410 protein-coding genes, 5 pseudogenes and 2 riboswitches (2 of these 417 running past the window's edge) are annotated in these 456171 nt (G+C 72.6%); of the genes and pseudogenes, 240 read left to right on the top strand and 175 right to left on the bottom strand.

From position 1 onward, the window contains the following. From Cs7R123_RS09445 to Cs7R123_RS09425, 5 genes are all read right to left on the bottom strand, one after another. Nucleotides 1-1360: the 5' portion of an ABC transporter permease gene (locus Cs7R123_RS09445; RefSeq protein ID WP_212825215.1), read on the bottom strand. Its footprint begins 1184 nt before the window's first position; the window shows 1360 of its 2544 coding nt (coding positions 1-1360); the start codon lies at nt 1358-1360; the stop codon falls past the left edge of the window. After that, nucleotides 1357-2136, bottom strand: coding sequence for an ABC transporter ATP-binding protein (locus tag Cs7R123_RS09440; RefSeq protein WP_212825214.1), 780 nt, complete (start codon nt 2134-2136; stop codon nt 1357-1359). Before Cs7R123_RS09440 ends, Cs7R123_RS09445 begins: the two co-directional genes overlap by 4 nt. A 99-nt stretch (nt 2137-2235) precedes the next feature. Then, complete coding sequence (locus Cs7R123_RS09435; RefSeq protein WP_280517285.1) at nt 2236-2910, bottom strand: response regulator transcription factor; 675 nt, start codon at nt 2908-2910, stop codon at nt 2236-2238. Beyond that, nucleotides 2907-4214, bottom strand: a complete 1308-nt coding sequence (locus tag Cs7R123_RS09430) for a sensor histidine kinase (RefSeq protein WP_244871724.1) — start codon at nt 4212-4214, stop codon at nt 2907-2909. The genes Cs7R123_RS09435 and Cs7R123_RS09430 overlap by 4 nt, the downstream gene beginning before the upstream one ends. A 9-nt stretch (nt 4215-4223) precedes the next feature. Beyond that, nucleotides 4224-5114 (bottom strand): PD-(D/E)XK nuclease family protein, encoded by an 891-nt coding sequence (locus tag Cs7R123_RS09425; RefSeq protein ID WP_212825212.1) that lies wholly within the window; start codon nt 5112-5114, stop codon nt 4224-4226. A gap of 98 nt (nt 5115-5212) precedes the next feature. Here Cs7R123_RS09425 and Cs7R123_RS09420 point away from each other — a divergent pair, with 98 nt between their 5' ends. The 3 genes from Cs7R123_RS09420 to Cs7R123_RS09410 are packed head-to-tail and all read left to right on the top strand — an operon-like array spanning nt 5213 to nt 7918. Next, nucleotides 5213-6391, top strand: coding sequence for a M50 family metallopeptidase (locus tag Cs7R123_RS09420; protein ID WP_244871723.1), 1179 nt, complete (start codon nt 5213-5215; stop codon nt 6389-6391). A 4-nt stretch (nt 6392-6395) separates the two neighbouring features. Beyond that, the gene (locus Cs7R123_RS09415; protein ID WP_280517284.1) at nt 6396-7361 is read left to right on the top strand and encodes a tRNA (adenine-N1)-methyltransferase; all 966 of its coding nucleotides are present in this window, start codon (nt 6396-6398) and stop codon (nt 7359-7361) included. Between the two features lie 2 nt (nt 7362-7363). Next, nucleotides 7364-7918, top strand: a complete 555-nt coding sequence (locus tag Cs7R123_RS09410) for a hypothetical protein (protein WP_212825210.1) — start codon at nt 7364-7366, stop codon at nt 7916-7918. 90 nt (nt 7919-8008) lie between these two features. Here Cs7R123_RS09410 and Cs7R123_RS09405 read toward each other — a convergent pair whose 3' ends face one another. Next, nucleotides 8009-8293: a ferredoxin gene (locus Cs7R123_RS09405; RefSeq protein WP_212825208.1), complete on the bottom strand. Its 285-nt coding sequence runs from the start codon at nt 8291-8293 to the stop codon at nt 8009-8011. A 195-nt stretch (nt 8294-8488) separates the two neighbouring features. On the opposite strand from Cs7R123_RS09405, the gene arc reads away from it, so the two are divergent. Further along, nucleotides 8489-10255, top strand: a complete 1767-nt coding sequence (gene arc, locus Cs7R123_RS09400) for a proteasome ATPase (protein ID WP_212825206.1) — start codon at nt 8489-8491, stop codon at nt 10253-10255. Between the two features lie 63 nt (nt 10256-10318). On the opposite strand, the gene Cs7R123_RS09395 is transcribed toward arc, so the two are convergent. Beyond that, nucleotides 10319-11317 carry a glycosyltransferase family 2 protein gene (locus Cs7R123_RS09395; protein ID WP_212825204.1) on the bottom strand — a complete coding sequence of 333 codons (999 nt, stop codon included), beginning with the start codon at nt 11315-11317 and terminating at the stop codon, nt 10319-10321. A 155-nt stretch (nt 11318-11472) separates the two neighbouring features. On the opposite strand from Cs7R123_RS09395, the gene Cs7R123_RS09390 reads away from it, so the two are divergent. The 6 genes and pseudogenes from Cs7R123_RS09390 to prcA form a co-directional block, all read left to right on the top strand. Further along, the gene (locus Cs7R123_RS09390; protein WP_212825202.1) at nt 11473-13767 is read left to right on the top strand and encodes a hypothetical protein; all 2295 of its coding nucleotides are present in this window, start codon (nt 11473-11475) and stop codon (nt 13765-13767) included. 94 nt (nt 13768-13861) lie between these two features. Next, a complete protein-coding gene (gene dop, locus Cs7R123_RS09385) occupies nt 13862-15379 on the top strand; it encodes a depupylase/deamidase Dop (protein ID WP_374706927.1) in 1518 nt (505 codons plus the stop codon). 62 nt (nt 15380-15441) lie between these two features. Then, entirely contained in the window at nt 15442-15654 is a 213-nt protein-coding gene (locus Cs7R123_RS09380) for a ubiquitin-like protein Pup (RefSeq protein ID WP_212825201.1), read from the top strand. Nucleotides 15655-15884: 230 nt separating this feature from the next. Continuing rightward, nucleotides 15885-16364, top strand: coding sequence for an endonuclease VII domain-containing protein (locus tag Cs7R123_RS09375; protein ID WP_244871722.1), 480 nt, complete (start codon nt 15885-15887; stop codon nt 16362-16364). Continuing rightward, entirely contained in the window at nt 16283-17125 is an 843-nt protein-coding gene (gene prcB / locus Cs7R123_RS09370) for a proteasome subunit beta (protein ID WP_212825197.1), read from the top strand. The genes Cs7R123_RS09375 and prcB overlap by 82 nt, the downstream gene beginning before the upstream one ends. Nucleotides 17126-17181: 56 nt before the next feature. After that, nucleotides 17182-17871, top strand: a pseudogene (prcA, locus tag Cs7R123_RS09365) (proteasome subunit alpha); the annotation flags it as partial. 77 nt (nt 17872-17948) lie between these two features. Here the strand turns inward: prcA and rfbB are convergent. After that, nucleotides 17949-18941 carry a dTDP-glucose 4,6-dehydratase gene (gene rfbB / locus Cs7R123_RS09360; RefSeq protein WP_212825193.1) on the bottom strand — a complete coding sequence of 331 codons (993 nt, stop codon included), beginning with the start codon at nt 18939-18941 and terminating at the stop codon, nt 17949-17951. A gap of 214 nt (nt 18942-19155) precedes the next feature. Here rfbB and pafA point away from each other — a divergent pair, with 214 nt between their 5' ends. Continuing rightward, nucleotides 19156-20514 (top strand): Pup--protein ligase, encoded by a 1359-nt coding sequence (pafA, locus tag Cs7R123_RS09355; protein ID WP_212825192.1) that lies wholly within the window; start codon nt 19156-19158, stop codon nt 20512-20514. A gap of 118 nt (nt 20515-20632) precedes the next feature. Next, the gene (locus tag Cs7R123_RS09350) at nt 20633-20845 is read left to right on the top strand and encodes a hypothetical protein (RefSeq protein WP_212829309.1); all 213 of its coding nucleotides are present in this window, start codon (nt 20633-20635) and stop codon (nt 20843-20845) included. 131 nt (nt 20846-20976) lie between these two features. Here the strand turns inward: Cs7R123_RS09350 and Cs7R123_RS09345 are convergent, their stop codons facing one another. Then, nucleotides 20977-22056, bottom strand: a complete 1080-nt coding sequence (locus Cs7R123_RS09345; protein WP_212825190.1) for a DUF3866 family protein — start codon at nt 22054-22056, stop codon at nt 20977-20979. Between the two features lie 254 nt (nt 22057-22310). On the opposite strand from Cs7R123_RS09345, the gene Cs7R123_RS09340 reads away from it, so the two are divergent. The 6 genes from Cs7R123_RS09340 (at nt 22311) to Cs7R123_RS09315 (ending at nt 26859) form a co-directional block, all read left to right on the top strand. Beyond that, complete coding sequence (locus tag Cs7R123_RS09340; RefSeq protein WP_212825188.1) at nt 22311-23309, top strand: YafY family protein; 999 nt, start codon at nt 22311-22313, stop codon at nt 23307-23309. Continuing rightward, complete coding sequence (locus tag Cs7R123_RS09335; RefSeq protein WP_212825186.1) at nt 23306-24253, top strand: YafY family protein; 948 nt, start codon at nt 23306-23308, stop codon at nt 24251-24253. The genes Cs7R123_RS09340 and Cs7R123_RS09335 overlap by 4 nt, the downstream gene beginning before the upstream one ends. Before the next feature lie 23 nt (nt 24254-24276). After that, nucleotides 24277-24534 carry a hypothetical protein gene (locus Cs7R123_RS09330; protein ID WP_212825184.1) on the top strand — a complete coding sequence of 86 codons (258 nt, stop codon included), beginning with the start codon at nt 24277-24279 and terminating at the stop codon, nt 24532-24534. Between the two features lie 153 nt (nt 24535-24687). Beyond that, nucleotides 24688-24963 (top strand): Sec-independent protein translocase subunit TatA, encoded by a 276-nt coding sequence (tatA, locus tag Cs7R123_RS09325; protein ID WP_212825182.1) that lies wholly within the window; start codon nt 24688-24690, stop codon nt 24961-24963. Nucleotides 24964-25046: 83 nt separating this feature from the next. Next, a complete protein-coding gene (gene tatC, locus Cs7R123_RS09320; RefSeq protein WP_244871721.1) occupies nt 25047-25922 on the top strand; it encodes a twin-arginine translocase subunit TatC in 876 nt (291 codons plus the stop codon). A gap of 40 nt (nt 25923-25962) precedes the next feature. Continuing rightward, nucleotides 25963-26859, top strand: coding sequence for a diacylglycerol kinase (locus tag Cs7R123_RS09315; protein ID WP_212825178.1), 897 nt, complete (start codon nt 25963-25965; stop codon nt 26857-26859). On the opposite strand, the gene Cs7R123_RS09310 is transcribed toward Cs7R123_RS09315, so the two are convergent. After that, nucleotides 26843-28072, bottom strand: a complete 1230-nt coding sequence (locus tag Cs7R123_RS09310; RefSeq protein ID WP_212825176.1) for a cytochrome P450 — start codon at nt 28070-28072, stop codon at nt 26843-26845. The genes Cs7R123_RS09315 and Cs7R123_RS09310 overlap by 17 nt on opposite strands. A gap of 392 nt (nt 28073-28464) precedes the next feature. Beyond that, nucleotides 28465-29223, bottom strand: a complete 759-nt coding sequence (locus tag Cs7R123_RS09305) for an HAD family hydrolase (protein ID WP_244871720.1) — start codon at nt 29221-29223, stop codon at nt 28465-28467. 111 nt (nt 29224-29334) lie between these two features. On the opposite strand from Cs7R123_RS09305, the gene Cs7R123_RS09300 reads away from it, so the two are divergent. The 4 genes from Cs7R123_RS09300 (at nt 29335) to Cs7R123_RS09285 (ending at nt 34522) form a co-directional block, all read left to right on the top strand. After that, nucleotides 29335-32118 (top strand): RNA helicase, encoded by a 2784-nt coding sequence (locus tag Cs7R123_RS09300; RefSeq protein WP_212825174.1) that lies wholly within the window; start codon nt 29335-29337, stop codon nt 32116-32118. A gap of 146 nt (nt 32119-32264) precedes the next feature. Beyond that, nucleotides 32265-33065, top strand: coding sequence for an MHYT domain-containing protein (locus tag Cs7R123_RS09295; protein ID WP_244871719.1), 801 nt, complete (start codon nt 32265-32267; stop codon nt 33063-33065). 26 nt (nt 33066-33091) lie between these two features. Continuing rightward, a complete protein-coding gene (locus tag Cs7R123_RS09290) occupies nt 33092-34006 on the top strand; it encodes a 5'-3' exonuclease (RefSeq protein WP_212825170.1) in 915 nt (304 codons plus the stop codon). A gap of 36 nt (nt 34007-34042) precedes the next feature. Further along, on the top strand, nt 34043-34522 hold the full coding sequence (locus Cs7R123_RS09285; RefSeq protein ID WP_212825168.1) for a DUF6328 family protein: 480 nt from the start codon (nt 34043-34045) through the stop codon (nt 34520-34522). A gap of 142 nt (nt 34523-34664) precedes the next feature. On the opposite strand, the gene Cs7R123_RS09280 is transcribed toward Cs7R123_RS09285, so the two are convergent. After that, nucleotides 34665-35558 (bottom strand): universal stress protein, encoded by an 894-nt coding sequence (locus Cs7R123_RS09280; protein ID WP_212825167.1) that lies wholly within the window; start codon nt 35556-35558, stop codon nt 34665-34667. Nucleotides 35559-35755: 197 nt separating this feature from the next. Here Cs7R123_RS09280 and Cs7R123_RS09275 point away from each other — a divergent pair, with 197 nt between their 5' ends. The 4 genes from Cs7R123_RS09275 to Cs7R123_RS09260 all read left to right on the top strand — a co-directional run bounded on the left by Cs7R123_RS09275 (nt 35756) and on the right by Cs7R123_RS09260 (nt 38765). Next, nucleotides 35756-36895, top strand: a complete 1140-nt coding sequence (locus Cs7R123_RS09275; protein WP_212825165.1) for an acyl-CoA dehydrogenase family protein — start codon at nt 35756-35758, stop codon at nt 36893-36895. A gap of 160 nt (nt 36896-37055) precedes the next feature. Continuing rightward, nucleotides 37056-37508, top strand: coding sequence for a cysteine dioxygenase family protein (locus Cs7R123_RS09270; RefSeq protein ID WP_244871718.1), 453 nt, complete (start codon nt 37056-37058; stop codon nt 37506-37508). Nucleotides 37509-37510: 2 nt separating this feature from the next. Continuing rightward, entirely contained in the window at nt 37511-37927 is a 417-nt protein-coding gene (locus tag Cs7R123_RS09265; protein WP_244871717.1) for a rhodanese-like domain-containing protein, read from the top strand. Nucleotides 37928-37973: 46 nt separating this feature from the next. Beyond that, entirely contained in the window at nt 37974-38765 is a 792-nt protein-coding gene (locus Cs7R123_RS09260) for a DUF1684 domain-containing protein (protein ID WP_212825161.1), read from the top strand. A gap of 45 nt (nt 38766-38810) precedes the next feature. Here Cs7R123_RS09260 and Cs7R123_RS09255 read toward each other — a convergent pair whose 3' ends face one another. Beyond that, nucleotides 38811-39056, bottom strand: coding sequence for a hypothetical protein (locus Cs7R123_RS09255; RefSeq protein WP_212825159.1), 246 nt, complete (start codon nt 39054-39056; stop codon nt 38811-38813). A 155-nt stretch (nt 39057-39211) separates the two neighbouring features. On the opposite strand from Cs7R123_RS09255, the gene Cs7R123_RS09250 reads away from it, so the two are divergent. Further along, a complete protein-coding gene (locus Cs7R123_RS09250) occupies nt 39212-40132 on the top strand; it encodes an ornithine cyclodeaminase family protein (protein ID WP_212825157.1) in 921 nt (306 codons plus the stop codon). Here the strand turns inward: Cs7R123_RS09250 and Cs7R123_RS09245 are convergent. The 4 genes from Cs7R123_RS09245 to Cs7R123_RS09230 all read right to left on the bottom strand — a co-directional run bounded on the left by Cs7R123_RS09245 (nt 40119) and on the right by Cs7R123_RS09230 (nt 44303). Further along, nucleotides 40119-40781 carry an FKBP-type peptidyl-prolyl cis-trans isomerase gene (locus tag Cs7R123_RS09245; protein WP_212825155.1) on the bottom strand — a complete coding sequence of 221 codons (663 nt, stop codon included), beginning with the start codon at nt 40779-40781 and terminating at the stop codon, nt 40119-40121. The genes Cs7R123_RS09250 and Cs7R123_RS09245 overlap by 14 nt on opposite strands. 120 nt (nt 40782-40901) lie before the next feature. After that, a complete protein-coding gene (gene aroA, locus Cs7R123_RS09240) occupies nt 40902-42197 on the bottom strand; it encodes a 3-phosphoshikimate 1-carboxyvinyltransferase (RefSeq protein ID WP_244871716.1) in 1296 nt (431 codons plus the stop codon). Between the two features lie 91 nt (nt 42198-42288). After that, entirely contained in the window at nt 42289-43566 is a 1278-nt protein-coding gene (locus tag Cs7R123_RS09235) for a serine hydrolase (RefSeq protein WP_212825153.1), read from the bottom strand. Between the two features lie 152 nt (nt 43567-43718). After that, on the bottom strand, nt 43719-44303 hold the full coding sequence (locus Cs7R123_RS09230) for a TetR/AcrR family transcriptional regulator (protein WP_212825151.1): 585 nt from the start codon (nt 44301-44303) through the stop codon (nt 43719-43721). Between the two features lie 87 nt (nt 44304-44390). On the opposite strand from Cs7R123_RS09230, the gene Cs7R123_RS09225 reads away from it, so the two are divergent. Beyond that, nucleotides 44391-45551, top strand: coding sequence for an alkane 1-monooxygenase (locus tag Cs7R123_RS09225; protein WP_212825149.1), 1161 nt, complete (start codon nt 44391-44393; stop codon nt 45549-45551). A gap of 83 nt (nt 45552-45634) precedes the next feature. On the opposite strand, the gene Cs7R123_RS09220 is transcribed toward Cs7R123_RS09225, so the two are convergent. The 3 genes from Cs7R123_RS09220 to Cs7R123_RS09210 are packed head-to-tail and all read right to left on the bottom strand — an operon-like array spanning nt 45635 to nt 48902. Beyond that, on the bottom strand, nt 45635-46630 hold the full coding sequence (locus Cs7R123_RS09220) for a TIGR03842 family LLM class F420-dependent oxidoreductase (RefSeq protein WP_212825147.1): 996 nt from the start codon (nt 46628-46630) through the stop codon (nt 45635-45637). Between the two features lie 20 nt (nt 46631-46650). Further along, on the bottom strand, nt 46651-48057 hold the full coding sequence (gene hydA / locus Cs7R123_RS09215; RefSeq protein ID WP_212825145.1) for a dihydropyrimidinase: 1407 nt from the start codon (nt 48055-48057) through the stop codon (nt 46651-46653). An 8-nt stretch (nt 48058-48065) separates the two neighbouring features. Beyond that, complete coding sequence (locus Cs7R123_RS09210; RefSeq protein ID WP_212825143.1) at nt 48066-48902, bottom strand: nitrilase-related carbon-nitrogen hydrolase; 837 nt, start codon at nt 48900-48902, stop codon at nt 48066-48068. 192 nt (nt 48903-49094) lie between these two features. Here Cs7R123_RS09210 and Cs7R123_RS09205 point away from each other — a divergent pair, with 192 nt between their 5' ends. Both Cs7R123_RS09205 and Cs7R123_RS09200 read left to right on the top strand, forming a co-directional pair. Continuing rightward, nucleotides 49095-49412 carry a hypothetical protein gene (locus Cs7R123_RS09205; protein WP_212825141.1) on the top strand — a complete coding sequence of 106 codons (318 nt, stop codon included), beginning with the start codon at nt 49095-49097 and terminating at the stop codon, nt 49410-49412. A 120-nt stretch (nt 49413-49532) separates the two neighbouring features. Continuing rightward, complete coding sequence (locus tag Cs7R123_RS09200) at nt 49533-51095, top strand: amino acid permease (RefSeq protein ID WP_212825139.1); 1563 nt, start codon at nt 49533-49535, stop codon at nt 51093-51095. Nucleotides 51096-51152: 57 nt separating this feature from the next. Here the strand turns inward: Cs7R123_RS09200 and Cs7R123_RS09195 are convergent, their stop codons facing one another. Next, complete coding sequence (locus tag Cs7R123_RS09195) at nt 51153-51359, bottom strand: hypothetical protein (protein WP_212825137.1); 207 nt, start codon at nt 51357-51359, stop codon at nt 51153-51155. A 318-nt stretch (nt 51360-51677) separates the two neighbouring features. Here Cs7R123_RS09195 and Cs7R123_RS09190 point away from each other — a divergent pair, with 318 nt between their 5' ends. After that, on the top strand, nt 51678-51881 hold the full coding sequence (locus Cs7R123_RS09190) for a cold-shock protein (protein WP_212825135.1): 204 nt from the start codon (nt 51678-51680) through the stop codon (nt 51879-51881). Between the two features lie 61 nt (nt 51882-51942). Here the strand turns inward: Cs7R123_RS09190 and Cs7R123_RS09185 are convergent, their stop codons facing one another. After that, the gene (locus tag Cs7R123_RS09185; protein WP_212825133.1) at nt 51943-52314 is read right to left on the bottom strand and encodes an Mth938-like domain-containing protein; all 372 of its coding nucleotides are present in this window, start codon (nt 52312-52314) and stop codon (nt 51943-51945) included. Nucleotides 52315-52401: 87 nt separating this feature from the next. Between Cs7R123_RS09185 and Cs7R123_RS09180 the strand changes: the two genes are divergently transcribed. After that, nucleotides 52402-54177, top strand: a complete 1776-nt coding sequence (locus Cs7R123_RS09180; RefSeq protein ID WP_212825131.1) for a cellulose binding domain-containing protein — start codon at nt 52402-52404, stop codon at nt 54175-54177. On the opposite strand, the gene Cs7R123_RS40105 is transcribed toward Cs7R123_RS09180, so the two are convergent. After that, nucleotides 54152-54841, bottom strand: a complete 690-nt coding sequence (locus Cs7R123_RS40105; protein ID WP_244871715.1) for a response regulator transcription factor — start codon at nt 54839-54841, stop codon at nt 54152-54154. The genes Cs7R123_RS09180 and Cs7R123_RS40105 overlap by 26 nt on opposite strands. Before the next feature lie 313 nt (nt 54842-55154). Then, nucleotides 55155-55799, bottom strand: coding sequence for a response regulator transcription factor (locus tag Cs7R123_RS09170; RefSeq protein WP_212825130.1), 645 nt, complete (start codon nt 55797-55799; stop codon nt 55155-55157). A 262-nt stretch (nt 55800-56061) separates the two neighbouring features. Between Cs7R123_RS09170 and Cs7R123_RS09165 the strand changes: the two are divergent. From Cs7R123_RS09165 to Cs7R123_RS09150, 4 genes and pseudogenes are all read left to right on the top strand, one after another. Further along, nucleotides 56062-57852 (top strand): annotated as a pseudogene (locus Cs7R123_RS09165) (glycoside hydrolase family 6 protein); the annotation flags it as partial. Between the two features lie 6 nt (nt 57853-57858). After that, nucleotides 57859-59988 (top strand): annotated as a pseudogene (locus Cs7R123_RS09155) (cellulase family glycosylhydrolase); the annotation flags it as partial. A 9-nt stretch (nt 59989-59997) separates the two neighbouring features. Next, a complete protein-coding gene (locus Cs7R123_RS40100; RefSeq protein ID WP_374706982.1) occupies nt 59998-60435 on the top strand; it encodes a cellulose binding domain-containing protein in 438 nt (145 codons plus the stop codon). Nucleotides 60436-60518: 83 nt separating this feature from the next. Next, nucleotides 60519-61283: an enoyl-CoA hydratase/isomerase family protein gene (locus Cs7R123_RS09150; RefSeq protein WP_244871714.1), complete on the top strand. Its 765-nt coding sequence runs from the start codon at nt 60519-60521 to the stop codon at nt 61281-61283. Nucleotides 61284-61405: 122 nt separating this feature from the next. Here Cs7R123_RS09150 and Cs7R123_RS09145 read toward each other — a convergent pair whose 3' ends face one another. The 4 genes from Cs7R123_RS09145 to Cs7R123_RS09130 all read right to left on the bottom strand — a co-directional run bounded on the left by Cs7R123_RS09145 (nt 61406) and on the right by Cs7R123_RS09130 (nt 66574). Beyond that, a complete protein-coding gene (locus Cs7R123_RS09145; protein ID WP_244871713.1) occupies nt 61406-62557 on the bottom strand; it encodes a low temperature requirement protein A in 1152 nt (383 codons plus the stop codon). A gap of 249 nt (nt 62558-62806) precedes the next feature. Then, nucleotides 62807-64036 (bottom strand): MFS transporter, encoded by a 1230-nt coding sequence (locus tag Cs7R123_RS09140; protein ID WP_244871976.1) that lies wholly within the window; start codon nt 64034-64036, stop codon nt 62807-62809. 61 nt (nt 64037-64097) lie between these two features. Further along, entirely contained in the window at nt 64098-65306 is a 1209-nt protein-coding gene (locus tag Cs7R123_RS09135; RefSeq protein ID WP_244871712.1) for a Bcr/CflA family multidrug efflux MFS transporter, read from the bottom strand. Then, nucleotides 65303-66574 carry a CynX/NimT family MFS transporter gene (locus Cs7R123_RS09130; RefSeq protein ID WP_374706981.1) on the bottom strand — a complete coding sequence of 424 codons (1272 nt, stop codon included), beginning with the start codon at nt 66572-66574 and terminating at the stop codon, nt 65303-65305. Before Cs7R123_RS09130 ends, Cs7R123_RS09135 begins: the two co-directional genes overlap by 4 nt. A 95-nt stretch (nt 66575-66669) precedes the next feature. Here Cs7R123_RS09130 and Cs7R123_RS09125 point away from each other — a divergent pair, with 95 nt between their 5' ends. From Cs7R123_RS09125 to Cs7R123_RS09105, 5 genes are read left to right on the top strand one after another with little or no spacing between them, the layout of a single operon-like run. Then, the gene (locus tag Cs7R123_RS09125) at nt 66670-67329 is read left to right on the top strand and encodes a FadR/GntR family transcriptional regulator (protein WP_212825123.1); all 660 of its coding nucleotides are present in this window, start codon (nt 66670-66672) and stop codon (nt 67327-67329) included. A 60-nt stretch (nt 67330-67389) separates the two neighbouring features. After that, nucleotides 67390-67602 carry a type II toxin-antitoxin system VapB family antitoxin gene (locus Cs7R123_RS09120; RefSeq protein WP_212825121.1) on the top strand — a complete coding sequence of 71 codons (213 nt, stop codon included), beginning with the start codon at nt 67390-67392 and terminating at the stop codon, nt 67600-67602. Then, nucleotides 67599-67997, top strand: a complete 399-nt coding sequence (locus Cs7R123_RS09115; RefSeq protein ID WP_212825119.1) for a PIN domain-containing protein — start codon at nt 67599-67601, stop codon at nt 67995-67997. The genes Cs7R123_RS09120 and Cs7R123_RS09115 overlap by 4 nt, the downstream gene beginning before the upstream one ends. Beyond that, nucleotides 67990-68511: a nucleotidyltransferase domain-containing protein gene (locus tag Cs7R123_RS09110; protein ID WP_244871711.1), complete on the top strand. Its 522-nt coding sequence runs from the start codon at nt 67990-67992 to the stop codon at nt 68509-68511. The genes Cs7R123_RS09115 and Cs7R123_RS09110 overlap by 8 nt, the downstream gene beginning before the upstream one ends. A gap of 42 nt (nt 68512-68553) precedes the next feature. Continuing rightward, nucleotides 68554-69348 carry a bifunctional 2-polyprenyl-6-hydroxyphenol methylase/3-demethylubiquinol 3-O-methyltransferase UbiG gene (locus Cs7R123_RS09105; RefSeq protein WP_212825117.1) on the top strand — a complete coding sequence of 265 codons (795 nt, stop codon included), beginning with the start codon at nt 68554-68556 and terminating at the stop codon, nt 69346-69348. Between the two features lie 57 nt (nt 69349-69405). Here the strand turns inward: Cs7R123_RS09105 and Cs7R123_RS09100 are convergent, their stop codons facing one another. After that, nucleotides 69406-69834, bottom strand: a complete 429-nt coding sequence (locus tag Cs7R123_RS09100; RefSeq protein WP_212825115.1) for an OsmC family protein — start codon at nt 69832-69834, stop codon at nt 69406-69408. Between the two features lie 266 nt (nt 69835-70100). Here Cs7R123_RS09100 and Cs7R123_RS09095 point away from each other — a divergent pair, with 266 nt between their 5' ends. Continuing rightward, nucleotides 70101-70631 carry a DUF3558 family protein gene (locus Cs7R123_RS09095; protein WP_212825113.1) on the top strand — a complete coding sequence of 177 codons (531 nt, stop codon included), beginning with the start codon at nt 70101-70103 and terminating at the stop codon, nt 70629-70631. A gap of 53 nt (nt 70632-70684) precedes the next feature. Here the strand turns inward: Cs7R123_RS09095 and Cs7R123_RS09090 are convergent. Continuing rightward, nucleotides 70685-70867: pseudogene (locus Cs7R123_RS09090) on the bottom strand (helix-turn-helix transcriptional regulator); the annotation flags it as partial. Further along, entirely contained in the window at nt 70864-71433 is a 570-nt protein-coding gene (locus Cs7R123_RS09085) for an alpha/beta hydrolase (RefSeq protein ID WP_212825109.1), read from the bottom strand. The gene Cs7R123_RS09085 and the pseudogene Cs7R123_RS09090, both read right to left, overlap by 4 nt. 158 nt (nt 71434-71591) lie before the next feature. Here Cs7R123_RS09085 and Cs7R123_RS09080 point away from each other — a divergent pair, with 158 nt between their 5' ends. The 12 genes from Cs7R123_RS09080 to Cs7R123_RS09025 all read left to right on the top strand — a co-directional run bounded on the left by Cs7R123_RS09080 (nt 71592) and on the right by Cs7R123_RS09025 (nt 81159). Next, nucleotides 71592-72779, top strand: coding sequence for a tetratricopeptide repeat protein (locus Cs7R123_RS09080; RefSeq protein ID WP_212825107.1), 1188 nt, complete (start codon nt 71592-71594; stop codon nt 72777-72779). A gap of 207 nt (nt 72780-72986) precedes the next feature. Then, entirely contained in the window at nt 72987-74111 is a 1125-nt protein-coding gene (locus tag Cs7R123_RS09075) for a cellulose binding domain-containing protein (RefSeq protein ID WP_212825105.1), read from the top strand. A gap of 123 nt (nt 74112-74234) precedes the next feature. Further along, nucleotides 74235-74933, top strand: a complete 699-nt coding sequence (locus tag Cs7R123_RS09070) for a CDP-alcohol phosphatidyltransferase family protein (protein ID WP_212825103.1) — start codon at nt 74235-74237, stop codon at nt 74931-74933. A gap of 10 nt (nt 74934-74943) precedes the next feature. After that, nucleotides 74944-75840: a DUF881 domain-containing protein gene (locus Cs7R123_RS09065; protein WP_212825101.1), complete on the top strand. Its 897-nt coding sequence runs from the start codon at nt 74944-74946 to the stop codon at nt 75838-75840. Continuing rightward, on the top strand, nt 75837-76169 hold the full coding sequence (locus Cs7R123_RS09060; protein ID WP_212825099.1) for a small basic family protein: 333 nt from the start codon (nt 75837-75839) through the stop codon (nt 76167-76169). Before Cs7R123_RS09065 ends, Cs7R123_RS09060 begins: the two co-directional genes overlap by 4 nt. An 8-nt stretch (nt 76170-76177) precedes the next feature. Beyond that, the gene (locus Cs7R123_RS09055; protein WP_212825097.1) at nt 76178-77062 is read left to right on the top strand and encodes a DUF881 domain-containing protein; all 885 of its coding nucleotides are present in this window, start codon (nt 76178-76180) and stop codon (nt 77060-77062) included. Between the two features lie 43 nt (nt 77063-77105). Further along, nucleotides 77106-77483 (top strand): glycine cleavage system protein GcvH, encoded by a 378-nt coding sequence (gene gcvH / locus Cs7R123_RS09050; RefSeq protein ID WP_212825095.1) that lies wholly within the window; start codon nt 77106-77108, stop codon nt 77481-77483. A 165-nt stretch (nt 77484-77648) separates the two neighbouring features. Next, the gene (locus tag Cs7R123_RS09045) at nt 77649-78092 is read left to right on the top strand and encodes an FHA domain-containing protein (protein WP_212825093.1); all 444 of its coding nucleotides are present in this window, start codon (nt 77649-77651) and stop codon (nt 78090-78092) included. 59 nt (nt 78093-78151) lie between these two features. Beyond that, nucleotides 78152-78835, top strand: a complete 684-nt coding sequence (locus Cs7R123_RS09040) for a MerR family transcriptional regulator (protein WP_212825091.1) — start codon at nt 78152-78154, stop codon at nt 78833-78835. Nucleotides 78836-78968: 133 nt separating this feature from the next. Next, nucleotides 78969-79433, top strand: a complete 465-nt coding sequence (locus Cs7R123_RS09035; RefSeq protein WP_144127411.1) for a bifunctional nuclease family protein — start codon at nt 78969-78971, stop codon at nt 79431-79433. A gap of 147 nt (nt 79434-79580) precedes the next feature. Continuing rightward, nucleotides 79581-80177: a MerR family transcriptional regulator gene (locus Cs7R123_RS09030; protein WP_212825089.1), complete on the top strand. Its 597-nt coding sequence runs from the start codon at nt 79581-79583 to the stop codon at nt 80175-80177. 142 nt (nt 80178-80319) lie between these two features. Beyond that, on the top strand, nt 80320-81159 hold the full coding sequence (locus tag Cs7R123_RS09025; RefSeq protein ID WP_212825087.1) for an SDR family oxidoreductase: 840 nt from the start codon (nt 80320-80322) through the stop codon (nt 81157-81159). Nucleotides 81160-81379: 220 nt separating this feature from the next. Here the strand turns inward: Cs7R123_RS09025 and Cs7R123_RS09020 are convergent, their stop codons facing one another. Both Cs7R123_RS09020 and Cs7R123_RS09015 read right to left on the bottom strand, forming a co-directional pair. Next, nucleotides 81380-81583 (bottom strand): hypothetical protein, encoded by a 204-nt coding sequence (locus tag Cs7R123_RS09020; RefSeq protein WP_212825085.1) that lies wholly within the window; start codon nt 81581-81583, stop codon nt 81380-81382. Further along, nucleotides 81580-82212: a carboxymuconolactone decarboxylase family protein gene (locus Cs7R123_RS09015; RefSeq protein ID WP_212825083.1), complete on the bottom strand. Its 633-nt coding sequence runs from the start codon at nt 82210-82212 to the stop codon at nt 81580-81582. Before Cs7R123_RS09015 ends, Cs7R123_RS09020 begins: the two co-directional genes overlap by 4 nt. A gap of 88 nt (nt 82213-82300) precedes the next feature. Between Cs7R123_RS09015 and Cs7R123_RS09010 the strand changes: the two genes are divergently transcribed. After that, on the top strand, nt 82301-82843 hold the full coding sequence (locus Cs7R123_RS09010) for a TetR/AcrR family transcriptional regulator (protein WP_212825081.1): 543 nt from the start codon (nt 82301-82303) through the stop codon (nt 82841-82843). 1 nt (nt 82844) lies between these two features. On the opposite strand, the gene Cs7R123_RS09005 is transcribed toward Cs7R123_RS09010, so the two are convergent. Next, nucleotides 82845-83591, bottom strand: coding sequence for a vancomycin high temperature exclusion protein (locus Cs7R123_RS09005; RefSeq protein ID WP_308442877.1), 747 nt, complete (start codon nt 83589-83591; stop codon nt 82845-82847). Between the two features lie 151 nt (nt 83592-83742). Between Cs7R123_RS09005 and Cs7R123_RS09000 the strand changes: the two genes are divergently transcribed. The 15 genes from Cs7R123_RS09000 to hypE are packed head-to-tail and all read left to right on the top strand — an operon-like array spanning nt 83743 to nt 94813. Then, a complete protein-coding gene (locus Cs7R123_RS09000; RefSeq protein ID WP_212825077.1) occupies nt 83743-84285 on the top strand; it encodes a hypothetical protein in 543 nt (180 codons plus the stop codon). Beyond that, complete coding sequence (locus tag Cs7R123_RS08995) at nt 84282-84530, top strand: HypC/HybG/HupF family hydrogenase formation chaperone (RefSeq protein WP_212825075.1); 249 nt, start codon at nt 84282-84284, stop codon at nt 84528-84530. Before Cs7R123_RS09000 ends, Cs7R123_RS08995 begins: the two co-directional genes overlap by 4 nt. Next, nucleotides 84527-85210 carry an SIS domain-containing protein gene (locus Cs7R123_RS08990; protein ID WP_212825073.1) on the top strand — a complete coding sequence of 228 codons (684 nt, stop codon included), beginning with the start codon at nt 84527-84529 and terminating at the stop codon, nt 85208-85210. The genes Cs7R123_RS08995 and Cs7R123_RS08990 overlap by 4 nt, the downstream gene beginning before the upstream one ends. Nucleotides 85211-85224: 14 nt before the next feature. Next, nucleotides 85225-86277, top strand: coding sequence for a hydrogenase expression protein HypE (locus Cs7R123_RS08985; RefSeq protein WP_244871709.1), 1053 nt, complete (start codon nt 85225-85227; stop codon nt 86275-86277). Nucleotides 86278-86320: 43 nt separating this feature from the next. Continuing rightward, nucleotides 86321-88087 carry a nickel-dependent hydrogenase large subunit gene (locus Cs7R123_RS08980; protein WP_212825071.1) on the top strand — a complete coding sequence of 589 codons (1767 nt, stop codon included), beginning with the start codon at nt 86321-86323 and terminating at the stop codon, nt 88085-88087. Further along, on the top strand, nt 88084-88635 hold the full coding sequence (locus Cs7R123_RS08975) for a hypothetical protein (RefSeq protein ID WP_212825069.1): 552 nt from the start codon (nt 88084-88086) through the stop codon (nt 88633-88635). The genes Cs7R123_RS08980 and Cs7R123_RS08975 overlap by 4 nt, the downstream gene beginning before the upstream one ends. Continuing rightward, entirely contained in the window at nt 88632-89273 is a 642-nt protein-coding gene (locus tag Cs7R123_RS08970; RefSeq protein WP_212825067.1) for a DUF5947 family protein, read from the top strand. Before Cs7R123_RS08975 ends, Cs7R123_RS08970 begins: the two co-directional genes overlap by 4 nt. Next, nucleotides 89266-89922, top strand: coding sequence for a DUF6084 family protein (locus Cs7R123_RS08965; RefSeq protein ID WP_212825065.1), 657 nt, complete (start codon nt 89266-89268; stop codon nt 89920-89922). The genes Cs7R123_RS08970 and Cs7R123_RS08965 overlap by 8 nt, the downstream gene beginning before the upstream one ends. Then, nucleotides 89904-91304, top strand: coding sequence for a hypothetical protein (locus Cs7R123_RS08960; protein WP_212825063.1), 1401 nt, complete (start codon nt 89904-89906; stop codon nt 91302-91304). The genes Cs7R123_RS08965 and Cs7R123_RS08960 overlap by 19 nt, the downstream gene beginning before the upstream one ends. Further along, nucleotides 91301-91855 carry a hydrogenase maturation protease gene (locus Cs7R123_RS08955; RefSeq protein WP_212825062.1) on the top strand — a complete coding sequence of 185 codons (555 nt, stop codon included), beginning with the start codon at nt 91301-91303 and terminating at the stop codon, nt 91853-91855. The genes Cs7R123_RS08960 and Cs7R123_RS08955 overlap by 4 nt, the downstream gene beginning before the upstream one ends. Next, nucleotides 91855-91962, top strand: a complete 108-nt coding sequence (locus Cs7R123_RS41080; RefSeq protein WP_374706980.1) for a hypothetical protein — start codon at nt 91855-91857, stop codon at nt 91960-91962. The genes Cs7R123_RS08955 and Cs7R123_RS41080 overlap by 1 nt, the downstream gene beginning before the upstream one ends. Continuing rightward, nucleotides 91959-92321: a hydrogenase maturation nickel metallochaperone HypA gene (locus Cs7R123_RS08950; RefSeq protein ID WP_212825060.1), complete on the top strand. Its 363-nt coding sequence runs from the start codon at nt 91959-91961 to the stop codon at nt 92319-92321. The genes Cs7R123_RS41080 and Cs7R123_RS08950 overlap by 4 nt, the downstream gene beginning before the upstream one ends. 1 nt (nt 92322) lies before the next feature. Further along, entirely contained in the window at nt 92323-92595 is a 273-nt protein-coding gene (locus tag Cs7R123_RS08945) for a HypC/HybG/HupF family hydrogenase formation chaperone (RefSeq protein ID WP_212825058.1), read from the top strand. A gap of 11 nt (nt 92596-92606) precedes the next feature. After that, entirely contained in the window at nt 92607-93734 is a 1128-nt protein-coding gene (gene hypD / locus Cs7R123_RS08940) for a hydrogenase formation protein HypD (RefSeq protein WP_212825056.1), read from the top strand. Further along, nucleotides 93731-94813 carry a hydrogenase expression/formation protein HypE gene (hypE, locus tag Cs7R123_RS08935; protein WP_212825054.1) on the top strand — a complete coding sequence of 361 codons (1083 nt, stop codon included), beginning with the start codon at nt 93731-93733 and terminating at the stop codon, nt 94811-94813. The genes hypD and hypE overlap by 4 nt, the downstream gene beginning before the upstream one ends. A 153-nt stretch (nt 94814-94966) precedes the next feature. Here hypE and Cs7R123_RS08930 read toward each other — a convergent pair whose 3' ends face one another. After that, on the bottom strand, nt 94967-95695 hold the full coding sequence (locus Cs7R123_RS08930; RefSeq protein ID WP_212825052.1) for a bifunctional 2-polyprenyl-6-hydroxyphenol methylase/3-demethylubiquinol 3-O-methyltransferase UbiG: 729 nt from the start codon (nt 95693-95695) through the stop codon (nt 94967-94969). Nucleotides 95696-95871: 176 nt separating this feature from the next. Here Cs7R123_RS08930 and Cs7R123_RS08925 point away from each other — a divergent pair, with 176 nt between their 5' ends. The 3 genes from Cs7R123_RS08925 (at nt 95872) to Cs7R123_RS08915 (ending at nt 100292) form a co-directional block, all read left to right on the top strand. Then, nucleotides 95872-97698, top strand: a complete 1827-nt coding sequence (locus tag Cs7R123_RS08925; RefSeq protein WP_212825050.1) for a glycoside hydrolase family 76 protein — start codon at nt 95872-95874, stop codon at nt 97696-97698. Nucleotides 97699-97759: 61 nt separating this feature from the next. Further along, nucleotides 97760-98905 carry a cytochrome P450 gene (locus Cs7R123_RS08920; RefSeq protein ID WP_212825048.1) on the top strand — a complete coding sequence of 382 codons (1146 nt, stop codon included), beginning with the start codon at nt 97760-97762 and terminating at the stop codon, nt 98903-98905. Nucleotides 98906-99086: 181 nt separating this feature from the next. Then, on the top strand, nt 99087-100292 hold the full coding sequence (locus Cs7R123_RS08915; protein ID WP_212825046.1) for a cytochrome P450: 1206 nt from the start codon (nt 99087-99089) through the stop codon (nt 100290-100292). Between the two features lie 444 nt (nt 100293-100736). On the opposite strand, the gene hypF is transcribed toward Cs7R123_RS08915, so the two are convergent. The 5 genes from hypF to Cs7R123_RS08890 form a co-directional block, all read right to left on the bottom strand. Continuing rightward, nucleotides 100737-103028, bottom strand: coding sequence for a carbamoyltransferase HypF (gene hypF, locus Cs7R123_RS08910; RefSeq protein WP_212825044.1), 2292 nt, complete (start codon nt 103026-103028; stop codon nt 100737-100739). Between the two features lie 126 nt (nt 103029-103154). Next, complete coding sequence (locus tag Cs7R123_RS08905; protein ID WP_244871708.1) at nt 103155-103919, bottom strand: VOC family protein; 765 nt, start codon at nt 103917-103919, stop codon at nt 103155-103157. A gap of 232 nt (nt 103920-104151) precedes the next feature. Continuing rightward, nucleotides 104152-104787: an alpha/beta hydrolase gene (locus Cs7R123_RS08900; protein WP_212825043.1), complete on the bottom strand. Its 636-nt coding sequence runs from the start codon at nt 104785-104787 to the stop codon at nt 104152-104154. A gap of 21 nt (nt 104788-104808) precedes the next feature. Further along, complete coding sequence (locus tag Cs7R123_RS08895; RefSeq protein WP_212825041.1) at nt 104809-105210, bottom strand: hypothetical protein; 402 nt, start codon at nt 105208-105210, stop codon at nt 104809-104811. A 66-nt stretch (nt 105211-105276) separates the two neighbouring features. Continuing rightward, entirely contained in the window at nt 105277-106488 is a 1212-nt protein-coding gene (locus Cs7R123_RS08890; protein WP_244871707.1) for a deoxyribodipyrimidine photo-lyase, read from the bottom strand. A gap of 186 nt (nt 106489-106674) precedes the next feature. On the opposite strand from Cs7R123_RS08890, the gene Cs7R123_RS08885 reads away from it, so the two are divergent. Genes Cs7R123_RS08885 through menC form a run of 3 tightly spaced genes read left to right on the top strand, consistent with a single transcriptional unit; the run spans nt 106675 to nt 109593 of the window. Further along, entirely contained in the window at nt 106675-107571 is an 897-nt protein-coding gene (locus Cs7R123_RS08885) for a MerR family transcriptional regulator (protein ID WP_212829023.1), read from the top strand. A 31-nt stretch (nt 107572-107602) separates the two neighbouring features. Further along, nucleotides 107603-108493 (top strand): GNAT family N-acetyltransferase, encoded by an 891-nt coding sequence (locus tag Cs7R123_RS08880; RefSeq protein ID WP_212825039.1) that lies wholly within the window; start codon nt 107603-107605, stop codon nt 108491-108493. Continuing rightward, nucleotides 108490-109593, top strand: a complete 1104-nt coding sequence (gene menC, locus Cs7R123_RS08875; RefSeq protein WP_212825037.1) for an o-succinylbenzoate synthase — start codon at nt 108490-108492, stop codon at nt 109591-109593. Before Cs7R123_RS08880 ends, menC begins: the two co-directional genes overlap by 4 nt. Before the next feature lie 72 nt (nt 109594-109665). Here the strand turns inward: menC and Cs7R123_RS08870 are convergent, their stop codons facing one another. The 4 genes from Cs7R123_RS08870 to Cs7R123_RS08855 all read right to left on the bottom strand — a co-directional run bounded on the left by Cs7R123_RS08870 (nt 109666) and on the right by Cs7R123_RS08855 (nt 114353). Next, the gene (locus Cs7R123_RS08870) at nt 109666-110163 is read right to left on the bottom strand and encodes a hypothetical protein (RefSeq protein ID WP_212825035.1); all 498 of its coding nucleotides are present in this window, start codon (nt 110161-110163) and stop codon (nt 109666-109668) included. Nucleotides 110164-110267: 104 nt separating this feature from the next. Beyond that, the gene (locus Cs7R123_RS08865; RefSeq protein WP_212825033.1) at nt 110268-110918 is read right to left on the bottom strand and encodes a hypothetical protein; all 651 of its coding nucleotides are present in this window, start codon (nt 110916-110918) and stop codon (nt 110268-110270) included. After that, nucleotides 110915-111424, bottom strand: coding sequence for a SigE family RNA polymerase sigma factor (locus Cs7R123_RS08860; RefSeq protein ID WP_212825031.1), 510 nt, complete (start codon nt 111422-111424; stop codon nt 110915-110917). Before Cs7R123_RS08860 ends, Cs7R123_RS08865 begins: the two co-directional genes overlap by 4 nt. A 124-nt stretch (nt 111425-111548) precedes the next feature. Continuing rightward, nucleotides 111549-114353 (bottom strand): LuxR C-terminal-related transcriptional regulator, encoded by a 2805-nt coding sequence (locus tag Cs7R123_RS08855; protein ID WP_212825029.1) that lies wholly within the window; start codon nt 114351-114353, stop codon nt 111549-111551. A 123-nt stretch (nt 114354-114476) separates the two neighbouring features. On the opposite strand from Cs7R123_RS08855, the gene Cs7R123_RS08850 reads away from it, so the two are divergent. Further along, nucleotides 114477-116033: an amidohydrolase family protein gene (locus Cs7R123_RS08850; RefSeq protein ID WP_212825027.1), complete on the top strand. Its 1557-nt coding sequence runs from the start codon at nt 114477-114479 to the stop codon at nt 116031-116033. Between the two features lie 278 nt (nt 116034-116311). Next, a complete protein-coding gene (locus tag Cs7R123_RS08845) occupies nt 116312-119629 on the top strand; it encodes a glycoside hydrolase family 48 protein (protein WP_212825025.1) in 3318 nt (1105 codons plus the stop codon). Between the two features lie 108 nt (nt 119630-119737). Here Cs7R123_RS08845 and Cs7R123_RS08840 read toward each other — a convergent pair whose 3' ends face one another. Then, nucleotides 119738-120688, bottom strand: coding sequence for a serine hydrolase (locus Cs7R123_RS08840; protein ID WP_212825023.1), 951 nt, complete (start codon nt 120686-120688; stop codon nt 119738-119740). 257 nt (nt 120689-120945) lie between these two features. Between Cs7R123_RS08840 and Cs7R123_RS40700 the strand changes: the two genes are divergently transcribed. Next, nucleotides 120946-121647, top strand: a complete 702-nt coding sequence (locus tag Cs7R123_RS40700) for an Hsp20/alpha crystallin family protein (protein ID WP_280517283.1) — start codon at nt 120946-120948, stop codon at nt 121645-121647. 313 nt (nt 121648-121960) lie between these two features. Here Cs7R123_RS40700 and Cs7R123_RS08830 read toward each other — a convergent pair whose 3' ends face one another. The 3 genes from Cs7R123_RS08830 to Cs7R123_RS08820 all read right to left on the bottom strand — a co-directional run bounded on the left by Cs7R123_RS08830 (nt 121961) and on the right by Cs7R123_RS08820 (nt 125387). Continuing rightward, the gene (locus Cs7R123_RS08830) at nt 121961-122311 is read right to left on the bottom strand and encodes a VOC family protein (protein WP_212825021.1); all 351 of its coding nucleotides are present in this window, start codon (nt 122309-122311) and stop codon (nt 121961-121963) included. A 124-nt stretch (nt 122312-122435) separates the two neighbouring features. Beyond that, complete coding sequence (locus tag Cs7R123_RS08825) at nt 122436-124547, bottom strand: alpha-galactosidase (protein ID WP_244871706.1); 2112 nt, start codon at nt 124545-124547, stop codon at nt 122436-122438. 72 nt (nt 124548-124619) lie between these two features. Then, nucleotides 124620-125387, bottom strand: a complete 768-nt coding sequence (locus Cs7R123_RS08820) for a GNAT family N-acetyltransferase (RefSeq protein WP_212825020.1) — start codon at nt 125385-125387, stop codon at nt 124620-124622. A gap of 94 nt (nt 125388-125481) precedes the next feature. On the opposite strand from Cs7R123_RS08820, the gene Cs7R123_RS08815 reads away from it, so the two are divergent. After that, entirely contained in the window at nt 125482-125661 is a 180-nt protein-coding gene (locus Cs7R123_RS08815) for a hypothetical protein (protein WP_212825018.1), read from the top strand. Nucleotides 125662-125737: 76 nt separating this feature from the next. Here Cs7R123_RS08815 and Cs7R123_RS08810 read toward each other — a convergent pair whose 3' ends face one another. The 5 genes from Cs7R123_RS08810 to Cs7R123_RS08790 all read right to left on the bottom strand — a co-directional run bounded on the left by Cs7R123_RS08810 (nt 125738) and on the right by Cs7R123_RS08790 (nt 129229). Next, nucleotides 125738-126496: a DNA polymerase beta superfamily protein gene (locus tag Cs7R123_RS08810; RefSeq protein WP_212825016.1), complete on the bottom strand. Its 759-nt coding sequence runs from the start codon at nt 126494-126496 to the stop codon at nt 125738-125740. Nucleotides 126497-126541: 45 nt separating this feature from the next. Next, nucleotides 126542-127252 carry a DNA polymerase beta superfamily protein gene (locus Cs7R123_RS08805; protein ID WP_212825014.1) on the bottom strand — a complete coding sequence of 237 codons (711 nt, stop codon included), beginning with the start codon at nt 127250-127252 and terminating at the stop codon, nt 126542-126544. A gap of 115 nt (nt 127253-127367) precedes the next feature. Further along, the gene (gene mgrA / locus Cs7R123_RS08800; RefSeq protein WP_212825012.1) at nt 127368-128372 is read right to left on the bottom strand and encodes an L-glyceraldehyde 3-phosphate reductase; all 1005 of its coding nucleotides are present in this window, start codon (nt 128370-128372) and stop codon (nt 127368-127370) included. Between the two features lie 10 nt (nt 128373-128382). After that, complete coding sequence (locus Cs7R123_RS08795; RefSeq protein ID WP_212825010.1) at nt 128383-128925, bottom strand: GNAT family N-acetyltransferase; 543 nt, start codon at nt 128923-128925, stop codon at nt 128383-128385. 43 nt (nt 128926-128968) lie between these two features. After that, entirely contained in the window at nt 128969-129229 is a 261-nt protein-coding gene (locus Cs7R123_RS08790; RefSeq protein ID WP_212825007.1) for a DUF6289 family protein, read from the bottom strand. A 216-nt stretch (nt 129230-129445) separates the two neighbouring features. Here Cs7R123_RS08790 and Cs7R123_RS08785 point away from each other — a divergent pair, with 216 nt between their 5' ends. From Cs7R123_RS08785 to gcvP, 3 genes are all read left to right on the top strand, one after another. Continuing rightward, nucleotides 129446-129913 carry an NUDIX domain-containing protein gene (locus Cs7R123_RS08785; protein WP_212825005.1) on the top strand — a complete coding sequence of 156 codons (468 nt, stop codon included), beginning with the start codon at nt 129446-129448 and terminating at the stop codon, nt 129911-129913. 108 nt (nt 129914-130021) lie between these two features. Further along, the gene (locus tag Cs7R123_RS08780) at nt 130022-130990 is read left to right on the top strand and encodes a zinc-binding dehydrogenase (RefSeq protein ID WP_212825003.1); all 969 of its coding nucleotides are present in this window, start codon (nt 130022-130024) and stop codon (nt 130988-130990) included. A gap of 105 nt (nt 130991-131095) precedes the next feature. Next, nucleotides 131096-131187: riboswitch (glycine riboswitch) on the top strand. A gap of 60 nt (nt 131188-131247) precedes the next feature. Continuing rightward, on the top strand, nt 131248-134052 hold the full coding sequence (gene gcvP, locus Cs7R123_RS08775; protein ID WP_212825001.1) for an aminomethyl-transferring glycine dehydrogenase: 2805 nt from the start codon (nt 131248-131250) through the stop codon (nt 134050-134052). A 117-nt stretch (nt 134053-134169) separates the two neighbouring features. Here the strand turns inward: gcvP and Cs7R123_RS08770 are convergent, their stop codons facing one another. Continuing rightward, complete coding sequence (locus tag Cs7R123_RS08770) at nt 134170-134367, bottom strand: DUF5999 family protein (protein WP_212829021.1); 198 nt, start codon at nt 134365-134367, stop codon at nt 134170-134172. Nucleotides 134368-134546: 179 nt separating this feature from the next. On the opposite strand from Cs7R123_RS08770, the gene Cs7R123_RS08765 reads away from it, so the two are divergent. Further along, nucleotides 134547-135761, top strand: coding sequence for a chorismate-binding protein (locus tag Cs7R123_RS08765; RefSeq protein ID WP_212824999.1), 1215 nt, complete (start codon nt 134547-134549; stop codon nt 135759-135761). Nucleotides 135762-136479: 718 nt separating this feature from the next. On the opposite strand, the gene Cs7R123_RS08760 is transcribed toward Cs7R123_RS08765, so the two are convergent. The 9 genes from Cs7R123_RS08760 to Cs7R123_RS08720 form a co-directional block, all read right to left on the bottom strand. Next, nucleotides 136480-138228 (bottom strand): substrate-binding and VWA domain-containing protein, encoded by a 1749-nt coding sequence (locus Cs7R123_RS08760; RefSeq protein WP_212824997.1) that lies wholly within the window; start codon nt 138226-138228, stop codon nt 136480-136482. 182 nt (nt 138229-138410) lie between these two features. Then, the gene (locus tag Cs7R123_RS08755; RefSeq protein ID WP_212824995.1) at nt 138411-139562 is read right to left on the bottom strand and encodes an alanine racemase; all 1152 of its coding nucleotides are present in this window, start codon (nt 139560-139562) and stop codon (nt 138411-138413) included. After that, entirely contained in the window at nt 139552-141174 is a 1623-nt protein-coding gene (locus Cs7R123_RS08750; RefSeq protein WP_212824993.1) for an IucA/IucC family siderophore biosynthesis protein, read from the bottom strand. Before Cs7R123_RS08750 ends, Cs7R123_RS08755 begins: the two co-directional genes overlap by 11 nt. Then, the gene (locus Cs7R123_RS08745) at nt 141174-142733 is read right to left on the bottom strand and encodes an IucA/IucC family siderophore biosynthesis protein (protein ID WP_212824991.1); all 1560 of its coding nucleotides are present in this window, start codon (nt 142731-142733) and stop codon (nt 141174-141176) included. The genes Cs7R123_RS08750 and Cs7R123_RS08745 overlap by 1 nt, the downstream gene beginning before the upstream one ends. A 142-nt stretch (nt 142734-142875) precedes the next feature. Next, entirely contained in the window at nt 142876-143739 is an 864-nt protein-coding gene (locus Cs7R123_RS08740) for a DMT family transporter (RefSeq protein WP_212824989.1), read from the bottom strand. A 224-nt stretch (nt 143740-143963) separates the two neighbouring features. Continuing rightward, the gene (locus tag Cs7R123_RS08735) at nt 143964-144734 is read right to left on the bottom strand and encodes a TSUP family transporter (RefSeq protein WP_212824987.1); all 771 of its coding nucleotides are present in this window, start codon (nt 144732-144734) and stop codon (nt 143964-143966) included. Between the two features lie 164 nt (nt 144735-144898). Continuing rightward, on the bottom strand, nt 144899-145888 hold the full coding sequence (locus Cs7R123_RS08730; protein WP_212824984.1) for a sporulation protein: 990 nt from the start codon (nt 145886-145888) through the stop codon (nt 144899-144901). Nucleotides 145889-146012: 124 nt separating this feature from the next. Continuing rightward, on the bottom strand, nt 146013-146300 hold the full coding sequence (locus tag Cs7R123_RS08725) for a GNAT family N-acetyltransferase (protein ID WP_212824982.1): 288 nt from the start codon (nt 146298-146300) through the stop codon (nt 146013-146015). Between the two features lie 28 nt (nt 146301-146328). After that, nucleotides 146329-147291 carry an aldo/keto reductase gene (locus Cs7R123_RS08720; protein WP_212824980.1) on the bottom strand — a complete coding sequence of 321 codons (963 nt, stop codon included), beginning with the start codon at nt 147289-147291 and terminating at the stop codon, nt 146329-146331. Nucleotides 147292-147540: 249 nt separating this feature from the next. On the opposite strand from Cs7R123_RS08720, the gene Cs7R123_RS08715 reads away from it, so the two are divergent. Further along, nucleotides 147541-148734 (top strand): glutamate-cysteine ligase family protein, encoded by a 1194-nt coding sequence (locus tag Cs7R123_RS08715; RefSeq protein ID WP_212824978.1) that lies wholly within the window; start codon nt 147541-147543, stop codon nt 148732-148734. Between the two features lie 10 nt (nt 148735-148744). Here Cs7R123_RS08715 and Cs7R123_RS08710 read toward each other — a convergent pair whose 3' ends face one another. Then, nucleotides 148745-149245 carry a hypothetical protein gene (locus Cs7R123_RS08710; RefSeq protein WP_212824976.1) on the bottom strand — a complete coding sequence of 167 codons (501 nt, stop codon included), beginning with the start codon at nt 149243-149245 and terminating at the stop codon, nt 148745-148747. Between the two features lie 37 nt (nt 149246-149282). Further along, a complete protein-coding gene (locus tag Cs7R123_RS08705; protein WP_212824974.1) occupies nt 149283-149756 on the bottom strand; it encodes a GNAT family N-acetyltransferase in 474 nt (157 codons plus the stop codon). Between the two features lie 58 nt (nt 149757-149814). Between Cs7R123_RS08705 and Cs7R123_RS08700 the strand changes: the two genes are divergently transcribed. Continuing rightward, nucleotides 149815-150462 (top strand): MOSC domain-containing protein, encoded by a 648-nt coding sequence (locus Cs7R123_RS08700; RefSeq protein WP_212824972.1) that lies wholly within the window; start codon nt 149815-149817, stop codon nt 150460-150462. Between the two features lies 1 nt (nt 150463). On the opposite strand, the gene Cs7R123_RS08695 is transcribed toward Cs7R123_RS08700, so the two are convergent. The 9 genes from Cs7R123_RS08695 to alr all read right to left on the bottom strand — a co-directional run bounded on the left by Cs7R123_RS08695 (nt 150464) and on the right by alr (nt 162270). Beyond that, nucleotides 150464-151279: a PhzF family phenazine biosynthesis protein gene (locus tag Cs7R123_RS08695; protein WP_212824970.1), complete on the bottom strand. Its 816-nt coding sequence runs from the start codon at nt 151277-151279 to the stop codon at nt 150464-150466. Between the two features lie 180 nt (nt 151280-151459). Next, nucleotides 151460-154837: a family 16 glycoside hydrolase gene (locus Cs7R123_RS08690; protein WP_212824968.1), complete on the bottom strand. Its 3378-nt coding sequence runs from the start codon at nt 154835-154837 to the stop codon at nt 151460-151462. A 249-nt stretch (nt 154838-155086) separates the two neighbouring features. Beyond that, nucleotides 155087-156214, bottom strand: coding sequence for a methyltransferase domain-containing protein (locus tag Cs7R123_RS08685; RefSeq protein WP_212824966.1), 1128 nt, complete (start codon nt 156212-156214; stop codon nt 155087-155089). A gap of 251 nt (nt 156215-156465) precedes the next feature. After that, nucleotides 156466-157299 (bottom strand): protein kinase, encoded by an 834-nt coding sequence (locus tag Cs7R123_RS08680; RefSeq protein ID WP_212824964.1) that lies wholly within the window; start codon nt 157297-157299, stop codon nt 156466-156468. Nucleotides 157300-157620: 321 nt separating this feature from the next. Further along, complete coding sequence (locus Cs7R123_RS08675; RefSeq protein ID WP_212824962.1) at nt 157621-158931, bottom strand: hemolysin family protein; 1311 nt, start codon at nt 158929-158931, stop codon at nt 157621-157623. Nucleotides 158932-159069: 138 nt separating this feature from the next. Continuing rightward, on the bottom strand, nt 159070-159345 hold the full coding sequence (locus Cs7R123_RS08670; RefSeq protein ID WP_212824960.1) for a hypothetical protein: 276 nt from the start codon (nt 159343-159345) through the stop codon (nt 159070-159072). Nucleotides 159346-159428: 83 nt separating this feature from the next. Further along, nucleotides 159429-160082: an HAD family hydrolase gene (locus Cs7R123_RS08665; RefSeq protein ID WP_212824958.1), complete on the bottom strand. Its 654-nt coding sequence runs from the start codon at nt 160080-160082 to the stop codon at nt 159429-159431. Beyond that, on the bottom strand, nt 160079-161101 hold the full coding sequence (locus Cs7R123_RS08660; protein ID WP_212824956.1) for a D-alanine--D-alanine ligase family protein: 1023 nt from the start codon (nt 161099-161101) through the stop codon (nt 160079-160081). The genes Cs7R123_RS08665 and Cs7R123_RS08660 overlap by 4 nt, the downstream gene beginning before the upstream one ends. A gap of 2 nt (nt 161102-161103) precedes the next feature. Further along, complete coding sequence (gene alr / locus Cs7R123_RS08655) at nt 161104-162270, bottom strand: alanine racemase (RefSeq protein WP_244871705.1); 1167 nt, start codon at nt 162268-162270, stop codon at nt 161104-161106. Nucleotides 162271-162357: 87 nt separating this feature from the next. Between alr and Cs7R123_RS08650 the strand changes: the two genes are divergently transcribed. Next, nucleotides 162358-163014, top strand: coding sequence for a response regulator transcription factor (locus Cs7R123_RS08650; protein WP_212824954.1), 657 nt, complete (start codon nt 162358-162360; stop codon nt 163012-163014). Continuing rightward, nucleotides 163011-164126, top strand: coding sequence for a HAMP domain-containing sensor histidine kinase (locus Cs7R123_RS08645; RefSeq protein ID WP_244871704.1), 1116 nt, complete (start codon nt 163011-163013; stop codon nt 164124-164126). The genes Cs7R123_RS08650 and Cs7R123_RS08645 overlap by 4 nt, the downstream gene beginning before the upstream one ends. A 24-nt stretch (nt 164127-164150) precedes the next feature. Here Cs7R123_RS08645 and Cs7R123_RS08640 read toward each other — a convergent pair whose 3' ends face one another. Then, nucleotides 164151-164879: an SDR family oxidoreductase gene (locus Cs7R123_RS08640; protein WP_212824952.1), complete on the bottom strand. Its 729-nt coding sequence runs from the start codon at nt 164877-164879 to the stop codon at nt 164151-164153. Between the two features lie 129 nt (nt 164880-165008). On the opposite strand from Cs7R123_RS08640, the gene Cs7R123_RS08635 reads away from it, so the two are divergent. Further along, complete coding sequence (locus Cs7R123_RS08635; RefSeq protein ID WP_212824950.1) at nt 165009-165695, top strand: hypothetical protein; 687 nt, start codon at nt 165009-165011, stop codon at nt 165693-165695. Between the two features lie 61 nt (nt 165696-165756). Here Cs7R123_RS08635 and Cs7R123_RS08630 read toward each other — a convergent pair whose 3' ends face one another. The 3 genes from Cs7R123_RS08630 to Cs7R123_RS08620 all read right to left on the bottom strand — a co-directional run bounded on the left by Cs7R123_RS08630 (nt 165757) and on the right by Cs7R123_RS08620 (nt 170578). Beyond that, the gene (locus Cs7R123_RS08630) at nt 165757-167070 is read right to left on the bottom strand and encodes a PHB depolymerase family esterase (RefSeq protein WP_212824948.1); all 1314 of its coding nucleotides are present in this window, start codon (nt 167068-167070) and stop codon (nt 165757-165759) included. A gap of 1030 nt (nt 167071-168100) precedes the next feature. Beyond that, nucleotides 168101-169147 carry a cytochrome d ubiquinol oxidase subunit II gene (cydB, locus tag Cs7R123_RS08625; protein ID WP_212824946.1) on the bottom strand — a complete coding sequence of 349 codons (1047 nt, stop codon included), beginning with the start codon at nt 169145-169147 and terminating at the stop codon, nt 168101-168103. A gap of 12 nt (nt 169148-169159) precedes the next feature. After that, nucleotides 169160-170578, bottom strand: coding sequence for a cytochrome ubiquinol oxidase subunit I (locus Cs7R123_RS08620; RefSeq protein WP_212824944.1), 1419 nt, complete (start codon nt 170576-170578; stop codon nt 169160-169162). A 106-nt stretch (nt 170579-170684) separates the two neighbouring features. Here Cs7R123_RS08620 and Cs7R123_RS08615 point away from each other — a divergent pair, with 106 nt between their 5' ends. Beyond that, entirely contained in the window at nt 170685-171446 is a 762-nt protein-coding gene (locus Cs7R123_RS08615) for a 1-acyl-sn-glycerol-3-phosphate acyltransferase (protein ID WP_244871703.1), read from the top strand. 1 nt (nt 171447) lies between these two features. Here the strand turns inward: Cs7R123_RS08615 and Cs7R123_RS08610 are convergent, their stop codons facing one another. Next, a complete protein-coding gene (locus Cs7R123_RS08610; protein WP_244871702.1) occupies nt 171448-171669 on the bottom strand; it encodes a hypothetical protein in 222 nt (73 codons plus the stop codon). Nucleotides 171670-171816: 147 nt separating this feature from the next. On the opposite strand from Cs7R123_RS08610, the gene Cs7R123_RS08605 reads away from it, so the two are divergent. From Cs7R123_RS08605 to Cs7R123_RS08580, 6 genes are all read left to right on the top strand, one after another. After that, the gene (locus Cs7R123_RS08605) at nt 171817-172596 is read left to right on the top strand and encodes a glycerophosphodiester phosphodiesterase (protein ID WP_244871701.1); all 780 of its coding nucleotides are present in this window, start codon (nt 171817-171819) and stop codon (nt 172594-172596) included. After that, on the top strand, nt 172593-173972 hold the full coding sequence (locus Cs7R123_RS08600) for an MFS transporter (RefSeq protein ID WP_212824938.1): 1380 nt from the start codon (nt 172593-172595) through the stop codon (nt 173970-173972). The genes Cs7R123_RS08605 and Cs7R123_RS08600 overlap by 4 nt, the downstream gene beginning before the upstream one ends. A 60-nt stretch (nt 173973-174032) precedes the next feature. Further along, the gene (locus tag Cs7R123_RS08595; RefSeq protein ID WP_244871700.1) at nt 174033-174704 is read left to right on the top strand and encodes a thymidine kinase; all 672 of its coding nucleotides are present in this window, start codon (nt 174033-174035) and stop codon (nt 174702-174704) included. Between the two features lie 104 nt (nt 174705-174808). Continuing rightward, nucleotides 174809-175036: a hypothetical protein gene (locus Cs7R123_RS08590; protein ID WP_212824936.1), complete on the top strand. Its 228-nt coding sequence runs from the start codon at nt 174809-174811 to the stop codon at nt 175034-175036. Beyond that, a complete protein-coding gene (locus Cs7R123_RS08585) occupies nt 175033-175860 on the top strand; it encodes a universal stress protein (RefSeq protein WP_212824934.1) in 828 nt (275 codons plus the stop codon). Before Cs7R123_RS08590 ends, Cs7R123_RS08585 begins: the two co-directional genes overlap by 4 nt. Nucleotides 175861-176159: 299 nt before the next feature. Further along, nucleotides 176160-177557, top strand: a complete 1398-nt coding sequence (locus tag Cs7R123_RS08580) for a trehalose-6-phosphate synthase (protein ID WP_212824932.1) — start codon at nt 176160-176162, stop codon at nt 177555-177557. A 42-nt stretch (nt 177558-177599) separates the two neighbouring features. On the opposite strand, the gene Cs7R123_RS08575 is transcribed toward Cs7R123_RS08580, so the two are convergent. Both Cs7R123_RS08575 and ribB read right to left on the bottom strand, forming a co-directional pair. Continuing rightward, entirely contained in the window at nt 177600-178454 is an 855-nt protein-coding gene (locus tag Cs7R123_RS08575; protein WP_212824930.1) for a maleylpyruvate isomerase N-terminal domain-containing protein, read from the bottom strand. Between the two features lie 73 nt (nt 178455-178527). Continuing rightward, nucleotides 178528-179166: a 3,4-dihydroxy-2-butanone-4-phosphate synthase gene (gene ribB, locus Cs7R123_RS08570; protein ID WP_212824928.1), complete on the bottom strand. Its 639-nt coding sequence runs from the start codon at nt 179164-179166 to the stop codon at nt 178528-178530. Between the two features lie 219 nt (nt 179167-179385). Beyond that, nucleotides 179386-179519, bottom strand: a riboswitch (FMN riboswitch). A 657-nt stretch (nt 179520-180176) separates the two neighbouring features. On the opposite strand from ribB, the gene Cs7R123_RS08565 reads away from it, so the two are divergent. The 7 genes and pseudogenes from Cs7R123_RS08565 (at nt 180177) to Cs7R123_RS08540 (ending at nt 189557) form a co-directional block, all read left to right on the top strand. Further along, nucleotides 180177-182234: a M4 family metallopeptidase gene (locus Cs7R123_RS08565; RefSeq protein WP_212824926.1), complete on the top strand. Its 2058-nt coding sequence runs from the start codon at nt 180177-180179 to the stop codon at nt 182232-182234. Between the two features lie 362 nt (nt 182235-182596). Beyond that, nucleotides 182597-182998: pseudogene (locus Cs7R123_RS41075) on the top strand (cellulose binding domain-containing protein); the annotation flags it as partial. A 51-nt stretch (nt 182999-183049) separates the two neighbouring features. After that, entirely contained in the window at nt 183050-184939 is a 1890-nt protein-coding gene (locus Cs7R123_RS08560; protein ID WP_374706979.1) for a glycoside hydrolase family 6 protein, read from the top strand. Nucleotides 184940-185198: 259 nt separating this feature from the next. Continuing rightward, nucleotides 185199-186044, top strand: a complete 846-nt coding sequence (locus Cs7R123_RS08555; RefSeq protein WP_212824924.1) for a hypothetical protein — start codon at nt 185199-185201, stop codon at nt 186042-186044. Between the two features lie 228 nt (nt 186045-186272). Continuing rightward, nucleotides 186273-187946, top strand: coding sequence for a fibronectin type III domain-containing protein (locus tag Cs7R123_RS41070; RefSeq protein ID WP_212824923.1), 1674 nt, complete (start codon nt 186273-186275; stop codon nt 187944-187946). 91 nt (nt 187947-188037) lie between these two features. Continuing rightward, a complete protein-coding gene (locus Cs7R123_RS08545; protein ID WP_212824921.1) occupies nt 188038-188619 on the top strand; it encodes a bifunctional 4-hydroxy-2-oxoglutarate aldolase/2-dehydro-3-deoxy-phosphogluconate aldolase in 582 nt (193 codons plus the stop codon). Then, complete coding sequence (locus tag Cs7R123_RS08540; RefSeq protein WP_212824920.1) at nt 188616-189557, top strand: sugar kinase; 942 nt, start codon at nt 188616-188618, stop codon at nt 189555-189557. Before Cs7R123_RS08545 ends, Cs7R123_RS08540 begins: the two co-directional genes overlap by 4 nt. A gap of 341 nt (nt 189558-189898) precedes the next feature. On the opposite strand, the gene Cs7R123_RS08535 is transcribed toward Cs7R123_RS08540, so the two are convergent. From Cs7R123_RS08535 to Cs7R123_RS08525, 3 genes are all read right to left on the bottom strand, one after another. Beyond that, nucleotides 189899-190657, bottom strand: a complete 759-nt coding sequence (locus tag Cs7R123_RS08535) for an IclR family transcriptional regulator (RefSeq protein ID WP_212824919.1) — start codon at nt 190655-190657, stop codon at nt 189899-189901. Between the two features lie 307 nt (nt 190658-190964). Then, a complete protein-coding gene (gene hypB / locus Cs7R123_RS08530; RefSeq protein ID WP_212824917.1) occupies nt 190965-191783 on the bottom strand; it encodes a hydrogenase nickel incorporation protein HypB in 819 nt (272 codons plus the stop codon). Nucleotides 191784-191785: 2 nt separating this feature from the next. Next, nucleotides 191786-192130, bottom strand: a complete 345-nt coding sequence (locus Cs7R123_RS08525) for a hydrogenase maturation nickel metallochaperone HypA (protein ID WP_212824915.1) — start codon at nt 192128-192130, stop codon at nt 191786-191788. A 547-nt stretch (nt 192131-192677) separates the two neighbouring features. Between Cs7R123_RS08525 and Cs7R123_RS08520 the strand changes: the two genes are divergently transcribed. Next, on the top strand, nt 192678-195158 hold the full coding sequence (locus Cs7R123_RS08520) for a malectin domain-containing carbohydrate-binding protein (protein WP_244871698.1): 2481 nt from the start codon (nt 192678-192680) through the stop codon (nt 195156-195158). 162 nt (nt 195159-195320) lie between these two features. On the opposite strand, the gene Cs7R123_RS08515 is transcribed toward Cs7R123_RS08520, so the two are convergent. Continuing rightward, nucleotides 195321-197225: a multicopper oxidase family protein gene (locus tag Cs7R123_RS08515; protein ID WP_212824911.1), complete on the bottom strand. Its 1905-nt coding sequence runs from the start codon at nt 197223-197225 to the stop codon at nt 195321-195323. Nucleotides 197226-197499: 274 nt separating this feature from the next. Here Cs7R123_RS08515 and Cs7R123_RS08510 point away from each other — a divergent pair, with 274 nt between their 5' ends. Further along, on the top strand, nt 197500-198483 hold the full coding sequence (locus Cs7R123_RS08510) for a pentapeptide repeat-containing protein (protein WP_212824909.1): 984 nt from the start codon (nt 197500-197502) through the stop codon (nt 198481-198483). Between the two features lie 162 nt (nt 198484-198645). Continuing rightward, nucleotides 198646-199167 (top strand): hypothetical protein, encoded by a 522-nt coding sequence (locus tag Cs7R123_RS08505; protein WP_244871972.1) that lies wholly within the window; start codon nt 198646-198648, stop codon nt 199165-199167. Nucleotides 199168-199224: 57 nt separating this feature from the next. On the opposite strand, the gene Cs7R123_RS08500 is transcribed toward Cs7R123_RS08505, so the two are convergent. Further along, entirely contained in the window at nt 199225-199731 is a 507-nt protein-coding gene (locus tag Cs7R123_RS08500) for a DinB family protein (protein ID WP_244871697.1), read from the bottom strand. 139 nt (nt 199732-199870) lie between these two features. Between Cs7R123_RS08500 and Cs7R123_RS08495 the strand changes: the two genes are divergently transcribed. The 8 genes from Cs7R123_RS08495 to Cs7R123_RS08460 all read left to right on the top strand — a co-directional run bounded on the left by Cs7R123_RS08495 (nt 199871) and on the right by Cs7R123_RS08460 (nt 207910). After that, nucleotides 199871-200113: a hypothetical protein gene (locus Cs7R123_RS08495; protein WP_212824905.1), complete on the top strand. Its 243-nt coding sequence runs from the start codon at nt 199871-199873 to the stop codon at nt 200111-200113. A gap of 186 nt (nt 200114-200299) precedes the next feature. Continuing rightward, nucleotides 200300-201082 (top strand): 3-hydroxybutyrate dehydrogenase, encoded by a 783-nt coding sequence (locus Cs7R123_RS08490; RefSeq protein ID WP_212824903.1) that lies wholly within the window; start codon nt 200300-200302, stop codon nt 201080-201082. A gap of 23 nt (nt 201083-201105) precedes the next feature. Continuing rightward, complete coding sequence (locus Cs7R123_RS08485) at nt 201106-203001, top strand: helix-turn-helix domain-containing protein (protein WP_244871696.1); 1896 nt, start codon at nt 201106-201108, stop codon at nt 202999-203001. Between the two features lie 112 nt (nt 203002-203113). Next, on the top strand, nt 203114-203734 hold the full coding sequence (locus Cs7R123_RS08480) for a hypothetical protein (protein ID WP_212824899.1): 621 nt from the start codon (nt 203114-203116) through the stop codon (nt 203732-203734). A 143-nt stretch (nt 203735-203877) separates the two neighbouring features. Beyond that, nucleotides 203878-205734, top strand: a complete 1857-nt coding sequence (locus tag Cs7R123_RS08475) for an MFS transporter (protein ID WP_308442876.1) — start codon at nt 203878-203880, stop codon at nt 205732-205734. Between the two features lie 98 nt (nt 205735-205832). Continuing rightward, a complete protein-coding gene (locus Cs7R123_RS08470; protein ID WP_212824897.1) occupies nt 205833-207026 on the top strand; it encodes a cytochrome P450 in 1194 nt (397 codons plus the stop codon). Next, nucleotides 207023-207232 carry a ferredoxin gene (locus tag Cs7R123_RS08465; protein WP_244871695.1) on the top strand — a complete coding sequence of 70 codons (210 nt, stop codon included), beginning with the start codon at nt 207023-207025 and terminating at the stop codon, nt 207230-207232. Before Cs7R123_RS08470 ends, Cs7R123_RS08465 begins: the two co-directional genes overlap by 4 nt. Nucleotides 207233-207385: 153 nt before the next feature. Continuing rightward, complete coding sequence (locus Cs7R123_RS08460) at nt 207386-207910, top strand: hypothetical protein (protein ID WP_212824895.1); 525 nt, start codon at nt 207386-207388, stop codon at nt 207908-207910. A gap of 3 nt (nt 207911-207913) precedes the next feature. Here the strand turns inward: Cs7R123_RS08460 and Cs7R123_RS08455 are convergent, their stop codons facing one another. From Cs7R123_RS08455 to Cs7R123_RS08430, 6 genes are all read right to left on the bottom strand, one after another. Further along, nucleotides 207914-210319 carry a hypothetical protein gene (locus Cs7R123_RS08455; RefSeq protein WP_212824893.1) on the bottom strand — a complete coding sequence of 802 codons (2406 nt, stop codon included), beginning with the start codon at nt 210317-210319 and terminating at the stop codon, nt 207914-207916. 103 nt (nt 210320-210422) lie between these two features. Next, nucleotides 210423-211358, bottom strand: coding sequence for a branched-chain amino acid ABC transporter permease (locus Cs7R123_RS08450; protein WP_212824891.1), 936 nt, complete (start codon nt 211356-211358; stop codon nt 210423-210425). Next, nucleotides 211355-212236 carry a branched-chain amino acid ABC transporter permease gene (locus Cs7R123_RS08445; protein WP_212824889.1) on the bottom strand — a complete coding sequence of 294 codons (882 nt, stop codon included), beginning with the start codon at nt 212234-212236 and terminating at the stop codon, nt 211355-211357. The genes Cs7R123_RS08450 and Cs7R123_RS08445 overlap by 4 nt, the downstream gene beginning before the upstream one ends. Then, nucleotides 212233-213489 carry an ABC transporter substrate-binding protein gene (locus Cs7R123_RS08440; RefSeq protein WP_212824887.1) on the bottom strand — a complete coding sequence of 419 codons (1257 nt, stop codon included), beginning with the start codon at nt 213487-213489 and terminating at the stop codon, nt 212233-212235. The genes Cs7R123_RS08445 and Cs7R123_RS08440 overlap by 4 nt, the downstream gene beginning before the upstream one ends. Nucleotides 213490-213513: 24 nt before the next feature. Further along, nucleotides 213514-214206 carry an ABC transporter ATP-binding protein gene (locus Cs7R123_RS08435; RefSeq protein WP_212824886.1) on the bottom strand — a complete coding sequence of 231 codons (693 nt, stop codon included), beginning with the start codon at nt 214204-214206 and terminating at the stop codon, nt 213514-213516. After that, nucleotides 214193-214939 (bottom strand): ABC transporter ATP-binding protein, encoded by a 747-nt coding sequence (locus tag Cs7R123_RS08430; RefSeq protein WP_212824883.1) that lies wholly within the window; start codon nt 214937-214939, stop codon nt 214193-214195. Before Cs7R123_RS08430 ends, Cs7R123_RS08435 begins: the two co-directional genes overlap by 14 nt. A gap of 117 nt (nt 214940-215056) precedes the next feature. Between Cs7R123_RS08430 and Cs7R123_RS08425 the strand changes: the two genes are divergently transcribed. Next, the gene (locus Cs7R123_RS08425) at nt 215057-215482 is read left to right on the top strand and encodes a DUF1304 domain-containing protein (protein ID WP_244871694.1); all 426 of its coding nucleotides are present in this window, start codon (nt 215057-215059) and stop codon (nt 215480-215482) included. A 145-nt stretch (nt 215483-215627) separates the two neighbouring features. Here Cs7R123_RS08425 and Cs7R123_RS08420 read toward each other — a convergent pair whose 3' ends face one another. From Cs7R123_RS08420 to Cs7R123_RS08400, 5 genes are read right to left on the bottom strand one after another with little or no spacing between them, the layout of a single operon-like run. Then, nucleotides 215628-216602, bottom strand: coding sequence for a branched-chain amino acid ABC transporter permease (locus tag Cs7R123_RS08420; protein ID WP_212824881.1), 975 nt, complete (start codon nt 216600-216602; stop codon nt 215628-215630). After that, nucleotides 216599-217453, bottom strand: a complete 855-nt coding sequence (locus Cs7R123_RS08415; RefSeq protein ID WP_212824879.1) for a branched-chain amino acid ABC transporter permease — start codon at nt 217451-217453, stop codon at nt 216599-216601. The genes Cs7R123_RS08420 and Cs7R123_RS08415 overlap by 4 nt, the downstream gene beginning before the upstream one ends. Beyond that, nucleotides 217453-218139, bottom strand: a complete 687-nt coding sequence (locus Cs7R123_RS08410; protein WP_212824877.1) for an ABC transporter ATP-binding protein — start codon at nt 218137-218139, stop codon at nt 217453-217455. Before Cs7R123_RS08410 ends, Cs7R123_RS08415 begins: the two co-directional genes overlap by 1 nt. Continuing rightward, a complete protein-coding gene (locus Cs7R123_RS08405) occupies nt 218136-218882 on the bottom strand; it encodes an ABC transporter ATP-binding protein (RefSeq protein WP_212824875.1) in 747 nt (248 codons plus the stop codon). The genes Cs7R123_RS08410 and Cs7R123_RS08405 overlap by 4 nt, the downstream gene beginning before the upstream one ends. Nucleotides 218883-218885: 3 nt before the next feature. Beyond that, nucleotides 218886-220043 carry a substrate-binding domain-containing protein gene (locus Cs7R123_RS08400; RefSeq protein WP_212824873.1) on the bottom strand — a complete coding sequence of 386 codons (1158 nt, stop codon included), beginning with the start codon at nt 220041-220043 and terminating at the stop codon, nt 218886-218888. Nucleotides 220044-220194: 151 nt separating this feature from the next. Between Cs7R123_RS08400 and Cs7R123_RS08395 the strand changes: the two genes are divergently transcribed. The 3 genes from Cs7R123_RS08395 (at nt 220195) to Cs7R123_RS08385 (ending at nt 224512) form a co-directional block, all read left to right on the top strand. Continuing rightward, nucleotides 220195-221046, top strand: coding sequence for an alpha/beta hydrolase (locus tag Cs7R123_RS08395; protein ID WP_280517282.1), 852 nt, complete (start codon nt 220195-220197; stop codon nt 221044-221046). Nucleotides 221047-221136: 90 nt separating this feature from the next. Beyond that, a complete protein-coding gene (locus Cs7R123_RS08390) occupies nt 221137-222399 on the top strand; it encodes a PHB depolymerase family esterase (protein ID WP_212824869.1) in 1263 nt (420 codons plus the stop codon). Between the two features lie 232 nt (nt 222400-222631). Continuing rightward, nucleotides 222632-224512 (top strand): ABC transporter ATP-binding protein, encoded by a 1881-nt coding sequence (locus Cs7R123_RS08385; protein WP_244871693.1) that lies wholly within the window; start codon nt 222632-222634, stop codon nt 224510-224512. Here the strand turns inward: Cs7R123_RS08385 and Cs7R123_RS08380 are convergent. Both Cs7R123_RS08380 and Cs7R123_RS08375 read right to left on the bottom strand, forming a co-directional pair. Then, nucleotides 224509-225105: a hypothetical protein gene (locus Cs7R123_RS08380; protein WP_212824867.1), complete on the bottom strand. Its 597-nt coding sequence runs from the start codon at nt 225103-225105 to the stop codon at nt 224509-224511. The two genes, Cs7R123_RS08385 and Cs7R123_RS08380, sit on opposite strands and share 4 nt — an antisense overlap. A gap of 73 nt (nt 225106-225178) precedes the next feature. Continuing rightward, a complete protein-coding gene (locus Cs7R123_RS08375; RefSeq protein WP_244871692.1) occupies nt 225179-225643 on the bottom strand; it encodes a hypothetical protein in 465 nt (154 codons plus the stop codon). A 238-nt stretch (nt 225644-225881) separates the two neighbouring features. On the opposite strand from Cs7R123_RS08375, the gene Cs7R123_RS08370 reads away from it, so the two are divergent. The 3 genes from Cs7R123_RS08370 (at nt 225882) to Cs7R123_RS08360 (ending at nt 228270) form a co-directional block, all read left to right on the top strand. Then, complete coding sequence (locus tag Cs7R123_RS08370) at nt 225882-226538, top strand: DUF998 domain-containing protein (RefSeq protein ID WP_212824864.1); 657 nt, start codon at nt 225882-225884, stop codon at nt 226536-226538. A 109-nt stretch (nt 226539-226647) separates the two neighbouring features. Beyond that, on the top strand, nt 226648-227019 hold the full coding sequence (locus Cs7R123_RS08365; RefSeq protein WP_212824862.1) for a YciI family protein: 372 nt from the start codon (nt 226648-226650) through the stop codon (nt 227017-227019). A 24-nt stretch (nt 227020-227043) separates the two neighbouring features. Beyond that, nucleotides 227044-228270 carry an RNA polymerase sigma factor gene (locus tag Cs7R123_RS08360; RefSeq protein ID WP_244871691.1) on the top strand — a complete coding sequence of 409 codons (1227 nt, stop codon included), beginning with the start codon at nt 227044-227046 and terminating at the stop codon, nt 228268-228270. 12 nt (nt 228271-228282) lie between these two features. On the opposite strand, the gene Cs7R123_RS08355 is transcribed toward Cs7R123_RS08360, so the two are convergent. Further along, a complete protein-coding gene (locus Cs7R123_RS08355; protein WP_212824854.1) occupies nt 228283-228684 on the bottom strand; it encodes a hypothetical protein in 402 nt (133 codons plus the stop codon). 111 nt (nt 228685-228795) lie between these two features. Between Cs7R123_RS08355 and Cs7R123_RS08350 the strand changes: the two genes are divergently transcribed. Further along, nucleotides 228796-229527 carry a neutral zinc metallopeptidase gene (locus Cs7R123_RS08350; protein WP_212824853.1) on the top strand — a complete coding sequence of 244 codons (732 nt, stop codon included), beginning with the start codon at nt 228796-228798 and terminating at the stop codon, nt 229525-229527. A 4-nt stretch (nt 229528-229531) separates the two neighbouring features. On the opposite strand, the gene Cs7R123_RS08345 is transcribed toward Cs7R123_RS08350, so the two are convergent. Continuing rightward, nucleotides 229532-230482, bottom strand: coding sequence for a sulfite exporter TauE/SafE family protein (locus Cs7R123_RS08345; protein ID WP_212824851.1), 951 nt, complete (start codon nt 230480-230482; stop codon nt 229532-229534). Between the two features lie 110 nt (nt 230483-230592). Next, a complete protein-coding gene (locus Cs7R123_RS08340; RefSeq protein WP_212824849.1) occupies nt 230593-231183 on the bottom strand; it encodes a PadR family transcriptional regulator in 591 nt (196 codons plus the stop codon). A 61-nt stretch (nt 231184-231244) separates the two neighbouring features. On the opposite strand from Cs7R123_RS08340, the gene Cs7R123_RS08335 reads away from it, so the two are divergent. The 3 genes from Cs7R123_RS08335 to gndA all read left to right on the top strand — a co-directional run bounded on the left by Cs7R123_RS08335 (nt 231245) and on the right by gndA (nt 236430). After that, a complete protein-coding gene (locus tag Cs7R123_RS08335) occupies nt 231245-234031 on the top strand; it encodes an ABC transporter permease (protein WP_308442892.1) in 2787 nt (928 codons plus the stop codon). A gap of 5 nt (nt 234032-234036) precedes the next feature. Further along, nucleotides 234037-234789, top strand: coding sequence for an ABC transporter ATP-binding protein (locus Cs7R123_RS08330; protein WP_212824845.1), 753 nt, complete (start codon nt 234037-234039; stop codon nt 234787-234789). Between the two features lie 204 nt (nt 234790-234993). Continuing rightward, nucleotides 234994-236430 (top strand): NADP-dependent phosphogluconate dehydrogenase, encoded by a 1437-nt coding sequence (gene gndA / locus Cs7R123_RS08325; protein ID WP_212824843.1) that lies wholly within the window; start codon nt 234994-234996, stop codon nt 236428-236430. Nucleotides 236431-236482: 52 nt separating this feature from the next. On the opposite strand, the gene Cs7R123_RS08320 is transcribed toward gndA, so the two are convergent. Together Cs7R123_RS08320 and Cs7R123_RS08315 are read right to left on the bottom strand one after the other, a co-directional pair. Continuing rightward, entirely contained in the window at nt 236483-236995 is a 513-nt protein-coding gene (locus Cs7R123_RS08320; RefSeq protein WP_212824841.1) for a DUF4142 domain-containing protein, read from the bottom strand. Between the two features lie 195 nt (nt 236996-237190). Then, nucleotides 237191-238120: a hemerythrin domain-containing protein gene (locus tag Cs7R123_RS08315; RefSeq protein WP_212824839.1), complete on the bottom strand. Its 930-nt coding sequence runs from the start codon at nt 238118-238120 to the stop codon at nt 237191-237193. 355 nt (nt 238121-238475) lie between these two features. Between Cs7R123_RS08315 and Cs7R123_RS08310 the strand changes: the two genes are divergently transcribed. From Cs7R123_RS08310 to Cs7R123_RS08275, 8 genes are all read left to right on the top strand, one after another. Next, nucleotides 238476-238904, top strand: coding sequence for a CBS domain-containing protein (locus tag Cs7R123_RS08310; protein WP_244871690.1), 429 nt, complete (start codon nt 238476-238478; stop codon nt 238902-238904). Between the two features lie 59 nt (nt 238905-238963). Beyond that, the gene (locus Cs7R123_RS08305; RefSeq protein WP_212824837.1) at nt 238964-240601 is read left to right on the top strand and encodes an ABC-F family ATP-binding cassette domain-containing protein; all 1638 of its coding nucleotides are present in this window, start codon (nt 238964-238966) and stop codon (nt 240599-240601) included. 217 nt (nt 240602-240818) lie between these two features. Next, nucleotides 240819-241265, top strand: coding sequence for a DoxX family protein (locus Cs7R123_RS08300; RefSeq protein WP_212824835.1), 447 nt, complete (start codon nt 240819-240821; stop codon nt 241263-241265). Between the two features lie 466 nt (nt 241266-241731). After that, a complete protein-coding gene (locus Cs7R123_RS08295; RefSeq protein WP_212824833.1) occupies nt 241732-242304 on the top strand; it encodes a TetR/AcrR family transcriptional regulator in 573 nt (190 codons plus the stop codon). After that, complete coding sequence (locus Cs7R123_RS08290; RefSeq protein ID WP_212824831.1) at nt 242298-244034, top strand: ABC transporter ATP-binding protein; 1737 nt, start codon at nt 242298-242300, stop codon at nt 244032-244034. Before Cs7R123_RS08295 ends, Cs7R123_RS08290 begins: the two co-directional genes overlap by 7 nt. After that, nucleotides 244031-245980 carry an ABC transporter ATP-binding protein gene (locus Cs7R123_RS08285; protein WP_212824829.1) on the top strand — a complete coding sequence of 650 codons (1950 nt, stop codon included), beginning with the start codon at nt 244031-244033 and terminating at the stop codon, nt 245978-245980. The genes Cs7R123_RS08290 and Cs7R123_RS08285 overlap by 4 nt, the downstream gene beginning before the upstream one ends. A 152-nt stretch (nt 245981-246132) precedes the next feature. Beyond that, complete coding sequence (locus Cs7R123_RS08280) at nt 246133-246519, top strand: CBS domain-containing protein (RefSeq protein ID WP_212824827.1); 387 nt, start codon at nt 246133-246135, stop codon at nt 246517-246519. Between the two features lie 96 nt (nt 246520-246615). Continuing rightward, the gene (locus Cs7R123_RS08275; RefSeq protein ID WP_212824825.1) at nt 246616-247317 is read left to right on the top strand and encodes an ATP-binding protein; all 702 of its coding nucleotides are present in this window, start codon (nt 246616-246618) and stop codon (nt 247315-247317) included. A 170-nt stretch (nt 247318-247487) separates the two neighbouring features. On the opposite strand, the gene Cs7R123_RS08270 is transcribed toward Cs7R123_RS08275, so the two are convergent. From Cs7R123_RS08270 to Cs7R123_RS08260, 3 genes are all read right to left on the bottom strand, one after another. Further along, the gene (locus Cs7R123_RS08270) at nt 247488-248846 is read right to left on the bottom strand and encodes a cytochrome P450 (RefSeq protein WP_212824823.1); all 1359 of its coding nucleotides are present in this window, start codon (nt 248844-248846) and stop codon (nt 247488-247490) included. 132 nt (nt 248847-248978) lie between these two features. Then, nucleotides 248979-250058 (bottom strand): Gfo/Idh/MocA family protein, encoded by a 1080-nt coding sequence (locus tag Cs7R123_RS08265; RefSeq protein ID WP_244871689.1) that lies wholly within the window; start codon nt 250056-250058, stop codon nt 248979-248981. An 18-nt stretch (nt 250059-250076) separates the two neighbouring features. Then, entirely contained in the window at nt 250077-250802 is a 726-nt protein-coding gene (locus Cs7R123_RS08260; RefSeq protein WP_212824821.1) for a hypothetical protein, read from the bottom strand. Nucleotides 250803-250920: 118 nt separating this feature from the next. Here Cs7R123_RS08260 and Cs7R123_RS08255 point away from each other — a divergent pair, with 118 nt between their 5' ends. Continuing rightward, nucleotides 250921-251694, top strand: coding sequence for an SDR family NAD(P)-dependent oxidoreductase (locus Cs7R123_RS08255; RefSeq protein WP_212824819.1), 774 nt, complete (start codon nt 250921-250923; stop codon nt 251692-251694). A gap of 52 nt (nt 251695-251746) precedes the next feature. Here the strand turns inward: Cs7R123_RS08255 and Cs7R123_RS08250 are convergent, their stop codons facing one another. The 3 genes from Cs7R123_RS08250 to Cs7R123_RS08240 form a co-directional block, all read right to left on the bottom strand. Beyond that, the gene (locus tag Cs7R123_RS08250) at nt 251747-252931 is read right to left on the bottom strand and encodes a pectate lyase (protein ID WP_212824817.1); all 1185 of its coding nucleotides are present in this window, start codon (nt 252929-252931) and stop codon (nt 251747-251749) included. A gap of 690 nt (nt 252932-253621) precedes the next feature. Beyond that, a complete protein-coding gene (locus Cs7R123_RS08245) occupies nt 253622-254581 on the bottom strand; it encodes a hypothetical protein (protein ID WP_212824815.1) in 960 nt (319 codons plus the stop codon). After that, nucleotides 254574-255068: an RNA polymerase sigma factor gene (locus Cs7R123_RS08240; RefSeq protein WP_212824813.1), complete on the bottom strand. Its 495-nt coding sequence runs from the start codon at nt 255066-255068 to the stop codon at nt 254574-254576. The genes Cs7R123_RS08245 and Cs7R123_RS08240 overlap by 8 nt, the downstream gene beginning before the upstream one ends. A 315-nt stretch (nt 255069-255383) precedes the next feature. Here Cs7R123_RS08240 and Cs7R123_RS08235 point away from each other — a divergent pair, with 315 nt between their 5' ends. Together Cs7R123_RS08235 and Cs7R123_RS08230 are read left to right on the top strand one after the other, a co-directional pair. Beyond that, on the top strand, nt 255384-255698 hold the full coding sequence (locus Cs7R123_RS08235; protein WP_212824811.1) for a hypothetical protein: 315 nt from the start codon (nt 255384-255386) through the stop codon (nt 255696-255698). A gap of 10 nt (nt 255699-255708) precedes the next feature. Next, nucleotides 255709-256020, top strand: a complete 312-nt coding sequence (locus tag Cs7R123_RS08230; RefSeq protein ID WP_212824805.1) for a hypothetical protein — start codon at nt 255709-255711, stop codon at nt 256018-256020. Between the two features lies 1 nt (nt 256021). Here the strand turns inward: Cs7R123_RS08230 and Cs7R123_RS08225 are convergent, their stop codons facing one another. Beyond that, nucleotides 256022-256903: a LysR family transcriptional regulator ArgP gene (locus Cs7R123_RS08225; RefSeq protein WP_212829008.1), complete on the bottom strand. Its 882-nt coding sequence runs from the start codon at nt 256901-256903 to the stop codon at nt 256022-256024. A 77-nt stretch (nt 256904-256980) separates the two neighbouring features. Here Cs7R123_RS08225 and Cs7R123_RS08220 point away from each other — a divergent pair, with 77 nt between their 5' ends. The 3 genes from Cs7R123_RS08220 (at nt 256981) to Cs7R123_RS08210 (ending at nt 259649) form a co-directional block, all read left to right on the top strand. Further along, complete coding sequence (locus tag Cs7R123_RS08220; protein WP_212824803.1) at nt 256981-257577, top strand: LysE/ArgO family amino acid transporter; 597 nt, start codon at nt 256981-256983, stop codon at nt 257575-257577. Between the two features lie 225 nt (nt 257578-257802). Continuing rightward, nucleotides 257803-258504, top strand: a complete 702-nt coding sequence (locus Cs7R123_RS08215; protein WP_212824801.1) for a TetR/AcrR family transcriptional regulator — start codon at nt 257803-257805, stop codon at nt 258502-258504. A 17-nt stretch (nt 258505-258521) separates the two neighbouring features. Beyond that, nucleotides 258522-259649, top strand: a complete 1128-nt coding sequence (locus Cs7R123_RS08210; protein WP_212824799.1) for an NAD(P)/FAD-dependent oxidoreductase — start codon at nt 258522-258524, stop codon at nt 259647-259649. A gap of 45 nt (nt 259650-259694) precedes the next feature. Here the strand turns inward: Cs7R123_RS08210 and Cs7R123_RS08205 are convergent, their stop codons facing one another. The 7 genes from Cs7R123_RS08205 to Cs7R123_RS08175 all read right to left on the bottom strand — a co-directional run bounded on the left by Cs7R123_RS08205 (nt 259695) and on the right by Cs7R123_RS08175 (nt 269279). Further along, complete coding sequence (locus tag Cs7R123_RS08205; RefSeq protein WP_244871688.1) at nt 259695-261113, bottom strand: pectate lyase; 1419 nt, start codon at nt 261111-261113, stop codon at nt 259695-259697. Nucleotides 261114-261202: 89 nt separating this feature from the next. Beyond that, the gene (locus Cs7R123_RS08200; protein WP_212824797.1) at nt 261203-262522 is read right to left on the bottom strand and encodes a polysaccharide lyase family 1 protein; all 1320 of its coding nucleotides are present in this window, start codon (nt 262520-262522) and stop codon (nt 261203-261205) included. A gap of 180 nt (nt 262523-262702) precedes the next feature. Then, on the bottom strand, nt 262703-263815 hold the full coding sequence (locus tag Cs7R123_RS08195; protein WP_212824795.1) for a Gfo/Idh/MocA family protein: 1113 nt from the start codon (nt 263813-263815) through the stop codon (nt 262703-262705). Next, nucleotides 263815-265224, bottom strand: coding sequence for a mannitol dehydrogenase family protein (locus Cs7R123_RS08190; protein ID WP_244871687.1), 1410 nt, complete (start codon nt 265222-265224; stop codon nt 263815-263817). The genes Cs7R123_RS08195 and Cs7R123_RS08190 overlap by 1 nt, the downstream gene beginning before the upstream one ends. Beyond that, nucleotides 265221-266501, bottom strand: coding sequence for an enolase C-terminal domain-like protein (locus Cs7R123_RS08185; RefSeq protein WP_212824791.1), 1281 nt, complete (start codon nt 266499-266501; stop codon nt 265221-265223). Before Cs7R123_RS08185 ends, Cs7R123_RS08190 begins: the two co-directional genes overlap by 4 nt. After that, nucleotides 266498-267961 (bottom strand): glucuronate isomerase, encoded by a 1464-nt coding sequence (gene uxaC, locus Cs7R123_RS08180; RefSeq protein ID WP_212824789.1) that lies wholly within the window; start codon nt 267959-267961, stop codon nt 266498-266500. The genes Cs7R123_RS08185 and uxaC overlap by 4 nt, the downstream gene beginning before the upstream one ends. Next, nucleotides 267954-269279: a Gfo/Idh/MocA family protein gene (locus Cs7R123_RS08175; RefSeq protein ID WP_212824787.1), complete on the bottom strand. Its 1326-nt coding sequence runs from the start codon at nt 269277-269279 to the stop codon at nt 267954-267956. The genes uxaC and Cs7R123_RS08175 overlap by 8 nt, the downstream gene beginning before the upstream one ends. A gap of 224 nt (nt 269280-269503) precedes the next feature. Here Cs7R123_RS08175 and Cs7R123_RS08170 point away from each other — a divergent pair, with 224 nt between their 5' ends. From Cs7R123_RS08170 to Cs7R123_RS08120, 11 genes are all read left to right on the top strand, one after another. After that, complete coding sequence (locus Cs7R123_RS08170) at nt 269504-270550, top strand: LacI family DNA-binding transcriptional regulator (RefSeq protein WP_212824785.1); 1047 nt, start codon at nt 269504-269506, stop codon at nt 270548-270550. Nucleotides 270551-270556: 6 nt separating this feature from the next. Further along, a complete protein-coding gene (locus Cs7R123_RS08165; protein ID WP_212824783.1) occupies nt 270557-271915 on the top strand; it encodes an ABC transporter substrate-binding protein in 1359 nt (452 codons plus the stop codon). Nucleotides 271916-272007: 92 nt separating this feature from the next. Continuing rightward, nucleotides 272008-272988 carry a carbohydrate ABC transporter permease gene (locus tag Cs7R123_RS08160; protein WP_374706926.1) on the top strand — a complete coding sequence of 327 codons (981 nt, stop codon included), beginning with the start codon at nt 272008-272010 and terminating at the stop codon, nt 272986-272988. After that, a complete protein-coding gene (locus Cs7R123_RS08155) occupies nt 272985-273818 on the top strand; it encodes a carbohydrate ABC transporter permease (RefSeq protein ID WP_212824780.1) in 834 nt (277 codons plus the stop codon). Before Cs7R123_RS08160 ends, Cs7R123_RS08155 begins: the two co-directional genes overlap by 4 nt. A gap of 2 nt (nt 273819-273820) precedes the next feature. Then, nucleotides 273821-274384, top strand: a complete 564-nt coding sequence (locus Cs7R123_RS08150) for a hypothetical protein (protein WP_212824778.1) — start codon at nt 273821-273823, stop codon at nt 274382-274384. A 281-nt stretch (nt 274385-274665) separates the two neighbouring features. Next, entirely contained in the window at nt 274666-275361 is a 696-nt protein-coding gene (locus Cs7R123_RS08145) for a DUF429 domain-containing protein (RefSeq protein ID WP_212824776.1), read from the top strand. Between the two features lie 104 nt (nt 275362-275465). After that, complete coding sequence (locus Cs7R123_RS08140) at nt 275466-276398, top strand: hypothetical protein (RefSeq protein WP_212824774.1); 933 nt, start codon at nt 275466-275468, stop codon at nt 276396-276398. Between the two features lie 127 nt (nt 276399-276525). Next, nucleotides 276526-277035 (top strand): hypothetical protein, encoded by a 510-nt coding sequence (locus Cs7R123_RS08135; protein ID WP_212824773.1) that lies wholly within the window; start codon nt 276526-276528, stop codon nt 277033-277035. A 58-nt stretch (nt 277036-277093) separates the two neighbouring features. After that, nucleotides 277094-277648 (top strand): hypothetical protein, encoded by a 555-nt coding sequence (locus tag Cs7R123_RS08130; RefSeq protein ID WP_212824771.1) that lies wholly within the window; start codon nt 277094-277096, stop codon nt 277646-277648. A gap of 51 nt (nt 277649-277699) precedes the next feature. Then, nucleotides 277700-277993, top strand: coding sequence for a hypothetical protein (locus Cs7R123_RS08125; protein WP_212824769.1), 294 nt, complete (start codon nt 277700-277702; stop codon nt 277991-277993). A 5-nt stretch (nt 277994-277998) separates the two neighbouring features. Continuing rightward, the gene (locus Cs7R123_RS08120; protein WP_244871686.1) at nt 277999-278484 is read left to right on the top strand and encodes a DUF1772 domain-containing protein; all 486 of its coding nucleotides are present in this window, start codon (nt 277999-278001) and stop codon (nt 278482-278484) included. Between the two features lie 73 nt (nt 278485-278557). Here the strand turns inward: Cs7R123_RS08120 and Cs7R123_RS08115 are convergent, their stop codons facing one another. Continuing rightward, on the bottom strand, nt 278558-279679 hold the full coding sequence (locus tag Cs7R123_RS08115; RefSeq protein WP_212824767.1) for an FAD-dependent monooxygenase: 1122 nt from the start codon (nt 279677-279679) through the stop codon (nt 278558-278560). Between the two features lie 74 nt (nt 279680-279753). On the opposite strand from Cs7R123_RS08115, the gene Cs7R123_RS08110 reads away from it, so the two are divergent. Further along, nucleotides 279754-280365, top strand: a complete 612-nt coding sequence (locus Cs7R123_RS08110) for a TetR/AcrR family transcriptional regulator (protein ID WP_244871685.1) — start codon at nt 279754-279756, stop codon at nt 280363-280365. A gap of 89 nt (nt 280366-280454) precedes the next feature. Here the strand turns inward: Cs7R123_RS08110 and Cs7R123_RS08105 are convergent, their stop codons facing one another. After that, a complete protein-coding gene (locus tag Cs7R123_RS08105) occupies nt 280455-280712 on the bottom strand; it encodes a helix-turn-helix domain-containing protein (protein ID WP_212824765.1) in 258 nt (85 codons plus the stop codon). A 54-nt stretch (nt 280713-280766) separates the two neighbouring features. Here Cs7R123_RS08105 and map point away from each other — a divergent pair, with 54 nt between their 5' ends. Beyond that, a complete protein-coding gene (gene map / locus Cs7R123_RS08100) occupies nt 280767-281534 on the top strand; it encodes a type I methionyl aminopeptidase (RefSeq protein ID WP_212824763.1) in 768 nt (255 codons plus the stop codon). 4 nt (nt 281535-281538) lie between these two features. On the opposite strand, the gene Cs7R123_RS08095 is transcribed toward map, so the two are convergent. Next, nucleotides 281539-282294, bottom strand: a complete 756-nt coding sequence (locus tag Cs7R123_RS08095) for a DUF6807 family protein (RefSeq protein ID WP_212824761.1) — start codon at nt 282292-282294, stop codon at nt 281539-281541. 212 nt (nt 282295-282506) lie between these two features. Between Cs7R123_RS08095 and Cs7R123_RS08090 the strand changes: the two genes are divergently transcribed. Further along, the gene (locus Cs7R123_RS08090) at nt 282507-283121 is read left to right on the top strand and encodes a cysteine hydrolase (protein ID WP_212824759.1); all 615 of its coding nucleotides are present in this window, start codon (nt 282507-282509) and stop codon (nt 283119-283121) included. A gap of 45 nt (nt 283122-283166) precedes the next feature. Beyond that, nucleotides 283167-283736, top strand: a complete 570-nt coding sequence (locus Cs7R123_RS08085) for a hypothetical protein (RefSeq protein WP_212824758.1) — start codon at nt 283167-283169, stop codon at nt 283734-283736. 62 nt (nt 283737-283798) lie between these two features. Here the strand turns inward: Cs7R123_RS08085 and Cs7R123_RS08080 are convergent, their stop codons facing one another. Both Cs7R123_RS08080 and Cs7R123_RS08075 read right to left on the bottom strand, forming a co-directional pair. Next, nucleotides 283799-284590 carry a proprotein convertase P-domain-containing protein gene (locus Cs7R123_RS08080; RefSeq protein WP_308442875.1) on the bottom strand — a complete coding sequence of 264 codons (792 nt, stop codon included), beginning with the start codon at nt 284588-284590 and terminating at the stop codon, nt 283799-283801. A gap of 190 nt (nt 284591-284780) precedes the next feature. Then, the gene (locus Cs7R123_RS08075; RefSeq protein WP_212824754.1) at nt 284781-285806 is read right to left on the bottom strand and encodes a LacI family DNA-binding transcriptional regulator; all 1026 of its coding nucleotides are present in this window, start codon (nt 285804-285806) and stop codon (nt 284781-284783) included. Nucleotides 285807-285990: 184 nt separating this feature from the next. Here Cs7R123_RS08075 and Cs7R123_RS08070 point away from each other — a divergent pair, with 184 nt between their 5' ends. The 5 genes from Cs7R123_RS08070 (at nt 285991) to Cs7R123_RS08050 (ending at nt 294478) form a co-directional block, all read left to right on the top strand. Then, complete coding sequence (locus Cs7R123_RS08070) at nt 285991-287892, top strand: glycoside hydrolase family 127 protein (RefSeq protein ID WP_212824752.1); 1902 nt, start codon at nt 285991-285993, stop codon at nt 287890-287892. Between the two features lie 78 nt (nt 287893-287970). After that, nucleotides 287971-289260 carry a sugar ABC transporter substrate-binding protein gene (locus tag Cs7R123_RS08065; RefSeq protein WP_212824750.1) on the top strand — a complete coding sequence of 430 codons (1290 nt, stop codon included), beginning with the start codon at nt 287971-287973 and terminating at the stop codon, nt 289258-289260. 74 nt (nt 289261-289334) lie between these two features. After that, on the top strand, nt 289335-290222 hold the full coding sequence (locus Cs7R123_RS08060) for a carbohydrate ABC transporter permease (protein WP_212824748.1): 888 nt from the start codon (nt 289335-289337) through the stop codon (nt 290220-290222). 12 nt (nt 290223-290234) lie between these two features. Further along, nucleotides 290235-291044, top strand: coding sequence for a carbohydrate ABC transporter permease (locus Cs7R123_RS08055; RefSeq protein ID WP_212824746.1), 810 nt, complete (start codon nt 290235-290237; stop codon nt 291042-291044). A gap of 131 nt (nt 291045-291175) precedes the next feature. Continuing rightward, entirely contained in the window at nt 291176-294478 is a 3303-nt protein-coding gene (locus Cs7R123_RS08050) for a discoidin domain-containing protein (RefSeq protein WP_212824744.1), read from the top strand. A 76-nt stretch (nt 294479-294554) separates the two neighbouring features. On the opposite strand, the gene Cs7R123_RS08045 is transcribed toward Cs7R123_RS08050, so the two are convergent. Continuing rightward, nucleotides 294555-295763, bottom strand: a complete 1209-nt coding sequence (locus Cs7R123_RS08045; RefSeq protein ID WP_212824742.1) for a hypothetical protein — start codon at nt 295761-295763, stop codon at nt 294555-294557. Nucleotides 295764-295909: 146 nt separating this feature from the next. Here Cs7R123_RS08045 and Cs7R123_RS08040 point away from each other — a divergent pair, with 146 nt between their 5' ends. Both Cs7R123_RS08040 and Cs7R123_RS08035 read left to right on the top strand, forming a co-directional pair. Then, the gene (locus Cs7R123_RS08040; RefSeq protein ID WP_212824740.1) at nt 295910-296938 is read left to right on the top strand and encodes a LacI family DNA-binding transcriptional regulator; all 1029 of its coding nucleotides are present in this window, start codon (nt 295910-295912) and stop codon (nt 296936-296938) included. Between the two features lie 21 nt (nt 296939-296959). Continuing rightward, nucleotides 296960-297892, top strand: coding sequence for a S41 family peptidase (locus Cs7R123_RS08035; protein ID WP_212824738.1), 933 nt, complete (start codon nt 296960-296962; stop codon nt 297890-297892). 13 nt (nt 297893-297905) lie between these two features. Here the strand turns inward: Cs7R123_RS08035 and Cs7R123_RS08030 are convergent, their stop codons facing one another. Next, nucleotides 297906-298406 (bottom strand): hypothetical protein, encoded by a 501-nt coding sequence (locus Cs7R123_RS08030; protein WP_212824736.1) that lies wholly within the window; start codon nt 298404-298406, stop codon nt 297906-297908. Nucleotides 298407-298595: 189 nt separating this feature from the next. Beyond that, nucleotides 298596-299234 carry a hypothetical protein gene (locus Cs7R123_RS08025; protein ID WP_212824734.1) on the bottom strand — a complete coding sequence of 213 codons (639 nt, stop codon included), beginning with the start codon at nt 299232-299234 and terminating at the stop codon, nt 298596-298598. Between the two features lie 206 nt (nt 299235-299440). On the opposite strand from Cs7R123_RS08025, the gene Cs7R123_RS08020 reads away from it, so the two are divergent. The 3 genes from Cs7R123_RS08020 to Cs7R123_RS08010 all read left to right on the top strand — a co-directional run bounded on the left by Cs7R123_RS08020 (nt 299441) and on the right by Cs7R123_RS08010 (nt 303496). Beyond that, the gene (locus Cs7R123_RS08020; RefSeq protein WP_212824732.1) at nt 299441-301918 is read left to right on the top strand and encodes a beta-L-arabinofuranosidase domain-containing protein; all 2478 of its coding nucleotides are present in this window, start codon (nt 299441-299443) and stop codon (nt 301916-301918) included. Nucleotides 301919-302384: 466 nt separating this feature from the next. Further along, on the top strand, nt 302385-302957 hold the full coding sequence (locus tag Cs7R123_RS08015; RefSeq protein WP_244871969.1) for a helix-turn-helix domain-containing protein: 573 nt from the start codon (nt 302385-302387) through the stop codon (nt 302955-302957). Then, nucleotides 302954-303496 carry a GNAT family N-acetyltransferase gene (locus tag Cs7R123_RS08010; protein ID WP_212824728.1) on the top strand — a complete coding sequence of 181 codons (543 nt, stop codon included), beginning with the start codon at nt 302954-302956 and terminating at the stop codon, nt 303494-303496. The genes Cs7R123_RS08015 and Cs7R123_RS08010 overlap by 4 nt, the downstream gene beginning before the upstream one ends. Nucleotides 303497-303499: 3 nt before the next feature. Here the strand turns inward: Cs7R123_RS08010 and Cs7R123_RS08005 are convergent, their stop codons facing one another. Both Cs7R123_RS08005 and Cs7R123_RS08000 read right to left on the bottom strand, forming a co-directional pair. Then, on the bottom strand, nt 303500-304246 hold the full coding sequence (locus Cs7R123_RS08005; RefSeq protein WP_212824727.1) for an arginase family protein: 747 nt from the start codon (nt 304244-304246) through the stop codon (nt 303500-303502). Nucleotides 304247-304271: 25 nt separating this feature from the next. Continuing rightward, complete coding sequence (locus tag Cs7R123_RS08000; protein WP_212824725.1) at nt 304272-304865, bottom strand: hypothetical protein; 594 nt, start codon at nt 304863-304865, stop codon at nt 304272-304274. Between the two features lie 153 nt (nt 304866-305018). Here Cs7R123_RS08000 and Cs7R123_RS07995 point away from each other — a divergent pair, with 153 nt between their 5' ends. Next, the gene (locus tag Cs7R123_RS07995) at nt 305019-305360 is read left to right on the top strand and encodes a hypothetical protein (protein ID WP_212824723.1); all 342 of its coding nucleotides are present in this window, start codon (nt 305019-305021) and stop codon (nt 305358-305360) included. Nucleotides 305361-305404: 44 nt separating this feature from the next. On the opposite strand, the gene Cs7R123_RS07990 is transcribed toward Cs7R123_RS07995, so the two are convergent. Together Cs7R123_RS07990 and Cs7R123_RS07985 are read right to left on the bottom strand one after the other, a co-directional pair. Then, nucleotides 305405-306010, bottom strand: a complete 606-nt coding sequence (locus Cs7R123_RS07990; protein ID WP_212824721.1) for a hypothetical protein — start codon at nt 306008-306010, stop codon at nt 305405-305407. Nucleotides 306011-306123: 113 nt separating this feature from the next. Then, nucleotides 306124-308028: a Xaa-Pro dipeptidyl-peptidase gene (locus Cs7R123_RS07985; RefSeq protein ID WP_212824719.1), complete on the bottom strand. Its 1905-nt coding sequence runs from the start codon at nt 308026-308028 to the stop codon at nt 306124-306126. 47 nt (nt 308029-308075) lie between these two features. On the opposite strand from Cs7R123_RS07985, the gene Cs7R123_RS07980 reads away from it, so the two are divergent. From Cs7R123_RS07980 to Cs7R123_RS07965, 4 genes are all read left to right on the top strand, one after another. Continuing rightward, a complete protein-coding gene (locus tag Cs7R123_RS07980) occupies nt 308076-308909 on the top strand; it encodes a PHP domain-containing protein (RefSeq protein WP_212824717.1) in 834 nt (277 codons plus the stop codon). A 254-nt stretch (nt 308910-309163) separates the two neighbouring features. Continuing rightward, on the top strand, nt 309164-310363 hold the full coding sequence (locus Cs7R123_RS07975; RefSeq protein WP_212824716.1) for a PP2C family protein-serine/threonine phosphatase: 1200 nt from the start codon (nt 309164-309166) through the stop codon (nt 310361-310363). Then, nucleotides 310360-311979, top strand: coding sequence for a CHASE3 domain-containing protein (locus Cs7R123_RS07970; RefSeq protein WP_244871684.1), 1620 nt, complete (start codon nt 310360-310362; stop codon nt 311977-311979). The genes Cs7R123_RS07975 and Cs7R123_RS07970 overlap by 4 nt, the downstream gene beginning before the upstream one ends. After that, the gene (locus Cs7R123_RS07965) at nt 311976-312428 is read left to right on the top strand and encodes a response regulator (RefSeq protein ID WP_212824714.1); all 453 of its coding nucleotides are present in this window, start codon (nt 311976-311978) and stop codon (nt 312426-312428) included. Before Cs7R123_RS07970 ends, Cs7R123_RS07965 begins: the two co-directional genes overlap by 4 nt. Nucleotides 312429-312567: 139 nt before the next feature. Here Cs7R123_RS07965 and Cs7R123_RS07960 read toward each other — a convergent pair whose 3' ends face one another. The 6 genes from Cs7R123_RS07960 to Cs7R123_RS07935 are packed head-to-tail and all read right to left on the bottom strand — an operon-like array spanning nt 312568 to nt 319273. Then, complete coding sequence (locus Cs7R123_RS07960; RefSeq protein ID WP_212824712.1) at nt 312568-313938, bottom strand: FAD-binding oxidoreductase; 1371 nt, start codon at nt 313936-313938, stop codon at nt 312568-312570. A 16-nt stretch (nt 313939-313954) separates the two neighbouring features. Next, nucleotides 313955-315130, bottom strand: a complete 1176-nt coding sequence (locus Cs7R123_RS07955) for a hypothetical protein (RefSeq protein WP_244871683.1) — start codon at nt 315128-315130, stop codon at nt 313955-313957. A 57-nt stretch (nt 315131-315187) separates the two neighbouring features. Beyond that, nucleotides 315188-316006, bottom strand: coding sequence for an ABC transporter permease (locus Cs7R123_RS07950; protein WP_244871682.1), 819 nt, complete (start codon nt 316004-316006; stop codon nt 315188-315190). After that, entirely contained in the window at nt 316003-316764 is a 762-nt protein-coding gene (locus Cs7R123_RS07945; protein WP_244871681.1) for an ABC transporter ATP-binding protein, read from the bottom strand. Before Cs7R123_RS07945 ends, Cs7R123_RS07950 begins: the two co-directional genes overlap by 4 nt. Then, complete coding sequence (locus Cs7R123_RS07940) at nt 316761-318020, bottom strand: amidohydrolase family protein (RefSeq protein ID WP_212824710.1); 1260 nt, start codon at nt 318018-318020, stop codon at nt 316761-316763. Before Cs7R123_RS07940 ends, Cs7R123_RS07945 begins: the two co-directional genes overlap by 4 nt. Then, the gene (locus Cs7R123_RS07935) at nt 318017-319273 is read right to left on the bottom strand and encodes an ABC transporter substrate-binding protein (RefSeq protein WP_212824708.1); all 1257 of its coding nucleotides are present in this window, start codon (nt 319271-319273) and stop codon (nt 318017-318019) included. Before Cs7R123_RS07935 ends, Cs7R123_RS07940 begins: the two co-directional genes overlap by 4 nt. Before the next feature lie 230 nt (nt 319274-319503). Between Cs7R123_RS07935 and Cs7R123_RS07930 the strand changes: the two genes are divergently transcribed. Both Cs7R123_RS07930 and Cs7R123_RS07925 read left to right on the top strand, forming a co-directional pair. Beyond that, entirely contained in the window at nt 319504-321966 is a 2463-nt protein-coding gene (locus Cs7R123_RS07930; RefSeq protein ID WP_212824706.1) for a nitrate- and nitrite sensing domain-containing protein, read from the top strand. 38 nt (nt 321967-322004) lie between these two features. Further along, nucleotides 322005-322424: a roadblock/LC7 domain-containing protein gene (locus Cs7R123_RS07925; RefSeq protein ID WP_212828994.1), complete on the top strand. Its 420-nt coding sequence runs from the start codon at nt 322005-322007 to the stop codon at nt 322422-322424. Between the two features lie 73 nt (nt 322425-322497). Here Cs7R123_RS07925 and xylA read toward each other — a convergent pair whose 3' ends face one another. Beyond that, the gene (xylA, locus tag Cs7R123_RS07920; protein WP_212824704.1) at nt 322498-323643 is read right to left on the bottom strand and encodes a xylose isomerase; all 1146 of its coding nucleotides are present in this window, start codon (nt 323641-323643) and stop codon (nt 322498-322500) included. Nucleotides 323644-323772: 129 nt separating this feature from the next. Here xylA and Cs7R123_RS07915 point away from each other — a divergent pair, with 129 nt between their 5' ends. The 4 genes from Cs7R123_RS07915 to Cs7R123_RS07900 all read left to right on the top strand — a co-directional run bounded on the left by Cs7R123_RS07915 (nt 323773) and on the right by Cs7R123_RS07900 (nt 327575). After that, the gene (locus Cs7R123_RS07915; RefSeq protein WP_212824703.1) at nt 323773-324984 is read left to right on the top strand and encodes an ROK family transcriptional regulator; all 1212 of its coding nucleotides are present in this window, start codon (nt 323773-323775) and stop codon (nt 324982-324984) included. 105 nt (nt 324985-325089) lie between these two features. Continuing rightward, nucleotides 325090-325623, top strand: coding sequence for a hypothetical protein (locus Cs7R123_RS07910; protein ID WP_212824701.1), 534 nt, complete (start codon nt 325090-325092; stop codon nt 325621-325623). Between the two features lie 14 nt (nt 325624-325637). Further along, nucleotides 325638-326654: a hypothetical protein gene (locus tag Cs7R123_RS07905; RefSeq protein WP_212824699.1), complete on the top strand. Its 1017-nt coding sequence runs from the start codon at nt 325638-325640 to the stop codon at nt 326652-326654. Nucleotides 326655-326681: 27 nt separating this feature from the next. Beyond that, complete coding sequence (locus tag Cs7R123_RS07900) at nt 326682-327575, top strand: hypothetical protein (RefSeq protein WP_212824697.1); 894 nt, start codon at nt 326682-326684, stop codon at nt 327573-327575. Between the two features lie 160 nt (nt 327576-327735). Here Cs7R123_RS07900 and Cs7R123_RS07895 read toward each other — a convergent pair whose 3' ends face one another. Continuing rightward, entirely contained in the window at nt 327736-328254 is a 519-nt protein-coding gene (locus Cs7R123_RS07895; protein WP_212828992.1) for a pyridoxamine 5'-phosphate oxidase family protein, read from the bottom strand. A gap of 187 nt (nt 328255-328441) precedes the next feature. On the opposite strand from Cs7R123_RS07895, the gene Cs7R123_RS07890 reads away from it, so the two are divergent. From Cs7R123_RS07890 to Cs7R123_RS07865, 6 genes are all read left to right on the top strand, one after another. Further along, nucleotides 328442-329767 carry a ThuA domain-containing protein gene (locus tag Cs7R123_RS07890; RefSeq protein ID WP_212824695.1) on the top strand — a complete coding sequence of 442 codons (1326 nt, stop codon included), beginning with the start codon at nt 328442-328444 and terminating at the stop codon, nt 329765-329767. A gap of 29 nt (nt 329768-329796) precedes the next feature. Further along, nucleotides 329797-330009 (top strand): hypothetical protein, encoded by a 213-nt coding sequence (locus Cs7R123_RS07885; RefSeq protein ID WP_212824693.1) that lies wholly within the window; start codon nt 329797-329799, stop codon nt 330007-330009. 15 nt (nt 330010-330024) lie between these two features. Further along, entirely contained in the window at nt 330025-330573 is a 549-nt protein-coding gene (locus Cs7R123_RS07880; protein ID WP_212824691.1) for a MauE/DoxX family redox-associated membrane protein, read from the top strand. Between the two features lie 49 nt (nt 330574-330622). Continuing rightward, nucleotides 330623-332203: a dolichyl-phosphate-mannose--protein mannosyltransferase gene (locus Cs7R123_RS07875; RefSeq protein WP_212824689.1), complete on the top strand. Its 1581-nt coding sequence runs from the start codon at nt 330623-330625 to the stop codon at nt 332201-332203. Nucleotides 332204-332251: 48 nt separating this feature from the next. Next, nucleotides 332252-332794, top strand: a complete 543-nt coding sequence (locus Cs7R123_RS07870; protein WP_212824687.1) for a hypothetical protein — start codon at nt 332252-332254, stop codon at nt 332792-332794. Nucleotides 332795-333005: 211 nt separating this feature from the next. Next, the gene (locus Cs7R123_RS07865; protein ID WP_212824685.1) at nt 333006-334919 is read left to right on the top strand and encodes a sialidase family protein; all 1914 of its coding nucleotides are present in this window, start codon (nt 333006-333008) and stop codon (nt 334917-334919) included. Nucleotides 334920-335051: 132 nt separating this feature from the next. Here Cs7R123_RS07865 and Cs7R123_RS07860 read toward each other — a convergent pair whose 3' ends face one another. Next, nucleotides 335052-335609 (bottom strand): TetR/AcrR family transcriptional regulator, encoded by a 558-nt coding sequence (locus tag Cs7R123_RS07860; RefSeq protein ID WP_212824683.1) that lies wholly within the window; start codon nt 335607-335609, stop codon nt 335052-335054. A gap of 164 nt (nt 335610-335773) precedes the next feature. On the opposite strand from Cs7R123_RS07860, the gene Cs7R123_RS07855 reads away from it, so the two are divergent. Then, the gene (locus Cs7R123_RS07855) at nt 335774-336805 is read left to right on the top strand and encodes an MBL fold metallo-hydrolase (protein ID WP_212824681.1); all 1032 of its coding nucleotides are present in this window, start codon (nt 335774-335776) and stop codon (nt 336803-336805) included. A gap of 58 nt (nt 336806-336863) precedes the next feature. Next, nucleotides 336864-337580: a GNAT family N-acetyltransferase gene (locus Cs7R123_RS07850; protein ID WP_212824679.1), complete on the top strand. Its 717-nt coding sequence runs from the start codon at nt 336864-336866 to the stop codon at nt 337578-337580. Nucleotides 337581-337592: 12 nt separating this feature from the next. Here Cs7R123_RS07850 and Cs7R123_RS07845 read toward each other — a convergent pair whose 3' ends face one another. Next, nucleotides 337593-339467, bottom strand: a complete 1875-nt coding sequence (locus Cs7R123_RS07845; protein ID WP_212824677.1) for a HEAT repeat domain-containing protein — start codon at nt 339465-339467, stop codon at nt 337593-337595. A gap of 167 nt (nt 339468-339634) precedes the next feature. Here Cs7R123_RS07845 and Cs7R123_RS07840 point away from each other — a divergent pair, with 167 nt between their 5' ends. Continuing rightward, on the top strand, nt 339635-339934 hold the full coding sequence (locus Cs7R123_RS07840; protein ID WP_212824675.1) for a DUF2795 domain-containing protein: 300 nt from the start codon (nt 339635-339637) through the stop codon (nt 339932-339934). Between the two features lie 83 nt (nt 339935-340017). On the opposite strand, the gene Cs7R123_RS07835 is transcribed toward Cs7R123_RS07840, so the two are convergent. From Cs7R123_RS07835 to Cs7R123_RS07825, 3 genes are all read right to left on the bottom strand, one after another. Continuing rightward, on the bottom strand, nt 340018-341124 hold the full coding sequence (locus Cs7R123_RS07835; RefSeq protein WP_212824673.1) for a carboxymuconolactone decarboxylase family protein: 1107 nt from the start codon (nt 341122-341124) through the stop codon (nt 340018-340020). An 83-nt stretch (nt 341125-341207) separates the two neighbouring features. Further along, nucleotides 341208-342866, bottom strand: a complete 1659-nt coding sequence (locus tag Cs7R123_RS07830; RefSeq protein ID WP_212824671.1) for an FAD-dependent oxidoreductase — start codon at nt 342864-342866, stop codon at nt 341208-341210. Further along, a complete protein-coding gene (locus tag Cs7R123_RS07825; protein ID WP_374706925.1) occupies nt 342863-343432 on the bottom strand; it encodes a DUF5987 family protein in 570 nt (189 codons plus the stop codon). The genes Cs7R123_RS07830 and Cs7R123_RS07825 overlap by 4 nt, the downstream gene beginning before the upstream one ends. Nucleotides 343433-343903: 471 nt before the next feature. Here Cs7R123_RS07825 and Cs7R123_RS07820 point away from each other — a divergent pair, with 471 nt between their 5' ends. The 9 genes from Cs7R123_RS07820 to Cs7R123_RS07780 all read left to right on the top strand — a co-directional run bounded on the left by Cs7R123_RS07820 (nt 343904) and on the right by Cs7R123_RS07780 (nt 356824). Further along, nucleotides 343904-345013, top strand: coding sequence for a carboxymuconolactone decarboxylase family protein (locus Cs7R123_RS07820; protein ID WP_212824669.1), 1110 nt, complete (start codon nt 343904-343906; stop codon nt 345011-345013). Between the two features lie 135 nt (nt 345014-345148). After that, nucleotides 345149-345712: a hypothetical protein gene (locus Cs7R123_RS07815; protein ID WP_212824667.1), complete on the top strand. Its 564-nt coding sequence runs from the start codon at nt 345149-345151 to the stop codon at nt 345710-345712. A 13-nt stretch (nt 345713-345725) separates the two neighbouring features. Then, a complete protein-coding gene (locus Cs7R123_RS07810) occupies nt 345726-346304 on the top strand; it encodes a copper resistance CopC family protein (protein ID WP_212824665.1) in 579 nt (192 codons plus the stop codon). 129 nt (nt 346305-346433) lie between these two features. Next, entirely contained in the window at nt 346434-347435 is a 1002-nt protein-coding gene (locus tag Cs7R123_RS07805; protein WP_212824663.1) for a DUF1702 family protein, read from the top strand. A gap of 208 nt (nt 347436-347643) precedes the next feature. Then, entirely contained in the window at nt 347644-348615 is a 972-nt protein-coding gene (locus Cs7R123_RS07800; RefSeq protein ID WP_212824661.1) for a DUF1702 family protein, read from the top strand. Between the two features lie 72 nt (nt 348616-348687). Next, nucleotides 348688-354462: a type I polyketide synthase gene (locus Cs7R123_RS07795; RefSeq protein ID WP_212824659.1), complete on the top strand. Its 5775-nt coding sequence runs from the start codon at nt 348688-348690 to the stop codon at nt 354460-354462. A 1-nt stretch (nt 354463) separates the two neighbouring features. After that, complete coding sequence (locus Cs7R123_RS07790; protein ID WP_212824657.1) at nt 354464-354910, top strand: thioesterase family protein; 447 nt, start codon at nt 354464-354466, stop codon at nt 354908-354910. A gap of 25 nt (nt 354911-354935) precedes the next feature. Next, entirely contained in the window at nt 354936-355472 is a 537-nt protein-coding gene (locus Cs7R123_RS07785) for a flavin reductase family protein (protein ID WP_244871679.1), read from the top strand. Continuing rightward, nucleotides 355469-356824, top strand: a complete 1356-nt coding sequence (locus Cs7R123_RS07780; protein WP_212824655.1) for a cytochrome P450 — start codon at nt 355469-355471, stop codon at nt 356822-356824. The genes Cs7R123_RS07785 and Cs7R123_RS07780 overlap by 4 nt, the downstream gene beginning before the upstream one ends. A gap of 1398 nt (nt 356825-358222) precedes the next feature. Here Cs7R123_RS07780 and Cs7R123_RS07775 read toward each other — a convergent pair. Beyond that, complete coding sequence (locus Cs7R123_RS07775) at nt 358223-359023, bottom strand: helix-turn-helix domain-containing protein (RefSeq protein ID WP_212824653.1); 801 nt, start codon at nt 359021-359023, stop codon at nt 358223-358225. A 716-nt stretch (nt 359024-359739) separates the two neighbouring features. Here Cs7R123_RS07775 and Cs7R123_RS07770 point away from each other — a divergent pair. The 4 genes from Cs7R123_RS07770 to Cs7R123_RS07755 all read left to right on the top strand — a co-directional run bounded on the left by Cs7R123_RS07770 (nt 359740) and on the right by Cs7R123_RS07755 (nt 365251). Continuing rightward, the gene (locus Cs7R123_RS07770; RefSeq protein ID WP_212824651.1) at nt 359740-360372 is read left to right on the top strand and encodes a MerR family transcriptional regulator; all 633 of its coding nucleotides are present in this window, start codon (nt 359740-359742) and stop codon (nt 360370-360372) included. A 520-nt stretch (nt 360373-360892) separates the two neighbouring features. After that, nucleotides 360893-362851 carry a CRTAC1 family protein gene (locus tag Cs7R123_RS07765; protein WP_308442874.1) on the top strand — a complete coding sequence of 653 codons (1959 nt, stop codon included), beginning with the start codon at nt 360893-360895 and terminating at the stop codon, nt 362849-362851. Then, a complete protein-coding gene (locus Cs7R123_RS07760; protein WP_374706924.1) occupies nt 362848-363879 on the top strand; it encodes an enediyne biosynthesis protein in 1032 nt (343 codons plus the stop codon). The genes Cs7R123_RS07765 and Cs7R123_RS07760 overlap by 4 nt, the downstream gene beginning before the upstream one ends. Nucleotides 363880-364027: 148 nt before the next feature. Beyond that, nucleotides 364028-365251, top strand: a complete 1224-nt coding sequence (locus Cs7R123_RS07755; protein ID WP_212824647.1) for a sugar MFS transporter — start codon at nt 364028-364030, stop codon at nt 365249-365251. Nucleotides 365252-365264: 13 nt separating this feature from the next. Here the strand turns inward: Cs7R123_RS07755 and Cs7R123_RS07750 are convergent, their stop codons facing one another. Then, on the bottom strand, nt 365265-365942 hold the full coding sequence (locus tag Cs7R123_RS07750; protein WP_212828986.1) for a M23 family metallopeptidase: 678 nt from the start codon (nt 365940-365942) through the stop codon (nt 365265-365267). Between the two features lie 207 nt (nt 365943-366149). Next, nucleotides 366150-367460 (bottom strand): sulfatase-like hydrolase/transferase, encoded by a 1311-nt coding sequence (locus tag Cs7R123_RS07745; protein WP_212824645.1) that lies wholly within the window; start codon nt 367458-367460, stop codon nt 366150-366152. A 251-nt stretch (nt 367461-367711) separates the two neighbouring features. Here Cs7R123_RS07745 and Cs7R123_RS07740 point away from each other — a divergent pair, with 251 nt between their 5' ends. Both Cs7R123_RS07740 and Cs7R123_RS07735 read left to right on the top strand, forming a co-directional pair. Next, complete coding sequence (locus Cs7R123_RS07740) at nt 367712-369505, top strand: ABC transporter ATP-binding protein (RefSeq protein ID WP_212824643.1); 1794 nt, start codon at nt 367712-367714, stop codon at nt 369503-369505. 2 nt (nt 369506-369507) lie between these two features. Further along, the gene (locus Cs7R123_RS07735; RefSeq protein ID WP_244871964.1) at nt 369508-371436 is read left to right on the top strand and encodes an ABC transporter ATP-binding protein; all 1929 of its coding nucleotides are present in this window, start codon (nt 369508-369510) and stop codon (nt 371434-371436) included. Nucleotides 371437-371463: 27 nt separating this feature from the next. Here Cs7R123_RS07735 and Cs7R123_RS07730 read toward each other — a convergent pair whose 3' ends face one another. Further along, entirely contained in the window at nt 371464-372516 is a 1053-nt protein-coding gene (locus Cs7R123_RS07730) for an SDR family NAD(P)-dependent oxidoreductase (protein ID WP_212824639.1), read from the bottom strand. A 183-nt stretch (nt 372517-372699) separates the two neighbouring features. Here Cs7R123_RS07730 and Cs7R123_RS07725 point away from each other — a divergent pair, with 183 nt between their 5' ends. Both Cs7R123_RS07725 and Cs7R123_RS07720 read left to right on the top strand, forming a co-directional pair. Then, on the top strand, nt 372700-373734 hold the full coding sequence (locus Cs7R123_RS07725; RefSeq protein ID WP_212824637.1) for a PD40 domain-containing protein: 1035 nt from the start codon (nt 372700-372702) through the stop codon (nt 373732-373734). Nucleotides 373735-373883: 149 nt separating this feature from the next. Beyond that, a complete protein-coding gene (locus Cs7R123_RS07720; protein WP_212824635.1) occupies nt 373884-374729 on the top strand; it encodes a hypothetical protein in 846 nt (281 codons plus the stop codon). Between the two features lie 40 nt (nt 374730-374769). Here the strand turns inward: Cs7R123_RS07720 and Cs7R123_RS07715 are convergent, their stop codons facing one another. Further along, nucleotides 374770-375735 carry a CapA family protein gene (locus tag Cs7R123_RS07715; protein ID WP_212824633.1) on the bottom strand — a complete coding sequence of 322 codons (966 nt, stop codon included), beginning with the start codon at nt 375733-375735 and terminating at the stop codon, nt 374770-374772. A 105-nt stretch (nt 375736-375840) separates the two neighbouring features. On the opposite strand from Cs7R123_RS07715, the gene Cs7R123_RS07710 reads away from it, so the two are divergent. Continuing rightward, on the top strand, nt 375841-376317 hold the full coding sequence (locus tag Cs7R123_RS07710) for a GNAT family N-acetyltransferase (RefSeq protein WP_212824631.1): 477 nt from the start codon (nt 375841-375843) through the stop codon (nt 376315-376317). Here the strand turns inward: Cs7R123_RS07710 and Cs7R123_RS07705 are convergent. Beyond that, nucleotides 376307-377314, bottom strand: a complete 1008-nt coding sequence (locus Cs7R123_RS07705; RefSeq protein WP_212824629.1) for a lysylphosphatidylglycerol synthase transmembrane domain-containing protein — start codon at nt 377312-377314, stop codon at nt 376307-376309. The two genes, Cs7R123_RS07710 and Cs7R123_RS07705, sit on opposite strands and share 11 nt — an antisense overlap. Nucleotides 377315-377444: 130 nt before the next feature. After that, entirely contained in the window at nt 377445-378038 is a 594-nt protein-coding gene (locus Cs7R123_RS07700) for a TetR/AcrR family transcriptional regulator (protein WP_212824627.1), read from the bottom strand. Nucleotides 378039-378151: 113 nt separating this feature from the next. Between Cs7R123_RS07700 and Cs7R123_RS07695 the strand changes: the two genes are divergently transcribed. Then, on the top strand, nt 378152-378646 hold the full coding sequence (locus tag Cs7R123_RS07695; RefSeq protein ID WP_212824625.1) for a universal stress protein: 495 nt from the start codon (nt 378152-378154) through the stop codon (nt 378644-378646). A 24-nt stretch (nt 378647-378670) separates the two neighbouring features. Here the strand turns inward: Cs7R123_RS07695 and Cs7R123_RS07690 are convergent, their stop codons facing one another. Then, on the bottom strand, nt 378671-378967 hold the full coding sequence (locus Cs7R123_RS07690; protein WP_212824623.1) for a YciI family protein: 297 nt from the start codon (nt 378965-378967) through the stop codon (nt 378671-378673). Nucleotides 378968-379053: 86 nt separating this feature from the next. Between Cs7R123_RS07690 and Cs7R123_RS07685 the strand changes: the two genes are divergently transcribed. After that, a complete protein-coding gene (locus Cs7R123_RS07685; RefSeq protein WP_212824621.1) occupies nt 379054-379980 on the top strand; it encodes a neutral zinc metallopeptidase in 927 nt (308 codons plus the stop codon). A gap of 9 nt (nt 379981-379989) precedes the next feature. Here Cs7R123_RS07685 and Cs7R123_RS07680 read toward each other — a convergent pair whose 3' ends face one another. Then, entirely contained in the window at nt 379990-380586 is a 597-nt protein-coding gene (locus Cs7R123_RS07680) for a TetR/AcrR family transcriptional regulator (protein ID WP_212824619.1), read from the bottom strand. Nucleotides 380587-380702: 116 nt separating this feature from the next. Between Cs7R123_RS07680 and Cs7R123_RS07675 the strand changes: the two genes are divergently transcribed. Continuing rightward, on the top strand, nt 380703-381446 hold the full coding sequence (locus Cs7R123_RS07675) for a 3-oxoacyl-ACP reductase family protein (protein ID WP_212824617.1): 744 nt from the start codon (nt 380703-380705) through the stop codon (nt 381444-381446). A 105-nt stretch (nt 381447-381551) separates the two neighbouring features. Continuing rightward, a complete protein-coding gene (locus Cs7R123_RS07670; RefSeq protein ID WP_244871677.1) occupies nt 381552-382349 on the top strand; it encodes an SDR family NAD(P)-dependent oxidoreductase in 798 nt (265 codons plus the stop codon). A gap of 47 nt (nt 382350-382396) precedes the next feature. Here the strand turns inward: Cs7R123_RS07670 and Cs7R123_RS07665 are convergent, their stop codons facing one another. The 3 genes from Cs7R123_RS07665 to Cs7R123_RS07655 all read right to left on the bottom strand — a co-directional run bounded on the left by Cs7R123_RS07665 (nt 382397) and on the right by Cs7R123_RS07655 (nt 386359). Further along, nucleotides 382397-383566 carry an epoxide hydrolase family protein gene (locus tag Cs7R123_RS07665; RefSeq protein WP_212828982.1) on the bottom strand — a complete coding sequence of 390 codons (1170 nt, stop codon included), beginning with the start codon at nt 383564-383566 and terminating at the stop codon, nt 382397-382399. A 15-nt stretch (nt 383567-383581) separates the two neighbouring features. Further along, nucleotides 383582-384784: an acyl-CoA dehydrogenase family protein gene (locus Cs7R123_RS07660; protein WP_212824616.1), complete on the bottom strand. Its 1203-nt coding sequence runs from the start codon at nt 384782-384784 to the stop codon at nt 383582-383584. Nucleotides 384785-384904: 120 nt separating this feature from the next. Next, entirely contained in the window at nt 384905-386359 is a 1455-nt protein-coding gene (locus Cs7R123_RS07655; RefSeq protein ID WP_244871676.1) for an MFS transporter, read from the bottom strand. Nucleotides 386360-386513: 154 nt separating this feature from the next. On the opposite strand from Cs7R123_RS07655, the gene Cs7R123_RS07650 reads away from it, so the two are divergent. After that, entirely contained in the window at nt 386514-387188 is a 675-nt protein-coding gene (locus tag Cs7R123_RS07650) for a helix-turn-helix domain-containing protein (protein ID WP_212824614.1), read from the top strand. Here Cs7R123_RS07650 and Cs7R123_RS07645 read toward each other — a convergent pair. Then, nucleotides 387176-388420: a cytochrome P450 gene (locus Cs7R123_RS07645; RefSeq protein WP_212824612.1), complete on the bottom strand. Its 1245-nt coding sequence runs from the start codon at nt 388418-388420 to the stop codon at nt 387176-387178. The two genes, Cs7R123_RS07650 and Cs7R123_RS07645, sit on opposite strands and share 13 nt — an antisense overlap. A 17-nt stretch (nt 388421-388437) precedes the next feature. Next, nucleotides 388438-389622: an acyl-CoA dehydrogenase family protein gene (locus tag Cs7R123_RS07640; protein WP_212824610.1), complete on the bottom strand. Its 1185-nt coding sequence runs from the start codon at nt 389620-389622 to the stop codon at nt 388438-388440. A 328-nt stretch (nt 389623-389950) separates the two neighbouring features. Here Cs7R123_RS07640 and Cs7R123_RS07635 point away from each other — a divergent pair, with 328 nt between their 5' ends. Further along, on the top strand, nt 389951-390562 hold the full coding sequence (locus Cs7R123_RS07635; protein WP_212824608.1) for a hypothetical protein: 612 nt from the start codon (nt 389951-389953) through the stop codon (nt 390560-390562). A gap of 139 nt (nt 390563-390701) precedes the next feature. Here Cs7R123_RS07635 and Cs7R123_RS07630 read toward each other — a convergent pair whose 3' ends face one another. Continuing rightward, complete coding sequence (locus tag Cs7R123_RS07630) at nt 390702-392006, bottom strand: MFS transporter (protein WP_212824606.1); 1305 nt, start codon at nt 392004-392006, stop codon at nt 390702-390704. Nucleotides 392007-392139: 133 nt separating this feature from the next. On the opposite strand from Cs7R123_RS07630, the gene Cs7R123_RS07625 reads away from it, so the two are divergent. Next, nucleotides 392140-394425, top strand: a complete 2286-nt coding sequence (locus Cs7R123_RS07625; protein WP_244871675.1) for a GNAT family N-acetyltransferase — start codon at nt 392140-392142, stop codon at nt 394423-394425. Between the two features lie 77 nt (nt 394426-394502). On the opposite strand, the gene Cs7R123_RS07620 is transcribed toward Cs7R123_RS07625, so the two are convergent. The 4 genes from Cs7R123_RS07620 to Cs7R123_RS07605 form a co-directional block, all read right to left on the bottom strand. After that, the gene (locus tag Cs7R123_RS07620; RefSeq protein ID WP_212824602.1) at nt 394503-395519 is read right to left on the bottom strand and encodes an alcohol dehydrogenase catalytic domain-containing protein; all 1017 of its coding nucleotides are present in this window, start codon (nt 395517-395519) and stop codon (nt 394503-394505) included. A gap of 32 nt (nt 395520-395551) precedes the next feature. Next, entirely contained in the window at nt 395552-396793 is a 1242-nt protein-coding gene (locus Cs7R123_RS07615; RefSeq protein WP_212824600.1) for a cytochrome P450, read from the bottom strand. A 165-nt stretch (nt 396794-396958) separates the two neighbouring features. After that, entirely contained in the window at nt 396959-398071 is a 1113-nt protein-coding gene (locus Cs7R123_RS07610) for an acyltransferase (protein WP_212824598.1), read from the bottom strand. A gap of 190 nt (nt 398072-398261) precedes the next feature. Further along, nucleotides 398262-398897 (bottom strand): TetR/AcrR family transcriptional regulator, encoded by a 636-nt coding sequence (locus Cs7R123_RS07605; RefSeq protein ID WP_212824596.1) that lies wholly within the window; start codon nt 398895-398897, stop codon nt 398262-398264. Between the two features lie 116 nt (nt 398898-399013). On the opposite strand from Cs7R123_RS07605, the gene Cs7R123_RS07600 reads away from it, so the two are divergent. The 3 genes from Cs7R123_RS07600 to Cs7R123_RS07590 all read left to right on the top strand — a co-directional run bounded on the left by Cs7R123_RS07600 (nt 399014) and on the right by Cs7R123_RS07590 (nt 402973). Further along, nucleotides 399014-399778: an SDR family NAD(P)-dependent oxidoreductase gene (locus Cs7R123_RS07600; protein WP_212824594.1), complete on the top strand. Its 765-nt coding sequence runs from the start codon at nt 399014-399016 to the stop codon at nt 399776-399778. A gap of 35 nt (nt 399779-399813) precedes the next feature. Further along, a complete protein-coding gene (locus Cs7R123_RS07595) occupies nt 399814-401190 on the top strand; it encodes an NAD(P)/FAD-dependent oxidoreductase (RefSeq protein ID WP_212824592.1) in 1377 nt (458 codons plus the stop codon). 190 nt (nt 401191-401380) lie between these two features. Then, nucleotides 401381-402973 carry an MFS transporter gene (locus Cs7R123_RS07590; RefSeq protein ID WP_212824590.1) on the top strand — a complete coding sequence of 531 codons (1593 nt, stop codon included), beginning with the start codon at nt 401381-401383 and terminating at the stop codon, nt 402971-402973. A gap of 72 nt (nt 402974-403045) precedes the next feature. On the opposite strand, the gene Cs7R123_RS07585 is transcribed toward Cs7R123_RS07590, so the two are convergent. Genes Cs7R123_RS07585 through Cs7R123_RS07575 form a run of 3 tightly spaced genes read right to left on the bottom strand, consistent with a single transcriptional unit; the run spans nt 403046 to nt 406451 of the window. Further along, entirely contained in the window at nt 403046-404302 is a 1257-nt protein-coding gene (locus Cs7R123_RS07585) for an acyl-CoA dehydrogenase family protein (RefSeq protein WP_212824588.1), read from the bottom strand. A 42-nt stretch (nt 404303-404344) separates the two neighbouring features. Then, nucleotides 404345-405115, bottom strand: a complete 771-nt coding sequence (locus Cs7R123_RS07580; protein WP_212824586.1) for an FkbM family methyltransferase — start codon at nt 405113-405115, stop codon at nt 404345-404347. A gap of 16 nt (nt 405116-405131) precedes the next feature. Then, on the bottom strand, nt 405132-406451 hold the full coding sequence (locus tag Cs7R123_RS07575) for a GNAT family N-acetyltransferase (RefSeq protein ID WP_212824584.1): 1320 nt from the start codon (nt 406449-406451) through the stop codon (nt 405132-405134). A 183-nt stretch (nt 406452-406634) separates the two neighbouring features. Here Cs7R123_RS07575 and Cs7R123_RS07570 point away from each other — a divergent pair, with 183 nt between their 5' ends. Beyond that, nucleotides 406635-408119: a multicopper oxidase family protein gene (locus tag Cs7R123_RS07570; protein ID WP_212824582.1), complete on the top strand. Its 1485-nt coding sequence runs from the start codon at nt 406635-406637 to the stop codon at nt 408117-408119. A gap of 49 nt (nt 408120-408168) precedes the next feature. Here Cs7R123_RS07570 and Cs7R123_RS07565 read toward each other — a convergent pair whose 3' ends face one another. After that, entirely contained in the window at nt 408169-408708 is a 540-nt protein-coding gene (locus tag Cs7R123_RS07565) for a dihydrofolate reductase family protein (protein WP_212824580.1), read from the bottom strand. A gap of 243 nt (nt 408709-408951) precedes the next feature. Between Cs7R123_RS07565 and Cs7R123_RS07560 the strand changes: the two genes are divergently transcribed. The 12 genes from Cs7R123_RS07560 to Cs7R123_RS07505 all read left to right on the top strand — a co-directional run bounded on the left by Cs7R123_RS07560 (nt 408952) and on the right by Cs7R123_RS07505 (nt 424141). Next, nucleotides 408952-410520, top strand: a complete 1569-nt coding sequence (locus Cs7R123_RS07560; protein ID WP_212824578.1) for a 4-hydroxyphenylacetate 3-hydroxylase N-terminal domain-containing protein — start codon at nt 408952-408954, stop codon at nt 410518-410520. Nucleotides 410521-410695: 175 nt separating this feature from the next. After that, nucleotides 410696-411112, top strand: coding sequence for an aspartate 1-decarboxylase (gene panD, locus Cs7R123_RS07555; RefSeq protein WP_212824576.1), 417 nt, complete (start codon nt 410696-410698; stop codon nt 411110-411112). Nucleotides 411113-411122: 10 nt separating this feature from the next. Next, entirely contained in the window at nt 411123-412484 is a 1362-nt protein-coding gene (locus Cs7R123_RS07550; protein WP_212824574.1) for a DUF6002 family protein, read from the top strand. After that, on the top strand, nt 412472-413632 hold the full coding sequence (locus tag Cs7R123_RS07545; RefSeq protein ID WP_212824572.1) for a GNAT family N-acetyltransferase: 1161 nt from the start codon (nt 412472-412474) through the stop codon (nt 413630-413632). Before Cs7R123_RS07550 ends, Cs7R123_RS07545 begins: the two co-directional genes overlap by 13 nt. Nucleotides 413633-413638: 6 nt before the next feature. Next, nucleotides 413639-414703: a potassium transporter TrkA gene (locus Cs7R123_RS07540; RefSeq protein ID WP_212824570.1), complete on the top strand. Its 1065-nt coding sequence runs from the start codon at nt 413639-413641 to the stop codon at nt 414701-414703. A 255-nt stretch (nt 414704-414958) separates the two neighbouring features. Then, entirely contained in the window at nt 414959-418132 is a 3174-nt protein-coding gene (locus Cs7R123_RS07535; RefSeq protein WP_212824568.1) for an AMP-binding protein, read from the top strand. Nucleotides 418133-418136: 4 nt separating this feature from the next. Next, nucleotides 418137-419744 carry a tyrosine 2,3-aminomutase gene (gene cmdF, locus Cs7R123_RS07530; protein ID WP_212824566.1) on the top strand — a complete coding sequence of 536 codons (1608 nt, stop codon included), beginning with the start codon at nt 418137-418139 and terminating at the stop codon, nt 419742-419744. Further along, nucleotides 419741-421114, top strand: coding sequence for a condensation domain-containing protein (locus tag Cs7R123_RS07525; protein ID WP_212824564.1), 1374 nt, complete (start codon nt 419741-419743; stop codon nt 421112-421114). Before cmdF ends, Cs7R123_RS07525 begins: the two co-directional genes overlap by 4 nt. A 100-nt stretch (nt 421115-421214) precedes the next feature. Beyond that, a complete protein-coding gene (locus tag Cs7R123_RS07520; protein ID WP_212824562.1) occupies nt 421215-421484 on the top strand; it encodes a phosphopantetheine-binding protein in 270 nt (89 codons plus the stop codon). 29 nt (nt 421485-421513) lie between these two features. Next, nucleotides 421514-422401, top strand: coding sequence for a phytanoyl-CoA dioxygenase family protein (locus tag Cs7R123_RS07515; protein WP_212824560.1), 888 nt, complete (start codon nt 421514-421516; stop codon nt 422399-422401). Between the two features lie 49 nt (nt 422402-422450). Then, nucleotides 422451-422870 (top strand): SgcJ/EcaC family oxidoreductase, encoded by a 420-nt coding sequence (locus Cs7R123_RS07510; RefSeq protein WP_212824558.1) that lies wholly within the window; start codon nt 422451-422453, stop codon nt 422868-422870. 89 nt (nt 422871-422959) lie between these two features. Beyond that, a complete protein-coding gene (locus Cs7R123_RS07505) occupies nt 422960-424141 on the top strand; it encodes an acyl-CoA dehydrogenase family protein (protein ID WP_212824556.1) in 1182 nt (393 codons plus the stop codon). A gap of 177 nt (nt 424142-424318) precedes the next feature. Here Cs7R123_RS07505 and Cs7R123_RS07500 read toward each other — a convergent pair whose 3' ends face one another. Next, nucleotides 424319-425107, bottom strand: a complete 789-nt coding sequence (locus Cs7R123_RS07500; RefSeq protein ID WP_212824554.1) for a TIGR03084 family metal-binding protein — start codon at nt 425105-425107, stop codon at nt 424319-424321. A gap of 83 nt (nt 425108-425190) precedes the next feature. After that, nucleotides 425191-426846 carry an MFS transporter gene (locus Cs7R123_RS07495; protein WP_212824552.1) on the bottom strand — a complete coding sequence of 552 codons (1656 nt, stop codon included), beginning with the start codon at nt 426844-426846 and terminating at the stop codon, nt 425191-425193. Nucleotides 426847-427094: 248 nt separating this feature from the next. Here Cs7R123_RS07495 and Cs7R123_RS07490 point away from each other — a divergent pair, with 248 nt between their 5' ends. The 3 genes from Cs7R123_RS07490 to Cs7R123_RS07480 are packed head-to-tail and all read left to right on the top strand — an operon-like array spanning nt 427095 to nt 428851. After that, nucleotides 427095-427397 (top strand): putative quinol monooxygenase, encoded by a 303-nt coding sequence (locus tag Cs7R123_RS07490; protein WP_212824550.1) that lies wholly within the window; start codon nt 427095-427097, stop codon nt 427395-427397. A gap of 37 nt (nt 427398-427434) precedes the next feature. Beyond that, entirely contained in the window at nt 427435-428187 is a 753-nt protein-coding gene (locus tag Cs7R123_RS07485) for an AraC family transcriptional regulator (RefSeq protein ID WP_212824548.1), read from the top strand. Nucleotides 428188-428245: 58 nt separating this feature from the next. Next, nucleotides 428246-428851 (top strand): DUF1349 domain-containing protein, encoded by a 606-nt coding sequence (locus Cs7R123_RS07480; protein WP_212824546.1) that lies wholly within the window; start codon nt 428246-428248, stop codon nt 428849-428851. 51 nt (nt 428852-428902) lie between these two features. On the opposite strand, the gene Cs7R123_RS07475 is transcribed toward Cs7R123_RS07480, so the two are convergent. Then, nucleotides 428903-430756: an APC family permease gene (locus Cs7R123_RS07475; protein ID WP_212824544.1), complete on the bottom strand. Its 1854-nt coding sequence runs from the start codon at nt 430754-430756 to the stop codon at nt 428903-428905. 312 nt (nt 430757-431068) lie between these two features. On the opposite strand from Cs7R123_RS07475, the gene kdpF reads away from it, so the two are divergent. The 6 genes from kdpF (at nt 431069) to Cs7R123_RS07445 (ending at nt 439284) form a co-directional block, all read left to right on the top strand. After that, nucleotides 431069-431155, top strand: coding sequence for a K(+)-transporting ATPase subunit F (gene kdpF / locus Cs7R123_RS41065; protein WP_212828979.1), 87 nt, complete (start codon nt 431069-431071; stop codon nt 431153-431155). Nucleotides 431156-431174: 19 nt separating this feature from the next. After that, nucleotides 431175-432851: a potassium-transporting ATPase subunit KdpA gene (kdpA, locus tag Cs7R123_RS07465; RefSeq protein ID WP_212824542.1), complete on the top strand. Its 1677-nt coding sequence runs from the start codon at nt 431175-431177 to the stop codon at nt 432849-432851. Between the two features lie 32 nt (nt 432852-432883). Further along, nucleotides 432884-435043: a potassium-transporting ATPase subunit KdpB gene (gene kdpB / locus Cs7R123_RS07460; RefSeq protein ID WP_212824541.1), complete on the top strand. Its 2160-nt coding sequence runs from the start codon at nt 432884-432886 to the stop codon at nt 435041-435043. Beyond that, on the top strand, nt 435043-435921 hold the full coding sequence (locus Cs7R123_RS07455) for a potassium-transporting ATPase subunit C (RefSeq protein WP_212824539.1): 879 nt from the start codon (nt 435043-435045) through the stop codon (nt 435919-435921). Before kdpB ends, Cs7R123_RS07455 begins: the two co-directional genes overlap by 1 nt. A 91-nt stretch (nt 435922-436012) precedes the next feature. Then, entirely contained in the window at nt 436013-438574 is a 2562-nt protein-coding gene (locus Cs7R123_RS07450) for a DUF4118 domain-containing protein (protein ID WP_212824537.1), read from the top strand. Beyond that, entirely contained in the window at nt 438571-439284 is a 714-nt protein-coding gene (locus Cs7R123_RS07445; protein ID WP_212824535.1) for a response regulator, read from the top strand. Before Cs7R123_RS07450 ends, Cs7R123_RS07445 begins: the two co-directional genes overlap by 4 nt. On the opposite strand, the gene Cs7R123_RS07440 is transcribed toward Cs7R123_RS07445, so the two are convergent. Beyond that, a complete protein-coding gene (locus Cs7R123_RS07440) occupies nt 439239-441287 on the bottom strand; it encodes an APC family permease (protein ID WP_212824533.1) in 2049 nt (682 codons plus the stop codon). The genes Cs7R123_RS07445 and Cs7R123_RS07440 overlap by 46 nt on opposite strands. 198 nt (nt 441288-441485) lie before the next feature. Here Cs7R123_RS07440 and Cs7R123_RS07435 point away from each other — a divergent pair, with 198 nt between their 5' ends. Next, nucleotides 441486-444113 (top strand): sensor histidine kinase KdpD, encoded by a 2628-nt coding sequence (locus Cs7R123_RS07435; protein ID WP_212824531.1) that lies wholly within the window; start codon nt 441486-441488, stop codon nt 444111-444113. An 11-nt stretch (nt 444114-444124) separates the two neighbouring features. On the opposite strand, the gene Cs7R123_RS07430 is transcribed toward Cs7R123_RS07435, so the two are convergent. After that, nucleotides 444125-446059: a potassium transporter Kup gene (locus Cs7R123_RS07430; protein ID WP_244871673.1), complete on the bottom strand. Its 1935-nt coding sequence runs from the start codon at nt 446057-446059 to the stop codon at nt 444125-444127. Between the two features lie 276 nt (nt 446060-446335). Between Cs7R123_RS07430 and Cs7R123_RS07425 the strand changes: the two genes are divergently transcribed. Continuing rightward, nucleotides 446336-446893, top strand: a complete 558-nt coding sequence (locus Cs7R123_RS07425) for a hypothetical protein (protein WP_212824529.1) — start codon at nt 446336-446338, stop codon at nt 446891-446893. Between the two features lie 152 nt (nt 446894-447045). Then, nucleotides 447046-447645: a pyridoxamine 5'-phosphate oxidase family protein gene (locus Cs7R123_RS07420; protein WP_212824527.1), complete on the top strand. Its 600-nt coding sequence runs from the start codon at nt 447046-447048 to the stop codon at nt 447643-447645. Between the two features lie 45 nt (nt 447646-447690). Here Cs7R123_RS07420 and Cs7R123_RS07415 read toward each other — a convergent pair whose 3' ends face one another. Next, nucleotides 447691-448920 carry an RICIN domain-containing protein gene (locus tag Cs7R123_RS07415; protein WP_212824525.1) on the bottom strand — a complete coding sequence of 410 codons (1230 nt, stop codon included), beginning with the start codon at nt 448918-448920 and terminating at the stop codon, nt 447691-447693. Between the two features lie 516 nt (nt 448921-449436). On the opposite strand from Cs7R123_RS07415, the gene Cs7R123_RS07410 reads away from it, so the two are divergent. The 3 genes from Cs7R123_RS07410 (at nt 449437) to Cs7R123_RS07400 (ending at nt 453829) form a co-directional block, all read left to right on the top strand. Next, nucleotides 449437-450720: an MFS transporter gene (locus Cs7R123_RS07410; RefSeq protein WP_212824523.1), complete on the top strand. Its 1284-nt coding sequence runs from the start codon at nt 449437-449439 to the stop codon at nt 450718-450720. Nucleotides 450721-450858: 138 nt separating this feature from the next. Then, complete coding sequence (ggt, locus tag Cs7R123_RS07405) at nt 450859-452661, top strand: gamma-glutamyltransferase (protein ID WP_212824521.1); 1803 nt, start codon at nt 450859-450861, stop codon at nt 452659-452661. A gap of 187 nt (nt 452662-452848) precedes the next feature. Then, nucleotides 452849-453829 (top strand): hypothetical protein, encoded by a 981-nt coding sequence (locus tag Cs7R123_RS07400; RefSeq protein WP_212824519.1) that lies wholly within the window; start codon nt 452849-452851, stop codon nt 453827-453829. Nucleotides 453830-453939: 110 nt separating this feature from the next. On the opposite strand, the gene Cs7R123_RS07395 is transcribed toward Cs7R123_RS07400, so the two are convergent. The 3 genes in view from Cs7R123_RS07395 to Cs7R123_RS07385 are tightly spaced (each overlapping or abutting the next) and all read right to left on the bottom strand, a layout consistent with a single transcriptional unit that may run on beyond the window. Further along, entirely contained in the window at nt 453940-455076 is a 1137-nt protein-coding gene (locus tag Cs7R123_RS07395; RefSeq protein ID WP_212824517.1) for a sugar ABC transporter permease, read from the bottom strand. Beyond that, nucleotides 455073-455795, bottom strand: coding sequence for an ATP-binding cassette domain-containing protein (locus Cs7R123_RS07390; RefSeq protein ID WP_212824515.1), 723 nt, complete (start codon nt 455793-455795; stop codon nt 455073-455075). The genes Cs7R123_RS07395 and Cs7R123_RS07390 overlap by 4 nt, the downstream gene beginning before the upstream one ends. Further along, nucleotides 455795-456171, bottom strand: partial view of a sugar ABC transporter substrate-binding protein gene (locus Cs7R123_RS07385; protein ID WP_244871671.1) — the end only. Its footprint extends 691 nt past the window's final position; only the last 377 of its 1068 coding nucleotides appear in the window; the start codon falls outside the window, past its right edge — the gene reads right to left on this strand; it ends in the stop codon at nt 455795-455797. Before Cs7R123_RS07385 ends, Cs7R123_RS07390 begins: the two co-directional genes overlap by 1 nt.

The raw sequence follows: 456171 nt of genomic DNA, 5'->3' as shown, positions 1-456171 counted from the left end.
GCGGGGCCAGCAGCAGCGCGCCGAGCAGGAGCAGCACCGCCCCGCCCAGCAGCACCAGGAACCCGGCGCCGCCCAGGTCGGCGAGTGCGCCCAGCAGCACCAGCGCCGCCCCGGGCAGCGCGAACGCCGCACCGGTGAGCGACAGCGCCAGCAGCGACCGGTCGGGCCGGACCACGTCGCGCATCGCGGCCACCGGCGGCACCGACGACGCCCTGATCGCGGGGATGAACGCGGCCACCATCGTCACGACGATGCCCAGCGCGTACGCCAGCAGCACCGTCAGCGGCGAGATGACCACCGGCACCGGGTCCATCTCGATCTGCGCGGCCAGCGCGGCCTCACCCCAGTAGCCCAGCCCGATGCCCGCGGCCAGGCCCAGCGTGGCCCCGACCGCGCTGACCACCAGCGCCTCCAGCAGCACCGACGCGGCGACCTGGCCCCAGCCGGCGCCCATCGCGCGCAGCAGCGCCAGCTCGCGGGTGCGCTGCGCCACGATGATGTTGAAGGTGTTGTAGATCAGGAAGACCCCGACCAGCCCCGCGAGCACCGCGAAGCCGATCAGGATGTACGTGAAGAAGTCGAACTGGGTGCTGACCGCCTTAGCCTGCTCGTCGTTGGCCTCGTCGGCGGTCTTGGCGGTGAACCCGGCCGGCAGTTTCGCCCTGATCCGGTCGCGCAGCTGCGTCTGGCTGACCCCGTCGGCGGCCGCGAACGAGACGCCCGCGTACACCCCGGTCTGCCCGTAGAACGTCTGCTGCGCGAACGCCTCCTGGAACAGCACCATCGTCTCGCCCGCCAGCGAGTCGCGGCCCCCGGCGAACCCGACGACGCCGACCACGCGGAAGGTGCGCGGCTCGTTGAGCACCGGCAGGTACACCTTGAGCCGGTCACCGAGCTTCACCTTCGCCTGCTCGGCGGTGCGGGCGCTCACGGCGACCTCGTCGGCGCCGGTCGGCCAGGCGCCCTCGCGCAGCGCCACCAGCCCGAGCGGGTCGTCCCGGCCGTCGACGCCGAAGCCCAGCGCCACGTCGGTGCTGACCGGGACGTCGTCGGTGGCCCGGTACGGCACCACGCCCTCGGCGCTGACCTCGGGCGAGGACGCGCTGACACCCTCGGTGGCGGCCAGGTCCCGTACCTGTTCCGCGGTCAGCCGGGGTGCTCTCGCGCCGGGCTCCTCGGCCTGCACCTGCACCGCGACGTTCTGGTTGATCGTGCTGAACAGGGTCGTGAACTGCGCGTTCAGGGTGCCCGACAGCACCAGGATCGCCGACAGGAAGCCGACCGACAGCACGATCGCGAAGACGGCGAGCGACAGGCGCAGCTTGCGCTGTAGCAGCCCGCGCAGGCTTGCCTTGATCATTCGGTGGCTCCGGCGGTCGCGGCGGCGGTGTCCAGCCGCTTGATCCGGTCCAGCACCGCGTCGGCGGTGGGCGAGACGAGCTCGTCGACGATCTGCCCGTCGGCCAGGAAGACCACGCGGTCGGCGTACGAGGCGGCGTTGGCGTCGTGGGTGACCATCACGATGGTCTGGCCGTATTCGGTGACGCTGCGGCGCAGGAAGGCGAGCACCTCGGCACCGGAGCGGCTGTCCAGGTTGCCCGTCGGCTCGTCGGCGAAGACGACCTCGGGGCGGCCGACCAGGGCGCGGGCGCAGGCGACGCGCTGCTGCTGGCCGCCGGAGAGCTGGCTGGGCCGGTGCTTGAGGCGGTCGCGCAGGCCGACGGTGTCGATGACGGTGTCGTACCAGGCCGGGTCGGGTTTGCGGCCCGCGATGGCCAGCGGCAGCAGGATGTTCTCCTCCGCCGTCAGCGTCGGCAGCAGGTTGAACTGCTGGAAGATGAAGCCGACCTTGTCACGGCGCAGCTTCGTCAGGCCCTTGTCGGACAGGCCGGTCACCACGGTCTCGCCGATCGACACCTGCCCGCGGGTGACGCTGTCGAGCCCGGCCAGGCAGTGCATCAGGGTGGACTTGCCGGAGCCGGACGGGCCCATGATCGCGGTGAAGCGGCCGCGCTCCAGCGCGCAGCTCACGCCGCGCAGGGCGAGCACCTGCGCCTCGCCGGAGCCGTACACCTTCCACAGGTCGACCGCGGCGGCGGCGGCGCCCGCGGTCCGGTCGGTCAGGGGTGAAGTCATGCCCCACAGGCTGTCAGCGCCGCCCCGGTCCGCCCTCCGACTCCAGCACGGTCTTGCCCGGGGCCGTCTCCTCCTGAAGGACGAGCCGGCCTCCTCCCGCTACGGCCGGCCCGACCCGGGGCGCACCAGTCCCGTCTCGTACGCCAGCACCACCGCCTGCACCCGGTCGCGCAGCCCCAGCTTGGTCAGCAGGTGCCCGACGTGCGTCTTCACCGTGGTCTCGCTGACCGTCAGCACCTTGGCGATCTCGGCGTTGGACAGTCCCCGGGCCACCTGCACCAGCACCTCGCGCTCGCGCTCGGTCAGCGGCGCCAGCGCGTCCGGCACGGTCACGTCCGGGTCGGGCAGCAGGTCGGCGAACCGGTCCAGCAGCCGCCGCAGGATGCGCGGCGCGACCACCGCCTCGCCCGCCGCCACCGTCCGGATCGCCGCGACCAGCTCCTCGGCGGGCACGTCCTTGGCCAGGAACCCGCTGGCCCCGGCCCGCAGCGCGCCCACCACGTAGTCGTCGAGGTCGAACGTGGTCAGGATCAGCACCCGGACCGGCAGCTTGGCCGCCACGATGTCGCGGGTGGCGGCCACCCCGTCGCGGCGCGGCATCCGCACGTCCATCAGCACCACGTCCGGCAGCAGCCGCCGGGCCAGCTCGACGGCCTCGGCGCCGTCGGCGGCCTCGCCGACGATGTCGAGGTCGCTCTCGGCGCCCAGCACCATCCGGAACCCGCTGCGCAGCAGCGGCTGGTCGTCGGCGAGCAGCACCCGGATGGGCTTCACCGCGGCACCTCCACGCCCGTGTCGAGGGCCGCCGCCAGGGCGGGGCCGGTCTGCTCCAGCGGGATCACCGCGTACACCCGGAACCCGCCGCCGGGGCGGGGGCCGGTGCGCAGGGTGCCGCCGTACACGGCGACCCGCTCGCGCATGCCGAGCAGGCCGTGCCCCGGCGCCGCGATCCCGTCTGCGGTGAGGGTACGCGTACGCGGCCCCCGGCCCGTGTCGAACACCTCGATCGTGAGACGGCAGCCGTCCACGGCCACCCTGGCCTCGGCCCGGCACGGCCCGGCGTGCTTGAGCGCGTTGGTCAGCGCCTCCTGCACGATCCGGTAGGCCGTCAGCCCCACGCCCGGGTCCAGGTCCGTGGGCAGCCCGTCGGCGCGCAGCGCGGTCGGCAGCCCCGCCTCGCACACCTGCTCCACCAGCAGGGGCAGCCCGGCCAGCCCCGGCTGCGGGGTAAGGCCCGCCTCGTCCGGCTCGGCGGCGCCCTCGGCCCGCAGCACGAACAGCAGCCGCCGCAGCTCCCGCAGCGTGGTGCGGGAGGTCTGCTCGATCGTGGTCAGCGCCTCGTCGGCGGCGGCCGGGTCGCGGTGCAGCATCCGGCGCGCGGCTGTCGACATCACCCCGATCACGCTGACGTGGTGCGCCACCACGTCATGCAGCTCGCGGGCGATGCGGCGGCGCTCCTCGGCGACGGCCTGCTCGGCGTGGGCCTGCCGTCCCGCCTCGGCGACCGCGGCCCGCTCGGCCAGTGCCGCCGACGCCTCGCGCCGGGCCCGCACGGTGCGCCCGATCAGGAACGTGATCACCATGGCGACCGCGTTCACGACCAGCCCGGCCGACAGCGAGATCAGCTCGCCGCCGGCCTTGTCCTCGAGGTAGCCCGCGCCGTGGGCGTAGACGAAGACGAGGTCGTTGGCGGTCCACAGCAGCAGGCTGCCCGCGACCGCGCGCCACCAGCGCTCGTACGCCGCCAGCGTGTACGCCAGCACCCACAGGGTGACGCCCTGCCCGGTCCACACCAGCGGGTTGAACCAGCCCGCCACCTGCGTCAGCAGCAGGAACCCGACCGCACCCCACAGCCACCGGCGCCGCAGCACCACCGGCAGCAGCGTCACCGCGGTCCACACCGTCAGCCAGCCGCCGGTGTGCCCGCTCCAGGACGGCTCGGCCCGCATGAGCAGCACCTGGCCGACGAACAGCCCCGCCGCCAGCGCCGTGTCGGCGCGCAGCGGCGTCCACCAGTCGGACCTGAGCCAGCGCCGGACGCTGTCGAGGGAAATCAGCAGGTGGGAGGGGAGGGGCACCCGGCGAGGCTACCTGGTCCCCTCAAGGCGGCGCTGGCGTGCGTCGATGGTGGCCGCAGTGACCTGCTGCGGGAACGGCGGCAGCGTGCCCCCGAACTCCGGGCACCGGGACTGGTGCGCGCACCAGTTGCACAGCTTGCTCGGCTTGGGCCGGAAGTCCTGCGCCACCGTCGCGGTCTCGATCGCCCGGTACAGCGCGAACAGGGTGCGCTCGAAGCGGGTCAGCTCCTCGGCGTCGGGGGTGTAGTCGCAGATCTCGGCGTCCTTGAGGTACATCAGGCGCAGCACCTTCGGCACCGTGCCGCGCGTGCGCCACAGCACCAGCGCGTAGAACTTGAGCTGGAACAGCGCCCGCGACTCGAACGCCTCCCGGGGCGAGCCGCCGGTCTTGTAGTCGACCACCCGCAGCTGCCCGCCCGGCGCCACGTCCAGCCGGTCGATGTAGCCGCGGATCAGCAGCTGCTCCTCGCCCGCCTCGCCCAGGACCGCCTCGATCAGCGTCTCCCGCTCGGCGGGCTCCAGCCGGCGCGGGTCCTCCACCGCGAAATAGCCGCCGAGCAGCTCCTGCGCCGAGGCCAGGAACTCCTCGCGGGTCCGCTCGGTGCCGTCGAACAGGGCGCCCAGCTCCGGCTGCTCGCCGACCAGCCGCTCCCACTGCGGGGTGACCAGCTCGTCGGCGATCTCCCGCGTCCGGTCGGCGGCGGGGGAGTCGAACAGTTTCTCCAGCACCGCGTGCACCAGCGTGCCGCGCGCCTGCTCGGCGGTGGGCTGCTCGGGGATGCGGTCGATGCTGCGGAACCGGTACAGCAGGGGGCAGGTCTTGAAGTCGGCGGCTCGGGAGGGGGACAGCGACGGAAGGGGGCGGGGCGAGGTCGTCTCCGACACCGGCTGCTCGGTCATAGCCCACAGGTTAGGACAGTGGTACGACCACCTCCGCACGGCACAACCGGCGCGTAGGTGACGGCGGGGCATAGCATGGTCACGATGGAGACGACGCCGTGACCGAGCCGACACCCCAGCCCGAACCGCCCGAGCAGCGGCGATCCGGCTTCCAGATCGGGCGCGTGTTCGGGTTCCCGCTCCGGTTGAGCGGATCGTGGCTGCTCATGGCGGTCGTGATCACCTTCTGGTACGGCGAGGTGCTCGGCGCCCGCCTGGACCTGCACGGTCCCGCGCGCTGGCTCGCCGGGCTGGGCTTCGTGGCCTGCCTGCTGCTGTCGGTGCTGCTGCACGAGCTGGGCCACGCGCTGACCGCCCGCCGCCACGGCATCGGGGTCAAGGGCATCACGCTGGACCTGCTCGGCGGGTACACCGAGTTCGAGCACGATTCGCCCCGCCCCGGCGTCGAGTTCACGACAGCGATCGCCGGGCCGGTGGTCTCCGGGCTGCTGGGCGTCGGTGCTTTCGTCGCCGCTGTCCTGCTGCCCGAGGGCACGGTCGCCGGCCAGATCGCGTTCCAGCTCGCGGTGTGCAACGTGATCGTGGCGGTGTACAACGCGCTGCCCGGGTGGCCGCTGGACGGCGGCCGGGCGCTGCGGGCGCTGGTGTGGGCGGCGCGCGGCAACCGCGACGCCGGACTGCTCGTGGCGGGCTGGTCGGGCCGGGTCGTCGCGCTGCTCACCGCGGCGGTGTCCGCGCTGCTGTTCCTGACGGGCCGGTATGACGGGTGGGGCCTGGCGTTCGGCCTGTTCGTGGCGTACAGCATCTGGCAGGGCGCGGCCGGGGCCGTGCTCACCGCCCGGGTGCGCCGCCGCTACCCGCTGGTCGACCCGACCGCCCTGGCCAAACCCGTCTACGCGGTCCCGGCGGGCACCTCGCTGGCCGAGGCCGACCGCCGCGCGGACGCCGACGGCCGGTCCGCCGCGCTGCTCGGCGTCACCGGGCCGGACGGGCAGCTGGTCGCCCTGGTGGTGCCGGACGCGGCCGCGGCGGTGCCGCCCGCGCGCCGTCCCTGGGTGAGCGTGGAGACCGTCGCCCGCAGCATCGACGCCGTCGCCCGCATCCCCGCCTCCGCCCGCGGCGCCGACGTGATCAAGCTCCTGCGCGGGGACCCGGCTGCGCCCTACCTCGTGGTCAACGGGGAAGATGTGGTGGGCGTGCTCACCGCCATGGACGTCGTGCAGGTCCTCGATCCGGCCGCGCTGAAGTCCGCGCCCGCGAAGCAGACAGGGATATGAGGCGATGACCGATCCGATGCCGGCCGTACGGCGCGGCAACTTCACCGCGGGCGACCGCGTGCAGCTCACCGACCCGAAGAACCGGATGCACACCATCGTGCTGGAGCCCGGGAAGGCGTTCCACACCCACCGCGGCATCCTGGCCCACGACGACCTGATCGGCCGCCCCGACGGCAGCGTCGTGCACTCCACCGGCAACACCGCCTACCTGGCGCTGCGGCCGCTGCTGGCCGACTACGTGCTGTCGATGCCGCGCGGCGCCCAGGTCATCTACCCCAAGGACGCGGCGCAGATCGTGGCCATGGGCGACGTCTTCCCCGGCGCGAAGGTGCTGGAGGCGGGCGTCGGCTCGGGCGCGCTGTCCTGCTCGCTGCTGCGGGCGGTCGGGCCCGAGGGCGAGCTGTGGTCGTACGAGCTGCGCGACGACTTCGCCGCGGTGGCCCGCAAGAACGTGCAGTCCTGGTTCGGCACCACCTGGGCGGCCGACGGCAAGCCCGCGAGCCCGTCGATGCCGTCGTGGCACCTGCACGTCGGCGACGTCGCCGACAACGCCGAGACCGGCTTCGACCGGATCATCCTGGACATGCTCACCCCGTGGGAGGCCCTCGACATGGTCGAGCGCGCCCTGCTGCCCGGCGGGGTGTTCATCGGCTACGTCGCCACCACGCCGCAGCTGTCGGAGCTGGTCGAGGCGCTGCGCGAGCGGGGCTTCACCGAGCCGCTGGCCTGGGAGTCGCTGGTGCGCGACTGGCACGCCGACGGCCTGGCCGTGCGCCCCGACCACCGCATGATCGCGCACACCGCGTTCCTGGTGCGCGCGCGCAAGCTCGCGCCCGGCGTGACCGCGCCGCCGCGCCGCCGCAAGCCCAGCAAGGGCCGCGAGGCGTACGAGCTGCGCAAGCAGGGTTCTGCCGCCGAGGCTGCCGCCAGCACCGTGCAGGACGCGCCGGTGCGCGACGACGAGGAGTGATCGTGCCCGGGTCGGTCTTCCCCGACTGGTCGCCCTACCCCGACCTGGACTCGGCGGCGCGGGCCTACCTGCGCGACCCCGAGGTGGCGCTGGAGGCCCTGGAGGGTGTCCTGCGCGGCACCCAGGTGCTGGGGTTCACCCTGGAGCGCTTCGTCAACGAGTTCAACGGGGTGTGGCAGGAGGTGGTGGTCTGCGACGGGTCGCGGCTGCTGCTGTGGCACGGCGAGGACACGGCCCCCGGTGACGGCCCGCCCGGCTCGATGATCTCCTCGCTGCGGGTGGTGCCCCTGTCGGTGATCACCGAGGTGGGCTGCCGCCGCCGGCTGACCCGGACCACGGCGGGGCACCTGCGCGTCGACAGCGTCGACGTGTACCTGCTGCTCAGCTCGCTGGACGAGTCGTCCAACGGGCATCCGCTGGACGACCCGCAGCACGTGGTGCGCCAGGACGCGCTGCGCTTCGGCAAGACCATGGAGGACGGCGGCTCGGGCCAGATCTCCCGCCTGGAGGAGTTCGCCCAGCTCATCGCCTCACTGGCCGGGCGCCCGATGCTCTGACCGGCAGATACGACGATAAAGGCCCCGTTACCCGGTATTCACCGGAACGGGGCCTTTGCCGTTTTAAGCTGTAAGCGGACAGCGACCGGGTCAGCGCAGTGCGTTGCGCTCGTCCTCGGTCAGCGGCTCGGAGTCGGCGTCGCGCTGGATGTGGATGCACTCACCAGGGCACTCGTTGGCCGCGTCGATGACCTCCAGCCGCAGGTGGGCCGGGATGCCGACGGTCGCGCCGGCCGCCATCAGCAGCTCACCGTCCTCGCCCTTCACGTAGGCCAGGCCGTCGACGTCGAACTCGAACACCTCGGGTGCGTACTGCACGCACAGGCCGTCGCCCGTGCACAGATCCTGATCCACCCGCACCCGCAGCTCTGTCACGTGCTGACCCTAGCGCGCCGCCGCCCCGCCCCGCCCGGCAGGGCCGCGCCGGGGGCGATTTCTCGATCACCTTCTTCGGTACGCGGGTGTCGGGAGGGTTCAACTGGGGCGATCAGCCGCTAGTGTTAGGAGCACCCTTGATGTCGGCCCGATCGAGGTGGGACCGACAGGAGGACACCCCCGGGGAGGTGGGACGTGGCAAAAAGCGACGACGCGGATGCGCGCGCCGCGCGGTGGGAGAAGGAAGCCAACGATCTCTCCACTCAGGTCGCGTTCCTGCAAGAGGAGCTCGCCCTGTTGCGGCGGAAGTTGAGCGAGAGTCCACGGCACGTACGGCAGCTGGAGGAGCGGCTCGCCGCGACCCAGGCACAGCTGGCGCGCCTGACCGAGAACAACGAACGACTGGTGGCCACGCTGAAGGAAGCGCGCGCCCAGATCGTCACGCTCAAGGAGGAGATCGACCGCCTGGCGCAGCCGCCGAGCGGTTACGGTGTCTTCCTGTCCCGGCATGAAGACGGCACGGTGGACGTCTTCACCGGCGGGCGCAAGCTGCGAGTGGCCGTGTCGCCGTCGCTGGACGTCGACGCGCTGCAGCGCGGGCAGGAAGTCCTGCTCAACGACGCCCTGAACATCGTCGACGCGCTCGGCTTCGAGCGGGTCGGCGAGGTCGTCATGCTCAAGGAGATCCTCGACGGGGGTGACCGCGCACTGGTCATCTCGCACGCCGACGAGGAGCGGATCGTGTTCCTGGCCGAAGGTCTGATCGAGAGCACGCTGCGGTCCGGCGACTCCCTCATGATCGAGCCCCGGTCGGCGTACGCGTACGAGCGCATCCCCAAGAGCGAGGTCGAGGACCTCGTGCTGGAGGAGGTGCCCGACGTCGACTACACCGACATCGGCGGCCTGGTGCACCAGATCGAGCAGATCCGCGACGCCGTGGAGCTGCCCTTCCTGCACGCGGACCTGTTCCGCGAGCACCACCTCCGTCCCCCGAAGGGTGTGCTGCTCTACGGCCCGCCCGGCTGCGGCAAGACCCTCATCGCCAAGGCGGTGGCCAACTCGCTGGCCAAGAAGATCGCCGAGCGCCGCGGTGAGGAGAAGAAGACCAGCTACTTCCTCAACATCAAGGGCCCGGAGCTGCTCAACAAGTACGTCGGCGAGACCGAGCGGCACATCCGGCTGATCTTCCAGCGAGCTCGGGAGAAGGCCTCCGAGGGTACGCCGGTGATCGTGTTCTTCGACGAGATGGACTCGATCTTCCGTACCCGCGGCTCCGGCGTCTCCTCGGACGTGGAGAACACCATCGTCCCGCAGCTGCTGAGCGAGATCGACGGCGTGGAGGGCCTGGAGAACGTCATCATCATCGGCGCCTCCAACCGCGAGGACATGATCGACCCGGCCATCCTGCGCCCGGGCCGGCTCGACGTGAAGATCAAGATCGAGCGGCCCGACGCCGAGGCGGCCAAGGACATCTTCAGCAAGTACATCCTGACCGGCCTGCCGCTGTCCCCGGACGACCTGGCAGAGCACGGCGGTTCCGCCGAGGCGTGCGTGCACGCGATGATCAACTCGGTGGTGCTGCGGATGTACTCCGAGACCGAGGAGAACCGCTTCCTGGAGGTCACCTACGCCAACGGTGACAAGGAGGTCCTGTACTTCAAGGACTTCAACTCCGGCGCGATGATCCAGAACATCGTCGACCGCGGCAAGAAGATGGCGATCAAGGAGTTCCTGTCCTCGGGCAAGAAGGGGCTGCGCCTGCAGCACCTGCTCGACGCCTGCCTGGACGAGTTCCGCGAGAACGAGGACCTCCCCAACACCACCAACCCCGACGACTGGGCCCGCATCTCCGGCAAGAAGGGCGAGCGGATCGTGTACATCCGCACGCTGGTCTCCGGCGGCAAGGGCACCGAGTCCGGGCGCTCGATCGACACGGTCAGCAACACCGGCCAGTACCTGTAACCGGCACAGGACACAGACGGCGGGTGCACCCATCGGGTGCACCCGCCGCCGTACGTTCGGGGGTCAGCGCGCCGCGAGCCCGCTCAGCCGGTCGCCGTCGGCCTCGTCGACGGGCTCCTGCGCGGGCACGTGCATGGCCGAGTCGTACCCGACGATGTACGTCGGCCGGCCCTTGACCTCGGCATACAGCCGCCCGAGGTACTCACCGAGCAGGCCCAGGCACAGCAGTTGCAGGCCGCCGACGAACAGGATCGCGGTGAACAGCGACGTCCAGCCGCTGACCGTGTCGCCCCGGGAGTGCTGCACGATGCTGTAGACGCCCAGCACCAGGCAGGCCAGGAAGGTCAGCAGGCCGGACCAGGTCGCCAGGCGCAGCGGCGCGGCCGAGAAGTTCGTGACGCTGTCGACCGCCAGCTTGATCATCTTGCTCAGCGGGTACTTCGTGCTGCCCGCCGCACGCGCGTCGCGCCGGTAGGTCACCTCGCCGCTGGGGAAGCCCAGCCACGGCACCAGCAGCCGGTACACCGGCTGGTGCTCCGGCATCGCCTTCAGCGCGTCCACCGCGATCCGGCTCAGCAGCCGGAAGTCCCCGGCGTTGTGCGGGATCTTCTTGCCGACCAGGCGCCGCATCATCCGGTAGTACAGCTGCGCGGTGTGCCGCTTGAAGAAGGAGTCCGTGGTGCGGTCGTCGCGCACGCCGTACACGATGTCGAGGTCCTCGGCGCGGGCCAGGTCGAGCATCTCCAGGATCTTCTCCGGCGGATCCTGCAGGTCGGCGTCGATGCTGGCCACGTAGTGCCCGCGCGAGCGGTGCAGGCCCGCGGTCAGCGCGGCCTGGTGGCCGCTGTTGCGCCGCAGCCGCACCACGCGCAGGCCCGGCCACTGCCGGGCCGCCTGGATCAGCGCGGCCCCGGTCGCGTCGGTGCTGCCGTCGTCGACCGCGACGACCTCATAGGCGATCCCGGCACCGTCCAGCAGCGGCCGCAGGCGGGCGATGAGCAGAGGCAGGACCTCCTGCTCGTTGTACATCGGAATCACGACCGACAGCAGCGGCACGTTCATCGCGGGGGTCCCTCCACAGGCACGGACGCGCGGATATTACCCGCCGGAGGGCATTTTCGCCGATCAGGCGGATCGATGTGGTCGGCGCCCGGAGGCTGCCCGCTGGCTATCATCTACCGGCCGGGATGCCGGTCCGAGCCTAGGAGACAGAGGTAATGGTGTCACCAGAGCTGCTCGACCGGAGCGCCCCCGACGCCGTGGCGCCCGCCGGGCCCCGCCGCGCCGCCCCCGGCGACGGCCTCCTGCGCTGGGTCCCGGCGGCGAGCGCGCTGGCCGTGCTGGCCGCCCTGCTCCTGCGCAGCGGCACCGCCCCGCTCGACATCCTCCGCTTCGCCGCGTACGCGCTGCTGGCGGTCACCCTGCCGGGCACCCTGGTCTACCGCGCGCTGCGCCGCCACCCGCACACCTTCGTCGAGGACGTGGCGCTGGGCGCCGCCGTCGGGCTCACCCTCGAACTGGCCGCCTGGGCGGCCCTCTCGGCGCTGGACCTGCGCCCGTACAGCTGGCTGTGGCCCGCCGCCGTGTACCTGCCGTTCCTGGCCGTGCCCCGGCTGCGCCGCCACTGGCGGCCCCGGGCCTACCCCGAGCAGACCGGCTGGGGCTGGGCCTGGTCCGTCGCGGCCGTGGTCATCTTCTTCTCGTCCTACCTGTTCGTGGTCTTCCTCGACCGCAACCCGATCCTGCCCACCGGCGAGGACACCCGGCAGTACCTCGACCTCGCCTACCAGCTCTCGCTGGCGGGCGAGGCGAGCAACCACTTCCCGCTGCACCTGCCGCAGGCCGCCGCGGAACCGCTGAACTACCACTGGTTCGGCTACGCGCACATGGCCATGGCCGGCCGCGTCGCCGGGGTGGACCTGACCGTGGTGTCGCTGCGGCTGGCCGTGCCCGCCCTGTGCGCCGCCGCGATCGTGCTCACCGCCGTGGTCGCCCGGCGCGTCAGCGGCCGCCCCTACGCCGGGGTCGCGGCCGCCGTGCTGATGTGGGTCGTCGGCGAGATCAACTTCACCGACCCGGTCACCCAGCCGTTCGGCACGTTCACCATGTTCGTGGTCTGGCACGGCATGTCGATCACGTACAGCTGGGTGCTCCTGATCGCGCTGATCGCCGTGCTCGCCGACGGGCTCACCGCACCGGCGCAGGCAGGGGCACCGCGCATCGGCCTGCCCGGCGCATACGTGCTGACCGGGCTGCTCGCCCTGGCCGCCTCCGGCGCCAAAGCCAGCGTGCTGCCGGTTACCCTCGGCGCCATGGCCCTCACCGGCCTGGTGCTGCTGATCACCCGGCGGCGCGTCCCCTGGCACGTGGTCGGCCTGGGCGCCGTGCTCGGCGCGGCCCAGCTGTTCGCCACGGCGGTGCTGTTCCGCTTCCAGACCTACGGCCTGGAGTTCGACCCGTTCGACAACGTCATGCGGTTCTGGCGGGCGCCGAACGACCGCGGGCTGCCCGAGGCCGTCGCCGCGGTGCTGGTCTTCCTCGCCTTCGGGCTCAACATCCTGGTCAAGTACCTCGGCGCCCTGCCGCTGCTGCGGCGGCAGCGCTGGCGGCTGGAACCCGCGCAGCTGCTGCTCGTCGGCGGCGCCCTGGCCGGCCCCGCCCTCTACCTGAGCTTCGCCAGCGACAACGCGCAGTACTTCACCCGCGCCGGGGTCACCTTCGGCGTGCTGCTGGCCGGCTGGGGCTGGGCCGACCTGGCCGCCCGAACCCCGCTGAGCGGCCGCGCCAAGGCCGCCCTCACCGCCGCCGCCGTCTCGTACGCCGCCGTGCTCACCGCCGTCCAGCTTGACTGGGCCGAAGGGGAGCACGGCGGCGGCCTCGACCGGCTGATGCCCATCCTCACCTGGTCCGCGGTGCTCGCCGCCGCCGGTGCGGTCGCCGCCTGCCTCTGGCCGCTCGTACGCCGCGCCCACCCCGGACTGCGCGGCACGGGCGCCCTGGTCGCCCTCTCGGCGGTGCTGCTGGCCGGAGCCCCCGGCTACGCCATGGACGTGGCGAAGTCCCTGCGCACGCCCAACGGCGGCGCCTACTTCACCGTCGAGCTGCCGCGCTCGCGCGTCGACGCGGCCCGGTGGATCCGCGAACACAGCAATCCCGAAGACGTTCTTGCCACCAACGACCACTGCCTGAACCGTCCCAAGCCCGGGACCGGCTGCGATGCCCGCTCGTTCTGGCTCAGCGCCTACGCCGAGCGCGAAGTCCTCGTCGAGTCGTGGGGCTTCGCCCCGCGCCGCTTCACCGTCCCCAACGAGGGCTTCTGGGACCTTGACCTGCTGAAACGCAACGACGCGGCGTTCGCCGACCCGACCCCGGCCGGGCTGGCCCAGCTCAAGGCCCTCGGCGTGCGCTGGCTCGTGGTCGATCGAGACGTGTCAGCCGAATCGCCGACCCTAGCCACCCTCGCCGACCTGCGCTTCGACAACGGCCGCCTCGCCGTCTACCGCCTGCGCTGACCCGCTCCGGGCCACCCGTCCGGCCGGGTCCGACCCGGCCGTGAGGATGGCGCTCTCCTCGTCTCACCGGCCGGGGTGTGAGAGGCTTCGTTGCATGAGTGTTCGCCGGATCATGGGCACCGAGGTCGAATACGGCATCTCGGTGCCAGGTCAGCCCGGGGCCAACCCGATGGTGACCTCCTCCCAGGTCGTCAACGCCTACGGCGCCCGCCCCGAGCTCGCCCGCGGCGGCCGCGCCCGGTGGGACTACGAGGAGGAGTCGCCGCTGCGCGACGCCCGCGGCTTCAGCTACACCGGCGCCGCCTACGACCCCGCGGAGGCCCTGGCCGACGAGGACCTGGGGCTGGCCAACGTCATCCTCACCAACGGCGCCCGGCTGTACGTCGACCACGCGCACCCGGAATACTCCACCCCCGAGGTGACCAACCCGCTCGACATCGTCCGCTGGGACAAGGCCGGCGAGCAGGTCATGGCCGAGGGCGCGCGCCGCGCCGCGACCATCCCGGGCAGCCACCAGATCCACCTGTACAAGAACAACACCGACAACAAGGGCGCCTCCTACGGCGCCCACGAGAACTACCTGATGAAGCGGCAGACCGCGTTCGCCGACATCGTCACGTACCTCACCCCGTTCTTCGTGACCCGGCAGATCTTCTGCGGCGCGGGCCGCGTCGGCATGGGCCAGGACGGCAGCCAGGCCGGGTTCCAGATCAGCCAGCGCGCCGACTTCTTCGAGGTCGAGGTCGGGCTGGAGACCACGCTCAAGCGGCCCATCATCAACACCCGCGACGAGCCGCACGCCGACGCCGACAAGTACCGCCGCCTGCACGTGATCATCGGCGACGCGAACCTGTCCGAGATCTCCACGTACCTCAAGGTCGGCACCACCGCGCTCATCCTGTCGATGATCGAGGACAAGGCGCTCACCACCGACCTGGGCATCGCCGACCCCGTCGCCGAGCTGCGGGCCGTCAGCCACGACCCGAGCCTGCGCCACACCATGCGCCTGCGCGACGGCCGCCGCCTGACCGCGCTGGAGATGCAGTGGGCGTTCCTGGAGCGCGCCCGCGCCTACACGCAGGCCCGTACCGGCGCCGACACCGACGCGATGACCAACGACGTGCTCGACCGCTGGGAGAGCGTGCTGGAGCGGCTGGAGCGCGACCCGATGCTGCTCGCCGACGAGCTGGACTGGGTGGCCAAGCTGCGGCTGCTGGAGGGCTACCGCGAGCGGGAGAACCTCGGCTGGGCGTCGTCCAAGCTCCAGCTGGTGGATCTGCAGTACTCCGACGTGCGCCCCGAGAAGGGCCTCTACCACCGCCTGGTCGCCCGGGGCGCGATGAAGACGCTGCTGGACCCGGAGGCGACCCGGACGGCGATGACCGAGCCGCCGGAGGACACCCGCGCCTACTTCCGCGGCCGGTGCCTGGGCAAGTACGCGTCCGAAGTGGTCGCGGCGAGCTGGGACTCGGTCATCTTCGACGTGGGCCGCGAGGCCCTGGTGCGGGTGCCGATGATGGAGCCCGAACGGGGCACCAAGAAGCACGTCGGCGCACTGTTCGACCGTTGTCCCAGCGCCAAGGACCTGCTGGAATTGATCACCGCGGGGTGATCGCTTTCGTCACCGGTGCGCGCTAGGTTTAAACCCCACGACAGGCTTCAGGGAGGGCGAAGATGGCCACGCAGGACGGTGGACAGTCACAGTCGGGTCGCTCGCGCGGCGAGCAGGAGGCCGAGTCGGTAGCGCCCGAGGTCAATCCCGAGGTGGCCGAGCGCGTCGAGAAGATCAGCGAGGACGTCGACGACATCCTCGACGAGATCGACGCCGTCCTCGAGGAGAACGCCGAGGAGTTTATCCGTGGTTACGTACAAAAAGGCGGACAATAGACTCAGATCGGGGCAAAACGGACATGCCGCTGGCGAACAACGATCGCGATGGCTTACGACGCTGTCGCGATTGTGATCAATGGAAGCCGCTAGTCGAGTTTCACGCCAGCCCCCGTCGCCCCGATGGCCGCGGGAGCTACTGCAAGCCGTGCTTCAACGAACGGTCCAAAGCAAGCTATGCCCGTCGTGTTCAAGTGCGAGAAGGCCGCGGCGTCCAGGTTCGGCGGGTCGTGACGGACGGTCGGAAACACTGTCCTCAGTGCGGTGAGGACAAGCCGCTTGAGGATTTCCCCCGGAACAAGGCCGAGGAATCGGGCTACGCCACTCACTGCAAGCCGTGTCATAACGCGCGCGGGCGTGAGTCGAAGCAGCGCCTATACGGCGGCACGCGCGAATACCACTTGCGGCGTCGCTACAAGATGGGGCAGGCGGAGTTCGACGCGATGTTGGCGGGGCAGGGCGGGGTGTGTGCGATCTGCGGCGCACCGGGACCCGAGCACGTCGACCACGACCACCCGTTCGGTAACGTACGTGGCATCCTTTGCTTCAACTGCAACGGCGGCCTTGGACAGTTCAAGGACGACCGGGCAAACCTTCGCAAGGCGATCGACTACCTGGAGGAGACCTCGTGGCAGCGGGTATTGGTTCACCCGGGCGTCTACCGGCTAGTTTCACCACGCCGGGAACGTCGTCGTTCACCGAGTTCCTGACGCAGGTGGCGCCGGAGCTGCTGCCCGGCCGCCGTCCGCTGCCCGCCGGGATCAGCGCGGACGTGGCGCCCCACGCCACCACCATCGTCGCGATCGCCGGCACCGACGGTGTGGTGATGGCCGGCGACCGCCGCGCGACCATGGGCAACCTCATCGCGAGCCGCGACATCGAGAAGGTGCACCCCGCCGACGTGTACTCGCTGATCGGCATCGCCGGCACCGCGGGTGTCGGCATCGAGCTGATGCGCCTGTTCCAGGTGGAGCTCCAGCACTACGAGAAGATCGAGGGCGCGATGCTCTCGCTCGACGGCAAGGCCAACCGCCTGGCCACGATGATCCGCCAGAACCTGGGCGCGGCCATGCAGGGCCTGGCCGTGATCCCGCTGTTCGCCGGGTTCGACCTGGACGCCAAGGTGCCGGGCAAGGCCGGCCGGATCTTCAGCTTCGACATCGCGGGCGGGCTGTACGAGGAGCACTCGGGCTACGACGCGATCGGCTCGGGTTCGCTGTTCGCGAAGTCGTCGCTGAAGAAGCGGTTCAAGCCGGGCCTGACCGTGGCGCAGGCTGCGCCGCTGGCGATCGAGGCGCTGTTCGACGCCGCCGACGACGACACGGCGACCGGCGGCCCCGACGTCATCCGCAAGATCTTCCCCGTGGTGATGACCGCGACGGCCGAGGGCACGGCACGGTTCACCGACGAGGAGACCGAGGCGATGGCCCAGGCCGTCATCGCGGCGCGCACCGAGCACCCGGTCGGCTGACCGTCCCGAGTAGTCCCGAGTAGTCCATCGGCCGTTCGCAGAAGGAGACAACCGCTGTGGCCATGCAGTTCTACGCCTCGCCTGAGCAGATCATGCGGGACCGCTCGGAGTACGCCCGCAAGGGCATCGCGCGCGGTCGCAGCGTGGTGGTGCTGACGTACGCGGGTGGCGTGCTGTTCGTGGCGGAGAACCTCTCCACCACGCTGCACAAGGTGAGCGAGATTTACGACCGGATCGGCTTCGCGGCCGTGGGCAAGTACAACGAGTTCGAGAACCTGCGGGCGGCCGGGGTGCGGATGGCCGACCTGCGCGGCTACTCCTACGACCGCCGCGACGTCACCGGCCGCGCCCTGGCCAGCGCGTACGCGCAGACCCTCGGCTCGATCTTCTCCGAGCAGGGCAAGCCGTACGAGGTGGAGATCTGCGTCGCCGAGGTCGGCTCCTCGCCCGAGCACGACGAGCTGTACCGGCTGACCTACGACGGGTCGGTCGCGGACGAGCCCGGGTTCATGGCGATGGGCGGCCAGGCCGAGGCGATCGCGGGGGTGCTGCGCGCCGAGCACAGCGCCGAGCACACTCTCGGCGACGCGCTGAAGCTGGCCGTCAAGGCCCTGGCCAGCGTCGGCGGCGACGGCGGCGCGGCCCGTACGCTCGCGGCCGAGCAGCTTGAGGTGGCGGTGCTGGAGCGGGCCCGGCCGGGCCGCAAGTTCCGGCGCGTGACCGGGGCGGCGCTGACCCCGCTGCTGACTCCGCCGACGGCCTGACCGACCTCGCCCGAGACGATGCGGCGCCACCCTTCCCGGGGCGGCGCCGCTGCCGTCTCTCAGGCGGGCTCGGGCAGGGCGGCGGCGCCCTTCAGCGGCTGCCACCAGGCCCGGTTGTCGCGGTACCAGGCGACGGTGGCGGCCAGCCCGGTGGCGAAGCCGACGCGCGGGGCGTACCCGAGCTCCTCGCGGATCCTGGTGTCGTCCAGCGCGTACCGCCGGTCGTGGCCCTTGCGGTCGGCGACGGTGCGGACCAGGTCCGCGTCGCGGCCGGTGGCGGCCAGCAGCAGCCCGGCCAGCTCGCGGTTGGTGAGTTCGGCGGTGCCGCCGACGTGGTAGACGGCGCCGGGCCGCCCGCGCCGCAGCACGAGGTCGATGGCTGCGCAGTGGTCGGCCACGTGCAGCCACTCACGGACCTGGGTGCCGTCTCCGTACAGCGGGACGGGCAGGCCGTCGAGCAGGTTCGTCGTGAACAGCGGGATGATCTTCTCGGGGAACTGGTACGGCCCGTAGTTGTTGGCGCAGCGGGTCACCACGACGTCGAGCCCGTGGGTGGCGTGGTAGGCCAGGGCGAGCAGGTCGCTGCCGGCCTTGGCCGCCGAGTACGGCGAGCGCGGTGCCAGCGGCTGGTCCTCGCGCCAGCGGCCGTGCTCGATGCTGCCGTAGACCTCGTCGGTGGAGACGTGCACGAACCGGCCGACGCCGTGGCGCAGGGCGGCGTCGAGCAGCACCTGGGTGCCGAGCACGTTGGTGCGCACGAACCCGGCGGCGGTGCGCACCGAGCGGTCCACGTGCGTCTCGGCGGCCAGGTGCACGACGGCGTCGTGGCCGGGGACGAGCTGGTCGACGAGGTCGGCGTCGCAGATGTCGCCGGTCACGAAGGTCAGGTGCGGGCTGTCGGCGACGGGGGCGAGGTTGGCGGGGTTGCCGCAGTAGGTGAGCTTGTCGAGCACGGTCACGCTGTCGCCGTGACCGCTGTGCTCGCCGCCGAGCAGGCTGCGGACGTACTGCGAGCCGATGAACCCGGCGCCGCCGGTGACCAGAATTTTCATGACAACGGAAGTTTATGTCACGTTCTGTGTTGTGGGACGTTCGCGGCATGCCGCCTGCGGACATCGACGCTGGCAGGTAGCGTGGAACCGGTCACCCAAGGTGACTGAGTGGTGCCTTACCGACACCTCGGGACGGTGTGTGTCGGGATTACACGCAAGACCTCGCCGCGCGCACAACAGTGACCTTGGGCGTTCGGGCGGCTAGTGTCTTTGTATGGACCGACGAATCTTCGGGCTAGAGACCGAGTACGGTGTCACCTGCACCTACCGGGGCCAGCGACGGCTGTCCCCGGACGAGGTGGCGCGCTACCTGTTCCGTCGGGTCGTCTCATGGGGACGGTCGAGCAACGTCTTCCTCCGCAACGGCGCCCGCCTCTACCTCGACGTCGGTTCCCATCCCGAATACGCCACGCCCGAGTGCGACTCGGTGGTGGACCTGGTCGCCCACGACCGGGCGGGGGAGCGGATTCTCGAGGGCCTGCTCGTCGACGCCGAGAAGCGGCTGCACGACGAGGGCATTGCGGGCGAGATCTACCTGTTCAAGAACAACACCGACTCGGCCGGCAACTCGTACGGCTGCCACGAGAACTACCTGGTCTCGCGGCACGGCGAGTTCGGCCGCCTGGCCGACGTGCTGATCCCGTTCCTGGTCACCCGGCAGCTGATCTGCGGGGCGGGCAAGGTGCTGCAGACCCCGCGCGGGGCCGTGTACTGCCTGTCGCAGCGCGCCGAGCACATCTGGGAGGGCGTCTCCTCGGCGACGACCCGGTCCCGGCCGATCATCAACACCCGCGACGAGCCGCACGCCGACGCCGAGCGCTACCGGCGCCTGCACGTGATCGTCGGCGACTCCAACATGAACGAGGTGACGACGCTGCTCAAGGTGGGCAGCGCCGACCTGGTGCTGCGCATGATCGAGACCGGTGTGGCCATGCCCGACCTGGCGCTGGAGAACCCGATCCGGGCGATCCGCGAGGTCTCGCACGACATCACCGGCCGCCGCAAGGTGCGCCTGGCCAGCGGCAAGGAGGCCAGCGCGCTGGAGATCCAGCGGATCTACCACGAGAAGGCGGTCGAGTTCGTGGCCCGCCGGGCGCCCGACCCCGCCGCGCAGCGCGTGGTGGACCTGTGGGGGCGGGTGCTGACCGCGGTGGAGACCGGCGATCTGGCCTCGGTGGGCCGGGAGATCGACTGGGTGACGAAGCTGCGGCTGATCGAGGCGTACCAGCGCAAGCACGACCTGCCGCTGTCCAGCCCCCGCATCGCCCAGATGGACCTGGCCTACCACGACCTGCGCCGCGGGCGCGGGCTCTACCCGCTGCTGGAGAAGCGCGGCAAGGTCGACCGGGTGGTGACCGACCTGCGCACGTTCGAGGCGAAGGAGACGCCGCCGCAGACGACCCGGGCCCGGCTGCGCGGGGAGTTCATCAAGCACGCGCAGGAGAAGCGGCGCGACTTCACCGTCGACTGGGTGCACCTGAAGCTGAACGACCAGGCCCAGCGCACCGTCCTGTGCAAGGACCCGTTCCGGGCCCACGACGAGCGCGTCGAGCGCCTCATCGCCAGCATGTGACGACCGGCCCACCCAAGATCAACTGAATTGCCGGGCAGCCGGGGGTATGGCGGACCGCATACCCCCGGCTGCCCGGCAATATGAGTGATCTTGGGGGGTGGGCTACGCTCGGAGCATCATGAGCGACCCGAACGACCGCGTGCCCGGCGCCGAGATGCCCGAACGCAACGCCGACGACGTCAAGCTGAGCCGGGGCGAGCGCCGCCGCGAGCGCATCTACCAGGAGATCCAGCGCAACCGGCGGGGCGAGTACACGGTCCCCACCTGGGTCCTGGCCCTGCTCCTGGTCCTGTCGATCGCCGCCATCGCCGCCATCATCATCTTCACCTGACCCGCCCGCCTGCGCGCCCCGCTCGCCCGTGTCGGGCGTTCGTGCAGTTTCGGGGAAAGTGCTGGATCGCGGCCCATTATTCGTGCACTTTCCCCGAAACTGCACGAACCAAAGAGCGCGAGCTGGTGGCGTCAGAGCAGGGTGGCGGCGTGGCGGCCCGCGGCGGCGCAGGTGAGGAAGTACGCGTAGTCCGCGTCCAGGCCCCGGCCCATCGTCGACAGCTTCACCGGCACCGCGCGCAGCGCCTCGTCGAGCCCGCCGCTGTCGACCGTGACGACGCGGTGCCGCCCCGCCAGCGGGGCCAGGTCGGCGTCGATCCGCTCGCGCAGCGCGGCAGGCAGCCCCGAGGGCAGCACCAGGTCGGCCGGGGCGAGCGCGACGCGGCCGTACGCGGTGATGCTGTGGTGCGAGACCCCCCAGTGCCGCTCGCGCGCGTCGGCGTCGGAGACGCGCAGCGCGCCGACGGGCCGCCCGCCCAGCACCGCGGCGGCGTTGACGGCCTCGCCGACGGCGGTGCCGGAGAAGCCCCAGACGGTGCCGGTGCCGAGGTTGCCCGGCCCCTGGCTGACCACGGCGAGGTCGGCGCCCAGGGCGTGGCGGGCGGCGAGCAGTCCGCTGTGGATGTTGACCGCCTCCAGGTCGCCGCCCCAGGCCTGCCCGGCGGTGACGGTCCCGGCGAGGCTGCCCTGCAGGGCGTCGAGGGTGCGGGAGAACCCGGCGGCCAGCGCGCCGCCGTCGGTGAGCACGTACGCGACGCGGGCGTCGGGCGCGTCGGCGCGGATGCCGGCGAGGATCGCGGGCAGCGCCGAGTGCAGGTCAGCGGTGATCACGGGCATCCCGCCGACGTCGGTGGCGTCGACCAGCGCCGCGCGGTGCGGGGAGCCCTCCTCGTCGGCGGCCAGCCGGATGGTCTGCAGCGGGCTGTAACGGGCCTTGACGATGTGCCCGCGCGGCGGCGTGTCCTCGGGCAGCCGGTCGGGGACGGCGACGACCAGGGCGTACCCCCCGGTGCCCAGGCCAAGCGCGAGCGCGTTGGTGTTGAGCAGGACCTCGTCGCCGGGCTGCGGGGTGCCGACGAGGTCGGGGTAGGCCAGGGCCCGTACCGTGGCGGGGTCGTCGGGGGTGCGGGCCGCCAGCACGACGGTGAGCTCCACCGCCCCGCGCCAGCCGCGTACGACCTGCTGCACCGTGCCCCTGCGCCACCGAATCACACGGCGACCCTATCGGCCCCGGCCGCCGGCCCCCGACCGCGCCACCGCACCGGCGGCCCTCCGGCGCGCCGTCACCCGCCCGAGCTACCAACGATCATCCGATTTGCCTGGCAATCGGGGGTTTCGGTGCGGCGTATACCCCCGATTGCCAGGCAAATCGGCGAAGGGGTGGGCGGGGTTCGGGGGTGGGGCCGGATGAGAAGGGACTGTTGCCGGTTAACGCTTGGAGCCTTGGCGCTGCTAGCGTGGCGGTCGTGTCGCGCAGTCGAACTGAACGCCTGGTCAACCTCGTGATCTGTCTGCTGTCCACGCGCCGCTTCCTGACCGCGGCGCAGATCGCCGCGACCGTGCCCGGATACGAGCACGACGCCGACGACGCCCGTGAGCACGAGGCGTTCCAGCGGAAGTTCGAGCGGGACAAAGCGGAACTGCGCGCCCTGGGCGTGCCGCTGGAGACCGGCACCGCCAGTGTCTTCGACACCGAGCCCGGCTACCGCATCGCCCACCGCGACTACGCGCTGCCGGCGATCCCGCTCACCCCCGACGAGGCCGCCGCCGTGGGCGTGGCCGCGCGGCTGTGGCGGCACGCGGGCCTGGCCGCCGCGGCCACCTCGGGCCTGGCCAAGCTGCGCGCGGGCGGCGTCGACGTCGACCCGCACGCGACCCTGGGCGTGGAGCCGGTGGTGGCCGTCGACGCGGCGTTCGAGCCGCTGACCGCCGCCGCGCGGGCCCGCCGCGAGGTGAGCTTCCCCTACCGGGTGCCCGAGGACGACGCGTCGACGGCGCGGCGCCTCCAGCCCTGGGGCGTGGTGTGCTGGCGCGGCCGGTGGTATGTGGTGGGCCACGACATCGACCGCGCCGCGCCGCGCTGCTTCCGGCTGTCGCGCATCGTCGGGCCGGTGCGGGCGGTCGGCGACGAGCAGGCGTTCACGCCGCCCGCCGACCTCGACCTGATCAGCTACGTGGCCCGCTGGTCCGGGCCGGTGGAGCGCAACCGCACCACCAGGGTGCTGGTCGCGCCCGGCCGGGCCGCCGGGGTGCGCCGCTGGGCGGCCAACTGCACCCCGACGCCCGAGGGCGACGTGCTGGAGCTGCGCTACGCCGACCCCGACAGCTTCGCCGCCTGGCTGGTCGGCTACGGGGCCGACGTGAAGGTGCTGGAGCCCGCCGAGGTTCGCGAGGCGACCATCGCCCGGCTGCGCGAGATCGCGGGCGTGGCCGCACCGCAGGAGCTGGTGGAGGCGGTGCGATGACCAGTCCTAAGACCTCGGCCGACCGGCTGGCGCGGCTGCTGAACCTGGTGCCGTACCTGCTGGCGCGGCCGGGGATCGAGCTGACCGAGGCCGCCGCCGACCTGGGTGTGAGCGAGAAGCAGCTGCGGGAGGACCTGGAGCTGCTGTGGGTCTGCGGGCTGCCCGGCTACGGGCCCGGCGACCTGATCGACATGTCGTTCGACGGCGACCGGGTGACCATCACGTACGACGCGGGCATCGACCGGCCGCTGCGGCTCACCCCCGACGAGGCGACCGCGCTGGTCGTGGCGCTGCGGATGCTGGCCGAGACGCCGGGCGTGGCCGACCGCGACGCGATCAACCGGGCGCTGGCCAAGATCGAGCAGGCGGCGGGCGAGCACGACGCCCCGGTGGCGGTGCGCCTGCCCGGCAACGAGGACCGGCTCGCCGAACTGCGTGCCGCCGTCGAGCGGGGCCGCGCGCTGCGGCTGAGCTACTACTCGGCGGCGCGGGACGTCTCCAGCGAGCGCGTGGTCGACCCGATGCGGCTGCTGTCGGTGTCGGGGCGCACGTACCTGGAGGCGTGGTGCCGGGTGGCCGAGGGCGTGCGCCTGTTCCGGGCCGACCGCATCGACGTGCTGACCGAGCTGGACGAGCTGGCCGCGCCGCCGCCGCAGGCGCAGGCCAACGACATCGCCGAGGGCGTGTTCCAGCCGGACCCGCAGGCGCCCACGATGACGCTGCGCGTCGGCCGGGGCGGCCGCTGGATCACCGAGTACTACCCGTGCGAGTCCGTGGTCGAGGTGTCGCCGCAGGAGTGGCTGGTGTCACTGCGGGTCAACGACCTGGACTGGGCTCGCCGCCTGGTGCTCGGGCTCGGCCCGCAGGTCGAGGTCGTCGCCCCGGAGAGCGTGGCCCAGGCGGTCCGCGACAGCGCCGCGCAGGCGCTCGCGGCGTACGCGTAGGCGTTTGGCGATAGGCTGCTGCCGTGGTGGCGTGGATCGTGGTGGCTGTGGTGCTGCTGAGCCTGCTGGGGCTGGCCCTGGTGGTGCGGGTGCTGCTGTGGCGGCTGGCCGGGCTCAAGGAGGCCCAGGCCGAGGTGCAGGCGGTCGCCCTGCGTGCCCAGCAGCTGGGCGAGGTCGCCCAGGGACTGGCCGCGCACGCCGACTCGCTGCGCATCCGCGCCGAGCTGGCGCAGGAGCGGCTGACCCTGATCAAGGCGAGGAAGGGCGAATTCGGCCGCTGAGCCGGGCGCCCGGGTGTCACTGCAGAAACATGCAGCACCAGCCGTCCCGCGTTGACGCTGGTGAGAGTGGTGCTCGACACTTCATGGGCAGGCTGGTCGCTCCGGCCCGAGTACCATTGGTCCGGATCACCCCGACTTACTTTTGGAGTACCCATGTTCAGCGGCGCGCTCAAGGGTTGGCACATCCTCCTCGTGGTGGCAGTCCTGGTCCTTCTGTTCGGTTCCAAGAAGCTGCCCGACGCGGCCCGTTCGCTCGGCCGCTCGATGCGCATCCTCAAGGCCGAGACCAAGGCGCTGACCGAGGAAGGCAAGGAAGGCCAGGCCGCGACAGCTGACAAGGCCGACGCCCAGGTCACCTCGCAGCAGCCGATCGCGGACGGCAAGCCCTCCGCGGCGCCGATCGTGGATCCGGTCCAGCGGCAGAGCTGAAACCCCACCCCCGGGCGGAAGACGTGAAGAACCCCCTGGCACGTCGCGGGCCGTCCCAGCGCGAACGCGCTGCGGACGGCTCGATGACTCTCATCGAGCACATCCGCGAGCTGCGCAACCGGCTGTTCAAAGCCTGTCTGGGCATCGTCGTGGGTCTGGCGGTCGGCATCTACTTCGCCGAGCCGATCCAGAATTTCATCAACTCGCCCTACTGCGACTTCAAGCTGCACCAGCTCGGTCCGGGGCAGCTGTGCCAGTTCAACTCGACGTCGCCCGTGGATCCGTTCCTGCTCCAGCTCAAGATCGGGCTGTACGCGGGCCTGATCATCGCGGCGCCGATCTGGCTGTACCAGCTGTGGGCCTTCGTGGCCCCGGGCCTGCACCGGCACGAGCGCAAGTACACCTACATGTTCACGGCGATCGCCGTGCCGCTGTTCGCCGCGGGCGCCTTCCTGGCGTTCTTCGTCGTCAGCAAGACGCTGGTGTTCTTCCTCGGCATGTCCCCGGAATACCAGATCAACGTCGACCTGACGGGCTACTTCGAGTTCGTCACCGGCGTCATGATGCTGTTCGGGTTCGGGTTCGAGTTCCCGCTCGTGCTGCTGATGCTCAACGTCGCGGGCGTGCTCACCGGCAAGCGGATGCTCGGCTGGTGGCGCGTGGCGATCTTCCTGATGTTCCTGTTCGCCGCGGTCGTCACCCCGACGCCCGACCCGTTCGGCATGACCGCGCTGGCCGGCGCCATGGCGATCCTGTACTTCATCGTCGTGGGCATCTCGATGCTCAACGACAAGCGGCGTCAGCGCGGCCGGGCCAAGTACCTGGACGTCGACGACGACGAGACGTCTTCACTGGACGACTACGACACCGATAGCATCACCCCCGGCGAGCGGGTCGAGGCCGTCGCGCCGGTGACCTCTGCGGAGTCGCTGGAGCGTCGCTACGACGACATGACCTGACCGGTCCACCCCCCGCCGCGACCGTGAGGAGCTGGTGGGGATGGCCGACGAGGTAGTGGTACTGCGCAACCCCGGTGCCGGCAAAGGCCGGCACCGGGGTTCGCTGCCTTCGGTGCTGGAGCGCCTGGCCGCGGCCGGGCGCCCGGTGCGGGTGCTGGAGGCGGGCAGCGCCGCCGAGGCCGAGGCGGCATGCCGCCAGGCGGTGGCCGAAGGGGCCGGCGCGCTGGTCGCGATCGGCGGCGACGGCACCGTGCACCTGGCCCAGCAGGCGGTGGCCGGCACCGGGGTGCCGCTGGGCGTGATCCCGGCCGGGACCGGCAACGACTTCGCCACCAGCGCGGGCCTGCCCGTCGACCTGTTCGCCGCCGCCGACGCGGTCGCCGCGGCGCTGCGCGACGGCCGCACCCGGTCCCTGGACCTGGCCCGGCTCACCACCCCGGACGGGCAGACCCGCTGGTTCGGCGCGGTGCTCGCGGCCGGGTTCGACGCGATCGTCAACGAGCGCGGCAACCGGATGCGCTGGCCGCGCGGCCCCATCCGGTACGACATCGCCGTGCTGCTGGAGCTGGCCCGCCTGCGCGCCCGCCGCTACACCGTCACGGTGGACGGCGAGTCCCGCGAGCTCGACGCGGTGCTGCTCGCGGTCGGCAACACCTCGCGCTACGGCGGCGGCATGCGCATCTGCCCCGACGCCGACCCCACCGACGGGCTGCTGGACATGGTCTGGGCCGAGCCGGTGTCGCGGGCCACGCTGGTGCGGATCAAGCCGCGGGTCTACTCCGGCACCCACATCACCCACCCGAAGGTGCGCTCGCTGCGGGCCCGGAGCATCACCCTGGCCACCGACGACATCGTCTGCTACGCCGACGGGGAGCGGATCTGCCCGCTGCCGGTCACCATCGAGGCGGTGCCCGGCGCGGTCACCCTGCTGGCTTGACCTCGTCGTAGCTCACCGGCAGGTGGATCGGGCCGCGCAGCACCGGGCTCGGCCGATACGGCGGCGGGTCCTCCACCAGCCGCAGGTTGGCCAGCCGCTGCGCGATCTGGGTCAGCGCGAGCTGCGCCTCCAGCCGCGCCAGCGGGGCGCCGAAGCAGTAGTGGACGCCGCTGCCGAAGGCCAGGTGCCGGTTGTCGCGCCGGTCGGGGTCGAAGGTGTCGGGGTCGCGGACGTACTCGGGGTCGCGGTTGCCCGCGGCCAGCACCAGCGTGATCGGCGCGCCGCGGGTGACGGTCACCCCGGCCAGCTCGATGTCGGCCACGCTGGTGCGGCTCGGTACGAAGTGCACCGACGGCTCGTAGCGCAGCACCTCCTCGACCAGGCGGATGCTCAGCTCGGGCTCGTGCCGCAGCCGCTCCAGCCACTGCGGGTGCCGCAGCAGGGTCAGCGTGCCGTTGGCGATCAGGTTGACGGTGGTCTCGTGCCCGGCGATGAGCAGCAGCACCAGCGTCGCCATCAGCTCCGGGCCGTCGAGGCGGCCGTCGGGGCCGTCGTCGGTGACGAGGCCCGACAGCATGTCCGGGCCGGGGTTCTGCCGCCGCTGCTGGGCCAGGCCGAACAGGTACATGCCGAGCTCGCGCATGGCCTCGTTGCGCTTCTCCACCCGGTCCGGGGTGAGCTGGGCGATCGAGTCGACGATCGGCTCCACCCAGGCGCTGAAGCGCGGCTCGTCCTCGGCGGGCACGCCGAGCAGGTCGCAGATGACCGCGACCGGGAACGGGTAGGCCAGGTCGTCGACGATGTCGGCCTGGTGCCGCCCGGCGAAGCCGTCGACCAGGCGGGTGACGATCGAGTCCAGGTGCGGTTCCATGTCGGCGACGCGGGTCGGGCGGTGCGGCGGCCCGAACTGGCGGTTGACGACACGCCGGATCCGGTCGTGCGCCGGGGGGTCCATCCGGATGAAGCTGGCGCCGATGCTGCCGGGGGCCCCGGTCGGCGGGGCCTGGTCGGCGTACTCGGGCAGCAGGTTCGCCGGGTCGGAGCTGATCCGCGGATCGTGCAGCAGCGCCTCGATCTCGCGGTAGGTGCTGACCACGAACCTGCCGTCGGCCTCCCGGCGCACGGGCTGCTCGCGCAGCTGCCGGTACAGCGGGTACGGGTCGGCCCGGTGGGCGAAGTCGATGATGCTGTCGTAGATGCTGGGCTCGGTCATCGAGGCCTCCTGGCCCGGCGGTCGCGGACCGGGTGGCGCGCCGCTCGCTGGGATCGTGGCCGGTCGCGAGCACGGCGGCGTCGCGGGCCGGGAAGTTGACCTAGTTGATCCCGAGCGTAACGGGCGGGGGTGCTGGTTCGCTGCTGTTTGTCCGGTGTTCTGGGGATTGCGGCTGTGCATGTGGGGCAAGGAGTGCGTCGTCCCGGAGCGCCTAGCATCGACGCTGGCCTATCTAGAAGACGGTTTTCGCCGATTCGTCCTCTAGATAGGCCAGCGTCGATTAAAACGGGCCAGCGGGGTCGGCGGGGTCGGCGGGGTCGGCGTGGGCCGGTGAGCGCCGGTGGGGCCGGGGCGTGGGCGGGGTTCTGCGGCGTCGGCGGGTGGGGGCAGGGTCAGCCGGGCAGGGGCGCGACGGCCAGGGAGAGGGCGCGGTGCAGGCCGTTGGGGCGGCCGGGGGAGGCGGCGGGCACGATCAGGGCCGAGCAGCCGATCGCCACCGCGCCCGCGTCGGCGGGAGTGTCGCCGATCATGAGGGTGCGTTCCGGGTCGACCGCGAGCATCCCGCAGGCGCGCAGGAAGATCTTCTGATCCGGTTTGATACACCCCACCTCGTACGACAGCACGATCGCGTCACACAGTCCGGTCAGCTCCCAGGCGTCCAGCAGCGGCCGGATGTCGAAGCCGATGTTGCTGACCACGCCCACCTTCACCCCGGCCGCGCGCAGCGCCGCCATGGTGGGCCGCGCGTCGGGGTAGGGCTGCCAGCCCTCGGGCCCCAGGATCCGCTCGTAGACCGCCTCGGCCAGCCCCGGGATGTCCGTGACTACGGTGGCGGCCAGGCCGGTGAACGCCTCGCGGTGGGCGTGCTCGTACAGGTCGCGGTCGGCCCAGGCCTCGGCCAGCTGCGGGGGCACCCGCCCCGGCTTGGCCACGCCGGGCAGCCCGCCCGCGGTGGCGATCCGGTCGGCGAGCACGGTGGCGCGGCCCCGGTCCAGGGCGGTCCCGCAGGCGGCCGCGGCGGCGGTCACCCAGGCGACGGGATCGACGGTCATCGCGAGGGTCCCGTGGAAGTCGAACAGCACCGCGTCGAGGCGACGCTGGCCGTCGATCCGGTCCTCGCGGGCGGCGGGCGGCGGTGCGGTGTCGGACACCCCCGCAGGATACCGACCAGGTGCGACCGGGCCGCCCCGCCGGGTGCGTGTCCGGCCCGCCGGGGAAGTCGAGCGAACAACTCTCTTGAACAAGTCGGTAGCCTTTGCGGTATGACGCACCGCGCCGAGCGGCGGCCCGGGTCCGGGTCCCCCGCCCGACCTGCCCGACCCGCGAGTCCGCCCCCCGCCCGTACGCCGGTCGTCGAACCGACGCCGCTGGTCGCCGAGTTCGCCACGGGGCTCAGCTTCGCCCTCGACCCGTTCCAGGTGACCGCCTGCGCGGCGCTGGAGCGCGGCAGCGGCGTGCTGGTCTGCGCGCCCACCGGCGCCGGCAAGACCGTCGTCGGCGAGTTCGCGGTGCACCTGGCGTTGCAGCAGGGGCGCAAGTGCTTCTACACGACGCCGATCAAGGCGCTGTCGAACCAGAAGTTCCACGACCTGGTGCAGCGCTACGGCGCGGAGAAGGTCGGCCTGCTGACCGGCGACAACTCCATCAACGGCGACGCGCCGGTGGTCGTGATGACCACCGAGGTGCTGCGCAACATGCTCTACGTCGGCTCGGGGGCGCTGGCGGGGCTGTCGTACGTGGTCATGGACGAGGTGCACTACCTCGCCGACCGGTTCCGGGGCGCGGTGTGGGAGGAGGTCATCATCCACCTGCCCGCCTCGGTGACGCTGGTGTCGCTGTCGGCGACCGTGTCCAACGCCGAGGAGTTCGCCGACTGGCTGGTGACCGTACGCGGGCGGACCGAGGTCGTGGTGAGCGAGCACCGGCCGGTGCCGCTGTGGCAGCACATGCTGGTCGGCAAGCGCATGTTCGACCTGTTCCACGACGCCGACGCGGCCAAGGCGCACGAGGTGCACCCGGAGCTGCTGCGCCACACCCGCGAGGTGCTGCGGCGGCTGGAGATGACCGACGCGCACCGCGGCCGGGGCCAGCGCCGGGGCCGTACGCCCGGCCCGCCGCGCCCCGACATCGTGGACCGGCTCGACAACGAGGGGCTGCTGCCCGCGATCATGTTCGTGTTCAGCCGGGCGGGCTGCGACGCCGCCGTGCAGCAGTGCCTGCAGGCCGGGTTGCGGCTGACCTCGCCGGAGGAGCGCACGGAGATCCACGAGCTGGTCGAACGGCGCATCCACAACATCCCGACCGAGGACCTGGGCGCGCTGGGCTACTGGAGCTGGCTGGACGGGCTGGAGCGGGGCCTGGCCGCCCACCACGCGGGCATGCTGCCGGTGTTCAAGGAGATCGTCGAGGAGCTGTTCGTCCGCGGCCTGGTCAAGGCGGTGTTCGCCACCGAGACCCTGGCGCTGGGCATCAACATGCCCGCCCGCTGCGTGGTGCTGGAGCGGCTGGTCAAGTACAACGGCGAGGCCCACGTGGACCTGACGCCGGGGGAGTACACCCAGCTCACCGGCCGGGCCGGGCGGCGCGGCATCGACGTCGAGGGCCACGCCGTGGTGGTGTGGTCGCCGGACGTGGACCCGCGGCACGTGGCGGGCCTGGCCAGCACCCGGACGTATCCGCTGCGGTCGAGCTTCCGGCCGTCGTACAACATGGCGGTGAACCTGGTGGGGTCGGTGGGCGCGGCGCGCGCCCGCGACCTGCTGGAGTCGTCGTTCGCGCAGTTCCAGGCCGACCATTCGGTGGTGGGCCTGGCCCGGCAGGTGCAGCGCAACAACGAGGTGCTGTCGGTGTACGACACCGAGCTGGCCTGCGAGCACGGCGACTTCGCCGAGTACTTCGCCCTGCGCGTCAAGATCGGTGAGCGGGAGAAGCAGCTGACCCGCAACAGCCAGCAGGAGCGCCGCGCGGCCGCGGTCTCCTCGCTGGAGCAGCTCAAGGTCGGCGACGTGATCCGCATCCCGAGCGGCCGCCGCGCCGGTCTGGCCATCGTGCTGGACCCGGGCATGGGCGGCTTCGGCGAGCCGCGCCCGGTGGTGCTGACGGAGGACCGCTGGGCCGGGCGCATCTCGGCGGGCGAGTTCTCCGGCGAGGTGGACGTGCTGGGCAAGGTGCGGGTGCCGCGCCACTTCAACCACCGCGCCCCGGCCGAGCGCCGGGACCTGGCCGCCACGCTGCGCAATCTGGAGCTGACCAAGGGCGTCGCGGTGCGCCGCCGGGGCAGCGGCAGCGGCGCCAACGAGGACCGTGAGCTGGCCGCGCTGCGCAAGGCGATGCGGGCGCACCCGTGCCACGCCTGCCCGGAGCGCGAGGACCACGCCCGCTGGGCCGAGCGCCGGCAGCGCCTGTTCAAGGACACCGAGAGCCTGCGCGACAAGGTGGCCAACCGCACCGGCTCGCTGGCGCGCACGTTCGACCGCATCTGCGAGCTGCTGGCCGAGCGCGGCTACCTGGGCGCCGACGGCGAGGTCACGGAGCCGGGCCGGATGCTGGCGCGGATCTGGACCGAGGCCGACCTGCTGGTCGCCGAGTGCCTGCGCACCGAGGTGTGGGAGGGCCTGGAGCCGCACGAGCTGGCCGCGGCCGTCTCGGTGATGCTGTACGAGGCCCGCCGCGACTCCGACGAGCAGGCCTCCGTGCCGCGCGGCGTGGTCGCCGAGGCGGTGGACGCGAGCCTGCGGACGTACTACCAGCTCGCCGCCGACGAGCGGCGCCTGGGCCTGGCCCAGACGAAGGAGCCGGACCTGGGGTTCGTGTGGCCGATGTACCGCTGGGCCAAGGGCGAGCCGCTGGCCAAGGTGCTCGCCAGCGGCCACAGCCTCGACGGGGACATGCCCGCGGGCGACTTTGTCCGATGGGCGAGACAGGTCATCGATCTTCTCGGTCAGATTGCTGACGCACGCGGAGCGTCATCTTCCCTGCGTGAGACCGCGCGCACAGCGATGGACGCGGTCAATAGGGGGGTACTTGCCTATAACGCGGTCGTCTGACCGAGTTGCCAAGGAAGAACGTGAACCTTCATCATCTTGATGATCGGTACTCTGCGTGACTTCTTGAAGGGCCAGGACCCATGGGCGACGTACACCATTTCACCTACGGCCTGGTCACACCGGGTGTCGCGTATGCACTCTCCGTAATGGGCTCCGTACTCGGGCTCATCTGCACCGCGCGGCTGCGCACCGCCACCACCAACGGCCAGCGCTGGTGGTGGCTGTCGCTGGCCGCGTTCGCGCTGGGCGGCACCGGCATCTGGGCCATGCACTTCATGGCCATGCTCGGCTTCACCGTCAGCGGCACCCTGATCCGGTACGACATGCTGCGCACCCTGATCAGCGCGCTGACCGCGGTCGTGGTCGTCGGCCTGGGCATCTACATCGCCGGGTTCGGCCGCACCAGCGCCCCGCGCATCCTGATCGGCGGCCTGCTCACCGGCGTCGGCGTGGCCGGGATGCACTACACCGGCATGTTCGCGATGAACATGGACGGCGTCGTGCACTACGACCAGGGCCTGGTCGTCGCGTCGGTGGTCATCGCGGTGGTCGCCGCGACCGTGGCGCTCTACTTCACCGTGAAGCTGTCGCGCCCGCTGGCCATCGCCGGGGCGGCCGTGCTCATGGGCGTGGCCGTCTGCGGCATGCACTACACCGGCATGGCCGCGATGTCGGTCGAGCTGACCCACCCCACCCTGACCGTGCCCGGCGCCACCGCCAGCACCCTGCTGGTGCCGATCGGCATCCTGGTGCTGCTGGTCATCGGCGGTCTGATCTACGCCATCGGCGCCGCCCCGTCGCAGGAGGACCTGGCCGCCCGCGCGTACCTGGACAAGATCCAGGCCGCGCGCGAGGAGGCCGCCGCCGCGACGGCCGCCGCCGAGGCCGGTGCCCAGCAGCGGGGCACCCTGCGCCGCCCGACGGCCGTGCCGCCGCGCAACCGCTGACAGACGTCTGTGGCAGGCTGTGCGGTATGACACCGCTGCTCGCTGTCGACGCGCCCAGCCTGTACTTCCGCGCCTTCCACGGGGTGCCCGCCGCCTCGGCGCTGGCCCCGGACGGCAGCCCCGTCAACGCGGTGCGCGGGTTCCTCGACATGATCAGCACGCTGGTGAAGACGCGCAGGCCGGGGCGGCTGGTCTGCGCCCTGGACAACGACTGGCGGCCGCAGTGGCGGGTCGACCTGATCGCGTCGTACAAGACGCACCGGCTCGCCCCCGCCGGGGGCGAGGAGGTGCCCGACGCGCTGGTGCCCCAGGTCGAGCTGCTGCTCCAGGTGCTCGAAGCGGTCGGCATCGCGGCATACGGGGTGGACGGCAACGAGGCTGACGACGTGCTCGGCACCCTGGCGGCCAGGAGCCCCGGGCCGGTCGAGGTGGTCAGCGGCGACCGGGACCTGTTCCAGCTCGTCGACGACGCGCGCGGCGTGCGGCTGCTCTACGTCGGCCGGGGCGTGGCCAAGCTGGAGGACTGCGACGAGGCGGCGGTGCTGGCCAAGTACGGCGTGCCCGCCTCGGGCTACGCCGACTTCGCGGCGCTGCGCGGCGACCCGTCCGACGGCCTGCCGGGCGTGGCGGGCGTGGGGGAGAAGACCGCCGCGCGCCTGATCGAGCGGTACGGCAGCATCGACGCGATCGTGGCGGCCGCCGCCGATCCGGCAAGCGACTTCGCGCCGGGCGTGCGCACCAAGCTCGCCGCCGCCGCCGATTACCTGGCCGTGGCGCCCAAGGTCGTCCGGGTCGCCACCGACGTGAAGCTGCCCGACGTCGACCCGACGCTGCCCGCCGTGCCCCGTGACGCCGACCGGATGCTGGAGCTCGCCGAGCGCTGGAACCTGGCCAGCCCGTGCCGCCGCCTGGTCGACGCGCTGGCCGCTGCGGCGAACTGACGGTTTGCCGGGCCGCCGCCCGGTTACATGTGAGGTATGGCCGACGACGACCAGCACCGCGACCAGCACCCCGATCCGACCGACCCGTGGCACCGGCGCTACGGCGAGCAGCTCCAGGAGCTTCGGGTCACCCAGACCGGGGTGCAGATCCTGTTCGCGTTCCTGCTGACGCTGCCGTTCCAGGCCGGCTTCGGCAAGATCACCGGTGCGGAGCGGCACCTGTACGTGTTCAGCTTCGTCGCCGCCGCGCTGGCGGCCGCGCTGCTGATCGCGCCGGTGAGCTACCACCGGCTGCACTTCCGGCACGGGGAGAAGCCGGAGATCGTGCGGGCCACCCACGTGCTGGCCCTGGTCGGCCTGGTGTTCGAGCTGCTGGCGATCGTGGGGGCGGTCTACCTGGTGCTCGACGTGGTGACCGGCTCCCGCTGGGCCGGGATCGGCGGCAGCCTGATCGCGGCGGTCTACGTGTTCCTCTGGTACATCCTGCCGATGATCTACAAGCCCAAGGCGCGGTGACGCGGCAACCGGACCTGGACCTGCGACCGGACCGGGACATACGGGAAGCCCGGCTTATCTCTAAGACGAGATCTGTCGGGCTTCACTTATTAGATTAAGTCCGGCATATCCGGGCGTCAAGGGGGTTCCTCGAAACTTTTCCCTAGTGCCGGCCCCGCTCGTGGGCGACCACCACCGGGCACCCGGCGTGGTGGATCAGCGCCTGGCTGACCGACCCGAGCAGCAGGCCGCTGAACCCGCCCAGCCCCCGGCAGCCGACCACCACCAGCGCGGCGCCCATCGAGTGCTCGGTCAGCGCGGCCGCCGCCGACGACTCCACGGTCATCCGATGCGTCTCCACGTGCGGATACTGCTCGCGGTACGGCGCCAGCGCGGTCTCGACCACGCTCTCCTCCTGGGCCCGCAGCGTGTCCATGTCGTAGACGAACGGCATCCCGGCCGCCCCGGTCGTGATCGGTCCCAGCCAGGCGTGCACCGCGGTCACCCCGCAGCCGCGCCGCTGCGCCTCGTCGAAGGCGAACCGCAGCGCGACGTCGGACTCGGCCGAGCCGTCGACGCCGACGACGATCCGGCCCGGCGCCTCGCCCACCGGCTGGCGGGACGCCCGCGCCGCCGGGCGCACCACCGCCACGCAGGAATTGGCGTGCATGGCCGTCTGGAGGCTGGTCGACCCGAGCATCAGGTCGTGGAAGCCGCCGTGGCCGCGGCTGCCGACCACCACCATCCAGGCCGTGTCGGACTCGCGGATCAGGGCGTGGGCCGGGTCGTCGCGCACCACGACCGCCTCGACGGCCAGGTCGGGGTGCTGGGTCCGCACCCGCTGGGCGGCGTGCTCGGCCACGTCCTGCGCGGCGCTGCCGACAGCCTCGCGGTCGGCGTCGTCGCCCAGGCGCGGGCCGGGGTCGTCGCCGGCGTACACCAGGCGCAGGGGCAGGCCGCGCAGCTGTGCCTCGGCGGCCGCCCAGTCCAGTGCCTCGGTGGCGGCGGGGGAGCCGTCGACGCCCACCACGATCGGTCCGGCCGGCTCCGCGCCCATCGCCGCCTCCTCCGTGTGTCCGCTTGCCTCCACTATGTCCCCTGCCCACGCCCCCCGATGTCGGACCGTGCACTTTCGGGGAAAGTGCAGGAGTCCACGGCCCGGTTCCCGCACTTTCCCCGAAAGTGCACGCAAGAAGTTGCCGAAGGCGGCGGGCGGCCGCAGCAGGATTACCTAACGACCGTTAAGCTGACGGCATGTCCAGCGTTGCCCGGCTGCTTCCCACCCCTGAAGCACACGACCTGCTCGAACTCGCCCGCGACCTCGCCGACAAGGAGCTCGCGCCCCACGTCGACGACTTCGAGGCGCGCGGGGACTTCCCCCGCGAGCTGATCCGCACCCTCGGCCGCTCCGGCCTGCTCGGCCTGCCCTACTCCGCCGAGTACGGCGGCGCGGAGCAGCCGTACGAGGTCTACCTACAGGTGCTGGAGATCCTGGCCAGCAGGTGGGTCGGCATCGCCGAGGCCGTCAGCGTGCACACGCTGGCCTGCTACCCGCTGGCCCACCACGGCAGCGACGAGCAGCGCGAGCGGTGGCTGCCCGACATGATCGGCGGCGAGCTGCTCGGCGCGTACTGCCTGTCCGAGCCGGCGGGCGGCTCCGACGCGGCCAACCTCACCACCAGGGCGGTCCGCGAGGGCGACCACTACACGGTGACGGGCACCAAGGCGTGGATCACGCACGCGGGCGCGGCCGACTTCTACAACGTCTTCTGCCGTACGGGCGGGCCCGGCCCCAAGGGGATCTCCTGCCTGCTGGCCCCGGCAGACACGCCCGGACTGCACCCGCAGGCCCGCGAGAAGACGATGGGACTGCGCTCCTCGCCGGTGGCGCAGGTCGCGCTGGACGGCGCGCGGGTCCCGGCCGAGCGCCTGATCGGCGGCGAGGGCGACGGGTTCCGGATCGCCATGGGCGCGCTGGACTCGGGCCGCCTGGGCATCGCGGCGTGCGCGGTGGGCCTGGCGCAGGGCGCGCTCGACTACGCCACCGGGTACGCCAAGGGGCGGGTGCAGTTCGGGCAGCCGATCTTCGAGATGCAGGGGCTGGGCTTCATGCTGGCCGACGCCGCCACCGAGATCGCCGCGGCGCGGGCGCTGATGCTGCACGCGGCCCGGCTGCGCAACGCGGGGGTGCCGTACTCGCCCGAGGCCGCCAAGGCGAAGCTGTTCGCCACCGACATGGCGATGCGGGTGTGCACGGACATGGTGCAGGTGCTCGGCGGGGCGGGCTACGTGTCCGACCACCCGGTCGAGCGCTACTTCCGCGAGGCCAAGGTCCTCCAGATCGTCGAGGGCACCAACCAGATCCAGCGCATGGTGATCGCCCGCTCGCTGTGACCGCTGGTCGGCGGATCGTTGATCGGCGTTTTCGGTCCGAAGCCGCGACCTGAGCCCAGGTCTGGACCGGAAACGCCGATCACTACGGCACCACGGAGCGGTGGGCGTGTTAGGGTGACTGCAACTCCTATAAGACCGATAGGAAATGCAGAGATTCCGCATGAGCGACTTTCTCCAGATCGCGCGCGACCTCGCGGCCCGGCCGGGGCAGTGGCCGGTCGCGGTCCGGTTCGACCCGGTCCAGCGCTGGTACCACCGGCTTGCCCTGCACGACGACTACGAGGCGTGGCTGCTGTCCTGGCTGCCGGGGCAGGAGACCGACCTGCACGACCACGGCGGCAGTGCGGGCGCGTTCACGGTCGTCTCCGGTGAGCTCACCGAGCACACGGTGACCGGCGGCGACGGCGCCGCGCGGCTGGCCGGGACGGCGCTGACCGCGGGGGACGGACGGCGGTTCGGCGCGCACCACCTGCACCAGATCGCCAACAACGGGACCGTGCCCGCCGTCAGCGTCCACGTCTACGGCCCGGCGCTGCGCACGATGACGCGCTACCGGCTCCACGATGGACGGCTGCGGGTGGCGGCGGTGGACCGGGCGGGTGCACAGTGGTGAGCGTGGAAGACGCGGTGGGGCAGGCGCCGCCGGGATCGCGGGGGATCGACGAGATCCTCGCCGCGGCCCGGGCCGGGCTGGTGCGCCTCGACCCCGCCCAGGCGTACGCGGCCCAGGCCGGTGGGGCCGTCCTGGTCGACATCAGGCCCGCGGCGCAGCGGGCGGCGCACGGGGAGATCCCCGGCGCGCTCATCGTCGAGCGCAACGTGCTCGAGTGGCGGTTCGACCCGCGCAGCGACGCCCGGCTGGGCGTGGCCGACCGCTACGACCTGCCCGTGGTGGTGCTGTGCCAGGAGGGCTACACGTCCTCGCTGGCCGCCGCGTCACTGCGGGAGCTGGGCCTGCACCGGGCCACGGATCTTGCCGGGGGCTTCGCCGCGTGGCAAGCTGCGGGACTGCCGGTCAGCCCGCCCGGCTGACGGACGGAAAGACTCCACTCCTTACCCCCCGAGGAGCAGTATCGCCATGGTCGTCGATCAGGAGCAGTTGGTCCGGGACTGGACCGACTGGCATGCCCGCCGCGAGGAGAACCTGCGCCGCCCGTACGGCTGGCTCAGCCTCACCGCCCTGCACTGGCTCGGCTCCGAGCCGCTGACCTATCCCCACCTGCCCGGCCGCTGGAGCGCCGACGCCGACGGCGTGCACCTGTACGCCGCCGCCGCGGACGGCCTGACCCACGGCGGGGAGCCGATCGACGGCGAGGTCGTGATGACCCCGCAGGAGGGCGCCGCCGGGATCACCCTGGTGGCGGGCGCGCGGCAGCTGGAGGTGATCCGGCGCGGCGGTTCGTACGCGCTGCGCGTGCGCGACCCGCAGGCCCCGACCCGGACCGCCTTCACCGGCGTGCCCGCGTACGCGCCGAGCAGCCGCTGGGTCGTCCCGGCCAGTTTCCAGGCGTACGACCGGCCGCAGACGGTCGCCGTGGGCGCGGTGGTGCCGGGGCTGACGCACGAGCAGACCGCGACCGGGGTGCTGCGCTTCGCCGTCGACGGCGTGGACTACGCCCTGACCGCGTTCGACGGCGGCGAGGGCGAGCTGTCGGTGCTGTTCCGCGACGCGACCAGCGGCGTCACCACGCACGCCGGGGCGCGCTCGCTGAGCGTCGGCGGGCCGGACGCCGACGGCGAGGTGCTGCTGGACTTCAACCGGGCGGTCAACCTGCCGTGCGCGTTCACCGAGTACGGCACGTGCCCGCTGCCGCCGCCGGAGAACGTGCTGGGCCTGGCGGTGGAAGCGGGCGAGCAGCGGATGCGCTGAGCCGTGCGCGGTGCGCCGTCCGGACGGGCGGCGCACCGCCGCGGGTCACCAGTGCGCGCCCGCGTGGCTGTCCACCGGCACGCCGTGGCTGCGCGCCTGCTTCTTGAGCTTGCGCGGCGTCCGCTCCTTCTTGTGCCGGGGCGAGTCGCGGTGGCCGGTGTCGAGCGCGGCGAGCTGGTCAAGGTGCTGCTCGTACCCGGCGGCGCGGCGCTTGCGGTAGGCCAGCAGGCCCGCTCCGGCAGCGGCGGCCGACAGCAGGCCAGCGGCGAGCAGCGTGGATTTGCGGGGCATCGCGAACACTCCTTCGGCGGAAAGCGGGCGGCGACCCGCTTGCGCTCGACCCTAGTCCGGCTTGCTCGCTGATGAGGGATTTTCCCGGTTTAGCGCGATAGCGGCGGGCGCTCGCCGGGCGTGACGGGATCGACCGATGGCAGTATGTTGCGGTCATGGCGATCGAGGTGATCCGGGACGGCGCCGACCTGCCGCCCGCGCAGGTGCTCGCGGCGGTGCGCGCGGCGTTCGCGGCGCTGGCGCGCGGCGAGGCGGCACAGCCCGCCCAGCTGCTGGTGCCGCTGGCCGGCGGCGGCGACGTGATCACCTATCCCGGGCTGGTCGAACCCGCCGGGGTGTACGGCGTCAAGGTCTCGCCGTACCTGCCGCAGCCCGGCGGCCCGGCCCTGGTCACGGCGTGGACGCTGCTGATCAGCCTGACCACCGGCGAGCCGGTGCTGCTGTGCGACGCCAAGGCCCTGACCGCGCAGCGTACGGCGGCGACGAGCGCGCTGGCCGTGGACCTGCTGGCCCGCCCCGGCGCGGCCACGCTCGCGGTGATCGGCGGGGGTCCGCTGGCCCGCGCGCACGTGCGCTACGCCCGGCAGGTGCGCCCGTTCACCGACATCCGGGTGGCCACCCGCAGCGGACGGGTCGACCTGGCCGCGTTCACGGCCGAGGCGGGGGACGTGCCGGTGCGTGCCGTCGCGTCGGCGGCCGAGGCGGCAGACGGCGCCGATGTGGTGCTGGCCTGCACCTCGGCGGCGCAGCCGGTGCTCGACGTCGCGGCGCTGCCCGCGGGGACAGTGGTCACCTCGATCAGCACCAACGCGCCGGACGCGCACGAGGTCGACCCGGCGGCGCTGGCCGGGCTGGAGGTGTACTGCGATCACCGGCCGTCGGCGACGGCCGCGGCGGGGGAGATGCGCCTGGCGGTGCGGCGCGGGCTGTGGTCGGCCGACGCGGTGCGGGGCGACCTGGCCGGGCTGGTCGGCGGGTCCGACCCCGGCCCGACCGGATCGCGGGTGGTGTTCTTCCGCTCGGTCGGGCTCGGGATCGAGGACATCGCGATCGCGGGGCTGCTCAGCCGATCTTGAGGATGTCGACGACGAACCGCAGCGGGCCGGGGACCTGGCCGCTGTCGCCGTACGCCATGTTGGAGGGGATGTCGAGCTGGACCCGGCTGCCGACCTTGGCGCCGATCAGGCCCTGGTCCCAGCCCTGGATGACCGCGCCCTGGCCGATGGTGAAGTCGAACGGCTGCTGGCGCTTCCAGGACGTGTCGAACTCCTCGCCGGTGGTGTACGACACGCCGACGTAGTTCACCGTGATGTGGTCGCCGACCTTGATCGCCGGGCCCTTGCCGTCGATGAGGACGGTCGGGGTCAGCGCGGTCAGCGTGCCGGAGCCCTTGGTCGCGACGGGCTTGGTCTTCAGCGCCGGGTCCGCGCCCTCCGGCAGCTGCGGGAAGTCCCCGGCCGGCTGCTGGGCGTTCGGGTCGGTCTGCGAGGCCGTGTCCTGGCTGCCGTCGGCCGCGGCGCCGCCGTCGGGCTTCGCGGCCTGGATCATGAGGACGGCGACGCCGATCAGCACCACCACGCCGAGGAACGACCCGATGACGGTGAAGATGCTCCTGCGCCGCCTCGCCACCTTGGCCGCCGCCACCCGGTCCTCCCGGCGCTGCGCCTTGCCGGCGCGCCGCGCGGCCGACGGGCCGACGTGCTTCTCCTTGACCTGCTCGCTCATCGCGCTGACATCTCCCAGACGGCATCCGACACCGCGCGGGCACGCGGCAACTGCACACGGTACCCGGGTGAACCCGCTCCGGTCATCCCTTGCGCGCGTTCTGTCCCACCGTGCCCAGAGTCAGCCGCGCACCGCCGCCAGATCGGTGAAGTAGCCCGGGTAGGTCTTGCTCACGCAGCGCGGCCCCGCGATCTCGATCCCCGGCGTACGCAGCCCCAGCAGCGCCAGGCTCATCGCCATCCGGTGGTCGTCGTAGGTGGCGAACCGGGTCGGCGCCGGGGTGCCCGGGTAGATGGTGAACCCGTCCTCGTGCTCGACGGCGTCGATGCCGGCCCGGCGCAGTTCGGCGACGACCGCGCCGACCCGGTCGGTCTCCTTGCCCCGGATGAAGCCGATGCCGCGCACCCGGGTCGGGCCTTCGGCGTAGACGGCGACGGCGGCCAGGGTCTGTGCGGTGTCGGAGATGTCGGCCATGTCGACGTCGACGCCGCGCAGGGTGCCGGTGCCGGTCACCGTGATCTGGCTCTCGGCCCGCTCGACCCGGGCGCCCATCCGCTCCAGCACGTCGGCGAAGCGCACGTCGCCCTGCAGGCTCGCGGTGCCCAGCCCCGCGACGGTGATCCGCCCGCCGGTGACCGCGGCCGCGGCCAGGAAGTACGACGCGGCGCTGGCGTCGGGCTCGACGGCGAAGTCGGCGGGCCGGTAGGCGCCCGGCGCCACCCGCAGCCCGTCCACGGACCCGTTCCCGACCCCGTCGACGTCCACCCCGAACGCGGCCATCACCGCGGCGGTCATGGTCACGTACGGCACCGAGACCAGCGTCGAGGTCAGCTCGACCGACAGCCCGTCGCGCATCAGCGGTGCCGCCAGCAGCAGCCCGGACAGGAACTGGCTGGACAGGTGGCCGGGCAGCCGGACCCGGCCGCCGAGCACCGGGCCGGTCACCGCCAGCGGCAGGTGGTCGGCGCGCAGCGGCTCGTCGACCACCGCGCCCAGCTCGCGCAGCGCGGCGACCAGCGGTCCGAACGGGCGGTCGCGCAGCTGCGGGTCGCCGTCGAGCACCCGGCGGGAGCTGCCCAGCGCCAGCACCGGCAGCACGAACCGGGAGGTGGTGCCGGACTGGCGCGCGTGGACCATCGCCGGGTCGGCCGAGCGCGGGTCGATCCCGGTGACGGCGACGGTGCACGTCCGCTCGTCGGCCTCGACCCGGGCGCCCAGCGCCTCGACGCAGCTCAGCATGGCCCGGGTGTCGTCGGCGAACAGCACGCCGGTCAGCGTGCTGCGGCCGGGGGCCAGGGCGGCGCACAGCAGCGCCCGGTTGGTGATGCTCTTGGAACCGGGCGGGCGCACCGTCGCGTCCGGACGGTGGACGACCGGGGTCACGGCCAGGACATCGGGCAGCGCGGAGGACGGCACCGGGCGATTATCGGCCGCCGCCGACCACGACCGGGGGCACCGACCAGCTACTGGGACGGTGTCGTCCGGCGTGGCCCGCCGGACCGCGGCGTCAGCGGCCCGAGGAGACGATCCCGGCCAGTTCGGTGAAGAGCGGGGTGGCGTGGTCGGAGTCCAGCGACGACCGGTTGGTCTCCACCACGATGACCGCGCCGGTCCTCGGCTCGTAGAACATCGCGGTGTTGTAGCCGAGGATGGCGCCGTTGTGGCCCAGCCAGCCGTTCCAGTCCGCGATGCCCAGGCCGTAGGAGACCGTGGAGTTCGGGGCCACGGGCACCGTCCGCAGCCGCTCGCGCTGCATGCGGTCGGACAGCAGCGCGCCGGTGCCGACCGCCTTTGCCCAGGTGCGCAGGTCGGCCAGGTTGGACACCATCGCCCCGGCGGCTCCGGCGTAGTCCGGGTTGCTGTAGGTGACGTCGCGCAGTTCGGCCAGGCTCGGCCCGGCCGGGCGCGGCGTCGGGGTGGGGCTGGCGTACAGGGCGCCGGGTGCGGCCTGCGGACTCGGTGCCGGGCCGGGCGTGCCGGGCTGCGGTGCGGGGCTCGCCTCGCCGGGGACCGGCTGCTGCGGCGCGGGCGGGGCGTCGTACCCGCGGGAGAACGGCGCGGGCAGCGCCGACGTGCTCGGGTACGACGTGCCGGCCAGGTGCAGCCGGTCGACGATCTCGCGGTCGATCCAGTCGCCGACCGAGCGCCCGGTGAGCTTCTCGACCACCTGTTCCAGCAGGATGTAGTTGGTGTCGGAGTAGTGGAACCCGGCCCCGGGCGCGAAGTAGGGCTCGTGCGCGCGGGCGATGTCCAGCGCGTCGCGGGAGCTGAACGCCCCCTCGGGGTCCTCGGTGTAGCGCCGTACGAACGCCGGGTCCTCGGTGTAGTTGAACACCCCGGCCGTCATGTTCAGCAGCTGCCGGATCGTGATGGCGTTGCCGTCGGGCCAGTCCACCCAGCGGCTGAGCGGGTCGTCCAGGCTCAGCCTGCCCCGGTCGGCCAGCTGGAGCACCGCGGTGCCGGTGAACGTCTTGGTGATGCTGGCGACGCGGAACCGGTCGGCGGCGTTGAGGGCGCGTCCGGTCTCCAGGTCGGACACCCCGAGCACGCACAGCCAGGCGCCGCGGTCGGGCACGAACACCGCCGCGATCACGCCCGGTAGCTGCGCCTCGGCTCGGGTGCGCGCGGTCGCGTCCCGGAAGGCGTCCCGCTGCCGCGCGGTGAAACCGAGGTCCAGCTGCGGACACTGGTCGACCACCGGGGCGCCGCGTGCGGGGGCCAGCCCGACGGTCAGCGTGAGCACCAGCGCTGCCGCGAGCGAGGCCACGATGTGCCAGGTCTTCACCACCCGGTCCCGTCCTGTGAGGCCGCCGCTGTCATAGCTCCGGGCCGTCCGGCGGACGGCCGGTGCTTGTCGTCGTCAGTTTACCGGCGCGATCCGGCGAACACGGACAAAACGCGAGCGCTGGCGTGGCCCGCCCGCCGACGTGGCGGGGCTCAGGCGTGCAGCAGCAGCATGACCAGGTCGGCGATGCCGTCGGCGGTCTGCTCGACCGGGGACAGCGGCAGCACCACGTGGCTGACCACGAGCCGGATCACGGTGTCGACGGCGAAGGCGACGCGGTCGGGTGGCAGGCGGGCGTCGTACGCCGAGACCCACTCCAGCAGCGGCACCGCCGCGGTGGCCAGCACCACCTCGGCCCGGGTGGTCAGGTAGGCCAGCAGCGGATCGGTCCCGCCGGGCGACCGGATCGCCGCGACCAGCGCGTTGCGCCGCGCCTCGGTCAGCGCGAACCGGACGGTCGCGGCGATCGCGGCCCGCACCTGCCCGCCGTGGCCGAACAGCACCTCGCGCAGCCCCGCCGTGAACGCGTCCACCTCGGCCTGGGCCAGCGCGTCGGCGAGCCCCGACCGCCCGCCGAACTCGTTGTAGACGGTCTGCCGGCTGACCCCGGCCAGCGCGGCGACCTGCGCCATGCGCACCGTGCTCCAGCCCTGGGTGACGGCGAGTTCCCGGGCGGCGGCCACGATCGCGGCGCGGGTGGTGTCGCGTTCGGCCGGTCGCAGCCGGGACAGGTTCATCCCATGAGTTTACAGAAAACTCGTGATTGTCAAGAGTCGATGATCATGTGACAGTCGAGGGCACGAGACACTCCCTCGGAGGCGGACATGAGCGACGCGGCTGCATGGCGCGACCCCCGCAAGTACCTCTGGCCGTTGGCGCTGGTCGTGCCGACGCTGCCGCTGCACGGCTGGCTGCTGTGGCGCGCCGGCCACGACTGGGGCTGGTGGCTGGCCCCCGCCGCGGTCTTCGTCTTCATCCCCACCGTCGACCTGCTCTTCGGCGACACGACGGAGAACCCGCCCGAGCAGGACGTGCCCAGGCTCCAGCGGGCGCGCTACTACCGCGCGCTGACCTATCTGTACCTGCCGCTGCAGTACGTCTCGCTGGTCGTCTGCTGCCACGTCTGGACCCATGCCGACCTCGGGCCGGTGACCGCGCTGGGGCTGGTGCTCAGCATCGGCATCGTCTCCGGCATCGCCATCAACACCGCCCACGAACTGGGCCACAAGCGCGAGCGCCTGGAGCGCCGCCTGTCGAAGATCGCCCTGGCCCCCAGCGGGTACGGCCACTTCTACGTCGAGCACAACCGGGGCCACCACGTCCGCGTGGCCACGCCGCAGGACCCGGCCAGCGCCCGGCTGGGGGAGAGCCTCTGGGCGTTCCTGCCGCGTACGGTGCTGGGCAGCCTGCGCTCGGCCTGGCATCTGGAGGCCGAGCGGCACCGGCTGCGCGGCCGCTCGCCGTGGACGGTGCGCAACGACGTGCTCAACGCCTGGGCGCTGACCGTCCTGCTGTACGCCGCCCTGGTCGCGGTCTTCGGCCCGCGCGTGCTGGTGCTGCTGGCCGCGCAGGCGGTGGTCGGGTTCGGGCTGCTGGAGGTGGTCAACTACCTGGAGCACTACGGGCTGGCCCGGCCGCTCAACCAGGCCGGCCGCCACGACAAGGTCGATCCGCGGCACAGCTGGAACAGCGACCGGATCGTCACCAACATCTTCCTGTTCCAGCTCCAGCGGCACAGCGACCACCACGCCAACCCGCTGCGGCGATACCAGGTGCTGCGCAGCTTCGACAGCTCACCGCAGCTGCCCGCGGGCTACGCCACGATGGTCCTGGCCGCGCTGGTGCCCCCGCTGTGGCGCCACCTCATGGACCGCCGCGTCCTGGCCCACTACGCCGGCGACCTGTCCCTGGCCAACGTCCACCCACCCGCCCTGCCCCGCCTGCGCGCCCGCCTGACCGGGGCGCCGCGCGCGGCCGCACGGTAGGTGCAGTTTCGGGGAAAGTGCTGGAATCTTGGACGAGATTCGTGCACTTTCCCCGAAACTGCACGCACGCCGCGGCCAGGCGGTCAGCGCAGGGCGGGGATGATGTCGCGCGCGTACGCGTCGAGGGTGTGGTCCATGTCGTCGTGCTGGAGGTACAGCGCGAACTGGTCGACGCCCAGGTCGCGTAGCGCGGTGAGCTTGGCGATGTGGGCGCTGGCCGGGCCGAGCACGCAGAAGCGGTCCACGATGGCGTCGGAGACGTAGTCGACGCCGAGGTGGCCGGCCCGGCCGTGCTCGGCGTAGTCGTAGCCCTTGCGCCCGGCGATGTATTCGACCAGGTCGTGCGGCACCGCGCCGGTGTCGCCGTAGCGGCGCACGATGTCGGCGATGTGGTTGCCGACCATGCCGCCGAACCAGCGGGTCTGCTCGCGCTGGTGGGCCAGGTCGTCGCCGACGTACGCGGGGGCGGCCACGCAGATCTTGATCGACAGCGGGTCGCGCCCGGCCCGCTCGGCGGCCTGGCGGACGGCGGCGATCATCCAGGCGGCGATGTCCAGGTCGGCCAGTTGCAGGATGTAGCCGTCGGCGACCTCGCCGGTCAGCGCGAGCGCCTTCGGGCCGTACGCGGCGACCCAGACCTCCAGCGACGACTCCTCGATCCACGGCAGGCGCAGGTCGGCACCCCGGAAGCGGACGGACCGGCCGTTGGCCAGCTCGCGGATCACCTCGACCGATTCGCGCAGGTGGGACAGGTCGATCGGGGGCAGGCCGAGGGTGCGCACCGCCGAGTCGCCCCGGCCGATGCCGCACACGGTGCGGTTGCCGTACAGCTCGTTGAGCGTGGCGAAGGTGCTGGCGGTGACGGTGGCGTCGCGGGTGCCGGGGTTGGTCACCATCGGGCCGACGACCACCCGCTCGGTCGCGGCCAGGATCGCGCTGTAGATCACGTACGGCTCCTGCCACAGCACGTGCGAGTCGAACGACCAGACGTGGCTGAACCCGCCCGCCTCGGCCCGCCGCGCCAGCTCCACGACCCGCCGTGCGGGCGGGTCGAGCTGGAACACCACCCCGATGTCCACCGTGTCCCCCGATCGAAATGTCAGCGCAGGTAGGTCGACAGCCCGCGCGGCTGGTAGCGGCCGTGCCCGGCGCGCCCGTGGTACTGCCCGTGCTCCAGCAGCACCCGGCCCCGGGAGATGACGGTCTCGACCCGCCCGGCGACCTCGAACCCCTCGTACGCGGAGTGGTCCATGTTCATGTGGTGGGTGGCGGCGCCGATGCGGGTGCGGCCGTGGGGGTCGTACACGACGATGTCGGCGTCGGAGCCGGGCGCCAGCACGCCCTTGCGCGGGTAGAGCCCGAACATGCGCGCGGGCGTGGTGGCCAGGGTCTCCACCCAGCGGGCCAGGGACAGCTTGCCGTCGACGACGCCCTGGTAGAGCAGGTCGACGCGGTGCTCGACCCCGCCGATGCCGTTGGGGATCTTCGAGAAGTCGCCCAGCCCGAGCTCCTTCTGCTCCTTGAAGCAGAACGGGCAGTGGTCGGTCGACACCACGGCCAGGTCGTTGGTGCGCAGGCCGCGCCACAAGTCGCGGTGGTGCGGCTCGTGCCTGGAGCGCAGCGGCGTGGAGCAGACCCACTTGGCGCCCTCGAAACCGGGCGCGCCGAGCTGGTCCTCCAGGGTCAGGTAGAGGTACTGCGGGCAGGTCTCGGCGAAGACGTTGCGGCCGGACTCGCGGGCCTGCGAGACGGCCGCCAGGGCCTGGGACGCGGACAGGTGCACGATGTACAGCGGGGTGTCGCCCGCGACGTCGGCCAGCGAGATCGCCCGCCGGGTCGCCTCGGCCTCCAGCTCGGTGGGCCGGGTCAGGCCGTGGTAGATCGGCTCGGTCTCGCCCCGGTCCAGGGCCTGGCGCACCAGCACGTCGATGGCCAGGCCGTTCTCGGCGTGCATCATGATCATGGTGCCGTCGCGGCGGGCCTGCTGCATGGCGCGCAGGATCTGGCCGTCGTCGCTGAAGAACACGCCCGGGTACGCCATGAACAGCTTGAAGCTGGTCACGCCCTCGCGGGCGGCCAGGTGGTCCATCGCCTTCAGGGCCTCGTCGTCGACCCCGCCGACGATCATGTGGAAGCCGTAGTCGACGTGGCAGTTGCCGTCGGCCTTGGCGTGCCAGGCGGCCAGCCCGTCGCGCACGTCCTCGCCGGTGCGCTGCACCGCGAAGTCGATGATCGTGGTGGTGCCGCCGTACGCGGCCGCGCGGGTGCCGGTCTCGAACGTGTCCGAGGCCGCTGTGCCGCCGAACGGCAGCTGCATGTGGGTGTGCACGTCGACCCCGCCCGGGATGACGTACCGGTCGGTCGCGTCGACCACGCGGGCGTCCGGCAGCGCCGGGGTGTGGTCGGGCTCGAACAGGGCGACGATGAGCTCGCCCTCGACCAGCACGTCCGCCTTGTACACGCCGGTGGCCGTGACCACCGTGCCGCCCTTGACCAGCAGGGACATCGCGCCTCCTATGCCTGGGTGAGCGGGCCGTACGCGTCGGGGCGCCGGTCGCGGTAGAACTGCCACCGGTCGCGCACCTGCGCCAGCAGGTCGAGGTCGAGGTCGCGCACGACCAGCTCGGGCGCGTGCCCGTCGGCGGCCCCGCCGACGAGCTGCCCCTGCGGGTCGACGAAGTACGAGGTGCCGTAGAAGTCGTTGTCGCCGTACTCCTCGACGCCGACGCGGTTGATCGCGCCGATGAAGTACTCGTTGGCCACCGCCGCGGCCGGCTGCTCCAGCTGCCACAGGTACGACGACAGCCCCCGGCTGGTCGCCGACGGGTTGAACACGACCTGGGCCCCGGCCAGCCCCAGCGCCCGCCAGCCCTCGGGGAAGTGCCGGTCGTAGCAGATGTAGACGCCGATCCGGCCCACGGCGGTGTCGAACACCGGGTAGCCGAGGTTGCCGGGGCGGAAGTAGAACTTCTCCCAGAAGCCCTTGAGCTGCGGGATGTGCGTCTTGCGGTACTTGCCGAGGTAGCGGCCGTCGGCGTCGATGACGGCGGCGGTGTTGTAGAGGACGCCGGGCTGCTCCTGCTCGTACACGGGCAGGATCACGACCAGCCGCAGCTGCCGGGCCAGCTCCTGGAACCGCTCGACCGTCGGGCCGGGCACCGCCTCGGCGTAGGCGTAGAACTGCGGGTCCTGCACCTGGCAGAAGTAGGGGCCGTAGAAGAGCTCCTGGAAGCAGATCACCTGGGCGCCCTGGGCCGCGGCCTGGCGCGCGTACTCCTCGTGCGCCTTGATCATGGACTCCTTGTCGCCGGTCCAGCTGGCCTGGACCAGCGCGGCTCGGATCAGCGGCATGGGTGCCTCCTGCTCGGCGACTCGGGCGGCTCGGGATGAGTCGGTAATCCAGGTAAGCAGAACCAGGCGCCGGGTCTGCGATGACAGGCCGGACATATACCCATAATCTGCCGGTACGGCCGCGGCCGTGGCCGCCGGACCGCCCGTAAACGGGGAAGCGGGCCGGGGCCGTCATGCCGCACAATGCGCGGTATGACGGGGCAACAGACCGAACTTCCGGAGTGGATGCGCAATCCGGGTGCGCAGGCGCGCATCACCCTGCGCTGGCGGTTCTCGCGCTGGATGCAGCGCCGGCGCTGGTGGCGGGCCGTGGCCGGGGTCTACTGGCGCTGGGCCGACCGCACCCGGTTCAGCGAGCGCTTCCCCAAGACCGCGGGCGTGCTCGGCTGGATCCTCGCCTTCGCCATCACGATGGCCCTGGTGACGGTCGTGTACTACCTGTACTCCAAGCTCCTGTCGCACCCTGACATCCCGGGCACCGGGCCCAGCCCGGCCCCCGGCGGCGAGTAGGCGTAGCACCGGGCGGGGGAACGCGAAAGCGTCTCAACGGAGTATTGCCATGTATCACTGCTAGGCGAAGACTCTGCGCATTCACGCTCGCCCGCCGCGCTGACCAGCCAGGGAGCCGCCATGACCGAGCCCGCGCAGTCCACCGTCGACGCCGATTCCGCCCGGTTGGCGGAGCTCGGCTACAAGCAGGAGTTGCACCGGGGTTGGAGCGGGTTCTCCAACTTCGCCATCTCGTTCTCGATCATCTCCATCCTGGCCGGGTGCTTCACCACGTTCGGCCAGGCGTGGATGAACGGCGGCCCCATCGCCATCTCCTGGGGCTGGCCGATCATCTCGGCGTTCATCCTGATCATCGGGCTGTGCCTGTCCGAGCTGGTCTCGGCGTACCCGACCGCGGGCGGCATCTACTGGTGGGCCGCCACCCTGGGCAAGCCGGTGCACGGCTGGTTCACCGGCTGGTTCAACCTGATCGGCCTGGTCGCGGTCACCGCGTCGGTCGACTACGGCTGCGCCACCTTCCTCAACCTGGTGCTGGCCAACACCGTCGACGGCTGGGCGGGCACCTTCCACCAGGCATTCCTGCTGTTCGTGGGCATCATGGTGCTGCACGCGCTGATCAACATCTTCGGTGCCCGGATCATCAACCGCCTCCAGGACGTCTCGGTCTGGTGGCACGTGTTCGGCGCGGTGGTGATCGTCGCCATCCTGGTCGCGGTGCCGAGCAAGCACCAGAGCGCCTCGTTCGTCTTCACCGAGACGGTCAACGCCAACGGCTTCTTCGGCAACAACGCCTCCGGCCTGGGCTTCTGGCTGTACGTGCTGCCCCTGGGCGGCCTGCTCACGCAGTACACCATCACCGGGTTCGACGCCTGCGCGCACGTGGCCGAGGAGACCAAGGGCGCTGCGGTCACCGCGGCCAAGGCGCTGTGGCGGTCCATCTTCTACTCGGCCGTGGGCGGCTGGATCCTGCTGCTGGCCTTCCTGTTCGCGGTGCAGGACCCGGACAAGCTGACCGCGAACTACGGCTTCGTCGGGACGCTGCTACAGGGGGCGCTGTCGGCCGGGTACTTCAAGATCGTGATCATCATCTCCACGGTCGGGCAGTTCTTCTGCGGTATGAGCTGCGTGACCTCGATGAGCCGGATGACGTACGCGTTCAGCCGCGACGGCGCGGTGCCCGGGTGGCGGCTGTGGACCCGGCTGGACCGCAACGGCACCCCGGTCTGGGCCGTGCTCGCCGGCTGCGTGGCGGGCATGCTGCTCACCCTGCCCGCGCTGTACCAGAAGAACGGCGCCCCGATCGCCTTCTACGCCGTCGTCTCGGTCGCCGTGATCGGGCTCTACCTGGCCTTCCTCATCCCGATCGTGCTGCGCCTGCGCGCGGGCGACCGCTTCGTCCCCGGCCCGTGGAGCCTGGGCCGCCGGTACAAGGTGCTCGGCTGGATCGCCGCGATCGAGATCATCGTGATCTCGATCTACTTCGTCCTGCCGACCGTGCCCGCGGGCGTGCCGTTCAGCGACGGGTTCGACTGGGCCGCGGTCAACTACGCCCCGATCGCGGTCGGCAGCGTGATCGTGCTGATCGGCCTGTGGTGGGTGCTGTCGGCCCGCAAGTGGTTCACCGGCCCCCGCCGTACCGTCGAGGAGGCCGCGGCGGCCGTGCCCGCCGACACCGCCGCCTGACCTGTACGAGGACGGCCCGTCGGCATACCGGCGGGCCGTCCTCGTCCGGCGCCGGGTTCAGTCGGCCAGCGTGGCGATCGACTGCGCCCAGCGGAAGAACTTGTTGGTGCCCAGGTCGCGCACGGTCTTGATGCCGAAAGCCTGGAACAGCTTCTCGGCGTCGCCCTCGGAGATGCCCTGGATGGCGGTCACCGGCGCGTCGGCGATGTCCCGGGCGCTCTTGCCCTCCCACGCCTTCATCAGCTTCGTCTCAAGTCCCAGCATGATCACTCCATTCGCCATGCCCGGCCGGACGGTACGCACCGGGCCAGCGAAAACGCTACGTCCGCAGTGGATGATGCGTCCAGTTGGTGACCGAGAGCGGGCTTCGTGTCGCGGTGCGTTGTGTCACTCGGTGGTGCCAGGATCACCGACACGTGGCACTCTTGCCCCACGGGGTTGGCGATCCGTGTTACATTCGCCCCGTTATAGCCATCACCTCCCGTATACCCGACCGAGCGCCCGCGGGAAACCGACCGGGCGCCGTCTGTGCTGCGGGCAGGGCGATGGCGAAACAAGCAGCCTCAACAAGGAGTATCAGACATGGCTGTCGGCACCGTGAAATGGTTCAACGCGGAAAAGGGCTTCGGGTTCATCACCCCTGACGGTGGTGGCGCGGACGTGTTCGCCCACTTCTCGGCCATCCAGGCCACCGGCTACCGCGCCCTCGAGGAGAACCAGCGGGTCGAGTTCGAGATCACCCAGGGTCAGAAGGGCCCGCAGGCCGCGAACATCCGCGCGGTCTGACCCTTTCCGGCATCAGGCCCGGCAGCCGCCCTCGGCCGCCGGGCCTGCGCCGTTCTTCCGGTCAGCAGGTGGAGTGGATGAGGGCGCCGACCGCGGTGCCCTCGGCGGCGAGGTCGTTGTAGAGGCGCACGGCCTCCTCGGTCTGCACGATGTGGACCGTCACACCCTGCTCGCGCAGCGCCTGCCCGGTCTCGGACATCACGTGCAGGCGCAGGTCCATGCCCCGGGACAGCACGATCACGGTGGCCCCGGCGGCGACGAGGTCCGCCACGTCGGCGGGCTGCACCCCCGGGAAGTGGTGGGTGCCGGTGGCGCCCCAGTCCCACTCCTTCGCGCCGCCCGGATACAGCATCACGTCGCGGAAACGTCCCGCGCCCTCGACTTCGACGATGCCCCAGGCGATCGAGACGACCTTCGGTGACTCCGTTGTCATGGCGGGCATTCTGGCACGCTCGGGCACCGTCCGCCCGCCGCGTCCGTCTACACTCCACGAGCCGACAGGACGGCTGGGGGAGGGGTCATGGCACGCCGCTGGACGGGTCGCGGCGAGCCCGCGTCCTGGCTGGCCGTCACCGTGGTCGCGGCGCGCGCGGCCGCGCTGACCACGGGCCACCTGCTGGTATGGCCCGCCGACCGCCTCGCCTGGTCCACCGGCGGCACCCTGCTCGCCCTCGCCGCCGTCCTCTGCCTGCGCGGCACCGCGAACTCCGCGCCCCGCCGCGACCGGTCCACCCGCGAGCGGTCCGATGTCACCCGCTCGGGGCGCCCGCCGTACGCCGTGCCGGCCCTGGTGCTGATCGTCGCCGACCTGGCCGTGGCGGTGACGGGGGTCGTGTCGGGCGGCGGCACGGCCGCGGCAGCCGCGGCGGTGGGCACGGCGGCGCTGTGCGGTGCCGCGTACGCCCTGCGCGGCCTCGCCCTGGCCCTGGCCGGCACCGCCGTCACCCTGCTCGCCGGCCCCGACCCGGTCGTGCTGGTCGGGATGCCCGTCGCGGCGGCCGCGACCGCCGCAGCGGTGCTGCTGTGGCGCGGCACCCTGGCCCGGGTCGCCCGCGACCGGCTCGCCGCGCGGGCCGAGGCGGTCGCCGCCGAGCGGGCCCGGGTCGCCCGCGAGATGCACGACTCGCTCAGCAAGACCCTCGACGCGATCGCGCTGGGCGCGGCCGCCCTGCCGCAGACCCTGGCCGAACCCGACCGGGCCACCCGGCTGGCCCAGGTGCTGCGCGACGGCACCCTGGACGCCGCCCGCGACGCCCGCGCCATCATCGAGGGCCTGCGCGCCCACCCCGCCGACGCGCCGCTGCCCGAAGTGGTGCGGGCCATCGCCGGGCAGTGGTCGCAGGAGACCGGCCTCGCGCTCACCCTGGACCTGGCGCCGGTCGACGCCGACCCGCAGACCGGCGTCGACCTGTGCTGGATCCTGCGCGAGGCGCTGCGCAACGTCGCCCAGCACGCGGCCGCGACCCGGGCGACGGTGCGGCTGCGCCGCGACGGCACCGACGTGCTGCTGGCGGTGGCCGACGACGGCACCGGGTTCACCGACCCGGCGGCCGGCCGGTACGGCCTGGTCGGCATGGCCGAGCGCGCCGAGGGCGGCGGCGGGCGCCTCGACGTGACGGCGGCCCCGGGCGAGGGCACCCTGGTCACCGCCCGGATGCCCGCCCAGCCGCCGCAGCTGCCGCCGGTCGTGCCCGCCGTCTCCCGCCCGGTACGCGTCGCCGCGCTCGCCGCGGGCGCCCTGCTCGCGGCCGCCCTCACCGCGGCCCTGGCCGAGCGCGAGGCGCCCGCCCCGCCCGGCGCCCTGCCGAGCCCGTCGCCGAGCGCCGCGCCCAGCTCGTCCCCGCCGCCGCCGTCCGCGTCGCCCACCGCGGCGACCCCGGTGAGCAGCGCGTCGACCCGGCCGGGCGGCGGCCCGGTGCCACGGCCCAGCGCCAGCGCGGGAACCGGCCCGACCGCCACCGGCAAGCCGCCCGCCACCGCCGCGTGCCGGGTGCGCTACAGCAAGCGCAACGAGTGGAACCCCGGGTTCATCGCCGACGTCACCGTCACCAACACCGGCACCACCACCTTCGACGGCTGGACCGTCGCGTTCGAGTTCACCGCGGGGCAGCAGCTCACCAGCGGCTGGTCGGCGACGGTGAGCCAGAGCGGGCAGCGGGTCACCGCCAACGACGGCGGCAACCACCCGGTGCTGGCCCCGGGGGAGGCGGTCGTGTTCGGCGTCCAGGGCACCTGGTCGACGTCCAACCCGGTGCCGCCCGCGTTCACCCTCAACGGGACGCGGTGCGCGGCCTGACCTGCCGTCCCTCCAGCCAGGACACCGTGGCCTGGGCCCGGTTGCGTACGCCGAGCTTGTGGTAGACCCGGCTGACCTGGTTGCGGACCGTCTTCTCGGCCAGCCCCAGCCGGGCGGCGATCTGGGTGTTGGACTCCCCGGCCGCCAGCAGCTGCATGATCTCGCGCTCGCGCCGGGTCAGGTCCGGCCGCCCCGGATCGAGTGCCGGACCGGAGCGCTGCCGCAGGTGGGCCACCACCACCGCCACCGCACCCGGGGACAGGCGGCTCTGCCCGTGCGCGCTGGCATGCACCGCGTCGAGCAGCTCCCAGCGCGTGAACTGGCCCTCGATCAGCACGCTGCACGCCCCGGCGCGCAGGCAGGCGACCGCGTCGACGTCGGGCGTACGGGAGATGAGCAGGCAGGGCACCCGGCCCACCAGCCCGGCCAGCGCGGCCAGGTCCCGCAGCGGCTCGTCGCTGTCCAGCAGCACGAGGTCGGCGTCCGGCGGCTGCGGGGCGTCCGGGTCGGGGCGGTCGTGGCAGCCGACGACGGTCGCGGCGGGCGCGGCCAGGGCGGCGTACTCCTGCGACCGGACCCCGATCACCAGCATGCGCGGCGTCGTGGGCGCGCCCGGCTGCGCGAGGACAGCCGGGCGCGGCGCGCGCCCCTCCCACCCGGACACCCCATCACCTCATCGTGTCGGTACGGCCGCGCCGGCCCAGTTCGGTCACGGATACCCACGAACGGGGCGGCCGGGTGCGGCGCGCTGGCGGAACCGGCGGGTCGGTGCCGTGCTGCCCCAGTGGGGCCCGGCTCGCCGTGTTTCGACGCCCGGAGCAGACCACGCCCCACCCCGCCCCCGCGACGGTGCCGCCCGCCCCGGCCTGGGTGCCCGCCACCTCCCGCCCTCCCAGCACCGCAGCTCACCCCCACCCGGCACACCCAACGCCACTGGGTGCGCCCGCCCGAAACTCAGGTGCGGGGTGGATGGGGCGTCAGCGGGGGCGGTTGGGGGTGCGCCAGGTGGTGACGGCCTCGTCGCGGGTGTGCGCGCCCAGCTTGGCGAAGATCCGGTTGACGTGGTTCTCCACGGTCTTGGTGGTCAGGACCAGGCGGGCCGCGATGGCGGTGTTGGACAGTCCGCCCGCGATCAGGTCCATGACCTCGCGCTCGCGGCGTGACAGCCCGTGCCGGTCGGTGCGCGGCTGCTCGTGCGCGGCCCGGCGGACGCTGGCGATCAGCACCCGGGCGGCGGTGGGGGACAGGTGCGACTCGCCCCCGGCCACCGCGTGGATGGCCTGGCGCAGCTCGGCCGGGGAGAACTGACCGTGCACCAGGTATCCCGCCGCGCCGGCCCGCACCGCGGCGAGCACGACGTCCTCGTCGACGGTGCGGGTGAGCATCAGCACCCGGCTGTGCACGCTGATCGAGGCGACCACGGACAGCCCGTCGCGCTGCGGCATCCGGTGGTCGAGCAGGGTCACCGTGGGCCGCAGCGTGGTGGCGAGCTCCAGGGCACGCAGCCCGTCCCCGGCCTCGCCGACGACGCCGATCTGGCCGTGCTCGTGCAGCATCTCCCGCAGCACGGCCCGCACGACGCTGTTGTCGTCGGCGACCAGCACGGTGATGCCATCGTCCATGCGCACACGGTAGCGGCGGGACGCCCGGCGGTGCCAGCCGTTGCGTGACGGGACGGGCACCGGACCGTCACACGGCCGACCACAATCCCGGTGCCGCCGGGACATCCGGATGCGATTGTCCCGGGTATGCGGGGACATTCGTGCCAACGATTCCCGCTTCGTTGCCAGCGGGTGAAATCCGCTTCTAGGGTCAACGCCACGGGAGCGCTCCCGAGGAGTATGGCCTGCTGGCCATGCCGCTCGGGTCAGTCCGGATCGCCCGATGTGGACTGTGCCCGCAGTGTTGTCCGCACCTTATCCGGTGCACGAGGAGGGCAGACTCGTGGGCAAATTGGGAGCGCTCCCAGAATGTCATTCCCGCTCCTTCGGAAGGCCGACGATGCAACGCAAACCAAGACGGGCCGGGTGGCGCCTGGGCGCCGCCGCGCTCGCGCTGACGACCGCGGCGGCGCTGGTCACGGTGGCCGCCTCGGCGGCCGGCGCGGCCGAGCCGCACGCGGACAACCCCTTCGCGGGGGCCACCAGCTACGTCAACCCCGACTACGCGACCCTGATCGACGGGTCCATCGCGCAGACCGCCGACGCCACGCTCAAGGCGAAGATGCAGACGGTGAAGTCGTACCCGACCGCGGTATGGCTGGACCGGATCGCCGCGATCGGCGGCGGCACCGCCAACGCCGGGCGCAAGAGCCTGGCCGACCACCTGAACCTCGCGGTGGCGCAGAAGGGCAGCGGGCCGATCACGGCCACCTTCGTCGTCTACGACCTTCCCGGCCGCGACTGTGCCGCGCTGGCGTCCAACGGGGAGCTGCCGCTGACCGCGGCGGGTCTGGCCCGGTACAAGACCGAGTACATCGACGCGATCGCGGCGGAGTTCGCCAAGCCGGCGTACGCCGGTGTGCGGATCATCGCGGTGATCGAGCCGGACGGCCTGCCCAACCTGGTCACCAACGTGGCCAGCGACCCCGAGTGCCAGCAGGCCAAGAGCAGCGGCCTCCAGGTCCAGGGGGTGCAGTACGCCCTCAACAAGCTGCATGCCGTCTCCAACGTGTACACGTACCTGGACATCGCCCACTCGGGCTGGCTGGGCTGGGACAACAACCTGTCCGGCACCGTGCAGCTGTTCACGCAGGTGGCGCAGGGCACGACCGCGGGCTTCGCCAGCGTGGACGGCTTCATCACCAACGTGTCCAACTACACGCCGACGGCCGAGCCGTTCCTGCCCGACCCGGCGCTCAGCGTCGGCGGCCAGCCGATCAAGAGCGGCACCTACTACGAGTGGAATCCGCAGTTCGACGAGTCGGACTTCACCGCGGCGCTGTACACGGCGTTCACCGGGGCGGGCTGGCCGACGGGCATCGGCATGCTCGTCGACACCTCGCGCAACGGCTGGGGCGGCGCCGGCCGGCCCACCGCGGCCAGCACCAGCACCTCGCTGAACACGTACGTCAGCGAGTCGAAGGTGGACCGGCGCACCCACCGCGGCCTGTGGTGCAACACCGCGGGCGCGGGCCTGGGCGCCCCGCCGCAGGCGGCCCCGTCCGGGTACGCCGCCTCGCACCTGGACGCCTACGTGTGGGTCAAGCCGCCGGGCGAGTCGGACGGGTCGAGCTCGACCATCCCGAACGACGAGGGCAAGCTCGCCGACCCGATGTGCAACCCGGACTACACCGCGCCCAACGCGGGCGGCAACAAGACCAACGCGCTGCCCAACGCGCCGCTGGCCGGGCACTGGTTCCACGACCAGTTCGCGATGCTGGTCGCCAACGCCAACCCCGCGGTGCCGACCGCTCCGGTCACCGACACCCAGGCCCCGTCGGTCCCGGCCGGTCTGACCGTCACCGGCACCACCGCGAGCAGCGTCGCGCTGTCGTGGACCGCGTCCACCGACAACGTGGGCGTGGCCGGGTACGACGTGTTCCGGGGCACCACCAAGGTCAACAGCTCGCCGGTGACCGGCACCAGCTTCACCGACACCGGGCTGACCGCCTCGACGGCGTACTCGTACACGGTCAGAGCTTTCGACGCGGCAGGCAACACCTCGGCCGCGTCGAGCAGCGTGACCGGCACGACCACCGCCGGCGGCGGTGACACCCAGGCGCCGAGCGCCCCGGCCAACCTGCGCACCGGCGCGGTCTCCGCGACCAGCGTGGCGCTGGCCTGGGACGCCGCCACCGACAACGTCGCCGTCACCGGGTACGACGTCTACCGCGGCGGCACCAAGGTCAACGCGAGCCCGGTGGCCGGGACGACGTACACCGACACGGGGCTGACGGCCTCGACGGCGTACTCGTACACGGTCAAGGCCCGCGACGCGGTCGGCAACGTCTCGGCGGCCTCGACGGCGCTGAGCGTGACCACCACCGGCACCACCACCGGTACGGGCAAGGACTGGCTGCACGCCGTCGGCAACAAGATCGTCGACGAGAACGGCAACGAGGTCTGGCTGACCGGCACCAACTGGTTCGGCTTCAACGCCACCGAGAAGGTGTTCCACGGCCTGTGGTCGGGCAACATCACCCAGATCACCCGGGCGATGTCCCAGCGCGGCATCAACATCGTGCGCGTGCCGATCTCCACCCAGCTGCTGCTGGAGTGGAAGAACGGGCAGGCGGCGGTGCCCAGCGGCGTCAACGCCTTCGCCAACCCGGAGCTGAACGGCAAGACCACGCTCCAGGTGTTCGACTACTGGCTGGGCCTGTGCGAGCAGTACGGCATCAAGGTCATGCTCGACGTGCACAGCGCCGAGGCCGACAACTCCGGCCACATCTACCCGGTGTGGTGGAAGGGCTCGATCACCTCCGAGCAGTTCTACCAGGCCTGGGAGTGGGTCACCGACCGGTACAGGAACAACGACACCGTCGTGGCGATGGACATCAAGAACGAGCCGCACGGCAAGATGTCCGAGAGCCCCCGCGCCAAGTGGGACAACTCGACCGACCAGGACAACTTCAAGAACGCCTGCCAGACCGCGGGCAACCGCATCCTGGCGATCAACCCGAACGTCCTCATCCTCTGCGAGGGCATCGAGATCTTCCCGAAGAACGGCACCAACTGGTCGTCGACCGCCGAGGCCGACTACTACTTCAACTGGTGGGGCGGCAACCTGCGCGGCGTCGCGGACTTCCCGGTGAACCTGGGCGCCAACCAGGACCAGCTGGTGTACTCGCCGCACGACTACGGCCCGCTGGTGTTCAACCAGCCGTGGTTCCAGAAGCCGTTCGACAAGGCGTCGCTGACCGCCGACGTGTGGGGCCCGAACTGGCTCTACATCTCCACTCAGAACAAGGCTCCGCTGCTGGTCGGCGAGTGGGGCGGCCGCCTGGGCATGGACGCGGGCCAGGACAAGTGGATGCTCGCGCTGCGCGACCTGATCGTCGAGCACAAGATCTCGCAGACGTTCTGGTGCCTCAACCCCAACTCCGGTGACACGGGCGGCCTGCTGCTCGACGACTGGGTGACCTGGGACGAGGCGAAGTACGCCATGCTCAAGCCCGCACTGTGGCAGTCGGGCGGCAAGTTCGTCGGCCTCGACCACCAGGTCAAGCTGGGCGGCACGGGCAGCACCACCGGCATCAACCTGACCGACCTGTACGGCGGCACCACCGACACCCAGGCCCCGTCCACCCCGACGGGCCTGACCGTCACCGGCACCACCAGCAGCACCGTCTCGCTGTCGTGGACCGCCTCGACCGACAACGTCGCCGTCACCGGCTACGACGTCTTCCGGGCCGGTGTGCGCGTCAACGCCAACCCGGTGCTGGGCACCACGTACACCGACTCGGGCCTGACCGCCTCCACCGCCTACAGCTACACCGTCAAGGCGCGGGACGCGGCCGGGAACGTGTCGGCGGCCTCGGCCGCGGTCACCGGCACCACGACCGCGGGCGGCGGCGACACCCAGGCGCCGAGCGTGCCGACCGGGCTGACCGTCATCGGCACCACGCAGACCAGCGTGTCGCTGTCGTGGTCCGCCTCGACCGACAACGTGGCCGTGACCGGCTACGACGTCTACCGGGGCGCCACGAAGGTCAACGCCAACCCGGTGACCGGGACGACGTACACCGACTCGGGGCTGACCGCCGCGACGACGTACTCGTACTCGGTGCGGGCCCGTGACGCGGCCGGCAACGTCTCCAGCGCCTCGGCGTCGGTGACGGCGACGACCCAGTCGACCACCCCGCCGGGCAGCCTGAAGGTGCAGTACAAGAACAACGGCGGCTCGGCCACCGACGGCGAGATCCGCCCCGGCCTCCAGGTGGTCAACACCGGCACCGGGACGCTGAACCTGAGCACGGTGAAGGTGCGCTACTACTTCACCCGCGACGGCTCGGCCACGGTCAACGTGTTCTGCGACTACGCCCAGCTCGGGTGCGGCAACCTCACCACCGCGGTGGTGAGCCTGCCGACGCCCGTCAACGGCGCCGACGCGTACCTGGAGATCGGGTTCACCGGCGGCACGCTGGCGGCCGGGGCGAACACCGGGGAGATGCAGCTGCGGATGAACAAGTCCGACTGGTCGTCGTTCAACGAGAACAACGACTACAGCTACGGCACCGCCACCGCGTTCGCCGACGCCACCAAGGTCACGGCGTACGTCAGCGGCACGCTGTCGTGGGGTGTGATCCCTTCCTGATCCGCTCCCGGACGGCCCCGCCGTTCTGAAAGACTCGCGCCCACCGGCCCGCCGCCGGTGGGCGCGACATTTCGGAGGGCAGCGTGCCACGGCTAGACCTCGACGTCACCGGTCCGGTGGCCACCGTCCGCATCGACAACCAGGCCCGGCGCAACGCCATGACCAACGACATGTGGCGGTCGCTGCCGCCGCTGCTGGCGCGGCTGGGCACCGATCCGGGGGTACGGGTGCTGGTGCTGACCGGCGCGGGCGGCACCTTCTGCGCCGGGGCCGACATCACCGAGGTGGACGAGCTGATCGCCGAGGGCGAGGACAATCTCGCCGTACGTGCCGAGCAGGCCCTGGCGGCGTTCCCGAAGCCGGCCCTGGCCGCGATCGAGGGCGACTGCGTCGGCGGCGGCTGCCAGCTCGCGGCAGCCTGCGACCTGCGCTTCGCCGCCGAGGGCGCCCGGTTCGGGATCACCCCGGCCCGGCTGGGCATCGTCTACCCCGCCTCGACCACGGCCCGGCTGGTCGCGCTGATCGGCCCGTCGGCCGCCAAGCACCTGCTCTTCTCCGCCGACCTGATCGACGCCGGCCGCGCCCTGCGCATCGGCCTGATCGACGAACTGCACCCCGCGGCCGACCTCGCCGCCCGAGTCGCCGCGTTCGCCGCCCGCCTCGCCGAGCGCTCCTTACTCACCCAGGTCGCCGCGAAGGAGTTCGTGGCCGCGTCGCTGCACGCCACAGCCGCCCCCGACCGAGTCACCCACTGGCACGACGCGATGCGCACCAGCGGCGAAGCCGCCGAGGGCATCGCCGCCTTCAACACCCGCCGCACCCCCGCCTTCCCCTGGTCCCCCGACTGACCCGCCCCGAGGCGTCCAAGATCAGCCAAGTTGCCGGGCAATCGGGCGTATTTTGGCCGTTCATGCGCCCGATTGCCCGGCAAGTTGGCTGACCTTGAGCGCGGCGCGACGTGGCGCGGTGGTTATTCGGTGCGGGGGCCTGTCGCCACGACCACGGCCACCAGCACCGCCAGGATCGCGGCGATGACGTGGACCGGCGCACCGGTCAGCGGGGCCAGCAGCACCAGCACCGCCGCGACCGGGGTGGCCGCCACGACCGGGCCGCGCTGGCGCGGGCGCAGGTGCAGCATCCAGACGCTGAGCAGGTACACCGCGACCGGGACGGCGGTGGCGTAGCCCGCGGCCGGGCCGGACAGGTGGCTGGCGTGCGTGTCGTAGTCGACCGACACGGCCAGCCCGGCGCCGACGGCGGCGGCCGCGGCCAGGATCAGGTAGTGGCCGTACCCCCAGCGGAAGCCCGCGCGGGTGGACGTGATCAGGTCGTGCGCGGGCCGGTCGAAGTAGAGCCACCACATCGCGAACACGATCACCAGCCCGGCCAGCGCGAGCCCGACCAGGCGCGGATCGTGGCCGGTGCCCAGCCCGGACTCGATCGCCAGCGTCGCGGCCAGCACCGACTCGCCCAGCACGATGAGCGTGAACAGGCCGAACCGCTCGGCGATGTGGTGCGGGTGCCACTGGGTCGGCGCGGCCCGCTCGGCCCAGAGCGGCACCAGCAGCTCGCACAGCACCAGCACGAAGAACGACGGCAGCAGCAGGTCGTCGGGCAGGGCCAGCCGGGCCACCCAGCCGACCTGCACCAGGGTGATGCCGACGGCGAAGCGCAGCGCGGTCGTCCGGCGCGGCGGGTCCTGCCGGGCCGCGCGCAGCCACTGGCCGACCATGGCCATCCGCATGACGACGTAGCCGATGGTGATGAGCAGGAAGTCCCCCGTGTCGAAGGCGCTGGGCACGCCTGCGGCCAGGGTGAGCGCGCCCGCGATCTGGATCAGCGTGGTCAACCGGTACGGCACGTCGTCGGTGTCGTAGGCCGAGGCGAACCAGGTGAAGTTCATCCACGCCCACCAGATGGCGAAGAAGACCGTCAGGTAGCTCAGCAGACCGTGCCCGACGTGGCCCTCGGTCACGTCGTGGTGCAGGTGTGCGGCGGCCTGCGCCACGGCGACCACGAAGCACAGGTCGAAGAAGAGCTCCAGGGGCGTGGCGACGCGGTGCGGCTCGTGCGGGTGGCGCGAGGTCATCGGCCGGTACAGGCGGCTGTTCGGGCTGGGCACCACCGCAGGCTACGGCAGCCGGGGTGCGTTTTCGGCCGTCCGGTGCCCGGCAGGCCGGTGCGCGGCCGGACCTGTCGCGGGTCGGGGCGCGCACCGGCCTGCCGTCCGAGGTCCGGCGTGCGTGCCGCGCCGGATCCCGGTCCACACCGGAGGGCAGATCTATCGATGGCTTGTTATGGAAGCGCTCCCATTCTCGCGCGTGTCACGAGAATGTCAAGTCACCGCAGCACGATGTGGACCCGGGCGTGCTCAGCCCGCCGGGGCCAGGTCCGCCCGCTCGTCCTCCGGCGAGCGCAGCGCCGCCACCCCGCGCACCGCGAACACGCCGTACGTCGTGGCGAGCAGGACCACCGCGGCCACCACCGCGAACACCGGCAGCCCGATGGTCAGCGCCAGCAGCGGCGCCACCGCGATCGCGATCGGCTGGAGCGCGAAGTTGCCGATCGACTCCAGCGCGAACACCCGCCCCTGCACCTCGGCCGGGAACTCGGTCTGCAACGCGGTGAACCACAGCACCACGAACACGCCGATGCCGCCCCAGGCGACCACCTCGACCACGCCCCACAGCCACAGCGGCACCGGCACGGCCAGGCACACCGGCAGCAGCGCGCAGGGGACCAGGGCGTTCATCGCCCACAGCCCGGCCCGGCGGGTGCGGATGCGCCCGGCCAGCGCCGAGCCCAGCACCATGCCGACCGACGCGGCCGCCGACAGCCAGCCGTACGCGGCCGGGCCGAACCGCTGCTGGCTGACGATCGGCACCAGGGTGTAGTTCGGGGCGAACAGGAAGAACACCTGCACCGTGCCCTGCAACATGATCACCAGCGCCCACGGGCGGCGGCGCACCTCGCGGACGCCGTCGCGCGCCTCGGCGAGCATCGCGCCCATGCCCCGGCCCGCCTCGGCCTGCGCCACCTTCGGCAGCTTCAGCCACAGCAGCGTGACCAGGCTGACCCCGAACGTGGCCACGTCGACGACCAGCGCGCCCCGCGCGCTCAGCAGGGCGACCAGTCCCGCGCCGATGAGGGCGCCCACCGCCGCGCCGACGCGCTTGGTCGACGAGTCCAGCGCGTTGGCCTGCTGGCGAAGTTCGGGGCCGACCAGTTGCGGCAGGGCGGCGCGGTGCGCGGGCTCGTACAGGGCGCCGCCGATGCCGAGCAGGCAGGCCGCGATCAGCGGCAGCCACAGCGGGCCGCGCGCGCCGAACGCGATCAGCCCGAGCACGCCGATCACCCGGATCACGTCGGACACGGCCATCACCGCGCTGCGGGAGTACCGGTCGGCGATCACACCCCCGGCGAGCAGCAGCAGCACGCTCGCGGCGGCCTCGGCCGCCAGCACCAGCCCGAACTGCTGCGGGCCGCGGGTGGGCAGGATCAGCGCGGGCAGCGCGACCAGGCCGATGGCGTTGCCGACGACGCTGGTCACCTGCCCGGCCCAGAATGCCAGGTAGCGGCGGTCGCGCAGCAGGGTCGCCATGGTGCTCACGGGTGCATGCTGCCTTCCCGGTACCTGGTGATCAAGCGGTTTCCGTACTTGATCAGGCGGGTTCGGCCAGGCCGGGGCGGGTGAGGGTCAGCGCGCACGCCGACAGGCAGGCGAAGCCGAGCATGGTGACCGCCATCGGCACCCCGCCCGCCGCGCCCAGCGCCGCCATGATCGGCCCGGCCAGCGCGCCGGTGCCCGACTGCATCGCGCCCATCACCGCCGAGGCGGTCCCGGCCATGTGCCGGTAGTCCTCCAGCGCCAGCGCGACCGCGTTCGGGGTGAGCATGCCCAGGCTGGCGACGTAGAAGAACAGGCAGGCCACGACCCCGGCCGCGCTGCCCAGCTCGGCGGCGCCCAGCATGGCCGCGCCCGCCGCCAGGATCACGGCCAGCGCGGCGAACAGCAGCGTGCGCGGGGCGTGCCGGCCGACCAGGCGGGCGTTGAGCTGCCCGGCCAGCACCAGGCCGAGCGAGTTCACCCCGAAGATCAGCCCGTAGCCCTGCGCGGAGATGCCGAAGCCCTCCTGGAGCACGAACGAGCCGCTGGACAGGTACGCGAACAGCCCCGCGAAGGCGAGCCCCTGCCCGAAGACATACCCGAGGAAGCGGCGGTCGCCGGTGAGCACCCGCACGCCCCGGCCGATCTCGGCCAGCCCGCCGGTGCGGCGCCGTTCGGTCGGCAGCGTCTCCGGCAGCCAGCGCCCCACGACCACGACCATGGCCAGGCCGTACACCGCCAGCAGCCAGAACACGCCGCGCCAGCTGGTGAACCGCAGCGCCGCGGCGCCGATGGTCGGCGCGATCACGGGCGCCACCCCGAAGACCAGGGTGAGCCGGGAGAAGAAGCGTGACGCCTCGGCGCCGTGGAACAGGTCGCGCACCACGGCCCGCGCGACGGTGATGCCCATGCCGCCCGCGATGCCCTGGACCAGGCGCAGCCCGGTGAGCATGCCGATGCCGGGGCTGACCGCGATCAGCGCGGAGGCGGCGGTGAAGGCGGCCGCGCCGATCAGCGCCGGGCGCCGGCGGCCGTAGCGGTCGGCCAGCGGGCCGCTGACGAGCTGCCCCAGCGCCAGGCCGATCAGGGCCACGGTCAGCGTCAGCTGCACCGCGGCGGCCGAGACGTGCAGGTCGGCCGCGATGCGCGGGAAGGCGGGCAGGTACATGTCGAACGACAGGGCGCCGAAGGCGGACATGCTGCCGAGTACGAAGATCAGGGTGATGCGGCTCGGAGCGGGTGGTGCGGGTGTCGCGGCGGTCACGCAGTGACCGAACCATGCCGCGCCGGCAGTTCGTGCCAGATGTGAGCGCGGTTACACGGCTCGTCTTCCAGGTGGCGGGGCCGCGCGGCGGCGACCCCGGCGGCCGCCTGCACCACGGCGGCGGCGATCAGGAAGCCCAGCGGCAGGGTCCAGCCGCCGGTGGCCTCGTACAGGATGCCGACGACCAGCGGGCCCAGCGCCGCGATCAGGTAGCCGGTGCTCTGCGCGAACGCCGACAGCGCGACCACGCCCTGCGCGGTGCGCGCCCGCATCCCGATCATCGCCAGGGCCAGCGGGAACGCGCTCTGCCCGAACGCCAGCAGGGACACCCAGGCCAGCGCGCCGGAGTGCGGCGCCAGGGCGAGGCCGACGTACGAGGCGATCATCGCGGTGGACATCAGCAGCACCAGGCCGCGCAGGTCGCGCAGGCGGCCCGCGATGGCGGGCATGAGCAGCGCCAGCGGCACCCCGAACGCGGGCACCGCCGCCAGCAGCAGCCCCGCCGTGGCCGGGCTGAACTGCGCGTCGCGGAACATCTGGGCCAGCCAGCCCATCGTGGCGTACCCGCTGAGCGACTGGGCGCCGAAGTAGAGCGCCAGCGCCCAGCCCAGCCGGGTGCGCCCCGGCCGCAGCGGCTCGGCTTCGGCTCCGCGCGCGGCGCGGGCCCGTCCCGCCGCCCGGCGGGTGGCCAGCCAGGGCAGGGCCGCGACCACGGCGAGCAGGGCCCAGACGCCCATGCCGGCACGCCAGCCGCCCAGCGTGTGCGCGATCGGCACCGACGCCGCGGCGCCCAGCGTGCTGCCCAGGATCAGGGTCATCGTGTACACGCCGGTGACCAGCCCCGTGCGGTGCGGGAAGTGCTCCTTGACCAGCGCGGGCAGCAGGATGTTGGCCACCGCGATGCCCGCCAGCGCCAGCGCGCTGCTGGCCAGGAAGACCGCCGCGGAACCGGTGAGCACCCGGACCAGCTGGCCCGCGGCCAGCAGCAGCATCGAACCGACCAGCAGCTGGGCCGACGACAGGCGGCGGGCCAGGCGCGGGGTGAGCGCCCCGAACGCGGCGAAGCTCAGCGCGGGCAGGGTGGTGATGGCGCCCGCGGCGGTGGCCGACAGGTGCAGCCCGGCGCTGACTTCTTCGAGAAGGGCGCCCAGGCTGGTGATGGCGGCTCGCAGGTTCAGCGCTACCAGCACGATCCCCGCACCCGCGAGCAGGGCCGCCCGCCCCCGGGCAGGCAGGGAGGTGACCCGCGCGGCGTTAGGTGCGATCATCTGCGGCACGGTGGAAGCTACGGCCTCGACGGCGGTCGGCGGCATACCTCCGATCGTAGAATCATGGGATGAATTCTGAGCTGGAGATGTAAGCAATGACACTGCGCTCCCCGACGCGCCAGACCCTGGTGCCACAGGTGATCGAGCAGCTGCGCACACAGATCAGCTCGAGTGAATGGCCTGTGGGCAGCCGGATCCCCACCGAACCCGACCTGGCGGCCGCCCTCGGCGTGGGCCGCAACACCGTCCGCGAGGCCGTCCGGGCCCTCGTACACGCCGGAGTGCTCGAATGCCGCCAGGGCTCCGGAACGTACGTCACCGCCACCCACGAGCTCACCGGCGTCGTCGCCCGGCGGCTGGCCGACGCCGAGATGGCGGAGGCGGTCGAGGTGCGGCGCGCGTTCGAGGTCGAGGCGGCGCGGCTGGCGGCGCAGCGGCGTACCCCCGCTGATCTTGACCTGCTCGACGAGCTGCTGGCCCGGCGCGAGCAGACCTGGGCCGGCGGCGACGCGGCCGCGTTCGTGGCCGCCGACGCCGACCTGCACATGGCGATCGTCGCGGCCGCGCACAACGCGATGCTCGCCGAGCTGTACGCCTCCTTCGGCACCGCCATGCGGGCCAGCCTCAGCCAGCACATCGGCGACCAGCTCACCCCCGACCGGTACGCCGACCACAGCGAGCTCGTCGACGCCATCCGCGCGGGCGAGCCGTCCCGCGCCGCCCGCGCCGCCGCCGCCTACCTCGACCCCGCATAGCTTGTGACCACTCGGATATCCGCCATAGGATCGGATATCCGAGTGGAAACGGGGTGGCGTATGGCGAAGACGCTCGTAGACGTCGATGAGGACCTGCTCGCCGAGGCGACTGCGGCGCTGGGCACCAGCACCAAGAAGGACACGGTGAACAGTGCCCTGCGGCTGGCGGTGGAGGCGAGCCGGGAGCGGCGCGAGCAGGCGCTCGCCGAACTGCAGGCGATCGCCGACGAAGGCGGGTTCGACTTCGACCGGCTCGCGAATCTCGACCGGTGAAGTACCTGATCGACACCAGTGCGCTGGTCCGGGTGCTGCGCCGCCAGGTCGATCAGCGGTGGCATGAACTCATCAACCGCGGCCTGGTCGCGGTGTGCGACCCAGTCCTGGCCGAGACGCTGACCATCGCCGACGCCAAGGCCTACCAGCGGATTGAGGAGAACCTGCTGGCAGCCCATCCGTGGGTGCCGGTCCCGGATGACGCGTGGGCGCTGATCGCCGCGGTCCGGCGGGAACTGGCAGGCCACAGCGCCCATCAGGGGCTTTCGGTGGCCGACTATCTCATCGTCGCCACGGCGATCCGGCTCAAGCTGACGGTGCTGCACGAGGACGCCGACTTCGAGACGGCTGCCCGCTACCTTCCCCAACTGCGGCAGGAACGGATCAGTGCCTGAAGTGCCGTCGGCCGCCGATCAGCTGGCGGTCATCGGGGACGTCGTCGCGGCGGCGGGGCGGGCCGGGGCGGCGGTGTGGCTGCGCGGCGGCTGGGCGCTGGACTTCTACCTGGGCCGGGTGACCCGGCCGCACCTCGACGTCGACTGGTTCTGCTGGGCCGACGACGTCGAGGCGGTGTCCGCGCTCGCCACCGGCCTGGGCTTCACCGCGTACGGCGACAGCCCCGCGCAGCGGGACTTCCGGCGCGGGGACCTCGACCTCGGGTTCGCGCTGCTCGGCCGCGACGGGGCCGGGCGGCCGACGGTGCCGTCCGGGCCGTACGCCGGGCAGCCCTGGCCTGACGGCATGCTCGACGGGCCGCTCGGCCGCATCGGCGGCCTGGCCTGCCCGGTCATCAGCCCGCAGGCGCAGATCGAGCTGAAGCTGCGCTACCCCGAGTGGAACCCGGCGCTGGCCCGCCGGGACAAGGACCTGGCCGACATCGAGCTGCTCCGGGCCCGCCTGGCCGCCTGAAACCCGGTTGCCCGGCGGCCCGGCGGCGCCGAGCATCGGCCCATGCAGACCGAGATCGAGGACTACTACCGCCAGGGCGGCGAGACGCGCCGCCTCGACGCGGGCGCGGGGCGCTGGGAGTTCCTGCGCACCTGGGACCTGCTCCAGCGCGTCCTGCCCGCCGGGCCGCTGTCGATCCTGGACGTCGGCGGCGCCACCGGCGGGTACGCCGGACCGCTGGCGCGCCACGGCCACCGCGTGCACGTCGTCGACCCGATGCCGGAGCACGCGGCCGCGGCCGCCGCGCTGCCCGGGGTGACCGCCGCCGTAGGCGACGCCCGCGCCCTGGCCGAGCCGGATGCCGCGTACGACGCGGTGCTGCTGTTCGGTCCGCTCTACCACCTGGTGGAGCGCGGGGACCGGCTCGCGGCCTGGCGCGAGGCCGCCCGCGCGGTGCGCCCCGGCGGGCTCGTCGTCGCGGCCACTGTCAGCCGGTTCGCCTCGCTGCTCGACGGCTACGTGAGCGGCCACCTCGCCCACGAGGCGTTCGCCCGGATGCTGGACCACACCCTGGCCACCGGCGAGCACCGCAACCTCGGCACCGACCGGCGCTGGTTCACCACCGCCTACTTCCACCGCCCCGACGAGCCGCAGGCCGAGGCGGCCGACGCGGGGCTCGACTTCGTGCGGACCGCTGCGGTGGAGGGTCCGCTGTGGATGCTGCCGGTGCTCGACGAGGTGCTGGCCGATCCGGCTCGCACGGCGCAGGCGCTGGACCTCGTCCGGCGGGTCGAGGGCGAGCCGCACCTGTGGGGCGCCAGCTCCCACCTGCTCACCGTGGCGCGGCGCCCGGCCTAGGACGCGAACCGGCCCGGACGCGGCTCCCGCAGAGCCTCGTCCGGGCCGGTCGGCGGATCAGACGAGGGTCGTCTTGAGGGTGATCTCGGCGCCCGGCGACAGCAGGCGCGAGATCGGGCAGCCCGCCTTGGCCGCCTCGGCCAGCTTCACGAACTCGGCCTCGTCGATGCCGGGGACGTCGCCGGTGGTCTCCAGGTCGATGCGGGTGACCGTCATGCCGGCGTCGGTCTTGTCCAGGTGGACGTTGGCGTTGGTGACCACGGACGTCGGCACGTGGCCGGCGTCGGAGAGCTGCTTGGAGAAGGCCATCGAGAAGCAGCCGGCGTGGGCCGCGGCGATGAGCTCCTCCGGGTTGGTCCCCTCGCCCTCCTCGAAGCGCGACTTGAACGAGTAGTTGGCCTGCAGGCCACCCTTGCCGGTCGCGATCGAGCCGGCCCCTTCGGTGAGGTTGCCCTGCCAACGAGCTGATGCGGTGCGAATAGGCATGAGCCTGACGCTAGCCCACTGCCGCGGCCCCCGCCCCGGCAACACCCTCGTCCCCGGCCGCGTGTCGGCGTCGCGCGGGAGATTCGGCTGTTTCGAAGAACTCGGCAGCTCGGTCGCTTCGCCGGGTCTGCCGGATTCCCGTACGCGGGTCCGCCGGTTGGGATAGAAGGAAAGCTGTGCGGCCGTCCTTTCGCGCCGTGCCGGGTCCTGGGGACGCCAGGACGCGATCGTCGCATCACCACTTCATGGCAAGGGGTTCGATCTCCGTGACGCAGCGCCGACCGCTCATCGTGCTCTCCGCCCTGCCGCTCCTGCTGGCCGGTTGTTCCGCCCTGCCGGGCGCGGCGAACACCGCGCCCACCGGGCCGCCGGGCGGGGACACGGCCGCGCCGACCGCGACGGCCGCCGCGAGCACCGCGCCGAAGACCGTGGCCGTCTGCGATCTGCTGACGAAAGCCGAAGCCGAGAAGCTGGCGGACGCCCCGGTCAATCCCGGTCAGGAGGGCCCCGCGACCGTCCCTTCCTGCGTCTACACCCCGACGGCGACCGGCCCCACCGCGCAGGTCGAGCTGTACCTGGCCGAGAGCGCCAAGAACTATCTCGACGCCGAGCGGCAGCTCGGGCACGAACTGACTCCCGTCGCCGGACTCGGTGACGAGGCATACCTGGAGGACGGCTCGATCATCTTCCGCAAGGGGGACGAATGGGCGTTCATCCACCTCGTCCGCTCGACGGATCCGGCGATCAACCGGCAGCGGCTGCAGGACGCGGCCCAGACGGTGGCCGGCCGCCTGTGAGCGCCGCCCGATTCAGCGATGCCCTGAACAGGTCCACCAAACCTGACCGGTCACAGCCGGATGCCGCCGCCGCGGCCCGGCTCGGTCCACAGCGGAACCCCGGCCGCCTGGAGCGCGGCGACGTCGCGGTACACCGTGCGCTCGGACACCTCGAACAGCGCGGCCAGCTCGGCGGCGGTCGCCGAGCGGCGCTGCTGGAGTGTGAGCAGCAGCGACACCAGCCGCGACGCTTTCACAGCGTCCTCAGGAACTCGTCCATCCGCGCGGTGACGCGCACGAGGTCGCGGGCTGAGGCGATCGGGTCGTCCGGCTGCTCCAGCGCGTGGTCCGCGCCGGGCAGGACCAGCTGCGGCACGTCGAGCCCGGCGGCGACGGACGGCTTCCAGTACGGGTCGGCGTCGCCGCCCACCACCAGGCACGGCGCGGTGGCGGCGGCCAGCGCCGAGGCCACGTCGGGATCGCCGAGGATCGGGGTCAGCCAGATGGCGGGCAGCCGCCGGGCGGCGGCCAAGGGGGCGGCGAAGGTGCCCAGCGACTTGCCGACGATCAGTGGCCGTGGGGCTGTCTCCGCGGCCAGCGCGGCCTCGGCCTGCCCGGTGACCCAGTCGAGCCACTGCTCCGGTGGCAACCGGGCGGGTCGCGACCACCAGACCTCCTGGACGGTCCAGCCAAGAGCGACCAGGACCGCCCGGGCGTAGTACAGCAGCGGCCGGTCCGGGCTGTAGCCGCCACCGCCGGGCAGGATCACGGCGACGCGGTCGGGGTCGCCGGACCAGCGGCGGGTCGCGGGGTCGTACGCCATGGCGGTGATCATAGACGTCTGTCAGGCTGTCGGAGGCTCTGATCGCGGGCGGTGCACCCGGTCCGGTTAGGCCGTTGTTCGGGTTGCGGTCGGCTGTACGACCCTGTCGGGCGGCTGGGCGAGCGCGTACCGTGGCCGTAGCTGGAGGGGGTGTGGGGATGCCGGTGGGGGAGTCGGTGCTGGCGCGGGCCCGTGAGCGGATCGCGGCCGGTTCGCTGTCGGCCGCGCATGAGCTGCTGACCGAGGCGCTGACCACCATGCCGCCCGACCCGATGGCAGCCGGGCCGTACGTGGCGGAGGCGGTGGTGTTGCAGACCGGGGTGCTGCTCGGCCTGAACGAGCCGCACGCGGCGCGCGGCTGGGCGGCGTACGGCTTCACCGCCCACCGCGGCCTCTACGGCGACCGCGACCGGCGCACCCTGCACGCGCTGGGCCTGCTCGCGGCGGTGCTGACCCGCGTCGGCCGGCACACCCGGGCCGCCCAGCGCTACCGCGAGCTGATCACGGCGTACGCCGAACTGGAGGGTCCGGACTCCGACCGGGTGCTGGCCGCCAAGGCGGACCTGGCCACGGTCGAGCACGCCGTCGGCGACTGCCTGTCGGCGCGGCTGCGGCTGGCCAACGTCATCGCCGAATACCAGCAGCGCCACGGCAAGGTGCACCCGGTGGCGATCCGGATGCAGGCGCGGCTGGCCGCGATGTGGCGCGACTGCGGGCGCTTCGACGACGCCCACGAGCTGCTGTCGGAGGCCCGCCGGTACGCCGCGCTGCTCGGCGCCGACGATCCGGTGCACGCGCTGCTGGCCACGGCCGCCTCCGCCGAGGCCGACCTCAAGCACGCCTGCGGCGGCGAGATGGTGCCGCCGCCGGTGCCGCGCCCCGGCGACGGCCTGTGGCAGCCCGAGGACGACCCGCTGCCGGACGCGCCGCTGGTCGAGGCGCATCCGGAGGCCCACCCGGCCCACGCCTGGATGCCCCGCCAGCCGGAGTACGCCACCACCGCCCCGGCCCGCGAGCCGCTGCCGCAGGACCGCGCCTGGGCCGCCGAGATGGCCCGGTCGGCATCGGACGCCGGTGCGGCCCGCTGGGACCCCCTGACGCCCGCCTACGACGGCCCGGAGGAGTCGGCGCCCGGCTTCACCACCGCGCACCTCCCGCCGTACCTGGCCACGCCGGACTTCGCCACGCCCCACTTCTTCGCCCCGGAGCAGGAGGCGCCGCGCTGGGCCCGCCCGGACGCCGCGCCGTCGCCGCGGCAGAACCTGGTGCTGATCGCGGCGTGCGTGGGGATCGTGGCGGTGACGCTGCTGTTCGTGCTGCTGGTGAGCTCCGTCTCGCCCCAGTGAGCCTGACTGTCGCGTGTGGGCGCGCGAGCCGATAGCATCGATCCCGGCCGCTGTCGCCGACCCTGGGAGCCGGGTCCGCCGCGGCCCGGGGCCCTCATGCGACCGCCGTGTCCGGCGTGCCGTCGCGGGTGACCGTGCTACCCGTATCTCCGGCGAGGCCGGATCCGCGTGGGCGGCGGGCGGCTCGCCTGTCCTGGAAGGACGTCCATGTCCTGGCCCAAACTCAGGGCGGCGCTGATCGCGCTGCTCACCACGGTCGCCTCGGCGACCGCGCTGCTGGTCCTGTCGCCCTCCGCCCCGGCCGCCGCGGCCGCGGTGCGGATCATGCCGCTGGGCGACTCCATCACCGGCTCGCCCGGCTGCTGGCGGGCCCTGCTCTGGAACCGGCTCCAGTCGGCCGGCTACACCAACATCGACTTCGTCGGCACGCTGGGCCCGCAGGGCTGCGGGGTGGCCTACGACGGCGACAACGAGGGGCACGGCGGCTACCTCGTCACCAACGTCGCCGACCAGAACCAGCTGGTGCCGTGGCTGGCGGCGACCCTGCCCGACATCGTGATCATGCACTTCGCCACCAACGACGTGTGGAGCAACCGCGCCCCGTCGGTGATCCTGGCGGCTTACAGCAAGCTCGTGGACCAGATGCGGGCGAGCAACCCGAACATGAAGATCCTGGTCGCCAAGATCATCCCGGTGAACCCGCCGAGCTGCCCCGAGTGCGCCCAGCGCACGATCGACCTCAACAACGCCGTCCCGGCCTGGGCGGCGGGCAAGACCACCGCCCAGTCGCCGATCACCGTGGTCGACCAGTGGACCGGCTTCAACACCGCCACCGACACCGGTGACGGCGTACACCCCAACGCCGCCGGCGACCAGAAGATGTCCGACAAGTGGTTCCCGGCGCTGGTCTCGGCGCTCGGCGGCACCACGCCGTCGCCGAGCCCGTCCCGGTCGGCCAGTCCCTCACCCTCTGCCAGCCCGTCCCGGTCGGCCTCCCCGTCGCCGTCGAGCTCGCCGCCGCCGGCCGGCAAGAGCTGCGCGGCGACGTTCACGGTGACCAACCAGTGGAACAACGGGTTCCAGGGCGACATCACGGTCAAGAACACGGGCTCGGTGGCGCTGACCGGCTGGATCGTGAAGCTGGTCTTCCCGAACGGGCAGGTGGTCACCCAGGGCTGGAACGGGACGTTCAGCCAGTCCGGAGCGACGGTGACGGTCACCAACCTCAGCTGGAACGGCGCGCTGGCGCCGGGCGCGACCGCCTCGGCCGGGTTCCTGGCCTCGTGGAGCGGCGTCAACGGTCCGCCGACGGTGACCTGCACCCCGCTGTGAGATAGGAAGTGAGGTAGGGCACCTTCGCGCCGACCGCGAGCGCGCGGGTGCCCTACCGCGCCCGGCCGGGGCGTAGGCGAATACCGTTCCCGTGGTAGAACTGGGGGTCGTGATTCGCCGATCATGTCCGGCGATTCGAGTGAATACAGCCGGCCCGCGCCGGCTGTCCCTTTTGTGGCTGGCCGGAGGGGGGCGTGCGCTGTGACGCAGCCGCTGGAGACGAGCCGGCCTGACGGCCCGGTGGCACGCGACCGCGTCCTCACCGTCCCCAACCTGATCAGCTTCGCCCGCCTGCTGGGCGTGCCGCTGTTCCTGTACCTGTTCCTGGTCGCCGACCGGATCGGCTGGGCCGTGGTCGTGCTGGCCCTGGGCGGCACCACCGACTGGATCGACGGCTACCTCGCCCGGCGCCTCGGCCAGGTCAGCCGCCTCGGCGAGCTGCTGGACCCGTTCGCCGACCGGCTCTACATCCTGGCGACCCTGTTCGCGTTCACCGTCCGCGACATCGTGCCGTGGCAGTTCACCGCGGCGCTGCTCGCCCGGGACGTGCTGCTGATGCTGACCTTCCCGGTGCTGCGGCGCCTGGGCTACGGGCCGCTGCCGGTGCACTACCTGGGCAAGACCGCCACGTTCATCCTGCTGATGGGCTTCCCGATCCTGCTGCTGGCCTGGGCGGTGCCGACCGGCCCGGTGCACGCGATCGCGTACGCCAGCGGCTGGGCCCTGGCCTGGTGGGGCATCGTCCTGTACTGGATCGCCGGGATCTTCTACCTCGCCCAGTTCGCGGCCGTGCTGCGCCGGTCGCGGCAGGCGGCGGTCTGACGGGGCGGCCATGACCGAGCCGCGCGAGCAGGGGCAGCGGCCCCAGCAGCCGCAACAGGGCAGGTTCTCCGCGGACATGCTCACCGAGCTGTTCCAGGACCCCCTCGATCCCGCGTACGCCGACGCCGCCCGCGCCCGCCGCGAGCGGCGCACGCCGCTGCCCGGCTGGAACCGGGGCAGCCGCAAGGGCGCCAAGTTGGTCGCGCTGCTGATCATCGGCGTGCTGCTGGCGGTGGCGTACCAGCAGGTCATCGCGCGCGCCCCGGACCGCGCCACCGCCCGCGCCGGTCTGATCAAGGAGATGAACCAGCGCCAGGCCAAGACCGACGAGCTGGCCCAGGAGGCCGAGCGGCTGCAGAACGAGGTGTCCAAGCTGCGCGAGTCGGCGCTGTCGGACACCACCGTGGCCCAGCTGCGCCAGCTGGAGGCGGCCACCGGCATGCGCAAGGTCACCGGCGACGGCGTCATCGTCACCATGCAGGACGGCCCGAACGCCGCCTCGGTGCCGGAGGCGGGCGTGCTCGACGTGGATCTACAGGTCGTGGCCAACGCGCTGTGGGCCTCCGGGGCCGAGGCGATCGCCATCAACGGCCGCCGCCTGAGCTCGGTCACGCCGATCCGCACGGCGGGTTCGGCCATCCTGGTCGGCAACGCGCATATCCTCGGTCCGTACGAGGTGGTCGCCATCGGTCCCCCCGATCTGGCCGACCGGTTCAACGACACCGCCGCGGCGGCCTACTACCGGGCGCTGCGCGACGACAAGGCATACGCCGTGGGCTTCGACGTGAAGGAGCGCAACGACCTGGAGCTGCCCGCGGCCGTGCTGCCGCAGCTGCTGCTCGCGACGGTGCCGAAGCCCTCGGCCACCCCGACGCCCTCGACCTCGCCCTCGGGAGGACGCAAATGATCGCTGTGCTGGCGCTGATCGTCGGGGTGGTGCTGGGCGTCGTGCTCAACCCCACCGTCCCGGACGCGCTTCAGCCGTACCTGCCGATCGCGGTGGTGGCGGCGCTGGACGCCGTCTTCGGCGGCGTGCGGGCCAAGCTCGACGGCATCTTCGACGACAAGCAGTTCGTGATCTCGTTCATCTCGAACGTCCTGGTCGCGGCGTTCATCGTGTACCTCGGTGACAAGCTCGGCGTGGGTGCGCAGCTGTCCACGGGCGTCGTCGTCGTGCTCGGCGTCCGGATCTTCGGCAACGTCGCGGCGATCCGCCGGCGGCTGTTCAAGGCGTAGGTGCGGCGATGAGTGACGAGACGACCAAGCCGGACGGCCCGGACGAGCCGACGCTCGCCCACACCCCGGCGCAGCCGGACGTGCCGGAGCCCGCGGAGTCTGAGCCCGCGGTGTCCGAGCCCGCGGTGTTCGAGCCGGCCCGGACCGCGCAGGCCCCGGCAGCCGGGACCGCCGGGAAGGGCGCCCCCGCGGCGGCGCAGGCGCGGCGGCTGACCGGCGCGGGCGCGCTGATCGGACTGCTGCTGGTGCTGCTCGGGTTCACCCTGGTGGTGCAGCTCAAGAGCAACTCCGCGGACAAGGCGTACGCCTCGCTGCGGCAGGAGGACCTGGTCACCATCCTGGCCGACCTCGACGCCCGCGAGGACCGGCTCCAGCAGGACATCGCCGTGCTGGAGGCCAGCCGCCGCGAGCTGGTCTCGGGTGCGGCCAGCCGCGACGAGATCATCAAGAAGGCCCAGGAGCGCGCCGACGACCTGGGCATCCTGGCCGGGACGCTGCCCGCGCAGGGCCCGGGGGTGCTCGTCCGGCTGGAGGACGGCTCCAAGAAGATCACCGCGAACCACCTGCTCAACGCGGTGCAGGAGCTGCGCGGGGCGGGGGCCGAGGCGATGCAGATCGATTCGCCGAGCGGCTCGGTACGGGTCATCGCATCGACGTCCTTCGTCGACGTCGACGGCGGGATCGTGGTCGACGGAGTGCGCCTGACCGGCCCGTACACGATCAAAGCCATCGGCGAGCCGCGTGACGTCGCCATCGCGATGCGGTTTCCCGGTGGGGTGGTTGACGATGTGACTCGCGACGGCGGTAACGTGATCGTCAACGAACCCGGCACGGTCGACATCACGACCGTCCGGTCGGCTCCGACTTTGGAGTACGCCAAGCCCGTCTCCTGACGGGCCGGTGCCGCACAACGGCCGATGCACGAGGGGGACCACCGTGATTCCTGAGGACCTGAAATACACCGCCGAGCACGAGTGGGTCTCCACTGGCGGCGGTACGGTCCGGGTCGGTATCACCCACTTCGCGCAGGACGCCCTCGGCGACATCGTCTACGTCCAGCTGCCCGAGACCGGTGCCAAGGTCGACGCGGGCGACTCCTTCGGCGAGGTCGAGTCGACCAAGAGCGTGTCGGAGATCTACGCCCCGATCAGCGGCACCGTCACCGCCCGCAACGAGGCGCTCGGCGACTCGCCCGACCTGATCAACACCGACCCGTACGGTGAGGGCTGGCTCGTCGAGATCGAGCCGGCCGATCCCGCCGCGGTGGATGCGCTTCTGGACGCGGACGCGTACCGTGAACTGACCCAGAGCTGAACCATCATTCAGTGCCCCCAGCCGCAGCCAGCGAGTCCGGTTGACCCGTCATTTCCGGGGTCGCTAGGCTCGCGGGCTAAGCTCGCCGCTGTAGTCGAGTAACGCCGTGCCGGTATCCATAGCTGCACCACGCATGCGTGGCCTATATGACCGTGAGGTGGTCCGATGACGCGACCAGACGACGAGTTCCCCCAGCTCGACGTCACGTCGACCCTGCACCTCGGCAACCTGGAGGAGGCCCTGGAGGGCCCCGAATCCTCCGACGTGGTGCCGGGGCGGGTAGCCGGGCAGCTGCCGCCGGGCATGGCCCTGCTGGTGGTGCGCCGCGGCCCGAACGCGGGCGCGCGGTTCCTGCTGGACCACGACGTGACGACCAGCGGCCGCCACCCTGACAGCGACATCTTCCTCGACGACGTGACCGTGTCGCGGCGGCACGCGGAGTTCCACCGCGACGGCAACACCTTCACCGTGCGCGACGTGGGCAGCCTCAACGGCACCTACGTGAACCGGGAGCGGGTCGAGTCGGCCACGCTCAACAACGGCGACGAGGTCCAGGTCGGCAAGTTCCGCCTGCTGTACGTCGCCGGCCCGCGCGCCGAGGAGGCATGACAGCTGCGGTGCCGGCGTCGGCCGGCGGTGCGGGTGGGCCGGCGCGGGCACAGGCGTTGATGAGCATCGGTGAGGTGCTCTCTCAGCTGCGCTCGGACTTCCCTGACATCACCATCTCGAAGCTGCGCTTCCTGGAGACGGAAGGGCTGGTCGAGCCGCAGCGCACCGCGTCGGGCTACCGCAAGTACAGCCGGGACGACGTGGCGCGGCTGCGGTTCATCCTGTCCGCGCAGCGTGACCAGTACCTGCCCCTTCGCGTCATCCGGGAGCAGTTGTCCGAAGGCGCCCACCTGGTGCAGGCGCGCCCCACGCTGGTCGCGGTCGGTGACGACCACCGTCCCGAGCAGCGTGCGGCGGCCGAGGAGCCGGCGCACCTGCGCCTGCGGGCCCAGGAGCTGTGCACCCGCGCCGGGATCAGCGAGCAGCTGCTCGCCGACCTGGAGCAGCACGGCCTGGTCACGGTGCGCGCCGGGCAGTGGTACGACGGCGACGCGTTCGCCGTCGCCGAGGTCGCCGGCCAGCTCGCCGAGTACGGTGTGCAGCCGCGCCACCTGCGGGCGTACCGGGTCGCGGCCGACCGGGAGGCCGGCCTGTACGCGCAGCTGGTGGCTCCGCTGATGCGCCAGCACGACCCGACGGCGCGGGCGCGGGCCGCCGAGACGGTGCGGGAGTTGACCATGCTGTCGCAGCGCCTGCACGCGGCCCTGCTACGGTCCGGTCTCAACGACGCGCTCGGCGGCTGACGCACCCTCGAACGAGCCGAGCGTGTACGCAGGCGTGTAGCGTGCAGTAGGAGAGGCGAAAGGCGCGGTGCCGCACGGGACTCCGTACGGCGGCCCGGCCCGAGCCAGGGGCAGACGCGACGGAGGCGAAACGGTGCGCGAGCTGAGCGTGATCGGGGTTAGGGTCGAGCTGCCTACCAACCAGCCGATCGTGCTGCTGCGTGAGGTGGAGGGCGACCGGTACCTGCCGATCTGGATCGGCGCGGTCGAGGCGACGGCGATCGCCTATGAGCAGCAGGGGGTCAAACCCGCCCGCCCACTCACCCACGACCTGCTGCGCGATCTGCTGCAGGCGCTGTCGGCGCCGCTGAAGGCGGTCGAGATCGTCGAGCTCAAGGACAGCATCTTCTACGCCGACCTGCTGATCGGCGACTCGGTGCGGGTGTCGGCCCGGCCCAGCGACGCGATCGCGCTGGCACTGCGCGTGGGCGCGCCGGTGCGCTGCGCCGAGCGGGTGCTCGACGAGGCCGGCATCATCATCCCGGACGAGCAGGAGGACGAGGTGGAGAAGTTCCGCGAGTTCCTCGAGCAGGTCCGTCCCGAGGACTTCGCGAGCTGACCGGCGTCCGGGCGTGCCGCTAACGATCGGTGCGCGAAAAGGTGACGCGTTGGAGCCTGATTGTGGCGTGTCGCGACGTTACCTCCCCGCCTGCGGCGACCGTGCGCTATAGGCTGACCACGTCGACACTCGGCGGGAGGTAGTCGCATGCACCAGCTCCATGGCTTCGGCGTGCCCGAGGGCGGGGATCATGAGCCCGACCCAGGCGGTTCGCTGGGTTACCGTGGCGTGACCGCGTGCCACGCGGTCGGGATCAGTTACCGGCAACTCGACTACTGGGCGCGTACCGGCCTGGTGGTGCCGAGCATCCGGGACGCGTCCGGCTCGGGCACGCAACGCCTCTACTCCTTCCGCGACCTGGTCGTGCTGAAGGTCGTGAAGCGACTGCTGGACGCCGGGGTGTCGCTGCAGAACATCCGCCGCGCCATCGAGACGCTCCAGGCGTACGAGGCCGAGGACCTGGCCACCATCACCCTCATCTCCGACGGCACCTCGGTCTACGACTGCCGCTCGCCGGAGGAGGTCGTCGACCTGCTGCAGGGCGGCCAGGGCGTGTTCGGCATCGCCATCGGGGGCGCGTTCAAAGAGGTGCAGGGCTCGCTGTCGCACCTGCCGGCCGAGCGCGGCACCGAAGTGGACGAGCCGACGGCCCCCGCGGCCGCGGTCCCGTTCGCACCGGCCGTGCTGCCGCTGGGCGTCACCGACGAGCTGGCCGCGCGCCGCGCCCGCCGTCGCGCGGGCTGAGCAGACGGTAGACGTGAATCACAAAACGTACGTGATTCACTCCAGTCTGTAAGTTTACATTGCTGTGAGTCACCGCTCCCTGCCACTCTGATCCGGCACGTCCACACGCGAACGTGCACGTCAGACGGAGGGACTGAGGTACATGGGTAGACGGTGGCTGGTCACGGGCTGTTCCACCGGGCTCGGCCGCGCGCTGGCGCAACGGCTCGCCCAGGAGGGGGAGCAGGTGCTGGCGACCGCGCGCGACCCGCGCACGCTGGCCGACCTGACCGACCGGCATCCTGAGCTGCTCACCGCGGCGCTGGACGTCCGCGACCCGGAGCAGTGCGAGGCCGCGGTGGCCCGCGCGCAGGCCGCGTTCGGCGGCATCGACGTGCTGGTCAACAACGCGGGCTTCGGCCAGTTCGGCACGGTCGAGGAGGTGTCCGACGCCGAGCTGCACGGCCAGTTCGACACCAACGTGTACGGTCCCTGGCGCCTGACCCGGCTGGTCCTGCCGCTGTTCCGCGCCCAGGGCCACGGGCACGCCGTCTTCGTGAGCTCGGTGGCGGGGCAGGTGCCGTTCCCGGGGCTGTCGGCGTACACGGCGAGCAAGTTCGCGCTGGAGGGGCTGGCCGAGACGCTGGCCGCCGAGGTCGCGCACCTGGGCGTACGGGTGACGCTGGTGCAGCCCGGCGGGTTCGCCACCAGCTACGGCAGCTCGACCGTGCTGCCCGAGCAGCGCGTGGACGCCTACGAGGCGGTCGCCGGGCCGATGCTGGTCGGCATCCGCACGATGAACGAGAACCCGGCCATCAACTCGCCGGAGCTGTTCGCCGACGCGGTGTTCCACGTGGCCGGGATGGCGAACCCGCCGCTGCGCCTGCCCGTCGGGCCGGACGCGCGCGAGTACCTGGGCGCCGCGTACACGGCCCGGACCAAGGAGTTCGACGACGTCACCGCCGCCGGCCTGCACCTGGGCCGCCCCTCCGCCCAACCCTGACCACCCAGCCCAGCCCGGCCCGGCGCGGCCTTCGGCCTCGCCCCTCGGCCTCGGCCAGGTCATGATCGCCGGTTGAGGTCAGAATCTGCGCTGAAAATGCACTCTCTGACCGACAACAGCGATCATGCGCGCAGCCGCACGTGATCATGCGCGCAGCCGCACGCCAGGAAGGGCACCCTCTACATCGGATTCCGATGAGAAGGTGCCCTTCCTTGCTCTTTCAGCGGGTGGGGCAGGTGATCAGGTGCAGGGCGGGCGCCGACACGAGCTGGACGTCGTCGCGCCCCGGCACGCGGACGTTCACGAAGCCGCCCTCCAGCGCGAAATCCACCTCGGCCAGCTCCGCCACCGGCAGTCCGGCCGCGTTGAGCAGGTGGTAGCCGGGGATCAGCCGGATCGAGCCCCGGCGCCAGTCGCGGGTCATGCGGCCACCGCCGCAGTCTCGGCCACCGTCGCGTTCTCGGCAGGCGCCACGGTCCCGGTGGGCGCGGTCCCGGCCAGCGCTGCGGTCTCGGTGGGCGACGGGGGGTCGGCCAGGGCCGGAGCGGGCGGGAAGTCCAGCTCCGGTTGGGCCAGGTGGTTGAAGTAGTTCGACAGGGTGTTCAGCGCGACGTGGGCGACGATCTCGGCCAGCTCGGCGTCGGTCACCCCGGCCGCACGGGCTGCGGCCAGCGAGGCGTCGGAGACCCGGCCGCCGGTGCGCATGACCTCCCGGGCCAGCCCCAGCACCGCGGCGGCGTGCGGGTCGCGGTCGTCGGCGTGCCGGGTGGCCGCCAGCTCCTCGTCGGACAGCTTCATCATCCGCCCGCGCAGGTGGTGCGCGCTGACGCAGTAGTCGCAGCCGTTGTCCTGCGCGACGAGCAGGGCCAGCTGCTCGCGCAGCCGGGCGGTGAGCGCGCCGCGGGTGAGCTCGTGGCGCAGGGCGAGGTAGCCGGCGAGGGCCGCGGGGCCGTTGGCCATGGCGGCGTAGAGGTTCGGCACCCGGCCGAGCTGGGCCCGGACCTGGGCGAGCTGCTCGGTGGTGTCCTCGGTGAGCTGAGGTAGGCGCGGCACGGCGTCCTCCAAAACGGTACTGATCGGTTCCGTTTCCAAACGGTACTGAGTGGTTCCGTTTCTGTCAACGCGCCGGTATGCTGGCCCTATGCCGACCCGAGCCCGCGAGCGACTGCTCGACACCGCCGAGGAGCTGTTCTATGCCGACGGCATCCGCGCGGTCGGGCTGGAACGGATCCTGAGCACCTCCGGCGTCGGCCGGGCCTCCTTCTACCGCCACTTCGCCGGCAAGGACGAGCTGGTCGTGGCGGTGCTCCAGCGCCGCGACGAGCGGTGGCGGCAGTGGCTGGACGAGCGGGTGGCGCAGCTGGGCGGCGACCCGCTGGCGGTGTTCGACGCGATCGCCGAGCGGTTCGACCGGGCCGACTTCCGCGGCTGCGCCTTCATCAACTCGATGATCGAGTCGGCCGACCCGGACAGCGGTGCGCACCAGGTCGCCGCCGCCCACAAGCAGGCGCTGACCCGGTATGTCGCCGGGCTGCTGGCCGCGCACGGGGCCGCCGATCCGGACGCGACGGCGCAGCGGTTCGTGCTGCTGATGGACGGCGCGACGGTCACCGCGCTGCGCGAGCGCAGCTCCGCCCCGGCCCAGCGGGCCAGGGAACTCGCGTCACTGCTACTGGCGGCCTAGCTCAGTCGCGCAGGGCGTCCTCGACGCCGGTCTCGTGCCGCCCGAGGAACACCGGGTCGCGGCCGGTCAGCGTGTCGAACGCGGCCTTGACGCAGGCGCCCTGCTCGCGGATGACGCCCTGGGTCCAGAAGCTCTCGAACCGGCGCACCGAGTCGTCGGCGACGCCGTCGGTCTCGATGCCCGCGTCGCGGCACAGGGTGACCGCCCGCGCGATGTGGTAGCTCTGGGTCACCACGATCGCCTTCTGCACGCCGAAGATCCGCGCCGCCCGCTGGCAGGAGTCGTACGTGTCGAAGCCCGCGTGGTCGGTGACCACCTTGCCGAACGGCACGCCGCGCCGGACCAGCCAGTCGCGCATCGTGTCGGGCTCGTCGTAGGACCACTGCGCGTGGTCGCCGGAGACGAGGATGGCGCGGACCTTGCCGGTGTCGTACAGCTCCTTGGCGATGGCGAGCCGGGCCTCCAGGAACGCCGAGGGCACCCCCGTGTCGTGCACCTTGGCGCCGAGCACCAGCGCGACCGGTGCCTGCGGGACGTCCTGCACCGAGTACACGTGCCCGGCGGCGCTCCACCGGATCCAGCCGATGCTGCCCGCCGCGACCAGCACCCCGGCCAGCGTGCCCCACAGCACCACCCGGACCGCGCGGCGGCGCCACCGCGTGAGGCGGCCCGGCGCGGGCCGCGCGGCAGGCTGCTCACCGGTGTCGGGCTGGTCGGCGGCGTCGGGGTGGGGCTGGTCGTCGGACACGAGCGCATCATCGGGTACGCCCGCGAGCGTCCGCAACACCGGCCACCGCAACGTGACCGAGCGACTACCGAACGCGACCGGTGGCGGGCGATTTGCGCGTGTTGTGGTGATCAGACCGCTATGGTGAACCACGACGGAGGAGGGGAGCGCCATGACGACGCCCGCGGTCGACTCGCCGGCGAAGCGGCGCGAGCAGCCCGGCCTCGCCCTGGTCACCCTCGCGCCCGCCCTGGTCGGCGCCGCCGCCGCCCTGGCCGGGCGCCTCGGCGGGGGCGGCACCCTGCACGTCTTCGGCGACGGCGACGCCGAGTCCGACGCCCACCATGTGGCCGTCGAGTTCGTACACCCGGTGATCGTCGGCAAGCCTGCCCTGCCCGCGCTCGCGCACCCGGCCGCCCGCGCCGCCCACCGGCTGCGCCACACGGCCGAACCGCGCGACGTCGCGCTGGCCCTGTGCGGCCCGGATCCGGCCGCGGTCGAGCCCGGCCTGCACGCCGCCGCCGAACGGGGCCTGCTCGCGCTGGTGCTGTGCGGGCCGCGCCCGCCGCAGGCCCCCGCCGCGCACACCCTGGCCCTGCCCGCCGACGACCCGCTGATCCTGCGCGAGCTGCGCGTCAGCGCGTACCACCTGCTCTGGGAGCTGGCGCACGTGCTGCTGGAACACGACGGCGCGCGGCGCGGAGGATCAGCATGAGCGTGCGGTTGGCGATCCTGGCCGAGTTGCGGGCTGCCGCACGGCCGACCGAGTCCTGTGTGACCTGCTCCGACACCGCGGTTCCGGCCACGGTCGTGGCGCTGCGGCCCGACGGGCTGGCGATGGTCGACGCGGGCGGCACGGTCGAGGAGATCAGCGTGGCGCTGGTCGACGCCCGGATCGGCGACACGGTGCTGGTCCACGCGGGTGAGGCGATCGCGGTGCTGCCGGAGGTGGCGCCGTGACGGCGGTCGGCCGGGCCGCGCCGGCCGGGCTCGGCGCGCTCTACCCCTTCCTGTACGGCGACGCCCCCGCACCCGACGCCACCGCCGACCTCGTCGCCTCCACCGAGGCCAAGCTGCGCGAGACCGCCCTGCTGCGCGCCGACGCGCTCACCGGGCACGCCGCCGTCCTGCGCCACTGCGCCGCCGTGCTGGCGGTCGCCTTCCGGGCGGGCGCCCGCCTGTACGCCTTCGGCAACGGCGGCAGCGCCACCGACGCCCAGGCCTGCGCCGACCTGTTCGCCGAACCGCCCGTGCCCGCGCCGGGCCTGCCCGCGTACGCGCTGTCCGCCGACGGCGCGGTGCTCAGCGCGCTGGCCAACGACGTCGGGGTGGAGGCGGTGTTCGCGCGGCAGCTGGCCGCGCTCGCCCGCCCCGGCGACATCGCGGTCGGCTTCTCCACCAGCGGAAACTCCGCCAACCTGGTCGCCGCGTTCGGGCAGGCGCGGCGGATCGGCATGGTCACCGTCGGCTTCGCAGGCGGGTCCGGGGGCGCGCTGGCCGAGGCGGGGCTCGACCACTTGTTCGTCGTGCGGTCGCCGTCGGTGCACCGCATCCAGGAGGCGCAGACCACCGTCTGCCACGTGCTGTGGGAACTGGCCACGGCCGCGGGGTCGGGGTACGGGCCAGAGCACAGGGGGTGAACGACGTGGGTGCCGTGAAGACGTCCTCCGCCGGAGCCGCGGTGGACGAGAAGCCGATCCACCTTCTCTGGATCAACGCCGGGCTGAGCTGCGACGGCGACTCGGTGGCGCTGACCGCTGCCACCCAGCCCAGCATCGAGGAGATCGCGCTGGGCGGCCTGCCCGGCCTGCCGAAGATCGCGGTGCACTGGCCGCTGATCGACTTCGAATGCGGCCCGGAGCAGGGCGCCGACAACTTCATCGAGTGGTTCCACAAGGCCGACCGAGGCGAGCTGGAGCCGTTCGTGCTGGTCATCGAGGGGTCGATCCCCAACGAGGCGATCAAGGAAGAGGGCTACTGGGCCGCGTTCGGCAACAACCCGGCCACCGGGCAGCCGATGACCACCAGCGAGTGGCTGGACCGGCTCGCGCCCAAGGCGCTGGCCGTGCTCGCGGTCGGCACGTGCGCCACGTACGGCGGGATCCATGCGATGTCGGGCAACCCGACCGGGGCCATGGGCGTGCCCGACTACCTGGGCTGGGACTGGCGGTCCAAGGCCGACATCCCGATCGTGTGCGTGCCCGGCTGCCCGATCCAGCCCGACAACCTCGCCGAGACCATCACGTACCTGCTCTACCAGGCGGCCGGGCAGGCGCCGATGATCCCGCTCGACGACAAGCTGCGCCCGCAGTGGCTGTTCGGGATGACCGTGCACGAGGGCTGCGACCGGGGCGGCTTCTACGAGCAGGGCCAGTTCGCCAAGGCGTACGGCACACCCGAGTGCATCGTGAAGCTCGGCTGCTGGGGCCCGGTGGTCAAGTGCAACGTGCCCAAGCGCGGCTGGATCAACGGCGTCGGCGGCTGCCCCAACGTGGGCGGCATCTGCATCGCCTGCACCATGCCCGGTTTCCCGGACAAGTTCATGCCGTTCATGGACGAGCCGCCCGGCGCGCACGTCTCGGCCAACGGCAGCGGCATGTACGGCGCCATGATCCGCCGCCTGCGCGGCATCACCGCCAAGACCGTGGACAAGGAGCCCAAGTGGCGCCACCGCGGCACCGAACTGACCACCGGCTACCACCGCTGACCGGCTTGCTCGCGACGGGAAGGGCTGAACAACCGATATGACCATGCAGCAGGAGCGTGAGGGCCTGGTCGAGATGTCGTGGGATCCGATCACCCGGATCGTCGGCAGCCTCGGCATCTATACGAAGATCGACTGGAAGCAGAAGCAGGTCGTCGAGGCGTACAGCACCTCGTCGGTCTTCCGCGGCTACAGCATCTTCATGAGGGGCAAGGATCCGCGCGACGCCCACTTCATCACCAGCCGCATCTGCGGCATCTGCGGCGACAACCACGCGACCTGCTCGGTGTACGCCCAGAACCAGGCGTACGGCGTGCAGCCGCCGCACCTGGGGGAGTGGATCGTCAACCTCGGCGAGGCCGCCGAGTACATGTTCGACCACAACATCTTCCAGGAGAACCTGGTCGGGGTGGACTACTGCGAGCGGATGGTCCGCGAGACCAACCCCGGGGTGTGGGAGAAGGCCAAGAACACCCCGGCGCCGGGCGCGGCGCAGCACGGCTACAAGACCATCGCCGAGATCATGACCTCGCTCAACCCGCTGGAGGGCGAGTTCTACCGCGAGGCGCTCCAGGTCAGCCGGTCCACCCGGGAGATGTTCTGCCTGATGGAGGGGCGCCACGTGCACCCGTCCACGCTGTACCCGGGCGGCGTCGGCACGGTGGCCACGGTGCAGCTGTTCACCGACTACCTGACCCGGCTCATGCGCTACGTCGAGTTCATGAAGCGGGTCGTGCCCATGCACGACGACCTGTTCGACTTCTTCTACGAGGCGCTGCCCGGCTACGAGAAGGTGGGGCAGCGGCGGGTGCTGCTGGGGTGCTGGGGCGCGCTCAACGACCCCGACCACTGCGACTTCACGTACGAGCGGATGACCGACTGGGGCCGCAAGATGTTCGTGACGCCGGGCATCGTGGTCGACGGCAAGCTCGTCACCAACGACCTGGTGAAGATCAACCTCGGCATCCGCATCCTGCTCGGCAGCTCCTACTACGACGACTGGCAGGGCGAGCAGGTCTTCGTACACCGCGACCCGCTGGGCAACCCGGTCGACGTGCGCCACCCGTGGAACCAGCACACCCTGCCCAAGCCGCAGAAGCGCGACTTCGACGGGGCGTACTCCTGGGTCATGTCGCCGCGCTGGTTCGACGGCGCCGACCACCTGGCCCTGGACACCGGCGGCGGCCCGATCGCGCGGCTGTGGTCCACCGCCCTGTCCGGCCTGGTCGACATCGGCTACGTGAAGGCCACCGGCCACAGCGTGATCATCAACCTGCCGAAGACGATGACCAAGCCCGAGGTCAGCTTCGAGTGGAAGATCCCGCAGTGGAGCAACGCCCTGGAGCGCAACCGGGCCCGCACCTACTTCCAGGCGTACGCCGCCGCCGTCGCCCTGCACGCCTGCGAGAAGGCGCTCGGCGAGGTCCGGGCCGGGCGCACCCAGACCTGGGAGCCGTTCACGGTGCCCAAGGACGCCAACAGCTGCGGGTTCACCGAGGCGGTGCGCGGCGTGCTGTCGCACCACATGGTCATCCGGGACGGGAAGATCGCCAACTACCACCCGTACCCGCCGACGCCGTGGAACGGCAGCGTGCGCGACCGGTACGGCACGCCCGGCCCCTACGAGGACGCGGTGCAGAACACCCCGATCTTCGAGGAGAACTCGCAGGAGAACTTCAAGGGCATCGACATCATGCGCGCCGTACGCAGCTTCGACCCGTGCCTGCCGTGCGGGGTGCACATGTACACCGGCAACGGGACGGTGCTGCGCAAGCTGCACACCCCGCACGTGTTCGCGTCCGGCAACGCATGAGCGGCGACCTGGACCTCGAACTGGACCCGCACGCCGTCGGTGAACGGGTGCAGGCCCGGCTCGACGAGGTGGAGCGCGCGGGCGGCCCGGCCGCCCGCGCCGCCGCGGACGACGCCGTACGCGAGCTGATGCTGCTGCACCAGGTCGCCCTGACCCGGCTCCTGCACGGCCTGACCGCGCTGCCCGGCACCGCCGCCGCGCTGCCGGGGCTGGCCGCCGACGAACTGGTCGGCGGCCTGCTCGCCCTGTACGACCTGCACCCGGTGCCGCTCGCCGACCGCGTCGCCGCCGCGCTGCCCCGGGTGGCCGGCAAGCTAGGCCGCGAGGTGGCGCTGCTCGGCGTCGACGCCGACGGCGTCGCCCACGTGGCGCTGACCGCCTCCGGCTGCGGCGGCGGCTGCGGCGGCTCGGGCGCGGCCGCGGCCGAGGCGCTGACCCGGGCGGTGCAGCAGGCGGCGCCGGAGGTCGTCGAGGTGCGGGTGCAGGAGCGGGCCGCGCCCGCGCCGCTGCTCCAGATCGGACGGCGCGACGCCGGTGTGCCCGCATGACCCTGCGCCGCTACCTGCGCCCGGCGGCCGGGCCGGCCCCGGGCGCCCCGGCCCCGGCGGACACCGAGCGGTGCGAGCTGTGCGGGGCGCCGCTGCCCGAGCGGCACGACCACCTGGTCGACCGCCACTCCCGCGCGCTGCCCTGCGCCTGCCGCCCCTGCTGGCTGCTCTTCCCCGCGCCGTCCGCCACGGGCGGCGCCGCGCGCTACGCCGCGATCCCCGACGCCGTCACCGCGCTGCCCGGCTTCCCGCTCACCGAGCGGGAGTGGGCCGCCCTCGACCTGCCGGTCCGGCTCGCGTTCGTCTACCGCGACAGCGCCCTGCACCACCCTGTCGCGCTCTACCCGAGCCCGGCCGGTGCCGCCGAGTCCCCGCTGGCGGCCGACACCTGGGCCGAGCTGCTGGCCCGGCACCCCGCCACCGCCGCCCTGCCCGAGGACGTGGCCGCGCTGCTCATGCACCGGGGCGACCAGGGGCCGGAGTGCTTCGTTGTCCCCATCGACGCCTGCTACCGCCTGGTCGGGCTGGTGCGTACGCACTGGCGCGGCTTCGACGGCGGCGAGCAGGCCCGCGCCGCCGTCGCCGGGTTCCTGGACGAGGTGCGCGCGGGCGCGAGGACGGAGGCCGCAGTTGCTTGAGCTCGACTTCACCTGCCTGGACGTGCAGGCCCAGCGCTGGGCCGCCGCGCCCACGCTGCGGCTGCGCCTGGGCGTGACCGGCCCCGGGGACGTACGCGTGCACGCCGGGGTGCTCACCTGCCAGCTGCGGATCGACCCGCGCGGCCGCGACTACACCGACGCCGAGGCGCAGAAGCTGGCGTGCGTCTTCGGTGAACCGGCCCGCTGGGCGGCGAGCATGCAGCAGCTCCAGTTCGCCACGGTCACCGCGATGCTGCCCGGGTTCACCGGCCGCACCGAGATGGAGCTGCTCGTGCCCTGCTCGTACGACCTGGAGGTCGGGCTCGGCAAGTTCTTCCACGCCCTGTCCGGCGGGGAGGTGCCGCTGACGCTGCTGTTCAGCGGCACCGTGTTCGTGGCGGGCGAGGCGGGCGTGCAGGTGGCGCGGGTGCCGTGGGACCGCGAGGCGGCCTACCGGATGCCCGCGGCGGTCTGGCGCGACCTGATGGACCTCTACTTCCCGGACTCGGCGTGGATCCGGCTGCGCCGCGACACCACCGACGCGCTGCTGCGCTACCAGGCCCGGCACGCGGTGCCGACCGCCGACGCGGCGCTGGCCGGGCTGCTGGCGGCCCAGCCGGAGGAGGCGGCGTGTCCGGCTCCCCGCTGAGCGACCCGTTCGAGCAGGCCCGCACGGTCGCCGACGCGGTGCTGTACGAGGGCTACCTGCTGTACCCGTACCGCGCCGACGCGGCCAAGAACCAGTTGCGCTGGCAGTTCGGCGTGCTGGTGCCCCCGTCGTACGCCTCCGACGCGCACGGCGAGTACGCCACCTGCCAGACCCAGCTGCTGGCCGAGCCCGGCCCCGACGCGGTGCTGCGCTGGCGGCTGCGCTTCCTGCACGCCGTCACCCGCACCGTCGAGGCGGCGACCCCGGACGGCTGGGCGCCGCGCGAGTCCGCCGAGCACGACGGCGTGCTGCACCTGACCTTCGACGAGACCGCCGAGGAGTCCGTCGACGTGGCGGTCCCGCTGTGGCCGCTCGCGGACGCCCCGGACGACGTGACCCCCTTCGCCGTCCCGGGTGCCGAGCAGATCGAGCAGCTCAGCCCCGACCTGCGGCTGCGCCGCGTACGCCGTCCCCTCCAGGGCGTTCTGCGCCTGCGCGTGGAGCGGCTGCCCGGCCCGTACCGCGTGCTGCGCCTCACGTGCGCGGTGGAGAACCGCACCGAGACCAGATCTTGTGCGTCTGGTGCTGCCGGGGCGACACCAGACGCACAAGATCTGGACAGGCAGCGTGGCGATCGGCCGCAGGCGCTGCGGTCGTCGCTGATCGCGGCGCACAGCGTGTTCGCGCTGAGCGCCGGCGGGTTCGTGTCGGCGCTCGACCCGCCGGAGTGGGCGAAGGCGGCGGTGCGCGACTGCCGCAATGTGCGCACCTGGCCGGTGCTGCTGGGCGAGCCGGGACGCACCGACGCGGTCCTGTCCGCGCCGGTGATCCTGTACGACCACCCCGTCGTCGCGCCCGAGAGCCCCGGCGAGACGTTCGACTCGCTGGAGATCGACGAGCTGCTGGTGCTGCGCACGCTCACGCTCACCGACGCGGAGAAGCGGCAGGTCCGGGCCACCGACGCGCGGGCGGACGCGCTGCTGGGCCGGGCCGAGACGCTGCCGCCGGAGCTGTTCGAGCGCCTGCACGGCGCGATCCGGCAGCTGCGCCCGGTCGGCGTCGCGGCGGACCCGTTCCGGACCACGGCGCCCTGGTGGGACCCGGGCGCGGACGCGGGCGTCGACCCGGCCACCGACACGGTGGTGGTCGACGGGGTCGCGGTCGGCGCCGGGTGCAAGGTGCGGCTGCGGCCGGGCGGGCGGCGTACCGACGCGCAGGACATGTTCCTGGTGGACCGGGTCGCGACGGTCCACGCCGTGCTGCTCGATGTGGACGGCTCGACCCACCTGGCCGTCACCGTCGACGACGATCCGGCCGCCGACCTCCAGGTCGAGCAGGGCCGGTTCCGCTACTTCGCACCGGAGGAGGTGGCCCCCGCATGACGACCCGGGTGCTGATCGCGGGCCTGGGCAACATCTTCCTCAGCGACGACGGTTTCGGCGTCGAGGTCGCGGCGCGCCTGGCGGCGCAGCCGCATCCGGAGTGGGTACGGGTGGCCGACTACGGCATCCGCGGCATCCATCTGGCGTACGACCTGATGGACGGCTACGACGCGACCGTGCTCGTCGACACCGACCAGCGCGGCGACGTCCCCGGCACCGTGCGCCTGGTCGAGATCACCGCCGAGGACCGCGCCGCCGACCGCGCGGCCGGGGACGGCGTGCTCGTCGATCCGCACGGCATGCAGCCCAACCGGGTGCTGCACCTGCTGGACAGCTGCGGCGGCGACCCCGGCCGGGTGCTGCTGGTCGGCTGCGAGCCGCTGGCGCTGGAGGAGGGCATCGGGCTGAGCCGCCCGGTGCTGGCCGCCGTCGACGTCGCGGTCGTCCTGGTGCGGCAGCTGTGGGACGCCGGGCCCCGGTCGCTGCTGGAGCAGAGCGTTTCGTCAGGTACGTCGAGTCTGTCAGGTCCATCGAGGAGAGGGGCACCGTGATGTTGTGGAAGAAGGTCGTGGCCGGGCTGGTGCTGGCCGGAGCGGCGGCGCTGGTGATCCAGTCGCTGCCGGACATGAAGCGGTACCTCAAGATGCGCAGCATGTGAGCGGGGGACGGATGCACGAGATCGGGCTGTGCGAGAGCATTCTCGCGGCGGTGCGGCAGCGGGCCGAGGGGCGCGCGGTCGACCGGCTGAAGGTGCGCATCGGGGTGCGGCACGGGGTGGCCGAACCGGCGCTGCGCGACGGGTTCGCGCTGGTGGCCACCGGCACCACGGCGGACGGGGCGCAGATCGAACTGGTCACGGTGCCGGCCCGGGTGGTCTGCGGGGGCTGCGGCCACGAGGGGGAGACGCTGGCGCTGCCCGCGATCTGCGGCGAGTGCGGCAGCGCGCGGGTGACGGTGTCGGGCGGGGACGACCTGATCCTGGAGGAGCTGCACCTCATCGACCGGGCGGTGCGCTGACATGTGCCTCGGTATCCCCGGCGAGGTCGTCGAGTTCCACACCGACCGCCCCGACCTGGCCCAGGTCGACGTCTCCGGCGTACGCCGGGCCATCAACATCGGGCTGCTGGAGCCCGGTGAGGTCGGTATCGGCGACTGGGTGCTGATCCACGTCGGCTTCGCCCTGTCCAAGATCGACGAAGCGGAGGCGAAGGCGGCGATGGAGTTCCTGGAGAGCATCGGCCAGGCCTACGCCGACGAGCTCGCCGCCCTCCAGTCGTCCACCATCGAGTAGGGGAGCGGTCGATGCGCTTCGTGGATGAGTTCCGCAACGCCGAGCAGGCCCGCGCGCTGGCCGCCCGGATCGCGGCCCGGTGCGAGCCGGGCCGGCACTACAAGTTCATGGAGGTGTGCGGCGGGCACACCCACACCATCTACCAGCACGGGCTGGAGGACTACCTGCCCGAGCAGGTCGAGCTGGTGCACGGGCCGGGCTGCCCGGTCTGCGTGATCCCGATGGGCCGCGTCGACGACGCCATCGCGATCGCACGCCGCCCCGAGGTCATCCTCGCCTCGTTCGGCGACATGATGCGGGTGCCCGGCGGCGCCGGGTCGTTCCTGGACGCCAAGGCCGCCGGGGCCGACATCCGCATGGTCTACTCCCCGCTGGACGCGCTGAAGCTCGCCCGCGCCGACCCCGACCGCGAGGTCGTGTTCATGGCGATTGGGTTCGAGACCACCGCCCCCAGCACGGCCGTCACGGTGCGCCGTGCCGCCGCCGAGGGGCTGGCCAACTTCTCGGTCTTCTGCAACCACGTGACGATCATCCCGGCGGTCAAGGCCATCCTGGACTCGCCCGACCAGCGCCTCGACGGGTTCCTGGGGCCGGGGCACGTCTCCACGGTGATCGGCTGCGAGCCGTACCGGTTCATCGCCGAGCAGTACGGGAAACCGCTGGTCACAGCCGGATTCGAGCCGCTGGACATCCTGCACTCGATCGACATGCTGCTGGCCCAGCTCGCCGAGGGGCGCTGCGAGGTGGAGAACCAGTACAGCCGCGTCGTCCCCTGGGACGGCAACCTCACCGCGCTCAAGGTCCTGTCCGACGTGCTGGAACTGCGCCCGTTCTTCGAGTGGCGCGGCCTGGGGTTCATCGCCCACTCCGCGCTCAAGCTCACCGAGCGCTACGCCGCCTTCGACGCCGAGCGCCGCTTCGCCGTCCCCGGCGTACGCGTGGCCGACCCGAAGTCGTGCCAGTGCGGCGAGGTGCTCAAGGGCGTGCTCAAGCCGTGGGAGTGCAAGGTGTTCGGCACCGCGTGCACCCCGGAGACGCCGATCGGCACCTGCATGGTGTCGCCGGAGGGCGCCTGCGCCGCGTACTACAACTTCGGCCGCTTCCACCGGCGGCGCCTGCTGGAGGTGACGGCCCGATGACCGCCGAGCTGACCGAGGCGTCGGTGCTCGACCGCATCGGCCGGGCCCGCCGCGCCCGCGCCCGGGTGCGCGAGGAGCGCCTGACCATGGCCCACGGGGCGGGCGGCAAGGCGACCGCGAGCCTGGTCGAGGCGGTGTTCCTGGAGGCGTTCGACAACCCGGAGCTCAGTGCGCTCGACGACGCGGCGGCGCTGACCCTGGCCGGTGCCCGGCTGGCGTTCACCACCGACTCGTACGTGGTCAAGCCGCTGTTCTTCCCCGGCGGCGACATCGGCGACCTCGCCGTCAACGGCACCGTCAACGACCTGGCCGTGGCCGGTGCCCGGCCCTGCTTCCTGTCGGCCGGCTTCATCCTCGAAGAAGGCCTGCCGGTCGCGGACCTGACCCGGATCGTCGCGTCCATGGCGGCGGCCGCCCGTGCCGCCGGGGTGAGCATCGTCGCCGGGGACACCAAGGTCGTGCCGCGCGGCCTGGCCGACGGCTGCTACATCACCACGGCCGGGGTGGGCGTACGCGAGCACGACCGCGACTTCGGCGTGCACCTGGCCCGCCCCGGCGACGCGGTGCTGGTGTCCGGCCCGATCGGCGACCACGGCATGACCGTGCTCGTCGCCCGGGGCGACCTGGACCTGGAGGCGGATCTGCGCTCGGACACCGCCGCGCTGACCGGTCTGGTCGACGCCCTGCTCGCGGCCGCCGGGGACGGCGTACGCGGGATGCGCGACGCCACCCGGGGCGGGGTGGCGACCATCCTCAACGAGGTCGCCCGCGCCGCCGGGGTGACGGTCGTGGTCGACGAGGCCGCGGTGCCGGTGCGTCCGGGCGTACGCGGCGCCGCCGAACTGCTCGGCATCGACCCGCTGTACGTGGCCTGCGAGGGCCGCCTGGTCGCGGTGGTCGCCCCCGAGCAGGCCGACGCCGCCCTGGCCGCCCTGCGCGCCCACCCCCTGGGCGACCAGGCCGCCGTCATCGGCCGCATCGACGCCGACCCCGCCGAACTGGTCCTGCTGCGCACCCGCTTCGGCGGCACCCGCATCGTCGACCTCCTGGTGGGCGACCCTCTCCCGCGTATCTGCTGACGCCCTCCCCACCCGCCCCCGGCCCGGCCCGGCCCCAAGATCGGCCAACTTGCCGGGCAATCGGGCGAATGAGGGCCCAAGATACGCCCGATTGCCCGGCAACTTGCGCGATCTCGGGGACGCGTCCGGCCGAGGAGCCGGGGCGGGGCGGGGTCAGGGGAGCGGGCGGGCGAGGTAGACGTGTTCGAGGCCGGGGCGGTCGGGGGCGTCGCGGACGTCGAGGAGGGCGAAGCCGCACGCGGCCAGGGACTGCTCCACCTCGGCACGGTCGCGAAAGCGCAGCGTCGAGTCGGAGACGACCACCTGCCCGTCGGCGGCGAACGTGTACGTGAACCGGAACGACACGTACGGCAGATCCACCCCGGTCAGCTCGAAGCGCTGCTCGACCGCGCCGATCCCGGGCACCTCGCGCACGGTCGTGCCCTGCTCTGCGGCCCACTGCTCCCAGACGCGCGCCTGCGGCCGCCGGGCCTCGAACACCAGCGTCCCGCCGGGTGCCAGACAGCGGGCCATGCCGCGCAGGGCGGCGGCCCAATCGTCGTCGCCGAGGAACACCTGGGCGACGTTGCCGGTGAGCACGGCCAGGTCCGCGCCGAGGGCGGGCAGGGCGGCGGCGTCGCAGTGCAGCCAGGTGACCCGCTCGGCGCCGGGCTTGGCGCGGGCGACCCGCAGCGACGCCTCGGCCGGGTCGGCCCCGGTGACCCGGTAGCCGCGTCCCGCGAGCAACACGGCGAGCGAGCCGGTGCCGCAGCCGACGTCGACCACGTGGGCGGGGCCGTGCTCGGCTGCGATGGCCAGGTAGTGGTACAGGTCGGCGCGGTCGCCGTCGAAGGTGTCGTACACCTGGGCCAGCCGGGGGTGGGCGAAGATCTCGTCGGGCACGGACGCAGGCTAGCCCGTTCTGGCACGTCCGCGAGGTGGACAGCCAACCGTTAGGTTTGTTAACTTCGATCCCTCAAACATCGACAGATACCAACGGAATACCTGTTGGTACGTGCCGGAACTCGTGTGAACTCCGACCGGCGCTCCGGTCGGACGGCCGGAACGAGGTGGATCCGATGCGGAAACCGACCCTCCTGCTGGTGGCACTGGTCGCCGCGACCGCGGGCACTGTCGTCGTGGCGGCACCGGCCGCCGGGGCGGCCACGGTGTGCTCGCTCTACTGCGACACCCGTGACCCGTCCCTGGCCCGGCAGGAGCTCTTCCCCGTGCCTGAGGTCAACCTCAACGGGCGCCGCCTGGTCCTGCACGTGTCCGACACCGACAGGATGGCGTGGGGCAGCATCGACAACGGCCTCACCGGCGACTCGGTCTGGCTCGACCGCAGCTGGACCGACGGCTCCAGCTGGGACGGTCTGCTGGGCAAGGCCGGCATTCCCGCGACCTGGACGGGCACCCGCACGCTGATGTACAACCTGGCCGATCCCGCCGCCCACCGCCGGGGCATGATCCGGGCCTGCGGCGACGCGGGCGGGGTCACCTGCACCGCCTGGGTGTACCCGAAGGTCTGCGACGCCGTCTGCGACGGGGCCGACCCGGCCACCGCCGTCGGCGACAGCCAGCCCGTCCCCGGCACCGTGCTCAGCAACCGCCGCATCGACCTGCACATCGACAGCCGCGGCCTGGCCTGGGCCACGCTCGGCACGGGCGCCGCGGGCGACGAGGTGTGGCTGGACCGCTCCTGGGACGAGGGCGCCTCGTGGCCCGGCGGCTCGTCGCTGGGCCGGATCAGCGTCCCGTCCGGTGCCACCTCGGTCCGCACCACGATGGTCAACACCCGGGACCCGCGCTCGCTGCTCTACGGCGGGGCGGTGCGGGCCTGCGGGCGGGCGACCGGCAGCGCCAACGGCAGCTGCACCGCCTGGGCCCGGCCCGCCGCCGACCGGCCGGCCGCCGCGGCCGACGCGCTGGCGTACGCGTACCGCACCGACACCGCGTGGTGGCCGTCGAGCTGGTGGAACTCCGCGGTCGCGGTCACCGCGCTGGGGGACTGGTCGGGCCGCACCGGCCGCACCGACTACCGGTGGCTGATCGACCGGACCTACGAGCTGAACAAGGGCGTCATCCCGGCGGGGCAGAAGAGCGGCGACGCGGTCGAGGGCAACTTCATCAGCCGCGCGATCGACGACACCGGCTGGTGGGGGCTGGCCTGGGTGCAGGCGTACGACGTCACCCACGACGCCAAGTACCTGAACACCGCCGTCGCGATCGGCGGCTACATGTCCTCGTACTGGGACGGCACCTGCGGCGGCGGGGTGTGGTGGAACCGCGAGCGCACCTACAAGAACGCGGTCACCATCGGGCTGTACATCCGGCTGACCGCCGCGCTGCACAACCGCATCGCCGGCGACACGCTGTGGCTGGGCCGGGCGAACGCGGGCTGGAACTGGTTCGCCGCCAGCGGGATGATCAACGGGTCCAAGCTGGTCAACGACGGGATCACCGGCGGCTGCGCCAACAACGGGCAGACCGTGTGGACGTACAACCAGGGCCTGGCCATCGGCGGGGCGGTCGAGCTGTGGCGGGCCACGGGCAACGCGGCGCTGCTGACCTCGGCCCGCCAGCTCGCCGACGCGGCGATGAGCTCGACCGTGCTGACCCGCTCCGGCATCCTGACCGAGTCCTGCGACCCGGCCAACAGCTGCGACGACAACCAGAAGCAGTTCAAGGGCATCTTCATGCGGTATCTGATGGACCTGGCCGACGCCTCCGGGGTCGCCGCGTACCGCACGTACGCCCAGCAGCAGGCCGATGCGATCTGGCAGTCCGACCGCGACAGCCTGAACCGCATCGGCCAGCGCTGGACCGGCGCCACCCCGAACGCGCGGGACTGGCGCACGCAGGCGTCCGGGCTGGAGGCGCTGCTGGCCGCCACGGCACATTGACAGCAATTAATCGACATGTTCCGATATACGGGTCAGCCGCCGCTGGGGCCCGGGAGGTCGCGTGTCGAGTACCGCGCGCAGCGCCCCACCCGTCGGCCCCGGGCTGCTGCCGCTGCTCGCGCGGCTGCGGGACCGCGACGGAGACGTGTTCACGGTGCCCGGCGCGGGCCTGCACGTGGCCGACCCGGCGCTGGCCAAGGCGGTGCTCGCCAACGCCGGTGGGGACTTCGCCGAGCACTCCGACTTCTTCGCCACGGCGACCGGGTTCCTCGCGCCCCGGCAGGCGCAGCAGCGGATAGCCCGCGAGGCGCGGGACCTGCTCGCGGCGTACACCGCCGCCCACGCGGCCGACCTGCCGCGCCTGGTCGGCACGCACCTGGCGCCCGGCGCCGCGATGCCCGACGCGGCCAACCGGCTGCTGCACGAGCACCTCGGCCCGGCCCTGCTCGGCCCGGCCACCGCCCCGGCCGTACGGGCCGTCGTCGCCGAGGTCGTCACGCACGCGGTGCTCGCCGGAGCGCGGCAGCGGCGCGGGCGGCTGCGGCGGGCGCTGCTGCGGCACCGGGCGTACGCGGCACTGGCCGCCGAGACCACCCGCCGCCGCGCGGACCCCGCCCACGACCCGGCCGACCTGCTCGACGTCGTGGCGCTCGCGCTGCCCGACGGGTACGACCCCGCCGACGCGGTCGACGTCTTCCTGAGCCTGCTGTTCGCCACCGTCGGCTCCACCGGTTTCCTGCTGTCGTGGACGCTGTACCTGGTCGGACGCCATCCCGATCAGGCCGGTGCGCCCCCGGCGGCGCTGGTGCGCGAGGCCCTGCGGCTGTGGCCGGTCGCCTGGCTGTTCGGCCGCCCGGTGGCGCGGGCGCACGACCTCGGGCCGGTGCGGGTCGAGCCCGGCCAGACCGTCCACGTCTGCGCGTACCTGGCCCACCGCCATCCCGGGCACTGGCCCGAGCCGGACGGGTTCCGCCCGGACCGCTGGCGCGACGGACCGCACGGCGCCTTCCTGCCCTTCGGCTTCGGCGCCCATGCCTGCACCGGCGCGGCCGTGGCCACCGGGCTGGCCGCCGACGTGGTCGCGCTGGTGCTCGCCTCCTACGACGTCGCCGTCCTCGACGACGGCGGACAGCCACAGGTCGGCCCGGCGCTGGCACCGCCGCCGCACCGGGTCCGCCTGACCCCGCGTAGCGGCGAGAGGAGGTGATCGTGATGCGTCGGCTGTTCCAGTCGCTCAAGCTGCACCTGCACCTGCGGGAGCGCCGCCACGCCCAGGATGGTTCGTCCACCTGGCCGGTGTGGATCATCTACCACCACATCTGATCGCCGCCGCCGCGGACGCCAGCGTGCTCGCCGCCGTCCGCGGCCCGTACCGATGAGGAAGCCGCATGCCTCCGGAGCAGGCCGGACCCGTCGAGCAGCTGCGCCGCCGGCACGCCGCCGAGGGCGACGTGTTCCGGATCGACGCGGCGACAACCGCCATCCTCGACCCCGACCTCGCCACCGCCGTCAACTGCGCCAACTTCGCCGAGCAGGACGTCGCCGACCCGCTCGGGGACCTGCTCGCGGGGCGCCGCGGGCCCGCACCCTGGCAGCGCGTACGCGCCGCGTGGCAGCCGGTCCTGCGGCAGCTCAGCGGCCCGGACACGGTCGCCGCGCTGTACCGGCGGATGGTCGACCTGGCCGCCGAGCGGGCCGGCCGCGAGGTCGACCTCACCGCCTTCGCGCACGAGGTCTGCACGTACGCCCTGCTGCCCGTCGTCGTCGCCGGGCTCGGCCCGCGCGGGCTGGCGCGGCTGCGCCGCGACGTGCGGATCGGGTTCACCGAGCTGTCGGCGGTGCCCGCCGCCCCCGGCCGGGCCGCCCGCCTGCGCACCACGTGGGCCGAGGTCGCGACCGGCCTGACCGTCCGCGCCGAACTGCGGGCGCGGGCAGCCGGGCGCCGCCCGCGCCGTCCCGACCTGGCCGACCCGCTCGTCGACCTGCTGCCCGACCTCGGCTACGGCCGCGCCGTGGACGCGGTGACCGCGCTGCTCACCGCGATCGCCGGGCCGCCCGGCGCCGTGGCGGCCTGCCTGCTGCTGGCGCTGCGGCAGCATCCGCAGTGGGCCGACCGGATCGGCGCGGAACTGGCCAGGCTGGAACCCGGGGCGCTGCATCGGCCCGGGGCGGCGCCGCTGACGCACCGCTTCGTCAAGGAGGCGCTGCGGATGTGGAGCCCGCCGCTGCTCCTGCTGCGCCCGGTCCGGGTGCCGGTCACCGTGGACGGGCTGTCCCTGGCGGTGGGGGAGCGGTATCTCGTCAGCCCGTACCTGATGCACCACGATGCGCGCCGGTGGGAGCGGCCCGACGAGTTCGACCCCGACCGCTGGCTGCCGGGCTCGGGGGCCGGCGCGGGTGCCTTCGTCCCGTTCGGACTGGCGCCGAAGTCGTGCGTCGGCGCCGGGCTGGGCCTGGTCCAGCTGTTGGCGTTCTGCCGCCTGGCCACCACCGACCTGCGCATCGAACCCGCACCCGGCCCACCGCCCCCGGTGGCGCTACGGGCCGTCGCCGTCCCCACCACCCTCCGCGGCACCATCACCCTCACCCCCTGACCCCCACCCGCCCCACCACCACCGCCGCCCCCTCCCTCCGCGTTGATCATGAACTTATGGCCGGGTTCGGCGGCGTGTCGCCACCCTGGCACCGTGATCGATTCAGTGGTGGGTGCCAGTGCGGGGCCTGGGTGGCGGGAAGGTTTCGGACACGGCGATCACTCCTGCGTGATCGCTGTTTCCGGTCAGAACCCGGGGCTGGACAGCAGCGATCGACCGAAAACGGCGATCTCCACGTGAAGATCGCGGCCTGCGGGCGGAATCGGCCGCTGAGGGCTTCGCGGCGTCGGCCTACTTGAGCTCACGGGTCAGCGCCGGTGGCGAGGTCGGTCCGCGTGCCGCCACCACCGAATCGATCACGGTGCCGGGGTGGCGACACGCCGCCGAACCCTGCCATAAGTTCATGATCAACGTGAAGGGGGAGGGGCGGGGGGTGGGTGGGGGTTAGTGGTTGAGGGTGGCGGCGATGGCGGCTTGGCCGAGGCTGATGCCGGCGTCGTTGGGGGGGACGAGGCTGTGGGTCAGGACGCGGAAGCCGGCTGCGGTCAGGCGGTCGGTCACGCCGGTCAGCAGCAGGACGTTCTGGAAGACGCCGCCGGACAGGGCCACCGTGCCCAGCCCGTGCCGCTCGCGCACCAGTACGCAGGTCGCGGCCACCAGGTCGGCGAGCCCCGCGTGGAACCGCGCGGCGATCACCGGTACGGGCACGCCGTCGAGGCGGTCGGCCACCGCGGCCCGTACCAGGTCGGCGCCTGCAAGCGTGAGCAGCGCCGCCTCCTCGACCCGGGCCGGGTATCCGGGCTGCGGCGGTGCGCCGGCGGCGGCCCGTTCCAGTTCGATCGCGGCCTGCCCCTCGTAGCCGACCTCGTCGCGCAGGTCGAGCAGCGCCGCCACGGCGTCGAACAGCCGCCCCGCGCTGGAGGTCAGCGGGGAGTTCAGGCGCTGCCGGGCGGCCGAGCGCAGCGGGGGCCACCGGTCGGCGTGCCGCTCGACGACGGGCAGCGGGGGCAGCTCGCCGAGGCTGTCCAGGTAGGACAGGGCCATCCGCCAGGGCTGGCGCACCGCGGCCGCGCCGCCGGGCATCGGCACCGGCGCCAGCCGGCCCACCCGGGTGTACGACGCCAGGTCCGCCACCAGGAACTCCCCGCCCCACAGCGTGCCGTCGCCGCCGTACCCGAGGCCGTCGAAGGCGACCCCGAGCACGGGGTCCCGCTCGCCGTGCTCGGCCAGGCAGGAGGCGATGTGCGCGTGGTGGTGCTGCACCCCGAGCAGCTCCACCTCGTCCAGGCTGTGCGCGTACCCGGTGGACAGGTACTGCGGGTGCAGGTCGTGGGCGACCAGTTCCGGGGTGATCCCGAGCAGCCGCCGCAGGTGGTCGACCCCTTCGGTGTACGACCGGTACACCGCCTCGTTCTCCAGGTCGCCGATGTGGTGCGACAGCACCGCCTGGGTGCCGGTGGCCAGGCAGAACGTGTTCTTGAGCGTGGCGCCGCAGGCCAGGATCGGGCGGCGGGCCGCCACCGGCAGGGTCAGCGGGCGCGGCACGTACCCGCGCGAGCGGCGCAGCAGCAGCGGGCGGCCGCGCACCACCCGGGCGACCGAGTCGTCGGTGCGGGTGCGGATCGGCCGGTCGTGGGCCAGCATGGCGTCGGCGATCCCGGCCAGCCGCGTCGCGGCGTCGTCGTCGCGGTACGCGATCGGCTCGTCGGAGACGTTGCCGCTGGTCAGCACGATGGGGTGGGCGGCGGCGCGCAGCAGCAGGTGATGTAGCGGCGTGTAGGGGAGCATGACGCCGTACTCGTGGCAGCCGGGCGCGACGGCGTCGGCGATGCGGTGCGGGCTGCGGCGGCGCCGGGGCAGCAGCACGATCGGCCGGGCCGGGTCCGCCAGCAGCCCGGCGGCGGCCGGGTCGACCTCGACGAGTTCGGCGGCCTCGCTCAGCCCGGCCGCCATCAGCGCGAACGGCCGGTCCTCGCGGTGCTTGGCCGCCCGCAGGCGGGCGGCGGCGCTCGGGTGGGTGGCGTCGACGGCCAGGTGGTAGCCGCCCAGCCCCTTCACGGCGACGATCGCGCCGTCGCGCAGCAGCCGGGCCGCGGTCGCGATCGGGTCGCCGGTCAGTGGTTCGCCTGACGGCAGGGCGCTCAGGCGCAGGCGGGGGCCGCAGCCGGGGCAGCAGACCGGCTGGGCGTGGAAGCGGCGGTCGGCGGGGTCGGCGTACTCGGCGGCGCAGGGGCCGCACAGGGCGAACCCGGCCATGGTGGTGCTGGCGCGGTCGTACGGGACGGCGGCGACGATGGTGAACCGGGGGCCGCAGTGCGTGCAGTTGGTGAACGCGTACCCGGCGCGGCGGCCGGTGGCGGCCAGCGTCTCGTCCAGGCACGCGGAGCAGGTGGCGGCGTCGGGGGAGATCTGGGTCGTCTGCGCCCCGGCCGGGTCGCTGCCGACGATGCGGAAGCCGCGCGCTCCGGTCGGCGGCAGCGGGTGCGCCGCCACCGAGTCGACCACGGCCAGGGGTGGGCGCTCGCGGTCGAGGGCGGTCAGGAAGGCGTCCAGCGCCTCCGGCGGCCCCTCGGCCTCGATGAACACCCCGCGCGGGTCGTTGCCGACGTGGCCGTGCACGCCGAGCCGGTGCGCGAGGGTGTACACGAACGGGCGGAACCCGACGCCCTGCACGATCCCGGCGACCCGCACCGCCAGCCGCGCCTCCGCACCCACTTCAGCCGACTTTTCCGACATGTCACTGATTCTCGCCCGCGCGTGCCGCCGCGATGATCGCGACTTGCGGTCAGAACGTCGGTTTCTAGCACACACCCGAACCGGAAACAGCGATCTTGCCCGGCCCAGGTGGCGGGATCGGCCTGCTCAGGTGGCGGGGAGGGTGCCGGTGGCGGGGTCTCGGGAGGTGAGGCAGTAGACGGAGCCCGTGGGGTCGTGCATCACCGTCCAGCGCTCGTGGCGGGCGACGGTGGTCGCGCCGTGGGACTCGTGCCAGGCGCGGACCGCGTCCACGTCCGAGCAGGCCAGGTCGAGGTGCGCCCCGGTGGGCTGTTCCTCGTCCAGCCGCTGGAGCAGGATCCGCAGGGGCAGGTGCGCGGGCGGCCGCAGCACCCGGAACTCCGGACGCGACCCCTGCGCCAGGTCCCAGCCGGTCAGTCCCGCCCAGAACGCGGTCTCGGCGTCGTACCGCGACGGAGCCACGTCAACGCTCACCTGGTCGACCCGGCTCAAGGCCCCGCCCGGCCCGGCGACGACGGGCGTACGCGCCGACTCGCCCTGGTACGGCACCGCGCACAGCAGCAGCCCACCCGGCGAGCGCAGCACCGTGAACCGCTCCGCGACCGCCACGACACTGCCGCCCAGGTCGAGTGCGGCCTGGACCAGCGCCTGCGGATCGTCGGTGCCCGGGTCCAGGTGGATGCCGCCCGCACCGCCGACGACCTGCACCTTCAGGTGGGCGTCGCCCTCGTCGGCGAGCAGGGTCGCGAACTCGCCCCGTGCCCCGCGCCGCGCCGACAGGCGCGTCCGGGTCACCGCGAGCCAGAACGCGGCCCCGGCGTCGAACCGGTCGACGGGCAGATCGATGAACGCGTGCATCCACCGGATCGGCGGCGAGGTCGGCAGAACCACCGCCACACGATAGCCCGGCCCCGCCCGGCCCGCGTCACCTCGCCCATCCGCGGGCCCATCCGCGGGCAAGTTGCCGGGCAATCGGGCGAATGATGGGCTCACATTCGCCCGATTGCCCGGCAACTTGGCGGGAGGGGTGCACCGGCCCGGGGCGGGAGGGGTGCACCGGCCCGGGGCGGGAGGGCAAGCGGGTCCGGGGTGGGTGGGCACGCGGGTCCGGGGCGGGTGGGTTTCAGCAGGGGAGGGGGCTGGTGGGGTCGCCGTTGAGGACGGCGGAGATGAAGGCGCCGACGAGGCAGTGCCAGTGGCGGGCGCGGCGCAGCATGGCGTGCCCGTCGCCGCTGACGTCGAGGTACGTCACCCGGGCGCCTGCCTCCTCGGCGGCGATGGCGTACCGGCGGGAGGCGGCCGGGTCGGTGATCCAGTCCCGGTCGCCGTGTGCGATCAGCACCTGCCTGCCCGCGAGCTGCTCGTACGGGTCGCCCGGCTCGATCCACGGGGCGAGCGCGCACACCGCCGCGACCTGCGCGCCGCCGCCGCCCCACAGCACGGCGCGGCCGCCCATCGAGTGCCCGACCAGGATCACCGGCAGCCCCGGCCGCAGCTCGGCGGCCTGCCCGAGCGCCCACTCCAGGTCGCGCACGGGGTCGGCGTCCGCCCCGTTCCAGCCGTTGTAGCGGTAGCGCAGCCGCCAGACCAGCACGTCGGACGGCAGGGCGCGCAGGAACGGCAGCATCCGCAGGTAGGACAGGCGGGCCCGGTGGTCGGGGCCCCGCCCCCTCTCGGCGCCGCCGTGCAGCATCAGCACGAGGCCGCGGGCGGCGGCGGGCGCCGGGCTGGCCTCGTACCCCGCGCTGCGTGTCGTCACCGGCACCTCCTGCCCGCGAACTTACTCCTGCCTGCGCCCGCCCAGCCGGGCCACAAGCCCGACGAGCAGGAACAACACCCCGAAACCGATGATGAACGGGCCGGAGCCCGCCGCCCCGGCCGGGGCCGCGTCGCCGCCACTGACCACGATGTCCTGCGTGGTGCCGGACGGGTCGGCGGGGCCGTCGAAGGTCACCGGCGCCTGGTGGGTCTGTCCGGCGTCGGCCCAGGTGACGGTGCAGTCGTGGTAGACGCGGCGCTTGGTGCCGGTCCCGGTCGAGTGCTCGGTGCAGGCCGAGACGCTGCCGGTGGACCTGTCCCAGGCCATGATGCGCAGCTGGTACGCCCCGAACGCGACGAGCAGCACGGCGACGATGATCAGTACCAGTCCGGCGATGCGGCGTACGCCACGCAGAGATCCCACGGGCCGCATGTTCGCACCGCCGCCCGCCCGCCGGGCATCGGCCGGGCGGGGGAGGGCGGGTGTGGCTCAGCGGCCGGTCCAGCGCTGGATGTAGGCGCCGGCGGGGTCGTAGCGCTCGGTCTGCCGCTGCGGGCTGAACTTCCGGTACGGCTTCGTATCGGTGCCCGTGCCCGCCACCCACTGCCAGTTGCCGAAGTTGTTCGCCACGTCGGCGTCCAGCAGCAGCCGGGCATACCAGGCGGCGCCCTCGCGCCAGTCCAGCCCCAGCGTCTTGGTCAGGTACGACGCGGTGACCAGCCGGGCCCGGTTGTGCATCCAGCCCTCGGCCGCGAGCTGCCGCATGCCCGCGTCGACCAGCGGCACCCCGGTCTCGCCCGCCTGCCACGCGGCCAGCGCGTCCGCGTCGTCGTGCCACTGCTCCTGCGCCCCGGCCCGGTAGGCCGCGGTCCCCAGCTTCGGGAAGCAGGCCAGCACCTGGGTGTAGAAGTCGCGCCAGCACAGCTGCCGTACGAACGCGTCGGCCACGCCCGGGGCGGTGGCCAGCCGCAGCGGCGACACGCACCCGAAGTGCAGGTACGGGCTCATCCGCGAGGTCGCGTCCCCGGCCAGGTCGTCGTGGCGGGCCGCGTAGTCTCCGGCCTGCGGCAGCCATGCCGTGAACCGGCGCAGCGCCTCGGTCTCCCCGCCCGGCATCGGGCTGGGCGACTCGGCCTTCGCGCCGGTCAGCACCCGGTGCGGATCGCTGCCGGCCAGCCCGTCGGGCAGCGGCGGGACGGTGCGCGGCGCCGGTGCGGTCGAGCGCCACCGGACCTGCTGCCAGGCCCGGAAGTACGGCGTGAACACCTTGTAGTGGTCGCCGCCGGTGGTCGGGGTGACCTGCCCGGCGGGCACCACGGTCACCCCGGGGAACAGCTTGAGCGCGATCCGCTCGCGGGCGCAGGCGCGGGCCAGCCGGTCCTGGCGGCGCAGCGCGTACGGCCCGTAGTCCTCGGTCACGCCGATCCCGGCCGCGCCGACCTGCTTGGCGAGCCGGACCGCCTCGGCGACGGGGTCGCCGGCGCGCACGACGAGGTCGCTGCCGCGCCCGCGCAGGCTCTCCCGCAGGTCGAGCAGGCATTCCAGCAGGAAGCGGCGCCGGTTGGCGGGCACCTTCAGGCTCGGGTCGAGCACGAACAGGGGCACGATCCGCTCGTACGCCGCGCACGCGGCCGCCAGCGCGGGCTGGTCGTGCACCCGCAGATCCCGCGTGAACAGCACCACCGCGGTCTTCATCCGCACCACATCCTCCTGCGCGGCCGTCGCGCGGCATCGGGGCTGCGCGACCGGGCAGTTTCGGGGAGACTGCCGGAATCGGCCGTACCAAAGCAGCAGTTTCCCCGAAACTGCACGCACGCAAACGCCGCCGCGCCGGATAACGATTCAGGAATCAACGCAATATTAGCCTGCGGTAGGCTGCAACGCGTGGTGGACGGCAGCGACGACGAGGGGCTGAGCGCGGGGGCGGTGGCCCGGCGGCTCGGCATCGCCGTGACCACGCTGCGCACCTGGCACCAGCGATACGGGCTGGGTCCGGGCGGCCACGCCCCCGGCCACCACCGCCGCTACGACGCCGCCGACCTGGTCCGGCTGGAGACGATGCGGCGGCTGACGGCGCACGGCGTCCCCGCGGCCGAGGCGGCCCGGATCGCCCTCGCCGCGCCCGGCGAACCGGAGCAGCCGCGCCCGCACCGCGACGGCGGCGGGCACACCGTCGCCGTCGGCCGGGCCGGAGCGCAGGCCCGGGGGCTGGCCCGCGCCGCGATGCGGCTGGACGCGCTGACCGTACGCGACCTGATCGACCAGGCCGTCGCCGAGCACGGCGTCACCGCGACCTGGCAGGACCTGATCTGCCCCGTTCTGGTCGGCATCGGCACCCGGCACGCCGCCACCAGCCGCCTGATCGAGGTCGAGCACCTGGTGTCGCGCTGCGTCACCGAGGTGTTCGGCGCGGTGCCCCGGCCCGCGCCCGGCACGCCCGTGCCGGTGCTGCTGGCCTGCGCCGACGACGAGCAGCACAGCCTGCCGCTGGAGGCGCTGTCGGCGGCGCTGGCCGAGCGCGGCGTCGGTAGCCGGCTGCTGGGCGCCCGCGTCCCGGCCCGCTCCCTGCTCGACGCGGTACGCCGCACCGGCCCCGCGTTCGTGCTGATCTGGTCGCACGCCCCGCAGACCGCCGACACCGGCGTGCTGGCGGAGCTGCTGGCGATGCCCCGCCGCCCGGCCCTGGTGCTCGCCGCGGGACCGGGCTGGCCCGACGAGCTGCCCGACGGGGTGCTCACCCCGGACAGCCTCACCACCGCCCTCACCCTGGCCGCCTCCGTCTGACCCAGGTCGGCGGGGGTGGTTCACTACACGCATGGTCTACCTTCCCGATCATCACCGGCCCGCCGCGCTGCCCGATGAGCTGGCGCGCGAGGCCGCGGACCTGGCCGAGTCCACGGCCGCCCGGCTGCGGCTGGAGATCCGGGAACTCGACACCGTGCCCGCCCAGCACGAGGCCGCCGGACTGTTCTGCCGGATCTGGCACGCCGACTCGCCCGACCAGCTCATCAACCGGGCCACGCTGCGGGCGATGCAGCACGCGGGCAACTACGTGGCCGGGGCGTACCGCGACGGGGTGCTCGTCGCTGCGGCGGTCGCCTTCTTCGGGGTGGGCCACCTGCACTCCCACATCGCCGGGGTCGACCCGGCGGCGCAGAGCGGCGGCATCGGGTACGCCCTCAAGCAGCACCAGCGGGCCTGGTGCCTGGCGCGCGGGATCACCGAGATCTGCTGGACCTTCGACCCGCTGGTCCGCCGCAACGCGTACGTCAACCTGCACAAGCTCGGCGGCCGCGCCGCGGCGTACCTGCCGGACTTCTACGGCGAGATGAACGACGGCATCAACACCGGCGAGGCCACCGACCGGCTTTACCTGAGCTGGGACCTGCTGTCGGCGCGGGCACGGGCGGCCGCGCGCGGCGACGTGCGCGACGTCGACCTGGCCGCGCTGCGCGCCGTCGGGGGCGCGGTGCTGCTCGACCGCACCGCCGCGCAGGAGCCCCGCCCGGCGGCGGTGCCGCTGGACGGCCGCCCACTGCTGGTCGCGGTGCCCGACGACGTGGTGGCGCTGCGCGAGCGCGACGCGGCGGCCGCGCTGGCCTGGCGCCGGCCGGTACGCGAGGCGCTGTGCGCCGCCCTGGACGCCGGCTACCGGATCACCGGGATGAGCCGCGACGGCTGGTACACCCTGGAGGTCGCCCGATGATCGAAGGTTTCGAGCTGCGCCGCATCGCGATGCCGCTGGTCAGCCCGTTCCGCACCTCGTTCGGGGTGGAGCTGGACCGCGACGTGCTGCTGGTGCGCGCGGTCACCGGCACCGCCGAGGGCTGGGGCGAGTGCGTCGCCATGTCGGCCCCGCTCTACTCCGCCGAGTACGTCGAGGGCGCGGCCGAGGTGATCCGGCGGTTCCTCATCCCGGCGCTGGCCGGGCTGCCCGACGCCGACCCGCGCCGCACCGAGGCCCCGTTCGCGAAGATCAAGGGCCACCCGATGGCGAAGGCGGCGGTGCAGACCGCGCTGCTGGACGCCTGGCTGCGCGAGCACGGCCTGCCGCTGGCCGCGCATCTGGGCGCGGTCCGCGACCGGGTGCCCGCCGGGGTGTCGGTCGGCATCATGGACTCGATCCCGCAGCTGCTGGAGGCGGTCGAGGGCTACCTCGCCGAGGGCTACCTGCGGATCAAGCTGAAGATCGAGCCCGGCTGGGACGTGGCGCCGGTGCGGGCCGTACGCGAGCGGTTCGGCGACATCCTGCTCCAGGTGGACGCGAACACCGCGTACACGCTGGCCGACGCCCGGCACCTGGCCCGACTGGACCCGTTCGACCTGCTGCTGATCGAGCAGCCGCTGCCGGAGGACGACGTACGCGGCCACGCCGAGCTGGCCCGGCAGGTGCGCACCCCGATCTGCCTGGACGAGTCGATCACCGGTGCGCGGGCGGCGGCCGACGCGATCGCGCTGGGCGCCACCTCCGTGATCAACATCAAGCCGGGCCGGGTCGGCGGCTACCTGGAGGCCCGCCGCGTCCACGACGTGTGCGCCGCCAACGGCGTGCCGGTCTGGGTCGGCGGCATGCTGGAGACCGGCATCGGCCGCGCCGCGAACGTGGCCCTGGCCGCCCTGCCCGGCTGCGTGCTGCCCGGCGACACCTCGGCCTCCGACCGCTACTTCCGCCGCGACGTCACCGACCCGTTCGTGCTGGACGGCGGCCACCTGGCCGTCCCGACCGGCCCCGGCACCGGCGTCACCCCCGACCCCGACGCCCTGCGCGAGGTCACCACCGCCACCGAGTGGATCCCCGTCCGGTAGCGCGGGTCGGGATGATCGCCGATCGCGGTCAGAATCCGCGGCCCAGCCGCATGATCTGACCGGAACCGGCGATCATCGCTTCTCACCCGGGCGCACGGCGGGGGCCCGGGTGAGGCCGAGTAGGGCGGTGCCGGTGCCGAGCAGGAGCATCGCGATCAGGGCGAGCGGGGCCCCGGCGCCGACACCTGCCTCGCTGTGGCTGCGGGCGAAGCCGAACAGGTCGAGGTCCGGGGTGGTCGGGGCGGTGCCGGGCCATACCGCGCAGATCACGGCCAGGCCTGCCAGCCCGAGCACGGCACCCACCCCTCCCGCGGCGCGGGCGACCGGCGCGGGCGCGACCGCCGCGGCGGCACCGGCCGCGACCAGGAGCAGCAGCAGGGTGAGCACCCAGCCGCCGCCACCGAGGTCGAACAGGTACACCAGGCGGGTCCGCGAGTCGGCCAGACCCACGATCGCGACCCGGGTGGACGCGGTGCTCCAGGCCCAGGCGGTGCCCAGCGAGAGCGCGCCCAGCAGGGCACCCAGCCCGGCGAGCACGCCGCCGACGACGGCGGTGCGCGTGCGGTCCATCCACGTCCCCCTCAGGTCCCGGCCCGTCGCCCGAGCCGCCGATGATCCTTTCGCGGGGGTACGGGCTTGCGACCCGTACCCGGTACGGAAAGAAACCGGCGGGCTCACAACCGGGCGTCGAGGTCGAGCACGAGCTCGCGCAGCCGTCCGGGGGCCGTGCCCGGCACGGGCAGTCCGGTGGACACCTCCGCCGTGAGCAGCAGGCCGTCGCCGCGCGCCAGCCGGGCCGACCCGGCCTGTTCGCACACCCCCGGCCGCCCGGAGCAGGCCAGCCGCGCGGCCTCCCGCGGCTGGTGCAGGCTCACCGTGACGACCAGCTGCACCCGGATCGGGCTGGCCAGCAGGTCGGCCACGGCGGTGAGCCGGTCGGCCGCGCAGGTCACCGCGAGCCGCTGGTCGAAGCCCCGCGCCCGCAGCGCGGCCCGGACCTGGGCGCCGACCGAGGCGCAGTCCAGCAGCGCGCGCCCGGCCGGTGCCGAGCCGGTCGGCACCCGCGGCGCGACGGCTGAGGGCGGCACCACCGGGGTGTCCGTGGCGACAGGGGCCGGCTGCGGCGCGGGCTGCGGGCGGCCGGCCACGGCCAGGGCCACCCCGCCCGCCCCGACGACGCCGACCAGCACCGACGCGATCAGCGAGGTGGTGCGCCGGTAGCGGCGGCGGCGCTGCCCCGCCGCGAACGCCGCGGCCGGGTCCAGGCGGCTCGGTGGCGCGCCGGTGTCGTCGGCCAGCTCCGCCAGGGCGCGGGTGATGTTCATGGGGCTCCCTCGTCGCTGGTCAGACGCTCCCAGCCGGCTGCCTTGAGATGGTCCAGCGCCCGTGCGGTCTGGCTCTTGACGGTCCCGGTCGAGCAGCCCAGGATCCGCGCGGTGTCGGCGACGTCGAGGTCCCACAGGTAGCGGCAGACCAGCGCGGCCCGCTGCCGGGGTGGCACGGACCGCAGCGCCCGCACCAGGGCGAGCCGCTGCAACCGGTCGTCCTCCAGGCCGGCGGCGTCGGGGGCGTCGGGCAGGTCGCCGACCGTGTCCTCGTGCCGGCGCCAGGAGCGCCGCTGCTCGCGCAGGTAGCTGCGGACCAGGCAGGTGCGCATGTACGCGTCGACCGCGGCCGGGTCGCGCATCCGGTGCCAGGAGCCCGCGAGCCGGATGAACGCCTCCTGCGCCAGGTCGTCGGCGGCGTGCCAGTCGCCGCACAGGACGTACGCGCTGCGGCGGACCAGCCCGGACCGGGCCGCGAAGTAGGCGGTGAACTCCTCCTGGCTCACGGTGTCCCTTCCGCGCGGCGCTGCGCAGCAGTGGCATGGTCGCGGACCGCCGATGGGCCCGCCGGAGCACGGACCCTACCGGCAGCGGCGTCGCGGACGGCATCAGCCGGGACGGGCGCCTTGATCACCGCGCGGGCACCGGGTCGCGCCGACCGGGCACCTCCGGCGCCAGCCCGTGCCGGGAGGTCGCCCCGGTCTTGCGCATCGCCCGGGCCACGTGGTCCTCGACCGTGCGCTCGGACAGGTACAGCGCCCGCGCGATGTCGCGGTTGGACAGGCCGGTGGCGGCCAGGCGGGCCACCTCCGCCTCGCGCGGGGACAGGTCGTCGCCGTAGCCGCGGCGCCCCCGCCGGTGGGTGACGGCGAAGCCGTGCGCGCGCAGCGTCATCCGGCAGTGGCCGGCGTCCCGGGTCGCCCCGAGCCGCTCGAACCGGGCCAGGGCCGCCTGCACCAGGTGCCCGCCGCGGTCGCGGTCGGTGTCGAGCAGGCAGCGGCCCGCCGCGGCCAGCTCCCGGGCCACCGCATACGGCTGCGGCAGTGCCGCGTAGTGCCGCGCCGCCCGGTGGTGTGCCGCGACGGCGGCGGCCGTACGCCCCGCCGCGGCCAGCATCCTCGCCTCCCCGGCGGCCAGCGCGGCCGCCGCCAGCGGCGCGTCCCGGCCTGCCAGCCCGGCGGCCAGCTCCGCCGTCAGCCGCGCCGCGCCGGCGACGTCGCCGCAGGCCAGATACGCCTCGACGGCCACCGGCACGGCATCGGCCAGCCACACCCCGTTGCGCTTGCCGCGTACCAGCTCGATCGCCTGCTCCGCCGTGCCCAGCGCGGCGCGGTGGTCGCCCCGGTCGAGTTGCAGCCGGGCCAGTCCCGCGGCCGCGGCGACGGTGACCGGCACGGCCGTGTCCGGGTCGTGCCAGCGACCGGCCGCGCCCAGCTGCTCGGCGGCCGTGCCGACGTCGCCCTGCGCCAGGCGGACCAGCCCCAGCACCAGGCGCGCCTCCCGCACCACCGGCGGCAGGGCGGCCGGGCCCGACCGCAGCGTCTCGGCCCGGTCGGCCAGGCCCTGCCAGCGGCCGCAGCACCAGTCCAGGCGCAGCCGGGTGACCGCGGTGATGGAGTCGGCGAACCCCGGCGCCGACCGCCGCGCGAGCACCTCGGCCCGCTGGAGCAGATCGTCGGCGAGCCGGTAGTGGCCCAGCCAGCCCGCCGCGTCGGCGTGGCTGCACGCCCCGCGCGCCAGCTGGGCCGTCTCCGCCCCGGTGCGGCCGGGATGCGCCAGCGCCCGCAGCTGCTCCCGGGCGCTCGGATCCCCGGTGTTGAGCAGCGCGGTGACCCGGTTGACCCGCACCGCCGCCACGCCCGGCGCCCCACCGTCCTCGGCGGCCGCCTCGTCGGCCTGTGCCAGCCAGCTCAGGTGCTGGTCCACGGTGTCCTGCGGCCACATCGGCACCGCCAGCGCGGACAGGGCCCGGGCCCGCAGCGCGGGCGCGGCGTCCAGGTCGGGCAGGGCCGCGCGGATCTCCCGGCGTCCCGCCGCGATCCGGCCCAGCTGGTTCACCAGCAGCAGGCCCAGGTGCAGGCGCAGCTCCCCGCGGGTGGCGGCGGGCAGCTCGGGGCCGTCGAGCACCCCGGTCAGCAGCGCGACCGTGTCCTGGTGGGCCAGCCCGTCGAGGGCGGCGACGGCGAGCTTGCGCGCCAGCCGGGCGGTGTCGGGCGCCGGAGCCGGCGCGCTGAGCGCCTCGCGCAGCATCCGCGCCGCGTTCGGGGCGTCGCCGCGTTCGGCGGCCTGGTCCGCGGCGGCTTCGAGATAGCGCCACCAGCCGGGCAGACCGGCGAGCCGGGCGTGCGCGGCCAGCCGGTCCAGCGGCCGAGGGTCGGTACGGTCCAGCGCCTTGACGGCGCTGCGGTGCAGCATCCGGCGCTCGGCGGGGCTGACTGACTCGTACACGGCCCGGCGGAGCAGCTCCGGTGCCACGGTGACCGGGCCGTCGTCGCGCAGCAGCCCGGCGGCGGCGCACTCGGCCGCCGCGGCGGCGGTCAGCGGCAGGGGCAGGCGCGCGGTCGCACTGAGCAGCTCGTCGTCGGAGACGTCGCCGAGCACCGCGGCCGCGCGCAGCACCCGCAGCGCGGGCGCGGACAGGGGGCGGTCGGCCAGCAGCCGGTCGTACAGCCCGGTGGGCACGGGCAGCCCGTCGAGCTCGTGCCGGGCCCGGTCGGCGGGCACGTCCCAGGACCGGGGCCGCTCCCGCATCACCCGCGCCAGGCCCGTGACCAGCAGCGGCAGCCCACCGGTCCGCGCGGCGAGGTCGTCGGCGAGCACGGCGGACACGTCGCGGCGGACCACCGACACGACCAGCGCGTGCGTCTCAGCGGGGGTCAGCGGGTCCAGCTCGATCTCGGTGACCCGGGTCCGGGTGGCGTCGGCGGCCAGCGCGCGCACCTCCGCCGACCTGCCCCGGAAGCTCAGCAGCAGGCCGAGGCCGGGCAGCGGCTCGCCGACCAGCGACCGCAGCAGCCGGGCCGTCAGCGGGTCCAGGTGCTGCGCGTCGTCGACGACCAGGGTGGCGGTGCCCAGCGCGCCCAGCAGCGACCGGACCGCCCGCAGCAGCTGGTGCGGCGCGACGTCCCCGCCGGGCGGGGGCGGCAGCAACGGACCCAGCTCCGGCACGAGCCCGGACAGCACGCCGGTGGCCGGGCTGAGCAGCTTCGCGGCCGGCAGCAGGCTGCCGCACGCGGCCAGCGCGTCGGCGACCGGGCCGAGCGGGTCGGCACCGCGGTGGCACCGCGTGCGCAGCACCGCGCCGCGGCAGGCGCGCGCCGCCTCGTCGAGCAGGCTGGTCCTGCCCACCCCGGCCGGGCCGGTGACCAGCACCAGTGCCGGGGGCTGTGCCAGTTCCCGCCCGATCAGGGCGAGCTGCGGCCGTCGGCCGATCATGTCCATACCTGTAGGTGTCCGCGCTGCCGACGATCGGTTGCACGGTGTCGGCAACGCCGCGCCGGAGGATGCGTACGCTGGCCGGATCACCGGGCACGGGTCCGGTCGAGCGGGGAGAGGCACATGCACGATCTGCTGCTGCGCGGCGGCACCGTCCACGACGGCCTGGGCTCGCCGGGCGTACGCGCCGACGTCGCCGTCACCGGCGACCGCGTCACCGCCGTCGGCACCGGCCTCGGCCCGGCCCGGCGCGTCCTCGACGTCGACGGCCTCGCGGTCGCCCCCGGCTTCCTCGACCCGCACAGCCACTCCGACCCGGTGCCGCTGATGGCCGATCCGCAGCCGTTCAAGCTGCTCCAGGGCGTCACCACGGAGATCGTCGGCAACTGCGGCTTCTCGTTCGCGCCCCTGGACGCCGCCACGATCGAGGCGGCCGGGCCGCTGTTCGCCGAGCTCGCGGGCGGGGTGCCGGTGCTGCCGCGCGACTTCGCGGGCTACCTGGACGACGCGCAGGCGGCCGGGCCGACCAACCATCTCGCGGTGCTGGTCGGGCACAACACGCTGCGCGCGTACGTCAACGGGATGGACGAGCGGCTGCGGCCCGGTGCGCTGGAGCGGATGTGCGAGCTGGCCGACGCGGCGTTCGCGGCCGGGGCGGTCGGGCTGTCCAGCGGGCTGATCTACCCGCCGGGCTCCTACGCCGACACCGACGAGCTGGTGGCGCTGGCCCGGGTCGCGCACCGCTGGAACCGGCCGTACGCCACGCACATGCGCAACGAGGACGACCACCTGCTCGCGGCGCTGGACGAGGCGATCGAGATCGCCACCCGGGCCCGGGTCCGGCTCCAGGTGTCGCACTGCAAGGTCGCCGGGCGGGCCAACCACGGCGGCGCCCCGGCGCTGCTGGCCAGGCTGCGCGCGGCCCGGCTGGCCGGGGTGGACGTGCGCGGCGACCAGTACCCGTACCTGGCCGGGGGCACCTTCCTCAACGCGCTGCTGCCCGGCTCGGCGCAGGTCGGCGGGCTGGACGCGATGCGCGCCCGGCTGGCCGACCCGGACGGGCGCAAGGCTGTCCGCGCGGCGGCCGAGGACCCGGCCGGCCCGCAGGGCTTCTGGTCCCGGGTCACCCCGGCCGACGTCCTGGTGACCACGCATGCGACCCGGCCGGACGTGACCGGCCGGACCCTGGCCGAGCTCGCCGGGACCGCCGACGCGTTCGACACGCTGTGCGAGGTGCTGATCGGCGACCCGGGCGCGGGCATGGTCATCACCATGATGGACGAGGCCGACGTCGAGACGATCATGGTGGATCCGCTGGTCGGCATCGGCTCCGACAACGGTCCGCCGGTCGGTCTCCAGCACCCGCGCACCTGGGGCTGCTTCCCCCGCGTGCTCGGCGAGTACGTCCGCGAGCGCGGCCTGCTCACCCTGCCCGAGGCGGTCCGCAAGATGACCTCGGCCATCGCCGACCAGTTCGGCCTGACCGGGCGCGGTTTCCTCGGTGCGGGCGCCTTCGCCGACGTGGCCGTGTTCGACCCGGCCACCATCGGCCACGCGGGCACCTACGCCGTGCCCGACGTGCGCCCCACCGGCATGCGGCACGTGCTGCTCGCCGGGGTCCATGTCATCGACGACGGTGAGTTCACCGGCGCCCGCGCCGGGCAGGTGCTGCGCGGCTGAGCGATCGCTGAGTCTGCTGTGGATCGGCTGAAAATAGCTGCTTGATCATATCTTGTGATCAGTGGCGGTCGATGCCATGCTTCAACTGCTCGTGTGAGGAGCCTTTCACGCGGTCGGGCGGCCGAGGGCATCCGGGCAACCGGAACGGCGCCCGGTCTGCCTGTGCACCGCGTGAGGTCACGCCGACGGCTGGAACGCGTCGCGATGCGTCGTCGTCCACCGCCCCTGCCCGCCGCCAGTCGGCGCAGGGCGGTGATCCGTCCCCACGAGGAGACCTCATGAGATTGAGCACCTTCCGCCGCCGTGTCGCGCTCGCCGCGACAGGGCTGATGGTCGTGGCGTTGGGAGCCGCGATCGCGGCCCCGGCCCACGCCGCCGTCGCCTGCCAGGTGACGTACACGAAAGCCTGGGACAACGGCTCCGGCTTCGGCGCCAACCTGACCCTGCTGAACCAGGGCGACCCGTGGACCAGCTGGACCCTGACCTACACCTGGCCGGGCAACCAGACCGGCATCCAGGGCTGGTCGGCCAACTACAGCCAGTCCGGCCAGAACGTCACCGCGACCAGCCTGTCCTACAACGGCGCGGTCGCCAACGGCGGCTCGGTCGGCATCGGGTTCAACGCCTCCTACAGCGGCACGAACACCGACCCGACCAGCTTCAAGGTCAACGGAACCACCTGCGGCGGCACCCAGCCGACGGTGAACCTGGTGGTGTCGCCGACCGCGGTGTCGGTGCCCGAGGGCGGCACGGCGACCTACGCCGTACGCCTGTCGGCCCAGCCCAGCGGCAACGTCACCGTGACCACGGCGGCGGGCAGCGGTGACACCGACCTGACCGTGTCGTCGGGCGCCAGCCTGACGTTCACGACGAGCAACTGGAACACCAACCAGAACGTGACCCTGGCCGCGGCCGAGGACGCCGACACCACCAACGGCACCAGGCCGTTCACGGTGGCGGCGACCGGCCTCACCTCGGTGACGGTCAACGCGACCGAGGCCGACAACGACACCACCACGACCCAGTCGCTGGTGGTCAGCCCGACGTCGGTGAGCGTGCCCGAGGGCTCGACCGCCGCGTTCGGCGTACGCCTGGCGGTCCAGCCGGCCGGCAACGTCACCGTCACCACGGCGGCGGGCAGCGGCGACACGAACCTGACCGTGTCGTCGGGCGCCAGCCTGACGTTCACGACCAGCAACTGGAACACGGTCCAGAACGTCACCCTGGCCGCGGCCGAGGACGCCGACACCACCAACGGCACCCGGCCGTTCACGGTCGCCTCCAGCGGGCTGACCTCGGTGACGGTCAACGCCACCGAGGCCGACAACGACACCACCACGACCCAGTCGCTGGTGGTCAGCCCGACGTCGGTGAGCGTGCCCGAGGGCTCGACCGCCGTCGTCGGCGTGCACCTGGCCGTCCAGCCGACCGGCAACGTCACCGTCACCACGGCGGCGGGCAGCGGCGACACCGACCTGACCGTGTCGTCGGGCGCCAGCCTGACCTTCACGACCAGCAACTGGGCCACCAACCAGAACGTCACGCTGGCCGCGGCGCAGGACGCCGACAGCACCAACGGCACGCGCCCGTTCACGGTCGCCTCCAGCGGGCTGACCTCGGTGACCGTCACCGCGACGGAGGTGGACGACGAGAACACGGCCAACGCCTACATCACCGAGTTCACCACCCAGTACAACAAGCTGAAGGACCCGGCCAACGGGTACTTCTCGCAGGAGGGCATCCCGTACCACACGATCGAGACGCTGCTCGTCGAGGCGCCCGACCACGGCCACGAGACCACGTCGGAGGCGTTCAGCTTCTGGATCTGGCTGGAGGCCCAGTACGGCCGGGTGACCAAGAACTGGACCCCGTTCAACAACGCGTGGACGACGATGGAGACGTACATCATCCCGTCCGCCGCGGCCCAGCCGGGCCAGAGCACCTACAACCCGAGCGACCCGGCCGACTACGCCCCCGAGGCGCTGCAGCCCAACGGCTACCCGGTGCCGCTGAGCACCAGCGTGGTCGCCGGCCAGGACCCGCTGGCCAACGAGCTCCAGACCACGTACGGCAACCGCAACATCTACGGCATGCACTGGCTGCTCGACGTGGACGACGTGTACAAGTACGGCACCGGCCGCACCGCCGCCGAGTGCGGTGACAGCACGCAGCGGGTGACCTACATCAACACGTTCCAGCGTGGCCCGCAGGAGTCCACCTGGGAGACCGTCGCGCACCCGTCCTGTGACACGGGCCGGTTCGCGAACTTCCCGTCGCTGTTCATCCAGGGCTCGGGCACCGGCCAGTGGCGTTACACCGACGCCCCGGACGCCGACGCCCGCGCCGTCGAGGCCGCGTACTGGGCGCTGCAGTGGGCCACGGCCCAGGGCAACCAGTCGCAGATCTCCGCGACCGTGTCCAAGGCCGCGAAGATGGGCGACTTCCTGCGGTACGCGATGTACGACAAGTACTTCAAGACCCCGGGCTGCACCTCCACCTCCTGCACCCCCGGCAGTGGCAAGAGCAGCAGCAACTACCTGCTGTCGTGGTACTACGCGTGGGGCGGCGACATCGGCGGCGCCTGGTCGTGGCGCATCGGCTCCAGCCACAACCACCAGGGCTACCAGAACCCGCTCGCCGCGTACGTCCTCGGCTCCAGCGGCCCGACCGCGCTGCGCCCGCAGTCGCCCACGGCCGCCACGGACTGGGACACCAGCCTCACCCGCCAGCTCGACTTCTACCTCTGGCTCCAGTCGGCCGAGGGCGCCATCGCCGGTGGCGCGACGAACAGCTGGAACGGCAACTACTCGGCGCCTCCCGCCGGCACGCCCACCTTCTACGGCATGGCGTACGACGTGAAGCCGGTCTACCACGACCCGCCGTCCAACCAGTGGTTCGGCTTCCAGGCCTGGTCGCTGCACCGCGTGGCGGAGTACTACTACGCCAGCGGCAACGCCAAGGCCAAGGCGATCCTGGACAAGTGGGTCGCCTGGGCGATCGCCAACACGACCCTGGGCTCGGGTTCCAACTTCTCGATCCCCAGCGACATGACCTGGACGGGTCAGCCGTCCGGCAACTACAGCGGCGGCTCCGGGCCGGCGGCCAACCCCGGCCTGCACGTCTCGGTCACCAAGTCCGGCAACGACGTCGGCGTCGCGGCGGCCTACGCCCGTACGCTGACCTACTACGCGGCCAAGGAGAACGGCTCGACCCTGGGCAACTCCGCCAAGGCGACCGCGAAGGGCCTGCTGGACCGCCTGATCCTGCTGAAGGCGAACGACACCAAGGGCATCGTGGTGCCTGAGGTCCGCGAGGACTACAACCGGTTCGACGACGTGTGGAACTCCACCACGCAGACCGGCCTCTACGTCCCGTCGGGCTTCAGCGGCATGATGGGCACCGGCGTGCCGATCAACTCCAGCTCGACGTTCATGAGCATCCGGCCGTTCTACGCCACCGACCCGGCGTGGCCGGCGGTCCAGGCGTACCTGAACGGGACCGGGCCCGCACCCACCTTCACCTACCACCGGTTCTGGGCGCAGTCGGACATCGCCATGGCGTTCGCCGACTTCGGCTCCCTCTTCCCCACAGGCTGAGGTAAGGAAGGGCACCTTCTTATCGGATTCCGTTGTAGAAGGTGCCCTTCTAAACCCGGCAGTTCCGGTCGCGGGGCACGCCTGGTGCAGGCGTGCCCCGCCCCGTGCTCAGGGCTCCAGCAGCAGGTCGGTGAGGGTGTCGGTCAGGGCGACCATGCGGTCCACGCCGTCGGCGCGGGCGAGCACGGCCAGGCTGCGCCCGCTGTCCGGGACGCGGACCAGCTTCGCGGTCAGGCCGGGCCAGGCGCCGCCGTGCGAGTGCAGCGTCCGTCCCCGATGCGTCCGCAGCCCGACCCCCATCCCGTACGGCACCGCCGTCCCGTCCGCCAGCCTCCCCGGCGTATGCAGCACCGCCGCGACCCCCAGCCGGTCGGCCGCCAGCGCCCGGTTCCAGCGCAGCAGGTCCGCCACGGTGCTCCACATGCCGCCGTCGCCGAGCGTCAGCGGCGCGGGCCGCCCCGGCAGCGGCACCGCCCCCGGCGGCGCCGGGTCCGGCCCGGCCCACAGCACCGTCGCGTCCATGCCCAGCGGCGCGAAGACCTCCCGCCGCGCGTACGACGGCAGCGGCTCGCCCGCCGCCCGCGCCGCCGCCTCGGCCAGGCAGACGTAGCCGAGGTTGCAGTAGCCGTGCACCCGGCCAGGCTCGTCCACCCCGGTCACCGCGCCCAGCATCGCCAGCACACCGGGCGTGGTCCAGTCGACCTGCCCGGCCGCCCGCATCGCCTGCCACGCCTGCTCCTCACCGGGCAGCCCGCCCGCGTGCAGCAGCAGGTGGCGCAGGGTGACCCGGTCGGCCCAGCCCGGCAGTTCCGGCAGCCAGCGGGCCAGCGGATCGTCGAGCCCCAGCGCCTCCCGCCGTGCCAGCAGCGCCAGGCACGCCCCGGTGACCTGCTTGGACACCGACGCCGTGTACGCCACCGTGTCCGCCCCGAACTCCGCGTGCGTCCCGATGACGGTCACCATGCCGTCATCCAGCCCGACCACGACCTGCTCGGAGGCCGCATACCCGGCCGCCTCGACCGCCGCCCGCACCCGCCCCTCGACCCCGCCCCACCCCATCGCCCCGCCCTCTCCCTAGCCCTCGTCCTCGTCCTCGCGCTCCACTCCGGTCCATGTTGCCGGGCAATCGGGCGTATCACGGGCCCGGATACACCCGAATGCCCGGCAACTCGGCGGACGGCCGCGGGGTGGTGGGGGACGCGGGGTGGTGGGGGACACAGGGGAGTGGGGGCGGGGATGGGAATTGAGTCGACCCGACTCAAGTTTGAGAGAGTGTCGGTTCACGACGGCCGGCGATCCGACCTGAGGAGAACGTCATGAGCACCGTTTCGCTGTGGACCCGGCGCGACCCCTTCGCCGAGTTCGACGCCCTGGTACGCCACGCCTTCGCCCCCGCCGCGCGCCCCGCGGCCGCGGCGACCGCCTTCGTCCCGGCGGCCGAGATCGTCCGCGAGGGCGACGACGCGGTCGTCCGCGTCGAACTGCCCGGAGTGGACGCCGCCAACGACGTCGCGGTCGAGGTCGACCGCGGCCGCCTGGTGATCAGCGGCGAGCGCCGCGACGAGCGCGCCGAGCAGCAGCGCGTCAGCTTCGGCCTGCGCGAGGTCCGCTACGGCTCGTTCCGACGCACCTTCCGGCTCCCCGCGCACGTAGACGCCGCCGCGGTCCAGGCAGGCTACGACGCGGGCGTGCTCACCGTCCGCGTGACCGGCGCCTACACGGGCACAACCCCAACCCGCGTCGCCGTCACGACGGCGTCCCCGGCGTCCCCGGCGACCTCCGCGTCCCCGGCGACTTCCGCGTCCCCGGCGACTTCCGCGTCCCCGGCGACCTCCGCGTCCCCGGCGACCTCCGCGTCCCCGGCGACCTCCGCGTCCCCGGCGGCTCCGGCGACCACGGCGGCTCCGGCGACCACGGCGGCCTCCACGACCTCGGCGGCCCCCGCGACCACGGCACTGCCCACCGGCGCCGACGCGGCATCGGTGGCCGAGACCGTCGCCGCCGACCCGGCGGCCTGACCGCCGCCGGCCCACAGCGCCCGCCTGGCCAGCCTCCGGCCGGGTGGGCGCTCGCAAAGATCCGAAATCGTGGACGCTGGGTGCTGCTATAGCGACACCCAGCGTCCACGATTTCGGATCTTTGCCCTTCCACGCCGGTGGCAGCGTGTGCCGGATCGGCCGCAGCGCAGCGCGGTGAGGCGCGGCGCGGTGAGGTGAGGCGTTACGCGGTGAGGCGTTACGCGGTGAGGCGTTACGCGGTGAGGCGTTACGCGGTGAGGCGTTGCGGTTGGCGGCGGGGGTGGGCGGCGGGGGTGGGCGGTGGGGTGAGGGGTTAGCGGTCTACGACCAGGAGGAGGTTGCCGTCCAGGTCGGGCACGGTGAAGAAGCGGCAGACCCCGGGGTCGCCGGTCAGTTCGGTCACCGGCTGGCCCTCGCCGTCCAGCCGGGCGTGCACCGCGTCGAGGTCGTCCACGACCAGGTTGTGGGTGGCCCACGGCAGGCCCGGCTGGGCCTTGACGCCGCTGGCCGGTCCGAGCAGGGTGAGCCGCCCGCCGTCGGCGTCCACGAGCACGGCGGACCACTCGTCCACCGACTGCCGCCCCAGGTCGAAGGCGCGCTCGAACCACGCCGCCGCGGCGGCCGGGTCGCGTACGGGCAGGAAGGCCGATCCGATCCTCGTCACGGTCGGTGACGATACAAGGAACCTCCGACACCGACCGCAAACCCGACCGCAAGCCCGACCGCGAGCAAGGTCGCGAGCAAGGTCGCGAGCAAGGTCGCGAGCAAAGCTTGCCAGCTCGGCCCGGTCAGTCGACCCGGTGCAGCTCCAGCACGAACCCGTCGGCCGGGCGCAGCAGCGGTGCGGCGAGCCCGTGCCCGGCCAGCGCCGCGCCGGTGAGGGTGAGCTGCGGCGACCAGTCCTGCGCCCATACGCGGGGGACGGGCAGTTCGGGCACCAGGCCGACCCGGTAGCGGGCGCGCGGGTCCAGGCCGGGCAGCCGCAGCCGGGTCGCGCCGTCGTACGCGCTGGCGGTGAGCTGGGCGTACGCGAACAGCGCGTGCCCGCCGTCGGCGGCGACCACGCCGTACAGGTGCGCCGACGGGTCGGGGTGGTCGGCCCGGACGGTGCGGCCGGTGTGCAGCAGCCCGCGCAGCCGCCGGTACGCCGCGATCCACGCCGCCAGCGCCGCGCGCTCGCCCTCGTCGCAGCCGGTGACGTCCCACTCGATGCCGGCGTGCCCGAACAGCGCGGTCACGCAGCGGAAGGTGAGGCTCGCGGCCCGGCCGTTGGTGTGCGACACGGGCGGCCCGACATGGCAGCCCATCAGCTCCGGCGGCAGCAGCAGCCCGGTCCAGCGCTGGAGGTGCTGCCGTTCCAGCGGGTCGTTGTTGTCCGAGGCCCACACCCGGTCGGTGCGGGCGAGCACGCCCAGGTCGACGCGGGCGCCGCCGGACGAGCACGACTCGATCTCCAGGGCGGGGTGGCGCTGCCGCAGCGCGTCGAGCAGCGCGTACGCCGCGGCCGTCTGCGCGTGCACTCCCGCCGCCCCGTCGTGCACCGCCTCGACCAGGTCCCGGTTGTGGTCCCACTTGAGGTAGTCCGGCCGGTACTCGGTGACCAGCGCGTCGAGCCGTTCCAGCAGGTACGCCGAGACCTCGGGCCGGGCCACGTCGAGCACCTGCTGGTGCCGCCAGTTCAGGGGCAGCCGGTCGGGTGCGGCCAGGAACCAGTCGGGGTGGGCGCGGGCCAGCTCGGAGTCCGGGTTGATCATCTCGGGTTCGACCCAGAGCCCGAACTGCATGCCCAGCCGCCGCACCTCGTCGACCAGCGGGTGCAGGCCGTCCGGCCATACCCCCGGATCGACCTGCCAGTCGCCGAGCCCGGCGGTGTCGTCGCGGCGGCCCAGGAACCAGCCGTCGTCCAGCACGAACCGCTCCACGCCGAGTTCGGCGGCGGTGCGGGCCAGCGCGGTCAGCCGGTCCAGGTCGTGGTCGAAGTAGACGGCCTCCCAGGTGTTGAGGGTGACCGGCCGGGGCGTGCGCGGGTGGCCGTCGCGGGCCCGCAGCCAGGCGTGCACCGCGTCGGACAGCCCGTCCAGGCCCGACGCCGAGTGGCTGAAGTACGCCCACGGCGTCGTGTACGTCTCGCCGTCGCGCAGCCGGACCTCTCCGGCGCCCAGCAGCTCGCCGCCGCCGAGCACCCCGTCGCCGTCCACGGTGCGCTGCGCGAGCTGCGTGTGGTCGCCGCTCCAGCCGACGTGCACGCCCCACACCTGCCCGTGCCGGAATCCGAACCCGGCGGTCCCGGCCACGAAGAACGGCGCGGCGTCGAACCCGGTGCGCCCCCGGCGGCTCTCGTGCGCGATCGTCTGGTGCCCGAACGCGCTGCGCTGCGGCACCCGCTCGCGCGACCAGCGCCCGGTGAAGTCCAGCACCTCGACCGCGTCGGCGGGCACGGGCAGCAGGCACAGCAGCCCGTCCACGGTGTACACCCCGGGTCCGCTGCCGGTGACCGCGTGCCGCAGCCGCAGCACGCCCTGCGGGGTGAGTTCGAGCTCGGTGCGCAGCCGCACTCCGGCGTCGGCGTCGGCGGTCTCGACGGTCACCGTGCCGCCCCCGCGGGGGTCGGTCGTGACCGCGACCGGCGCGGTGCGCAGCAACCGCAGATGGGGGTACGTCCCGTCGCGGTGCCCGGCCAGCGCGGGCCGCCCGGCCCACTGCTGCGCCTGCGCGGGCAGCAGGCTCGCGCCCAGCGGCTGGTGCGGGTACACCGACTGCCCGGCCGCGAGCAGGTCCGTCACGTCCTCGCCGGGGTCGGCACCCCAGTGCAGCACCCGGGGCAGCCCGGGACCGGTCGCGTCCAGCACGACGCCCACCCCGGCGGCGCGCAGCAGCACCGGCTCGTCAGCAGCAGTCACAGATTCACACCCGATCAAACGTAATCGAACATCGGCTCGCGGCAAGATCGTAGGAGGGCGGTCCGGGCCGCGTCAACGCGCTACGCAGGCGAACTCCGCGTACTCGGCGATCGTGGTGAAGCCCAGCCGCCCGTAGAGGGCCAGCGCGGCGGCGTTGTCGGCGTGCACGTTGAGCGTCACGTGGTCGACGGTCTCGCGCAGCAGGCGGCACAGCGCCGCGACCGCGCCCCGGGCCAGGCCCTGCCCGCGTACGTCGGGATGGGTGGTGACGTTGCCCAGCGCGCTCACCCGGTATGCCGGGGACCAGACGTGGACTCCGGCCACGGCCAGCAGGCGGCCGTCGCGGCGCACCCCGACGTACTGCCCGGTCTCCAGCATCCGCCGGTCGAACCAGTTGCCGGGGTAGGCCTCGGCGTAGAGCTTGGACAGTTCGGGCAGGTCGGCCGGACCGAGCACGTCCCCGAGCGGCTCCGCGGCGTGCAGCGCGGCCGGGTCGGTCAGCGCCATCTTCAGGTGCGGGCCGCCGGATTCGAGCCGGTAGCCCTCGGCGAGCACCCGGTCGGCGCCGGGGGACAGGTGGGCGTAGAGGCGGCGGGGCAGCAGCGGCAGCAGCTCGCGCAGCAGCGGTCCGACCGAGCCGGGCCCGGCCGGGTCGAAGGCGAGCAGGGTGGGCAGGCCGCCGCCGTGGTAGACCAGCGCGAGCGCGTCGTCGCGGCGATACCAGGTGGTGTACGGCCAGAAGAAGTCGTCCAGGTCGCCGAGCTGGTAGGCGTACCGGGCCGGGTCGCGCCCCAGCAGTTCGGCCAGCTCGTCCCGATCGTGCACGCTGTGTACCGGCATCCGCCGATGATCACATGCCCGGGGCGGGTTTACGAGCGGGGCGGGTGGGTCATCAAGGGGGCAGGAATGGACCGTCACCCCTCGGGAGATAGAGATGTTCGCCGTCATCGCCGCGATCCTGTTCGGCCTCGCACTGCTGCTGGACCTGGTCAACGAGAGCATCGGCAGCCTGTTCACGCCGACCACTCTGGTCACCGCGGGCCTGCTGTTCCTCGCCCTGCACATGGCCGGTGCGGGCGGCTACGTACGCGGGCGGTCCTGGCGCCGCCGCTGACACCCGGCGCCCCATGGTCGGGCGGTGTGCACTTCCCCCGTGGTGCACACCGCCTTTTTCGCGCCCCGGCTTCGGCTCAGCCCAGCCGGGCGCGGACCACCAGGTCGTGCAGGGCGTCGGCGGCGGTCGGCTGGGCGGGCAGCTTCGCGTCGGCCTTGGCCTGGTTCAGCTGCTCGCGCAGCCGGGCCGTGTCGGCCAGGATCCGGTCCGGATCGGGCAGTCCGGCGTCGGCGCCGAGGACGCGGTGCTCGCCCTCGCGCTTGGCCGCGATCAGGTCCGGCACGTACGGCAGGTCGCAGTCGCCGTACAGCAGGGTCAGGTCGGCCTGGACGGTGCCGGTGCGCATCAGGTGCAGCCCGGTGCACAGCACCCGCAGCAGGTAGAGCGCGGCCTTGAGCCGGCCGGTCTTGGTGAACAGCAGTTGCGACGACGTGGCGAAGCCCAGGTAGTGGTCGGCGTAGCCGGTGGACAGGCAGCCCGGGACCAGTGACAGCAGCTCGGCGTGCACCTCGGTCGTGTGGATCACCAGCGGCGAGGTCACCTGCTCCAGCACGTCGCCGCTGCGGCGCAGCAGCAGGCGGCAGCTCTTGGCCAGGTCGTGGGTGACCAGGTCGAGCTCCACGCCGTCGCGGTCGCCGGTGTGCGACAGCGTCTCCGGGCCGTGGCGCAGGCCCACCAGCTCGCGCGGGGGCAGCAGGTGCGCCCCGCGCAGGTCGACGTCGGAGTCGACGGAGGCGAAGCCGTAGAGGTGCGCGCCGCTCACGGTCGCGAAGATCATCGGGTACGGCTGTTCGGCGACCACGTCACCGGTCCAGGCGGGCACGATCGTGGTCATCGCCCAAGTATTGACGACGCGCCCCGCCATCGTGAATTCGCCGGTTCAGGTGGACGTGGGTGCCGGTTCGGTCCAGGCCAGGCCCGCCGCGCGTACCTCCAGCAGGAACGCGTCGATCGCGGCCCGGTCCGGCTCGGCCGGCAGCACCGGTGCGGCGGCCGCCGCGGCCAGCCGCGCCGTGCGCTCCCGCGCCATCGCCTGCACCCGCTCGAACGGCAGCTCGCCGCACTTGACCGACAGCAGCAGGTCGCGCTCGTCGCGTACGTCCACCAGCACCTGCCCGGTCTCCAGCACGTGCGAGCCCGCCCGCAGCAGCCGCAGCATGTGCATCGCCTGCTTCCAGCGCACCTCGCCGGTACGTTCGAAGTGGCCGGTGAGCTTGGCGAACTGGTCGGCGGCGTAGCGGCCGTACGTGTCGGCGGCCCGCTGCGACAGGAACGACTCCCGCACCGCCAGCAGCCGGTGCCCCAGCGGCGTGATCCGCTCCACCAGCGGCGACCACAGGCATTCCAGCACCGTCGGGTTCGCGGTCAGCGCGAGCGCGCACAGCCGCTCGACCTCCCAGGAGAACTCCTCGTGGCGCGGCCCGTCGACGTGCGTGGGCGGCTTGTCCAGGTGCCAGAACAGCCTGGTCGGGGCGGCGAAGACCCCGCGCCGGTCGGTGTCGGAGTCCGGCCCGTCCAGCCCGTACGCCCGCGATCCCACCACCACCGACAGGATCGTGTACCGCTCGACCAGCCCGTGCCACGCATCCATGCCCGGCACGCTAACGCACCGCCGTTCCCAGATCACGCGAGTTGCCGGGCAATCGGGGGTATCCGGCACCTCGATACCCCCGATCGCCCGGCAACTCAGCTGATCTTGATCGCGGTCAGGCGATGTCGGCCTCGGTGGCGAAGCGGTCGATCTCGGCCAGCTCGTCGGCGGTGAAGGACAGGTTGTCCAGGGCGGCGACGTTGTCCTCCAGCTGCTTGATGCTGGAGGCGCCGATGACCAGCGACGTCATCCGCTCGTCGCGCAGCGCCCAGGCCAGCGCGAGCTGCGCCAGCGACTGCCCGCGCCGGGACGCGACCGCGTTCAGGCCCTCGACCTTGGCCCGGTTGCTCGGCGTCAGCGCGTCCTCGTTGAGGAACCGGCTGGTGCGGATGCGCGAGTCGTCCGGCACCCCGTTCAGGTACCGGTCGGTCAGCAGTCCCTGCGCCAGCGGCGAGAACGCGATGCAGCCCGCGCCGACCTCTTCGAGGGCGTCGAGCAGGCTGTCCCGCTCCGTCCACCGGTTGATCATCGAGTACGACGGCTGGTGGATCAGCAGCGGCGTGCCCAGGTCCTTCAGGATCGCCGCGGCCTGCCGCGTCTGCGCCGACGGGTACGACGAGATGCCCACGTAGAGGGCCTTGCCCGCGCGCACCGCCGCGTCCAGCGCACCCATCGTCTCCTCCAGCGGAGTGTCCGGGTCGAGGCGGTGGGAGTAGAAGACGTCGACGTAGTCCAGGCCCATCCGCTTCAGCGACTGGTCCAGCGAGGCGGTCAGGTACTTGCGCGAACCCCACTCGCCGTACGGGCCCGGCCACATGTCGTATCCGGCCTTGGTGGCGATGACCAGCTCGTCCCGGTACGGCTTCAGGTCGGTGGCGAGCATCCGGCCGAAGTTCTCCTCGGCCGCGCCGGGCGGCGGGCCGTAGTTGTTGGCCAGGTCGAAGTGGGTGATGCCGAGATCGAAGGCGCGCCGGACGATCTCGGCCTGCCGCTGCCAGGGCCGCTCGTGGCCGAAGTTGTGCCACAGGCCGAGGGAGATGGCGGGCAGCTTCAGGCCGCTGCGTCCGGAACGGCGGTAGATCATCCGGTCGTACCGCTTCGGTTCTGCCACGTACGTCATGGAGATCAGCCTAGTGGCGGCGGCCGGGGTCGATGCCGTCGGCTTGTCGGCGTGGGACGGCGGGCGTAGCCGCGCGGTAGCGCACCACGGGCAGGCCGCGCCAGGTGTCGCGGCCGTCGTCGGGGCGGAAGCCGACCCGCTCGTAGAAGGCCCGCGCCCCCGCGTTCTGCTCGACCACCCACACGACGCACTCGCCGTGCCCGGCCTCGCCGAGCCCGAGCAGCGCATCCTCGACGAGCAGGCGCCCACCGCCCTGACCCTGGGCGGTGGGCAGCAGGTACACGGCGTCGATCTCGCCGGTGCCGTCGGGCCCGGACTCGGCCGGACCGCTCAGGGCGTAGCCGACCGCCGTCGCGCCGGACTCGGCCAGCCGCAGGCGGCGGGCCGGATCGGCGGCGGCGCGGGCCCAGTTCGCGCTGGTGCGGTCGAGGTCGAGGCCGTCGACCAGGGCAGGGTTCAGCCGGCCGTACGTCGCGCGCCACGCGGCGAGCTGGATGGCGGCGATCGCCGGGCCGTCTGCGGGCACGGCCGGGCGCAACGACAGCGGCGGCATGCCCGCGAGGCTACCGAAACCCGTGCCGGGCGGGCGGCCGCTCTCACTCCACGGGCGGGAGGTCCACGCACTGCTCGCTGATGAAGACGGAGTAGCCCGCCTTGATGCCCCAGTCGAGCACGGTCCCCTCGCAGTTGGTGGTGTGGCCGCCCTGCAGCCGGGTGTGCGCGGCGTCGGCGTAGTAGAGCCAGCCGCACTTGGTGTTGGCCAGGCACTGCCCGTACGCCTGGGCGGGGGCGCCGGGCACCAGGACGGCCGCGGCACCCGCGGCGGCGAGGGCGAGCGCGGCGATGCGACGCTTCATGCGAATCTCCTTCAGTGACGAGTATCGAATCGATAATCGTCGCACCAATGTCGGTCGCGCAAGGGCCGCTGCCAGGCGTGATTCGTGCAGTTTCGGGGAAAGTGCAGGAAAGCCGGGCGTGATTCCCGCACTTTCCCCGAGACTGCACGAACGATCCGCGCGTGGCGAGCGGCGAGCGGCAGGCGGCGAGCGGCGGTGGCGCCGTAGGCTGGCGGGGTGACATGGGTCGATCCGGCGCAGTGGTATCAGAGCCTGCCCACGTTCCACGTGTCGGCCAGCGCCCTGGTCACCGATGCCGAGGGCCGGGTGCTGCTGGTGAAGGCCACCTATCGCGACCACTGGTCGTTCCCGGGCGGGATCGTCGAGGCGGGCGAGCCGCCGCACCTGGCCGCCGCGCGGGAGCTGGCCGAGGAGGCCGGGCTGGAGGCCGAGGTCGGCCTGCTGCTGCTGGTCGACTGGGCGCCGCCGCAGGGGCACCGCTCGCGCGCCATGGCGCACTTCCTGTTCGACGGCGGGACCGCCGCCGCGGCCGCCGACCCGACCGATCCGACCGAGATCGCCGAGGTCGGGTTCTTCGCGCCGGAGACCGCGTCCGAACTGCTGGCCGAGAACTCCGCCCGGCGCCTGGCGCCGGCCCTGGCCGCCCGCCGCGCGGGCCGGACGGTCTACCTGCCGCATCCCTGATCCCTCGCGGGCGGCCTTGACCTCAAGTCGACTTGAGGTTTTAACGTCGTGGCGGGCACCCGGCGGACACCGCCGGGTGACGCGGCCTGCCACACCCCGAGGAGCACCATGCGCGCCATCCGCCAGTACGAGTTCGGCCCGGCCGAGAACCTGCTGCTCGAACAGGTCCCCGACCCGGAGCCGGGAGACGGCCAGGTGGTGATCGAGGTCGAGGCGGCGGGTGTGCACCTCATCGACACGAGCATCCGCAGCGGCGGGCGCACCCCGTTCCCGCTCCCGGCCCTGCCGATGACACCCGGCCGCGAGGTCGCGGGCCGGGTGGTCGCGACCGGGCCCGGGGCGGACCCGGGCTGGCTGGGCCGCCGCGCGGTCGCCCACCTCGGCCTGACCAGCGGCGGGTACGCCGAACGCGCCCTCGCCGCCGCCACCTCCCTGCACGAGATCCCCGACCACCTGTCCGCCCCGACCGCCGTCGCGATGATCGGCACCGGCCGCACCGCCGTCAGCGTGCTCGACCGCGCCGCCCTGACCGAGGCCGACACCGTCCTGGTCACCGCCGCCGCGGGCGGCCTGGGCACCCTGTTCGTGCAGGCAGCCCAGCGCGCGGGCGCGTACGTCGTCGGCGTCGCGGGCGGCCCCGCCAAGGTGGAGCAGGTGCGGCGCAACGGCGCCGGCACGGCCGTCGACTACACGGCGGCGGACTGGCCGCAGCGGGTGCGGGCCGAGCTGGGCGAGCGGCGGTTGTCGCTGGTCATCGACGGCGTCGGCGGGCCGGCGGGCCGGGCGGCCCTGGAACTGCTCGCGCCCGGCGGCCGGTTCGTGATCTGCGGGTGGTCGTCGGGAAGCGCAACGGAGATCACCACAGCCGACCTGTACACCCGGGGCATCACCGCCAGCTCGGCGCTCGGCCCGGCGGTGACCCGGCCGCTGCGCGAGCTGGAGGAGCAGGCGCTGCGCGAGGCGGCCGAGGGCCGGCTGACCCCGCTGATCGCCGAGTTCCCGCTCGCCGACGCCGCGGCGGCGCACCGCGCACTGGAGGACCGGCGCACGGTCGGCAAGGTCGTCCTGCTGCCGTGAACAGCGCGGCGGGGCGGGTGTGACCTTCGAGGTTGCTGTGGCGATGCGGCAGTGGCCCAGGTTACGGTGCCGCCCAGGCGGTGCTGGTAGCGTGATTGGTGCCGGCACACCCGTGTGGGAGAGTCCGCGCGTCAGCGCGGCGCCGAAGGGGCAATTCCTCCCCGGAACCTCTCAGGCACCCGAACCGTACGGGCATGGCGACTCTGAAGCGACGCGACAGAGGGGGAGGGCTTAGGTCCTCGACCCCGGAGTCCCATATGAGTGCTTTCGTCGAACGTCACATCGGCCCCGGCTCCGCCGACACCGAACGCATGCTCAATGCCATCGGCTACTCCTCCATCGAGGAGCTGATGGACGCGGCCATCCCCGAGGTGATCCGCTGGCACGGCACCCTCGACCTGCCCGCCGCCGCCACCGAGGCCGAGACCCTGGCCGAGCTGCGCACCCTGGCGTCGCGCAACGCGGTGCTGACCTCGATGATCGGCCTGGGCTACCACGGCACGCACACCCCCGGCGTGATCAAGCGCAACGTGCTGGAGAGCCCGGCCTGGTACACGGCGTACACCCCGTACCAGCCGGAGATCTCGCAGGGGCGGCTGGAGGCGCTGCTCAACTTCCAGACCATGGTCACCGACCTGACCGGGCTGGCCACCGCGAACGCCTCGATGCTGGACGAGGGCACCGCCGCCGCCGAGGCGATGACGCTGGCCCGCCGCTCGGCCAAGAGCAAGAGCAACGTGTACGTCGTCGACGCCGACGCGCTCCCGCAGACCATCGACGTGATCACCACCCGGGCCGAGCCGCTCGACATCGAGGTGCGCGTCGTCGACCTCGACACCGAGGAGCTCCCGGCCGAGTTCTTCGGCCTGCACGTGCAGTACCCGGGCGCCTCCGGCGCGCTGCGCGACCACGCCGAGCTGATCGCCGCCGCCCACGCCCGCCAGGCGCTGGTCGCGGTCGCCGCCGACCTGCTGGCGCTGACCCTGGTCCGCGCCCCGGGCTCGATCGGCGCCGACATCGCCTGCGGTTCGGCCCAGCGCTTCGGCGTGCCGATGGGCTTCGGCGGCCCGCACGCCGGCTACCTGGCCGTACGCGCCGGGCTGGAGCGCTCGCTGCCCGGCCGCCTGGTCGGCGTCTCCAAGGACATCGACGGCACCCCGGCCTACCGGCTGGCGCTACAGACCCGCGAGCAGCACATCCGCCGCGAGAAGGCGACCAGCAACATCTGCACCGCGCAGGTCCTGCTCGCCGTCATGGCCAGCATGTACGCCGTCTACCACGGCCCCGACGGCCTGCGTGGCATCGCCCGCCACGCCCACGGTGCCGCCGTCCGGCTGGCCGACTCGCTGCGCGCGGGCGGCGTCGAGGTGGCGCACGGCGCGTTCTTCGACACCGTGACCGCGGTCGTGCCGGGCCGGGCCGACGAGATCGTCGCGGCCGCCGCCGCGTCGGGCGTGAACCTGCGCCGCGTCGACGCCGACCGGGTCGGCATCGCCTGCGACGAGACCACCACCGTGCTGCACCTGCGCGCGGTCGCCGCCGCGTTCGGGGTGGAGCTGGCCGCCGTATCGGGCGGGTCGGCGATCCCGGCCGGGCTGGCCCGCGACACCGAGTTCCTGACGCACGAGGTGTTCCGCAGCCACCACTCCGAGACCGCGATGCTGCGCTACCTGCGCCGCCTGTCCGATCTGGACTACGCGCTGGACCGGGGCATGATCCCGCTGGGCTCGTGCACCATGAAGCTCAACGCCACCACCGAGATGGAGGCGGTGACCTGGCCGGAGTTCGGGCAGATCCACCCCTTCGCCCCGGCCGCGCAGACCGCGGGCTACCGCGAGCTGATCACGCAGCTGGAGGGTTGGCTGGCCGAGGTCACCGGGTACGACGCGGTCAGCGTGCAGCCCAACGCCGGTTCGCAGGGCGAGCTCGCAGGCCTGCTGGCGATCCGGGCGTACCACCGCGCCAACGGCGACTCCCACCGCGACGTCTGCCTGATCCCGTCGAGTGCCCACGGCACCAACGCGGCCAGCGCCGTCATGGCGGGCATGCGCGTGGTCGTGGTGGCCTGCGACGACTCGGGCAACGTGGATTTGGTCGACCTGGACCGGGCGATCGAGAAGCACCGCGACGACCTCGCCGCGATCATGGTGACCTACCCGTCCACCCACGGCGTGTACGAGACCGGCATCGCCTCCCTCTGCGCCAAGGTGCACGAGGCGGGCGGCCAGGTGTACGTCGACGGCGCGAACCTGAACGCGCTGGTCGGCTTCGCCAAGCCGGGCAAGTTCGGCGCGGACGTGTCGCACCTGAACCTGCACAAGACGTTCTGCATCCCGCACGGCGGCGGCGGCCCCGGCGTCGGCCCGGTGGCGGTGCGCGCGCACCTGGCGCCGTTCCTGCCCGGTTCGAACGACGTGTCCGCGATCAGCGCGGCGCCGCACGGCAGCGCCTCGATCCTGCCCATCCCGTGGGCGTACCTGCGGATGATGGGCCCGGACGGGCTGGCGGCCGCGACCGGCACCGCGGTGCTGGCGGCCAACTACGTCGCGGCGCGGCTGCGCGAGCACTACCCGGTGCTGTACAGCGGCAACAAGGGCCTGGTCGCGCACGAGTGCATCCTGGACCTGCGTCCGATCACGAAGGCGACCGGCGTGAGCGTCGACGACGTGGCCAAGCGCCTGATCGACTACGGCTTCCACGCCCCGACGATGTCGTTCCCGGTGGCGGGCACCCTGATGGTGGAGCCGACCGAGAGCGAGGACCTGGCCGAGCTGGACCGGTTCGTGGACGCGATGATCTCGATCCGCCGCGAGATCGACAAGGTCGGCTCGGGTGACTGGCCCTCCGACGACAATCCGCTGGTCAACGCGCCGCATACGGCGTCGATGGTGACCGGGGACGAGTGGCCCCACGCCTACCCGCGCAGCGTCGCGGCGTACCCGGCGCGGTCGAGCGCGTCGGAGCGGGCGGGGAAGTACTGGCCGCCGGTGCGCCGGATCGATGGGGCGTACGGCGACCGGAACCTGGTCTGCTCCTGCCCGCCGCCGGAGGCGTTCGCCTGACGGCGGTGAGCCGATGAAACCCCGCGTCGCGCCGGCCTGGACACAACCTCGGGCCGGCCGGCGTGGCGGGGACGGCGGCAGCTCTGCCGCCTGGTGAGAGCCTTAGGGTGTGATCCGTCAGGCCATCGCGTGCACCGCGGGACCGCGGTGCGGGGCGACGCTCGACCCGTCGGGGAGCAGCTCGCCGGTGTCCTCGAAGACGATGACACCGTTGCAGAGGAGGCTCCAGCCCTGCTCCGGGAAGGAAGCCACCACCTTGGCGGCATCGTGGTCGATGGCGTCGGCGGACGGGCACTGCGGTTGGTGCTGGCACAACATCTCGGGGTTCTCCGCGATTCGGTTAGGGGTGAGGGCGTGGTTGCTCGGTCAGAGGCGAACCGGCGCCGGTGTGCGGTCGATCACATGAACAGTGACGCACGCTACCAAGCCGAACGAGCCTTTTACGAGCAGGTGACGCTGGGCGTTTTCATTTATCAACCGTTCGGACGAGACGAATGAAGCCGGTCGGTCTATACCCCACCCATGGTCCGGCCAGGGACATCCCTGGCATTCCGGCATCGTGCCGTGACCAGGCGTGGGAACGCTCCCGGTTCGAGTGGCGCGTGGGTGACCCGGGTGACCCGGCCGCTCTTGTCGAATCTTTTCTGACCCGCCATAACCTCATTGTGAATGATGTGTCCGCTTGTTGTACTTCTTCGGAAGTGCCCGATCGGGAACACGACATCTGCGGCGCGGCGCTGTTCGTCTCCGCCGCCGGTGGAGCGGCCATGGCGGGCGGCCGGCAGGGCGCCCCCAGCCCCGTCCCCTCGGTGCCGGACGTGGTCGCGGTGGTTTACGCGCACTCCGCCACCGTACGCCCGCAGGGCGAACCGGACGCCCCGTCCGGGCAAACGCACGGCGACTGGCGGTTGGGGGCTTGGCGGCCCTCCTGGAGCCCCGCAGACCATGCCGCAGCGGTGGAGCAGGTGCGGGCGTCGATCGCTCGCGGCGACGTATACCAGGTCAACGTGGTCGGCCACGCCTCGGCCGGGTACACCGGCGATCCGCTGCCCGCGCTACGGCGGCTGACCCGGCTGCCGGGCGCCCGCTACGCGGGGATCCTGTCCGGCGACGGCTGGGCGATCGGCTGCGGCTCGCCGGAGACCCTGCTGCGCGTACGCGGCGGCGAGGTGCTGACCCGCCCCATCAAGGGCACCGCCCCGGCCACCGCCGCCGGGCGCGCCGAACTGCTCGCCTCGCCCAAGGAGCGGGCCGAGCACGTCATGATCGTCGATCTGATGCGCAACGACCTGTCCCACGTCGCCGTCACCGGCACGGTCCGGGTGCCCCGGCTGTTCGCGCTGCGGCCCTGGTGCGACCTGTGGCAGGCTGAATCGGACGTGACCGCCCGGATCCGGCCCGGCACCGGGCTCGCCGAACTGCTGCGCGCCGTCTGCCCCGGCGGATCGGTCACCGGGGCGCCGAAGCTGGCGGCGCTGGCCGAGATCGCCCGGCTGGAGCCGGTCGGGCGGGGTGTCAGCATGGGCGCGCTGGGCTGGATCGGTCCCGACAGCATCGACCTGGGCCTGACGATCCGCACCGCCGCCGTCGACGGCACCTCTGTCCACGTATGGGCCGGCGGCGGCATCACCATCGACTCCGACCCGTGGGCCGAGGTAGCCGAAGCCGCCGCCAAAGCCGCCCCAGTCCGCACCGCCCTCCACAGCTGACCCCACCCACCCCACCTCCGCCGCCCCCGCCCCCTATCCGTTGATCATGAACTTATGGCAGGGTTCGACGGTGTGTCGCCACCCTGGCACCGTGATCGATTCGGCTGGCCGGGGTGGTGAGACGCCGAGCCCCGGGGGTACCCATTGCGGCGCCGGCGGCGGGGAAGGGCGGCGATGTGGCCTGCGAACGTGGTTCCGAAACGGCGCCCGCGTGGGCATGATCGCCGTCTTCGGTCATAACCTCGCCCCGAACCGCCGAAGGTGACCGGAAGCCGCGATCTCCGCGTGAAGATCGCCGCCGTCGGTGCGTGAAGATCGCCGTCGTCGGTCAAAACCTGGGCCTGAGCCGCTGAAGCTGACCGGAAACCGCGATCTCCGCGTGAAGATCGCCGTCTGTGGTCGGAGTTGGCCGCCTGGATCTCCGCGGGGTCGGGAGGGGGCCTTCCCCGCGGCGCCATTCATAGACGCTGGCCTATTACATCGTTTCCAAGAAGATCATCTTCCACGTAATAGGCCAGCGTCTATGAAAATCGGGGCGGGCGGCCGGGCGGCCGGGCGGGCCGGGCGGGCTGAGCGGGCTGAGCGGGTTGAGCGGGGCGGCTGGGCGGGGCGGCTGGATCGGGTTCGGGGTCGGCGGGGGTGGGGGTCGGAGGTTTGGGGTGGGGCGGGTACGGCGAAGGGCCCGCCCCGGTGGGGGCGGGCCCTTCGGGCGGGTGCGTCAGTTGACGTCGAAGATGGCGCTCATGAGGACCTTGCCGATGTCGTACGACCGCTCGGAGCTGTAGGTGTTCTCCCCGGTCGCGGCGCTGATCTTGGCGAGGGCGGTGCTGTTCTCCGGCTTGCCCAGCGCGATCGTGACGATCTTGACGGGCCGGCTCGGGTCCGCCGCCTTGATCTTCGCGGTGAGCTCTTCCAGCTTCAGGCCCTGGAGCTGGTCGTCGTCGGCGCCGTCGGACAGCAGCACGATCATGTTGGTGGCGTCGGGGACGTACTGCTTCTGCATGGTCTGGTACGCCGCCCAGACCGTGTCGTACATACCCGTGTTGCCGCCCGGCTCCAGCTCCTTGAGCTGCGACACGAGGGTGTCGCGCCGCGAGGCGCTCTCCCCGTCGGTGTCGACGTCGTCGTTGAGCTTGCCGACCGGCACCACCTCGCGGTAGGCCTTCTTGCCCGACTGCTGCGAGGAGAAGGCCCACAGGCCGACCTGGGCGTCGTCACCGAACAGCTGGATCGCCGCCCCGGCGCCCGACTTGGTCAGGTCCAGTTTGGTCAGGCCGGTGCCGCGCACCACGCTGCCCATCGAGCCGGACACGTCCAGCACCAGCAGCATGTTGGTCGGGCGGGTCAGCGCGGTCCAGGTGTTGACCGTCTGGGTGATCGACTCGCTCAGCAGCACGCCGCCCGGCAGCGCGGTCAGCTTGCTGACCACGCCGTTGTTCTGCGACAGCTTCGGACCGGGCACGCGGTTGGAGTCGCGGTAGCCCATCGACTGCACCTCGGCCCGGGCGGGCTCCTCGCGCAGGTACTGGAGGAACGCCTGGGCGGCGTCGACCCGCTCCTTGCTGGTCCACGCCGCGTTCTTCAGCACCAGGTACGGGTTGTCCGCCTCGGTGGTCGCGTTCTGCGGGTAGACGGCGACCAGCGGCAGGTCCGGGTGGGCCTCGTTGTGGCGCACGATGTCCTGCTCCAGCGCGGGGAACGCGGTCAGCGACTTGCCCTGGCCGGCGACGTACTCCGCGAACAGCTCCTCGGTGGTGCTCTTGTACACCGACAGGCGCTGCTCCAGCTGGAACACCCGGCCGAGCTCGGTGGAGTCGACCTCGGTGTTGTCGTCGGCGTCGATGATCGCCGACAGCGCGAGCAGGCCCGCGGTCGAGGTCGCCGGGTTGCTCATGCCGATCTTGATGGACTTGTCCTGCGCGAGCTTGTCGAGCAGGTCTTTCCAGTCCAGCTTGGTGTTGGGCCAGTTGAGCTGCTCGGCGACGGTCCGGGGCATCGCGATCACGACGGGCGTACGCGCCACGCTGGGCAGCAGGTCCGGCAGCAGCCGGTCGGCGGTCTCGCTGGCGGCGGCGGCCTTCTTCACCCAGGCGCTCGACGGGGGCACCCATACGTCGGGAGCCGGGCCGGAGGCCGTCGGGTCCCAGTCGTGCGCGAGCGCCTCCACGGTGACCGCGGTCTCCTGCACGCCGATCTTCACCGAGGCGCACACGCCGTTGACCGACGGGTTGGTCTGCGCCCACTTGCCCGCCAGGTCCTGCAGCAGCGCGGCAGTCGTCGGCGGCGCCACGATGGTGGCCTGGGTGCTGCCGGAGCAGGCGTTCTTGATGAGGTACACGTAACCGATGGTCAGCCCGGAGCCGACCAGCACCAGTGCCATCGGGATGACGAGCCAGGGTGCGATCGTGCGGCGCCGGCCGCCACCGCGCCGGTGCGATCGGACCGCGGAGCTACGGCCGTTCGGCATCGGGGCCTCCGCATTTCAAGGGGTGGGGGTGGGGGTGGAACAGGTGTCGGGCACCACGGGGACGGTGCTGGACCGGGACAGTCTAGGACGTTGTCAAGCCAGCTCGAACAGCGCGGACCATGTCGTGATCATCCGATTCGCTGGGTAGACGGCGAGGTCACAGGGGGTGACCCGCAACCGGGTCAGAGCACCACGAAATCGGGCTCGGGGTGGCGCAGGAACATGTGGTGCGAGATGTCCCAGCCGTACGCCCCCGTGCGGCCGAAGACCAGCACGTCGCCGACGCGCAGCCGCTCGACGTGCCGGTCGCGGGCGAGCACGTCGCGCGGCGTGCACAGCTCGCCGACCGCGTCCACGGCGGTCTCCTCGACCTGCGGCCGCGGCCACGGGTACGGCCAGTGCTCGACCGGGAGCACCGTGAACGGGTGGCTGTAGCCCCACGCCGCGGGCAGCCGGAAGTGGTGGGTCCCGCCGCGCAGCACCGCGAACCAGCGGCCGTGGGTCTGCTTCAGGTCCAGCACCTGCGCGGCGTACCAGCCCGCGTCGGCGGCCAGCCACCGGCCCGGTTCCACCACCAGCTCGATCCCGGCGGGCACGTCGAACCGCAGCGCCGCCGGATCGAACACGGCGTCCCCGGCGTAGTCGACGCCGAATCCACCACCGGCGTTGACGCTGCGCAGCGCCACCCCCAGCTTGTCGGCGACCAGGACGGACCAGTCCAGCGCCTCGGCCAGGAACCGCGCGTGCGCGGCCGCGTCGAGGTTGTTGGAGACGGCGTGCAGGTGCCAGCCGGTCAGGTTCACGCCCGGCAGCGAGTGCGCCAGCGCCACCGCCTCGGGCAGCTGCGCCTCCTCGACGCCGAACGGGGTGGCGGCCCCGGCCATCGCGTGCGTGCCCGGCAGCCCGCCCTCGGCCCGGTTGACCCGCAGCGTGATCTCGGCGGTCTCGCCTACCTCGGCCGCGAGCAGGCTCAACCGGCGCAGCTCGTGCACGCTCTCGACGTTGACGGTGGCGCGCAGCCGCAGCGCGGCGGCCAGCTCCGCGTCGGTCTTGGCCGGGCCGCCGAACACGATCCGGCGGGCCCCGGCCGCCTCGGCCAGGGCCAGTTCGCCGCCGGAGGCGACCTCCAGCCCGTCGCAGACCCGCGCGGCCGCACCGACCAGCGCGGGATGCCCGTTGGCCTTGACCGCGTAGCAGACGGCCACGCCGGGCAGGGCGGCGCGCAGCCGGGCGACGCGGTCGGCGAGCACGGCGGGGTCGTACACGTAGGCGCAGACCGGGTCGGGCAGGGCGCGCAGCGCCTCGGCCACGCGCGGCGGCAGGTCAGCGGGCATACAGCGGATTCTGCACGGGCACGTGGAGATCGCCGGAACCGGCCAGGCGCATCCTGGTCAGCGCCTTGTGCGGCACCGTCGGCGCGGTGTAGAAGGCGTGGTCGGGATGTCCGGCCAGGGCGGCGTCCACGACGCGGCGCACCACCGCCCAGGCGTCGGCCTCGGCCAGCCCGTGCGACTGGCCCAGCCGCAGCACCACCTCGCCCAGGTGCGCCTGGAACGCCGTGTACGCCACCTTCGCCAGCAGCACCGGCTCGTCGCCCGTGCCGATCACCGACCCCGGCCACAGCCGCAGCCCGATCCCGGCGGCCGCCAGCCGCCCCTCGTGCACGCGCATCCCGGCCAGGTCCCGGATGCCCATCCGGTGCGGGACGCCGCCGCGGAACACCGGCACGCAGTTCTGCAGGTGCGCCTCCAGCCCGATGCCGTAGCGGGCGGCCAGGCGCAGCACCGGCGGCAGCAGCAGTTCGGCGTACTCGGTGAGGAAGCCCGTCGCGGCCGCCTGCGGCGACGCGAGTCCGCGGGTGCGGGCATACCGGTCGACCAGGCCGGACAGGACGGTGCCGCCGCTGACCGGGTCGACCGCGGCCAGCGCGCTGCCGGGCACCGGCTCGTCGCCCGGCGCGAGCAGCGGGCCGAGGCCGTCGCGGACGATGGTGCTCAGCTGGCGCGAGTCGCCGACCAGCGCGGCCGTGCCCGCCGGTTCGGTCATCAGCAGCAGCCGCTCCCCGGCCGGGTCGTCGGCGAGCAGCGCGCTGAGCACCGCGGACAGGGCGGGCCCGTTGCGGGTCGAGGCGACCGAGATGGTCCGCCGGGTCGAGGTGATCTGGACGTCCAGCGACAGCTTCAGGTACACGGCCGGGCCGGGCCGGTTGGTCAGCAGCACCGTGCGCAGCGCCGCCGTGGGCAGTGCGGGCAGCACCGGGTCGAGCACCCGCAGCGTGCCGTCGGCGAACAGCTCCGGGTGCCGCTCGCGCAGGCGCCGCAGCTGCCAGATGTGCACCGGCAGCACCCGCCGCCCCGGCGGCGCCGCGACGCCCAGCCGCTCGGCCGGGTCGTCGCCGAGCACCAGATCGGGCCCGGCGGCGACGAACCCGACCGCCGTCGACGCGGTCTCCAGGTCGTGCGCGATCATGTCGGCCGCGCCCCAGCCCAGCCGGGTCCGCCCGCACGGGTGCAGGTTGTGCCCCTCGGTGGCCAGCCGCTCCAGCCGCGCCACCCGCTCGTCCGGGTCCAGGTCGGCCAGCAGCGACGGCAGGTCGGGCAGCCCGAGCGCGGTCGCGGCAGCCCGGTGCCCCGGGTCCTGTACGGCGCGCCGCGCGTACGCCAGGGCCAGCCCGTGCACCGCGCTGTCCAGTTCGGCGCGCAGCCCCGGATGGTCGGTCAGCGACAGCGGGTCGTCGGCGACCGGCCCGAGCACCACCCGCTCGAACCCGTGCACCGTGCCCCGGAAGCGCCGCCGCGCGTCGCCCAGGTCCTCGCGCCACAGCGCCTCGGCCAGCCGCGTCGCGACCGCCTCGCGCGCCCGCGGCAGCGCGTCGCGGTAGCCGTCGAGCAGGTCCGGGGCGATCCCGGCCACCTCGGCGGCCATCGAGCCGTCGAGCGTGCGCATCACTGGGCCAGCGGGTTCGGCAGCGCGGCCCACACGTCGGCCAGCGGATCGTCGGCCAGCCGCATCACCGTGGTGGCCTTGAGCGGCAGGGTGTCGCCGAGCACCGCGCGGGCGTCGCCGGCGGCCGAGGGCGGCAGCGCGTCGTAGAGCGCCTCGACCCGGTCGCGGACCAGGCGCCACAGCGCGGCCGGGTCGACACCGTACTCCCGGCTGACGGTCGCGATGGGCTCGCCGAGCGCGACCGCGATGCCGGAGGCCAGCACCTTGGCCCGCAGCTGCGCGGGGTCGTCGGTGGCCAGGTCGCCGTGCAGCGCCGGCACGTCCGCGCCGTGGCGGCGCAGCCGCTGCGGGCTGACCCGGATGCCGCCGATGTCGCGGTACGACAGCCCCGTGGGCCGCCCGTGGCTGAGCGTGACCAGCAGGTTCTGCCCGTGCGCCTCCAGCGCCACACCCCGGTGCAGCAGCGTCAGCAGCACCGGCACGATCAGCCCGGCCAGGTCGGCGACGAACCCGGCGGGGTGCCCGCCGTAGCCCGACGTCACCGCCTCGCACAGCAGCGGGCGGCCGTCGGCCGGCGAGGGCGCCGACAGCGCCGCGACCGGCAGGATCACCTCGTTCGGGCCGGGGCGGGCGGCACGGCGGGCCACCACGGCCAGGCTGCGCAGCGGCTGCCCGGACTCGTCGAGCACCGCGCCCGCGGCCAGCTCCGGCCACACCGACAGGCCCAGGTCGGCGCCGAGCTGGGCGAGCAGTTTCGACACCACCGGGCCGTTGCGCACCGCGGCGGGGGAGACGATGCGGACCGCGCTGGTCATCTGCACGTCCACCGACGTCTTGTAGTGCCGGGTGGGGTCGGCGACCGCGGCGAGCGTGCGCAGCGACATCAGCGGCCGGGCCGCGATCTTCTCGCCGGTCGGTTTCAGGAAGGGGTACGCCGACAGCACGTGCTCGCGCTGCCACGGGTGCACCGGCAGCCGGGGTGCCAGCCCCGCGCCCGTGGTCAGCCAGCGCCTGGCCGGGACGGTGAACACCTCCAGGCCCACCGTGGGCCGGTGCTCGGGGGCGTACGCCAGGGACTCGGCCTGGGACATGCCGAGCCGGGTGCGGCAGCAGGGGTGCAGCGGGTGGCCGTCGACCACGGCCTGCTCCAGCACCGCCAGGCCGTCGGCGCGACCGGCCAGCGCGTCCAGCACGGGCGTGCCGCGGTGCGGGCCGGGCTGCCCGGCGCGGGCCAGGGCCAGCTGCACCACGCTGTCGGCGACCTCCTCGGCCAGCCGCCGCGGATGTCCGGGCAGGTCGAGGGCCCGCAGCAGCGCGGCGGGGTCGTCGTGGCGCTCGGTCTCCAGCGCGATGCGCAGGCCCTCCGGCGCGACGGCGAACATCTCGGCCATCGCGGCGCTGCCCATCAGCCGCTGGCCGGAGGCGAGGGTGACCAGGACGTCCGTGCCGTACACCCGGCGCTCGGCCACGCCGGGCAGCGGCTCGCGGACCAGGGCACCCCACAGCCGGGCGAGCACCGCAGCGCGGGCGCCGGGGAGCGTGTCGTCGGTGTTCGGCACGGTGTTGATGGGAACCCCTCCCCGGCAGCGACGGCTGGAGATCCAGTGTGGACCACGCCTGTCCGGCCCGCTACCGGGCCGAAACCAGCCTAGCTTCTTAGGTATGCCTAACCAATCTGGCGCGCGGTCGAAGTGCTTCCCGTCACCGGTGCCCGGTGCGCTGCGCGCCGATCCCGGCCACGACGACCAGCGCCACCCCGAGCACCTGCGCCGGTGCCGGTGCCTGGCCCAGCAGCACCGCACCGACCAGCAGCGCGAACGCCGGTTCCAGGCACATCAGGGTGCCGAAGGCCGCCACGTTGAGCCGGCGCAGCGCGAGCAGCTCCAGCGCGTACGGCAGCACCGGCAGCAGCAGCGCCAGCCACGCCGCCTGCGCCACCACCGGGCCGGTCAGCCCGCCCGCCGCCTGCGGCACGCCGAACAGCGCCGTCACCACCACCGCCGCGGGCATCGCCACCGCCAGCCCCTTGACCCCCTCGAACCGGTCGCCGACCCGCTGCGTCAGCAGGATGTACGCCGCCCACCCGGCCGCCGCGACCAGCGCCAGCGCGACGCCGGCCACCGAGACGCCGCCCCGCCACGGCCGGGTCAGCGCCAGCACGCCCGCCAGCGCGAACACCGGCCACACCAGTCCGGACCGGCCGGTCCGCCGCACCACCGCCAGCCCCAGCGGGCCCAGGAACTCCAGCGCCACCGCGGTGGCCAGCGGGATCCGCGCGATCGCCTCGAAGAACGCCACGCTCATCACCGCGCTCACCGCGCCCAGCAGCAGCGCTCCGGCCAGGTCGGCCCGGCGCTGCGCGCGCAGCCACCGCCACGTCGGGCGGGCGATCAGCCAGAACGCCACGGTTGCCCAGCACTGGCGCAGCCACGCCGTGCCCGCCGGGCCGACGGCGTCGAACAGCCCTGTCGACGCGGCCGCGCCGACCTGCACCGACAGCATCGACCCGAGGATGAGCAGGACGGCCGGGCCGCTGCCCTTCCGCCGTGCCGCCGCCGAGGCCATGCCTCCATGATCGCGGTCAACCCGCCCCTCGCGGTCCAAGTCCCCCGAGTGGTCCGAGTCTCCGGAGTGGTGCGGGCGGTCCGAGTGGTCCGAGTTGCCGGGCAGTCGGGCCTATGGCCGGGCGGAATACGCCCGATTGCCCGGCAACTCGGCCGAGCGGTGGGCGGGGCGCGGTCGTGCGGCGGGCGTGGTGGTGGGGCGGGGGTGGTGGGGCGGGACCGGGGTCAGGCGAACCACTGGTCGTAGGACAGGCGGGCGATCAGGGCCAGGACGACGACCAGGAGCACGATGCGGACGAAGCCGGAGCCGCGCTTGAGGGCCAGCCGGGCGCCGAGCTGCGCGCCGATGATGTTGCAGACGGCCATCGCCGCGCCGAGCTGCCACCACACGTGGCCGCCGAGCGAGAAGACGATCAGCGCGCCGAGGTTGGTGCCCGCGTTGACGATCTTGGCCATGGCCGAGCCGTGCAGGAAGTCGGCGCCGATCACGGTGGTGAAGGTGAGCACCAGGAAGGTGCCGGTGCCGGGGCCGATCATGCCGTCGTACAGGGCGATCAGGCCGCCGGCCAGCGCGACCGCGACCGCCGCACGGGTCCTGGTGCGCTTCTCCGGGTGGGCGGTGACCCCGTTGTTCGGGCGGAACGTCACGAACAGGGCGACGCCCACCAGGATGGCCAGCACCACCGGCCGGTACGCGTCCGGCGGCACCGACCCGGCGAACCAGGCGCCGATGCCGGAGACGACCACGGCCATCGCCGCGGCCGGCCCGGCCACCCGCCAGTCGATGCGGGTGCGCCGGGCGTACAGCACCGCGGCGCTGGAGGTGCCCGCGATCGCGGTCATCTTGTTCGTGCCCAGCACCGTGGCGACCGGCACGTTGGGCAGGCCGATCAGCAGGGCGGGCAGCAGCAGGAGGCCGCCGCCGCCGACCACGGCGTCCACCCACCCGGCGGCGGTGGCGGCGGTCAGCAGCAGCGTGAGGGTGCCGGCGTCCATGAGGGGTGGCAGTGATCAGCGCTTGCCGCGCTGGGTCGCCAGCCACATCCCGGCGGCGCCGACGGCGATGAAGACGAGCATGAAGCACACGAGGGCCTTGAACACCGGCCCACCTTAGCCGCTCGTCCCGCCGCACAGCACCGCCGACCTGGCGGCGTGGGTCACTACTCGAAGAAGCCGCCGTCGTCGTCGAAGTCGAAGACCTCCTCGGCGATCTCCCCGGCGACCATGCCGCCCAGGAAACCCGCGGCGCCCGCCGCGACGACCGTGCCCATGCCGTACCCGTCGCCGCCGTGGCCGTGCCCGCCGTGGTGGCCGTAGCCGTGCCCGTACTGCTGGTGCCCGTACTGCTGGTGCCCGTACTGCTGGTGGCCGTAGCCGTGGCTGCCGTGGCGCTCCAGGGCCTGGCGGATCCAGCCGTCGATCACGGCGGTCCAGTCGGTGCGGCCGGCGTCGGCGTGGCTGACGTGGTGGCGGCTGAACGAGTCGTGCGAGCCGAACCCGCGCTTGTCGAACTCCAGCACCACGTCCATGCCGTGCGGACTGGTGACGAAGGTCAGTTCGAGCTGCCGCATCCGGCCGCTGTACGCGGGGGCCGGGTAGAACTCGATCTCCTGGTAGAACGGCAGCGTCTGGTGCACGCCGTGGATGCGGCCGCGTTCGAGGTCGGCGCGGGCGAACTGGAAGCCCATCCGCGTGAACGCCTCCATGATCTCGGCCTGGAGCGGCAGCGGCTCGATGGCGACCGCGTCGAGGTCGGTCTTGTCCACCGCGTTGGCGACCGACAGCTCGGTGTGCACGCCCATGGTCATGCCGCGCAGCGGCGTGCCGTAGAACGCGGTGACCGGGGCCTCCCAGGGGATCTCCAGCTGGAACGGCAGCGTCTGGGTCGCGCCCGCGGCGAGCGTGAACGCGCCGGTCAGCCGGACATGCTGGAACTCGACCGTGCTGCCGTACTCGCTGTCGCCGTGCTCGACCTCGACCCGGGTGACCAGGCCGATCGAGACGTACTCGATGAGGGTGTCGCGCTCGCCGCCGCGGATGTGCACCTGGCCGGCCAGTATGCCGCCGGGGCGCACCACCGGCGTGGACAGGACGGTGTCGACCGACGGGCCGCCGACGCCGAGCGCCGAGAGCATCCTCTTGAAAACCACTGGTCCGCTTCTCCTCGTGTGCGTGCCGCTGTTCTGATGCGGCTCGTACACGTCTAGCAGACCCTGTCCACTGTCGTCCGGGTCACACCGGCACGCCCGATGTGGCGTGCCGGTGCCGAAACGGTCAGGCGTGCTCGGTGAGCGGCAGGTACTCGGGGTGGTCGTCGATCCAGCGGCGGACGAAGGAGCAGGCGGGCACGACGTGCACCCCGTCGGCGGCCGCGTCGGCCATGGCGGCGGCGACCAGCAGGCCGCCGATGCCGCGCCCGCGCGCCTCGGGTTCCACCCCGGTGTGGTCGAAGACCACCATGCCGGGCTTGCGGCGGTACGTCAGCACCCCGAGCAGCACCCCGCCCTCGCGGGCCTCGTACCGACTGCTCGCGGGCACCTCGACGACCTCGACCTCGGCCACGGGCTCCTCCTTCCTGCGCCGTCCGCGCTCAGCGGGCGGGCGGCGGCGACAGCTTGTCCAGCTCGGCCAGGTCCTGCGCCGACGGGGTCCAGTCGGCGGCCGCGGCGTTGGCGCGCACCTGCTCGGGGCTGGTCGCCCCGGCGATGACCGAACCGCAGCCGGGCTGCGCGGCCAGCCAGCCGATGGCGGTCTCCACCAGGCCGTGCCCGTGCTCGTCGGCCCATCCGGCCAGCGTCTCGACGGTGTCCAGCCGCGCCTCGGTGATGAACCCGGCCGAGTCCTTGGCCAGGCGGCTGGTGTCGGGCGCGCCCTGGCCGCGGCGGACCTTGCCGGTGAGCAGGCCGTTGGCGAGCGGGAAGAACGGCAGCACGCCCAGGCCGTAGTGGCGGGCGGCGGGCACGACCTCGGCCTCGATGCCGCGCTCCAGCAGCGACCAGTGGTCCTGGGCGCTGATGAACGCGGTGGTGTTGAGCTGCTGCGCCACGCGTACGGCGTCGGCGATCTGCCACCCGGCGAACTGGGAGCTGCCGATGTAGCGGACCTTGCCCTCCAGCACGAGCTCGTGCAGGGCCGACAGGGTCTCGCCGATCGGGGTGACCGGGTCGGGGGTGTGGATCTGATACAGGTCGATGTGGTCGGTGCCCAGGCGGCGCAGCGACGCCTCCACCGCCCGCCGGATGTACGCGCGCCCGCCCTTGGCCCCGGCAGCCGGCCCGTAGCCGATGTCGATGTGCTGGTGGCCGAACTTGGTGGCCAGCACGACCTGGTCCCGGCGTCCCTTCAGGACCTCGCCGAGCATGGACTCCGACGCCCCGACGGCCGTGCCACGGCCGTAGATGTCGGCGGTGTCGAAGAACGTGATGCCGGCGTCGAGGGCGGCTTCGACGACGGCGCGGGTGCCGTCGAGGTCGAGCCGCCAGCCGAAGTTGTTGCAGCCGAGGCCGACCGCGGAGACGGTCAGGCCGGAGGCGCCGAGCGGGCGATAACGCATGATCGCCACCCTAGCGCGCCCGCGGGCGCCTGTGCCCGCACGCGCGTAGCGGACTACCTCGGCACTATCCATTCTGCCGGGCGCCGGATGGCCCGATCCGGCGGCGGACTGAGCGTAATGCCCTGATGACCTGAGCGTTCGGACCCTGGACAACCGACAACTGTCGATGGAAAATCGGTTGAGCCCGCAACTGTTGGCGGCACAGTGCGGCCGTTTCCCCTGCTGGTCGAACCTGTCGTGGAGGTGCGGGTGTCACGTGCGCTCTCGGAGCCGTACGCCGAGGAGTGGGTCTTCAACAACGCCTTCGTCACGCAGCGGATCGGATGCGTCGGCGTCGAGCTGGAGTGGCTGGTCGTCGACCCGACGGCACCGCTGGCCCGGCCCGACCACGCGCTGGTCGAGGCCGTGGTCAACCCGCCCGGCCGCCGCCTGCCGTACGGCAGCGCCATCAGTTTCGAATCCGGCGGCCAGGTCGAGCTGTCCACCCTGCCCGCCGCGAACCTGACCGACTGCCTCACCGCCGCCGCCGAGGACATGTCCGTGATCAGGAACGAGGTGCGCGCCCGCGGCCTGCGCCTGATCGGCGCCGGGCTGGACTCGCGCCCGGCCCGGCGGCTCGTCGACAACCCGCGCTACGTCGCGCTGGAAGCCGCCTACGACCAGTACGGTCCGGTGGGCCGCCAGATGATGTGCAACGCCGCGTCGGTGCAGGTCAACGTCGATGCGGGGGACGACTCGGCCGGCTGGCGCGGCCGCCAGCGGCGCTGGTGGCTGCTCAACACGCTCGGCCCGGCCCTGATGGCGATGTTCGCCAACTCGCTGGGCGACGGCGGCCGCAGCACCCGCCAGCTGCTGCGCTTTCGCACCGACCCGACCCGCACCGACCCGGTCCCGGCCGGGGAGTGCCGGGCCGTCTGGACCGCGTACGCGCTCGACGCGCAGGTCACCGGCGTGCGGATGCCCACGGGGCGGCCGTGGCTGGTGCCGCCGGTCGGCTTCACCATGCGGCACTGGCTGCGCGGCCAGGGCCCGCGCGCGGCCAACCTGGCCGACCTGCGCCGCCACCTCAAGAGCGTCATCCCGCCCGTACGGGCGCGTGGCCACCTGGAGATCCGCATGATCGACGCGCAGCGCGGCGACGACTGGGCCGTGCCCGCCACCGTGGTGGCCGCCCTGCTCGACGACCCGACCGGCTCCGACCGGGCCGCCGCCGTCGCCGCCGACCTGCCGGAAGGCGCCGACCGGGCGTACTGGATCGACGCCGCCCGCGAGGGCATGGCCCGGCCCGACCTGGCCGCGGCCGCCCGCTCGCTGATGGAGATCGCCCTGGACACGCTGCACCGGATCCGGGTGCCCGCCTGGGCCGCGGCCGCCACGGCCCGGTTCGCCGACCGCTACACCGATCGCGGCCGCTGCCCGGCCGACGACGGCCGCTCCGCCTGACCGTCGCCGGTCAGTTCATGGGCTCGACGACGCAGTGCGTCGCGCGGGTGCCCTCCCGGTAGCGCAGCGCGGTGTCCTTGGTGACAGTCGCGCCCGCGTGCAGGTTGGGCACCCGCTCGGTGCTCTGCCCGAGCACCGCGCCGTCGGCGCCGGTGACCTGGACCAGGATGTCGACGTCGGCGCTGAGCAGGCCGCGGTTGGTCACCGTGTAGGTCATCGTCGCGACCGGTCCGCCGGTGTCGCAGGTCAGCACCTCGGTCTTCGCCCGGCCGCTGAGCACGGTGCCGGCGACGGCGACCGGGAGGGCGCAGCAGACGAGGGCGGCGACGGCCATGACGGCGATCAGCCTGCCGCGCGTCAGCCCGAACACCCGCCGGGGCGGCGCGGCCTGGGGCGGCGTCGGCGAGTCGGTCACGGCGGACTCCTCTCCGGTACGGCGTCCGGCGGCGTTCAGCCGGATGAGCCGCGCCAGTGTATCGGCGGCCGCGCACACCACGCCGATCCGCCGCATCGCCAGAGGTCTATCCGGTCCCTTCCGCGGGCGAGGTCTAGGCGCCGAGTGCGGCGAGTGCGTCGCCGTCGACCCGGTAGACGGTCCAGTCCGACATGGGCTTGGCGCCCAGGCCCCGGTAGAAGGTGATCGCGGGCTCATTCCAGTTCAGCACCCACCACTGGAGCCTGGTGTATCCGCGCTCGACGCACAGCCCCGCGAGCGTGCGCAGCAGCGCCCGGCCGTGCCCGCGTCCGCGCGCCGCCGGGCGCACGTACAGGTCCTCCAGGTAGATGCCGTGCACCCCGTCCCAGGTGGAGTAGTTGAGGAACCACACCGCCATGCCGACCGCCTCGCCGGTCTGGTCGTCGACGGCGACGTGCGCGAACGCCGCCGGGTACGGCCCGAACAGGGCTTCGTGCAGCTGGGCGGGCGTGGCCTTGGCCTCGTGCGGGGCGCCCTCGTACTCGGCGAGCTCGGCGATGAGGTCGAGCAGCACGGGAACGTCGTCAGGCACGGCGGTACGGATCATGAGCGGCACCCTACCGCTGCTCGCGACGGCCGCCGGACGGCCCGGCTAGGCTGGTCCGATGGGCAGGATCATCTCGGTCAACACGGGTCGGGCGCGCGCCAGCGAAGCTGCTGACATGGGCGTCACGGGTATCGACAAGCGGTCCGTCGAGCACGCGGTGGCGCTGCGGGCACCCGGGCCGCGCGACACGGGACTGGGCAGCGGGGTCGAGGGCGACGAGATCTGCGACCGGCGCCATCACGGCGGCGACGACCAGGCCGTGTACGCGTACGCCCGCGAGGACCTGGACGGCTGGGCCGCCGAGCTCGGCCGCGACGTGCGGCCGGGCCAGTTCGGCGAGAACCTCACCACGACCGGGGTCGACGTCAACGGCGCCCTGATCGGCGAGCGGTGGCGGGTCGGCACGGCGCTGCTGGAGGTGTCGGTGCCGCGCATCCCGTGCCGCACGTTCGCCGCGGCGATGGCGGAGCAGGGCTGGGTCAAGCGGTTCACCCAGGCGGCGCTGCCGGGGGCGTACCTGCGGGTGGTCGAGCCGGGCGAGGTGCGCGCGGGCGACGAGGTCACCGTGGTGCACCGCCCGGACCACGACGTGAGCATCGCGGTGGCGTTCCGGGCGATGACGCTGGAGCCGGAGCTGCTGCCCCGCCTGGTCGACGTCGAGGCGCTGCCCGCGTCCGTACGGGAGAAGGCCGCCGCCCGCGCCTGACTCAGGCGTGCAGGGTGCCGTCGAGGACGGTGACGGCCCGGCCGGTCAGCTCGACCCGGTCGCCGCGGCGCACGGTGCGCACCAGTCCGGTGCGCGCCGACGCCTGCAACCCGACCAGCTCGCCGCGGCCGAACCGGGCACCCCAGAACGGGGCGAGCGCGGTGTGCGCGCTGCCGGTCACCGGGTCCTCGGGCACGCCCACGGCGGGGCCGAAGAAGCGGGACACGAAGTCGTAGCCCGCCGCCGGGTCGGCCGCGGCGGCGGTGACGATCACGCCCCGGGTGGCGAGGTTCGCGACCTTGGCCAGGTCGGGGCGCAGTCCGCGTACGGTCTGCTCGTCGGCCAGTTCCACCAGCAGGTCGCCCAGCGCCCCGGTGTCGTGGGCGGACACCACCGCCGTGCCCAGCGCCTCGGCCAGGCCCGGCAGCGGCGGCACCTCGACCGGCAGGTTCACCGGGAAGTCCAGCGTGATGGTGCCGTCGGCGTTGGCGGTGGCCGACAGCAGGCCGCTGCGGGTGTCGAAGCCGATCGTGCCCGTGGCCAGGCCGTCGGCGGCCATGGCGTGGGCGGTGGCCAGCGTGGCGTGGCCGCACAGGTCGACCTCGGTGGCCGGGGTGAACCAGCGCAGCGCCCAGCGCGGCGCTTGGTGCGAGCCGCCCAGCGGCCGCGCGAACGCCGTCTCCGACAGGTTCAGCTCGGCGGCCACACCCTGCATCCAGCTCTCGTCCGGCCAGGCGTCGCCGGCGAGCAGGCACACACCCGCCGGGTTGCCGCCCAGCGGCCGGTCGGTGAACGCGTCCACGATCCTGATCCGCATACCCGGACTGTATCGGCAGCTCGCGCGTTTCCCGACGGCCAATCCCGGGTTCGTGGCCGAACCGGCCCGCCGCTGCTTCTGAACCAGGTCGCCGGGCAACTCCTGAACCAAGTTGCCGGGCAGTCGGGCGTATCTTGACCGCTCTCTCGCCCGATTGCCCGGCAACTTGAGCCCTAGCCGCTACACGAGGGGTTCGAGCCAGATGTTGCGGAAGCGGGGGTTCTCGCCCGCGTCGCCGTGGTCCTGCAGGCGGATGCCGCCGACGGACGCGCCCTCGGCCGCGCCGGCGCCGGTCGGGCCGTCGATCGCCACGTCGTTGTGGACCACGATGCCGTTCCAGACGATGGTCACCCGGGCGTTGGCGGTCTTGGTGGTGCCGCTGTAGCGGGCGGCCCGGAACGTGATGTCGTAGCTCTGCCACGTCTGCGGGGCCCCGGCCGCGTTGCGGTCGGCCGCCTTCTTCTGGTAGATCGACGCGGCCTCGGTGTTGTCCAGCGCGGTGTCGCCGTACGAGTCGAGCACCTGGAGTTCGTAGCGGTCCTGCAGGTAGATGCCGCTGTTGCCGCGCTGCTGGCCGGTGACCGAGCCCGGGTAGAGCGGCTCGTACCACTCCACGTGCAGCTTGAAGTCGCCGAACCCGAACTTGGTGCGGATGTCGCCGCCCAGCGACTCCATCGACCCGCCCGACAGCGGCCAGGTCGCGGCGCCGCCGGAGCCGTTCTGCCACAGGTTCAGGTCGTCGCCGTCGAACAGCTGGATGTGCTGCCCGCCCGCGGTGACCGTCCAGTGCTGGCTGGCGGCGGCGACGTAGTCCCAGATGTGGATCTGGGTCCCGTCCGCGGTGCCGCCGCCGAGGGCGTCGAGGACCTTGCCGGACTGCGGGTTGAGCAGCGACCCGTTGGCCTGCGGCTGCCAGACCTGCGAGCCGGTGCCGTTGCAGGTCCACAGCTGCGCCTTGGTGCCGTTGGCGGTCCCGGCGTTGTCGACGTCGAGGCACTTGCCCAGGGCGCGGAAGCTGGTGCCGACCCGGCTCCAGCGCTGGGCGCCGGTGCCGTTGCAGGTCCACAGCTGGACCTTGGTGCCGTCGGCGCTGCCCGCGTTGTCGAGGTCGAGGCACTTGCCGGCGTTGCCGATGATCGGTCCGGCGCCGCCGGACAGGGTCACCGAGTCCAGGTTGACGTTGCCGGAGTCACCGGTGTCGTAGCGGTAGGCGATGGTGTTGCTGCCGCCGTTGAGGGCGACGGTCTCCACTTGGGACGACCACGCGTCCCAGGTCGTGGTGCTGCCCAGGGTGATCTGGCGCAGCTTGGTGCCGTTGACGTACAGGCTGACGGTCTTGGCGCCGTCGAACGGGTTCGGGCCGTTGGAGTAGCGCAGGGCCGCCTGGTAGACGCCGGTGGTCGGGGCGTCGACGGTGAACGTGGTGGTCGCGCCGGCGGTGCCGTACCCGGCGACGAAGCCGGTGCCGGTGTAGCCGGTGTGGTCGGTGGCCACGGTGGCGCCGCCGCTGCGCGCGGCGTTCTCAGCCTGGTAGACACCGTCGGCGGGCGGCGGGGTCTGGCCGGGGATGGCGTTGAGGGTGTACCACGCCTCGGTGCTCCACAGCGACTGTCCCGAGGTCGAGCTGAACGGGCGCGGCGAGCGCACGTACACGACCCGGCCCGCCTTGCGGCCGCTGACGGTCAGGGTGACCTTCTTGCCGTCGGTCGACACGGTCGCGCCGGTCACGGCCAGCGTCTCCTCGTCGATCTTCGGGCCGCCGTACGCGGCGGTCGGCTCGTAGCGCCACTGCTTGAACTGGTACTTCGAGGCGATCGAGGCGATGGTGTCGGCCGACAGCGGCTGGGTGTACTCCATCTCGAAGCCGGTGGTGGTGGCCCGCATCGCCAGGATGTCGAAGACACTGGTGCCGTTGGGGGTGAGCTTCTGCAGGCCGTAGATGAGCTTGCCCTCCTGCCCCCAGTTGCCGCCCGCGCCCAGGCCGCCGACGTAGACCGCGCCGTCGGGGCCGAGGTGCACCTCGGCGATGCCCGACTCCAGGCCCTGGGTGAGCCGGAACAGCGCGCCCTGGTACTCCCCGTTGACCTTCTCCAGGAACGCCCGCTGGAGGCCGCCGTAGGTGACGTCGCCGATGAGCAGTTGCCCGGCGTACGGCCCGGACGGCATCAGCAGCGGTGCGCTGGGGGAGTTGGCGATCTCGTTCTGCGGCATGTACAGCACCGGCGGGGTGACCGGGTTGGCGTCGAACTGGCCGGCCGGGGTCGTGTAGTGGTTGAAGAACCGGCCGGGCTTGATCTCGACCAGCTTGGAGGCGGGCAGCCAGCCGCCCTGGTTGTCGGTGACGAACAGGCCGCCCTCGGGGCCCCAGCCGATGCCGTGCGGGGTGCGCAGGCCTCCCGCGACGTAGGTGATCGCGCCGGTCGCCTTGTTGATTTTGATGCTGGTGCCGCGGTTGGGGTCGGGCTGCGGCACGGTGGTGGCGCCGCCGTAGTCGATGGAGACGGACAGGTTCGCGTAGAAGTAGCCGTCCTTGTAGAGCAGGCCGAAGGCGAACTCGTGGAAGGCGCCGGTGAAGGGGAAGGTGGCGATCGTGTTGTACTGGTCGGCCACCTCGTCGCCGTTGGTGTCGACCAGCGCGGTCAGGCGCGTCTTCTCCGTTACGTACACGACGCCGTCGACGACCTTGAGGCCCATCGGCTCCTTGAGGTTGCCCGCGATCTTCTTCACGGTGACCCCGCTCGGCCCGCCGGTCCCGGCGGTGCCGCTCAGGATGTAGACCTCACCGGCCTGCGAGGTGCCGGACTGGTCGCTGCCGCCCCAGGTGCACAGCACCAGGCGGCCGTCGGGCAGCCAGTCCATGCCGGTGACCTTCGGCTGGAAGCTCGCCGGGCGCAGGTTGGTCAGGGTGAAGCCGGGGTGCACGCTGGTCAGCGGCAGGCCGTCGCCGGGGGAGTCGCCGCTGGCCTCGCACTCCTTGCGGCCGGGCGCGGTCACCCGCACCACGCCCGCGTCGGTGCTCAGCACCGAGTTCGGCACCAGCGTGAACGCCGTCGCGCCGGGCGTCTTCCAGTCGAGGGTCAGCTGCTGGCCGCCGCCCGCCTCGAAGTAGTCGATGCGCAGCGAGTGGTAGCCGGTGGCCAGCGTGACGGCACCCTCCTTGGCGGTGGCGCCGTGCAGGCCGTCGTGGTCGATCACGGTCGCGCCGTCGATGACCAGCCGCGAGCCGTCGTCGGTGGTGAGCCGGAACGTGTACGACCCGGCCGTGGCGATGTTGACGTTGCCCAGCACCTGGGCGACGAAGTTGTCCTCGAAGCCGAAGTCGGCCGCCGTCGTCCAGTTGACGGTGGTCATCTTCTTGTCGACGTTGGGGGTCTGCCCGGACTTGAGGACGCACAGCTTGCTCAGCGCCACCTGCACGTCGAAGACGCGCAGCGTGACACCGGGTTCCTGCGCGGGCAGCGCCGCGGTGGCGGGGACGGCCGGTAGTCCGGTCGCGAGCAGGAGCACGGCTGACGCCAGCGCGGTCGCGCGCACTCGGCGTAGCAGTCGGGTGCCCATCGTTCCTCCTGGAGGTAGAGGTTTCCGACGGCTGCCGCGTTACGGCGTAGCCCGCGCGATGACCGTCGGGGCCGTGCGCAGGTGGTCATCGACGCCGACGATTAACACACCCGAAACATCGGTGGGATGGGACACAACCTAGACCACTTTAATTTCGATGTCTATATCTTTCGATCGATCTGGCAAAAGTCCGCCACGGTCATCGTGAAAGTGCCCCACCCATCGGCGTGTCAAATACGTACGCCCTGTTCAGCGCGCATCCGGTTCGGTGGGCCGCTGCCACAGCACCACGTGCCCGTCCTCGGGCGCCAGCGCCGCCAGATCCGGTACGGCCGTACCGCCCAGCACCGCCAGGGCCCGCACCGCCTCGGCGAACCCGTGCGCCCCGGCGTCCACGGTCAGGTACTCGCCCCAGGTCAGGTCGATGGTCAGCTCGACCTCGTCCACTTCGGCCTCGGCTACGACGAAGCGGGACACGGTCACGCTCATCAGCTCGTCCCACGCCACGGGGAAACGGTGCGCGCCGCGCGAGACCGTCACCCCGCCGTCGTCGACGGTCACCGCGTCGCGGGGGCGCGGGGCGGGCGGGTTGGGCCGGCCGGTGCGCAGCGGGGTGTAGTACGAGTCCACTGCGGGCTGGCCGGTGAAGTTCGGTCCGGCCCGGTCGTCGGCGCCCGCGTACGCGAACGGCAGGTCCAGCTCGCGCGGACCGGTGCAGGTGAGCACCCGGCGCCGGGCGTCGTAGCCGATCCGGTGCTCGCGCAGCAGCCGCCGCAGCACCCTGGTCGTGGCGGTGCCGTCGGCGAACCGGATGCTCGCCAGATCGAGGTGCGCGGCGAACGTGCCGCCCGGGGCGAGCCAGGTCAGCGCGCGCGCCAGCACCCCCAGCTTGTCGCCGACGTAGTGCAGCCCGTGCACGCAGGTGATCAGGTCGTACGCGCGCTCCGGCTGCCAGGTGGCCGCCGACGCCACATGCAGCTCCAGGCCGGGCGTCGAGCGCGCGGCCGGATCGAACCAGTCGACCAGGTCGACGCCGGTGAGGGTCAGCGGGCCCGGCCGCGCCGCGTCGTCCGGCGGCAGCGGCGCCGAGCCCGCCTGGGCCGCTTGGGCCGCTTGGGCCGCCTGGGCCGCCTGGATCAGGGCGCGCGCCGAGCCGCAGCACAGGTCCAGCCAGGACGCGCGGCCCTGCTCGGCGACGCGCTCCCGAAGCAGGTCGAGCGGGTGCAGGCCGAGGTCCCTGGCGTAGCTGTTGACGCCGTCGAGCCCGCGCTCCCGGTTCATCGCGCAGTTGGCGACCACATCGGACCGTTCCAGGCTGTCGTCGTCCAGCAGCCGTCCGGCAGCTGGCCGTTCCGCGGACACGGGATCGGAGAGCATCGCCCGATCGTGCCAGAACCCGCCCTCTCCGGCTGTCCGCGCCCTTCGGCTGTCCGCGCCTGCCGGACGTCCGCGCGCCTGTCGGCTTTCGCGGTGCCCAGTTGGCCCCGCCCCGGATCGGTGTGCGACCACCAAGATCGCGCAATTTGCCGGGCAATCGGGCGTGACGAGTGCCGAAATTGGCCCGATTGCCCGGCAAGTTGGCGGTGGTGGCTGGTGGCCCGGTGGCGGGGGCGTCGGCCCGGGGCTGGTCAGGCGGGGTCGGGGGTGGTGAGGGAGGCGGCGAGCTGGCGGAAGGTGGGGCGGTCGGCGGGGTGCGGGGCCAGCATCGCGGTGAGCAGGTCGGACATGGTGGGCCAGGTGTCGGGGACGGGGCGGCGGGTGGTGCCGGCGGCGATGGACGTCCAGGTGTCGCGGACGTCGACCGCGCGGCCGTGGGTGCCGGACGCGTGGGGCCAGCGACCGGTCCACGCCGCGTAGAGCAGCACCCCGAACGCGTACACCTCGGCGGGCGCGGCCAGCTCGACATGCTGGTCCGCGTCGGTGTCCAGCAGCTCGCGGGCGGTCTCCGGCGCGGTGAGCTGGGGCAGTCCGCCGCGCCAGGGCACCGCCGGGGCCAGGTCGGCGCCCTGGGCGTGGGCGTAGTCGAGCAGGCGGGCGGTGCCCCGTCCGGGGACGAGCACGTGCTCGGGGTCCAGCCCGGCATGGCGCCAGCCGCTGTCGTGCAGGTCGGCGAGCGCGACCGCCGCCGACCAGGTGGCCACGGCGGCGGTACGCCGTTCGGCCGCGCCGTCGGCGCCGCGTACGCCCTGCCAGCGCCGGTGCAGCGTCGGGGCGTCGAGCCACTCCAGCGCGATCCAGGTGCCCTGCTCGGTGGTGCCGTGGGCGCACAGGTACCCGGGGTGGCCGATGCGGGAGAGCACTCCGGCCTCCCGGGCGGGCAGCGTCCGGGCCGGGCCGGCGGCGTACTTGACCGCCCAGTGCCGCCCGTTCGGCAGCCGCACCTTCCATACCCGGCTGCGGGCGGAGGCGACCAGCGTCGCGGCCTGGGCCCGTTCGGGCAGCTCGATCTCCGGCGGCAGCATGGGTGCCTCCCCCCGACGGCCTTCTCACCGCCAGTATTGCCGTAATGCCGGTTTGTCCGTGTTTGCCGCGCCCGCCGCCGAGAGCTCCCTGCTTTTGATCGCCGTTTCCGGTCACAACCTGCGGTTCTAGGCCGCGGACCGACCGAAAACAGCGATCTTCCCGCCCGGCCCACCCTCAGCCCGGCCCACCCTCAGCCCGGCCCACCCTCAGCCCGGCCCGGCCGCAGCCCGGCCCACCCGCCGCCCCGCCCAGCCGCAGCCCCGCCCGGCCGCAGCCCCGCCCAGCCGCGGAGGGCCGGCCGCGGGGCGGTGTGCGGGGTGTCAGCCTGTGCGGGGGCGGGGTGGGCAGAGGGCGTCGCCGCTGGGGCCGCCGCACGGGCGCAGCCGGACGCCGGTGACCGCGTGGTGGTCCACGCCGGTGACCTCGGCGGTCCACCCGTCCAGGTGCACGATCTCGCCGGGCCGGGTCGGCAGGTGCCCCAGGGCCGCGATCACCAGTCCCGCCACCGTGATGTAGTCCCCGTCCGGTCGTTCCTGCAGGTCCACCCCGATGTCGGGCAGGTCGTGCACCGGGAACGTGCCGGGCAGTTGCAGCGAGCCGTCGTCGCTCTGCTGCACGGCGAGCACGTCGCGGTCGGTCTCGTCGTACAGCTCGCCGACGACCTCCTCCAGCAGGTCCTCCATGGTCACGATGCCCCCGACCGACCCGTGCTCGTCGACGACCAGCGCGAACTGCTGGTGTTCGGTGCGGAAGCGCCGCAGCGCGTCGGCGGCGTGCAGCGAGTCCGGCAGCAGCAGCGCGGGCCGGGCCACCGCCGCGACGGGCCCGCAGTCGGGGCCGATGAGGTCGCGCAGGTGCACCACGCCGACCGTCTCGTCCAGGTCGCGGTGCACCACCGGGGCGCGGGAGTAGCCGGAGTCGGCCAGTTCCTTGCGCGCGGTCTCGACGGCGCAGGCGGCGTCGAGGGTGAACACGGCCCGGCGGGGGATCAGCACCTCGCGCAGGATCCGCTCGGTGATCTCGACGGCGCCGCTGATGATCAGGCGCTGCTCGGCGGTGAAGCCGCGATGGCTGTTGACCAGGTCGCGCACCTCGGCCGGGGTGATCTCGTCGCGATGGGCCTTCGGGTCGCCGCCCATGATCCGTACGCAGAGGTCGGTCGCGGCGCTGAGCACCCACACGAACGGACGCGACACCCGGGCCAGCAGGTCCAGCGGCCGGGCCGCCAGCCGTGCCCACGCCTCGGCGTGCTGCATCGCGATGCGCTTGGGCGCGAGCTCGCCCAGCACCAGGGTCAGGAAGGTCAGCGCGAGGGTCACCACGATGACGGCGACGGGTCTGGCCGCGTCGCCGAGGAAGGCCAGCGACGGGGTGAGCACGTCGGCCAGCGCGACCGCGGCGGTGGCCGAGGCCAGGAAGCCGGCCAGGGTGATGCCGATCTGGATCGTGGCCAGGAACCGGTTCGGGTCGCGGGCCAGGCGGGCGGCGACGGGTCCGGCGCCGTTCTCGCGGTCCAGGCGGCGCAGCTGCCCCTCGCGCAGCGACACCAGTGCCATCTCGCTGCCGGAGAACAGGGCGTTCATCGCGATCAGTACGAGGACCAGCACGATCTGCGGCCAGTGGGAACTCATCGCGGCTCACCCCGAGGGCGCCGCCGATACCGGGGCGCGGGGTACGCGGAAGCCGGGCTCAGGCCCGGCTCGGTACTACACCCGTCCACCCAGACCACGCTAGCAGCAGCGGCGCGGCCGGGCGGGCGGTTGGCGACCCTACCGGCCGCCGCGGGGCTGGTTGCCCTTCTTGAGGCGCATGATGTTGGACTGGCCGGCGGAGACCTGGGTCCGGCTGGCCTTCGTGCGGGCCGCCATGGCGCGCTCGCGCGACTGCTGCCGAGCCTGCTCGCCCGCCCAGCCGTGCTGCTCCTGCGGCCCGTGGTCGTGGTCGACGCCCGGCTGTTCCGTCTCGCCCGTCTCGGCCGTCTCGGTCTGCGCGTCGTGCGGCGGCCACGGCCGAGGGTGCCGCTGGGACTGGTTGTTCTTGGCCATCGTTCCTCCTCCGGCGATCACTTTCACGCTAGAGGCGCCCCCCGGCCGCCGGGCTGGAACGCGGATATAGCCCCCTTCGGGGGTCACCCCGCCGGAGTCAGCAGGTCCGGCAGCTCGGCGAGGCTGTCGACGACCGCGGCCAGGCGCAGCGTGTCGGGGTGTGCCGAGCCGAGGTAGCCCCACGGGCCGCGCCGGATCAGCACCGGCTTCATCCCGGCGGCGCTGGCCGGTCGCACGTCGTTGTCGACCCGGTCGCCGACGTAGCAGATCTGCTCCGGTGCCGACTGCGCCACCTCGGCGACCCTGGCGAAGAACGCCGGGTCCGGCTTCTCCAGCCCCCACTCGGCGGAGGTGTAGATCGCGTCGGCGGGCAGGTCCATCCGCTCCAGCGCCGCCTTGGCCTGCGGCGGCTGGTTGCCCGCCACGATCACGGCCAGGCCGCGGTCGCGCAGCCGGGCGAAGGCGGGCTTCACATCGGGGTACAGGTCGAGCTCGTCGAAGTTCTCGCGCAGGCTGTCGGGCTCCTCGACGGCCCAGGCGGCCATCTCGGCCTCGACGTCGAGCCCGGGGCGCACCATCGCGAACGCGTCGCCGTACGGGCGGTCCAGCGCCGCCATGCCGCCGAGCAGGCCGAGCATCGCGAACCGGGGCACGCCGAGGCGGTCGGCCCAGCGGCTCCAGATGCGGGTCTCGTCGATGAGCGTCTCGCCGACGTCGAACACGACAGCCTTGATCATCGGTACAGGATAGTCGGCGCGGCCAGCGCGGGCGCCGTACGGGCGGTGGCGATCATCACGTCCAGCAGTTCGGCCAGCGGCAGCCCGGCCGCCTGCCACATGCGCGGATACTGCGACGCGGCGGTGAACCCGGGGAACGTGTTGACCTCGTTGACGATCGGCTCCCCGCCCAGCGGGTCGGTGGCCGGGTCGGGCACGAAGAAGTCGACCCGCAGCAGCCCCCGGCAGTCCAGCGCCGCGAACACCTCCAGCGCCCGCCGCTGGAGCAGCGCGGTCGTCGCCGGGTCGATCCGGGCCGGGATGTCGAACACGACCTGCCCGGCGGTGTACTTGGCGTCGTAGTCGAAGAAGCCGTGCCCGTCGGCGATCCGGATCTCCAGCGGCGGCCCGGCCTGCACCGTGCCGTCCGGGTGCTGGAGCACCGCGACGTCGATCTCCCGCCCCGGGCAGGCCCGCTCCACCAGCACCTTGCCGTCGCTGGCACGCGCGGCGGCCAGCGCCGCGGGCAGCTGGTCCCAGTCGTCGACCCGGGACACCCCGATGCTCGACCCGGCGCGGGCGGGCTTGACGAACACGGGCAGGCCCAGCGCCACCCGGTCGATGGGGGCGACGTCGTCGACGCCGGGCCGCAGCACCAGCCCGTCGGCGACCCGCAGCCCGTCGGCGGCCAGCAGCTTCTTGGTGAACTCCTTGTCCATCCCGGCGGCGCTGGCGAACACCCCGTTGCCGACGTACGGCACCCCGACCAGTTCCAGCAGCGACTGGATCGTGCCGTCCTCGCCGTACGGCCCGTGCAGCGCCGGGAACGCCACGTCCACGCCGCGCAGCGCCCGCATGGCGTCGCCGAGCCCGCCCCGGACCCCGTCGACGTGCCACCAGCCGTCCCGGTCGATGCGCAGCTCGACCACGTCGTACGTGGCGCGGTCCAGGTGGGCCAGGATCGCGGCGGCCGACCTGCACGAGACCTCGTGCTCGCCGCTGCGGCCGCCGTAGATGACGGCCAGCCGGATGGTGCTCATGGTCAGGGCCTCCCCGTGAGTTGTGCCGAACGCTCGTGGCTGTGCTCGCCGTGCTCGTGGCCGCGGTGCCGGCGGGCGATGCGGGCGCCCAGGCCGGTGAGGATCTCGTGCGGGTTGGTGCCCGCCCATCCGGCCCACTCGATGACGGTGGGTTCGCCCAGCTCACCGGGGCCGAACACGGTCACCGGGTCGCCCGGCGCCACGGGCAGGTCCCCGGCGTCGACGACGCACTGGTCCATGCAGATGCGCCCGACGATGCGGCAGCGGCGCCCGCTTATCAGCACCTCGGCCCGGCCCGCGGTCACCCGGGGCAGCCCGTCGCCGAACCCCAGCGGCAGCAGCACCAGCGTGGTCGCCCGCGCGGTCTTGTGCGCGTGGTGGTACGACACCCCGGTCCCGGCCGCCACCCGGCGCACCGTCGCGACCTCGGTGCGCAGGGTCAGCGCGGGGCGCAGATCGTGCTCGCGGCCGGGCACCGGCTCGACGCCGTACAGGGCCAGGCCGGTGCGGACCAGGTCGTAGTGGGTGCTGGGGGAGCTGAACACGGCCGCGGAGTTGGCCAGGTGGCGCAGTGGCGGCCGCAGCCCGGCGGACATCGCCCGGATCAGCGCCGACGCGAACGCGTCCTGCTGGGCGGTGGTGCCGGGGCTGCCGGGGCGGTCGGCCTCGTACAGGTGGGACCAGACGCCGTGCACCCGGATCAGACCGGCCCGTTCCAGCGCCGCCGCGCGGGTGACCAGCTGCGGCCACTCCGCGGGCGCGGCGCCGTTGCGGGCCATCCCCGTGTCGATCTTCAGGTGCACCTGGGCCGGCCGCCCGAGGTGGTGCGCGGCGGCCGCGACCGCGTCGAGGTGCGGCAGTGACGGCACGGACACGTCCACGTCCTGCGCGATCAGCTCGGCGAAGTCCGTACGTGGCGAGTGCAGCCAGGTCAGCACGGGTGCCCGTACCCCCGCCGCGCGCAGCGCCAGCGCCTCGGCCGCGGTCGCCACGCCCAGCCAGGTCGCCCCTGCGGCCAGCGCCGCCCGAGCCACCGGCAGCATCCCGTGGCCGAACGCGTCGGCCTTCACCACGGCCATCACCGCGGCCGAGGTGTGCGCCGCGATCACGCCGACGTTGTGCGCCACCGCGGCGAGGTCCACCTCCGCCTGAGCCAGATCGTGTGTCACGGCCGGAAGTCCACCGCACCGGCTGTGAGACGACCGAGAGCGAATTCACTAACGCCCTGCTAACACCGCATGGGCATACTTGCTCGCGTGCGGGTGCTGGTGGTGGAGGACGAGGAGCTGATGGCCGAGGCCGTGGCCGAGGGGCTGCGGCAGGAGGCGTTCGCCGTCGACGTCGCCCACGACGGGGCGGCGGCGCTGGAGAAGCTGGCCGTCAACGACTACGACGTGATGGTGCTGGACCGGGACCTCCCCCGGGTGCACGGCGACGAGGTCTGCCGCCAGGTCGTGGCCTCCGGCTCGGGGGTACGGGTGCTGATGCTCACCGTCTCGGTGACCGTCGCCGACCGGGTCGCCGGGCTGTCCCTGGGCGCCGACGACTACCTGCCCAAGCCGTTCGCCTTCGCCGAGCTGATCGCGCGCGTGCGGGCACTGGGCCGCCGGGCCCGCCCGGCCGTGCCGCCGGTGCTGGAGCGCGCCGGGCTGCGCCTGGACCCGCACCACCGCGAGACCTACCGCGACGGCCGCTACGTCAACCTGTCCCGCAAGGAGTTCGCGGTGCTGGAGGAGCTGCTGCGCGCCGAGGGCGCGATCGTCTCCGCCGAGACCCTGCTGGAGAAGGTCTGGGACGAGAACATGGACCCGTTCACCACCATCGTCCGGGTCACCATCAGCGGGCTGCGCCGCAAGCTGGGCGACCCGCAGCTGATCGAGACGGTCACCGCCGTCGGATACCGGATCAAGTGACCGGCCGCGGCAGCCTGCGGGTCCGGCTGACCCTCGTCTTCGGGCTGATGTTCCTGCTCGCGGGCAGCGCCGTGCTGGCCGGCGCGCTGATCCTGGTCCGCAACAGCATGGACTACAGCCTCAGCATCGCCTTCTCCGGCAAGTACGCGGGCTCTCCGTACGAGGACCAGGCCTCGCTGCTCGCCTCCAAGCAGGCGATCATGGACTCGATGCAGCGCAACCTGATGGTCAAGGGCGGGCTGACGGTGCTGGCGGTGTGGGTGCTCACCACCGCCGCGGGCTGGTTCATCGCCGGGTCGCTGCTCAAACCGCTCAACATGATCACCGCGACCGCGCACCGGATCGCCGGGCGCACCCTGCACCGGCGCATCGACCTCGACGCCCCGCCCAGCGAGGTCAAGAGCCTGGCCGACTCGTTCGACAGCATGCTGGACCGCCTGGACGAGGCATTCGCCGGGCAGGGCCGGTTCATCGCCAACGCCGCGCACGAGCTCAAGACCCCGCTCGCGCTCAACCGCACCCTGGTCGAGGTCGCCATGGCGCGGCCGGAGAGCCCGCCGCAGGTGCAGCAGCTCGGCGAGAACCTGCTCGCGGTCAACCTGCGCCACGAGCGCCTGATCGACTCGCTGCTGACCCTGGCCCGCGCCGAGGACGCCGTCACCGAGCGGCGCGGCGTCGACCTGGCGGAGCTGGCCGCCGTCGCGGTCGAGGCCACCGCCGCCCGCGCGGCCGAGCTGCGGCTCCAGGTCAGCTCGCAGCTGTCGGCCGCACCCGTGGTCGGCGACCCGATCCTCCTTGAGCAGCTGATCCGCAACCTGGTCGACAACGCGGTGCGCTACAACGTGGCCGACGGGGCGGTGTGGGTGCACACCCAGGCCAAGCCGCACCACGCCGAGATCGTGGTGGCCAACACGGGCGCGGTGATCTCGTCGTACGAGATCCCGGCCCTGTTCGAGCCGTTCCGCCGCCTCACCGACCGCACCGGCTCGGCCCGCGGCAGCGGCCTCGGCCTGTCCATCGTCCGCGCGGTCGCCCAGGCCCACCGCGGCGACGCCGTCGCCACCCCCCGCCCCGGCGGCGGCCTCTCCATCCGCGTGATCCTCCCTCGCTGACCCCACCCGGCGACGCGGGGTGGGTCAGCGGCCGCCGGAGACCTTGAGGGTGGCGCCGGTGACGTAGGACGCCTCGTCGGTCAGGAGCCAGGCGATCGCCGCCGCGACCTCGTCGGGCCGGCCGGCGCGGCCCAGTGGGGCGGCGGGGCCGACCCGGTCGGCGCGGCGAGCTTCGCCACTGCCCGCGTGGAACTCCGTGTCGATCACGCCCGGCGATACCGTGTTCACCCTGATCCCGGCCGGGCCCAGTTCCTTGGACAGGCCGACGGTCAGGGTCTCGACGGCGGCCTTGGCGGCGGCGTAGTGGACGTACTCGCCGGGGCTGCCGAGGGTCGCGGCGACGCTGGAGACGTTGACGATCGCGCCGCCGGGGCGCATCCGGCGGGCCGCCTGCTGCGCGCACAGGATGTAGCCGATCACGTTGACGTCGACCACTCGCCGCAGGTCCGCTTCGGACAGTTCGGTGAACGGGCCGATGGTGCTGGCGACGCCGGCGTTGTTCACCAGACCGGTGGGTGTGCCGAGTTCGGCCTCCACCCGGTCGAACATCTCCCGCACCTGCGTACCATCGGCGATGTCGGCGCGCACCGCGAGCGCGCGCCGCCCGGTCGCCGCGACGGCGGCGGCCACCCGGGCGGCGGCCTGCTCGTCGTGCTGGTAGCCCACCGCCACGTCGTGACCGGCGGCGGCGAGGCGCAGGCAGGTCGCGGCGCCGATGCCGCGTCCGCCTCCGGTGACAAGAGTGATCGCCATGGCGCCATTACAGCAGCCAGGTGCGCCTGGCGGCAGGGTGTCGGTGCGCACGTTGTCGGTCGGCTCTGGTAGAACGTGCGTATCAAACATGTGTTCGGTGAGGCGTAGGCAGAGGTGTGGAGCGCGGCTATGGCGGGATTGTCGACTCAGGAATTGACTCAGATCGAGGAGACACTGGCCGCCGGCAAGCGTCCCCGGGTCATGTTCACCGAGGCCGCGGGTCAGATCGCGGGTCAGCTCGGGCAGGTGGTGCAGCTGGATGACCCGGCTGTCCACGATGAGTGGATCATGGTGAAGTTCGGCAGCGACGTGCTGCCCTTCGCCCCGAGCGATCTGACCATCCCGCCCAAGGGCGCGACCGGGAAGAAGCCCGCACCCGAGCCGGTGGTCGAGGAGCCTGCCGCGCCCGAGCCGGAGTTCATGGTCATCCGTCAGAAGCCCGTACGTCAGGAGCGTCCCGTGTCCCAGAGTCCCGAGGTGTCCGAAGCAGAGGCCACCGCAGCCGCCCCCGCCCCGCGCCGTGCCGCGGCCGGCAAGGCTCCGAAGGTCAAGCCGCCGGCCGGGCTCACCGTCACCCTCGCCTACACCGAGGGGGAGTGGACGGTCGGGGCGGTGCAGGGCACCAAGCCGCTGGCCAAGCCGTACATCATCAAGGCGCAGGAGGCGCTGAAGATGGTGTCGCTGCTGGACGTGCCCGGGGTGCAGGAGGCCGTGGAGCAGATCCTGGCCAGTGAGCGGGCCGAGGCGCAGGCGCACGCCGAGAAGCTGCGCGCCGAGCTGGCCGAGCTCGAGCAGAAGCTCGCCGAGCTGGGCTGATTCGGGGCGAATCCGGCCCGGACACCGTACGGTGTCCGGGCCGGACCTGTTCAGGTGCCGGTCAGAGCGCGGTGCAGCTGACCGTGGCCGTGGGCGAGGTGCTGTTGGCCTGGTAGCCGAAGTCGGTGAAGGCACCGGCCCCGAGCTGCCCGTTGTATGCCATGTTCGTCACCTGGACCGTGCCGGACGTGCCCGCGAACACGCCGTTCCAGGAGTTGACCACCGAGGCGCCCGAGGGCAGGGTCAGCGTCACCCGCCAGCCCCTGATCCCGCCGCTGCCCGCGGTCACCCGCACGTTGCCGACGTAGCCGGTCTGCCACACGCTGGTGGCGCTGAACACGGCGGTGCAGCCGCCCGGGTTCGGGTTCCCGCTCGGCGACGGGCTCGGCGAGGCGGAGGGCGACGCCGACGGGCTCGGCGAGGCCGACCGCGACGGCGATGCCGACGGCGACGGGCTGGACGTGGTGTTCAGCCCGAAGAAGGCGACCGCCGCGGCCGCGTTGACCGGCAGGTTGTGGGACGTGTTCGCCAGGCTGTACGCCTCGACCAGCACCTGGCCGGAGCTGTTGGCGTACCGGGTGCGGGTCTGGCCCGACGCCGGAGTGTCAGTGGACGTGGGCGTCTGGCTCAGGCCGTTGACGTTGGTCCACTGCTTGATCTCCTCGCCGAAGTTGTTGTAGTTCAGCGTCTCGTCGTTGACGCCGTGCCACAGCTGCATGCGCGGCCGCGCCCCGGTGTACCCCGGGTAGGCGTTGCGGACCAGGTCGCCCCACTGCTGCGCGGTCTTGATCAGCTGACCCTGGGAGCAGGTGCTGTTCCACTTGGTCGGTCCGGCGAAGCAGCCGAACGGCACGCCCGCGAACGCCGAGCCGGCCTTGAACACGTCCGGGTACGCGCCCAGCAGCACGTTCGTCATCATCGCGCCCGAGGAGACGCCGGTGGCGTAGGTGCGGTTCGGGTCCGAGCCGTAGTTCTGCTGGACGTACTTGACCATCGACACGATGCTCAGCGAGTCGCCGCCGCCGTTGTGGGTGAGCGTGGCCGTGGAGGCGACGTCGAAGCAGGCGTCGCTGGCGGTCACCGACGGGTAGATCACGATGAAGCCGTACTGGTCGGCGAGCTGGGCGAACTGGCTGCCGCTGTAGAACGCGGGGCCGTTGCCGGTGCAGTAGTGGTTGGCCACCAGCAGGCCGGGGCGGGCGGCGACGTTGTTCGGGACGTACAGGTACATCCGCAGGTTGCCGGGGTTGGTGCCGAAGTTGGTGATCTCGGTGAGGGTGGCCGCCTGGGCCGGGGTCGCGATGCTGAGGATGGCCGCGGCGACCACGGGGACGACCGCCAGCCACAGCGCGTGCATGGCTCTGCGAAGTTTCATGGGGCTCTCGCTCCTTGGCGAATGACAGCACGGGGCTCTGCCGTCACCCGGTGCCAGCCCCACGGGGTGTGCCCTCGGCAGTTCGAATCGCACCCGCGTCCCGGCGCGGGCGGCATGACTCCCGCCCGGCAGTCTAGGAGCGCTCCCACGGCCGCAGTGTGCCCGCGCGCCGAGCGGCACCCATCAATCGCCCAACGGCACCCGTGCGCGCCCGGCGGCCGACCCGACCGCACGTTCCAACCAACCGCGCCGCAACCGTCAAGATCGACTACAACTTCAGGGAAAGTGCACGAATGCGCGTCAAGATTCCCGCACCTTCCCCGAAACTGCACTCCGTCCCAGCCCCCTGGCCGGACCACCCCGGCCCAGCCACCCCGACCCAGCTTGGCTGGCCCAGCCATCCCGGCCCGGCTTGGCCGGCCCAGCCATCCCGGCCCGGCTTGGCCGGCCGGCCACCGAAGCCGAGCCATCCCGGTCCGGCCAGCCGAGCCATCCCGGTCGGGCCAGCCGAGCCAGCGCGGCGCGGGCGTGGGGTGGGGCGGGCGCAGCGAGGCGGTAATGCGACCGCAGGTGGCGATCATCGAGGAGATGTGCCCGATGATCGTCCTTTGCGGTCCGAACCTGGATTCCTGGCTGAGGGTTCGACCGCAATAAGCGATCATCGCCGGTTCTGGCAGCACCGGACCCGCTCGGCAGCGCCGGAGGGGGTCAGGTAACGCCGCGGGTGGGCTGCCCCACGGCGGCGCAGTTTCAAGATCAGCCAAGTTGCCCGGCAATCGTGGGAAAGAAGCCCCAAGATTCGCCCGATTGCCCGGCAACTTTGCTGATCTTGGCCAGCCCCGGCCAGCCCCTGCCTCGCCCCCGGCCAGCCCCCGCCCCGCCCCGCCCCGCCCTGGCCCGGCCTGGCCTGGCCCGGCCAGGCCGGGCCCGGTTCGATTTGGCCTTGTTCGGTTTGGTTTGGTTCGCGGTGTCTGTTTGTGCGGTCGGGTGGGTCTAGTGGGCGGGGTGGGGGCGGGGTGGGGGCGGTGGGTTACGGGGTTGGGTGGGTGGGGGTGGGGGCCGGGATGTGGTGGGTGCCGATGCGCTTGCGGAAGACCCAGTAGGTCCAGCCCTGGTAGAGGAGCACGATCGGGGTGAAGACCAGCGCCACCCAGGTCATGATCTTCAGCGTGTACGGCGTCGACGACGCGTTGCCCACGGTCAGGCTGTTGGTCGCGGTGTCGACGGTCGACGGCAGCACGTACGGGTAGAGGCTGGCGAACAGCGCCGCCACCGCGAACGCGATCGCCGCCGCGGTGCCGGTGAACGCCCACCCCTCGCGCCGCCCCTCGGGATCGGTACGCGACGGCAGCCGGTTGGCGATCAGCCCGCCGACCAGGCACAGCGCGGCCAGTACGGCGAAGGTGACCGACAGCGGCGTGGCGTGCCGGGCCAGCGTCCAGACCAGGAACACCACGGCCACGACGGCGGTGGCGATGCCGACCCGCTGGGCCAGGGCGTTGGCGCGCTGCCGGATGTCCCCGACGGTCTTGAGCGCGATGAAGATCGCCCCGTGGGTGACGAACAGCAGCAGCGTGGTCAGCCCGCCCAGCAGCGCGTACGGGTTGAGCAGCGTGAACAGGTTGCCGGTGTACTGGTGGTCGGCGTCCAGCGGCACGCCGCGCACGATGTTGGCGAATGCGACGCCCCACAGGAACGCGGGCACCACCGAGCCGAACACGATGCACCAGTCGAGGCGGCGCTTCCATACCGCGTCGTCGCGCTTGCCGCGGTATTCGAACGCCACCCCGCGCAGGATCAGCGCCAGCAGGATCAGCAGCAGCGGCAGGTAGAAGCCGGAGAACAGGGTGGCGTACCACTCGGGGAACGCGGCGAACATGGCGCCGCCGGCGGTGAGGACCCAGACCTCGTTGCCGTCCCAGACCGGTCCGATGGTGTTGATGAGCACGCGGCGCTCGCGGTCGTCGCGGCCGAGCACGGGCAGCAGCATGCCGACGCCGAAGTCGAAGCCCTCCAGGACGAAGTACCCGGTGAACAGGACCGCGATGAGCAGGAACCACAGGGTGTTCAGATGCATGGCGGCGCGCTCCTAGTACGCGAAGGCGAGCGGGCGGTCCTCGTCGGACTCGGCCGGCGGGGGCGGGGACACGTCGGGCACGCCTGCCTTGGCGTACTTGAGCAGCAGGCCTACCTCGACCACGGCCAGCGCCCCGTACAGCAGCGTGAAGACGGTCATCGAGGTGATCACGTCACCGGCGCTGACCGACGGGGAGGCGGCGACGGCGGTCTTCATCTGGCCGAACACGATCCAGGGCTGGCGGCCCATCTCGGTGAAGATCCACCCGGTGGAGTTGGCGAGGAGGGGGAGCAGCGGCAGCGCGACGGTTCCGGCGAGCAGCAGCTTTCCGCCGCGTGTGGTCGCGTCGGGTGCTCGGCCCTTGCGGGTGGCCCACAGGATCCAGAGCGCGATCAGGGCGGCCAGGGCGCCGAAGCCGATCATGAGGCGGAAGGTCCAGTAGGTGACCGGGATGTTGGGCGTGTAGTCGCCGGGGCCGTACTTCAGCTCGTACGCGGCCTGGAGGTCGTTGATGCCCTGGACCTTGCCGTCGAAGGTGCCGGTGGCCAGGAACGAGAGCAGGTCGGGCAGTTCGAGCGCGTACACGGGGCGGCTGCCGTCCAGGGTGCCGATGGTGAACAGCGAGAACGGCGCGGGCTGCTCGGTGGTGTAGAGCGCCTCGGCGGCGGCCATCTTCATCGGCTGCACCTCGGTCATGATCTTGCCCTGGACGTCGCCGGTGACGGCCAGCGCGGCCATCGCGACCAGCGTGGTCCAGGCGCCGACCTTGGCGGCGCTGCGGTAGGCGGCGGTGTCGTGGCCGGGCCGCCGGAGCAGGTGCCACACCGCGACCGCGGCGACCAGGCCGCCCGCGGTGAGGAAGGCCCCGGCGATGGTGTGCGGGATGGTGATCAGCGCGACCTTGTTGGTCAGCACGGCGCCGAAGTCCGTCAGCTCGGCCCGACCCCGCTCGGCGTTGATTCTGAAGCCGACCGGGTTCTGCATCCACGAGTTCGCGGCCAGGATGAACGCCGCGCTCAGCACGGTGCCCCAGGCCACGATCCAGATGCAGGCCAGATGGATCTTCTTGGGCAGCTTCTCCCACCCGAAGATCCACAGCCCCAGGAAGGTCGACTCCAGGAAGAACGCCAGCAGCGCCTCCATCGCCAGCGGCGCACCGAAGATGTCGCCGACGAAGCGGGAGTACTCGCTCCAGTTCATGCCGAACTGGAACTCCTGCACGATGCCCGTGACCAGGCCCATCGCGAAATTGATCAGGAACAGCTTGCCGTAGAACTTGGTCAGCTTGAGCCACTTCTCGTTGCCCGTACGCACCCAGGCGGTCTGGAAACCCGCCACCAGGAACGCCATGCCGATGGTGATCGGGACGAAGAGAAAGTGGTAAACGGTGGTGATCCCGAACTGCCACCGCGCCAGGTCTGTCGCGTCCATGCGCGCAACTCCCGCCTTGCGTCTTTTGATCCTCTTCCGGTCAGGCTACGCATCTGACCTGCTCGTGGTATGGGACTTAGGTCACCTCGTGGCAGGATGTGAGTCCGTGACACCCCCCACGCCCTGGTCACCGCCGCCGCTGCTGCGCTTCGCGCTGCTGCTCGCGACGGGTGTGAGCCGCCTGCTCACCCGCCTGGAGGTGACCGGCGACCTGCCCCGTGAAGCTCGCCACAGCGCCCTGGTCCTGGCCTGCAACCACATCAGCCCGTTCGACCCGGTCGCCATGGCGGCGGCCTTCCGCAGGCTGGGGATCCACCCCCGGGTCATGGCCAACGCGGGGCTGTTCAAGCACCCGGTGATCGGGCCGCTGATGCGCTGGCAGGGCCACATCCGGGCCGACCGGGGCGAGGCCACGGCGGCCAACGCCGTCTCCGACAGCGTGGTCGCGCTGACCGAGGGCGCCATGGTGATGCTGTACCCGGAGGGCCGCATCGGCCTGGACCCGGACCTGTGGCCCGAGCGCGCCCGCACCGGCGTCGGCCGCCTCGTGCTGGCGACCAAGGTGCCGGTGATCCCGCTGGCGATCTGGGGCTCGCACGAGGTCCTGCCCTACGACGCGCCCACCGGCATGTGGCCGATGATCTGGCGCGACCTGCGCCGCCGCCCGGTGGTCCGGGTGCACATCGGCACCCCCGTGGACCTGTCGGACCTCGACCCCGGCCGGGTGGGCGCGGCGCAGCGCATCGCCGACCGCATCGTCGACGCGATCGCCGCCGAGCTCGCCCCGCTGCGCGCCGACGAGCCCGACCGCCCCCGCTTCACCGACCCGACCAGGCCGGTCGACACCCGCCGCGTACGCCGCCGCTGAGTCACTCGCCGCGGCGGGCGCGGTATGCCGCGACCAGCTCGCGGGTCGTGCCGATGCCCAACCCCTGGCGCAGGTCGGCGATGCGCCGGTTGGCGGTGCGCAGCGACAGGTACTCCGCCGACGCGGCCGCCGCTATCGTCGCCCCCTCGGCGAGCCGATCGAGCAGTGCGCGCTGTACGGGCGAGAGCTGACGGAACCAGTCCGCAGGGTCGTCATCAGCCACCGTGCACCCCTTCCCGATGTTGCACCCGACATGGATCGACTTGCTTCGACGCGGTGGTGCGGACATTCTCACCGATGTCGCCCGTTGTTGGCGAGCGGTCCGTGCGGGGGCCATCCGGACGCAGCCGGCGGTGGCATGCTTCCGCACGTGAACACCCCGCGCCCACTGCATCCGTACCTCGCGCAGCCGCCGTTGGCATTCGCCCATCGGGGTGGTGCCGCCGAGGGTGACGAGAACACCGCCGACGCGTTCGCCCGCTCGGTGGCCGCCGGATACCGCTATGTCGAGACCGACGTGCACGCCACCCGCGACGGCGTCGCCGTGGTGCTGCACGACCCCGACCTGCGCCGCGTCGCCGGTGAGCCGGTCGCGGTGGCGAGCGTGACCTGGCAGGACCTGGCCTCGGTGCGGGTCGGCGGGGCGGCGGCGGTGCCGCGGCTGGACGAGGTGCTCGACGCGTGGCCGGAGATCCGGTTCAACATCGACGTCAAGGACGACCGCGCGGTGGAGCCGACGGTCGCGGTGGTACGCGCGCGGGCGACCCCCGATCAGGTGCTGCTGGCCTCGTTCTCCGATGCGCGGCTACGGCGGGTGCGGGAGCTGGCCGGTCCGGCGTACGCGACGTCGCTGGCGCAGAAGGAGACGGCCCGGCTGTGGCTGGCCTCCCGCTTCGGCGGCCGGGTGAAATTGCCGCCGTCGGTGGTCGCGGCGCAGGTCCCGGTGCGGTTCGGGGCGGTACGGGTGGTGGACCGGCGCTTCGTGGCGCACGCCCACCGCCTGGGACTTCAGGTGCACGTCTGGACGATCGACGATCCTGCCGAGATGGCCGGGTTACTTGATCTCGGTGTGGATGGCATCATGACCGATCGCATCGACGTGTTACGGGAAGTTTTCGTAGACCGTGGCCTCTGGAAGGACCACCCATGACCGCTGATCTCAGCGCACCCCCGCCCGAGACGCCGACCGCCGAAGCCGACACCGCGGGCTACGGTGAGAGCACCAAGCGCGAGCGGGTCGGCTGGTACTTCTACGACTGGGCCAACTCCGCCTTCTCCACCACCGTGGTGACCGCCTTCCTCGGGCCGTACCTGACCGGCGTCGCCGAGAACGGCATGGACGCCGCCGGTGACGTGCACCTGCTGGGGCTCTCGTTCAAGGCCGGCTCGCTGTTCCCTTACGTCACCTCGCTCTCGGTCATCCTCCAGGTGCTGCTGCTGCCGGTGGTCGGTGCGATCGCCGACCGGGCCGCCCGCAAGAAGGTGTGGCTGGCGCTGTTCGCCTACATCGGGGCCGGGGCCACCTGCGGCCTGGTGTTCCTCACCGGCAGCCGGTACGAGCTGGGCGCCGCCCTGTTCCTGATCGCGAACCTCGCGTTCGGGGCCAGCGTGGTCGTCTACAACTCCTTCCTGCCCCAGATCTCCAGCGAGGAGGACCGCGACGCGGTCTCCAGCCGGGGCTGGGCGTTCGGCTACCTCGGCGGTGGGCTGCTGCTGCTGCTCAACGTCGTGGCGGTGGTGTTCTTCGGAGAGGAGCACAAGGGCGAGGTCGCCCGCTGGAGCCTCGTGTCGGCGGGCGTGTGGTGGGCGCTGTTCACGACGTTCCCGCTGGCGTGGCTGCGCGACCGGCCGGTGCTGGAGGCGGCGGCGCGCGGCAACGTGCTGGTCGACGGGTTCAAGCAGCTGGCGCACACGCTGCGGGGCATGCGGGCCTACCCGCTGACGCTGTTCTTCCTGGGCGCGTTCCTGATCTACAACGACGGTATCCAGACCGTCATCGCGATGGCGGGCACCTACGCCTCCAAGGAGCTGGGCCTCGACGACACGACGCTCTTCCCGACCATCCTGCTGGTGCAGTTCCTGGCGTTCGGTGGCGCGATGCTGCTCGGAGCGCTGGCCAAGCGCTTCGGCGCCTGGAAGACCGTGCTGGGCAGCCTGGTCGGCTGGACGCTGATCGTGACCGCGGCGTATTTCCTGCCCGCGAACGAGTCGGTGCCGTTCATCGCGCTGGGCGGGGCGATCGGCATCGTGCTCGGCGGCAGCCAGGCGCTGAGCCGGTCGCTGTTCAGCCAGCTGATCCCGAAGGGCAAGGAAGGCGAGTACTTCGGCTTCTACGAGATCTCCGACAAGGGCACCAGCTGGCTCGGCCCGCTGGTGTTCGGCCTGGCGTACGACATCACCGGCAGCTACCGCGTCGCGATCTTCTCGCTGATCATCTTCTTCGCGCTCGGGTTCGTGCTGCTGCTCAAGGTGCCCATGCGGCGGGCCATCGAGCAGGCGGGCAACGTGCCCCCGACACGCCTGTAGTGCTGCACCTGCATTCATGGATTCCCGGTCACGGTGGGCCAGCGGTTAGGCTGCCCCACCGTGACCTCTGCCGACGCGCCATCCCCCGCTCCGAGTTGCAACGCCGCCGGTGACGGTCGGCTGCGCCACGGGGCCGCCCTGAAGTTCTTCTGGGGCCCGATGGACTGCGGCAAGTCCACGCTGGCGCTCCAGATGGACCACAACCACGGCCGGCAGGGCCGCCGGGGCCTGGTGCTGACCCGCAACGACCGCTCGATGGGGCCGCAGGTCACCACGCGGATCGGGCTCGCGCACACCGCCGTCGAGGTGACCGACGACCTCGACCTGGTCGACCTGGTGCGCAAGGAGTGGTCCACCGGCGCCCGCATCGACTACCTGATCTGCGACGAGGCCTGCTTCTACACGGTGGCGCAGATCGAGCAGCTGGCCGACCTGGTCGACGGGTACGACGTCGACGTGTACGCCTTCGGCCTGGCCTCGGACTTCCGCTCGCACCTGTTCCCGGCCGCGCGGCGGCTGTTCGAGCTGGCCGACGAGGTGCACCGGCTCCAGGTCGAGGTGCTGTGCTGGTGCGGCCGGGAGGGCCTGCTCAACGCGCGCATCGTCGACGGCGTGGTGGCGCGGGAGGGCGCCCAGGTGGTGATCGGGGACACGGCCGCGGCCGATCCGGCCGAGGTCCGGTACCAGGTCCTGTGCCGCCGCCACTACCGTTCCGGCGATCTGGGCCGCTGATCACGCCGCGCCGGGCGGGCCTGCGGAAACTGGTGTGACGACCGTTAACCGGCCCCTGCGCGGCCGGTGATCCTGCGGTAACGTCGTGTGTTCACGCTGAGCTCATGGATGACTACCCACAGTTGTCTGAGCTGGAGCTGGACCGGGCGATGACGCCCGCACTCATGCGGCTGCGCGCCGCGTACGCCGAGCGGATCAACTCGGCGGTGTCCCGCGATGCGGAGGCTACGGCGCGCGAACTGGCCGCGACATTCGAGACCGACGTCGTGGACGCGGTCGTGCGCTGGTTGCGCCGGCCGCAGACCGCGACGGATTCGGGGGTATCACGATGACGACCGCAGACCTGACCAACCCGCCCGTGCTGGTGGGCTACGACGACAGCCGTCCGGGCCGCTCGGCGCTGGAACTGGCGGCCGCCGAGGCGGCGGCCCGCAGCCTGCCGCTGTGCCTGGTCTACCGCCGCGACCCGATGGCGTGGACCCACCCCACCTCGATGGCGCCCTACCCCGCCTCGTTCTGGCACTCGGCCAACGACGACGAGCAGGCCGCCCAGGCCGCGGCCGCGGCCGTGCGGCAGCGGTTCCCGGAGGTGGCGGTATGGCTGCGCGCCACGCAGAGCTCGCTGCCGCAGGCGCTGGCCGGGGCCGCCCCGTCGGCGGCGATGCTGGTGGTCGGCGGGACCGACCGGCGGTTGGCGCTGCCGTCGCGCCGGGCCGCCGGGGTGCGCCTGGCCCGCCGGGCGGGCCGCCCGGTGCTGGCGGCCAACGCCGCGGTGCCGTCCGTGGCGCCGGGCGACCGGCGCGGGCCGGTGGTGGTGGCCGCCGCCGGGTCGCGGGTGCCCGGCCCGGCGCTGTCGTTCGCGTTCGAGGAGGCCGCCGCGTACGGCGTGGACGTGCTGGCCTGCCGGGTGTGGCAGGACCGCGACAGCGCCGACGCGTTCTCCGGCGCGGTGCGCCGGGTCGCGCAGGACCATCCGCAGGTGGCTGTGAGGCAGGTCACGTTGGGTGACGCCGACCAGGCAGCGCATGTGCCGGTGCTCGCCGACGCCCGGCTGATGGTGCTGGACGGCCCGCAGAGCCGCTGGTCACCCTCCTGGCCTGTCCCGCGTGAGCTGCTGCGCGACTGGCACCGTCCCATCGCGACAGTCCCGAGCTGACCCTACCTGGTGTGACAGCCCGGCGGCTGGGCGTATCCTGAAAGGCCAACGCCCCCGCCGCCGGGCCACAAGCCATCGGAGCTGGCGAATACCCTGGTCCACCGTGTAGTCGCGCCCCCACCCGGGTATGGCGCGAACTGTCCCAACGGCTGCTATCCGCAGACCCACCAGAGTGAAAGTATGTGCTTGCTGTAATCGCCACGTAACTTTTGGTTGATACAAGTTCGCGGGACTCGGTCATTGATACACAGTCGTGCGAACCTTCTCATATCAGCGAAAGCTCCGAAAGGGGTCACCCCATGCGGGACGCCTCACTCGTCGTGGTCGCCAGCCGCCTTCCCGTCAATGACACCGGTGCCTCCGAGGGGGTCTTCGAGTGGCGCCGCAGCCCCGGCGGGCTCGGCGGCGCGCTGCACCCCGTGCTGAGCAACAAGCCCGCCACCTGGATCGGCTGGGGCGGCATCCCCGGGCCGAGCCCCGCACTGCCCGACGTCGACGGCGTGCACCTCGTGCCGGTCGAGCTGTCCGAGGAGGACTTCCGCGACCACTACGAGGGCTTCGCCAACTCGACCCTGTGGCCGCTCTACCACGACGCGGTCGAACCGGCCGTGCACCACCGCCGCTGGTGGGAGGCGTACCAGCGGGTCAACCAGCGCTACGCCGATGCCGCCGCCCGCGTCGCCGCTCACGGCGCGGTCGTCTGGGTGCAGGACTACCACCTGCAGCTGGTGCCCGCGATGCTGCGCGCCCAGCGACCCGACCTGCGCATCGGCTTCTTCCTGCACGTGCCGTTCCCGCCGCCGGAGCTGTTCATGCAGCTGCCGCGCCGGGCGGAGCTGCTGCGCGGCATGCTCGGCGCCGACCTGGTCGGCTTCCAGCGCAGCCACGCCGTCCACAACTTCCACCAGCTCGCCGCGAAGGTGCTCGGCGTGACGCCCGACGAGCACCGCATCGAGATCGACGGGCGCACCGTGCACACCGGCGCGTTCCCCGTCTCGATCGACACGGCCGAGATGGAGGCGCTGGCCCGCCGCGACGACGTGGTGCGCCAGGCCGCCAAGCTGCGCTCCGACCTGGGCAGCCCGCAGCGGGTCATCCTCAGCGTCGACCGCCTCGACTACACCAAGGGCATCGAGCACCGGCTCAAGGCATACCGGGAGCTGCTGACCGACGGCCGGCTGAAGGCGCCGGAGACGGTGCTGGTGCAGGTCGCGGTCCCCAGCCGCGAGCGGGTCCAGCAGTACCGGCAGCTGCGCGACCGGGTCGAGCGGGAGGTCGGCCGGATCAACGGCGACTTCGGCCGCCTCGGCGTGGCCGCGGTCCACTACCTCAGCCAGGTCTTCGACCGCACCGAGCTGGCCGCGCTCTACCGGGCCGCCGACGTCATGGCGGTCACCCCGCTGCGCGACGGCATGAACCTGGTCGCCAAGGAGTTCGTCGCCGCCCGGGTCGACGAGTGCGGCGCGCTGCTGCTCAGCGAGTTCGCCGGGGCCGCGGCGGAGCTGACGCAGGCGTACCTGGTCAACCCGCACGACGTCGAAGGGCTCAAGGACACGCTGATCGAGGCGCTGGAGGCCGACGCCACCGAGCCGAACGAGGCGATGGTGCAGATGCGGGCACACCTGCGCGAGCACGACATACAAGCCTGGGCGCGGTCGTACCTGACCGCACTGGAGGCCGCCAGCGCCGGCCGGTGACCGGCGCCTGGCCCCCGTGCGGTACGGCGAAGGCGGCCGTGCTCAGGACGGCAGGTGCATGGTGCGCATGAAGGCGGGCAGCAGCCACGGGCGGCGGCCACCGAGCCTGACCTTGCCGGTCAGGGCCGCCCGGGGCTTGCTGACCCGCCCGAACAGCATCAGGTTCAGCGTCGGCGGGTCGAAGGTGAGCCGCACGTCGGCGCGCGGATCGGGGTCCTCGGCGGTGACGTGGCCGTCGGTGAGCACCAGCATCGCCGGGGTCGTGTAGTCGGAGCGGAAGTCGACGGCGATGCGTCCCGGGCGCACCGGGGCGCCGTGCTCCAGCAGGTTGCCGTACCCGGCCCTGGTCACTCCGAGCAGGAACAGGTCGAAGAACAGCCCGGCCGCGTGCGGGTCCATCGGCCACGGCGTACGCGTGGCCCGCGCGATGTCCCAGCCGTGCACCACCAGCTCGTTGACCATGTGCGCGACCAGCCCGCCGATCGACAGCCGGGCGGCGCCCAGCCAGCTCACCTGGTCGGCCGGGTCGCGCCGGCCGGCCAGGGCCAGCATCCGCTGGGCCGATTCGCGCAGCTCGCGGCAGGACGCGGCGACGTCGCGCTCGGGGAACCGGTCGAGCACCACGCGGTTGAGATCGGCGACGGTGTCCACGTTGGTGGCGTCGACCGCCGCCAGCGCGCCCGGCAGCAGGACGTCGGGGGTCTGGCCCTGGACCAGCACCTCGTCCAGCCGCATCAGGCTGACCAGGTGGGCCACGGTGTCGGCGATGTTCCAGTCCGCGGTGACCATGATGTGCGGCGGGTGGGCCTGCGCCAGCGCGACGACGCGCTCGACCGCCTCGGTCAGGGCGCGGCGGGCCAGGTCCCACTGGGCGGGGTCGACGGGCACGGTCGGCATGCGTCCATGATGGAATCCGGCCCGGCCGCGGTGGATACGCTCCCGTGCGCACCTGCGTGCCGGGCCGGCGGGACTAGGCGCGGCGGGCGCGGTGGTCGATCAGGTCCTGGACCGAGATCATGGGCAGGTCGAAGCGCTCGGCCAGCGCCACCAGGTCGTCCAGCCGGGCCATCGTCCAGTCGGGGCGGACGACCTCGCAGATCGCGGTGGCGCCGGACAGGCCGCACAGCAGCGACAGGTCCACCCCGGCCTCGGTGTGGCCGTCGCGGGCCAGCACGCCGCCCTCGACCGCGCGGATCGGGAACACGTGGCCGGGCCGGGCGAGGTCGCCGGGTCCGGTGGCGGCGTCGGCCAGGGCGCGGATGGTCAGGGTCCGGTCGCCGACGGAGATGCCGGTGCTGGTGCCCGCGGCCAGGTCCACCGAGACCGTGAACGCGGTGTCGTGCAGGCCGGTGTTCGGCTCGACCATCGGGTGCAGGTTCAGCCGGTCGGCGATCTGCGGCGTGACGGCCACGCAGATCACCCCGGCGGTGTGGTCGAGCATGAACCGCAGTGCGGCCTCGTCGAGGTGCTCGGCGGCGATCATCAGATCGCCCTCGTTCTCGCGGGACTCGCGATCGAACACCAGCACGAACCCGCCCCGGGCGAAGGCCCGCAGGGCGCGCTCTACCGCGGTGGCGGTGGCGGCGGTGTCGAGTACGGCGTGTGACATGTGTTCTCCCTCTGGCGTCGGGCGGGGCGCGGTGCCCCGCCGTCGTACCGAAGGCATGACGGCGATCGCCGCCGTGCGCGCGCACGGACGGCCGATCCGTCAACGCGCGGGGCGGGGGAGGGATACCGGATCGCTCCCGCGGCCGTCGCGCGCCTGCAGATCCGGGTGACAGGCGGCAGCCGGGCGGTACGCGCACAGCGCACCGCACAGCAGCGCCTGCCGCGTACTACCTCTCATCCGGACTTTTACCGTCGGTTCCGGAATTCCACCGGATCGGCCCGCCCCTCGGGGGAGGTGCGGGTTCGCGGACTGTGACCGCCGGTTCGGAGTTTCACCGACCCCGGAGTACGCAAGGTGCCAACTGTCGGATCGACAGTGTCGCACCGCGTAGGCACCGGGCAACCTTGCGTGGTTCAGGTCACATCCGGACGCCCCGGCGCCGGGTAAAGATGGCGCCAGAATGCCAGGCCAGGCTGTTGATCGGCATGGTTCGGCGGCCATAGTCTGCTGCCAGCCTTCGACAAGACGTCCCGGAAAACGCGCGAACCACGATTATCCGCTCTCCCCGACCGGTCATTCGACGCCGCGCGTTTTACGGGTGAATCGTGTCCGGAATCGGGTGCCCGCAGCCGGGGGCATCCGGTTCCGGACGCTTCGTAGTGGTTGATGGCGGCACCGGCGCACGGTTCCCGCGAAAGCGGAGGCCAGGCGCCGGTGCGACTCGCCATACCCCCTTATCGGTATGGCCCTGAGCTGCCGTGATGACGACCGGCAGCCCTTTTTCATGCCCATTCGCAGGTCGCTGATGTCGGTCTTGTGAAATACAGTCTTCAGGTATTGACGGCGTGGTTGTTCATTGATAGGAATCTGCCAATGTAAACGGACGGTGGACCCTCGGGTCGGCAATCCGAACAGGCTGCGGCAGCTACATGTACTGCCGTATCCGCCGGATGTCTGATCCGGAAGAGAGGGTCACACCCCAACCCTCCAAGGAAGAGGGACAAGTGAGAATGTCACGACGTTCGGCCGTGGGCGCGATCCTCACGGCCACGGCGATGGCGTTGGCGGGGACCACCGCCATGGCGTTCACGCCCGCCGCCGCGTCACCGGTGACCCCGGAGACGGCTCGTGCCGCAGCTGCGAACTCTGCCGCGAGCCTCGTCGCCGCACGCCCCGCCTACCTGCACGCGGGTGCTGACGACGCGTTCATTCAGAAGGGCGTCATCTCGTCGGGCAACATGCAGTACGTCCCGTTCGAGCGGACCTACCGCGGCCTGCCGGTCGTCGGCGGCGACTTCGTGCTCGTCACTGACGCCGCGGGCACGCTCAAGGCGTCCTCGGTGGCGCAGGAGCAGACCATCACCGGCCTGGGCGTGCTGCCCAAGGTCAACCAGGCCGCCGCGGTGAAGACCGCCCAGGCCCAGCTGAAGACGGTCGCCAGCACCGAGGCCACCTCGCTGGTCGTGCACGCGCTCGGCGCGAGCCCGCGCCTGGCCTGGGCGACCACGGTCAACGGCACCGGCGCGGACGGCATCAGCCGCCTCACCGTGTACGTCGACGCCCTCACCGGCACCGTCCTCGGCTCCCGCGAGCACGTCACGCGCGGCACCGGCACCGGCGCCATCAACGGCCCGAACCCGCTGACGCTGCAGACCACCCTGTCTGGTGGCACCTACAAGCTGCAGGGCAGCTCGCCCACGAACATGCCCTGCCAGGACGCCGCCACCAACACGACGTTCAGCAAGTCGACCGACACCTGGGGCAACGGCGTCGGGACCAGCCGGGAGACCGGCTGCGTCGACGCCCTGTTCGCCGCCCAGACCGAGGCCTCGATGCTCAGCTCCTGGCTGGGCCGCAACGGCATGAACGGCTCGGGCGGCGCGTGGCCGATCCGGGTCGGCCTCAACGACCAGAACGCGTACTACGACGGCACCCAGGTGCAGATCGGCAAGAACACCGCCGGCGCCTGGATCAGCTCGATGGACGTGGTCGGTCACGAGATGGGCCACGGCATCGACGACAACACCCCCGGCGGCATCTCCGGCGGCAACACCCAGGAGTTCGTGGCCGACACCTTCGGCGCGGCGACCGAGTGGTACGCCAACGAGGGCTCCGCCTACGACCCGCCGGACTTCCAGGTCGGCGAGGAGATCAACCTGGTCGGCAGCGGCCCGATCCGCTACATGTACAACCCGTCGCTGGCCGGGGACGACAACTGCTACTCCAGCAGCATCCCCAGCGAGGAGGTCCACGCGGCGGCCGGTCCCGGCAACCACTGGTTCTACCTGCTGGCGGAGGGCACCAGCCCGACCAACGGGCAGCCGACCAGCGCGACCTGCAACAGCACCACGATCACCGGCGTCGGCATCCAGAACGCCATCAAGATCATGTACAACGCGATGCTGATGAAGACGTCGAGCAGCTCGTACCTGAAGTACCGCACCTGGACGCTGACCGCGGCCAAGAACCTGGACGCCACCTGCGGCCTGTTCAACGCCACGAAGGCTGCCTGGAACGGCGTCAGCGTGCCGGCGCAGACCGGTGACCCGACCTGCACCAGCGGCACCCCGAGCCCGAGCGCGTCGGCCAGCCCGGCCCCGAGCCCGTCGAGCGGCAGCTGCACCGGTCAGAAGCTGCTCAACCCGGGCTTCGAGTCGGGTGCGGTCAGCTGGACGCAGACCTCCGGCGTCATCACCACCGACGCGGGCCAGCCGGCCCACGGCGGCTCGTACAAGGCGTGGCTGAACGGCTACGGCGCGACCCACACCGACACGCTGTCGCAGTCGGTGACGATCCCGGCCGGCTGCCACGCCACGCTCACGTACTACCTGCACATCGACACCGCGGAGACCTCCACCACGACGGCTTACGACAAGCTGGCCGTGACGGCGGGCACCACCACCGTGGCGTCGTACTCCAACCTGAACAAGAACACGGGCTACCTGCTGCGCACGGTCGACCTCACGTCGTTCGCGGGCTCCACGGTGACCCTGAAGTTCACCGGTACCGAGGATGCCTCCCTGCAGACCTCGTTCGTCGTCGACGACACCGCCCTCACCCTGAGCTGAGGGGGCTCAGACCGGTGGGCTGACGCCCGCCGGTAGGCGCCGGCCACCGCGGACACCCGCGGTGGCCGGCGTCTTTTCGTGCCCGCCGGGGGAAGTTCGGACGGGCTCCAAACAATCTATGCCAATGACATCGATGGGCATTGTTCACAGGTAACACTGATGAAACACTCTGGTGACCGCGTACGCGGGTGCCGTATGACGGCGCCGAGGGCACCGGGCACGCTCCCGGTCGGTGCCGAGTCCGACCGTCCTGTCCGGGTCAGGCGGGTGCTCCCTTCCGGGGCCTTGGCGTCCGCTCGCGGCCGTCCGGCCCTTGACACGCCCGGACCACGGCGGTTCCGGGCCGGCTCGAGGAGTCCACCGTGAACAGATCCGTGCACCATCTGCGCCGCCGGCTGCTGTCGCTGCTGGGCGTGGGCGCGCTGGTAGGCGCGTTCGTCGCCACCGCGGGCACCCCGGCGCAGGCCGCGGTCGCCTGCCAGGTCAGCTACACCAAGGCCTGGGACAACGGCAGCGGGTTCGGCGCCAACCTCACCATCAGCAACACCGGCGACGCGTGGACCAGCTGGACGCTGACCTACACCTGGCCGGGCAACCAGACCGGCATCCAGGGCTGGTCGGCCAACTACAGCCAGTCCGGCCAGAACGTCACCGCGACCAGCCTGTCCTACAACGGCGCGGTCGCCAACGGCGGCTCGGTCGGCATCGGCTTCAACGCCTCCTACACCGGCACGAACACCAACCCGACCAGCTTCAAGGTCAACGGCGTCACCTGCAACGGCGGCGGCACCACCAACACCCCGCCCACGGTCGCCCTGACCAGCCCGAGCGCCGGGCAGACCTTCGCCTCCGGCGCCGCGGTCCCGCTGGCCGCCACGGCCGGCGACAACAGCGGCGTGGCCCGGGTCGAGTTCCGCGTCGACGGCACCCTGGTCGGCACCGACACCAGCTCGCCGTACAGCTTCAGCGCCACCGGCCTGGCCAACGGCGCGCACAGCGCCACGGCCACCGCCGTCGACAACGGCAGCCCGGCCCTGTCGACCACCTCGGCCGCGGTCACCTTCACCGTCGGCGGCGGCACCGGCAACCCGGTGCTCCAGGTCAGCGCGGGTTCGCTGGTGGTCAACGAGGGCGGCACGGGCACGCTGACGTACAAGCTCAGCGCCGCTCCGAGCGGCAACGTCGCGGTGAGCCTGAGCAGGACCGGCGACGCCGACGTCACCCTCTCGGCGAGCAGCGTCACGCTGACCACGGCGAACTGGAGCACCGGCGTCACCGTCACCGTCTCGGCGGCAGAGGACACCGACACCACCAACGGCTCCGCCACGGTCACCGCGACCTCGTCGGCGGGCAGCACCACCACGACCGTCACCGAGTCCGACAACGACGGCGGCGGCTGCCAGCCCAACTGCAACCGGGTCGACAACCCGTACCAGGGCGCGGGGGTCTACAACAACCCGCAGTGGCGGACCAGCGCGATGGCCGAGCCCGGCGGCAGCCGGATCGCCAACCAGCCCACCGGTGTATGGCTGGACCAGATCGGTGCCATCGCCGGCAACGGCAGCCCGACCACCGGCACCATGGGCCTGGTGGACCACCTCAACGAGGCGGTCAGCCAGGATGCGGCCAACGGCTCGGCACCGATGGTGATCCAGATCGTCATCTACGACCTGCCCGGCCGTGACTGCGCCGCGCTGGCCTCCAACGGCGAGCTGGGCCCCAACGACCTGCCGCGCTACAAGTCCGAGTACATCGACGCCATCGCGGCGATCATGGCCCGGCCCGCCTACGCGAGCCTGCGCATCGTGACGATCGTCGAGATCGACTCACTGCCGAACCTGGTCACCAACACCGGCGGCCGAGCCACCGCGACCGCGGCCTGCGACACCATGCTGGCCAACCACGCCTACGTCGACGGCATCGGCTACGCGCTGGCCAAGCTCGGCGCGGTCCCGAACGTCTACAACTACATCGACGCCGCGCACCACGGCTGGATCGGCTGGGACGACAACTTCGGGCCCACCGCGACCCTCATGTTCCAGGCCGCGACCGCCTCCGGCAGCACCGTGGCCAACGTGCACGGGTTCATCACCGACACGGCCAACTACTCGGCGCTGACCGAGCCGTACGTCGGCGCGGTGACCGAGCAGCTGCGCCAGACCCGCTGGGTCGACTGGAACCGCTACAACGAGGAGCTGGCGTTCGCGCAGGCGTTCCGGCAACGGCTCATCACGGCGGGCTTCTCCTCCGGCATCGGCATGCTGATCGACACCTCCCGCAACGGCTGGGGCAGCTGCGTGCAGACCCCGTGCCAGCCGATCCAGACGACCCGGCCGACCGCCGCGAGCAGCTCGACGGACATGAACACGTTCGTCGACCAGTCCCGCATCGACCGGCGCATCCACAAGGGCAACTGGTGCAACCAGGCCGGGGCGGGCCTCGGTGAGCGGCCCCGTTCGGCGCCCGCGACGGGCGTCGACGCGTACGTCTGGATCAAGCCGCCGGGCGAGTCCGACGGTTCCAGCAGCCAGATCCCGAACAGCGAGGGCAAGGGCTTCGACCGGATGTGCGACCCGACCTACACGGGCAACGCCCGTAACGGCAACAGCATGACCGGCGCGCTGCCCGGCGCCCCGCTGTCGGGCCACTGGTTCTCCGCTCAGTTCCGGCAGCTGATGGCGAACGCCTACCCGCCGCTGTCGTGACGACGTACGGCAGGCCCGCCCGCGCGGGTGCTCAGGGCGGGCCTGCCGTCCCCGGCCGCCGGGCAGTGCCCGCCCGGCGGACCCGCCACCGCCGCTGCCCTCGCGGGGCGGCGTGGCGCCGGGAAGGGTGCCGTCGGGCGGCGGAACTTGGGCGCGCCGCCCGGCGGCACCCGTACCCGTGCCGGGTGCCGCCCGCCATCCGGGCAGCGTGGGCGCAACGGCCGGACCGGTGCCCGGGTGCTGTGCAAACATGAGGTTCATGCTGGTCGTGAGCCTGATGGGGGCGCTGGCGGCGGCGATCTGCTTCGGGCTGGCCTCGGTGATGCAGGCCGTCGGCATGCGCCGGATGTCGGCCGGCGGCGGCCCGGACGTCAAGCTGCTGCTGCGCGCGCTGAGCAGCTGGCTGTTCGTGGCGGGCACGCTGGTGGACCTGCTCGGGTTCGGGTTCGAACTGCTGGCGCTGCGCAAACTCCCGCTGTTCCTGGTGCAGGCGGCGGTGGCGTCCAGCCTCGCCGTGACGGCGATCGCGGCCAGCGTGGTGATGCGCGAGCGCCTGGGCCGCGGCGAGTGGCTGGCGGTGGCCTCGGTCTGCGCCGGGCTGGCCGCGCTGGGGGTGTCGGCCGGACCGGAGGGTGCCGACGCGGTGCCGCGCGGCTTCTACCCCGTGCTCGGGGCGTGCCTGGTCGGGCTGGGGCTGCTCGGGGCGGCGGCGAGCCGGCTGCCGGCGCGGCTGCGTACCGTGGCCATGGGCGCCTGCGCGGGCCTGTGCTTCGGCGTGCTGGCCCTGGCCGCCCGGACGCTGCCGGAGCTGTCCCCGGCCCGGCTGCTGCGCGAGCCCGCGGCGTATCTGGTGGCGGCGTCGGGGCTGGTGGCGTTCCTGCTGTGGACCAGCGCGCTGTCGGCCGGGTCGGTGACCACGGCGACGGCCGGGATGGTGGTGGGGGAGACGCTGCTGCCCGCGCTGGCCGGGGTGCTGGTGCTCGGCGACGGCGCCCGGCCGGGCTTCGTGCCGGTGGCGCTGGCCGGGTTCGTGCTGGCGGTGGGCGGCGCGCTCGCGCTGGCCCGGTTCGGCGAGGTGGGCACGCCCGAGGCCGAGCCGGTGTAACTTTCACGGCGCCGATCCGGCCCCGCCGCGGCGGGGCCGCGCGCTGTTTCCCGGGCGTTCGTCCAGATCGACCGGACGTGACACGACCGTTCGCCGCCGGACATCCGGCCGAAACGTGCCATCGGCGCCCGTCGCTGTTTACACGTCCTTCGACGGTGACCTATGGTACGGCTGGAAGCGCTCCCAAACCGTTCCCTCCGGATCCCTCCTCCCTGCCCAAGGAGTGATATGCGAGTCACCGCACACCGGCTCAGCAGGTTCGCCTCGGCGGTCCTGCTGACCGTCGGTGCCACCGCCGCCAGCCTGGTCGCCGCGACGCCCGCCCACGCCGCGACCATCTGCGAGCAGTACGGCACCGTCGTCGCCGGCAACTACGTCATCCAGAACAACCGCTGGGGCACCACCGCCACCCAGTGCATCAACACCACCGCCAACGGGTTCTCGATCACCCAGCAGGACGGCGTCGGCAACACCTCCGGCGCCCCGGTGTCGTACCCGTCGATCTTCCTCGGCTGCCACTACAGCAACTGCAGCCCGAGCTCGCCGCTGCCCAAGCAGATCAGCACCATCGGCACCGCCAGCAGCAGCCTCAGCGTGTCCTACCCGTCCAGCGGCACCTACGACGCGGCGTACGACATCTGGCTCAACGCCGACACCAACGTCAGCGGGGTCCAGGACACCGAGATCATGATCTGGTTCAACCGCCAGGGCAGCATCCAGCCGATCGGCTCCCAGACCGGCACGGCGAACCTGGCCGGGCGGAGCTGGAACGTGTGGACCGGCAACAACGGCGGCAACAACGTCGTGTCGTACCTGTTCACCGGCTCGCCGGTCACGTCGCTGACCTTCGACGTGAAGGACTTCATCAACGACACGTTCTCCCGCGGCTCGCAGTACGGCAACGCCAACTGGTACCTGACCAGCGTGCAGGCGGGCTTCGAGCCGTGGATCGGCGGCGTCGGCCTGGCCGTGAACTCGTTCTCGGCCTCGGTCACCACCGGCGGCGGCACCCAGGTGCCCGGCACCCCCGGCACGCCGAGCGCGTCGAACGTGACGTCGTCGTCGCTGTCGCTGAGCTGGGCGGCCTCGTCCGGCACGGTCTCCGGCTACCAGGTCGAGCGGGCCACCGGCTCCGGCAGCACCAGCTTCTCGCAGGTCGGCACCCCGTCCGGCACGTCGTTCAGCGACTCCGGCCTGGCCGCCAGCACGGTGTACCGCTACCGCGTCCGGGCGACCAACTCGGCCGGTGCCTCCGGCTACTCGGGCATCGTCGACGTGACCACCGCGGGCGGCGGCACCCAGGTGCCGGGCACGCCGGGCACGCCGACGGCGTCGAACGTCGCCGCCACGTCGCTGTCGCTGAACTGGGGCGCCTCGTCCGGCACGGTCACCAACTACCAGGTCGAGCGGGCCACCGGGGCCACCAGCACCAGCTTCACCCTGGTCGCCTCGCCCGGGACCGCGTCGTTCAACGACTGGAACCTGACCGCCAACACGACGTACCGCTACCGGGTGCGCGCGGTCAACTCGGCCGGTTCCTCCGCGTACTCCGGCATCCTGAACGTCACCACCACCTCCGGCGGTGGCGGCGGCAGCGGCTGCACCACGACCAGCTCGGTGCAGAGCTCCTGGGACGGCGGGTACGTGCTCACGGTGACCGTCACCAACAGCGGTTCGGCCGCCATCAACAGCTGGCACTCCACGGTGACCCTGCCCTCCGGCCAGGCCCACACCGGCTCCTGGCCGGCGGCCGCCGTGGTCAGCGGCCAGACGGTGACCGAGGCGAGCCTGGCCTGGAACGGCACGCTCAGCCCCGGCGCCAGCACCACCTGGGGCGTGCAGGTCAGCCGCCCCGTCGGCAGCAGCACGCTGCCGAGTGTCTTCGCCTGCACCACCCCGTAACCCGCCCGATCACGAAAGGGCGCGTCCCCGGCCGGGGACGCGCCCTTTCCGTCGTTGCCTGGTTCCGTCTGACGGACTATCGTTCCGTGTGATGGAATCTCTGGTGGAAAGTCTGCGGCACGCCAAGGTCGTGCCGGTCCTGCGCCGCACCGACGGCGCCGAAGCCGAGGCGGCCGCGCGCACGCTGCTGGACGCCGGGCTGCCCGTGGTCGAGCTGACCGCGAACACCCCGGACTGGGCCGGTGCGCTGGGGCGCCTGCGTTCGGCGTACCCCCGGGCGGTCCTGGGGGTCGGCACGGTCTGCGCCGAGGGCGACGCCCGCGCCGCCTGCGACGCCGGGGCCGACTTCCTGGTCAGCCCATGGCCCGTGCCCGACGTGCGGGCCTACGCCGCCGCCCGGGGCGTGCCGCTGTGCGAGGGCGGGTTCACCCCCGGCGAGCTCGCGGCAGCCGCGCGGCACGGCGTCGCCAAGCTGTTCCCCGCGCACGCCGTCGGCCCGAGCTACCTCAAGTCGGTCATGGCGGTGCTGCCCGCGGGCAGCCTGGTCATGCCGACCGGCGGCATCAAGCTCGCCGACGTGCCCGCCTGGCTGGCCGCCGGGGCGATCGCCGTCGGCGTCGGCAGCGACCTCGACCGCCTGCCGCAGGTGTGGCACGAGCTGGGCGCGGCATGACCCATGACGTCGTGGTCGTCGGCGAGCCGCTGCTGGAGTTCGCCGCCGCCGAGCCGCTGACCGACGCCGTCACGTTCACGCTCGGCTTCTCCGGCGACGCGCTTAACGCCGCCGTGGCCGCCGCGGCCGCCGGGGCCCGCACCGCGCTGCTGACCCGGCTCGGCACCGACGAGCTGTCCGACCGGCTCGTCGCGTTCCTGGCCGCGCGCGGCGTCGACACCTCGCTGGTGCGCCGGGTCGGCGGCCAGACCGGCGGGTACGTCCTGGGCGCCGACCCGGCGGGGGTGCGCGGGTTCGCGTACCTGCGCGCGGGCAGCGCCGCGACCACCCTCGAACCGTCCGATCTCGACCCCGACGTGCTCTCCTCGGCCAAGGCGCTGCTGTTCAGCGGCATCACCGCCGGGCTGTCGCCGTCGTGTGCCGACACGGTGCGCGCGGCGGCGCGGCTGGTGCGGGGGTCCGGCGGGCACGTCGTGTACGACCCGAACTACCGCCCCCGGCTCACCACCGCCGAGCGGGCCGCGGCCCTGTTCGCCGAGCTGGCACCGGATCTCACCGTCGCGCTGCCCTCGGCGCCCGCCGACACGGCGGCCCTGTTCGGGTGCACCGACGCCGTCGAGGCGGCGGCGCGGGTGCACCGCCTCGGGGTGCCGTACGCGGTGGTCACCCGGGGGGCCGACGGGCTGCGCGTCTCCGACCGGGGCGCGGGCCTGGACCTGCCGGTGGTGCCCGCGCCCGTGCTGGTGGACGCCACGGGGGCCGGGGACTGCTTCGCCGGCACGCTCACCGCCCGCCTGGCCCTCGGCGACACCCTGCTCGACGCGTCCCGCCTCGCCTCGGCAGCCGCCTCCCTGGCCCTCGGCGGCCGAGGCGGCACCGGCCTCATCCCCACCCTCACCCAAACCCGCACCCACCTCACCACCACCCCCACCCCCTGACCCCACCCCGTCCCCACCCCACCGCCCCACCACCCCGGCCCCGCCCCGTTGCCCCGCCCCGGCGCCGTGGCGGCGGCTCGCGGCGGCCCGCCGCGCTTCTCCGCGTTGATCATGAACTTATGGCAGGGTTCGACGGCGTGTCGCCACCCTGGCACCGTGATCGATTCGGCTGGGCGGGCGAGCGGGGCCAGGCAGGCCGAGAATGCGTCCTGAAATGACGATCACGGTGGTGTGATCGTCGTTGTCGGTCAGAACCTACGTATTGGCGGCAGGGGTCGACCGGAGACGGCGATCTTCGTACGGAGATCGCGGGTTGCGGGCGGATGTGGCTGCGGCGCCGGTCAGGCGGGGGAGCCCAGGGAGGTGGAGATGCGGTCGGCGGTGGCGCGTACCTCGGTGCCCAGGGCGGAGACCCGGTCGGCGGGGAGCTCCAGCACCAGCGCCGACGCGCTGACCGCGCCGATCACCGCGCCCTCCGCGCCGGAGATCGCCGCCGCCACGCAGCGCAGGCCCGGCTCGTTCTCCTCGTCGTCAACGGCGTACCCGTCCGCGCGGACCCGATCCAGTGCTGTGAGCAGGGCCTTCATGCTGGTGGCCGTGCGCGGGGTGTGCCGGGGCAGGCCCGTGCGGGCGGCCAGTTCGCGCACCGGCGCGGCGGCCAGCCGGGCCAGGATCGCCTTGCCGATCGCGGTCGAGTGCAGGTCGAGGCTCTGTCCGACCCGGGACCGCATGTCGTACGGCTGCGGGCCGGCGATCTTGTCGGCGTACACGGCGCGGTCGCCGTCGCGCAGGCCCAGGTGGACGGTGAAGCCCGTGCGGTCGCGCAGCGCCTGCAACTCGGGCCGGGCGGTGCGGGCCGGGTCCAGGGCGCCCATCACCCGGCCGGCCAGCGCCAGCACCCGGGGTCCGGGCAGGTAGCCGCCATGCCCGTCGGCCGCCGCGAACCCGCGTGCCACCAGTGACTGAAGGATCCGGTGCACGGTCGACTTGGGCAGCCCGGTCGCGGCGGCCAGGTCGGCCAGCCGCTCGTGCCCGGCCAGCGCCTCCAGCACCGACAGCACCTTGTCGGCGGCGCCGCCCGCGTTGCCGCTGCTGGTCATGGCGAGCAGCCTATCGGTCCGCCGCCCGCCCGCCTACGCGCTGCCCGAGGCCTGCCGCGCGCTGCCGTCCGCTGCCGTCCGCTGCCGTCCGCTGCCGTCCGCTGCCGTCCGCTGCCGTCCGCTGCCGTCCGCTGCCGTCCGCTGCCGTCCGCTGCCGTCCGCTGCCGTCCGCTGCCGTCCGCTGCCGTCCGCTGCCGTCCGCTGCCGTCCGCTGCCGTCCCACTTAGCATAGACGTTGGCCTATTGCGAGGACTATTCGTAGATCGTCTTCGTTGTAATAGGCCAACGTCTATCAAAAACCGGTGCCTCAGGCGGGCGCGGGCGACGGTGACGGTGATGGCGCGGGTGACGGTGGTGCTGCGGGCGGCGGCGTGCTCGCCGGAACCCGGGTGCGCAGCCAGCTCACCCACTCGTCGACCCCCTCGCCCGTACGGGCGCTGAGCAGCACCGTCCTGGCCCCCGGGTTCACCGCGCGCAGGTTGGCCAGGAACCCGTCCAGATCGAACTCCAGGTACGGCAGCAGATCCGTCTTGTTGATCAGGACGAGCTCGACCGACCGGAACATCACCGGATATTTCAGCGGCTTGTCCTCGCCCTCGGTCACCGCGTACACCATGGCGCGGGCGGCCTCGCCGACGTCGAACTCGGCCGGGCAGACCAGGTTGCCCACGTTCTCGATCAGCAGCAGGTCCAGCTCGGCCAGCGGCAGCCGGGGCAGCGCCGAGCGGACCATGGGCGCGTCCAGGTGGCACTCGCCGCCGAAGCCCTCACCGGTGTTGACCAGCGCGATCGCCGCCCCGAGCCCGCCGAGCCGGTCGGCGTCGATGCTGGTGTGGATGTCACCCTCCAGCACCCCGACCCGTACGCCCGCCAGCCGGGTCAGCGTCTGGCGCAGCAGTGTCGTCTTGCCCGCGCCCGGCGAGGACATGACGTTGACGGCGTGCACCCCGTGGGCGGCGAAGTCGGCGCGGTTGGCGGCCGCGGTGCGGTCGTTCTCACCGAAGATGTGCTCCAGCACCTGGATCCGCTGTGCCCCCGTGGCGTAGCCGCTGTGGTCGTGCGGCCCGTCGTGGGGTTCGTCGTGACGGTGCCCGGTGCCGTCGTCATGGCGGTGGAAGCGGCCCATCGTCATACCTCCGCTAGGTCCAGGGCGAGCAGCAGGAACTCCTCGCCGGTGAGCACTGTCAGTGAGAAGCCGCCGCAGCCGTGGCACACGAACACGGGCGGATCGGGGTCGATGCGGCTGACGTGCCCGCAGTCGGCGCAGGAGACGGTGGCGTCGACTGATTCGATCTCCAGCCGGGAGCCGTCGAGGCCGGTGTCGGCGGTGACCATGGTCCAGCAGAACACGAGGGTGTCCGGCACGATCTGGCGCAGCCGACCGATGCGCACCCGGACGTTGGCGACCAGCCGGTCGCCCGCATGCCGCGTGACCAGGTCGGCCAGAGCCCCGCACACCGAGAGCTCATGCATGGGCAGGGGAGTCCGACATATCCGTTTGGTCCATGAAGCGAATTTCTACCCGAACCAGCAGGTAGAGGCAACGACCCACCCGCGCCGGGCGCGCTGCCGCACCGCCGCCAGCACCCGCTGCCCCGCCGCGCCCGCCGTCCCGCCCCGTCCGGCCGCGCGGACGCCTGCGGCGGGGAACGCCCAGTGCGGGCGCGCCTCGAATAGCCGCCGGAATTCCGACAGTCATCGCGATGCCGCGATACCGCAATGGGTTCCTATTCGGCGATCACGGCTGCCCTGAGCAGCAGACGATCCGTGCCGGCATACGCGCGGTCCGGTCACGACGGTCCGCGCCTGGCCCCTGTCCGAACGGACACATCACAGCTTGTCCCCTTGCCCGGAAACGGCGCTGGGGCAAGGCTTTGCACCGACGTCCGGCACCGTGTCCACTCCGCATCCGCGGAGGCGCGGTGCCGTCTTCTGTATCACCGCCGGGTGGGAGAAAACTGTGAGGTTTGGCCGGATCGTGGTCGCCGGGGCGTGTGTCCTGGCCACCACGCTATGGGGGGTGGGTCCTGCGGCCGCGGTGCAGCCGTCGCAGTCGACGCTGCCCGACGCGGTCCCCTCGACCGCGACCCCGAACATCAACGACGGCACCGTCAACGCGATCGTGAAGGTGGGTGGCAAGGTATTCGTCGGCGGGACGTTCACCGGCGTCACCGACCGCGGTCCGAGCACCAACTACGCCAAACCGTACCTGTTCGCGTTCGACGCGGCGACCGGGCTGGTCGACGCCGGCTTCGCCCCGAACATCAACGACGAGGTGCTGGCGCTGGCCCCGGGGCCGGTGGCCGACACGATCTACGTCGCCGGGCGTTTCACCGGCGTCAAGTCGGGCGGCTGGAGCAGGCTGGTGCTGCTCAGCACCGTCGACGGCGCGGTGGTCACCACGTTCAAGGCGCCCGCGATGAACGGCGCGGTCACCGCGGTCAAGCAGTTCGGCACGCGCCTGCTGGTCGGCGGGTTCTTCACCACCGTCGGCTCTGCCACGCGGTACGGCTTGGCCACCCTGAACGCGAGCACCGGCGCCTTCGACACCTACGCCGACATCGCGCTGACCGGCCACCACAACTACAACGGCGGCGGCGCCAACTCCTCGGTCGGTCCGACCGACCTGGACATCACGCCCGACGGCAGCCGCGCGATTGTCATCGGCAACTTCAAGACGGCGGGCGGCGGCGACTACGACCAGGTGGTCATGCTCGACCTGACCGGCCCGGCCGCGGCGATTGCGAACTGGCACACCAACCGCTTCGACGACACGTGCAGCGCGTGGGCGTTCGACAAGTGGGTGCGCGACGTCGACTTCTCCCCGGACGGCAGCTACTTCGTCGTCGTGAACACGGGCGGGCCGTACGGCAGCGGCTCGCTGTGCGACAGCGCCTCGCGCTGGGAGACCGCGGCCACCGGCGTCAACCTTCAGCCGACCTGGGTCGACTGGACCGGCGGCGACACGCTGCTGTCGGTCGCGGTGACCGGCGCCTCGGTGTACGTCGGCGGCCACCAGCGCTGGCTGAACAACGGCTACGGCGGCGACTCGGCCCAGCAGGGCGCCGTGGCCCGGCCCGGCCTGGCCGCGCTGGAGCCGCTCAGCGGCGTGCCGCAGACGTGGAACCCCGGCCGCCACCCGCGCGGCGTCGGCGCCTCGGCGCTGTACGCCACCGCCGACGGCCTCTACGTCGGCTCCGACACCGAGTACGTCGGCAACTTCGAGTACATGCGCGGCCGGATCGCGTACTTCCCGCTCGCCGGCGGCTATGCCCCGCCCGCCGGGGTCGTCGGCGACCTGCCGACCGACGTCTACTTCCCGAACAGCACCGTGCCGTACAGCGCGGGCGACGTGCTCTACCGCGTCAATGCGGGCGGCCCGCAGGTCGCGGCCACCGATGGCGCCCTGCCCTGGGCGGCGGACACGGCGCTCGCGCCGAGCCCGTTCCACAACACCGGCAGCACCCCGAACACGATCACGTCGAACACCGTCACCCTCGACGCCTCGGTCCCGGCGAGCACCCCGCCCGCCGTCTTCGACGACCAGCGTTACGACGCGTCGGCCGCGCCGGAGATGAGCTGGTCGTTCCCGGTCGCCGGCGGCACGCCGGTGGAGGTGCGCCTCTACTTCGCCGCCCGGGACTGGGCCTACCACCTGCCGGGGGACCGGACCTTCGACATCAGCGTCGACGGCACGCTGGTCGCCGACGACTACGACACCGTGGCGCAGGTCGGCTACAAGGTCGGCCAGATGCTGGCGTTCCCGGTGACCAGCGACGGCACCGTGAACGTCGACTTCGCCCACGTGGCGCAGGACCCGGGCGTCGAGGCGATCGAGATCGTGCGTACCACCTCGGGCACGGGCAGCGGCCTGGCCAAGCGGGCGTACGACGGCACCACCGCCGCAGCGCCCGCCCCGGTCGGCGGCGCCGACGGCACCGTGTGGGCGAACCTGCGCGGTGCGTTCCTCGTCGACGACAAGCTGTTCTACGGCATGTCCGACAGCAACATGTACGTCCGCTCCTTCGACGGCACCAACCTTGGCCCGGCCGCCCTCCTGAACCCGCACTCCGACCCGCGCTGGGACGGCGTGCCGACCCTGTCCGGCTCGTCGGTCTACACCGGGGTCAAGTCCGGCCTGTACGGCGAGCTGCCGAACGTGCGCAGCATGTTCTACGCCAACGGGAAGCTGTACTACACCATCGCCGGGCAGAACGCCCTGTTCTGGCGCTGGTTCAGCCCCGACAGCGGCATCGCGGGCTCGCAGCGCTACCAGGTCAACGGCAGCGGCGGCGGGGCGGACCTGGAGTACCTGGGCGACACCTCGGGCGTGCTGTTCGCCTCCGGCGGCTACCTCTACTGGTCGCGGGGCGGCAGCGACGGACGCCTGGTCAAGCGGGCCTTCGACGGTACGGCGTTCAGCGGTGCCGCGACCGCGGTGAGCGGCCCGGCCCTCGACGGCGCCGACTGGCGCTCGCCGGGCGCCTTCCTGCGCGGCTGACCCCACCCGACGGCCCCGCCCCCACCCAGGGTGCGGGGCCGTCGCGTGTCCACCCCGGACCACCGCCGGGCCGACCCTGGGCCGACCCTGGGCCAAGTTGCCGGGCAATCGTGGGAAAGAGTGCCCAAGATACGCCCGATTGCCCGGCAACTTGGCTGATCTTCAGCCGACCTGGAGGGGGCGCATCATCTCGTTGTCCTCGTGTTCGATCAGGTGGCAGTGCCAGACATAGCGGCCGGCCAGGTCGAACTTGGCTTTGACCCGGGTGACCTGCCCGGGGTACGCGATGACGGTGTCCTTGCCGCCCAGCTCGTTCGGCTGCGGCGGCAACGTGCCGTCCGGCCCCCGTCCCAGCACCTCGAACTGCACCAGGTGCAGGTGGATCGGGTGGGCGCCGACGGTGTCGTTCTGGATCTCCCAGATCTCGGTGGCGCCCAGCGCCGGGTGCTCGGTCACCGGGTCGTCCCAGTGCCGCTTGGTGACGGTGCCGTCGGCCGCGACCGTGCCGAGCAGGACCTCGACGGACATGTCGTCGACCGCGTACTCGTCGAGCGACACGCGGCGGGTGCCGGTCGCCGGGCCGAGCGGGGCGATGTGGGGCAGTCGGAGCCGGTCGGGCGGGGTGCTGCCGTCGTGGCCGTGCAGCCGTCCGACGACGAACTTCATGACCTGGCCGGTGGTCTGCGGATCGGCGAAGGGGTCTTGGGTTCCGTGGAACGGCTTGTCCGGGCCCTCGTTGATCAGGTAGAGCTCGGTGCCCTCGACCAGCCCGGTGAAGTCGACGATCAGGTCGGCGCGCTCGGCCGGGGCGAGGATCAGTTCCTGGAGCTCGACCGGCTTGGGCAGGAAGCCGCCGTCGTTGCCGATCTGCCACAGCGGCAGGGCCGGGGTGACCGGCCGGGGCGCGAGCGGATCGGTGCCGATCTTGAGGATGAGGACGCGGGCGTTGCAGCCGTTGAGCAGGCGCAGGCGGTAGCGGCGCGGCTCGGCGTGCAGGACCGGCCAGGTGGTGCCGTTGGCCATGATCGTGTTGGCGAAGAACTCGGGGTTCCAGATCGGCGGGAACGGCCCGTCCGGGATGTACGGTCCGGCGTCGTCGGCGTACGCCCGGCTGGTCGGGTAGAACAGCGATCCGTCGGCGTTGAACGAGCGGTCCTGGATGCAGATCGGCAGCTCGTAGTGGCGGGTGCCGGGGCGCTCGCCCAGCGTCGGCGCGGGGCCGGGCAGCACCCCCGGCGGCAGGTCGGAGCTGCCGCCGCGCAGCAGGTAGAACCCGGCCAGGCCCGCGTACACGTTGAGGCGGGTCATGCCGAGGGTGTGGTCGTGGTACCACAGGGTCGAGGCGCGCTGGTCGTTGGTGTACTGGAACGTCGCCGAGCCGGGCCGCCACTGCTCGTGGTCGGCGGCGGCGAACCGCTGGGCGAACTCGCGGTAGAAGCTGCCGTAGCGGGCGTAGCCCTTCGGGATGTTCTTCGCGTCGGGCAGGTACCACGCCTCCGGGTAGCCGTCGCTCTCCTGGTGCGAGTGGCCGCCGTGCAGGTGGGTCACGATCGGCACCGGGCCGCGGTACGGGCCGGGCGTGCTGGTGAAGGTGGGCCGCATGTCGCGCCCGTGCTCGCCGCCCGGCGGGTTGGCCCAGTGCAGCGTGGGGTCGACGGCCAGCAGGTGCGGCCGGTAGTCGCCGTAACCGTCGACGAGCCCGTTGCTCCAGGTCACCCGTACCGGGTGGTCGGCGAGCGCCTCGAACGTGCACGACGGGGAGGTGAAGGTCGCCGGGTGGTCCGGCGAGCCGTACGCCCACACCGTGGTGCCGGGCAGTTCGGACGGCAGGATCTGCTGGCGCACCTGGCGGACCTGCACCACGTACTCGGCCTGCGTGTGGCGGTGCGGCACGGGCGGCATCACCGCGGGCAGCGCCAGCTCGGTGGCGTACTTGCGGATCTTCGTCGGATCCAGGGTCCCCGCCCGGCCGCGGGCGGCGGCCTGCGCCCATCCGGCGCCCGGCGCGAGCAGCGCCCCGCCCGTTCCCCATGCCGCGGCTTGCAGCAGCCGCCTGCGTACGACCATGTGAATCTGCCCCCGTACGTGTGTGTGCCTTGATCGGCTCTTTCGGCGCAACGAGGTAGCCGATTGCGGGAAACGGCCGGTCAGAGGGCATGGCGAAGCCGTTTTCGCTGCCTGCTGGTAGTCGTACGGCTGCGGTGGGTCAAAGTTCGGTAACACGGTCGGACAACCCTGGCATCTCGGGCAACGAGGGGTTGTACCCTCGCCGCCCGCCGCCTAGGTTTGGCGCCACGCGCTGGTGACCTGGGCAAACCCGGCGCCGGAAGGTGGTTGCGCCGTGTGGCACGATGAGGCGCTCGTCGAGCGGTGGCACGTCGCCACCGGACCGGACCTGCAGGACGAGATCGTCCGCCGGTTGCAGACCGGGGAAGCGCTGGACGGTCTGCCGGTCGAGCGTGTCGACGGCCGCTGGGATCTGCGCGGCCTGGGCGTGCCGCAGGTGCGCACCGTCGAGCCGGACCAGCGCGAGCCGATGCTCGGCGGCACGAGCTTCACCTTCGAGTTCGCGGCCCTGCCGACCGAGATCGAGTTGCAGAACGCGCACCTGGCCGACCTTGACCTGCGCGGGGCGCACCTGCCCCGGCTGCGGCTGTTCGGCTGCGTGCTCGACAACTGCCGCTTCGACGGGGCATACCTGGTGGGCCTGCGGATGTGGGCGACCGACGTGCTCGACTGCACGTTCACCGCGGCCGAGCTGGCCCGCTCGTCGGTGGGCGGCTGGTATGCCAACCGGCCCAACCGGCTGCGCGGAGTCGACTTCAGCCACGCCGACCTGACCCGCCTGGGCTGCGGCGTGGCCGGGTTCACCGAGGTCGACTTCTCCCACGCCCAGCTCGCCTGCACCAACTTCTGGCAGGCCAGCCTGGTGCGCTGCACGTTCGCCGGAGCCCTGCGCGAGGTCGTCTTCGACGGCCGGGTGCTGGAGCGCGACCGCAACCTCGGCCCCAACCCGATGCTCGACGTCGACATGGGCCGGGTGACCGCCTTCGACGACGTGGACTTCCGGGGCGTGAACTTCGACCGGGTCACCCTGCCCGCGCAGCTGGACCTGCTGGTGGTGCGCGATACCGCGCGCATCGACGCGGGCATCGCCGTGCTGGAGGGCTGCGAGGACCAGGCCGCGCTGGTGGCGCTGGGCCGGTTGCAGTACCTGCGCCGGTTCATGGGCGTCAGCGGGGGCAGCGACCAGGCCCTGCTCGACTTCGGCGCCATCGCCGACCGGGCCGCCGCGGAACTGCTGCGGTCGCTGCTGGCGGGCTGACGTCCCACCCTCCTGGCGACGGCGGGCCGATGTCGCCTGCACGTGGCACACTGTCGCCTCGCGGACACAAGGATGTCTCGCATCACCCCCCACGGAGGACCCCCAGTGGACCTGGCCACCCTGCAGGCGCAGCAGACGCTCGTCGTCAAGCAGCGCTTCACCATGATGATCAACCGGTACGAGGTGCGTACCGCGACCCCCGACGGCTCCGACGGCACCATGCTGGCCTTCGCCGAGCAGAAGCGGATGAAGCTCAAGGAGGAGGTCACTCTCTTCCGCGACGACGCCAAGACCCAGGTCTTCGCCTCGTTCAAGGCCCGCAGCGTGCTCGACCTCGGCGCCACCTACGACGTCAAGGACCAGAACGGGGCGCCGATCGGCCTGTTCCGGAAGGACTTCGCCAAGTCGCTGCTGCGCTCGACCTGGCACGTGGAGCCCGGCGACGGCACCAAGGTCACCGGACAGGAGCGCAGCCTGTTCGTGGCGCTGCTGCGCCGCTTCTCCGACGTGACGTGGTGGCCGTACCACTTCGACTTCGTGCAGGACGGCCGGCCGGTGTTCTCGGTCGAGAAGAAGTTCAAGTTCTTCCGCGACAAGTACACGGTGACCATCCACGACCCGCAGATCGACCGCCGCCTGGTCGTGTCGATGGCGGTCGCGCTGGACGCCCTCCAGGCCCGCTGAGCCTCGCCGGGTCCGGTCGCCGGCCGGCGGCCGGACCCACCTCGCGGCGCAGCGGGGTCAGGCCCCGGTGACGCCGTCGACGCCCTCGCGCAGCAGGTCGGCGTGGCCGTTGTGCCGGGCGTACTCGTGGATCAGGTGCAGCATGACCATGCGCAGGGACACGTCCTCTGCCCAGCTCGCGCTGTAGCCGGTCACGTCCAGCGACGCGGCCTCGCGCTCGATGCGGCGGGAGTGCTCCACCTCGGCCTGCCAGGCGGCGAACGCCTCGGCGCGGGTGGAGTCCGTGGCGTCGTACGCCACCTGGAAGTCGCGCTCGTCCGACCAGACCAGGCCGATGTCCTCGCCGTCGATGACCCGGCGGAACCAGGCGCGCTCCACCTCGGCCATGTGCCGCACCAGCCCCAGCAGCGACAGCGTCGACGGTGGCATGGACCGCTGCCGCAGCTGCTCGTCGTCGAGGCCGTCGCACTTCCAGGCCAGCGTGGCGCGGTGGTAGTCGAGGAAGGTGCGCAGCATCTCGCGCTCGCTGGCGGTGGGGCTCGGGCCGATCCGTTCGGTGGTCACCGCGTGTGTCTACCAGCCGGGCGGCCTTGTCAAGATCGCGGGGTCGCCGGATCGGGCGATCGACCGAGGCGCCGGACTCCGGCAGGCTTAGTTACAAGTCCGAAATAAACGGACAAAAGCCAAAGGGAAGGCCACCGCCATGACCAAGGTACGACTCGCCGTCCTGCTCGCCGCCGTCGCGTTCGGCGCCACCGCGCTGGCGACCCCGGCCGTCGCCGCCGACACGTACGCGTGCGCGGTGGTCACCAAGCTGCCGCTGCTGCCGCCGGTCAAGACCACCGTCGTCGTGCAGGCGGCCAGCCTGGCCCAGGCGGTTCAGCTCGCGCCGAACCTGACCGGTGTCGTCGGGACGGTGCTGGACGTGCGGTGCGTGAAGAGCTGATCAGGCTCAACCCCTGAGGCGGCCGTTCGCGACGGCCGCCGGGGCCCGGCGCGCGCGTGGGCGAGCACGCGCCGGGCCCACATTCGGACCCGGCCGCACCGGCATGTCCGCGCACATGTCCGCCGGGTGCAGTATGTGGTCCCGACCCATGTGATCGACCGGCGCCGGAACCTAGGTTCTGGACTCATGACGGCATCGCCTATGGCCCAGCGCCATGTTGTGCACCTCGACCTGACCGGCCGCACCGCGATGGTGACCGGCGCGGGCAGCGGCATCGGCCGCGCCTGCGCGGTGCGCCTGGCCGCCGCGGGTGCGCGCGTGGTCGTGGTGGACCGCGACGCCGAGGCCGCCGCCCGGGTGGCCGCCGAGGCCGGGGGCAGCGCGGCCGGGGTGGACCTGTCCGACCCGGCGGGGCTGGACTCCCTCGACGGCGCCGTGGACGTGCTGGTCAACTGCGCCGGGCTGCAACACGTGGCGCCGGTGCACGAGTTCGCCGCCGAGCGGTTCGGCTACATTCAGAAGGTCATGGTCGAGGCGCCGTTCCGGCTGGTCGGCAAGGTGCTGCCGCACATGTACGCCAACGGCTGGGGCCGGGTCGTCAACATCTCCTCCGTGCACGGGCTGCGCGCCTCGGCGTACAAGTCGGCCTACGTGGCGGCCAAGCACGGGCTGGAGGGCCTGTCGAAGGTCGTGGCGCTGGAAGGCGCCGCGCACGGGGTCACCTCCAACTGCATCAATCCCGCGTACGTGCGCACGCCGCTGGTCGAGGGGCAGATCGCCGACCAGGCGCGCGCGCACGGGCTGGCCGAGTCCGAGGTCATCGAGAAGATCATGCTGGCCCGTGCCGCGATCAAGCGCCTGATCGAGCCGGACGAGGTCGCCGAACTCGCGGCGTACCTGTGCACGTCCGCCGCCTCGTTCATCACCGGCGCCTCGATCGCCATGGACGGCGGCTGGACCGCCAACTGATGCGCGTGGCAGGATCGGTCGCCATGTTGGGCGCGGAGTTCCTTGAGCTGCTGTCGCGCGAGGCCGCGGCCGTCGAGTTCGAGGGCCCGCTGATCGCCGCGCGGGCCGCCGGCGCGTCCCCGGAGCACCTGGCCGAGCTGGAGGACGCCAAGGTGCTGGCGCTGCGGGTGCGCGGGCTGCTGGAGCGGCGCCGCCAGCGCGAGATGGAGCTGTCGGGCCTGTACGAGACCGCCGGCGACCTGGCGGGCCTGCGCGACCTGGACGCGGTGCTGCGCGCGATCGTGCACCGGGCCCGGCGGCTGCTCAGCACCGACATCGCCTACATGACCCTCAACGACGACGAGCACGGCGACACGTACATGCGGGTCACCGACGGCTCGATCTCGGCGAAGTTCCAGGTGCTGCGGCTGCCGATGGGCACCGGGCTGGGCGGCCTGGTGGCGCAGTCGGGCACCCCGTACGCCACCGCGAACTACATGACCGACATGCGGTTCCAGCACAAGGGTGACATCGACAGCGGGGTGAGCGAGGAGGGCCTGGTCGCCATCCTGGGCGTGCCGCTGCGGCTGGGCTCGCGCGTCATCGGCGTCCTGTACGCCGCCAACCGCTCCGCCCGCCCGTTCGCGCGCGAGGAGGTGGCGCTGATGGTGTCGCTGGGCGCGCACGCCTCCGTCGCCATCGACACCGCCCGGCTGCTCACCGAGACCCGGGCCGCGCTGGACGAGCTGTCGGCCGCCAACGGGGTCATCCGCGCCCACAGCGCGTCGGTCGAGCGCGCCGCCGCGGCCCACGACCGGATGACCGGCCTGGTGCTGCGCGGCGGCGGCGTCGAGGACGTGGTGGCCGCGGTGACCGAGGTGCTCGGCGGCGACCTGGTCGTGCTCGACCCCGACGGCCGGGCCGTGGCCGCTGTCGGCGGGCTGGGCGAACTCGAACTGCCCCGCGTCGCCGAGGCGGTCTCCGCCTCCCGGCTGGAGGGCCGCGCCGTGCGCCGCGACGGCCTGTGGGTCGCCGCGGTGGTCGCCGGGGCCGACGACCTGGGTGCGCTGGTGCTGCGCCCCGAACGCGAGCTGGTCGACGCCGACCAGCAGATCCTCGAACGTGCCGCGCTGGTCACCGCGCTGCTCACCCTGTTCCGGCGGGCGTCGTCGGAGGCCGAGGGGCGGGTGCGCGGCGAACTGCTCGACGACCTGCTCGCCGAGCCGGTGCGCGACCCGGCCGCGCTGCGCGAACGCGGCCGCCGCCTCGGCGTCGACCTCGACGCCCCGCACGTGGTGGTGGCGGTACGGGCCGAGACCGCCCCGGGCCAGCCGCGCGGGCGGGCGCTGTCGTGGGCGGGCACGTACGCCTCGGCGCGGACCGGCCTGGCGGCGGTGCGCGACGGCTGGGTGGTGCTGCTGCTGCCCGGCACCGAGCCGGGACCGGCCGCGCAGGCGGTGGTCCGCGAGCTGTCCCGGGTGCTGGCGCGCCCGGTGACGGCGGGCGGCGGCGGGTCGGCGGGCGGTCCGGGCGGGCTGGGGGCGGCGTACCAGGAGGCGGTCCGGTGCGCGTCGGCGCTGATCTCGCTCGGGCGCACCGGCGAGGGCGCGGGCAGCGCCGAGCTGGGCTTCGTCGGGCTGCTGCTGGGCGCGGTCAGCGAACGCGACGGCGGCGACGTGCAGCAGTTCGTCCGGCACACCATCGGCGCGATCGTCGACTACGACACCCGCCGGGGCACCACCCTGCTGGCCACGCTGGAGGCGTACTTCGGCTCCGGTGGCAGCCTGGCCCGCGCCGCCGAGCGCCTGCACGTCCACGTCAACACGGTCACCCAGCGGCTGGAGCGGGTAGGCAACCTGCTCGGCGCCGACTGGCAGGGCCCGGCGCGCTCGCTGGAGATCCAGCTCGCCCTGCGCCTGCACCGCCTCCGCAACCTCTGACCTCAGGTAGGGAAGGGCACCTTCTTAACCACGGGTTGCGCGGCGGTGGGCGAGTGACCTGTTGACGACACGAGATGGCTCGACCCGGCCCGCGCGAACCATTCTGTACGGCATGCGAATGAGATTGATGTTGACGGGTACGGCGGCCGTCGCCGTGCTGCTGCTGTCGGCCTGCGGCCCCGAGGACGGGACCGGCGCCACGGGCGCCACCGCCGGGGCGTCGACGGGCGCGTCCGCCTCGGTCGGCGCGGCGGCGAGCCCGGCCGGCGGCGGTTCGGCCGACCGTGACGGCTGCCTGCTCGGCACCTGGAAGGTCGACGTGGCCGACATGGCCGCGCAGGCGGCGAAGATGCTGCCGCAGGCGGGGGTGGAGGGCAAGGGCACCGGCGACATCACGCTGGCCTTCGCCGACAAGCTGACCATCACGTACGACGCGAACATCGCGATCAGCGTGCCGCTCAACGGCATGACGATGAAGGTCGACTCGAAGTACACCGGCAGCGCCGTCAGCTCGGACTGGACCTCGGCGGGCGGCAAGATCGCCGGAACCATGCCGACCGACGACGTGAAGGCCGACATGAAGGCCACCATCGGCGGCAAGACCGCGCCGATGCCCTCGATCCCGTTCAAGGGTGCGATGAACCTGAGCGAGGGCAATCTGGCGTACACCTGCTCCGGCTCGTCGGCGACGATGACCGGCCCCGGCGTCACCTGGCACATGACCAAGGCCTGACCTGCGGCGCGAACATGCACCGTAAGGAAGGGCACCTTCTCTACGTGAACCGATGAGAAGGTGCCCTTCCTTACGCTCGCAGTGGCGTAGTGCACACCGGGAAACTTTGCGCACTGTGCAAGTTCGGTGGCAAGGTCGATCCCATGACCCCCGGCCACCACACCCCCCGCCACCTGCGCATGGGCCACCGCGAGATCCTCGAATCGCTCAGTGGCCTGCTGCTCGTGCTGTTCGTCGCCATGATCAGCTCGACCATCGTCTCGACCGCGCTGCCGCGCATCATCGGCGAGCTGAACGGCACCCAGACGCAGTACACCTGGGTCGTCACCGCGACGCTGCTCGCCGCCACCGCCACCACCCCGATCTGGGGCCGGCTGTCGGACATGTTCGGCAAGAAGCTGCTGGTCATGGTCGCGATCACGATCTTCATCGGGGGCTCGCTGCTCAGCGGGTTCGCGCAGGACACCGCGCAGCTGATCGCGTTCCGGGGGGTGCAGGGTGTCGGCGTCGGCGGCCTGCAGGCCCTCGTCCAGATCGTGATCGCCTCGATGATCCCGCCCCGCGAGCGCGGCCGGTACAACGGCTACCTCGGCGGCGTGATGGCGGTGGCGACCCTGGCCGGACCGCTGCTGGGCGGACTGATCGTGGACACCTCGTGGCTGGGCTGGCGCTGGTGCTTCTTCGTCGGCGTGCCCATCGCGGTGCTCGCGTTCGCGCTGCTGTGGTTCACCCTCGACCTGCCCCGGGCGCCCCGGGTCAAGACGAAGATCGACTACGCGGGCGCGCTGCTGATCACCGCCGGGGTGAGCACGCTGCTGGTCTGGGTGTCGTTCGTCGGCGACTCGTTCGCCTGGCTGTCGGGGCAGAGCTACGCCATGGTGGGCGGCTCGGTCGCGGTCCTGGCTCTGGCGGTATGGGTCGAGCTGCGCGCCGAGAGCCCCGTCGTCCCGATCACGATCATCGCCAAGCGGGTGCCCGCCCTGGCCATCCTCGCCAGCCTCGCGGTCGGCATGGCCATGTTCGGCGGCTCGGTCTTCCTCGGCCAGTACTTCCAGATCGGCCGCGGCTACAGCCCGACCGAGGCCGGGCTGCTCACCATGCCGATGATGCTCGGCGTGGTCATCTCCTCGACCATCAGCGGCAGGATGGTCACCAAGTCCGGCCGGATCAAGCCGTACCTGGTGACCGGGACGATCGCGCTGGTCGCCGGGTTCCTGGGGCTGTCGTTCATCGACCACGCCACCCCGCTGCCCGCCATCGGCGCCGGCATGCTCCTGGTCGGCCTGGGCGTCGGCATGACCATGCAGAACCTGGTGCTGGCCGTGCAGAACACCGCCGCGCTCAAGGACCTCGGCGCGGCCACCGGCTCGGTGACCTTCTTCCGCTCGCTCGGCGGCACCATCGGCGTCTCGGTGCTCGGCGCCGTGCTCGCCGACCGGGTGCAGTCGACCATCGCCGCGCACCTGGCCGCGGCCGGGCTGCCCGCCGGTGCGGGCGGCGGCTCGCTCAACCTGGCCGCCCTGCCGCCCGCCGCCCAGGCCATCGTGCGCGAGGCGTACGGCGACGCCACCGGCCACGTCTTCCTCATCTCGGCCGCCGTGGCCGCCGTCGGTGTGCTCGCCGCGCTGCTGCTGCCCACGATCGTGCTGCGGTCCAGCGTCGGCGCCCCAGCCGCCGCCTCCCACGCCGAGGCTGCGGCGCAGGTCGGGCCGCAGGCCGCATCGCACGCCGCGCCGCAGGCCAAGACTGCGGACCCCCGGGTCGCCCCGCCCGCGCCCCGGCCGGTCGCGCACGCCGGGTTCGCGCCGCGCCAGCCGATGCCGACCGGGCCGCGCCCCGCCCCGCACGCACCCGTGGCGCACGCGTACCGGCCCGCCGGGTACACCCCCGCCCATCGGCGCGGCGCGTCGGCCCCGCTCGCGGGCGCGCGTGCCGACGGGGACGGGTTCGGCGCAACCGGGCGGGACCCCTGGCAGGAGCGCGGCGACTGGACGCCGTGACCTGCATCGATGTCCGATTTTGACCGGCCGCCGGGTAGAACAGGCAAAAGCTGACATTTCCTTGTAGCTTTGAGGGGTCTCAGGCCTTGGGAGGAACGATGTCAGACACACTGGCCACCCGCATTCCCACCTACCCGTTCGGCAACGACGGCCTCGACCCGCGACTGCCCGACTTCGGCCTGGAGGGAGTCGGCCGGGTGCAACTGCCCACCGGACAGCAGGCGCTGCTGTTCACCCGGCACGAGCACCTGCGTGAGCTGCTGCGCAGCCCCGACTTCTCCAGCGACTTCACCCGGCCCGGCTTTCCGCTGATCCGGCCCCTGCCCGACGAGATGCCCCGGCGCGAGGGCTCGTTCATCCGGATGGACCCGCCGGAGCACACCAAGTTCCGGAGGATGCTCACGCCGGAGTTCATGATCAAGCACATCCGGACGCTGGAACCGCTGATCCAGCAGACCGTGACCGACGCGCTGGCGTCGATGCAGGCCGTCGGGAAGCCCGCCGACCTGGTCGAGCACTTCGCCCTGCCGGTGCCGTCGATGGTGATCTGCCACCTGCTCGGCGTGCCCTACGCCGACCACGAGTTCTTCCAGGAGCGCAGCCGGATCCTGCTGGCCTGGTCCAGCCCGCTGGACGTGGTCCGCACCGCGGTCGAGGAGCTGCGCGAATACCTCGTCCGCCTGATCGAGCGCAAGCGGGGCGAACCGGGTGACGACATGATCAGCCGCCTGGCGGCCGAGCGCGTCGCGACCGGCGAGATGACCGAGCCGGAGCTGGTCGGCCTGTCGCTGCTGCTGCTCATCGCCGGGCACGAGACCACCTCGAACATGATCGGGCTCAGCGCGCTGGTCATGCTCCAGCACCCCGCACAGCTCGAACGGCTGCGCCAGGACCCGGCCCGGATCGACGACACCGTCGAGGAGCTGCTGCGCTACCTGACCATCGTGCGCACCGGGCTGACCCGCGTCGCGATCCGCGACACCGTGGTCGGCGGCCACCGGGTCCCGGCCGGTCAGGGCGTGATCGGGCTGCTGTCGGCGGCCAACCGCGACGCCGACGTGTTCCCCGACGGCGACCGGTTCGACCTGACCCGCGGCTCGCACCAGCACATGGCGTTCGGGTTCGGCATCCACCAGTGCATCGGGCAGCCCCTGGCCCGCGCCGAGCTGCGCATCGCCCTGGCGGAGCTGTTCACCCGGCTGCCGAACCTGGAGCTGGCCGTCGACCCGGACAGCGTCGAGTTCCGCGACGCGGTCGTGTTCGGGGTGCGGGAGCTGGCGGTGACCTGGTGAGCGACAGGCTGCGGGTCGCCGTCGACCGCGAGGCCTGCTGCGGGTCGGGCAACTGCGTGCGTACCGTGCCGGAGGTCTTCGACCAGGACGAGGCCGACGGCTTGGTGCTGCTGCGGCAGCCCGCGCCGGCGGAGGCGGACTGGGCCGCGGTGCGCGAGGCGGCCTACAACTGCCCGGCGGGCGCGATCGAGGTCACGCAGGGCTGACGGCATCCGGTCCGCGCGCCCACACCGCACCAGGTGTGGATACACCGTATCGCGCCCACCCCGCACCGGGTGTGGGCACACCATATGAGGTGTGGGCGCGCGGACCGCGACCCTCCATCCCGGCCTGTCGGACCCGTCGGCGAGGATGCGTCCATGACCGACCTCCTCGCGCAGATCCAGGCCTCGCCCTGGCTGGCCGACCTGCTGGCCCAGCGGTTCGACTTCGACCTGACCCGCACCGACCCGGTCGAGCAGGTCCACCTGGCCGGCGGCGTCCCGCTCACGCCGATCGCGGGCGACTCCGCCGGCGGCACCTTCCTGCTCACCCCCTCCGGCGCGGTCGTCTACGCGGGCTCGGAAGGCGAGGGCGGCCTGATCGCACACGACCTGCGCGACGCGCTGGCGCTGGTCGTCGGCGTGGCGAACCTGCACGACGCGCTCAGCCTGCCACCGGGTGAGGACCTGCTCCGGGCGCTGGCCGAGCTCGACGAGGAGATCCGGCAGGACGACGCGCTCGACCCGGGCGGCCAGACGCTCGACGAGGCCCGCGCCCAGGCCCGCCAGGCGCTCGACCTGCCGCCGGTCGAAGGCCTGCTGGCCGCACTGCACGCGGCCGCCGACGACGACTCCTTCCGCCCGATCAGCGAGCACGGGCCGTACGAGACCATGCTGAGCTGACCGCTACCGGTCGCCCCGGGCCAGTGCGCGGGTCAGCGCGGGCAGCACCGCGATCGACAGCGCGAAGCCGAAGCCCTGCAGGACCGCCGAGGTGACATAGGCGGCGCCGGTGAGCCCGGCGGACTCGCGCAGCCCGAGCGGCGAGGTCGGCAGGATCGAGTCGAGCGCCAGCAGCACGGCGTTCGTCTCGTGGTCGTGGGTGGGCCCGTTGGGCGTGGCCGGGTACAGCAGGCCGGCTCCGGCGCCGATCGCCGCGACCAGCCACGCGAACGCCCTGGCCGGGACATAGCCGTAGCCGGCCAGCCCGTCGATTATCAGTCCGGGCACGCGGAACCACCCGGCCGCCAGCTGGCGCCACGGCGTACGCAGGAACGGGTAGCGGTGGGCGTAGGCGCGGTGGGCGCGGCGCTTGGCCAGCAGCACCTGCCGCGCCTCGCTGTCGTGGCCGTTGGTGCGGTAGTAGGCCGCCAGCTGCTCGTACGGCTGCGGGTGGTAGCCGTCGGGGTCGGCGCGCAGCCAGGCCAGCCGCAGCTCGATCGGCGGATCGGGGTCCGGGTCGAGGTCGGTGTAGGTCAGACCGGCGAGCAGCATCGGTGACCGCCAAGCCGACTGCGGCACATCGAGCGTGCCGACGGCGGCGCGGGTCAGGTTGACCACGCCGTTCGGGGTGGCGGGCAGCCTCAGTTCCGGGGTGGCGGCCGCGCGCAGGTCCAGGACCAGGTGGCTGCCCGCGTCCTTGCCGGCGGGCAGCCGGAACGTGACCGTGGTGAAGTCCGCCTCCCCGAACCGGGCGTTCGGCAGGCCCAGGCTGCCCTCCAGGATGACGCCCTCGAAGCAGTGGAAGTCCTGCCCGACGATGAGGTTGTCGCCGAACAGCGCGTATCCGTCCGGGTCGGCCAGGGTGGAGTCCGACAGCGCCAGCATGCTGGTGATCGTCGCCCCGGCCAGGTCCAGGGTGCCGGTGGCGTTCAGTTTCCGGCAGTACAGGCTCTGCCCGACGGTGAGGCCGCGGGCGTTGAGGGCGTTGCCGCCGGGATTGGCCAGCGTGGCCTCGGCGAAGGTCACCGTGCCGCCGACCCGGGCGCCGGCCAGGTCGACCACTCCGGTGGCGCTGAAACCGTCCTGGCAGAACAGGCCCAGGTTGACGGTGAGGTTCTGCGCGTTGAGCGCGTCGCCGTCGGGGTTGCGCAGGGTCGCGCCGGACAGGTCGAGCTGGCCGCCGATCCGCGCGCCGTTGAGGTCGAGGACGCCGTCGGTCGTGAACCCTTCGTCGCACGAGATCCCCTCGTCGACGCCGAGGTTCAGCGCGCTCAGCGCGGTGGCGCCGGGATTGGCCAGTCTGGCGCCCGACATCAGCAGCGCGCCGCCGATCTGGGCGCCGTTGAGGTCCACGCGGCCGGTCGCGGTCAGCCGGAACCAGTAGATGTCGCTGTCGGCGGTGAGGTTCTGGGCGTTGAGCGCGTCGTTGTCGGGGTTGGCCAGCACCGCGTCGGTCAGGTCTAGCCGGCCGCCGATCCGCGCACCGCTGAGCACGACCGCGCCGGTGGCGTCGAGGCCGTCGCCGTAGAGGTCGCGGTCGACGGTGAGGTTCTGCGCGTTGAGCGCGTCGCCGCCGGGGTTGCGCAGGGTCGCGCCGGACAGGACGAGCTGGCCGCCGAGGTGCGCGCCGTTCAGGTCGACGGTACCGACGGCGGTGAGCCCGGCGCCCAGCAGGCCCTGCGTCACGGTGATCTCGGGGGCGACCAGGGCGTATCCGTCCGGGTTGGTCAGGCTCGCGCCTTGGAGGACGAGCTGTCCGCCGACGGTGGCGCCGTTGAGGTTGACGGCGCCGGTCGCGGCGAAGCCGTCCGTGCCGTACAGGCCGAGGTCGACGTGCAGGTTCTCGCCGTCGAGCGCGTCGCCGTCCAGGCCGTTCAGGGTGGCGCCGTACAGTGCCAGCCGCCCGGCGATCCGGGCGCCCGACAGGGCGAGGGTGCCCTCCACGTGGCAGTAGTCGAAGCGGGCCGAGCCGGCGGGCTGCCAGCCGTACCCGCAGAACCCGGGCAGCCGGCACAGGTACAGGTCGACGCCCCGGGTCACCGCGTCGGCGAAGTCCGGTTCCTCGTCGAGCCAGCAGCGCTCCAGGCTCAGGTCGAATCCGGTGCTGCCCGCGCTCAGGTCCAATCGGCCGGTGATCCTGGCCCCGGCCAGCACCACCTTGGCGACGTATCCGCGCTCGGCGTCTCGGGCGTTGAGCAGCAGCCGCACGATGACCTCGGCCCGGACAGTCCGGTCGGGATCCCAGCCCGCGGGGTCGAACCCCGCCGCGGTCGGTTCGCCCTCGCCCAGATCGACCGCCCGCCCCTGGGCGAAGGCGTCCCAGACCTGGCGCTCCGCGTCGTTGACGAGCTGGTCTCGGTCCACGGCCATCCTCCGGATAGGAATGCCGAAAGTTTCGCATCCGGCTGCCGGTTCGGCCACCGCCGTTCGGGTCGGGCCTGCCGGCATGGCGGCAGGCCCGACGATCGGATCGTCAGCCCTGCCGTTTCGGCAGCCGGGCGGCCAGCTGCGCGAGGCTGCCCCAGATGCCGCGCCGGAACAGCAGCACCGTCAGCACGAACACCGCGCCGGTGACCAGGCCGACCTGCTCGAAGCCCGAGAAGGCGAGCCAGTCCTCCAGGCGCACCACCAGGGCGGAGCCGACGGCGCCGCCCCACAGCGTGCCGATCCCGCCGAGCACCACGATGATCACGGCCTTGCCGGATGTGGTCCAGTGCAGGGTGTCCAGCGAGACGAACCGGTGCGCCATGGCGAACAGCCCGCCGCCCAGCCCGGCCAGGAACGCCGACAGCACGAACGCGAGCAGCTTGTACCGGTGCACCGGATACCCCAGCGCCCGCGCGCGGGCCGGGTTGTCCCGTACCGCGACCAGCACCCGCCCGAACGGCGAGTGCACGATCCGCCACGCCGCCAGGACGCCGAGCAGCACCAGCGGCAGGGCCGCGTAGTAGAACCAGTACGCGTCGGACAGGTCGAGCCCGCCGAGGGTGCGCGGCACGTCCTGCAGCCCGTTCTCGCCCCGGGTGACCGAGCGCCACTCGTTGGCGATGTAGTACACCATCTGCGCGAACGCCAGCGTGACCATGGCGAAGTAGATCCCGGTCCGCTTGACTGCCAGGTATCCGATCGGCAGCGCCAGCGCGGCGGCCGCCAGCGCCCCGGCCAGCACCGCCAGCGGGAACGGCCAGCCGCTGCCGATGGCGACCAGGCCGGTGACGTACGCCGAGGTGCCCCAGAAGGCGGCGTGGCCGAACGACAGCAGCCCGGTGTAGCCGAGCAGCAGGTCGACGGCGACCGCGAACAGCACCCAGCACAGGATCTCCACGGCCACGGCCGGGTAGAGCCCGTTGGGCAGCCACAGCGCGACCGCCAGCCCGGCGGCCGCCAGCGCGGGTCGCACCCACCTCATGCCGCCATCTCCTCTCGCCCGAACAGGCCGGTCGGCCGCCACAGCAGCACCGCCGCCATCACCACGAACACGGTGATCTGGGCGACGATGGGCCAGTGCGACGCGTACGCCTCGCCCCACGCCTGCACCAGCCCGATCGCGAACGCCGCCGCCACCGACCCGAACACCGAGCCCAGCCCGCCGATCACCACGACCGCGAACACCACGATGATCAGATCGCTGCCCATCAGCGGGTTCACCGCCCGCATCGGTGCGGCCAGCACCCCGGCCAGCCCGGCCAGGGCGACGCCGAACCCGAACACCGGCGTGATCCACCGCCCGACGTCGATGCCCAGCGCCCGGGTGAGGTCGGGCCGCTCGGTCGCGGCCCGCACCACCACGCCGACCCGGGTCCGGGCCAGCACCAGCCACACCGCGACGCACGCCGCGACCGCGAACCCGAGCACGAACACCCGGTACGCCGGGAAGTCGAACAGCCCCAGGTCAAGCGTGCCGTCCAGCCCGGACGGGGTGGCGTACGGCGTGGACTGCACGCCGTAGCGCCACTTGACCAGGTCCTGCAGGATCAGCGCGAGCCCGAACGTGAGCAGGAAGTTGTAGAGCGGGTCCAGCCTGGTCAACCGGTGGATGAACGCCCGCTCCAGCACCATGCCGCCGACGCCGAGCACCACCGGCACGATCAGCAGCGCCCACCAGAACGGCAGCCCGGCGCTGTCCAGCAGCACGTACGCCCCGAAGGCGCCGAGCATGTAGACCGTGCCGTGGGCGAAGTTGACCACCCGGAGCATGCCGAAGATGACGGCCAGGCCGAGGGCGAGCAGGGCCAGGAAGGCCCCGCTCACCAGCCCGTTGAACGTGTTCTGCAGGAAGCCGGTCACAGGTGGCAGTCCGGCGACGGCGCCCGGAACGCCTCCGCGGCCGGGATGGTCTTGAGGATCTTCACGTAGTCCCACGGCTCGGCGACGTCCTTGCCCGCCTTGACCTGGGCCAGGTACGCGTCGTGGATGACCCGGTGGTCCTCCGCGCGGATCTTGCCGTTGCGCAGGAAGACGTCGTTGATCTCCTTGCCCTCCAGCTGCTTGATCACCGCGTCGGCGCCGTCGGTGCCCGCCGCCTGCACGGCCTCCAGGTACTGCATCGCCGCCGAGTAGTTGGCGGCGTGGGCGAACGTCGGGCGCACCCCCGTGGCGGCCAGGAACCGGTCGGCGAACGCGCGGTTGGTCGCGTCGAAGTTCCAGTACCAGGCGTCGGTGTACGTGGTGCCCGCCAGCGCGTCCGGGGTCAGCGAGTGGATGTCGGTCAGGAACATCAGGCCGACGGCCAGGCCGATGCCCTTGTCGCGCAGCTTGAACTCGTTGTACTGCTTCACCACGTTCACCAGCTCCGCGCCGGCCTGCATGGTGCCCAGCACGTCCGGCTTCGGGTTCAGCGTCGGCGCCTTGAGCAGGTACGTCGAGTAGTCGCCGCTGGTGTTCGGGAACGGGGCGGCGTCACGGGCCACCACCGAACCGCCCGCCGCGCCGATCGCGGCCGAGAAGCTCTTCTCCATGTCCTGCCCGAACTGGTAGTTCGGGTAGAGCACGTACCAGTTCTTCGCGCCCTGCTCGGTGGTGCTCTTGCCAGTGCCGTTGGCCAGCATGTACGTGTCGTACGCGTAGTGGAACGTGTACCTGTTGCACTTCGCGCCGGTCAGCGTGGTCGTCGCGGCGGAGATGTTGAAGTAGAGCTTCTTCTTCTCCTTGGCCACGTCGGCGACCTTCTCGGCGGCCGAGGAGGTCGGCACGTCCAGCATCACGTCGACGGCCTTGCGGTCGTAGAGCTCGGCGGCCTTGGTGTTGGCGACGTCGGGCTTGTTCTGGTGGTCGGCGGTCTCGACGCTGATGTCCTGCGTGACGGCCTTGTCGCCGTACTTGGCCTTGAAATCGGCGATCGCCAGCTCGACGGCCTTGACCGAGTTCTTGCCCGACAGCTGCGCGTACGCGCCGGACTGGTCGTTGAGCACGCCCAGCACGATCTTGTTGTCGCTGATCTTCGCGCCGCTGTCACCCTGGGGACCTCCCCCGCCGCACGCGGCGGCGAGCAGGGCCGTGGCGGCCAGCACCGCGGAGATCCGGAACCTAGATGTCGTCATTGAGCATCCCTTCGAAGGTGTTGTTCAGATCCCGAGGTACGCCAGCAGGTCGCGCTCGCGGGAGCGGACCGAGGCGTTGTCGAGCGTCTCGGCGACCACGCCGTTGACCAGCAGGTAGTGCCGGTCGGCGACGGTCGCGGCGAAGTGCACGTTCTGCTCCACCAGCAGCACGGTCACGCCGTGCTCCTTGGCGGTGCGCAGGATGTCGCCGACCTGCTGCACCAGCAGCGGGGACAGGCCCTCGGTCGGCTCGTCGCACAACAGCAGGCGCGCGCCCATGCGCAGCACCCGGGCCAGGGCGAGCATCTGCTGCTCGCCGCCGGACAGCTTGGTGGAGGGGGAGTCGCGCCGGGCGTGCAGCGCGGGGAAGGTGTCGTACACCCGGGCCATGGGCCACGGATCGGGTCCGACCGTCGGCGGCAGCAGCAGGCTCTCCGCCACCGACAGGCCCGCGTAGCTGCCCCGGTCGTCGGGCACCCAGCCCAGACCGAGCCGGGCCCGCCGGTGCGCGGGCAGCGCGGCCAGGTCGCGGCCGTTCAGCTCGATTCTTCCGGTGTATGACGGGTGCAGGCCCATCACGCAGCGCAGCAGCGTCGACTTGCCCGCGCCGTTGCGCCCCACCAGGGTCACCACCTCGCCGGTGCCGACCTCCAGCGACACGCCCCGCAGCACGACGGCCTCGCCGTAGGCGGCCGACAGGTTCTCAATGCGCAACATCGGCAGTCCCCAGGTAGGCGGTGATGACGCGGTCGTCGGCCCGTACCTCGTCGTAGCCGCCTTCGACCAGGACCCGGCCCGACTGGAGCACGGTCACCCGGTCGGCCAGCGCCCCGACGACGGCCATGTTGTGCTCGACCAGCACGACGGTGCGGCCGTCGCGGACCAGGCCGATCAGGTCGACGGTCCGGTCGACGTCCTCGACGCCCATCCCGGCGGTCGGCTCGTCCAGCAGCAGCACCTTCGGGTCCAGGGCCAGCGCGAGCGCCAGTTCCAGGGCGCGCTTGCGGCCGTACGCGAGGCTGTCGGCCGTGTGCCCGGCCAGGTCGGCCAGGCCCACGAGGTCGAGCAGTTCCAGGGCGCGCGGGCGGTGCCGGCGCAGCAGCTTGTCCGACCGCCAGAACTGCCAGCCGGTCCCTTGCAGGGCCAGTTCGACGTGCTCGACGGCGGTCATACCGGGGAACAGGCTGGTGATCTGGAACGAACGGGCCACGCCGAGCCGGGCCACCTTCTCCGGCGGCAGGCCGGTGATGTCGCGCCCGCACGCCTCGATCCGGCCCGAGGTCGGGGCCAGGAACCCGGTCAGCAGGTTGAACAGCGTGGTCTTGCCGGCTCCGTTGGGGCCGACCAGGGCGTGCACGCTGCCCTCGGCCACGTCGAGGTCGACGCCGTCCACCGCGCGGAAACCCCGGAAGTCACGGGTCAGCCCCCGGGCGGAAAGTGCATATGACACAGCTCACCTCTTCCGGTTCAGATTTCGGAAAAGCTACGGTGCTGTGTCAGCCCGGACTATGTACGCCAGCCACATGAAACCGTTGTGTAGGTTGGCTGATCGTCACGTACCACCGAAATGGACCTGGCTCGCGCCACCGCCATCGCCGGGGTGACAATGTCGGCCATGAACGTGCTCGCCCAGATCTTCGCGGTGCTCGCCGGCCTGCTCCACGTCCTGATCTTCGTGATGGAGAGCGTGCTGTTCCGGCGCCCCGCGGTGCACGGCCGCTTCCGCACCCGGCCCGCCGACCTCGACGCCGTCCGCCCGTGGGCGCTCAACCAGGGCTTCTACAACCTGTTCCTGGCGCTCGGCGCGCTGGGCGGGGTGGCCGCCGTCCACGCCGGGCAGGCGGCCACGGGCGCAGCCGTGGCCCTGTTCAGCTGCGCCTGCATGCTCGGCGCGGCCCTCGTGCTGATCGCGACCGACCGCCGGATGGCCCGCGCCGCCCTCACCCAGGGCCTGCTCCCCGCCCTGGCCCTGGCCGCCGCCCTGCTCGCCTGAGCTGCCACGCGCCAACCCGGACCACCGGGGCCTGGCATCGACGCTGGCCTATCTAGAGGACGGATTATCCGAAACCGTCTTCTGGATAGGCCAGCGTCGATTCAAAAGCGGGGCGGCCACGCCGCGGCGGCGATCCGCCCCGAGGTCATGCCTCCTGGCGGGCGGGGCGGCGCAGCCACCCCGGCAGCGTCACCCCGATCCGGGCCAGCCCGCCCGGGAAGAAGTACACCGCCAGGATGAACACCACACCCAGCACGAACATCGGCTGCGCCAGCGGACCCGGCAGGTCGGTGGCATAGTCGGTGAGCTGGTAGTCCAGGAACGTGAACAGCGCACCGCCCAGCGCCGGGCCGAACCGGCTGCCCGGCCCGCCGAGCACCACCATGACCAGCAGGGTCAGGGTGAGGTCGGAGGAGGACAGGTGCGGGGCGGCACCGCCGACGACCAGCACGTACACGGTGCCGCCGAGTGCGGCCAGGGCTCCGGCCAGCACGAACGACATCAGCTTGTACCGGTACGGCGACAGCCCCAGCACCCCGACCCGCCGCGCGTCGTCGCGGATCGCCGAGAGCACCCGCCCGGCCGGCGACCGGCCCACCCGGTGCAGCACCACCAGCACCACCACCAGGTAGGCCAGCGCCAGCCAGTACAGGTTGACCGTGTTGACGACCCCCACCAGCGCGTCGGGCATGCCCTGCGCGATGGTGGCGCCCTCCTCGCCGCCGGTCAGCCCGCCCGGGTCCCGGGCCACGATGATCGCTCCGACCTGCGCGAACGCCAGCGTCACCATGGAGAACGCGATCCCGTCCACGCGCAGGGCCACCGCGCCGAGCAGCGCCGCGACGGCGGTCCCGGCGACCATGGCCAGCAGCGCCGCCACCGGCAGCGCGAACCCGTGGTTCATCAGGATCACCGTCAGGTACGCGCCGATCGCGAAGTACAGCGCGTGCCCGAACGACAGCAGGCCGGTCCGGCCGAACAGCAGGTCGTAGCCTGCGGCCAGGCCCGCGAAGACCAGGCACAGCGCCAGCAGGTTCAGCGTTCCCGGCGCGTTGAACGCCTGCCCGTACGGCAGCAGCGCCAGCAGTACGGCCAGGCCCAAAGGCCACCATCGCCTCATGCTCTTGCCAGTCCCTTCGGGCGCCACAGCAGGACCACGGCGAGCAGTGCGACCACGCACACGTCACCGGCCCCGGAGCCGCCGTAGTAGTTCACGAACTGCTGCAGCAGCGCGACCAGGATCGCGGCGACCGCCGAGCCGGGCACCGAGCCCATGCCGCCGATGACGACCACGATGAACGCGAAGATGAGCAGCGAGCCGCCGGTGCCGGGGGAGACGGTGGTGAAGTAGATCCCGGCCAGCGAACCGGCCAGCGCCGCGGCGGCGCCGCCGATGGCGAACACCAGCGTGAACGCCTTGCGCACGTCGATGCCCAGGGCGGTGACCATCTCCCGGTTCTCCACCCCGGCCCGCACGATCAGGCCGTAGCGGGTGTAGCGCAGGAACGCGGTCAGGGCGCCGAACACCAGCACCGCCGCGCCGATGAGCAGGAACCGGTCGGCCGGGATGCGGGCGCCGAGTACCGGCACCACGCCCTGCGCCCAACCGGGGCGGGGGAACGGCCGCGGGTCGGCGCCGAACACCGACTGGAGCAGCGCCACCCCGGCCAGCGACAGGCCGACGGTGACGAGCACCTGTTCGATGGTGCGCCGGTACAGCGGCCGGATCAGCACCAGCTCGACCAGCACCGCGGTGACGACCCCGGCGGCCACGCCGACGAGCACGGCCGCCTCGACGGGCATGAAGTCGGCGGCCCACCAGGTGGCGTACGCGCCGACGGACAGGAACAGGCCGTGCGCGAAGTTGAGCACGTCGGCCAGGCCGAACACCAGCGACAGGCCGGAGGCGACCAGGAAGTACAGCGCGGCCAGGCCCAGGCCGGTGACGGTCAGCAGGACGATCGTCGACATCAGCGGCCCACCCCGAGCAGAGACGTGGTCAACTCGGCGTCGCCGAGCAGGTGCTTGGCGTCGCCGGTCCAGGCGACGCTGCCCGCGGCGAGCACCACGGCGGTGCCCGCGAGGCGGCGTACCACGGCGAGGTTCTGCTCGACCAGCAGCACCGGCACGGTGGCCGCGACCCGCTCCAGGGCCTCGGCGACCTCGGTGACCACCTTGGGCGCCAGGCCCTTGGTGGGCTCGTCGACCAGCAGCAGCCGGTTGCGGTTCTGCAGCACCCGGCCCAGGGCCAGCATCTGCTGCTGCCCGCCCGACAGCGAGCCCGCCTTCTGCTGCCCGCGCTTGAGCAGCTCGGGGAACAGGGTGTAGACGAGGTCGAGGTCGGTCTCGCCGCGCGCGGCCAGCCGCAGGTTCTCGGTGACGGTGAGCCCGGCGAACACGCACCGGTCCTCCGGCACGTAGCCCAGCCCCGCCTGCACCCGCTCGTGGGTGCGCCGGCCGGCCAGGTCGGCACCGTCGAACAGCACGCGGCCGGTGCTCGGGTTGAGCCCGACCAGCGCCCGCATCGTCGTGGTCTTCCCGGCGCCGTTGCGGCCCAGCAGCGCGGTGACGCCGCTCGGGGCGACGCCGAAGCTCACACCCTGCAGGATGTGCAGCCCCGACAGGCGTACGTCCAGCTCGTGTACGTCGAGGATCACAGCGCCTCCCCGAGGTATGCCTCCTGCACGACGGGGTCGGCCATGACCTCGTCGGGGGTGCCGCAGGCCAGCAGGGCCCCGTGGTGCATGACCGCCAGCCGGTCGGCCAGGTCCAGGATGACGTGCATGTGGTGCTCCACCATGATCACGGCCCGGTCGCCACCCGACACCTGCCGGATCACCTCGACGAGGGCGGGCACGTCGGCCGAGGCGACCCCGGCCATCGGTTCGTCCAGCAGCATCACGGCCGGCTCGCCCGCCAGCAGCAGCGCGATCTCCAGCACCCGCTTCTCGCCGTGCGACAGGGTGCGGGCGTCGACGTCGGCGCGGGGCAGCAGCCCGACCGTGTCCAGGCACTCGTCGGCCCGGCGGGCCACCTCGCGGAACGAGTCGGCCCGCCGCCACAGCGAGCCGGAACCGCCGGCCCTGGCCTGCACGGCCAGGCGGACGTTCTCGCGCACGCTCAGCGAGCCGAACACCGAGGAGGACTGGAACGTGCGCCCGAGCCCGGCACGGGCTCGGGCGTGCGGGGTCAGGCGGGTGATGTCCCGCCCCGCCAGGTGCACCCGGCCGGAGGTGGCCGGGTGCAGCCCTGAGATCAGGTTGAACAGCGAGGTCTTGCCGGCGCCGTTGGGGCCGATGACGCCGAGGAACTCGCCGGGGTGAAGCTCGACCGTGACCCCGTCCACGATCGAGACTTCACCGATGCGCCAGGTCAGCGCATCCGTACTGAGGACCGGCATCGGTCAGGACTTCATCGCGGCCACCGGCGGGGCGACCTCGTCCGGGTTGAGGGCCTTGACCAGCTGCGGCGCGCCGCCGACCAGCTTCACCTGGAACATCGGCTGCAGCAGCGCGTGGTCCTCCTTGCGGATGGTCATCGCGCCCTTGATGCCGTCGAAGCTCCAGCCCTCCAGCGCGGCGATCATCTTCTCGACGTCGTCGCCGGCCTGGAGCGCGTGGACGATCATCTGGGCGGCGTTGAAGCCGTCCGGGGTGAACAGGTCCAGCCCGCTCGGGATCGCCGCGGCCGCCGCCTTGGCCACCGCGTTGTCGGTGGCGCCGGCGAAGTGGTGCGACAGGAAGGAGACGCTGTCACCGGCCTTGCCGAAGGTCGGGTACGACGCCTTCTGGTCCAGACCCGTCACCACCAGCGTGCCGGCCAGGACGTTCTGCTGCTCCAGGGCCTGCCACATGGCGCTGGCGGTGGTGCCCGCCCAGGCCACGAACAGCAGGTCCGGCTTGGCCTTGAGCACCTGGCTGGCGAACGGGGTGAAGTCGGTCGCGCTGGCCGGCACCTCCAGCGAGGTCACCGTGGCGCCCGCGCCGCCGATCACCGCGGTCACCGCGGCCTCGTTGGCCTTGCCGAAGGCGGTGTCCTGCGTGAAGACCAGCACCTTCTTGCCCGCCGGGGCGGCGATGAACGACTTGGCGGCCAGCACGTCCTGGTAGGACTGGCGGCCCGAGCGGAACGTGTACCGGTTGACGCCGGTGAGGCCGTCGGTCGCGGCCGGGCCGGAGACGAACAGCACCTTGTTCTGCGCGGCCAGCGGGGCCACCTGGAGCGCCACGCCCGAGCCGGTGGACCCGGCGATGACCTTGACGCCCTTGCCGACCAGGTCCTTGACCGCCGAGACGGCCTTGGCCGGGTCGCCCGCGTCGTCGGACTCCAGCAGCTCGATGGTGCGGTCGCCGACCTTGTTCGTGCCGTTGGTGGCGTACGCCAGACCGGCCTTGAAGCCGTCGATGTACTGCTTGCCGTAGCTGGCCAGGGCGCCGGTCTGGGAGTAAACCAGCCCGACCGACACCTTCCCGCCCTGCGGTGCCGCCGCGTCCTGCGGGCTGCCGCAGGCCGCCAGGGCGAGCGCCGACGCGGTGGCGAGAATGACGAGTCGCCGTTTCATATCGGGGTCTCCTTGGTTACCGTTGTGGTCCACGCCACGCTATGGACGACGTCACCGGGCGGCCATGTGGTCCGCCACCACACCGCACCCCCCGATGGTGTGGGTCGCAGCCCATCGCGTGCGCGGAGAGGGATCCGTACGGTTGCCCCACGTGACCCTCCTCCAGCCAGACGAGTTCGACGTCCCCGTCGCGGGCGGCAGCCTGCGGGTGTGCCGCTGGCCCGGCGAAGGCCCGACTGTAGTGGCCCTGCACGGCATCACCGCCAACGCCCTGTCCTTCGCGGTGCTCGCGGAGCAGCTCGGCGGCACGGTCGACCTGGTCGCCCCGGACCTGCGCGGCCGGGCGGGCAGCGCGGGCCTGCCGGGGCCGTACGGGCTGGCCGCGCACGCCGCCGACGTGGCGGCGCTGCTGGACCACCTCGGAGTGGAGCGGGCGGTGCTGGTCGGGCACTCGATGGGCGGGTTCGTCGCGGCGCTGACCGCGGTCACGCACCCGGACCGGGTGTCGTCGGTGCTGCTGGTCGACGGCGGGGTGGCGTTCGGCATCCCGGCCGGGGTCGACATCGACGCGCTGCTGCTGGCGGTCATCGGCCCGGCGATGCAGCGCCTGTCGATGGTGTTCCCGGCCGTGGACGACTACCTGGACTTCTGGTCGGCGCACCCGGCGCTGGGGCCGCACTGGTCGGCGGCGATCGAGGCGTACGCGCTGCGGGACCTGCACGGGGACCGCTCGTCGTGCAACGTCGAGGCGATCCGGGCCGACGCGGCCGACACCCTGGTGCACGAGCCGACGACCACGGCGTACCGGACGGTGACCTGCCCGATCGAGGTGCTGTGGGCGCCGCGCGGGCTGATGGACGAGCCGACGGGGCTGTACCGCGCCGAGACCCTCGCCGGGCTGGCGAACGAGCTGGTGCCCGACACCAACCACTACACGATCCTGCTCGGACCGGCGGGCGCGGCGGTGGTGGCGGACCACATCCGCGACCTGGCGCTTCGCTGACCACGTTGTGACCGGCGCCACAATCAGCGCCCGGAACATGTGGTTCACACCCATTTCGGCGGTGTCAACAGTGGTCGTAGTTTCCGGGCCATGACCCGTCCCCGCTGGTACACCGCTCTGCTCGCCGGCGCAGCCGCCCTGCTCGCCGCGACCGCCGCAGCCATCGCCCCGGCCCAGGCCGCCGCGACCCTGACCCAGGTCAGCGGCTTCGGCAGCAACCCCGGTGCCCTGTCCATGTACGCCTACCGGCCCACCGGCCTGCCCACCGGTGCCCCGCTGGTCGTCGCCCTGCACGGCTGCACCCAGACCGCCACCGACTACTTCACCAACTCCGGCTGGCAGAAGTACGCCGACCTCTACGGCTTCGCCCTGGTGCTGCCGCAGCAGAGCTCGGCCAACAACGCCAACTCCTGCTTCAACTTCTTCCAGCCCGCCGACGCCTCCCGCGGCCAGGGCGAAGCCCTGTCGGTCAAGCAGATGGTCGACTACGCCAAGGCCAACTATGGCTCCGACGCTGCCCGCGTCTTCGTCACCGGGCTGTCGGCGGGCGGGGCGATGACCTCGGTCATGCTCGCCACGTACCCGGACGTGTTCGCGGGCGGCGCGGTGATCGCCGGGCTGGCCTACCGCTGCGCCACCGACACCTCCAGCGCCTACACCTGCATGTACGGCGCGGTCAGCAAGACGCCGACGCAGTGGGGCGACCTGGTGCGCAACGCCTACGCGGGCTACGCCGGGCCGTGGCCGAAGCTGTCGATCTGGGCGGGCAGCTCCGACACGACGGTGGTGCCCGCCAACGCCGACGAGCTGCGCGACCAGTGGGTCAACGTGCACGGGATCAGCACCACCGCCACCGGCACCGGCACCCTGCCCGCGACCACGACCCGCACCGTGTACGGCACCGGCCAGGTGATCACCTACCGGGTGCAGGGCATCGCGCACGGCACCCCGGTCGACCCGGGCAGCGGCGTGGACCAGTGCGGGGCGGCGGCCGCCTACTTCCTGGACTCGATCTGCTCGTCGTACCGCATCGCCCAGGACTGGGGCCTGGCCACCGGCGGCCCGGCGCCGTCCCCGTCGGCCAGCACGTCACCCGCCCCGTCGCCGACCGCGTCCCCGACCGCCTCGCCGAGTGCTTCGCCGAGTGCCTCGCCGAGCCCGAGCCCGACGAACCAGCCGTGCTTCACCGCGAACAACTATGCCCAGACCGTGGCCGGGCGCGCCCACCAGAGCGGCGGCTACGTCTACGCCAACGGCTCCAACCAGGCCATGGGCCTGTGGAACGTGGCGGTGGTCCACACCCTGCGCCAGACCGCCCCCAACTACTACGTCCTCGCCGACGGCCAATGCTGACCCCCGGCCAGCCCTGACCCGCGCCCGTCCCGCCCCCGCCCCGTCCCGCCCCGTTTTACATAAACGTTGGCCTATCTCATCGAGTTCGATCTCCGAATACTCGATGAGATAGGCCAACGTCTGTGAAAGGCGGGCAGGGCGGGGCAGGGCGGGGCAGGGCGGGCGCGGGTGGCGGGCGGCCGTCGCGCGTGGCTTCCACTGTGGAGGGTCGGGCGGCGGTAGCGTGCCGGGGGTGACGGAGTCGCAGGAGGTTCCGGCGCTGCCGGAGCTGGCCGCCGAGGACTGGATGGTCCACGCGGAGGCGTTCGCGAACACGGGGTTCTGGGCGGTGGCGCGGCGGCTGCCCGCGCTGGTCCGCGAGTCACTGCGGCTGGCCTGGTCGGCCAACCCGCGCGACACGGTCGTCGCCGTCGGGTTGCAGCTGCTCGCCGGCACGATGACCACGTTCGGGCTGCTGGCCACCAGCAACGTGCTGGCCAACCTGTTCAGCGAGGGGCCGACCCCGGAACGGGTCCGGGCCGCGCTGCCCGCGCTGTGCTGGGCCGCGGCGGCGATCACGGTGCGCGGGGCGCTCGGGATCGCCGCGGGCTGGGCCCAGGAGCGGCTGCGGCCGCAGATCAACCTCCAGGTCGAGATGCAGATGTACGAGGCCACCACGAGCGTCGACCTCGCCGCCTTCGACGACCCCGGCTTCGCCCAGGAGATGGACCGGGCCCGCGACCGGGGCATGCGCGAGTCGACCTGGATCGTCGACTCCACCGTCGACCTGATCACGGGCGTCGTCGGCATCGCCGCGGCCGGAGCCGCCGTCGCCTTCATCGCCCCGCTGCTGCTGCCGTGCCTGCTGCTGGCCGGCGCGCCGACCGCGGTCACCGCGATCCGGGTGGCCCGCCGCGAATACCTGATGATGCTCAAGCACTACGACCGGCGCCGCCGCGCCTGGATGCTGGCGGTGCTGCTGGCCAACCGGTACACCGCCGCCGAGCTGCGCGCCTTCCAGATGCGCGACTACCTGCTCGGGCAGTACCGCACCCTGCTCGGCGCCGAGACGCAGCTGTCGTTGCAGCTCGCGGGGGAGCAGACGGTGCTGCGGGCGGTCGGGGCCGGGCTGACCGGCCTGGCCAGCGCGGGCATGTACGCGCTGCTCGCGTTCCTGCTGATGGACGGGCTGGTGCCGCTGGCGGCCGCCGCGACCGCGCTGTTCGCCGTGCAGGCGGCCGGGTCGAGCCTGCAGACCACCACGTTCTCGATCAACCGGCTGTACGAGGACGCGCTGTACTACACCGACTTCCGCGACTTCCTGCGCCGGGCCGCCGAACGGGTGCCCGCGACCAGCAGCGCGGCCGTCGAGCGGGTCGACCAGGTGCGGGTGGAGGAGGTGTCGTTCACCTACCTCGGGGCGCCGCGGCCCGCTCTCGACCGGGTCTCGATGACCCTGCACCGGGGCCAGGTCATCGCGCTGGTCGGCGAGAACGGCTCCGGCAAGAGCACCCTGGCGATGCTGCTCGCCGGGCTGTACCGGCCCAGCGGCGGCAGCGTCGCCTGGGACGGCGTCGAGCTGGGCCACCTCGACCCCGACCAGGCGGCGGCCCAGGTCGCGATGATCAGCCAGTCGTTCTACAAGTTCCCGTTCAGCGTGCAGGCCAACATCCACATCGGCCGCCAGGCGGTCGCCTACGACCACGGCCGCGCCGAGGACGCGGCCCGCGCCGCCGCGGCCCACGACATGATCACCGAGCTGCCGCACGGGTACGCCACCCTGCTGTCCAAGGAGTTCAAGGAGGGCCAGGACCTGTCCGGCGGGCAGTGGCAGCGGCTGGTCGCCGCGCGCGGCATCTACCGCGACGCCACCGTCCTCATCGCCGACGAGCCGTCCTCGGCGCTGGACGCCAAGGCCGAGCACGCCTTCTTCGCCCAGTTGCGACGCCACCCCGACCGCATCATCGTGCTGATCACGCACCGGCTGGCCAACGTGCGCTTCGCCGACGCGATCCATGTGCTGCACGAGGGCCGGGTGGTCGAGTCGGGCACCCACGACGAGCTGATGGCCGCCGACGGCCGCTACGCCGAGCTGTTCACCCTCCAGGCCAGCGGCTACCAGGCCCGGGGCTAGGCCGCGCCCCGGCGCGGGGAGCGGCGCGGCGTGCTCGCCCCGGCGGGGTGTCCGACCTGGTAGAGGCCGTGCACGAAGACCAGGTCGTACGGGGTGCCGCCGGAGTCGGCGCGGACCACCCAGCGGCCGGGCACCTCCGGGTCGAGCTGCCGCGCGCCCGGGAACGCACCCGTCACGTCGTCGACCACGGCCGACCAGGGCGCGACCCGGTCCGGGGCGGCCAGGCCCGGCGCGGCCGCCGGGTCGGCGCGGACCAGCCACGCGTGCAGCACGAAGCCGTCGGTGCCGATGGTCGCCTCCCAGCGCAGGTCCGGCCACGGGCCGGGCAGCGTCCAGGCGCACGCGGTCAGCGTCAGGTCGCCGTACGGGACCGGGCGCTCGGTGTCCGGCGGGCCGATCGTGGCGCGGTACAGCTCCAGGCCGCGCGGGCTGCGCCGGGACCGCAGCAGCTGCTGCCAGCGGTGGTGGGCGGCCAGGTAGTCGGTGCGGGCGGCCCCGAGCCCCGTGTACGCGGCCTCGACCAGCTCCGGCTGGTAGTCGTCCATGCGCCGCAGCAGCATGAGCACGAACTCCCGCCGCGCGAAACTCCGCATGCCCGTGCTCCCTCCGTCCGGCCGCACGGTCAGCTTCGCAGACGTGCCCGCGCGGTCCGGCCGGACTGCTCGATCAGCTGGACGAGCTCGCCAGGGCGGCGAGCACAGTGCCGCCGCCGCAGCACAGCACCGCCACGCCCAGGACGATCAGCATGACGAGGTAGTTGGACCACATCCCGAAGGTGGTCACGTCGGTGCCGTGGCCGTCGTGGACCCGGTTGCGCCAGCCGCCGAACCGGAAGTTCAGCGGGTGGGCGGCGCCCGGCTGCACGGTCAGCCGGGTCTTGATCATCGGCACGCCCATCCAGTCGGTGACCTTGACCTCGTGGGGTCCGGCGGGCACCGCGATGTGGTACGTGCCCTCCGACCCGAACGGCACGTCCCGGCCGTCGATCTTCAGGCGGCAGGTGGTCGCGGCGGAGACCAGGTAGGGGCCGCGGTTGAAGCTCGCCACGATGACGCCGTGGCCCTCGGGCAGCGGCACGGGCACCTGGTAGGCGGCGTAGGGCATGACGGGACCGGGGTACGCGGGGTTCACCCGGCAGATCATGCCAGAGCAGCCCCACCCCCGCGCGCCGCGCGCCACCACCCCAAGATCCGCCAAGTTGCCGGGCAATCGGGCGAAAGCGGCCCCAAGATACGCCCGGTTGCCCGGCAACTCGGCGGATCTTGGGGGCCTGGTCCGCGTACCCGGAAAAAATCTTGGGAGAGGGTGTCGGATCCGGGCGGGGCCGTTCGAGGAGCAGGTGTAGGCACTCACTGAGGGAGCAATCGAGATGACCACCGCTGTCGCCACCTGCCCGCCGCTGCCCGTCCGGATCACGAAGTCGCTGCTGGGCTACGGGGTGCTCGCCGGTCCGGTGTACCTGATCGTCGGCCTGGCCCAGGCGCTGACCCGGGACGGGTTCGACCTGTCCCGCCACGCCTGGAGCCTGCTGGCCAACGGCGAGCACGGCTGGATCCAGGTGGCGAACTTCGTCGCCGCCGGGCTGATGACCGTCGCCGCCGCCGTCGGCCTGCGCCGGGCGCTGCCGGCCGGGCGCCGCTTCTGGGCTCCGCTGCTGCTCAGCGGCTACGGCCTGAGCATGGTCGGGGCAGGGGTCTTCCGCGCCGACGCGGTTCAGGGCTTCCCCGTCGGCGCGCCCGAGACCGGCACGATCAGCTGGCACGGCATGCTGCACCTCATGCTCGGCGGGATCGGCTTCGGCTGCCTCATCGCAGCCTGCTTCGTGCTGGCGCGCGGCTTCGCCCGGCAGGGCGAGCGAGGGCTGGCCTGGTTCTCGCGGATCACCGGCGTGGTGTTCCTGGCCGGGTTCGCGGGCATCGCCAGCGGGTCGCACGGTCCGACCACGCTGGCCTTCCTCGCCGCAGTGGCGACCGCCTGGGCCTGGCTGGCCGCCGTCAGCATCCACTACTACCGCGCCGCCGCCTGACCCACCGACCAGCAGAGACCTGACCCACCGACCAGAGACCGACCCACCGACCAGAGACCTGACCCACCGACCAGAGATCTGACCCATCGACCGGGAGGAAGAACCCGATATGCGATACCTGATGCTGCTCAAGGCCCGTCAGCCTGACACCGCGCCGCCGCCGGAGCTGATGGACGCCATCCTCAAGCTCGGCGCCGACGCGACCGCCGCCGGGGTGCTGCTGGACACCGGGGGCCTGGCGCCCAGCGCGCTCGGGGCCAGGGTCGGCCTGTACGGCGGGGCGCTGTCGGTGACCGACGGCCCGTTCGCCGAGGCCAAGGAGACGATCAGCTACGCGCTGTACCAGGTGCGCACCAAGGAGGAGGCCGTCGAGTGGGCCTCGCGGTTCCTGGCGCTGCACCGCGACCTGTGGCCGCAGTGGGAGGGCGAGACCGAGGTGCTGAAGGTCTTCGGGCCGGAGGACTTCGGCGCACCCGCCTGACCGGCCGTGCGAGGATCGGTAGCCGTGGCTACCGATCCTCGGCGCGCGGTGGAGGCGGTCTGGCGGATCGAGTCCGCGAAGATCGTCGCGGCGCTGGCCCGGCTGGTCGGCGACGTCGGCCTGGCCGAGGAGCTGGCGCAGGACACGTTCGTGATCGCGCTGGAGCAGTGGCCCGAGCGCGGGGTGCCCGAGCACCCGGGCTCGTGGCTGATGGCCACCGCCAAGCACCGCGCGATCGACCTGCTGCGGCGGCAGCGAACGTACCGGGACAAGCTCGACGAGGTCGGTCGGGCCACCCCGCAGGCCGAGGACCGCGATCTGGCCGCCGAACTCGACGACTACGTCGGCGACGACCTGCTGCGGCTCATCTTCACCACCTGCCATCCGGTGCTGTCGGCGCAGGCGCGGGTCGCGCTCACGCTGCGGCTGCTGGGCGGGCTGGGCACCGACGAGATCGCCCGCGCCTTCCTGGTGCCCGAGGCCACCGTCGGCCAGCGGATCCTGCGCGCCAAGCGGACCCTGGCCGAGAAGAGGGTGCCGATCGAGCTGCCGCTGCCCGGCGAGGCCGCGCAGCGGCTGGCCTCGGTGCTGGAGGTCGTCTACCTGATCTTCAATGAGGGGTACGCCGCCACGGCCGGCGACGACTGGACCCGCCCCGCCCTGTGCGAGGAGGCGCTGCGCCTGGGCCGGGTGCTGGCCGCGCTCGCGCCGCAGGAGCCGGAGGTGCACGGGCTGGTCGCGCTGATGGAGTTGCAGGCGTCTCGGATCCCGGCGCGCACCGACCCGGACGGCGCCCCGGTCCTGCTCCAGGACCAGGACCGCCGCCGCTGGGACCGGCTGCTGATCCGGCGCGGCCTGGACGCGCTGGCCCGCGCCGGGGGCACCCTCGGGCCGTACGTGCTCCAGGCGGAGATCGCGGCCTGCCACGCCCGCGCCGCCACCGCCGCGCAGACCGACTGGGATCGCATCGCCACGCTGTACGACGTGCTCGCCTACGTCTGGCCGTCCCCGGTCGTCGAGCTGAACCGGGCCGTCGCCGTCGCCCACGCCCGCGGCCCCGAGCAGGGGCTGCGCATCGTGGACGCGCTCAGCCTGCCCGGCTATGCGCTGCTGCCCGCCGTACGCGGGGACCTGCTGGCCCGGCTGGGCCGGGCCGCCGAGGCGCGGGCGGAGTTCACCCGGGCCGCCGCGCTGACCCGCAACGCCCGCGAGCGCGACCTGTTCCAGGCCCGCGCCGACGCCCTGGCCTGACCCGGTCCGCGGCTAGTCGAGCAGCCAGTACCGCAGCAGGGCGCCGTACGGGGAGACGCTGATCGCGACGTAGGTGATCGTCGCCAGCACCGAGGCGACCAGCAGCGGGTGGGCGCGGCGGGTGGCCGCGACGACCACGCCGGACCAGATGCCCAGCGGCACGACGATCAGCCAGCCCAGCAGCGCGATCAGCACCGTGAGGACGTGCAGGATCCCCAGCGGCCCGGTGAACAGCACGTCCTTGGGGTCGTGCGAGGGGTCGAGGGAGTCCCAGCCGAATTGGTTCGCCAGGTACGCGTGCCGGCCGACCGTACCGGCGAGGAAGAGGCCGACCAGCACGAGGTTGGTCACGGCGGCCGCCTTCGTGAGCCGCCCCGGACCGGTGGCGAGGACGGCGGTGGTGGTGTCAGCCATACCGGTGATTGTCTCCCGCCCGGCTCGTCGCCGCTGCCCCCGCTGCCGGGGCGCATGCGGTGGCGGGCATCGGGTATGACGGAGGTACCCCCGTATCGAAGGAGTGGCGCGATGACCGCCCGCCCCCGCACCCTGCTGTCCCTGTCCCTGGCCGCCGCCGCCGTGCTCACGCTGGGCTGCGGGGCGCTGCCGCTGCCCGACCCCGATTCCGGTCCCGCGCCGACTCGCGGCACGCTGCCGGACGGCAGCCCGAGCGCGGAGCCCGACGGCACCATGACCGTCGCCGAGTTCGAGCGCGACGCCGGGGCGGCGGTGGACACGGCTGTCGAGTACTGGTCGGCGGTGTTCGCCGACTCGAAGCTGGAGTTCCGCCCGGTGCGCCGGATCGTGCCCTACCTGCGGGAAGGCGAGGTGGCCTGCGGCGGGGACCCGATGCCGGAGAACAACGCGGCCTACTGCTCCGACGGCGACTTCATCGCCTACGACGCCGACTGGGCGGTGGGCGCGTTCCGCCAGGTCGGCGACGCCTTCCTCTACTACCTGATCGGCCACGAGTACGCGCACGCGATCCAGGACCAGCTGGGCGTCACGCACCGGTTCACCATCGACCACGAGTTGCAGGCCGACTGCATGGCCGGGGCCTACCTCGGCGACGAGGTGCGCTCGGGGCGGCTGCGGGCAGACGACGGCGACCTCGACGAGCTGCGCGACGGGCTGGTCGCGGTCGCCGACGACCCCGATCAGCCCTGGTTCGCCCCGGACGCGCACGGCACGGCGCAGCAGCGGACGAAGGCCTTCTTCGGCGGGTACGAGGACTCGCTGAAGGCCTGCGACCTGAACTGACCGGTCAGTTCGCGGCGGCGACCGGCTCCGGCTCGGCCGGGGCCGGTGCCGGGGTGCGGGCGGGCAGGGCGGGCAGGCCCGCCATCCGGCGGACCAGCATCCACACGACGGGCAGCGCGATCAGCAGGCCCAGCGCGAGCGCGCCGACGACCGGGGTGCTCGCGCCGAGCAGCTTGGCGCCGCTGGCGACCAGCACGACGGTGAGCGCGGCGCGGATGATGCCCGCCGGGGCGCGGGTCGAGACGGCGGCGCCGAGCAGCACGCCGGGCACCGCCCCGGCGACCAGCGTGACGGTGAGGCCGAGCTTGAAGTCGCCGAACAGCAGGTGCGCCACGGCGGCCGAGGCGACCAGCGGCACGGCCTGGACCAGGTCGGTGCCGACCAGGCGGTGCGGGTGCAGCCGCGGGTAGAGCGCCATCAGCGCGATGACGATCAGCGAGCCGGAGCCGACCGAGGTCACGCCCACCACCAGGCCGCCTACCATTCCGACCAGAACCGTCGGAATTACGCGTACGCGAACAGGGGCGTGGTCGTCCTCGACGGCCTCCGCGAGCCCGGCGGCCGCGCGCCCCTGCGCCCGGATGCCGAGGTACACCTTGATGATCAGGCCGGACGCGGCCAGCAGCAGGGCGCCGCCCAGCGCGTACTGGATCGTCTGCTGGACGCCGTCGCCCTTCAGGGCCTTGGCGATGAACACCCCGCCGAACGCGGCCGGGATGCTGCCCGCGCACAGCCAGCCGACCAGGGCCTTGTCGACCGTGCCCCGGCGCAGGTGCACCGCGCCGCCGAACGGCTTCATGATCGCGCTGGCGACCAGGTCGCTGGAGACGGCGCTCAGCGGCGGCACGCCGAAGACCAGCACCAGCAGCGGCGTCATCAGGGCGCCGCCGCCCATGCCGGTGAGCCCGACGATGACGCCGACGACGAAGCCGCCCACCCCGACCCAGAGATCCATCAGAAGACCGTACCGGTGGCCGGGGTGGTTGTCGCCTGTCGGGTAACGGTCATCTCACGGGGTGGTTACCTGATCACCGGGCGTGTAGGGCCGCTGGTGCGGACGAGGCGCTACGCGGCGGCGCGCCCGGCGGCGGGGGCCGGCGCCTCGCGGCGGGCGGGCAGGGCGGCCAGGACGGCCGCGTCGTGCAGCAGGGCCTCCTCGACGTCGTCGAGGAACGCCAGATCGGCGCCGACGTGCCGGGCCGCGGCCGCCAGCAGCAGGCTCACCACCAGGTCGCCGGTGCGCTCTCGGCGCAGCTGCTCCAGGTTGCGCAGCTCGCGCAGCAGGAAGGCGCGCTGCCCGGAGAGCACGTGGCGCACCGTGTCCGCGTCGCGGGTGTGCGCGGCCGCCATGATCTTGAGGAAGACGTCGTCGCGGAAGCCGGACGTGCGCGGGCTGGGGGAGTCCAACCATCCGGCGAGCTCGGCGCGTCCTGCCTCGGTGATGGCGTACACGACCCGGTCGGGTTTGACGGCCTGGCTGACGCGGGTCGAGCTGACCTGCCCGTCGCGGGACAGCCGGTCGAGCACCTGGTAGAGGTGGCCGATGTTCAGCGGCCCCCACTGTGGACCGACGGCCGCCTCGAAGGCGCCCTTGAGCTCGTAGCCGTAGCCGGGTCCGTCGGCGAGCAGGGCGAGCACCGCGTGCTGGATGGGCATGCGGGGAAGCTTACCCCTTGCATTGTCACAATTCATCGGGCATCGTGATCGCGTGGTGCGAATGGTGTTCGCTGGTCTGTCCTATCGCCGCGGTCGCGCGCTGGCCCTGCTCTTGGGCGTGCTGCTGGCCGCCACCGGGTTCACCGTCCTGACCGGAGCGACGCAGACGGCCCGGCTGCAGGTGTCCGGGGCCGTGGCCGAGCACGCCCGCGGGGCGTACGAGATCCTGGTCCGCCCGTCCGGCAGCCGCACCGCGCTGGAGCGCGATCGCGGTCTGGTCCGCCCCAACTTCCTCGCCGGGCAGTACGGCGGCATCGAGGTCGACCAGTGGCGGCGCGTCCAGCGGCTGCCCGGGGTCGAGGTGGCCGCCCCGATCGCGATGCTCGGCTACGGCTTCAGCTGGACCACGGTCAGCATCGACGTCACCGACAGCGTCGACCGGAGCAAGTCCCGCCAGCTCATCCAGGTCCGCCCGCTGTGGCAGGCCGACTCCGGCCTCACCAACGTCGAGGACCCGCTGACCAACCTGGTCTACGTCACCACCCAGCCGCTGGCCTGGCCCAGCGAGCCGGTGACGGTAGGAACGGCCGCCGACACCGCCTACACCGACGGCACGCGCAAGCACACCGAGGTGCAGTGCTTCGACCAGTGGTGGATGGTCGGCCCGCCGTACGAGCGGCAGTCCGACGGGCGCTGGCTGCCGCTGTGCCCGAACGTCACCTACACCCAGGGCGTGCAGCGCCGCGCCCAGTCGGTGCACGCCCAGCTCAACGCCGACGGATCGTTCACCGTGGACGGGGCGCGCACCGACCGGCTGCGGGCCACTGTGCTGGTGCCGCTGCCGATGCTGGTCGCCGGCATCGACCCTGCCGCCGAGGCGGAACTGGTCGGCCTCGACCGGGCGATCGTGGCGGGCCGCTACCTCAAGCCCGACGAGAAGGCGCTGCCCTTCGCGGCGCCGGAGTGCTGCGCGATGAGTGGCAGGCCGATGCCGCCGGTGCTGGTCGCCGCCGCGCCGAACGTCGACGACCGCGTCGCCGTCCGGACCGAGCAGGTCGCGCTGGGCGACCGGATCGTGGCCGGGCGCACCTTCGGCCGGGTCGCGGAGCTGGAGCGGCTGCCGACGATCCCGGGCACCAGCCGCACCAGCGCCGCGGTCGCCGCGGTGACCGGCTACGACCCGCGGCTGTGGGACGGCGCGCACTCGGGCACCGGCATGCCGATCGGCACCGAGCTGCTGCGCCAGATCGGCCCGGTCGACTACGACGAGGGCCCCGGCGGCGTGCTCGCGGTGCGGACCGGCACGCCCGCCGTGCGGGGCTGGGGGACGGGGCAGTTCGACGCGGTGCCGATGCTCGCCACCGACACCGGGTTCCGGCCGGTGCGGGCGGTGCCCCGGGCGGAGGTGCTGGGCGCGCTGGTCGACCCGGTCGTGGTGGGCGTGTTCGACCGCGACCGGCTGACCACCGGCGACGGGCTGGCCGGGGCGTCGCTGGAGACGTACCTGCCGGTGTCGGCCCAGGCCGGTGACGCGCGGACCGCGGCGCTGCTGGGCGGGCAGCCGCTGCGGCCCGACACCAACCCGGGCGGCTACCTGGCCACCTCGCCGTCGGTGCTGGTCGCGCTCGACACGATCCTGCCGGGCCGGACCGCGCCCGCGCCGATCTCGGCGATCCGGGTGCGGGTCGCCGGGCTGCACGGCTTCGACGCGGTGTCACGGGAGAAGGTGCGCCAGACCGCGGAGGACATCGCCGCCGCGACCGGCCTCGACGTCGACATCGTGTACGGCTCCTCGCTCGCCCCGCAGACCGTGGCGCTGCCCCCGGGCTCGTACGGGCGCCCGGCGCTGACGCTGGCCGAGCCGTGGTCGCGCAAGGGCGTCGCGGTGGCGCTGATCGAGGCCGCCGACCGCAAGAGCGTCGTCCTGTTCGGACTCATCCTGCTGGTCTGCGTGCTGTTCGTCGGCAACGCGGTCGCGGCGGCGGTGCGCGAGCGGCGCCGGGAACTGGCCGTGCTGGCCTGCCTGGGCTGGTCCCGGGGACGGCTGGCGGCCCTGGTCGCCGGGGAGGCGGGCGCGATCGCACTGCTCGCCGGGCTGGTCGCGGTCCCGGCGGCGCTGGGCGTGGGCAGGCTCGCGGGCATCGCGGTGCCGCTGCGGCAGGCGCTGCTGGCGGTGCCGGTGGCTCTGGCCCTGGCGCTGGTGGCGGCCGCGATCCCGGTCGCCCGCGCGGCCCGCGCCCACCCGGCCGGCGCGGTGCACCCCGCGGTGGCCGCGCCCGGACGGCGGGCGGGACGCCGCCGCGGCCTGGCCGGGCTGGCCGCGGCCAACCTGCGCCGGATGCCCGGCCGCACCGCCCTGGGCGTGCTGGCGCTGGCCGTCGGCGTCGCGGGCACCACCATGGTCGCCGCGGTCACCTGGGTCTTCCACGGCACCGCCACCGGCACGCTGCTCGGCGACGCGGTGTCGCTGCGGGTGCGGCCCGTCGACACCCTCGCCGTGGCCGCGACCGTCCTGCTCGGACTGGCCGCCGTCGGCGACGTGCTCTACCTCGGGGTGCGCGACCGCGCGGCCGAGCTGGCCACGCTGCGCGCCACCGGCTGGTCGCGGGCGGCCACGGCCCGGCTCATCGCGTACGAGGCAGCCGGGATCGGCCTGCTCGGCGCGCTGCTCGGGGCCGGGGGCGGCCTGCTCGGCGCGGCCTGGTTCGCCGGGTCGCTGCCCGCGGCGCTGCCGTGGACGGCGCTTGCCGTCGGCGGCGCCGCCGTGGTGCTGGCGGTGCTGGCCTCGCTCGTCCCCGCGCTGCTCCAGCAGCGGGCACCTATGTCGATCATCCTGGCGGAGGAGTAGGCCCCATGACCGAACCGACACCGGCCGGCGCGAGCGTCGCCGTCGCCGGACTGACCAAGCGGTTCCGCAGCGGCGGCGCCGAGATCACCGCCGCGAACGGGCTGGACCTGGACGTGGCGCCCGGTGCGCTCGTCGCGGTCACCGGACCGTCCGGATCGGGCAAGTCGACGCTGCTGCACCTGATCGGGGCGATCGAACGCCCCGACGCGGGCACGGTCACCGTGGACGGCACCGAGCTGACCGGCCTGCGGTCCGCGGGGCTGACCGCGTACCGGCGGACGGTCGGGTTCGTGTTCCAGCGCTACCACCTGCTGCCCGCGCTGACGGCGCTGGACAACGTGGTCGCGCCGGTGCTGCCGTACCGCGTCGGGTTCGACCGCACCGCCCGCGCCCGCGAGCTGCTGGCCGCGGTCGGCCTGACCGACCGGGAACGCTCGCTGCCCGGCCAGCTCTCCGGCGGCCAGCAGCAGCGCGTGGCGATCGCCCGCGCGCTGATCGGGCGCCCGCGCCTGCTGCTGGCCGACGAGCCCACCGGCAACCTCGACTCGCGCACCGGCGCCGAGATCATGGACCTGCTGCTGCGCCTGCGCACCGCGTACGGCATGACCGTGCTGATCGCCACGCACGAGCAGCGACTGGCCGCCCGCTGCGACCGGATCCTGCGGCTGCGCGACGGCGACCTGGTCGAGGACGTCGACCTGACCACGGGGGAGGCGCCCGAGCTGACCCTGGCCCGTGCCGACGGCCTGCGGCCCTGACGCCGCCCCGGTGCTGCGGGGGAGCATCGGGGCGGTGGCGGGAATGCGGGAAAAGTGGGACGGTCGGGGTGCGGTCAGCGGTCCGGAAACTAGGATGAGGATGATCGTTCAGATCGAACCTACGGCCCTGCCGGCGAGCCGCGGCGCGTGGCGCGCAGCGAGGCGCACCCGATCCCGGCTGCCTGGCGCTGAGGAGTCTTCAGCATGACAGCAGCAGCACAGATCGGTGTGACCGGGCTCGCGGTGATGGGTGCGAACCTGGCCCGCAACCTGGCGCGCAACGGCTACACGGTGGCGGTGCACAACCGCACCCGGGCCCGCACCGACGCCCTGATCGAGCAGCACGGCGACGAGGGCACCTTCGTGGCCACCGAGACGCTGCAGGACCTCGTCGACGCGCTGGAGCGCCCGCGCCGCGTCCTGATCATGGTCAAGGCCGGCAAGCCGGTCGACGACGTGATCGAGGAGCTGGTGCCGCTGCTCGACACCGACGACATCATCATCGACGCGGGCAACTCGCTCTACCACGACACCCGCCGCCGCGAGGCCGCGCTGGCCACCAAGGGCCTGCACTTCGTGGGCGTGGGCGTCTCCGGCGGCGAGGAGGGCGCACTCAAGGGCCCGTCCATCATGCCGGGCGGTTCGAAGAAGTCGTACGAGTCGCTCGGGCCGATGCTGGAGAAGATCTCCGCGCACGTCGACGGCCAGCCCTGCTGCTCGTGGATCGGCACCGACGGCGCCGGCCACTTCGTCAAGATGGTCCACAACGGCATCGAGTACGCCGACATGCAGGTCATCGGCGAGGCGTACGACCTGCTGCGCTCCGGCGCCGGCATCGAGCCCGGCGAGCAGGCGAAGATCTTCGCCGAGTGGAACAAGGGCGACCTGTCCTCGTTCCTGATCGAGATCACCGCCGAGGTGCTCGGCCACGTCGACGCGAAGACCGGCAAGCCGTTCGTGGACGTGGTCGTCGACCAGGCGGGCCAGAAGGGCACCGGCGGCTGGACCGTCATCGCGGCGCTGGAGCTCGGCTCGCCGGTCACCGGCATCGCCGAGTCGGTGTTCGCCCGCTCGCTGTCCTCGCAGTCCGCGCAGCGCCCGGTGGCGCGGCAGGTGCTGGCCGGGCACGAGACGAAGGTCGACCTGCCCGACACGTTCACCGAGGACGTGCGCCAGGCGCTGTACGCGTCGAAGCTGGTCAGCTACGCCCAGGGCCTGGACATGCTGGTGTCGGCGGCCAAGGAGTACGGCTGGGACCTGAACCTGGCCGCGATCGCCTCGCTGTGGCGCGGCGGCTGCATCATCCGGGCCTCGCTGCTGCGCGACATCACCGACGCCTACTCCGGCGCCAACCCGCCCGCGAACCTGCTGTTCGCCCCGGCGTTCGCCAAGGCGATCGGCGACGCCGTCCCGGCGTGGCGGCGCGTGGTGGCCACCGCCGCGCAGCTGGGCATCCCGGCGCCGGTGTTCTCCTCGTCGCTGGCCTACTACGACGGCCTGCGCCGCGACCGGCTGCCCGCCGCGCTGACCCAGGGCCTGCGCGACCTGTTCGGCGCGCACACCTACAAGCGGACCGACACCGACGGCGTGTTCCACACCCTGTGGGCCACCGACGACAAGGCCGAGGTCAAGCAGGACTGAGCACGGCAGCACCCGGCGGCCGGACCACGCGGTCCGGCCGCCGGCCTGCTGCTCACTGGGGCACGGGCAGCCCTAGCTGCGGCGCGATCTGCTTCAGCTCCGCGATGTGCGTCGAGATCGCCTCGACGGCCTTGTTGGCCAGGGCCACCGCCTGCGGGTGCTGACCCGACTTGACCTCGTTCTGCGCGGCCTGCAGCGCCTGCTGGTGACCGGCCACGTTGGTCGCGAACCACAGCTGGTCGAACGCGGCCCCGTTCAGCATGCCCAGCTTCTGGATCGCCAGCTGCTGCTGTTCGTTCGGCTTGTCCGGCAGCGTCACCTTGAGCTGCTGCGCGACCTGCTTCAACTCGTCGTCCAGCGCCTGGTGGCCGCTGGCGAAGTCGGCGGCGGTCTTCTTGACCAGCGGCGACTCCGCGTTGTTGGCGGCCATCGCGCCGAGCGCGATCTCGGTCAGGTTCACCTGGTGCATCGAATTCAGCCAGTCCTGGTCCTGCTGCACCGCCGCCGAGGCGGGCGCCTGCGCGCCCACCACCGCCAGCGCGAGCGCGGCTACCAGCAGGTACATCCGTCGCATGATCTTCACGGCCGTTCCCCCTCCGGCACGGGCACCCGCGACGCGGAATGCTCCGTCCTACCCGTTCCCGCAACCCCGGCCGGGCCAAACGTCGGCGGGCGCCCGGGGCCGGGCCGAACGTCGGCGGCCGTACGGCAGCGGGCGCCCGGCCGTCGCCGACGGCGGGCGCCCGCTGCTGCGGCCGGATCAGCGCAGCGCCTCGCGCAGCGCGTCGCGCACCCGCTCGGCGATGGCGGTCGGCGGGCCCTGGGCGGCGCTGGCCGGGGCGATCCGCTCGGCGGCGCGGGCGGCCGACGCCAGGCTGGCCAGCTGCTCGCGCGGCACGGCCTCGCGCAGCAGGCCGAACTCCTCGTCCTCCTCCAGCTCGGCGTGCTCGATCACCGCGTCGCGCAGCTCGCCCAGGCGCGCCTCGAACTCCGGGTGGTCGACACCCATCTCATAGAGCTCGGACAGGTCCTCGGTGGCCTGCTCCTCCTCCTGCACCCGCGACTCGACCAGGTCCGGTCCGTCGGGCAGGCGGCGCTGGGACATCGGGTGCACCAGCTGCTGCTCGATCGTCTCGTGGATCGCGATCAGCCGTACGAGCTGCTGGAACGTCTCCTGCCGGTGCGTCGCGCCCGCCTTGTTGACCAGCGCGAACAGCGCCTTGATCTGCTCATGGTGGGCCAGCAGCACGTCGATGACGTCTTCGTGCTCGATCGCCCGCTCCGGCACGTCGATCTGCGCCGACCGCGCGGTGTGCGCCGACGCCGCCCCGTTGCTCGGGGTGCTGATGGTGGCCTTGGCCTCGGTGGTCCTGGCGTGACCGGTGGTGCTCTTCTTGGCTCCCGGGACGGTCGCGGTGCCGCCCGCGGCGCTCTTCTTGCCGGTCGGGATGCTGCTGCCGGTGGCGGTGGCCTGGTCTGAGCGCATCGTCTTGACCGTGGAGACCAGCTGCTCCTTGCGCATGCCGGACGTGCCGGTGACGCCGTGGTCCTTGAGCCAGCCGCGCAGCTCGGTCACGGTCATCGTGGCGATGTCGCCGGGCATGTCCGCCGCGCCCGTCTCGGCGTGGGCGGTGGTGGTGCGGCGGCTGGCACCGGACGGGGCGTCGCCGCTCTTGCCGTGTTCAACCATGGCGCTTGCCTTTCTCCTGTCGGGCGTCCTTCCCCATCCTGGTGTAATCGCCCAGCCCACGGGCCTGAACCGGGAACTGCGCCCACGCCGCGCCACCCGCATCCGGTTTCGCCGCTGACGCCGCCTCGCCCCGCCTCCGCTCTTGATCGACGCCTGGCCCATCTGCGGTTTCTTATCGACGCTGGCCTATCTAGAGGACGGATTCCGGAAAATAGTCCTCTAGATAGGCCGGGCGTCGATGTGAAACGGGTGGGGCGAAGCTGGGCGAGTCGGCGGAAAGCGGAGGTTTGCCGGGGTACGGAGTGGGAAGAGCAAAGGTGACCATTTATGCCAACCCATCCCGAGGGGGTGCAACGTGACCACAGAACAGCTGGTTCGCGACATCATGACCGCCAACCCCGTCTGCCTGCCGGACACGGCGAGCCTGACCGAGGCGGCCGAGCAGATGGCTCGGCGCGACATCGGCGACGTGCTCGTCCTCGACGGCGACGGCCGCCTGGAGGGCATCGTCACCGACCGCGACATCGTGGTGCGGGGCATGGCGGCGGGACGCGAGCCCGGTGCCGTACACCTGCGCGACATCCTCAGCGACCGCCTGGTCATGGTCGGGGCCGACGAACCGGTGTCGGCGGCGGTGGAGCTCATGCGCGAGCACGCGCTGCGCCGCCTGCCGGTGACCGCCGACGGGCACGCCGTGGGCATCGTGTCGCTGGGCGACCTGGCCGCCGACCGGGACCCGCGCTCGGCGCTGGCCGAGATCAGCGAAGCCCCGCCCAGCCGCTGAGGCTCCGATCCGGGGCCGGATAGGCTGCCGGGCGTGACCTTCGACGACAGCGGTGCCCGGTGAGCGCCACGCTGGTGGCCCGGGGCCTGTCGGCCGGCCACGGCGAGCGCGTGCTCTTCAGCGATCTCGACCTGGTGGTGGCGCCCGGTGACGTGATCGGCCTGGTCGGGGCCAACGGTGCCGGCAAGTCCACGCTGTTGCGACTGCTGGCGGGGTTGGCCCCGGCCGAGGCCGGCACGATCTCGCTCAACCCGCCCGCGGCCAACGTCGGGCACCTGCCCCAGGAGCCCGAGCGCCGGGCGGGGGAGTCGGTGCGCGCCTTCCTGGAACGGCGTACGGGTGTGAGCGCGGCGCAGCACGAGCTGGACGCGGCCGCGCAGGCGCTGGCCGAGGGGGCGGCGGGCGCCGACGACCGATACAACGAGGCGCTGGAGCGCTGGCTGGCGCTGGGCGGGGCCGACCTGCCCGAGCGGGCCGATGCGGTCGCGGCGGAGCTGGGCCTGGACGTCGACCTGGACCATCCGATGACGTCGCTGTCGGGCGGGCAGGCCGCGCGCGCCGGCATGGCGTCGCTGCTGCTCAGCCGGTATGACATCTTCCTGCTCGACGAGCCCACCAACGACCTCGACCTGGCGGGGCTGGAGCGGCTCGAACGGTTCGTCACCGAGTTGCGCGCCGGGATGGTGCTGGTCAGCCACGACCGCGAGTTCCTGACCCGGGTCGTCACCAAGGTGCTGGAGCTGGACCTGCACCAGCAGCAGGTCCGCGTCTACGGCGGCGGCTACCTGTCCTACCTCCAGGAGCGGGAGATCGCCCGCCAGCACGCCCGCGACGACTACGAGGAGTACGCCGACACGCTGTCGGGACTGGAGGCGCGGGCCCGCCAGCAGCGCTCCTGGATGGAGAAGGGCGTCAAGAACGCCCGCCGCAAGGCGCCGGACAACGACAAGGTCGGCCGCGCCTTCCGGACCGAGTCGACGGAGAAGCAGGCGGCCAAGGCGCGCCAGACCGAGCGGCTGATCGAGCGCCTCGAAGAGGTCGAGGAGCCCCGCAAGGAATGGCAGCTGCGGATGGAGATCGCCGCCGCGCCCCGCGCCGGGGCGGTGGTGGCCACCCTCAACGCGGCCGTGGTCAGGCAGGGCACGTTCACGCTCGGGCCGGTGGACCTGAGCATCGACTGGGCCGACCGGGTGGCGATCACCGGCCCCAACGGGTCGGGCAAGTCGACCCTGCTGCGGGCGCTGCTGGGCCGGGCGCCGCTGGCGTCGGGGCACGCCGCGCTCGGGCCGGGTGTGGTGGTCGGCGAGGTGGACCAGGCCCGCAACCGGTTCCTGGGCACCGAGCGGCTGGTGGACGCGTTCGGGGCGCAGGTGCCGGAGCTGAACCCGGCGGACGTCCGTACGCTGCTGGCGAAGTTCGGGTTGCGCGCCGCGCACGTGCTGCGCCCGGCCGCGACGCTGTCGCCGGGGGAGCGCACCCGGGCGGCGCTGGCGCTGCTGCAGGCGGCCGGGGTGAACCTGCTGGTCCTCGACGAGCCCACCAACCACCTGGACCTGCCGGCGATCGAGCAGCTGGAGTCGGCGCTGGAGTCGTACCGGGGGACGCTGCTGCTGGTGACGCACGACCGGCAGATGCTCCAGGCGGTGCGGACCAACCGGCTGCTGACGGTGGAGGCGGGCCGGGTCACCGCCGCCTGAAATTGGCATAAGTGGAGCATCTTTGAAGATGCCGGGCGTCGGCGCGCGTTCCACACTGTGCGTACGTGCGCCGCCCGGGCGGGGTGGTAGCTGCGCTGCCGTCGAAGCCGACGGCGCGTTTTCGGGGCAGAGTCAACGTTTCGGCGCACTTCATCAATACACGCCGCCCTGGTCCGTGCGTAATTCCATCGAATTTCATCACTATCGGCAGTGATGAATGGAACGAAGGAGTTTCGCTGTGTCCGTCGGACGTCTGCCCGAACTGACCACCACGCTGTTCCGGCTGGTCATGGGCCTGCTGTTCACTCTGCACGGGGCGTCGAGCCTGTTCGGCGTCTTCGGCGGTGCCCGCGGCACCGGCCGGGCGCTGGAGTTCGGTGCCTGGCCCAACTGGTGGGCCGCGCTCATCCAGTTCATCTGCGGCCTGCTGGTCCTGGCGGGCCTGGGCACCAGGGCCGCCGCGCTGGTCTGCTCCGGCTCCATGGCCTACGCGTACTTCGTGGTGCACCAGCCCCTCTCGCTGCTGCCGCTCAACAACGGCGGCGAGCTCGCGGCGCTCTTCTGCTGGTGCTTCCTCATGATCGCGGTGCTGGGCCCGGGTGCGTGGTCGCTGGACGCGCTGCTGTTCGGCCGGTCCAGGGTCGAGGCCCGTCCAGCCTCCTGACCCGCCACCTGCCCTGGGGGCGGCTACCCGGCCGTTGCGCCGGGCGGCCGCCCCGTTTTTCATAGACGCTGGCCTATCTAAGTGAATCCGCCGCCCGACTATTCGACGTAATAGGCCAACGTCTATCGGCACCCGCCCGCGGCACCTTCCCGGGCCGCCGCAGGGCGCGGTCTCCGCCCGAAGATCGCCGTTTCCGGTCGACTTCCGCTGTCCGGCAACAGGTTTCGACCGACAACGCCGCCGGTCCGGCCCGCGCCGGTCCGGGACCATCCTCTCGGGCCGCTCCGCCCGGCAACCCGACCTGCCGAATCGATCACGGTGCCGGGGTGGCGACACGCCGTCGAACCCGGCCATAAGTTCATGATCAACGTGGAAGGGGGTGGGGTGGGCGGGGGTATTGGGTTGCGGAGTGAGTGCTCACTCATTTAGCGTGTGCGCCGTGACTGACGCCTCCCCCCGGCGCCGAGTGGCACCCCTGGCCCCTGAAGAGCGGCGGACCGCGATCATCGCGGCCACGCTGCCCTTGCTGCGTGCTGAAGGTCTGCATGTGAGCACCCGGCGGATCGCCGAGTGCGCAGGTGTGGCCGAGGGCACCCTGTTCCGGGTGTTCCCGGACAAGGCGGCGCTGCTGGCGGCCGCCCTGACGCAAGCCTTCGATCACGCCCCCACGGTCGCGGCGCTGCGGGCGCTGGGCGGCGTGCCCGACCTGCGGTTCCGGCTGAAGACCGCGGTAAAGGTCCTGGCCCAGCGGTTCCGCGAGAACATGCCGCTGATGATGGCGATGCGCACCGGCGGGCTGCCCCCGGGCGTCTGCCTGCCGGATTCGCGCGACGGGTTCCCCCGTGTGGTGGACGCGCTGGCCGAACTGATCGCTCCCGATCAGCACCGGCTGCGGATGCCCGCCGGCACCGTCGCCTCCATGATCACCTCCATGATCATGTTCAGCAACCGCACCGAGAATCTGCCCGTCGAGGAGGTCGTGAGCGTGGTCCTCGACGGAGTGCTTCATCCCGAAATCAAGGAAGAGCCCCCATGCTGATGCGACTCGTACGCCGCCACCTGCGGCCGTACAAGCGGCAAATCGCCCTGGTGGTGCTGCTGCAACTGGTGCAGACCACCGCGACCCTCTACCTGCCCACCCTCAACGCCGACATCATCGACGACGGCGTGATCAAGGGCGACACCGGCTACATCATGCGCATCGGCGCACTGATGCTGGCCGTGTCACTGGTGCAGATCGTCTGCTCGATCGGCGCGGTCTACTACGGCGCGCAGACGTCGATGGCGCTCGGCCGCGACATCCGGGCCGCGATCTTCGCCCGGGTGCAGGACTTCTCCGCCCGCGAGGTGGGACACTTCGGCCCGCCGTCGCTGATCACGCGTACCACCAACGACGTGCAGCAGGTCCAGATGCTGGCCCTGATGACGTTCACCATGATGGTGTCCGCGCCGATCATGATGGTCGGCGGCATCGTCCTGGCGCTCAATCTGGACCTGCAACTGTCCGGGCTGCTGCTGGCCGTCATCCCGGCCCTGGTGCTGGGCATCGGCACCATCGTGGTCCGGATGCGGCCGCTGTTCCGGATGATGCAGGTCAACATCGACAGCGTCAACCGGGTCATGCGCGAGCAGATCACCGGCATCCGGGTCATCCGCGCGTTCGTCCGCGACAAGCGCGAGCAGGACCGCTTCGCCGCGGCCAACACCGACCTGACCAACGTGTCGCTGGCCGTCGGCAAGCTGATGGCCTCGATGTTCCCGCTGGTCATGCTCATCATCAACATCTCGACCGTCGCGGTGCTGTGGTTCGGCGCGCACCGCATCGACAGCGGCGGCATGCAGGTCGGCGCACTGACGGCGTTCCTCAGCTACCTCATGCAGATCCTGATGGCGGTCATGATGGCCACCTTCATGTTCGTCATGATCCCCCGGGCCGAGGTGTGCGCCGAGCGCATCGAGGAGGTGCTCGGCACCGAGCCCAGCGTCGTCCCGCCCGCCTGGCCCAAGGACCTCGACCGCGGCGTACGCGGGCACCTGGAGCTGCGCGGCGTCGAGTTCAGCTACCCCGGGGCCGAGGAGCCGGTGCTGCGCGACATCGAGCTGGTCGCCCGGCCCGGCGAGACCACCGCCATCATCGGCAGCACCGGCAGCGGCAAGTCCACCCTGCTCAACCTGGTGCCGCGGCTGTTCGACGCCACCGGCGGCAACGTGCTCGTCGACGACGTCGACGTGCGCGACCTGCACCCGCAGACGCTGTCGCGGGCCGTCGGGATCGTGCCGCAGAAGCCGTACCTGTTCTCCGGCACCGTCGCCAGCAACCTGCGCTACGGCAAGGCCGACGCCACCGACGACGAGCTGTGGCACGCGCTGGAGACCGCGCAGGCCCGCGAGTTCGTCGAGGCCATGCCCGAGCAGCTGAACGCCCCGATCGCCCAGGGCGGCACCAACGTGTCCGGCGGCCAGCGCCAGCGCCTGGCCATCGCCCGAGCCCTGGTCGCCCGCCCGGAGATCTACCTGTTCGACGACTCGTTCTCGGCCCTGGACTACGCCACCGACGCCGCGCTGCGCTCGGCGCTGGCCCGCGAGACCGCCGAGTCGACCGTGGTGATCGTGGCCCAGCGGGTCAACACCATCCGCGACGCCGACCGCATCGTCGTGCTCGACGACGGCAGGGTCGTGGGGACCGGCACGCACACCGAACTCATGCACAGCAACGTCACCTACCGGGAGATCGTGCTGTCCCAGCTCACCGAGGAGGAAGCGCGATGACGGCCCCCGCTCCGCGCCGCGACAGCGGCCCCCGCTTAGGCCCGGCCGCGATGATGGCCGGCCCGTCGATGACCAAGCCGCTGAACTTCAAGGAGTCCAGCCGGCGGCTGCTGCGGCTGCTCAACCCGTACCGGTCGCTGGTGTGGCTGGCCGTGGCGCTCGGCGTCACCGGCGTCGGCCTGGCCGTGGCCGGCCCGCGCATCCTCGGCCACGCCACCAACCTCATCTTCGAGGGCGTGGTCGGCAAGCAGCTGCCGGCCGGGGTCAGCAAGACCGACGTCGTCGCGGGCCTGCGCGCGCAGGGCCACGGCAACATCGCCGACATGATGGCGGCCATGAACATCGTGCCCGGCAAGGGCATCGACTTCGACGCCGTGGGCCGCGTGCTGCTGGTGGCGCTGGCCGTGTACGCCGCCGCCTCGCTGTTCTCGCTGTTCCAGTTCCGCCTCATCACCACCGTCGTGCAGCGCGCGATCTACAACCTGCGCGAGCAGGTCGAGCACAAGCTGTCGCGGCTGCCGCTGAGCTACTTCGACGGCCAGCAGCGCGGCGAGGTGCTCAGCAAGGCGACCAACGACATCGACAACGTCGCGCAGACCATGCAGCAGTCGCTCAGCCAGCTGATGAACTCGGTGCTCACCATCGTCGGCGTCCTGGCGATGATGGTCTGGATCTCGCCGCTGCTGGCGGTGATCGCCCTGGTCACGGTGCCGCTGTCGGTGTTCGTGACGATGCGGATCGGCAAGCGGGCCCAGCCGCAGTTCGTCGCCCAGTGGGGCGTCACCGGCAAGCTCAACGGCCACATCGAGGAGATGTACACCGGGCACTCGCTGGTGAAGGTGTTCGGGCGGCAGGCCGAGGCGGCCGAGAAGTTCCGCGAGCACAACGAGGCGCTGTACACGGCCGGGTTCAAGGCGCAGTTCATCTCCGGGCTGATCCAGCCCGCGATGTTCTTCATCGGCAACGTGAACTACGTGCTGGTCGCCGTCGTCGGCGCGCTGCGGGTGGCGTCGGGTTCGCTGTCGCTGGGCGACGTCCAGGCGTTCATCCAGTACTCGCGCCAGTTCAGCCAGCCGCTGACCCAGGTCGCGGCCATGGCCAACCTGCTCCAGTCCGGCGTCGCCTCGGCCGAGCGGGTGTTCGAGCTGCTCGACGCGGCCGAGCAGAGCCCGGAGCCGGTCCCGGCCGCCACCGTCGACCCGGTGCGCGGGCAGGTCAGCTTCGAGCACGTGTCGTTCTCGTACAGCCCGGACAAGCCGTTGATCACCGACCTGTCGCTGGCGGTCGAACCCGGGCAGACGGTGGCCATCGTCGGCCCGACCGGCGCGGGCAAGACCACGCTGGTCAACCTGCTGATGCGCTTCTACGACGTCAACGGCGGCCGGATCACCCTCGACGGCGTCGACGTCAACGCGATGACCCGCGAGGACCTGCGCGCCAAGATGGGCATGGTGCTCCAGGACACCTGGCTGTTCGGCGGCACCATCGCCGACAACATCGCCTACGGCGCGCACGCCCCGAGCCAGGAGCAGATCGTCGAGGCGGCCAGGGCGACCCACGTCGACCGGTTCGTCCGTACGCTGCCCCACGGCTACGACACCGTGCTCGACGAGGAGGGCACCAACGTCAGCGCCGGTGAGCGCCAGCTGCTCACCATCGCGCGGGCGTTCCTGGCCGAGCCGAGCATCCTGATCCTCGACGAGGCCACCAGCTCGGTCGACACCCGTACCGAGGTGCTGATCCAGCGGGCGCTGGGCTCGCTGCGGCAGGGGCGCACCAGCTTCGTCATCGCGCACCGGCTCTCCACGATCCGCAACGCCGACGTCATCCTGGTGATGGAGCACGGCGCGATCGTCGAGCAGGGCTCGCACGACAAGCTGATCGCCGCGGGCGGCGCGTACGCGCGCCTGTACGAGGCCCAGTTCGCCGCCGCCGTCACCGAGTAGCCGGGACGGGGCCCGCCGCACCCACTGCGGATCATGCAGTTTCGGGGAAAGTGCTCGAATCGGTACCAAGATTCCTGCACTTTCCCCGAAACTGCTTCACCCCCCTCCCGGGCGGGCCCGGAAACGTATCTTGGGAGGGGAGGGGAGCTGTTATGGACATGCTCATGGTCCGCGACATCATGACCGGGGCGCCGATCCACGTGGACCGCCAGGCCCCGATGGTCGACGTGGCCCGCCTGATGCGCGAGCACGGCATCGACGACGTGCTGGTCACCGACGGAGACAAGCTGCTGGGCGTGGTCACCGCACGCGACCTCGTGCTCGCGCTGGCCGACGATCTCGACCCGCACAACACCACCGCCGAGGACCTGGCCGGCCCGGAGCCGATCTCGGTGCACGCCGAGGACGGCGTGGACGAGGCGGTGCGCCTGATGCGGGCGCACGAGCTGCACCGGCTGCCGGTGCTGGAGGCCGAACGGGTCGTCGGCATGGTGACCTGGATCGACGTCGACCGGCCGACCGGGCGCGCCGACCGGTAGCCGGGCTGCCGGACCGGGCGCGGCGGGGACGGGCGGGTGCTCGTTAACCTCGGTGTGGCGGGATTAGCCGCCGGCCGCCCCGGGGATTCAGGAGACATGTCGACACTGGTGTGCCATGTCCGGCGTCACCTGCCGATCGCGGAGATCGTGGTGGCGGGCACACTCGACGACTCGACGGTGATCCACGTCGGGGTGGCGCTCAGCGACTGCCTGGCCGATCAGCCCGACGCGGTGGTGCTGGACCTGGCCGGAGTGCGCTGCGTCGACGAGCGCCTGGCGGCCTGGCTGCGGGGCATGGCCCAGACGGCCCGGCACTGGCCGGGTGCGCCGCTGCTGGTCGCGGCCTCGGCGGTGCGCCTGCCCGCCGACGACGGCATCACCGCGTACGACGATGCCGAAGCGGCCCTGGCCGCGGCCGCCGCGCTGCCGGTCGCCCCGCGCCGCACCGTGACCCTGCCACCGCTGCCCAGCAGCTGCGGCACGGCCCGCGACCTGGCCGGGCAGGCCTGCCAGGACTTCGGCGTGCCCCGGCTGGCGCAGCTGGTGCGCCTGCTGGCCTCCGAACTGACCGCCAACGCGGTCGTACACGCCCGCACCGAGCTGCGGCTGACCGTGCGCCGCACCGCCGCCGGAGTGGACCTGGCCGTCCGCGACCGCGACCCGTTCCTGCCCCAGGCGCCCGGCCCCGACGACCGGGGCGGCGGCCTGGAGCTGGTCTCCGCGCTGGCCGGCTCGTGGGGCAGCATGCTGACCAGCGACGGCAAGGTGGTCTGGGCCCGCACCGGCCCGGCCGCCTGACCGCCACCTGACCACCGCACCGCCGCACCGCCGCGTCCCGAAGACCCCAAGATCCGCCGAGTTGCCGGGCAGTCGGGCGTATCACGGCCGCTCCTGTGCCCGATTGCCCGGCAACTCGGCCGGGTCCGGCAACTCGGCGGGTGAAGTGGGCGAAGTGGGCGGCGAGCCGGTTACGGGACCAGGCGCAGGCGTAGGCCGAAGTGGTCCAGGTTTACGGGAAGGGGCAGGTCCGGGCTGAGCGACGGGCCGGACAGCAGGCGCGGCTCGCGGTCGCGCAGCAGCACTGCCAGGATCGCGGTGGTCGTCAGCAGCACCAGGTTGCGCCCCGGGCAGCGGCCCGGGCCGGCGCTGAACGACACCGTCGACCACTCGTCATGGCCGTTGGCGTCGATCCACCGCGCCGGTTCGAAGCGGTGCGCGTAGGGCAGGGTCTGGTCGTCCCGGTGCAGGAACGGGGCGTACACCAGGAACGAGGTGCGCGCGGGCAACAGCCCGCCGCCCCAGCGGGTCGGCCTGGTGCCCTCGCGCAGGATCGCCGGGGTGGTCGGCCACAGCCGGAGCGTCTCCAGCACGCAGGCGCGCAGTCGCGGCAGGCGGTGCGGGGACTCGCCCGGCCGCAGGTCGGCGGCTGCCCACGCCCGCTGGGCGGGGTGCACGGCCAGCATGGCCAGGGTGCGCAAGACGGTCGCGGCGGCCGCGTCATAGGCGAACAGCCAGTGCGGGACCTGGCCGTACGGGTCCACGACCGGTTCGGGCGGCGGCAGCAGCGAGGCGAGGCTGCCCGGCTCGCGCCGGGCCAGGTGCGCGTTCAGCCGCCGCTGGAACCGCTGCCGCACCCCGTCCTGCCGGGGCCGCAGCTGCGCCCAGTTGGCGTCGCGGCGCAGCATGGACAGCAGGTCGAGCAGCTCGTCGTCGTCGCGGGCGGCGTCGCCGAGCACGATGCGCCGCACCGCCCGCCAGTACGCCGTGGCGAACCGGTCCCAGGCCAGCCGCCCGCCCATCTGCTCGCGCAGCGGCGCGATCTCCTCGGAGATCTTGGCGGTGATCGCCGCGGCGAGGTGGTGCACCGGCAGGTCGGCGTCGAGCGCCCGCTCGTTGACCGCCCGGCGCGGCGCGCGCAGCGCCCCCGGGGTGATCAGCAGCCCGTGCGGCTGGAACCGCGACAGTGCGGCGGTCTTCTCGACCGTGGCCGGGCTGTATGGCTCGGTGTCGGACAGCAGGGTGCGTACCGCGTCGGTGGACAGGGCCAGCACCAGCGGGCGGCCGGGGTTGCGCAGGCGCAGGGCGCCGCCGCCGTACCGGCCGCGCAGCCGCTGCATGAGCCGCACCGCCCGCGCGTCCGGCTGCCACCAGCGTCCGGCCAGCGTGACCAGCCGCCGCCGGATGACCAGGCCCTGCGCCACGGTCGGCAGCAGCAGGATCCGCGCGACCCGCAGCGTGTCGCCGACACCGGCCCGTGACAGCCGCACCTGCCCGCCGCCCGCCGCACCGCCCCTGACCTGCTCCCGTTCCCGTTCCTCGACCCGCACGCCCCCACGCTATGCGGGCCGACCGGGCCCCACGCCGCTTTCGCGGAACCAGGGCGGGGCGGTGATCGCGATCGTCGGTCAGAAGCTGCGCTCAGCGCAAGGGATCTGACCGACGATCGCGATCACTTCGCCTCAGGCCGCCCAGGGTTCCGTGCCGACCGGGACCGTGCGGCCGGTGCGGACCGACTCGTCGATGGCGAGGCTGATCAGGTGGTCCTGGCAGGCGTCGGCCAGCGGGTACGGCGGTTCGGCCTCGTCGCGGCACCAGCGGCCGGTGGCCTCCAGGATGGACGCGATCGCGATCTCCTCATCGGACAGCCGCGCCCCGGCGTAGGCGTTGCGGTACACCACCGCGCCGTCGAAACTGACGTGGTCGAGGTCGAAGCCCTCCAGGTTGAGGTCGCGGCCGCTGTGGCGGCGGCGCAGCTCAGACTCGACCGGCCGGTGGTCCAGCAGCCGCACGACCCGGTCGTCGACCAGCTCGCCGAGGCTGCCGCGCACCACGATGCGGCGGCTGCGCAGCGGGTTCCACCACTGGTTGTCGGTGAAGTCGTACAGCCCGCTGCGGCCGTCGCCGAAGTCGATCGTGGCCAGCGTGGTCGTCGCCGGGCGCGGGGTGGCGTCGTCGCGCCACCCGGCCGGGACCAGCGGGTCGGCCAGCGGCGCGGTGAACGCCCGCGCCTGCACGCTCGCCGGGTCCAGGCCGACGCCGAGCATGCCGCGCAGCATCGACACCGCGTGGTAGCCGTGCGTCGAGGACACCTGCGCCGAGGTCGGGGTGCCGATCACGCCGGAGCGCAGCACGGCCAGCCGGGCGGCGTGGTCGGGCAGCAGCAGGTACTGCTCGGCGACCTGCACCTGCCGAGCCGCGCCGACGCTGTCCCACAGCGCCCGCAGCCCGGCCGGGTCGGGGGCGGGCGGCGTCTCCGACAGCACCGGCAGCCCCCGCCCGACCAGCGCCTCGACCAGGCCGGGGTTGACCTCCCACGGCACCGACGTGATCACGTACTCGGGGTCGCCGGTGCGCAGCAGCTCGTCGAGGTCCTGCACGACCGGCAGCCGCCACTGGGCGGCGACCTCGGCGGCGGCCTGCGCCGAACGGGTCATCACCCCGGTGACCTGGAGCCGGTCGGGCATCAGTGCCGCCAGCTTGAAGAAGAACTGCGCGCGCCAACCGCGCCCGATCACCGCGTACCGGATGGGTTCTGCCATCGGCGTAATGTACGGCACTCAGCCGGTGACCGCCGGGGCCAGCCTCGCGGTCGCGGTCGGGTCGGTGCCGCTCGGATACGGCGGGAACGAATTCGAGTACGGCAGCCGCTCCGGCACCCCGGCCTGCACGCCCCAGTGCTCGGCGATCATCGCGTGCTCCAGCCGGAACAGGTCGTAGAACGCCGTCGGCCGCCCGCCCACCGTGCCCGTGCAGATCGTCAGCGCGAACTCGCCGTCGGCCACGGTCAGGTGCCGCCGCTCGTAGCGGACGTCCTGGTCGCGCAGCTGCTCCCACCACCCGCCGATGCCGTCGGCCACGCCGGGGCGGTGCTGCTTCAGGCCGGTCGTCACGAACCGGCACAGGTGCTCGAAGTCGCGCGGCACCAGCACGTTGTCGACCAGGTAGTCGACCACGCGGCGGCTGGTCGACGACTGGCGCGGCTGGCTGACCGTACGCGGGCCGCCGATCTCGTCCTGGCCACCCGGCCGGGCCAGCGGCTGGAGCACGCTCCAGTGCTCGGCGGGCACCCCGTCGGCCATCCGGAAGATGTCGAAGCCCACGAAACCGGGACCCATGTTCGGATAGAGGCTGTGTACGGCGACCACGTCGCCGCAGGTGAGCACACGTACGCACACGCAGCCGCCGTCGGCGGCCCAGTCGGCGAGCAGGTCGCCGGGTTCCGGAACGGGTTCGCGGCGCTCGTGCTGCGCCACCGCGGTGCGGTTGCGGTGCTCGCCCCTCATCGTGCCTCCCGGGGGTTGTCGTGGCCGCGTCCGCATAGACGCGAGCGATCGCGTACCCGGCGTCCGCGACGCCTAAACCACGTGGGTAGCGTTTTCACTCCAGACAGTGGAGGAAGTCATGAGCAGCATCTTCGTGACCGGATCGGCCGACGGCATCGGCCTGGAGACCGCCCGCACGCTTGCGCGCGACGGCCACCGCGTCGTCCTGCACGCCCGGAACGAGGCCCGGGCCGACCAGGTGCGCGCGGCGGTGCCGGACGCGGCCGCGGTCGTGGTGGGCGACGTCTCCGAGCTTACCCAGACCCGGGCGCTGGCGCTCGCGGCTAACGCGCTCGGGCCGTACGACAGCGTGGTCCACAACGTGGGCGTCGGCGGCGGGGCGGCGCACCGCGAGGTGACCCCCGACGGCATCGAGCGGATATTCGCCGTCAACGTGCTGGCGCCGTACCTGCTGACGGCCCTGATGCCCGCGCCGGGCCGCCTGGTCTACCTGACCTCGGGCCTGGAGGCGGGCGGCCGCGCCGACCTCGACGACCCGCAGTACGCGCGCAGGCCCTGGGACGGCATGCAGGCCTACAGCGACTCCAAGCTGTACGACGTCGCGCTCGCGTTCGCCGTCGCCCGGCTGTGGCCGGGCACCCTCAGCAACGCCGTCGACCCGGGCTGGATCAAGACCCGGATGGGCGGCCAGAACGCCGTCGACGAGCTGCCCGACGGCGCCGAGACGCAGGTGTGGCTGGCCGCGGCGCCGGAGTCGGAGGTCGGGTTCACCGGCCGCTATCTCAAGCGCCGCCGGGACCTCAAGGCCAACCCGGCCGCGTACGACCTGTCGGTGCAGGACCGCCTGCTGGCCCTGTGCGCGGAGCTGACCGGACAGGAACTGCCGCGCTGAACCGCGTCCCGCGGCCGGGCGCCCGAGGCGGACGCCCGGCCGCGGTCAGCATCTACCGCTGGATGATGTCGGTGGGGTTGTAGAAGCAGTTGACGCCGTCGGCGCCGCTGCCGATGTGGGTGGGTTCGCTGCCCTTGGGTGCGCCTTTGTATTTGTCGCAGATGATGGTGCTGGTGCTGTAGACGTTGATGCGGGTGAAGCGGGCGGTGTCGCCCCAGTTGGTGTTGATGCCGGCTACGACGCTGGTGGTCTTGACCCAGACGTTGTCGATGACGACGTTGCGCTGGTAGCTGTTGGTGCAGTTGCCGCAGGCGCGGTAGAGCTTGCCGGCGTTTTCGACGTAGAAGCCGCTGATGTTGACGGTGCCGTTGCCGTTGTGCTGGAACACCTTGTCGGAGGCGGATTTGGCGCCTCCGCCGATGATGTAGGAGGTGCCGCCGTTGGTCTGGAGGAAGGTGGCGGCGTCTTCGCCGACGTCTTCCCACCAGACGTTTTGGATGGTGCAGGTGCCCAGGCAGTGGATGCCGTCTCCGGCGGGGGAGCCGAGGATGACGTTTTTGATGGTGGCGCCGTTGGCGAGTTCGAACATGGGGTCTTGGCTTTCGGATTGTCCGCCGTCGCCGATGCAGCAGTAGCGTTTCATGCCGCCGTCGAACACGCCGCTGACCTGGATGGTGCCGTTGGGCAGGCCGGCGTCACCGGACTTCGTCGGCCACGTCGGGACGGTGCCCGGATTGGACGACGGGGAAGGCGTCACCGAGCGCGACGGGCTGGGGGCCGTGCTGCGGGTGGCGCTCGGCGCCGGGCTGGTCACCGATCCGGTGCAGACCGTCCCGTTGAGGGTGAACGAGGCGGGCACCGGGTTGGCCGAGTTGTTCCAGGAGCCGTTGAACCCGACGCTGACCGTGCCGTTGGTCGGGATGGCGGCGGTGTAGTCGACGTTGCGGGCGGTGACCGCGCCGCTGGCGGGGTTCGCGGTGAACCCCCACGCCTGGGTCACGGCCTGGCCCGCGGTGAACGTCCAGTTCAGGGTCCAGCCGTTGACGGCCGAGCCGAGGTTGGTGATGGCGATGTTGGCGCTGAACCCGCCCGGCCACTGGGACGTGACCGAGTAGGCGACCTGGCAGCCGCTGGCGGCCTGGGCGGCGGGGGCGGCCATGAGCGCCCCGGCGGTCAGGGCTGTCAGCAGTGCCGCGGCTGAGGCGAGCAGCGCCGTACGGCGCCGTCGTGGGTACATGGGGGAGTCTCCCGAGGTGAGTGGGGGTGCGCCCGCCCGTCTGCCGGACGGGCGCTTCGACTCCCCTGCCCAGGGGTCGGCGGCGGCTGCCGGCAGGGCGCTGAGACATCGATACGGCTCCCTGCAATGCATCGTACGGCAAGCGTTTTCCACCGGGAAGGCCCACATCGCCCTCCCGCGCCCCCGCCCCCGCCCCGACCCTGGCCCCGCCCCCACCCGTTGATCATGAACTTATGGCGGGGTTCGACGGTGTGTCGCCACCCTGGCGCCGTGATCGACTCGGCTGGATGGGGTGGTGGGGCCGGGCCCGACCGCAGAAGGTGACCGCAGGCGGCGATCTCCGCGTGAAGATCGCTGTCGTCGGTCAAGACCTGGGCGTGGACCGCTGGGGGTGACCGGAAACTGCGATCTCTGCGCGAAGATCGCTGGCTGCGGTCGGAGCTGGCCGCCAGGATCTCCGCAGGGTCCGGGGGGAAGGCGTCTCCCTGTGGCGCGATCCATAGACGCTGGCCAATTACGTCGACTCCAAGAAGATCATCTTCTATGTAATAGGCCAGCGTCTATGAAGAAGAGGTGGGCGGTCTATGAAGAAGGGGTGGGTGGTCTATGAAGGAGGGGTGGGTTGGGGCTGGGGGTGGGTCGGGATGGCGGAGGGCCCGCCCCCGGTGCGCGGCCGGTCCCGTCGGCGGTTCACGCCCGGCGTACCCGGTAGGCGGCGGCCGACACCTTGAACGCCTCCTGGTCCGGGTCGAGTTCGACGGTCAGCGGCCCGCCCCGCGCATCATCCAGGCGCAGCGTGACCAGCTGCGGAGACGACGTGCAAGGCACCTCGGCCGTGTCCGTCGAGCCGCCGAGGATCAGCCGGACGGTGACGACGCCCGCCCCGGCGCAGGCTACGTCCAGGCGCAACGACCCGGACGTCACCGCCTCGTCGACGTCGCGGCGAGTCGCGTTCAGCTCACCCGAGCCGCGGCTCAGGAACGGTCCGGTCGCGGACAGGAAGGCCTGCTCGGCACGGATGAGGTTGGGGTTGGTCACGGTGACGGCGATGCCTGAGTGCCCGCCCGCCCGATCGTCTCCGCTGAACGTGATGGTGGCCGCGCTGACCGCGGTCAGCGCGACCGTCAACTGGGTGACCGTCTCGTCGCAGGGCACGGACACGTAACGGTGGCTGTCGGCGGCCTCCCAGCGCAGCCGGACCTGCCCGGCGCCGCCGACGCAGACCGCCCGCAGGGTGTACTCGCCGAGCGGCAGCGGGTCCTGCGGGGTGCCGAACGAGTAGCTGAAGCCGCTGACCCCGGCACCGACCGGCCCGAAGAGCATGCCGGGTCGTGCCTGCTCCGGAAGGTAGCCGAGGATGCGCAGCGCCCGCACGCCGAGCGGCTGTAGCTGCTCGTCGGTCAGGGGCGGGGACGACGGCGCAGCCGACGGCCCGGCGGGCTCGGTGGTGCGGGTCGCCCGTACGCCCGCGGTATAGGCGCCCGCGGCCAGCGCGATCGCGGCGATCGCGGCGAGCACGCCGGTACGGGCGGTACGGCGCCGCTGCACGGTGCGCCGGGCCGCCGCCGCCCCCGGCACCACGACCTCGTGCGGCGCCTCCAGCCGGAACTGGAAGAACGCCTCGGTCATCGGGTCGGTCTGCTCAGGCATCGCGGGCCTCCTCGGCGTCCGGGGCGGGCTGGAGCTGCCCGGCCAGCGCGGTACGCGCCCGGTGCAGCCACGACTTCACGGTGCCGGTCGACACCTGCATCGACACGGCGATGTCGGCCACCGACTGGTCGGCCAGGTAGTGCAGCACCACCGCCTGCCGGGGCTGCGGCGACAGCGTGCGCAGCGCGGCGAACAGCGCGACGCGGTCCGGGCTCGGCGCCGGGACCTGCTCCTCCCGGTGCCTGCGCCGGAACGCCGCGGCGACCTTCAGCCGCCGGAAGTGCGAGGTGGCGAGGTTCCAGGCGACCCGGCGCACCCAGGCGACCGGGTCGTCGTACGCGCTGACGTCGCGCCAGCGGGCCAGCGCCCGGCAGAACGCCTCCTGGGTGACGTCCTGCGCCTCCTGCCGGTCCCCGAGGTACGCGTAAAGCTGCGCCGTCAGCGAGGTGAAGTGCGCCGCGTACAGCGCGTCGAAGTCGTGCCCCATGCCTGCCCTCCCCGGGTCGCGGAGCGGCACCGGCCCAGGCCGATGGAGGCTACCGCCCACCGGGGGCGGCACCACCCCTGCTGTCACGTCCACGGCGCCCGTCCCGTCCGATCCCCGCCGGCCCCCGCTGGGCCGGTCGCGGACTACACGGCATCCCCGCCCGTACGGTTGCGGCCCCGGCCGGAAGATTTTCGACGCATGAATCGACGCAATTTTTCGATTCGGCCGCCAGCCTGCTCGCCGGAGTCCGACGATGCAGGTGAAGCCCGTGTCGGCCGGGGTCGAGCCCGGCGGGGATGGTGAGGGGGTCCGGTCATGGGGTTCGACGAGAAGCTGAGCAATGTGTCCCGGCGCCTGGCCGGTCGCGCCACGCACCTGGCCGGGGTGATCACCGGCAACACGCACTGGGAGATGGCCGGGTACGCGGTCTGGGCCTCGGCGGTCGAGGAGGAGATCCGGGAGAAGGGCAAGGACGCCCGCAAGGCCGTCGACGCCGTCGCCTTCGCCCGCTACGAAGCCGACCCGGCCCGCGAAGCCGACCCGGCCCGCCCGGCCCGCGCCGCGGCGGTCCCGGGGGCAGACGGGCGCGCCGACGCCCTTCGGTATGGTCTGACCGCCCCGAGAACCTGAGGAGACGTACATGTCGCGGCTGCGGCTGATCCTGACCGTGGTGCCGTGGTGGCAGCTCGTGCTGCTCGGTTTGGCCGCCATCGGCGGTGCGGCGTACCTGTACGACTACCTCGACCAGCAGGAGCACCGGGGCGGCATGATCATGCTGCCCAGCCCGGCCATGCTGCTGTACGCCGCGGGCGGCAAGACGCTGCTCGCCGGTGTCACGGCCGGCCTGGGCGCCGCGCTCATCGGGTACGCCGCCTGGCGCGGTCTGCGCGCCCGTGCGGCGGACAGGGTCGCGGCCGTCGCCGAGCCGCAGCCCGTCATCGAGGTCCGCTGAGTCAGTCCAGGGCGGTGGCCGCGACCGCCCGCACCGCCCCGGTGAGGGCGGTCAGCGCCGCCGACTCCAGGCGCCAGTGCTGCCAGTACAGCGGCACGCTCACCCGGCGTCCGGGCGTCAGCTGCTCGTAGCGCCCGGCGGCGAGGTCGTCGCCGCAGAAGCGCTCGGGCGCCATCCCCCAGCCCAGGCCGAGCCGGATCGCCTCGTTGAAGGCGCCCACCGCCGGGACGTAGTGGACCGGCGGGTCCAGCCGCCGCCGGGTCACCGTACGCAGGAAGCGGTGCTGGAGCTGGTCGCGCCGGTTGAGCACCAGCATCGGCGCGGCTGCCAGGGCCTGCTCGGTCACGCCGTCGGCGAACCAGGCCGCGCGCAGCGCCGGGCTGGCCACCGCCACGTAGTGCATCGTGCCCAGCCGTTGGACCCGGCACCCCTGCACCGGCACGTGCTGGGCGGTCACCGCCGCCATCGCCGTGCCGCCGCGCAGCAGGTCGGCGGTGTACTCCTGGTCGTCCTGGTGCACGTCGAACAGCAGCCGCAGCCCCGGCGGCAGCGCGGCCAGCGCGGGCAGGAACCAGGTGGCCAGCGAGTCGGCGTTGACGACGATCGGCACCCGGGTCCAGTCGGCGCCCCCGCCGCCGCGCGCGGTGTCCAGCGCCTCCCGCTCCAGCAGGGCCAGCTGCCCCGCCAGGCGCAGCAGCGGCTCGCCCGCCTCGGTCGCCCGGCAGGGCTTTGCCCGGCGCACCAGCACCTGGCCCGCCGCCTGCTCCAGCGCCTTGATGCGCTGGCTCACCGCCGACGGGGTGAGGCTGAGCGCGCGGGCGGCGGCGTCGAAGCTGCCCTCCCGCACCACGGCCGCGAACGTCTCCAGCTGCGCCGAGTCCAGGGTCACATAAGCGATGCTAATGGTTGGTAAGAATCATTAGCTGGAGTGTGGCGGTGCTGGTCCGTACCGTCGAACGCATGATCGCTTCGCTGCTGGCCGGGTTCACCTCATCGATGGCGCTGATCGTCGCCATCGGCAGCCAGAACGCCTTCGTGCTGCGCCAGGGGCTGCGCCGCGAGCACGTGCTGGCGGTCGTGCTGACCTGCGCGCTGTCGGACGCGCTGCTGATCACTGTCGGAGTCGGCGGGCTGGGCGCGGCCGTGGCCGCCGCGCCGGGGCTGCTGGCCGCGGTCCGCTGGGGCGGAGCGGCGTTCCTGCTCGGGTACGCCGTGCTGGCCGCCCGCCGCGCGCTGCGCCCCGGGACGCTGCGGGCCCGCGACGGCGCGGGCAGCACCCTGCGCGCCACCATGCTCGCCTGCCTGGCCTTCACCTTCCTCAACCCGCACGTGTACCTGGACACCGTGCTGCTGCTCGGCGGCCTGGCCAGCCAGCAGGACTTCCGCTGGCTGTTCGCGGCCGGGGCGGCTCTGGCCAGCGCGGTCTGGTTCACCGGCCTCGGCGCGGGCGCCCACCGGCTGGCCCCCGTCCTGGCCCGCCCGATCACCTGGCGCGTCCTGGACGGCGTCATCGCCCTGACCATGACCGCCATCGCCCTCGGCCTCCTCCTCTCCTGACCCCACCCCCACCCACCCCGCCACCGCTCGCGCCCGCGAGGCGTGAGAGCGCGCCGCAAGTTGCCGGGCAATCGGGCGTATCGCGACCTGCGGAACGCCCGATTGCCCGGCAACTTGGCCGATCTTGGCACTTGGCCGATCTTGAGGGGTGGCGGCGCTGGTGATGTGGCGAACATGTTCGCTACGAACTTGTTCGGAACGAACATGTTCGTTAACGTGGTGGGCATGGCAGAGACACCAGCCCGGCGCAGCCGCCGGGAACGCCCGGCGAAAGCCGCCCTGACCAGGGACGGCATCGTCGCCACCGCGGTGGCGCTGATGCGGGCCGAGGGTCTGGAGCGGGTCACGATGCGGCGGCTGGCCGAGGAACTCGACACAGGCGCCGCCTCGCTGTACGTCTACGTGCGCAACACCGCCGAGCTGCACGCGGCCGTGCTCGACGAGCGCCTCGGCGTCGTCGACCTCGGACCGGTGGCGGAGCGGGGCGACTGGCGGGAGCGGCTGGAGCGGGTGCTGCTGTCGTACACCCGGGTGCTGTTCGACCATCCGGGGCTGGCGCAGTCGGCGCTGGTCACCCGGCCCACCGGGCCGCACTACCTCAACCTGATCGAGGGGCTGCTGGCGCTGCTCGACGCGGGCGGCGTCGCCCCGGCGCGGGCCGCCTGGGCCGTCGACGTGCTGCTGCTGTACGCCACCGCCAACGCCGCCGAACACGCCACCCGCACCCGCGCGGGCACCACCGAGCACGACTGGGACGAGCTCACCGTCGCGCTGCGCGGCGTGTCCGCCGACACCCACCCGCGCCTGGCCGCGCTGGGCACCGAACTGCTGTCCGGCTCGGGCGGCGACCGCCTGCGCTGGGGCCTGCGCGTCCAGATCAACGGCGTGCTGCACACGGACCTGCCCGACGGCGACGACCACCACTGAACAGGAAGTAGCACGACATGACCGCACACCACCCCATCGCGATCGTCGGCGCCGGTCTCGGCGGCCTCACCCTCGCCCGCGTCCTGCACGTCAACGGCGTCGAGGCGGCCGTCTTCGACCTCGACGCCGGACCGCACGCCCGCCGCCAGGGCGGCGTGCTCGACATCCACGAGGACTCCGGGCAGGCGGCGCTGGCCGCCGCGGGACTCATGGACCCGTTCCAGCAGATCATCCACCCCGGCGCCGAGGCGATGCGCGTCTACGACCGCCACGGCTTCCTGCACCACGAGGACTCCGGCGAGATCGGCCGTCCCGAGGTCAGCCGGGGCGACCTGCGCGACCTGCTGCTGAACAGCCTGCCCGCGGGCACCGTCCGGTGGGGCGCCAAGGCCGTCGCCGTCCGGCCGCTGCACGGCGGCCGCCACGAGGTGACGCTGGCCGACGGCACCGCGTTCACCACGGACCTGCTGGTCGGGGCCGACGGCGCCTGGTCGCGGGTGCGCCCGCTGGTGTCGGCCGCCGCGCCGGTCTACTCCGGACTGTCCTTCGTCGAGGTCCGTATCGAGGATGCCCGCAACCGGTACCCCGACAGCTTCGACCTGCTCAGCCCGGGGCTGACCTTCGCGCTCGACGACGGCCGCGGCCTGCTGTCGCACCGCGAGCCCGACGGCACGCTGGAGGTCTACGCGGCGCTGCGCACCCCCGCCGACTGGGCGGGCAGCATCGACTTCAGCGCTCCGGACACCGTCAAGAAGCTGCTGCTGGAGCGGTTCGACGGGTGGGACGCACGGCTGCGGGCGCTGATCGAGCGCGCCGACGGCGAGCTGGTGCCCCGGCCCATCCACGCGCTGCCGGTCGGCCACCGCTGGGACCGGGTGCCCGGGGTGACCCTGCTCGGCGACGCCGCGCACCTGATGTCGCCGTTCGCGGGGGAGGGCGCCAACCTGGCCATGCTCGACGGTGCCCAGCTCGCCACGGCACTGGTCGCGCACCCGGGCGAGGTGGAGGCGGCGCTGGCGGCGTACGAGGCGGCGCTGTTCCCGCGCAGCGAGCAGTCCGCCGCCCAGTCGGCCGCCAACCTGGAGCTCTGCTTCGCCCCGGATGCCCCGCAGGGCCTGCTCGACATGTTCGCGCAGCTGGGCTGACCGGTGCCGCCGACCGGGTCAGCCCGGTCGGCGGCACCGAGACGGTTACCGCTGGATGATGTCGGTGGGGTTGTAGAAGCAGTTGACGCCGTCGGCGCCGCTGCCGATGTGGGTGGGTTCGCTGCCCTTGGGTGCGCCTTTGTATTTGTCGCAGATGATGGTGCTGGTGCTGTAGACGTTGATGCGGGTGAAGCGGGCGGTGTCGCCCCAGTTGGTGTTGATGCCGGCTACGACGCTGGTGCTTTTGACCCAGACGTTGTCGATGACGACGTTGCGCTGGTAGCTGTTGGTGCAGTTGCCGCAGGCGCGGTAGAGCTTGCCGGCGTTTTCGACGTAGAAGCCGCTGATGTTGACGGTGCCGTTGCCGTTGTGCTGGAACACCTTGTCGGAGGCGGATTTGGCGCCGCCGCCGATGATGTAGGAGGTGCCGCCGTTGGTCTGGAGGAAGGTGGCGGCGTCTTCGCCGACGTCTTCCCACCAGACGTTTTGGATGGTGCAGGTGCCCAGGCAGTGGATGCCGTCTCCGGCGGGGGAGCCGAGGATGACGTTTTTGATGGTGGCGCCGTTGGCGAGTTCGAACATGGGGTCTTGGCTTTCGGATTGTCCGCCGTCGCCGATGCAGCAGTAGCGTTTCATGCCGCCGTCGAACACGCCGCTGACCTGGATGGTGCCGTTGGGCAGGCCGGCGTCACCGGACTTCGTCGGCCACGTCGGGACGGTGCCCGGGTTGGACGACGGGGCCGGGGACGGCGAGGTGCCCGGCGTACGCGACGCGCTCGGCGCCGGACCGGCGGTGGTCGGGGCGGGGCCGCCCGCGTCGGAGACCACGACGTCGTCGAAGCGGGCCGTGGCGTACGAGGTGACCAGCACGATCCGCCCCGAGGCGAACTGCGAGCTGCTGCCCGAGCCGACCTGCTGCCCGTTGACCCAGCCGGTCAGCGTGGAGCCGCTGACGGTGAGCTGGAGCGTGTACCAGGTGCCGGTGGAGACGGCCAGGTTCACCCCGCCGATCACCGTGACGGCGCTGCCGTCGACCACCTGGAGTTCGGCGCGCCCGCTGTTGAGCAGCGCGAGCTGGTAGCGGGTGGACGAGCCGGTGGACCGGGCGCCCAGTGCCGCGTACCGGCCCGAGCCGCTGAAGCCGGTCGGCTTCACCCGGGCGCTGACGGTGTAGTTCGTCCACGAGGTGCTGCCGCCGAACTGCCGGGCCAGCTCGCTGTCGACCTTGCCCTGCTGGAACACCGATGAGCCGTCGGACACGACCGACCAGTCGCCGCCGGACTTGGTCCAGCCCGACGCCTCCCCGTCGTCGAAGTTGTCCGAGAACAGGGTCGCGGCCAGCGCGACCCCGCCGGTGAGGCTCATCAGGGCCGCGAGCAGCAGCGCCAGCAGCGCGGTGCCGCCCGCCGCGGCCGTGCCGAGCCGTCTGGCCCGTCGATGGCCGGGGATGTACCCGTGTTTCATGGGACCTCCTTGAGGTTGCGCACCCGGTGGTCCGGCACGGCGTGCCGGAGGGCGCCACCGGGTGCGGTCGTGCGGTCCTGCGCCGGGGGTCAGGGCACGATGCGCCCGGCGCCGGAGAACAGGGTCAGCAGTGGCACCAGGGCCGCCGGGGCCGGGCGGTGGGCGCGCAGCGCGGGCGTCCAGCCCGCGTCGGGCCCGAAGTCCGGGTCGTGGGCGCCGTTGTATGCCGCGAGCAGGCTCACCGGGCCGCCGAGGCCGTTCCCGGCGCGCACCCAGCTGCCGAGTTCGGTGACCGCGGTGCCCTTCCAGTCCTTGAGCACCTTGTCGGCGGTGATGCCGTCGCGCAGGTCGAAGAAGTTGTCCTCCAGGTACACGGCCGACTGGATGCCGAGGCCGACGCTGTAGTCGTACGGCTCGCGGACGGAGAACGTGTTGTTGTAGACGTCGACCTGGCCGAACCGCACGCGCGGGGCGCGCTGGCCGACGCCGTCGAACACGTTGTGGCGCACCGTCACCCGCAGCTTGCCGACGTCGGGGCCGACCGTGTCGGAGGAGCCGATCAGCATGGTCTTGTCGTGCCGGGTGAACACGTTGGCCGATACGGTGACCAGGTCGGAGGTGTGCGTGACGTCCAGGGCGCCGTCGTGGACCTGCCACGGGCGGCCGAAGTAGACCGGCTGGGTGGAGTCGGGGTTGTCGCCGTCGCTGAACGTGTTGTGGTCGATCCACACGTTGGTGGAGCGGCGCACCGAGACCAGGTCGTACTCGCTGTTCCAGTTGCCCTCGGCGCCGTCGGTGGGGCGCCAGCGCGGGAAGCAGTCGGCGGCGTCGAGCAGGGTCAGGTTGCGCACGATCACGTTCGGCGCGGTGTCGATCATCAGGGTGAGGTGGCGCAGGGTGGCGCCGGGCAGGCCGAACACGGTCGTGTTGGGGCCGACGCGCAGCTCGGTGCGGGCCCGCTGGGTGGCCACCGAGCGCACCCGGGCCTGCTCGATCGGCCCGGCCGGGTCGGTGGCGCGGCCCCAGACGGCGGGGTCGTACGCGGCGAGGTAGCTGTCCAGGGTGTAGCCCGGGTCGGCCAGGTCGGCGCAGGTCACGGCGGTGCCGTCGGCGCCGGTCAGGCCGTCGATGGTCCCGGCCACGAACACGATCTTCGGCTCGGCGCCGGCCAGTGCCGCCGCCAGCCCGTCCCGATCGTGTACGACGAAGACGTGCGCCTCGTCCGCCGCCGCTCCGCCGGTGGTGCCCGTCCCCGCCGCGCCCCAGCCGTCCCCGGCGGCCAGCGCCTGCCGGGCCGTCCGCAGGGTCAGCGGGCCCGGGGCGCCCGAGGTGCCCGGCGCGGCGGCCGCGGCGGGCGCCGGCAGCAGCACCGCCAGCACCGCGACCGCGGCTGTCATTCGCATTCGCATCGCTGCTCCCATGATGTGTCCGATGTGTTACGCCATCAGGCAACATAGAAAGCGGGGAATGCTGAAGTCAATGGATGGGGACAGCAGGTTTGTTGCAGCGATTCGAGCGCAGTATCGCCTGCTCCGACCGCCCTCAGCCGGATATCGAGCGACTATTCGAATAGGTCGCGCGGTGCATTCTCAACTGTTTGCAGGAACACCCCGGACTGTTGCAGACCACGGCACCGGAACCTCGTCGAAAAGGGCGCCCGCCTCCGCGCAGCGGCGCAGCGCGCCGTTGACGCCGCGCAGGACGCGGGTGCCGCCGTCGACCGATACGGCAGCTCCGGCCACCTCGACCGGCGCCGGGGCGGTGCGCAGCGCCTCGACGACGGCGGTGAAACCGGCGGTGCGCTCCGGTGGTGCCAGCAGGGGCACCCCCGCCCGCCGGTGCTCGATCAGGTTCTCCAGCAGGGTGATCCGGCCCGGCACCGGTTCGGCCGGGCCGCCGGGCAGCCGCAGCAGGTCGTCGCGGAAGGTCAGTTCCGCCCGGCCGTGGCTGCCGTACACGGTGAGGTCGCCGTCGACGAACTCCTCACCCGCCAGCGTCACCGCGACCAGCACCCGCACCCCGCCGGCGAGGGTGACCCGCAGCGTGGCCGTGTCCTCGACCTCGATCGGGCGCACCCGCAGCCAGGACACCTCCACCCCGGTCGGTTCCGCGTCGACCACGGCCAGGGCCTGCATCACCGCGTGCGCGAACGGGTTGGCCAGCGCCCCGTCGAGCGTCGGCCGCCCGCCGAGCACGCGCCGCCCCGACCACGCCGAGCGCCCCCAGTACGCGTCGTCGCGCTGCCATGCGCCGACCACCGACACCTGCCGCACCGCGCCCAGCGCGCCCGCCGCCACCGCCGCCCGCAGCCGGGTCAGCGCGGGCGACGCCAGTGCCTGGAACCCGATCTGCACCGCGCGCCGGGTGCCGTCGCGGGCCGCGACCAGCGCGTCGTGCTCGTCCCGGTCCAGCACCGGCGGCTTCTCCAGCAGCAGGTCCGCCCCGGCGCGCAGCACGTCGCGGGCCAGGGCGAGATGCGTGTGCGGGGGAGTGCACACGATCACCACGTCGGGCCGGATCCGCTCCAGCATCGCCCGGTGGTCGGTGAACACCGGCACGTCCGCCGGGGCGTCGACCACCGGCGCCGGATCGGCCAGACCCGCCAGCCGCGCGACGCCGCGCTCCGCCAGCCCCGCCAGCACCCGCCGATGGTGCAGCCCGTGCCCGTTGGCTCCCACCAGCGCCACCGTCGCCGCCCGCATCACCGGGCCTCCGCCGCGAGGAGGGCGGCGGCGCCGTGGCGGGCCAGGGCGGTGCGCCAGGAGTCGATCAGCTTGCGGTGGGCCGGGTCGGGCACCGGGAGCACGCCGCCGGGGCCGAACAGGGCCTCGGTGGTGAGGTCGGCGCGGACCGTTGCGGCCAGCGGATCGTTCAGCGGCAGCGGGGTGCCGTCGTCGGCCGTACCCTCGGCGAACCTGGCCCATGCCGCGAGGATCAGGCAGGTCAGGTTCGGGTCGGGCGCGGCGAGCATGGGCAGCACCCGCTGGGGGAGTTTCTGCGTGCCGTCCATCGCCACCTGTAGGCACCGGTGCCCGAGCGCGTGATTGGCGAACCGTTCCCGTGCCTGGTCGCCGTATGCGGTGACGTCGACGCCGGGTGGGGGAGTCATCGAGGCCGCGACCTCGGTGGCGACGTAGCGGCGCAGCAGGGCGGCCGCGCCGGGCAGGGCCAGCGCGTCGGCGATGGCCTCGCAGCCCGCCAGTGCGCCCAGGTACGCCAGGGCGCTGTGCACGCCGTTGAGCGCGCGCAGTTTCAGGTGCTCCCAGGCGGTGACGTCGTCCGTGAACACGGCTCCCGCCGCCGCCCAGTCGGGGCGTCCGGCGGCGAACCGGTCCTCGATCACCCACTGCGAGAACGGCTCGGCCGCCACGGCGGCCAGGTCGTCGACGCCGAGGTCGGCGCGGGCCAGGCCGAGGGTCTGCGCGGTGGTGGCCGGCACGATCCGGTCGACCATGCTGGACGGGCACGTGACGCTGTCGGCGTACCAGTCGCGCAGGTCGCCGGGGAGCATCCCGCTCAGCAGGCGGTCCAGGGTCCGTCCGTTGGACGGCAGGTTGTCGCAGCTCAGCAGTGTGATCGGCCCCGCGTCGGCGCGGGCGCGGGCCGCCAGCCCGGCGATCAGCAGTCGCGGCACGGCCGCCTCGGCGCGGTAGGCCTTCTCGGTGACCGTCAGCGTCACCACCCGTACCCCCGGATCTGCCAGCAGCGCGACCACCGCCTGCGGATCCTCGGCCGCGAGCACGCTGTCCGCGATCGCCCCGACCACCCGGGTCCGTGCAGCGTCCACACCACCTGTGGTGTCGTCACACCGCATGTGGTGTGGACGCTGGACTGCACCTGCCTGGTCGGCGCTGAGCGTCACGACGCTGAAGAGGTGGTCCTGGGCGCGCAGGGCGTCCAGGACGGTGCGGGAGCTGGGGGCGATCGCGGTGACGGCCCAGTCGCCGCCGCCGCGCGCCATCGCGAGTTCCGTGTAGACGGCCTGGTGGGCGCGGTGGAAAGCGCCCAGGCCGAAGTGGACCACGCCGGTGCGGGCCGCGCCCGGCTCGATCAGCGGGCGGGCGTGTTCGGGCAGCCGGGCCAGCGCGGCCCGGCCGAGCCGGGCGCTCACCGCCACACCGGCCCGTCGGGGAACGAGAACTCCGCGATCGACGACGCCTTCAGCGTGACCGAGTAGCCGGGCTGCCGCGGCAGCCGGTAGCGGCCCTCGATGACCGTGATCGGGTCCTCGAAGTGCTCGTGCAGGTGGTCGACGTACTCCACCATCCGGCCGTCCAGCGAGCGGCCGAGGCGCAGGTAGTCGAAGACCGACAGGTGCTGGACGTACTCGCACAGGCCGACGCCGCCCGCGTGCGGGCAGACCGGCACGCCGAACTTGGCCGCCAGCAGCAGGATCGACAGCACCTCGTTGACGCCGCCGACGCGGCACGCGTCCACCTGGCACACCTGGATCGCCCCGGCCTGCATGAGCTGCTTGAAGATGACCCGGTTGGCCGCGACCTCGCCCGTGGCGACGCGGACGGGCGCGACCGCCCTGGCCACGGCCGCGTGGCCGAGCACGTCGTCGGCGTGCGTGGGCTCCTCGATCCAGTACGGGTCGACCTCGGCCAGCACCGCCATGTTCGCGACCGCCTCGTCCACGTCCCACACCTGGTTCGCGTCCATCATCAGCAGCGCGTCCGGCCCGATCTCGGCCCGGATCAGCCGCGCCCGGCGCAGGTCGTCCTCGATCGGCCCGCCGACCTTCATCTTCATCGCCCGCCACCCCTGCGCGTACGCCGCCCGGGTCAGCTCCCGCACCTGCTCGTCCGGGTATCCCAGCCACCCCACCGACGTGGTGTACGACGGGAACCCGTCGCGCTCCAGCACCGCCAGCCGGTCGGCGTACCCGTCGTCGACCCGCAGCAGCTCCAGGGCCTCCGCCGGGGTGATCGCGTCGCTGATGTGGTGGAAGTCGACGCTGGCGACCAGCTCCTCCGGGCTCAGCTCGGCCAGCAGCCGCCACATCGGCTTGCCCTCGGCCTTGGCGCGCAGGTCCCACACCGCGTTGACCAGCGCGCCGGTCGCCATGTGGATGACGCCCTTCTCCGGCCCCAGCCAGCGCAGCTGCACGTCGGCCGACAGCGACCGCCAGAACGCCACCGGCTCGGCGAAGATCTCCTCCAGGGTCCGCCCGACCACGTGGTGCGCCAGGGCCCGGATCGCGGCGCAGGCGATCTCGTTGCCGCGTCCGTTGGTGAAGGTGAACCCGGTGCCGACCGGGCCGCCGTCGGTGTGCAGCTCGACGTACGCGGCCGAGTAGTCGCCGCGGTTGATGGCGTCGGAGCCGTCCCCGGCGGCGGCGGTGGGGAACCGTACGTCGTGCACGACGGCTTCGGTGATCTTCATGCGCGCGGTCCAATCTTGAAGATCTTCTTGGGCAGGTGGTAGGCCAGGTCGGCGATGGTCTCGGCGGCCTCGTCGAGGCCGAGCCGGTGCTCGGCGACCAGCCGGGCCAGGAACCCGGCGTCCACGCGCCGGGCCACGTCGTGGCGCACCGGGATCGAGCAGTAGGCGCGGGTGTCGTCGACGAAACCGGCCGTGTTGTAGAAGCCGGCGGTCTCGGTCACCGCCTCCCGCCAGCGGCGCAGCGCCTCGGGTGCGTCCAGGAACCACCACGGCGCCCCGACGAACATCGCCGGGTAGCCGCCGGCCAGCGGCCCGAGCTCGCGGCTGAACGTGTGCTCGTCCAGCGTGTACACCACGACCCGGAAGTCGGGGTGGTGCCCGAACCGCTCCAGCAGCGGCCGCAGCGCGTGCGTGTACTCGGTCGCCTGCGGGATGTCGCCGCCCACGTCGCGGCCGTGCCTGGTGTGCAGGGTCCGGTTGTGGTTGCGCACCGCACCCGGGTGCAGCTGCATGACCAGGCCGTCGTCGACCGACATCGCCGCGAACTCCAGCAGCATCCGGGCCCGGAACGCCTCCGCCTCGGCCGCGCTCGCCGCACCGGTCCGCAGCGCCCGGTCGAAGATCGCGGCGGCCTCGGCCGGGTCGGCTCCGCCGGTGGCGGCGGTCAGGTGCCCGTGGTCGGAGCAGGTCGCGCCCGCCGCGATGAAGTCGAGCCGCCGCGACCGCAGCGCCTCCAGGAACCCCGCGTACGTGCCGGTGTCCACCCCGGTCATCGCCCCGAGCCGCGCCACCCGCTCGGGCCAGCCGGGCCACTCGATGTCGACCATGTCGTCGGGCCGGAACGTGGTGATCACCCGCCCGGCCGGGCCGCCCCAGCCGTCGGCCGCCAGCCGGGCGTGCCGGGACAGGTCGTCCAGCGGCGACTCGGTGGTGGCCAGCACCTCCAGGTTGAACCGGGTGAACAGCGCCCGGGGCCGGAAGTCCGGCTCCGCCAGGCGCGCGGCCAGCTCGTCGTACACCCGGTCGGCGGTGTCCGGGCCCAGCGGGGTGTGCACGTCGAAGACGGTGCGGAAGGTCTGCTCCAGCCACAGCCGCGACGGGGTGCCCCGGAACAGGTGCCAGTGCCGGGCGAACAGCCGCCACACCTGGCGCGGGTCGGCCTCGGTGGCACCGCCGTCGACGCGCGGCACGCCCAGCTCCTCCGGGCCGATGCCCTGGCTGAGCAGCATCCGCGTCACGTAGTGGTCGGGCACGATGATCAGCCGGGCCGGGTCCGGGAACGCGGCGTCATCGGCCAGGATGCCCGGGTCGACGTGCCCGTGCGGGCTGATCAGCGGCAGGTCGCGAGCCTGGGCGTACAGCTCGCGGGCGATGGCCCGGGTCCGCGGCTCGGCGGGCAGCAGCAGGTCGGCGCCCGTGTCGGCGTCGTCGTCGAGGTCGGGCAGCAGCAGCTCAGCCATTACGTGGTTCCCATTCATCGAGGTCGAGCAGGTCGGCGACGTCCACGCGCCGGCCGGTGGCGATGGACTCGTTGGCGGCCAGTCCCGTCAGCAGCGAGCGGGCCCCGTCGAGCTGGGTCGCCGAGCGGGCCAGCGGGTCGGCGGCGCCGCCGAACAGCACCGCGGTCATCCGGGCGTCGGCGCCGCCGTGGCCTGCGCGGTCGTACGCGGGCACCGGCACCTCCACCGGCTTCTCCCAGTACCGCCGCAGCCGCAGCGACACCGCGCCGGACTCGGCGGCGGCCTCGGCGCCGTGCAGCGCGGCGCTGTGCCCCTTGACCGCCCCGGCCACCCCCGGCGCCACATGGTCGGACTCGACCACGTCCAGCTCCAGCCGGCCCCGGCTGCCGTTGAACGCGACCCGGTAGCCCTCCCACGGCGCGTACGCGGTGAGGTGGTACGACATCGTCGCGCCGCTGCGGTAGCGGACCAGCACCGCCATGTCGTCCTCGATGGACACCCCGGGCGCGAACACGTTGACGTCGCGGTGGTAGCCGTCGTGGGACTCGGCGTCGAGGTAGAGCTCGGCCAGGGCCGGGTTGTCGGCCAGGTGCAGTGCGAACGGGTCGCCGACGGCCGCGTCCGCGCCGTGGGCGCGGGCGTAGTCGCGGGCGTAGCCGTGGCGGGTGCCGGCGGTGCCGTACAGGAACAGCCGCCCCTCGGCGGTGACCCGGGCCGGGGTGCTGTCCAGCCACCAGTTGACCAGGTCGAAGTGGTGGGTGGCCTTGTGCACCAGCAGCCCGCCGGAGTTGGCCTTGTCGCGGTGCCAGCGGCGGAAGTAGTCCGCGCCGTGGCGCACGTCGAGCAGCCACTCGAAGTGGACCGACCCGATCTCGCCGATCTCACCGGCGGCCAGCAGCCCCCGCACCTGCTCGTGCACCGGGTGGAACCGGTAGTTGAACGCCACCTGGACGCCGCCGCCGGTGCGCTTGGCCGCGTCGAGGATGCGGCGGCAGCGCGGCACGTCGACGGTCATCGGCTTCTCGGTGACCACCGAGCACCCCGCCTCCAGCGCGGCCACCACGTACGTGTCGTGCGTGGCGTCGACCGAGCACACCACGAGGGTGTCCACCCGCTCCTCGGCCAGCATCTCCGGCACGTCATCGGCGTGGTACGCCGTGGCGGGCGGCGCCCCGGCGGCGGTCAGGCGCCGCTGCTGGGCGGCGATGCGGGCCGGGTTGACGTCGGCGAGCGCGACGAGCTCGCCGTATCGGGACAGGGCCTGGGCGAACATCTGCGCCCGCGCCCCGGTGCCGACGATCGCGTACCGCTGGGACATCCGGCCTCCCCGTCATGGACGGCTACAAACGTTTGCAGCAGAACCAACCACCGCCCCCGCAGGCCTGTCAATGCCCCGCGCCGAAACGGTCCTATTTCACCGTTTTAGTCCATCTGGGAGCGCTCCGAAGGTCCACTCCCGCAACGGGATTGACATTCTCGACCGTTGACATGGGAGCAACCGTTTGCAACATTAGGGCACCCACCGAGAGCGAAGGAGCCCCAGTGCCGGTCACGATCCGCGACGTCGCCCGGGCCAGCGGGGTGCACGTCTCCACCGTGTCGCGGGCCTTCTCCGCACCGCACCTGGTCAACCCGGAGACGCGCACCCATGTGCTGGCCGTGGCCGAGGAGCTGGGCTACCGGCCCAACCGGGCCGCCCGCGCGCTGATCACGGGCCGCACGCACAACATCGGCCTCATCGTGGCCGACATCGCCAACCCGTTCTTCCCGCCGCTCATCAAGGCGGCGGAGAGCCACGCCCGCAGCCGCGACTACCACGTGTTCGTCGCCGACACCAGCGAGGACGCGGGCGTCGAGGAGGAGCTGGTGCTGGCGCTGGCCAAGCAGGTCGACGGCATCCTGCTGTGCAGCCCGCGCATGAGCAACACCCAGATCGAGCAGCTGTCGCGCGAGGTCCCGCTGGTCGTGGTCAACCGGCCGGTGCCGGGCCTGCCCGCCGTGGTGATGGACCTCGGCCAGGGCGCCCGGCTGGCCGTGGAGCACCTCGTGGCCCTGGGACATCGGAACATCGCGCTGCTGGGCGGCCCGCGCGGCTCGTGGACCAACCGCGAGATCCGCCGCGCCGCGACCCTGGCCGCGCGCACGGCGGGCGCCGAGCTGACCGTCTTCGGCCCGAACCCGCCGACGGAGGAGGGCGGCGCGGCCCAGGCCGACGCCGTCCTGCGGGCCGGGGCCACGGCGGTGCTCGCCTACAACGACCTGATGGCGGTGGGCCTCATCGACGCCCTCGACCACAACGGGGTGAAGGTGCCCGACCAGATCAGCGTCGTCGGCATCGACGACACGGCGCTGAGCCGGCGCATCCGCCCCATGCTGACGACGGTGGCCACCCCCACGGCGGCCGCCGGACGGGCGGCCGTCGACATGCTGCTCCAGCATGGCGACGACCGCCGCACCACCGCACTGGTAACGCTGCAGACCGAATTGGTCATCCGCGATTCGTCAGGCCCGGGCCCGCATCGCACTGCGGGCCCGGGTCGGCGGCAGGGGCCGCCACCTGACGGTGTCGCCCTGACAAGCAGGGAGTGACAGCTAATGCACCCAGCGACACCCGCGCCGGCCGGTACGCCGGCGCAGCACCACGGTAGCCTGCCCGCAGCCGGATGGAATCGCCGCCACCTGCTGCGTACGCTCGGCGGCGCGGCTCTGGCCGTCCCGGCGGCGGGGCTGCTGGCCGCGTGCGGCGACGACGAGCCCGCCGCGGACCCGAACGCCCCGGTCAACATCTCGTTCTTCTGGTGGGGCGGCGAGTCCCGCGCCAAGCTCACCGAGCAGGCGCTGAAGCTCTACACCGCCAAGCACCCGAACGTCACCATCACGCCCACCTGGCAGGCGTTCACCGGCTACTACGACAAGCTGGCCACGATCGCCGCGGGCGGCAACGCCCCCGACATCTTCCAGCTCGACGACAACGGCCTGGCCGAGTACGCGGGCCGCAACGTCACCCTGGACCTGTCGAAGTACACCGGCAACGGCAAGATCGACGTGACCAAGCACCCCGACAGCCTCACCAAGTACGGCCAGCTCGCCGGCAAGCAGGTCGCCATCGCCACCGGCGAGAACACCCCGGCGATCGTGTACGACAAGACCGCCCTGGCCGCGCTCGGCGTGGACGCGCCCCAGATCGGCTGGAGCTACGACCAGATCATCACCTGGGCGGCGGGCATCACCGCCAAGAAGCCCGGCTACTACGGGATGATGGACCCCAGCGCCGACTACAAGGCGCTGTGGCTGTGGCTGCGCTCGCAGGGCAAGGAGTTCTACGACGGCCCGAAGCTCGCCTTCGGCGAGGCCGACCTGGCCTCCTGGTTCAAGCTGTGGGTCGACGCCCGCGCCAAGGGCGCCACGCCCCCGGCCGACATCGTGCACGAGGCCGTCGACGGCAGCGTGACCAAGCAGCTCGTGGTCACCGGCAAGGCGGCGGTGTCGTTCATGTGGTCCAACCAGCTGTCGGAGATGCAGAAGGCCACCAAGGCCGACCTGGCGATGACGGCGTACCCGGGCGACCCGAAGGGGCAGTGGGCGCGCGCGTCGACGTACTGGGCGGGCTCGCGCACGACCAAGTCGCCCGACGTGGTCGCCGACATCATCAACTTCCTGGTCAACGACGTGGAGGCGGGCAAGGTCCTCGGCGTGGACCGCGGGCTGCCCAACAACCTGGACGTGCGCAAGGCCGTCTCCGACGGCCTGACCGACCAGAAGATGAAGGACACGGTCGCGTTCGAGAACGAGATCGCGCCCAAGTTCGGCCCGGCCCCGGCGCCGCCGCCGAAGGGCCACAGCGGGCTGCGCAACACGCTGCGCGACATCGCCGAGACGGTGACGTACGGCAAGCAGACCCCTGAGGCCGCCGCGAAGCAGTTCTTCACCGAGGCCGCCGCGAAGCTGGCCTGAGCCGCCACCCTGGCCGGCCGCGACCCTTTCCCTACGGGCCGCGGCCGACCAGGGGAGTCCGCTGTCCCATGTTCCTAGGAAGGAGAGGCGACGTGGTGCTCACCACGGCGACGCGGCCCGAGGCCGCTGCGGCCCCACCCGCGCCGCCCCGACGGCGATCGCGCCGGAATGCGGGCCGCCGCCAGGAAGGCCTGGCCGGGTACGTGTTCCTGTCCCCGTGGCTGATCGGCCTGATGGCGGTCACCGCGTTCCCGGTGCTGTTCTCGCTCTACCTCAGCTTCACCGACTACGACATCCTGTCCAGCTGGGACATGCTGAACTGGGTCGGCACCGCCAACTACGAGAAGATCTTCACCACCGACCCGATCTTCTGGAAGTCGGTGCGGGTCACCCTGACCTACGCGCTGATCGCCATCCCGCTCAAGCTCACCGCGTCGCTGGGCGTGGCACTGCTGCTCAACCGGGAACGCCGGGGGATCGGCCTGTTCCGCAGCGCGTTCTACCTGCCGTCGCTGCTGGGCGGCTCGGTGGCCCTCGCCCTGGTGTGGGTGGCCATCTTCAACGGCGAGGGCTCGTTCAACAGCTTCCTGTCACTGTTCGGCCTCCAGGGCGAGCCGTGGATCAACGACCCGGACTGGGCGCTGGGCACCCTGATGGTGCTGTCGGTGTGGCAGTTCGGCGGCCCGATGGTCATCTTCCTGGCCGGGCTCAAGCAGGTGCCGACCGAGCTGTACGAGGCCGCCTCCGTCGACGGCGCCAGCCGCGTGCGCCAGTTCTTCCACGTCACGCTGCCCATGCTGTCGCCGGTGATCTTCTTCAACCTGGTGCTGGAGACCATCCACGGCTTCCAGGGCTTCACCTCGGCGTACGTCATCAGCAACGGCACCGGCGGCCCGGTCTACTCCACCAAGATCTACACGCTGATGATCTACGACAAGGGCTTCACCGACTTCCAGATGGGCTATGCCTCCGCGCTGGCCTGGATCTTCCTGGCCGCGATCGGCCTGATCACGGTGGTCTTCTTCAGCACCGGCCGGTTCTGGGTGCACTACTCCGACGGAGGCGAATCATGACCCGCCTGCGCGCCCTGTCCCGCGTGGTGATGCTGGTGCTCGTGCTGGCAGTGGTGCTGTACCCGCTGGTCTGGGTGCTCGGCTCGGCGCTGAAGTCGCCCACCGAGATCACCAGCAACCAGTCGGTCTGGCCGGAGGAGGTGACCTGGTCCAACTTCACCGTCGGCTGGGGCTACATCCCCGGCGTCAGCTTCGGCCGGTTCTTCTGGAACAGCTTCCTCATCGCCGGGGCGTCGGTGCTGGCCAACTGCGTGTCGTGCCTGCTCACCGCGTACGCCTTCGCGCGGCTGAAGTTCTTCGGGCGGCGCGGCTGGTTCGCCCTGATGATCGTGACCCTGCTGCTGCCGGGCCACGTCCTGATCATCCCGCAGTACGTGATGTTCCACGAGTTCGGCTGGGTCGACACCCCGCTGCCGCTGATCGTGCCCAAACTGCTGGCCACCGAGGCGTTCTTCGTGTTCCTCATGGTCCAGTTCATGCGGGGCATCCCGCGCGAGCTCGACGACGCGGCGAAGATCGACGGCAGCGGCCCGTACCGCATCTTCTGGCACGTCATCGCGCCGCTGGCGCGACCGGCCCTGATCACGACGGCGATCTTCTCGTTCATCTGGACCTGGAACGACTTCTTCGCCCAACTGGTCTACCTGCCCAGCGTGCGCAGCTACACCGTGCCGATCGCGCTGCGGCTGTTCGTCGACTCCAGCGGCCAGACCTCGCTCGGGCCGATGCTGGCCATGTCGGTGCTGTCGCTGCTGCCGGTGTTCCTGTTCTTCCTGGCCTTCCAACGGTTCCTGGTCCAGGGCATCAGCACCAGCGGGCTCAAGGGCTGACCATGGACACCACGACCGGCACCGACTGGCGCGACACCCTGCGCGACGCCGCGGACCTGGCCCTGGCCGGGATCGCCGTGACCGTCGCCGCGCTGCCCCTGCTCACCGCGGGGGCGGCGCTGGCCGTCGGGGCCGAGGCCGTGCACCTGCGTTTCGCCGAGGGCCGCTGGCCGGCCCTCGGCGACCTGGTGCGCACCTTCGGCCGCCGCCTGCTGCCCGGCGCGGCCGCCGTCCTCACCGTCCTCGCGGCCGCGCTGCTGCTCGCCCTGAACGCCTGGTGGCTGCGCTCGGGCGCGGTCCCGGGCGGCGGGCCGCTGCTGCTGGCGACCGGCGCCGTCGGGGTCGCGCTGACCGGCGCGGTCGCCCTCAGCATCCCCCTGCTCGGCCGCGGGTACGGCTACCGCCAGGCCCTGCGCACCGCTCTCACCCGCCCGGCCGCGCTCGCCGCCGCCGCCGGGATCACCCTGCTCGCGGCCCTGCTCGCCACCCTGCTCCCGGTGACCGCCCCACTCCTGCTCGGCTACGTCCTGCTAGCCCTGCACGCCGTGGCCGCCCGCACCCGCTGACTCACACCCGCGGCCGGGTCCGCGGCGGGCCGGGCACGGCCAGCGGGCGCGGGGCGGAAGGCATGATCGCTGTCTGCGGTCATGAACCGCCCTCTGGTGTCGTCTTCGGACCGCAACCGCCGATCTTCGCGGCCGTCAGGCGGGCTTGTCCTCCTGGAGGGTGTGGGCGTGGTCATGCGGTGCTCCTTCACATGCGGTTCGGCGGCGATGCTACCGGCGGTGCCGGACATCGGGCGTCAACCGGGCGCGGTAGCGGCGGCCCGGCCGGTATCGTCGCCGGCATGGCGGTACGTGTGCTCGGGGCCGACGCCTGCAAGGCGGGCTGGGTCGGGATCGTGCTTGACGGGACCCGGGTCGAGGCCTGGTTCGGCGCGACGATCGCGGAGCTGCTCGCGGCGGCCGAGACGGGTGGGTCCGTGGCGGTCGTCGGCGTGGACATCCCGATCGGACTGCCCGACAGCGGCCGCCGCAGCGCCGACGAGCTGGCCCGAGTGCAGGCCGGAGTGCGCCGGGCGTCCGTGTTCATGACGCCCGTGCGGCACGCGCTGCTCGCCGCCGACCACGCCGAGGCGGTCCAGCGCAACCGCGCCGCGACCCCCTCAGCCGAAGGAATCTCAGCCCAGGCCTACGGGCTGCGCGAACGAATCCTCGATGTGGACGGGTGGGTGCGCGACCAGCATCGCCGCGTCGTCGAGGTGCACCCGGAGCTGTCCTTCGCGGCGATGGCCGGTGGTCCGCTGCCGTCGGGCAAGACGACCTGGGCGGGGGCGGAGCAGCGGCGAGCGCTGCTGGTCGAGGCCGGGATCGTGCTGGCGAGCGAGCTGGGGCCGGTGGGTCGCCTCGCCCGGGTCGACGACGTGCTCGACGCCGCGGCGGCGGCCTGGTCGGCCCGGCGGGTGGCGGCGGGCACCGCCGCGTGCCTGCCCGCCGAGCCGGAGGTGTTCAGCGACGGCCTGCCCGCCGCGATCTGGACCTGAACAGGCGGCGACCGCCCGGTGCCCGTCGGGCGCAATCGTGAAGAAGCTTCATCGGTCGCACTTTCGAAGAAGACAGGGCCTGGATCAGCTCAAACAATCCATTCATGGCTCTCACTGAAGAAAGATCACTGATCGCGCCGCCCGAACCGGCGCGCCCCGCGCGGCGCGGCGCGCTCATCGTCGGCAGCATCGTGGCCGGGCTCGCGCTGGCGGTGCTCTGGTCGTTCGAGTTCGTCGACCACGTCATCGGCGACAACGTCGCCAACACGCTGCTCGGCCACGACGCCAAGGCGACGGCGATCGGCGGCACCGTGGCGGGCCTGGTCTTCGCGTTCGTGTCCGGGCTGGCGGGCACCTTCACGGCGTGCAACATCGCGATGGCCGCCTCGATCGGCCCGATGAGCCAGGCGGGCGGCGCGAGCGCCACCCGGTCCGGGCTGCGCGGGCTGCTGCGGCCGGTCGGCTGGCTCACGCTGGGCATGGTCACGGTCTCTGCCGTGTACGGCTTCGTCGGCGTGCTGCTCGGCGACCGCCTGCCGCAGCTGTCCACCGACGTCGTCGGCGGCCTGCCGGTGCGCCTGATCCAGTCGATGGTGGCGTTCGGCGTGATCGGGCTGGCCTTCGTCTACCTCGGCCTGGCCGCGATCGGAGTGCTGCCGGACCCGTTCGCGCGCCGTCCTGTCGGGCGGGTGGTGCTGCTCGGGGCGCTGGTCGGCGGCTTCCTCATCGGACGGCCGTATCCGCTGTTCAACAAGCTGTTCCACTGGGCTGTCGACACCGGCAACCCGCTGTACGGCGCGGGCGCGTTCGTGCTCCAGTCGCTGGGCAACATCCTGATCGTGTCGGTGCTGTTCGCGGTGGTGGTGCTGGTCACCCGCGGCGGCTTCGTACGGTGGCTGGCCGCCAAGCCCGCCCGGACCGCCGCGGTGACCGGGGCGCTGCTGATCGCACTGGGCGTGTTCACCTTCGTCTACTGGGACATCCGCCTGCCCGCGATGTTCGGCTACGGCTGGTTCCCGAAGATGCCCTACCGCTGACCCGTCCGCGGTGGCCGGGGGAGTGAGCTGGGCGCGTGCAGTTTCGGGGAAAGTGCTGGAATCTTGAACGCGATTCGTGCACTTTCCCCGAAACTGCAGAATCCCCGACGCGGGAGAGGACCGGAGCGTGGAGCTGGCGGAGGTTGAGGCGGCGGTGGCCGAGCTCGACGCCGTGTACCGGCCGGTGGCGAACGCGCCGGTCGACCTGGAGCGATTGCCGCAGCTCGGGGAGGACGTCGCGGCGGCGTTGTCGGCCCTTGACGTGGGCGACCGGGCCGAGGCAGTGCTGGGCGAGATGGTCGAGCTGTATGCGGCGGGCGACGGGGGCACTCGGGCGGCGGTCCGGGAGCTGTTCGACCGGTACCCCTCGTTCCGGTGGGCGGCGCAGCTGCCGTACGCCGACGACGTCGACGCGGTCCGCGCGGAGCTGATTCTGTTCTCCGCCCGCGACCAGGGCAGCGACACCCGCGACGAGATCCTGGGCCTGCGGGACCTGTGCGATCGCGCCCGCCGGGCCGGGGTCGACGTCGACGCGCTGCTGGCGGAGGTGGCGGCGATCTCCAGCGACATCGACCGCTACGGGATGGGCTCCACCCGGTCCATCCTGCTCGGACACCGGGACCGTCGCATCGGGTGACCGGCCGGCGCAGCGGCGTAGACTTCCCGGCACGTCGGGATCGGACGAGGAGGCGGCGGTGGCGAAACCGGTCTGGCTGCTCGACATCGACGGGGTGATCAACGCGGTCACCCACGAGCCGGACCTGCGGGTGTGGCCGCGCGACCAGTGGGTGCGCGCCTCGGCGGTCAGCGCCCACGGGATCGAGTGGCCGCTGCTGGCCGCCCGCCCGGTGCTGGACTTCCTGCACCGGGTGCACGCCGAGGGCCGCGCGGAGATCCGCTGGCACAGCACCTGGCAGTCGTACGCGGTGAACGTCGGCACGGCGCTGGGGCTGCCGCGCTGGCCGGTGGCCGAGTGCCCGGAGTTCGCCGAGGACGGCGACGCCGAGATCGCGTCTCCGCTGATCGTGGTGCGGCACCACTGGTGGAAGCTGCCCACCGCGCAGCGGGTGCTCGACGAGGGCCGGCCGCTGCTGTGGACCGACGACGACGCCCGGCACCAGCTGCGCCGCCGGGACCGGGCGGGCTGGGGCGCGTGGGCCCTGGTCGTGGCGCCGCCGGTCGAGTCGGGTCTCACCGCCCGCCAGCTGCGCCGTATCGACACCTGGCTCACCGAGCGCCAGTCCTGGTAGGCGTCCGGACGCGCCGCAGCCGTCCCGCCGCGCGAGTGGGATCATCGTCGGGTGGAGCGAAGCGACGTGGAGCTGTTGCGGCACGGCGGCAACTGGGCGGTGACGCATCTGCCGGACCGGAACTTCCCCGGCCTGCACGTGCAGGGTGACACCTTCGCCGAACTGCGCGGGGTGTTCCTGCGGGCCGCGCGGACGCTGCGGGAGCGGCCCGGTGACGCGGACGCGCTGGACGACCTGGACCACGGCATCCGGGACATGACCGAGATGCTGGAGTTCTACGAGCGGACGCTGGCCGAGCGCGGGCTCAGCCGGCCGTACTTCCCGTCGGTGGCGCAGGCGTGGTGAGCCTGGTGCGGGAGGTGGTCCTGATCGCCGCGACCGTCGCGATGGGGATCATGGCGGGAGTGTTCGGCCTGTACGCACACACGATCATGCCCGGTCTGCGCCGCACCGACGACCGGACCTTCGTCGGGGCGTTCCAGGCGATCGACCGCGCGATCCTCAACGGCTGGTTCCTGGGCGGCGGCTTCCTCGGCGCCCTACTGCTCACCGGGGTCGCCGCGCTGCTGCAACTGCCCGTCGCGGACCAGACCGCGCTGTGGTGGATCCTCGCCGCGTTCGTGCTGTACCTGGTCGCCTTCTTCATCACCACCGCGGTGCACCTGCCGCTCAACAACGCGCTCAAGGCGGCGGGCGACCCCGGCGAGATCGCCGACCTCGCCGCCGTGCGGGCCCGGTTCGCCGAGGCGCGCTGGGCGCGCTGGAACACGATCCGCGCGGTCGCCACCACGGCCGCAGCCCTCTGCCTGGCCGCCGCCCTGACCCTCTCCCCCTGACGCCCCTCGCATCGAACGTCCGGGTGCGTGCAGTTTCGGGGAAAGTGCACGCACGCACCTGCGTACGCGCGGGTCAGACCCTGCCGGGCCACGCTCGCGCGGCCAGGTTGCGGGCGGTGATGCCGAGCGCGGTCTTCGGGACGAGCAGCGCCGCCGCCCGGCCCATGCCGCGCTGTTTCGGCTCGACGAGCCTGCGGTGCGTGGACTCGTACCGGCGCAGGGCCAGGTCGTGGTCGTCCGGATCGGCGGCCAGCGCGCCGGCCAGGGTGTGCGCCCCGGCCATGGCGAGGCTGGAGCCGTCGCCGAACAGGGACACGCACGAGGCCGCGTCGCCGAGCAGCGTGATCCGGCCGCGCGACCACGTCGGCAGGTCGACCCGGCTGACGGAGTCGAAGTAGAGCTCGTCGGTGTCGTGCAGCCGGGCGAGCAGTTCCGGCACCCGCCAGCGGGCTCCGGCGTACGCGTCGGTGACGATGCGGCGGTGCTGCCCGGTGTCGCGGTGGTCGAATCCGGGCACCTGCGGGTGGCGGAAGATGAACGCGGCCAGGGCCTGCCCGCGTCCGGGGTGGATGGAGACCATGCGGCCGGGTTCGTTGTGGATCAGCACGTCGTGCGGGTGGTCGACCGGGCCGCCCAGCGGCATCGTCGCGACGTAGACGCCCAGGTGGACGACGAAGTCGGGTTCGGGGCCGAAGGCGAGCCGCCGGGTGGCCGAGTGCAGGCCGTCGGCGCCGACGACCAGGTCGAACCGGCGCGGCCGGGCCCGGTCGAAGACGACGTCGACGCCGCCGGGGTCCTGGCGCAGCTCGGTGACGGTGTCGTCGAACAGGAACTCGGCGCGGTCGCGGGCCGCCTCGTGCAGCACCGCGGCGAGGTCGCCGCGCGGGAGTTCGACCTCGGTGTTCCCGGCGGCGCTGCGCCTGCCGCCCAGGGGCAGCCGGGCCACGGGGCGGCCGTCGGGGCTGAGGAGGCGCAGCGCGGTGGCGTGGGTGGCCGCGTCGCGCAGCCGGTCCATGACGCCCATCGCCTCGGCGACCGGCAGGGCCGGGCCGCGTACGTCGACGGGGTTGCCGCTGGAGCGCAGGCCCTGGGCCCGTTCGACGACGGTCGGCTGGAACCCGTGCCTGGCCAGCCAGAAGGCGAGAGTGGGCCCGGCGACGCCGGCGCCGGAGATGAGCACGGTGCGAGAGGTCATGGCGGAACCATAACTGCACTCAATGCAGAATTGCAACCGATGCAGTTTTGCGCTGACTGCCGTATGCTGATCGCGTGTCCCTCCGTGACCGCAAGCGCGAACGCACCCGCCAGGCCCTCGTCGACGCCGCGACCGAGCTGTTCGAGCAGCGTGGCTACGAGGCGACCACTGTCGCCGACATCGCGGCGGCCGCCGAGATCGGCACCCGCACCTTCTTCAGCTACTTCGCCACCAAGGAGGACGTGCTCTTCCCGCAGGGCGATGCGCGGGTGGCGGCGGTGCTCGACGCGATAGCGGCGCGGGGGCCGGACGACGGCCCGGCCGACGTGCTGCTGCGTGCCCTGCGGCAGACGGCGCAGGACAGCGACGACCTGGTCAGCCCGCTTGCCGCGCTGCGGCTGCGGCTGATCCAGACGGTGCCCGCCGTGCGCGGCCGGGGCCTTCAGCTACAGCTCGACGCCCAGCGGGAGATCGCCCGGCACCTGGCCGACGCGTTCGGCGACCGGCTGGACGCGGTCGGTGCGGCTGCGCTGACCGGCGCGTTCGTCGGCGCGATCACCGGCGCGCTCCAGGTGCTGCTCGAAGATCCGGAGCGGCCCGGCGATCCGGCCGCGTTGCAGGCGGCCGTCCGGCGGGCGACCGACTTCGTGTTCGCACCCTGGCTCGGGCACGCAGAACGCGCCTGACCCGCGATCGGGCCAGGCGGGTGGAGTGGATCAGGGCAGCTCGGCGCGCAGGATCTCGCGCCGGCGACGATCCCGTGCCCGCAACGGGTTTAGCGCGCGCCGGCCGTCGCGGCGAGGGCTTCGGCAAGGGTGTTCAGATCGAGGTCGAGCACTCTGGCCAGGGCGGCGACGGTGAAGAAGGCCGGGGTGCAGATCACGCCCTGCTCGATCTTGCGCAGTGTGTCCAGGGAGATCCCGGCCTCGGCGGCCACCTCGGCGGCGCTGCGGTCGCCCCGGGCCAGTTGCAGCGTGCGGCCCAGGGCCGCGCCGCGGCGGCGCTCGTCGTCGGTCAGGGGGGTGCGCACCATGGGGCCCATCATACCGCTGGCGCCGATGATAATACTGGTATTAAAATACCAGCCATGGTCGTCCTGAGAACCGCCGCCGAGATCGAAGCCGTCCGCGAGTCGGGCCGGGTCGTCGCCACCGTGCTGGCCGCCGTCGCGGCCGCCGCCCGTCCGGGCGTACGCCTGGACGAGCTGGACGTGCTGGCCGCCGACCTCATCGCCGCCAGCGGCGCCAAGTCCTCGTTCCTCGGCTACCACCCGCGCTGGGCGCCGATGCCGTACCCGGCGGTGCTGTGCCTGTCGGTCGACGACGCGATCGTGCACGGCATCCCCGGCCGCCGCGCCCTGCGCGCCGGTGACCTGCTGAGCATCGACTGCGGCGCCCACATCGACGGCTACCACGCCGACGCGGCCGTCACCGTCGGGGTCGGCCAGGTCGACCAGGCCGCGCAGCGGCTGGCCCGGACCGCGGCGCAGGCCCTGGCCGCGGGCATCGCGGCCGCGATGCCCGGAGCGCGTCTGGGCGACATCTCCCACGCGGTCGAGTCGACGGCCCGAGCCGCCGGATACGGCCTGCCCGAAGGGCTCGGCGGGCACGGTGTCGGCACCGCCATGCACGAGGATCCCGACGTGCCCAACACCGGCCGTCCCGGCCGGGGCCTGGTGCTGCGCGAGGGCCTCGTCATCGCGATCGAGCCGATGCTCGTGGAGAGCGGCAGCGACGACAGCCGCACCGGCGCCGACGGCTGGACCGTGCTCACCCGCGACGGCAGCCGCGCCGCGCACGCGGAGCACACCATCGCCGTCACCGCCGACGGGCCGGTGGTGCTGACCGTGCCCTAGCGGCTCAGGTGTCGGCGAACTCGGCGGTGAACCGGCCGCGCCACGGCACCCCCGCCTCGACGACCTGGATCTTGTCGTAGGCCCACGCGGCGCAGACGCCCGGGTAGATGCCGGTGCGCACGAACCAGCGCGACGCCCCGGTCAGCGTGGCCCGCCAGCCCGGCACGGCCCAGTCGACCCGCTCCCGCGTACACCCGTTGACCTGCTTCTCGCCGCGCAGCTCGCCCGCGCTGACCTTCGGGTCGGGCACCGGTGCGAACCGCAGGAAGCAGCCGCCGTAGCCGGCGCCGTCGGGGCGGCCGTTGGTCGCCGGGCTGCCCAGCGCCACCTGCCGTGTCGCGGTCAGCTCCCAGCTCAGCCCCAGCCGCCACGCCTCGGAGTGCACCAGCGTCGCGGTGATCTCGCGACGCTCGTGCAGCAGCACCTCGCCGTCGCGGTCGCGCCAGGCCAGCCGCTGCACCAGGCGGTCGTCGGCGGCCTCGTCGAAGCCCTCGTGGGTGATGGTGCCGTGGTCGTCGAGCCAGGTGTAGCCCTGGTCGCGCACGTACGTGCGGCCGCCCCACAGGTTGGTGCCGTTGACGTCCTGCACCGCCAGCGACAGGCCCAGGTGCCAGCGGTGGTCCTCCGGCAGCGCGTCGGTCACCACCGCCCCGGCCAGCGTGCGGATCGGATGCAGGTACGGCCGCGGCGACAGGGTCGGGTCCAGGTCCGGCGCGATCACGTACTCCGCGACGGTCACGCCGCCGACCTTCAGCCTCATGACGTCCCTTCGCGGGGGCTACCCGGACATGGCGGTGCACATCACGACAAACGTTTGCGGCAACGCTAGCCCGCCTCACGTTCACCGTCAACGCCGTCCCACCCCGCCGCCCCGGCGGTAAGGAAGGACACCCTCTTGTCGCTATTCGAGGTAGAAGGTGCCCCTCCCGACCCTAGGCTGACCTCGGGGTCTGCGGGCGGGGGCGGTGGCGGATGGAGCGGTACGGCAGCGCGACGACGGGGCTGATCATCAGCGACCCGTACAACGACTTCCTCAGCGAGGGCGGCAAGCTGTGGCCCCGGGTGAGGGAGGTCGCCGAGGCGGTCGGCGCGATCGGGCACATGCGGCAGGTCGCGGCGGCGGCCCGCGAGGCGGGCATCCGGGTGTTCTACTCCCGGCACCGGCGCTGGCAGCCCGGCGACTACGAGACCTGGTCTCATCCGACGCAGACGCAGCTGCGCAGCGCGACCAACCAGCTGTTCGCGGCGGGGACCTGGGGCGGGCAGTGGCACCCGGACTTCGAGCCGCAACCCGGCGACGTGCTGGTCCACGAGCACTGGGCGCAGAGCGGCTTCGCCAACACCGACCTGGACCTCCAGCTGAAGCAGCACGGCGTCCAGAAGATCATCATCGTCGGGATGGTCGCCAACACCTGCGTCGAGTCCACCGGCCGGTACGGCATGGAGCTCGGCTACCACGTCACCCTCGTCCGCGACGCCACCGCCGCGTTCACCCCCGAGGCCATGCACGCCGCCCACGAGGTCAACGGCCCCGCCTTCGCGCACCACATCACCACCACCGAAGGCCTGCTGGCAGCTTTCGGCTGAGCCGGCCGGCGCCGGCTGTCGGTGCCGGTGGCTAGCATCGCCGCCATGTCGAGCCGTCTTTCCATCACTCTGAACGCCCGCCTGCGGCCGATGGACCGCGGCGATGTCTACGAGGACCCGCTGCAGGAGGTGCTCGACGCCCGCTGCCCCGGCAGCGAGATCGACGGCGGTGGCACCCTGATGTCGGCCACCGGCGAGGTGTCGTTCTGCGACCTCGACGTCGAGCTGGCGGGCGACCCCGACGAGGGCATGGCCGTGGTGATCGAGACCCTGGAGTCGCTGGGCGCGCCCAAGGGCTCCACGGCCGACCTCGACGACCGGGAGACCGTCGTGTTCGGCCGGTTCGACGGGCTCGCCGTGTATCTCGACGGCACCGGCCTGCCCGCCGAGGTCTACGCCGACAACGACATCAACGAGCTGATCGGGCAGTTGCACGAGAGCCTGGGCGACGCGGGCCGGATGCAGTCGTACTGGTCCGGGCCGACGGAGCTGGCGCTGTACTTCTACGGCCCGTCCGAGCAGCGGATGCGCGAGCTGGCGGCCGACGTCCTGCGGGTGCATCCGCTGGCCCGGGGCTGCCGCCTGCTCGCCCTGCCGGACCGGATCCAGGACTAGCTTCCGGCACCGTGAACGCGGACGGCCCCTCCGCGGTGGAGGGGCCGTCCGCGCGGTCGCCGTCAGAGCGACAGCGTCCAGCTGTTGAGGTATCCCTTGTCAGCCGGAGAGGCGTCCTGCACCCGCAGGCTCCAGGTGCCGTTGCGGACCTCGCTCGACAGGTTCACCGTCAAGGTCTTGACGATGTTGTCGGCCGACCCGCCCTGGCGGTTCTGCAGCACGTAGACGCTGCCGTCCGGCGCCACCAGGCTGACCACCAGGTCGCCGGAGTAGGTGTGGACGATGTTGAGCGCCACCGTCGCGGTCGCCGACGCGTTGCCCGCACACCCCGCCACGGCCAGGGTCGAGGTGACGGTGCCGTTGTCGGGGACCGTGGTGTCGGTGTCGTTGGTCCGCGAGCACAGCGGTGTCACGGCCAGCGTCAGCGTCCAGGTGTTGACGAACCCGGCGTCGGTGGCGGCCGCATCCTGCACCCGCAGCCGCCAGGTGCCGTTCGCCGCCTGCGCCGACAGGTTCGCCGTATAGGTCTGGTCGACGTTGTCGGCCGACCCGCCCTGACGGCTCTGCAGCACGTAGACGGTGCCGCTCGGCGCCACCAGGCTCACGACCAGGTCGCCCCGGTAGGCGTGCACGATGTGCACCTCGACCGTCGAGGCCGCCGCCGCGTTGCCGGCGCAGCCGCTGATCACGATGGTGCTCTCCGCCGTGCCGAGGTCGGGGACGTTCACGTCGGTGTTGTTGGTGCCGACGCAGCCTGCGGCCAGGGCCGCGCCCGGGGCGACGCCCACGGCCAGCCCGCCGGCGAGCACCGTCGCGGCCCCGACGACCGCCAGTCTGGCCAGAACTTTCTTCACAGCATTTCTCCCGTCCAGCCCCCCGAAGCGCTCGGGTGTGGTGTCTCCACCCTGCGGCCCGAGGCCGGCAGCAGGTAGTAGGGGAAACCCCAGCCATGGGTAGGGCTCAGGGAAAGAGGCTGCAGTTTCGGGGAAAGTGCAGGAATCTTGCGCCGAATTCCTGCACTTTCCCCGAAACTGCACCAAGACCTCAGGGCTGCTGGGCGGGCCCGGTGGATTCGCGGACGACCAGGCGGCAGGGCTGGCGGATGACGCCGGACGACGGCGTGCCGTCCAGGGCCGCGAACAGGTGCATGACGGCCGTCGCGCCGAGCTGCTCCAGGTTGAGGTCCACCGTGGTCAGCGGGGGGCGGCAGTCGGCGGCCATCTCCTCCCAGTTGTCGTAGCCGACGATCGCCACGTCGTCGGGGATGCGGCAGCCGTGGTCGAGCAGCGCCTGGGCCACCCCGGCCGCGATCTGGTCGTTGCCGCAGAAGATGGCGTCGACCTCGGGATGGGCGTTGACGAGGGTGCGCGCCGCGTGCCGGCCCCAGCGCTGCGACCATTCGCCGTACTGCGGTTCGCCGCCGACCAGGGTCAGCCCGGACTCGGCCAGCACCGCCTTGAGACCGGTGACCCGGTCGCGGGCGGCCCGGTAGCTCTGCGGGCCGGTGATGTGGGCGATGTTGCGCCGCCGCAGCGACACCAGGTGCTCGCCGGCCAGCCGGGCGCCGCCCTCGTCGTCGGCGAGCACGGACAGGTCGGCGGGGTCGGTGGACTGGCCGTAGACGTACACGACCGGCACCGGGATGTCGCGGCTGAGCGAGGGCCGCAGGTCGTTGCTGTCGCCGAGGATGATGAACCCGTCGACCTGGCGGGCGAGCAGGGTGCGGATGTAGTGCTGGCGCCGGATGGCGTCGCCGCGCGCGTCGCACAGCAGCACCGACATCTGCTCGTTGCCCAGCGCGTTCTCGGCGCCGAGCAGGATCGGGATGGAGAAGCGGCCGCCGAGCTCGTCGGTGAGCAGCCCGATGGTCCGGGTGCGCCCGGAGATGAGGCCGCGGGCCAGCACATTGGGCTGGAACGACAGCTGGTTGGCCGCCTGGAGCACCCGCAGCCTGGTGTCGGCGGCGACCTCCGCGCGCGCGTTGAGCGCCTTGGAGGCCGTGGCCACCGACACCCCGGCCAGCCTGGCCACGTCGGTGAGGGTGACCGACTGGGATCGCCGCCTGCCCAACTGAAAGCCTTTCGATCGCGTTTCGACAGTGGGTCGAAGAGTACGCGTGCACGTCGACCTTGGCTAGTCTCGATCCACGTTATCGAGATGTAACACAACGGGTCTCTTGCCGAAAAGGTTTTCGGCATCCACAGTGGCTCCAACGTTCAAGTGACCACGGTCACGGAAGTTGTTGGAGGCGGAGATGACGGTGACGGCGCGGACCGCCGACCTGACCGGAGGTCGGCCCGTGGTGCCGTCGCGGGGAGTCCTGCGACCGCTGGGCCTGGGAGAGGTTCGCATCACCGGGGGCTTCTGGGCGCAGCGTCAGCAGGTGAACGGCCGCCAGACCCTCGACCACCACCGCGAGTGGTTGGACAAGCTCGGCTGGACCGGCAACTTCACCGCCGAAGCGGGCCAGGGCAGCCGGGAGCGGCGCGGCCGCGAGTTCTCCGACTCGGAGGTCTACAAGCTGGTCGAGGCGATGTCGTGGGAGACCGGGCGGGTGGCCGACCCGGCGCGCGACGCGCAGCTCGACGAGCTGACCGCGATGATCGCGGGAGCGCAGGCGGCCGACGGCTACCTGCACACCGCGTTCGGCGGGGCCGGGCAGCGGGCCCGCTACGAGGACCTGGCCTGGGGGCACGAGCTCTACTGCGCCGGGCACCTGCTGCAGGCGGCTGTCGCCCGGGCCCGCACCGGCGGGGGAGAGGCGCTGCTCGACGTGGCGCGGCGCGTGGCCGACCACGTGTGCGAGGAGTTCGGCCCGGCCGGGCGCGACGCGGTCTGCGGGCACCCGGAGATCGAGCCGGCGCTGGTGGAGCTGTACCGGGTGACCGGCGAGCGCCGCTACCTGGACCAGGCGGCCCTGTTCGTGGCGCGGCGCGGGCAGCGCAGCCTGCCGCCGCACGAGTTCGGCTGGTCGTACTTCAGCGACGACATCCCGGTGCGCGAGGCGACGGTGCTGCGCGGGCACGCGGTGCGGGCGCTGTACCTGGCCGCGGGCGTGATCGACGTGGCGGTGGAGACGGGCGACGACGAGCTGCTGGAGACGGTGGCGGCGCAGTTCGACCGGACCCTGGCCCGGCGCACGTACCTGACCGGCGGGATGGGCTCGCGGCACCTGGACGAGGCGTTCAGCGACGACTTCGTGCTGCCGGCCGACCGGGCGTACTCGGAGACCTGTGCCGGGATCGCGGCGATCATGGTGGCCTGGCGGCTGATGCTGGCCACCGGCCGCGAGCGGTACGCCGACGTGATCGAGCGGATCCTTTTCAACGTGGTCGCCACGGCGGTCGGCGACGACGGCCGCTCGTTCTTCTACGCGCACACGCTGCACCAGCGCACGCCGACGCGGGTCCTGCCGACCGATGTGGAGCAGCTCGGCTTCGGGGGCGGGCCGCGGGCGCCGTGGTTCGAGGTGTCCTGCTGCCTGGCCAACCTGGGCCGGCTGCTGTCCAGCCTGTCGACGTACACGGCCAGCGTCGAGGGCGACGCGCTGCGGGTGCACCAGTTCGCCGACGCCGAGATCGACACGGCGCTGGGCGACGGCCGCCGGGTCGCGGTGCGGATGGCCACCGGCTACCCGGACAACGGCACGGTGCGGCTGGACGTGCTGGCCGCGCCCGGCGGCACGTGGACGCTGGCGCTGCGCCTGCCCGCCTGGGCGGCCGGGGCGACGGTGACCGTGAACGGGCAGCCGCAGCCGGTCGCGGGGGACCGGGCCGTGCTGACCCGCGAGTTCGCCGCGGGCGACGTGGTCGTGCTGGAGCTGCCGATGCGGCCCCGGTTCACCCGCCCCGACCCGCGCATCGACGCGGTGCGCGGCTGCGTCGCGGTCGAGCAGGGCCCGCTGGTGCTGTGCGCCGAGTCGCCCGGCGGCGAGCTGGACCTCGACGCGCTGCGGGTCGACGTGGACACCGCGCCGGCCGACGGCGAGGCGGTGACGGTGCTCGGGCACACCGAGGACCTGCCCGAGCAGCCGTGGCCGTACGCCGACGCGGGGCCGGTCGGGCGGCGCGATCCGCTCGCGGTGCCGCTGGTGCCGTACCACCGCTGGGCCCGCTCCGGGCCCTCGACGATGCGGATCTGGCTGCCGACAGCCTGATCCCCTCAGACGCACCACCTGACGCAACACCATAGGTAACACCCTTGAATCCGCTCAATTGACCGATTAGGAGTGCTCATGAGAGTGAGGAAGCTGCGCGGCCTGGCCCTGGGCGCGGTCGCGCTGCTGCTGGCATCGGTGACCGCGTGCGGCGGTGACGACCCGGCGGCGCCGGGCGCGTCGGGCACCGACGGCGTCGACGACGGTGCCCAGCTGACGCTGTGGACCCGGGCGGCGACAGAGTCGGTGTCCAAGGCGTACGCCGAGGCCTACAACGCCACTCACAAGAACAAGGTCACCGTCACCTCGTACCCGAACGAGGAGTACCCGGCGAAGCTGGCCTCGGCCGCGGGCGCCAAGGCGCTGCCGGACCTGTTCGGTTCCGACGTGGTGTTCGCCCCGCAGTACGCCTCGCAGGGTCTGTGGGCCGACATCACCGACAAGTTCGCCGCCAGCGGGCTGAAGGACAAGGTGTCGCCCGGACACGTGCGGGCCGGCACCTGGGAGGGCAAGAACTACGCCGTCCCGCACACGGTCGACATGTCGGTGATGCTCTACAACAAGGACCTCTACGCCAAGGCGGGGCTGGACCCGGAGAAGGGCCCGAAGTCGCTCAAGGAGTTCGCCGAGCAGGCCCGCGCGATCAACAAGCTGGGCGGGGGCGTGCACGGCACGTACTTCGGCGGCAACTGCGGCGGCTGCGTCGAGTTCACCTTCTGGCCCTCGGTCTGGGGCGCGGGCGGCAACGTCCTCGACGCCGACGGCAAGAACGCCAAGATCGACTCTAAGGAGATGGCCGACGTCTTCGGCATCTACCGCGCCCTCTACGAGGAGGGTGTGGCGGCCCCGGCATCCAAGGACGAAGCCGGTCCGACCTGGCTCGGCGCGCTCCAGAGTGGCAAGATCGGCATCGCCCCCGGCCCGTCGGTGTGGCTGGGCCTCATCGAGGAGAAGGGCGTGAAGATGGGCGTCGCGCCGATCAGCGGCCCGGACGGTGGCGACTCCACCTTCATCGGCGGCGACTCGATCGGCATCGGCGCCACCAGCACCAAGGCCGCCCAGGCCTGGGACTTCCTCAAGTGGACCATGTCCGAGGAGGCGCAGGTCGAGGTCATCGCCAAGAACAAGGGCGTGCCGATCCGCACCGACCTCGCGTCGAACAAGTACTCCGCAGCCGACCCGCGCATCGTGACCATCAACAGCCTGGTCGCCAAGGGCGTCACGCCGTACGCGAAGAACTTCAACGCCTCGTTCAACGACCCGCAGAGCCCCTGGCTCCAGACGGTCCGCGGCGCCCTGTTCGGGGACGCGGCCAAGTCGCTGACCGACGGCAACACCGCCATCACCAAGTCCCTCCAGCAGGGCTGATCCCACCCCGGCCCGGCCGCCGCCGCTCGGCGGCCGGGCCACACCCCCGAACCACCCCCCGAACCGGAGAGTCGATGTCCTCGAAGGCAAGCCGCAGCCGGATGCGGGCCCTGACCGGCGCCGCGTACGCCGCTCCGACCGCGGTCATGGTCGTGGTGTTCTTCCTCGCCCCGCTGCTGCTGGTGGGCTGGATGTCACTGCACAAGTGGCCGCTGCTGGGCGTGCCCACCATGAACGTCCCGGACAACTACACCCGCATCGCCGACAACGACCTGGTCGGCTCGGCGGTGTGGTTCACCCTGCGCTACACGGTCGTGATGACGGTGCTGCTGTTCGTGGTGGCGTTCGGGCTGGCGCTGCTGGTGCAGCACCGGCGCCCGGGGGTCGGCTTCCTGCGTACGTCGTTCCTGCTGCCCATGGCGGTCGGGTTCGCCAGCGCCTCGCTGCTGTTCCTGGGCCTGCTGTCGGACGAGATCGGTCCGGTCAGCGACCTGCTGCGCAGCATCGGCGTCATCGACGGCTACGTCTCGTGGACCAGCGGCAGCTCCACCTCGGCGCTGGGCTCCACGGTCGTGCTGGTGCTGTGGCGCTTCGCCGGGTTCAACATGCTGATCATCCTCACCGGGCTCCAGGCCATCCCGCTGGAGGTGTACGAGGCCGCCCGCATCGACGGCGCCACCCGCTGGCAGACCTTCCGCCGGGTGACGATCCCGCTGATGCGCCCCACCATCGCGCTGGTGCTGACCATGATGGTGACCGGCTCGCTGCTGGCCTTCGACCAGTTCTGGATCCTGACCCGGGGCGGCCCCGACAACAGCACCACCTCGCTGGTGATGCTGATCTACCGGGAGGCGTTCATCCGCCTCGACCTCGGCTCCGCCTCGGCGATCTCGGTGGCCCTGCTGGCCGTGCTCATCGTGTTCAACGTCGTCCAGCTCGGCGTCCTGCGCCGGCGCGGTTAGGAAAGGCCCCGCATGAACTCGTCGAACGCCGTGAGCCGGTGGAGCTTCTACATCACCGGTGCCGCGCTGGCGATCCTGTTCCTGTCGCCGCTGCTCTGGAGCGGCTGGGCCTCGCTGCGCACGCCGAGCGGCTTCGGGCTGGAGAACTACGACCGGCTGTTCACCTCGGACAACGGCATCCGCCTGGAGCACATCGTCAACAGCGTCACGGTCAGCGCGCTGACCGTCGGCGGCACCCTGCTGGTCTCCACCCTCGGCGGGTACGCCTTCGGCCGCTTCCAGTTCCCCGGCCGCGACCTGCTGTTCCTGCTGACCCTGGCGATCCTGATGGTGCCCTACGCGACCATCCTGATCGCGCTCTACGTGCTGCTGGGCTGGATCGGCCTGCAGGACAGCCTGATCGGCCTGAGCCTGGTGCTGATCATGTTCCAGCTGCCCTTCTCGATCTTCATGATGCGCAACTCGTTCGAGGCGGTGCCGCGCGAGCTGGAGGAGTCGGCCCAGGTCGACGGCTGCACCACCTTCACGGCGCTGCTGCGGATCATGCTCCCGGCGGTCAAGCCGGGCCTGGTCACCGTCGGGCTGTTCGCGTTCCTGACCTCGTGGAGCGAGTTCTTCGCCCCGCTGATCCTGCTCAACTCCACCGACAAGTTCACCACCACCCTGGCGGTGGTGAACATGCGTACGGCCAGCCACGGCTCCATCGACTACGCCGCCCTGGAGGCGGGCGTGGTGTTCATGGCGGTGCCGTGCCTGCTGCTGTTCGCGTTCATGCAGCGCAGCTACGTACGCGGCTTCACCTCGGGAGCCCTCAAGGGATGACCGCGACGTAGCCGTACCAGCTCCCGGCCGTGCCCAGCGACCGCCTACCCGCGCGGGCACGGCCGGGCCCACAGACCTCTCACCGCAGCCCAGTTCCCCACACCCGTCCCCCACTTGTGGAGGTGAACCACATGCCATCCATCTGGCGCGCCAAGCGCAGATCGCTGGCAGCCGGGCTCTGCGTCGTGCTCGCCGCCGGGGTTGGTGCCGTACAGGCACAGTCCCCGGCCCTGGCGGCCCAGAGCATCGGCTATCCCACGTTCAACGGGCCGGCCGTCCCCACGGCCCCGGCGAGCTACACGCCGGGCAACATGATGCAGGCCGCCTACAACGCGGAGTCCGGCGGCACGGACTTCTGGCTGGACCGGATGCTCGGCCGGTCCGGCGGCAGCGACCCCTCCGACGCCGACGGCGCGATCCTGATGACCCGCGGCCGGGCCCTGTTCATGAAGACCTACACCCCGGGCACGCTCGGCTTCGCCGGGCACGTCGCCTACTGGGAGAGCATCAGCGACAACAACGCCTACACCATCACGGCCAGCCCGGGGACGTTCACCGAGCAGACCGCGCAGCGCTGGCAGGGTCCGAGCTACTTCAAGAGCGTGCACACCAGCGGCTCGGTGTCGATCACGCAGCAGAAGTTCATCACCGAGAACAACGTCGCGGTCACGAACCTGTCGATCACCAACAGCGGCTCGGCCTCGACCACGATCACGCTGCGGGCGGTGTCGCCGTACGCGACCAGCGGCAGCGGCAGCGAGCTGACCGGCACGGCGGGCACGAAGAACAGCCTGACCACGCTGACCACCAAGCTGACCGGTGACGGGTTCGCCGTCTCCAGCGGCGGCCTGAACCGGTCGATCACCATCGCCGCCGGGGCCACGGCCACGGCCAAGGTGGTCATGGGCTTCATCGCCGCCGAGATCCCCGAGTCGTCGACGGACTACACCGCCTACGCCGGTTACTCCAACGCGACCGCGTTCGCCACCCACGTGCGGGCCTACAACCTGTGGTGGGCGCAGAACGTGCCGTACTTCAACTCGCCCGAACCGGCGATCAACAAGAACTACTACTACCGCTGGTGGCTGATGAGGTTCAACAACCTCGACGCCAACATCCCCGGCCAGACGTTCCAGTTCCCGACGTCGGTCGAGGGCGCGCTCGGCTACAACAACGCGATCGCGCTGACCCAGCCGATGCACATCGACGACCTGAAGTACCTGCGCACGCCGCTGTACGCGTACGGCGACTGGCTCAGCGTCGGGCAGACCTCCAAGAACGGCCGGTTCGTCGACAACCCGGGCGACCCGGAGAACTGGTCCAACAGCTACACCCAGTACATCGCCGAGGCGGCGTGGAAGAGCTACCAGATCCACGGCGGCCAGCCCGCGATCGCGGCCAACCTGGCCAAGTACGCCGAAGGTGACGTCAAGGGCCAGCTGTCGTTCTACGACACCAACAACAACAAGCTCATCGAGTACGACTGGGGCGCGCTCACCGGCAACGACGCCGACGCGGTGTCGTTCCACTGGCGCGCGGGCAACATGGACCGGGGTGAGGCCGCCTACCAGTACAGCGGCGCCCGCGCCGCCGCCCAGGCGTACGCCGCGGTCGGCAACACGGCCAAGGCCAACGAGATGAACACGCTGGCCGACCAGATCCAGGCCGCGTTCGTCAACGTGCTGTGGAACCCCAGCACGCAGCTCTTCCAGAACCGGATGGCCTCCGACGGGGCGTTCAACCCCTGGAAAGAGATCAACATCTACTACCCGTTCGCGGTGAACGCCATCCCGAACACCACCACCTACAAGCAGGCGCTGCGGCTGTTCGACGACCCGGCGCAGTACCCGATCTTCCCGTTCTACACGGCCAACCAGGCCGACAAGGCGGCGTCGGGCACCGGCAGCAACAACTTCTCGACCATCAACTCCACGGTGCAGTTCCGGCTCATCGGCTCGGTGCTGCGCAACTACCCCAACTCGTGGATCACCGCCGACTGGTACAAGAAGCTGCTGTACTGGAACGTCTGGGCGCAGTACGTCAACGGCAACACGTCGTGGCCGGACGCCAACGAGTTCTGGGCGGACTGGAACGGCTCGTCGATCACGTACCGCTCCTGGATCCACCACAACATCCTCGGCAGCAGCAACTGGACGCTGATCGAGGACGTCGCCGGCCTGCGCCCGCGCAGCGACGCGAAGGTCGAGCTCAACCCGATCAACATCAACTGGCCGTACTTCACGGTCAACAACATCCGCTACCGCAACGCCGACCTCACCATCGTCTGGGACGACCCGGCCGACGGCGTGGTCCGCTACCCCGGGGTGCCCGAGGGCTACTCGATCTACATCAACGGCAGCCGGGCGGCCACGGTCAGCTCGCTGGTGCCCTTCACCTGGGACCCGGCGACCGGCGCGGTCACCACCACCGGCACGGTCACCTACAACACCGCGGTGTCCGGCCTGCAGGCCCCGAACCAGGTCGTGCAGACCGACGCCCGGGTGCTGGACGAGCTGGCCAAGGCCGGTGTCGACACCACCCTGCCGGCCCTGACCAACCTGGCCTCCGGCGCCACCGCCACCGCGTCGTTCACCGGCTCCGGCACCACCACCGCCGGTGCGGTCGACGGCTTCCCCACGAACGAGCCGTTCTGGGGCGCCGGCGGTTCGGCCAACAGCCAGGACTGGCTGGAGCTCAACCTCGGCACCGCCAAGACCTTCAACGAGGTGCGGCTCTTCTTCAAGGACAGCCGTCCGGCCTCGGCCACCTACCGGGCGCCGTCGTCGTACGACGTCCAGTACTACAACGGCAGCGCGTGGGTCAGCGTCGCCAGCCAGGCCAAGACGCCCAGCACCCCGAAGGGCAACTACAACCTGGTCACGTTCCCGGCGGTCACCGCCACGCGGGTGCGGGTGCTGGCCACCAACGCCTCGGGTGCCAAGACCGGCCTCACCGAGATCAAGATCTTCAACCGCGGGGGCGTACAGCCGCCGGTCTCCACCAACCTGGCCCTGGCGGCCGCGCCGAGCTGCTCGTACACGTCCTCGTGGGAGAGCTGCGCGGCGATCAACAACGGGGACGAGCCGACCAGCTCCAACTGGGGCGCCACCAACGCGGGCAACCGCTGGGGCACCTGGCCCAACAGCGGCGCCCAGTGGGCGGAGCTGCAGTGGTCGTCGGCGCAGACGCTGACCAAGGCCGACGTCTACTTCTTCGACGACGAGGGCGGGATCGACATGCCGTCCTCGTGGAAGCTCCAGTACTGGAACGGCAGCGCCTACGTCGACGTGCCAGGAGCCAGTGCGTACACGCTCACCAAGAACGCCTACAACACGGTCACCTTCACCGGGGTCAGCACGACCCGGCTACGGGTGGCGCTGACCAGCACCGGCACCAGCTCGGTCGGCCTGCTGGAGGTCAAGGCGTTCGCCTGACCCGCTTGACCGGCTGATCCGCCGACCGGCGGGGCCGGGCGCTCGACGAGTCCGCGAGCGCCCGGCCCCGCCATGTTCACCGGCCGGATTCCGGCTGCTCCGGGCCGGGGCCGCGGGAGTCGGCGACGAGCTGCTCGGCCAGGTCGCACAGCGAGGGCGGGCAGCCGTACGACCGTGCGGTGGCGAGCACCCGCTCGGCCCCGGGGGTGGCGCCGAGGTAGGACTGGGCGATCGTGCGCAGGGCCATGGCCGTGCCCTGGTGCTGGGCCGGTGCGGGCAGGCGCACCACCTCGGGGGTCAGCAGCACGGCCACCTCGGCGGGGCGCCCCTGGAGGAGCTGCGCCACGGCCAGGGCGTTGTGCGCCGCCAGCACCTGCCGATGCCCGGAGTCGAGCCCGAGCCGCGCGAGCTCGGCGACCTCCGCGATGTCCTCGGCCGTCGCTGCGGCGGCCGGATCACGCAGACCTTTCAGGTAGATCAGCCCGGCCGCGTTCGCCACGGTCGTGGCGAGCAGCCCGCCCGTGCGGCGGTCGACGTCGGGCGACCGGGCGAGGTCGGCGATGCTGCCCAGGGCGCGCGTGGTCTCGTCGTGCCCGGCCCGTACGGCCTGGCTGATGAGCTGGGCGGAGGCGGTGAGCAGCACTTTCGGCGAGCGGCTCGGGTCGGCGACGAGCGCGTACAGGGCGGCGGGCTCCAGCCGGCCGCTGGTGACGTCGTCGAGCAGGGCGCGGTCCTCGACGGACTCGCGCACCAGGGCGACGTCGCTGCGGGCCAGGTCGGGCCGCAGCAGCCAGCGCAGGGCGTTGCGGCCGCTGGAGCGGTGGGCGCCGTACCGCACCGGGATCAGGTTCTGCCCGGCGAACAGCAGCCCGCCCAGCGCGGCCGCGTCCAGCGCGGCCTGGACCGGGCCCGTCCGGTGGCGGGCGAGCAGCCATGTTCCATACGCGATGATCAGGCTCATCGCCGGGCCGGCGAGGTTGAACAGCGGCATGCGCAGCCGCAGCCGCGGTGCGTCGGCCGCCGGGCCGACCCGCACGAAGCTGCGTCTCAGCGGCGAGAGCTTCACCGTGACGACCGGCAGCCGCAGCAGCAGGGCGGCGCCGAGGTAGCCGAGCAGGCTCAACGGTTGGTGCAGCAGCAGCGCCGCCGATGCGGCGAGCACCACGAGCACCGCCGTCTCGGGCCTGGCGTCCACGCGCTGCGCGATCGCGATGGCGCCGACCGCCAGGACCGCGCCCGTCAGCAGTCCGATCAGGATGGTCGAGCGTTGCAGGGATCTGGTCACCGCAGCATGGTGCCATCTTCGGACGTGCTGGTGGGGGCGGGCGGGGATGGCGCTCTCACCGCATGGAGGCCGACGTCGATCAAGGCCGCAGAGCCCACCCCGCATGGAGACACCGAGGATCTAGGATGGCGGCTAGGGAGGGCGGTATGAGCCAGCAGCCGGCCGCGCGCGCCGCGGTCATGAACGACGTGGCCCGGCTCGCGGGCGTGTCGCACCAGACGGTGTCCCGGGTCCTCAACAACCACCCGAGTGTGCGCGAGGAGACCCGTGAGCGGGTCCTGCGCGCGGTGGCCCAGCTCAACTACCGGCCCAACGCGCTGGCCCGGGGGCTGGCCGGGCGGCGCTCGCGCGTCATCGGCGTGGTCAGCTTCGACACCATCCTGTACGGTCCCGCCGCGACCCTGCTCGGCGTCGAGCGGGCGGCGCGGCGGGCCGGATACGGCATCAGCATCGTGGCCCTGGAGCAGCTCGACCGCGCCGGGGTCGCCGCGGCGGTGGACTCGCTCACCGAGCAGTCCGTCGCCGGAGTCGTGATCATCGCGCCGCTGATGACGGCGGCCGCCGCGGTGCACAGCCTGCCCAGGGGCGTGCCCGCGATCGTGGTCGAGGCCGACGCCGCCGGCGAGCTGCCCACCGTCTCGGTGGACCAGGTCGCGGGCGCGCGGCTGGCCGTCCAGCACCTGCTCGACCTCGGCCACGAGACGGTCTGGCACATCTCCGGGCCCCGGGACTGGGTCGAGGCCCGCGACCGGGTCGACGGCTGGCGGCAGACCCTGGAGGCCGCCGACCGGCGCGTTCCGCCGGTGATCGTCGGCGACTGGAGCCCGCGCTCCGGGTACGAGGCCGGCCGGCAGCTGGCCGCCCGCGCCGACGTCACCGCCGTCTTCTGCGCCAACGACCAGCAGGCCCTGGGGCTGCTGCGCGCCCTGCACGAGGGCGGCGTCCGGGTGCCGGAGGACGTGAGCGTGGTCGGCTTCGACGACATCCCCGAGGCCGAATACCTGTCCCCGCCCCTGACCACGGTCCGGCAGGACTTCGACGAGGTCGGCCGCCGCTGCCTGGCGGCGCTGCTGGAGCTGCTCGACGCCGACGAGCCCCCGGCGGCGCCCACCCATCCGCGCGTCGCGCCGACCCTGGTCGCCCGCGCGAGCAGCGCGGCCCCGCCGCGCCGGTGAAGATCAGGTACCGTCTCGGCGGTGACAACCCCTCTGGTCGAGGCTGCCCTGGAGCAGCTGTGCAAGCACTACGTGTTCCCCGACAGGGCTCTCGCGGGTGCGGAGATCATCCGCTCGCGCGACTACACCGGACTGTCCGAGGCGGACCTGTGCGTCCGCCTCACCGAAGACCTGTTCGAGATCTTCGCCGACAAGCACCTGCGGGTCCGCATCCGGCCTGTCGAGCTCCAGGAGAGCGGCCAGAGCGAGGAGGCGGCCGAGGCCGCCTGGCGGGACTACCTGCGGGTCAACAACTTCGGCATCGCCCGCGCCGAGCGGCTGGCGGGCAACATCGGCTACCTCGACCTGCACAACGTCACCAGCCCGGACGTGGGCGCGTCGGCGATCGCCGCCGCGATGCAGCTGGTCGAGCACACCGAGGCCCTGATCATCGATCTGCGGCGCAACCGCGGCGGCTCGCCTGACGGCGCGATCTTCTGGTGCAGCTACTTCTTCAAGGACGAGCAGACGCACCTCAACAGCATCTACGACGGCACGACCCGGCAGACCAGGCAGTACTGGAGCCTGGCGTGGGTGCCCGGCCGCCGCTACCTGGACCGGCCGGTCTATGCGCTGACCAGCGACACCACCTTCTCCGGCGGCGAGGAGATCGCCTACAACCTCCAGGCGCAGCGGCGCGCGGTGCTCATCGGGCAGACGACCCGGGGCGGCGCGCACCCGACCGACCGCTACCCGCTGTCGGACACGGTGGAGATCACCGTCCCGTTCGCCCGCTCGGTCAACCCGGTGACGGAGACGAACTGGGAAGGGGTCGGCGTGCAGCCCGACGTCGAGGTGTCCGCCGAACAGGCGTACGCGGTGGCGTACCGGCGGGCGCTGGAGCACGTGGTCGCCTCGGCGGGCGACCGGCTGGTGGTCGAGCAGGCGCAGGAGGCGCTGGCCGCGCTGGCCTGACGGCCGGCCCGGGTCAGCGGGTGTCGCGGGCGGCCTGGCGGCGGGCGCCGGTGGCCCGGGTGGACGCGTGCCGCTTGCGCGCCGCCGGGGCCGAGGCGGGCGTCGGCTGCGTCCGCTGGGACCGGCGCGGCGTCGCGGCGGGCTTGCGGGCGGCGGCGGGCGGGGCGGTGTTGCGGGCGGCGCGGGCGGACTCCAGGCGCTCGGCCTTCAGCGCCAGCGCGCTCTCCCGCGCCACCACCGCGAGGCGGCGGCTCACCCGGGCGAGGGCGTCCTCGAACGCCTCGGCCTTGTCGCGGTTGCGGGTGTTCTTCTCGGCCGCCTTGCCGCGGCCGCCGACGGTGGAGACCTTGGCGGCGCCCTGGCGCCGGTAGAGGCCGGTGTACTTGTTACGGGCCCGCCGCACCCGTGCGTGCAGGTCCAGCAGCTGGTCCTCGTCCAGCCCCGCCAGCTGGTCCACCGCGGTATCGCGTACCAGCAGGCGCTCTGCCTCTGTCAGGGTGTTCTCCACGGCCATGACGACCTCCTCCGCTAAGGCTGCCGCCCAGCCGGAGCCGCTGCGGCCACGTCACCCCGCATTCTCCGGCAACGGACCCGCCGCCCACCGGAATAGCGACAGTCGTGACTGCCCGCGGCGCCCGTCGAGATCTTGTGCGTTTTCTGCTGCCGGGGCGACAGAAAACGCACAAGATCTCGGCCGGGCGGATCAGCCGCGCAGCCAGGCGCGCCAGGTGGCGGGGGTGACCGGGGCGTGGGGGTGGTCCAGGGCCCAGGCGAGGTATCCGGCGCGCAGGCCGACCAGCGGGTCGGGGTCGCCGAGCGCGGCCTCGATCAGCCAGCGCACCGAGGGCTCGTGCAGCGTACGGGCGACCTTCACGTAGCCCAGGTCCTCGCACCGGTGCTCGCGCCGCACCGCCGCGTCGACCAGGGCGAGCAGGTCGCCGTGCGTGTCCAGGGTCGGGCCGTGCTGGGCCAGGGCGCGCAGGATCAGCCGCTTGGCGGTCCAGCTCCTGCCGTGCTCGGCCCACTCGTCCGGGAATTCGGTCTCCCAGCGCAGGTAGAGCACGGCGTGGCGGGCGAACGGGGCCAGCCGCTCGGCGGGGGCGCCGCTGGTCATGTAGTGCCAGACCGGGGCGGCGAACATCAGGTCGTACGCGTCGCGCATGGCCGCCGACAGCTGGTCGTGCTCGCCCACCCGCTGGTGCACGATCCGGGCCTGCGAGCTCAGCCGCGACCATTCCTCCTGGTACATCCGCTCGGTCTCCAGCGCCGCCTGTCGGCGGTCCGGATCGGGGTGCACCACGTCGAAGGTCCACGCGAACCCTGCCAGCTGCTCTGCCTGCATGACGGCAAAGGTGCCAGCGCGGTCGGCCACCCGGCAACCCCGCGCCGCACCGGGCGTGGCGCGCGCCACTCTCGCATCACCGAGTGAGACATGGCGATCACGGAGAGTGCGTGTTTCGATACTGTTGCCGAAAAGGATTTCATAGACAACTATCAGCGATTACGGACTCCGCTCTCGCCGCACCCGTCCTTGAGAAGGGTGAGAACATGTCCGCAATCTCCCGCCGTGCCGTGCTGCGGGCCGGTGCCGTGGGCGCCGCCGCGACGGCCGTCGGCGGCCTGTCCGCCGGGCAGGCGGCGTACGCCGCGCGCACCGACATCGGTGTCTCGGTATACCCGTTCCCGCTGTCGGCAGTCACGCTGCTGGCCGGGCCGTTCCTCAGCAACGCCGGGCGCACCCAGAGCTACCTGAGCTTCCTGGACGCCGACCGGCTGCTGCACACGTTCCGGCTCAACTACGGCATCAGCTCCTCGGCGGCCGCCTGCGGCGGCTGGGAGTCGCCCACCACCGAGCTGCGGGGGCACTCGATGGGGCACGTGCTGTCCGCGCTGGCCCAGGCGTACGCCAACACCGGCACCACCAGCTACAAGACCAAGGGCGACTACCTGGTGGCCCAGCTGGCCACCTGCCAGGCCCGCGCCACCACGGCCGGGTACAACACCGGCTACCTGTCGGCATACCCGGAGAGCTTCATCGACCGGGTCGAGGCGCGCCAGTCGGTGTGGGCGCCGTACTACACGCTCCACAAGATCATGGCCGGGCTGCTCGACATGCACCTGCTCACCGGCAACGCCCAGGCGCTGACGGTGCTGACCGCGATGGCGTCGTGGGTGAAGTTCCGCAACGACCGGCTCACCCTCACCCAGCGCCAGAACATGATGGACACCGAGTTCGGCGGCATGAACGAGGTGCTGGCCAACCTGTACCAGCTCACCGGCGACCCGAACCACCTGGCCGCCGCGCAGCAGTTCGACCACGCGGAGGTGTTCGACCCGCTGGCGTCCAACACCGACGCGCTGAACAACTACCACGCCAACACGCAGATCCCGAAGATGATCGGCGCGATCCGGGAGTACCACGCCACCGGCACCACCCGGTACCTCGACATCGCCCGCAACTTCTGGGACATCGTGATCGGGCACCACACGTACGCCATCGGCGGCAACTCCAACGGCGAGTACTTCAAGGCGCCCGACCGGATCGCCTCGGAGCTGTCGGACAGCACCTGCGAGTGCTGCAACGTGTACAACATGCTCAAGCTGTCCCGGCAGCTGTTCTTCACCAACCCCAACCGCGCCGACTACCTGGACTACTACGAGAAGGCGCTCTACAACCAGCTGCTCGGGGCGCAGAACCCGAACTCGACGCACGGGTTCCACAGCTACTACATCCCGCTGCGCGCGGGCGGCATCAAGACCTACAGCAACGACTACGACAACTTCACCTGCTGCCACGGCACCGGGATGGAGACCAACACCAAGTACGCCGACACGATCTACTTCTACTCCGGCGACACGCTGTACGTGAACCTATTCATCGCCTCGCAGCTCAACTGGGCCGCCAAGGGGATCACGGTGCGGCAGGACACCACGTTCCCGGAGGTGCCGTCGAGCAAGCTGACGATCACGGGCGCGGGCACGTTCACGCTGAAGGTGCGGGTCCCCGCGTGGGCCACCGGCGCGACGGTCAAGGTCAACGGCACCACGCAGAGCGGGGTCACGCCGGGGTCGTACGCGTCGATCAACCGCACCTGGGCCTCGGGCGACGTGGTCGACATCAGCCTGCCGATGGCGCTGACCCGCGAGTCCACGCCGGACAGCAGCACCACCCAGGCGGTCAAGTACGGCCCGATCGTGCTGGCCGGGGCGTACGGCACCACCAACCTGACCGCCCTGCCGACCCTGACCGCCTCCTCGCTCGCGGCGACCTCGACGCCGCTCCAGTTCACCGCGACCGCCTCCACCGGTGCGGTCACCCTGTTCCCGTTCTACAAGATGCACGGCCAGCGGTACACGGTGTACTGGAACGTCACCACGACCACCCCGCTGCCGCAGTTCGTGGCGCACTGGAAGTTCGACGAGACCTCCGGCACCAGCGCCGCCGACGCCACCGGCAACGGCAAGACCGCGTCGGTGGCCGGGGGCGCGACCTGGGTCGCCGGGCGCACCGGCAACGCGGTCGACCTCAGCGGCACCTCGCAGTACGTCTCGGCGCCGTCGGGCATCCTCGCCGGGGCGAGCGCGCTCACGGCCGCGACCTGGGTCCGGCTGGACACGATCACCAACTGGGCGCGGCTGTTCGACTTCGGCACCGGCACGACGGCGAACATGTTCCTCGTGCCGCGCAGCGGCTCCGGTACGGCCCGGTTCGCGATCACGACGTCGGGGGCCGGGGGCGAGCAGCAGATCAACGCCCCGGCCGCGCTGGCGACGGGGGCGTGGACGCACGTCGCGGTGACCGTGGGCGGCGGCGTGGGCATCCTGTACGTCAACGGTGCCGAGGTGGCGCGCAACTCCTCGATGACGCTGACGCCCGGGGCGCTGGGCAGCACCACGCAGAACTGGATCGGGCGCTCGCAGTACAGCGGGGACCCGTACCTGGACGGCGCGGTGGACTCGTTCCGCCTGTACAGCCGCGTCCTCACCGCCTCCGAGATCACCACCCTGTACTCCACCGGCGCCTGACCCCACCCCACCCACCCGCCATCCACCCTCACGCTCCGCCCAGCCGGGCGCGCGTGACCCACCCTCGGCCAAGTTGCCGGGCAATCGGGCGTTATCAGGCCCGCCTTTCGCCCGATTGCCCGGCAACTTGGCCCCCGCCCGCCCAGCGCTCGGCCGGCCCGCGCCGGCCCGCGCCCGCCCCCCGGGAACGCTGGGCGGGGCCGCCCAGGGCCGCGGGCGGCCGAGCCGTCTGCCGGGTCGAGATCGCTGTCTGCGGTCAGAAGGCGCACTCCTGCCTGAGGTTTCGACCGCCAGTGGCGATCATCGCCACAGACCCGCAGGTGATCACGGTGCCGGGGTGGGGACACGCCGTCGAACACGGCCATAAGTTCATGATCAACGTGGAGGAGGGGTGGGGGGTGGGGAGGGATGGGGGTGGGAGTTAACGTGGGTGTCTCATATCTGGGATAGTGTCTCCGGTGTGGGAATGGTTGACGAGGCACCGGATTTGTTGGAGGTACAGCTCGCGGCGCGGTTGTCGCAGTTGCGGGCGGAGCACGGGTGGTCGCTCGACCAGCTGGCGCGCAAGACGGGGGTGAGCCGGTCGACGCTGTCGCGGCTGGAGCGGGCCGAGATCAGCCCGACCGCGTCGCTGCTCGGCCGGCTCTGCAGCGCGTACGGGCGGACGATGTCGCGCCTGCTCGCCGAGGTCGAGGCGGAGCCGTCGCCGGTGGTGCGCGCCGCCGACCAGCCGGTGTGGCACGACGAGGAGTCGGGGTTCCTGCGGCGGTCGGTGTCGCCGCCCCACGCCGGGCTGCGCGGCGAGGTCATCGAGGGCACGCTGCGGCCGGGCGCGGACATCCCGTACGACGCACCGCCCGTCAGCGGCCTGGAGCAGCACATCTGGGTGCTCGACGGCGCGGTCGAGATCACTGCCAACGGGCAGGCGCACGAGCTTGCCACCGGCGACTGCCTGCGCTTCCGCCTCTGGGGCAGCTCCCGTTTCCGCAACCTCGGCGACCGGGCCGCCCGGTACGCCGTGCTCATCGTCGCGCCGTGAGAGAGGCCCGCATGCACCAGATCACGATCACCCGGCTGTCCGCCGAGCGGTTCGCCACGGACGCGCCGGGTCTGGCCGAGCTGCTGGCCGACGCCGTCGACAGCGGCGCCTCGCTCGGCTTCCTCGCCCCGTACGCGCCGCAGGCGGCGGCCGGGTGGTGGCGGGAGCTGTCGGCCGCCGTCGCCGACGGCAGCCACCTGGTCTGGGCCGCGTACGACGGTGACCGGGTCGTCGGCACGGTCAGCCTCGTGCCCGGCCGCAAGGACAACGGCCGCCACCGGGCGGAGCTGGTCAAGCTGATGGTGCACCGGGCCGCCCGCGGCCGGGGGGTGGCCCGGCGGCTGATGGCGGCCGCCGAGCAGGAGGCGCGGTCGCGGAGGGTGGACCTGCTGCTGCTGGACACCGAGACCGGCAGCGACGCCGAGTTCCTCTACCACGCCACCGGCTGGACGGCGTACGGCGTGGTCCCGGACTACGCCGCCGACCCCGGCGGCACCCTGCGCGACTGCACCTTCTTCTACAAGCAGCTGGTGGGCTGAGGCTCAGCGCAGGGCGGCGAGCGCGGCCAGCAGCCGGGCGCGGACCGGCCCGTCCTGGCCGGTGGCGGGGTGCCACGGGCAGGCGATGTGCAGCGCGGCGACCCGGCCGGTGGCCAGCACCCGGCGCAGCGCGTCGAGCACGGTGTCGCCGCCGGGGCCGCCCGGCACGGGGAAGCGCAGGCCGGGGACCTCGGCGGCGTCGATGACGTCGACGTCGACGTGCAGCAGCAGCGGCCCCTCGGGTAGGTCGGCGGCGGACAGCGCCGCGACCTGGCGGTGGGCGATCCCGGCCGTACGCAGGTAGTCGCGTTCGGCCGGGTCGAGGTCGCGGGCGTCGACGAGCACGGCCCGCTCCTCGGGCAGCGGGCGCAGCCCCAGTGGGCCGGTGACCAGCTCCGGGTCGGCGCCGACGAGCCAGCGCAGCGCCATGCCGCCGAGGTAGCCGGAGGTCGACGAGGCCGTGGTGTGCACGTCGCCGTGGGCGTCGAACCAGACCACGCCGGGGTCGAGCCCGGCCCGCTGGAGGCCCGCGACGACGCCGAGGGCGACCAGGCAGTCTCCGGAGACGACGGTCGGGTCCGGTCCGGCGCCCGCCACGGCCGCGGCCACCGCCGCCTGCACCTGGACCAGGCGATGCCGGCGGTCGGTGGCCTCGCCGAACGGCACCTCGACGGTGACGTCCCCGGCGAGCGGCAGGTGGTCGGGAGCGAGCTGCTCGTCCTGGTGGTACGGCACCGAGATGATCGTCATCGCATGATCCTAATCGGCCTCGCGATCATGTCGCAGGCCACAGCTCGCTGCGCTCGCCCTCGGCGAACTCCCAGCGCGACCAGTCCTGCATGATCGCCCCGGCGGCGTCGAGCAGCAGCCGGTCGGCCCGGTTGCGGGGCGGGAACGTCTTGCGCACCACCAGTGCCGCGTTCTCGGGCGCGGCGCCGAGCAGTGGCAGGAGCAGCAGGAACCGCCGCAGCCGGGGCAGCACGCCGGACCGGCGGGGCACGGTGACCGCGATGTCCAGCAGGTCGTCCCATTCCAGCAGGCCCGCCGGGCAGCCGTCGGCGAGGTCGGCCACCAGGGTCAGCGCCCGGCCCGCGCTGAGGCGCTCGATGTGCAGGCCCTGGTCGCCGGGGATGTTGCACCAGTACACGGCGTAGTGGCCGCCCTCGTCCAGGGCGACCCGCAGCACCGGCCACCGCTCGGGGTCGTGCAGCCGGCCGTTCATGGCGTCCCAGTCGGCGCCGTCGACCTCCAGCATGGACATGAGCTGCTGCTCGTCGTGCAGCATGGCCAGGTAGTGCGTCCAGAACGGGGCCTCGTCGGCCAGTTCGTCGCTGCGGACCAGGGGAAAGTCGGCTCGCGTGAACAGCATGCGGTGAGCCTGCCATGTGGACGTTGCCGCCGGGTGACCCGCCCGGGATGGGTTGTGCGTCGGCAGGCAATCACCCGTTCAGGGAAGGTGCATCCGAAATATCAGCTGATACCGTTCATTTCGGACCTATCCCATCCCCGGAAAGGTGCGCCGGTGACGGACCCTCTGCTGCGCGACCTCAAGGAAGTCGATGACGAGACCCTGTTCGTCAGGCTGATCCGCATCCGGCAGCGGTTCCCGACCGACTACGCGGCCGAGGACTACGTGCTGCGCCGCGACACCTGGGAGATCGTCAACCGGACCGTACGCGACGAGATCACCCGGCGGGCGGCGAAGCCGCCGACGTGGCTGCCCCTGCCCGCGCCGCCGCCCGACCCCACACGCGAGCAGCTGCCCGGCAGCAACCGCGCGTGGGTCGTCGGCGCCGCCGTCGTCGGGATCGTCCTGCTCCTGCTGGCCCTCGGCCGGGCCGCCGCCGCGCTGACGATCCGCTGACCGGACGGGGCGCCCGAGCGGGTGCGCGGTGACCTTCGCACCGCTCACGGCCGTCCGCCGGACACGACGACGTCCGCGAACGACTGCCAGGCGGGGTCGGCGGTGACGTCGGACGGCAGCCGGTGCAGCTCTCCCGGGGGCGGCAGGGGGTTGACCGCCAGCATGATGTGCTGGTCGTCGCGCCGCTGCCAGTAGCTCACATGCGACGGCTCGAACGGCCCGCACCAGACGACGCCCGGTCGCTGCCAAGCCGGTGGCACGCACCGGTAACCGGCCTGCCGCAGGGTATCGGTGATCTTGTCGTACAGGACGGGCGGCGGTGCGGCGGACGCGTAGATCCGGTACAGGGAGACGCAGTCGTCCAGGCACAACCGGTTACCCGAGGACGTCTTCTTGACCAGGAGCACGTCGGCCGGCAGGGCCACACCGTCGAAGGCTGCCGCGAGCTCGGCCTCGCTCGGGCCGAGGCTTCTCTCGAAGACGACGGCGGGGGCGATGCAGCACAGGCCGAGGACGGCGGCGACGATCATGGCGATCAGCCAGGGGCGGCGCTTGCGTGGCGGCAGGGCGGCCGGTTCGTGCCACGGGGCGCGCGGATGCGGGCTGTCGGCGGGATCCGGGTGCCAGCCCGGCGAAGATGACTGCGACACGGGAACCACTCCTGAGTGACGACCGGCAGTGGGCAGCGGTATGTCCGCAGTGCCCTCAGACGAGTGGCGGATCTCCCCTGACCGGCCCTGGCCAGGGGAGATCCGCGCTTCTGCTACTGGAAGCGGGTGCCGGTGCCCGCATAGGACTCCGGCGCGTACACGGTGATCGGACCGGCGGCGCTGAGCCCGGCCAGCGCGCCGACGGGGGCGATGGGCAGGGACAGGACGCAGGCGGTCTGGTCGACGGTGACCGTGGCGCCGGTGGAGTGCGAGGAGACGAACTCGGCGTCGCTGAGGGTCAGCACCAGCCCGAGCCGGTGCCCGGCCGGGATGATCTGGTCGATCGGCCGCAGCTTCCAGGTGATGGTGTAGTACGTGCTGGTCGACATGTTGGCGGGGCTGGTCAGCGAGTCGCGGTGCGCCCCGTCCATCCAGCCGCGGGACAGCACCTGGTATGCCGCCGACGCCACCGTCTTGGCGGTGTCCTTGTAGCAGGCGTCGTCGGTGCTCGACGACGATCCCCAGCAGGTCTGCGAGGTCAGCGTGCTGATGCCCTCACCGGAGCTGCGGTAGTTGACCCGGGTCGCGGTGCCGTAGTCGACCAGCCGCGCCGACAGCGTGGTGGTGGACTTGCTCGACTTCACCCGCAGCGTGATCGTCGGCGTACCGGAGATGCGCAGGTCGGAGGTCAGGACCGCGGTCTGGTACACCTTGCGGCCGGTGCGGGCCGTGGTGGGGGAGCTGACCGCGTTGGCCTCGGTCAGCGACGCCGAGTCGGTCAGCGACAGCGAGCCGGAACCGGTGCCGACCGCCAGCGTGCCGGGGTCACCGGTGCCCTGGAGCACGTAGTTGGCGGTGGAGGTGCCGGTCGGCGGCCACTGCGTGCTGGTCTGCCACACGTCGGCGGCGCGCTCGACGTCGGCCATGGGCTCGCTCATGATGCCGTTGTCGATGCCCAGCAGCCAGTAGTCGAACCAGCGGTGCAGCGTGTCGACCCAGACGGAGCGGCGCGAGTCGAACGGGTCGACGTGGCCCTCCTGCGACAGCCAGAGCTTGCGCGGGACGTTGTTGGCGGCCAGCGCGCTCCACCACTGCCCGAAGTGCACGCCCTGCACGTTCAGATCATTCTGCCCGTGTACGACGAAGACGCTGGCACGGACCCTGCTCGCGTTGGTGACGAAGTTGCGGGCGGCCCAGAACGAGTTGTAGTTGCCGGTGCTCGCGTCGGCGCCGGTGGTCAGCGCGTTGGAGACGCTGGTGCAGGTGCCCGCGGGGCGGGCGTTGACCAGCGAGTGCAGGCTCGGCACCGAGCTGACCTTCGGGTTGACCAGGCCGTTGACCCGGTTGTAGTCGTACCAGCTGGAGATGGCGGAGATGGGGACGATGGTGACCAGCCCGTCGACGCCGGTGGCGGCCACGCCGTTGGCGATGGTGCCGTCCCACGACTTGCCGATCATGCCGACCTTGCCGGTGCTCCAGCTCGCGGTGACGGTCGCCCCGGCGGCGGTGCGGCCGACCGCGCGCCCGTTGAGCCAGTCGATGACGGCCTTGGCGCCCGCGATCTCCTCGGCGCCGCCGACGTCCTCGCAGCCCTTGGACTTGCTGGTGCCGGGCAGGTCGGCGGCGATGAAGGCGTAGCCGCGCGGCACGAAGTAGTTGTCGTAGTACAGCGGGAACTTGGTGACCGTGCCGTCGGTGGCGTAGGCCTTCTTCTCCGACTCGTTGCCGCGGCCGCAGCACTGGTAGTAGGGCGAGGCGTCCATGATGACCGGGACCTTGACCCCGGCCGTGGCGGCCTCGCTCGGGCGGATGATGTCCGCGACGACCTTGTCGGCGACGCCGTCGCCGTCGTTGTCCACGGGGGTGTCGATGTAGACGGCCTCGCGGATGGCGGTGGCGTAGTCGTACACCGGGTCGCTGAGCAGCTGCGCGGGCGCGGCGGAGGCGGGTGGGGCGGCCAGGGTGGCGGCGGCGATCGCCAGTGCCAGCCCGGCCGTGAGGCGGCTTCGGAGAGACATGGCGCATCGTGACATGCCGAAGCGTCGATGTAAATAGGATGATCTCGATGGAGAGCGAGATCGCGGAACCGGTCCCGGCGGACGGGCACGTGCACACCGAATGGTCCTGGGACGCCCCGACGGGCTCGATGGCGCGCGCCTGCGTACGGGCCCGCGAGCTGGGCCTGCCCGCCGTGGTCTTCTCCGACCACGCCGACTTCACGCCGTGGACCACCACCCCCGACGGCCGCCGCCGCGTCATCGGCGCGCACGCCGCCAGCGGGCTGCTCGACGTCGCGGGCTACCTGGCGGCGGTGGCGCGGTGCCGGGAGCGCTTCCCTGACCTGCGCATCCTGACCGGAGTCGAGTTGGGGGAGCCGCACCTGTTCCCGGACGAGGCCGCGCGGGTGCTGCGCGCGGGCGGGTTCGACCGGGTCGTGGGCTCGGTGCACTGCCTGCCGGAGGGCGACCGGCTGGTGTACTCCCCGCTGCTCATGGACGGCGATCCGCTGGAGGTGGTGCGCCGCCACCTGGCCGAGACCGCCCGGATGGTGGCCGGGTGCGACGTCTTCGAGGTGCTGGCGCACCTGGACCTGCCGGCGCTGTTCTGGCCCGCCGACCGGCCGCCGTTCGACCCGTACGCCCTGCGCGAGGAGTATGCGCGGGTCCTGGAGCCGCTGGCGGCCGGGGGACGGGTGCTGGAGGTGAACACCGCCGGGCCGTGGCCCGCCGCACCCGTGCTGCGCTGGTGGCGCGACCACGGCGGCGCGGCGGTCAGTTTCGGCAGCGACGCGCACGATCCGGGCGACGTCGGCCGGGGGTTCACCGAGGCGATGGCCTGGGCGCGGGCGTCGGGCTTCCGGCCGGGCCGGACCCCGGCCGATTACTGGGTACGCGACTGAGAGCCACCTCGCCGGCGAAACCGATTTCGCCCTTGCTGACCTGCGAAATCAGTTACATGCTGGGCCGCCTGCCACCCTGCGGGCGGGATGAGCTGGGAATATCGAGCACTCCCATGATCACGGATAGGTCGCATGGCTGGTGGCGACGCTTGCACAGGTTGTGCAAGCGGGTCGGTTAGGAAATGATCGGTACGTTGCGTGACCCCCCGATGGCACCCCCCGACCCTCTCGACCCCCAGAAGTAGGCCACCCCGATGTTCACGGCTCCCCCTGTGCCGGTGCAGCCGCGCGGACCGGCACGGCTTGCCCGGCTGCGCGTGCTCCTGGTCGAGGACGACGAGGGCGACGCCTACCTGGTGGGGGAGCTGCTGGAGGAGCAGCAGGCGGCCATCCAGCTGACCGTGGCGCGCAGCCTCAACGACGCGCGGTCCCTGTTCGACGCCGTCGACTGCATCCTGCTCGACCTGGGCCTGCCCGACGCGCAGGGCATGGAGGGGCTGCGCCGCGTGCTCGCCGAGGCGCCCGGGGTCGCCGTGTGCGTGCTCACCGGCCAGCAGGACGCCCACGTGGGCATCAACGCCGTCGCCGAGGGCGCCCAGGACTACCTGGTCAAGGGCCAGGTCGACGGCGCGCTGCTGGAACGCTCCGTGCAGTACGCCGTCGAGCGCAAGCACGCCGAGGTCAGCGCCGGGCGGCTGCGCGAGGTCGAGCTGCGCCAGGCCGAGTCGGCCCGGCTGGAGCGCGGCCTGCTGCCGCAGCCGCTGATGAGCACCGACCGCCTGGCCGTGCACACCTTCTACCGTCCGGGCCGCCACGAGGGCGTGCTGGGCGGCGACTTCTTCGACGTCGTGCAGACCTGCCCGCGGTATGTCCACGCCGCGATCGGCGACGTCAGTGGGCACGACGTGGACGGCGCCGCGCTCGGCGTCGAGCTGCGGGTCGCCTGGCGGGCGCTGACGCTGGCCGGGGTGGCGCCCGAGCCGACCCTGGCCGCGATGGAGCAGGTGCTGGTCAGCGAGCGCAGCCACCCGGGCACGTTCGCGACGATGGCGGTCGTGCGCATCGACCTGGACACCGGCCGGGCCGCGTGCTGGCTGGCCGGGCATCCGCCGCCGCTGCTGCTGGCCGGCGGCCGGGCCGCGCCGGTCGACGTGCCGTACGGGATGCTGCTCGGCCTGGGCGACGCGCCCCGCACCGGCACCGAGGTCGGCCTGCCCGACGGGCCGTGGTCGCTGCTGCTGTTCACCGACGGCCTGGTCGAGGGCCGCACCGGCGACGGTCCCGAGCGGCTGGGCTATGACCGGCTCGACGAGCTGTGCCAGGCCCGCACCGCGGCGGGCGTGCCGATGTCGGCGCTGCCCGCCGCCCTGGTGGAGGCGGCCGAGGCGCTCAACGGCGGGCCGCTGGCCGACGACGTGGCGATCGTGCTGCTCAGTAGGGAAACGACATCGTGACGACGAATGAGAAATACCGGCTGCGGCCGTTGCAGCAGTGGTCGCTGCGCGCCCGGGTCACCGCGCTGTGCACCGCCGCGGCGCTGCTGCTGGGCCTGCTCGCCGCCAGCGCCGTGGCGCTGGCCGCGACCAACCGCGAGCAGCTCGACGTGCTGCTCAACAAGACCGGGGTGCTGCGGCTGAGCGGCGAGCGGCTGGGCGTGGCGCTGATCAACCAGGAGACGGGGGTGCGCGGCTTCGCCCTCAGCGGCAACCCGGCGGAGCTCGCGCCGTACACGCAGGGGCGCGAGGAGGAGGAGGGCCTCTACGCCACGATGACGCCGCTGCTGGCGCAGGACCCGAAGATCCTGGTGCAGCTGCGCAAGGTCCGGGCCAGCGCGAACGCATGGCGCTCGATGGTGGCCGAGCCCGCGATCGCCAAGACCCGGGCAGAGGGGCCGCAGGCGGCGCAGGCGCTGCTCGCCGAGGAGTCCAAGAAGCGGTTCGACGAGACCCGCGCCGAGGTCGCCGCACTGCAGAACGAGATCACCGAGCTGCGCAACGCGGCGGTCGACGCCGTCAAGTCCAGCGGCGACGGCCTGGTGGTGCTGCTGATCAGCGCCGGGTTCGTCGTCGTCATCGCCGGCGTGGGCCTGGTCGTGCTGCTCAACCGGATGGTCACCCGGCCGGTGCTGGACCTGGCCGCGCAGGTGCGGCACGTGGCCCGGGGGTCGTACGACACGCAGATCGTCGGCCAGGGGTCCCCGGAACTGAGCCGGCTCGCCCACGACGTGGACAGCATGCGCCGCCAGATCGCCGCCGACCTGGCCGAGGTCAGCCAGGCCCGGCACGCGATCGAGGCGGCCAACGCGCAGTTGCAGGCGCAGGCCGCCGAGCTGACCCGGTCCAACCGTGACCTGGAGCAGTTCGCCTACGTCGCCTCGCACGACCTGCAGGAGCCGCTGCGCAAGGTGGCCAGCTTCTGCCAGCTGCTCCAGCGCCGCTACGCCGGACAGCTCGACGAGCGGGCCGACCAGTACATCATGTTCGCCGTCGACGGGGCGCAGCGTATGCAGCGGCTCATCAACGACCTGCTCGCGTTCTCCCGCATCGGCCGCAACACCAGCGGGTTCGTGCCCGTGCCGCTCGACGAGGTGATGGCGGCCGTGGCCAGGCAGGTCGTCGGCGACAGCCGGTACGGCGAGGACATCCTGACCTGGGACGAGCTGCCGACCGTCGAGGGTGAGGAGGCGCTGCTGGGCACGCTGCTGGCCAACCTCGTCGGCAACTCGCTGAAGTTCGCCCGCGTCGACGTGCCCCCGAAGGTGCACGTGTCCGCGCAGCGGGTCGAGGACGAGTGGCAGATCACCGTGCGCGACAACGGCATCGGCATCGAGTCCGAGTTCGCCGAGAAGATCTTCATCATCTTCCAGCGGCTGCACGCCAAGGACGCCTATCCCGGCACCGGCATGGGACTGGCGATCGCGAAGAAGATCGTGGAATACCACGCAGGCCGCATCTGGGTGGCCGAGACCGACACCGACGGGGCGGCGATCACGTTCGCGCTGCCCGTCGGGGACGCCGCCGAAACGGTCGACGCCGTCCCGCCCGTACCCGATGAGGAGCCTGCCGCATGATCTCCCTGCCCGACGCCGACCGCCCGATCGTGGTCCTGCTGGTCGAGGACGACCCCGGTGACGTCCTGATGACCCGGGAGGCGTTCGAGGAATACAAGATGCGCAACACCCTGGAGGTCGTCACCGACGGGGTCGAGGCGCTGGCGTTCCTGCGCCGCGAGGGCGACTTCGCCGGCGCGCCCACGCCGGACCTGATCCTGCTCGACCTCAACCTGCCCCGCCGCGACGGGCGCGAGGTGCTCGCCGAGATCAAGAACGACCCGGACCTGTGCCGCATCCCGGTCGTGGTGCTGACCACCTCGCAGGCCGAGGAGGACGTGCTGCGCAGCTACCAGCTGCACGCCAACGCGTACGTGGCCAAGCCCGTCGACTTCGAGCGCTTCATCTCGGTGGTCAAGCAGATCGACGACTTCTTCGTCAGCGTCGTCCGCCTGCCCAGCCGCACCTGACCCCCGCGCGCCCGCCCGCGCCCCGCGCTCCGCTCCGCGCTCGCGCGGTGTTGCGTGCAGTTTCGGGGAAAGTGCACGAATCGAGACCATGATTCCTGCACTTTCCCCGAAACTGCCGCCAAGGAGGCCGCGTGACCCGTCACGCGGGGTCGGGGAGTTTGCCCGGGTTGAGGAGGCCGTCGGGGTCGGCGGTGGCGGCCGCGGCCCGGATCGCGGGCAGGGCGGGACCGCCCAGCTGCCAGGTGTGCGGGTCGACGACGTGCACACCCAGCTCGCGCAGCCGCTCGACGCCGCGGTAGAGGGTTTCCGCGTCGCGGAACTCCGACAGCAGCAGCCCGGCGAACCCGCGGCCGCGGGCCGGGTCGGCTGGGTCCAGGAAGGCGCGCAGCCCGTCCAGGTGCAGCATCGCGCCCGGCAGGCAGGCGCGTACCGCGTCGGGGTCGGCGACCAGGGGCTCGCCGCCGACCTGGAGGTGGCACAGCTCAGGCCGGGTCTTGCGGGCCCGCAGCGTGACGTGGTTGAACGACAGCGTCGACAGGTAGCCCACCGCGTCCGGCGTGACCGCCTCCACGTGGCCGCCGTGCCCGGTCACCGCGCGCATGGCGGTGTCGACCGTGCCCGCGGTGACGACGGCGCGCAGGCTGTGCCGCCCGGCGGGCAGGGCCGGATCGGGCGGGTACGTCGCGATCAGCGCGGGCTCGTCCAGCGACACCAGCCGGGGCGCCGGGTCGAGGTGCAGCAGCTCCCGCCCGGCGGCCGCCGCCCGCGCCCAGTCCGGGAACGAGGCGAGCAGCGCCGTCCAGACCCGGGCCGGAGCCAGCGCGACGGTCGCGGTGGCGATGACCCCGGTGACGCCGTACGCGTGCAGGTGCGGCGCGCAGTCGGCGCCGGTGACCCGCCACGGCTCGTGGGGCGGGCAGCCGAGCACGTCCAGGGCGTGCACGAACCCGTCCCAGAGCCAGCCGTGCTCGATCGAGCCGAGCCCGCCCGCGCCACCGGCGAGGAAGCCGCCGATGGTGCTGCCGACGGTGCTGGGCAGCATCGCGATCTCCTGCCCGGTGGCCCGCGCCGCCGCCTCCAGCGCCACGAACGTCGCCCCGGCCTGGGCGTGGACCCGGCCGTCGCCGACCTCCAGGACCCGGTCGGCGCGGGTCAGGTCGATGACCAGCCCGCCCGCCAGCGGCACGGCCTGGCCGTAGTTGCCGGTGCCGCGCCCGCGCGGCACCACCGGGATGCCGTGGGCGTGCGCCAGGCGCAGCACGGCGGCCAGTTCCCCGGTGGTGGCCGGCCGGGCCACCACGTCGGCGGGCCGGTCGGGCAGCACGGCGGAGAGCAGCGGGGACAGGTACGCGTAGTCGCGGGACGCGGCGGCGCGGGCGGCCGGGGAGGTGGAGCACCGGTCGCGGGGGAGCACGGCGGGCAGGTCGTCGAGGAAGGCGGACAGAGCCGCCGGGCCGGGCGCCCGGCGGCTCGCCTGCTGCGCGACCTGCGCCAACGGCGGTGTCGGCACGGTCAGTTCTTCGCTTTCAGCTCAGCCCGATCGACGGGTCGATGAACTCGTTGGTGACCAGGTCCTGCGGCGTGAGGCCGCTCTTGACCTCCTTGCGCTGCCCGCTGTAGATCGGGCTCACGATGTCGATGACCTGCTTGACCCGGTCGACGTCGAAGTCGCCCAGCGTGGTGTTGGCGCCGTTGCTGACGATCTTCAGCTTGAGCTGCTGCTCGACGCTGTAGGCGGCCTGCTCCTTGGAGTACGGGAAGCCCTTGTACGCGTCGTTGAGCTTGATGATCAGCTCGTTGGTGGCGCCCGCGTTCTTGACGTAGTCCACCTGGGACTTCTGGATGACCGGGACCAGCTTCTTCAGGCAGGCGGCGTGCTCGGCCTTCTTGTCGGCGCGCACCGTGATCGCCTCAGGGTAGATCGGGTAGCCGGTGTCGTGGATGAGCTGGAACTTCACCGGCTTCTTCCACTGCGGCAGCGCGTTCTCGTAGATGAACGGCTCGTTGGTGGCGAAGCCCTGCTGGGCGATCTTGCCCTTCTCGGCCAGGAACCGGGTGGGGCTGCCGTCGTACGCGCCGTCGACCTGGTTGCGGCGCAGGATGCCCGATCCGAGCAGGTAGTCCATGTACGTGGCGCCGTTGAAGTACAGCACCGGGGTGTCGGTCTTGCCGATGTCGACGATCGAGTTGAACGTCGGGTTCGCGGCCGGGTCCCACATGATCATGTAGGGCGCGATGTCGAACGGGGCGACCACGCCGACGACCGGCTGCTTGGCCGACAGGCCGATCGCGTCGTCCGTGGCGACCTGGCCCAGCATGATCGACGGGTCGGCGTACATCTGGGCGCCCGCGTTCTGGAAGCCGATCGCCGGGCCGCCCGCGCGGATCTCGACGTTCACGCCGGTGCTCTGCCCGCCGGACATCAGCGGCCCGGACACCTTCTTCTTGTCCGCGTCCACGGTGTACGTGCTGCCGAGCAGGTGGTACAGCGCGCCGTGCTCGGCCTCGGGCGTCCACGCCGCCTGGATCACGACCGTGGCCGGGCAGACGGCGGCGAGGTCCAGCGCGCCGCTGCCGGCGCTGGGCGCGGCCAGGGGCTCGTCGGTCGCGGCGGTGCAGCCGCCGGCCAGCAGCGCCGCGGCCAGCGCCGCGACGGCCGTCGTGCGGCGTAACAGCAGGTGCGGGGTGGGATAGGTCTTCACGAAACTCCTTTTTGGACGGTGCGGGGAAGGGGTGGTGCGCGTGGTGCTGCGGGACGGTCAGCGGGCGGCATCCGGGCCGCTGGACGGGGTGCGCTGCTGCGAGTCGTGCCAGGCCGTGGCATACCGCGCGACGGCGCCGAACAGCCAGAACACGGCCAGGCCCAGCAGCGACGCCAGGCCCACCGCGGCGAACAGCAGTTCCGACTGGAGGCGGCGCGGGTACAGGTAGATGAGCTGGCCCAGGCCCGGCTGCCCCTGCTGGAAGAAGAAGTCGCCGACGATGGCGCCGATCACGGCCGCCCCGGCGGAGATCCGCAGGCCCGTGAGGATCGACGGCAGCGCGGCGGGCAGTTGCAGCTTCACCAGCCGCGTCCAGCGGCTCGCGCGGTGCAGCGTGAACAGGTCGTGCAGGGCCGGGTCGGTGGAGCGCAGCCCGAACAGGGTGTTGGCGGTGATCGGGAACAGCGCGATCAGCACGCAGGTCAGCACCCGGCTGGGCAGGCCGAACCCGAACCAGAAGCCGAACAGGGGCACCAGCGCCAGGATCGGCACGGTCTGCAGCAGCACCGCGTACGGGTACACCGCCCGCTCGATCCACCGGGCCTGGCTCATCAGCGCGGCCAGCAGCAGCCCGAGCAGCGCCGCCAGCAGCAGCCCCAGCCCCGCCACCTGCGCCGACAGGCCCAGGCCCGCCAGCAGTTCGGTGAGGTTGTCCGGGTCCGCCGCCACCCGGACCACCTCGTGCGGCGGCGGCAGCAGGAACCGCCGGTCGGCGTCGATCAGCACGTAGCTGCCCAGATACCACAGGGCCAGCACGACGCCGGTCGTCACCAGCGGGGCGAGGGCGGCGCGCAGCCGCCGCGCGATCGTGTTCACCGGGCCACCGCCACGGCCTGCTCGGCGCTGCCGGCGCGCAGCATGCCGGTCACCTGCGCGGTCAGCGCGGTGAACTCGGGCAGGAACCTGACCTGGGGCTCGCGCGGGTAGGGCAGCGGCACCCCGACCTCGCCGACGATGCGGCGGTCGGCCATCACCACCACCCGCTGGGACAGGAAGACCGCCTCGGCGACGGAGTGGGTGACCAGCAGCCCGGCGAAGCGGTCGGCGACGTACAGCGCCTGGAGCTCCTCGCCGAGCCGCTCGCGGGTGATCTCGTCCAGCGAGCCGAACGGCTCGTCGAACAGCATCAGCTCCGGCTGCCCGGCCAGGGTGCGCGCCAGCGACACGCGCATGCGCATGCCGCCGGACAGGGTGCGCGGCAGCTGCTCGGCGGCCTCGGCCAGGCCCACCCGCGCCAGCGCCCGTGCGGCGCGTTCGCGCCGCTGCGCGACCGGCTCGTCGCGCAGCTCCCCGGACAGCTCGACGTTGCGGCGCACGGTGCGCCAGGGCAGCAGGGTCGGGTCCTGGAACACGAAGCCCAGGCGCGCGGCGGACCGCGCCACGGTGCCGGTGGTGGGGGTGAGCAGGCCCGCGGCCAGGCGCAGCAGGGTGCTCTTGCCGCAGCCGGACGGGCCGACGACGGCGACGAACTCGCCGTCGCCCACGCGCAGGCTCACGCCGTCCAGGGCGGTGGTGCCGGTGGGGTAGTGCATGCCGACCGACTCGAGGGCGAGGGCCGGACCGTCGTGGGTCACGCTGGTGTTCCTGTCTGTGCGGGTAGGTCGGTGAAGGTGCGGTGCACCTCGGTGCGTGCGACGACGCGTCCGGCGTGGACGACGACGCGTTCGGCGCTCGCGGTGGACAGGGCCTCGCGCAGGTTCGCCGCGCGGACGGCCAGCAGGTCGGCGGGATCGCCGGGGCGCAGCGCCACCGGGGGCAGGCCCGCGGCGGCGCGGGCGGCGGCGCTGACGGCGTCGTAGGCCAGCTGCGGGGTGTCGTGCCCCGCGAGCACCAGCAGCGCGGCTGTCTCCAGTGGGTCCGCCCGGCCGAGGCAGTTGAACGGGTCCTGCAGGTTGTCGCCCCCCGCGGCGACGGTGACTCCTGCCGCGCGCAGCACCGACAGCGCGGTGATTCCACGCGGGACGGACCGGTCGTGGTCACGTCCTTGCAGGTAGAGGTTGGTCTGTGGCAGCGCGGCGACGGCGATGCCCGCGGCGGCGACCCGCCGGGCGATCGCGGCGGCCCGGTCGGGTTCCATCGCGCCGAGGCTGACGCAGTGCGAGGCGACCACGCCGTACGGGAAGCCGGTGGCCAGCACCGCGTCGGCCAGCAGCGCCAGCGTGCACGGCTCGGGCCGCAGCCACTCGTCCACGTGCAGGTCGACGGCGACGCCGTGGTCGGCGGCGAGTTCCAGGCAGATCTCGACGCACTCGGCCGGGTCGGCGTCCAGGCCGGGGCAGGCCCCCACCGCGTCGGCGCCCGCCGCCAGCGCGTCGCGCAGCAGGGCGCGGTTGGCCGCCCCGGCGACCCCGGTCAGCGGGTTGGCCGCGAACGCCACCAGTTGCAGCCGGCACAGCCCGGCCGCCTCCTCGCGCAGCTCCAGCAGCGCCTCCAGCCCGCGCAGGCCGATGTCGGTGCCGAGGTCGACGTGCGTGCGCAGCGCCGTCACCCCGTTGCCGACGTAGGCGCGCAGCGCGGCGCGGGCGGTGGCCGCGATGTCCTCGCGGTCGCGGCCGGGCCGGTAGGCCAGCCAGGCGCCGACGGCGCCGAGCAGGTCCCCGGCGGGGTTGGCCACCCGGTCCGCGGTCAGGGCCTTGTCCAGGTGGGCGTGGATCTCGACCGGCGCGGGCAGCAGCAGACAGCCGCTGAGGTCCTCGACCTGCGCGGGCGCGTCGGGCGCCGGCGGGCCGGGCCGGTCGATGGAGGCGATCAGGCCGTCGCGGACCGTCACGTCGGCCCGGGTGCCGTCGGCGAGCACGGCGCCGCGCAGCAGCAGCGCGCCGGTGGTCACCGGGCTTCCCGGTGCGCCCAGCGGGCGGTGACGGTGGCCAATTCGATCGGGTAGACCAGGCGGAAACCGCGGTACTGCCACTGCTCGACGACGGCCGCGGCCAGCGTGTTCTGGCCGTCGGGTCCGAACCGGACCCCGTCCCACGGCATGATCATCTGGGTGGCGGGCAGGGTGGTCTGCCGCAGCGCGGTCCGGATCGCGGCCGGGTCGCGGGAACCCGCGTTGTCGACGGCCTCGGCCAGGGTGATCATCGCGGTGAAGGCGTCGGCGGCGGCGGCGGACATCGGCCGGCCGAAGCGCTGCTGGTAGAGCCGGGCCACGTCGCGGGCCACCGGGTTGCGCCCGGCGTACTCCTGCGACCATGGGGTGGCCCGCAGCAGCGCCGATCCCTCGGCCAGTGGGGTGTCCAGCTGCCGGAAGCCGGTGCCCAGGCCGTACAGCGGGATGCCGGTGCGGTCGGCGGCGGCGATGATGGCGGCGGCCCCGGCGGTGGTCTGCGCCCAGGCGAAGACCGCGTCGGGTGCCGGATCCGCCGTCCCGGCGGGTTCCAGCGCGTCGGACTTGTCCGACGGCGCCAGCTCGACCTGCGCGGACACCGTGGTGCCCGCGCGCAGCGCGAGCTCGCGCAGCCGCACCGCGGCCGCGGCACCCTCGGCCCCGGCCTCGGTCACCAGCACCACCCGGTGCCCGGCGTCCGGGGTGCGGCCCGGCTGGCGCCCCAGCAGCGCGAACGCGCTGTCGGCGAGCTGGCTGTCGCTCGGGCCGGTGCGGAAGTACCAGTCGACGCCGAGCTCGGTGAGGTAGTCGGCGGTGGTTCGCGCGTCCAGCAGCGGCACCCGCAGCCGCTGGACCTGGGTGCCCGCCGCCGCCGTGGACTCGGCCGTGTCGGCCGTGACCAGCCCGATCGCGTGGCGCTCGGTGACCAGCGTCGACACCTGCGCCGACGCGGTCTCGGGGCGCCCGGCGGTGTCGCCGGTGGCCAGGACCAGCGTCGCCCCGCCGAGCCGGGGCAGCCCCGTGCCCGCCGCCAGCGGCACCGCCAGCGCGGGGAAGGCCTGGTTGACGACCTCGACGGCCAGCTGCGCGCCGCGCACCGCGTCGCCGCCCGCGACGGCCGACGGGCCGGTCGTCGGGGCGAGCACGCCCACGACGAGCGGCTGCGGTGGCGGGGTGATGGCGGTGCATCCGCTCGCGGAAGCGGCGACCGAGGCCAGGCCCCACATCAGGCACCAGGCCGGGCGCAGCCGAATCATGGTCGTACACTCCGAATCGACGATTTTCCACATAGGCATCCGTGGTGCGGACCCGGGGTATCTTTTCGTGCCCGACTGAGAGTTTCAAGCCCCCGAGTCGGAAGTATTCGGTTCGGTAAGTTGATGCCCCGGACATACTTGCTGCAACATTCGTGCTGCCGGTTAGATATGACCCGACAACCGGGTCTCTCCGGTTAGGACAGTGTTGCAATACGGAAGTGGTGACGCCGATGACGGCCGACGAGCCCGGCGAGCGGCCCCCCAGCTGGCGGGCGGGCGGTGTCCATCGGCGACCCTCCGCCCTGCGTACGCCATACTGGCGCGTGCCCACCAAGCTCGCGGCGGTGCTCACCGTGCCGCTGCTGGGCTTCCTCGTGGTGACCGGGGTGCAGATCTCGGACTCGGTCCGGGCCGCCTCCGGCCTCAACGTCTTCTCCCAGCAGGTCAAGCTCGGGGTCGAGGTCACCGAGCTGGTGCACGAGTTGCAGCGCGAGCGCGACCGCACCGTCGGCATGCTCGCCGCGCTGTCGGCCCGGCGCCCGCAGCAGCGCGACGTCGGCGGCCTCGCCCCGGAGTGGACGGCGGTCGACCGGGCGGTGCAGCGGCTGCGCGCGCGGGCCCTGCCGCTGCTGGGCGAGGACGAGGCGCTCGCCGAGTCGTATGCGCGCGCCGACGAGCGGCTGGCCGACCTGGTCCGGCTGCGCGAGGGCGTCGGCCAGGGCTGGCTGCGCACCCAGGCGGTGTTCGACCTGTACAGCGGCGCCATCACCGACCTCCAGGCGCTGCTGCCCGCGGGCGATCCCGGCGGCGACGCCGAGCTCGGGCGGCAGGTGCGCGGATTCACCGACCTGGCGCGCGCCAAGGAGCTCGCCGCGCAGATCCGCGGCCAGCTCTACCTGCTGTGCCGCAGCTACGGCGCGCCGGTGGAAGCGGGCTGGGACAACCGCATCGCCGACCTGCGCGCCCAGCGCAGCGCCGCGCTGGTGCGGTTCCGCGCCGACGCCGTGCCCGCGCAGGTGGCCCGGTTCGACGACACCGTGTCCGGCCAGGCGGTCCGCAACGCCGACCGGTTGGAGCAGCTGATCGCGCAGGAGGGCGCGGCCGCCGAGCGCGGCGTCGACGCCCAGCAGTGGTGGTCGGCCAGCACGACCGAGCTTCAGCTGCTGCGTACCGTGGAGCAGACCCTGGTCGACGATGCCGTCGCCGCCGTGGGCGGGGCCAGCCGCGACCAGTGGCAGACCACCCTGGTGCGCTCGGTCACCGCGATCGGGCTGCTGCTCGCGGCGCTGATGCTGTCGGTGGTGATCGGCCGGAACATGGCTTTCACGCTGCGGTCGCTGCGCGAGCAGGCACTGGTCGTCGCCGAGGTGCGGCTGCCGCGCGTGATCGAGCAGCTGCGCCAGTCGTCGGGCGCCGCCCCGCCGATCCGGGTGGACCCGATCCGGGTCGGCTCGCGCGACGAGGTCGCCGAGGTCGCCGAGGCCTTCACCGCCGTGCACCGCAGCGCGGTGCGGCTGGCCGCCGAGCAGGCCGCGATGCGCCGCAACGTCAACGAGATCTTCATCAAGCTGGCGCTGCGCAGCCAGAGCCTGGTGGAACGGCAACTGCAACTGCTCGACGACATGGAGCACGCCGAGGTCGACCCGGACAAGCTGGACAACCTGTTCCGGCTCGACCACCTCGCCGCCCGGCTGCGCCGCAACGACGAGAACCTGCTGGTGCTCGCGGGCGGGGACACCGCCCGGCACTGGAGCCGCCCGCGCGACCTCGACGACATCGTGCTGGCCGCCGCCGCCGAGGTCGAGCACTACCAGCGCGTACGCCACGAGATCGCCGACTCGGTGCACGTCGTCGGCCACGCCGTCGCCGACGTCATCAACCTGGTGGCGGAGCTGCTCGACAACGGCCTGTCGTTCTCGCCGCCGGACACCTTCGTCGAGGTGCACGGCCACGCGCGCCCCGACGGCACCGCGGAACTGATCATCACCGACGACGGCATCGGCATGACCGCCTTCGCCCTCGCCGAGGCGAACGACCAGCTCGCCGCCCCGGTCGGCATCGACAGCTCCGCCGCCGAGCGGATGGGCCTGGTCGTCGTCGGGCACCTGGCGCGCCGCCACGGCATCGGCGTCGGGCTGCACTCCACCGGGCGCGGCGTCACGGTCCGGGTGACCCTGCCCGCGGCCCTGCTCGCCCCCGCGCCCGACCCGGACGAGGCGCCCGCCGCCCTGCCCGTGCGCACCGCGGCCGACGACTCGGGCGTGCCCGAGGGGCACCGGCTGGTGCAGGTCCCGCCGCAGCCCGGTCCGCGCGACGAGGCCCGGCCCGACGCGGCCCAGGCCGAGCAGGCTCCGGTCGACGGTGCCGACGATGCCGACGATGCCGACGAGGCTGCCGAGGCTGCCGAGGCGAGCGTGTGGTGGTCGCGTGACGCGCCCGCCCCTGTGGCGCCGCGCGCCGTGATGACGCCCGCGCCGCAGGTCACCGAACTGACCCCGGCGGGGCTGCCGGTGCGGGTCCGCTCGGGCGCCCCGGCCGCGGTGAAGGCCGCGTCGCTGGGCGCCGAGGTCGACCCCGACGCGATGGGCGACACCCTGACCCGCCTGGCCGGCGGCATCCGCCGTGCCGAGGCAGAGGACGAGGCACCGGACGGGGCGCGGGCCGAGGCCGTGTCGGCGCCCCCGGCCGGATAGCAACACCAGGTGCGAAACGAGGATGGTAAGCGATGGCGATCAGCACTGCTGCTCGTGACTTCAACTGGCTGATCAACGGTTTCACCGAGCGAGTGGCGGGTGTGGTCCACACCGTGGTGGTCTCCGCCGACGGGCTGCTCGTGGCGTCGTCCGACCGGCTGCCGCGCGACAGCGCGGACCAGCTCGCGGCGGTGACCTCCAGCCTGGTCAGCGTCACCAAGACCGCGGCGCACATCTTCGACGGGGATGCGGTGCGCCAGGCCGTGGTCGAGATGGGCCGGGGGTTCCTGCTGGTCATGCCGATCCGCGACGGGTCCAGCCTGGCGACGCTGGCGGCGGGTTCGGCGGATGTGGGCGTGGTCGGGTACGAGATGGCCAAGCTCAGCAAGCAGGCCGGTGACGCGCTGACCCCCGCGGTCCGCGCCGAGCTGCAGCAGACGCTGCCGCTGCCGGCCTGACCACACCCGTACACGCGAAACGCGGCACGTTCCGGCTGCCCCCGGAACGTGCCGCGCCGTCTTCACCCAGCGGTCAGCGGGCGCCCATCAGGTGCTCGATGGCGAGCTGGTCCAGGCGGGTGTAGTGGTAGCCGCGGGCCGCGGCGGCGTCGAGGTCGAACTCCTCGGTGCGCAGCGACTCGTACGTCTCGCCGGGCGCCACGGTCGGCACCGCCAGCTCGTGGACGCGGGAGGCGCGGATCGCGTCCTGCACGTCCGGGTCGGCCCGGAACGCCTTGGCCCGCTCCTTGAGCAGCAGGTACGTGCGCATGTTCGCCGCCGCCGACTCCCACACGTCCGCCGCGTCCTCGGTGCGGGTCGGCTTGTAGTCGAAGTGGCGCGGGCCCTCGTAGCCGCCGTGCTCCAGCAGGTCGACCAGGAAGAACGCGCTCTTGACGTCGCCGTGGCCGAAGACCAGGTCCTGGTCGTACTTGGGGCCGTGCTGGCCGTTGAGGTCGATGTGGAACAGCTTGCCCTGCCACAGCGCCTGCGCGATGCCGTGCACGAAGTTCATGCCCGCCATCTGCTCGTGGCCGACCTCCGGGTTGAGGCCGACCATCTCGTGGTGCTCCAGCGTCGAGATGAAGCCCAGCGCGTGGCCGATGGTCGGCAGCAGGATGTCGCCGCGCGGCTCGTTCGGCTTGGGCTCCAGCGCGAACCGGATGTCGTAGCCCTGCTCCTTGACGTACCCGGCGAGGAAGTCCAGGCCCTCGCGGAACCGGTCCAGCGCCACCCGCACGTCCTTGGCGGCGTCGGTCTCGGCACCCTCGCGGCCGCCCCAGAACACGTACGTGTTCGCGCCCAGCTCGGCGGCGAGGTCGAGGTTGCGCATCACCTTGCGCAGCGCGTAGCGCCGGATGTCGCGGTCGTTGGAGGTGAACGCGCCGTCCTTGAACACCGGGTGCGTGAACAGGTTCGTGGTCGCCATCGGCACGACCATGCCGGTGGCGTCCAGCGCCTGACGGAACGCGGCGACCGCCTTGTCGCGGTCGGGCTCGACGGCCAGCAGGTCGTCGTCGTGGAACGTCACGCCCCAGGCGCCGAGCTCGGCCAGCTTGTGCACCGTCTCGACCGGGTCGAGCGGCGCCCGGGTGGCGTCACCGAACGGGTCGCGTGCCTGCCAGCCGACCGTCCACAGCCCGAAGCTGAAGCGGTCCGCAGGGGTGGGAGTAAGGCTCACCGGAGTTCTCCTCGACGTCAACATTGTTTCGTCAACTGCCTTGACGAAACAATGAAAGCATCCGGGGCTGCAAAAGCCAAGCCGGTCGCCCCGATTCGGCGTGCCGTGCGTACCCATTAGTCTTGTGCCATGACGAATAGCGGCGGCGGTCCCATGCGGCCCGGCACGATGCGCGAACGCAACCTCGCCATGCTGCTCGGCGAGGTCTTCGCGCACGAGCCGGTGACCCGGGCCCGGCTGGCCGCCCTCACCGGGTTCACCAAGACCACGGTGTCGAACCTGGTGGCGGTGCTGGCCGAGGCGGGCCTGGTCCGCGACGGCGAGCTGGTGCACGAGGGCGAGCGCGGGCGGCCGGGCGTCGCGGTGGCCGTCAACCGCGACCGCGCCGCCGGGCTGGGCCTGGAGGTGAACGTCGACTACCTGGCCGCCTGCGTGCTGGATCTGGGGCGGCGGGTGCGATACCGGCACCTGGTCGCCACCGACAACCGCGACCAGCAGCCCGAGCGGATCGTGGCCGCGCTGGCCCGGCTGGCCGAGCAGGCTGTCGCCTCCGCCGCCGACCAGGGCCTGGCCGTGGCGGGCGCGGCCGTGGCGCTGCCGGGCGTGTCCGACCGGGCCGGCGCGCTGCACGCACCCAACCTGGGCTGGTCGGACGTGCCCATGGCCGGGCTGCTGCGCGACGGGCTGCCGGCGCTGCGGCTGCCCGCCGAGCACGACAACGAGGCCAACCTGGCGGCCGTGGGCGAGCTGTGGTTCGGCGCGGGCCGGACGCTCGGCGACTACCTGCACGTCTCCGGCGAGATCGGCATCGGCGCGGGCATCATCGTCGGCGGCCAGGTGTTCCGGGGCGCGCGGGGGTTCGCGGGCGAGCTCGGGCACGTCGCGGTCCTGCCGGGCGGGCCGCCGTGCCCGTGCGGCGGCCGGGGCTGCCTGGAGCGGGTCGCGGGGCAGGAGGCGATCCTGGCGGCGGCCGGGCTGACCGGCGTCACCGCCGGGTCGGCGGCCGGGCCGCGCGAGTCGATCTCGGCGCTGGTCGGGCTGCTGGAGTCCGGGAACCGGCGCGCGCTGGACGCGGTCACGGCGGCCGGGCGGTCGCTGGGCGCCGCGCTGGCGGCGGCGGTCAAGCTGCTCGACCCGGACACGGTCGTGCTGGGCGGCATCTTCTCGCCGCTGGCCCCGTGGGTGCGCCCCGAGGTGGAGGCGGCCCTGGCGGCGGGGGCGCTCTACGGCGCGGTGCCGGCGGTCGTGGTGTCGCCGCTGGCCGGGGACGCGGCGGTGCTGGGCGCGGCCGGGTCGGTGATCGAGCACATCCACGCCAACCCGGCGCTGCTGCTGCGCTAGATTCCGTAATTCCGCGCTTCAAGCCCTTGACCGGGTCATACCTGGGCATAATCGGCGAGACGGGCGGGCAACGGGGGCTGGCCCGCCTGCGGACGGGATGCGGCCATGGAGATCAGACCTGCGGCGATGGCGCTGCCGAAAGACACCAGCCAGCTGGAGCAGGGCAAGTACGGCCCGATCTTCCCGCGGACGCCCGCCTGCTACGGGTTCACCATCATCGCGAAGGTCAAACCGGGCCGCGCCGACGCCATCCGCGCCCACGGCCAGACCCTGGCCACGGCGCTGGAGGCCGACCCGTACCTGCTGGCGCCGCTGAAGCTGCACTACCTGCGCTGGGTGCTGTTCGACGACGACACCCGCTTCATGTACCAGGGCATCTTCGACACCGACTTCGACAAGTACACCGAGGACGCGGTCGCGCTGTTCAGCAGGTCCGGGGTCGACACCACGTTCGAGAACCTGGAGGGGTTCCCGGAGGACTGGAAGACCAACCCCGAGGCGTTCATCCGCTTCGTGCGCGAGCACCAGTGCCCGAGCTTCATCGAGTACGGCGAGTACCCCTACGTCACCGCCGACGAGATCAAGAAGGCGCTACGGATCAAGAACGCTCTGTCCGAGATGCTCGACCAGCTCCAGTGAACCCGGGGACTCCGATGACCGAGCCGATCACCGCGCGCACCTACAACCAGCGCCACCACGCCCGCCCGTACACGCCGGGGCGGCGCCGGGCCAGCATCTACGTCGCGTGGAGCTACCCGGCCGAGGCGGGCCGCAACCCCGCCGAGCTGGACAACCGCTTCTCCACCATGACCGAGGTGCGCCGGGTCACCTGGCCCGCCTACGAGGGGCCGGAGTGGTCCGACCCGGCCCGCTTCCAGCAGACCATCGCCGGGACGCTGGAGCTGTTCTTCTGGGCCTGGGTGCCGTTCCAGGAGTTCGTCGAGGAGGCCACCGGCCACCCGGTTCCGGTGTACCAGCGTATCGACCAGGCCGGGTTCCGCACCCCGCTGGACGAGCGGGTGCTGGCCGACACCGACACCCTGTTCGTGTTCGGCCTGGACCACCTGGTCACCGGCCAGACCGCCAGCCACGAGGAGATCGAGGCGCTGCGGGAGTGGACCAACCGGGAGGGCACCACGCTGGTGCTGGGCCCGCACCACGACGTCGGCGCCGGTGACGACCTGGTGGTACGCGACGTGGAGTACCACCACCACGGCGACGCCCTGGTGCCGCGCCAGCAGCGGTTCGGCCGCTACACCCGGTCGCTCATGGAGGGCCTGGGCGTCCCGGTGGAGAACCGGTACGGCCTGCGCCCGGCCGTGGTGGAACCGGGCCGCATCGCGCCGCTGACGGTCAACCGCGACCTCGACACCCGCGGCTGGCTGACCGGGGTGACCAGCTTCAACTTCCACATGCACCTGCCGCACTACGCGCTGACCGCGCCGGAGTCCGACGACCTGCGGGTGCTGGGCCGCCAGCCGATCGACCTGTCCCGGCCGCACCCGTTCACCGAGGCGGGCAACACCGAGTTCAACATGTTCCTCTGGCTGCCGCCGGTCGGGCGGCGGGCCGGGGACATCCTGATGGCCGACTCGACCATCTTCAGCTCGCTGTTCGGCGGCGACGAGAGCCTGCGCAACTTCTGGCGCAACCTCATCGCGGCGCGGTGACCCGGCCGGCTGGGGGAAGGAGGGGCCATGGACGTGCTGCAACCGCTGTTCACCGCGGTCACCGTCGTCTTCATCGCCACGACGATGTTCGCAGCCGGGCTCGGCTCGACCCTGCCCGCGCTGCGGTCGGCGCTGACCAACGTGCCGCTGCTGGTGCTGGTGCTGCTGGCGAACCTGGTCGCGGTGCCGCTGCTCGGCTGGGGTCTGGCGGCACTGTTCCGGCTCCCCGCGGCCGCGTTCATCGGCCTGGTCCTGGCCGCGTCGTCACCGGGCGGCCCGTTCGGGGCCAAGCTGGGCATGGTGCAGCGCGGTGACGTGACCACGGGCGCGGCCATGCAGGTCGTGCTGGCGGCGCTGGGCAGCGTCACGTTCGCCTTCACCGCCAACGCGGTGCTGCGCGCCGCCGACGTCGGCGGCGGCATCACCCTGGACGTGGGAACGCTCGTGCGCACCGTGGCGCTGCTGCAACTGGTGCCGTTCGCGATCGGGCTGCTGATGCGCCACTACGGGCCGGGCACGGCGCTGGCGTGGCACCCGACCGCGGTCAAGATCTCCAACGTGACGTTCCTGATCGTCCTGGTCGGGATGCTGCTGGGCAGCTGGCGGGACGTGGTGGCCCTGCTGGGCTCGCGCACGCTGCTGGCCGGGTTCCTGTTCGGGGCGGGCGCGTTCGCGGTCGGCTCGCTGCTGGCCACCGGGGCGCCGCTGCGCCGCACCACGCTCGGCGGCGTCGCCGCGGTCCGCAACGCCGGCCCGATCCTGGCCGCGGTCGGCATCGCCTTCCAGGACGATCCGGCCATCCTCGGGGCGATCGCGGCACTGCTGCTCAGCGGCCTGGCCGCGGCTGTGCCGATCGCGGTCGCGCTCGGCCGCCGCCGGGCGCCGCTGAGCGCGGCCGACGCGGAACAGGTACGCGCCTGATCTGCACCGGATACCCCGAACCCCGTTTTTTCATAGACGTTGGCCTATTACGTCGACTGGTGCTCAGAAATACTCGATGAGATAGGCCAACGTCTATGAAAAACGGATTGGGTTGCCGACGCCACCGCCACTGACCCGTCGACGACGGGTGTGTTCCGGGTCAGGCCGAGCGGTGGCGCCAGAACTGGCGCGGGGCGTAGCCGTCGCGGCGCAGCCAGTGCTCGGTGTACACGATGCGTTCGGCCTCGATGACGATCAGCGGGCCGGTCGGCGGCTCGTCGAGCGGCCGGGACCGCTCCACGTGGTCGGACTGCCACCGGAACGCGGGCCAGTAGCGCTCGAACTCGGCGTCGTCCACGTCCAGCACCCGGGCCTGCCCGAACAGCTGCGCACCGCGGCTGCTGGCCTGGCCGACCAGCGGCGCGAACACGCCGACCGACACGCGCGGGTCGGCGGCGAGGTTGCGCATCTTCGGCGAGGTCGCCACGGCGGTGAACATGAGCGCGAAGTCGAGGTGGTAGTAGCGCACCGGGGTGGCCAGCGGCCCGTCCGGGCCGGCGGTGGCCAGCACGCACATGTTCTGCGAGGACAGCAGGTTGTGGATGCGCTCCTCCAGCCGGGCGCGGGGCAGTCGCCTGGTCGGGGAGGGTCCGGCCAGCCAGGGGTTGGTGACGGGCATGATCGAGTCTCGCACGTCCGGTGCCGCCGTCCGGCGGCGGCTCTGCGGCCTGAGATCTTCCTGAATGGTAAACCAGTCTTGCAGATCGAGGCATCTGCTGTTAAGAATGTTTGCTGAGCGGTTCTCCAGAGTGGTCTGGATGGGGCAGAACCCGATCCGTCGTCATGGGCGGAATTCGGAGGAATCCATGCTCGCATCGCTGCGCCCTGCCGTGAAACGGTGGCTGGCGGCGCTCGTCGCATGCTGCGCCGCGCTGACCGCCGCGTTCGCCGTCGGCCAGGGCACCGCGCAGGCGGCACCGGCGTTCAAGGTGCTCGCCTTCTACAACGGCACCTGGGATGCCGCGCACATCGACTTCGACAAGGAGGCCAAGGTCTGGTTCCCCCAGACCGCGGCGCAGTACAACTTCTCGTGGGAGGCGACCACCGACTGGAGCCTGCTCAACACGGGCAACCTGGCCCAGTACAAGGTGATCATGTTCCTGGACGACGCGCCGCCGGCGGCACAGCGGGCGGCGTTCCAGACGTACATGAGCAACGGCGGGGCCTGGATGGGCTTCCACGTCACCGCGTTCAACACCGACCCCAACAGCTGGAGCTGGTACTACAACACGTTCCTGGGCACCGGCGCCTTCGTCTCCAACACCTGGGGCCCGACCAGCGTCACGCTCAAGACCGAGGACCGGGCGCACCCGTCGACCCTGCGCCTGCCCGCCACCTTCACCTCGGGGGTCAGCGAGTGGTACTCCTGGCAGCGCGACCTGCGCACCAACCCGGCCATCGACATCCTGGCCTCGATCGACCCGTCCAGCTTCCCGGTCGGCACCGACCCGAACCAGTCCTGGTACAGCGGCTACTACCCGATCATGTGGACGAACCGCAACTACAAGATGCTGTACGCGAACTTCGGCCACAACGCGATGAACTACGACACCAACACCCGGCTGTCGTCGACCTTCGCCAGTGAGGTGCAGAACCGCTGGCTGATCGACGGCCTGCTGTGGCTGGGCGGGGTCACCACCAGCCCCAGCCCGAGCGGCAACCCGTCGCCGTCGCCCTCGGCGTCGAGCGGCCCGATCTCGCCGACCGCCTGGTACAGCGTGGTGAACAAGACCAGCGGCAAGTGCGTCGACGCGCGCAGCGCCGCCTCGGCCAACGGGACGGCGATCCAGCAGTACACCTGCAACAGCACCAACGCGCAGTCGTTCCGGTTCACCCCGTCCAGTGGCGGCTACACCCACGCCGACATCCGCCTCAACGCGGCCCAGTCCTGGGACGTGACCAACGTGTCCACCGCCGACAACGCCCCGATCCAGCTGTGGTCCTACAGCGGCGGCAACAACCAGCAGTGGCTGCCGGTCGCCGAGGGCGGTGGCTACTACCACTTCGTCAACCGGTACAGCGGCAAGTGCCTGGACGTCCCGGCCGCCTCCACCGCCGACAGCGTCCAGCTGGTGCAGTACGCCTGCAACGGCACCGGCGCCCAGTCGTTCCGGTTGGTGCAGCAGCCCTGATCCCCGACCCGGCCCCGGGCATCCGTGTGATGCCCGGGGCTCTCTCGGCGCTGCCCGGCGACCCGGTGCCGCGCGCGGACCACCCGGCGCTGGCCGGCGTCCCCGAGTGGCGGATTCCGGCGGGGCGGCTCGTGCTGCGCGCCGACAACCCGTACGGCGGGGACTCGCGCACGCTCGGCTGGGTCGAGCTGCGCACCGTCGTCGGCATCGTGCTGGGACGGCTGCCGCGCGGCAGCCGATGAGCTGGGGAGACGACCATGACTGATCTGCTGGCGGCCGCCGACGCCGCGAGCCGGGTGGCGATCGGACTGGTGTTCGCGGTCGCCGCCGTGGCCAAGGCACGCGACCTGGGGGCGTTCGCCCGTTCGCTGGAGCCGTTCCTGACCGTCGCGAAGCCGCTGTACCGGCCGCTGGCCGTGGCCGTCGTCGGCGCCGAGCTGGCGGCGGCGGTGCTGGTGGCGATACCCGCGACGGTGTTCTGGGGGTTCGGGCTGGCGCTGGCGCTCAACGCCGTGTTCGCGGTCGCGATCGTCCGGGTCCTGCGGCGCGGCGTGGCCGCGACCTGCAACTGCTTCGGCGCCGCCGACAGCCGGCTCAGCCGCCGCCACCTGGTACGCGACCTGGTGCTGGCCGTCCCGGCGCTGCTCGGCCTGGCCGCGGCCGCCGCCGTGGCGCATCCGGCGACCCCGCTGCACTGGCTGGCCGGTGCCCCGCTGGGCGCGGTGGCCGCGCTGGTGGTGATCAGGTTCGAGGACGTCGCCGACCTGTTCGCGCCCGCCCGGCCCGGCACCCCGGCACGCCGCTGACGAGGGCGGACATTCACGGGGTGCCCGCCGGACCGCTGACCGAACTACTATGCCGGTCGTGACCCAGACGCCGACGGTGCCCCGGCAGGCGCGCACCCGCCCCTCGTCCCTGCGCGCCCACGTGCGCCAGGAGGCCCGGCGCAGACTCGCCCCACTGGACCGGTACCTGGACCCGTACGCCTGGTACGCCGCGCTCGCCGTCACCATGATCGCGGGCATGCTCCGGCTGAACAACCTGGCCCAGCCCACCGGCAAGATCTTCGACGAGACCTACTACGCCACGGATGCGCACTGGCTGTGGGAGAAGGGTTTCGAGTGGAACGAGTCGGAGAACGGACCCGGATACGTCGTCCACCCGCCGCTGGGTAAATGGATCATCGGTATCGGTGAGCAGCTGTTCGGGTACAACGAGACCGGCTGGCGCTTCAGCGCCGCGATCGTCGGCACCGCCTCGGTGCTGATGCTGGTCCGCATCGCCCAGCGGCTGTTCGGCTCGACCGTGCTGGCCTGCACCGCCGGGCTGCTGCTGGCCTTCGACGGCATGCACTTCGTGCTGTCGCGCACCGCGCTGCTCGACATCTACCTGATGTTCTTCGTGCTGGCCGCGTTCGGCGCGGTGGTGCTCGACCGCGACCACCGGCGCCGCCGCTGGGCCAGGTTCATCGAGGGCGGGGGCGACCCGGCCGGATCGGGCCGGGCCAGCCGCCCGCCGCGCGAGGTGCCGTGGTGGCGGCTGGCCGCCGCGGTGCTGATGGGCTGCGCGCTGGCGGTGAAGTGGAGCGCGCTGGCGTTCCTGCCGGTGCTGGTGCTGCTGATCCTGTGGTGGGAGGTCGGGGCGCGGCGCACCGCCGGGGCGCGCCACCCGGTCCGCGACGCCGTCCTCGACGAGACCGGTTGGCTGCTGGCCTGCGTGCCGCTCGTGCTCGGGGTGTACCTGGCCTCGTGGAGCGGCTGGCTGCTCACCGACGGCGGCTTCTACCGGCACTGGCTGCGCGACAGCGGCCAGCCCGAACCGGCGTTCTGGGGCGCGCTGCAGAACCTGTGGCACTACCACGTCGAGGCGTACACCTTCCACAGCGGACTCCAGACGGCGCACGCCTACCAGTCCGCGCACGGCTGGGCGCCGATCCAGTGGCTGCTCCAGGGCCGCCCGGTGCTGTTCTACCGGTCCGGCGACGCGGCCTGCGGCGCGCCCACCTGCATGGCGTACGTGCTGCTGCTGGGCACCCCGCTGCTGTGGTGGAGCTTCCTGCCCGCGCTGCTGGCGGCGGTCTGGTTCGGCGTCGCCCGCCGCGACTGGCGGGCCGCGGCGGTGCTGGCCATGGCCGGTGCGGCGCTGCTGCCCTGGTTCGCCTACCCGAACCGGACCATGTTCAGCTTCTACGCCCTGCCCGCCGAGCCGTTCCTGATCCTGGCGGTGGTGTTCGTGCTCGGCGCGATCATGTCCGCGCCGCCGGGGCGGCCCCGCGACGAGGACCGGGTCATGATCGGCGCGATCGCCGCCGGGACGTACGTGCTGCTGGTCGTGCTCGCCTTCGCGTGGTTCCACCCGCTCTACGTCGGGCAGTCCATCCCGTACGACGACTGGTCCCGCCACATGCTGCTGGGCGACCTGTGGGGCGCCGACTGAGCCGAAAACGCGGCGACGGCCGGTCACGGGTGCGGCTACCGTGACCCGATGACCGGCCCCGCCACCCGCCCGCTGCTGTTCCTGGACGTGGACGGCCCGCTCAACCCGTACGCGGCCAAGCCCACCCGGCGCCCCGACGGCTACCAGACGCACCGGATGCTGCTCGCCTCGATGGCTGAGCCAACGCGGCCGCCGTGGCATCGCCGTCGGCCGCTGCGGGTGTGGCTCCATCCCGGCCATGGCCCGAGCCTGCTCGCCCTGCCCTTCGACCTGGTCTGGGCCACCAGCTGGACCGACGAGGCCAACGAGTGGATCTCGCCCCGGCTGGGCCTGCCGGAGCTGCCGGTCGTCCCGTGGCCCGTGCCGCGCCGCGACGGGCCGGGCGGGGTGTTCTACAAGACCGCGCCACTGGTCGAGTGGGCCGCCGGGCGCCCGTTCGCCTGGGTCGACGACGACCTGACCGATGCCGACGCGGCGTGGGTCCGCCAGTACCACGCAGGTCCGGCGCTGCTGCACCGGATCGACCCGAAGCTCGGCCTGCGCGACGACGACTTCACGGCTCTGTCCGCGTGGGCCGCCGCGCTGGTCTAGGTGTCGGCTGGAGGGCGGGATGATCGCTGTTTGCGGTCATCAGGTGGCCTCAGCGTGCGGGTTCTGACCGCAAATGCCGATCATCGCTCGGGGCGGAGTGGTTTGGGGTGGGGGAGCCGGGCGACCTTGCGGGACTGGCGGCGGGGGGTGATGATCTAGGTGTCAGCGGGTGGCTGCCGGGAGTTAACCTGGTGGGGGCAGTATCGGTCCTATGTCGACACTTATCCGTACTCGGCTGGCTTTCGGGCTGGCCGCGGTGCTTGCGGCCAGCGGCCTGGTGGGCGTTCCGGCGCAGGCCGGGACCACCAGCGAGCCGCCCGCCGCGCAGCAGATCTTCCACAAGGGTGACGGCGGCTACGACTGCTTCCGCATCCCGGCCGTGGTCGCGGCCAAGTACCCCGACAGCGGGGTGCTCAAGGACGAGCTGGTCATGTTCGCCGAGGGCCGCCGCAACGCCACCGACCCGTGCAGCGACCACGGCGACATCGACCTGGTGTCGCGCCGCTCGGTCGACGGCGGGCGGACCTGGCTGCCCATGCAGGTCGTGATCAAGGGGTACGGCGAGGTCAAGGGCAACCCGACCCCGATCGCCATCCCTGGCACCGCCACGATCGTGCTGCTCTCGGTGCGCGAGTGCGGCTGGCCGTCCAGCTGCGGGCGCACGCCGCGTGCCACGTACAGCTATGACGGCGGCCTGACCTGGCCGACCTCGCCCGCTCCGAACGACCTCAAGGACGACCTGGGCTTCGCCACCGCGCCGTACTGGCTCGCGTTCGGGCCCGGCCACGGCATCCGGCTGTCCACCGGGCGGCTGCTGGCGGGCATCAACTACCAGCTGACCAGCTCGTCGTTGCCGTTCGGCGGCGTGGTCTACAGCGACGACGACGGCGCGAGCTGGCACCTGGGCGCCACCGAGCAGGCGTCGGGCAGCTACAGCCCGCAGGAGCTGTCGGCCGCCGAGCTGCCCGACGGCCGGATCTACCTGGCCGCCCGCAACCAGGCCAACAGTGGCAATCTGTGCAACAACGACGGGCACGACAACCGCTCGATCGCGATTCTGAACCCGGGCGGGCAGACCTTCTACCGGCACTTCGGGCCGGAGGGCGACCTGGTGGCGCCGCTGACGATGGGCCCGGTGCTGCGGGTCGGCGGCCAGCTGCTGTACGTCGGCCCGGCGACCTGCGGCGAGCGCGAGGATCTGCGGGTGCGCACCTCGTTCAACAACGGGTGCAGCTGGCAGACTCAGTCCGGCCAGGGCGCCCAACTGTGGTCGGGCGACGCGGCGTACTCGGACGTGGTGTCGCTGGGCGGCGGCAAGGTGCTGGTGGTGGCCGAGGCGGGCCCGGACGGCAGCCCGGGTGACGCCAACCGGACCATCAGCTGGTTCACCCATACGCTGATCGCCGCCCCGGCCGGGGTCGGCACGAAGACCACCCCGGACGGCACCGGCTACGGCGGCGACGCCTGCCCGGAGAACGGGGCGGTCGCGGCCACCGGGAGGTTCGGCGGCGGGCTGAGCCTGTCCGGCGGGGCGTACGTGAAGGTGCCCTACGCCGACAGCCCGTACGCGGTGACCGACGCGGCCAAGGGCGGCCCGTTCACCTGGACGGGCTGGTTCCGCTACCAGCAGAGCTCGGCGACGCAGGCGCTGCTGTGGGCGTACAACACCGGAGCGGGCACGCCGCAGGTGTGGCTGCGGGTGGAGCAGAACGCGGCGGGCAAGCCGGTGATCCGGGGCCACGTGGAGTCGGTGTCGCACGCCGTGGACGTCTTCTCCACCGATCCGCTGGGCGGCGGCACGCTGGGCGCGAACGTCTGGCACCAGTACGCCCTGACGCGCGACACCGCCGACCGCCTCAGCCTCTACCTCGACGGGGTCCGGGTCGCCTACGCCGACGGCGTCACCGGCTGGCTGAGCACCGACGCGTCCAACAAGGACCTGTTCCGCATCCACCTCGGGCGGCGGCTGGACGGGGCGTACCCGTTCACCGGGGTGCTCGACGACGTGCGCTTCTACGACCGGGCGCTGACCCAGGCCGAGCTGACCGCGCTGGCCGCCGCGACCTCAGCCGACTACACCCCGGCCGACCTGCGCCTGCACCTGCGCTTCGACACCCTGGCCTGACGGCGCCCCGCCCGCACCGGGTGCGGCGATGATCGCCGCACCCGGTCGAAATGTGCCGTGCGGCGGCGGATTCTGACCGCAAACGGCGATCACCACCCGGACCACGCCGCGGCCGGTTGCGGCCGGTCGCGGTCAGGGGCGCAGGCCTGCGCGGACCACGTCCAGGACCGTGCCCAGGGCGGTCGAGCCGCGGTAGCGCTGCATCGCCTGGCAGCCCACCATCAGGGTCTTGACGTCGGCGGCGGTCAGGTCGGCGCGGACGACCCCGGCGGCCTGGGCGCGGGCCAGCAGCGTCCCGATGGCGTCCATGAAGGACTGCTCGGCGCCGGGGGCGGTGGCCTCGATGTCGAACCCGGCCCCGGCCAGGGCGTCGGCCAGGCCCTTGTCGGTGGCGCCCTCGTCGGTCATGAACGCGAAGAAGCCGTAGAACGCCTCGGCGGGGTCGGCGACGGCGGCGAGGTCGCGGGCGCGGCCGACGAGGCGGTCGACCCGGTCCAGCACGATCGCCTCGTACAGCGTCTCCTTGGTGGGGAAGTGGCGGTAGACGGTGCCCGCCCCGACCCCGGCGCGCCGGGCGATCTCGTCGATCGGCACGGACAGCCCTTCGGCCGCGAACACCTCGTAGGCCACGGCGAGCACCCGTTCGCGGTTGCGGCGGGCGTCGGCGCGCAGGGGTCGATCGCCACTCATGGCTGAATCCGTACGCCCTGAGCTGCGCGCCGGGTGGCGGAGGTGCGCATCACGCCGATGGCCGATGGCAACCGGGGCGAGCGTTCCGTATAGTAAGTGGGGCGCACGTTCCGATTATACGTACGCCCCGGCGCGCCGTGGACCCCCTCGACGAAGGACTGATCATGCGTGGCATCCTCGCGGCGCTCGGCGCCCGCCCCGACGGCGCGCGCGGTGAGCGCGTGCGGCGCTCCCCGCACTTCTCCGACGGGACGTTCCACAACACCGCGCCCACCCGCACCGTCACGCCCGGCGGCAAGGTGCTGCGCGACTACCTGTTCGGCAAGCAGCGGCGCACCCCGCGCGGCGAGGTCCCGCTGGTGCGCCCCGGTGCCCCGGTCACCGACCGCGGCCTGCACCTGACCTGGTACGGCCACGCCAGCGCCCTGGTCGAGATCGAGGGCCGCCGCGTGCTCATCGACCCGCTCTGGAGCGACCGCTGCTCGCCGGCCCCGTTCGCGGGCCCCAAGCGGCTGCACCCGATGCCGGTCTCCCTGGCCGACCTGCCCGCCGTCGACGCCGTCGTCATCTCGCACGACCACTACGACCACCTCGACATGCCCACGATCGAGCACCTGACCCGCACCCAGAGCACGCCGTTCCTGGTGCCGCTGGGCGTCGGCGCGCACCTGGACCGCTGGGGCGTGCCCGCCGACCGGATCGTCGAGCTGGACTGGGAGGAGAGCCACCAGATCGGCGGCCTCACGCTGACGGCCACCGAGGCGCAGCACTTCTCCGGCCGGGGCCTGTCGCGCAACCACACGCTGTGGAGCTCATGGGTGATCGCGGGCGAGCACCGGCGCGTCTTCTACACCGGCGACTCCGGCTACTTCGGCGGGTACGCCGAGATAGGCCACCGGCACGGCCCGTTCGACGCCACGCTGATGCAGATCGGGGCGTACGACCACGCCTGGCCGCAGATCCACATGTTCCCCGAGGAGGCGGTCGAGGCGCACCGCGACCTCGGCGGCGGCCTGCTGATCCCGGTGCACTGGGCCACCTTCAACCTGGCCCTGCACGCCTGGTCCGAGCCGGTCGAACGGGTGTGGCGCGAGGCCAAGGCGCACGGCGTCGCGCTGGCCGTGCCCCGGCCGGGCGAGCGCGTCGACGTCGACGCCCCGCCCGCGCTCGACCCCTGGTGGCAGCCGCTGGCGTAGGCGGCCCCGGCCCGGTGGATACGATGCGGAGATCATCGGCAGGACGCGGGGGAACATCATGAGCGGCAACGGTTCCGGCGGCAGCGCGCGCATCGGCAGTGACCTGCTCGACAACGTGGCCTGGGCCGCGCTGAGCGTGCCGCTGGCGGGCCTGGGCCGCCGCAACGGCCAGGCCGCGCTGTTCGACCCGGAGGTCTCGCCGTTCGGGGCGGTCGCCCCGGGCGCGGGCGCGCGCGGCTGGGCCGACCTGGCACAGCTACTCGGCCCCGGCGGGAGCGTGCTGCTGACCGGCGACTTCGAGGCCCCCGACGGGTGGGCGGTGCGGATGGGACTCGACGGGGTGCAGTTCGTCGATGTCGGCGGGCTGATCGACCAGCCGGACCCCGAGGCGGTGCCGCTAGGACCGGCCGACGTGCCGGAGATGCTGGACCTGGTCGCCCGCACCAAGCCCGGCCCGTTCGGCCCGCGCACCATCGAGATGGGGTCGTACCTGGGCATCCGGCGCGACGGCATGCTGGTGGCGATGGCGGGCGAGCGGCTGAGCCTGCCCGGGTACACCGAGATCAGCGCGGTCTGCACCGACCCGGCCGCCCGGGGGCAGGGCCTGGCCGGGCGGCTCATCCGGGCCGTGGGCGCGGGCGTCCACGCGCGCGGGCAGACCCCGTTCCTGCACGCGGCGGTGACCAACACCAACGCGATCCGCCTCTACGAGGCGCTGGGCTTCGTGCTGCGGCGGCAGACCCCGTTCGCGGTCGTCGAGGCGCCGCAGCACTGACGTCGCGCAGCGCTAGGCGGCCTGCTCGGGCAGCGCCCGCAGCGCGGTGGCGGCGGCGGCCCGCACCCGGGGGTCGGGGTCGGCCAGCAGCGGGCGCACCTGCTCGGCGGCCGCCGGGTCGCCCAGCCGCCCGAACGCCTCCGCCGCGCGCGCCCGCATGATCGGGTCGTCGTCGGCCGCGGCCGTCTTGAGCTGGTAGTCCGGCTTCCACTCGGGCTTGTGCCCCAGCAGCCACACGTACGCGCGGCGCACCCGCACGTCGCGGGTGTGGTGCACGTACTGCTGCGTGCCCTCGATCGCGGCCAGGCCCTGCCCGGCGGTGTGGCGCACCGCGCGGCCCGCGGCGGCGTCGCCGAACAGGTGCCACATCGTGGGCAGCGCGCGCGGATCGCCGATGCGGACCAGCGCGCGCAGCGCCACCAGGGCGTACGCCGTGTCGCAGGCCCGGATCAGCTGCGGCACCGCCCGCTCGTCGCCGTAGCGGGCCAGCACCCGCACCGCCCGCTCGCGTACGCGCGGATCCGGGTCGTCGCAGGCGGCGATCGCGGCGTCCACCACCCGCTCGTCGCCGATGCGGCCCAGCGCGCGCAGCGCCAGGTCGCGCACCTCGGGCCGGTCGGAGCGCAGGCACTCCAGCAGCGCGGGCACGGCGTCGGCCGAACCGATCTTGCCCAGCGCGTCGATCGCCGCGTGCGGCGGCAGCGGCCGGCGCACCAGCGCGCACAGCGCGGGCACCGCCTCGGCGGCGCGCAGCTCACCGAGCGCGAACGGGGCCTCGTGCACCCACGCGTACTCGTCCAGGTGCTCGACCAGGGCGCCGACCACCTCGGCGCCGCCGGCCGCGAACCAGGCCGGGTCGGCGTGCCACGGCGGATCGGCCGGGTCGAGCGGGCGCTCGCGCAGCACCGCCGCCGCCTCCGGGCAGCCCATCTCCGTCAGCCGGGTGACCGCCGCCCGCCGCGCCCAGCGCCAGCGGGGGTCCTCGCGCAGCACGACGTCGCGCAGCAGCGCCACCTCCACCGCGTCACCGGGCCCGAACAGGCCCGGGATGGCCGAGGACACGGTCCCGGGCTCGTTGGCGGCGACCTTGCCCAGCAGCGCCTCGCGGTGGGCCAGGTCGCGGCCGACGGCCCGGCCCCAGACGGCCACGCGCTGCTCCCAGCCGCTCTCGGCGTCCCACCACTGCTCGATCAGCGCGCCGACGGGCGCGGTGCCGGCGTTCTCGGGCCGGGTGACGATGGTGTGGATCGCGGCCTGCACCGCGACGAGGCAGCAGTGCCGCCCGCCCGGGGTGTTCTCGGCCCGGTAGCCCTCCAGCAGCAGCGGCAGCGCGTCGGCGTCGCGCAGCTCGCCCAGCGCGCGGGCCAGCGGCCCCCAGTGGCCGCCCGGCTCCGGGCGGTGCCCGGCGAGCGCGGCCAGGTCGAGGCCGCTCAGCGGGCTCTTGGGCGCCAGCGACGGCCGGGGCAGGCCCAGCCCGTCGGCCAGCCGCTCGTGCTCGCGCCGCCAGGGCGCGTACGCCGACTCGTCGCCGCGGTGCCGGTGCAGGTCGGTCAGCACCGCGTAGCGCACCAGCGCCGCCTCCCGGTTGCGCAGCAGCCGCTCGGGGTAGGCCTGCGGCGACAGGCGCACCTCCTCGGGGCGCCGCTGGAGCATCTCGACCAGGCGGACCGTGGCCGGGTCGATGCCGCGCCGGTGCAGCTCGGCGGGGCTGACCCCGGCCTCGGGCACGGCGTACAGCCAGGCGGCGCCGACGACGGCCGGGAACCGGGTGAACTCGCCGACCCGTTCGGCGACCCGTTCGAGGTGGGCGACGAAGTCGCCGTCGCGCCCGAACGTCTGCCCGCGGTGGGTCCGGGCCGCCAGCCGCCTGATCTTCGCCGTCGTCATGGCTCAGATTCAACCGCACGCCCGCTCCGGCCGAAACTCGGCGCACCCCTGTCCCGCCTGGTAGCACAGCGTGATTTGCGCCGCGTGCGGCCGCAACATCCGGTTCGCGCGGCGGCGATTTGCGCGATACTCGACCGGGCCCGCCGTCGGCGGGCCAGAGTCGAACTATGCAGAACCAAGACTGGGCGCAGATGCAGCAGGCGCTGCGCGACATCGACTTCCCGGCGGACAAGGACGCGATCCTCGCGCACGTGCTGGAGTACACCAGTGACAGCGGCGTGGTCAGGCTGGCCCGGACGCTGCCGCCGGAGGTCTACCGGAACATGTCCGAGCTGCGCAGCTCGGTGCGGCTCGACCCGTCGGTCGAGGAGGGTACGACGGTCTGGCAGAGGGCGGCCCAGGCCCGCTCCAACAACAAGCGCGTCGCCTCGTACCTGCGCGCGGTGCCCGACACCCATCTGAGCTGAGGCCGCCGCCGGGCGGGCCGGCGGCGGCACGCGGACGCCCCGATCCCCGGCCACGCTGCGCGGGGATCGGGGCGTCCGCCGGATCAGGCGTCGTCCGCGCCGTCTGCCTTGTTCAGGCCGACGGCCAGGTCCTCGGCCAGCCGTGCCCCGATCCGCCGGGCGGCGGCCATCGCGGCCCAGCCGGTGACCGCCACCAGCGCGTCGTCGCCCGGGTTGTCCCGCCGGAACTCCTCGATCACCCGCGGCGTCACCTGGTATGACGCGAAGGCGGTGAGCATCGCCAGGCGCCCGGCGGCCTGGAGCGAGTCGGGCAGGCCGTTGACCGCGGTCTCCAGCCACGTCCGGTTCGACATGCCCGGCCCCTCCGCGTCGCGCGCGGACAGCCGGGTGAGCAGGGTCAGCCGCACCCGCTCGGGCACCGCCGCGCGGCCGCAGGCGTCGAAGACCTCCGCGGCACGACCCCAGGCCGCGGCGATGTCGGGCACGCCCGCCGCCCAGGCCATGTCCACCGGCAGCGAGGCGGGCGGCAGCAGCCCCAGCGACCGGCCGCCGGCGTTGGGCCGCTTGGCGATGCCGCCCATCACCCGCGCCGCGAGCCGCAGCAGGGCCCGGCGGCCGCCCCCGGACACCTGCGGCGGCAGCGGTGTGTCCGGTAGGAAGATGTTGACCATGCGGTTGATGTAGTGGAAGGTCACCGCGGTGCCGATCAGCTCCGCGGCGTGCTCGGCCCGGAACGGCGCGGGGACGAGCTGCCCGGACAGGCCGGTGGACCGCGCCCACCGGGCCAGCCCGCGCAGCCGCGGATCGGTGATGTCGTCGATGCGGTCGGCGGCCACGGCGGCGGCGTCGGGATGGCCGTCGATCAGGCCGGACAGGGTGGAGCCGTGCACGTCGACGCAGTACGGGCAGCTGTTGGCCTGCGACACGGCCGAGGCGACCAGTTCCCGGGCCGACCGGGTGCAGGACCGGTCGACCAGCAGGGTCTCGCGCAGGACCGACCAGGTGGCGGCGAGCATCGTCGGGACGGGGGAGTGCAGGCTCAGCGGTGGGGCCAGCATGCCGAACTCCCGCTCGACCTGCTCGTACACCTGCGCGACGAGTCCGTCCGCCTCGGCCGGACGGACCGGGCGGACGTGCTGGACGTGGCTCAGCGTCGGGCGGCGGGACACCAGGGCGATCAAAGACGCCATGGCCGTACCTTTCTGCTGGTGGGGGTACCTACGCCGCGCGGCCGCAGCGGCGATGGTGCCGCTGCGGCCGCGCGCCGGGCAGGTCAGCGGGCGGCGCCGACCTTGACCTTCGTAACGGTGGTGGTAGTGGTGTGACCGGGGATCGGCGCGCCGTAGGTGCACTGCACCCCCCGCTCGTTGAGCGCCTTGACGATGCCGGGCATGGCCCGCTCGGCCAGCGCCGAGATGGTCAGCGCCGGGTTGACCGTCAGGCCGCAGGGCACCGCCGAACCGTCGGTCACGAAGATGCCCGGGTGCCCGCGCAGCTCGTGCCGGTCGTCCAGGGCCGACGTCTCCGGGTCGTCACCGATGCGGCACGACGACAGCGGGTGCACCGTGTACGCCCCGACCAGGTCGTTGGTCCACGGGGCCACCTTGGCGAGGCCGTCGCGCTCCAGGATGTCCTTGACGTCGGCGTCGGACAGGTTCCAGCCCCGCCAGGTGTTGGCCGTGGGCTTGTACGACAGCGGCCCGTGCCCGAGCATCTGCTGCGAGAACCGGTTGGCGTTGCCCGTCTCCGGCGGCGGCCCGAACACGCCCTCGTTGTCGTCCTCGGACATGGTGAAGATGGTCAGCCACGACTTCCACTCGCGCAGCAGCTCCTTCTTGCGCGGCCCGAACCAGGTCGGGTCGCCCGGCGCGCCGGTGGCGCCGGGGACCTGGGCCAGGATGGTGCCCAGGCCGGGCGGGAAGTAGAGCTGCTCCAGCGAGTAGCGCTCGTACTCGGGCAGGTTGCCGTCGAGCTTGTCCCAGCTGGCCACGACCGGGCCGCGGCCGATCTGGTGCGCCTCGTAGCCGACGCCGTCGCCGCGGTCCAGGCCCAGCACCTCGCGGACCTTGTCCTCGTCGAAGACCACGGTGTTCAGCCGCTCGCCGTTGCCGGAGAAGTAGCGGCCGACGGCGTGCGGCATCTTGCCCAGGTACTGCTCGGAGCGCTGGAGGATCGGCGGGGTGGCGCCGGTCCCGGCCGCCACGACCACGATCTTGGCTTCGATCGTGCCCGCCTCGTGCAGGACGCGGTAGTCGGAGTCGTCGACGATGCGGTAGTGCACCCGGTAGCCGCCGTCGTCGGTGCGCTCCAGGTGCTGCACCTCGTGCAGCGGCCGGATCTGCGCCCCGTGCGACTGCGCCGCGGGCAGGTAGTTGAGCAGCAGCGACTTCTTGGCGTCGAACTTGCAGCCCGACATCATCCAGTTGCAGTTGGTGCACTGGTCGGTGTCGACGGCCGAGGGCACCGGGTTGGCGGTGCGCCCGGCGTGGTTGCAGGCCGCAGCCCAGATGCCGCCGCCGTACGGCACCGTCTCCCACGGGGTCATGGTCACCGGCAGCGACTCGCTGACCCGGTCGTACCAGGGGTCGAGGGAGTCGCGGTCGATCGCGGCGGGCCACATGCGGCGCCCGATGCTGCCGTGCCGCTCGAAGATGTAGCGGGGCGCGCGCGGCATGGTGGCGAAGTAGACCACGCTGCCGCCGCCGACGCAGTTGCCGGACAGGATGCTCATGCCGTCGCCCACCACGAAATCGAAGATCCGGGTGTACGACGACCCGAGCTTGAAGTCGTGGTCGAAGTCCTCGGCGGCCAGCCAGGGACCGCGTTCCAGCACCACGACCCGCGCGCCGCCGGCGGCGAGGTGGTACGCGGCGATCGCCCCGCCGAACCCGCTGCCGATGACGACGACGTCGGTGCTCTCGATGCTGTTCACGACAGACTCCCGGTCGAGTTGGTCTGCGGGTGGAGGTTCGACAGGGCCCGGCCGTAGGAGTAGCGCGGGAAGCGCCAGATCCCGTCGGCCTCCGGCTTGGCGTAGCCGAGCAGCGTCAGGCCGGGGTGGCCCTGCGCCAGCGCGTCGTGCGTGCTGATGTGCGCCGCGCTGTCGAAGGCCATGTTGCAGAACAGGGCCAGGCCCACCCACAGCGCCTTCTCGGGGTGGTCGGGGTGGCACAGCCGCTGGATCAGCCTGGTGCGGTGGTGATTGCTCAGCGCCACGAAGGCGGGCAGCTTCTCGTCGAGGGCGAACTCGTGCTCGGCGGCGTGGTCCGCGGCATGCGCGTTCAGCAGCTGGGCCAGGCCTTCCAGCGAGTGGGCCAGGCCTCCGGCGGGGTCTTCCAGCAGTGTGAGAGCGCCGGCGGCGACAGCTCCGCCGCCCTCGGCGACCCCGGCGATCGCATGGTCGTCGGGCGACCGCTTCGCACCGGGGATGATCGTGTCCGCGAACGCCTCGAGCGTCATGACGCGCGACGCCTCGGGGTCGGGAAGTTCGGTGTGCACGGGGGCGCCTCCTGCCTAGGGGTGGGCACACGAATCGTCGGGACAGGGGCAGGTATCGCCCGCACGCCGATGACACCGTCCATTCGGGCGCGCCGGAATGCGGTGCGATTCAATTGCGGCAGCGTCCCGATGATTGATTGAGGAACGGTTCACTGCCGCATCATCGTGTGTTCACTGCTCGCGGGGACGCATCTCTGTGGTTGCTGAGGAGTGCCGCTATCCATTTCTGCCAGGGGCTATCCGGGGGCACGCTTGTGACGCCAATCACGACGCCCCGGAATCGTGTGGACCGAAAAATGGATAGCGCACAGGTAGTTCGTGTATCCGTTGCCGTCCCGGGCCGGTCTTCTCCGAAGGTGCTCGCCTTTGCCGGTGCCGTTGCTTCCGGCGCCGCGGTCCCAATACTGGGAATAGATCGGTATGCCCGCGCCACGCGCGCCGGCATGCGACCGCCACGCAGGGGAGGCCGGCATGCTCATCGCCCGTATCGCGTCGTCAGTGGTCCAGCGGCAGGTCAAGTACGTCACCCCGGTGGCCGTGCCGGCCGCGCGGGGCGAGCTGGCCGAGGTCTACACCCAGGTCGCCGACGAGATGGGCCTGGTCGTGCCGCCCGTGCAGCTGCACTCGGTGTCGCCGCGGCTGGCGGCGGCGTACTGGGCGCTCATGCGCGAGCCGATGCTGCCCACCGACACGGTGGACCGCACCGTCAAGGAGGCGGTGGCGACCGTGGTCTCGGTGGCCAACATCTGCCCGTACTGCGTGGACATGCACAGCGTGGGCATGTATGACCTGTCCACCGAGCACGACGCGGAGGCGCTGGTCGCCGACCGGGTCGAGGAGCTGGACGACGCCCGGGTGCGGGCTGTGGCGGCGTGGGCCCGTACGGCGGCGCTGCCCGACGACCCGGGATTCGAGTCCGCGCCGTTCGCCGAGGCCGACCGGCCGGAGCTGGTCGGCGTGCTGGTCAGCCTGCACTACCTGACCCGCATGGTGAACGTGTTCCTGTCCAGCTTCCTGCTGCCGCCGGGGATGGGCCCCACCGCCCGGCGCCGGTTCAAGCGCGGCGTCAGCCGGATGCTGCGCCCGACCCTGCGCGACCCCCGCGTGCCGGGCCGGTCGCTGCCGCTGCTGCCGCACGCGCCGCTGCCCGCCGACGCGGCGTGGGCCAAGGGCAACCCGGTGATCGCCGCCGCGGTCGCCCGCGCGTACGCCGCCTTCGACGACGCCGGGCAGCGGGTGCTCTCCGCCGAGGTGCGCGACCTGGTCAACCGGCGGCTGGACACCTGGCGCGGTGAGGAGACCGGGCTCAGCCGCCAGTGGTGCGAGCAGCTCATCGCCGGGCTCGGCCCGGCCGACCAGGCCGCCGGCCGGCTGGCGCTGCTCACGGCGATGGCGTCGTACCAGGTGGACGCCGAGGTGGTGGAGGAGTTCCGGGTCTGGCACCCGGGCGACACGGCCGTGGTCGAGGCGGCGGCCTGGGCCAGCTGCGCGGCGGCCCGCCGGGTCGGCGGCTGGCATCAGCCGGGCGGCTCGGCTCGGCCGCCGGGCGGTCAGCTGTCAAGTGAACATATCGCTTGGTAGGTGGCTTGACAGAGCAATTTGGAAGATGTGTCAGGCAAGCCTGTCCTATCACGCTGTAGCGGGCTCCGCGCGCTCGCGCGGAGAGGACCGCCGGATCGGGGACAGTCGGCGGACTGAGGGAAAAGGGGAGGGAACGTGACGACCTTCGAGGCGGCAGCCGGGCAGCGCCCGGTCGCCCGTGGCTGGCTCAACGCGGCCGGCCACCGCACCGCGCTCAACGTGTTCATGGTGGTCGTGCTCGCACACTGGGCCGAGCACCTGGTCCAGGCGTACCAGATCTGGGTGCTGGACCGGCCGCGCCCGCAGTCGCGGGGCGTGCTCGGCCAGTTCTTCCCGTGGCTGGTCTCATCGGAGTGGCTGCACTACGGGTACGCCCTGGTCATGCTCATCGGGCTGTTCGCGCTGCGCAAGGGCTTCACCGGGCGCTCGCTCACCTGGTGGACGATCGCGCTGGTGATCCAGTTCTGGCACCACATCGAGCACCTGCTGCTGTTCATCCAGGCGCAGTCGCACACCATGTTCTTCGGCAAGGCCGTGCCGACGAGCGTCGCGCAGCTGGTGTTCCCGCGGGTGGAGCTGCACCTGTTCTACAACACGATCGTGTTCCTGCCGATGGTGGTGGCGATGTTCCTGCACCTGCGCCCCAGCCGGGCGGAGCGCGACGCGGCCGCGTGCTCGTGCGCGGCCAAGCCGGTATGACCGCCGCGGCGTGATGGCGGCCCTTACTGACGTGCGCGACCCGGACGAGCTGTCCGGGTCGCGCCGCCTCTGGAGCCGGATAGGCACCGCCCTGATGGTCGTCGTGGTGGCGGCCACCACCGTGCTCTCGCTGATCACGGAGAGCGAGCCGGCCGGCCTGAGCGGGATCACCCCCGCCGACACGGCCGTGGTCGGCACGGCGCCGACCCGGGTGGTGCTGACGTTCGCGGGCTCGTTTCAGCCGCGCGAGGTGCACGTCACCGTCGCCGACGCGGCCGGCCGGACCGTGGGCGACCAGGTGCAGACCGACGGCGGCACGGTCGCGGTGCCGGTAGCGATCACGGCCGACGGCGGCTACCTGGTCGCGTACCACGTGGTGCTGGCCGACGGGCAGGTGCTGGCCGGCCAGAGCGGCTTCCGGTTCACCCGGGGGGCGGCCGACAGCGCGCCGCCGCAGACCGCCCTGCCGCAGGCGGGCGGGCACGCGCACGGCGGTGACGATCCGCTGAGCATCGGTCTGACCTTCCTGGCCGCGGTGCTGGTGGCGGTCATGGTGATGCTGATGGTGCGGCGGCCCCGCGCCAGGTCGTGACAGCGGACGCGAACTGCGCACATCCCGATAAGCGCACATCAGGAGACGTCTAGGCGGCGGGCGCCGTACCACCATGAGGGACAGCCCGCCGACCTAGGCGGAGCACGAGTCCTCAGGTACGGAGGAACCATGGCAACCACCCTCGGCTCACTGCGCAACCTGATGATGACGCCGTCGCTGGCCGACGTGGGCTTCGCCAAGCGCGGCTTCCCCGTCGTGCCGACCGCCGCGACCAAGCGGCTGGAGGCGATCCCGCAGTCGGTGATCTGCGGCTTCGAATGGGGCATCGACTCCAGGCAGCTGTGGGAGGTCGAGCGGCGGCTGGAACTGGTCGAGCCGGAGATGCGCGGCTTCGCCTACGAGGGCGCCACGATGGCGTTCACCGTCCGCGACGCGATGGCCGGCGGCCGCGGCACCCGCACCCGCGACCTGCTGATGGGTCCCGGCCAGCCGCACATCTTCCTCACCTACATCGGCATCGGCTTCGCGATGGCGCGGCTGCCGCGGCCGCTGTGGAAGAACGTGATCCCGGACCTCACCGGGACCCCCTACCACCCGACCATGAGCTGGCTGGCCGTCGACGGGCTCGGCTTCGACCGGGCGTACTTCGACACCAAGGACTGGGTCGGCAAGCAGCGGCGACCGAAGCCCTACCCGTTCGCCGGGCACCCGGAGTACTTCGCGCGCGCCTGGGACCAGGGCGTGGGCCGGGCGCTGTGGTTCATCAACGGCGGCGTCGTGCGCAACGTGGCCACGGCGGTGGGCCGGTTCGAGGCCGACCGGCAGGCGGACCTGTGGAGCGGGGTGGGCCTGGCCGCCACCTTCGCCGGCGGCTCCAACCCGGACGGGCTGGCCGACCTGCGCGAGCTGGCCGGGGCGTACGCGCCGGACCTGGCGCAGGGCAGCGTGTTCGCGGCCAAGGCCCGCTCCTACTCGGGGTTCGCGCCGCTGCACAGCGAGCAGGCGGTGTCGATCCTGACCGGGATCAGCCTGGAGGAGGCGGCCGCGTTCGCCGACGAGGTGGCCGTGGGCGGCCTGAAGCCGGCGCACGGAGAACCCGACTACGAGGTGTGGCGCGCGCTGGTGCGGGCCCGCTTCGTGCCCGCGAACAAGGCCGTACGGGCTCACTGACAGAGCCTCGCGGGCTCACTGACATTGCAGGTGTGGCGAGCGATTCCCACTCCTTTCGGGGAGTGGGAATCGTCGCTCGCCATACCCGGAAAGTGATGTACGACATCAATTGCCGGGGTCGGCAAACGCGAAGAAGAATTGTCTCCCGGCCCCTGCGAGGATCGCACATACAACGTCGAGAATCGACGATCACATTGGGGGCAATGCCATGAGCGTCTATCGTGCGCTGCGGCGCCGAATCCTCACTCCCGACACGAAGGCCACGCGCCTGGACGTACGCGGATTCCACGTCAAGGACGAGGCGGCCCGCGACATGCTCGAGACCGTCGGCCGCAGCTTCCTCACCGGCTACGCGTACGCCGCCGAGGCGCGCCGCCCGCTCGACGCGGAGGTGCCGCTGGAGGAGCTGCCGGTCCGATTCAAGGGCTTCGCCTACGAGGGCGCCGCGATGGGCTTCGCGGTGCGCGACGGGCTGCCCATCGGCGGCGGCAAGCTGGTCGAGGACTTCCTCGACGGCCGCGCCGACGAGCACGTCTACATGGTGTACGTCGGGGTCGGCTGGGCCATGGCCCGGCTGCCGCGGTTCCGCTGGAAGACCCTGTACGCGCCGGACCCGCTGCTGAAGTGGCTGGTGCTCGACGGCTACGGCTTCCACCAGGCGTACTTCCAGACCGAGAAGTACGTCTACGACCAGTACGTGGAGGAGCGCTTCCCCTGGCCCGGCGGCGAGCACAACTGGTACGCCAACCGCGCCATCGACCAGGGCATCGGCCGCGCCTGCTGGTTCGTCGGCGGCACCGAGGCCGAGGTGGCCGCGGGGCTGATCGACCGCTTCCCGGTCGAGCGCCGCGCCGACATGTACGCCGGCATGGGCCTGGCCGCCTGCTACGCGGGCGGCGCCGACCCGTCGGAGCTGGAGGAGCTGTGGCAGCACGCCGTCGACTACCGGCGTGAGCTGGCCCAGGGCGCCGCGTTCGCCGCGGGTGCGCGTGAGCGCGCCGGGCTGACCGTGCCGCACAACGAGGTGGCCACGAAGGTCTTCTGCGACATGTCGCCGCAGGAGGCGCAGCTGGTCACCATCGAGACCCTGATCGACCTGCCGACCGACGGCCACCTGCCCATGTACGAGGTGTGGCGCCAGCGCATCGCCGACCGGTTCGTGGCCAACGGCCACTGCTGAGCCTCTTTCCGCCCCCTGGCCGCCCGGTGGCGCCGCGTGCGCCCACCCGAATGTTGAAAGGCTGTACTCCGCATGTCGAGAATCGCGATCGTGGGGATGGCGTGCCGTTACCCGGATGCCACCTCGCCTCGGGAGCTGTGGGAGAACGCGGTCGCCGGCCGGCGCGCGTTCCGGCAGCTGCCCGACGTCCGGATGAACCTGGCCGACTACTGGTCGGCCGACCCGAAGGCCCCGGACAAGTTCTACGCCCGCAACGCGGCCGTGATCGAGGGCTACGAGTTCGACCGCATCGCGTACAAGGTCGCCGGCAGCACGTACCGGTCCACCGACCTGACCCACTGGCTGGCGCTGGACGTCGCCGCGATGGCCCTGGCCGACGCGGGCTTCCCGATGGCCGAGGGGCTGCCGCGCGAGCGCACCGGCGTCATCGTCGGCAACAGCCTCACCGGTGAGTTCTCCCGGGCCAACCAGGTCCGGCTGCGCTGGCCGTTCGTGCGCCGCATGGTCGCCGCCGCGCTCAAGGAGCAGGACTGGGACGACGACCAGCTCGCCACGTTCCTCGACGGGTTCGAGGCGACGTTCAAGGCGCCGTTCCCGGAGATCGACGAGGACACCCTCGCGGGCGGCCTGTCGAACACCATCGCCGGGCGCATCTGCAACCACTTCGACCTCAAGGGCGGCGGCTACACCGTCGACGGCGCCTGCTCGTCGTCGCTGCTGTCGGTCGCGACCGCGTGCAAGGGCCTGGTCGACGGCGAGCTCGACGTGGTCGTGGCGGGCGGCGTGGACCTGTCCATCGACCCGTTCGAGATCATCGGCTTCGCCAAGACCGGCGCGCTGGCCACCGGCGAGATGCGCGTGTACGACAAGGGCTCCAACGGCTTCTGGCCCGGCGAGGGCTGCGGCATGGTCGTGCTGATGCGCGAGGACGAGGCGCGCGCCGCCGGCCACCGCGTCTACGCCACCGTCGCCGGCTGGGGCATCTCGTCCGACGGCAAGGGCGGCATCACCCGGCCCGAGGTCAGCGGCTACCAGCTGGCCCTGGCGCGGGCGTACGAGCGCGCCGGGTTCGGCATCGAGACCGTGGGCCTGTTCGAGGGCCACGGCACCGGCACCGCCGTCGGCGACGCGACCGAGCTCAAGGCGCTGACGCTGGCCCGCCGCGCGGCGGGCGCCACCTCGCAGGCCGCGATCAGCTCGATCAAGGGCATGATCGGCCACACCAAGGCCGCCGCCGGCGTCGCCGGTCTGATCAAGGCCACCATGGCGGTGCACCACCAGGTGCTGCCCCCGGCGATCGGCTGCGTCGACCCGCACGAGCTGCTCACCGACGACGACGCCCAGCTGCGGGTGCTGCGCCGCGCCGAGGCGTGGCCGACCAAGGCGCCGGTGCGCGCGGGCATCACCGCGATGGGCTTCGGCGGCATCAACACCCACATCGTGCTGGAGAACGAGCGGCCGCGTAAGCGCGTGCCGCTGGACACCCGCACCAAGGCGCTCGCGTCGTCCCTGCAGGACGTCGAGCTGCTGCTGGTCGACGCGGCCTCGTCGAAGGAGCTGGCCGAGCGGCTGGCCCGGCTGATCGAGTTCGTGCCGACCGTGGCGTACGCCCAGATGGGCGACCTGGCCGCGACCCTGCACCGGGAGCTGCGCGAGCTGCCGTTCCGCGCGGCGGTCGTGGTGTCCTCGCCCGAGGACGCGACCAAGCGGCTCACGGCGCTGCTGGAGAAGGTCGAGGCGGGGGAGACCACGGTGTTCTCCACCGACGGCCGCACCTTCCTCGGTCACGCCAGCGGCCCCGGCCGCATCGGCTACCTGTTCCCGGGCCAGGGCTCGGGCCGCGGGGTCAGCGGCGGCGCGATGCGGCGCCGGTTCGCCGAGGCCGACGACATGTACACCAAGGCCGCCCTGCCGACCGGCGTGGACGTGGTCGCCACCGAGGTGGCCCAGCCGCGCATCGTCACCGGTTCCATGGCGGGCCTGCGCGTGCTGTCCACCCTCGGCATCGACGCGACGGTCGCGGTCGGGCACAGCCTGGGCGAGATCGCGGCCCTGCAGTGGGCCGGGGCCATGGACGAGGAGACGCTGCTGCGCGTCGCCGCCGTACGCGGCAAGACGATGAGCCAGCACAGCGCCTCGGGCACCATGGCCGGCATCGCCGCCTCCCCGGACACCGTGCTGCGCCTGACCGAGGGCCTGCCCGTGGTCATCGGCGGCTACAACAGTCCGCAGCAGACCGTGGTCGCCGGCGCCGTCGAGGCCGTCGAGGCGGTCTGCGACCGCGCCCGCGAGCAGGGTGTGGCCGCGACCCGGCTCAACGTGTCGCACGCGTTCCACTCGCCGCTGGTGGCGCCCGCGGCCGACTCGTTCGGCCAGGCCATCGCCGACGAGCAGTTCTTCGAGGTGGACAAGCGCCTGATCTCGACCGTCACCGGCGAGGCGCTGGCGCCCGACACCGACGTGCGGGCCCTCCTGCACCGCCAGATCACCGACCCGGTGCTGTTCAGCCAGGCGGTGGCGCTGGCCGCCAAGGAGGTCGACCTGTTCGTCGAGGTCGGTCCGGGCCGGGTCCTCAGCGGCCTGGCCGCCGCCACCGACGTGCCCGCCGTGGCGCTGGACACCGACGACGAGTCGCTGGCCGGCGTGCTGCGCGTGGTCGGCGCGTCGTACGTGGTGGGCGCGTCCGAGGTGGACGCGGCACTGTTCCACGGCCGCCTGGTCCGGCCGCTGGCGGTCGGCACCGAGTTCAAGTTCTTCGCCAGCCCGTGCGAGGCGGCACCGCAGGTCCACATCAAGGGTGTCGTCCGTACCGCACCCGTGGTCACGCCCGGCGGCGCCGCGGTCGTCCAGGAGGAGGGCGAGTCGACGCTGGCGCTGCTGCGGCGACTGGCCGCCGAGCGGGCCGAGCTGCCGCTGGAGCTGGTCAAGGAGGAGAGCCGCCTGCTCGACGACCTCCACCTGAGCTCCATCACCGTCGGCCAGCTGGTCAACCAGGTGGCCACCAGCCTGGGCGTGCCTCCGGCGCAGACGCCGACCAACTTCGCCACCGCGACGGTGAGCGAGCTGGCGCAGGCGCTGGAGCAGCTCAGGTCCACCTCGCACAGCGGCGACGACGCTCCGGCCGAGATCGTGCTGGGCGCCGCCGACTGGGCGCGGCCGTGGTCGCTCGACTTCGACGAGCTGCCGCTGCCCACCCGTACCGCGACCGAGGACAGCGGCCGCTGGCAGGTGTTCGCCGCCGAGGGCAGCCCGGTCGCCGAGCCGCTGCGCCGGGCGCTGGAGCGCGCCGGGGTCGGCGCGGGCGTGCTGGTCTGCCTGCCGGAGAACAGCACCGAGGAGCACCTGGAGCTGGCCCTCAACGGCGCCAAGACCGCCCTGGCCGGCCCGGCCGGGACCCGGTTCGTGCTGGTCCAGCACGGGCGCGGCGCGGCCGGTCTGGCCAAGACGCTGCAACTGGAGGCCCCGCACCTGCGGGTGTCCATCGTGCACGTGCCGCCGGTGCCGAAGGCGGTCGACTGGGTGGCGGCCGAGGTCGCCGCGACCGCGAAGTACATCGAGGTCCACTACGACGAGCTCGGGGTGCGGCGCGTGCCGACGCTGCGGGTCATGCCGTACGAGCCCGCACACGCCGTCCCCGCCCTGCACGAGGGCGACGTGCTGCTGGTCACCGGCGGCGGCAAGGGCATCACCGCCGAGTGCGCCCTGGCCATGGCCGAGGACAGCGGCGCGAAGCTGGCGCTGCTGGGCCGCTCCGACCCGGCGCAGGACACCGAGCTGGCCGACAACCTCAAGCGGATGGCCGGGCGCGGGGTCACCGTCAGCTACGGCCGCGCCGACGTCACCGACCCGGCGCAGGTCAAGGCTGCGGTCGACGCGTTCGCGGCCGAGCTCGGCCCGATCACCGCGGTGCTGCACGGCGCCGGGCGCAACGAGCCCGCCGGGCTGGGCAGCCTGGACATGGCCGCCTTCCGGCGCACCTTCGCGCCGAAGGTCGACGGCCTCAACGCGGTGCTCGCCGCGGTGGAGCCGGAGCGGCTGCGCCTGCTGGTGACGCTCGGCAGCATCATCGGCCGGGCGGGCCTGCGCGGCGAGGGGCACTACGCCACCGCCAACGAGTGGCTCGACGACCTGACCCGCCAGGTGGGCCGCGACTTCCCGCACTGCCGCGCGCTGTGCCTGGAGTGGTCGGTCTGGTCCGGTGTCGGCATGGGCGAGCGCCTGGACGTGGTGGAGTCGCTGTCGCGCGACGGCGTCACCCCGATCACGCCCGACCAGGGCGTGGCGATCCTGCGGCGGCTGCTGGCCGACCCGAGCACCCCGGGCACGGTCGTCATCAGCGGCCGCACCGAGGGTATCGACACGGTCCGCTACCACCTGCCGGAGCTGCCGCTGCTGCGGTTCGTGGAGCGGCCTCTGATCCGCTACCACGGCGTGGAGCTGGTGACGGAGATCGAGCTCAGCGCGGGCACCGACCTCTACCTGGCCGACCACCTGCTCGACGGCAACCTGCTGTTCCCGGCGGTGTTCGGCATGGAGGCGATGGCCCAGGCCGCCGCCGCGGTCACCGGCGTCGTCGGCAAGCGCACCGTCGAGCAGGCGCAGTTCCTGCGCCCGATCGTGGTGCCGCCGCAGGGCGCGACCCGCATCCGGGTCGCGGCGACGGTCAGCGGCCCCGACACGGTCGAGGTCGCCATCCACAGCGAGGAGACCGGCTTCGTCGCCGATCACTTCCGCGCCCGCCTGCGGCTGCCCAACGGCGAGCCGATCGAGGGCGCGCCGGAGCAGATCGGCGCCGGCCTGCCGGAGGTGCCGCTGGACCCGGCCACGCAGCTGTACGGCCCCACCCTCTTCCAGGGCGGGCGCTTCCAGCGGCTGCGCCGCTACCACCGGGCCGCCGCGCGGCACGTGGACGTCGACGTCGCCGCCGACGCCACGACCAACTGGTTCGCCGGGTTCCTCTCGCCGCAGCTGCTGCTGGGCGACCCCGGCGTACGCGACGCGATGATGCACGGCAACCAGGTGTGCGTGCCCGACGCGACCCTGCTGCCGCAGGGCATCGAGCGGATCCACGCCATGGGTGAGTCCATGCTCACCACCTCCGACCTGCGCTACTGCGCCACCGAGCGCAGCCGCGACGGCGACACCTACGTCTACGACATCGCCCTGCGCGACGGTTCGGGCCAGGTCGTCGAGCGCTGGGAGGGCCTGAAGCTGCGGGCCGTACGCAAGAAGGACGGCCGCGGGCCGTGGGAGGCGCCGCTGCTGGGCCCCTTCCTGGAGCGGGCGGTCGGGGACGTGCTGGGCGCGCAGGTGGCCGTGGTGGTGGAGCCGGACGGTCCGCAGACCGACGGCGACCCGCAGGCGCTGCGCCGGGCGCGGACCGCGCTGGCGGCCGGCCGGGCCCTGGGCGGCCCGGTGAAGGTCACCTACCGCAAGGACGGCAAGCCGGAGGTGCCGGGCGACCGGGCCGTCTCCAGCTCGCACGCGGCCGGGGTGACCCTGGTCGTGGCCGGTTCCGGCACGCTCGGCTGCGACGTCGAGCTGGTGGAGCAGCGGCCGGACTCGGTGTGGGACGGGCTGCTCGGCCCCAACACCGGGCTGGCCAAGCAGGTCGCCGCGCAGACCGGCGAGGACGTCGCGGTCGCCGCGACGCGGGTCTGGTCGGCGGTGGAGTGCCGGCAGAAGGCCGGCAGGCCGGTTCGCGCCGCGCTGTCCCTGCTGCCGTCCGAGCGCGACGGCTGGGTGGTGTTCGCCTCCGGCGAGCTGCGCATCGCGACCTTCGCGACGGGGCTGACCGGGGTGGCCGAGCCGGTGGTGTTCGCGATCGCGACGGATGGAGGGCGCTGAGATGGAACAGAGGTACTTCGAGTACCTGCACACGGTGGGGTTCGAGGAGACGAACATCGTGGGCAACGTGTACTACGTCAACTACCTGCGCTGGCAGGGCCGCTGCCGGGAGATGTTCCTCAAGCAGCGCGCCCCTGAGGTCCTGGCGGACCTGCAGGACGACCTCAAGCTGTTCACCCTCAAGGTCGACTGCGAGTTCTTCGCCGAGATCACGGCGTTCGACGAGCTGGCGATCCGGATGAACCTGATCGAGCTGTCCCAGACGCAGGTCCAGTTCGGCTTCGACTACGTACGGCTGGAGCCGGGCGGCGGGGAGACCCTCGTGGCCCGGGGCGGGCAGCGGGTCGCGTGCATGCGCGGTCCCAACACCCGCACGGTCCCGGCCCGGGTGCCCGACGCGCTCGTCCAGGCGCTGGCGCCGTACCAGCTCGCAGGCTCCCGAAGTTAGCGACACCGGCAGAGGAGATGGCACAGTGGACGTCCAGCAAACCCCGCCGCTGCCGGCGGTGGACACGAAGGCGCTGCGAAAGGTCTTCGGCACCTATGCCACCGGCGTGACGGTGGTTACGGTCGGCGGGGACACCCCGCACGGCATGACGGCGAACTCGTTCACCACGGTCTCGCTGGACCCGCCGCTCATCCTCATCTGCGTCGGCCGCGAGGCGACCATGCACGGCCTCCTCGCGGCCACCAACCGGTTCGCCGTCTCCGTCCTCGCCGCCGAGCAGGAGGCGGCGGCGAGGTACTTCGCCGACCGGAACCGGCCCGTGGGCAAGGAGCAGTTCGACGCCGTCGACTGGACCCCGGGCCGGTACACCGGCGCCCCGCTCATCGGCGGGGCACTGGCCCACTTCGAGTGCGAGGTACGGGCCTGCTACGACGGCGGCGACCACACGATCTTCCTCAGTGAACTGCTGTCGGTCGAGCGCTCGGAGGACATCGACGCGCTGCTCTTCCTGCACGGCCGGTTCCATCAGATCCACCACGAGCGAAGCGACGTGACGAGATGACGACGATGACGCGTACCCGAACGGCCCCGCCGGGGCCGCCGCGCAGCGCCGCGCTGCGCTGGCTGGCGGTGATGAACCGCGACCGGCTGGGCATGATGACCGCCGCCGCCGAGCAGTACGGCGACTCGGTGCGGATCCCCGTGGGACCCAAGTCCCTCTACTTCTTCAACCACCCCGACAGCGTCAAGCACATCCTGGCCGACAACGCGGCCAACTACCACAAGGGCATCGGCCTGGTGCACGCCAAGCGGGCACTGGGCGACGGCCTGCTCACCAGCGAGGGTGAGCTGTGGCGCAAGCAGCGCCGGGTGATCCAGCCCGCGTTCCAGAGCAAGCGGATCGCGGAGCAGGCCGGCGCCATCGCGGCCGAGGCGGAGCTGCTCGTGAAGCGGCTGCGCGAGTTCCAGGGCGGCGAGGCGACCGACGTCGTCCGCCAGATGACCGGCCTGACCCTGGGCGTGCTCGGCCGGGCGCTCATCGACACCGATCTGGGCCAGTTCCCGGACATCGGCGACCACTTCGGCGTGGTGCAGGACCAGGCCATGTTCGAGCTGGAGTCGCTGAGCGCGGTCCCGACCTGGGTGCCGCTGCCCCGGCAGCTGCGCTTCCGCAAGTCCCGGGCCGAACTCCAGGCGATCGTCGACCAGCTCGTCGAGGAGCGGGGCGGGCGCACCGACGACCGCGAGGACGTGCTGTCGCGGCTGATCGTCTCGGCGGGGGCGGAGTCCGACCGCAAGGTCGGCCAGATCCGCCTGCGCGACGAGCTGGTGACGCTGCTGCTGGCCGGGCACGAGACCACCGCCAGCACGCTCAGCTGGACGCTGTACCTCATCGACGAGCACCCCGAGGTGCGCGAGCGGCTGCGCGACGAGGCGGTGGCGGTGCTGGGCGACCGGCGCCCGGAGTTCGAGGACCTGCACAAGCTGCGCTACACCTCGATGGTGGTGGAGGAGGTCATGCGCCTCTACCCGCCCGTGTGGCTGCTGCCGCGCAAGTCCCTGGCCCCCGACGAGATCGCGGGCTACCACGTGCCGGCCAACGCCGACGTGGTGGTCAGCCCGTACACGATGCACCGGCACCCGAGCTTCTGGGACGAGCCGGAGCGGTTCGACCCCGAGCGGTTCGACCCGGACCGGGTCACCGGACGCCCCCGCTACGCCTACATCCCGTTCGGTGCGGGCCCGCGCTTCTGCGTGGGCAACCACCTCGGGATGATGGAGGCGGTGTTCGTGATCGCGATGCTGTGCCGCGAGCTGCGGATGACCCGCATGCCCGGGTACGACGTCGTGGCCGAGCCGATGCTGTCACTGCGGGTACGCGGCGGCCTGCCGATGAACGTGCACGCTGCCTGATCCCGTCCACCGGGCCCCGGCGCCGCCTTCGGGCGACACCGGGGCCCGCTGCCGTACCCACCCACATCCCCACCCCCGCACCCACTCCCACCCGCCCCGCGCCACCCCGCACCGGGCCAGTCCGCCCCGCGCCACCCCGCACCGGGCCAGTCCGCGCCGGGCGGGCCCCGGCCCCGGCCCGGCCCCTCCCGCCCGATCCGCCACGCGGGCTGGCGATCCGCCTCCGTTTTAAAGTGACGCTGGCCTATCTAGAGGACGGATTTCCATGATCCGTCCTCTAGATAGGCCAGCGTCAATGCTAGGGGCTGCGTACCCCCGGGTTCGGCGGCGCACAGTGCCCTCCACCGAGTGCGGCGGCGGGCTGCTGGCGGTGCTCGCTCCGGCTGGTGGCCGATGATCGCCGTTCCGGGTCAGATCCTCGTCTTCACGCACACAAGCTGACCGAAAACGGCGATCACCCACAGCGCACAGCCCGAAGATCGCGTTCCTCGGTCACTTCGCAACGCGACCCCGGCTTCGAGGGCCGCCTCCCGCCGAGACCGTGCTCAGCGAACTGCCCCCGGCCAAGACTGCCCCCGGCCAAGACCGCCCCCCGACAAGACCACGCCCGAGCCCGCCACCATGCCCACGTCTAAACCCGCCACCACGCTTACCTCTGAGCCCGCCACCATGCTCGCCCTCGATCCTCACCCCTCCAAGATCAGCCAAGTTGCCGGGCAAACGGGCCAATGGAGCGGTCGCATACCCACGATTGCCCGGCAACTTGGCTGGTCTTGGGCGAGGTCGGACGGCGCGCCTGCGCCGCTTCTGTCTCCCCCGCGCAGCCCAGCCCGCTCCGCTGCGGCCGCGGGCGGCTGCGGCGTGCCAGGGCCGACCCGACCGTGGCCCGAACGACTCCCACCGCACCGCTCAGCCGCCCTGGGCGGCGCGGCTGTGGCCCGAACGACTCCCGCAGCACCGCCTGGCCGCGTTGGGCGGCCGCCACGGTCTCGGTGGCAGTCGGGCTGTCTCCGGCGTCGGACCGTGCCACGAGATCTTGTGCGTCTTCTGTCGCTGGAACGACGGTAAGTGCACAAGATCTCGCGAAGCCGACCCGGAGAACGGCGACCGGTACCGCCGCCCCGGCCTTCGGCGGGCCTGACGCGGTGGCTCGGCCAAGCGCGACCGCTAGGCGGCCGGGAAGCGTGACCGCGAGGTGACCGGGAAGTGCGGCGAGGCGGCCGGGAAGTGCGGCGAGCGACCGGGAAGCGGTGGGAGGGGTGGGAAGCGGCGGGAGGGGAGGCGGGAGGGGATGGTGCGCTGCGGGGCTGCCGGAGCGCGGACGTGGAGCGACGGCGGCCCGACCGACAGGTCGACCGCCGTCGCGGGGACGGATCACCAGAGCTGCGGTGTCACCGTTCAGGACACTGCCGCGGCCTCGCGCGTGCGGAGGTCCACCTGGTTGAGTGCGGCCTTGCGTACGTCGAGCAGCGCGAGCAGCACCGGCGGGTCGAGGTCGGAGATCTCCTTCAGCTTGAGCTCGGCGTCGTCGATCACCATGCCGCGCCGCATGGTGATCGGGCCCAGCGAACCTACGCCGATCTCGTTGCCGCTGCCCGCGGCGTCGCCGACCATCCGGGCCGGGTCGCTCGACACGGAGTGGGCCAGCAGGAACCATTCGCCCGGCGGGACCTTCTCCAGCGTGAACGGTCCGGGCTGGTCGAGGATCGTGCAGCTCACCGGCTTGCACTCCGGGATGCGGTCGCGGAACAGCCCGACGAAGGTCAGCTGGGGCTCGTCGGCCAGGTGCGGCCGGATGACCCCCCTGACGGTGCCGAAGGCCCACTCCGGCCCGGTCATGGTGGTCTCGGCCTGGACTGCCGGGGCGTACCCCCGCAGCCGGCGGTAGGCGGTGGGCGACAGTCCCACGCTCCGGGTGAAGCGGGAACTGAAGGTGCCGATGCTCGTGTACCCGACCTGCAGGCTGATGTCGGCGACGTTGCTCTGTGTCGAGACCAGCAGCTGCTTGGCCTGCTGGAGTCTCAGCGCGGAGAGGAACCGGCCAGGGGAGACACCGGTGACCCGTTGGAAGATGCGCGAGAAGTGGAACTTGCTGAACATCGCCACTCGCGCCATGTCGTCGATGGTGAGCTGCTGGCCGAGATTCTCGCGCATGGTGGCGATCACGCGTTCGACGGCCTTTGTCGTGGTCTTGTCCATTGCGTCTCCCGAATTCGACCCCGGTCATAGCGAGGCGTATGATCCGTCACTGCGCCACCGGCATCGCGGCATGTTTCCGTCGGCCACGAAGCTATCCGGACCGCTGCGATCCGGATAGGATTCGTTAACTCGCCGGAAACATCGCGTACATGGGTGTGAAGGCCAATTCGCGGCTGCCCCCTGTCTCGGGTCGCGCGTCCCGAGTGCATTCGCCACAGCCTCCGACAACCATGATTACCAGTGACAGGGATCGATGTTAGGAGGTCCTAAAGGGATCGGCAATACCAACGGCCGAGGCATCTGAGCCGTCCGGCCGGTCCGTCATGCTCCAATAGGACACTCTACCCGTCCTCACCTGGGATGACAGGACCCGGGCCGTGACCAGCCCGGAAACAGAGCAATATTATGGAAAGGCGAAGTCGGCGAGTTCCGCTATCCATTGTCGTCACTGATGGTGACCGCCGTCCCGGTGCGGCCGAGTGGGCGGACGCATGCGGTGACACCGCGGCTCCCGTCGGCCGCCAGGTGTGCTGACGCGGTCCGACCATGATCGGTTCTTAGATCCCGGGACACGGGTAGATCGCCGCCGGAACCACCCTGGAGGTGGCCGAACATACTGTTGCGCACGAATGAAGACGAGTTTCTCTCCGGTTGCGGGGAGTGATCGCTATGTGCCAACATGCAAGCATTCCCATCACTGACACCGATGGAGTTCGATGAAAATCTCGAATCTCAGCAGGCGGAGCGGTGTTTCGGTGGCGACGATCAAGTTTTATCTACGCGAGCACCTCTTGCCCCCGGGCGTTCCGACCGCGAGGAATCAGGCGGAATACGACGAGACGCACGTCGCACGGCTGCGGCTGATCCGGGTGCTCACCGGGATGGGCATGATGAGCCTTGCCTCGGTGCGAGAGGTGCTGGCCGCGCTCGATGACAACTGCATGTCGCCGCATGGTCTGGCCAAAGTGGTCAACAACGCGCTCTCCGCCGAGCATCCACCCCGTTCCGACGTGCCGGCCGACACCTCGGCCAGCACCCAGGTCGACCGGTTCCTGTCCGACCTGGGCTGGCGGGTCGATCCGAACACCCCGGGCCGGGCGACCCTGGCCCAGGTCCTGGTCGCGTTACGCGACCTCGGCTGGGACTGCGACGTCGACATCTTCGCGCCCTGCGCCGACGCGGCCGAACGCCTGGCCGTACGGGAGCTCGACTCCCTGCCCACCGACGGCGCGGCCACCGCGGTCGCCCGTACCGTCCTGCTCGAAGTCGCCTTCGCGGTGATGCGCCGCATGGCCTACGAGCACTACCTCGCGATCCGGGCACACGGCTCAGCCGCTCCCGACCGCTGAGCGGGCCGGGGAGGTGCGCCCCGGTCCCGCCCCCTTCACCGCCCGACCTGTCCCCGAATCTCGTCACTGAGAGTGACCGTCTGGTCTTCCAGATTGCGGGGGTCCGGCGCTGAGCACTTATCGAGAAGACAGGACCTTCCAGCGGCCGCGAGGATGGGCGACGTCGAGAAGGACGTCTATGCCTTCCCGGCGATAATGGGAAGGGGGCTTCTCTTTAAAACATCTTCCAAATTGTCGTGACAGAGGTCACGACAGACCTTATTTGGCGAACGCCAGGTCTTTTGGTCCGCGTTGGAATCAGCTCTGATTCAGCTTTGCGATTCATGTGTGTCGAACGATGCGATGTGCCGAGTCGATGTCGAGCCGGTCGCGTGGCACACCACCGGTCGCCGAGCGCGGACGCCGGACGGGGACCGCCGAAAACACCGTCAGACGCCTTCCGGCAGCCCGCCGGCGGTCGAGTTGTGCACCGTGACGTCTATCTCGAGGGGAACCGATGCCAACGAATGAGGTCGGCCTGATGCGCCGACTGGTACCTGTCATGTTCGTGCTCGTACTGCTGAGCACGCTGTTCGCCGTGGCGCAGCTGCCCGAGGCGTCCGCGGCGGACAAGGCCTCCATGGCTTCCCGGTACCGCTTCACCGAGCTGCCCATCGCGCTGCCGCCGAACCTGCCGCAGCGCAACGTGCGTGTGGTGAACCCGGAGTACGAGCACATCAAGTCCTGGATCTCGTCGGTCGGTGCGGCGATCGCCGTCAACGACATCGACGGCGGTGGCAAGCCGGACGACCTGTGCCTGGTCGACACGCGCAGCGACTCCGCCATCGTCACCCCGGCGCCCGGCACCGGCGGCACCTACGCGCCGTTCGTGCTCGACGCCAAGCCGCTGCCGTACAGCGACACGATGGCGCCCATGGGCTGCGTGCCCGGCGACTTCAACCTCGACGGCTGGAACGACCTGCTGGTCTACTACTGGGGCCGCACTCCGGTGCTGTTCCTGCACAAGCCCGGCAAGACGACGCTGACCCGCGACACCTTCACGGCCACCGAGCTGATCCCGGGCGGCGTCTTCGCCGACAACCGGTACCACGGGCAGCTGTGGAACACCAACGCGGTGGCGATCGCCGACTTCGACGGCGACGGCAAGCCCGACATCGGGGTCTTCAACTACTTCCCCGACACCGGCGTGCTCGACCCGTACGGCAACAAGAACGTCTCGATGAACCACTCGATGTCCCGGGCGCAGAACGGCGGCGGCGCGCACGTGCTGCGCTGGAAGGCGCTCACCCCGGGCAAGGCCGGCGCTCCCGCGGGCGTCGAGTTCGAGGAGCAGCGCGGCGCGATCGACCCGAAGTGCGCCACCGGCTGGACCCTGGGGTCGGCCTCGGCCGACCTCGACGGCGACCTGCTGCCCGAGCTGTACCTGGCCAACGACTTCGGCAACGACCGCTTCTTCCACAACGTCTCCACGCCGGGCAACATCAAGTTCGCCCTGGCCGAGGGGGAGCACGGCGCGTTCACGCCCAAGTCGCTGGTGATGGGGCACGACTCGTTCAAGGGCATGGGCATCGAGTTCGGCGACCTGTACGGCAACGGCCGCTTCGACGCCTTCGTCAGCAACATCACCCACTCGTGGGGCATCGAGGAGAGCAACTTCGTCTGGCGCAACACCGCCAGCAGCCCCGATGAGGCCAAGAGCGAGCTCAGCCAGGGCCGGGCCCCGTTCGAGAACGAGGCCAGCGAGACCAACATGGCCTGGGTCGGCTGGGGCTGGGATGCCAAGATGGCCGACTTCGACAACAGCGGCCACCAGGTCGTCGTGCAGACCGCGGGCTTCGTCAAGGGCCAGATCAACCGCTGGAACTGGCTGCAGGAACTGGCCATGAGCAACGACCTGATGCTCCAGGAGCCGGCGATGTGGCCGCACGCCAAGCCGGGTGACGACATCGCGGGCACCGACCACATGGCCTTCTGGGCGCCCGAGGGCAACGGCCGGTACACCGACCTGAGCCCGCAGCTCGGCATGGACGTCCAGATCCCGAGCCGCGGCGTGGCCGTGGCCGACACCAGCGCCGACGGCAGCCAGGACTTCGCCATCGCGCGGCAGTGGGGCCCGCCCGCGTACTACCGCAACGACCGGACCGGCAACGGCGACTTCCTCGGTCTGCGCCTGCACCGGCCCGTGGCCAACGCGACCGCCGGCAGCACGCTGCACACCCCCGCGTACGGCGCGTTCGTGAAGATCACCACCGCGGACGGGAAGACGCAGCTCGCGCAGCTCGACGGCGGCGGCGGCCACTCCGGCAAGCGCAGCTTCGACGTGTTCTTCGGCCTGGGCAACCAGGGGGCCAAGCCGGTCTCGGCCGAGATCTGCTGGCGCGACCTGACCGGCGCCGTCCACATGCAGACGGTCGACCTGACCGCCGGCTGGCACGACTTCATGCTCACGACCCAGGCTCAGGAGGTGACGGCGAAATGACCCACGCCGAACGCGTCAGCACGCCCGGCATCGGTATCAAACCGGCCACGGCCCCGTCCGTACGGCTGGACGCCGTCCGGACCGCCGCGACCAACCGGATGGCCGCCCCGCCGCGCGTCGACAACGCCGACCCGCGCTACAAGGCGCTGCGCAACTTCGCCATCTCCATGAGCATCTTCAACATCCTCGGGTACTGGCTGTTCGGCTTCGAGCAGCCGTGGACCTGGCCGTTCATCGCGCTGGCGGTCGGCTACGGCACCGAGCTCGTCGCCGAGACCATCCGGGCGTGGGCCTACAAGCAGCGCCCTGAGTACTCCGGCAACGGCATGTGGGGCCTCTACACCTTCCTGCTGCCCGCGCACATCACGTCGCTGGCCGCGAACATGCTGCTGTACGCCAACGACATCTTCTGGCCCATCGCGTTCGGCATCGTGGTCGCGGTCGGGCAGAAGTACGTCCTGCGCGCCCCGATCAAGGGCCGCATGCGGCACTTCATGAACCCGTCGAACCTCGGCATCACCGCCGTGCTGGTGTCGTTCCCCTGGGTCAACATCGCGCCGCCGTACCACTTCACCGAGCACGTCCCCGACGCGATCCGGGTCGTCATCCCGTTCGTCATCCTCACGTCGGGCACCGTGCTCAACGCGCTGCTGACCAAGAAGGTCCCGCTGATCCTGGGCTGGGTGGGCGGCTTCGTCATCCAGGCCCTGATCCGCACCTGGATCTGGGACGTGGCACTGTGGGCCGCGCTCATCCCCATGACCGGCGTGGCGTTCGTGCTGTTCACCAACTACATGATCACCGACCCGGGGACGACGCCGTCGAAGGGCTGGATGCAGTTCATGTTCGGCTCCAGCGTCGCCACCGTGTACGGCATCCTGATGATCTTCAACGTGGTCTACACCCTGTTCTTCGCGGTGACCATCGTCTGTGCCGTCCGGGGCCTGTTCTGGTGGTACAAGCACATCAAGGAGAAGGGCCGGCAGCAGGCGCAGCCGCGTACGGTCGGCGTACCGGCGACGATCTGACCGCTGCACCCGCGCGGGCGGGATCCACGACGGCTGCGGCCGCCGCGGGTCCCGCCCGTAACTGCGCAATCGACAAGATGCCCGCCCCATCGCCAGGTGGAAACCTCTGATATCCGGCGTACGAGTCGCCTAACCAGGGGGAACCGCAATGGTCGCCGACACCCGCACCGCCAACCCGCCGCCCCGGGCCAGCAAGCCGCTCACCGCGGCCGGATTCATCCTCTTCATTCTGCTCGGGGCCCTCTTCACCTCGCTGGGAGCGCTGCTGCCCGTGCTGCGCGCCGAGTTCGGCATGGGCGCCACCGCCGGCAGCGAACTCGTCAGCGTCTTCCGGCTCGGCTCGCTGGTCGCCACGATCGCCTGCGGGCTGTTCGCCCGCCGCCTCGACGGCAGCCGGACCATGTCGGTCCTGGTCGTGCTCGCCGTCGGCGCCACGGTCACCATGGCGCTCGCCCCGACCTGGGCGGCCGTGGTCGCCGCGGCCGTGGTCGCCGGGGTCGGCTTCGGCGGGCTCGTCCTCTACCTCAACACCGCCTTCGCCATCGGCTACGGCGAGCGCAGCATGCTGATGGTCAACCTGCTCAGCGCCGCGTTCATGGTCGGCTGCATCATCGGCCCGCTGGCGGTCGGCATGCTGACCGGCCTCGGGCGCCACCTGCTGCTCGGCGTCGCCGGGCTGGCACTGCTGTGCTGGCCCGCGCGGGGTCTGGCGCGGCTGGTGCCCACGCGCGGATCGGGCGTGCCGGGCCGCCCGGAAGGATCGGCGCACCGCTGCCTGCCGCTGTTCGCCGCCTTCGCGCTGGTCGCCCTGCTGCTGTCGGTCACCGAGACCGGCATCGGCACGTGGGAGGCCACCCATCTGGTCGCGATCGGCTTCCCGGTGGCCGCCGCCGCGGCGCTGACCGGGCTGTTCTGGGCCGGGCACGCCGTCGGGCGGGCCACCCTGCCGTTCCTGTCCGGTCGCGGCGCCCCGGGCAAGCTCGTGGTGACCTGCACCCTGCTGGCCGCCGGCGCCCTGGCCGGGGCGTGCGTGCCGGGCCTGGCGCCGTACGCGTACGCGGTCGCGGGCATCCTGCTCGGCCCGGTGATCCCGACCCTGCTGGCCTGGCTGGCCACGGCCACCCCGGCCCCGCAGTCGGCCAACGCGATCATGCTGACCGCGCTGATGGTCGGCAGCGCCGGTTCACCCGCGCTGATCAGCTCCGTCATCGGCGACTCGTCCGGCGCGGTCATCCCGCTGACGCTGAGCCTGCTCGCCCTGGCGACCACGATCGCGGTGCTGCTGGCGGGCCGCGCGGCCGCGGCCCGCATCCGCGACCTCAGGGCCGCCCCCGCCGAGTCCGCCCTGTTCACCGGACCCGCCGGGGCCTGACGCCGGATCCGGGTCAGCCGCCGAAGACCGACTCGACCCCGGTGGCGAAGTCGACCCCGTGGCGCGCGAACCAGGTCATCGGGTTCTGCGCCAGGCCGTTCACATGGATCTCCAGGTGCAGGTGGGTGCCGAAGGACTGCCCCGTGTTGCCGATCCGTCCGATGACGTCCCCGGCGTGGACCTGCTGGCCCTCCTTGACCAGGATGCGGCTGGAGTGGCCGTACAGCGTCTGCAGCCCGCCGCCGTGATCGATCATGATCGAGTAGCCGTAGCCGCCGTTCCAGCCCGCCTGCACCACCGTCCCGTCGTGCACCGCCGCGTACGGGGTGCCCTCGGGCATCCCGGCCAGGTCGAGGCCCTTGTGCCAGGCACCCCACCGCATGCCGAAGCCGGAACTGAGCGTGTAGCCGTGCAGCGGCAGCACCCAGGCGTCGGGGGCCTGCGAGATCGAGGTGCTGAGTGCGCGCTCGTCGCCGCGGCTGGCCTGCCCGGCGGCCTCGGCGCGGGCCAGGGCGACCCGGTCGCTGACGCCGGCGTCGCCGGTGAGCCCGCTGGGCTTGGCGTCGGGGATCGCGGCGCCTGCGGTGAGGGCGACCATGCCCGCACCGACGAACGCGGTGGTGACGGCGGTGGCGTAGCGCAGGCGCGGGGGAGCCGACACCCTGCGGCGCCCTCGGTAACCTTCGGCCATCGCCGCTGCCAGGGGCCGTTGCAGCACACATCCTCCGTCTCGCCGCCGGCGAGGGGGATGCCGGGCAGGGCACTCGCGGCCGGCCCCGCCCGTTGGGCTCCGCGAGTCGGCCCGCGGGTTGCGGGCCGACAGCGAGGCTAAAACGGCCAGCCGCGAGGTCGCCGCAGACACGCCGCTGAACGGGCGAAAATGGCATCATTCATCCGGTCATGGACAAACGGCTCCGGCGCAGGTCCGGGCGGCCGTGAGCGCCTCGGCGTCGCGGCGGGTGCCGGGAGCGCCGCCCGCGCCGCCGCCCAGCAGGTTCGTCAGCTGCCAGGGGTCGGCGCGCAGGTCGTAGTACTCGCGGTCGGTGAGCCGGTCGGCGCCGCCGCGGTACTCCGTGTACTGGTGCGCGCCCGGCAGCAGCCGGGAGCTCCAGGTGGGGAAGCCGCCGTTGTGCGGGTCGCGCCAGTACTCCAGCAGCAGCCAGCGGTGCCTGCGCGTCCCGCGCAGGTCGAGCCCGTCGACCGGGCCGGGCGCGGCGAGTCCGGTCGCGGCGAGCACGGTCGGGGTCACGTCGACGGTGCTGGCCGGGCGCGGGTCGGCGCCCGCCGCCACGTGGCCGGGCCACCACAGCCGCAGGGGCACCCGGAACGACGGGCCGTACGGCATGAACTTCTCGCCCAGGCCGTGCTCCGCCCACTGCTTGCCGTTGTCGGAGACCAGCACGACGAGGGTGTCGCGCAGTTCGCCGGTGCGCGCCAGGTGCGCCCGGACCTCGTCGAGCGCGTCGTCGACCGACAGCAGCGTGCGCAGCTGTCCGGTGCGGACGGCCTCACCCTCCGCCCGGGTGGTGTGGTGCCTGCGCACGTACGCGGGCTTGTCGGAGCGGTCGGTCTCGTCGGCGGCCGGATCGGCCCGGCCGGGGAAACCGCGCCCGGCGTAGGCGGGCTCGGGGGTGTACGGCGCGTGCGGGGCGGTGAACCCGAGATACAGCAGCCACGGCTGGTCGTCGTGGCTTTCGAACTCGTCCAGGTACCGCCGCGCCTGCGCGCCGATGAACGTGGTGGAGTACGCGGCGCGCCGCTCGGTGCCGTCCACCACGAACCGTGCGTCCGCGTAGCCGCCGCCGGTGAGGGCGGCGCGGTCGAACCCCGGCGGCCTGCGGTCCAGCGGCCAGTCGTTGTAGAGCTTGCCCACCGCCGCGGTGCGGTAGCCGTTGCCGCGCAGGGTCTGCTGGAGGGTGCGGTCGTGGTCGAGCCGGTTGATGTCGGCCTGGCGGCGCACCCCGTGGTTGTGCGCGTACCGGCCGCTGAGCAGCGTGGCCCGGCTCGGTCCGCAGCTCGGCGTGGCGGCGACGGCCTGCGGGTAGGTGGTTCCCCCGCTCAGCCAGGCGCTCGTACGCGGCATCGCGGCCATCGCCTCCGGCCGGGCGTCGTCGAGCACGATCAGCAGGACGTTGGGGCGGGCGGGGCGGGGCCCGCCCGCGGCCGGGGCGGCGGCGCAGGCCAGGGCGATCGCCAGGAGGGCGGCCACTTGGCGTAACCGCGACATCACATATCGCATTCGGACACGCTGCCAGCAAACCCGTGCTCCGGCAGGGGAAACGCCCGTTCACAGACGTGATCATTTTGTTAACGGTATGTGTCTGCCGAGGTCGGCGCGGAGAGCACGTGGCGGGAAAGTGCCGACCTTGGACCGGACGGGTCGCCCCGGGGCCGCCACCGTGGCATGGTTACGGGACCACCCCCCTTCCGCCCCTTACACGCACCGAGCCTGGAACCGAGATGACCGCACCCCCGCAGTACCGCGCCCCGCGCGCCGCCATCGACCCTGATCCGGGCAAGTCCTGGCTGCGGCGCGCGCTGCCGGTGGTGCTGGCGCACCGCTGGCTGCTGCTCACCTCGCTCGGCCTGTCCCTGGTCGGCCTGATCGTGCAGGTGCAGATCCCCAACGTGGTGCGCCTGGGCATCGACCGGGCCCTCGTCGCGCACACCGCGAGCCTGATCGGCTACGTGTGGTGGCTGGTCGGCCTCGCCCTGGCGGCGGGGCTGGTGAACTATCTGTCCCGCCGCTACCTGCTGCGCACCGCGTACGAGATCGAGTACGACCTGCGCAACATCATCTACGCGCATCTGATCCGGATGCCGTTCGGCTTCTACGACCGGGTGCAGACCGGCGAGCTGATGTCGCGGTCCAGTTCGGACATCCGCGCGGTGCAGATGTACCTCGCCTTCGGCCCGTCGATCCTGGTGCAGTGCCTGATCGCGGTGTTCGCGTTCGCGCTGATGGCGTCGATCGACGCGCCGCTGGCGGTGGTGGCCATGGCCACGATGCCGCTGATCGCGGTGCTGGGCGTGTGGATGCGCAAGGCGATCTTCCCGGTGTCGTGGCTGATCCAGGCGCGGCTGGCCCGGGTGGCGACGCTGGTCGACGAGAACGTCAGCGGGGTGCGCATCGTCAAGGCGTTCGCGGCCGAGCAGCGGCAGCTCACCACGCTGGCGGCCGCGGCCGACCGGGTGCGCTGGGCATACCGGCGCGACGCCGACATCCGCAGCCGCTGGGCGCCCACCCTGGAGAGCCTGCCCCGGCTGGGCCTGGCCCTGGTGCTGCTGTGCGGCGGCTGGATGGTGATCGAGGGGCAGACCTCGATCGGCACGATCGTGGCCTTCAACTCGTACGTGCTGATGCTCCAGCCGCCGTTCCGCATGCTCGGCATGATGATCATGCTGGGGCAGCGGGCGGCCGCCTCCGCCCAGCGCATCTACGAGGTGCTCGACACCCACTCCGAGATCACCGAGCACCCGGACCCGGTGCGGGCGCGCGTGCGCGGCGAGGTCGAGTTCGCCGGGGTCGGGTTCGCCTACGCCAACGGCACCGTCGCGCTGCGCGGACTGGACCTGCGGATCCCGGCCGGGGCGACGGTGGCGGTGGTCGGCCGGACCGGATCGGGCAAGTCGACGCTGGGCCGCCTGCTGGCCCGCTACTACGACACGAGCACCGGATCGGTCCGCCTCGACGGCCGCGACGTGCGCGACTACGCCCTGGACACGCTGCGCGGCCAGGTCGGCATCGTGCCCGACGAGCCGTTCCTGTTCTCGGTGTCGATCCGCGACAACATCGCGTACGGCCGCCCCGACGCCGACCTGGCCGACGTGGTCGCCGCCGCGACCGCGGCCGGGGCCGACGACTTCGTCCGCGCGCTGCCCGACGGGTACGACACCGTCGTCGGCGAGCGCGGGTACACCCTGTCCGGCGGGCAGCGCCAGCGCATCGCGATCGCCCGCGCGCTGCTGGTCAACCCGCCCGTGCTGGTGCTCGACGACGCCACCAGCGCCGTCGACGTCACCGTCGAGCAGCGTATCCACGCGTCCCTGCGCGACCTGCTGGCCGGCCGGACGACCGTCATCGTGGCGCACCGGCTGTCCACCATCGCCCTGGCCGACACCGTGGTGCTGGTCGAGGACGGCCGCGTGATCGCCCAGGGCACCCATGCCGAGCTGCTGACCGCCGAACCCCGCTACACCGAGGTCCTGGCCAGCCTGCGCTCGGACGAACTGGACACGGAGGTGGCGGCGTGAGCATGTTCGGCGGCGGGTTCGGGGGCCCCGGGGCGGGCGGCGGCGGGCCGATGGGCGGGCTCGGCGGGCTGGCCGGCGGTGGCAAGGGCGCGCAAGGACTGCCGTTCGGCGGCATCCCGTCGGAGCTGCTCGCGGGCGTACGGAAGCTGGAGGCGGGAGAGCCGGAGCACCCGGTGCCCGCCGACCGGTTCGCCCACCGCGGCGGCGGCGTGCCGCTGACCATGCTGTCGCTGCTCACCCGCCACCGCGGCCTGCTGGTGCTGGCCTGCCTGGCCGTGCTGGGCGAGACGGTGCTGCTACAGGCCGGGCCGCTGCTGGTGCAGGTCGGCATCGACCACGGCATCGCCGCCCGGAACCTGCCGGTGCTGCTCTGGGCCTCGGGCGCGTTCGTCGCGGCGGTGGTCGCCGGCTGGTGGGTGTCGGGCGCGCGGATGCGCCAGACCGGCCGCCTGGCCGCCGAGGCAACCCGCGAGCTGCGGGTACGCGTCTTCGCGCACCTGCAGCGGCTGTCCATGGACTACTACACCGAGGAGAAGGCCGGGGTCATCCTGACCCGGATGACCTCCGACGTGGAGTCGCTCCAGCAGCTGTTCCAGGAGGGCCTGGCCCAGTTCGCGGTGCAGGCGCTGACCATGGTCGTGGTGACCGCGGTGCTGTTCGCGTACCACGCCGAGCTGGCCGCGATCACGCTGCTGCTGGTGGTGCCCGCGCTGGTCGCGGCGTCGCTGTGGTTCCGGCGCGCCTCCGACGTCGGCTACGCCCGCCAGCGCGACACCATCGCCGCGATGTTCACCGACCTGGCCGAGAACCTCCACGGCGTACGGGTGGTGACCGCGCACCACCGGCAGGACCGCAACACCCGCGCGCACCGCACGGTGGTGGGCCGCTACCGCGACGCCAACGACTTCACCGGCCACATCAACGCGATCTACGGGCCGGGCACCTCGGTCATCGGGCTGGTCGGCATGGCGCTGCTGCTGCTGATCGGCGGCCGGATGGTGCTGCGCGGCGAGCTGAGCATCGGCGAGCTGACCGCGTTCGTGCTGTACCTCAACGCGTTCTTCGCGCCGGTGCAGCAGCTGGTGCAGCTGTACACCAACTACCAGCAGGGCCGGGCCGCGGTGCTGAAGCTGCGCGCGCTGCTGGCGCAGGAGCCGTCGGTGCCGGAGCGGGCGCAGCCGCGCACCCTGCCGCCGGTCGGCGGCGGCATCGTGTTCGAGGGGGTCACCTTCGGCTACGACCCGGCCCGGCCGGTGCTGCGCGGCGTCGACCTGCGCATCGCGCCGGGGGAGACCATCGCCTGCGTCGGCCCGACCGGGGCGGGCAAGTCGACGCTGGCCAAGCTCGTGACGCGGCTGCACGACCCGGACGCCGGGCGGGTGCTCATCGACGGACACGACCTGCGTGAGGTCAGCCTGCTCTCGCTGCGCCGCCAGATCGGGGTGGTGCCGCAGGAGCCGTTCATGTTCGCCGGGTCGATCCGGGACAACGTGGCGTTCGCCCGGCCCGAGGCCACCGACGCCGAGATCTGGGCCGCGGTCGACGCGGTCGGTCTGCGCGAACTGGTCGAGCGGACCGAGGCCGGGCTGGACGCGCCGCTGCACGAGCGCGGCCAGTCGGTCTCGTCCGGGCAGCGGCAGCTGCTCGCCCTGGCGCGGGCGTTCCTGGCCCAGCCCCGGGTGGTGGTGCTCGACGAGGCCACCTCCAACCTGGACCTGCAGTCCGAACTGCGGGTGGAGCAGGCGCTGGACCGGCTGCTGGAGGGGCGTACGGCGCTGCTGATCGCGCACCGGCTGTCCACCGCGATGCGGGCCGACCGGATCGTCGTGCTCGACAGCAGCGGTGTGGTCGAAGTGGGTTCGCACACCGAGCTGCTGGCGGCGCAGGGCCGCTACGCCGAGATGTACGCCACCTGGTCGCGCCACCAGTGACGGCGACGGGCGCGACCCCGCCGCCGGTCAGACGTGCTCGGGTTCGGCCGCTGCGATCGAGGGGCCTGCGGCGCGGCCCGCCTGGCGGGCGCTGACCAGGCCGTGGGCGTGCATCCACTGCACCGTGTCGGCCAGGGTCTGCGTGAACGGGCGCGGGTTGACACCCAGCGGCGGCCGCTCGTCGGCGGGGCGGGCGTCGCACGCGCAGACGAGGCAGGCGCCGTACTCGGCGGGGATGTGCCAGGGCCAGACCCGCTGCGCCAGCCCGGCCAGGTAGGCCATCGGCATCATCGCGCGGGCGGGCAGGAACAGTGTCGGCAGGCGGCGGCCGGTCACCAGCCGGGTCGACTGCACGAACACGCGGGTGCTGGCGTGGCGGCCCGGCCCGAACCAGCGGTCCGGCCCGTCGGCCGGGGCCGTGAGCAGCGCGGCGTTCAGCGCGGCGGTGTCGCGTACGTCGCCGACCGGGAAGCCGCCGGAGGGCCACATCGGCATCAGCCCGCGCAGCATGTTGCGCAGCCGGGCGTTCTGGTCGCCGAGCTTCGGGTCGTGCGGGCCGAGCAGCGCGGGCGGGTAGGTGATCATCACCGGGGCGCCCTGGGCCTGGTGCTCGCGCGCGACCGCCTCGGCCGCCGCCTTGGTGGCCAGGTACGGCTCTCGCGAGGTGCCCGGAGCCGTCTGCGTGGTCACCACGCCGCCGGGGGTCGGGATCAGCGCGCCGAACGTCGACACGTACACGGTGCGGCCGACGTCGAACTGCCGGGCCGCGCCCAGCACCAGCTCGGTGCCGGTGACGTTGGTGTGCCGCATGGCCGCGTGCTGCCGGGTGTCGAACGAGAACACGGCGGCCGCGTGGACGACCGCGTCGGTGCCGCGCACGGCCCGGTTGACCGCGGCCCGGTCGGTCACGTCGCCGATCATCACCTCGACCCCGCGCGCGGACACGCCCAGCGGGTTCAGCGCCTTCTCGACCCCGGCGTGCGCGCGGGCGAGCAGCCGCACCCGGTGGCCGTCGCGGACCAGCGCGGCGACGGTGTGCGCGCCGAGGAAACCCGTACCACCCGTCACCAGCACCAGCATCGCGCGCTCCTCCCGATCACCCGCTCTGCGTCGATCCTGCCGTGCGGGGTCGCCCCGGGCCGCCTTTCAGCGTGCGGACCGTCCGCGCACCGGAACCGGGCCTCGATGTCGGTTCAGGGACAGCGATATGCCCAGCTCCCGCATACGCTCACCTGAACGCAACTCCTATCAGGAGGGTGAATCATGGGGGTAATACGGAGGATCGCGGCGGGCGTGTGCCTGGCCGCGGCGGCGGTGCTGGTCCCGGTCGCGCCCGCCCAGGCGGTGAGCCCCGGGGTGCCCGGCAAGGTCGCGTTCATCCGGGGCGGGAACCTGTTCATCGCCGAGACGTCCGGCGCCGTCTGGCAGGCCACCACCGGCGGCGGGTACGAGCGGCCGCGCTGGCGGCCCGGCCCGGGTGACGGCCTGGCCGTGCTCAAGGGCGGCGACCTGTTCCTGGGGCGGGTCGACTCGGCCAGCCACCTGTTCACCATCAGCAGCCAGCTCTCCGCGACCGGCGGGCACGCCGGGGCGGGCGCCTGGTCGCCCGACGGCTCGCAGCTCGCGTACGCCGAGGGCAGCTGGTACAACTACGCCCCGACCATCCACATCGTCAGCGTCGGGACCACCCTGGCCCGCTCCGGCCGGGCCGCCGACCGCGTCGTCGACACCCGTTTCAGCGCGGCGGCGCAGCGGCTGGCCGACAGCCTGCCGAAGAAGCCCGCGGCGGCCGCGAACGCCGTCCCGGTCGGCACCTGGAACCCGCTGCAGTACTCGCTGACGGTCGCCTGGTCGCCCGACGGCCGGTGGATCGCCTACCCCAACGGCGAGTGCTGGGCCATCTTCGACGACTGCCTGTCCATCCTGGAGGTGGCGACCGGCACGGAGACGTGGGCCGCCGCGTTCGGCGGCGGCGGTGCCGACCAGAACGGCTTCGCCACCGAGCCCTCGTTCACCGCCGACTCGTCCCTGGTGCTGTGGACCCAGCAGACGCAGTACCGCTACGACCCGGCGGCGGTGCCCGGCCCGCTCCAGACGATCTCCGCCCCGCCGACGTCGATCCACCCGCAGACGCAGATCGGCGCCGACTGGGAGTACGCGGCGGTCCCGTCGCCGGCCGGTGACGGCAGCGTCCTGGTCACCGCCGGGCGCAGCGGCGTGGCCTGGGTGACCCTGCGCAACGGCGCGACCCGCCGCTACCTGTACCAGGGCTACCAGCACGACTGGCAGGCCCGCTGACATACGCCGGGGCGGTTAGGGGATCAGCCCCGGGCCGCCCCGGCGTGCGCGGCGCTCCGATCCGGGGGAGGCTGGGCAGGCCTGGCGCCGAAGGTCGGTAGGCTCGGCGGTCACCGTCGCGCCCGCGGCGGACACGGCGGGAGGTCCCGGTGTTGGAAGACCTGGTGGAGCAGGCGCGCGCAGCCTGGCGAGCCGAGGACTGGGCACGCTCGGCCGAGCTGTACGAGCAGCTCGCGACGCTGGCGCCCGGCGATCCGCGCATCGGCGACTGGTGGTACGACGCCGCCCTGGCACACAAGTTCCGGCGGGACTGGCCGCAGGCGTACCGGCTGGGCATCCCGGCGGCGGCCAGCGCCGCGCGCGGGAAGCAGGACCCGGCGTTCTGGAACCTGGGCATCGCCGCGACGATCCTGCGGGACTGGGCCACCGCCCGCGACGCCTGGGCGGGCTTCGGCATCGCGCTGCCGCCCGGCGACGGCCCGATCGAGGGCGGCTTCGGCAAGGCCTGCGTGCGGCTCAGGACCGAGGACGGCCACGAGGTGGTCTGGGTGGAGCGGCTGTGCCCGACCCGGGCCCGGGTGGTCAACGTCCCGTTCGACCCGTCGCGCCGCTACGGCGAGATCGTGGTGCACGACGGCGAGCCCAAGGGCGACCGCGTCGTGGGCGACCGGACCTACCGGGTCTTCGACGAGCTGGTCCTGTTCGAACCGTCCGCCCTGCCGACCCTCGCGGTGACCGTCACCGTCGCGACCCCGGCCGACCTGCACGCCCTCGGCCAGGCGCTCGACGCTCGCGGCTACGGGTTCGAGCCGGTGGCCAACGGCGAGATCCTGTGCAAGTGCTGTAGCGAGGGCACGCTGACGCAGCGGCGGGAGGAGCTGACCGGGCGGCAGCAGTGCCTGGTCGCCGCCCCGGCGCAGCAGGCCTGCGAGATCCTCGGCGCCTGGTCGGCGCAGCCCGGTCGCGCCTGGACGGACCTGCACGCCGCGTCCTGATCCGGGGCCGCTCCGGGCCGCGGCCCGGCTCAGCCGCGGCTCAGCGCAGCGGCACCCGCCAGCGGCCGTCCGCGACCGGTGCGGCCGTGCCGCCGAGCTCGGCGCAGGCGGCGGCGAACCGGCGGCCGATCCAGGCCGCCTCCCGGTCGCGGGCGAGCCGGGTGTGGCAGAAGTCCAGCGCGAGCGGCACGGCGTCGGCGTGCACCGGCCCGTGCGCGTCGGCGGTCACCTCGAACAGCAGCCCCAGGTCGTTGCGCAGGTCCGGGTCGACGGCGTAGTCGTCGATGAGGTCGCCCATGTCGTACAGGACCGGGCCGGCCGCGCCGTGGCAGACGTGCGCGGAGTGCCCGGCGACCAGCGCCGCGCCCGCGGCGAGCAGGCGCGGGGCCGCGGTCCGCACGTACGGCACGGGGCGGGTGGTCATGTTCGGGCCCCAGTGCGGCAGCACCAGGGCCAGGTCGCAGTCGGCGGCCATCGCGGCGATCTGCCCGGCCAGCCAGTCCGGCACGCCCTGGTGCAGCTCGGCGTAGGCGACCCCGGGCGCGGTGGGGCCGGCGGCGAAGTCGGCCGGGTGGTCGGTGCAGCCGAGCACGCCCAGCCGCAGGCCGCCCGCGTAGAGCACCCGCCAGGCGCGCGCCGCGTCGGTGTCGGGGCCCGCCCCGACGGCCGCGATCCCGGCGTCACGCAGGTGCGCGAGGGTGTCCAGCAGCGCCACCGAGCCGTAGTCGAGGGCGTGGTTGTTGGCCAGCGTCACGCACCCGACCCCCAGCCACGACAGCAGGGCGGCCGCGCGGGGCGGGGCGCGGAAGAAGAACGGCTTGCCGGGCGCGGCCCAGCGCTGCCCCCGGTCGCTGACGCAGCACTCCAGGTTGAGCACGCACGCGTCGGCCGCGGCGCAGATCCGGCGTACGGCAGGGGAGAACAGCTCCTCGAACGCCGCCCCGGCGGCCAGCCGGTCGCCGACGCCCCGCCCGAGCATGGTGTCCCCGGCGAGCACCACCCGCACCCTCCCATTGTCCGCCCAGGGTCCGTGCGGGCCCACCGGCGTTGGCTGCGGCGAGGTGTTAGCGTGCGGCGCCGCGTCGGTGCGGCCGGCGGAGGAGGCGGGGGTATGGCGGAGCTGACGGTGGTGCCGTTCCGGGACGAGGCGGCCGCGCTGGTGAGCCGCTGGGCGACGACCCCCGCCGAGGTGTCGGCCTGGTGCTCGCGCGACGCGGCGCCCGTGCCCGCCGAGGTGATCGCGGGCTGGTCCGCCGAGCCGGACGTGCGCGCCTACCTGCTGCTGGACGGGGCCGAGCCGGTCGGCTACGGCGAGCTGTGGCTCGACGACGAGGAGGGCGAGGTCGAGCTGGCCCGCCTGCTGATCGACCCGCGGCGGCGCCACCGGGGCCTGGGCCGGGTGCTGGTGACCCGGCTGGCCGAGCTGGCCGTCGCGGTGCACGAGACGGTGTTCCTGCGCCTGGTGCCGGGCAACGACGCGGCGCTGGCCTGCTACCTCGGGGCGGGGTTCGTCCGGGTGCCGGCCGAGCAGGAGCGGCAGTGGAACGCGATCCAGCCCCGGCCGTACCTGTGGCTGACTAGAGCATGACCGGCTCGGGCACGGCCGGCTGCGGCTGCCGGGCGTTGACGCGGCCGAGATGGGCCCAGATCGCCAGGCCGATCGGGATGATCAGCCAGCAGGAGAACAGCCGGTAGCCGAGGACGGCCGCCGTGGCGGGGGCCTGCCCGGCCCCGGCCGAGGTGAGCGCGGTGAGCAGGCTGGCCTCGATGACGCCCATGCCGCCGGGGGAGACCGGGATCTGGCGGACCAGCTGGACGACGACGTACACGGTGCCGAGCTGGACGAAGGTCAGCGGCAGGTCGAACGCGCGGGAGACGGCGGCCAGGCAGACCAGGTCGGCCAGCCAGTTGGCGGCGGCGAAGCCGAGGGCGGCGCGCCGGTGGTGGCGGGCGATGGTGGCGCTGACGGAGACCGTACGCCGCAGCAGGTCCGACAGGTTGCGCCACTGCTGGTGCAGCCGGCCGCGGGCCGGGCGCGGGTCCGCGACCGGGGTGACGCGCTCGGCGCAGTCGGGGCGGCGCGGCGACCGGCGCCAGATGCGCAGGCCGACGGCGGCCGCGACGGCGGCGGCGGCGCTGAGCACCCCGGCGGGGTGGGCCTGCCACATCTCCTGCGGCGCCCGCGCGACCATGGTCAGGAAGCCGGTGAGGTACAGCAGCGCCAGCGCCGCGAACGAGCACACCCCGGACAGGATCATGACCGCGGTGGCGGCTTCGCTGCTGGCGCCCCAGCGGCGGAACGACTGGTACGCGAACGCCGCCGACACCGCCGATCCGGCGGGCATGCTGATGGCGATGGCCGAGCGGCCGTACGTCACGGCCAGCGCGCTGCGCATCGGCACGTCCACGTCGACGCCCTTGAGCAGCGCGACCTGCTGCCGGGCGAACATGGCCATGGACACCCACTCGGCGGCCAGGGCCACCAGCAGCCAGCCGGGTTCGGCGCCGGCGAGCACCGGCCAGATCTCGCCCGCGCTCGGGACCTTGTCGCGGACGGTGTAGAGCGCCAGCCCGATCGCCACCACAGGCAGCAGCCTGCGGAGCCAGCGTCTTATCGCAGGGTGCCGCACGAGGCGTGACGCTACGCCGTGAAGCTGAAGTTTTGCACAACAAGTAATTTTGCCCACAGGGCAACTACTTGCCGCGGCGGACGGCTCAGGCGAAGCGCTCTCCGGCGCAGGCCAGACCGGCCTGGATGGCGGCCGCCAGCGTGGTCCGGCCCTTCTGCTCGGCCCACTGGGCGGCGACGGTGCGGATGGTCGCCAGGAACACCGCCGCCATGATCTGCGAGCGCATCGGCTCGCCCGGGTGGCCGGGGTCGCGGGCCGCGATCTCGGCGGCGAGGTCCTGTTCGAACGCGGCCTGGATCGCCGCCTGCTGGGCCAGCAGCGACGGGTGGCGGCGCAGCAGGCGCAGCTGTCCCAGCCAGTTCGGGTCCGGGTCGCGCCGCTGGGCGAACTGCGCGGCGGAGCTGCGGGTGAGCGCCTGCCACGGCGGCTCGCCGGCGGGCCGGGCGCGCAGCCGCTCCAGCAGCCCGTCGATGCGGGCCCGGTCGCCGTAGAGCAGCGCGTCCTCCTTGTTGAGGAAGTAGTTGGAGAACGTCCGCCGCGACACGTTGGCCTCGTCGGCGACCGCGTCGACGGTCACCGCGTCGAAGCCGCGCTCCAGGGCCAGCCGCAGGGTCGCCTCGTGCAGCGCCTGCCGGGTGGCTTCCTTCTTGCGCTCGCGCAGCGTGATCGTCGTCTCCACAACCGCACACTTTACCGCCCGCCGGGCAAACTTGCCGCATGGGCAACTTTGCGTACTCGGCAAGAACTGGCATGCTTGACGTGGACGCCCCTCGATAGGAACCTGAGCAGCTGATGGACACTCCGATCGGCGCGGCCGAGCACTACGGCCCGGCCGCCCTGCGCCACGAGTTCGAGTGCGGCACCGACGGCCCCCGCGTGATCGTGGTCGGGGTCGACGGCAGCCCCACCTCCGAGCACGCCGCCGCGTACGCCGCGGGCCTGGCCCGCCGCCAGCGGTGCCGCCTGGTCGTCGTCTTCGTCGGCGCCCCCTCGGGCCTGCTCACCACCATGTACGCCGACCTCGCCGTGGCCGCCGCCGACGCCAACGACGAGGTCGCCGAGCAGCTGCGCGCCGGTGCGCGCCAGGCTGCCGAGGAGATGGGCCTGCCGGTCACCTTCGTGGTGCGCCAGGGCGACCCGTTCGCGCAGCTGCGCGACACCGCCGACCAGTTCAAGGCCGACATGCTCGTCGTCGGCACGTCCGCGCAGGCCGGGCACCGGTTCCTCGGCTCGGTCGCGACCCGCCTGGTCCGCCTCGGCCGCTGGCCGGTCGTGGTGGTGCCCTGACCGGTCGCGGTGCGCCGCTCAGACTCAGCGGCCGCGCAGCAGGGCGGCGCGGAACGGGCGCAGCTCGCCCTGGGCGAAGCCGCCCGCGACCACCGGGTCGCTGTTCATGATCTGCATGGCCGCTGCCTCGTCCTCGGCCTCGAACACGCAGATGCCGGTGTTGACCCGGCCCAGCGTCGGCCCGGCCAGGATCAGCACGCCGTCGGCGAGCAGCTGCTTGAGCTGCTCGAAGTGCACGCCCCAGGCCGCCTTCTCGGCGTCGGTCATGGTGGCCGCGAAGTCGTCGCGCGGCGGGTGCAGGAAGTAGATCCATTCGGCCATGGGCGGAGCGTAACGGCCCCGGCCGACATCCCGAGCTGACACGGCGCGGCCCGAATATCGCGCCGCGCGGCGGGTATCCGGCGCGCATGACCCTCAACGAGAACGCTGACATCGACACCAGTCAGGTCACCGACAAGCGGGGCTCCGGCGGCGGCTCGCTCGGCGGTCTCGGCGGTGGCGGCTTTCCCATCCCCATCCCGGGCGGCGGCGGCACGCTGGGCACGCTGCTGGTGCTCGCGCTGATCGTGGCGGGGACGTTCCTCGGCCCGAAGCTGATGGGCGACGGCGGCGACGAGGCGGGCGGGCCGGGCGTGGACCAGACCTGCTCGACGGCCAACCCGGACCGGCTCAACCAGAGCGAGTGCCGCAACGCGCTGTACGTGAACTCGATCCAGGCGTACTGGCGCACCGCGCTGCCGACCACCTTCGGCGAGCAGTACCAGCAGGTGGACACGGTCTTCTTCGCCCAGCAGGTCAACACCGGCTGCGGCACGGCCGACAGCGGGGTGGGCCCGTTCTACTGCCCGCTGGACGACCAGGTCTACATCGACCTGTCCTTCTACGACGAGCTGGCCTCGCGCTTCGGCGCCAAGGGCCGCTTCGCCCAGCCGTATGTGCTGGCCCACGAGTACGGCCACCACGTGCAGGACCTGCTGGGCACCTCCGACGACGTGCAGCGCCGCTCCGAGGCCGATCCGGGCAGTGCCAACGGGCTGTCGGTCCGGCTGGAACTCCAGGCCGACTGCTTCGCGGGGGTATGGGCCAAGCACGCACTGGAGACGAAGGACGCCAAGGGGCAGCCCATCTTCAGCTCGCTGACCCAGGCCGACATCGACCAGGCGCTGGAGGCGGCCGCCGCGATCGGCGACGACAGGATCCAGTCCCAGGCGGGCGGCCGGGTCGACGAGTCGAAGTTCACCCACGGCACCTCCGAGCAGCGCAGCCGCTGGTTCGGCACCGGTTACCAGACCGGTGACGGGCGCCAGTGCGACACGTTCACCAAGCCGGTCTGACGGCGCCGTTCACTCCCACGGCAGCCGGGCCAGCGCCAGGTCGGCGGTGCGCTGCAAGCGCCGCCGGTCGGCGCCCCCGGCCGCCTCGACCGACATGCCCGCGCTCAGCGACAGCAGCCAGCCCGCGATCGCGGCGGGGTCGGCCCCGGCGGGCAGGTCGCCCTCGCTGCGGGCGCGTTCCAGCCGCTCGACGAGCATCCGCTCCCCGGCCAGGCGGCGCCGGTGCAGCTGCTCCTGCACCGCGCGGGCGGTGTCGCCGACCGCGAGCGCGCCCTGCACCAGCAGGCAGCCGGGCGGTGTCGTGCTGCCGGTGGTGGCGTGGACCACCCCGTCCAGCCAGCGCCGGACCACCTCGCGCACGGTCGGCGCCCGCACCGCCGCCGCGGCGTAGCCGAACACCGTGTCGACGTAGCGGTCGAGCACCCGCTCGAACAGCCCGGCCTTGGACCCGAACGCGGAGTAGATGCTGCCCGGCTTCAGGCCGCTGGCGGCGGTCAGGTCGGCCATGCTGGTGCCCTCGTAGCCCTTGGCCCAGAAGACCTTCATGGCGCGGTCGAGCACCTCGTCGGTGTCGTACTCGCGGGGCCGCCCGAGTGCCGGTGTCATCGCCGTACCCTCCGGAAAGTTTTTGAGTGCCTGTTCAAGATATCACTTGCGGCGGGGGGCTGCGCCATGACATGTTGAATGAGCACTCAAGAAGTCGAACTGAGGGGTGGAGTGTCATGGCACAGCAGCTGGCGGGCAAGGTCGCCGTCGTCACGGGTGGATCGCGCGGCATCGGCGCCGGGATCGCCAAGCGGCTCGCGGCGCAGGGCGCCACGGTCGCGCTGACCTACCAGGCGTCGGCCGACCGGGCCGAAGCCGTGGTGAAGGAGATCGACAGCCAGGGCGGGCAGGCCGTGGCGCTGCGGGTCGACTCCGCCGACGGCGCCGCCGTCCGGGCCGGGATCGCCGAGGTGGCGCAGCGCTTCGGCAAGGTGGACATCCTGGTCAACAACGCCGGTGTCGCGGTCGTGGCGCCGATCGACCAGATCGACGACGAGCACTACGAGCGGATGGTGGCGGTCAACCTGGACGCGGTGTTCCACGCCTCGCGGGAGGCGCTGCGGCACATGGGGGAGGGCGGCCGGATCATCACCATCGGCAGCGTCAACGGCGACCGCATCCACTACGGCGGCGGCAGCGTGTACGCGCTGACCAAGGCCGGCGTCGCCGGCTTCACCCGCGGCCTGGCCCGCGAGGTGAGCAGCCGCGGCATCACCGTCAACACCGTGCAGCCGGGCCCGGTCGACACCGACATGAACCCGGCCGACGGCCCGTTCGCGGGCTTCACGGTGCCGTTCATCGCGGCGGGCCGCTACGGCACCGTGGACGAGGTCGCCGGGCTGGTGGCGTTCCTGGCGGGACCCGAGGCGGGGTACATCACGGGTGCCGCCGTCAACGTCGACGGCGGTTACGGGGCCTGACCCGCGCGGCGGCACCGGGGATGAAACGGCCGCACGACGTGTCCTGTGCGCGGGTGCGGCCGTTAGCAAGATGGACCTTGCCCCCAAAGAGGAAGAATTCCCCCAATGCTGCTCGCGAACAAGAACGCCATCGTCCACGGTGGAGCCGGCGCCATCGGCTCGGCCGTGGCCCGCGCCTTCGCCCGGGAGGGTGCCGCCGTCTACCTGACCGGGCGCACCCAGTCCAAGCTGGACGCGGTGGCCGCGCGGATCCGGGACGAGGGCGGCAGCGTCGAGACGGCGCAGCTGGACGCGATGGACGAGCACGCCGTCGCCGACCACGCCGACCACGTCGCCAAGGAGGCGGGCTCGATCGACATCGTGCTCAACGCGGTCGGCATCATGCACGTGCAGGGCACGCCGTTCGCGGAGCTGGCGCTGGACGACTTCCTGCACCCGATCAACGCGTACACCCGGGCGCAGTTCGTGACGGCCAAGGCCGCCGCCCGGCACATGACCCGGCAGGGCTCCGGGGTGATCCTGTCGCTGTCGACGCCCGGCTCGAAGCTGCCCGGCCCCGGCTTCCTCGGCTTCGGGGTGACCTGCGCGGCGATCGAGGCGACCTCGCGCCTGCTGGCCGGAGAGCTCGGCGGCAGCGGCGTGCGGGTGGTCTGCCTGCGCCCGGACGCGGTGCCGCAGGCCATCGAGGCCGGTTCCTACAGCCGCGAGGTGTTCGAGCCGATCGCGGCGCGGGCCGGGGTGCCGCTGTCGGACATGGTCGCCGGGGCGGCCGGGAACACGCTGCTCAAGCGGCTGCCGACGCTGGACGACGTGGCCGAGGCCGCGGTGTTCGCCGCCTCGGACCGCGCGGCCGCGATGACCGGCACGGTGCTGAACCTGACCTGCGGCTCGCTGGTCGACTGAGGACCGTTCGCGGCGGGCGGGCTCGGCCCGCCCGCCGCGGTGTCGGTTCAGGCCGCCAGGGCCGTACGCAGCGAGCGGTAGAACAGCCGCACGTCGTGCACGAACAGGTCCGGCTCCTCCATGGCGAAGAAGTGGCTGCCCCGGTCGTACTCCTCCCAGTGGGAGATGGTGGGCAGGTCGCGCTCGGCGAAGGTGCGCACCGGCGGGGTCACGTCCGGGATGGCCACCGCGACGCCGATCGGCACGTTCATCACCTCACGCGGCCCCGGCATGAACCACTTGCCCAGGTAGTTGCCCGAGTCGTAGTACAGGTGCGCCGAGGACCCGGCGGTGCCGGTCAGCCAGTACAGCATCACGTTGGTCAGCATCAGGTCGCGGTCGACGGCGTCCTCCGGCAGGCCGGCCGAGTCGGTCCACTCCCGGAACTTCTCCATGATCCAGGCGAGCTGGCCCACGGGCGAGTCGTGCAGGCCGTAGGACACCGTCAGCGGCCGGGTCGACTGCACCTTGGCGTAGCCGGACAGGTCGGCGTGGTAGTTGTTGAGCCGGGCGATGCGGACGTGCTCGACCTCCGAGAGCCCCTCCAGCTCGGCCGGGTCGCCGGAGGTCGGGGTGAGCAGCAGGTTGACGTGCACGCCGATGACCTGGTCCGGGTTGATCCGGCCCATCTCCAGCGAGATGAACGAGCCCCAGTCGCCGCCCTGCACGCCGTACCGGTCGTAGCCGAGGCGGTTCATCAGCTCCACCCAGGCCCGCGCCACGCGTGGGATGTCCCAGCCGGTCTCGGTCAGCGGGCCGGAGAAGCCGTGGCCCGGGATCGACGGGATGACCAGGTGGAACGCATCGGCGGCGGTGCCACCGTGCGCGACCGGGTCGGTCAGCGGGCCGATCGAGTCCAGGAACTCCACGATGGACCCCGGCCAGCCGTGGGTGAGCACCAGCGGCGTCGCGTCCGGCTCAGGCGAACGTACGTGCAGGAAGTGCACGTTCGCGCCGTCGATCTCGGTCATGAACTGGGGGTACTGGTTGAGGCGCTCCTCGGCCTTGCGCCAGTCGTAGGTGTTGACCCAGTAGTCGGCGAGTTCCTTGAGGTAGTCCAGCGGGATGCCGCGGCTCCAGCCCAGCCCGGCGGGCTCGGTGGGCCAGCGGGTCTCGGTCACCCGGCGGTGCAGATCGTCCAGCTGAGCCTGCGGGATGTCGATGCGGTACGGGTACATCGCCACGCCTTTCGATCAGATGAAGGGGGTGTTGGGTTCCAGATCGCACAGGACGCGGCCGTAGACCTCCGCAGTGGTGTTCGGGTGCATCAGGGCGTGCAGGTTCATCGTCTGGATGTCGCGCTCCAGGCGCTGGATCGGCACCGTGCTGAACACCGACGAGCCGCCGCTGGCCGTGTTGAGCACGTCCACGGCCGACTTGACGAGCTGGAACGCGCGGCCGGTGCTGACCCGGGTGCGGACCCGCTCCTCCAGCGTCCACGCCTCGCCGCTGCGGTCCTTGTGGTCGACGAGCGCGGCGATCCGCTGGGCGTGGTATTCGGCCTCGTCGGTCAGCAGGCTGGCCTGGGCCAGCTGGAGGTGCGTCAGCGGCGCCGCGGCCTGGCTCTCGTACCCCGTGTAGGTGATCGGGCGGCCGGGCAGGCGCTCCATGAAGTTGTCCATGGCGGCGCGGGCGATGCCGACCGAGCCGCCGACGAACGAGGCGCAGCCCACCGGCATCAGCGGGGTGCGGAACATCGGGATGGCGGTGTTGAGCTGCGAGGCGTACTGCTCCTGGAGCACCAGCGGCACCGGCAGCACCCGGATCGCGGGCACGAACACGTCCTTGGCCACGGTGGACACGCTGCCGGTGCCCCGCAGGCCCGCGGTGCGCCAGTCGTCCACGATCTCCAGGTCCGACATCGGCACCATGGCCAGCACCGGCATCTGCTGCACCCCGTCCGGGGCGGGCGCGAGCGCCACGATGACCTGCCACTGGCTGTGCAGGGCACCGCTGACGAAGTGCCAGCTGCCGTTGACCAGGTAGCCGCCGTTGCTGGGCACGGCCACCGCGGTCGGGCTGAGCACACCGCAGACGCGTACGTCCGGGGTGGCGAAGACCTCGTCCTGGACCTCGTCGGCGAACATGCTCGCCATCCAGGTGCAGGTGAACCACACGGAGATGTTCCAGGCCGTCGAGCTGTCGCCGCGGCCGATCGCGCCGCACACGTCGACCATGGTCTTGGAGTCGCTCTCCAGGCCGCCGTAGCGGGTGGGCACCCGCATCCGGAACACACCGGCGTCGGCGAGGGCCTCGATGTTCTCTGTATGCAGGCGCCGGTTCTCCTCGGTCCACAGGGCGTGGGAACGCAGCAGGGGTTGCAGCTGGGTGGCGCGTTCGACTAGGTCGGCCCCGGCTGGGGCGTGGGTGGTCGACACCGATTGCCTCCTTGGCATCAGCAGTCTGGGTCAGACATGAGCGTGCCGCCCGGTGGCGGACGGCACATCTTCCTGATTGCTGTCCGTCGATACAGCAAAGGGGCGGCCCCGGGGCCGCCCCTTTGCCGACGTACGTGGTCAGTCGGCCTGCGCCGTGGCCGGGGTCTTGGTGGCGACGGCGGCAGGCGACGACTGGCGCGACGGGCGCACCAGCAGCAGCGCCACCGCCAGGCCCAGCGCGGCGAAGATCGCGCAGGCGACGAAGGCGCTCTGGAAGCCCTCGTTGAGCGCGACCGGGCCGGTGGCCAGGCCGGTGACCGCGGCGGCGACCGTGGAGCAGATCGCCACGCCCAGCGCGCCGCCGATCTGGAACGAGGCGCTGTTGATGCCGGAGGCCAGACCGGCCTCCTCCGCCTTGACGCCGGTCTGCGAGGCGATGGTCGCGGCGACGTAGCAGCCGCCCAGACCGGGGCCGAACACCAGCAGCGGCAGCAGGATGTCGCCGAGGTAGCTGCCGTCGGCCGAGATCCGCGACAGCAGCACGCAGCCGATGCCGAGCAGCGCCATCGCCCCGGCGGCGACCGGGCGGAACCCGATCCTGGTGACCAGCGCCTGGCCGCCCGCCGAGCCGAACACGGTCATCACGGTCATCACCGCCATGCCCAGGCCGAACAGCAGCGCGGTGTAGCCGAGCACCTGCTGCGCGTACAGCGACACCAGCAGGCCCATGCCGAAGCCGATCATGCCGAGCAGCAGCATCACCAGGTTGCCGCCGACCAGGATGCCGGAGCGGAAGATGCGCAGCGGCACCAGCGGCGCCGCGGAGCGCGACTCCACCCGGGCGAACACGGCGAACACGACCGCCGAGGCGACCAGCAGGCCGAGGGTCTGCGCGCTCAGCCAGCCCGCCTTGGGGGCCTCGACCACCGCGTACACCAGCAGCACCAGGGCCAGGGTGATCGTGATCGCGCCGGCGATGTCGAAGGAGTTGCTCCGCTCACCCTTGCTCTCGCGCAGCAGGGTCGGGCCGAAGCCGAGCAGGACCAGCGCGATCGGCACGTTCAGGAAGAAGATCCACTCCCAGCCGAGGGTGTCGGTGATCGGGCCGCCGACCAGCAGCGCGGCGGTCGCGCCGAACCCGGCCACGCCGGACCAGATGCCGAGCGCGCGGTTGCGCTCGCTGCCCTCGTCGAACGTGGTGACCAGGATGGACAGTGCCGTCGGCGCCATCACGGCGGCCGAGGCGCCCTGCAGGGTGCGGGCCGCGATCAGCACGCCGCCGGTCCACGCGAACCCGCACAGCAGCGAGGCCAGCAGGAACAGCGCGGTGCCGATGAAGAACATGCGGCGGCGGCCGAGCAGGTCGGCCATCCGCCCGCCGAGCATCAGCAGACCACCGAAGGTCAGCAGGTAGGCGCTGAGCACCCACTGCTGGCTGCCGCCGGTGAAGTGCAGATCACGCTCGATGGACGGGATCGCCAGCAGCACGATCTGCGCGTCCAGGTTGACCACGAACATGGCGGTACACAGCAGTGCCAGGGCCTTCCAGCGGCGGGGGTCGGGCCCCGCCGCGGTCATGTCACTCGCGCTCACGGTGATTCTCCTTCAGACGACTGGCCCCGGCTCTGGCGGAAGTCGGGTAACGACTGTCGATTATGGATTAGTCGGTGCGAATCTATAACTTGCCGGTTCGGAAAAACAACCAGAGGCCTGGCGACACGCCCGAAGGCGGATACCATGGGGCCCCATGGGAACCAGACGCAGCTACCACGACGGGTGCGGGGCCGCCCGTGCACTCGACGTGATCGGGGAGCGGTGGGCGCTGCTGGTCGCGCGCGAGCTGCTGCTCGGCCCCAAGCGGTTCACCGACGTGCGCGCCGGTCTGCCCGGGATCAGCTCCAACGTGCTGACCGAGCGGCTCCAGGAGCTGGAGGACGCCGGCGTGGTGTGCCGCCGTCGGCTGCCCCCGCCCGCCGCGTCCACGGTGTACGAGCTGACCGCCTGGGGCGCCGAGCTGGAGCCGATCATCTTGCAGCTGGGCGCCTGGGGCGCCCGCTCGCCGCTGCCGATCACCCCGAAGGCGCTCAGCGTCGACTCGCTGATCATCTCGTTCCGGACCATGTTCCAGCCCGCGCGCAGCGACGGGCTGACCGCCGAGATCGGCCTCGACCTCGCCGAGGACAGCTTCCGGGCGCGCGTGGCCGCGCAGCGGCTGGACATCGCCCGCGGCTCGGCACCGGCCCCGGACGCGACGATCCGCACCACCCCGCTCGTGCTGGCTGAGGTGGTGTACCAGGGGCGCGACGTCACTGAGGCGCTGGATACCGGCATCCTGACCATCGAAGGGGATGAGCGGGCGGGCAGGCGATTCATGACGCTGTTCGCACTGCCCGCCCTGGCTCCACGGCCTCAGGCGGCCTGAACCGCCGCGCCCGCGAGGCGGACGGGCAGCTCCTTGCGGCCGTTCATGATGAACGTGCCCTGCGGCTCGACCTCCTCGGACTTCACCGCCAGCTCCAGGCCGGGGAAGCGCTCGAACAGGGCCGGCAGGGCCAGTTCCAGCTCCAGCATGGCCAGCGGCATGCCGATGCAGCGGTAGATGCCGTACCCGAAGGACAGGTGCGACTTGTCGGACCGGGTCGGGTCGAACTCGCTCGCGGTCGGGCCGTGCTTGACCGGGTCCCGGCCGATGCCCGCGAACCCGATCAGCACCGGGTCGCCCTTGGGGATGACGACCCCGCCGACCTCGACGTCCTCGATCGGGAACCGGAACGGCAGGTGCGCCACCGGCGCCTCCATCCGCAGCGTCTCCTCGATCACCTGCGACCAGGTGATCTCACCGCTGCGCAGCCGGGCCAGCTCCTCGGGGTGCGACAGCAGGACGTGCACCGAGTTGGTGAGCTGGTTCATCACCGGCTCGGTGCCGGTGGCCAGCAGCAGGAACAGGGTGCCGACCAGCTCGGAGTCGGTGAGCCGGCTGCCGTCCTCCTCCTGGGCCGCGAGCAGGTCCGAGGTGAGGTCGTCACCGGGCTCGCGGCGCTTGTCCGCGACGAACTGGTGCATGAGCGTGTGCCACTGCTCGATGTTCGCCGCGACCTCCTCCGGCGTCAGGGTGGTGTCGACGTTCAGCTCGCCGCCGCGCAGCATCGCCGCGCGCCGCTCCTCGGGCACGCCGAACAGCTCGCAGATCACCCGTGACGGGAACGGGTGCGCGTAGCGGGCCTTGAAGTCGATGACCTCGCCGGGCTCGACGGCCGCCAGCTCCTCCAGCAGGCCGTCGATGATGGCCCGCACCCGGGGCCGCATGGCCTCGACCCGCCGGGTGGTGAACGCCTTGGCGGTCAGCCGCCGCAGGCGGGAGTGGTCGGCGCCGTACGCGGTGGTCATGTTGTCCATCAGCGCCCAGCCGATCAGCGGGAAGTCCTGGCCGATCCGGCCGTCGCGGAACGCGGTCCAGTGCTGGCGCGGGTCCTTCGAGAAGCGGGCGTCGGCCAGGGCCTGGACCGCCTCCTCGTAGCCGACGATGGACCACGCGAGCACGCCGCCGGGCAGCTCGATCTGGGACACCGGGCCGTTGGCCCGGATCTGCGCCGCCTCGGCGTGCACGTCCGAACCCGTACGGTCGATGATGTGCGGGCAGGTCAACTGCTCCATGGGGAAGTCCTCCGGGCTCAGATGTAGAGGGTGTTGGGTTCGAACCCGGCCAGGACGCGGCCGTACAGCTCGTAGTTGGTGTCCGGGTGCAGGATCGCGTGCAGGCTCAGCGCCTCGATGTCGCGCGAGATGCGCTGGAGCGGCCCCGACTGGTAGATCGACGACGCGCCGCTGGCGTTCTTCAGCACGTCGATCGAGCCCTTGGCCAGCTCGACCATGCGGCCGAGGTCGGCGCGCACGCGGGCCCGCTCGACCGTGGTCCAGGCCTCGCCCGCGGTGCTCTTGGCGTCCAGCGTCCCCGCGGCCCGGTCGCCGTGGAACTCGGCCTCGTCCAGCCGCAGCGTCGCCTCGGCCACCTGGAGGTGGGTCAGCGGCGCCTCACGCTGGCTCTCGTACGACGTGTAGGTGATCTTCCGGTCCGGCAGCCGCTCGAAGAACGCCTCCCGGGCCGCCGCCGCCAGGCCGAGCACCGAGCCGGCCGTGGTGGTCGCGGCGGTGAGCAGCATCGGCGTGCGGTACACCGGCACGTCGGCGTTGTGCTTGGACGCGTAGATCTCGTGCAGGACCGGGCCCATCGGCAGGATCCGGTGCTGCGGGATGAACAGGTCCTGGGCCACGGTCGTGACGCTGCCGGTGCCGCGCAGGCCGCTGGTGTGCCAGTCGTCGATGATCTGGAGGTCCGACATCGGCGCCAGGGCCATGACCGGCGCCATCTGGCCGTCGGGCATCGGCGCGACCACGATCAGCGAGTTCCAGTGGCTCTGCAGCGAGCCGGAGTTGAACGGCCACCGGCCGTTGACCAGCAGGCCGCCGTCGACCGGCGTGCCCATGCCGCCCGGGCTGAGCAGGCCGCACACCCGCGCGTCGGGGTTGGCGAAGACCTCGTCCTGCGCCTCGTCGGGGAACAGCCCGACCAGCCAGGAGCAGATCGTCCACACCGACACGGTCCACGCGGCCGAGCCGTCGCCGCGCCCGATCTGGGTGATGACGTCCTTGACGGTACGCAGGTCGACCTGGTGGCCGCCGTAGCGCTGGGGCGCCCGCATCCGCAGGATGCCCGACGCGGTGACCGCCTCGACGACCTCCTCGTGCAGGCGGCGGTTCTCGTCGGACCAGGCGGCGTGCCCGGCGATGAGCGGCACGAGACCCGCGGCCTGTGCGACCAGGGCGTCGTGCGGGGGAGCAACAGCTGTGTTATCCATGAATCAGTCCTCCCGGCAAGCGCCGTGATCCATTGACGTCCGGCGCTATACGACCCTGGCATCCGAGTGGCCTGGCGCACATCTTCGGGATTGCCGACTTCGCGTCCTGAACGCGCAGAGAAACAGCAGGTCGGCAAGCTGATGCCGGCGAGGAGGCAGTCCCGGGCCGGTCGGCGGACGACCGCGGGGCGTTCGCGTCGGCGGCCCGGGGAGGTACCGTGTGGATCCGCCGCCCGGCCGTGCCGGGGCCTGGACGCGGGGCGGTCCGCCGCGGCGATGTGATCATCACCATCTGCCTGATCATCGCGCGCCGGTCGATACTCGGGACGTGCTCAAGATCGCGAAACTGTCCTTTGTCACCGGTCCGCTGTGTCTGTTCCTCGCCTGGTTCCTGATGCGCCCGCTCGGCGCCCGCAAGTCGCCGGGTCTCGGCTGGACGGTCGCGCACAGCGTGTGGATCATCGGCTTCGTCGCGTTCGCCGTCGTCTGCCTCACGCTGCGCCGCATCGCCGCGGCCGGCACGCGCGGCCAGCGGCTGACCGCGAACATCGCGGGAGCGGCCACCATCGTGGGCCTGGTCGCCAGCGCGGGCCAGATGGTGCTCGACCTGTACGTCGGGTTCCACGCGACGACCAAGGACGCCATGGACGAGCTGTCCGGCCGGATCGCCGACGTCCCCGGCGTGCAGGCGGCGTTCTACGACATCGGGCCGCTGTTCTTCTTCTTCGGCCTGGTCGCGCTGACGGTGGTGCTGGCGGTCCAGCGGCGCGTCGCCCTGTGGATGCCCGCGTTGGCGGTGGTGGACATCCTGGTCATGGCGGTCAAGCCGATCTCCGGCCTCGGCATCGTCACCCTCGGCCTGGCCCTGGCCTTCGGCTACTGGCGCATCGCGGAGCCGCCGCGGCCCGCCGCCGTCCCGGTCGCCGCGACGGCGGCCTGAGTGTTCGGGCCGCCCGGCGCGGGCCGACCGCGCCGGGCGGCAGGTGATCCATCCGAGCGCGCGGGCCGGTGATCCGGCGGCCGAGATGGTGACCCGACGGCACCGTCGGTCACCGGCCTCGCGCTCGTGGCCGGGTCGCTCAGTCGCCCTTCTGGAGCCCGGTCGCGGCGGGGGCGACGGCGGGTTCCGGAGCGGGCGCCGGGGTGGGTTCGGGGGCGGGGTGGTTCCAGGTCGCACGCCGCTCGGCCGCCCCCACGAAGGGGCGGATCAGCAGCGACGCCACGAGGAACAAGGCCGCCAGCACGATCCAGCCGGGCGAGCGGTAGGCCACGGCGGCGGTGAACAGCAGCGGCCCGGCGATGTCGGCCACCGCCTGGCCCAGGTTGAACGCCGCCAGGTACTCCGAGCGCCGCTCCGGCGGGGACAGCCGGAACGCCAGCTCCCACGAGCCCGCCGACTGCCACAGCTCGCCGCCGGTCAGCGCGGCGACGCCCAGCACCAGCGCGGCGATCTCGGCGTACGGGTTGTCCAGGACGGCGGCGGCGAAGAACAGGCAGGCCGCGGCCAGCGAGAACGCGGCCTTGGTGAGGGCGCGCCCGCCGAAGCCCGGCTGGTCGCTGCCGCGGGCGGAGGCGACCTGGAAGACCACGGCCAGCACGGTGTTCACAGCGAACAGCACCGACACCAGCCAGCGGGGGGCGTCGGTGGCCAGGGCCCACAGCGGCACGGCGATCGCCAGCATCGTGTTGTGCAGCGCGAACACGCCGTTGAGCAGAGACAGCGCCATGAACCGCAGGTCCTTGACCCCGGCGGGGCGGCGGGCGCGCCCGGCCACGGATTCGGTGCTCTGGGTGGGCACCCGCAGCGTGGCCAGCAGCACCACCGAGACGAGGAAGGTGAGGGCGTTGACGAGCAGGATCGACCGGTACGCCCAGAGGGTGTCGGCGGCGAAGATCGGGGCGGTGAGCAGAGCGCCCAGCGAGTAGCCGACGTTGCGGACCGACCGCATCATGGCCATCGTGCTGACCCGGTCGGGCCCGGTGATGACGTTGGCGACGAGGGCCTGCGAGGCCGGGTAGGCTGCGCGCACCGCGATGGTCAGGCCGATCGCGCCGACGACGAAGCCGGACAGGTCGCTGACGAAGGCCAGCAGCACCAGCATGACCGCGCGCCAGGTCTGGATCGCCATCAGCATGCTCTTGGCGCCGATCCGGTCGCCGAGCAGGCCCAGCGGCACCGTGGTCAGCAGGCCGACCACCCCGGCGATGGCCAGGCCGCGGCCGACGCCCTCGGCTGGCAGCCCGACGCCGCGGACGAAGTAGAGGACCGACCCGGCCAGGTAGAGCCCGGTGCCGATGGAGTCGGTGACGGCCACGGCGACCAGGGTGCGTCCCGCGCGGGACTTCGGGGCGTACTCGCTGAGGTACTGGCGGACCTTGCCCATGGGTATACCCCCGTCGTGAACCGGCCATTCCGATGCAAGATCCATTTTGGATGGATCTTTATATCATGTTATATGATTATCCTTTCCAGACAGACGAGCGGGGTGCCAAGTGCCTGACAGCACGGTTGTTATGGTGGGATTCGGGATCGCATTGCTGCCCGGCGTCGAACGCGCCCTGCCACCTGGCCGACTCATCATCGTCGATGATCCTGACGTAATTGCCGCACGTGGACTGCGCGAAAAGGTCGACGCTTATCCATGCATCGCCGAGCTGGTCGAGGCGCCGATCCAGGACGAGGCCGCCGCGCTGGAGATCATGGGCGCGCTCGCGCTGCCCGACGAGCTCGGCGCGATCATCCCCGGCCAGGAATACGGCGTCGTCGGCGCCGCGGCGCTGGCGCACCTGCGCGGCATGCCGGGCGCGGGGCTGGAGGCCGCGCGCAACCTGCGCGACAAGACCCGGCTGCGCCGCGCCGCCGCGCGCCGTGCGGTGGCCCAGCCCGCCTGGCAGGAGGTGACCGGCCCGGACGACATCCGTGCGTTCGGGCGGGCGGAGTTCGTGCTCAAGCCCGCCAACCGGCAGGCCAGCGTCGGGGTGCAGCTGCTCGGCGCCGGTGACGACGTCGACGCCGCGTGGCAGCGCACCGTCGACGCCGACGAGCCGCTGATGCGCGCGCCGCGCGGATTCCGGCCGCGCTACCTGGTCGAGGAGCGGCTGCACGGGCCCGAGCTCAGCATCGAGGCGATCGTCCGCGCCGGAGAGGTCGTCTTCGCGAACATCACCGCGAAGTCCGTGCTGCCCGGCCGCCACCCGGTCGAGCTCGGCCACGTCATGCCCGCCCCGCTGCCCGCCGAGGTGGCTGAGCGGCTCGAAACCTCGCTGCGGGCGTTCGTCGCGGCGGTCGGCTTCGGCTACGGCACGCTGCACAGCGAGTGGATCCTGGTCGACGGCGTGCCGCACCTGGTCGAGTGCGCGGGCCGGCTGCCCGGCGACGAACTGATCCCGCTGCTGGACCTGGCATACGGCGGCAACATCGTGGGCGACCTCATCACCGTGTGCTCCGGGACCGACCCGGGCCGGCCGGCCCGCGCCGCCCGGGGCGCCGCGGTGCACTTCCTCACCGCGTCCCCGGGGCTGGTCACCCGCGTCGGCGGCGCCGACGCGGCGCGGGCCGTGGCCGGGGTGGTCGACGTGCGGGTGACCGCGGCGCCCGGCGCCCGGGTCGGCCAGCTGCTGTCCTCCTGGGACCGGCTGGGCCGGATCATCGCGACCGGCGACACGGCCGAGGCCGCCGCGGGCAACGCCGCCGCCGCCGTGGCCGCGGTCGGCATCGACACGGTCGAACCGGTCCTGGTCGCCGAGCCCGACCGCGCGGCGCACTGGTGGCCGGGCCGCCCCGCCGATCCGCGCGCCAGCCTGGCCTGGGCGGCGGGCACCAGCGAGCCCGTGCGGTTCCTGGGCCTGCCCGACGGTCCCGCCCTGTGGCTGCGCGACACGCTCAGCCCCGCGCCCCGGATGAACGCCGCCGACGTCGCCAGCGGGGCGGTGGCCGGGCTGGAAGTCGATCCCGCGCAGCTGGAGGCGCTGCGCGCCGCCTACCCGAGGCAGCTCGTCTGCGCGGCGACCGGCTACGGCTCCCCGGTGGTGGCCGCCGCCGAGCCCACCGCGGCGCAGCTGAGCACGCTGGTCGCCGGGCTGGTCGCCGAGGCCGGGCGGCAGCAGGCCGTCCCGGCGCTGCTGCACGTGCCGCAGGGCGACCCGCTGCTCGACGTGCTCGAGCAGGAGGGCTTCGCGGTCGGGATGGCCGACCTCTACCCGGTGCTCGACCTGCCCGGCGACGGCATCGACGACTACCTGGCGATGCTGTCCAAGGGCCGGCGCAGCAACGCGCGCCGGGAGACCGCCGCGCGGGCCGGCGGCCGGGTGGACGTGTTCACCGGCGAGCAGTGCCGCCCGCACCTGGCCGCGGCCGCCTGGCTCAACGCGCAGGGCTACCTCCAGCGCGGCGGCTACCGGGACGAGCACGAGGCGCTGGCGGTCTACCAGCGCCTGGTGGACCGGTGCGGCGACGACTTCATCCTCACCATGGTCAGCGTCGGCGACCAGCCGGTCGCCAGCGCCACGCTGATCGCGGGCACCGGCGAGCTGCTGCTGTACAGCGCGGGCCTGCTGCTGCCGGACAGCCGCGACGTCGCCGGCTACTTCAACGCGGCCTACTACCTGCCGATCGAGTACGCGTACGCCCACGGCATGCGCCGCATCCACCTGGGGCCGACCGGCTGGCAGGCCAAGCAGCTGCGCGGGGCGCGGTTCACGCCCCTCTACGCGGCCGTGCCCGCCACCGAGACGGCGCTGGTCGACCTGCTGAAGGCCACCGACGTCGGCCTGCGCGCGGAGCTCGCCGCGCTGGGCGGATAGGGGCGCGAAGACGGCGGCGACCCGCTCGGCGTGGCAGTGCCACGGTCCGGGCGGGTCGCGCCGCGTACGGCGTCGGATCAGTACGTGACCACCGCGCGGAATCGCACCTCACCCCGTTCGAACCGGTCGACGGCCTCGTTGATGCGCTCACACGGGTAGGCCTCGACCATCGGGGTGACCGCGCCGGAGGCGACCAGCTTCAGCGCCTCGGCGAGGCGGTCCAGGCCGTCGTGGCTGGCCCCGACGATGCGCAGCCGCTTCCACCACATCCCGGCCATCGGGCCGATCGCCAGCGGGGTGGTGGGGTCGATCGTGGTCATCGCCACCCGGCCGTCGGCGCGCACGCCCTGTAGCGCGTCGGACGCCGCGGCGTTGGACGCGCCGGTCACGACCAGCACGTCGGCCCCGCCCGCGGCACGCAGCTCGGCGCCGTCTGCCACGACGTGGTCGGCGCCCAGCTTGCGGGCCAGGTCGTGCTTGTCGGCGCTGTGGGTCACCGCGACGGTCTCGAACCCGCTCGCGCGGGCGAACTGCAGCGCCAGGTGCCCGAGCCCGCCGATGCCGAGCACGGCCACCCGCTCGCCGGGCTGCGGCTGGGCGGCGCGCAGTGCGCTCCAGGCGGTGTACCCGGCGCACAGCACCGGGGCGGCGGACTCGTAGCTGAGGCCGTCGGGCAGCAGCACGGTGCTCTCGGCCCGCACCGCGATGTACTCGGCCTGGCCGCCCGGGGCGGTGAGGCCGGTCAGGGTCGCGCCGCGGCAGCTCATCGCGGCCTGCCCGGTCAGCGGGCGGCCCAGCCGGCAGTAGTCGCAGGTGCCGCAGGTGGCCTGCACCCAGGTGGCGCCGACGCGGTCGCCGACCTTGCGGGAGGTGACCCCGGGCCCGACCTCGACGACCTCACCGGCCGGTTCGTGGCCGGTGACGACCGGGTCGAGCGGGGGGAGCGGGAGGACGCCCTGGCTGAGGTACAGGTCGTTGTGGCACAACCCGCTGGCGTGCACGCGGATCAGCACCTGGCCGGGGCCGGCGGTCGGGGTGGGCACCTCGCGCAGGAGCCAGGGGCTCTTGGCCTGGGTGATGACGGCGGCTCTCATGGCACACCTCTCTGATCGGTCGGGACGCTCGGTCAGGACTGCGCGTCCGCGACGCCGTGCAGGAGCACCGGCAGCGTGTGCAGGCCGTTCATGATGAAGGTCCCCTGCGGGGCGAGCTTCTCGGGCGGCACGGCCAGGGCCAGCCGGGGGAAGCGGGCGAACAGCGTCGCCAGCGCGATCTCGACCTCCAGCCAGGCCAGCGAGGAACCGAGGCAGCGGTACATGCCGTGTCCGAAGGAAAGGTGCTGCTTGCTCTGGCGGGTGGTGTCGAACCGGCACGCGCTCTCGCCGTGCACCTCCGGGTCGCGCCCGACGGCGGCGAAGTGGACCAGCACCGGGTCGCCCTTGGCGATGACGACCCCGTCGAGGTCGACGTCCTCCACGGCGTACCGGAACGGCAGGTGCGCGACGGGCGCCTCCACCCGCAGCGTCTCCTCGATCACGCCGGACCAGCCGGCCTCGCCCGCCAGCACCAGGTCGCGCTGGGACTCGTGGGTGAGCAGGGCGTGGGCGGCGTTGACGATGAGGTTCATCGCCGGCTCGGTGCCCGTGTTGAGCAGCAGCAGCAGGGTGCTCACCAGCTCGGCGGCGGACAGCCGCGAGTCGTCCTCGTCGCGGGCGGCGATGAGGTCGCTGGCCAGGTCCTCGGCGGGTTCGCGCCGCTTGGCCTCGATGATGCCCTGGATGGCGGCGAACCGCTGCGCGAACACCGCGGCCGCGTTCTCGGGGGTCACCGCCGCGCTGGTGCCGGCGTATCCGGCGCCGAGCACCGTGTCGCGGTCCGCCTCGGGCACGCCGATGAGCTCGCCGATCACGCGGGCGGCCACCGGGTGGGCATACTGCGCCTTCAGGTCCACCACCGTGCCGGGGGGGAGGTCGCTCAGCTCGGCGAGCAGCTCGGCGACGAGCTTCTCGATCTTCGGGCGCATGGCGGCGATCCGCTGCGGACTGAACGCCTTGGCGATCAGGCGGCGCTGGCGGCTGTGATCGTCACCGTGCGCGGTGGTCAGGTTCTCCATCCGCGCCCAGACGATCAGCGGGAAGTCGGGGTCGATACGGCCCTCGGCGTACGCGGTCCAGTGCTTGCGGGGGTCTTTGGAGAAGCGCTCGTCGGCCAGCACCCGCCGGGCGACGTCGTATCCGGTCACCGACCAGGCGAGCACGCCGCCGGGCAGCTCGATGCGGGTGACGGGGCCCTGCTCGCGCAGGCGCTGCGCTTCGCCGTGGATGTCGCGGCCGAGTGGATCGATGGCGACGGGTGTGCCGCTGCTCATGGGAACTCCAGAAGCCTTGTGGAGCGGAAGTCGCCTCAACTTTATCGATCACGATCGCTGCCGTCGTATTCCAGATTGCGGGGCCCGGCGCGACGCCGCAGGGCCGGGAAATGGGGTGACCCCGGATGTACGGGGGAGCATCCGGGGTCACCTGCACGGGCCGCGCTACTTTGCCGGGACCGGCTCCGGCGCGGGCTCCGGGGTGGGCGCGGTGGCGGTGGCCAGCGGGCGGCGCGGGTTGGCGAACCGCTGCATGATCGGCCGTTCGAACAGGGTGAAGGTCAGCCAGGACAGCAGCAGGGTGACCCCGCCCAGCAGGGCGATCACGCCGAGCGCGACCGGGGTGCTGAAGTTGCTGCCGTCGCCCAGCCAATGGTGGCCATATGTCAGCACCATGAAGTGCCACAGGTAGAAGGCGAACGACACGTTGCCCAGCCATACCATCGCCGGGCTGGCCAGCCAGGTGCGGCGGCCCTCGGCGTCGGCGACGGCACCGGCCGCGATGACCAGGCCGATCGGCACCACCGTGATCGCCACGAAGCTGAACTTGCCCCAGGCCAGCGGCGCCAGCGCGTACGCGGTGACCGCCAGCGCGACGGCGCCGCCGACTCCCAGCGGCAGCTTGCGCCCGGCGAGCACGATCCGGGCCAGCACGATGCCGAAGATGAAGTCGAGCAGACGTGCGGGCGGGAAGAAGTAGATGAACCAGAACTGGTTGCGCGAGGCGGGCATCCAGGCCAGCTGCTCCGGGTCCGGCAGCAGCAGCGACACGAACGGCACGGCGAAGATCCCGACGACCACCACCGCGGCCCAGGCCCACAGGCGCTCGGGGCGGATGCGCCGGATGAGCGCGAACAGCAGCGGGAACGCCAGGTAGAACAGCGCCTCGCACGACAGCGACCACGAGATGTTGTTGACGCTGTTGTTGATCTCGAACTGGGGGAACCAGGCTTGCAGCAGGAAGAAGTTGAGGATCGCGGGCTTCTTCTCGACCACCGCGCCGGAGACCGTGGTCAGCAGGATGAACGCGGCGACGAAGGTCAGCAGGTGGTTCGGGTAGATCTTGAAGAAGCGGCGCCGCCAGAACCGCGGGGTGGTGTCCTCGTCGCGCACCGACCAGGTGAGCACGAAGCCGCTGAGCACGAAGAAGAAGCCGACACCGAGGTATCCGGCGCGTCCGAAGATGGACGTGTAGTCCGCCTGTGCCTGTGTGGAGGCGAAGAACATCTGGTACATCGCGTGGAACAGGAACACCGCCGCCGCCGCGATGAATCGCATCCCGGTCAGGGCGGGCAGGCGTGATCTTTGCGGGGTTCCGTTCGCCGGAATCTGTGCCGTAGTCACCAGGGACGCACCTCTTCGGTTCGGGGGTGGGAGGGCGCCACCCGGGGCGACGCCCGACGCAATGTGGCATGCGTCACCCCGATCGAGCATCTTTCAGAATGCTCAATCCCGTCGGTTTAAGAGATCACAGTCCCTTCTCGACCATGTCGAGCAGCCGGGTGCCCAGATCGCCGAGCCCGGCCGAGCCGAAGGCCCGCAGCGGCCCGTCGATGAGCAGCGTGGCCAGCCCGTGCACCGCCGACCAGGCGAGGAACTCGGCGCGCGGCCGCCGCTGCGGTGCCAGCGCACCCGCCTTGACCATCTCGTCCAGCACGTCGGTGAGGATCTCCAGCGGCGCGCGGTCGCGGCCGCCGCGCTTGTCCGGGCTGCTCGCGGTGGACAGGTCCGCCGGGACCGAGAACGCGGTGCGGAACAGGCCGGGTTCGGCCACGGCGAAGGAGAGGTAGCCGGTGCCCACCGCGCGCAGCCGGGCCCGCGCCGCCGCCGCGTCGTCGGCGGCCGGCGGCAGCACGGCCAGCTGGCACTCCATCGCGTCGGCCAGGGTGGCCTGGGCGGCGGAGCAGACCGCGTCGAGCAGCGCCTGCCGGTCGGCGAAGTGCCGGTACGCCGCGTTGGGGGCCACCCCCACCCGGCGGGTGGCCTCGCGCAGCACCACGGCGTCCGGGCCGCCGTCGCGGGCCATCTCGATCCCCGCGTCCAGCAGCGCACGGCGCAGGTCGCCGTGCCGGTAGGTGCTGCGGGTGGGCGGGGTGGCACTCATCTCTCTCCACTGGGGCCGGGCCGGTCGCGGGACGATTATTCCGCATCTGTGATTGGCCGACTCCACACGGCAATCCTGGAGATGCACCGGAAAGACTCCGATGTGAGTCTAATCGCATGACAGACTTCCAGGACAAATTCGTGCTTATCACTGGTGGCGGCAGTGGCATCGGCCTCGCCACCGCCCGGCGGCTGCTGGCGTCGGGGGCATGTGTTGCCCTGGCCGGGCGCAGCAGTGAGCGCCTCGCCTCGGCGGCCAAGTCGCTGGACGCGGGCGAGCGGGTGCTGACCGTCACCGCCGACGTGAGCCGCACCGAGGAGCTGGACCAGCTCGTCGAGCAGGTCCGCGCCCGCTTCGGCAGCCTGCACGGCCTGTTCGTCAACGCGGGCACCGGCACCGTGGGCCGGCTGGCCGACGTCGACGAGGCCGACTTCGACCGCGTGGTCGCCACCAATTTCAAGGGTGCCTTCTTCACCGTCCAGCGCGCGCTGCCGCTGCTGGGCGAGGGTGCGTCGGTGGTGCTGAACGCGTCGTGGACCGCGCACCAGGGCCTGGCCATCGGCTCGGTGTACTCCTCGACCAAGGCCGCGGTGCTCGCGCTGACCGGCGCGTTCGCCGCCGACCTGGCCGACCGCGGCATCCGCGTCAACACCATCACGCCGGGCCACGTGGCCACCGACATGTTCGAGGGCGTCACCGGCGGCAACGAGCACGTCAAGGAGATCTTCCGCAACCAGGTGGCGCTGGGCCGCATCGGCAGCCCGGACGACGTCGCCGAGGCGGTCGCCTTCCTGCTGTCGCCGCGCGCGGCGTACGTGACGGGCCAGGAGCTGGTCGTCGACGGCGGCCTGCTGGGCGCCGTCCCTTCCGGCCCCCGCTGACCGCGGCGCCGGGCCGCACCGATAGGAGACTGGACATGTCTGACAGAAGCCGGGCCGTCGTGCTCGGTGGCAGCATCGCGGGCCTGTTCGCGGCACGCGTGCTGTCTGAGCTGTACGACGAGGTGCTCGTGGTCGACCGCGACCGCCTCCTCGGGGTGGACGGCCCGCGCCGCGGCCGGCCGCAGGGCCGTCACATCAACGCCATGCACGTCAAGGGGCGCCTGGTGATGGAGGACCTGTTCCCCGGCATCACCGAGGAGCTCATGGCCGACGAGTGCCCCAGTGGCGACTTCGTGGGCTCGGTGCGCTGGTACTTCCACGACAAGCCGCTCAAGCGCGAGGACATCGGCTACATCGCCGTGCCGGTCACCGCCCCGCTGCTGGAGCAGCACATCCGCGAGCGCACCAGCGCCCTGCCGAATGTGTCCTTCCTGGAGGAGCGCGACATCGTCGGCCTGACCGCCACACCCGACCGCTCCCGGATCACCGGGGTGCGGGTGCAGCGGCAGGAGACGGGGTCGCGGGAGGAGGCGGTCACCGCCGACCTCGTCGTGGACGCGACCGGCCGCGGCTCGCGTACGCCGGTGTGGCTGGAGCAGTTCGGCTACCCCAAGGTCGAGGAAGACCGCATCAAGGTCGACCTGATGTACGCCACCCAGCACTACGAGATCGACGGCGACCCGCTCGACGGCGAGCTCGCGATCATCCCGGTGGCGTCGCCGGAGCGGCCGCGCGGTGCGATCTTCACCAAGACCGACCACGGCAAGTGGGAGCTGACCGTCTACGGCCTGCTCGGCGATCACCCGCCGACGGACCAGGAGGGCTACTTCGAGTTCGTCAAGTCGCTGAGCACCCAGGACATCTACGACGCGGTCCGGTACGCCAAGCCGCTGGACGAGCCGGTGTCCTACCGGTACCCCACCACGATCCGCCGCCGCTACGAGCGGATGAGCAGCCTGCCCCTGGGCCTGCTGGTGACCGGGGACGCGGTGACCAGCTTCAACCCGGTGTACGCGCAGGGCATGACGGTGGCGGCGCTGTCGGCGCTGGCGCTGCGCGACCACCTGCGGGCGGCGCCCGAGACGCGGCCGCTGGAGTACTTCCGCGACCTGGCCCGCGACGTGATCGACGCGCCGTGGGGCATGACCAGCGTGGTGGACCTCAGCTTCCCCGAGGTCGAGGGTGAGCGGCCGTTCATGGTGAAGATGCAGCAGGCGTACCTCAACCTGGTGCAGGCCGCGGCGACCCGCGACACCGCGGTGACCACGGCGTACATGCGGGCCGCGGGCATGATGGACCGCCCCGAGGCGCTGATGCGCCCAGGCATGGTCCTGCGGGTGCTGGCCAAGTCGATCTTCGGCGGTCCGTCCGCCGAGGAGCCGACCCGTGCGTCGGCCGGAGCCTCCAACTAGCGGTGGACTCGGCTCAGGACGGCGACGTGAGGCCACTCGGGACCATTTGTCGGTCATGGGTGGTTCCGCCCCGGCCATCGAGGAGGGTATTGTGGACACCGTCCACATACCCTCCTCATCTTTGTTTCCGGCACGCAGTGAGCGTGGCGGACTCCCCCCACGATCTCCGCGTTCGAGGAAGGAACCTGCATTGCAAGGCGCAAACCCCACCGAGGCCAGCCCGCTTGCCGGTAAGCGGGAATGGATCGGGCTGGCCGTGCTGGCCCTGCCCACGTTGCTGGGGGCGCTCGACATCGGAGCGCTCTACCTGGCGCTGCCGCACCTGAGCGTCGATCTGCACACCACCAGCACGCAGCAGCTGTGGGTGGCGGACATCTACGGCTTCCTGACCGCGGGCCTGCTGGTCACCATGGGCACCCTGGGCGACCGCATCGGCCGCCGCAAGCTGCTGCTCATCGGCGGCTTCATGTTCGGCGTGCTGAGCGTCGTGGCGGCCTACTCGTCCAGTGCCGAGATGCTGATCGTGTCGCGGGCGCTGCTGGGCATCGCCGGGGCGACCCTGATGCCCTCGACCCTGGCCCTGATCACCAACATGTTCCGCAACGACCGCCAGCGCGGCACCGCCATCGCGACCTGGGTCAGCTGCATGATGACCGGCGCCGCGATCGGTCCCGTGGTCGGTGGACTCATGCTCAACCACTGGTGGTGGGGCTCGGTCTTCCTGCTCGGCGTGCCGGTGATGGTGCTGCTGCTGGTCGTGGGCCCCATCCTGCTGCCGGAGTACAAGAACCCCGGCTCCGGCCGCCTCGACCTGTTCAGCGTGGCCCTGTCGGTCGCCGCGATCCTGCTGCTGATCTACGGCCTCAAGGAACTGGCCGTGCACGGCGCGGACAAGCCGCTGACGACGTTCGGCGCGCTCGTGCTCGGTGCCGTCATCATGTTCGTGTTCATCCGCCGCCAGCTCGGGCTCACCAGCCCGCTGCTGGACCTGCGGCTGTTCGCGAACCCGACCTTCCGCGTGACGCTGCTGTCGCTGCTGCTGGCGGCGGCCGCCATGGCCGGCGCGTTCCTGCTGTCCAGCCAGTACGTGCAGACGGTGCTCGGCTTCTCCCCGCCGAAGGCGGGGCTGTGGCTGCTGCCGGCCGGTGTCTCCATCGCCATCGGCGCGCAGTTCGGGCCGCTGCTGACCCGCAAGCTCCGCCCGCCGGTGGTGATCACGCTGGGTCTGCTGGTCGCGGTCGTCGGCTGGGTCCTGATCGCGCTGGTCAGCGGTGACGGCGGGCTGCCCCAGATCGTCGTCGGGCTCATTCTGATCCACATCGGTGCGGGCCCGCTGTTCGCCCTGGGCACGTACCTGGTCGTCGGTTCCGTCCCGCCGGAGCGGGCCGGTTCGGCGGCGTCGCTGTCGGAGACGGCGAACACCTTCGGGTCGACGTTCGGCATCGCGCTCATGGGCACCATCGGCGCCGCCATCTACGTCTCCCAGATGTCGTCGGCAGACCTCGGCGGGCTGGCGCCCGCTCAGGCCGATCTGGCGCGCGACACGGTCGTCGGCGCGGCGCAGGCGGCCACCCAGCTGCCCGCGGACGGCGCCCAGGCGCTGCTGTCGAAGGCGCACGACGCGTTCACCAGCGGCATGAACGTCGCCGCCATCGTGGGTGCGGTCGTCTTCCTGGGCATCGCGCTGCTGCTGTCGTACATGAACCGTCCGCGTCCGGCCGCCGTGCCGGCGCAGTCGGGGGCGCCGGCCGAGGCGCCCGCCGAGCAGGCCGCCCTGGGCTGACCGCCAGGGCCGACAGACGCCGAGGCCGCCCCGGGACTCCCGGGGCGGCCTCGGCTCATCCGTGCCCGGCGCTCAGTGCGTCGAGACCATCGGCGGCACGCCGAACCGCAGCTGCGCCAGGGCGCGGGGGATGGCGGACTTCAGCACCACCGCGAAGCCGGCGTGGGTGTGCCCGGTGGACAGGTCACGCCACGCCCGCTCCAGCCGCTCGCCGGTGCGCGCGGCGCCCGAGCCCGCGGTGGAGTGGATGATGTTCTCCACCGCGAACCAGGACAGGTCCGCCGCCTCTCCACAGATCATCGCCAGCAGCAGGTCCCGGTCCGGGGTGAACGAGGCCGGGCCCTGGGCGCACAGCTCCTGCCACTGGTGGATCGCGTTCATCGTGATGGCCTCGGCGGCGGCGATCTTCGTCAGGGCCATGCCGTACCAGCGCTGGTAGTCGGGGTCCTGCATGCGGGGGGCGAAGGGCGGCGCCATGGTCGTCTTCGTCCGCAGCACCTCCTCGTACGCCGCGAGCGCGTTGCCCGCCATGCCCACCGCCAGCGCCGCGCCCTCCATCGCCATCGAGCTCGTCGGCGCCCCGCCGTACATCGGGTTGCCGTGCAGGGCCAGCCCCGGCGTGCCGCCGGTGACGTCGACCGTGCTCACGTGGACGCCCTCGATGGCGCAGTAGCCGGGGATGCGCCCGTTCTCGATGGTGACGGTGTGCGACCCGCTGCCCTTGAGGCCGAGCATGTCGCCCCAGTCCTCCAGCATCTTCCACTGGCTGCGCGGCGCCACGAACAGCAGCGGGTACGGCGGCTCGCCGTCCTCACCCATCACCAGGGCGTGGGCGATCAGGTGCGAGGCGTACGGCGCGCCCGAGCAGTACGCCCAGGTGCCGTTGATCTCCCAGTCGCCCTCCGGGGTGCGCCGCGCCGTGCCGGTCGGGGCGATCGGCATCGGGGCGATGAAGTCGCCCTCGGCGAAGATCTCCCGCTGCGCCCGCTCCTCGAACACCGTCGCCGCGATCAGCGAGTGGGCCGCGCCCAGGCAGTACATCCAGGCCGTCGACGCGCAGCCGCGGGCCAGGATCATCGTCACCTTCAGGAAGGTGTCCAGCCCGAACTCGTAGCCGCCGTAGCGGCGCGGCACCATGATCCGGTAGAAGCCCGCCTGGGCGAACTCCTTGTGCGTCTGCTCGCTGTAGAAGCTGCGCTGCTCGGTCTCGGCCTGGCGCTCCACCAGCAGCGCGGACAGCGCCTCGGCGCGCGCGATGAGGTCGGCCGGGGTCAGGTCCGGCTCGGGCGGGGCGACGCTCTGCGCCGGTGCGTCATGGGTCGTCGTCATATAAGGCCTTCCTGTCGTCGGTACGGGGGTCGGCGGGCCGGATCAGGCCGTCCGGGCGGCGAAGATCATGTACATGTCGGTGTCGGCCAGCCGCGCCTCCTGCGCGACGTCGACCGTGAAGCCGTGCCCGCGCAGCAGATCGAGCGTCTGCTCCAGCCGTCCCTCGATGTCGTGCACCTCGAGGACCACGTGCCCGATCCGGGCCCAGTCCGCCGCCTCGATGCCGGCCAGCACCTCGCGCTCGGCCTTCTCCACGTCGATCTTGAGCAGGTCGATCCGGTCCAGCCCCGCCTGCCGGAACAGCTCCGACAGCGTCACCGTCTCGCACTCCAGGTAGGAGATGGCGTGGCGCGACTCGGCCAGCCGCCCGGCGTCGCGCTCGCTCAGGCCCGTCTGGATCAGCAGCTGGCGGGCCAGTTCGGTGTCCTCGGCCTGCTCGGCGTAGAAGCCGGACTCGGCCGGGGACTTCGGGTAGTAGCCGAAGCGGGCCGTGCCGTTGCGGTCGGACGCGGCGACGTTGCGCGCGATGCCGCCGGGCACGTGCCGGGTGAAGTTCTCCTGCAGCGCCTGGAAGGTGTCCGGCCCCGGCTCGATCGCCACGACCAGTGCGTCCGGGTGGTGCTGCTTGAAGAAGATCGAGGCCAGGCCGATGTTGGCGCCGACGTCGACGATCGTCTTGAGCGGCGTGGTCGGGAAACCCTCGCGAAGGTACGACCCCTCGACGAAGATCTCGCGGTAGAGCAGGGCCGCCTCACCGGGATCGACCTGCGCCACCTCCAGACCGTTCGGCAGCCGCCGGTGGAACAGTCCCATGGTCGCCTCCAACCCGTCAGAAGATGCCGAGACCGGTCGGTTTGACCGGCCACGAGAACGCCAGATCCGTCTCGGCCAGCGCACCCGGCCGCAGCTCGCGCGCCTGACCGGCCGCGGCCAGCCAGGTCAGCGTGGTGCCGCCCAGGTAGATGGCGCTGAAGACGTTGATGCTGCCGGCCAGGTCGGCCGGGTCGGTCGTGCGCTCGCAGGTCGCCGTGCCGTCCTTGGCCTGTAGCCGCCACCGGCCGGAGTTCTGCGGGAACAGGTCGTCGACGACCTCGATCACCACGTCGAGCGGGTTGCTGTAGCGCCGCCCGGTCAGCGCGGTCGGCAGGTCCAGCAGCCGCACCCACAGGCCGTCGGTCGTGGACGGGTACAGCGCCCGCGGCTCGTCGACCAGCAGCAGCAGCGGGTCCTCCAGCGGCCGGAAGTCGCACTTGACGGTACGGGTCAGGTCCACCGACAGCAGGAACTGCCACAGGTACGCGTACGCCCCGGGGGTGCTCGCGGCGATCTCGACGAGGTTCACCTCGCCGTTGCGGATGTCGCCGCTCCACTCCTGCTTGCGCTGCCAGATGGCGTAGCCCTCCACGCCGTCGGGGCCCTCGGCCAGCACCACGCGCTTGGCTGACCAGCCCTGCCGGAACTCCGGCGGCGGGTCGGCCAGCAGCAGCACCCACACCGGGTCGGGCCGGCTGGACCAGCCCGGCTGGTGCGGCCGCACCGACTCGTACACCGAGCGGACGTCGGGCAGGGCCGACATCGCGGGCACCTCACGCAGCCGGCCGTCCCACTCGGGCACCCGGACCTTGACGTCCCGGTTGTCGATCGAGAACCTCTGGTTGATGCTGGCCAGGCCGGAGCCGTAGCGCTGATAGATCTTGGCCTCACTGGCCCACCACACCGCGAGCGCCTCCTGGTGCACGTCGCGGGCCTGCGACAGGTGCCAGCGCATGAGCCGGGTCATCAGGCCGCGCCGCCGGTGGGTCTGGCGCACGCCGCCCCGGGTCAGATGCGCGGCGGGCAGCACCGCGCCCGGCACGGTGACCATCCGCGAGAAGGCGCCCACGTTGGCGACCGGCTCACCGTCGTACTCGACGACGACGTTGCGCCCCGGCTCGGTGACGCTGAGCTCCGGTGGCCCGGCGACGATCCCCTCGAAGCCGAAGCAGTCGGCCAGCACCATGTCGATGATCGGCTCGTCCTCGAGCGACGTGCTGACCCGGAACACGTAGCGGTCCTGGTCGGGCCCGCCGCGCGGCGACGATGGTGGATTCGCGCCGGGCGCGGGAGCGCGGCCGGGCGCGTCGGCAGAGGTGACCTCGGAAGTCGACATGGGCAAAAGCCTCGTGCGGCCGACTGCGCGACGCATCTTCCTGGTTGCGACATGGTCGCACTCCGCAATCACGCGGAAACTGAGCACTTTGGAAGATGCGCGACCGTGATCCACCGTCCATGGTGGACGGCGATCTCTGCCTGTGACGGCTCAGCCTTTTCACCCCTTATCCACGGAGACCGGATGCTGCAAAGACGTACCATGCTCACCATCGGCGCGACCGCGGTCGGCGGTGCCGCCCTGGCGCCGGTGCTCGGCCGGCTCGGCGCCGCGGCCGGCGAGCTGCCCGCCGCGCCCCCGGCCGACCACTCGGCCCACGCCAACCACCAGGCGACCGCGCTGGAGACGCGGGTCACCGTCGCGCCCGAGTTCGTGCCCTTCTCGGTGCGGATGCCGGTGCCGCGGGAGCTGGCGCCCAAGCGCCGCACCCGCGCGGCCGACGAGTACGAGGTGGACATCACGGCCACCACCGCCGAGCTGGTGCCCGGCATCCAGACCCCGGTGTTCGCCTACGGCGGCTCGTTCGTCGGCCCGACGATCCGGGCGAAGACCGGGCGGCCCGTCGCGGTGACCTTCCGCAACCGGCTCGACCGGGAGGCCAACGTGCACCTGCACGGCGGCCACGTGCCCGCGACCAGCGACGGCCACCCGATGGACCTGATCGCGCCGGGGGCGGCCAAGCGCTACGAGTACCCGAACAGCCAGCGGGGCGCGACGCTGTGGTACCACGACCACTCCCACGGCACCGAGTCCGAGAACGTGTACCGGGGCCTGCACGGCTTCTACCTGATCGAGGACGACGCGGAGCGCCACCTCAACCTGCCGCGCGGCGCGTACGACGTGCCGATCATGCTGACCAGCGCGCAGTTCGACGAGACCGGCGCGATGGTGTACGGCAACCCCGGGCTGCGCACCACGATCCTGCTCAACGGCAAGGCCCAGCCGCACTTCCCGGTCGCCGCGCGCAAGTACCGGTTCCGCCTGCTGAACGCCACCAACGAGGGCGTCTTCCGGCTGAGCCTGGGCGGCGCGCCGCTGACCCAGGTCGGCACGGACCAGGGTCTGCTGCCCGCGCCGGTGCCGCGTACCGAGATCAAGTTCGGGTCGGGCGAGCGGGTCGACGTGGTCGTGGACTTCAGCGGGCTGCCCGTCGGCACGCAGCTGATGCTCACCGACGCGACCTCGGGCGGGCTGCTGCGCTTCGACGTCACGCAGCGCGCGCACGACGACAGCCGCCTGCCGCAGGTGCTGCGCCCGCTGCCGCCGGTGCCGCCGGCGGTGCGCGAGCGTGAGGTGGTGCTGAGCTTCGACCTGGCCGGGCCGATGCCGCAGGGCCTGGTCAACGGGCAGACGTACGACCCGGACCGGGTGGACTTCCAGATCAAGGAGGGCACCACCGAGATCTGGCGGATCGTCAACGGCGACGGCGGTTTCGGCTTCCTGCACAACTTCCACCTGCACCTGACCAACTTCCGGGTGCTCGACCGCGACGGCGTCCCGCCGTCGATCGACGACCTCGGGCTCAAGGACACCGTGTCGGTGCCGCCGGGCACGTCGGTGCGGGTGGCGGCCACGTTCGCCGGGTTCCTCGGCCGGTACGCCTACCACTGCCACTTCCTGGAGCACTCGTCCGTGGGCATGATGGCGCAGATGGAGATCGTGCCGTGAGCATCGGGCGGCCGGCGGCCCGAGGGAGCCGCCGGCCGCCCGGCCCGGCTCAGCCGTCCTTGCGGACGCTGTAGCGCAGGTCGGCCTGGTGGCCGGAGCGGTTGACGCTGATCGGCTCCAGGTGGATCCAGTCCGAGCCCGGGTCGTCGAACAGCCGCGTGCCGTCGCCGACGAGCACCGGCACCACGTGGATCAGCACCTCGTCGACCAGGCCCGCCAGCGCGGCCTGCTTGGCGACGTTCGCGCCGATGAGCGCGACGTTCTTGCCGTTCGCGACGGCCTTGGCCTGCGCGACGGCGTCGGTGATGTCGGCGTTGAGGAACGTGAGGCCGGGGTCCGATGTGGCCGGCGGCTCGTGGGTGAGCACGAACACCGGTCCGGTGAAGGCCCCGCCGTAAACCTTGTGCCCCTGCCGTACGCCCACGTCGTAGCTGCGCCGACCCGTGATCGCCGCGCCCGTGGCCTGGATGATCTTCATGAACTCCTCGGCGGTCATGCCGGGGTGGCCGCTCATCCAGTCCATCTCGCCCTTGGGGCCCGCGATGAATCCGTCGAGCGACATCGTCGCGTGCCACAGGACCTTGCCCATGGGTTTCACCTCCGTAGCGTCTTGGTCGGGTGCACCCTGTCGTGGATCCGGTCGCGATTCAACCCGCCACGCCGGGTAGGTCCGCATTCTCGGAGGCGGGTGGATTCACATCGGATGCGACGATGAAGATCCGCGGCCGTCGATCTGTCGTGATGGTTGCGCCGCGGTGGCGCGGGCTCCTGCCCTCCGCGTACCGGCCACCCGACCGGGTCGGCGGCCGGGTCCGAGGAGGGATGGACGCAGATGACCGACGAGCAGGCCGCGCCCGCAGGCCGGGTGACCCGACCGCTGACCGGCGACGAGTACATCGAGAGCCTTCGCGACGACCGGGAGATCTTCCTCTACGGCGACCGCGTCAAGGACGTCACCACGCACCCCGCGTTCCGCAACCCGGTCCGGATGACGGCGCGCCTGTACGACGCGCTGCACGACCCGGCCAACGCCGGCGTGCTGACCACGCCGACCGACACCGGTTCGACCGGGTTCACCCATCCGTTCTACCGCACCCCGCGCAGCGTCGAGGACCTCATCGCCGACCAGCGCGCGATCGCCGCCTGGGCTCGCATGAGCTACGGCTGGATGGGCCGCAGCCCCGACTACAAGGCGTCGTTCCTGGGCACGCTGGGCGCCAACGCCGACTTCTACGCTCCGTACAGCGACAACGCGCGCCGCTGGTACCAGGAGTCGCAGGAGAAGGTCCTGTACTGGAACCACGCCATCGTGCACCCGCCGGTGGACCGCAACAAGCCGATCGAGGAACTCGCCGACGTCTACATCCGGGTGGAGAAGGAGACCGATGCGGGCCTGATCGTCAGCGGGGCGAAGGTGGTGGCCACCGCCTCGGCGCTGACCCACTACAACTTCATCGCCCACTTCGGGCTGCCGATCCGCAAGAAGGAGTTCGCCCTGGTGGCGACGGTGCCGATGGGGGCACCCGGGCTGAAGCTGATCTGCCGGCCGTCGTACACGGCGACGGCGGAGGTGATGGGCAGCCCGTTCGACTACCCGCTGTCGTCGCGGATGGACGAGAACGACACCATCTTCATCCTGGACAAGGTGCTGATCCCGTGGGAGAACGTATTCATCTACGGTGACCTGGGCAAGGTGCAGATGTTCGCGCCGCAGTCGGGGTTCGCCGAGCGGTTCACCTTCCACGGCTGCACCCGGCTGGCGGTCAAGCTGGAGTTCATCGCGGGCCTGCTGGCCAAGGCGGTGGAGCTGACCGGCACCAAGGACTTCCGCGGGGTGCAGAGCCGGCTGGGCGAGGTGCTGGCCTGGCGCAACCTGTTCTGGGCACTGTCGGACGCCTCCGTGCGCAACCCGGCGCAGTGGAAGAACGGCGCGCTGCTGCCCAACCCGCAGTACGGGCAGGCGTACCGCTGGTTCATGCAGCTGGGCTACCCGCGGATCAAGGAGATCATCCAGCAGGACGTGGCCAGCGGCCTCATCTATGTGAACTCCAGTGCCGAGGATTTCAAGAACCCCGCCATCCGGCCGTACCTGGACCGGTTCCTGCGCGGCTCGAACGGCGTCTCGGCCGAGGAGCGGGTGAAGGTGATGAAGCTGCTGTGGGACGCGGTCGGGACCGAGTTCGGCGGGCGGCACGAGCTGTACGAGCGCAACTACTCCGGCAACCACGAGAACGTGCGCGTCGAGCTGCTGCACGCGCAGATGGCCACCGGCCAGCTCGACCGGTACAAGGCGTTCGTGGACCAGTGCATGAGCGAGTACGACCTGGACGGCTGGACCGTGCCCGACCTGTCGTCCTCAGACGACCTGCGTCAGGTGGTCGCGGGGATGCTCAACCGTTGACCCGCGCGCATACCCCGTTCACACGTTCATAATCCTGTCCATTCTTTGTCACAACTGAGCACTTTCAAAGTAGAACCGACCGGTGCACTGGCCGAAGCTGGGTGAGATCTCGCGGGGGTTCGCGAAGCATGCGCCCCGGCGGGGTCTTCCCACCACATAAGTGAGGAGCCTTGCCATGTTTCGCGAGATGCTGAGGTCGAAGATCCACCGTGCCACGGTCACCCAGGCCGATCTGCACTACGTGGGTTCTGTGACGATCAGTGCCGACCTGATGGACGCGGCGGGTCTGCTACCGGGTGAGAAGGTCGACATCGTGGACGTGACCAACGGTGCGCGTCTGTCCACCTATGCCATCGAGGGGCCGCGTGACTCCGGCGTCATCGGGATCAACGGCGCGGCCGCTCACTTGATCAAGCCAGGTGACCTGGTCATCATCATCTGTTACGGGCTGGTGCCCGACCACGAGGCCGCCTCGGTGAAGCCGCGGGTGGTCTTCGTCGACGAGCTGAACCGCGTGGTGGAGCACGGCACCGACCTCGCCGCGCCGGGTGCCCACATGGACGCTGTCCGTGGCGACGTCGTGCACGTCTGACCGGGCTGCCATGACGACGACCACCCCCACCACCACGTCCGCGGTTGCCGCACTGGTCCGCTGGTACGACGAGATCCAGGCCGCGCTGCGGCACGTCGGCGCGTCCCACCGGGCGACCGGCTTCCACCCCGCGTTCGAGCTGCCCGCCCCCACCGACGCCGTGGTCGGCTTCCTGGGCGCGGGCGAGCTGTCCTTCGACCGCCTCGGCGAGGTGGCCGGGCGCGAGCTGACCCTGCTCGACCTGACCCGCAACCCGGGCACCCGCACCACCAAGACCATGGCGTCGCTGGTGATGGTCGCTCGGGCGGTCCGGCAGATCCAGGCGACCGGCGAGCCGATCATGATCGTGACGCCCTCGTCGGCCAACAAGGCCACGGCGCTGCGCGACGCGGTGCTGCGGGCGTACCGGCACGGCCTGGTGACCCCCGACCAGCTTCAGATCGTGACCGTGGTGCCGGGCATCGCCCGGGAGAAGCTGTGGTCCTCGGCGCTGAGCGAGGCGCCGCTGAGCGGCCGCAACCCGATGTGCGTCTACCACAGCGACGTCCCCTCCGACGTCAAGACGATCGCCGACCAGGCCGTCGGCACCGCCGCGCCGCTCCTGCGCGACCGGCACGGCATCAACGTGTGGTATTCGCTGAACCTGGACAACTACCGGCCCGCCGACACCGTGCGGGCCTTCGCCGAGCGCGACCTGCTCCCGACCCGGCCGGGGTCGCGGCGCGTGCACGCCCACTCGGTCTCCAGCGCGTACGGCCTGCTCGGCCACCACCTGGGCCGGGTGCTCGACGGCGGCGACGCCGGTCCGGGCTACTTCCTGGTCCAGCACCTGGCCACCCCGGACATGGTGCTCAGCCTCTACCACGGCAGCGCCGATCCGGCGAACCTGCCCGCCTACACCTACGACCCCAAGTCGTTCCTGTACCGCCAGGACACCGACCCGCACTTCCCGGCGGCCACCTACGACCCGGCCGAGAACCTGGAACCGACGTTCTACACCCGCTCGCCGGTCACCTCGGCCGAGATGAACAGCATCATCGCGGCCCAGGGCGGCGGCGGCATCGTCGTGTCGCTGTACGAGTGCCTGGAGCGCTACCCGCAGATCCGCCAGATGCTGTCGGGCACGTCGATCCAGCTTCCGGCCGACCCGCGCAAGCTGCGCGAGTGGTCGCTGGTGATGGCGCTGACCGGTGTCGTCAACGCCTGCGAGCGCGGCCTGATCGAGGCCGACGAGGTGGTCGTGCACGGGTCCGGCAGCTACGGGACCGACGACTACCGGGCGATCCCGGCAGACCGCCTCACCACCGTGGACGACGCGGCGGCCCTGCACGAGGTGCTGCTGGCCGCCGGCGAGGCCGCATGGGCGCGGTGACCCCGCGCCCGACCGCGCTGCGGCGGGCCCTCGCGCGTCGACGCTACGACTGGACCAGCGGCGCGGGCTCGGCGGCCCGCCTGCACGGGTGGTGGGACAGCCGTCCCGGCCGCCGGTACCTGAACCGGCTGATCACGGCCGCCCCGCCGGACGGCACGCCCGGCGGGGTCAGCCTCGCCTACCGGGGTTTCGCCGAGGGCCCGCACTACGTGCTGACCCACCTGCGCGCGCAGGTGGAGCAGCACGGCGGCGGCCCGGCCGAGATCGTCGACCTGCCGCCGCGGCGCTGGCCGGGCCTGCTCGACCAGCAGGACGCCGACCTGCTGGTGGTGGGCTGCTCCACCGCCCGCGCCCGGTCCCTGCCGACGGAGCGGTCGGTGCTGCTGCCGTACCGGATCGACCTCAACATCGAGGTGGACGAGGACCCGGAGGTGATGCGCAAGCGCGTCTCCGGCAACGAGCGGCGGCAGTTCGCCAAGCTGCGCCGCGAGCGCGACTGGGCCTGGAAGCGCACCCGCGACCCCGAGGACCTGCTGCACTTCTGGGAGCGGATGCACCTGCCGACGATGGCGGGCCGGCACGGCGCCGACACCCGCAGCACCGACTGGGTGACCGCGCAGGAGTGCCTGTTCGGACAGGGGCGCCTGTTCTTCGTCACCGAGGAGGCCAAGCCGGTGGCGGGGGTGCTGTGCCGGTGGGAGCCGGAGACCCGCAGCCTCACCATGCGGCTGCTCGGCGTGCTCGACGGCGACGAGGCGCACTACCGCAGCGGGGCCGTGAAGGCCGTGTACTACCTGGCCATCGAGTGGGCCTGCGACAACGGCGTCCGCTGGCTCGGGCTGGCGGGCGGGGAGTCGTTCCCGGGGGTCGGGGTGTTCCAGTTCAAGCGCCGGTTCCACCCGACGGTGGGGCTGCCGGTCGACCACCAGGGCGGCAAGGCGCTGTGGCTGCGGGTGCAGCGCGACACTCCTGCCGTGCGCGACCTGCTGGTGGACACGCCAATGTTCGGGCTGACCCCCGACGGGCGGTTGGAGGCGGTCTACTTCGCCGACGCCGACCGGCCCGCCCGCACCTCGGTGACGGCGGCCAGCCCCGGCGTCGACGGCGTACGTATGATAGACCTGGACGAGTTCCTCAACGGACGGTGAACTGACGTGGACTCAGTGGTCGTGGTCGGCAGCGGGTCGCTGGCCCGCAACATCTGCTTCTCCCTGGCAGTGCTCGCCGACCGGCCGCTGACCGTGACCGTCGTCGCCCGTGACCCCGCGAAATCCGCCGAGGTCGCCGCCATCGCCGCCATGCGCGCGGCGCTGAGCGGCACCCCGGCGGGCTTCCGGGCCGCCACCGCCGACCTCGCCGACACCGCCGCGCTGGCCGAGGTGCTGTGGGCGGCCGCACCCGACTGGGTGCTGCACTGCGCGTCGTTGCAGTCGCCCTGGGAGCAGCTGACCCACCCGTCGCGCTGGACCGAGCTGCTGTCGGCGGCCGGGTTCGCCGCGACCGCGCCACTGCACGCGCTGCTGGCCGCGCAGGTCGCGGCCGCGCTGCGCGACAGCGGGGTGCCCGCGCGGCTGCTCAACGCCTGCTTCCCGGACGCGGTCAACCCGATCCTGGCCGGACTCGGGCTGCCGATCACCGCGGGTGTCGGCAACGTCGCGCTGCTGGCCGCCGGCCTGCGCGGCGCGCTGGGCCTCAAACCGGCGGACCACCTGCGGGTCCTGGCCCACCACATCCACCTCAACCGCCCCGAGGCGCCCGCCGACGAGGTCCTGGCCTGGGTCGGCGACGAGCCGGTCGGTGACGTCACGGCCGCGCTGGCGGCGCTGCGGGGATCGGCCCGTCCGGAACTCAACGCCGTCACCGGGCACGCGGCCGCGCTGCTGCTGCTCGACCTGGCCCGGGGTGAGGTCGCCACGAACCTGCCGGGGCCCGCCGGGCTGCCCGGCGGCTATCCCGTGTGCCTGGCCCCGGACGGGACGCTGGGCCTGGACCTGCCCCCGGGCTGGGACCGCGCCGCCGCCGTCGCCTGGAACGACCGGGCCGGCCGCCGCGAGGGCATCCACGTCGGCGAGACGGCGGTCGCCTTCGGCGGCCGGACGAGTGCCGCACTCTCGGCGGTGCTGCCCGAATTCGCCGGCGGGTTCGCCGTCGCGCGGCTGTACGAGGTCGCCGCCGCCATGCTGGAAGTGCGGGAGAACCTGCGGCGATCGGCCGCCTGAGTCCTCTTTTCGGATATCCGCCTCCGGCACAACTCCGCGCGTGCGCATTCAGGCGCCAGCAGTGCCATGACCTGACTCTCCGCTCCGCAATGGAGAAGATGACGGCACTGTCGTATACGGACAGACTCAGTATCCGTAACCGATTCGCAAGGGTTATTGGCAAGCGCCATTCCGCATTGCGGCGGCCCTTTCGGCGAATCGGTCCCCACAGACGTGGGAACGAATACGGTCACCGTACAGGCGGGAGTCACCCGGATGCCTATCGCGCACAGTGCCGGCGCCATCGCCGCCACCACCCCCGCGCAGCAGGATCTGTGGTTCCTGCAGCAGCTCGCCGCCACGCCGGCCGGGGCGGCGCCGTCGTTCCACGAGTGCCGGGACTTCGAGGTCGGCGGCCCGTTCGACCCGGAGGCGCTGCGCACCGCCTGGCACGCCGTCGTGGCCCGGCACGAGGTCCTGCGCGGCAGCCTGGCCGAGGCGGACGGCGGCGTCGGGCTGCGCATCGACGGCCGGGCCCGCATCGAGCCCACGGTGATCGACCTGCGCGGCGTCGACCAGGCCTACGCCGACCGGTGGGCGGCCGAGGTCGCGGCGGCGCCGTTCGACCTGGCCGGCGGGCCCGCCGCGCGCCTGATCGTGCTGCGGCAGGCGGCCGAGGCGCACCGGGTCCTGCTGGTGCTGCACCGGATCGTCGCCGACGGCAGGTCGGTGTCGATCATCCTGGACGAGCTGTCCGCCGGATACGCCGCCGCCCTCGGCGGCACCAGCGCCGAGCTCAAGCCGGTCGACGTTCCGTTCTCCGAGTACGCCGAGCACCGGCGGGCGGAGCGGACCGACGACGGATTCGCCGGGCGGCTGGACTGGTGGGCCGGGCGGCTGGCCGCGGTGCCGTCGGCCCTGGCGCTGCCGGCGGACCAGCCGCGGCCCGCGGGCCTGCACTGGCAGGGGCGCAGCACGCCGTTCTGGTGGGGTGACGGGCTCGGGCACGACCTGCGCCGGATCGCCGACGCCACCGGCACGACGGCCGAGGAGGTGGTGCTGGCCGGGTTCCTGGCGCTGCTGCACCGCCACGCCGCCGTCGACACGGTCAGCGTCGGCACGCTGCGCCGGCGCCGCGAGGTGCCCGCGGACCTGGTCGGTCCGTGCACCGAGCCGGTGGTGCTCGCGGCCGACCTGTCCGGGAAGCCGACGCTGCGCGAGCTGCTGCGCCGGGTGTCCGGTGCGCTCGGGCAGGCGTACGCGCACGGCGACGTGCCGCTCGCCGAGATCGTGCGGGCCGTCAACCCCGAGCGCGAGCCGGGGCGGGTGCCGTGGTGCGACGCGATGGTGGTGCTGCCCGAGGAGCAGCGGGCGACGCTGCGGCTGGCGGGTGCGGCGGTGCGCGAGCGCCACGCCGCCGGCGGTGCGGTCAGGGCCGACCTGACCCTGGTCCTGGACCAGGTCAGCGCCGCGGCGGCCGGGCATCTGGAGTACCGCGACGGCCTGTTCGACCCCACGGCGGCCGGGCTGCTGCTCGGCCAGCTGCACACCCTGCTGCTCGGGGCGGTGCGGGAGCCGGACCGGCCGCTGGCCGGCCTGCCGCTGGACGACACCGACCGGGCCGAGGCCGATCCCGCCGTCGGCGCGCCGCGCGAGCCGGTCACCGAGCTGGTGCGCCGCCACGCCGTGCAGCGGCCCGCCGCGGTGGCCGTCACCGGCGAGGGCGGCACGATCACGTACGCCGAGCTCGACGACTGGTCGGCGCGGATCGCCGCGGCGCTGACCGGGGCCGCCGGGCGGCCGGTGGCGGTGCGCATGCGGACCGGCCCGGCGCGGATCGCGGCCCTGCTGGGCGTGCTGCGCGCGGGCGCCCACTTCTGCTGGCTGGCCGCCGACGACACCGGCCAGCGCACCCGGCAGGTGCTCGGCGACCTGCGCCCGGTGTGGCTGCTGGCCGACGGCTCCGACGAGGTGCACGACTGGTTCTGCGTGCAGGGCTTCGGCCGGATTCTCGACGTGCCCGAGCTGCTGGCGGCCCCGCGCGGGCCCGGGGCCGAGCCGGTGCCCGTGGAACTGGCCTATGTCGCGTACGTCGCCTACACGTCCGGCTCGACCGGCCGGCCCAAGGGCGTGCCGCAGACCCACGCCGCCCTGGCCCAGTTCACCTCGTGGATGGCGCGCGCGTTCGGCTTCGGCGCCGGGGCCCGTGTGGCCCAGTGGGTCGCCCCCGAGCACGACCCGGCGCTGTGCGAGGTGTTCGCGGCCCTGGTCGGCGGCGCGGCGCTGCACCTGGTCCCCGACCAGGTGCGCCCGCACCCGGAGGGGCTGGTGCGGTGGCTGGTCGAGCACCGGGTGACGGCGCTGCAGACCGTGCCGAGCTTCGCGCGGCGCCTGCTGCGCGCCGTCGCCGAGTCCGGCGGCGACGCACCGCCCCTCGACCGGCTGCTGCTGATGGGGGAGGCCCTGCCGGGCGACCTGGTCAACGGACTGCGCGCGGCCCTGCCCGCGACCCGGTTGGCCAACCTCTACGGCCCCACCGAGACGGTGGCGGCGACCTGGCACGACATCGACGGCCAGGTGTCCGGGGCGACCCCGATCGGGTCGCCCATTCCAGGGCGGCAGGTGCTGCTGCTCGACGACGAGGACCGGTTGTGCCCCACGGGGGTCACCGGCCAGATCGTCGTGCGCAGCCCCTACGTCACGCCTGGCTACCTCGGCGGCGACCCGGATGATCCGGTGTTCGCGGCGATCGCGGGCCGGGCCGAACGCGACGAGGGGGGCCGGTACTACCGTACCGGCGACCTCGCGCGACGGCGGTGGGACGGCCTGCTCGAGTTCCGCGGCCGGCTCGACCACCAGGTCAAGTTGCAGGGGCACCGGCTGGAGCTCGGGGACATCGAGTCGACGCTCGACGCCCACGAGTCGGTGGCCGAATGTGTGGTGGTGCCGGTGCGCGACGGCGACGGGCTGGTCAACCGCCTGGTGGCGTACGTCGTGGCCGTCGCCGGAGCCGAGTCCGGTGGGCCGCCAGTGTGGCGCGCGCACCTGCGGCGGCGGTTCGGCGCGGTGCTGCTGCCGGTGTCGTTCCACCTCATGGCCCAGCCGCTGCCGCGCGGCGCGACCGGCAAGGTCGACCGGCGGGCGCTGCCCGCGCCGCGCGAGGTCGCGGCCGCGACCTCGGGGCCGCCCCGCTCCCCGTCCGAGCTGGTCGTCGCCCGGATCTGGGCGGAGCTGCTCGGACCGCGGGACTACGACCTGGCAGACGACTTCTTCGCCGTGGGCGGGCACTCGCTGCTGCTGCCCCGGTTCGCCCTGCGGGTGCAGGACACGGTCGGCGTACCCGTGCCGATCGCGGACTGCCTCGCCGCACCCAGTCTCGCCGGTATGGCCGCGCGCGTCGACCGCGCCCTGTCCGGACCCGCCTCCAGTTCCGACGCAACGATGGAGTGAACAGATGACCATGATCGGTACCGAAGCCCCGGTCGCCTTCGACGGCGAGAGCCTGGACGTGGCGAGCCTGCGCAGGGTCGCCGAGGACAGGGCTCCGTGCTCGCTGTCGCCGAAGGTGCTCGAACGCGCGGCGGCCAGCCGCGCGATCTTCGAGGACATCGTGCACCAGCAGATCCCCGTCTACGGCGTGACCACGGGCTACGGCGAGATGATCTACATGCTGGTGGAGACGTCCAAGGAGACGGAACTGCAGACCAACCTGGTGCGCAGCCACAGCGCCGGCGTGGGTCCGCTCTTCACCGAGGACGAGGCGCGGGCGATCGTCGCGGCCCGGCTGAACGCGCTGGCCAAGGGCCACTCCGCGGTACGTCCGGAGGTGCTGGAGCGGATCGCGCTGTACCTGAACTCGGGCCTCATCCCGGCCATTCCGGAGATCGGCTCGCTGGGCGCCAGCGGCGACCTGGCCCCGCTGGCGCACATCGCCAGCTCGCTGATCGGCGAGGGCTACCTGCTGCGCGACGGCAAGAAGGTCGAGACCGGCCCGGTGCTGCGCTCGCTGGGCATCGAGCCGCTGGAGCTGAAGTTCAAGGAGGGCCTGGCGCTCATCAACGGCACCTCGGCCATGACCGGCCTGGGCGCCCTGGTGGCCCACCACGCCATGAACCAGGCCCGCCACGCCGAGATCGCGGCCGCGCTGGTCATCGAGACGCTGCAGGGCTCGCTGAGCCCGTTCCAGCCGGAGGGCCACGACATCGCCCGCCCGCACGCGGGGCAGATCGACAGCGCCTTCAACATGCGGCGGCTCATGGACGGCAGCAAGCTGACCGTCGAGCACGCCGACCTGCGCCGCCAGGTCGCCGACAGCAAGGGCGAGGTGGGCGAGGTCCACCGCACCGACGTGTACCTGCAGAAGGCCTACTCGCTGCGGGCGATCCCGCAGGTGATCGGCGCGGTGCGCGACACGCTCGGCCACGCGTACACCAAGCTCGACATCGAGCTGAACTCGGCGAACGACAACCCGCTGTTCTTCGAGGGCAAGGAGATCTTCCACGGGGCCAACTTCCACGGCCAGCCGATCGCGTTCGTGATGGACTTCGTGACCATCGCCCTGACGCAGCTCGGCGTGCTGTCGGAGCGGCGCACCAACCGGATGCTCAACCGCCACCTCAGCTACGGCCTGCCCGAGTTCCTCATCAAGGGCGAGCCCGGCCTCAACAGCGGCTTCGCGGGTGCCCAGTACCCGGCGACCGCCATGGTCGCCGAGAACCGGACGATCGGCCCCGCCAGCGCGCAGAGCGTGCCGTCCAACGGCGACAACCAGGACGTGGTCAGCATGGGCCTGATCGCGGCCCGCAACGCCCGCCGCGTGCTGAACAACAACAACATCATCCTGGCGCTGGAGTTCCTGGCGGCGGCCCAGGCCGTGGACGTCTCCGGCCGCGCCAACGGGCTCAGCCCGGCCGGCACGGTCACTTACGAGACGGTCCGCTCGCTGGTCCCGACCCTGGACGGCGACCGGTACATGGCCGACGACATCGAGCTGATCGCCGCCGAGCTCGGCCGCGGCACCTTCGTGAAGGCGCTCGACCAGGCGGGGGTGGTGCTGCGATGAGCATCTCCGAAGCCGCGGCCGCCCCGGCCGCCGTCGACCTTCCGCTGTCGCTTCAGCAGGAGTTCCTGCGCCTGTTCGACCGCGGGGACGCGGAGGGCCCGTTCGGTCCCCGCTACATCGTCGCCGACGGCTGGCGGGTGGGCGGCGAGGTCGACCTCGCCGCGCTGCGCCAGGCGCTGGACGACGTGGCCGCCCGGCACGAGTCGCTGCGCACCACCATCGTGCGCGGCGAGGAGGGCTCCGGCCAGCGGGTGTCCCCGCCGTCCGCGGTGTCGCTGACGGTGCGCGACCTGCCGGGCGTCGACCCGGCCGACCGCGGCCGGGTCGCGGAGGAACTGGTCAACGAGATCGAGGCGCAGACGTACAGCATCCGGCAGTCGCCGCTGCTGTGGGCGGTGCTCGGCCGGTTCGACCGGACCGACTCGGTGCTGGTGCTGGTCACCCACCACACCGCCGCCGACGCGTGGTCGATGCAGGTCGTCATGCGCGACGTGGCCTCGTGCTACGCGGCACGGGTGCAGGGCCGCGAGCCCGGCCTGGAGCCGGCCGCGCAGTACGGCGAGTACGCCGTCGCCCAGCTGGAGCAGCTCGGCGCCCCGTCGGTGCAGCGGGCCCGGGAGTACTGGCGCAAGACGCTGGACGGCGCCCGGATCCTGACCGTGCCGGCGGACAAGGCCCGGGGCGCCGAGGAAGAGGCGATCACCGGGTGGTACCGGTTCCTCGCCGGCGCCGAGCTGCGCACCGGCACCGCCCGGCTGGCCGAGAGCACGCACAGCTCGCCGTTCATGGTGCTGCTGGCGGCGTTCAACGTGCTGGCCTCGCGGCAGACGGGGTCGCAGGACATCGTGGTGCCGACGTTCACGCCGGGCCGCGGCCAGGCGCGGTTCCAGAAGACGGTCGGGTCGTTCTTCAACTTCGTGCCGCTGCGCACGGACCTGACCGGCTGCGCGACCTTCCGCGACGTGGTGGCGCGCACCCGGGCGACCTGCCTCGGGGCGTACTCGCACGAGGTGCCGCTGCTGGTGGTGCTCCAGGAGGCGCCGGAGCTGATGGCGTCGCTGGCCGCGCCCGGGGTCGCCCCGGCCCTGTTCCAGGTGATCCAGCCGCCGTTCGTGATGGAGCGCGAGCAGATCGGCGGCCTGGAGTTCAGCGCGATCTGGCGCCGGGTCATCACGCAGGAGATCGGCTCGGACATCCCCGACGGGGTGCTGTGGTCGCTGCACCTGGGGCCGACGGAGGAGATCGTGGGCGCGATCGGCTACAGCGCCCACCTGTTCACGACGCAGACGCTCGACCGGAGCACGGCCGAGTACGTGTCGCTGCTGGGCAGCCTGCTGGCGTCACCCGACGCCCCGCTGGCCGGGCTCTGAACCACCGGCGGGGTCGTGCCCTGATCCGCACGACCAGAGGTGCGGCCCCGCCACCCAGCGACAAGCATAAATTCGTATTCGTATCGGCAGGAGGATTCATATGGACACCAACCAGCGCGCCGCGCTCAGCCCCGCCGAGATCGAGCAGCGGGTCGAGGCGATCTGGAACTCCGTGCTCGACGTGCCCTCGAACTCGCGTGGTGCCACGTTCTTCGAGCTGAACGGGCAGTCGATCTCCGCGGTCCAGATCGTGGCCCGGATCGAGGAGGAGATCGGCGTCAACGTCGACATGGGCGACCTGTTCGAGGACCCCGATCTGGCGACGTTCACCCGCGACGTGGTGGCGAAGGCGACCGGCGCCGCGCTCTGAGCCTTCAGGCACAAGAGAGGTGCAGTGAGATGGCAGAGCTGATTCACGTTACCCCTGACACGCCGCTCGACGACGTGGTGGAGATCCTCGAACGCGAGGGCGCGGTGATCATCGAGAACTTCGTCGACGCCGCCGTCCTCAAGGGGCTGTGGGACGACCTCGGGCCGTACCTGGACCGGGGCCGCTACAGCGAGACCGGCTACGACGGCCACCTGACCCGGCGGGTGTCGTCGCTGTTCCGGCGCACCGCCCACATGCCCGCCGTGTTCATGCAGCCGCAGTACCTCGGCGCGTCACGGCGGATCATGGAGAAGCCCGTGCACATGTGGGTGGGGCAGGCGCGCATCGAGATGACCCCCAACATCCAGATCAGTGCCACCCAGGCCATCCAGATCGACCCGGGCCAGGGCAAGCAGCCGCTGCACCGGGACGACTCGCTGCACCTGCGCCGCCACCCGGGGCCGACCACGCGGGTACAGCTCATGCTGGCCATGAGCGAGTTCACGGCGCCCAACGGCGCCACCCTGGTCATCCCGGGCAGCCACCACTGGGACGACGAGCGGGCCCCCCGCTACGCCGAGGCCATCCCCGCCGCCATGCCTGCCGGCTCGGGCCTGCTCTGGCTGGGCGGCGTCTACCACGGCGGCGGGGCCAACACCACCGACCAGCCGCGCACCAGCCTCACCGTCTCCTACGACCTGGGCAACCTGCGTCAGGAGGAGAACCAGTACCTGGCCGTCCCGCGCGAGACGGTGCTGGGACTGCCCGAGGAGATGCAGCGCCTGCTCGGCTACGACCGGTGCCCGCCGGGCGTCGGCTGGTACGAGATGCAGGACCCCCACCGGTTGCTGGTGGACCCGGACTTCGAGCCGGCCCTGTTCGACCAGGGCCAGGAAAAGCAGCCCGCGCTGGGCTAGCGCCCGGCCGGACTGCCCGGCAAGAGATCGTCTAGAAAGGACGACCATCATGAGCGACGGGACGACCGTCATCACCGATGCCGACCTCGCCGCGGTGAGCAAGGTGCCGCAGCGGATCATCGAGGCCTGGGCCAAGAACGACGCTGACGCCTTCGCCGCCGTGTTCACCGAGGACGGCACCCTGATCCTGCCCGACGACATCTTCCTCAAGAGCCGTGCCGAGGTGCACGACTTCATGGCGAAGGCCTTCGCGGGGCCGTTCAAGGGCACCCGTGTCACCGGCACGCCGCTGGCCGTGAAGCCGCTGGCCGCCAACGCCGTTCTCGTCATCACCCGCGGCGGCGTGCTGGCGCCCGGCGACGAGGACGTCACGGCGGAGCGGGCCATCCGCGCCAGCTGGCTGCTGGCCAAGAAGGACGGTGAGTGGCTCATCACCGCGTACCAGAACACCCCCATCCGCGCCGTCTGACCGGCGCGGCCCCCCACGGCCTCCACTCCCTCAGGCCGCCCGGAACGGAGCGTCCGGGCGGCCTGCCGTGTTCATGAAGGAAGGACCCCATGGAACTCACCACTGTGCCCACCGCGGCCGAGCTGGCGCAGCGCGCGTCGGACCTGGTGCCGCTGCTGCGCCGCAACGCGGCCTGGGGCGAGCAGAACCGGCGGATCGCCGACGAGTCGGTCGAGGCGCTGACCGGCGCCGGCCTGCTGCGCCTGCGGGCCCCGTCGCGCTTCGGCGGGTACGAGGCGGACCTGCGCTCGCTGGTCGACGTCATCACCCAGGTGGGCCGCGGCGACGGCTCGACCGCGTGGACCTTGTCGGTGTGGTCGATCTGCTCGTGGCTGGTCGGCCTGTTCCCGGACGAGGTGCAGGACGAGGTGTTCGCCACCCCTGACGTGCGGGTGTGCGGGCTGCTCAGCCCCGGCGGCCCGGCGATCCCGGTCGACGGCGGCTACGTCGTCAGCGGCAAGTGGGCCTTCAACACCGCCGTGCAGCAGAGCCACTGGAACTCGCTGGTGGCCGTGACGCCCACCCCCGACGGCGGGATGATGCCGGTCATGGCGCTGGTCCCGGCGTCGGAGCTGCAGATCATCGACGACTGGGACACCACCGGCCTGCGCGGCACCGGCAGCGTCACCGCCGCGGCGGCCGAGCTGTTCGTGCCGGCGCAGCGGGTGCTGCCGATGGGCCCGGTGCTGCACGAGCAGTACGCGTCCAAGACCAACGCCGACGTGCCCGTCTACCGCACCCCGATGCTGCTGACGGCCGCCACGTCGACCACCGGCACGGTGCTCGGACTGGCCAAGGCGGCGCGCGAGGCGTTCTTCGAGCGCCTGCCCGGCCGCAAGATCACCTACACCACGTACGAGAGCCAGGCCGACGCCCCGATCACGCACCTGCAGGTCGCCGAGGCGTCGGTGCGCATCGACGAGGCCGAGTTCCACATCTACCGGGCCGCGTCCACGCTCGACGCCAAGGGCGTCAGCGGCGAGGCGTGGACGATGGAGGAGCGGGCCCGCGTCCGCGTCGACATCAGCCGGGCGGTGCAGCTGGCCAAGGAGGCCGTCGACATCCTGAAGACGGCCAGCGGCGCGTCCTCGGCGTACCACGACGTGCCGATCCAGCGCATCGCGCGCGACCTGGAGGTGCTGTCGCTGCACGCGATCCTGCACCCGGCCAACGGCCTGGAGCTGTACGGCCGCGTCGCCTGCGGCCTGGAGCCCAACACGCTCTACATCTGAGAGACGACCGGCGGCCCCCGCCGGTGCGGAGAGGACGACGACGCAGCCGCCCGCGTCGTCGTCCTCTTTATTCGTGCCCGGTCCCGTGCTCGCCGTGCCCGTGCGGCACCGACCGGCCGACCCGGGACACGGCGCCGCCCCCGGGCCGTGACGGCACCGGGGGCGGCGGGGGAGTGCTCAGCTGAACTGGCCGGGCTCACGTCCGGGACCGGCCGGGCCGCGGTAGGCCTGGGCCAGCGTCAGCCACTCCTCGGCGTCCGCGCCGACCGCCTTGACGGCCAGGTCGGTGTGGTGCCGGCGCCGGGTCACCAGCAGGCAGAAGTCCAGCGCGGGACCGCTGACGACCTGCTCGGCGTCAGCCGGGCCGAAGCTCCACACGGCGCCCGACGGCGCCGTGATCTCGAAGCGGAACGCCGTCTCCGGGGCCTGGCGGCCGCGCGCCAGGTAACCGAAGTCCCAGGTCCGTACGGCGAAGAACACCAGGTGGCCGAGGCGGTCGGTGGCCGGGCGGGTCACGCCGAGCGCGTCGGCGATGTCCTGGCCGTGCCCGAACAGCTCCATCATGCCCGCGGCCGCCAGCACCGGCGCGGGCAGCGGGCGGACCAGCCACGGCACCGGCTGGCCCTCCGGCACGGCCGCCAGCGCCTGCTCGGACAGGCCGCGGATGGCGCGGAAGCGGGCCAGCAGCTCCTGCTCCGGCAGCGCCAGGAACGGCGCCATGGCGCCCTCGACGTTGGCGTCGAAGTCGTCGCTGAGCCGCGAGGTGACCGCCGCGAACTTCTCGGCGTCGCTGGCGGCCAGGGCGGCGAGCTGGAACGTGGCGGTCAGGTGGGCGACCTGGTGGGCGACGGTCCAGCCCTTGGCCGGGGTCGGCAGCGCCCACTGCTGCGGGGTCAGCCCGGACAGCAGGCTGTCGAGTTCCTCGCCGTCGGTCTTGAGGTCGGCGAGGACGTCACTGTGGGTCATGCGGTAGATCCCTTCGTCGGGCGGGCACGACCGGGCGGGGCGGTCCCGCGCGGAACGCCCAATCTGTACCGATATATAGGTGATTATCGCTTTACCCGGGTGGGGCGGTCTTCTTCGCGAGTGCCCTTCCGCCCCTTCGGCACCGGCACCGGCACCACCGGTGCCGCCGGCGGCTTCGACTGGCGCATCACCAGCGCCAGCACCGCGGCCAGCGCCAGCAGGACCGCGACGACCACCAGCGCGGGCCGGGCCGCGGCCAGGAAGCCGCTCGCGGCCGCGTCGTGCAGCACGGTCCGGAGCCGGTCGGCCTCGGCGCCGCCCAGCCCGGCCGGTGCGACGGCCGGCCGTCCGCCGACCAGCGCCCCGCCGTCGGCGGCCGTGGCCATGGCGGACTCCAGCGCCTGCCGCCCCGGCACGCTCAGCTCACCTGACCGGGCCTCGGCCTCGACCCGGGCCACCTCGGCGAACCGGTGCTGCACGATCGCGCCCACGGCGGCCAGGCCCACCGCGCCGCCGACCTGCCGGGCGGTGTTCAGCGTCCCGGAGGCCGTGGCCGCCAGCCGCGGCGTGACCGCCCGCATCGCCTGCGTGGTGGTCGGCGCGATCACCAGCCCCATCCCGAGTCCCACGCCGATGAGCACCCAGACGTACGACAGCCCGGTCCAGTCGCGGGTCGGCAGCAGGCCGGTGCCCGCGACCCCGGCCGCGAACACGGCCAGGCCCACGGTCAGCAGCCAGCGCGTGCCGATCCGGTCGGCCAGCCGCCCCGCCACCGGCGCGACGGCGCTCAGCGTCAGCGTCCACGGCAGCGCGGTCAGCCCCGACTCCAGCGGGCTCATGTCGTGCACCAGCTGTGTCAGCAGCACGAACACCAGCAGGAAGCCGTGCAGCGCGAACGAGGTGACGAACGTGATCGCCGTCGCGGCCCCGAACTCGGGGTCGCGCAGCAGGCCGGGCGGCAGCACCGGATCGGCCTGCTTGCGCTCCCACAGCACGAACAGCACCAGCAGCACCACCCCGGCGGCCAGCACCGCGGGGATGCTCAGCGGGCCGGCGATGCGGCCCCAGTGGTGCCGCTCGCCCTCGATGAGGCCGTACACCAGGGCCAGCAGGCCCAGGGTCGCCAGCAGCACGCCGGGGATGTCGTACCCGGCCGGGGGCGGGGTGCGCAGGTCCGGCACCAGCCGCCGGGCCGCGACGATGCCGCCCAGCGCCAGCGGCACGTTGCCGAAGAAGATCCAGGACCAGGAGACGTGGGTGACCACGAGGCCGCCCAGCGTCGGCCCGCTGACCGCGGCGACCCCGGCGACGGCGGTGAAGATGCCGAACGCCGCGCCCCGGCGGTCCGGCGGGAAGATCGCGGTGATCAGGACGAGGCACTGCGGGAGCAGGGCGGCGGCGCCGATGCCCTGCAGCACCCGGGCCGCGATGAGCTGCCCGGCGGTCTGCGACAGCCCGCACAGCAGCGACGCGGCCGCGAACAGCGCGAGCCCGCCGAGGAACACCCTGCGCGGGCCCAGCAGGTCGCCCAGACGGCTGAGCAGCACCAGCAGGGAGGCCAGGGCGAGCAGGTATCCGTTGAACACCCACAGGATCTCGCCGACGCCCGCGTCCAGGGTCCGCATCAGCACCGGTGCGGCCGTGTTGACGATGCTCGTGTCGAGCAGGATGAGGTAGTTGCCCAGGCACAGCACGGCGAGTGCGGCCCAGCGGCGGCTTGGTTGGAGGTGTCCGGTCATGCCGCACCTTCCGGGTCCAGATCCGCGACCGTACGAGGCCGGGCCGCGGCGCGAACGGTTCGCTGCCAGCCCATCGTGCCCAGCGCCGGGAGGGGCGCTCACCTCTTGACGTGCCCAGGGAACGTGACCGGCGGCACCTCCGCCTGTCCGGCCGCAGCGCGAACCTGTCCGCCTGACGGCGGCCGGACGGCGCGGATCCGAGCAGGATCAGAACCGCGCGGCAGCCGCCGCCCGATCAGGAGGACACCATGTTCATCGCCATCGTCGAGTTCGCCACCACCGCCGCCGACCGCCCGGCCGCCCTCGCACAGCTCGACGCCGAGCGGGTGCGGGTGCGCGCCATGCCGGGCAACATCGCCTACCGCGTCCACGCGTCGCGTGAGGACGACACCGGGATCGTCATCGTCCATGAGTGGGAGGACGAGACCGCGTTCGCCGGGTACGCGGCCTCGGACTCCTTCGCCCGGTCGGGCCAGGTGCTGCGGCCGATGATGACCGGGGCGCCGGTCAGCCGCCGGTTCCGGGCCGAACTGGTGCAGACGGTCGCCTGACCGGCGGCTCCTACGATGAGTGCGTGCGAGCCAGCCGATGACCCGCCAGGCGTACAGCTTTGTGCGTACGTTCGCGCCCGAGGCGGCACGTGAGCTGTGCGTGGACCGCCACTACCTGCTCTGCGCCTCCGCCGGTGCGCTCCGGCTGGAGGCGCAGGGCCAGGCGTGGCTGCTGCCCCCGGCACGGGCCGCCCTGATCGAGGCGGGCCGGCCGATCCGGGTGAGCATCCCGCAGCCGGTCACCACGGCCTCGGTGCTGTTCGACCCCGCTTTCGCCCCGGCGCCGCCCGCCCCGCTGACCGTGTTCGACCTGAACCCGCTGGCCCGCGCGCTGGTGGGCGAGTGCGGCGCGTGGGGCCAGGGCGAGCAGCCGCTGCCCGAGTACGCCCGGACGCTGTTCGCGGCGCTCGCCGCGGTCGCGTGGCGGCTGGCCGAGCGGCCCAGCCCGGTCGTGGTGCCCTCGGGGCGCTCGCCGGAGCTGCGCCGGGCGCTGGAGGTCACCGAGCAGCGGCTCGCCGAGGAGCTGAGCTTCGAGGACGTCGCGGCCGCGGTCGGGCTGTCGTCCCGGTCGCTGGCGCGGCGGTTCGAGGACGAGACCGGGATGACCTGGCGGGCGGTGCTGCGCCGGATGCGGGTGCTGCGCGCCGTCGAGGAGCTGGCCGCGGGCGACACCCCGGTCACCGCGATCGCCCACCGGGTCGGCTACACCTCGCTGTCGGCGTTCAACGCCGCGTTCCTGGACCTGACCGGCCGCACCCCCACCCAGTACCGGTCCAGCTTCCGCCCCTGACTGGCCGGCGCCGCCCGGCGATAGGCTTCGGCCAGCCACCCGACTCGGAGGACCGCCCATGACAAGCGCCGTGCACCTGCCCGGACTGCCGTTCGCTCTCAGCCCGTCGGCGGGCAGCGCCTGGGAGGTGGACGGCACCACCGTGCGCGCGACCGCTCCCGCCCGGTCCGATCTGTTCATCCACCCCGCTCGGGTAAGCGCCCCCGTGCTCGACGCCCCGATGCTGACGGGCGCGCCGCCGGAGGGCGACTTCCAGTTCAGCGCCCGGGTGACGGTCGGCTTCGGGGCGGACTTCGACGCCGGGGTGCTGCTGCTGTGGTGCGACGAGCAGCACTGGGCCAAGCTCTGCTTCGAGTACAGCCCCGACCGCGAGCCCATGGCCGTCTCCGTCGTCACCCGTGGCACCTCCGACGACGCCAACGGCTTCACCGTCGAGGGGAACACCGTCTGGCTGCGGGTGTCGCGGGTGGACGGGGCGTACGCCTACCACGCCGCGACCGACGGCAAGACCTGGCGGCTGGTGCGGCACTTCGGCCTCGACGCGCCCGGCCCGGTGGCACTCGGGTTCGAGGTCCAGTCGCCGGTCGGCGACGGCTGCACGGCGGTCTTCGACGAGGTCGCGTTCAGCCCGGAACGCCTGCGCGACCTGCGCGACGGCTCGTGACATCGTGAAAGGCGGCGGTGCCCGCAGGTAGGGGCACCGCCGCATCGGCTGTCAGGCCGGGACGGGGAAGCGCATCCGGCACACGATCGCGCCGGTGCCGCGGCGTACGGCGCGATCCAGGACGTTGCCGCGGTTGTTGCGCAGGATCCGCTCCCACCGCCGAGACGGTTCCACCTCCGCGATCAGCACGAACACGTGCCGGTCGGGATAGGTGTCCCGGATGTAGGCCGCCACCGGCGAGCCGAGGTCGCGCTCGGGCGCGTCCACCACCGCCAGCGGCACATGCGGGTGCCACGCCTCCCATTCGGCGCGGAACCGCTCCCGCTCGGCGGGTTCGTCGTGGTAGGCCGCGTGCAGCGCCACCACCTCGTCGCCCAGCGACAGCGCGCAGGCCAGCGCGTCGTGGGTGAGCCGCGAGACGCAGCCCACCGGCACGACCACCACCGACCGGCCCCGGCACGGCTCGTCGGGCACCCGGCCGAGCTGGAGCCGCTCGCCGATGCGCCGGTACGACCGGTGCACCTGCTCGAATCCGAGCACCAGCACCGGCAGCGCCAGCGCGATGATCCAGGCGCCGTCGGCGAACTTGCTCGCCGTGGTGACGACCGCGGCGGCGCCGGTGAGCACCGCGCCGACCGCGTTCAGCGCGGCCTTGGCCCGCCAGCGGGTCCCGCGCTCGGCGCGCCAGTGCCGGACCATGCCGACCTGCGCGATGGTGAACCCGACGAACACCCCGATCGCGAACAGCGGCACCAGCGTGTTCATCTGGCCGCCCGCGAACACCAGCAGCAGCGCCGACAGGGCCGACAGCACCAGCACGCCGTACCGGTAGACCTGGCGCCGGGCGCGCAGCGCGAACACGTGCGGCAGGAAGTTGTCGCGCGCCAGCAGCTGGGCCAGCACCGGCAGGCCGCCGAACGAGGTGTTGGCGGCCAGCGCGAGCAGGATCGTCGTGGTGATCTGCACCAGGTAGAAGCCGACCCCGTGGCCCAGCGCGGCGTCGGTGACCTGCGCGAGGACGGTCTTGCCGGGGACCGGGCGGATCTCGTACCGGGAGATCAGCACCGCCAGGCCCAGCAGCATCACGCCCAGCAGCACCCCGAGTGCGACCTCGGCCCGCTGGGCCCGCCGGACCGCCGGGGCCCGGAACGCGGGCACCGCGTTGGCGATGGCCTCGACGCCGGTGAGCGCCGCACATCCGTTGGCGAACGCCTTGAGCAGCAGCAGCGCGCCGACGGCGGTGACCGGGTCGGTCGCGGACACCGGGGCCGCGACGGGCACGGCGGGTTCGCCGCGCAGCAGACCGGCCACGATGACGGTCAGCACGGCGCCGACGAACAGCGCGGTCGGGGCGATGAAGGTGCGGGCGCTGTGCGCGATGCCGCGCAGGTTGACCAGCGTGACCAGCCCCAGCACGGCCAGGCACAGCTCCACCGTGTACGGCAGCAGGCCCGGGAACGCCGAGGTCAGCGCGGCGACCCCGGCGGCCGTGGACACGGCCACGTTGAGCACGTAGTCGATGACCAGCGAGGCGGCGGCGGTGAGGCTGGTCCGGCGCCCGAGATGCCGCTTGGCCACGGCGTACGAGCCGCCGCCGTCGGGGAACGCGGCGATGACCTGCCGGTAGGAGAAGACGAGCACGATCAGCAGCGCGGCGATCGCCGCGGTGACCGGGAGGGTGAACCCGAGTCCGGTGCCGCCCGCGGCGGCCAGGACCAGGACGATCGCTTCGGGCCCGTAGGCCACCGACGCCATGGCGTCGAGCGAGAGGGCGGCCAGGCCCCCGATGACCGACAGCCGGTCGCGGTCGTGGCCGGTGGCCACGGGCGGCGGTGCCGTCGCCGGTTCGGGGGCCGGGCGTTCGTCAGGTTCGGGATCGGCGACCTCGGTCGCGGTGTTCAGCATTCCTCACACGGTGGGGCAGCGGCGACCGGCTGCCAAGACCTGTCCGGCACCGCGGACGGTGTCCTCGGTCACCACGGTGTCAAGCGCCCGTCAAGAAAGCCGGGGCGCCCGTAGCGATGGCGTCAAGAGCCCGTACGCGAGCTGGTTTCGGGAGTTTGATCGTCTCCGGGCCGCCCGTCGGCCCGAAGGTATCGGGCAAATCGCCGCAAAACACTCACGAAGGAGGCGCACGGTGGCTGACCTGGCATTCGTGCTGCTCACGGTGGGCCTGTTCGCGGTCCTCGCCCTCGTCGTACGAGGAGCTGAGCGACTGTGACCGCCAACCTGGTCGGCCTGGTGATCGCCTGCGCACTGGCGGTCTACCTGGTCTACGCGCTGCTGTTCCCCGAGAAGTTCTGACGATCGAAGAGAGTTGTCAATGAGTACGGCAGTCGCGGGAGTGGTCTTCATCCTCTCGCTCATCGCCGCGCTGGCGCTGGCATACCGCTACCTCGGTGACTACATGTTCCGGGTGGTCGCCGCGCAGCGGCACGGCCGCGTCGAGCGCGGCATCTACAAGCTGGTCGGCGTCGACCCGAACGCGGAGCAGTCCTGGGGCGTGTACGCCCGCAGCGTGCTGGCGTTCTCGGCGGTCTCCATCCTGTTCCTGTACGCGTTCCTGCGCCTGCAGGACCACGTCTTCGCCGGAGCCGGGCCGGCCCTGTCGGCCGGCATCGACGACCGGATGTTCCCGCACCTGGCCTGGAACACCGCCGTCAGCTTCGTGACCAACACGAACTGGCAGGCGTACTCGGGCGAGAACACGATGACGCACGTCGTGCAGATGGCGGGCCTGGCGGTGCAGAACTTCGTCTCCGCGGCCGTCGGCATCGCGGTCGCGGTCGCCCTGGTGCGCGGGTTCGCCCGGCGCAAGACCGACCAGCTCGGCAACTTCTGGGTCGACCTGACCCGGATCACGCTGCGCGTCCTGCTGCCGATCAGCGCCGTCGCGGCGCTGCTGCTGATCGTCGGCGGTGCGGTGCAGAACCTGTCCGACGGCACGCTGCTGCACACACTGACCGGCAGCGAGCAGCACATCACCGGCGGCGCGGTGGCCAGCCAGGAGGCGATCAAGGAGCTCGGCACCAACGGCGGCGGCTTCTACAACGTCAACTCGGCCCACCCGTTCGAGAACCCGACCGCGTGGACGAACTGGCTGGAGGTCTTCCTGATCCTGCTGATCCCGTTCGCCCTGCCCCGGGTGTTCGGCCGCATGGTCAAGGACAACCGGCAGGGGTACGCGATCCTCGCCGTCATGGCGATCATCGCCATCGCGAGCGTCGCGCTGACCAACGTGTTCGAGCTGCAGCACCTGGGCACGGTGCCGCAGGCCGTCGGCGCCGCGTTCGAGGGCAAGGACGTCAGGTTCGGGGTCCCGGACTCGGCGACCTTCGCCGCCGCGACGACGCTGACCTCGACCGGTGCGGTGAACTCGTTCCACGACTCGTACACCGCGCTGGGCGGCATGATGCCGATGGTCAACATGATGCTCGGCGAGGTCGCGCCCGGCGGTGTCGGCTCGGGCCTCTACGGCATGCTGATCCTGGCCGTGATCACGGTGTTCGTGGCCGGTCTCATGGTCGGCCGCACCCCCGAATACCTGGGCAAGAAGATCGGCGCCCGCGAGATGAAGTTCGCGTCGGTCTACTTCCTGATCACCCCGACGCTGGTGCTGGTCGGCGTCGCCGCCGCGATGGCCACCGGGAACTGGCGGACCCAGCTCAACGTCGGCCCGCACGGCTTCTCCGAGGTCGTCTACGCCTTCACCTCCGCGGCCAACAACAACGGCTCGGCGTTCGCGGGCATCACCGTGAACACCCCCTGGTGGGACACCGCGCTCGGGCTGGCCATGCTGCTCGGCCGCTTCCTGCCGCTGGTGTTCGTGCTCGGCCTGGCCGGCTCGCTGGCCAAGCAGTCGCCGGTGCCGGCTTCGGCGGGCACGCTGCCCACGCACAAGCCGCTGTTCATCGGCATGGTCGTCGGCGTCGTGGTGATCCTGATCGCCCTCACCTTCCTGCCCGCGCTCGCGCTCGGCCCGCTGGCCGAGGGCCTGTGAACGCGGCCGCGGAAACAGACAAGGAAACAGAGATGACTGTCGCATCAGTGGCGGGCGCCGGCGCCCGACCGCAGGCCAAGCGGGTCGGCGGCGGGCTGCTGGACCCCAGGCAGCTGTGGAAGTCGCTGCCCGACGCCGCGCGCAAGCTCAACCCGGCCACCCTGTGGCGCAATCCGGTCATGCTGATCGTCGAGGTCGGCGCCGCGTTCACCACGGTTTTGGCGATCACGCAGCCCTCGTGGTTCGCCTGGGCCATCACGGTCTGGCTCTGGCTCACCGTCGTCTTCGCCAACCTGGCCGAGGCGGTGGCCGAGGGCCGGGGCAAGGCCCAGGCGGACACGCTGCGCAAGGCCAAGAAGGACGCCATGGCCCGCCGCCTGATCGGCTGGTCGCAGGGTGCCGAGGCCACGCGGTTCCAGGAGGAGTCCGTCTCGGCGACGGCCCTGGCGCAGGGCGACTTCGTGGTCGTCGAGGCCGGGCAGATCATCCCCGGTGACGGCGACGTGGTCGAGGGCATCGCCAGCGTCGACGAGTCGGCGATCACCGGCGAATCCGCGCCGGTCATCCGCGAGTCGGGCGGTGACCGCAGCGCGGTCACCGGTGGCACGAAGGTGCTGTCCGACCGGATCGTCGTGAAGATCACCCAGAAACCGGGCGAGAGCTTCATCGACCGCATGATCGCACTGGTCGAGGGTGCCGACCGGCAGAAGACCCCGAACGAGATCGCGCTCAACATCCTGCTGGCCGCGCTCACGATCATCTTCCTGCTGGCCGTGGTGACCTTGCAGCCGATGGCGATCTACGCCAAAGCTTGGCAGGGCGCGGCGCCGGACACCCCGTCGTTCAACGCGGACGGCATCAGCGGGATCGTCCTGGTGTCGCTGCTGGTCTGCCTCATCCCGACCACGATCGGCGCGCTGCTGTCGGCGATCGGCATCGCGGGCATGGACCGCCTCGTACAGCGCAACGTGCTGGCCATGAGCGGCCGGGCGGTCGAGGCGGCCGGTGACGTCAACACGCTGCTGCTGGACAAGACCGGCACCATCACCCTCGGCAACCGGCAGGCGTGGGAGTTCCTGCCCGCCGCGGGGGTCACCGCCGAGCAGCTCGCCGACGCGGCGCAGCTGTCCAGCCTGGCCGACGAGACCCCCGAGGGCCGCTCGGTCGTCGTCCTGGCGAAGGAGAAGTACGGACTGCGCGCCCGCGAGGAGGGCGTGATGCCGCACGCCACCTTCATCCCGTTCACGGCCCAGACCCGCATGTCCGGGGTGGACCTGGCCGAGGACGGCGGGCAGCGCCAGATCCGCAAGGGCGCGGCCTCGGCCGTGATGAAGTGGGTACGCGACAACGGCGGCCACCCGTCCGACGACGTCGGCCCAGCCGTGGACGGCATCTCGGGCACCGGCGGCACGCCGCTGGTCGTGGCCGAGCTGCGCACCGGAGGCACGGCCCGTGCCCTGGGCGTCATCCACCTCAAGGACGTCGTGAAGTCGGGCATGCGGGAGCGGTTCGACGAGATGCGCCGGATGGGCATCCGTACCGTCATGATCACCGGCGACAACCCGCTGACCGCCAGGGCGATCGCCGACGAGGCCGGGGTCGACGACTTCCTGGCCGAGGCGACGCCGGAGGACAAGCTCGCCCTGATCCGCAAGGAGCAGGAGGGCGGCCGCCTGGTCGCGATGACCGGCGACGGCACCAACGACGCCCCGGCGCTGGCCCAGGCCGACGTCGGCGTGGCCATGAACACCGGCACGTCGGCCGCGAAGGAGGCCGGCAACATGGTGGATCTGGACTCCGACCCGACCAAGCTGATCGAGATCGTCGAGATCGGCAAGCAGCTGCTCATCACCCGCGGAGCGCTGACCACCTTCTCCATCGCCAACGACATCGCGAAGTACTTCGCGATCATCCCGGCGATGTTCGCGGTGGTCTACCCGAGCCTGGACCGGCTGAACATCATGCGGCTGGCCAGCCCCGAGTCGGCGATCCTGTCCGCCGTCGTCTTCAACGCCCTCGTGATCATCGCGTTGATCCCGCTCGCGCTGCGCGGCGTGCGCTACACGCCGAGCAGCGCCTCCAAGCTGCTGACCCGCAACCTGTGGATCTACGGCCTGGGCGGCATCGTCGCACCCTTCGTCGGAATCAAGCTCATCGACATGATCATCTCGCTCATCCCGGGGATCTCCTGATGCGTACTCCTAGCTGGATCTCACAGCACCTCGCCGCCCTGCGGGCACTGCTGGTCCTCACCGTGCTGACCGGCATCGCCTACCCGCTGGTCATCACCGGCCTGGCCCAGGCACCCGGCCTGCGCGACAAGGCGAACGGCTCGGTCGTCGAGGCGGACGGGCGCCCGGTCGGCTCCCTGCTCATCGGGCAGGCGTTCACCGACGCCGACGGCAACCCGGTCCCGAAGTACTTCCAGAGCCGCCCGTCGGCCTCCGGGTACAGCCTCGACGCCACCTCGGCCAGCAACCTCGGCCCTGAGAGCGTGCAGGACACCCTCGGCGACCCGGCCCTGAAGGACTCACCCGACGGCGACGGCGGCAAGCAGGCCCTGCTCACCCAGGTCTGCGCCCGCAGCAAGGCCGTCGGCGAGCTGGAGGGCGTGGACGGGCGCCGGCCGTACTGCACGGCCGACGGCCTCGGCGCGGTCCTGCGCGTCTTCTACACCGACGGCATGTCCGGCAAGGTCACCCGCGCGGTCAGCGTCAACCAGGCGTGCCCCGCGACCCCGTTCCTCGCCGTCTACCAGGGCGTGGCTGTGGAGTGCGGGAAGTTCGGCGAGGACTACGGCAAGGGCGTGCTCGTCCCCGTTCGCGGTGACGCGCCCGAGCAGTCCGCCGTGCCCGCCGACGCGGTCACCGCCAGCGCCAGCGGCATCGACCCGCACATCAGCGTCGAGTACGCGCGGTTGCAGGCCAAGCGGGTCGCCGCCGCGCGGAACCTGCCGCTGGACCGGGTCGACGACCTGATCGACGAGTACACCACGGGCCGGGCGCTGGGCTTCATGGGCGAGCCCGCCGTCAACGTCCTCGACCTGAACCTGGCCCTGGACCGCGTCTAGCGGTCCGGCCGCGATGAACCGCGGGCGGCCGGGTGATCCCTCCACGGTCACCGGGCCGCCCGCCCGCCCACATCGGAAAGGAGTCTCGTAGATGTCGCGAGGGCAGCTGCGGATCTACCTGGGCGCCGCGCCCGGCGTCGGCAAGACGTACGCCATGCTGGAGGAGGCGCAGCGCAGGCGCGAGCGCGGCACCGACGTCGTCGTCGGCTTCGTGGAGACGCACGGCCGCAGGCACACCCAGGAGATGATCGGCGACCTGGAGGTGGTGCCCCGGCGCCCGATGGAGTATCGGGGCGCGACGTTCACGGAGATGGACCTCGACGCGATCCTGGCCCGGCGGCCCGACGTCGTGCTGGTCGACGAGCTGGCGCACACCAACGTGCCCGGCTGCCGCAACGTCAAGCGCTGGCAGGACATCGCCGAGCTGCTGGACGCCGGGATCAACGTGCTGTCCACGGTGAACATCCAGCACCTGGAGTCGCTCAACGACGTGGTGCAGACCATCACCGGGGTGCCGCAGCGCGAGACCGTGCCCGACGAGGTGGCGCGCCGCGCCGAGCAGGTCGAGCTGATCGACATGACGCCCGAGGCGCTGCGGCGGCGGATGGCGCACGGCAACGTGTACCTGCCGGAGAAGGTCGACGCGGCGCTGAGCAACTACTTCCGGGTCGGCAACCTCACCGCGCTGCGGGAACTGGCGCTGCTGTGGCTGGCCGACAAGGTCGACGAGCAGCTCGACCGCTACCGCGCCCAGCACCGCATCGACAGCACCTGGGAGGCGCGGGAGCGCGTGGTGGTCGCGCTGACCGGCGGCCCCGAGGGCGAGACGCTGATCCGGCGCGCGGCCCGCATCGCCGACCGGGCCCGCGGCGCGGACCTGATGGCGGTGCACGTGGCCCGCAACGACGGCCTGGCCGGGGTCGATCCGGCGCTGCTGGCCAGGCAGCGCATGCTGGTCGAGAGCCTGGGCGGCACGTACCACCAGGTCGTCGGCACGGACGTGCCGACCGCGCTGCTGGACTTCGCCCGCGGCGTCAACGCCACCCAGCTGGTGCTCGGCGCGAGCCGTCGCGGCCGGTTCGCCCAGCTGTTCTCGCGCGGGGTCGGGGTCACCACCACCGCCGAGTCCGGCCCGATCGACGTGCACCTGGTCACCCACGCCGAGGCCGGCCGCGGCCGGTTCGCCCGCCCGGTCGGCAGCGCGCTGTCGACCCGCCGCAGGACCGCCGGGTACGCCCTGGCCGCGGTCGGCCTGCCGCTGCTGACCCTGCTGCTGTACCGCTTCGGCGACGACCTGAACCTGGGCACCGACATCCTGCTGTTCCTGGCGGCGGTGGTGGCGGTGGCGCTGGTGGGCGGCATGTGGCCCGCGATCGTCGCGGCGCTGGGCGGTTCGGCGCTGCTCAACTACTTCTTCACCCCGCCGGTCCTGAGATGGACCATCGCCGAGCGGGAGAACCTGCTGTCGCTGTTCGTGTTCACCGTGGTCGCGATCGCGGTGAGCGCCACCGTCGACAAGGCGGCCCGGCGCACCCGGGAGGCGGCGCAGGCCGGGGCCGAGGCGCAGACCCTGGCCACGGTCGCGGGCAGTGTGCTGCGCGGCGACCGGCCGCTGACGGCGCTCATGGAACGGCTGCGCGAGACGTTCCGGCTGGAGTCGGTGACGCTGCTGGAGGCGCGCGAGGACGCCCCGCACGGGCCGGACCGCCGCCACGAGCCCGGCGTGTGGCGGGTCGCGGCGACCGTGGGCGGGCAGCCGTGCTTCGCCCCGGGCCAGGCCGACACCGACGTGCCGATCGGCGACGAGCTGACGCTGGTGCTGCGCGGGCAGCCGCTGGCCGCGGCCGACCGGCGCATCCTGGAGGCGTTCGCGTCCCAGGCCGCCCTCGCCCTGCGCCAGGAGCGGCTGGCCGAGCAGGCCGCCACCGCCCGGCCGCTGGCCGAGGCCGACCGGATGCGCACCGCGCTGCTGGCGGCGGTCAGCCACGACCTGCGTACCCCGCTGGCCTCGGCCAAGGCCGCGGTCGACAGCCTCGCCAGCCCCGAGGTCGCCTTCGGCGCCGACGACCGCCGCGAACTGCTGGCCACCGCCGGCGAGTCGCTGGACCGGCTCAACCGCCTGGTCGAGAACCTGCTCGACATGAGCCGGCTCCAGGCCGGGGTGCTGGGCGTGGCCGCCCGGGTGATGGGCTTCGAGGAGGTCGTGCCGCACGCGCTGGACGAACTCGGCGACAGCGCCCGCGACGTGCGCATCCGCATCCCCGCCGACCTGCCCGAGGTCAGTGCCGACCCCGGGCTGCTGGAACGCGTCCTGGTCAACGTGATCGGCAACGCCCTGCGGCACAGCCCGCCGGACCGGCCGCCGACGGTGCGGGCCAGCGCACACGGCGGCCGGGTGGAGTTGCGTATCGTCGACCACGGGCCGGGCATTCCGGAGGCCGACTGGGACCGGGTGTTCCTGCCGTTCCAGCGGTCCGGCGACCGCAGCAACGACGCCGGGCTGGGGCTCGGCCTGGCCCTGGCGAGAGGGTTGAGCGAGGCGATGAACGGCACGCTGGCGCCGGAGGTCACTCCGGGGGGCGGGTTGACCATGGTGCTGTCGTTGCCGGCAGCCGACAGCGCCGCCGTGGCGCGCGAGAGGACCGCAGCGTGACGAAGATCCTCATCGTCGACGACGAGCCGCAGATCCTGCGCGCCCTGCGGATCAACCTGCGGGCGCGCGGCTACGACGTCGACCTCGCCGCGGACGGGGCCGGTGCGCTGCGGGCGGCGGGCTCGGGCCATCCCGACGTGGTCGTGCTGGACCTGGGCCTGCCCGACATGGACGGCGTCGAGGTGATCCGCGGGCTGCGCGGCTGGTCCGCGGCGCCGATCATCGTGCTGTCCGGGCGTACCGGCAGCCAGGACAAGGTGCTGGCCCTGGACGCGGGCGCCGACGACTACGTCACCAAGCCGTTCGGCGTGGACGAGCTGCTGGCCCGGGTCCGGGCGGTGACCCGGCGCCACCTGGCCACACCCGACGCGCAGAGCGTGGTGCGCATCGGGCGGTACAGCATCGACGTCGCCAACCACGTGGTGCGGCCGGTCGACGGCTCCGGCACCGACGTGCGGCTCACGCCGACCGAGTGGCACCTGCTCACGGCCCTGGTGCGCAACCCGGGCAAGCTGGTCGGGCAGCGGCAGCTGCTCCAGGAGATCTGGGGTCCGCAGTACGCGACCGAGACCAACTACCTGCGGCAGTACATGGCCCAGCTGCGCCGCAAGCTGGAGGACGACGCGGCCCACCCCCGCCAGCTGCTGACCGAGCCCGGCATGGGCTACCGGTTCGTGCCCGCCGAGCCCGCCGAGCCCGCCGAGCGCTGAACGGGTGCCGGTTCGGCGTCGGCCAGGCCGCGGCGGACCTGGCCCGGGGTGTGCACGATCCGGTCCACCACGGCGGCGCTGGAGTGCAGCTGCCACGGCACGTTGATCACCATCACGCCGGGTTCGAACAGCAGCCGGGCCTTCAGCCGCAGCGCGGACTGGTTGTGCAGCAGGTGCTCCCACCAGCGGCCGACGACGTACTCGGGGATGTAGACGGCCACGATGTCGCGCGGTCCGGTCCGGCGCAGGTTCTTGACGTACTCGACCACCGGCCGGGTGATCTCCCGGTACGGCGACTCGATGACGGTCAGCGGGACGGCGATGTCGTACTCGGCCCACTGCCGTTGCAGCGCCCGGGTGTCGGCCTCGTCGACGTGCACGGTGACCGCCGTCAGCGAGTCGGGGCGGCTGACCCTGGCGAACGTCAGCGCGCGCAGCGTCGGCTTGTGCACCGTGGAGACCAGCACCACGGCGTGCACCCGGCTCGGCAGCGTCCGGTCGCCCGGCTCGGCGACCAGTTCGGCGCGGACCGTGTCGTAGTGGCGGTGGATGCCGCGCATCATCAGCCACAGCAGCGGGATCGCGATGACCACCAGGTATGCCCCGTGCGTGAACTTCGTCGCCAGCACCACGACCAGCACGACCCCGGTCAGCACCCCGCCGAGGGCGTTGACGAAGCGGGAGTGGTGGACGCGGCGGCGGGCGACGGGGTCGCGTTCGGTCGTCAGCAGCCGGTTCCAGTGCCGCACCATGCCGAACTGCGACAGGGTGAACGCGGTGAACACGCCCAGGATGTAGAGCTGGATGAGGCGGGTGACCGACCCGTCGAACGCGGCGATCAGCGCGGCGGCGATCGCGGCCAGCGCGATGATGCCGTTGGAGAAGGCCAGCCGGTCGCCCCGGGTGTGCAGCTGGCGCGGCAGGTAGCGGTCCTGGGCCAGGATCGATCCGAGCAGCGGGAACCCGTTGAAGGCGGTGTTGGCGGCCAGGATCAGGATCGCGGCCGTGACCGCCTGGATGTAGTAGAACCCCGCCGAGTGCGTCCCGCCGAACACGGCGGCGGCGAGCTGGGCGATGACGGTGCGCTGCGGGTCGGTGGCGCAGTCGCCGGGGAAGCCGACCAGGTCGCAGGTGTCCTCCGCGATGTGCACCTGGGCGACCAGGGCCAGCGCGGTGATCCCGGCGAACATCACCACCGACAGGCCGCCCATCCAGGCCATGGTCCGGGCGGCGTTGGTGCTCTTGGGCGGTTTGAACGCCGGTACGCCGTTGGAGATCGCCTCGACCCCGGTCAGTGCGGTGCAGCCGGACGAGAACGCGCGCAGGGCGAGCACGGTCAGTCCCAGCCCGGCCAGGCCGACGTGCTTCGGCTCGACGGCCCACCCGGCGCTCTCGGCCACCGGGGCGTGCCCGAACAGGGTCCGGCCCAGCCCGACCGTGATCATCGCGAGCACGCCGACGATGAACAGGTATGTCGGCACGGCGAAGGTCTTGCCCGACTCGCGGACCCCGCGCAGGTTCATCGCGGCCAGCAGGGCCACGAACGCCAGGTTGATCGGCACCCGCCACGCGTTCAGCGCCGGTGCCGCGGAGATGATGTTGTCCACGCCCGCGGCGACCGACACCGCCACGGTCATGATGTAGTCGACCAGCAGCGCCGCGGCCACGACCAGGCCCACCCCCGGGCCGAGGTTGCGCGAGGCGACCTCGTACGAGCCGCCGCCGGACGGGTACGCGCGCACCACCTGCCGGTACGAGATCACCACGACGGTCAGCAGCACCACCACCGCCAGCCCGATCCACGGCGCCAGGTACAGGTAGGCCAGGCCGCCCAGGGTCAGGACGAGCAGGATCTCCTGGGTGGCGTACGCGACCGAGGACAGCGGGTCGCTGGCGAAGATGGGCAGGGCCAGGCGCTTGGACAGCAGGGTCTCACCGAGGCGATCGGTGCGGAAGGGCCGGCCGAGAAGGATGCGCTTGAACCAGATCGCAGGGGTGGGCACGCCGTCAGCGTAAGGCTGATGATCTCTATTACCGCTGGTTCTTGACGCTATCTTGACGCCCTCGCGGCGGACGTCACGCCCGCGCGGGCCCCGTCGGCCGACCCGGCGCGACGGGTGCCGCCGCCGAGTGCCGCCGGGTGCCGCCGAGTGCCAGGGTGCCGCCGGGTGCCGGGCGCGGTGGTGGTGGATGATCCGGATATGGCTCGTGGACAGCTGCGTATCTACCTGGGCGCCGCGCCGGGCGTGGGCAAGACCTACGCGATGCTGGAGGAGGCGCAGCGGCGGCGGGGCCGGGGCACCGACGTCGTCGTGGGCTTCGTGGAGACGCACGGGCGCCGCCAGACCGCCCAGCTGCTCGACGGGCTGGAGCTGGTGCCCCGGCGGCAGCTCGCCTACCGCGGCGCGGCGTTCACCGAGATGGACGTCGACGCCGTCCTCTCCCGGGCCCCGCAGGTAGTGGTGGTCGACGAGCTCGCGCACACGAACGTGCCCGGCAGCCGCCACGCCAAGCGCTGGCAGGACGTGCTGGAGCTGCTCGACGCGGGCATCACGGTGCTGTCCACCGTCAACATCCAGCACCTGGAGTCGCTCAACGACGTGGTCCAGCAGATCACCGGGGTGGTGCAGCGCGAGACCGTGCCGGACCGGGTCGTCCGCCAGGCCGACCAGGTCGAACTGGTCGACATGACCCCGGAGGCGCTGCGGCGCCGCATGGCGCACGGCAACGTCTACACCCCGGACCGGGTCGACGCCGCGCTGGGCAACTACTTCCGGGTGGGCAACCTGACGGCGCTGCGGGAGCTGGCGCTGCTGTGGCTGGCCGACAAGGTCGACGACCAGCTCGATTCATACCGGGCCCAGCACGGGATCGGCAAGACCTGGGAGACGCGCGAGCGGGTCGTGGTCGCGCTGACCGGCGGCCCCGAGGGAGAGACGCTGATCCGGCGGTCGGCCCGGATCGCCGGGTCGAGCAAGGGCGCCGACCTGCTCGCGGTCCACGTCGCCCGCAACGACGGCCTGGCCGGGGCCGACGCCACGCTGCTGGCCAGGCAGCGGCTGCTGGTGGAGAGCGTCGGAGGCACCTACCACCAGGTCGTCGGCGCCGACATCCCGGCCGCGCTGCTGGACTTCGCGCGTGGCGTCAACGCCACCCAGCTCGTGCTGGGGGCGAGCCGACGCGGCCGCCTGGCCAGGCTGCTCGCCCCGGGCGTCGGCGTGAACACGATCACCCGGTCCGGCCAGATCGACGTGCACCTGGTCTCGCACGAGCAGGCCGCTCCGGCACGGCACCGCGGGCTGGCGGCGGGTGCCTCGGCGCTGTCGGCCCGGCGGCGCGCCGCGGGCTACGCGCTGGCGCTGGCGGGCCTGCCGCTGCTGACCCTGGCCCTGTACGCGCTGCGCGGCAGCCTCTCGCTGGCCAGCGACATCCTGCTCTACCTCGCCTCGGTGATCGCGGTCGCGCTGGTCGGCGGCCTGTGGCCCGCGCTGGTGGCAGCGGTGCTCGGCTCGCTGCTGCTCAACTACTTCTTCACCCCGCCCGTGCACACGTTCACCATCGCGCGCCGCGAGAACGCGCTGGCGCTGGCGGTGTTCGTGCTGGTGGCCGCAGCCGTCAGCGCGGTGGTCGACCTGGCCGCCCGGCGCACCCGCGAGGCCGCCCAGGCGTCGGCCGACGCCAGCACGCTGGCCACGGTCGCCGGGAGCGTGCTGCGCGGCGCCCGCCCGCTCCAGGCGCTGCTCGACCACCTGCGCGAGACCTTCCATCTCGACGCGGTGACCCTGCTGGAGCTGCGGGACACGGCGAGCACCGGTCCCGAACGGCTCGACGATCCGGGATCGTGGCAGGTGGCCGCGTCTGTCGGCGGGCCGCCCGCGGCGACCCCGGCGCAGGGCGACGCCACCGTCCCGGCCGACGACCGGGTGGTCCTGGTGCTGCGCGGGCCGGCGCTGCCCGCCGCGGACCGGCGGGTGATCGAGGCGTTCGCCGCCCAGTCGGCGGTCGCGCTGCGCCAGGAGCGGCTGGCCGAGGAGGCCGCACGGGCCAAGCCGCTGGCCGAGGCCGACCGGATGCGCACGGCGCTGCTCGCGGCGGTCAGCCACGACCTGCGTACGCCGCTGGCCTCGGCGATGGCCGCGGTGGCGAGCCTGCGCAGCGAGGACGTCACCTTCAGCCCCGAGGACCAGCAGGAACTGCTGGCCACCGCGGGGGAGTCGCTCGACCGGCTCACCCAGCTGGTCAGCAACCTGCTGGACATGAGCCGTCTCCAGGCGGGCGCCCTGGGCGTGGCCGCCGTGACGATCTGGCTGGAGGACGCGGTGCCCGCCGCGCTCGACGAGCTCGGACCGCCCGGACGGGGCGTGCAGGTGCGCATCCCGGACGACCTGTCGGCGGCCGTGGCCGATCCCGGGCTGCTCCAGCGCGTGCTGGTCAACATCGTCGCCAACGCGCTGCGGTTCAGCCCGCCGGGGCGGCCGCCGCTGGTGACCGCCAGCGAACACGGCGACCAGGTGGAACTGCGGGTGATCGATCACGGACCGGGTATCCCGGACGACCAGCGGGAACGGGTGTTCGCGCCGTTCCAGCGACTCGGCGACCGCGACAACGAGACCGGCGTCGGCCTGGGGCTGGCGCTGTCGCGCGGGCTGACCGAGGCGATGGGCGGGACGCTGCTGCCGGAGACGACCCCCGGCGGCGGGCTCACCATGGTCTTGTCGCTGCCCGCGGTGCCGCCCCCGGTGGGCCTGAGCGCCGCCGAGGAGGCCGCGGCCGAGCGCGCGTTCACCGAGGGCCTGCACCACCCGACCGCAGAGCCCGGCCAGCGCTGACGGCCGACGGGTCACACGTCGATGTGCGAGCCCATGATGATGGTCCGGTCGCGGGGCAGCCCGAAGTGCGCGGCGGCGTCGGAGGTGATGTACGAGGTCGCGATGAACAGCCGCTTGCGCCATTCCGCCATCGTCGGATCCTCGCCGCGCCGCAGCTCGATCTTGGACAGGAAGTACGTGGCGTTGTCGAGGTCGAGCTGCCCCTCGGTGACGGCCGGGTCCAGGGTGCGCAGCGCCGCGGGCACGTCAGGGGTGTCCATGTAGCCGAACCGGGCCGTCACGTGGGTGATGCCGTCGTCGGCGTACCCGAGGTCGTCGACGGTGACCCGCTCCTGCTCAGGCACGTACGGCACGGTGTCGGTCTCGATCGACATGATGACGACGTGCTCGTGCCGGACGTGGTTGTGCTCCAGGTTGGCCCGCAGCGCCAGCGGCGCGGTCTGCTTGCCGCGGTTGAGGAAGATCGCGGTGCCGGGCACCGTCGCCGTCGACGCGGCCGCCTCCCGCAGCTGCTCGACGAACTCGGGCAGGGTGCCCTCGGTGCGTACGCGCTCGGCGGTGACCACCTGCCGCCCGCGCTGCCAGGTGGTCATGATGGTGAACGCGGTGAGGGCGATGAGCAGCGGCAGCCAGGCGCCGTGCACGAGTTTGGTCAGGTTGGCCGCGACGAACAGCAGGTCCACGCCGAGCAGCAGGGCCGCGCCGATGCCGAGCAGCCACTTCGGCGTGCCCCACTTCAGTCGCGCGACGTAGAAGTACAGCAGCGTGGTGATGGTGATCGTGCCGGTCACGGCCATGCCGAACGCGTACGCCAGCGCGGCGGAGCTCTGGAACGCGAACACCAGCGTCAGCACGGACACCATGAGCAGCCAGTTGATCCACGGGACGTAGATCTGGCCCATGGTGGAGGCGGAGGTGTGCGCGATGCGCAGCCGGGGCAGGTAGCCGAGCTGCGCGGCCTGCGAGGCGACCGAGTACGCGCCGGTGATGACGGCCTGGGAGGCGATGACGGTCGCGGCTGTGGCCAGGACGACCAGCGGCAGGCGCGCCCAGCCGGGGGACAGCAGGAAGAACGGGCTGCTGATGTTGGCGTTGTCCTCGAGGATGAGGGCGCCCTGCCCCAGGTAGCTGAGCACGCAGGCGGGCAGGACCAGGCCCAGCCAGCCGCGGGTGATCGCCTTGCGGCCGAAGTGGCCCATGTCGGCGTAGAGCGCCTCGGCGCCGGTGACCGACAGCACGATCGCGGCCAGGGCGAAGAAGGCGATACCGAAGTGGTGGGTCAGGAAGCCCAGCGCGTACGTCGGGGACAGGGCTTTGAGGATGTCGGGGTGGTGGGTGATGCCGCCGATCCCGAACACGGCGATGACCAGGAACCACGCGATCATGATGGGGCCGAACACCCGGCCCACGGCGGCGGTGCCCCGGCGCTGCACCAGGAACAGCGCCACGATGATGACCGCGGTGAGCGGGACGATCGCCGCTTCCAGGTCGGGGTTGACGGTCTTGAGGCCCTCGATCGCCGACAGCACCGAGATCGCCGGGGTGATCATGCTGTCGCCGAAGAACAGGGCCGCGCCGAAGATGCCGACCACCGCGAGCACGCCCGCGGCCCGGCCGCCACGGTCGGAGCTCCACCGGCGCAGCAGCGTGATCAGGGCCATGATGCCGCCCTCACCCTGGTTGTCGATGCGCATCGCCAGCAGGATGTAGGTGACCGTCACGATGATCATCACGGACCAGAAGACCAGGGACGCCACCCCGAAGACGTTGTCGACGCTGACCGGCACCGGATGCGGGTCGGCCGGGTTGAACACCGTCTGCATGGTGTAGATCGGGCTGGTGCCGATGTCGCCGAACACGACACCGAGCGCGCCCACGATGACGGCCAGCCGCACCACGTCGTGCGTGCCGGTGCCGTGGCCGGGCGTCTGCTCGCGACTCGTCACCGGATTGCCTCCTGCGCCAGATGATCGGTGTCGCCGGAGGATACCGCGATCAGGCGGTATGTGGCGCTGACTCCCGATATCGCGCTGCTGCTCGTCGCGGCGCTCGTCGCGGTGCTCGTCCGCGGTCGGTTCCCACTCCCGCGAGCAGCGGCATCAACATCGCGTCAAGAATGCGCCGACCGCCGTAGCGAATGCGTCAAAGCCGCTTCCCGCCGCCCGCCGCGCCGACCACGGTGACCCGGACGGATCGTCGGACAGACCGGGAGGCAGCGAGCGATGAGCATTCTGACGGTTACGGCACCCGCGGCCGGCGCCGCCCTCGCCGTGCTGCTGGCCGTGCGGGCCCGTGCTTTCACGCCCACCGGCGATCCGGTCGAGTTCGATCCCGCGGCTCGGGCCGTCGCCGCGTCGGCCACCGCCGCCGACAGTCTGCTGCGCGTCATCGCGGCAGCTCCCGTCGCCCGCCACCAGCCGCAGACCCCGGGCCCTGCCCGGTCGGCGGCCAGCCGCGAGGCCCTGTTCCTCGAAGTCGTCGGTCCACCGTCGCGACCGGGCGTGATCGAGGTGACCGGCCGCGACGACCACGGCTTCCCCGTGCTCGCCGTGCGCGCCGCCGCTCCCGGCAAGGCGATCGCGGCGGTCCTGCTGCATCTGCGCGACGTCAACGGCACCGTGCCCCGGGTCGACTTCGCCTGGCCCGTCGCCGGCCACCGCCGCGGCTTGATCCGGTTCCTGCTGCTGGGGTCCGGCCACCTGGCGGCCGTCACGGTGGCCGTACTGCGCAGCGCCGAACCCGATCCGGCCCGGCGCCCCCGCGTCCACGTCGGCCCCTGAACTTCGCCGACCGCCGCCTCACCTGCTGGGACCTGGACCGCGCGGGCACCCGGCGTGGCGTGTCCCGCAGTAGCGTGCAGGTGCGGCATCCCGCCCACCGCCCGGCCGGGGCCGCCCGCCGTGCGACGGGGAGGGCGGGAGAGGAGCACGCCATGGGCAAGACCTATGACCGTATCGACGGCAGGCTGCGCGAGTTCATCGAGGCGCAGCACATGTTCTTCACCGCGACCGCGCCGCTGGCCGGCGACGGCACCGTGAACCTGTCGCCCAAGGGCCTGACCGGCTCGTTCGCCGTGCTCGACGAGCAGACCGTGGCCTACCTGGACTTCGCGGGCAGCAACGCCGAGACCATCGCCCACCTGCGCGAGAACGGCCGGATCACGCTGATGTGGTGCGCCTTCCAGGGGCCGCCCAACATCGTGCGGGTGCACGGGCGCGGCGAGCCGGTGTTCCGCGACGACCCGCGGTTCCCCGAGCTGCTCGCCCACTTCCCGGGGATCGACCACCGCGGCCACGGCCTGCGGGCCGTGATCGTGGTGCACGCCGAGCTCATCCGCGACACCTGCGGCTACGCGGTGCCGTTCCTGACCTACGACGCCGACCGGGACCTGCACCGGCGCCGGTTCGAGCGCGAGGACGACGAGTCGCTCGGGGCGTACTTCGCGGGCAAGGAGCACGTCGCCACCAGCCTCGACGGGCTGCCCGGCCTGCCCCTGCCGCTGCCGCCCGGCGTCGAGCCCGCCCCGCGGTGACGCCGGTGCCGGGGCCCGCGCCGTCGCGGACCCCGGCACCGTGCCTCAGGACAGGAAGCTGCCGTACGGCCCGGCCATGATCTGGTTCTTCTGGGCCTGGCTGAAGTGCGTGTTCGGGTAGCTGTAGAACGACGCCGACATCGGCGTGCCGTCGGTGGACGCGGCGTCCGGCAGGCCGAAGGCGTGGCCGAGCTCGTGCACCATGCCGCCGTACCAGCGGTTCATCGACTGGCCGCTGGTCCCGGCCGCCCCGTCGGCGTCGTGGCCGCTGAGCACCACCCAGCCGGGGCTACCGCCGCCGCCCGCGCCGTCGCCCTCGGCGCTGATCTCGCCGACGCACAGCCACCGGCTGTCCGGGTTGCGCAGCCCGAGCCGGCGCGCCAGCTCCTGCTGCATGTTCGTCACCGACCACCAGTACTTGTCGCCGCCGTTGGGCGTGTTCTCGTACCAGCTGCGCACGTGCTCGCCGGTGACGACCTCGACCACGACGCTGTTCAGCGTGAACGTCTTGCCGAGTTCCTGCTGGTAGTAGCGCTGCGCCTCGCGCATCACGGCGGCGATGCCGTCCGGGTAGCGCTGGTCGTAGGCCACGTCGGACGGCTTGAGCCAGAACACCCGCACCGTCTTCGACGGCGGGGTGCCGCCCGGCGAGGTGGACGGGCCCGGCGACGGCGGCGTCGAGGGCGAGGCCGAGGGGCTGCCGCCGACCGGGTATCCGGCCAGGCGCCATACCCGGGAGGTGGCTGTGCTGCACGGCAGCTGCACCAGGCCGGTGTTGCTCGCCGCCGACCCGCCGGCGGGCACGACGCACTTGCCGGAGTGCACCGCCTGCACGTTGAACGTCCGGTCGGTGCCGCTGACCGCGACCGGCACCAGGCGGAACCGCTGGTTGCCGCCGGTGCCGCAGGTCCACTGGATGATCGTGGCGTTGTCGGCGGTGGACGCCCCGTTGACGTCGACGCACTTGCCCGCGTTGAGCGTGCCGACCGTGTACTGGTCGGTGGTGCCCGCGACCGGCGTGAAGACGAGGTTCTGGTTGCCGCCGCCGTTGCAGCTCCACTGGATGAGCTGGGTGCCGTTGGCGGTCGAGCCGTTTGGCAGGTCCACGCAGTTGCCGCCGTTGCGGTTGGCGGCCGTCGAGGTGAAGGCGCTGGCGGCGTACGCGGTCGGCGCGGCGGTGACCAGCACCGCGATCGAGCCGGCCAGCACCGCGAGGGTGGACACCAGCGCGGCGAGCAGCCGCGACCGGCGCACGGGGATACGGACAGGGGGCATGTGATCTCCCGGGTGAGATGAGAGCGAGCGGACGGGTGTATCCGTCGGTCTCCGCCTCAACCCGGTGGACGTGACGTCCCTTCAGCGGATGGCCGATCAGTCGCCAAGGCTAGAACCGCCGATCGGACAGTGTCAATGCGCTGCGCTCGACGGGTGCGCACCTCGGCACGTCACACCTCATACGGTGTGCGCACACCGTATGAGGTGTGACGCCGGACGGGAAGGTGTCGGCTACGGGGTCGCGTAGACCAGGTCCAGCGTGTCGGTGTGGCCCGACCAGGCCAGGTCACAGGATCGCGCGATGTCGCCGCCGCGCCCGAGCACGTGCGGGACGGCGGTGCTGCCCGTGAACCCGCCGTCGGCCCAGTCGAGCAGCGGCCCCTGGTCGACCGGCGACCCGCACGCCGCCGGGGGCGAGGTCCTGGGGCGGACGGGCAGGTCACGAGACTAGAGCCGGGACGAGGCCGACGGGTTCCCCGTTGACCTCAACCTGGCTTGAACTGGCAGTCTTGCCCGATGCGTATGGCGAATCGGCTGGTCCCGGCCGCGTACCGGCAGGTGCTGCGGGTTCCGGGGTTCCGGCGGCTGCTGGCGGGGGAGTCGGTGTCCTTCCTCGGCGACGGCCTGAGCGTGGTGGCGATCTCGTGGCTGGCGATCCAGATCACCGAGCCGGACCGGGCGGCGCTGGTCGTCGGGGCGGCGGTGGCCGCGTACACGCTGCCCGCCGCGCTGGGCGCCGCCGGGCTGGCCCGCTGGCTGAGCCGGGTCGACCCGCGCCGCCTGGTGATCGCCAACGCGCTGCTGCGGGCGGTCACCCTCGGCGCCGCCGCCGCGTGCCACCTGCTCGGCGTGCTCACCCCCGTGCTGTACGTCGTGCTGCTCGCGCTGTCGTCGCTGCTGGCCGCGTGGGGCACCGCCGGGACGTACACGCTGGTCAGCGCCCTGGTCCCGGCCGAGCACCGGCTGGCGGCCAACACGCTGCTGGGCACCAGCCAGACCACGGCGATCATCCTCGGGCCGCCGCTGGCCGGGGTGCTCGTCGCGGTGGCCGGACCGGCGGCGGTGCTGGCCTTCGACGCCGCCACCTACCTCGTGCTCGCCGCGCAGCTGCGCCGCGTGCCGGCCCCGGCGGTGGCGGGCGAGGACGTGCCGCGTACCGCGGGCGGGTTCCGGATCCTGGCCCGGCGGCCGCAGCTGCTCGGCCTGCTCGCCCTCACCGCGGTCTTCTTCTTCCTGTACGGCCCGGTCGAGGTCGCCCTCCCGCTGTTCATCGTCGACGTCCTGGGCCGCGACGCCGGGTTCCTCGGCGCCTACTGGGCCGTGTTCGGGGTCGGCGCCCTGCTCGGCGGCCTGATCGCGGGCACGCTGCGCACCCTGTCGCCCTGGCCGTTCGCGATCGCGGTGATCGCCGGGTGGGGTGCCTGCCTGCTGCCGTTCGGGTTCACCACCTCGGTGTGGGTGACCATGGCGGGGATGGCGCTCGGCGGCATCATCTACGGGCCGTTCCCGGCCTTCAACGTCACCCTGTTCCAGACCGCCGCCGACCCGGCCGACCTGCCCGCGGTGCTCGCGGCGCGGGGCTCGGTGATGGTCGCGGCGGCGCCGATCGGCGCGGCGCTCGGCGGCCCGCTGGTCGGCCGGCTCGGCCCCGCCGACACCCTGCTCGCCTCGGGGGCGGCCACGGTCGGGCTGGCGGCGCTCGCGCTGCTGGCCTCGGCACTGCCGCTCACCGCGGTGAGGAAGGGCGCCTTCCTGTCGGAATCTGATGTGGAAGGGCACCTTCCCCACCGGGCGGCGTGACCGTCAGCGGCGGGCGGTCCCGGAGGATAACGGCCAAAACGGTGTTAGCGTATGAAACGGTAGTATCACTCGCGGTGGATGCGCCTGTCGCCGTTACGGCATACGGTGGGCGGGAAGCTTCCTAAGTGGAGGGACGTCATGAGATTCAGGCACCACCGCGCACTGGTCTTGTTGGCCGGGGCGGTTTTGATGTCGACCGTGATCGCTGCACCCGCCCAGGCCGATCCGCCCAGCAGTGACCGGCAGCCCACCGCCGAGGGCTACGGCGGGGCCGTGGCCACCGTCGATCCCGACGCCACCCGCGTCGGCCTGGAGGTGCTGCGGCGCGGCGGCAACGCGGTCGACGCGGCGATCGCGGCCGCGGCCACGCTCGGCGTCACGGAGCCGTTCTCGTCGGGCATCGGCGGCGGCGGCTTCTTCGTCTACTACAACGCCCGCGACCGCCGCGTCTACACCATCGACGGCCGCGAGAGCGCCCCCATGACGATGCAGGAGAACGTCTTCGTCGACCCGTCCACCGGCCTGCCGTACCAGTTCCAGGAGGCCCGGGTCAGCGGGATCGCCGCCGGGGTGCCCGGCAGCCTGGCCACCTGGCAGCAGGCGCTGCGCAGCTGGGGCACGACCAGCCTCGCCCAGGCGCTGCGCCCGGCCGAGCAGGTCGCCGACCGGGGCTTCCTCGTCGACGCCACGTTCCGCAGCCAGATCAGCGACAACACGGCCGCGTTCAGCCAGTTCACCTCCACCAGCGCGCTCTACCTGCCGGGTGGGCAGGCGCCCGCGGTCGGGTCGGTCTTCCGCAACCGGGACCTGGCCCAGACCTACCGGCTGATCGGCCGCGCGGGCATCGACGCCTTCTACCGGGGCGAGATCGGCGCCGACCTGGTCGACACGGTCCAGCACCCGCCGGTGGTGACCGCCCCGGGCACGGTGTGGCCGTACCCGATCCGGCCCAGCACCATGGCGGCCTCGGACCTGGCCGCCTACCGGGTGCGCACCCCCGCGCCGACCCACGTCGGCTACCGCGGCCTCGACGTGTACGGCATGGCCACGCCCTCCAGCGGCGGCCAGGCCGTCGGCGAGGCGCTGAACATCCTGGAGGGCTCGGACCTGTCGGCGCTGACCCGCACCCAGGCGCTGCACCGCTACCTGGAGGCCAGCGCGCTGGCGTTCGCCGACCGCAACCGCTACGTCGGCGACTACACCCCGCGCCCGCTGCTGGACGAGCTGCTCACCGACGGCTTCGCCAAGGAGCGGGCCTGCCTGATCGATCCTGCGCACGCGCTGGCCAAGCCGGTCGCGCCGGGCGAGCCGGACGGGACGTACACCGGCTGCGCGACGGCGGCGCCGGGCGAGTCGGTCACCGAGGGGCAGTCGACCACGAACCTGACCGTGGCCGACCGATGGGGCAACGTGGTCGAGTACACGCTGACCATCGAGCAGACCGGCGGCAACGCCATGGTGGTGCCGGGGCGGGGCTTCCTGCTCAACAACGAGATGACCGACTTCAACTTCACGCCCACCCAGGGCACCGCCGCCGACCCGAACATGCCGGGGCCGGGCAAGCGGCCGCGCAGCTCGATGGCGCCGACGATCGTGCTGAAGGACGGCAAGCCGTACGTGGCGGTCGGCACGCCCGGTGGCTCGACGATCATCACGACGGTGCTGCAGATCCTGGTCAACCGCCTCGACCTGGGGATGACCCTGCCCGAGGCGATCGCCGCGGCCCGCGCCACCCAGCGCAACACCGCCGCCGTACAGGCCGAGCCGGGCTTCGCGCCAGAGCAGCCGGGCCTGGAGGCGCTCGGGCACGTGTTCGCGCCCAACCCGGAGATCGGCGCCGCCACCGGCATCGACTTCCTCAGCGGCGGCCGCCTGGTCGCCGCGGCCGAACCGACCCGCCGCGGCGGCGGCGCGGCCGGCGTGGTCTGCCCCGCATCCTGACGTACCGGGAGGGGCCGGGACGAAGTCCCGGCCCCTCCCGCACCCCGTGGGGGTGCCCCGGCAACGTGCAGTTTCGGGGAAAGTGCAGGAATCATGACCTGCTTTCATGCACTTTCCCCGAAACTGCAGCCACCCCGGCGGGATATCCCGGTGCGGGTGACGGCGGTGGGCGGGCAGGATGCCGGGCATGACGGGGATGGGCGAGGAATCGGCGGAGCAGCGCCTGTGGAACGCGGTGGCGCAGTGGAACGACGAGACCGGCCGTGGGACAGGAGGACTGATCGACGGCGCCCGCAGGGCGCTGGCTGATGGGCTGGACTCGCCGTCGCTGCGGGAGTTGGCCGCCGCCGCGCCGCGCGACGAGTTGCCGGACCTGCGTGAGCTGGCCGCGGGCGCGCTCACGGAGGTGGGCATCCCCTACCCGGGCGCCGTCCCGGGCGGCTTCGTGCTGGGAGCCGGTGGTGCGACCGTCAGACGGCCCGCTGTCGACACGCTCCGCCTGGCAGTCGAACTGGTCGTGCCCGGCACCTCCTTGTTCGCGGTTCGGGTCTACGTCAACGACGTCGAGATCACCGCCGACGGCGCGAGGCTCGGGATGGACCCGTTCCACCTGCTCGTGCCCATCAACCGCCTGGTCGCCACCGCTGAGCCGGCGAGAGTGCCGATCGCCCGCTGCCCCTGCCGGGACTGCGGTTTTGTGATCACCGACGTCGCGATCGTCCGGGACGACGGGGTCGTGCACTGGGACTGGCTGCTGGAGGCACCGATGGGCCGAGGGGTCTCCTTCGACGCCGCCGCCTACGACGCGGAGGTCGCCCGGGCGGCCGCCGACCACTCGTGGGAGACGCCGGTGCGTGCCGCCGCCCGGCTCGCCATGACCGGCACTGACCTTGACCGGCTCGCCGGATACGGACTGCGGTTCGTCTGGGCCGGCAACGGCCATCCGGACCCGGAGGTCTTCGAGCTCTGGTTCGAGCTGGACGGCATCTATCAGGTCTTCGTGCAGACACCGTGGCAGGGCCGTGACGCCCGGGAGACGGCGCGCGCGGCACGCGAGCAGCTGGCGCGACCGCCGCAGACGTGGCAGGCCACCTGGCACCCCATGCCCACCGACGAGGACCGCCCTCCCTCGATCATCGGCCCCGCCTGGCACCGTCTCCCCTTCTGACTCCGCCCGGGCGCGTGCTCCTGCTGCAGTTTCGGGGAAAGTGCACGAATCATGGGCCGCATTCGTGCACTTTCCCCGAAACTGCACCGATCACCACAGGGATGGGACGGTCAGCGGCCCGGGGAGCCCTTGCGGGCGAGGGAGTCGACGGCGACGGCGACGGCCAGGACCCCGGCGGTCACCATGTACCGGATCGACGAGTCGACGTTGAGCAGCAGCATCCCGTTCGTGATCGACTGGATCACCAGGATGCCCAGCAGCGCGGCGTAGGTCCGGCCGCGCCCGCCGAACAGGCTGGCCCCGCCGATGACCGCGGCGGCGATCGCCATCAGCAGGATGTCGCTGCCGCCGGAGCTCTGGTTCACCGCCGACAGGCGGCTGGCGGCCAGGATTCCGCCGAGGGCGGCGAGCGTGCCGCAGCCCGCGAACGCGAGCACCCGTACGCCGTCCACGTTGATGCCCGCGCGCCGGGCGGCCTCGGCGTTGCCGCCGACGGCGAAGATCCGCCGTCCGAGCACGGTGTGCCGCAGGGCCAGGTCCAGCAGCACGACCAGGCCGCCGAAGATGAGCAGCAGTAGCGGCACGCCCCGGTCGGCCGAGAGCACCACCACGGCCGCGGCCAGCACCGCCCCGGCCGTGCCGATCGGGACCAGGACGCGCCACAGCGCGGGCACCGGCAGCGCGGCCGCCGCCCGCAGCCGGCGTCGCCACAGCGCGCTCGCGCCCCAGACCAGCACGATCCCGGCGGCGATCAGCCAGGACGCCCACTGCGGCAGCCAGGTGTCGCTGAGCTTGGCCACGAAGCCGGTGAAGGGCAGGTTGATGGTGCCGCCGCTGCCCAGCAGGTACAGCAGCAGCCCCTGCCAGCCGATCAGCCCGGCCAGCGTCACCACGAACGACGGCATGCCCAGCCGGGTGAACAGCAGCCCGTGCAGGGTGCCGATGGCGGCGCCGGTGAGCAGCGCGAGCCCGATCGCGGCGGCGACGGGCAGGTGGTGGCGTACGGACAGGACGGTCATCACGACCGCGGCCAGGCCGCTGACCGACCCGGCCGACAGGTCGATCTCGCCCAGCAGCAGCACCAGGATGACGCCGAGCGAGATGGTGCCCGTCGCGGCCAGTTGCAGCATCAGGTTGGTGAGGTTCTCCGCCGCCAGGTAGTGCTCGTTGAGCAGCCCGAACACCACGGCGATGACGGCGAGCCCGGCGACGACCGGCGCGGCGCCGGTGACCATCCGCTGCTTCATGAGCGTGCTCCCGTGATGGCGGCGACGATGGTGTCCTGGTCGGTTTCGGCGGTGCGGAACTCGCCCGCGTTGCGGCCCAGGCGCAGCACGGTGACGCGGTCGCTGACGGCGCGTACGTCGGCGAGGTTGTGCGAGATGAGCAGCACGGCCAGACCGCGCTCGCGCAGGCGCGTGATCAGGGCGAGGACCTGCGCGGTCTGCTCGACGCCGAGCGCGGCGGTGGGCTCGTCGAGGATGACGGCCTTCGGCTCGCCGAGCAGGGCGCGGGCGATGGCCACGGACTGGCGCTGCCCGCCGGACAGGGCGGCGACGGGCTGGCCGATGTCGGGGATGCGTACGTCCAGCGAGCCGAGCAGGTCGCGGGCGGTGCGTTCCATGGCGAGGTGGCGCAGCAGGCCGCCGCGCCGCTGCTCGGCGCCGAGGAACAGGTTGGCGACCACGTCGAGGTTCTCGCACAGGGCGAGGTCCTGGTAGACGGTGGCGATGCCGAGCGCCTGGGCGTCGTACGGGCGGCTGATACGCACGTCGCGGCCGTCGAACGCGATGCTCCCCGCGTCCGGGGCGACCACCCCGGCGATGACCTTGATCAGCGTGGACTTGCCGGCGCCGTTGTCGCCGACCAGGGCGGTGACCTCGCCCGCGGCGAGGTCCAGGCGTACCCCCTGGAGCGCCTGGACCGCGCCGTAGCGCTTGCTGATGTCGCGTGCCCGCAGGACCACTACGAGATGCCCTGCTTGGTGCAGGCGGCGACGACCTCGCCGGTGCAGATGTCGGCGGCCCGGTAGAAGCCGTCCTTGACGATGGTGTCCTTGATCCTGTCGGCGGTGACCGCGATCGGGTCCAGCAGGAACGCCGGGATCTTCGCGGTGCCGTTGTCGACGGTGGCCGGTGCCGCCGGGGTCTCGCCCTTGGCCAGGGCCACCGCCAGTGCGGCCGACTTCTCGGCCTCGGCGCGGATGTCGAGGTAGATGGTCATGTACTGCTCGCCGGTGAGGATGCGCTGCACCGCGGCGAGCTCGGCGTCCTGGCCGGTGATGGGCGGCAGGGCGGCGAACCCGGCCCGCTTCATGGCGGCGATGGCGCCCCCGGCCATGC

Origin of the sequence: Catellatospora sp. TT07R-123, assembly GCF_018327705.1 — a bacterium.
Lineage (GTDB): Bacteria > Actinomycetota > Actinomycetes > Mycobacteriales > Micromonosporaceae > Catellatospora.
The sequence above is the reverse complement of the archived record's forward strand: the minus strand, read 5'-3'. Positions and strand labels throughout refer to the sequence as shown.

Coding starts and splice junctions, on each gene's coding strand:
- Cs7R123_RS09440 (WP_212825214.1), bottom strand. CDS start 2,136: ATGACTTCACCCCTGACCGACCGGACCGCGGGCGCCGCCGCCGCCGCG.
- Cs7R123_RS09425 (WP_212825212.1), bottom strand. CDS start 5,114: ATGACCGAGCAGCCGGTGTCGGAGACGACCTCGCCCCGCCCCCTTCCG.
- Cs7R123_RS09415 (WP_280517284.1), top strand. CDS start 6,396: ATGACCGATCCGATGCCGGCCGTACGGCGCGGCAACTTCACCGCGGGC.
- Cs7R123_RS09395 (WP_212825204.1), bottom strand. CDS start 11,317: ATGAACGTGCCGCTGCTGTCGGTCGTGATTCCGATGTACAACGAGCAG.
- Cs7R123_RS09390 (WP_212825202.1), top strand. CDS start 11,473: ATGGTGTCACCAGAGCTGCTCGACCGGAGCGCCCCCGACGCCGTGGCG.
- dop (WP_374706927.1), top strand. CDS start 13,862: ATGAGTGTTCGCCGGATCATGGGCACCGAGGTCGAATACGGCATCTCG.
- Cs7R123_RS09380 (WP_212825201.1), top strand. CDS start 15,442: ATGGCCACGCAGGACGGTGGACAGTCACAGTCGGGTCGCTCGCGCGGC.
- rfbB (WP_212825193.1), bottom strand. CDS start 18,941: ATGAAAATTCTGGTCACCGGCGGCGCCGGGTTCATCGGCTCGCAGTAC.
- pafA (WP_212825192.1), top strand. CDS start 19,156: ATGGACCGACGAATCTTCGGGCTAGAGACCGAGTACGGTGTCACCTGC.
- Cs7R123_RS09350 (WP_212829309.1), top strand. CDS start 20,633: ATGAGCGACCCGAACGACCGCGTGCCCGGCGCCGAGATGCCCGAACGC.
- Cs7R123_RS09335 (WP_212825186.1), top strand. CDS start 23,306: ATGACCAGTCCTAAGACCTCGGCCGACCGGCTGGCGCGGCTGCTGAAC.
- tatA (WP_212825182.1), top strand. CDS start 24,688: ATGTTCAGCGGCGCGCTCAAGGGTTGGCACATCCTCCTCGTGGTGGCA.
- tatC (WP_244871721.1), top strand. CDS start 25,047: ATGACTCTCATCGAGCACATCCGCGAGCTGCGCAACCGGCTGTTCAAA.
- Cs7R123_RS09315 (WP_212825178.1), top strand. CDS start 25,963: ATGGCCGACGAGGTAGTGGTACTGCGCAACCCCGGTGCCGGCAAAGGC.
- Cs7R123_RS09310 (WP_212825176.1), bottom strand. CDS start 28,072: ATGACCGAGCCCAGCATCTACGACAGCATCATCGACTTCGCCCACCGG.
- Cs7R123_RS09300 (WP_212825174.1), top strand. CDS start 29,335: ATGACGCACCGCGCCGAGCGGCGGCCCGGGTCCGGGTCCCCCGCCCGA.
- Cs7R123_RS09295 (WP_244871719.1), top strand. CDS start 32,265: ATGGGCTCCGTACTCGGGCTCATCTGCACCGCGCGGCTGCGCACCGCC.
- Cs7R123_RS09290 (WP_212825170.1), top strand. CDS start 33,092: ATGACACCGCTGCTCGCTGTCGACGCGCCCAGCCTGTACTTCCGCGCC.
- Cs7R123_RS09285 (WP_212825168.1), top strand. CDS start 34,043: ATGGCCGACGACGACCAGCACCGCGACCAGCACCCCGATCCGACCGAC.
- Cs7R123_RS09280 (WP_212825167.1), bottom strand. CDS start 35,558: ATGGGCGCGGAGCCGGCCGGACCGATCGTGGTGGGCGTCGACGGCTCC.
- Cs7R123_RS09275 (WP_212825165.1), top strand. CDS start 35,756: ATGTCCAGCGTTGCCCGGCTGCTTCCCACCCCTGAAGCACACGACCTG.
- Cs7R123_RS09270 (WP_244871718.1), top strand. CDS start 37,056: ATGAGCGACTTTCTCCAGATCGCGCGCGACCTCGCGGCCCGGCCGGGG.
- Cs7R123_RS09260 (WP_212825161.1), top strand. CDS start 37,974: ATGGTCGTCGATCAGGAGCAGTTGGTCCGGGACTGGACCGACTGGCAT.
- Cs7R123_RS09255 (WP_212825159.1), bottom strand. CDS start 39,056: ATGCCCCGCAAATCCACGCTGCTCGCCGCTGGCCTGCTGTCGGCCGCC.
- Cs7R123_RS09250 (WP_212825157.1), top strand. CDS start 39,212: ATGGCGATCGAGGTGATCCGGGACGGCGCCGACCTGCCGCCCGCGCAG.
- Cs7R123_RS09245 (WP_212825155.1), bottom strand. CDS start 40,781: ATGAGCGAGCAGGTCAAGGAGAAGCACGTCGGCCCGTCGGCCGCGCGG.
- Cs7R123_RS09230 (WP_212825151.1), bottom strand. CDS start 44,303: ATGAACCTGTCCCGGCTGCGACCGGCCGAACGCGACACCACCCGCGCC.
- Cs7R123_RS09225 (WP_212825149.1), top strand. CDS start 44,391: ATGAGCGACGCGGCTGCATGGCGCGACCCCCGCAAGTACCTCTGGCCG.
- hydA (WP_212825145.1), bottom strand. CDS start 48,057: ATGTCCCTGCTGGTCAAGGGCGGCACGGTGGTCACGGCCACCGGCGTG.
- Cs7R123_RS09210 (WP_212825143.1), bottom strand. CDS start 48,902: ATGCCGCTGATCCGAGCCGCGCTGGTCCAGGCCAGCTGGACCGGCGAC.
- Cs7R123_RS09205 (WP_212825141.1), top strand. CDS start 49,095: ATGACGGGGCAACAGACCGAACTTCCGGAGTGGATGCGCAATCCGGGT.
- Cs7R123_RS09200 (WP_212825139.1), top strand. CDS start 49,533: ATGACCGAGCCCGCGCAGTCCACCGTCGACGCCGATTCCGCCCGGTTG.
- Cs7R123_RS09195 (WP_212825137.1), bottom strand. CDS start 51,359: ATGCTGGGACTTGAGACGAAGCTGATGAAGGCGTGGGAGGGCAAGAGC.
- Cs7R123_RS09190 (WP_212825135.1), top strand. CDS start 51,678: ATGGCTGTCGGCACCGTGAAATGGTTCAACGCGGAAAAGGGCTTCGGG.
- Cs7R123_RS09185 (WP_212825133.1), bottom strand. CDS start 52,314: ATGACAACGGAGTCACCGAAGGTCGTCTCGATCGCCTGGGGCATCGTC.
- Cs7R123_RS09180 (WP_212825131.1), top strand. CDS start 52,402: ATGGCACGCCGCTGGACGGGTCGCGGCGAGCCCGCGTCCTGGCTGGCC.
- Cs7R123_RS09170 (WP_212825130.1), bottom strand. CDS start 55,799: ATGGACGATGGCATCACCGTGCTGGTCGCCGACGACAACAGCGTCGTG.
- Cs7R123_RS09140 (WP_244871976.1), bottom strand. CDS start 64,036: ATGGCGACCCTGCTGCGCGACCGCCGCTACCTGGCATTCTGGGCCGGG.
- Cs7R123_RS09130 (WP_374706981.1), bottom strand. CDS start 66,574: ATGATCGCACCTAACGCCGCGCGGGTCACCTCCCTGCCTGCCCGGGGG.
- Cs7R123_RS09125 (WP_212825123.1), top strand. CDS start 66,670: ATGACACTGCGCTCCCCGACGCGCCAGACCCTGGTGCCACAGGTGATC.
- Cs7R123_RS09120 (WP_212825121.1), top strand. CDS start 67,390: ATGGCGAAGACGCTCGTAGACGTCGATGAGGACCTGCTCGCCGAGGCG.
- Cs7R123_RS09105 (WP_212825117.1), top strand. CDS start 68,554: ATGCAGACCGAGATCGAGGACTACTACCGCCAGGGCGGCGAGACGCGC.
- Cs7R123_RS09100 (WP_212825115.1), bottom strand. CDS start 69,834: ATGCCTATTCGCACCGCATCAGCTCGTTGGCAGGGCAACCTCACCGAA.
- Cs7R123_RS09085 (WP_212825109.1), bottom strand. CDS start 71,433: ATGGCGTACGACCCCGCGACCCGCCGCTGGTCCGGCGACCCCGACCGC.
- Cs7R123_RS09080 (WP_212825107.1), top strand. CDS start 71,592: ATGCCGGTGGGGGAGTCGGTGCTGGCGCGGGCCCGTGAGCGGATCGCG.
- Cs7R123_RS09075 (WP_212825105.1), top strand. CDS start 72,987: ATGTCCTGGCCCAAACTCAGGGCGGCGCTGATCGCGCTGCTCACCACG.
- Cs7R123_RS09070 (WP_212825103.1), top strand. CDS start 74,235: ATGTCCGGCGATTCGAGTGAATACAGCCGGCCCGCGCCGGCTGTCCCT.
- Cs7R123_RS09065 (WP_212825101.1), top strand. CDS start 74,944: ATGACCGAGCCGCGCGAGCAGGGGCAGCGGCCCCAGCAGCCGCAACAG.
- Cs7R123_RS09060 (WP_212825099.1), top strand. CDS start 75,837: ATGATCGCTGTGCTGGCGCTGATCGTCGGGGTGGTGCTGGGCGTCGTG.
- Cs7R123_RS09055 (WP_212825097.1), top strand. CDS start 76,178: ATGAGTGACGAGACGACCAAGCCGGACGGCCCGGACGAGCCGACGCTC.
- Cs7R123_RS09045 (WP_212825093.1), top strand. CDS start 77,649: ATGACGCGACCAGACGACGAGTTCCCCCAGCTCGACGTCACGTCGACC.
- Cs7R123_RS09040 (WP_212825091.1), top strand. CDS start 78,152: ATGAGCATCGGTGAGGTGCTCTCTCAGCTGCGCTCGGACTTCCCTGAC.
- Cs7R123_RS09030 (WP_212825089.1), top strand. CDS start 79,581: ATGCACCAGCTCCATGGCTTCGGCGTGCCCGAGGGCGGGGATCATGAG.
- Cs7R123_RS09025 (WP_212825087.1), top strand. CDS start 80,320: ATGGGTAGACGGTGGCTGGTCACGGGCTGTTCCACCGGGCTCGGCCGC.
- Cs7R123_RS09020 (WP_212825085.1), bottom strand. CDS start 81,583: ATGACCCGCGACTGGCGCCGGGGCTCGATCCGGCTGATCCCCGGCTAC.
- Cs7R123_RS09010 (WP_212825081.1), top strand. CDS start 82,301: ATGCCGACCCGAGCCCGCGAGCGACTGCTCGACACCGCCGAGGAGCTG.
- Cs7R123_RS09000 (WP_212825077.1), top strand. CDS start 83,743: ATGACGACGCCCGCGGTCGACTCGCCGGCGAAGCGGCGCGAGCAGCCC.
- Cs7R123_RS08995 (WP_212825075.1), top strand. CDS start 84,282: ATGAGCGTGCGGTTGGCGATCCTGGCCGAGTTGCGGGCTGCCGCACGG.
- Cs7R123_RS08980 (WP_212825071.1), top strand. CDS start 86,321: ATGCAGCAGGAGCGTGAGGGCCTGGTCGAGATGTCGTGGGATCCGATC.
- Cs7R123_RS08975 (WP_212825069.1), top strand. CDS start 88,084: ATGAGCGGCGACCTGGACCTCGAACTGGACCCGCACGCCGTCGGTGAA.
- Cs7R123_RS08970 (WP_212825067.1), top strand. CDS start 88,632: ATGACCCTGCGCCGCTACCTGCGCCCGGCGGCCGGGCCGGCCCCGGGC.
- Cs7R123_RS08955 (WP_212825062.1), top strand. CDS start 91,301: ATGACGACCCGGGTGCTGATCGCGGGCCTGGGCAACATCTTCCTCAGC.
- Cs7R123_RS41080 (WP_374706980.1), top strand. CDS start 91,855: ATGTTGTGGAAGAAGGTCGTGGCCGGGCTGGTGCTGGCCGGAGCGGCG.
- Cs7R123_RS08945 (WP_212825058.1), top strand. CDS start 92,323: ATGTGCCTCGGTATCCCCGGCGAGGTCGTCGAGTTCCACACCGACCGC.
- hypD (WP_212825056.1), top strand. CDS start 92,607: ATGCGCTTCGTGGATGAGTTCCGCAACGCCGAGCAGGCCCGCGCGCTG.
- hypE (WP_212825054.1), top strand. CDS start 93,731: ATGACCGCCGAGCTGACCGAGGCGTCGGTGCTCGACCGCATCGGCCGG.
- Cs7R123_RS08925 (WP_212825050.1), top strand. CDS start 95,872: ATGCGGAAACCGACCCTCCTGCTGGTGGCACTGGTCGCCGCGACCGCG.
- Cs7R123_RS08915 (WP_212825046.1), top strand. CDS start 99,087: ATGCCTCCGGAGCAGGCCGGACCCGTCGAGCAGCTGCGCCGCCGGCAC.
- hypF (WP_212825044.1), bottom strand. CDS start 103,028: ATGTCGGAAAAGTCGGCTGAAGTGGGTGCGGAGGCGCGGCTGGCGGTG.
- Cs7R123_RS08880 (WP_212825039.1), top strand. CDS start 107,603: ATGGTCTACCTTCCCGATCATCACCGGCCCGCCGCGCTGCCCGATGAG.
- menC (WP_212825037.1), top strand. CDS start 108,490: ATGATCGAAGGTTTCGAGCTGCGCCGCATCGCGATGCCGCTGGTCAGC.
- Cs7R123_RS08870 (WP_212825035.1), bottom strand. CDS start 110,163: ATGGACCGCACGCGCACCGCCGTCGTCGGCGGCGTGCTCGCCGGGCTG.
- Cs7R123_RS08865 (WP_212825033.1), bottom strand. CDS start 110,918: ATGAACATCACCCGCGCCCTGGCGGAGCTGGCCGACGACACCGGCGCG.
- Cs7R123_RS08855 (WP_212825029.1), bottom strand. CDS start 114,353: ATGATCGGCCGACGGCCGCAGCTCGCCCTGATCGGGCGGGAACTGGCA.
- Cs7R123_RS08850 (WP_212825027.1), top strand. CDS start 114,477: ATGCACGATCTGCTGCTGCGCGGCGGCACCGTCCACGACGGCCTGGGC.
- Cs7R123_RS08845 (WP_212825025.1), top strand. CDS start 116,312: ATGAGATTGAGCACCTTCCGCCGCCGTGTCGCGCTCGCCGCGACAGGG.
- Cs7R123_RS08840 (WP_212825023.1), bottom strand. CDS start 120,688: ATGGGGTGGGGCGGGGTCGAGGGGCGGGTGCGGGCGGCGGTCGAGGCG.
- Cs7R123_RS40700 (WP_280517283.1), top strand. CDS start 120,946: ATGAGCACCGTTTCGCTGTGGACCCGGCGCGACCCCTTCGCCGAGTTC.
- Cs7R123_RS08820 (WP_212825020.1), bottom strand. CDS start 125,387: ATGCCGGTACACAGCGTGCACGATCGGGACGAGCTGGCCGAACTGCTG.
- Cs7R123_RS08815 (WP_212825018.1), top strand. CDS start 125,482: ATGTTCGCCGTCATCGCCGCGATCCTGTTCGGCCTCGCACTGCTGCTG.
- Cs7R123_RS08810 (WP_212825016.1), bottom strand. CDS start 126,496: ATGACCACGATCGTGCCCGCCTGGACCGGTGACGTGGTCGCCGAACAG.
- Cs7R123_RS08805 (WP_212825014.1), bottom strand. CDS start 127,252: ATGGATGCGTGGCACGGGCTGGTCGAGCGGTACACGATCCTGTCGGTG.
- mgrA (WP_212825012.1), bottom strand. CDS start 128,372: ATGACGTACGTGGCAGAACCGAAGCGGTACGACCGGATGATCTACCGC.
- Cs7R123_RS08795 (WP_212825010.1), bottom strand. CDS start 128,925: ATGCCGCCGCTGTCGTTGCGCCCGGCCGTGCCCGCAGACGGCCCGGCG.
- Cs7R123_RS08790 (WP_212825007.1), bottom strand. CDS start 129,229: ATGAAGCGTCGCATCGCCGCGCTCGCCCTCGCCGCCGCGGGTGCCGCG.
- Cs7R123_RS08780 (WP_212825003.1), top strand. CDS start 130,022: ATGCGCGCCATCCGCCAGTACGAGTTCGGCCCGGCCGAGAACCTGCTG.
- gcvP (WP_212825001.1), top strand. CDS start 131,248: ATGAGTGCTTTCGTCGAACGTCACATCGGCCCCGGCTCCGCCGACACC.
- Cs7R123_RS08765 (WP_212824999.1), top strand. CDS start 134,547: ATGAAGCCGGTCGGTCTATACCCCACCCATGGTCCGGCCAGGGACATC.
- Cs7R123_RS08760 (WP_212824997.1), bottom strand. CDS start 138,228: ATGCCGAACGGCCGTAGCTCCGCGGTCCGATCGCACCGGCGCGGTGGC.
- Cs7R123_RS08755 (WP_212824995.1), bottom strand. CDS start 139,562: ATGCCCGCTGACCTGCCGCCGCGCGTGGCCGAGGCGCTGCGCGCCCTG.
- Cs7R123_RS08750 (WP_212824993.1), bottom strand. CDS start 141,174: ATGCGCACGCTCGACGGCTCGATGGCCGCCGAGGTGGCCGGGATCGCC.
- Cs7R123_RS08740 (WP_212824989.1), bottom strand. CDS start 143,739: ATGGCCTCGGCGGCGGCACGGCGGAAGGGCAGCGGCCCGGCCGTCCTG.
- Cs7R123_RS08735 (WP_212824987.1), bottom strand. CDS start 144,734: ATGGACGCCGGCACCCTCACGCTGCTGCTGACCGCCGCCACCGCCGCC.
- Cs7R123_RS08720 (WP_212824980.1), bottom strand. CDS start 147,291: ATGCGTTATCGCCCGCTCGGCGCCTCCGGCCTGACCGTCTCCGCGGTC.
- Cs7R123_RS08710 (WP_212824976.1), bottom strand. CDS start 149,245: ATGCGGCGGATCGGCGTGGTGTGCGCGGCCGCCGATACACTGGCGCGG.
- Cs7R123_RS08705 (WP_212824974.1), bottom strand. CDS start 149,756: ATGATCCGTACCGCCGTGCCTGACGACGTTCCCGTGCTGCTCGACCTC.
- Cs7R123_RS08700 (WP_212824972.1), top strand. CDS start 149,815: ATGGGCAGGATCATCTCGGTCAACACGGGTCGGGCGCGCGCCAGCGAA.
- Cs7R123_RS08695 (WP_212824970.1), bottom strand. CDS start 151,279: ATGCGGATCAGGATCGTGGACGCGTTCACCGACCGGCCGCTGGGCGGC.
- Cs7R123_RS08690 (WP_212824968.1), bottom strand. CDS start 154,837: ATGGGCACCCGACTGCTACGCCGAGTGCGCGCGACCGCGCTGGCGTCA.
- Cs7R123_RS08685 (WP_212824966.1), bottom strand. CDS start 156,214: ATGCTCTCCGATCCCGTGTCCGCGGAACGGCCAGCTGCCGGACGGCTG.
- Cs7R123_RS08680 (WP_212824964.1), bottom strand. CDS start 157,299: ATGCTGCCGCCGGAGATCGAGCTGCCCGAACGGGCCCAGGCCGCGACG.
- Cs7R123_RS08675 (WP_212824962.1), bottom strand. CDS start 158,931: ATGAGTTCCCACTGGCCGCAGATCGTGCTGGTCCTCGTACTGATCGCG.
- Cs7R123_RS08670 (WP_212824960.1), bottom strand. CDS start 159,345: ATGGCCAAGAACAACCAGTCCCAGCGGCACCCTCGGCCGTGGCCGCCG.
- Cs7R123_RS08665 (WP_212824958.1), bottom strand. CDS start 160,082: ATGATCAAGGCTGTCGTGTTCGACGTCGGCGAGACGCTCATCGACGAG.
- Cs7R123_RS08660 (WP_212824956.1), bottom strand. CDS start 161,101: ATGAGCACCATCCGGCTGGCCGTCATCTACGGCGGCCGCAGCGGCGAG.
- Cs7R123_RS08640 (WP_212824952.1), bottom strand. CDS start 164,879: ATGGCGATCACTCTTGTCACCGGAGGCGGACGCGGCATCGGCGCCGCG.
- Cs7R123_RS08635 (WP_212824950.1), top strand. CDS start 165,009: ATGGCGGGATTGTCGACTCAGGAATTGACTCAGATCGAGGAGACACTG.
- Cs7R123_RS08630 (WP_212824948.1), bottom strand. CDS start 167,070: ATGAAACTTCGCAGAGCCATGCACGCGCTGTGGCTGGCGGTCGTCCCC.
- cydB (WP_212824946.1), bottom strand. CDS start 169,147: ATGCATCTGAACACCCTGTGGTTCCTGCTCATCGCGGTCCTGTTCACC.
- Cs7R123_RS08620 (WP_212824944.1), bottom strand. CDS start 170,578: ATGGACGCGACAGACCTGGCGCGGTGGCAGTTCGGGATCACCACCGTT.
- Cs7R123_RS08600 (WP_212824938.1), top strand. CDS start 172,593: ATGACCGCTGATCTCAGCGCACCCCCGCCCGAGACGCCGACCGCCGAA.
- Cs7R123_RS08590 (WP_212824936.1), top strand. CDS start 174,809: ATGGATGACTACCCACAGTTGTCTGAGCTGGAGCTGGACCGGGCGATG.
- Cs7R123_RS08585 (WP_212824934.1), top strand. CDS start 175,033: ATGACGACCGCAGACCTGACCAACCCGCCCGTGCTGGTGGGCTACGAC.
- Cs7R123_RS08580 (WP_212824932.1), top strand. CDS start 176,160: ATGCGGGACGCCTCACTCGTCGTGGTCGCCAGCCGCCTTCCCGTCAAT.
- Cs7R123_RS08575 (WP_212824930.1), bottom strand. CDS start 178,454: ATGCCGACCGTGCCCGTCGACCCCGCCCAGTGGGACCTGGCCCGCCGC.
- ribB (WP_212824928.1), bottom strand. CDS start 179,166: ATGTCACACGCCGTACTCGACACCGCCGCCACCGCCACCGCGGTAGAG.
- Cs7R123_RS08565 (WP_212824926.1), top strand. CDS start 180,177: ATGTCACGACGTTCGGCCGTGGGCGCGATCCTCACGGCCACGGCGATG.
- Cs7R123_RS08555 (WP_212824924.1), top strand. CDS start 185,199: ATGCTGGTCGTGAGCCTGATGGGGGCGCTGGCGGCGGCGATCTGCTTC.
- Cs7R123_RS41070 (WP_212824923.1), top strand. CDS start 186,273: ATGCGAGTCACCGCACACCGGCTCAGCAGGTTCGCCTCGGCGGTCCTG.
- Cs7R123_RS08545 (WP_212824921.1), top strand. CDS start 188,038: ATGGAATCTCTGGTGGAAAGTCTGCGGCACGCCAAGGTCGTGCCGGTC.
- Cs7R123_RS08540 (WP_212824920.1), top strand. CDS start 188,616: ATGACCCATGACGTCGTGGTCGTCGGCGAGCCGCTGCTGGAGTTCGCC.
- Cs7R123_RS08535 (WP_212824919.1), bottom strand. CDS start 190,657: ATGACCAGCAGCGGCAACGCGGGCGGCGCCGCCGACAAGGTGCTGTCG.
- hypB (WP_212824917.1), bottom strand. CDS start 191,783: ATGGGCCGCTTCCACCGCCATGACGACGGCACCGGGCACCGTCACGAC.
- Cs7R123_RS08525 (WP_212824915.1), bottom strand. CDS start 192,130: ATGCATGAGCTCTCGGTGTGCGGGGCTCTGGCCGACCTGGTCACGCGG.
- Cs7R123_RS08515 (WP_212824911.1), bottom strand. CDS start 197,225: ATGGTCGTACGCAGGCGGCTGCTGCAAGCCGCGGCATGGGGAACGGGC.
- Cs7R123_RS08505 (WP_244871972.1), top strand. CDS start 198,646: ATGATGATCAACCGGTACGAGGTGCGTACCGCGACCCCCGACGGCTCC.
- Cs7R123_RS08495 (WP_212824905.1), top strand. CDS start 199,871: ATGACCAAGGTACGACTCGCCGTCCTGCTCGCCGCCGTCGCGTTCGGC.
- Cs7R123_RS08490 (WP_212824903.1), top strand. CDS start 200,300: ATGACGGCATCGCCTATGGCCCAGCGCCATGTTGTGCACCTCGACCTG.
- Cs7R123_RS08485 (WP_244871696.1), top strand. CDS start 201,106: ATGTTGGGCGCGGAGTTCCTTGAGCTGCTGTCGCGCGAGGCCGCGGCC.
- Cs7R123_RS08480 (WP_212824899.1), top strand. CDS start 203,114: ATGCGAATGAGATTGATGTTGACGGGTACGGCGGCCGTCGCCGTGCTG.
- Cs7R123_RS08475 (WP_308442876.1), top strand. CDS start 203,878: ATGACCCCCGGCCACCACACCCCCCGCCACCTGCGCATGGGCCACCGC.
- Cs7R123_RS08470 (WP_212824897.1), top strand. CDS start 205,833: ATGTCAGACACACTGGCCACCCGCATTCCCACCTACCCGTTCGGCAAC.
- Cs7R123_RS08460 (WP_212824895.1), top strand. CDS start 207,386: ATGACCGACCTCCTCGCGCAGATCCAGGCCTCGCCCTGGCTGGCCGAC.
- Cs7R123_RS08455 (WP_212824893.1), bottom strand. CDS start 210,319: ATGGCCGTGGACCGAGACCAGCTCGTCAACGACGCGGAGCGCCAGGTC.
- Cs7R123_RS08450 (WP_212824891.1), bottom strand. CDS start 211,358: ATGAGGTGGGTGCGACCCGCGCTGGCGGCCGCCGGGCTGGCGGTCGCG.
- Cs7R123_RS08440 (WP_212824887.1), bottom strand. CDS start 213,489: ATGACGACATCTAGGTTCCGGATCTCCGCGGTGCTGGCCGCCACGGCC.
- Cs7R123_RS08435 (WP_212824886.1), bottom strand. CDS start 214,206: ATGTTGCGCATTGAGAACCTGTCGGCCGCCTACGGCGAGGCCGTCGTG.
- Cs7R123_RS08425 (WP_244871694.1), top strand. CDS start 215,057: ATGGACCTGGCTCGCGCCACCGCCATCGCCGGGGTGACAATGTCGGCC.
- Cs7R123_RS08420 (WP_212824881.1), bottom strand. CDS start 216,602: ATGAGGCGATGGTGGCCTTTGGGCCTGGCCGTACTGCTGGCGCTGCTG.
- Cs7R123_RS08415 (WP_212824879.1), bottom strand. CDS start 217,453: ATGTCGACGATCGTCCTGCTGACCGTCACCGGCCTGGGCCTGGCCGCG.
- Cs7R123_RS08405 (WP_212824875.1), bottom strand. CDS start 218,882: ATGCCGGTCCTCAGTACGGATGCGCTGACCTGGCGCATCGGTGAAGTC.
- Cs7R123_RS08400 (WP_212824873.1), bottom strand. CDS start 220,043: ATGAAACGGCGACTCGTCATTCTCGCCACCGCGTCGGCGCTCGCCCTG.
- Cs7R123_RS08390 (WP_212824869.1), top strand. CDS start 221,137: ATGACCCGTCCCCGCTGGTACACCGCTCTGCTCGCCGGCGCAGCCGCC.
- Cs7R123_RS08380 (WP_212824867.1), bottom strand. CDS start 225,105: ATGCGGAGTTTCGCGCGGCGGGAGTTCGTGCTCATGCTGCTGCGGCGC.
- Cs7R123_RS08370 (WP_212824864.1), top strand. CDS start 225,882: ATGACCACCGCTGTCGCCACCTGCCCGCCGCTGCCCGTCCGGATCACG.
- Cs7R123_RS08365 (WP_212824862.1), top strand. CDS start 226,648: ATGCGATACCTGATGCTGCTCAAGGCCCGTCAGCCTGACACCGCGCCG.
- Cs7R123_RS08355 (WP_212824854.1), bottom strand. CDS start 228,684: ATGGCTGACACCACCACCGCCGTCCTCGCCACCGGTCCGGGGCGGCTC.
- Cs7R123_RS08350 (WP_212824853.1), top strand. CDS start 228,796: ATGACCGCCCGCCCCCGCACCCTGCTGTCCCTGTCCCTGGCCGCCGCC.
- Cs7R123_RS08345 (WP_212824851.1), bottom strand. CDS start 230,482: ATGGATCTCTGGGTCGGGGTGGGCGGCTTCGTCGTCGGCGTCATCGTC.
- Cs7R123_RS08340 (WP_212824849.1), bottom strand. CDS start 231,183: ATGCCCATCCAGCACGCGGTGCTCGCCCTGCTCGCCGACGGACCCGGC.
- Cs7R123_RS08335 (WP_308442892.1), top strand. CDS start 231,245: ATGGTGTTCGCTGGTCTGTCCTATCGCCGCGGTCGCGCGCTGGCCCTG.
- Cs7R123_RS08330 (WP_212824845.1), top strand. CDS start 234,037: ATGACCGAACCGACACCGGCCGGCGCGAGCGTCGCCGTCGCCGGACTG.
- gndA (WP_212824843.1), top strand. CDS start 234,994: ATGACAGCAGCAGCACAGATCGGTGTGACCGGGCTCGCGGTGATGGGT.
- Cs7R123_RS08320 (WP_212824841.1), bottom strand. CDS start 236,995: ATGTACCTGCTGGTAGCCGCGCTCGCGCTGGCGGTGGTGGGCGCGCAG.
- Cs7R123_RS08315 (WP_212824839.1), bottom strand. CDS start 238,120: ATGGTTGAACACGGCAAGAGCGGCGACGCCCCGTCCGGTGCCAGCCGC.
- Cs7R123_RS08300 (WP_212824835.1), top strand. CDS start 240,819: ATGGAACGAAGGAGTTTCGCTGTGTCCGTCGGACGTCTGCCCGAACTG.
- Cs7R123_RS08290 (WP_212824831.1), top strand. CDS start 242,298: ATGCTGATGCGACTCGTACGCCGCCACCTGCGGCCGTACAAGCGGCAA.
- Cs7R123_RS08285 (WP_212824829.1), top strand. CDS start 244,031: ATGACGGCCCCCGCTCCGCGCCGCGACAGCGGCCCCCGCTTAGGCCCG.
- Cs7R123_RS08280 (WP_212824827.1), top strand. CDS start 246,133: ATGGACATGCTCATGGTCCGCGACATCATGACCGGGGCGCCGATCCAC.
- Cs7R123_RS08275 (WP_212824825.1), top strand. CDS start 246,616: ATGTCGACACTGGTGTGCCATGTCCGGCGTCACCTGCCGATCGCGGAG.
- Cs7R123_RS08265 (WP_244871689.1), bottom strand. CDS start 250,058: ATGGCAGAACCCATCCGGTACGCGGTGATCGGGCGCGGTTGGCGCGCG.
- Cs7R123_RS08260 (WP_212824821.1), bottom strand. CDS start 250,802: ATGAGGGGCGAGCACCGCAACCGCACCGCGGTGGCGCAGCACGAGCGC.
- Cs7R123_RS08255 (WP_212824819.1), top strand. CDS start 250,921: ATGAGCAGCATCTTCGTGACCGGATCGGCCGACGGCATCGGCCTGGAG.
- Cs7R123_RS08250 (WP_212824817.1), bottom strand. CDS start 252,931: ATGTACCCACGACGGCGCCGTACGGCGCTGCTCGCCTCAGCCGCGGCA.
- Cs7R123_RS08245 (WP_212824815.1), bottom strand. CDS start 254,581: ATGCCTGAGCAGACCGACCCGATGACCGAGGCGTTCTTCCAGTTCCGG.
- Cs7R123_RS08240 (WP_212824813.1), bottom strand. CDS start 255,068: ATGGGGCACGACTTCGACGCGCTGTACGCGGCGCACTTCACCTCGCTG.
- Cs7R123_RS08235 (WP_212824811.1), top strand. CDS start 255,384: ATGGGGTTCGACGAGAAGCTGAGCAATGTGTCCCGGCGCCTGGCCGGT.
- Cs7R123_RS08230 (WP_212824805.1), top strand. CDS start 255,709: ATGTCGCGGCTGCGGCTGATCCTGACCGTGGTGCCGTGGTGGCAGCTC.
- Cs7R123_RS08220 (WP_212824803.1), top strand. CDS start 256,981: ATGATCGCTTCGCTGCTGGCCGGGTTCACCTCATCGATGGCGCTGATC.
- Cs7R123_RS08215 (WP_212824801.1), top strand. CDS start 257,803: ATGGCAGAGACACCAGCCCGGCGCAGCCGCCGGGAACGCCCGGCGAAA.
- Cs7R123_RS08210 (WP_212824799.1), top strand. CDS start 258,522: ATGACCGCACACCACCCCATCGCGATCGTCGGCGCCGGTCTCGGCGGC.
- Cs7R123_RS08205 (WP_244871688.1), bottom strand. CDS start 261,113: ATGAAACACGGGTACATCCCCGGCCATCGACGGGCCAGACGGCTCGGC.
- Cs7R123_RS08200 (WP_212824797.1), bottom strand. CDS start 262,522: ATGCGAATGCGAATGACAGCCGCGGTCGCGGTGCTGGCGGTGCTGCTG.
- Cs7R123_RS08195 (WP_212824795.1), bottom strand. CDS start 263,815: ATGCGGGCGGCGACGGTGGCGCTGGTGGGAGCCAACGGGCACGGGCTG.
- Cs7R123_RS08185 (WP_212824791.1), bottom strand. CDS start 266,501: ATGAAGATCACCGAAGCCGTCGTGCACGACGTACGGTTCCCCACCGCC.
- uxaC (WP_212824789.1), bottom strand. CDS start 267,961: ATGGCTGAGCTGCTGCTGCCCGACCTCGACGACGACGCCGACACGGGC.
- Cs7R123_RS08175 (WP_212824787.1), bottom strand. CDS start 269,279: ATGTCCCAGCGGTACGCGATCGTCGGCACCGGGGCGCGGGCGCAGATG.
- Cs7R123_RS08165 (WP_212824783.1), top strand. CDS start 270,557: ATGCACCCAGCGACACCCGCGCCGGCCGGTACGCCGGCGCAGCACCAC.
- Cs7R123_RS08155 (WP_212824780.1), top strand. CDS start 272,985: ATGACCCGCCTGCGCGCCCTGTCCCGCGTGGTGATGCTGGTGCTCGTG.
- Cs7R123_RS08150 (WP_212824778.1), top strand. CDS start 273,821: ATGGACACCACGACCGGCACCGACTGGCGCGACACCCTGCGCGACGCC.
- Cs7R123_RS08145 (WP_212824776.1), top strand. CDS start 274,666: ATGGCGGTACGTGTGCTCGGGGCCGACGCCTGCAAGGCGGGCTGGGTC.
- Cs7R123_RS08140 (WP_212824774.1), top strand. CDS start 275,466: ATGGCTCTCACTGAAGAAAGATCACTGATCGCGCCGCCCGAACCGGCG.
- Cs7R123_RS08115 (WP_212824767.1), bottom strand. CDS start 279,679: ATGACCTCTCGCACCGTGCTCATCTCCGGCGCCGGCGTCGCCGGGCCC.
- Cs7R123_RS08105 (WP_212824765.1), bottom strand. CDS start 280,712: ATGGTGCGCACCCCCCTGACCGACGACGAGCGCCGCCGCGGCGCGGCC.
- map (WP_212824763.1), top strand. CDS start 280,767: ATGGTCGTCCTGAGAACCGCCGCCGAGATCGAAGCCGTCCGCGAGTCG.
- Cs7R123_RS08095 (WP_212824761.1), bottom strand. CDS start 282,294: ATGAGGCTGAAGGTCGGCGGCGTGACCGTCGCGGAGTACGTGATCGCG.
- Cs7R123_RS08090 (WP_212824759.1), top strand. CDS start 282,507: ATGGAGCGGTACGGCAGCGCGACGACGGGGCTGATCATCAGCGACCCG.
- Cs7R123_RS08085 (WP_212824758.1), top strand. CDS start 283,167: ATGTCGAGCCGTCTTTCCATCACTCTGAACGCCCGCCTGCGGCCGATG.
- Cs7R123_RS08070 (WP_212824752.1), top strand. CDS start 285,991: ATGACGGTGACGGCGCGGACCGCCGACCTGACCGGAGGTCGGCCCGTG.
- Cs7R123_RS08065 (WP_212824750.1), top strand. CDS start 287,971: ATGAGAGTGAGGAAGCTGCGCGGCCTGGCCCTGGGCGCGGTCGCGCTG.
- Cs7R123_RS08060 (WP_212824748.1), top strand. CDS start 289,335: ATGTCCTCGAAGGCAAGCCGCAGCCGGATGCGGGCCCTGACCGGCGCC.
- Cs7R123_RS08055 (WP_212824746.1), top strand. CDS start 290,235: ATGAACTCGTCGAACGCCGTGAGCCGGTGGAGCTTCTACATCACCGGT.
- Cs7R123_RS08050 (WP_212824744.1), top strand. CDS start 291,176: ATGCCATCCATCTGGCGCGCCAAGCGCAGATCGCTGGCAGCCGGGCTC.
- Cs7R123_RS08040 (WP_212824740.1), top strand. CDS start 295,910: ATGAGCCAGCAGCCGGCCGCGCGCGCCGCGGTCATGAACGACGTGGCC.
- Cs7R123_RS08030 (WP_212824736.1), bottom strand. CDS start 298,406: ATGGCCGTGGAGAACACCCTGACAGAGGCAGAGCGCCTGCTGGTACGC.
- Cs7R123_RS08025 (WP_212824734.1), bottom strand. CDS start 299,234: ATGCAGGCAGAGCAGCTGGCAGGGTTCGCGTGGACCTTCGACGTGGTG.
- Cs7R123_RS08020 (WP_212824732.1), top strand. CDS start 299,441: ATGTCCGCAATCTCCCGCCGTGCCGTGCTGCGGGCCGGTGCCGTGGGC.
- Cs7R123_RS08015 (WP_244871969.1), top strand. CDS start 302,385: ATGGTTGACGAGGCACCGGATTTGTTGGAGGTACAGCTCGCGGCGCGG.
- Cs7R123_RS08005 (WP_212824727.1), bottom strand. CDS start 304,246: ATGACGATCATCTCGGTGCCGTACCACCAGGACGAGCAGCTCGCTCCC.
- Cs7R123_RS08000 (WP_212824725.1), bottom strand. CDS start 304,865: ATGCTGTTCACGCGAGCCGACTTTCCCCTGGTCCGCAGCGACGAACTG.
- Cs7R123_RS07985 (WP_212824719.1), bottom strand. CDS start 308,028: ATGTCTCTCCGAAGCCGCCTCACGGCCGGGCTGGCACTGGCGATCGCC.
- Cs7R123_RS07980 (WP_212824717.1), top strand. CDS start 308,076: ATGGAGAGCGAGATCGCGGAACCGGTCCCGGCGGACGGGCACGTGCAC.
- Cs7R123_RS07975 (WP_212824716.1), top strand. CDS start 309,164: ATGTTCACGGCTCCCCCTGTGCCGGTGCAGCCGCGCGGACCGGCACGG.
- Cs7R123_RS07965 (WP_212824714.1), top strand. CDS start 311,976: ATGATCTCCCTGCCCGACGCCGACCGCCCGATCGTGGTCCTGCTGGTC.
- Cs7R123_RS07935 (WP_212824708.1), bottom strand. CDS start 319,273: ATGATTCGGCTGCGCCCGGCCTGGTGCCTGATGTGGGGCCTGGCCTCG.
- Cs7R123_RS07930 (WP_212824706.1), top strand. CDS start 319,504: ATGACGGCCGACGAGCCCGGCGAGCGGCCCCCCAGCTGGCGGGCGGGC.
- Cs7R123_RS07915 (WP_212824703.1), top strand. CDS start 323,773: ATGACGAATAGCGGCGGCGGTCCCATGCGGCCCGGCACGATGCGCGAA.
- Cs7R123_RS07910 (WP_212824701.1), top strand. CDS start 325,090: ATGGAGATCAGACCTGCGGCGATGGCGCTGCCGAAAGACACCAGCCAG.
- Cs7R123_RS07905 (WP_212824699.1), top strand. CDS start 325,638: ATGACCGAGCCGATCACCGCGCGCACCTACAACCAGCGCCACCACGCC.
- Cs7R123_RS07900 (WP_212824697.1), top strand. CDS start 326,682: ATGGACGTGCTGCAACCGCTGTTCACCGCGGTCACCGTCGTCTTCATC.
- Cs7R123_RS07895 (WP_212828992.1), bottom strand. CDS start 328,254: ATGCCCGTCACCAACCCCTGGCTGGCCGGACCCTCCCCGACCAGGCGA.
- Cs7R123_RS07890 (WP_212824695.1), top strand. CDS start 328,442: ATGCTCGCATCGCTGCGCCCTGCCGTGAAACGGTGGCTGGCGGCGCTC.
- Cs7R123_RS07885 (WP_212824693.1), top strand. CDS start 329,797: ATGCCCGGGGCTCTCTCGGCGCTGCCCGGCGACCCGGTGCCGCGCGCG.
- Cs7R123_RS07880 (WP_212824691.1), top strand. CDS start 330,025: ATGACTGATCTGCTGGCGGCCGCCGACGCCGCGAGCCGGGTGGCGATC.
- Cs7R123_RS07875 (WP_212824689.1), top strand. CDS start 330,623: ATGCCGGTCGTGACCCAGACGCCGACGGTGCCCCGGCAGGCGCGCACC.
- Cs7R123_RS07870 (WP_212824687.1), top strand. CDS start 332,252: ATGACCGGCCCCGCCACCCGCCCGCTGCTGTTCCTGGACGTGGACGGC.
- Cs7R123_RS07865 (WP_212824685.1), top strand. CDS start 333,006: ATGTCGACACTTATCCGTACTCGGCTGGCTTTCGGGCTGGCCGCGGTG.
- Cs7R123_RS07860 (WP_212824683.1), bottom strand. CDS start 335,609: ATGAGTGGCGATCGACCCCTGCGCGCCGACGCCCGCCGCAACCGCGAA.
- Cs7R123_RS07855 (WP_212824681.1), top strand. CDS start 335,774: ATGCGTGGCATCCTCGCGGCGCTCGGCGCCCGCCCCGACGGCGCGCGC.
- Cs7R123_RS07850 (WP_212824679.1), top strand. CDS start 336,864: ATGAGCGGCAACGGTTCCGGCGGCAGCGCGCGCATCGGCAGTGACCTG.
- Cs7R123_RS07845 (WP_212824677.1), bottom strand. CDS start 339,467: ATGACGACGGCGAAGATCAGGCGGCTGGCGGCCCGGACCCACCGCGGG.
- Cs7R123_RS07840 (WP_212824675.1), top strand. CDS start 339,635: ATGCAGAACCAAGACTGGGCGCAGATGCAGCAGGCGCTGCGCGACATC.
- Cs7R123_RS07835 (WP_212824673.1), bottom strand. CDS start 341,124: ATGGCGTCTTTGATCGCCCTGGTGTCCCGCCGCCCGACGCTGAGCCAC.
- Cs7R123_RS07820 (WP_212824669.1), top strand. CDS start 343,904: ATGCTCATCGCCCGTATCGCGTCGTCAGTGGTCCAGCGGCAGGTCAAG.
- Cs7R123_RS07810 (WP_212824665.1), top strand. CDS start 345,726: ATGGCGGCCCTTACTGACGTGCGCGACCCGGACGAGCTGTCCGGGTCG.
- Cs7R123_RS07805 (WP_212824663.1), top strand. CDS start 346,434: ATGGCAACCACCCTCGGCTCACTGCGCAACCTGATGATGACGCCGTCG.
- Cs7R123_RS07800 (WP_212824661.1), top strand. CDS start 347,644: ATGAGCGTCTATCGTGCGCTGCGGCGCCGAATCCTCACTCCCGACACG.
- Cs7R123_RS07795 (WP_212824659.1), top strand. CDS start 348,688: ATGTCGAGAATCGCGATCGTGGGGATGGCGTGCCGTTACCCGGATGCC.
- Cs7R123_RS07790 (WP_212824657.1), top strand. CDS start 354,464: ATGGAACAGAGGTACTTCGAGTACCTGCACACGGTGGGGTTCGAGGAG.
- Cs7R123_RS07780 (WP_212824655.1), top strand. CDS start 355,469: ATGACGACGATGACGCGTACCCGAACGGCCCCGCCGGGGCCGCCGCGC.
- Cs7R123_RS07775 (WP_212824653.1), bottom strand. CDS start 359,023: ATGGACAAGACCACGACAAAGGCCGTCGAACGCGTGATCGCCACCATG.
- Cs7R123_RS07770 (WP_212824651.1), top strand. CDS start 359,740: ATGAAAATCTCGAATCTCAGCAGGCGGAGCGGTGTTTCGGTGGCGACG.
- Cs7R123_RS07765 (WP_308442874.1), top strand. CDS start 360,893: ATGCGCCGACTGGTACCTGTCATGTTCGTGCTCGTACTGCTGAGCACG.
- Cs7R123_RS07760 (WP_374706924.1), top strand. CDS start 362,848: ATGACCCACGCCGAACGCGTCAGCACGCCCGGCATCGGTATCAAACCG.
- Cs7R123_RS07755 (WP_212824647.1), top strand. CDS start 364,028: ATGGTCGCCGACACCCGCACCGCCAACCCGCCGCCCCGGGCCAGCAAG.
- Cs7R123_RS07750 (WP_212828986.1), bottom strand. CDS start 365,942: ATGGCCGAAGGTTACCGAGGGCGCCGCAGGGTGTCGGCTCCCCCGCGC.
- Cs7R123_RS07740 (WP_212824643.1), top strand. CDS start 367,712: ATGACCGCACCCCCGCAGTACCGCGCCCCGCGCGCCGCCATCGACCCT.
- Cs7R123_RS07735 (WP_244871964.1), top strand. CDS start 369,508: ATGTTCGGCGGCGGGTTCGGGGGCCCCGGGGCGGGCGGCGGCGGGCCG.
- Cs7R123_RS07730 (WP_212824639.1), bottom strand. CDS start 372,516: ATGCTGGTGCTGGTGACGGGTGGTACGGGTTTCCTCGGCGCGCACACC.
- Cs7R123_RS07725 (WP_212824637.1), top strand. CDS start 372,700: ATGGGGGTAATACGGAGGATCGCGGCGGGCGTGTGCCTGGCCGCGGCG.
- Cs7R123_RS07710 (WP_212824631.1), top strand. CDS start 375,841: ATGGCGGAGCTGACGGTGGTGCCGTTCCGGGACGAGGCGGCCGCGCTG.
- Cs7R123_RS07695 (WP_212824625.1), top strand. CDS start 378,152: ATGGACACTCCGATCGGCGCGGCCGAGCACTACGGCCCGGCCGCCCTG.
- Cs7R123_RS07690 (WP_212824623.1), bottom strand. CDS start 378,967: ATGGCCGAATGGATCTACTTCCTGCACCCGCCGCGCGACGACTTCGCG.
- Cs7R123_RS07685 (WP_212824621.1), top strand. CDS start 379,054: ATGACCCTCAACGAGAACGCTGACATCGACACCAGTCAGGTCACCGAC.
- Cs7R123_RS07680 (WP_212824619.1), bottom strand. CDS start 380,586: ATGACACCGGCACTCGGGCGGCCCCGCGAGTACGACACCGACGAGGTG.
- Cs7R123_RS07675 (WP_212824617.1), top strand. CDS start 380,703: ATGGCACAGCAGCTGGCGGGCAAGGTCGCCGTCGTCACGGGTGGATCG.
- Cs7R123_RS07670 (WP_244871677.1), top strand. CDS start 381,552: ATGCTGCTCGCGAACAAGAACGCCATCGTCCACGGTGGAGCCGGCGCC.
- Cs7R123_RS07665 (WP_212828982.1), bottom strand. CDS start 383,566: ATGTACCCGTACCGCATCGACATCCCGCAGGCTCAGCTGGACGATCTG.
- Cs7R123_RS07660 (WP_212824616.1), bottom strand. CDS start 384,784: ATGCCAAGGAGGCAATCGGTGTCGACCACCCACGCCCCAGCCGGGGCC.
- Cs7R123_RS07650 (WP_212824614.1), top strand. CDS start 386,514: ATGGGAACCAGACGCAGCTACCACGACGGGTGCGGGGCCGCCCGTGCA.
- Cs7R123_RS07645 (WP_212824612.1), bottom strand. CDS start 388,420: ATGGAGCAGTTGACCTGCCCGCACATCATCGACCGTACGGGTTCGGAC.
- Cs7R123_RS07640 (WP_212824610.1), bottom strand. CDS start 389,622: ATGGATAACACAGCTGTTGCTCCCCCGCACGACGCCCTGGTCGCACAG.
- Cs7R123_RS07630 (WP_212824606.1), bottom strand. CDS start 392,006: ATGGGCAAGGTCCGCCAGTACCTCAGCGAGTACGCCCCGAAGTCCCGC.
- Cs7R123_RS07620 (WP_212824602.1), bottom strand. CDS start 395,519: ATGAGAGCCGCCGTCATCACCCAGGCCAAGAGCCCCTGGCTCCTGCGC.
- Cs7R123_RS07615 (WP_212824600.1), bottom strand. CDS start 396,793: ATGAGCAGCGGCACACCCGTCGCCATCGATCCACTCGGCCGCGACATC.
- Cs7R123_RS07610 (WP_212824598.1), bottom strand. CDS start 398,071: ATGCGATTCATCGCGGCGGCGGCGGTGTTCCTGTTCCACGCGATGTAC.
- Cs7R123_RS07605 (WP_212824596.1), bottom strand. CDS start 398,897: ATGAGTGCCACCCCGCCCACCCGCAGCACCTACCGGCACGGCGACCTG.
- Cs7R123_RS07600 (WP_212824594.1), top strand. CDS start 399,014: ATGACAGACTTCCAGGACAAATTCGTGCTTATCACTGGTGGCGGCAGT.
- Cs7R123_RS07595 (WP_212824592.1), top strand. CDS start 399,814: ATGTCTGACAGAAGCCGGGCCGTCGTGCTCGGTGGCAGCATCGCGGGC.
- Cs7R123_RS07585 (WP_212824588.1), bottom strand. CDS start 404,302: ATGACGACGACCCATGACGCACCGGCGCAGAGCGTCGCCCCGCCCGAG.
- Cs7R123_RS07580 (WP_212824586.1), bottom strand. CDS start 405,115: ATGGGACTGTTCCACCGGCGGCTGCCGAACGGTCTGGAGGTGGCGCAG.
- Cs7R123_RS07575 (WP_212824584.1), bottom strand. CDS start 406,451: ATGTCGACTTCCGAGGTCACCTCTGCCGACGCGCCCGGCCGCGCTCCC.
- Cs7R123_RS07570 (WP_212824582.1), top strand. CDS start 406,635: ATGCTGCAAAGACGTACCATGCTCACCATCGGCGCGACCGCGGTCGGC.
- Cs7R123_RS07565 (WP_212824580.1), bottom strand. CDS start 408,708: ATGGGCAAGGTCCTGTGGCACGCGACGATGTCGCTCGACGGATTCATC.
- Cs7R123_RS07560 (WP_212824578.1), top strand. CDS start 408,952: ATGACCGACGAGCAGGCCGCGCCCGCAGGCCGGGTGACCCGACCGCTG.
- panD (WP_212824576.1), top strand. CDS start 410,696: ATGTTTCGCGAGATGCTGAGGTCGAAGATCCACCGTGCCACGGTCACC.
- Cs7R123_RS07550 (WP_212824574.1), top strand. CDS start 411,123: ATGACGACGACCACCCCCACCACCACGTCCGCGGTTGCCGCACTGGTC.
- Cs7R123_RS07545 (WP_212824572.1), top strand. CDS start 412,472: ATGGGCGCGGTGACCCCGCGCCCGACCGCGCTGCGGCGGGCCCTCGCG.
- Cs7R123_RS07535 (WP_212824568.1), top strand. CDS start 414,959: ATGCCTATCGCGCACAGTGCCGGCGCCATCGCCGCCACCACCCCCGCG.
- cmdF (WP_212824566.1), top strand. CDS start 418,137: ATGACCATGATCGGTACCGAAGCCCCGGTCGCCTTCGACGGCGAGAGC.
- Cs7R123_RS07525 (WP_212824564.1), top strand. CDS start 419,741: ATGAGCATCTCCGAAGCCGCGGCCGCCCCGGCCGCCGTCGACCTTCCG.
- Cs7R123_RS07520 (WP_212824562.1), top strand. CDS start 421,215: ATGGACACCAACCAGCGCGCCGCGCTCAGCCCCGCCGAGATCGAGCAG.
- Cs7R123_RS07515 (WP_212824560.1), top strand. CDS start 421,514: ATGGCAGAGCTGATTCACGTTACCCCTGACACGCCGCTCGACGACGTG.
- Cs7R123_RS07510 (WP_212824558.1), top strand. CDS start 422,451: ATGAGCGACGGGACGACCGTCATCACCGATGCCGACCTCGCCGCGGTG.
- Cs7R123_RS07505 (WP_212824556.1), top strand. CDS start 422,960: ATGGAACTCACCACTGTGCCCACCGCGGCCGAGCTGGCGCAGCGCGCG.
- Cs7R123_RS07500 (WP_212824554.1), bottom strand. CDS start 425,107: ATGACCCACAGTGACGTCCTCGCCGACCTCAAGACCGACGGCGAGGAA.
- Cs7R123_RS07495 (WP_212824552.1), bottom strand. CDS start 426,846: ATGACCGGACACCTCCAACCAAGCCGCCGCTGGGCCGCACTCGCCGTG.
- Cs7R123_RS07490 (WP_212824550.1), top strand. CDS start 427,095: ATGTTCATCGCCATCGTCGAGTTCGCCACCACCGCCGCCGACCGCCCG.
- Cs7R123_RS07485 (WP_212824548.1), top strand. CDS start 427,435: ATGACCCGCCAGGCGTACAGCTTTGTGCGTACGTTCGCGCCCGAGGCG.
- Cs7R123_RS07480 (WP_212824546.1), top strand. CDS start 428,246: ATGACAAGCGCCGTGCACCTGCCCGGACTGCCGTTCGCTCTCAGCCCG.
- Cs7R123_RS07475 (WP_212824544.1), bottom strand. CDS start 430,756: ATGCTGAACACCGCGACCGAGGTCGCCGATCCCGAACCTGACGAACGC.
- kdpA (WP_212824542.1), top strand. CDS start 431,175: ATGAGTACGGCAGTCGCGGGAGTGGTCTTCATCCTCTCGCTCATCGCC.
- kdpB (WP_212824541.1), top strand. CDS start 432,884: ATGACTGTCGCATCAGTGGCGGGCGCCGGCGCCCGACCGCAGGCCAAG.
- Cs7R123_RS07455 (WP_212824539.1), top strand. CDS start 435,043: ATGCGTACTCCTAGCTGGATCTCACAGCACCTCGCCGCCCTGCGGGCA.
- Cs7R123_RS07450 (WP_212824537.1), top strand. CDS start 436,013: ATGTCGCGAGGGCAGCTGCGGATCTACCTGGGCGCCGCGCCCGGCGTC.
- Cs7R123_RS07435 (WP_212824531.1), top strand. CDS start 441,486: ATGGCTCGTGGACAGCTGCGTATCTACCTGGGCGCCGCGCCGGGCGTG.
- Cs7R123_RS07425 (WP_212824529.1), top strand. CDS start 446,336: ATGAGCATTCTGACGGTTACGGCACCCGCGGCCGGCGCCGCCCTCGCC.
- Cs7R123_RS07420 (WP_212824527.1), top strand. CDS start 447,046: ATGGGCAAGACCTATGACCGTATCGACGGCAGGCTGCGCGAGTTCATC.
- Cs7R123_RS07415 (WP_212824525.1), bottom strand. CDS start 448,920: ATGCCCCCTGTCCGTATCCCCGTGCGCCGGTCGCGGCTGCTCGCCGCG.
- Cs7R123_RS07410 (WP_212824523.1), top strand. CDS start 449,437: ATGCGTATGGCGAATCGGCTGGTCCCGGCCGCGTACCGGCAGGTGCTG.
- ggt (WP_212824521.1), top strand. CDS start 450,859: ATGAGATTCAGGCACCACCGCGCACTGGTCTTGTTGGCCGGGGCGGTT.
- Cs7R123_RS07400 (WP_212824519.1), top strand. CDS start 452,849: ATGACGGGGATGGGCGAGGAATCGGCGGAGCAGCGCCTGTGGAACGCG.
- Cs7R123_RS07395 (WP_212824517.1), bottom strand. CDS start 455,076: ATGAAGCAGCGGATGGTCACCGGCGCCGCGCCGGTCGTCGCCGGGCTC.